This window comes from Myxococcus sp. MISCRS1 (genome assembly GCF_026626605.1).
In the GTDB taxonomy this organism is placed as follows: domain Bacteria; phylum Myxococcota; class Myxococcia; order Myxococcales; family Myxococcaceae; genus Myxococcus; species Myxococcus fulvus.
Map to the genome: position 1 here is coordinate 8373803 of NZ_JAPNKB010000001.1, position 458080 is coordinate 8831882.

Annotated in this window: 390 protein-coding genes, 3 tRNA genes and 2 pseudogenes (2 of these 395 cut by a window edge); 218 read left to right on the forward strand and 177 right to left on the reverse strand. The window is 70.2% G+C overall.

What is annotated here, in order from left to right:
* Together OWM54_RS33470 and truD are read left to right on the forward strand one after the other, a co-directional pair.
* Positions 1-115: the 3' portion of a DUF4388 domain-containing protein gene (locus OWM54_RS33470; protein WP_223745456.1), read on the forward strand. Its footprint begins 1229 nt before the window's first position; only the last 115 of its 1344 coding nucleotides appear in the window; its start codon lies off the left edge, out of view; its stop codon occupies positions 113-115.
* A complete protein-coding gene (gene truD, locus OWM54_RS33475) occupies positions 112-1137 on the forward strand; it encodes a tRNA pseudouridine(13) synthase TruD (RefSeq protein WP_141333014.1) in 1026 nt (341 codons plus the stop codon). The genes OWM54_RS33470 and truD overlap by 4 nt, the downstream gene beginning before the upstream one ends.
* Before the next feature lie 424 nt (positions 1138-1561).
* Here truD and OWM54_RS33480 read toward each other — a convergent pair whose 3' ends face one another.
* Both OWM54_RS33480 and OWM54_RS33485 read right to left on the reverse strand, forming a co-directional pair.
* Positions 1562-2977, reverse strand: coding sequence for an OmpA family protein (locus tag OWM54_RS33480; RefSeq protein ID WP_223745457.1), 1416 nt, complete (start codon positions 2975-2977; stop codon positions 1562-1564).
* Between the two features lie 17 nt (positions 2978-2994).
* Positions 2995-3312 (reverse strand): DUF4398 domain-containing protein, encoded by a 318-nt coding sequence (locus OWM54_RS33485; RefSeq protein WP_223745458.1) that lies wholly within the window; start codon positions 3310-3312, stop codon positions 2995-2997.
* A 126-nt stretch (positions 3313-3438) separates the two neighbouring features.
* Here OWM54_RS33485 and OWM54_RS33490 point away from each other — a divergent pair, with 126 nt between their 5' ends.
* Positions 3439-4455, forward strand: a complete 1017-nt coding sequence (locus OWM54_RS33490) for a HEAT repeat domain-containing protein (RefSeq protein WP_223745459.1) — start codon at positions 3439-3441, stop codon at positions 4453-4455.
* Positions 4452-5405, forward strand: coding sequence for an N-acetylmuramoyl-L-alanine amidase-like domain-containing protein (locus tag OWM54_RS33495; protein WP_223781996.1), 954 nt, complete (start codon positions 4452-4454; stop codon positions 5403-5405). Before OWM54_RS33490 ends, OWM54_RS33495 begins: the two co-directional genes overlap by 4 nt.
* An 8-nt stretch (positions 5406-5413) precedes the next feature.
* Here the strand turns inward: OWM54_RS33495 and OWM54_RS33500 are convergent, their stop codons facing one another.
* Both OWM54_RS33500 and OWM54_RS33505 read right to left on the reverse strand, forming a co-directional pair.
* Entirely contained in the window at positions 5414-5860 is a 447-nt protein-coding gene (locus OWM54_RS33500) for a DUF2007 domain-containing protein (protein WP_223745461.1), read from the reverse strand.
* Positions 5861-5944: 84 nt separating this feature from the next.
* Positions 5945-6331, reverse strand: coding sequence for a response regulator (locus tag OWM54_RS33505; protein WP_223781997.1), 387 nt, complete (start codon positions 6329-6331; stop codon positions 5945-5947).
* Between the two features lie 165 nt (positions 6332-6496).
* Here OWM54_RS33505 and hpf point away from each other — a divergent pair, with 165 nt between their 5' ends.
* Together hpf and OWM54_RS33515 are read left to right on the forward strand one after the other, a co-directional pair.
* Positions 6497-6856 carry a ribosome hibernation-promoting factor, HPF/YfiA family gene (gene hpf / locus OWM54_RS33510; RefSeq protein WP_223745463.1) on the forward strand — a complete coding sequence of 120 codons (360 nt, stop codon included), beginning with the start codon at positions 6497-6499 and terminating at the stop codon, positions 6854-6856.
* Between the two features lie 145 nt (positions 6857-7001).
* Positions 7002-9080 (forward strand): MXAN_5187 family protein, encoded by a 2079-nt coding sequence (locus OWM54_RS33515; protein ID WP_267700106.1) that lies wholly within the window; start codon positions 7002-7004, stop codon positions 9078-9080.
* A gap of 259 nt (positions 9081-9339) precedes the next feature.
* On the opposite strand, the gene OWM54_RS33520 is transcribed toward OWM54_RS33515, so the two are convergent.
* The 5 genes from OWM54_RS33520 to OWM54_RS33540 form a co-directional block, all read right to left on the reverse strand.
* The gene (locus OWM54_RS33520; protein WP_267700107.1) at positions 9340-11013 is read right to left on the reverse strand and encodes an ATP-binding protein; all 1674 of its coding nucleotides are present in this window, start codon (positions 11011-11013) and stop codon (positions 9340-9342) included.
* Positions 11014-11290: 277 nt separating this feature from the next.
* Positions 11291-12661 carry a peptide ABC transporter substrate-binding protein gene (locus OWM54_RS33525; RefSeq protein ID WP_267700108.1) on the reverse strand — a complete coding sequence of 457 codons (1371 nt, stop codon included), beginning with the start codon at positions 12659-12661 and terminating at the stop codon, positions 11291-11293.
* Positions 12658-14004 carry a VCBS repeat-containing protein gene (locus OWM54_RS33530; protein ID WP_267700109.1) on the reverse strand — a complete coding sequence of 449 codons (1347 nt, stop codon included), beginning with the start codon at positions 14002-14004 and terminating at the stop codon, positions 12658-12660. The genes OWM54_RS33525 and OWM54_RS33530 overlap by 4 nt, the downstream gene beginning before the upstream one ends.
* Entirely contained in the window at positions 14001-16625 is a 2625-nt protein-coding gene (locus tag OWM54_RS33535; RefSeq protein WP_223745468.1) for a penicillin-binding protein 1A, read from the reverse strand. Before OWM54_RS33535 ends, OWM54_RS33530 begins: the two co-directional genes overlap by 4 nt.
* Before the next feature lie 95 nt (positions 16626-16720).
* Entirely contained in the window at positions 16721-17776 is a 1056-nt protein-coding gene (locus OWM54_RS33540) for a tetratricopeptide repeat protein (RefSeq protein WP_267700110.1), read from the reverse strand.
* A 196-nt stretch (positions 17777-17972) separates the two neighbouring features.
* Between OWM54_RS33540 and xth the strand changes: the two genes are divergently transcribed.
* The 4 genes from xth (at position 17973) to OWM54_RS33560 (ending at position 21955) form a co-directional block, all read left to right on the forward strand.
* Complete coding sequence (xth, locus tag OWM54_RS33545) at positions 17973-18743, forward strand: exodeoxyribonuclease III (protein WP_223745470.1); 771 nt, start codon at positions 17973-17975, stop codon at positions 18741-18743.
* Between the two features lie 20 nt (positions 18744-18763).
* On the forward strand, positions 18764-19615 hold the full coding sequence (locus OWM54_RS33550) for an alpha/beta hydrolase (RefSeq protein WP_141325605.1): 852 nt from the start codon (positions 18764-18766) through the stop codon (positions 19613-19615).
* A gap of 36 nt (positions 19616-19651) precedes the next feature.
* On the forward strand, positions 19652-20824 hold the full coding sequence (locus OWM54_RS33555) for a threonine synthase (protein WP_267700111.1): 1173 nt from the start codon (positions 19652-19654) through the stop codon (positions 20822-20824).
* Between the two features lie 273 nt (positions 20825-21097).
* The gene (locus OWM54_RS33560) at positions 21098-21955 is read left to right on the forward strand and encodes an alpha/beta hydrolase (RefSeq protein ID WP_267700112.1); all 858 of its coding nucleotides are present in this window, start codon (positions 21098-21100) and stop codon (positions 21953-21955) included.
* 3 nt (positions 21956-21958) lie between these two features.
* On the opposite strand, the gene OWM54_RS33565 is transcribed toward OWM54_RS33560, so the two are convergent.
* A complete protein-coding gene (locus OWM54_RS33565; RefSeq protein ID WP_267700113.1) occupies positions 21959-22147 on the reverse strand; it encodes a hypothetical protein in 189 nt (62 codons plus the stop codon).
* Between the two features lie 245 nt (positions 22148-22392).
* Here OWM54_RS33565 and OWM54_RS33570 point away from each other — a divergent pair, with 245 nt between their 5' ends.
* Both OWM54_RS33570 and OWM54_RS33575 read left to right on the forward strand, forming a co-directional pair.
* Positions 22393-22587: a hypothetical protein gene (locus OWM54_RS33570; protein ID WP_223745473.1), complete on the forward strand. Its 195-nt coding sequence runs from the start codon at positions 22393-22395 to the stop codon at positions 22585-22587.
* 208 nt (positions 22588-22795) lie between these two features.
* Complete coding sequence (locus tag OWM54_RS33575; RefSeq protein ID WP_223745474.1) at positions 22796-23266, forward strand: hypothetical protein; 471 nt, start codon at positions 22796-22798, stop codon at positions 23264-23266.
* A gap of 165 nt (positions 23267-23431) precedes the next feature.
* On the opposite strand, the gene OWM54_RS33580 is transcribed toward OWM54_RS33575, so the two are convergent.
* Both OWM54_RS33580 and OWM54_RS33585 read right to left on the reverse strand, forming a co-directional pair.
* On the reverse strand, positions 23432-23563 hold the full coding sequence (locus tag OWM54_RS33580) for a CstA-like transporter-associated (seleno)protein (RefSeq protein WP_267700114.1): 132 nt from the start codon (positions 23561-23563) through the stop codon (positions 23432-23434).
* Between the two features lies 1 nt (position 23564).
* Positions 23565-23741 carry a hypothetical protein gene (locus OWM54_RS33585; RefSeq protein ID WP_267700115.1) on the reverse strand — a complete coding sequence of 59 codons (177 nt, stop codon included), beginning with the start codon at positions 23739-23741 and terminating at the stop codon, positions 23565-23567.
* A 367-nt stretch (positions 23742-24108) separates the two neighbouring features.
* Here OWM54_RS33585 and OWM54_RS33590 point away from each other — a divergent pair, with 367 nt between their 5' ends.
* Positions 24109-24276 carry a hypothetical protein gene (locus tag OWM54_RS33590; RefSeq protein WP_267700116.1) on the forward strand — a complete coding sequence of 56 codons (168 nt, stop codon included), beginning with the start codon at positions 24109-24111 and terminating at the stop codon, positions 24274-24276.
* A 120-nt stretch (positions 24277-24396) separates the two neighbouring features.
* Here OWM54_RS33590 and OWM54_RS33595 read toward each other — a convergent pair whose 3' ends face one another.
* On the reverse strand, positions 24397-24849 hold the full coding sequence (locus OWM54_RS33595) for a nuclear transport factor 2 family protein (protein ID WP_194869192.1): 453 nt from the start codon (positions 24847-24849) through the stop codon (positions 24397-24399).
* A gap of 310 nt (positions 24850-25159) precedes the next feature.
* On the opposite strand from OWM54_RS33595, the gene OWM54_RS33600 reads away from it, so the two are divergent.
* Positions 25160-26761 (forward strand): GMC oxidoreductase, encoded by a 1602-nt coding sequence (locus tag OWM54_RS33600; RefSeq protein WP_267700117.1) that lies wholly within the window; start codon positions 25160-25162, stop codon positions 26759-26761.
* Positions 26762-26770: 9 nt separating this feature from the next.
* Here OWM54_RS33600 and OWM54_RS33605 read toward each other — a convergent pair whose 3' ends face one another.
* Complete coding sequence (locus OWM54_RS33605; RefSeq protein WP_141325585.1) at positions 26771-27286, reverse strand: OmpA family protein; 516 nt, start codon at positions 27284-27286, stop codon at positions 26771-26773.
* A 283-nt stretch (positions 27287-27569) separates the two neighbouring features.
* Here OWM54_RS33605 and dgt point away from each other — a divergent pair, with 283 nt between their 5' ends.
* Positions 27570-28964: a dGTP triphosphohydrolase gene (gene dgt / locus OWM54_RS33610; RefSeq protein ID WP_141325604.1), complete on the forward strand. Its 1395-nt coding sequence runs from the start codon at positions 27570-27572 to the stop codon at positions 28962-28964.
* An 18-nt stretch (positions 28965-28982) separates the two neighbouring features.
* Here dgt and OWM54_RS33615 read toward each other — a convergent pair whose 3' ends face one another.
* Positions 28983-29438 (reverse strand): VOC family protein, encoded by a 456-nt coding sequence (locus OWM54_RS33615; protein ID WP_223745478.1) that lies wholly within the window; start codon positions 29436-29438, stop codon positions 28983-28985.
* A 144-nt stretch (positions 29439-29582) separates the two neighbouring features.
* On the opposite strand from OWM54_RS33615, the gene OWM54_RS33620 reads away from it, so the two are divergent.
* Positions 29583-30710 (forward strand): sensor histidine kinase, encoded by a 1128-nt coding sequence (locus tag OWM54_RS33620; RefSeq protein WP_267700118.1) that lies wholly within the window; start codon positions 29583-29585, stop codon positions 30708-30710.
* 167 nt (positions 30711-30877) lie between these two features.
* Positions 30878-31678 carry a LytR/AlgR family response regulator transcription factor gene (locus tag OWM54_RS33625; protein ID WP_267700119.1) on the forward strand — a complete coding sequence of 267 codons (801 nt, stop codon included), beginning with the start codon at positions 30878-30880 and terminating at the stop codon, positions 31676-31678.
* On the opposite strand, the gene OWM54_RS33630 is transcribed toward OWM54_RS33625, so the two are convergent.
* The 4 genes from OWM54_RS33630 to OWM54_RS33645 form a co-directional block, all read right to left on the reverse strand.
* Positions 31675-31875, reverse strand: a complete 201-nt coding sequence (locus OWM54_RS33630) for a hypothetical protein (protein WP_267700120.1) — start codon at positions 31873-31875, stop codon at positions 31675-31677. The two genes, OWM54_RS33625 and OWM54_RS33630, sit on opposite strands and share 4 nt — an antisense overlap.
* On the reverse strand, positions 31811-32137 hold the full coding sequence (locus tag OWM54_RS33635; protein ID WP_141325580.1) for a hypothetical protein: 327 nt from the start codon (positions 32135-32137) through the stop codon (positions 31811-31813). Before OWM54_RS33635 ends, OWM54_RS33630 begins: the two co-directional genes overlap by 65 nt.
* A gap of 51 nt (positions 32138-32188) precedes the next feature.
* Positions 32189-33724, reverse strand: coding sequence for a hypothetical protein (locus OWM54_RS33640; protein WP_267700121.1), 1536 nt, complete (start codon positions 33722-33724; stop codon positions 32189-32191).
* Positions 33725-33832: 108 nt separating this feature from the next.
* Positions 33833-34552, reverse strand: coding sequence for a hypothetical protein (locus OWM54_RS33645; protein ID WP_267700122.1), 720 nt, complete (start codon positions 34550-34552; stop codon positions 33833-33835).
* A gap of 177 nt (positions 34553-34729) precedes the next feature.
* Between OWM54_RS33645 and OWM54_RS33650 the strand changes: the two genes are divergently transcribed.
* Together OWM54_RS33650 and OWM54_RS33655 are read left to right on the forward strand one after the other, a co-directional pair.
* Positions 34730-35404 (forward strand): SOS response-associated peptidase, encoded by a 675-nt coding sequence (locus OWM54_RS33650; protein WP_223745484.1) that lies wholly within the window; start codon positions 34730-34732, stop codon positions 35402-35404.
* 181 nt (positions 35405-35585) lie between these two features.
* Positions 35586-36407 carry an alpha/beta fold hydrolase gene (locus OWM54_RS33655; RefSeq protein ID WP_267700123.1) on the forward strand — a complete coding sequence of 274 codons (822 nt, stop codon included), beginning with the start codon at positions 35586-35588 and terminating at the stop codon, positions 36405-36407.
* Between the two features lie 57 nt (positions 36408-36464).
* Here OWM54_RS33655 and OWM54_RS33660 read toward each other — a convergent pair whose 3' ends face one another.
* Positions 36465-37007 (reverse strand): hypothetical protein, encoded by a 543-nt coding sequence (locus OWM54_RS33660; protein WP_267700124.1) that lies wholly within the window; start codon positions 37005-37007, stop codon positions 36465-36467.
* A 251-nt stretch (positions 37008-37258) separates the two neighbouring features.
* Between OWM54_RS33660 and OWM54_RS33665 the strand changes: the two genes are divergently transcribed.
* On the forward strand, positions 37259-38647 hold the full coding sequence (locus tag OWM54_RS33665; protein ID WP_267700125.1) for a neprosin family prolyl endopeptidase: 1389 nt from the start codon (positions 37259-37261) through the stop codon (positions 38645-38647).
* Between the two features lie 57 nt (positions 38648-38704).
* Here the strand turns inward: OWM54_RS33665 and OWM54_RS33670 are convergent, their stop codons facing one another.
* Positions 38705-40219: an Hsp70 family protein gene (locus tag OWM54_RS33670; RefSeq protein WP_223745488.1), complete on the reverse strand. Its 1515-nt coding sequence runs from the start codon at positions 40217-40219 to the stop codon at positions 38705-38707.
* A 77-nt stretch (positions 40220-40296) separates the two neighbouring features.
* The gene (locus OWM54_RS33675) at positions 40297-40869 is read right to left on the reverse strand and encodes a helix-turn-helix domain-containing protein (protein ID WP_223782011.1); all 573 of its coding nucleotides are present in this window, start codon (positions 40867-40869) and stop codon (positions 40297-40299) included.
* Positions 40870-40916: 47 nt separating this feature from the next.
* On the opposite strand from OWM54_RS33675, the gene OWM54_RS33680 reads away from it, so the two are divergent.
* The 3 genes from OWM54_RS33680 to OWM54_RS33690 all read left to right on the forward strand — a co-directional run bounded on the left by OWM54_RS33680 (position 40917) and on the right by OWM54_RS33690 (position 43531).
* The gene (locus OWM54_RS33680; RefSeq protein ID WP_223745490.1) at positions 40917-41609 is read left to right on the forward strand and encodes an AzlC family ABC transporter permease; all 693 of its coding nucleotides are present in this window, start codon (positions 40917-40919) and stop codon (positions 41607-41609) included.
* Positions 41606-41914: an AzlD domain-containing protein gene (locus tag OWM54_RS33685; protein ID WP_141330903.1), complete on the forward strand. Its 309-nt coding sequence runs from the start codon at positions 41606-41608 to the stop codon at positions 41912-41914. Before OWM54_RS33680 ends, OWM54_RS33685 begins: the two co-directional genes overlap by 4 nt.
* Before the next feature lie 216 nt (positions 41915-42130).
* Positions 42131-43531 carry a hypothetical protein gene (locus OWM54_RS33690; RefSeq protein WP_267700126.1) on the forward strand — a complete coding sequence of 467 codons (1401 nt, stop codon included), beginning with the start codon at positions 42131-42133 and terminating at the stop codon, positions 43529-43531.
* Between the two features lie 4 nt (positions 43532-43535).
* On the opposite strand, the gene OWM54_RS33695 is transcribed toward OWM54_RS33690, so the two are convergent.
* Positions 43536-44153 carry a hypothetical protein gene (locus tag OWM54_RS33695; RefSeq protein WP_267700127.1) on the reverse strand — a complete coding sequence of 206 codons (618 nt, stop codon included), beginning with the start codon at positions 44151-44153 and terminating at the stop codon, positions 43536-43538.
* A 240-nt stretch (positions 44154-44393) separates the two neighbouring features.
* Between OWM54_RS33695 and OWM54_RS33700 the strand changes: the two genes are divergently transcribed.
* Positions 44394-45485 carry a response regulator transcription factor gene (locus OWM54_RS33700; RefSeq protein ID WP_267700128.1) on the forward strand — a complete coding sequence of 364 codons (1092 nt, stop codon included), beginning with the start codon at positions 44394-44396 and terminating at the stop codon, positions 45483-45485.
* 65 nt (positions 45486-45550) lie between these two features.
* On the opposite strand, the gene OWM54_RS33705 is transcribed toward OWM54_RS33700, so the two are convergent.
* A complete protein-coding gene (locus tag OWM54_RS33705; protein ID WP_223745495.1) occupies positions 45551-47044 on the reverse strand; it encodes a sigma-54-dependent transcriptional regulator in 1494 nt (497 codons plus the stop codon).
* 219 nt (positions 47045-47263) lie between these two features.
* On the opposite strand from OWM54_RS33705, the gene OWM54_RS33710 reads away from it, so the two are divergent.
* The 14 genes and pseudogenes from OWM54_RS33710 to OWM54_RS33775 all read left to right on the forward strand — a co-directional run bounded on the left by OWM54_RS33710 (position 47264) and on the right by OWM54_RS33775 (position 61355).
* Positions 47264-48016: an OmpA family protein gene (locus OWM54_RS33710; RefSeq protein WP_141332153.1), complete on the forward strand. Its 753-nt coding sequence runs from the start codon at positions 47264-47266 to the stop codon at positions 48014-48016.
* Between the two features lie 27 nt (positions 48017-48043).
* On the forward strand, positions 48044-48478 hold the full coding sequence (locus OWM54_RS33715) for a chemotaxis protein CheW (protein WP_046715198.1): 435 nt from the start codon (positions 48044-48046) through the stop codon (positions 48476-48478).
* A gap of 3 nt (positions 48479-48481) precedes the next feature.
* On the forward strand, positions 48482-48853 hold the full coding sequence (locus tag OWM54_RS33720; RefSeq protein ID WP_248545980.1) for a protein CrdC: 372 nt from the start codon (positions 48482-48484) through the stop codon (positions 48851-48853).
* A complete protein-coding gene (locus OWM54_RS33725) occupies positions 48850-50640 on the forward strand; it encodes a methyl-accepting chemotaxis protein (protein ID WP_223745497.1) in 1791 nt (596 codons plus the stop codon). Before OWM54_RS33720 ends, OWM54_RS33725 begins: the two co-directional genes overlap by 4 nt.
* Positions 50637-52457, forward strand: a complete 1821-nt coding sequence (locus tag OWM54_RS33730; RefSeq protein WP_267700129.1) for a methyl-accepting chemotaxis protein — start codon at positions 50637-50639, stop codon at positions 52455-52457. Before OWM54_RS33725 ends, OWM54_RS33730 begins: the two co-directional genes overlap by 4 nt.
* Positions 52458-52501: 44 nt before the next feature.
* A pseudogene (locus tag OWM54_RS43455) lies at positions 52502-52672 on the forward strand (Hpt domain-containing protein); the annotation flags it as partial.
* A 1071-nt stretch (positions 52673-53743) separates the two neighbouring features.
* On the forward strand, positions 53744-55426 hold the full coding sequence (locus OWM54_RS33740) for a hybrid sensor histidine kinase/response regulator (RefSeq protein WP_223784130.1): 1683 nt from the start codon (positions 53744-53746) through the stop codon (positions 55424-55426).
* Positions 55427-55505: 79 nt separating this feature from the next.
* Entirely contained in the window at positions 55506-56561 is a 1056-nt protein-coding gene (gene cheB, locus OWM54_RS33745) for a chemotaxis-specific protein-glutamate methyltransferase CheB (protein WP_141332148.1), read from the forward strand.
* A 67-nt stretch (positions 56562-56628) separates the two neighbouring features.
* Positions 56629-57828, forward strand: coding sequence for a CheR family methyltransferase (locus tag OWM54_RS33750; RefSeq protein WP_267701187.1), 1200 nt, complete (start codon positions 56629-56631; stop codon positions 57826-57828).
* Between the two features lie 59 nt (positions 57829-57887).
* Positions 57888-58736, forward strand: coding sequence for a tetratricopeptide repeat protein (locus tag OWM54_RS33755; protein WP_223745499.1), 849 nt, complete (start codon positions 57888-57890; stop codon positions 58734-58736).
* The gene (locus OWM54_RS33760) at positions 58733-58864 is read left to right on the forward strand and encodes a hypothetical protein (RefSeq protein WP_255665906.1); all 132 of its coding nucleotides are present in this window, start codon (positions 58733-58735) and stop codon (positions 58862-58864) included. Before OWM54_RS33755 ends, OWM54_RS33760 begins: the two co-directional genes overlap by 4 nt.
* Positions 58865-58930: 66 nt before the next feature.
* Positions 58931-59875, forward strand: coding sequence for a 5'-nucleotidase (locus OWM54_RS33765; RefSeq protein ID WP_223745500.1), 945 nt, complete (start codon positions 58931-58933; stop codon positions 59873-59875).
* A 109-nt stretch (positions 59876-59984) separates the two neighbouring features.
* Positions 59985-60254 (forward strand): 50S ribosomal protein L31, encoded by a 270-nt coding sequence (gene rpmE, locus OWM54_RS33770; protein ID WP_141323673.1) that lies wholly within the window; start codon positions 59985-59987, stop codon positions 60252-60254.
* 219 nt (positions 60255-60473) lie between these two features.
* Positions 60474-61355 (forward strand): DNA-methyltransferase, encoded by an 882-nt coding sequence (locus OWM54_RS33775; protein ID WP_046715190.1) that lies wholly within the window; start codon positions 60474-60476, stop codon positions 61353-61355.
* 27 nt (positions 61356-61382) lie between these two features.
* Here OWM54_RS33775 and OWM54_RS33780 read toward each other — a convergent pair whose 3' ends face one another.
* Positions 61383-63137, reverse strand: coding sequence for a M1 family metallopeptidase (locus tag OWM54_RS33780; protein ID WP_248545975.1), 1755 nt, complete (start codon positions 63135-63137; stop codon positions 61383-61385).
* 132 nt (positions 63138-63269) lie between these two features.
* Here OWM54_RS33780 and OWM54_RS33785 point away from each other — a divergent pair, with 132 nt between their 5' ends.
* Together OWM54_RS33785 and OWM54_RS33790 are read left to right on the forward strand one after the other, a co-directional pair.
* Positions 63270-65660: a 3-hydroxyacyl-CoA dehydrogenase/enoyl-CoA hydratase family protein gene (locus tag OWM54_RS33785; RefSeq protein WP_223745503.1), complete on the forward strand. Its 2391-nt coding sequence runs from the start codon at positions 63270-63272 to the stop codon at positions 65658-65660.
* A gap of 77 nt (positions 65661-65737) precedes the next feature.
* Positions 65738-66910 carry a thiolase family protein gene (locus OWM54_RS33790; protein WP_141323678.1) on the forward strand — a complete coding sequence of 391 codons (1173 nt, stop codon included), beginning with the start codon at positions 65738-65740 and terminating at the stop codon, positions 66908-66910.
* Between the two features lie 71 nt (positions 66911-66981).
* On the opposite strand, the gene OWM54_RS33795 is transcribed toward OWM54_RS33790, so the two are convergent.
* From OWM54_RS33795 to dgcN, 4 genes are all read right to left on the reverse strand, one after another.
* Positions 66982-67518, reverse strand: coding sequence for a hypothetical protein (locus OWM54_RS33795; RefSeq protein WP_141323680.1), 537 nt, complete (start codon positions 67516-67518; stop codon positions 66982-66984).
* A 221-nt stretch (positions 67519-67739) separates the two neighbouring features.
* Complete coding sequence (locus OWM54_RS33800; RefSeq protein ID WP_267700130.1) at positions 67740-69587, reverse strand: MutS-related protein; 1848 nt, start codon at positions 69585-69587, stop codon at positions 67740-67742.
* Positions 69588-69678: 91 nt separating this feature from the next.
* A complete protein-coding gene (gene dgcA, locus OWM54_RS33805; RefSeq protein WP_267700131.1) occupies positions 69679-70665 on the reverse strand; it encodes an N-acetyl-D-Glu racemase DgcA in 987 nt (328 codons plus the stop codon).
* 6 nt (positions 70666-70671) lie between these two features.
* Positions 70672-71688, reverse strand: a complete 1017-nt coding sequence (gene dgcN, locus OWM54_RS33810; RefSeq protein WP_267700132.1) for an N-acetyltransferase DgcN — start codon at positions 71686-71688, stop codon at positions 70672-70674.
* A 185-nt stretch (positions 71689-71873) separates the two neighbouring features.
* Between dgcN and OWM54_RS33815 the strand changes: the two genes are divergently transcribed.
* From OWM54_RS33815 to OWM54_RS33825, 3 genes are all read left to right on the forward strand, one after another.
* Complete coding sequence (locus tag OWM54_RS33815) at positions 71874-72968, forward strand: vWA domain-containing protein (protein ID WP_267700133.1); 1095 nt, start codon at positions 71874-71876, stop codon at positions 72966-72968.
* 153 nt (positions 72969-73121) lie between these two features.
* Positions 73122-73892 carry a metallophosphoesterase family protein gene (locus OWM54_RS33820; RefSeq protein ID WP_267700134.1) on the forward strand — a complete coding sequence of 257 codons (771 nt, stop codon included), beginning with the start codon at positions 73122-73124 and terminating at the stop codon, positions 73890-73892.
* Positions 73892-74509 (forward strand): hypothetical protein, encoded by a 618-nt coding sequence (locus OWM54_RS33825; protein WP_267700135.1) that lies wholly within the window; start codon positions 73892-73894, stop codon positions 74507-74509. Before OWM54_RS33820 ends, OWM54_RS33825 begins: the two co-directional genes overlap by 1 nt.
* 16 nt (positions 74510-74525) lie before the next feature.
* Here OWM54_RS33825 and OWM54_RS33830 read toward each other — a convergent pair whose 3' ends face one another.
* Entirely contained in the window at positions 74526-76460 is a 1935-nt protein-coding gene (locus tag OWM54_RS33830; protein WP_267700136.1) for a sulfatase-like hydrolase/transferase, read from the reverse strand.
* A gap of 135 nt (positions 76461-76595) precedes the next feature.
* Here OWM54_RS33830 and OWM54_RS33835 point away from each other — a divergent pair, with 135 nt between their 5' ends.
* Together OWM54_RS33835 and OWM54_RS33840 are read left to right on the forward strand one after the other, a co-directional pair.
* On the forward strand, positions 76596-77504 hold the full coding sequence (locus OWM54_RS33835) for a LysR family transcriptional regulator (RefSeq protein ID WP_223745512.1): 909 nt from the start codon (positions 76596-76598) through the stop codon (positions 77502-77504).
* Positions 77505-77611: 107 nt separating this feature from the next.
* Positions 77612-79186 carry an aromatic amino acid hydroxylase gene (locus OWM54_RS33840; protein ID WP_267700137.1) on the forward strand — a complete coding sequence of 525 codons (1575 nt, stop codon included), beginning with the start codon at positions 77612-77614 and terminating at the stop codon, positions 79184-79186.
* A 712-nt stretch (positions 79187-79898) separates the two neighbouring features.
* Here OWM54_RS33840 and mrpC read toward each other — a convergent pair.
* The 3 genes from mrpC to OWM54_RS33855 form a co-directional block, all read right to left on the reverse strand.
* Positions 79899-80645 carry a Crp/Fnr family transcriptional regulator MrpC gene (gene mrpC / locus OWM54_RS33845; RefSeq protein WP_015351149.1) on the reverse strand — a complete coding sequence of 249 codons (747 nt, stop codon included), beginning with the start codon at positions 80643-80645 and terminating at the stop codon, positions 79899-79901.
* 264 nt (positions 80646-80909) lie between these two features.
* Positions 80910-82361, reverse strand: coding sequence for a sigma-54-dependent transcriptional regulator (locus OWM54_RS33850; RefSeq protein WP_267700138.1), 1452 nt, complete (start codon positions 82359-82361; stop codon positions 80910-80912).
* A gap of 10 nt (positions 82362-82371) precedes the next feature.
* Positions 82372-83346, reverse strand: coding sequence for a sensor histidine kinase (locus tag OWM54_RS33855; RefSeq protein WP_267700139.1), 975 nt, complete (start codon positions 83344-83346; stop codon positions 82372-82374).
* A gap of 45 nt (positions 83347-83391) precedes the next feature.
* Here OWM54_RS33855 and OWM54_RS33860 point away from each other — a divergent pair, with 45 nt between their 5' ends.
* From OWM54_RS33860 to OWM54_RS33875, 4 genes are all read left to right on the forward strand, one after another.
* Entirely contained in the window at positions 83392-86262 is a 2871-nt protein-coding gene (locus tag OWM54_RS33860; RefSeq protein ID WP_324289161.1) for a fused MFS/spermidine synthase, read from the forward strand.
* A 162-nt stretch (positions 86263-86424) separates the two neighbouring features.
* Positions 86425-86682 (forward strand): hypothetical protein, encoded by a 258-nt coding sequence (locus OWM54_RS33865; RefSeq protein ID WP_046715176.1) that lies wholly within the window; start codon positions 86425-86427, stop codon positions 86680-86682.
* A 156-nt stretch (positions 86683-86838) separates the two neighbouring features.
* Complete coding sequence (locus tag OWM54_RS33870) at positions 86839-87732, forward strand: cupin domain-containing protein (RefSeq protein ID WP_267700141.1); 894 nt, start codon at positions 86839-86841, stop codon at positions 87730-87732.
* 205 nt (positions 87733-87937) lie between these two features.
* Positions 87938-88705: a MerR family transcriptional regulator gene (locus OWM54_RS33875; protein WP_267700142.1), complete on the forward strand. Its 768-nt coding sequence runs from the start codon at positions 87938-87940 to the stop codon at positions 88703-88705.
* 6 nt (positions 88706-88711) lie between these two features.
* Here the strand turns inward: OWM54_RS33875 and OWM54_RS33880 are convergent, their stop codons facing one another.
* Positions 88712-91363: a YfhO family protein gene (locus tag OWM54_RS33880; RefSeq protein WP_267700143.1), complete on the reverse strand. Its 2652-nt coding sequence runs from the start codon at positions 91361-91363 to the stop codon at positions 88712-88714.
* Positions 91360-92868: a hypothetical protein gene (locus OWM54_RS33885; RefSeq protein WP_267700144.1), complete on the reverse strand. Its 1509-nt coding sequence runs from the start codon at positions 92866-92868 to the stop codon at positions 91360-91362. Before OWM54_RS33885 ends, OWM54_RS33880 begins: the two co-directional genes overlap by 4 nt.
* A gap of 306 nt (positions 92869-93174) precedes the next feature.
* Between OWM54_RS33885 and OWM54_RS33890 the strand changes: the two genes are divergently transcribed.
* The 6 genes from OWM54_RS33890 (at position 93175) to OWM54_RS33915 (ending at position 99328) form a co-directional block, all read left to right on the forward strand.
* Positions 93175-93693, forward strand: a complete 519-nt coding sequence (locus OWM54_RS33890; protein WP_267700145.1) for a hypothetical protein — start codon at positions 93175-93177, stop codon at positions 93691-93693.
* Positions 93694-93874: 181 nt separating this feature from the next.
* Complete coding sequence (locus tag OWM54_RS33895) at positions 93875-95200, forward strand: amidohydrolase family protein (protein ID WP_267700146.1); 1326 nt, start codon at positions 93875-93877, stop codon at positions 95198-95200.
* A gap of 14 nt (positions 95201-95214) precedes the next feature.
* A complete protein-coding gene (locus tag OWM54_RS33900) occupies positions 95215-96189 on the forward strand; it encodes a class I SAM-dependent rRNA methyltransferase (protein ID WP_267700147.1) in 975 nt (324 codons plus the stop codon).
* Between the two features lie 37 nt (positions 96190-96226).
* The gene (locus tag OWM54_RS33905) at positions 96227-97504 is read left to right on the forward strand and encodes a serine/threonine protein kinase (protein WP_267700148.1); all 1278 of its coding nucleotides are present in this window, start codon (positions 96227-96229) and stop codon (positions 97502-97504) included.
* Between the two features lies 1 nt (position 97505).
* Positions 97506-98303: a tRNA pseudouridine(38-40) synthase TruA gene (gene truA, locus OWM54_RS33910; protein WP_223745524.1), complete on the forward strand. Its 798-nt coding sequence runs from the start codon at positions 97506-97508 to the stop codon at positions 98301-98303.
* Between the two features lie 20 nt (positions 98304-98323).
* A complete protein-coding gene (locus tag OWM54_RS33915; protein WP_267700149.1) occupies positions 98324-99328 on the forward strand; it encodes a hypothetical protein in 1005 nt (334 codons plus the stop codon).
* Positions 99329-99455: 127 nt separating this feature from the next.
* On the opposite strand, the gene OWM54_RS33920 is transcribed toward OWM54_RS33915, so the two are convergent.
* From OWM54_RS33920 to OWM54_RS33930, 3 genes are all read right to left on the reverse strand, one after another.
* Positions 99456-101066: a Na+/H+ antiporter gene (locus OWM54_RS33920; protein ID WP_267700150.1), complete on the reverse strand. Its 1611-nt coding sequence runs from the start codon at positions 101064-101066 to the stop codon at positions 99456-99458.
* A 104-nt stretch (positions 101067-101170) separates the two neighbouring features.
* Entirely contained in the window at positions 101171-102046 is an 876-nt protein-coding gene (locus OWM54_RS33925; protein ID WP_267700151.1) for an ATP-grasp domain-containing protein, read from the reverse strand.
* A 2-nt stretch (positions 102047-102048) separates the two neighbouring features.
* Complete coding sequence (locus OWM54_RS33930; RefSeq protein ID WP_223784001.1) at positions 102049-102366, reverse strand: hypothetical protein; 318 nt, start codon at positions 102364-102366, stop codon at positions 102049-102051.
* Between the two features lie 313 nt (positions 102367-102679).
* Between OWM54_RS33930 and OWM54_RS33935 the strand changes: the two genes are divergently transcribed.
* Positions 102680-103237, forward strand: coding sequence for a hypothetical protein (locus OWM54_RS33935; RefSeq protein ID WP_141323714.1), 558 nt, complete (start codon positions 102680-102682; stop codon positions 103235-103237).
* A 55-nt stretch (positions 103238-103292) separates the two neighbouring features.
* On the opposite strand, the gene argC is transcribed toward OWM54_RS33935, so the two are convergent.
* The 7 genes from argC to OWM54_RS33970 are packed head-to-tail and all read right to left on the reverse strand — an operon-like array spanning position 103293 to position 111035.
* On the reverse strand, positions 103293-104360 hold the full coding sequence (gene argC / locus OWM54_RS33940) for an N-acetyl-gamma-glutamyl-phosphate reductase (RefSeq protein WP_046715162.1): 1068 nt from the start codon (positions 104358-104360) through the stop codon (positions 103293-103295).
* On the reverse strand, positions 104357-105418 hold the full coding sequence (locus tag OWM54_RS33945) for a hypothetical protein (RefSeq protein WP_223784002.1): 1062 nt from the start codon (positions 105416-105418) through the stop codon (positions 104357-104359). Before OWM54_RS33945 ends, argC begins: the two co-directional genes overlap by 4 nt.
* Position 105419: 1 nt before the next feature.
* A complete protein-coding gene (gene argG / locus OWM54_RS33950) occupies positions 105420-106613 on the reverse strand; it encodes an argininosuccinate synthase (protein WP_223784003.1) in 1194 nt (397 codons plus the stop codon).
* A gap of 27 nt (positions 106614-106640) precedes the next feature.
* Entirely contained in the window at positions 106641-107990 is a 1350-nt protein-coding gene (argH, locus tag OWM54_RS33955; protein WP_223745532.1) for an argininosuccinate lyase, read from the reverse strand.
* Positions 107983-109044 (reverse strand): M20/M25/M40 family metallo-hydrolase, encoded by a 1062-nt coding sequence (locus tag OWM54_RS33960; protein ID WP_223784005.1) that lies wholly within the window; start codon positions 109042-109044, stop codon positions 107983-107985. The genes argH and OWM54_RS33960 overlap by 8 nt, the downstream gene beginning before the upstream one ends.
* Positions 109041-109970, reverse strand: a complete 930-nt coding sequence (gene argB, locus OWM54_RS33965) for an acetylglutamate kinase (protein WP_141323719.1) — start codon at positions 109968-109970, stop codon at positions 109041-109043. The genes OWM54_RS33960 and argB overlap by 4 nt, the downstream gene beginning before the upstream one ends.
* A 54-nt stretch (positions 109971-110024) precedes the next feature.
* Complete coding sequence (locus tag OWM54_RS33970; RefSeq protein ID WP_046715156.1) at positions 110025-111035, reverse strand: N-acetylornithine carbamoyltransferase; 1011 nt, start codon at positions 111033-111035, stop codon at positions 110025-110027.
* A 169-nt stretch (positions 111036-111204) separates the two neighbouring features.
* Here OWM54_RS33970 and OWM54_RS33975 point away from each other — a divergent pair, with 169 nt between their 5' ends.
* The 10 genes from OWM54_RS33975 (at position 111205) to OWM54_RS34020 (ending at position 124308) form a co-directional block, all read left to right on the forward strand.
* The gene (locus tag OWM54_RS33975; RefSeq protein WP_082165339.1) at positions 111205-111642 is read left to right on the forward strand and encodes an arginine repressor; all 438 of its coding nucleotides are present in this window, start codon (positions 111205-111207) and stop codon (positions 111640-111642) included.
* 199 nt (positions 111643-111841) lie between these two features.
* Positions 111842-112399 (forward strand): Uma2 family endonuclease, encoded by a 558-nt coding sequence (locus OWM54_RS33980; protein ID WP_223784006.1) that lies wholly within the window; start codon positions 111842-111844, stop codon positions 112397-112399.
* Positions 112400-112499: 100 nt separating this feature from the next.
* A complete protein-coding gene (locus OWM54_RS33985; RefSeq protein WP_223745535.1) occupies positions 112500-113750 on the forward strand; it encodes a vWA domain-containing protein in 1251 nt (416 codons plus the stop codon).
* 8 nt (positions 113751-113758) lie between these two features.
* Entirely contained in the window at positions 113759-114466 is a 708-nt protein-coding gene (locus tag OWM54_RS33990; protein WP_141323723.1) for a response regulator transcription factor, read from the forward strand.
* Positions 114467-114631: 165 nt separating this feature from the next.
* Positions 114632-116383 (forward strand): sensor histidine kinase, encoded by a 1752-nt coding sequence (locus OWM54_RS33995; protein WP_267700153.1) that lies wholly within the window; start codon positions 114632-114634, stop codon positions 116381-116383.
* A gap of 351 nt (positions 116384-116734) precedes the next feature.
* The gene (locus OWM54_RS34000; protein ID WP_223745538.1) at positions 116735-117286 is read left to right on the forward strand and encodes an ECF-type sigma factor; all 552 of its coding nucleotides are present in this window, start codon (positions 116735-116737) and stop codon (positions 117284-117286) included.
* Between the two features lie 252 nt (positions 117287-117538).
* The gene (locus tag OWM54_RS34005) at positions 117539-119677 is read left to right on the forward strand and encodes a hypothetical protein (RefSeq protein WP_267700154.1); all 2139 of its coding nucleotides are present in this window, start codon (positions 117539-117541) and stop codon (positions 119675-119677) included.
* A gap of 111 nt (positions 119678-119788) precedes the next feature.
* Complete coding sequence (locus OWM54_RS34010) at positions 119789-121714, forward strand: HEAT repeat domain-containing protein (protein WP_267700155.1); 1926 nt, start codon at positions 119789-119791, stop codon at positions 121712-121714.
* Between the two features lie 48 nt (positions 121715-121762).
* Entirely contained in the window at positions 121763-123532 is a 1770-nt protein-coding gene (locus tag OWM54_RS34015) for a hypothetical protein (protein WP_223784011.1), read from the forward strand.
* Between the two features lie 53 nt (positions 123533-123585).
* Positions 123586-124308, forward strand: coding sequence for a hypothetical protein (locus OWM54_RS34020; protein ID WP_267700156.1), 723 nt, complete (start codon positions 123586-123588; stop codon positions 124306-124308).
* Between the two features lie 106 nt (positions 124309-124414).
* On the opposite strand, the gene OWM54_RS34025 is transcribed toward OWM54_RS34020, so the two are convergent.
* The 4 genes from OWM54_RS34025 to OWM54_RS34040 all read right to left on the reverse strand — a co-directional run bounded on the left by OWM54_RS34025 (position 124415) and on the right by OWM54_RS34040 (position 128290).
* On the reverse strand, positions 124415-125722 hold the full coding sequence (locus OWM54_RS34025) for an amidohydrolase (protein WP_420715359.1): 1308 nt from the start codon (positions 125720-125722) through the stop codon (positions 124415-124417).
* Between the two features lie 85 nt (positions 125723-125807).
* On the reverse strand, positions 125808-126896 hold the full coding sequence (locus OWM54_RS34030; protein WP_267700157.1) for an SDR family oxidoreductase: 1089 nt from the start codon (positions 126894-126896) through the stop codon (positions 125808-125810).
* A gap of 83 nt (positions 126897-126979) precedes the next feature.
* Positions 126980-127522: a TetR/AcrR family transcriptional regulator gene (locus OWM54_RS34035; RefSeq protein WP_267700158.1), complete on the reverse strand. Its 543-nt coding sequence runs from the start codon at positions 127520-127522 to the stop codon at positions 126980-126982.
* An 84-nt stretch (positions 127523-127606) separates the two neighbouring features.
* A complete protein-coding gene (locus OWM54_RS34040; protein WP_267700159.1) occupies positions 127607-128290 on the reverse strand; it encodes a spermidine synthase in 684 nt (227 codons plus the stop codon).
* 160 nt (positions 128291-128450) lie between these two features.
* Between OWM54_RS34040 and OWM54_RS34045 the strand changes: the two genes are divergently transcribed.
* The gene (locus tag OWM54_RS34045) at positions 128451-129041 is read left to right on the forward strand and encodes a hypothetical protein (RefSeq protein ID WP_223745546.1); all 591 of its coding nucleotides are present in this window, start codon (positions 128451-128453) and stop codon (positions 129039-129041) included.
* 142 nt (positions 129042-129183) lie between these two features.
* Positions 129184-130596: a DUF4157 domain-containing protein gene (locus OWM54_RS34050; RefSeq protein WP_267700160.1), complete on the forward strand. Its 1413-nt coding sequence runs from the start codon at positions 129184-129186 to the stop codon at positions 130594-130596.
* Positions 130597-130672: 76 nt separating this feature from the next.
* Here OWM54_RS34050 and clpB read toward each other — a convergent pair whose 3' ends face one another.
* Positions 130673-133297, reverse strand: a complete 2625-nt coding sequence (clpB, locus tag OWM54_RS34055; protein WP_223745548.1) for an ATP-dependent chaperone ClpB — start codon at positions 133295-133297, stop codon at positions 130673-130675.
* Positions 133298-133535: 238 nt separating this feature from the next.
* On the opposite strand from clpB, the gene OWM54_RS34060 reads away from it, so the two are divergent.
* Entirely contained in the window at positions 133536-134057 is a 522-nt protein-coding gene (locus tag OWM54_RS34060; protein ID WP_141325143.1) for a hypothetical protein, read from the forward strand.
* Between the two features lie 7 nt (positions 134058-134064).
* Here the strand turns inward: OWM54_RS34060 and OWM54_RS34065 are convergent, their stop codons facing one another.
* Genes OWM54_RS34065 through OWM54_RS34075 form a run of 3 tightly spaced genes read right to left on the reverse strand, consistent with a single transcriptional unit; the run spans position 134065 to position 135334 of the window.
* On the reverse strand, positions 134065-134715 hold the full coding sequence (locus tag OWM54_RS34065) for a hypothetical protein (protein ID WP_223745549.1): 651 nt from the start codon (positions 134713-134715) through the stop codon (positions 134065-134067).
* On the reverse strand, positions 134712-135026 hold the full coding sequence (locus tag OWM54_RS34070; protein ID WP_223745550.1) for a DUF1844 domain-containing protein: 315 nt from the start codon (positions 135024-135026) through the stop codon (positions 134712-134714). Before OWM54_RS34070 ends, OWM54_RS34065 begins: the two co-directional genes overlap by 4 nt.
* Complete coding sequence (locus OWM54_RS34075; protein ID WP_267700161.1) at positions 135023-135334, reverse strand: RNA polymerase subunit sigma; 312 nt, start codon at positions 135332-135334, stop codon at positions 135023-135025. Before OWM54_RS34075 ends, OWM54_RS34070 begins: the two co-directional genes overlap by 4 nt.
* A 93-nt stretch (positions 135335-135427) precedes the next feature.
* Between OWM54_RS34075 and thiE the strand changes: the two genes are divergently transcribed.
* The 3 genes from thiE to thiD (OWM54_RS34090) are packed head-to-tail and all read left to right on the forward strand — an operon-like array spanning position 135428 to position 137607.
* A complete protein-coding gene (gene thiE, locus OWM54_RS34080) occupies positions 135428-136084 on the forward strand; it encodes a thiamine phosphate synthase (protein ID WP_267700162.1) in 657 nt (218 codons plus the stop codon).
* A gap of 21 nt (positions 136085-136105) precedes the next feature.
* Positions 136106-136870: a gamma-glutamyl-gamma-aminobutyrate hydrolase family protein gene (locus tag OWM54_RS34085; RefSeq protein WP_223745552.1), complete on the forward strand. Its 765-nt coding sequence runs from the start codon at positions 136106-136108 to the stop codon at positions 136868-136870.
* Complete coding sequence (gene thiD, locus OWM54_RS34090) at positions 136867-137607, forward strand: bifunctional hydroxymethylpyrimidine kinase/phosphomethylpyrimidine kinase (protein WP_141325147.1); 741 nt, start codon at positions 136867-136869, stop codon at positions 137605-137607. The genes OWM54_RS34085 and thiD (OWM54_RS34090) overlap by 4 nt, the downstream gene beginning before the upstream one ends.
* Positions 137608-138074: 467 nt before the next feature.
* Here the strand turns inward: thiD (OWM54_RS34090) and dnaB are convergent, their stop codons facing one another.
* From dnaB to OWM54_RS34150, 12 genes are all read right to left on the reverse strand, one after another.
* Positions 138075-139445, reverse strand: a complete 1371-nt coding sequence (gene dnaB, locus OWM54_RS34095) for a replicative DNA helicase (RefSeq protein ID WP_046715141.1) — start codon at positions 139443-139445, stop codon at positions 138075-138077.
* A gap of 100 nt (positions 139446-139545) precedes the next feature.
* The gene (locus tag OWM54_RS34100; protein ID WP_267700163.1) at positions 139546-140316 is read right to left on the reverse strand and encodes a LytR/AlgR family response regulator transcription factor; all 771 of its coding nucleotides are present in this window, start codon (positions 140314-140316) and stop codon (positions 139546-139548) included.
* A 115-nt stretch (positions 140317-140431) separates the two neighbouring features.
* Positions 140432-141550, reverse strand: a complete 1119-nt coding sequence (locus OWM54_RS34105) for a sensor histidine kinase (RefSeq protein WP_267700164.1) — start codon at positions 141548-141550, stop codon at positions 140432-140434.
* A 10-nt stretch (positions 141551-141560) separates the two neighbouring features.
* Positions 141561-142733, reverse strand: a complete 1173-nt coding sequence (locus OWM54_RS34110; protein ID WP_267700165.1) for an acyltransferase family protein — start codon at positions 142731-142733, stop codon at positions 141561-141563.
* Between the two features lie 177 nt (positions 142734-142910).
* On the reverse strand, positions 142911-143354 hold the full coding sequence (gene rplI / locus OWM54_RS34115) for a 50S ribosomal protein L9 (protein ID WP_046715138.1): 444 nt from the start codon (positions 143352-143354) through the stop codon (positions 142911-142913).
* A gap of 26 nt (positions 143355-143380) precedes the next feature.
* Positions 143381-143773: a 30S ribosomal protein S18 gene (gene rpsR / locus OWM54_RS34120; RefSeq protein WP_046715137.1), complete on the reverse strand. Its 393-nt coding sequence runs from the start codon at positions 143771-143773 to the stop codon at positions 143381-143383.
* Positions 143774-143823: 50 nt separating this feature from the next.
* Positions 143824-144300, reverse strand: a complete 477-nt coding sequence (rpsF, locus tag OWM54_RS34125; RefSeq protein ID WP_046715136.1) for a 30S ribosomal protein S6 — start codon at positions 144298-144300, stop codon at positions 143824-143826.
* Positions 144301-144555: 255 nt separating this feature from the next.
* Entirely contained in the window at positions 144556-145131 is a 576-nt protein-coding gene (gene pth / locus OWM54_RS34130) for an aminoacyl-tRNA hydrolase (protein ID WP_267700166.1), read from the reverse strand.
* 72 nt (positions 145132-145203) lie between these two features.
* Positions 145204-145881 (reverse strand): 50S ribosomal protein L25/general stress protein Ctc, encoded by a 678-nt coding sequence (locus OWM54_RS34135; protein WP_267700167.1) that lies wholly within the window; start codon positions 145879-145881, stop codon positions 145204-145206.
* Positions 145882-146060: 179 nt separating this feature from the next.
* On the reverse strand, positions 146061-147011 hold the full coding sequence (locus OWM54_RS34140) for a ribose-phosphate pyrophosphokinase (RefSeq protein ID WP_046715133.1): 951 nt from the start codon (positions 147009-147011) through the stop codon (positions 146061-146063).
* Positions 147012-147056: 45 nt separating this feature from the next.
* Positions 147057-147356, reverse strand: a complete 300-nt coding sequence (spoVG, locus tag OWM54_RS34145; RefSeq protein WP_046715132.1) for a septation regulator SpoVG — start codon at positions 147354-147356, stop codon at positions 147057-147059.
* A 134-nt stretch (positions 147357-147490) separates the two neighbouring features.
* Positions 147491-147868: a DUF5658 family protein gene (locus OWM54_RS34150; protein WP_174816712.1), complete on the reverse strand. Its 378-nt coding sequence runs from the start codon at positions 147866-147868 to the stop codon at positions 147491-147493.
* A 204-nt stretch (positions 147869-148072) separates the two neighbouring features.
* Here OWM54_RS34150 and OWM54_RS34155 point away from each other — a divergent pair, with 204 nt between their 5' ends.
* The 4 genes from OWM54_RS34155 to aqpZ all read left to right on the forward strand — a co-directional run bounded on the left by OWM54_RS34155 (position 148073) and on the right by aqpZ (position 151143).
* The gene (locus OWM54_RS34155) at positions 148073-148672 is read left to right on the forward strand and encodes a thymidine kinase (RefSeq protein WP_046715130.1); all 600 of its coding nucleotides are present in this window, start codon (positions 148073-148075) and stop codon (positions 148670-148672) included.
* A 49-nt stretch (positions 148673-148721) separates the two neighbouring features.
* Complete coding sequence (locus OWM54_RS34160; protein WP_267700168.1) at positions 148722-149537, forward strand: uracil phosphoribosyltransferase; 816 nt, start codon at positions 148722-148724, stop codon at positions 149535-149537.
* Positions 149538-149550: 13 nt separating this feature from the next.
* Entirely contained in the window at positions 149551-150084 is a 534-nt protein-coding gene (gene hpt, locus OWM54_RS34165; RefSeq protein WP_223745560.1) for a hypoxanthine phosphoribosyltransferase, read from the forward strand.
* A gap of 225 nt (positions 150085-150309) precedes the next feature.
* Complete coding sequence (aqpZ, locus tag OWM54_RS34170) at positions 150310-151143, forward strand: aquaporin Z (RefSeq protein ID WP_420715360.1); 834 nt, start codon at positions 150310-150312, stop codon at positions 151141-151143.
* Between the two features lie 111 nt (positions 151144-151254).
* Here the strand turns inward: aqpZ and OWM54_RS34175 are convergent, their stop codons facing one another.
* The 5 genes from OWM54_RS34175 to OWM54_RS34195 form a co-directional block, all read right to left on the reverse strand.
* Positions 151255-151932, reverse strand: coding sequence for a site-2 protease family protein (locus tag OWM54_RS34175; protein ID WP_267700169.1), 678 nt, complete (start codon positions 151930-151932; stop codon positions 151255-151257).
* A 300-nt stretch (positions 151933-152232) separates the two neighbouring features.
* Positions 152233-152427, reverse strand: coding sequence for a hypothetical protein (locus tag OWM54_RS34180; protein WP_223745563.1), 195 nt, complete (start codon positions 152425-152427; stop codon positions 152233-152235).
* Positions 152428-152819: 392 nt separating this feature from the next.
* Positions 152820-153830, reverse strand: a complete 1011-nt coding sequence (locus OWM54_RS34185; protein ID WP_223745564.1) for a ribonucleotide-diphosphate reductase subunit beta — start codon at positions 153828-153830, stop codon at positions 152820-152822.
* A gap of 202 nt (positions 153831-154032) precedes the next feature.
* A complete protein-coding gene (locus OWM54_RS34190) occupies positions 154033-156540 on the reverse strand; it encodes a ribonucleoside-diphosphate reductase subunit alpha (protein WP_267700171.1) in 2508 nt (835 codons plus the stop codon).
* Between the two features lie 453 nt (positions 156541-156993).
* Positions 156994-157812, reverse strand: a complete 819-nt coding sequence (locus tag OWM54_RS34195) for an IF-2 protein (RefSeq protein WP_223745566.1) — start codon at positions 157810-157812, stop codon at positions 156994-156996.
* A gap of 104 nt (positions 157813-157916) precedes the next feature.
* Here OWM54_RS34195 and OWM54_RS34200 point away from each other — a divergent pair, with 104 nt between their 5' ends.
* From OWM54_RS34200 to OWM54_RS34215, 4 genes are read left to right on the forward strand one after another with little or no spacing between them, the layout of a single operon-like run.
* Positions 157917-164354 carry a methyltransferase domain-containing protein gene (locus OWM54_RS34200; RefSeq protein ID WP_267700173.1) on the forward strand — a complete coding sequence of 2146 codons (6438 nt, stop codon included), beginning with the start codon at positions 157917-157919 and terminating at the stop codon, positions 164352-164354.
* 24 nt (positions 164355-164378) lie between these two features.
* Complete coding sequence (gene dapF, locus OWM54_RS34205; RefSeq protein WP_223745568.1) at positions 164379-165230, forward strand: diaminopimelate epimerase; 852 nt, start codon at positions 164379-164381, stop codon at positions 165228-165230.
* A 38-nt stretch (positions 165231-165268) separates the two neighbouring features.
* Positions 165269-167119, forward strand: a complete 1851-nt coding sequence (locus tag OWM54_RS34210; RefSeq protein WP_267700174.1) for a response regulator — start codon at positions 165269-165271, stop codon at positions 167117-167119.
* Between the two features lie 19 nt (positions 167120-167138).
* A complete protein-coding gene (locus tag OWM54_RS34215) occupies positions 167139-168638 on the forward strand; it encodes a DUF4388 domain-containing protein (protein ID WP_223745570.1) in 1500 nt (499 codons plus the stop codon).
* 9 nt (positions 168639-168647) lie between these two features.
* Here the strand turns inward: OWM54_RS34215 and OWM54_RS34220 are convergent, their stop codons facing one another.
* Positions 168648-169118: an FBP domain-containing protein gene (locus OWM54_RS34220; protein ID WP_223784020.1), complete on the reverse strand. Its 471-nt coding sequence runs from the start codon at positions 169116-169118 to the stop codon at positions 168648-168650.
* Positions 169119-169423: 305 nt separating this feature from the next.
* Between OWM54_RS34220 and OWM54_RS34225 the strand changes: the two genes are divergently transcribed.
* Complete coding sequence (locus tag OWM54_RS34225; RefSeq protein WP_223745572.1) at positions 169424-170476, forward strand: fatty acid desaturase family protein; 1053 nt, start codon at positions 169424-169426, stop codon at positions 170474-170476.
* On the opposite strand, the gene OWM54_RS34230 is transcribed toward OWM54_RS34225, so the two are convergent.
* Entirely contained in the window at positions 170468-171202 is a 735-nt protein-coding gene (locus OWM54_RS34230; RefSeq protein ID WP_267700175.1) for a DUF6600 domain-containing protein, read from the reverse strand. The two genes, OWM54_RS34225 and OWM54_RS34230, sit on opposite strands and share 9 nt — an antisense overlap.
* Before the next feature lie 156 nt (positions 171203-171358).
* On the opposite strand from OWM54_RS34230, the gene OWM54_RS34235 reads away from it, so the two are divergent.
* The 10 genes from OWM54_RS34235 (at position 171359) to OWM54_RS34280 (ending at position 182111) form a co-directional block, all read left to right on the forward strand.
* The gene (locus OWM54_RS34235) at positions 171359-172042 is read left to right on the forward strand and encodes a hypothetical protein (RefSeq protein ID WP_141326946.1); all 684 of its coding nucleotides are present in this window, start codon (positions 171359-171361) and stop codon (positions 172040-172042) included.
* The gene (locus OWM54_RS34240) at positions 172039-172776 is read left to right on the forward strand and encodes a hypothetical protein (RefSeq protein ID WP_223745574.1); all 738 of its coding nucleotides are present in this window, start codon (positions 172039-172041) and stop codon (positions 172774-172776) included. Before OWM54_RS34235 ends, OWM54_RS34240 begins: the two co-directional genes overlap by 4 nt.
* 47 nt (positions 172777-172823) lie before the next feature.
* Entirely contained in the window at positions 172824-173192 is a 369-nt protein-coding gene (locus OWM54_RS34245) for a hypothetical protein (protein ID WP_267700176.1), read from the forward strand.
* A gap of 110 nt (positions 173193-173302) precedes the next feature.
* Positions 173303-173503, forward strand: a complete 201-nt coding sequence (locus OWM54_RS34250; RefSeq protein WP_046715108.1) for a hypothetical protein — start codon at positions 173303-173305, stop codon at positions 173501-173503.
* Between the two features lie 117 nt (positions 173504-173620).
* The gene (locus OWM54_RS34255; protein ID WP_267700177.1) at positions 173621-176152 is read left to right on the forward strand and encodes a sigma 54-interacting transcriptional regulator; all 2532 of its coding nucleotides are present in this window, start codon (positions 173621-173623) and stop codon (positions 176150-176152) included.
* A 256-nt stretch (positions 176153-176408) separates the two neighbouring features.
* Positions 176409-177929: an aldehyde dehydrogenase gene (adh, locus tag OWM54_RS34260; protein WP_223784027.1), complete on the forward strand. Its 1521-nt coding sequence runs from the start codon at positions 176409-176411 to the stop codon at positions 177927-177929.
* Positions 177929-178363: a DUF779 domain-containing protein gene (locus OWM54_RS34265; protein ID WP_223745578.1), complete on the forward strand. Its 435-nt coding sequence runs from the start codon at positions 177929-177931 to the stop codon at positions 178361-178363. The genes adh and OWM54_RS34265 overlap by 1 nt, the downstream gene beginning before the upstream one ends.
* Positions 178364-178629: 266 nt before the next feature.
* Entirely contained in the window at positions 178630-178986 is a 357-nt protein-coding gene (locus OWM54_RS34270; protein WP_223745579.1) for a hypothetical protein, read from the forward strand.
* A 209-nt stretch (positions 178987-179195) separates the two neighbouring features.
* Complete coding sequence (locus tag OWM54_RS34275) at positions 179196-179888, forward strand: SDR family oxidoreductase (RefSeq protein ID WP_267700178.1); 693 nt, start codon at positions 179196-179198, stop codon at positions 179886-179888.
* A 288-nt stretch (positions 179889-180176) separates the two neighbouring features.
* A complete protein-coding gene (locus OWM54_RS34280; protein ID WP_420715390.1) occupies positions 180177-182111 on the forward strand; it encodes an invertase recombinase-like protein in 1935 nt (644 codons plus the stop codon).
* Between the two features lie 46 nt (positions 182112-182157).
* Here the strand turns inward: OWM54_RS34280 and OWM54_RS34285 are convergent, their stop codons facing one another.
* On the reverse strand, positions 182158-182502 hold the full coding sequence (locus tag OWM54_RS34285) for a hypothetical protein (protein WP_046715102.1): 345 nt from the start codon (positions 182500-182502) through the stop codon (positions 182158-182160).
* A gap of 40 nt (positions 182503-182542) precedes the next feature.
* Here OWM54_RS34285 and OWM54_RS34290 point away from each other — a divergent pair, with 40 nt between their 5' ends.
* Positions 182543-183868, forward strand: coding sequence for a tetratricopeptide repeat protein (locus OWM54_RS34290; protein WP_223784029.1), 1326 nt, complete (start codon positions 182543-182545; stop codon positions 183866-183868).
* Between the two features lie 15 nt (positions 183869-183883).
* Here the strand turns inward: OWM54_RS34290 and OWM54_RS34295 are convergent, their stop codons facing one another.
* Both OWM54_RS34295 and OWM54_RS34300 read right to left on the reverse strand, forming a co-directional pair.
* The gene (locus tag OWM54_RS34295) at positions 183884-185170 is read right to left on the reverse strand and encodes a M16 family metallopeptidase (RefSeq protein ID WP_141326964.1); all 1287 of its coding nucleotides are present in this window, start codon (positions 185168-185170) and stop codon (positions 183884-183886) included.
* A complete protein-coding gene (locus OWM54_RS34300) occupies positions 185167-186711 on the reverse strand; it encodes a sensor histidine kinase (protein WP_223745583.1) in 1545 nt (514 codons plus the stop codon). Before OWM54_RS34300 ends, OWM54_RS34295 begins: the two co-directional genes overlap by 4 nt.
* 260 nt (positions 186712-186971) lie before the next feature.
* Here OWM54_RS34300 and OWM54_RS34305 point away from each other — a divergent pair, with 260 nt between their 5' ends.
* A complete protein-coding gene (locus OWM54_RS34305) occupies positions 186972-188759 on the forward strand; it encodes a serine hydrolase domain-containing protein (RefSeq protein WP_267700181.1) in 1788 nt (595 codons plus the stop codon).
* A 104-nt stretch (positions 188760-188863) separates the two neighbouring features.
* A complete protein-coding gene (queD, locus tag OWM54_RS34310; RefSeq protein WP_420715391.1) occupies positions 188864-189232 on the forward strand; it encodes a 6-carboxytetrahydropterin synthase QueD in 369 nt (122 codons plus the stop codon).
* Between the two features lies 1 nt (position 189233).
* Here queD and OWM54_RS34315 read toward each other — a convergent pair whose 3' ends face one another.
* The gene (locus OWM54_RS34315; RefSeq protein ID WP_267700183.1) at positions 189234-190013 is read right to left on the reverse strand and encodes an SDR family NAD(P)-dependent oxidoreductase; all 780 of its coding nucleotides are present in this window, start codon (positions 190011-190013) and stop codon (positions 189234-189236) included.
* Between the two features lie 157 nt (positions 190014-190170).
* Complete coding sequence (locus tag OWM54_RS34320; protein WP_267700184.1) at positions 190171-191007, reverse strand: dihydroneopterin aldolase; 837 nt, start codon at positions 191005-191007, stop codon at positions 190171-190173.
* 271 nt (positions 191008-191278) lie between these two features.
* On the opposite strand from OWM54_RS34320, the gene OWM54_RS34325 reads away from it, so the two are divergent.
* From OWM54_RS34325 to OWM54_RS34335, 3 genes are all read left to right on the forward strand, one after another.
* Complete coding sequence (locus tag OWM54_RS34325) at positions 191279-192667, forward strand: hypothetical protein (RefSeq protein ID WP_267700185.1); 1389 nt, start codon at positions 191279-191281, stop codon at positions 192665-192667.
* A 788-nt stretch (positions 192668-193455) separates the two neighbouring features.
* A complete protein-coding gene (locus OWM54_RS34330; protein WP_223745588.1) occupies positions 193456-194517 on the forward strand; it encodes an efflux RND transporter periplasmic adaptor subunit in 1062 nt (353 codons plus the stop codon).
* A complete protein-coding gene (locus OWM54_RS34335; RefSeq protein WP_267700186.1) occupies positions 194514-197699 on the forward strand; it encodes an efflux RND transporter permease subunit in 3186 nt (1061 codons plus the stop codon). The genes OWM54_RS34330 and OWM54_RS34335 overlap by 4 nt, the downstream gene beginning before the upstream one ends.
* Positions 197700-197921: 222 nt before the next feature.
* On the opposite strand, the pseudogene OWM54_RS34340 reads toward OWM54_RS34335, so the two are convergent.
* A pseudogene (locus OWM54_RS34340) lies at positions 197922-198212 on the reverse strand (transposase); the annotation flags it as partial.
* Positions 198213-198446: 234 nt separating this feature from the next.
* Here OWM54_RS34340 and OWM54_RS34345 point away from each other — a divergent pair.
* From OWM54_RS34345 to OWM54_RS34400, 12 genes are all read left to right on the forward strand, one after another.
* Positions 198447-198767, forward strand: a complete 321-nt coding sequence (locus OWM54_RS34345) for a putative quinol monooxygenase (protein WP_223745861.1) — start codon at positions 198447-198449, stop codon at positions 198765-198767.
* Positions 198768-198804: 37 nt separating this feature from the next.
* Positions 198805-199584, forward strand: coding sequence for an SDR family oxidoreductase (locus tag OWM54_RS34350; protein WP_223784036.1), 780 nt, complete (start codon positions 198805-198807; stop codon positions 199582-199584).
* A gap of 42 nt (positions 199585-199626) precedes the next feature.
* Positions 199627-201117, forward strand: a complete 1491-nt coding sequence (locus OWM54_RS34355; protein WP_267700187.1) for an aldehyde dehydrogenase family protein — start codon at positions 199627-199629, stop codon at positions 201115-201117.
* A 4-nt stretch (positions 201118-201121) separates the two neighbouring features.
* Positions 201122-202246 carry a metallophosphoesterase gene (locus OWM54_RS34360; protein WP_267700188.1) on the forward strand — a complete coding sequence of 375 codons (1125 nt, stop codon included), beginning with the start codon at positions 201122-201124 and terminating at the stop codon, positions 202244-202246.
* On the forward strand, positions 202239-203210 hold the full coding sequence (locus OWM54_RS34365) for an AraC family transcriptional regulator (protein WP_267700189.1): 972 nt from the start codon (positions 202239-202241) through the stop codon (positions 203208-203210). The genes OWM54_RS34360 and OWM54_RS34365 overlap by 8 nt, the downstream gene beginning before the upstream one ends.
* A gap of 130 nt (positions 203211-203340) precedes the next feature.
* Positions 203341-203988, forward strand: a complete 648-nt coding sequence (locus OWM54_RS34370) for a cysteine hydrolase family protein (protein WP_223745594.1) — start codon at positions 203341-203343, stop codon at positions 203986-203988.
* Between the two features lie 54 nt (positions 203989-204042).
* Positions 204043-204903: an ion transporter gene (locus tag OWM54_RS34375; RefSeq protein ID WP_223745595.1), complete on the forward strand. Its 861-nt coding sequence runs from the start codon at positions 204043-204045 to the stop codon at positions 204901-204903.
* A 143-nt stretch (positions 204904-205046) separates the two neighbouring features.
* A complete protein-coding gene (locus OWM54_RS34380) occupies positions 205047-205943 on the forward strand; it encodes an NAD-dependent epimerase/dehydratase family protein (RefSeq protein ID WP_267700190.1) in 897 nt (298 codons plus the stop codon).
* 105 nt (positions 205944-206048) lie between these two features.
* Positions 206049-207350 (forward strand): PQQ-dependent sugar dehydrogenase, encoded by a 1302-nt coding sequence (locus OWM54_RS34385; protein WP_267700191.1) that lies wholly within the window; start codon positions 206049-206051, stop codon positions 207348-207350.
* A gap of 238 nt (positions 207351-207588) precedes the next feature.
* Entirely contained in the window at positions 207589-208308 is a 720-nt protein-coding gene (locus OWM54_RS34390) for a 2OG-Fe(II) oxygenase (RefSeq protein WP_267701189.1), read from the forward strand.
* A gap of 257 nt (positions 208309-208565) precedes the next feature.
* Positions 208566-209480, forward strand: coding sequence for a glutaminase (locus tag OWM54_RS34395; RefSeq protein ID WP_223745598.1), 915 nt, complete (start codon positions 208566-208568; stop codon positions 209478-209480).
* Positions 209481-210535: 1055 nt separating this feature from the next.
* A complete protein-coding gene (locus OWM54_RS34400; protein WP_074956160.1) occupies positions 210536-210910 on the forward strand; it encodes a DUF488 domain-containing protein in 375 nt (124 codons plus the stop codon).
* Positions 210911-210997: 87 nt separating this feature from the next.
* Here OWM54_RS34400 and OWM54_RS34405 read toward each other — a convergent pair whose 3' ends face one another.
* From OWM54_RS34405 to OWM54_RS34415, 3 genes are all read right to left on the reverse strand, one after another.
* Positions 210998-214144 (reverse strand): efflux RND transporter permease subunit, encoded by a 3147-nt coding sequence (locus tag OWM54_RS34405; protein ID WP_267701190.1) that lies wholly within the window; start codon positions 214142-214144, stop codon positions 210998-211000.
* Between the two features lie 76 nt (positions 214145-214220).
* Positions 214221-215360: an efflux RND transporter periplasmic adaptor subunit gene (locus tag OWM54_RS34410; protein WP_370641975.1), complete on the reverse strand. Its 1140-nt coding sequence runs from the start codon at positions 215358-215360 to the stop codon at positions 214221-214223.
* On the reverse strand, positions 215357-216733 hold the full coding sequence (locus OWM54_RS34415) for a TolC family protein (RefSeq protein WP_074956163.1): 1377 nt from the start codon (positions 216731-216733) through the stop codon (positions 215357-215359). Before OWM54_RS34415 ends, OWM54_RS34410 begins: the two co-directional genes overlap by 4 nt.
* Positions 216734-216876: 143 nt before the next feature.
* Here OWM54_RS34415 and OWM54_RS34420 point away from each other — a divergent pair, with 143 nt between their 5' ends.
* On the forward strand, positions 216877-217299 hold the full coding sequence (locus OWM54_RS34420; protein WP_267700192.1) for a MarR family winged helix-turn-helix transcriptional regulator: 423 nt from the start codon (positions 216877-216879) through the stop codon (positions 217297-217299).
* A 104-nt stretch (positions 217300-217403) separates the two neighbouring features.
* On the opposite strand, the gene OWM54_RS34425 is transcribed toward OWM54_RS34420, so the two are convergent.
* Complete coding sequence (locus OWM54_RS34425) at positions 217404-218435, reverse strand: cell envelope biogenesis protein TolA (RefSeq protein WP_223745600.1); 1032 nt, start codon at positions 218433-218435, stop codon at positions 217404-217406.
* 240 nt (positions 218436-218675) lie between these two features.
* On the opposite strand from OWM54_RS34425, the gene OWM54_RS34430 reads away from it, so the two are divergent.
* Positions 218676-219491 carry a 2-oxo acid dehydrogenase subunit E2 gene (locus OWM54_RS34430; RefSeq protein WP_267700193.1) on the forward strand — a complete coding sequence of 272 codons (816 nt, stop codon included), beginning with the start codon at positions 218676-218678 and terminating at the stop codon, positions 219489-219491.
* A gap of 48 nt (positions 219492-219539) precedes the next feature.
* On the opposite strand, the gene OWM54_RS34435 is transcribed toward OWM54_RS34430, so the two are convergent.
* From OWM54_RS34435 to OWM54_RS34445, 3 genes are all read right to left on the reverse strand, one after another.
* Positions 219540-220526, reverse strand: coding sequence for a zinc metalloprotease HtpX (locus OWM54_RS34435; protein ID WP_267700194.1), 987 nt, complete (start codon positions 220524-220526; stop codon positions 219540-219542).
* Positions 220527-221272: 746 nt separating this feature from the next.
* Positions 221273-222697, reverse strand: a complete 1425-nt coding sequence (locus OWM54_RS34440) for an HTTM domain-containing protein (protein ID WP_267700195.1) — start codon at positions 222695-222697, stop codon at positions 221273-221275.
* Positions 222690-223922, reverse strand: coding sequence for an imelysin family protein (locus tag OWM54_RS34445; RefSeq protein WP_267700196.1), 1233 nt, complete (start codon positions 223920-223922; stop codon positions 222690-222692). Before OWM54_RS34445 ends, OWM54_RS34440 begins: the two co-directional genes overlap by 8 nt.
* A gap of 142 nt (positions 223923-224064) precedes the next feature.
* Here OWM54_RS34445 and OWM54_RS34450 point away from each other — a divergent pair, with 142 nt between their 5' ends.
* Together OWM54_RS34450 and OWM54_RS34455 are read left to right on the forward strand one after the other, a co-directional pair.
* A complete protein-coding gene (locus OWM54_RS34450; protein WP_267700197.1) occupies positions 224065-225546 on the forward strand; it encodes a hypothetical protein in 1482 nt (493 codons plus the stop codon).
* A 265-nt stretch (positions 225547-225811) separates the two neighbouring features.
* On the forward strand, positions 225812-228265 hold the full coding sequence (locus tag OWM54_RS34455; RefSeq protein WP_324289163.1) for a TonB-dependent receptor family protein: 2454 nt from the start codon (positions 225812-225814) through the stop codon (positions 228263-228265).
* A 49-nt stretch (positions 228266-228314) separates the two neighbouring features.
* On the opposite strand, the gene OWM54_RS34460 is transcribed toward OWM54_RS34455, so the two are convergent.
* Positions 228315-228725 carry a hypothetical protein gene (locus OWM54_RS34460; protein ID WP_223745606.1) on the reverse strand — a complete coding sequence of 137 codons (411 nt, stop codon included), beginning with the start codon at positions 228723-228725 and terminating at the stop codon, positions 228315-228317.
* 158 nt (positions 228726-228883) lie between these two features.
* On the opposite strand from OWM54_RS34460, the gene fni reads away from it, so the two are divergent.
* The 5 genes from fni to OWM54_RS34485 are packed head-to-tail and all read left to right on the forward strand — an operon-like array spanning position 228884 to position 234327.
* Positions 228884-229942, forward strand: a complete 1059-nt coding sequence (fni, locus tag OWM54_RS34465) for a type 2 isopentenyl-diphosphate Delta-isomerase (protein ID WP_267700198.1) — start codon at positions 228884-228886, stop codon at positions 229940-229942.
* 36 nt (positions 229943-229978) lie between these two features.
* Complete coding sequence (locus tag OWM54_RS34470) at positions 229979-231310, forward strand: hydroxymethylglutaryl-CoA reductase, degradative (protein WP_223745608.1); 1332 nt, start codon at positions 229979-229981, stop codon at positions 231308-231310.
* A 7-nt stretch (positions 231311-231317) separates the two neighbouring features.
* Entirely contained in the window at positions 231318-232250 is a 933-nt protein-coding gene (gene mvk, locus OWM54_RS34475; RefSeq protein ID WP_141325181.1) for a mevalonate kinase, read from the forward strand.
* An 8-nt stretch (positions 232251-232258) separates the two neighbouring features.
* Entirely contained in the window at positions 232259-233248 is a 990-nt protein-coding gene (gene mvaD / locus OWM54_RS34480; RefSeq protein WP_141325180.1) for a diphosphomevalonate decarboxylase, read from the forward strand.
* The gene (locus OWM54_RS34485) at positions 233248-234327 is read left to right on the forward strand and encodes a mevalonate kinase (protein WP_267700199.1); all 1080 of its coding nucleotides are present in this window, start codon (positions 233248-233250) and stop codon (positions 234325-234327) included. The genes mvaD and OWM54_RS34485 overlap by 1 nt, the downstream gene beginning before the upstream one ends.
* 28 nt (positions 234328-234355) lie before the next feature.
* Here OWM54_RS34485 and OWM54_RS34490 read toward each other — a convergent pair whose 3' ends face one another.
* Together OWM54_RS34490 and omp85 are read right to left on the reverse strand one after the other, a co-directional pair.
* Entirely contained in the window at positions 234356-234763 is a 408-nt protein-coding gene (locus OWM54_RS34490) for a hypothetical protein (RefSeq protein WP_223745610.1), read from the reverse strand.
* Positions 234764-234962: 199 nt separating this feature from the next.
* Positions 234963-236135, reverse strand: a complete 1173-nt coding sequence (gene omp85 / locus OWM54_RS34495) for an Omp85 family outer membrane protein (RefSeq protein WP_267700200.1) — start codon at positions 236133-236135, stop codon at positions 234963-234965.
* A 182-nt stretch (positions 236136-236317) separates the two neighbouring features.
* Between omp85 and OWM54_RS34500 the strand changes: the two genes are divergently transcribed.
* Together OWM54_RS34500 and OWM54_RS34505 are read left to right on the forward strand one after the other, a co-directional pair.
* A complete protein-coding gene (locus OWM54_RS34500; protein WP_267701191.1) occupies positions 236318-237865 on the forward strand; it encodes an alkaline phosphatase family protein in 1548 nt (515 codons plus the stop codon).
* Positions 237862-238977: a lysylphosphatidylglycerol synthase transmembrane domain-containing protein gene (locus OWM54_RS34505; RefSeq protein WP_267700201.1), complete on the forward strand. Its 1116-nt coding sequence runs from the start codon at positions 237862-237864 to the stop codon at positions 238975-238977. Before OWM54_RS34500 ends, OWM54_RS34505 begins: the two co-directional genes overlap by 4 nt.
* Positions 238978-239052: 75 nt before the next feature.
* Here the strand turns inward: OWM54_RS34505 and OWM54_RS34510 are convergent.
* The 7 genes from OWM54_RS34510 to OWM54_RS34540 form a co-directional block, all read right to left on the reverse strand.
* A tRNA-Leu gene (locus OWM54_RS34510) sits at positions 239053-239136 on the reverse strand.
* Between the two features lie 93 nt (positions 239137-239229).
* Positions 239230-239607, reverse strand: a complete 378-nt coding sequence (locus OWM54_RS34515) for a 2Fe-2S iron-sulfur cluster-binding protein (protein ID WP_046715064.1) — start codon at positions 239605-239607, stop codon at positions 239230-239232.
* Between the two features lies 1 nt (position 239608).
* Positions 239609-241453 carry a Fe-S protein assembly chaperone HscA gene (gene hscA, locus OWM54_RS34520; protein WP_267700202.1) on the reverse strand — a complete coding sequence of 615 codons (1845 nt, stop codon included), beginning with the start codon at positions 241451-241453 and terminating at the stop codon, positions 239609-239611.
* Positions 241450-241998, reverse strand: a complete 549-nt coding sequence (gene hscB, locus OWM54_RS34525) for a Fe-S protein assembly co-chaperone HscB (RefSeq protein ID WP_223745614.1) — start codon at positions 241996-241998, stop codon at positions 241450-241452. The genes hscA and hscB overlap by 4 nt, the downstream gene beginning before the upstream one ends.
* A gap of 115 nt (positions 241999-242113) precedes the next feature.
* The gene (locus OWM54_RS34530; protein WP_141325174.1) at positions 242114-242515 is read right to left on the reverse strand and encodes a HesB/IscA family protein; all 402 of its coding nucleotides are present in this window, start codon (positions 242513-242515) and stop codon (positions 242114-242116) included.
* A 46-nt stretch (positions 242516-242561) separates the two neighbouring features.
* Entirely contained in the window at positions 242562-242963 is a 402-nt protein-coding gene (gene iscU / locus OWM54_RS34535; RefSeq protein WP_015351027.1) for a Fe-S cluster assembly scaffold IscU, read from the reverse strand.
* 98 nt (positions 242964-243061) lie between these two features.
* Entirely contained in the window at positions 243062-244423 is a 1362-nt protein-coding gene (locus OWM54_RS34540) for an IscS subfamily cysteine desulfurase (protein ID WP_223784136.1), read from the reverse strand.
* Between the two features lie 371 nt (positions 244424-244794).
* Here OWM54_RS34540 and OWM54_RS34545 point away from each other — a divergent pair, with 371 nt between their 5' ends.
* A complete protein-coding gene (locus OWM54_RS34545; RefSeq protein WP_141325172.1) occupies positions 244795-246621 on the forward strand; it encodes an SPFH domain-containing protein in 1827 nt (608 codons plus the stop codon).
* A 66-nt stretch (positions 246622-246687) separates the two neighbouring features.
* Positions 246688-248130 carry a protein-disulfide reductase DsbD family protein gene (locus OWM54_RS34550; RefSeq protein ID WP_267700204.1) on the forward strand — a complete coding sequence of 481 codons (1443 nt, stop codon included), beginning with the start codon at positions 246688-246690 and terminating at the stop codon, positions 248128-248130.
* Between the two features lie 33 nt (positions 248131-248163).
* Here OWM54_RS34550 and OWM54_RS34555 read toward each other — a convergent pair whose 3' ends face one another.
* From OWM54_RS34555 to OWM54_RS34565, 3 genes are all read right to left on the reverse strand, one after another.
* The gene (locus tag OWM54_RS34555; RefSeq protein ID WP_267700205.1) at positions 248164-248781 is read right to left on the reverse strand and encodes a tRNA-uridine aminocarboxypropyltransferase; all 618 of its coding nucleotides are present in this window, start codon (positions 248779-248781) and stop codon (positions 248164-248166) included.
* Positions 248778-249326 (reverse strand): hypothetical protein, encoded by a 549-nt coding sequence (locus OWM54_RS34560; RefSeq protein ID WP_141325169.1) that lies wholly within the window; start codon positions 249324-249326, stop codon positions 248778-248780. The genes OWM54_RS34555 and OWM54_RS34560 overlap by 4 nt, the downstream gene beginning before the upstream one ends.
* A gap of 103 nt (positions 249327-249429) precedes the next feature.
* Positions 249430-250299, reverse strand: a complete 870-nt coding sequence (locus tag OWM54_RS34565) for a DMT family transporter (protein WP_223745618.1) — start codon at positions 250297-250299, stop codon at positions 249430-249432.
* A gap of 80 nt (positions 250300-250379) precedes the next feature.
* On the opposite strand from OWM54_RS34565, the gene OWM54_RS34570 reads away from it, so the two are divergent.
* The 9 genes from OWM54_RS34570 to OWM54_RS34610 all read left to right on the forward strand — a co-directional run bounded on the left by OWM54_RS34570 (position 250380) and on the right by OWM54_RS34610 (position 262212).
* Entirely contained in the window at positions 250380-251987 is a 1608-nt protein-coding gene (locus OWM54_RS34570) for a sensor histidine kinase (RefSeq protein ID WP_223745619.1), read from the forward strand.
* Between the two features lie 146 nt (positions 251988-252133).
* Positions 252134-252721, forward strand: a complete 588-nt coding sequence (locus tag OWM54_RS34575) for an RNA polymerase sigma factor (RefSeq protein ID WP_267700206.1) — start codon at positions 252134-252136, stop codon at positions 252719-252721.
* Positions 252718-255711 carry a CHAT domain-containing protein gene (locus OWM54_RS34580; RefSeq protein ID WP_267700207.1) on the forward strand — a complete coding sequence of 998 codons (2994 nt, stop codon included), beginning with the start codon at positions 252718-252720 and terminating at the stop codon, positions 255709-255711. The genes OWM54_RS34575 and OWM54_RS34580 overlap by 4 nt, the downstream gene beginning before the upstream one ends.
* Positions 255712-255856: 145 nt before the next feature.
* Complete coding sequence (locus OWM54_RS34585; protein WP_141325164.1) at positions 255857-256048, forward strand: hypothetical protein; 192 nt, start codon at positions 255857-255859, stop codon at positions 256046-256048.
* 224 nt (positions 256049-256272) lie between these two features.
* Complete coding sequence (locus OWM54_RS34590; protein ID WP_223784057.1) at positions 256273-256869, forward strand: RNA polymerase sigma factor; 597 nt, start codon at positions 256273-256275, stop codon at positions 256867-256869.
* Positions 256866-259877: a CHAT domain-containing protein gene (locus OWM54_RS34595; protein ID WP_267700208.1), complete on the forward strand. Its 3012-nt coding sequence runs from the start codon at positions 256866-256868 to the stop codon at positions 259875-259877. The genes OWM54_RS34590 and OWM54_RS34595 overlap by 4 nt, the downstream gene beginning before the upstream one ends.
* Positions 259878-259983: 106 nt before the next feature.
* Positions 259984-260157, forward strand: a complete 174-nt coding sequence (locus tag OWM54_RS34600; protein WP_153882679.1) for a hypothetical protein — start codon at positions 259984-259986, stop codon at positions 260155-260157.
* Between the two features lie 239 nt (positions 260158-260396).
* Positions 260397-260588, forward strand: coding sequence for a hypothetical protein (locus tag OWM54_RS34605; protein ID WP_267700209.1), 192 nt, complete (start codon positions 260397-260399; stop codon positions 260586-260588).
* Between the two features lie 286 nt (positions 260589-260874).
* Positions 260875-262212, forward strand: a complete 1338-nt coding sequence (locus OWM54_RS34610; protein ID WP_141325867.1) for a M24 family metallopeptidase — start codon at positions 260875-260877, stop codon at positions 262210-262212.
* Between the two features lie 9 nt (positions 262213-262221).
* Here the strand turns inward: OWM54_RS34610 and OWM54_RS34615 are convergent, their stop codons facing one another.
* Both OWM54_RS34615 and rtcR read right to left on the reverse strand, forming a co-directional pair.
* Entirely contained in the window at positions 262222-263124 is a 903-nt protein-coding gene (locus tag OWM54_RS34615; protein ID WP_267700210.1) for a hypothetical protein, read from the reverse strand.
* A gap of 164 nt (positions 263125-263288) precedes the next feature.
* The gene (gene rtcR, locus OWM54_RS34620) at positions 263289-264911 is read right to left on the reverse strand and encodes an RNA repair transcriptional activator RtcR (protein WP_267700211.1); all 1623 of its coding nucleotides are present in this window, start codon (positions 264909-264911) and stop codon (positions 263289-263291) included.
* Positions 264912-265056: 145 nt separating this feature from the next.
* On the opposite strand from rtcR, the gene OWM54_RS34625 reads away from it, so the two are divergent.
* Complete coding sequence (locus OWM54_RS34625) at positions 265057-266292, forward strand: RtcB family protein (protein ID WP_267700212.1); 1236 nt, start codon at positions 265057-265059, stop codon at positions 266290-266292.
* Between the two features lie 132 nt (positions 266293-266424).
* Here the strand turns inward: OWM54_RS34625 and OWM54_RS34630 are convergent, their stop codons facing one another.
* On the reverse strand, positions 266425-266868 hold the full coding sequence (locus tag OWM54_RS34630; protein ID WP_248544514.1) for a hypothetical protein: 444 nt from the start codon (positions 266866-266868) through the stop codon (positions 266425-266427).
* Positions 266869-267101: 233 nt separating this feature from the next.
* Between OWM54_RS34630 and rtcA the strand changes: the two genes are divergently transcribed.
* On the forward strand, positions 267102-268118 hold the full coding sequence (gene rtcA / locus OWM54_RS34635; protein WP_248544513.1) for an RNA 3'-terminal phosphate cyclase: 1017 nt from the start codon (positions 267102-267104) through the stop codon (positions 268116-268118).
* A gap of 66 nt (positions 268119-268184) precedes the next feature.
* Here the strand turns inward: rtcA and OWM54_RS34640 are convergent, their stop codons facing one another.
* Entirely contained in the window at positions 268185-270428 is a 2244-nt protein-coding gene (locus OWM54_RS34640; RefSeq protein WP_267700213.1) for a S41 family peptidase, read from the reverse strand.
* A 740-nt stretch (positions 270429-271168) separates the two neighbouring features.
* Here OWM54_RS34640 and mutM point away from each other — a divergent pair.
* From mutM to OWM54_RS34655, 3 genes are all read left to right on the forward strand, one after another.
* Entirely contained in the window at positions 271169-272023 is an 855-nt protein-coding gene (gene mutM, locus OWM54_RS34645; RefSeq protein ID WP_267700214.1) for a bifunctional DNA-formamidopyrimidine glycosylase/DNA-(apurinic or apyrimidinic site) lyase, read from the forward strand.
* A gap of 96 nt (positions 272024-272119) precedes the next feature.
* Positions 272120-272362 carry a hypothetical protein gene (locus OWM54_RS34650; RefSeq protein ID WP_267700215.1) on the forward strand — a complete coding sequence of 81 codons (243 nt, stop codon included), beginning with the start codon at positions 272120-272122 and terminating at the stop codon, positions 272360-272362.
* 9 nt (positions 272363-272371) lie between these two features.
* Positions 272372-273745 carry a sigma-54-dependent transcriptional regulator gene (locus OWM54_RS34655; protein WP_267700216.1) on the forward strand — a complete coding sequence of 458 codons (1374 nt, stop codon included), beginning with the start codon at positions 272372-272374 and terminating at the stop codon, positions 273743-273745.
* Between the two features lies 1 nt (position 273746).
* Here the strand turns inward: OWM54_RS34655 and OWM54_RS34660 are convergent, their stop codons facing one another.
* Positions 273747-274460 carry a hypothetical protein gene (locus tag OWM54_RS34660; protein ID WP_223784140.1) on the reverse strand — a complete coding sequence of 238 codons (714 nt, stop codon included), beginning with the start codon at positions 274458-274460 and terminating at the stop codon, positions 273747-273749.
* A gap of 105 nt (positions 274461-274565) precedes the next feature.
* On the opposite strand from OWM54_RS34660, the gene OWM54_RS34665 reads away from it, so the two are divergent.
* From OWM54_RS34665 to OWM54_RS34685, 5 genes are all read left to right on the forward strand, one after another.
* Complete coding sequence (locus OWM54_RS34665) at positions 274566-275690, forward strand: response regulator (protein WP_267700217.1); 1125 nt, start codon at positions 274566-274568, stop codon at positions 275688-275690.
* 49 nt (positions 275691-275739) lie between these two features.
* Positions 275740-276489 carry a YebC/PmpR family DNA-binding transcriptional regulator gene (locus tag OWM54_RS34670; protein ID WP_223745638.1) on the forward strand — a complete coding sequence of 250 codons (750 nt, stop codon included), beginning with the start codon at positions 275740-275742 and terminating at the stop codon, positions 276487-276489.
* Between the two features lie 23 nt (positions 276490-276512).
* Positions 276513-277088: a crossover junction endodeoxyribonuclease RuvC gene (gene ruvC, locus OWM54_RS34675; RefSeq protein WP_223745639.1), complete on the forward strand. Its 576-nt coding sequence runs from the start codon at positions 276513-276515 to the stop codon at positions 277086-277088.
* Positions 277085-277693, forward strand: coding sequence for a Holliday junction branch migration protein RuvA (gene ruvA, locus OWM54_RS34680; RefSeq protein ID WP_267700218.1), 609 nt, complete (start codon positions 277085-277087; stop codon positions 277691-277693). The genes ruvC and ruvA overlap by 4 nt, the downstream gene beginning before the upstream one ends.
* Positions 277694-277969: 276 nt before the next feature.
* Positions 277970-279433, forward strand: coding sequence for an ELWxxDGT repeat protein (locus OWM54_RS34685; protein WP_267700219.1), 1464 nt, complete (start codon positions 277970-277972; stop codon positions 279431-279433).
* A 6-nt stretch (positions 279434-279439) separates the two neighbouring features.
* Here the strand turns inward: OWM54_RS34685 and OWM54_RS34690 are convergent, their stop codons facing one another.
* Positions 279440-280519 carry a hypothetical protein gene (locus tag OWM54_RS34690; protein WP_046715038.1) on the reverse strand — a complete coding sequence of 360 codons (1080 nt, stop codon included), beginning with the start codon at positions 280517-280519 and terminating at the stop codon, positions 279440-279442.
* A 296-nt stretch (positions 280520-280815) separates the two neighbouring features.
* On the opposite strand from OWM54_RS34690, the gene ruvB reads away from it, so the two are divergent.
* From ruvB to OWM54_RS34720, 6 genes are all read left to right on the forward strand, one after another.
* Positions 280816-281847: a Holliday junction branch migration DNA helicase RuvB gene (ruvB, locus tag OWM54_RS34695; protein WP_223745642.1), complete on the forward strand. Its 1032-nt coding sequence runs from the start codon at positions 280816-280818 to the stop codon at positions 281845-281847.
* A 13-nt stretch (positions 281848-281860) separates the two neighbouring features.
* Positions 281861-283357, forward strand: a complete 1497-nt coding sequence (locus tag OWM54_RS34700) for a hypothetical protein (RefSeq protein WP_223745643.1) — start codon at positions 281861-281863, stop codon at positions 283355-283357.
* Between the two features lie 484 nt (positions 283358-283841).
* On the forward strand, positions 283842-284786 hold the full coding sequence (gene lpxC, locus OWM54_RS34705) for a UDP-3-O-acyl-N-acetylglucosamine deacetylase (RefSeq protein ID WP_046715035.1): 945 nt from the start codon (positions 283842-283844) through the stop codon (positions 284784-284786).
* 62 nt (positions 284787-284848) lie between these two features.
* Positions 284849-285937, forward strand: coding sequence for a thioredoxin domain-containing protein (locus OWM54_RS34710; protein ID WP_420715361.1), 1089 nt, complete (start codon positions 284849-284851; stop codon positions 285935-285937).
* A gap of 25 nt (positions 285938-285962) precedes the next feature.
* Positions 285963-287198, forward strand: a complete 1236-nt coding sequence (locus OWM54_RS34715; protein WP_267700221.1) for a DUF4388 domain-containing protein — start codon at positions 285963-285965, stop codon at positions 287196-287198.
* Positions 287199-287255: 57 nt separating this feature from the next.
* The gene (locus OWM54_RS34720; protein WP_267700222.1) at positions 287256-287891 is read left to right on the forward strand and encodes a hypothetical protein; all 636 of its coding nucleotides are present in this window, start codon (positions 287256-287258) and stop codon (positions 287889-287891) included.
* A gap of 237 nt (positions 287892-288128) precedes the next feature.
* Here the strand turns inward: OWM54_RS34720 and OWM54_RS34725 are convergent, their stop codons facing one another.
* Positions 288129-289721 carry a leucyl aminopeptidase gene (locus OWM54_RS34725; protein ID WP_267700223.1) on the reverse strand — a complete coding sequence of 531 codons (1593 nt, stop codon included), beginning with the start codon at positions 289719-289721 and terminating at the stop codon, positions 288129-288131.
* A 132-nt stretch (positions 289722-289853) separates the two neighbouring features.
* Here OWM54_RS34725 and OWM54_RS34730 point away from each other — a divergent pair, with 132 nt between their 5' ends.
* The 3 genes from OWM54_RS34730 to OWM54_RS34740 all read left to right on the forward strand — a co-directional run bounded on the left by OWM54_RS34730 (position 289854) and on the right by OWM54_RS34740 (position 292147).
* On the forward strand, positions 289854-290747 hold the full coding sequence (locus tag OWM54_RS34730) for a zinc dependent phospholipase C family protein (protein WP_141325890.1): 894 nt from the start codon (positions 289854-289856) through the stop codon (positions 290745-290747).
* 126 nt (positions 290748-290873) lie between these two features.
* Positions 290874-291656 (forward strand): sulfite exporter TauE/SafE family protein, encoded by a 783-nt coding sequence (locus OWM54_RS34735; RefSeq protein ID WP_046715030.1) that lies wholly within the window; start codon positions 290874-290876, stop codon positions 291654-291656.
* Positions 291635-292147: a hypothetical protein gene (locus tag OWM54_RS34740; RefSeq protein WP_267700224.1), complete on the forward strand. Its 513-nt coding sequence runs from the start codon at positions 291635-291637 to the stop codon at positions 292145-292147. Before OWM54_RS34735 ends, OWM54_RS34740 begins: the two co-directional genes overlap by 22 nt.
* A gap of 31 nt (positions 292148-292178) precedes the next feature.
* On the opposite strand, the gene OWM54_RS34745 is transcribed toward OWM54_RS34740, so the two are convergent.
* The 3 genes from OWM54_RS34745 to fabF all read right to left on the reverse strand — a co-directional run bounded on the left by OWM54_RS34745 (position 292179) and on the right by fabF (position 296275).
* The gene (locus OWM54_RS34745; RefSeq protein WP_141325893.1) at positions 292179-293051 is read right to left on the reverse strand and encodes a tetratricopeptide repeat protein; all 873 of its coding nucleotides are present in this window, start codon (positions 293049-293051) and stop codon (positions 292179-292181) included.
* A gap of 2 nt (positions 293052-293053) precedes the next feature.
* Complete coding sequence (locus OWM54_RS34750; protein ID WP_141325894.1) at positions 293054-294697, reverse strand: helix-turn-helix domain-containing protein; 1644 nt, start codon at positions 294695-294697, stop codon at positions 293054-293056.
* Between the two features lie 333 nt (positions 294698-295030).
* Positions 295031-296275, reverse strand: a complete 1245-nt coding sequence (gene fabF / locus OWM54_RS34755; protein ID WP_267700225.1) for a beta-ketoacyl-ACP synthase II — start codon at positions 296273-296275, stop codon at positions 295031-295033.
* 193 nt (positions 296276-296468) lie between these two features.
* Between fabF and OWM54_RS34760 the strand changes: the two genes are divergently transcribed.
* The 5 genes from OWM54_RS34760 to OWM54_RS34780 all read left to right on the forward strand — a co-directional run bounded on the left by OWM54_RS34760 (position 296469) and on the right by OWM54_RS34780 (position 300502).
* On the forward strand, positions 296469-296993 hold the full coding sequence (locus tag OWM54_RS34760; protein WP_267700226.1) for a PaaI family thioesterase: 525 nt from the start codon (positions 296469-296471) through the stop codon (positions 296991-296993).
* A gap of 7 nt (positions 296994-297000) precedes the next feature.
* Positions 297001-297603 carry a TetR/AcrR family transcriptional regulator gene (locus OWM54_RS34765; protein ID WP_267700227.1) on the forward strand — a complete coding sequence of 201 codons (603 nt, stop codon included), beginning with the start codon at positions 297001-297003 and terminating at the stop codon, positions 297601-297603.
* A 125-nt stretch (positions 297604-297728) separates the two neighbouring features.
* Positions 297729-298766, forward strand: coding sequence for a hypothetical protein (locus tag OWM54_RS34770; RefSeq protein ID WP_267700228.1), 1038 nt, complete (start codon positions 297729-297731; stop codon positions 298764-298766).
* Positions 298767-298929: 163 nt separating this feature from the next.
* The gene (locus OWM54_RS34775) at positions 298930-299826 is read left to right on the forward strand and encodes a hypothetical protein (RefSeq protein WP_267700229.1); all 897 of its coding nucleotides are present in this window, start codon (positions 298930-298932) and stop codon (positions 299824-299826) included.
* A gap of 46 nt (positions 299827-299872) precedes the next feature.
* A complete protein-coding gene (locus OWM54_RS34780) occupies positions 299873-300502 on the forward strand; it encodes a DUF1036 domain-containing protein (protein ID WP_267700230.1) in 630 nt (209 codons plus the stop codon).
* A gap of 25 nt (positions 300503-300527) precedes the next feature.
* Here OWM54_RS34780 and OWM54_RS34785 read toward each other — a convergent pair whose 3' ends face one another.
* The 3 genes from OWM54_RS34785 to OWM54_RS34795 form a co-directional block, all read right to left on the reverse strand.
* Positions 300528-301451, reverse strand: a complete 924-nt coding sequence (locus OWM54_RS34785; protein ID WP_267700231.1) for a type VI immunity family protein — start codon at positions 301449-301451, stop codon at positions 300528-300530.
* Positions 301451-302281: a hypothetical protein gene (locus OWM54_RS34790; protein ID WP_267700232.1), complete on the reverse strand. Its 831-nt coding sequence runs from the start codon at positions 302279-302281 to the stop codon at positions 301451-301453. The genes OWM54_RS34785 and OWM54_RS34790 overlap by 1 nt, the downstream gene beginning before the upstream one ends.
* A gap of 68 nt (positions 302282-302349) precedes the next feature.
* Positions 302350-302772 carry a hypothetical protein gene (locus OWM54_RS34795; protein WP_267700233.1) on the reverse strand — a complete coding sequence of 141 codons (423 nt, stop codon included), beginning with the start codon at positions 302770-302772 and terminating at the stop codon, positions 302350-302352.
* 76 nt (positions 302773-302848) lie between these two features.
* Here OWM54_RS34795 and OWM54_RS34800 point away from each other — a divergent pair, with 76 nt between their 5' ends.
* The 4 genes from OWM54_RS34800 to OWM54_RS34815 all read left to right on the forward strand — a co-directional run bounded on the left by OWM54_RS34800 (position 302849) and on the right by OWM54_RS34815 (position 306347).
* Entirely contained in the window at positions 302849-304309 is a 1461-nt protein-coding gene (locus OWM54_RS34800) for a hypothetical protein (RefSeq protein WP_267701192.1), read from the forward strand.
* A 107-nt stretch (positions 304310-304416) separates the two neighbouring features.
* Positions 304417-304683: a hypothetical protein gene (locus OWM54_RS34805; RefSeq protein WP_223745656.1), complete on the forward strand. Its 267-nt coding sequence runs from the start codon at positions 304417-304419 to the stop codon at positions 304681-304683.
* Positions 304684-304779: 96 nt separating this feature from the next.
* Positions 304780-305625, forward strand: a complete 846-nt coding sequence (locus tag OWM54_RS34810; RefSeq protein ID WP_370640312.1) for a DUF692 domain-containing protein — start codon at positions 304780-304782, stop codon at positions 305623-305625.
* Positions 305622-306347 carry a DNA-binding domain-containing protein gene (locus OWM54_RS34815; RefSeq protein ID WP_223745658.1) on the forward strand — a complete coding sequence of 242 codons (726 nt, stop codon included), beginning with the start codon at positions 305622-305624 and terminating at the stop codon, positions 306345-306347. Before OWM54_RS34810 ends, OWM54_RS34815 begins: the two co-directional genes overlap by 4 nt.
* 10 nt (positions 306348-306357) lie before the next feature.
* On the opposite strand, the gene OWM54_RS34820 is transcribed toward OWM54_RS34815, so the two are convergent.
* The 4 genes from OWM54_RS34820 to OWM54_RS34835 are packed head-to-tail and all read right to left on the reverse strand — an operon-like array spanning position 306358 to position 310509.
* Positions 306358-307455, reverse strand: a complete 1098-nt coding sequence (locus OWM54_RS34820; protein WP_223745659.1) for a carboxypeptidase regulatory-like domain-containing protein — start codon at positions 307453-307455, stop codon at positions 306358-306360.
* Complete coding sequence (locus OWM54_RS34825) at positions 307455-309101, reverse strand: caspase family protein (RefSeq protein ID WP_223745660.1); 1647 nt, start codon at positions 309099-309101, stop codon at positions 307455-307457. Before OWM54_RS34825 ends, OWM54_RS34820 begins: the two co-directional genes overlap by 1 nt.
* Before the next feature lie 10 nt (positions 309102-309111).
* Positions 309112-309927: a hypothetical protein gene (locus OWM54_RS34830; RefSeq protein ID WP_223784075.1), complete on the reverse strand. Its 816-nt coding sequence runs from the start codon at positions 309925-309927 to the stop codon at positions 309112-309114.
* A 6-nt stretch (positions 309928-309933) separates the two neighbouring features.
* Positions 309934-310509 (reverse strand): RNA polymerase sigma factor, encoded by a 576-nt coding sequence (locus OWM54_RS34835; protein WP_174816707.1) that lies wholly within the window; start codon positions 310507-310509, stop codon positions 309934-309936.
* Positions 310510-310679: 170 nt separating this feature from the next.
* Here OWM54_RS34835 and serC point away from each other — a divergent pair, with 170 nt between their 5' ends.
* The 3 genes from serC (at position 310680) to OWM54_RS34850 (ending at position 312808) form a co-directional block, all read left to right on the forward strand.
* Positions 310680-311768, forward strand: coding sequence for a 3-phosphoserine/phosphohydroxythreonine transaminase (gene serC / locus OWM54_RS34840; protein ID WP_267700234.1), 1089 nt, complete (start codon positions 310680-310682; stop codon positions 311766-311768).
* Between the two features lie 41 nt (positions 311769-311809).
* Positions 311810-312385: a chalcone isomerase family protein gene (locus tag OWM54_RS34845; RefSeq protein ID WP_267700235.1), complete on the forward strand. Its 576-nt coding sequence runs from the start codon at positions 311810-311812 to the stop codon at positions 312383-312385.
* Between the two features lie 174 nt (positions 312386-312559).
* A complete protein-coding gene (locus OWM54_RS34850; protein ID WP_046715010.1) occupies positions 312560-312808 on the forward strand; it encodes a GlsB/YeaQ/YmgE family stress response membrane protein in 249 nt (82 codons plus the stop codon).
* A 6-nt stretch (positions 312809-312814) separates the two neighbouring features.
* Here the strand turns inward: OWM54_RS34850 and OWM54_RS34855 are convergent, their stop codons facing one another.
* Both OWM54_RS34855 and OWM54_RS34860 read right to left on the reverse strand, forming a co-directional pair.
* Positions 312815-313852, reverse strand: coding sequence for a PA0069 family radical SAM protein (locus tag OWM54_RS34855; protein ID WP_223745663.1), 1038 nt, complete (start codon positions 313850-313852; stop codon positions 312815-312817).
* A gap of 86 nt (positions 313853-313938) precedes the next feature.
* Positions 313939-314403 carry a hypothetical protein gene (locus OWM54_RS34860; RefSeq protein WP_223745664.1) on the reverse strand — a complete coding sequence of 155 codons (465 nt, stop codon included), beginning with the start codon at positions 314401-314403 and terminating at the stop codon, positions 313939-313941.
* 155 nt (positions 314404-314558) lie between these two features.
* Between OWM54_RS34860 and OWM54_RS34865 the strand changes: the two genes are divergently transcribed.
* The 3 genes from OWM54_RS34865 (at position 314559) to OWM54_RS34875 (ending at position 318339) form a co-directional block, all read left to right on the forward strand.
* Complete coding sequence (locus OWM54_RS34865) at positions 314559-315083, forward strand: hypothetical protein (RefSeq protein ID WP_223745665.1); 525 nt, start codon at positions 314559-314561, stop codon at positions 315081-315083.
* Between the two features lie 163 nt (positions 315084-315246).
* A complete protein-coding gene (locus tag OWM54_RS34870) occupies positions 315247-316905 on the forward strand; it encodes a hypothetical protein (RefSeq protein WP_223745666.1) in 1659 nt (552 codons plus the stop codon).
* A gap of 9 nt (positions 316906-316914) precedes the next feature.
* Entirely contained in the window at positions 316915-318339 is a 1425-nt protein-coding gene (locus OWM54_RS34875; RefSeq protein ID WP_267700236.1) for a hypothetical protein, read from the forward strand.
* Between the two features lie 97 nt (positions 318340-318436).
* Here OWM54_RS34875 and OWM54_RS34880 read toward each other — a convergent pair whose 3' ends face one another.
* Positions 318437-320500 (reverse strand): M36 family metallopeptidase, encoded by a 2064-nt coding sequence (locus tag OWM54_RS34880; RefSeq protein ID WP_223745668.1) that lies wholly within the window; start codon positions 320498-320500, stop codon positions 318437-318439.
* 341 nt (positions 320501-320841) lie between these two features.
* Between OWM54_RS34880 and OWM54_RS34885 the strand changes: the two genes are divergently transcribed.
* Positions 320842-320914 (forward strand) — tRNA-Gly (locus OWM54_RS34885).
* Positions 320915-320973: 59 nt separating this feature from the next.
* Here OWM54_RS34885 and OWM54_RS34890 read toward each other — a convergent pair.
* From OWM54_RS34890 to OWM54_RS34905, 4 genes are all read right to left on the reverse strand, one after another.
* Positions 320974-321249 carry a hypothetical protein gene (locus OWM54_RS34890; protein ID WP_267700237.1) on the reverse strand — a complete coding sequence of 92 codons (276 nt, stop codon included), beginning with the start codon at positions 321247-321249 and terminating at the stop codon, positions 320974-320976.
* A 29-nt stretch (positions 321250-321278) separates the two neighbouring features.
* Positions 321279-321518 carry a hypothetical protein gene (locus OWM54_RS34895; RefSeq protein ID WP_052771173.1) on the reverse strand — a complete coding sequence of 80 codons (240 nt, stop codon included), beginning with the start codon at positions 321516-321518 and terminating at the stop codon, positions 321279-321281.
* A gap of 276 nt (positions 321519-321794) precedes the next feature.
* Positions 321795-322589, reverse strand: a complete 795-nt coding sequence (locus tag OWM54_RS34900) for a tetratricopeptide repeat protein (RefSeq protein ID WP_267701193.1) — start codon at positions 322587-322589, stop codon at positions 321795-321797.
* A gap of 68 nt (positions 322590-322657) precedes the next feature.
* A complete protein-coding gene (locus OWM54_RS34905; protein WP_267700238.1) occupies positions 322658-323569 on the reverse strand; it encodes a LysR substrate-binding domain-containing protein in 912 nt (303 codons plus the stop codon).
* 112 nt (positions 323570-323681) lie between these two features.
* Between OWM54_RS34905 and OWM54_RS34910 the strand changes: the two genes are divergently transcribed.
* Both OWM54_RS34910 and OWM54_RS34915 read left to right on the forward strand, forming a co-directional pair.
* Positions 323682-324035, forward strand: coding sequence for a cupin domain-containing protein (locus tag OWM54_RS34910; RefSeq protein ID WP_223745672.1), 354 nt, complete (start codon positions 323682-323684; stop codon positions 324033-324035).
* Entirely contained in the window at positions 324032-324880 is an 849-nt protein-coding gene (locus OWM54_RS34915) for an MBL fold metallo-hydrolase (protein WP_223745673.1), read from the forward strand. Before OWM54_RS34910 ends, OWM54_RS34915 begins: the two co-directional genes overlap by 4 nt.
* Positions 324881-324906: 26 nt before the next feature.
* Here the strand turns inward: OWM54_RS34915 and OWM54_RS34920 are convergent, their stop codons facing one another.
* The gene (locus tag OWM54_RS34920) at positions 324907-325341 is read right to left on the reverse strand and encodes a hypothetical protein (protein ID WP_223784081.1); all 435 of its coding nucleotides are present in this window, start codon (positions 325339-325341) and stop codon (positions 324907-324909) included.
* Between the two features lie 8 nt (positions 325342-325349).
* Positions 325350-325835, reverse strand: a complete 486-nt coding sequence (locus OWM54_RS34925; RefSeq protein WP_223745675.1) for a hypothetical protein — start codon at positions 325833-325835, stop codon at positions 325350-325352.
* A 135-nt stretch (positions 325836-325970) separates the two neighbouring features.
* Here OWM54_RS34925 and OWM54_RS34930 point away from each other — a divergent pair, with 135 nt between their 5' ends.
* Positions 325971-326846, forward strand: coding sequence for a hypothetical protein (locus OWM54_RS34930; RefSeq protein ID WP_267700239.1), 876 nt, complete (start codon positions 325971-325973; stop codon positions 326844-326846).
* A 9-nt stretch (positions 326847-326855) separates the two neighbouring features.
* Here the strand turns inward: OWM54_RS34930 and OWM54_RS34935 are convergent, their stop codons facing one another.
* Positions 326856-327524: a glutamine cyclotransferase gene (locus tag OWM54_RS34935; RefSeq protein WP_223745677.1), complete on the reverse strand. Its 669-nt coding sequence runs from the start codon at positions 327522-327524 to the stop codon at positions 326856-326858.
* A gap of 27 nt (positions 327525-327551) precedes the next feature.
* Positions 327552-328895, reverse strand: coding sequence for a helix-turn-helix domain-containing protein (locus OWM54_RS34940; protein ID WP_267700240.1), 1344 nt, complete (start codon positions 328893-328895; stop codon positions 327552-327554).
* Positions 328896-328999: 104 nt separating this feature from the next.
* Between OWM54_RS34940 and OWM54_RS34945 the strand changes: the two genes are divergently transcribed.
* Positions 329000-329707 carry a DUF899 domain-containing protein gene (locus OWM54_RS34945; protein ID WP_267700241.1) on the forward strand — a complete coding sequence of 236 codons (708 nt, stop codon included), beginning with the start codon at positions 329000-329002 and terminating at the stop codon, positions 329705-329707.
* A 299-nt stretch (positions 329708-330006) separates the two neighbouring features.
* Here the strand turns inward: OWM54_RS34945 and OWM54_RS34950 are convergent, their stop codons facing one another.
* A complete protein-coding gene (locus tag OWM54_RS34950; protein ID WP_223745680.1) occupies positions 330007-330252 on the reverse strand; it encodes a hypothetical protein in 246 nt (81 codons plus the stop codon).
* Positions 330253-330659: 407 nt separating this feature from the next.
* On the opposite strand from OWM54_RS34950, the gene OWM54_RS34955 reads away from it, so the two are divergent.
* The 5 genes from OWM54_RS34955 (at position 330660) to OWM54_RS34975 (ending at position 334107) form a co-directional block, all read left to right on the forward strand.
* On the forward strand, positions 330660-331010 hold the full coding sequence (locus OWM54_RS34955; RefSeq protein WP_223784085.1) for a hypothetical protein: 351 nt from the start codon (positions 330660-330662) through the stop codon (positions 331008-331010).
* A 603-nt stretch (positions 331011-331613) separates the two neighbouring features.
* Positions 331614-332147: an SMI1/KNR4 family protein gene (locus OWM54_RS34960; RefSeq protein ID WP_267700242.1), complete on the forward strand. Its 534-nt coding sequence runs from the start codon at positions 331614-331616 to the stop codon at positions 332145-332147.
* Positions 332148-332199: 52 nt separating this feature from the next.
* Positions 332200-332373 carry a hypothetical protein gene (locus OWM54_RS34965; RefSeq protein ID WP_267700243.1) on the forward strand — a complete coding sequence of 58 codons (174 nt, stop codon included), beginning with the start codon at positions 332200-332202 and terminating at the stop codon, positions 332371-332373.
* A 58-nt stretch (positions 332374-332431) separates the two neighbouring features.
* Complete coding sequence (locus OWM54_RS34970) at positions 332432-332575, forward strand: hypothetical protein (protein ID WP_267700245.1); 144 nt, start codon at positions 332432-332434, stop codon at positions 332573-332575.
* Between the two features lie 110 nt (positions 332576-332685).
* Complete coding sequence (locus OWM54_RS34975) at positions 332686-334107, forward strand: hypothetical protein (RefSeq protein ID WP_267700246.1); 1422 nt, start codon at positions 332686-332688, stop codon at positions 334105-334107.
* Positions 334108-334110: 3 nt separating this feature from the next.
* Here the strand turns inward: OWM54_RS34975 and OWM54_RS34980 are convergent, their stop codons facing one another.
* Positions 334111-336855: a YncE family protein gene (locus tag OWM54_RS34980; RefSeq protein WP_267700247.1), complete on the reverse strand. Its 2745-nt coding sequence runs from the start codon at positions 336853-336855 to the stop codon at positions 334111-334113.
* Between the two features lie 156 nt (positions 336856-337011).
* Positions 337012-338754: a SulP family inorganic anion transporter gene (locus OWM54_RS34985; RefSeq protein WP_267700248.1), complete on the reverse strand. Its 1743-nt coding sequence runs from the start codon at positions 338752-338754 to the stop codon at positions 337012-337014.
* A gap of 233 nt (positions 338755-338987) precedes the next feature.
* Here OWM54_RS34985 and OWM54_RS34990 point away from each other — a divergent pair, with 233 nt between their 5' ends.
* The 7 genes from OWM54_RS34990 (at position 338988) to OWM54_RS35020 (ending at position 345415) form a co-directional block, all read left to right on the forward strand.
* On the forward strand, positions 338988-340496 hold the full coding sequence (locus OWM54_RS34990) for a HAMP domain-containing sensor histidine kinase (protein ID WP_223745687.1): 1509 nt from the start codon (positions 338988-338990) through the stop codon (positions 340494-340496).
* Positions 340493-341914, forward strand: coding sequence for a sigma-54-dependent transcriptional regulator (locus OWM54_RS34995; RefSeq protein WP_141329971.1), 1422 nt, complete (start codon positions 340493-340495; stop codon positions 341912-341914). The genes OWM54_RS34990 and OWM54_RS34995 overlap by 4 nt, the downstream gene beginning before the upstream one ends.
* A 62-nt stretch (positions 341915-341976) precedes the next feature.
* Complete coding sequence (locus OWM54_RS35000; protein WP_267700249.1) at positions 341977-342384, forward strand: hypothetical protein; 408 nt, start codon at positions 341977-341979, stop codon at positions 342382-342384.
* Positions 342385-342481: 97 nt separating this feature from the next.
* Positions 342482-342646, forward strand: coding sequence for a 50S ribosomal protein L33 (gene rpmG / locus OWM54_RS35005; protein ID WP_046714983.1), 165 nt, complete (start codon positions 342482-342484; stop codon positions 342644-342646).
* Positions 342643-343887, forward strand: a complete 1245-nt coding sequence (zigA, locus tag OWM54_RS35010; RefSeq protein WP_223745690.1) for a zinc metallochaperone GTPase ZigA — start codon at positions 342643-342645, stop codon at positions 343885-343887. Before rpmG ends, zigA begins: the two co-directional genes overlap by 4 nt.
* Complete coding sequence (locus OWM54_RS35015) at positions 343887-344537, forward strand: DUF1826 domain-containing protein (RefSeq protein ID WP_267700251.1); 651 nt, start codon at positions 343887-343889, stop codon at positions 344535-344537. Before zigA ends, OWM54_RS35015 begins: the two co-directional genes overlap by 1 nt.
* A gap of 92 nt (positions 344538-344629) precedes the next feature.
* Complete coding sequence (locus OWM54_RS35020; RefSeq protein ID WP_267700253.1) at positions 344630-345415, forward strand: endonuclease/exonuclease/phosphatase family protein; 786 nt, start codon at positions 344630-344632, stop codon at positions 345413-345415.
* Positions 345416-345437: 22 nt separating this feature from the next.
* Here the strand turns inward: OWM54_RS35020 and OWM54_RS35025 are convergent, their stop codons facing one another.
* Positions 345438-345758, reverse strand: coding sequence for an FHA domain-containing protein (locus OWM54_RS35025; protein ID WP_223745693.1), 321 nt, complete (start codon positions 345756-345758; stop codon positions 345438-345440).
* 185 nt (positions 345759-345943) lie between these two features.
* Here OWM54_RS35025 and OWM54_RS35030 point away from each other — a divergent pair, with 185 nt between their 5' ends.
* Entirely contained in the window at positions 345944-347530 is a 1587-nt protein-coding gene (locus tag OWM54_RS35030) for a hypothetical protein (RefSeq protein WP_267700254.1), read from the forward strand.
* A gap of 14 nt (positions 347531-347544) precedes the next feature.
* On the opposite strand, the gene OWM54_RS35035 is transcribed toward OWM54_RS35030, so the two are convergent.
* Both OWM54_RS35035 and OWM54_RS35040 read right to left on the reverse strand, forming a co-directional pair.
* Positions 347545-348315 carry a DUF695 domain-containing protein gene (locus OWM54_RS35035; RefSeq protein ID WP_223745695.1) on the reverse strand — a complete coding sequence of 257 codons (771 nt, stop codon included), beginning with the start codon at positions 348313-348315 and terminating at the stop codon, positions 347545-347547.
* A complete protein-coding gene (locus tag OWM54_RS35040) occupies positions 348312-350321 on the reverse strand; it encodes an ABC transporter substrate-binding protein (protein WP_420715362.1) in 2010 nt (669 codons plus the stop codon). Before OWM54_RS35040 ends, OWM54_RS35035 begins: the two co-directional genes overlap by 4 nt.
* Before the next feature lie 162 nt (positions 350322-350483).
* Here OWM54_RS35040 and OWM54_RS35045 point away from each other — a divergent pair, with 162 nt between their 5' ends.
* Entirely contained in the window at positions 350484-351314 is an 831-nt protein-coding gene (locus tag OWM54_RS35045; protein WP_223745697.1) for a discoidin domain-containing protein, read from the forward strand.
* 22 nt (positions 351315-351336) lie between these two features.
* Here OWM54_RS35045 and OWM54_RS35050 read toward each other — a convergent pair whose 3' ends face one another.
* The 4 genes from OWM54_RS35050 to prfA form a co-directional block, all read right to left on the reverse strand.
* On the reverse strand, positions 351337-351726 hold the full coding sequence (locus OWM54_RS35050) for a zf-TFIIB domain-containing protein (protein WP_223745698.1): 390 nt from the start codon (positions 351724-351726) through the stop codon (positions 351337-351339).
* Between the two features lie 141 nt (positions 351727-351867).
* Positions 351868-353139 (reverse strand): UDP-N-acetylglucosamine 1-carboxyvinyltransferase, encoded by a 1272-nt coding sequence (gene murA / locus OWM54_RS35055; RefSeq protein WP_223745699.1) that lies wholly within the window; start codon positions 353137-353139, stop codon positions 351868-351870.
* Between the two features lie 14 nt (positions 353140-353153).
* Positions 353154-354035 (reverse strand): peptide chain release factor N(5)-glutamine methyltransferase, encoded by an 882-nt coding sequence (gene prmC / locus OWM54_RS35060; RefSeq protein WP_223745700.1) that lies wholly within the window; start codon positions 354033-354035, stop codon positions 353154-353156.
* Entirely contained in the window at positions 354032-355126 is a 1095-nt protein-coding gene (gene prfA / locus OWM54_RS35065) for a peptide chain release factor 1 (protein ID WP_141329943.1), read from the reverse strand. The genes prmC and prfA overlap by 4 nt, the downstream gene beginning before the upstream one ends.
* Positions 355127-355290: 164 nt before the next feature.
* Here prfA and OWM54_RS35070 point away from each other — a divergent pair, with 164 nt between their 5' ends.
* Positions 355291-355413, forward strand: a complete 123-nt coding sequence (locus OWM54_RS35070) for a hypothetical protein (protein ID WP_013941470.1) — start codon at positions 355291-355293, stop codon at positions 355411-355413.
* 8 nt (positions 355414-355421) lie between these two features.
* Here the strand turns inward: OWM54_RS35070 and OWM54_RS35075 are convergent, their stop codons facing one another.
* Entirely contained in the window at positions 355422-356621 is a 1200-nt protein-coding gene (locus OWM54_RS35075; protein ID WP_267700256.1) for a CapA family protein, read from the reverse strand.
* Positions 356622-356685: 64 nt separating this feature from the next.
* On the opposite strand from OWM54_RS35075, the gene OWM54_RS35080 reads away from it, so the two are divergent.
* Positions 356686-357501, forward strand: coding sequence for a tetratricopeptide repeat protein (locus OWM54_RS35080; RefSeq protein WP_223745702.1), 816 nt, complete (start codon positions 356686-356688; stop codon positions 357499-357501).
* A gap of 3 nt (positions 357502-357504) precedes the next feature.
* On the forward strand, positions 357505-358929 hold the full coding sequence (locus OWM54_RS35085; protein ID WP_223745703.1) for a hemolysin family protein: 1425 nt from the start codon (positions 357505-357507) through the stop codon (positions 358927-358929).
* A 139-nt stretch (positions 358930-359068) separates the two neighbouring features.
* Here OWM54_RS35085 and OWM54_RS35090 read toward each other — a convergent pair whose 3' ends face one another.
* On the reverse strand, positions 359069-359779 hold the full coding sequence (locus tag OWM54_RS35090) for a hypothetical protein (RefSeq protein WP_223745704.1): 711 nt from the start codon (positions 359777-359779) through the stop codon (positions 359069-359071).
* 338 nt (positions 359780-360117) lie between these two features.
* Here OWM54_RS35090 and smc point away from each other — a divergent pair, with 338 nt between their 5' ends.
* Positions 360118-363717, forward strand: a complete 3600-nt coding sequence (smc, locus tag OWM54_RS35095; RefSeq protein ID WP_267700257.1) for a chromosome segregation protein SMC — start codon at positions 360118-360120, stop codon at positions 363715-363717.
* 132 nt (positions 363718-363849) lie between these two features.
* On the opposite strand, the gene OWM54_RS35100 is transcribed toward smc, so the two are convergent.
* From OWM54_RS35100 to groES, 6 genes are all read right to left on the reverse strand, one after another.
* Complete coding sequence (locus OWM54_RS35100; RefSeq protein WP_223745706.1) at positions 363850-365058, reverse strand: hypothetical protein; 1209 nt, start codon at positions 365056-365058, stop codon at positions 363850-363852.
* Between the two features lie 38 nt (positions 365059-365096).
* Positions 365097-366482: a sigma 54-dependent Fis family transcriptional regulator gene (locus tag OWM54_RS35105; RefSeq protein ID WP_046718241.1), complete on the reverse strand. Its 1386-nt coding sequence runs from the start codon at positions 366480-366482 to the stop codon at positions 365097-365099.
* A gap of 602 nt (positions 366483-367084) precedes the next feature.
* Entirely contained in the window at positions 367085-367501 is a 417-nt protein-coding gene (locus tag OWM54_RS35110; protein WP_267700258.1) for a hypothetical protein, read from the reverse strand.
* Between the two features lie 100 nt (positions 367502-367601).
* Entirely contained in the window at positions 367602-367859 is a 258-nt protein-coding gene (gene grxC / locus OWM54_RS35115; RefSeq protein WP_141325484.1) for a glutaredoxin 3, read from the reverse strand.
* Between the two features lie 148 nt (positions 367860-368007).
* On the reverse strand, positions 368008-369651 hold the full coding sequence (gene groL / locus OWM54_RS35120; RefSeq protein WP_223745709.1) for a chaperonin GroEL: 1644 nt from the start codon (positions 369649-369651) through the stop codon (positions 368008-368010).
* Between the two features lie 36 nt (positions 369652-369687).
* Positions 369688-369978, reverse strand: coding sequence for a co-chaperone GroES (gene groES / locus OWM54_RS35125; RefSeq protein ID WP_013941457.1), 291 nt, complete (start codon positions 369976-369978; stop codon positions 369688-369690).
* A 415-nt stretch (positions 369979-370393) separates the two neighbouring features.
* On the opposite strand from groES, the gene OWM54_RS35130 reads away from it, so the two are divergent.
* Genes OWM54_RS35130 through OWM54_RS35140 form a run of 3 tightly spaced genes read left to right on the forward strand, consistent with a single transcriptional unit; the run spans position 370394 to position 372178 of the window.
* Entirely contained in the window at positions 370394-370993 is a 600-nt protein-coding gene (locus OWM54_RS35130) for a hypothetical protein (RefSeq protein WP_223745710.1), read from the forward strand.
* An 18-nt stretch (positions 370994-371011) separates the two neighbouring features.
* Positions 371012-371653 (forward strand): hypothetical protein, encoded by a 642-nt coding sequence (locus OWM54_RS35135; protein ID WP_046714961.1) that lies wholly within the window; start codon positions 371012-371014, stop codon positions 371651-371653.
* Between the two features lie 45 nt (positions 371654-371698).
* The gene (locus tag OWM54_RS35140; RefSeq protein WP_223745711.1) at positions 371699-372178 is read left to right on the forward strand and encodes an NUDIX hydrolase; all 480 of its coding nucleotides are present in this window, start codon (positions 371699-371701) and stop codon (positions 372176-372178) included.
* Between the two features lie 12 nt (positions 372179-372190).
* Here the strand turns inward: OWM54_RS35140 and rpoZ are convergent, their stop codons facing one another.
* The 9 genes from rpoZ to OWM54_RS35185 all read right to left on the reverse strand — a co-directional run bounded on the left by rpoZ (position 372191) and on the right by OWM54_RS35185 (position 381217).
* Positions 372191-372427 carry a DNA-directed RNA polymerase subunit omega gene (gene rpoZ, locus OWM54_RS35145; protein WP_141325494.1) on the reverse strand — a complete coding sequence of 79 codons (237 nt, stop codon included), beginning with the start codon at positions 372425-372427 and terminating at the stop codon, positions 372191-372193.
* Between the two features lie 120 nt (positions 372428-372547).
* Positions 372548-372898 (reverse strand): DoxX family protein, encoded by a 351-nt coding sequence (locus OWM54_RS35150; protein ID WP_267700260.1) that lies wholly within the window; start codon positions 372896-372898, stop codon positions 372548-372550.
* Entirely contained in the window at positions 372895-374532 is a 1638-nt protein-coding gene (gene pgm, locus OWM54_RS35155; RefSeq protein ID WP_141325497.1) for a phosphoglucomutase (alpha-D-glucose-1,6-bisphosphate-dependent), read from the reverse strand. Before pgm ends, OWM54_RS35150 begins: the two co-directional genes overlap by 4 nt.
* Before the next feature lie 91 nt (positions 374533-374623).
* Positions 374624-376249: an AmpG family muropeptide MFS transporter gene (locus OWM54_RS35160; RefSeq protein WP_267700261.1), complete on the reverse strand. Its 1626-nt coding sequence runs from the start codon at positions 376247-376249 to the stop codon at positions 374624-374626.
* 74 nt (positions 376250-376323) lie between these two features.
* Positions 376324-377286 (reverse strand): hypothetical protein, encoded by a 963-nt coding sequence (locus OWM54_RS35165; protein ID WP_267700262.1) that lies wholly within the window; start codon positions 377284-377286, stop codon positions 376324-376326.
* Positions 377287-377297: 11 nt separating this feature from the next.
* Positions 377298-378899 (reverse strand): caspase family protein, encoded by a 1602-nt coding sequence (locus OWM54_RS35170; protein WP_267700263.1) that lies wholly within the window; start codon positions 378897-378899, stop codon positions 377298-377300.
* The gene (locus tag OWM54_RS35175) at positions 378896-379666 is read right to left on the reverse strand and encodes an ACP synthase (RefSeq protein WP_267700264.1); all 771 of its coding nucleotides are present in this window, start codon (positions 379664-379666) and stop codon (positions 378896-378898) included. Before OWM54_RS35175 ends, OWM54_RS35170 begins: the two co-directional genes overlap by 4 nt.
* Positions 379663-380205, reverse strand: a complete 543-nt coding sequence (locus OWM54_RS35180; protein WP_223745716.1) for an RNA polymerase sigma factor — start codon at positions 380203-380205, stop codon at positions 379663-379665. Before OWM54_RS35180 ends, OWM54_RS35175 begins: the two co-directional genes overlap by 4 nt.
* 25 nt (positions 380206-380230) lie before the next feature.
* On the reverse strand, positions 380231-381217 hold the full coding sequence (locus OWM54_RS35185) for a hypothetical protein (protein WP_223745717.1): 987 nt from the start codon (positions 381215-381217) through the stop codon (positions 380231-380233).
* 246 nt (positions 381218-381463) lie between these two features.
* Here OWM54_RS35185 and OWM54_RS35190 point away from each other — a divergent pair, with 246 nt between their 5' ends.
* Positions 381464-382288, forward strand: a complete 825-nt coding sequence (locus OWM54_RS35190; protein WP_223745869.1) for a nucleotidyltransferase — start codon at positions 381464-381466, stop codon at positions 382286-382288.
* Positions 382272-382976 (forward strand): metallophosphoesterase family protein, encoded by a 705-nt coding sequence (locus tag OWM54_RS35195; protein ID WP_046714952.1) that lies wholly within the window; start codon positions 382272-382274, stop codon positions 382974-382976. The genes OWM54_RS35190 and OWM54_RS35195 overlap by 17 nt, the downstream gene beginning before the upstream one ends.
* 9 nt (positions 382977-382985) lie before the next feature.
* Here the strand turns inward: OWM54_RS35195 and OWM54_RS35200 are convergent, their stop codons facing one another.
* The 7 genes from OWM54_RS35200 to OWM54_RS35230 form a co-directional block, all read right to left on the reverse strand.
* Positions 382986-383354: a Rieske (2Fe-2S) protein gene (locus OWM54_RS35200; protein WP_223745718.1), complete on the reverse strand. Its 369-nt coding sequence runs from the start codon at positions 383352-383354 to the stop codon at positions 382986-382988.
* On the reverse strand, positions 383351-384688 hold the full coding sequence (hmgA, locus tag OWM54_RS35205; RefSeq protein WP_267700265.1) for a homogentisate 1,2-dioxygenase: 1338 nt from the start codon (positions 384686-384688) through the stop codon (positions 383351-383353). Before hmgA ends, OWM54_RS35200 begins: the two co-directional genes overlap by 4 nt.
* A 30-nt stretch (positions 384689-384718) precedes the next feature.
* Positions 384719-385795: a 4-hydroxyphenylpyruvate dioxygenase gene (gene hppD, locus OWM54_RS35210; RefSeq protein ID WP_223745720.1), complete on the reverse strand. Its 1077-nt coding sequence runs from the start codon at positions 385793-385795 to the stop codon at positions 384719-384721.
* 216 nt (positions 385796-386011) lie between these two features.
* Positions 386012-387472: a DUF4340 domain-containing protein gene (locus OWM54_RS35215; RefSeq protein ID WP_267700266.1), complete on the reverse strand. Its 1461-nt coding sequence runs from the start codon at positions 387470-387472 to the stop codon at positions 386012-386014.
* A complete protein-coding gene (locus tag OWM54_RS35220) occupies positions 387469-389028 on the reverse strand; it encodes a GldG family protein (RefSeq protein WP_223745722.1) in 1560 nt (519 codons plus the stop codon). The genes OWM54_RS35215 and OWM54_RS35220 overlap by 4 nt, the downstream gene beginning before the upstream one ends.
* A 36-nt stretch (positions 389029-389064) precedes the next feature.
* A complete protein-coding gene (locus tag OWM54_RS35225) occupies positions 389065-389871 on the reverse strand; it encodes an ABC transporter permease (RefSeq protein ID WP_223784107.1) in 807 nt (268 codons plus the stop codon).
* 42 nt (positions 389872-389913) lie between these two features.
* On the reverse strand, positions 389914-390636 hold the full coding sequence (locus tag OWM54_RS35230) for an ABC transporter ATP-binding protein (protein WP_267701194.1): 723 nt from the start codon (positions 390634-390636) through the stop codon (positions 389914-389916).
* 227 nt (positions 390637-390863) lie between these two features.
* On the opposite strand from OWM54_RS35230, the gene OWM54_RS35235 reads away from it, so the two are divergent.
* Positions 390864-392057, forward strand: a complete 1194-nt coding sequence (locus tag OWM54_RS35235; RefSeq protein ID WP_223784108.1) for an aspartate kinase — start codon at positions 390864-390866, stop codon at positions 392055-392057.
* A gap of 148 nt (positions 392058-392205) precedes the next feature.
* Here the strand turns inward: OWM54_RS35235 and OWM54_RS35240 are convergent, their stop codons facing one another.
* On the reverse strand, positions 392206-393843 hold the full coding sequence (locus OWM54_RS35240) for a right-handed parallel beta-helix repeat-containing protein (RefSeq protein WP_267700267.1): 1638 nt from the start codon (positions 393841-393843) through the stop codon (positions 392206-392208).
* 406 nt (positions 393844-394249) lie between these two features.
* On the opposite strand from OWM54_RS35240, the gene OWM54_RS35245 reads away from it, so the two are divergent.
* Positions 394250-394642, forward strand: a complete 393-nt coding sequence (locus OWM54_RS35245) for a LysM peptidoglycan-binding domain-containing protein (protein WP_141324405.1) — start codon at positions 394250-394252, stop codon at positions 394640-394642.
* 9 nt (positions 394643-394651) lie between these two features.
* Here the strand turns inward: OWM54_RS35245 and OWM54_RS35250 are convergent, their stop codons facing one another.
* On the reverse strand, positions 394652-395092 hold the full coding sequence (locus OWM54_RS35250; protein ID WP_267700268.1) for a hypothetical protein: 441 nt from the start codon (positions 395090-395092) through the stop codon (positions 394652-394654).
* A 230-nt stretch (positions 395093-395322) separates the two neighbouring features.
* Here OWM54_RS35250 and OWM54_RS35255 point away from each other — a divergent pair, with 230 nt between their 5' ends.
* On the forward strand, positions 395323-397992 hold the full coding sequence (locus OWM54_RS35255) for an ATP-dependent Clp protease ATP-binding subunit (protein WP_267700269.1): 2670 nt from the start codon (positions 395323-395325) through the stop codon (positions 397990-397992).
* Here OWM54_RS35255 and cutA read toward each other — a convergent pair.
* The 3 genes from cutA to OWM54_RS35270 form a co-directional block, all read right to left on the reverse strand.
* Positions 397987-398313, reverse strand: coding sequence for a divalent-cation tolerance protein CutA (gene cutA, locus OWM54_RS35260; protein ID WP_267700270.1), 327 nt, complete (start codon positions 398311-398313; stop codon positions 397987-397989). The genes OWM54_RS35255 and cutA overlap by 6 nt on opposite strands.
* Before the next feature lie 76 nt (positions 398314-398389).
* Positions 398390-399352, reverse strand: a complete 963-nt coding sequence (locus OWM54_RS35265; protein ID WP_223745730.1) for an ATP-binding protein — start codon at positions 399350-399352, stop codon at positions 398390-398392.
* 59 nt (positions 399353-399411) lie between these two features.
* Positions 399412-400074, reverse strand: a complete 663-nt coding sequence (locus OWM54_RS35270) for a hypothetical protein (protein WP_141324400.1) — start codon at positions 400072-400074, stop codon at positions 399412-399414.
* Between the two features lie 281 nt (positions 400075-400355).
* Between OWM54_RS35270 and OWM54_RS35275 the strand changes: the two genes are divergently transcribed.
* The 11 genes from OWM54_RS35275 (at position 400356) to OWM54_RS35325 (ending at position 428195) form a co-directional block, all read left to right on the forward strand.
* The gene (locus tag OWM54_RS35275; RefSeq protein ID WP_267700271.1) at positions 400356-403943 is read left to right on the forward strand and encodes a tetratricopeptide repeat protein; all 3588 of its coding nucleotides are present in this window, start codon (positions 400356-400358) and stop codon (positions 403941-403943) included.
* Positions 403943-405403 (forward strand): adventurous gliding motility TPR repeat lipoprotein GltE, encoded by a 1461-nt coding sequence (gltE, locus tag OWM54_RS35280; RefSeq protein WP_223745732.1) that lies wholly within the window; start codon positions 403943-403945, stop codon positions 405401-405403. Before OWM54_RS35275 ends, gltE begins: the two co-directional genes overlap by 1 nt.
* A 128-nt stretch (positions 405404-405531) precedes the next feature.
* Positions 405532-405810: an adventurous gliding motility protein CglF gene (gene cglF / locus OWM54_RS35285; protein ID WP_223784114.1), complete on the forward strand. Its 279-nt coding sequence runs from the start codon at positions 405532-405534 to the stop codon at positions 405808-405810.
* 79 nt (positions 405811-405889) lie between these two features.
* The gene (gene gltG, locus OWM54_RS35290; RefSeq protein WP_267700272.1) at positions 405890-407845 is read left to right on the forward strand and encodes an adventurous gliding motility protein GltG; all 1956 of its coding nucleotides are present in this window, start codon (positions 405890-405892) and stop codon (positions 407843-407845) included.
* A gap of 105 nt (positions 407846-407950) precedes the next feature.
* Complete coding sequence (gene cglE, locus OWM54_RS35295; protein WP_141324395.1) at positions 407951-408583, forward strand: adventurous gliding motility protein CglE; 633 nt, start codon at positions 407951-407953, stop codon at positions 408581-408583.
* A 210-nt stretch (positions 408584-408793) separates the two neighbouring features.
* Positions 408794-410449, forward strand: coding sequence for a DEAD/DEAH box helicase (locus OWM54_RS35300; RefSeq protein ID WP_267700273.1), 1656 nt, complete (start codon positions 408794-408796; stop codon positions 410447-410449).
* 129 nt (positions 410450-410578) lie between these two features.
* A complete protein-coding gene (locus tag OWM54_RS35305; protein ID WP_267700274.1) occupies positions 410579-422854 on the forward strand; it encodes a tetratricopeptide repeat protein in 12276 nt (4091 codons plus the stop codon).
* 137 nt (positions 422855-422991) lie between these two features.
* On the forward strand, positions 422992-425106 hold the full coding sequence (gene gltJ, locus OWM54_RS35310) for an adventurous gliding motility protein GltJ (RefSeq protein ID WP_267700275.1): 2115 nt from the start codon (positions 422992-422994) through the stop codon (positions 425104-425106).
* Positions 425107-425353: 247 nt separating this feature from the next.
* Positions 425354-426193 (forward strand): hypothetical protein, encoded by an 840-nt coding sequence (locus tag OWM54_RS35315; RefSeq protein ID WP_267700276.1) that lies wholly within the window; start codon positions 425354-425356, stop codon positions 426191-426193.
* 423 nt (positions 426194-426616) lie between these two features.
* Complete coding sequence (locus OWM54_RS35320; protein WP_267700277.1) at positions 426617-426982, forward strand: toxin-antitoxin system YwqK family antitoxin; 366 nt, start codon at positions 426617-426619, stop codon at positions 426980-426982.
* A 109-nt stretch (positions 426983-427091) separates the two neighbouring features.
* Positions 427092-428195, forward strand: coding sequence for a TIGR04552 family protein (locus tag OWM54_RS35325; RefSeq protein WP_267700278.1), 1104 nt, complete (start codon positions 427092-427094; stop codon positions 428193-428195).
* Positions 428196-428290: 95 nt separating this feature from the next.
* On the opposite strand, the gene OWM54_RS35330 is transcribed toward OWM54_RS35325, so the two are convergent.
* The 4 genes from OWM54_RS35330 to OWM54_RS35345 form a co-directional block, all read right to left on the reverse strand.
* Entirely contained in the window at positions 428291-430294 is a 2004-nt protein-coding gene (locus OWM54_RS35330) for an Ig-like domain-containing protein (protein ID WP_267700279.1), read from the reverse strand.
* 378 nt (positions 430295-430672) lie between these two features.
* Positions 430673-432322 carry a signal recognition particle protein gene (ffh, locus tag OWM54_RS35335; RefSeq protein ID WP_223745742.1) on the reverse strand — a complete coding sequence of 550 codons (1650 nt, stop codon included), beginning with the start codon at positions 432320-432322 and terminating at the stop codon, positions 430673-430675.
* A 232-nt stretch (positions 432323-432554) separates the two neighbouring features.
* A complete protein-coding gene (locus tag OWM54_RS35340) occupies positions 432555-433205 on the reverse strand; it encodes a hypothetical protein (RefSeq protein WP_267700280.1) in 651 nt (216 codons plus the stop codon).
* 129 nt (positions 433206-433334) lie between these two features.
* Complete coding sequence (locus OWM54_RS35345; protein ID WP_267700281.1) at positions 433335-434909, reverse strand: amino acid adenylation domain-containing protein; 1575 nt, start codon at positions 434907-434909, stop codon at positions 433335-433337.
* A gap of 388 nt (positions 434910-435297) precedes the next feature.
* On the opposite strand from OWM54_RS35345, the gene OWM54_RS35350 reads away from it, so the two are divergent.
* Positions 435298-435383, forward strand: a tRNA-Leu gene (locus OWM54_RS35350).
* A gap of 103 nt (positions 435384-435486) precedes the next feature.
* Here the strand turns inward: OWM54_RS35350 and OWM54_RS35355 are convergent.
* Complete coding sequence (locus tag OWM54_RS35355; RefSeq protein ID WP_223745745.1) at positions 435487-436119, reverse strand: hypothetical protein; 633 nt, start codon at positions 436117-436119, stop codon at positions 435487-435489.
* A 180-nt stretch (positions 436120-436299) separates the two neighbouring features.
* Here OWM54_RS35355 and OWM54_RS35360 point away from each other — a divergent pair, with 180 nt between their 5' ends.
* A complete protein-coding gene (locus OWM54_RS35360) occupies positions 436300-436971 on the forward strand; it encodes a carbonic anhydrase (RefSeq protein WP_141323624.1) in 672 nt (223 codons plus the stop codon).
* 16 nt (positions 436972-436987) lie between these two features.
* On the opposite strand, the gene opgC is transcribed toward OWM54_RS35360, so the two are convergent.
* Together opgC and OWM54_RS35370 are read right to left on the reverse strand one after the other, a co-directional pair.
* Positions 436988-438076, reverse strand: coding sequence for an OpgC domain-containing protein (opgC, locus tag OWM54_RS35365; RefSeq protein WP_267700282.1), 1089 nt, complete (start codon positions 438074-438076; stop codon positions 436988-436990).
* Between the two features lie 13 nt (positions 438077-438089).
* Positions 438090-440075, reverse strand: a complete 1986-nt coding sequence (locus OWM54_RS35370; RefSeq protein WP_267700283.1) for a CotH kinase family protein — start codon at positions 440073-440075, stop codon at positions 438090-438092.
* 182 nt (positions 440076-440257) lie between these two features.
* Between OWM54_RS35370 and OWM54_RS35375 the strand changes: the two genes are divergently transcribed.
* Positions 440258-440563 (forward strand): hypothetical protein, encoded by a 306-nt coding sequence (locus OWM54_RS35375; RefSeq protein ID WP_223745748.1) that lies wholly within the window; start codon positions 440258-440260, stop codon positions 440561-440563.
* 49 nt (positions 440564-440612) lie between these two features.
* Here OWM54_RS35375 and OWM54_RS35380 read toward each other — a convergent pair whose 3' ends face one another.
* Positions 440613-442592 (reverse strand): S8 family serine peptidase, encoded by a 1980-nt coding sequence (locus tag OWM54_RS35380; protein ID WP_267700284.1) that lies wholly within the window; start codon positions 442590-442592, stop codon positions 440613-440615.
* 236 nt (positions 442593-442828) lie between these two features.
* On the opposite strand from OWM54_RS35380, the gene OWM54_RS35385 reads away from it, so the two are divergent.
* Entirely contained in the window at positions 442829-444148 is a 1320-nt protein-coding gene (locus OWM54_RS35385; RefSeq protein ID WP_267700285.1) for a ferritin-like domain-containing protein, read from the forward strand.
* A gap of 339 nt (positions 444149-444487) precedes the next feature.
* Here OWM54_RS35385 and OWM54_RS35390 read toward each other — a convergent pair whose 3' ends face one another.
* From OWM54_RS35390 to OWM54_RS35405, 4 genes are all read right to left on the reverse strand, one after another.
* A complete protein-coding gene (locus OWM54_RS35390) occupies positions 444488-445756 on the reverse strand; it encodes an RNA polymerase sigma factor (RefSeq protein ID WP_267700286.1) in 1269 nt (422 codons plus the stop codon).
* Between the two features lie 25 nt (positions 445757-445781).
* Complete coding sequence (locus OWM54_RS35395; protein WP_141323632.1) at positions 445782-446144, reverse strand: YciI family protein; 363 nt, start codon at positions 446142-446144, stop codon at positions 445782-445784.
* A 118-nt stretch (positions 446145-446262) separates the two neighbouring features.
* Complete coding sequence (gene thiD, locus OWM54_RS35400) at positions 446263-447084, reverse strand: bifunctional hydroxymethylpyrimidine kinase/phosphomethylpyrimidine kinase (protein ID WP_223745752.1); 822 nt, start codon at positions 447082-447084, stop codon at positions 446263-446265.
* Between the two features lie 87 nt (positions 447085-447171).
* The gene (locus OWM54_RS35405) at positions 447172-451614 is read right to left on the reverse strand and encodes a hypothetical protein (RefSeq protein WP_223784129.1); all 4443 of its coding nucleotides are present in this window, start codon (positions 451612-451614) and stop codon (positions 447172-447174) included.
* An 82-nt stretch (positions 451615-451696) separates the two neighbouring features.
* On the opposite strand from OWM54_RS35405, the gene OWM54_RS35410 reads away from it, so the two are divergent.
* The 7 genes from OWM54_RS35410 to OWM54_RS35440 all read left to right on the forward strand — a co-directional run.
* Positions 451697-453025 carry a glycoside hydrolase family 2 TIM barrel-domain containing protein gene (locus tag OWM54_RS35410; protein WP_223745754.1) on the forward strand — a complete coding sequence of 443 codons (1329 nt, stop codon included), beginning with the start codon at positions 451697-451699 and terminating at the stop codon, positions 453023-453025.
* 121 nt (positions 453026-453146) lie between these two features.
* On the forward strand, positions 453147-454358 hold the full coding sequence (locus OWM54_RS35415) for a hypothetical protein (RefSeq protein ID WP_223745755.1): 1212 nt from the start codon (positions 453147-453149) through the stop codon (positions 454356-454358).
* A 7-nt stretch (positions 454359-454365) separates the two neighbouring features.
* Positions 454366-455346: a HEAT repeat domain-containing protein gene (locus OWM54_RS35420; protein ID WP_267700287.1), complete on the forward strand. Its 981-nt coding sequence runs from the start codon at positions 454366-454368 to the stop codon at positions 455344-455346.
* A gap of 47 nt (positions 455347-455393) precedes the next feature.
* Entirely contained in the window at positions 455394-455912 is a 519-nt protein-coding gene (locus tag OWM54_RS35425; RefSeq protein ID WP_141323642.1) for a hypothetical protein, read from the forward strand.
* Between the two features lie 115 nt (positions 455913-456027).
* A complete protein-coding gene (locus OWM54_RS35430; protein ID WP_223745757.1) occupies positions 456028-457410 on the forward strand; it encodes an ATP-binding protein in 1383 nt (460 codons plus the stop codon).
* Entirely contained in the window at positions 457397-457948 is a 552-nt protein-coding gene (locus OWM54_RS35435) for a response regulator transcription factor (protein ID WP_046714908.1), read from the forward strand. Before OWM54_RS35430 ends, OWM54_RS35435 begins: the two co-directional genes overlap by 14 nt.
* A 68-nt stretch (positions 457949-458016) precedes the next feature.
* Positions 458017-458080, forward strand: partial view of a hypothetical protein gene (locus OWM54_RS35440; protein WP_223785693.1) — the start only. 983 nt of this gene lie beyond the right edge of the window; only the first 64 of its 1047 coding nucleotides appear in the window; the start codon lies at positions 458017-458019; its stop codon lies off the right edge, out of view.

The following is a 458080-nucleotide window of genomic DNA, read 5'->3' on the forward strand; positions in this document are numbered from 1 at the left end:
CAGCGACGTGATGTTCTTCTTGTTGTTCCAGGCCGGTGAGCTGTTGGAGTCGCGCGCGGACGAGGACCTCGCCCGTCGTGTGAAGAAGCTGCTGGCGACGCTCGAGGGCTCGTGACGACGGATTCGGATTGGCCGCGGTTGACGGCGGATGTCCCCGGCTGTGGTGGTGGTTTCAAGCTGGTCCCCGAGGACTTCGAGGTCGAGGAGCTCCCCGCCTATCAGCCCTCGGGCGAGGGCGAGCACCTCTACCTGTGGCTGGAGAAGCGGGGCCGGGACACGCGCGAGGTGGTGCGCGCGCTGTCCCAGGTGCTGGGCGTGTCCGAGGACGACGTGGGCGTCGCGGGCATGAAGGACCGGCAGGCCGTCACGCGGCAGCTCATCTCGGTGCCCGCGCGCGCGGAGCCCAAGCTGGGCGACTTCGCGCTGGAGGGCGTGCAGGTGCTGTGGTCGCGACGGCACGGCAACAAGCTGCGGACCGGGCACCTGAAGGGCAATCGCTTCCGCCTGCGCCTGCGCGGCGTGCGCGACGTGGGCGCGGCGCGGGAGTCCTTCACGCGGCTGTCCGCGGGCGGCGTGCCCAACTACTTCGGCGAGCAGCGCTTCGGCCGCGCGGGTGACAACGCGGACCTGGGGCGCCTGCTGGTGCTGGGGCAGCGGCTGCCGAAGCGGCCGGAGCGCTTCCAGCGCAAGCTCTACCTCTCCGCCTTCCAGTCGCGCATCTTCAACCGGGCGCTCGCGGACCGCGTGCGCGCGGGCACCTTGTCCACGGCCCTGCTGGGAGACGTGCTGCGCAAGGAGGAGACCGGCGGCCTCTTCGTGTGTGAGGCGCCGGAGGTGGACGGGCCGCGCGTCGCCGCGTTCGAGGTGAGCCCGGCGGGGCCGCTGTTCGGCCCGAAGATGACGGCCTCCGCGGGCGAGGTGGCGGAGGTGGAGGCGAGGCTGCTCGCGGGCGAGGGCGTCACGCTGGACGACTTCAAGCGCGGCGGCGGCGAGACGGAGGGCGGGCGCAGGCCGTACCGCGTCCGCCTGGGCTCGCCCGAGCTGACGCCCGAAGGTGAAGACCTGTGGCTCACCTTCGAGCTGCCCCGGGGCGCGTACGCCACCGAGGTCCTCCACGAGCTGCTCAAGGACGACTGAGCTGGAGGCGTCGAGGCGGCGTCGTCCGCCCCGTTCCGATATCGCCGCCGGCGCGAGAGCCGCCTCGCGCCAGGCTTCATTCCCGGGCCATCGGGCCCAGTGGACCGGGAGGGCCCGCCCCGCGGCCACCGCGCTCGTCCGATGTCGGGTTTGAGGCCCTTCGCATGCTCGGGCGCTCCAGCCAGCCGCTCGCCCGGGATGACGGCGCGGGCCCCGCCGTGGGCGCCGCGCCCGGAAGGCCCCGAGTCATCACGAGGGATGCCCCCCGCGCGGTGACGGGCCCCAGGACGCAGGCGCGGCGGCAGGCGCCTTGGGTCCTCGCGAGGGGCGGTCCGTCCCGCGCGGTGACGCACCCCTGAAAGCCAAGCGCCTCCGCGGGACGAAGCCCGGGAGGCGCTGTGCCTGCTTCCGCGTGGAGCGGAAGTTACTGCGTGATGATGTTGAACTCCGTGCGGCGGTTCTGCGCGCGGCCCGCCTTGGTGGTGTTCGGGCCGATGGGCCGCGTCTCACCGAAGCCCACTGCCTCCATCCGACCCGGGTCGATGTTGCGCCGCAACAGCTGCGCCATCACCGCGTCGGCGCGCTTCTGGGACAGCTTCAGGTTCGCCTCGTCCTTGCCCAGCGAGTCGGTGTGGCCCTCGATGCGGACCTTGGCGATCCACGGAGCGTCACGCAGCGCCTGCGCCACGTCGTCGAGGATGCCGTTGTTCTGCTTGTTGCCGAGGATCCTCGCGGAGCCCGAGGAGAAGAGGATCTGCTTCTTGATCTCGATGCGGTCCTTCTTGATGACCACGTTCTTGTACTGCTTCGGGCAGCCGCGCTGCTCCTTGGTGCCGGGCTCGTCCACGCACGCATCCAGGCGGTCCACCACGCCGTCGTTGTCCGTGTCCTTGTCCGGGCAGCCCGAGTTCTCCGGCGGGCCCGCCTCGTTGGGGCACTTGTCCTGGGCGTCCGCCAGACCGTCGGCGTCGTTGTCCAGGTCGGGGCAGCCGTCCTCGTCCTGGAAGCCGTCCTTGTCCTCGGGCTCGTCCGGGCACTTGTCCTGGCCGTCGTTGACGCCGTCGTTGTCCCGGTCCGGGCAGCCCAGGTTCTGGATGGGGCCGAACTCGTTGGGGCACTTGTCCTGGATGTCCACGACACCGTCATTGTCGTTGTCCAGGTCGGGGCAGCCGTCCTCGTCCTGGAAGCCGTCCTTGTCCTCGGGCTGGTCCGGGCACTTGTCCAGGTTGTCGTTGATGCCGTCGCCGTCGCGGTCCGTCGGCGCGAGCGCGGGGCAGCCCTGGTTCTCCAGCACGCCGGGCTCCAGCGGGCACTTGTCGTTGGCGTCGAGCACGCCGTCGTTGTCGTTGTCCGGGTCCGGGCAGCCGTCCTCGTCCTGGAAGCCGTCCTTGTCCTCGGCCTGGTCGGGGCAGGGGTCGTCCTTGTCCAGCACGCCGTCGCCGTCGCTGTCCGTCTCCTCGATGCGGACCACGACCTGGGGCGGCTTCTGGGGCTCGGGCGTCGTCGGCGTCGTCGCCTGCGGGGCCTCGGGGCGCTCGCGCACCAGCACCTGCCGGGGGCCGCAGCTCTTCGACAGCTCCAGCGCCCGGTCCACCGCCGTGTCGGCCAGCCGCACGTGCGAGGCGGCACGGCCGCTGTTGCCCTGGCTCAACTCGCCCTTGGCGAAGTCGAGGTGGGCCTCCGCGGTGGCCAGCTCCACCGGCGCGCAGCGCAAGGCGCCGCTGCGGCGGGCGCGCTCGACGTCCGCGGCGAGCACCTGGGTGTCCGCGCGAATCTTGCTGCCGCTCACGCAGCTGGCGAGCAGGAGGGACAGGAGCGCTACAAGACAGGGACGCGTCATCGGGAGCACTCGGAGCGTCACGGGTTCGGGGTCCTCTCGCCGGTGTCGCTGCTGCCCGACACGGACATGGCCTTCTCGCGCGCCTCGTTGGCGAAGCGCGACGCCTTCACCGCGAAGTCCACGCCGGCTTGGTAGTCGGAGTAGCCAACCTCCTCACGCGCCTTGTCGAGGTACAGGTTCGCGGCGGTCCACTCGTACGGAGCCAGCTTGTCGGCTCCGGCCGTGCGCGCGGCCTGAATCTGGACTTCGGCGTCGAGGATGTTCGCGGTGGACTTCACGGGGCCGCATGCGGCGAGCGCCCCGGCCACCGACACCAGCACCGTCAGCTTCTTCATAGCGTGGCGCCTCTAGAGGAGGGACAGAGGCATCGGTCGTATCAATCGCCTCTTGGGGGGTCAAGAATCGGGCAGACCCTGTTGGAGGGGGGGCGGCCCGGCGCCAGGGACTTTGACGGCCGGCGCATGGCTTGCCATCGTCCCCCTCCCGTGCGCCCGCCCGTCCTCCCCGCCCGCCTCCTGCTGCTCTTGACGCTGCTCGTGTCCCCCCTGGCCCTGTCCGCCCAGGCATCCGCCGCGAAGCGCGCCGAGCGCCAGGCCGAGACGGAGAAGGTGGTCCAGACCGTCCTGCAGGGCGGCGCCGTGCCCGCCGCCGTCTCCCGCCTGCGCTACCTGCGCGAGGAGCCCTTCGCCGCGGACCTCATCACCGAGGCCCTGCGCCGCGCCCTGGACGAGCGGGTCCGCCGCAACCTCGTCGCGGTGCTCGCGGGGCTGGACACGCGCTCGGCGGAGCCCGCGCTGGTGAAGCTCGCCGGCGACGGGGACAGCACGGTGCGCATGTACGCCGCGCAGGGCCTGGCCCGCCTCAAGAGCCGCAACGTGCAGGTGCTGCTGCCCCTGCTGAACGACAAGAGCAGCGGCGTGCGCCGGGACGCGGCCCGCGCGCTGGGCGCCTCGCGCAACCCCAAGGTGGGCAAGGCGCTGATGGCGGCCGCCAAGGAGGAGCAGGAGCTGGAGGTGCGCGCCGCGATGCTGGCCGCCGCCGGCGAGGCCGGGGACGCCAAGCAGGCAAAGTCCCTCAAGGAGTTCCTGGAGAACGACTCGGAGAGCACCCGCTTCGCGGCGGCGCGCGGCCTGTGCCGGCTGGGCGCCCCGGAGGGCTTCGCCTTCGCCAACAAGCTGCTCGGCGACTCGGACCGCTTCAAGCGGCGCCAGGGGCTGGAGCTGTTCGAGGGCGTGGTGGCGAAGAAGGCGAGCCCCGCGCTCAAGCCGCTCCTGGAGGACAAGGACCGCACGCTGGCCGCGGGCGCCGCGCGCATCCTCTACCAGGGCGGCGACCCGTCCATGCTGGACTGGCTGGTGCTGGCGTCGTGGAACGCCAAGAACGACGAGAAGCTGGCGTACGAGAAGGAGCTGGAGACGCTCCAGCTCCCGGATGATCGCCGCAAGGTGATCCTGCGAAGGGCGGGCGTGGCGCCATGACGTGGGCGGTGGTGCTGGCCTCGGCGCTGTTCACCCAGGCGCCGGGGGCCTCCTCGAAGCAGGACGTCGCGCCCGGAGCCGCGCGGCTGGTGGAATCCGGTTCGGCCGCGGCCCAGGCGGCCACGGCCACGCCCGCGCGCGCCAACGGCTGGACGGGCCTGGACGCGAGCGGCTTCGCGGCCCTGGTGGCCCAGGCGACGGAGGCGCCCCTCTCCGAGCGGCTCCTGTCGATGAGCGCGCGCTTCATCAACACGCCCTACGTGCTGTCCCCGCTGGGCGAGGGCTCGGGCGTGGACCCCGACCCGACCTTCCGCCTGGACGCGGTGGACTGCCTCACCTTCGTCGAGCAGTCGATGGCGCTGGGGCTGGCGCGCTCCGAGCCGGAGGTGGGCGCGCTGCTCGAGCACATCCGCTACGCCCGGACGCCCTCGTACGAGGACCGCAACCACCTGATGGAGGCGCAGTGGCTGCCCAACAACATCCGCAAGGGCTTCCTGCGCGACGTGACGCGCGCGCTCGGCGGTGAGGACACCGTCAGCGTGACGAAGACGCTGACGAAGACCACCTGGCAGTCGCGCTCGTCGCAGTCGCTCCAGCTGCCCCGGGAGCGTCAGCCGACGGGCACGTTCGCGCTGGACATGATTCCGCTGGAGAAGGTGATGGCGCACGCGCGCGACATCCCCTCCGGCACCATCCTCGTGGTGATGCGCGAGGACCTGCCCCTCAAGGCCACGCGCATCACCCACCTGGGCTTCGTGGTGCAGCGCAAGCACCGCACCTTCCTGCGTCACGCCTCGCGCGGCGGCTACAACCGCGTGGTGGACGAGGACCTGGAGACCTTCCTCACGCGCAACTCGCGCTACGCGAAGTGGAAGGTCACCGGCGTGAGTCTCTTCGAGGCGCGGAGGCCGGACAGCGCTCCTTCCAGCGCGGTGGTGCGCTCACCCTGACGGGGCCGTCAGAAGGCGGGCGGCGGGGGCGAGGAGCGCTCGGTCTCCCGCTCCTCCTCCTCGGCGGCCCGCGCGGCCTCGTCATTGGTGGCGGCCTCCTGGGCTCGCTCCCGCTCGATGAGCAGCGCCGCGCGCTCCCGCATCTCCTCGGGCACGAGAATCTCCCACCAGGGGAGCAGGTTCCCGGTGGTCAGCTTGTCCACCACGCCCGAGCGTCCCGCGCGCACGAGCACCGGGATGTCCCGCTCCTCGAGCATCCCGGTGAAGACCTCCACCATGAGCGGGTTGTCCGTCGTGCCCGCGCGCGCGAAGACGCGCTGGTCCAGCTCGTGGGGCAGCGGCAGGCCTCGCCGGCTCATCTCGCTGGCCTCGACCAACCGGGGGCTGCCCGGGCAGTCCGAGCATTGCTCGATGTCATCCCGGTACTCCGAGCCGCAGCTGGTGCAGTATCTCATGTCCGTCCCTCCTGCCCGTGGATGTCCTGGAGGGACATGGTAGGGCCGCTGTCCCGTCGCGGCACCTGGGGCCCATCCTTCCGTTCACTGCCGGGCGTCGTCGCCCGACCAGTGGCGGGCCTCCGCCCCCAACCTGCCCACGGCGCTGCTCAGCCGCTCCACGTCGATGGGCTTGCGCAGCATCAAGTCGCAGTGCTCGGCGCCATCCACCTGCGTGTAGCCCGACACCAGGATGACGCGCGTGCGCGCGGAGCGGGCCTTCACCCGCCGGGCCAGCTCCGTGCCCGTCAGTCCCGGCAGGGACTCGTCCGTCACCACCACGTCCGGATGCGTGCTCTCGAAGGCCCTCCAGCCCGACAGGCCGTCACTCGCCGTGACGACGTCGAAGTCGAACTCGAGCAGCTCCGCGAGGAGCTCCCGGCTGTCTGCGTCGTCCTCGACGAGGAGGACCTTGATTCGCTCGGCACCCATGCGTCTGGGTAACCCTGGCACCTGTCGGAAACGTCCGCCGCGAAGGCCGCGCCACCCGCGCCGCGCCGCTCGGAGGGCAGGCGGCCGGAAGAGCGTCCCTCACCGCGGGGCAATGGGCTGTCCATCCGCCGGGGACTGTCCATCTTTGGCCCCGGAGGTGATGCCATGAAGGTGTTGATGCGGGGCGTGCATCTGACCCTGACGGATTCCCTGAGGGACTATCTGCAGGAACATCTGGTGAGCCACATCGAGCGGTACGCGGACGACGAGGCGGCGGAGATCGACATCTCGCTGGTGGACATCAACGGCCCGAAGGGCGGGGTGGACAAGGAGTGTCGGGCGACGGTGCGCATGCCGAACTTCGCGGCCATCCACGTCACGGAGACGGCGGAGACGCTGTTCCAGGCCATCGACGCGGCGCGTGACCGGCTGGAGCGCAGCGTGCGCAAGGCCGTGGAGCGGCGCCGCGAGGTGCGCACGGACGGGCTGCCCGACGACGTGGCGGCGAACGTGCCCACCTATTAGCGCAACACGTATCAGGGTGTAGGGCCCGGTCTTCCTGGCTGTGGGCCAGGCGGCCGGGCCCCAGTTGTCCGCTGTCCGAATCTTGCTGGGTCCGAATGGTGAACGCTATAAGCGGAACCCTTCACCCATGGGCTAAAGGACGGCGATGGTCCGCCTCAAGTTCCTCCTCTTCGCGTTCCTGGTCATCGGACTGGGGCTTGCTCATCTCCCGATGTTGTCGGGACCGCTTCGCGCGCGCGCGGTGGAAGGAGCCACGGCTCAGTCCGCCTCGGGCGTGACGGAGGTGGCGCGCCGCGTGGATGCGCGTCGCGCGGAGGTCCAGGCGCTGGCGCTGAAGCTGGCCGCCACGCCGGACGTGGCGAGCGCGGTGCACGCGCTGCAGCCGCCCAAGCCCGCCACGCCCGCGCGTCCCCAGTACGGCGCCTCTTCTCGCGACAAGGACAAGGAGGACGACAAGGCCGGCTTGCAGCCGCTGACCGCCGAGCGCTTCTCCGCCGTCCGCACCGCCGCCGAGGCCGTGCTGCCCAAGGAGCTCAAGGGCGCGGTGGTGGCGCTGGCCGCTCCGGACGCGGCGTTCCACGCCGTTGTCGGCGGGGAGCCCTCCTCCGACAGCGCGAAGCTGGATGTCGCGGCGCTGGTGAAGGCGGGCACCACGGTGGTGGACGCGCTGGGGACGACCCACGTGTTCGCCGCGGTGCCGGTGTTGTGGGGCGGGGACTTCGGCGTGCAGCCGGCGGTGACGCTGGTGGTGGGCGCGCCGCTGTTCGACGAGGGCGCGCTGGAGGCCGCGGTGCAGGCCTCGGGCGTCACGGCGCTCGGTCTGGTGAAGGGTGATTCGGTGACGGCTTTCGGGCCGGACAAGCTCCTGGCGGAGGGCTCGCTCGCGCAGGTGGCCGCGAACACGAACGGCGTGGTGGTGCGCCGTGGGGCCGTGAAGAGCCTGGGGCCCGTCGCGCTGCCGATGCTCACGGACGGCGACGTCATGGGCGGTCAGGCGCCGCTGGCGGTGGCCTCTCGCCGCACGCTGGAGGGGACCTCGGTGGAGGTGTTCTCCGTGGCCGGGACGCAGGCGGTGCTGGGCGCGCTGGCGGACTATCAGCAGAGCGCGCTCTTCGCCCTGGCGGGCCTGCTGGTGCTGACGCTGGTGTGGGCGGCGATGATGGGCGGCGCTCGGGCCTCGGGTGACGAGGTCCAGGGCTCTTCCGACACGCTGAGCCTGTCGGCCGCGATGGCTGCGAGCGCTCCGGCGGCCATGCCCGCCGCGCATTCCACGCCGCCCCCGCCGCAGCCGGTGGCCGCGGCTCCGACGCCGGGACCGTTGCCGGACCCGTTCGCGTCCTCGCCGCTGCCTCCCGTGCCGACGCCGGGGCCGCTGCCCGACCCGTTCGCCTCCGCGCCGCCTCCTCCCGCGGCCCAGCCGTTCGGGGCGGATCCGTTCGCCCATGCGGCGCCGGCGCCCGCGGCGGCTCAGCCGTTCGGGGCGGACCCGTTCGCGCTGCCGCCTCCTCCCTCGGCGCCCGCGCCGATGGCGGACCCGTTCGCGCTGCCGCCTCCCTCGGCGGCTCCGTCCAGCCCGTTCGGTGGGGCGGACCCGTTCGCCCAGGCGGAGCCGTTCCCGTTCCCGGCGCCTCCTGCCTCGACGCCGCCTCCTCCGGCGGTGCCGCCCGCGACGCCGTTCGGCTCCGCGTCGTCCATGCCGTTCGAGCCGGAGCCCAATGGGGAGTCGCTGTCGCCGGCGTCGCCGCGTCGGGGGGCGTTCGCCTTCGAGGACCAGCCCACGGCGGCGTACTCGCTGCAGCAGGCGGCCAACCCGTTCGCGCTGGCGGCGGCGCAGTCTCCGGAGAACCCGGAGACGACGCGCGTCGCGGCGATTCCTCGCGAGCTGCTCCAGGCGAGCGCGCGTCCTCCCGACGCTCCGATTCCGTTGCCGGCGCGGGGTGGGGCGGCTCCCGCGGCGATTCCGCTGCCGGGCGCGGGGCCCTCGGGCAACTCCGCGGTGGCGCTCTCCGAGGAGCAGCACTTCCAGGAGGTCTTCCGCGAGTTCGTCACCACGCGCGAGCGCTGTGGCGAGCCGGCCGACGGCCTGACGTACGACAAGTTCGTGCAGAAGCTGCGCAAGAACAAGGAGCAGCTCGTCCAGAAGTACGCGTGCAAGACGGTGCGCTTCCAGGTCTACGTGAAGGAGGGCAAGGCCGCCCTCAAGGCCACGCCCGTCAAGGACTGAGCGCGGCGCTCACCGTGAGGTGACAGTCGGAGCCCGAGGCGCGGGTTGCCTCGGGCTTCGTTCGTTTCCGGGGCCGCGGCACGCGGCGGCTCGTGTCCGGTGCGTTGGGCTCCAGGCACGTCCGCGCGTTTCGTATCGATTCGAGGCAGAAGGCTCGCCGCCCCTTGTTCCACACATGCAGTGCGTCGCGAGGGCCACGCCTGCGCGAGGCCTCGTGTCCCCTGGCCCGCGCGCTGGGCGGTGGCTCGAGGCGCCTGGCCTACCGGGCGCTGACGGTCCCGATGCTCTCGGCGCGGGGGAGCACGACGCTGAAGCGCGCGCCCTGACCCGGCTCTCCGCCGACCTCGAGCTTGCCGCCGTGCTCCTGGAGGATGCGCGCCGCGATGGCGAGCCCGAGCCCGGTGCCTCCATCTTTCGTGGTGAAGTACGGCTCGAAGATGCGGGCCCGGTGTTCGAGGGGAATGCCCGGCCCGCTGTCCTCGACCTCGATGAGCGCGTCGGTGTCCGTGCCCTTCACGCGCACGCGCAGGTTGCCGCCCTTGCCGGCCATGGCCTCCTCGGCGTTCTTCACCAGGTTGACCAGCACCTGCGTCAGCATGTCCCGGTCCACCCGCGCCACCACGCCCGTCTGAAGGGCGGGAAGAATCTGGATGCCCTCGGGCGGCGTGGCGTAGAGCGCGAGCACGCTCTGCGCCAGCTCGGACAGGTCCACCGGCGCGAGCTGCGGCTTGGGCATCCGCGCGAACCGGCTGAACTCGTCGACGATGCGACGCAGCCGGTCCACCTCCTCCAGCACCACGCCCGCGCTCTCCTTGAAGAGCTCCGGGAAGCGCGGATGCCGTGCCTCCTGCGCGGCGAGCAACGTCTCCAGCGACATGCGGATGGGCGTGAGCGGGTTCTTGATTTCATGCGCGAGCCGCCGCGCCACCTCCTGCCACGCGGCGATGCGCTCGCTGGCCACCAGTCGCTCCGTGGTGGCCTTCAGCTCGGACGTCATGTGGTTGAACGTCCGGACCAGCTCGCCCACCTCGCCCGTGGCATCCGCCGTCACCTGGACGTCCAGCGCACCCTCGGCCACGCGGCGGGCGCCCTCCGTGAGTGCCTCCACGGGCCTCGTCATCCACCGGGACACCAGCAGTCCCAGGAGCACCGCGAACGCACCGCCCAGGCCCGCGAGCAGGACGAACGCGCGCATGACGCCTTCCTCGGCCTCGCGCGCGGCGGCGCGACTGAAGACCAGCCGCACCGTGGCCGTGTCCCCCAACGGCAGCTCCCGAGCCACGGTGGGCGGCAGCGCGGTGCCGGCGCGCGCCAGCTCGTTCTCTCCCGAGACCAGCGTGACGTGGGCCTGCGTCAGTCGCGCCAGGTGCTGCGCCAGGCTGTCATCGAGCAGCACGCCGCCCACGGCCCACAGGCGCAGGTCTCCGTAGTCGATGGGCCGCGCGGTGACGAGCGCGGGCATCTGCCGCAGCCCCGACGACGTGCGCACCTCCACGCGGACGGGGACGGGCTTGGGGGACGACTCGCGGGTGACGGCGAAGAGGACGGGGTCCGGGTCTCCGCGCCGCGCGGGCAGGTGGCCCGAGGAGAGCACCGTGCCTCCTCGGTCGAAGAGCGCGAGCACCGTCAGGCCGCGCGTCTTCATCAGCGCTTCCGCCGTGCCGGCCTGGATGGCGCGGGTGGGGCGCTCGCGCGCCTCGCGGGCGAGGTCCTCCATGGCGGGGCTCTCGACCAGCTCCTCCACCGCGCGGCGGGCCGTCGCGGCCGAGCGCTCCAGCGACTCCTTCGCGCTGAGGGTGGCCGCCTCCATGCGGGCATCCAGCTCGCGCGAGAGCGTGTCACGCAGGCGCGACAGCGTGGGGAGGACGACCACCGCGAGAGGAACCAACGCGAGCAGCGCGAAGGCGAGCGCCAGCCGGGTCCTCAGTCTCAAGAGTGGCTCCTCCAAGCGTGTGGCTCATCCACGCCACTCGGGCATCGCGACATGTGCATGGATGCCGTCCTATCGCGGAGCCCTCCGTGGGCAGCAGGACCGCCCCCATGCACGTCCGCGGAGCTCGGTTGCCGCGCACCTTCGCAATGAGGAGGTCGTGCCGAGCGCACCGATGGCCTCTCTGCGCGACGCGCTCGGTGGACTGGGGCAATGCGCCACCGCATGTCGGCTGCGCCGGCTCGCCGCTCACCCGCGCGGAGAGCCCATCGCGTCACGCTCACGGGCGCCCTCCCATGGAGGCACTTTCAGCGGGCAGCAGGAACGCGCCGTCGAGCGTCGGCAGGCCCTGCGTGTCCATCACCAGCCCGCCGACCTCCGGCATGGCGCGCACGCCCAGGCCCTGTGCATACAGCGGCAGCAGGGGCAGCGTCGCGGCCAGCGCCAACGCACGCTCACGGGCCCTCGCGTCGCGCGCCGCCATGTCCGTCAGGGCGCCGATGGCGGGCAGCTCCACGCCGAGCAAATCCTTGCGCCCACCCGCGTCCAGCACCACGGCCAGCGCGGGCCCCGGCGCGGGCGGCAGCATCAGCGCATGCAGCATCAGCTCGAAGTCGCCCTTGGCCCACCGCGCTCGCAGGGCCGCTCGCGACAAGGGCTCCAGGGCCACGGTGTAGCCCCGCTCATGCAGCTTCACCTGGATGCGCTCGGCCACCGCGCGCTGGTCCTCGAGCGCCGTGTCGTAGATGAGCGTCACCTTGCGAGACGGGGCCGAGGGAGGCGCCGTGGGCCGCGAGCGAGGACCTTGCGGCATCAGCGCGGGAGGCAGCAGGTGCGGCATGGGCACCGCGGGTCCATGCACGAACAGCCGCGTGAGGTCCTCGCGGTCGATGGAGCTCTCCACCGCCTGGCGGAAGTCGGCGGGGAGCCGACGGGGCGAGAACGCCAGGTACGTCGCGTACAGCATCGCGCCCGACACGGTGTCGGACTCGGACGAGACGCCCAGCTCCACCTGGACCTGTCGCGAGGACCACAGGCGCGCCAGTCCCCGCTCATCGGTGGCCGTGAGCAGCAGCCGGTCCAGGTACGGCCTCCCACGAGGCCAACGGGTCTGCGCATCGAGCGCGCCGCGCCCCGCCGACGAGAACGGCCCCGCCGGAGTGCCAGACACGGGCGCGGCCAGCGCCGGATGGCACAGCGCGCGCTCCATGTCGGGCCAGGGGAACGACAGCGCCAGCTCCAGCGTGGCGTCGCTCGCGTTGACCTGTCGCCCCTCGCCCCGCAGCGGGTAGAGCAGCGCACGGTACGGCGAGGCGCCCTCCGCGCTGGACAGCCGCATCCACGCGCGAGCCAGCGCTCCGGCCGTGGCGGCGTTGGGCAGCGTCAGGCGCGAGACCTGAGGCGTGGGACGCGACATCTCCTGGGCGAGCGCGGGATGGGCCTCGCCCTCCGGCGTCACCGTGCACACGGGGCGCGACAGCAGGCCCAGCAACGTGGCCTCCAGCGGCGTGTCCGCGAGCGACGGCTCCCCGACCTCGGGCGGCCCCGCGTGGGCCATGCGCACCTCTCCGCCATAACGCGTCCGCCCCGCCGCGAGCGAGGGCGAGGCGCCAAGGAGGACCAGACTGGCGAGCGCGAGACGCGGCGTCATGGGGCACCCTGGCGAAGGAGGAACAGCTCAGCGGTGCCATCCGGCTTCAACAGGCCCACCACCACCTCCCGACGCGCATCGCCGTCCAGGTTGGCCGTCACCACGTACAGCGCGCGCCCTGGAGGCAGCGCCCCCTGCCACAGCGGCTCATGCACGGTGGGGTCGGCGCCATTGAGCGCGTGCACCCGCAGCGCATCCGGTGAGGGCTGCAACAAGGGCGACGTGGTGAGCAGCTCCGGAGTGCCGTCTCCATCCAGGTCCCCCAGCGCGCTGCCCGCTCCCAGTCCGCTCAACCGCGTGGGCGCTGTCCCCGCGCGCGAATAGAGCGAGCCCGTGCCATCCGGGTGCACGAACAACATCCTCGGGGACGCGAAGCCGGCGGTGGTGAAGGGCGCGGAGAGCGTCACGGGCTTGCCGTCCGCCAGCCTCACCTCGGCCTGGAACGCCGTCTGTCCGGGGACGAAGCTCCCGCGCTCGGCGGGGCCCAGCGGGGCACTGTCCAAGGTCCCCACGGGCCGCAGCGTCCCACGCCCCTTGTCGAGCACGAGCAGCTCACCCTGCGCCCGCCGGGTGCTCCAGGCGGCGAGGCGGGGCGGCCCCGGAAGCACCGCCAGCGCGCCGAAGGGCTCTCGCGTGGGCGCATTCGAGAAGGGCAGGCCGTCCAGCTCGCGTCGAGCCAACAGGCGTCCGTCCGCGTCGAAGACGGAGACCTCCGCCTCTGTCAGCACCGCGATTTCATCCCGCCCATCACCATCCAGGTCGCCCGCGGCGAGCGCGGCGATGGGCTGCTCCAGTCGCGCCAGCACGGCGCCCAACAACCGCACACTCCGAGCCCCCGCGGCGGGAGGCGTGGTCGCGGGAGCGCCCACCGAGGCCAGCGCGAGCACCTCCGCGTCCGCGTCCACAGACTCGACGAGCGCGCCCGAGGGCTTCGCCGGACGCGTCGGCACCCGGCCCGACCAGAAGTTCACCCACGTGCCCAGCGCATCGCCACGAGCCCGCAGGGCGCCAGCCTCCACATCCAGCGTCAGCCGCACCAGTGTGCGAGCACCCTGCGCCCGGGCCACGGACTCCGCGGCCTCGGCGCTCGGCGCATCCACCAGGACGGGGGCGAGGTTCGCCGAGGCGAGCCGTGAAGTGAGCACACTGCCCACCGCCCGCCGCAGCTCCGCCGAGCTTCCCGACAGGTACAGGCCCACGGGCGCCTCGGCGGGGAGCTTCCGCACGGCGGTGGCCAGCTCACCCGCGAGCCGCTGAACAGCGGATGTGCCCTCCGCGGAGGAAGACGCCGCGCCCGCCGCCAGCGAGGCCAGCAGCGGCGCGAGGACGAGAGTTCGGCTCACAGACCCTTCCTGCCGTCGTCGAGGAAGAACTCATCCGTCGTCACCTGTCCGGGCGGCGGCGCCTCGGCGGTGGGCTGCGTCCCCTCGAGGAACGGCTCCAGTCGCCCCGGCACGGACGAGCCGGCCAGCAGCCCCGTCGCGGGGTCGATGCGAACCTGGAGCACTCCAGGAGGCACCTCGAACTCGCGCGCGGGAAGTCCCTCGTGCGCCACGCGCATGAACTGCAACCAGATGGGCAGCGCGGCGCGACCACCCGTCTCACTGCCACCCAAGGGCGAGTTGTCGTCGAAGCCCACCCATGCGCTGGCCACCCAGTCCGCCGTGTAGCCGGAGAACCACGTGTCCTTGCTCTCCTGCGTGGTGCCCGTCTTGCCCGCGGCCGGACGGTTGAGCTCGCGCACCGCCTTGGCCGTGCCTTCCTCCACCACGCTGCGCATCAACGACGTGGTGAGGTACGCGACGGCCGGCGGCAGCGTCTCCTCGAACGCGGGCTGGTGGTCCTCCAGCAGCTTGCCGCGCGAGTCCCGCACGCGCAGCAGCATGAGCGGCTCGGCCAGCTTCCCGTTGGCCTGGAGCGTGGCGTACGCGTTCACCGCCTCCAGCATCGTCACCTCGCCCGTGCCCAGCGCCAGCGTGAGGTTCTCCGGCATCGCGGAGCGGATGCCCGCCCGGCGCGCGAAGTCGATGACGGTGGGCGGGGTGAGCGCCTCGATGAGCCGCACCGACACCGTGTTCTTCGACTTCGTGAGCGCCTGGCGCAGCGTCATCGGCCCCTCGAACTGGCGGTCATAGTTCTGCGGCCTCCACGCCTTGCCCGTGTACGGGTCGCGGATGGTCTCGGGGGCGTCGTTGACCTTGGAGAGCGGCGTGTAGCGTCCGCTCGCGAGCGCGGCGGCGTACAGGAACGGCTTGAAGGACGAGCCTGGCTGACGTCGGGCCTGCGTGGCGCGGTTGAACGACGAGCGCTCCGCGTCATACCCACCCACCAGCGCGACGACGTTGCGGTTGTCGGGGCGGATGACCACGAGGCCGCCCTGCACCACGGGCACCTGGTCCAGCGTCGCCTCCACGAAGGCTGGCGCGGGCGGGGCCTTCAGCACGCGCACGAAGACCAGCTGCCCCTTCTCGAACACGTCGCCAATCTTCTTCGGCGCGCCCTTGCCCTTCTGCCGCGCCCAGCTCACGCCCGGGAAGGCCACCTCCGCGGTGCGGCCCACCAGGTCCACGCGCGCCACGTTGCGCTTCTCGTCCAGCTCCGTCACGTAGCCCGTCAACCGCAGCCCTTCCTCCAGCGGCTTCAGGCGCACCGCGCGCACCAGCAGCTCCTCCTCGGACGGAGGCGCCTCGTCCTCGGGCGTCAGCTCCGGCCGCTGCTCCTCCGCGCCGTCCACGTCCGCCTCCGCGGTGGCCACCTCCTTGGGGGGCTCTCCCGGCGCGATGACGCGCGCCAGGGGCTCCAGGTCCGCGACATAGCCCTGGTCCTTCTGCCGACGTCCGGCCTCCTCGATGCGGGTGAGCACCATGGCCCGAAGCCGCGTCCACTGCGCGTCCTCCAGCGTGCCCTTGGGACCGCGGTAGCCCTGGCGACGGTCCACCGCCTCCAGGCCCTCGCGCACCGCCTGCTCGGCGGCGACCTGGAGCCTGGGCACCATGGCGATGTCCACCCGCAGGCCCCCCTGCATCACCGCGTGCTCGCCGTAGCGCTCGATGAGCGTGCGGCGAATCTCCTCCGCGTAGTACGGGCCCACGGCCTGCTCCGGACGCGGCGCCAGGACGATGGGCTTCTCCAGCTCCTCGTCCACCACCTTGCGCGGCACGAAGCCCTGCGCGGCCATCTGCCCCAGCACATAGCGCTGGCGCGACTTCGCCCGCGTCATGTTCGTCACCGGGTTGATGCGGTGGGGAATCTGCACCGTGCCCGCCAGCACCGCCGCCTCGCCCACGCTCAGATCCTTGGCGCGCTTGCCAAAATAATAGAGCGCGGCCTCCTCCACGCCGTAGCGGCGCTGCCCGTAGTAGGACTGGTTGATGTAGAGGCTGAGGATCTGATCCTTGGTGAGCGCCTCCTCGACGCGCGGGGTGAGGATCCACTCGCGAATCTTGCGCGACAGCTTGCGCTCGGGGGACAGCAGCAGGTTCTTCACCACCTGCTGGGTGATGGTGGACGCGCCGGACTTGCGGCTGCCGGGGATGAGGTTCTTGATGGCCGCGCGGAGGATGCCGAACGGGTCCAGGCCCACGTGCTTGTAGAAGTCCGCGTCCTCGGCGGCGAGGAATGCGTCGCGCACGTGCGGAGGCAGGTCCTGCACGCGCACCACGGTGCGCTTCTCGTAGGCATACTCGGCGCACACCTTGCCGTCCGCGCACGTCACCTTGGTGACCTGCGGCAGCTCGTACGTGCGCAGCGCGTCCACCGAGGGCAAATCCCGGCTGTAGTAGACGTACGCGCCCACGCACACGAGCAGGACCAGGACGAGCCCCACCACGCCGGTGATGAAGAGCCGCTTCGTCCACTTCCAGAGGCGCGCCCCCAGCCCGGGGCGGGGCGGCTCGGGCGCGGTCGGCGGCGTGGAGGGCTGCGGGGCTTCGGGCGGAGTGGGCATCACAGGGGCCAGGGTCATGTGCTTCTCGACGGGGGCTGCACGTTAGACCGATGGGCCGGCGGCGGGAACCGGCCCGACGCCCGCCTGGAGGTCGGTCTCCAGGCGGGGAGGCACTAATGCGGCTCGGGCAGGGGTGAAAGGGCTTCCGGCGTCCGGGTGTCGCTCGGGGCCAGGTCCGCCCGGGCGACGCGGTTCATCCGGTCCGCGTTGACGCGCGCCTGGACGTAGCGGGGCGACAGCCGGGTGGCCTGGGCATAGGCGCCCCGGGCCTCCTCCTTGCGGCCCAGCCGCTCCCAGGCCACGCCCAGGTTGTTGTGCACGTACGCGACGTGGGGCAGCAGCTCCGCCGCCCGCGCGAGCACCTCCGCGGCCTTCGCGTCCTCTCCCGCGCGCAGGTAGGCGAAGCCCAGGTTGTTGAGCGCGTAGCCGTGCTCCGGATCCAGGTGCACCGCCTGCTGGAAGCGGAGGATGGCGGGGGACAGCTCGCCCGAGGCCAGGTGGGCCCGGCCGAGCGCCTGGTAGCCCTCCGCGTCCTCCGGCGCGCGCACCACCGCCTCCTCGCCCACGCGCACCGCCTCCGCGTGGCGCCCCAGGGACACCAGCAGGCGGGCCTGCTGGATGAGCGCGCCGGCCTCCTCGGGCATCAGGCTCCCCAGCCGCGCGTAGGCCGCGAGCGCCAGCTCCGACTGTCCCTGCAGCCGCGCCAGCCGGGCCGCCGTCATCAGCGCCTCCGTGTCGGACGGCTCATCGTTCAGGGCGCGGCGCACCTCGGTGAGCGCGCCGGACACATCCCCCAGCTCCCTGAGCGCGCGGGCGCGGCCCAGGTGGTCCACGCGGCGGGTGTGCTCGTGCGGCAGGGCCAGGGCGTCCTCGACCGCCACGCGCGGCGCGGGCGTGGACGGGAGCTCCTCGGCGGCCGGGAGGGTGGCCGGGATGGGCAGGGGCGCCTCGGCGAACGCCGGCGCGAGGTCCACGGGGATGACCGCATCGCGGGTGCGCGCGTGCTCGGCCAGGGCCAGCCAGGGGCGCAGCGTGGCGGGCAGGGGGACGTCGGTCCACGCGGCCAGGCCCAGGGCGGCGAGGCAGGAAGGCACCAGCGCCTTCTTGAGCGTGGGCGGCAGGGTGAAACCCAGGGTGCGGCGGGAGGTCTTCTTCGTCCTCGGGCTCATGGCGACCTCGACTCCAGGCGGGGCGTCCGGGAAGGGCGCTCCGGGAGGACACCTGTGGGCGTCCTCCCACCCGGAGTCATTGCGATGCGCGTGCCAGGGCCCTTGCCCCGGAGCATGGGACGGGGTGTGGCCGCGTAGCCGCACGAGGAGGGGAAAAGCGTGGCGGGGGCGTGGGTGCCGTGCGACGGTGCCCGCGATGAAAATCGCGACCTGGAACGTGAACTCGGTACGGGCCCGGCAGGAGCGCCTGCTCGAGTGGCTGAAGAGCGCGCAGCCGGACGTGGTGTGCTTGCAGGAGCTCAAGTGCACCGAGGCGGACTTCCCGCTGGAGGCGGTGCGCGACGCCGGCTACCACGCGGCCCTCCACGGGCAGAAGACCTACAACGGCGTGGCCATCCTGGCGAAGGAGGAGCCGCGGGACGTGGTGAAGGGGCTGTCGGACGGCGTGGACGACACGCACGCGCGCCTCATCGCCGCGACGGTGAAGGGCGTCCGCGTGGTGAGCGCGTACGCGCCCAACGGGCAGTCGGTGGACTCGCCCCAGTACGAGTACAAGCTCGAGTGGTATGGCCGGCTGCGCCGCTACCTGGACACGCGCCACAAGCCGGACGAGCCGCTGGTGCTCGGCGGTGACTGGAACGTCGCGCCCGAGGACATCGACACCTACGACCCGAAGCTGTGGGAAGGACAGACGCTCTTCACGCTCAAGGAGCGCGACGCGCTCCAGCGCCTGCGCGCCTTCGGCCTGACGGACGCGTACCGCAAGCTGCACCCCGACACGCAGCGCTTCTCGTGGTGGGACTACCGCAACCTTGGCTTCCCGAAGAACCTGGGCCTGCGCATCGACCACCTCTACGTGTCGGCGCCGCTGGTGCCCCGGCTGACGGGGGCGGACACGGACCGCGACGCGCGCAAGGGAAAGCAGCCCTCGGACCACGCGCCGGTGTGGCTGGAACTCCAGGATTGAAGCGGGTGGGGGACATCATGATGACGCGACGATGGATGGCGTATGTGGGGCTGAGCCTGTTCCTGGCGGGTTGCTCCGTGCGGCGGATGCCACCCGTCGCGCCGGAGCCGGTGCCGCCGCATGAGCTGTACCTCCTGTCCTCCTCGGTGCTGAAGGAGGAGCGGCGCATCACCGTCTACCTGCCGCCCGGCTACGAGACGGCGAAGGACGCTCGCTTCCCGGTGCTGTACATGCCCGACGGTGGGCTCCAGGAGGACTTCCCGCACGTCGCCTCCGCGGTGGACGCCGCCATCCGCGCGGGGGAGATGCGGCCGCTCATCGTCGTGGGCATCGAGAACACGGTGCGCAGGCGCGACATGACGGGGCCCACCGAGCTCGCGAGTGACCGGGAGCTCATCCCTGTCTCGGGTGGCTCGGCGGCGTTCCGCGCGTTCATCCGCGACGAGCTGCTCCCCGACATCTCCCGGCGCTATCGGGTGACCGAGGAGCGGGCCATCATCGGCGAGTCGGCCGCGGGCCTGTTCATCATGGAGACCTTCTTCCTCCAGCCCGAGCTGTTCGACACGTACCTGGCGCTGAGTCCGAGCCTCTGGTGGAACGGCGAGGCGCTGGTGAAGCAGGCCGGGACGTTCTTCGCGCAGCACCCGTCGCTGCGCGCGCGGCTGTATGTCTCCTCCGCGAACGAGACGGAGGACATCGTCCCGGCGGTGGCGCGGCTGAACGACATCCTCCAGGCGAGCGCACCCGCCGGGCTGACGTGGGAGGTGGAGCCCCGACCGGACCTGCGTCACGACAACATCTACCGCTCCACCGCGCCCGCCCTGCTGCGCAAGTGGCTGCCCCCGGTGAACACCGCCGGGGACGCACGGTAGGCCGCGGGCCTGGGTTCGCCGTAGAGTCGGCGGGCCATGTCCGTCCTCCGACTCGACTGTACGAAGTGCGACCGGACGTATGCGCCGGGCGCCGTGCTGAACCTGTGCACCACCTGCGACGCGCCGCTGTTCGCGCGCTATGACCTGGAGCGCGCGGCGAAGACGCTGCGCCGCGAGGCCCTGGCGACGCGGGATCGCTCCATGTGGCGCTACCACGAGGTGCTGCCCGTGGCGGACCCCGCGCAGCGGCTCAGCCTGGGCGAGGGCTGGACGCCGCTGCTTGCGACGCCCCGGCTGGCGGCGCGGCTGGGGATGAAGCAGGTCTGGGTGAAGGACGAGAGCGGCAACCCCACCGGCTCGTTCAAGGCGCGCGGCCTGTCGGCGGCGGTGTCGATGGCGAAGGTGCTGGGAGCGAAGGCGGTGTGTCTGCCCTCGGCGGGCAACGCGGGGAGTGCGCTGGCGGCGTACGCGGCGCGCGGTGGCCTGGAGGCGCATGTCTTCGTGCCTCGCGACATCGCGAGCCTCTTCCTCCTGGAGACGCGGGCCTATGGCGCGCACGTCGAGACGGTGGACGGGCTCATCACGGACGCGGGGAAGGTGTGCGCGGGGCTGGCTCGCGAGCATGGGTGGTACGAGTGCGCCACGTTGAAGGAGCCCTACCGCGTGGAGGGCAAGAAGACGATGGGCTACGAGGTCGCGGAGCAGCTCGGCTGGACGCTGCCCGACGTCATCCTGTACCCGACGGGCGGCGGCACCGGGCTCATCGGCATGTGGAAGGCGTTCGAGGAGATGGAGGCGATGGGCCTCATCGACTCGAAGCGGCCGAGGATGGTGGCGGTGCAGGCGGAGGGCTGCGCGCCCATCGTGAAGGCCCACGAGGAGGGCAGGCCCGATGCGCCGATGTGGCAGGGCGCGACGACGCATGCGCACGGCCTTCGCGTACCCAAGGCCCTGGGCGACTTCCTCATCCTGCGCGCGGTGAAGGAGAGCGGGGGGACGGCGGTCTCCGTCACGGAGGCCGAAATCGTCCAGGGGACGAAGGACCTGGCCTCGGCCGAGGGGCTCTTCGCGGCGCCGGAGGGCGGCGCCTGCGTGGCCGCGCTGCGCAAGCTCCATGCGTCCGGGCAGGTGACTCCCGAGGAGTCCGTGGTGGTCTTCAACACGGGCACGGGATTCAAGTACGTGGAGAACATGGCGCCGCTCTGGTGAAGGGCGTGGCAAGGCGCGGCGCGCCATGCGCGTGGGTGTCCTCCCTGGCGCAAGGACCGCTCGGGCCCGCGCTCCCGGAGGGCGCATGCTGGGGCTCGCGGTGGCTCACCGGCCCGCGGATGAGAGACGAAGTGTTCGTGGAGCCCGTGGGCTCCTGTGTTGGATGGGAAGCATCGCCCGCTGTGTTCGCTGCCCCTGACCGAGGACCTGCTGATGACGCGTTCGAGGAACCCCTCCGCCCGGAGTCGGAACCGCGAAGGAGGCGCCGTGAAGATGCCGACGAGGAGGTCTCAGGTCCGCTCGCCGCGAGAGCCCTCGCTGCGTGGGCTCGTGGTGGTGATGTGCCTGGGGCTCGTGGCTTGTGTGGCGCCCCGGAGCGTGGCGCCAGCGGGTGAGGCCACGGCGACGGGGCCCATCGCCCACGTGTCCACGGATGGGCGGGTGCGCTCGCGTCCGGGCCCGGTGTCGGACGTGTCCGCGGCGGTCGGGGAGCAACCGCTGGGGCTGGGAGGCGCGCGTGACGGGCTCGTGTACGTGCCTCGCACCTATCGTCCGGAGCAGCCCGCGCCGCTGATGCTGTTGCTGCACGGCGCGAAGGGGAACGCGCGGCAGATGCTGCAGGCGCTGGCGCCCGTCGCGGAGTCGGAGGGATTCCTGCTGGTGATTCCGGAGTCGCGCGGCGTGACGTGGGACCACAAGCTGGCCACGGGCGGCGCGGACCTGGACTTCATCGACATGGCGCTCGCGCGGGTCTTCTCCCGCTACGCGGTGGCGCCCGAGCATGTCAGCGTCTCCGGGTTCTCGGATGGCGCGTCCTATGCGTTGTCGCTGGGCATCCTGAACGGTGACGTGTTCTCCCGCATCGTGGCCTTCGCGCCGGGCTTCGTGGACGCGGCGGAGCCTCGCGGTGTGCCGCGCGTGTTCATCGCCCACGGCGACGCCGACCAGGCCATCCCCGTGGAGGAGGGGCGCCGCATCGGCGCGGAGCTGCGCTCGGCGGGCTTCGACGTGCGGTTCCACGAGTTCACCGGAGGCCACTCGATTCCGGCCGACGTCGCACAGGCCGCCGCGCGGTGGCTTCGTGAACCGAACCCACCGGCGGACAGCCCCGCGTCAGGCGCGGTGCCGTAAGCCTCAGCGCCAGGGGAGCCGGTCGAGGATGCCGTCCTTGACGCGCTCGAGCGGCTCCGTGACGGTGTCCCAGACCTTCTTCCCGGCGTCCTTCACGCCGTCGACCACCGCGTCCTTGACCTCGTTCCACTTGCCCGTGGCCTTGGAGAAGTCCCAGTTCGGGTCTCCCTTGCCCGCGCGCATCTGCTTCACCGCCTCGTCGAGATACGCGGTGTGGTCCTTGCCGCTCTCTCCGATGAAGGGGCGCTTGCCGTCGAAGTAGCCCTGCTTGTACGCGTCCTGGATGAGCTCGCCCTGCTGCTCGGGGGTTGAGGTCCGCCCACTTCTTGCCGGAGTCGATGCCCTTCTCCCAGTCGTAGCCCTGGCCCGCGCCCTGCGCGACCAGCGCCTTGGCCGCGTAGTCCGCGCTATAGCGGCTCACCTCCCGTCGAGAGCCCATGACGACACCCCCTCCCGAGTCGCTCCCGTTCCCGGACAGCCTCTGCCATCGCTGCGCCGCGCCACCGCGCTACGTCCAGTCACGGACCTCGGTGTTCATCATGTGCCCGCTGTTGCCGGGGAAGTACCCGCCGCAGCCGGTGCGGGCTTGCGCGCTCTTCCGCCCCGCGGCGCTGGCGGGTGTGAAGGATTGAACTGGAGCGAGGGCAGGAGAGGGAACGTGCCCTCGTCGCGAGGAGCAGGCGGCAAGACAGGGTGATTGCGAGGTGCGCTGGCCGTCCCCAACTGAGGCGCGCAGTGCAGTCACTGAGGGGGAGAGACTGGATGGTCGCCAAGAAGAGCTCGCGCGCTACGTCGCGCACCCGTGGGATGCCCAAGAAGCGGATGGTTTCTCGTACGCGCATGTCGAAGCCTCGACGTGCCACCACCACGCCCCGGCGTCGCGTGGCGTCCGGGGCGCGTGCCTCGACGAGCAGCCGGTACACCCGGCCCGCGCTGAGGGAGCGCCTCAAGAAGCGCCTCATGGCGGGGACGCGAGGCGGGCGCGCGGGACAGTGGAGTGCGCGCAAGGCCCAGCTGCTGGCCGCAGAATACGTGAAGGCCGGCGGTGGATATCGCGGACGGAAGGCCACGAGCCAGAAGTCGCTCACGACGTGGACGCGCGAGGCCTGGCAGACGAGCACCGGTGGCACGCGTGCGCGCCGCGGCGCGACGACGGCGCGCTATCTGCCGAAGAAGGCGTGGTCACGGCTCAGCGCGCGTCAGAAGCAGGCCACGGAGCGCCGCAAGCGCACGGCCTCGCGGAGAGGTCGGCAGTACGTGGCGAACACGCCCGCCGCGCGTCGTGCTCGCAAGACGGCGACGCGGCGGTAGGCGTACCGGCTCCCCGTCGCGCTCGCGTTGTGGCGGCGCGGCGGTGAGGGACTACGTCACCCGCCGTGCTCGCACCTCACGGCGGGTGACCCGCTCGGGCTCCCTGGGACAGGGGCGCCCGGTGGCGCGCCGCCATTCGCTCGTCGAAGAACTCCTCGTAGGTCATCATGGGGCGCTTGGATGATGCGCACGCAGGTGCGGCGCATACGCCTCGGAGTCCGGCACCCCAATCATCAGCCGAGCCACCCGGACGGCCTGCCGCCAGCCACGTCGCGGCACCTCCACCCAGGTCGTCATCTCAGGGCCCCTCCACCGCCGTCACGGGGACGTAGGGCGTCTCGTTCGCCGTGGGTGTCGCCGAGCGCCGGGCCGCGAGCGCGGAGCGCACCCCGAACGCCACCGTCGCCAGCAGCCGCAACATGAAGGAGACGGTGAGCCCGGCATCCAGATAGTCGTTGGAGAAGCTCCGCCGCATCTCCTCCATCCCTCGAAGGGTACGCCGTCACTTCCTCGTAGTGGCGCGCCTTGAGCAGCCGGCTCACCAGCTCGCTGGCGCAGACGACGGCCTTCTTCGCCTCCGACCTGGAGCGCCGCCGCGCGCAGGACCTGCATGCCGCTGGAGCAGATGCCATGCAGTGACGCCACCTCACACGCGGGGCCACCCAGCGCGCGGCGCACCTGGCTGGCGAAGCCCGGCAGTACCCGGTCGCCCTGGGGGGCGCCGTGACGAGCAGGTCCATCTCTCCCAGGGTGATGGGCGAGCGCGACAGCGCATCCTGGACGGCGTTCGCCGCGAGGTCCCAGTCGCACAGCACGGTGCGCTGCTCGCGGTCGAGGGCGTAGTGGCGCTGGGTGATGCCGTTCTGGACGAGGACACGGGCGCGGGCCCGGGAGGGCTTGCCCCGGACCTTGCCGAGGTCGTCCTCCATCTGGTCGTGGGGATGGGCTCGCCCGGGAGGAACTTCCCCAGGCTGGTGATGAAGACGTCGTGGGCCATGCGCCGACCGTAGGCCGTCCGCCCGAGGCCACTTCCCCGGGAGGGAAATGACCCGCGGGAATCTTTCGCGCCCCTCTTGTGGTGAGCCATCCCGGCAAACACAAACTTCGCGCGCCCAGCCACAGGCGGGGGGCTACCGCTTCTGGACGTGGACGACCTTGTTGATGATCTTCCAGCCCCCGTCCGTCTTGATGACGGTGAGGTAGTCCGTCATGAAGGCGCCCGGGTAGTCGAGCTCGACCTTGGCCACGCCCACGTCGCCGGTGACGTCCAGGCTGACCAGCCGGCGCTTGCGCTTCGCTTCGTCGTCGGCGGGCTTCCCGCTGACGCCGGCCAGGTACTCGGCGGCCGTCCTGCGCACGAGCACGCCGTCCCGGTTGAGGAACATCTTCATCTCGTCGTGCATCGCCTCGCGGAAGGGGGCCACCTGGCCCGTCGCGTGACCCTCCAGATACAGCTCCACCGCGCGTCGGGCGCCCACCACGTCCTGCGTGCTCGCGGGGGTTCCACGCGCGCTCCCGGAAGCGAGCACGCCTCCCACGAGGACCGCGCCCACCGCGACTGCGCTTCTGAAGTGCTGCTTCATGGCTCTGTGCCTCCAAGGTCCTCGGTACGTCGGTGCTCTTGGTAGCGCGCCCCTGGAGGGCCGTGTGACGTCCTCTTCGGACGGTGGCGGGAGTCGCCGAGCGGCCCAGGACGTCGGTGAGTGGCACGGCCGTGACGCGGGCCTGGGCAGGAGGGCGTCCCGGAAAACCCGCTTCGTGGCGCCGGCCCGGAGGACGAGCGGGCGCCACGGCGGCGGCAGCGTGCTTCGCGAGTCGCGGTTCCCCAGCGTGTTTCGCATAGAGTGCCCTCGGCGAGTGCCGATGCCGGGGAATGCGAAGGACGGGAGACGCATGGACTGCGACTGGCTCATCATCGGCTCGGGCTTCGGCGGCAGCGTCAGCGCGCTGCGGTTGACCGAGAAGGGCTACCGCGTGGTGATGCTGGAGAAGGGGAGGCGGCTGGCTCCCTCCGACTTCCCGAAGACGAACTGGAACCTGAAGCGCTGGATGTGGATGCCCCAGCTCGGCTGGCGGGGCCTGTTCCAGATGAGCTTCTTCCGCCACGTCACGGTGCTGTCCGGCGTGGGCGTGGGAGGCGGCTCGCTCGTCTACGCCAACACGCTCCCCATCCCGAAGGACGACTTCTTCCAGGCCTCCTCGTGGGGACACCTGGCCTCCTGGAAGGACGAGCTGACGCCGCACTACGCCACCGCGCGCAAGATGCTCGGCGCGACCACCAACCCGCGCGGCACCGTGGCGGACCGGGTGCTCGAACAGGTGGGCCAGGAGCTGGGTCGCCCGGGCTTCGAGCCGTCCACCGTCGCCGTGTACTTCGGTGAGCCGGGCGTCACGGTGAAGGACCCGTACTTCGGCGGAGAGGGCCCCGAGCGCACCGGCTGCACGTCCTGCGGCGGGTGCATGCTCGGCTGTCGCCACGGCGCGAAGAACACGCTGGACCGCAACTACCTCTACCTCGCGGAGAAGCGCGGCCTGACGCTGCACGCGGACACGGAGGCCACGTGGGTGCGGCCCCTGCCGGGCGGTGGCTACGAGGTGGAGGCGAAGAAGGGCGCCGGCCTCTTCGGCCGCGAGACCCTGCGCCTCACCGCGAAGAACGTCATCTTCGCTGGAGGCGTGCTGGGCTCGCTGTCGCTGCTGCTGCGGCTCAAGGAGGACAAGGACGGACTGCCCCGGCTGTCGGACCGGCTGGGCGACGGCGTGCGCACCAACTCCGAGGCGCTCATCGGCATCGTGAGCGGTCGCCCGGAGCACGACTTGTCGAAGGGCATCGCCATCGGCTCCATCCTGCACACCGACGAGCGCTCGCACCTGGAGCCCGTGCGCTTCTCGGAGGGCTCCGGCTTCTTCCGCCTGCTGATGGCGCCGCAGGTGCCCGGCAAGTCGATGCTGGGTCGGATGGCGCGGCTGGTGGGCCTGCTCGCGCGCCACCCGCTGCGCTTCCTCAAGGCGTGGTTCGTCCCGGACTTCGCCAAGCGCACGCTGATCCTGCTCTACATGCGCACGCTGGAGGGGCACCTGCGCATGCGGCGCGGTCGGCTGCTGAAGAGCGGGCTGTCCACCGGGCTGCAGTCCGGCCCCGCGCCCACGTCCAACATGCCCGAGGCGTTCGACCTGGCGCGCCGCGTGGCGGACAAGCTGGACGGCTATCCGATGACGATGGTGAGCGAGACGGTGCTGGGCATCCCGACGACCGCGCACATCCTCGGCGGCTGCTGCATGGGAGACTCGGCGGCGACGGGCGTCATCGACCATCGCCACCGGCTCTTCGGCTACGAGGGACTGTACGTGGTGGACGGCTCGGCCATCTCCGCCAACCCGGGCGTCAATCCCTCGCTGACCATCACCGCGCTGGCCGAGCGAGCCATGACCTTCATCCCCCACGCGCGGACCGGGGAAGACGAAGCGCCGCGACCCGCCCGGCTGTCGTCCTGAGTCCGTGCGCTACAGGCGGACCTGGAGCTCGTAGCGGCGGTTCTTCGCCTTCTTCGCCTCGGTGTTGTCCGGCTTCACCAGGGGACGGTCGGAGCCGAGGCCCACGGCGACGATTTCACCGCGGGGGATGCCCCGGGCGACCAGCTCCTTGACGATGACCTCCGCGCGCTGCTCGCTGAGCTTCTTGTTCTTCGCCGCGTCGCCCGTCGAGTCGGTGTGACCGGAGACCTCGAACTTGTAGCTCTTCACCCCGCCGGCGGTGAGCTGCTTCTTGGCGTCGATGAGGGCGTTGGTCAGCTTCTTGAGCTTGTCCTCGCAGCCGGCGGCCAGCTCCGCGGTGCCCGTCTTGAAGCTGCACTGGTTCTTCTGGCCCTCCTCGAGGAGCTTGGCGTTGACGCGCTTCTCGACGGTGGACTTGCCCGCGTCACCCGCGGCCTTCTTGAGGTTGTCGAAGGGGCTCTGCGCGGCGGCCACACCCGGGAGGGCCAACAGCGACACGGCGATGCACAACGCCTTGAGCTTCATACGGTGAGACTCCTTGGGTTCCGCTGGAGGAGGGAACCGGGCGCAGGCTGCCCAGGGCACGCGCGTCCGTCCAGCGTCACGAGGCCCGGCGAGCGACCCGGGCGCCGTCCGCTCGCCGGGTGGGACAATGGCGCCGTGCCCACCCGTCCCATGAAACTTGCCTCCGCGTACGGGCGGAGCAGCATGCTCCCATCGTCCTTCTCCAAGGGACGGCAGCGAGGCACTTTCAGTGGGCGGCAGCAGTCGGACGGAGCGGTGGCAGCGGTTCTTGTCGGGACACCGGGTGGGCTCGGAGCCGAAGCCCGTGGAGGCGCGGGTGGAGAAGGCGCCCGCGGGTGAGGTGTCCCTGCCGCTGGATGAGCGCACGCCGTTCGACGTCGACTACGACCGCATCGTCTTCTCCAGCGAGTTCCGTTGCCTGCACGACAAGACGCAGGTCTTCCCGCTGTCGACGAGCGACTACACGCGCACGCGGTTGACCCACAGCATCGAGGCGTCGTGTGTGGGGCGCTCGTTGGGACAGCTGGCGGGGCTGGGGCTGAAGTCGCAGGGGGTGAAGGTGGAGCCCTCGCACCTGGGGACCATTGTCGCGGCGGCGTGCCTGGCGCACGACATCGGCAACCCGCCTTTCGGCCACTCGGGCGAGGCGGCCATCCAGCATTGGGTGTCGCAGCGGTTGGCGAAGCCGGGTGAGACGCTCGCGGGCAAGCCGAGCCCCTTCACGAAGGCGGAGGAGTGGAGGGATTTGGAGAGCTTCGAGGGCAACGCGCAGGGCTTTCGCATCCTCAACCGGCTCCAGTCGCGCGAGCGGCGGGGCGGGCTGCGCTACACCGCGGCGACGCTGGGGGCGATGAGCAAGTACCCTCGGCCGTCGGTGCTTCCAGGCGGACGCGAGGCGAACAAGGCGCGCGTGTCGGAGAAGAAGTTCGGTTACTTCCAGGACGACCACGTGCTGGCGCTGGAGACCTACCGTGCCGCGGGGCTGCCCGAGCGCGAGGAGGGCGTCTTCTCCCGCCACCCGCTGGCCTTCCTCGTCGAGGCGGCGGACGACATCTGCTACGCGGTCATCGACCTGGAGGACTCCGCGAAGCTGGGGCTGGTGCCGATGGATGTGGCCTGTGAGCTGTTGGACCAGGTGCTGCCTCCCCCGGAGAAGTCGACGCGATTGCCACCCGCGCACCTGGAGACGCGCCTGGCGCAGGCGCGCGCGCGGGTGATTGGCGTGCTCATCCAGGCGAGCGTCCGCGTGTTCCTGGAGCACGTGGAGCAGATGGAGGAGGGCGAGTGGGAGAAGCCGCTCGTCTCCGCTCGAGAGGACATCCGTGGGCCGCTCGACGCCATCAAGAAGCTGACGCGTCGCAAGGGCTACGAGAGCGAGCGCGTGCTGCAGATCGAGAGCGCCGGCTTCAAGACGCTCGGCGGCCTGCTGGACATGTTCGCGCAGGCGGTGGTGACGGACACGCCCAACCGGGAGGAGAAGAAGCTGCGGCAGCTGCTGCCCCTGGAGCTGTTCCAGCGGCCGGACAAGCCGCTGACCAGCGAGGACATCGGTGACGCGCTCGCGCGGCTGTCCATGTACCAGCGGCTCTTGTGCGTCACGGACTACATCTCGGGGATGACGGACGGCTTCGCGGTGGCGCTGTACCAGCGGCTGTCCGGCATCAAGCTGCCGACCTAGCGGGGTGCCCGGTGTCGCTCAGGCGTGCAGCCCTTCCGAAGGAGCGCTCGTGCGCGCCTGCCGTCCCCGTCGCTCCATCAGGGCGAGCGAGTCGTCGATGGCCAGGATGTTCCCCGACGGGTCCCTGAACCACGCCGACTTGAAGTCGCCCATGGTCGCGATGCCGTTCTTCGTCTGGATGCCCATCTCGGGGATGTCGTATTCCTCGAGCTTCACGCCCGCCTGTCGCAGCTCGTCCACGCTGGCCTCCACGTCCTCCACGGCGAAGGAGCACGCGGTGGCGGTGGAGCCGGACGGTGACGAGCGCTCGTAGACGAGGAGGAAGGACTCACCGCCCACGCGGTACATGGCCGCGCCCTCCTCGGAGATCTCCTTGACCTCGTCGAACCCGAGCACCTCGCCGTAGAAGCGCCGGGCCGCCTTCAGGTCCGTCACCGCCAGCGTGGGCACCGCCTTCGTTCTTCCCAGTCCCATGTGTCAGTCCTCCTCGGAGGACAAGTGGGCACCGGCCGGGCGACTCGCAAGCGAGGGTGCGTCGCGGCTGCCGCCTCCTGGCTCGCGTGGATGGACATGGGTGGCGCGGTGCGACTCCGCTAGACTCGGGGCACCGTGACGCCGATGGAAGAGACACCTGCCCCCCTGTGGCGGCGAGCGCTGGGGCTCGTCGCGGTCTGGAGCGTGCCGGGGACGCTGTCCGCGCTGGAGACGTACTTCTTCAGCCTGTCGTCGCCCCGGCCGATGGAGCCGTGGCGCGCGTTCCTGTCGCAGCTTCCCGGCTGGTATGTGTGGGTGCCCGCCACGCCGTGGGTGTTCGCGCTGACGCGGCGGCTGCGGCTGGGGCGGCCGTTCCGCGCGGGGGCCTGGGCGGGGCACGTGCTGGCGTGCCTGGGCGTGAGCGGGCTGTTCGCGCTCGTGTACACGGTGTGCCAGCGGGCCTTCGGCGCGGGAATGGGAGGCGCGTCCTTCGGGGTGATGCTGACGCGCTATGCGCTGGGCTGGTTGCCGATGATGGCGATGACGTACGTCGCGACGGTGGGGGTGGCGCAGTCACTCGCGGCCCGGCGGCGTGAGCGTGAGCGTGAGCGGCAGGCCGCGGCGCTCGCCGTCGAGCTGGCGGAGGCCCGGCTCCAGGCGCTCCAGGTGCAGCTCCATCCTCATTTCCTGTTCAACACCCTGAACGCCATCGTCGTGCTGGTGCGGGATGGGGAGAAGGACACGGCCGCGAGGATGCTGGTGCTGCTGGGGGACATCTTGCGCCGGCTGCTCCAGCAGGGCGCGACGCAGGAGGTGTCCCTCCGGGACGAGCTGTCGGTGCTGGAGCGGTACCTGGAGATCCAGCGGCTGCGCTTCCAGGACCGGCTGCGGGTGGACTGGGATGTGGACGAGGCGTTGATGGACGCGCGGGTGCCGCACCTGGTGCTCCAGCCGTTGGTGGAGAACGCCATCCGGCACGGTGTGTCGGCCCGCACGGCGGCGGGCGCGCTGCGCATCCGGGCCCGGCGTCATGGCGAGGCGCTGGAGCTGATGGTGGCGGATGACGGTCCGGGGTTGCCCGCCGGCTTCGATGTGGAGCGAAGCCCGGGTATCGGGCTGTCCAACACCCGGGCGCGGCTGTCCCAGCTCTACGGGGCGGCGGGGCGAGTCAGCGTGGCGGCATCGCCGGAGGGCGTGGGGACCGTGGCCACCGTGTGGCTGCCCTTCCAGCGCGAGGACGCTCCTTCAGGGCGGGGGGCCGCGCATGGCTGAGCTCAGTGTCCTCCCCATGGGCAGCGGAGGCATGAACGCCGTTTCTGAAACGCGGCCGCGCGTCGTTGGGCACAGCGTCCTCCCGAGAAGGAGCGTTGGCATGGGCACGGCGCCAGAGGACGGGGGCGCGCATCGCGGGGCCATGGTTTTCGGAGCGGAGATTTCGCGTGGCTGAGCTCGCCGTCCTCCTGGTGGATGACGAGCCGCTCGCCCGACGTGGCCTCCGGCAGGCCCTGTCGCGGCATCCGGACGTGACGGTGTGCGGCGAGTGCCGCGACGGGCGCGAGGCGGTGGACGCCATCCACGCGCTGAAGCCCGCGCTGGTGCTGCTCGACGTGCAGATGCCGGAGCTGGACGGCTTCGGGGTCATCCGCGAGGTGGGCGTGACACGGATGCCCGCGGTCATCTTCATCACCGCGTTCGACACCTTCGCCGTGCGCGCCTTCGACATGCACGCGGTGGACTACCTGGTGAAGCCCTTCGCGGACGAACGCTTCGACGAGGCGCTGAGCCGAGCCCGGCAACGACTGCGCCAGGACGAGGCCTTGGCGTTGGGACGAAAGCTGGCGGCCCTGCTCGCGGACACGGGACACGCTCCTCCCACGGAGCGCGAGTCTCCGCCAGGGGACGAGCACCCGAGCCGACTGGTGGTGAAGGTGGGGGCGCGCTCGGTGCTCGTGCCGGTGTCGGACCTCGACTGGATTGGCGCGGACGACTACTGCGTCACGCTGCACGTGGGCGACAAGGAGCACGTGCTGCGCGAGAGCCTGGCGTCACTGGAGGCCCGGCTCGACGCGGAGCGCTTCGTGCGCATCCATCGCTCGGTCATCGTCAACGTGGAGCGCATCCGCGAGCTGCATCACGACTCGGCGACGGAACTCGTGGTGGTGCTGAGCACCGGCCAGCGCCTGCGGGTCAGCCGGAGTCGACGCGAGGAACTGGAGCGCAGGCTCGGACGGGCTCGCTAGACGTCCCGTCGATACGCGGGAGGAATCTGCTCTCCTTCGAGTGTCACCCGCGTCCCGACACCCCGCTCGCCGAAGAGGATGAGCCGGATGACGTCGTTGAAGTCCCTCAACCGGATGTAGAGGAACCACGTCTCATCCAGGAGCCACCAGCCGCCCTCCGCCGTCACGAAGAGGATGGCGAAGTCGCTCGTGGCCACATCCGTCGATGCCATCCGCCGCATCGCTCGCGCCGAACTTCAGGTGGCGATGGTCGACCCCGCGCACGTCGAGCCCGTCCATGAACGACATCACGGCCTGGGCGTAGTCGTGGACCTGGTAGCCCAGGCCCGCCAGCTCCGCGCACACGGTGTCGATGGGCACCGTGCGCGACTGGAGGACGCCGCGCTGCTGGAGGAAGTCCCGGACCTTGGGGTCGAGGACTCCCATCCACGGCGGAGTGAACAGCGTCGTGTCGTTCATGACGGATGCGCCCCCGTGTGTTCTTCTCCATCCTCGCACACGCGCTTCACTTCAGGGCTTCACCTCGGAGACCACGGCGTTCTGCTTCTCCACCGCCGCCGCGAGCGCGGACACGTCCGTGGCGCCCAGGTGCATGCCGAAGACACGGGCCACCTCCAGCCGCTCACGCGCGATGACCTCCATCGTCTCGGAGACCTGCTGCACGTTGAAGAAAGTCCCGTCCGGGCGAGGCTGGACCAGGTCGCTGGTGTAGAGCAGCCGGTGCTCGGGAAGCGCGACGAAGAGCATCCGCTCCCCGGTCTCCGTGCGCACGGGGACCAGCTCCAACCGGTTCCTCCCGGCGCCGAGCTTCACGCGTTGCCCCACGTTGACCAGCGAGGCGGCCCGAGGCGCACGGGCGAGCGCGTCCGGCGCGAGGGTCCGAGGCGCCGTGAGCATCCCCTGCAGGAGCGGCCGGTTGAGGTCCAGCACGTGAAGCGGGATGCCGCGCGCGGCGTACTCCCGGACCCCGCCCACGTGAGGCCATGCATCGCTCGTGGACACCACCGCCTTCACCTTGACGCCCGGGAAGCGACGCTGGGTCTCCTCCAGGATTCGCGCCGAGTAGCCCGAGGAGATGGGCGCCTCGATGATGACGAGCCCATCGTCCTGCTTCACCAGCGTGACATCCCACGCGCCAGGCAGATGCACGACGCCCGGCGCCAGCTCGACGGCCGGACGGTCGGGGCGACCCAGCGGCAGGTCATCCGCGGTCATCCGCCCCCGCGCCGCGAAGCCCTTCTTCACGTCCTCGGGAATGGCGAAGTCCTCCTCGGAGACCTTCGGAGCCAGCTCCAGCCGCGTCACGGTGAAGCTGTGGTAGGTCTGCCCCTTGCGCTCCCACTCCCAGTGGCGCGGATGGCGCAGCCCGCCCGGCTCCAGGGACCACGCCTGGAAGAACAACCGCGTCGTCACATCACCCCAGACGCTCCAGAAGAAGTCCGACGGGTGCGCGTCCAGCGTCTCCACCATCGTGGGCAGCCGCGTCCGCGCGTTGAGATACAGCTTCACCCGCGCGTGGCCATGGCGGAACGCCACCACGTGGTGCGGCACGTCCTGCAGCCGGGTGTCCGCCAGCGCGCGCAGCTCCGGCGCGGCCAGCGCGGTGAAGAGGATGCGCTCGGGCGCGAAGTCGAGCCGCTCGTTCAGGTCCTGCAACTGGGCCCCTCCCGCGGGACGTCGCTGACCGCCGCGCTCCATCATCACCACACCGTCGGACAGCACCATCGTCGCGCCCTGCCAGTCCTCGAGCCCCGGGGAGCCACGGCCCTCGGTCTTCATCCGCAGCCGACGCTGTCGCAGGTCCCGCACCTCGTCGACCTGCTCGTAGCTGACGAGCCACGGTGGGGCAGGGCGCTCGGACTGCTCCATCAGGTTCCAGTGGCCGATGCCCTGGATGCGCAGCGCGCAGAGGGCCTGGAGCTTCGCTTCGCCCCCCATGGCCTCCAGCGAGGCCCGCAGGTGGGCACGCGCGACGTCCTCGGCCGAGAGGGCGGAGGACGCGAAGAACAGGCCGAGGAGCACGAGTATCGGGGCGGTTCGTCTCATGCCCCCAGGATGCCGAGGCGCCCGTGGGCTCCCGGTGCCTTTGCAGCCAATGGCGGGACGGGCGCGGCGAAGTGCGCGCCCGGAGCGGCGAGTGGTGGAGCGCCGGGCTCAGTCGCCCGCGACCGCGAGCTGCCAGTCCCCGTCCTTGTCGATGCCGACGCGCAGGCCCAGGTAGCTGCCCAGCTCCTTGCGCATGCTCTCGAGGTCGGCCTTCGGGTAGACGCCGGCGAGCATCTTCACGTCCTTCTCCGTCTTGAATCCGGTGATGTGCACGGAGGGCCAGTAGTAGAGGTCTCCCTCCTGGGCGTAGGGCAGTTCCAGCACCTGGACGATGCGCGCGAGGGTGGGCTCGCCCCTCGCCTCCTCCTGCTTCCAGAACGCCACCGCGTCCTCGTCGGGGCCGAAGCTGAAGCGCACGCTCTTGCCCTTCTCGTCCACCAGCCTGCCCAGCTCCGCGTAGTCACACGCCCGCGCGGCGGCGATGATGCGGGTGCGCATGCTCTCCACCGCGGGAGGCAGGGGCGGCTTTGGCGCGGCCTTCGTGGAGGCCTTCAGCTTCGCCGCGGAGCAGTCCGTGCCACCCGACGCCTGCGCGAGCGCCCCGGCGTCACCCGGGCCCGCGTCAGGCGTGCCCGCGTCGGCCAGGTCCACCGCGCCCCCCGCCGTACCGGGAGCGACGGGAGGAGCGTCGGGAACGACAGGCTGGGTGGGTGCCACGGCAGAGGCGGGAGCCCCCGCGTCCACGGGCCCGGCGGGGGTGGCGGTGCGCTCGGTGCAGGCGACGAGCGAGGCGGCGACGCAGACGGACATGCGGGTCAGGCGGTTCATGGCCCGCGTATGTAGTTCATGCCGCCCGGCCCGTGTCTTCCCGGGGCGCCTCTTCTGGTGACTCGAGGACGAACGTTCATTCCCGGGCCCCTCGCGCACCGCCGGACGGCGACCGAGCGCCGGTGCCACGCATGAGTTGCTTGGGTCCGCCTCCGGACGAGGTGATACTCCCCACCCATGTGCGGCCGTGTCACCGTTCGGACCTCTCCTGATCAGCTCGTGGTGGAGCTGGGCCTCGCCGGCATTCGCATGGCGGTGGACCGCCCCCGCTTCAACCTGGCGCCCACGCAGCTGATGCCCGTGGTGCCCAATGACGGAGCGCGGATGCTGGACGCCTTCCGCTGGGGGCTCATCCCCTCGTGGGCGAAGGACGCGAGCATCGGCAACAAGCTCATCAACGCGCGCGGGGAGACGGTGGCGGAGAAGCCCAGCTTCCGCAGCGCGCTCAAGCGCCGTCGCTGCCTGGTGCTGGTGGATGGCTGGTTCGAGTGGAAGCAGTCCACGAAGCCGAAGACGCCCTTCTACTTCCACCGCGCGGACGGCAAGCCCCTGGCGCTCGCGGGGCTGTGGGAGGAGTGGACGGCGCAGGACACCGGCGAGGTGCTGCGCACCTGCACCATCATCACCACCGGCCCCAACGCGTTGATGGCGCCCATCCATGACCGGATGCCCGTCATCCTGCCGCCCCCGGCCCAGGAGGTGTGGCTGCGCCCCGAGCCCCAGGAGTCCTCCGTCCTGCTGCCCCTGCTGGTGCCCGTGGCGGACGACGGCCTGGACGCCTACGAGGTGGCGCGCGTGGTCAACTCCCCCACGAACGACGTGCCGGCCTGCGTGGAGCGGGTGGCCGCGTAGCCGCGGGAAAATAAATCCCCTGTCGAAATGCGCGGGCCCCGTTCGTTCGCCTCCTGAAGTCGAACACATCGGAGGATTCGCGATGAAGGACCGGGGTCGGGAAGGTCTCAGCCGCCGTTTCATCCTGGGGGCCGGGGCCGCGTGTGTCGCGAGTCTTGGACTCTCTTGCCGGGGACACGCCATGAACACGAAGCCGCAGCAGGGTGGCTACGCCACCGTCGACGACCTGAAGGTCTATTTCGAGGTCCACGGAGGCCCGCTCGAAGGAGGCAAGACGCCCCTCGTCCTGCTGCCGGGCGGAATGCTGGCCATCGAGACGGCCTTCACGAAGGACCTGCTCCCGCGCTTCGCCCGGAGCCGCCCCGTCATCGCCATGGAGATGCAGGGGCATGGCCACACGGGAGACAGGCCGGGCCCCATCCAGCTGGAGCGCATGGTGAAGGACGTCGTGGGCGTGCTCGCGCACCTCGGCGTGAAGCGGGCCCACCTGCTGGGCCACAGCCTGGGCGGGATGATCGCCACGGGCGTGTGCGTCCACCATCCCGAGGTCGTGGCCAGCGCCACGCTCCTGAGCGTCACGTACACGCTCGAGGGCATGCTGCCCGAGCTGGTGAAGATGCAGCGAGACCCGACGCACGTGCCCTCGCCCGAGCTGATTCCGCTCCTTCCCACCGAGGCGGACTTCGTGTCGTGGAAGGCGAACTTCGACAAGTACAACCCGGACCCGTCCAGCTTCGAGTCCGTGCTGGCCCGACTGAACACCCTGCTGACCGAGTGGAAGGGCTGGAGCACGGCGCAGCTCAACGGCATTCGCGCGCCGGTGCTGCTCGCGCTCGGCGACAACGACTTCACCCGCCTGGAGCACGCGGCGGAGATGTACCGCCTCATCCCCGGCTCGAAGCTGGCCGTGCTGCCCAACACCACGCACATGAACATCATCGAGCGCGGTGCCTGGCTGGAGCCCATGGTCCAGGAGCTCATTTCGCGCGCGGAAGGCGCCTGAGCGGAGGCGTCCGCCCGCGCCGCGCCGTCCCTGTCGACGCGCGGCGCGAGCCTGCGACTACTGGAGGTTCGGCGGCCCCGCGTCCGGAGTGCCCGAGTCCGACGCTCCCGCATCGGAGGTGCCGGCATCGGACGGGATGAAGATCGTCGTCTTGGAGCAGCCCCCGTCGCAGAAGCCGCAGTTGAGCTGCGAGCATCCCGTCGGAACGGCGACGCAACCCGTGGGAGGAGGGCACCCGTTCCCGCCCGTGCAGGTCCCCGTGCAGATGATGGTCCCCTCGCCTCCGGGAATCACGACGGGAGGCACGTTCGAGGCCGAGTGCGAGGCGGTGGGAAACTCCACGCGGACGGAGAGGGTGGAGATTCTCTTCCCGTCCTCCTCGTGGTTTCGCGCGGCCCCGAGCGGCGTCAGCACCGCGCCCTCCAACTGCCGGGCGACGTCGGGCGGCGTGTTGTCGACGAAGGCGCACGCCGGTGCATCCGTGGACGCGGCGGCCTCTATTCGAGACGCCGCCTTGGGCTCGTCACCACAGGCCCAGAGTGCCGCCACCGCCAGGACCACCGCCACCACGACACGATGCAAGGGATTGAGAGAGGTCATGGTCCCGAGTCTGGCTGGGATGCCCCGTGCGGCTGACGTCCTCGGGACGGATGTCCAAGCCCCGACACTCAGCTCCGGCCCGGACTCCAGTCCCGCGCCAATCTTCCCATCCCGCCGTTCCTCCTCCCGCGTGTCCGCACCTCCCCTCGTGAGACATGAAAGGCTCCAACCGAAGAAATCCCTGACAGGCGTTCATTCCATGCCTCGCCACGAAACAGGCCGGGCATTGCACCAACCAAGAGGGGCATTGCATGAACGAGCAGCGAAGGTCGTCGCGTGGCTGGCGTCTGGGCTCGGTGTCGGGAGTGATGCTGGGCGCGCTGGCGTGCGGAGGTGTCGCGGAGCCCGAGGTCGCCGCCCCCGAGGCCACGGGAAGCACGGCGCTGGTTGAGCGCGTGCGGGACACGGCGGAGCTGGCCCGGATGAAGGCCTACGCCGAGTCACTCTATGACGAGAAGGACGTGGTGCATCGCTTCACCAGTCGCGGCGGCGAGGCCATCGACTGCGTGCCGCTGTACGCGCAGCCCGCGCTGCGTCAGCCGGGCATGGAGAACCACCGAATCCAGCTGGCGCCGGGCACCGAGCCCATCGCGCGTCCGGAGCGGCCGGTGGCGCCGGGGGACTCGCTCGCGGCGAAGTGGCGCGCCGAGCCCGCGACGCTGGAGGGCCGCGCGGACGAACTGGACGCCACGGGCGCGCGCAGGCGCTGCCCGGAGGGCAGCGTGCCCATCGTCAAGCTGACGCTCGACACGCTCAAGCGCTTCGAGTCGCTGGACGACTTCCGCCGCAAGATTCCCAGCCACCTGACGGGCAACGTCTCCGTGGAGACGGGCAAGCGGCGCTCCGAGCAGGCGCCCACGCCGTCCCTGCGCGCGGGCCCCACGGACCTGCACCAGTACGCGCACACGTCCCAGTGGGTGAACAACATGGGCGCGGAGGCCATCTTCAACCTGTGGAGCCCGTACACGGAGCTGAGCAGCGAGTTCAGCCTGTCGCAGATGTGGGTGGTGCGCGGCTCGGGCGCGTCGCTGGAGACCGTGGAGGTCGGCTGGCAGCGCTACCGCGACCTCTACGGCGATGACCGCGCGCGCCTCTTCATCTACTTCACGCCGGACAACTACGGCAGCGGGGGGTGCTACAACCTGAGCTGTGGCGCGTTCGTGCAGACGAACACGTCCGTCTTCATCGGCGGAGGCTTCGACAACTACAGCGTCGCCGGCGGCGCCCAGTACGAGTTCAAGTTGATGTGGTTCAAGGACGGCACCACGGGCGCCTGGTGGCTGAAGTTCCAGGACACGTGGGTGGGCTACTACCCGCGCGTGCGCTTCGACGCGGCGGGCCTGGCGGACCGGGCGGACGTCATCGATTTCGGCGGCGAAATCATCGACAACCGCAACCTCAACCTCCACACGTCCACGGACATGGGCAGCGGCGCGTACCCGGGCGCGGGCTGGAGCCACGCCGCGTACACCCGCAACATCCTCTATGTGGACACGGGCAATGTCTATCGTGAGCCCACCTCGCTGAGCGCGTGGCGCAACGACAGCAACTGCTACGACATCAGCCAGTCCAGCAACCCGGGCGGCTGGGGCCGGTACTTCTACTTCGGAGGCCCCGGCTACAACGGCAACTGCACGTAGCCCACGTCGTCAGCGCCGGGTGGGAGGCGGGGACAGCTGCTCCCCGCCCGGGCTGGCTCAGGACGCGCGCTTGGGGGCGCGCAAATCGGTAATCGGCAGCGGGTGGCGGGTGCCCTGGGGCGAGACGAGGGCCGCGGCGAGGACGAAGTCCTGACCCATGCGCAGCTCCAGGGTGGTGGGCCCCTTGTGCGTGGTGCGCCAGTCCAGGTCGATGCGCACGGTGCCGAGCAGCTCGCGGTCCACGGTGGTGGTGTCGAGCGACTCGAACAGGGCGACGGAGATGGGGCCGGGGATGAGGGGCAGCTCCAGCGTCACGGACTTCGTCGCGGGCACGGGGGTGTTGGCGGGGATGACCTCGTGCTGGGCGCCGCCGGGCACCATGATGCCGATGGGCATGGGCACCACGTCCGACAGGCCCGTGATTCCGCGCGCCAGGTTGCGCCCGAGGATGGCCGCGCCCACCGCCACGCCCAGCTCCGGGTTGACCTCCTTGTCGGAGGACAGCCGCTTGAAGTGGGAGAAGCGCTGCCGGATGACGGGCATGCGCGTCTGGCCGCCCACCAGCACCAGCTCGTCGATGTGCTCCGCCTTGAGCCTGGCGCGCTCCAGCACGTCGTCGCACGCGGACGCGGTGCGCTCGATGAGCTGGAACACCATCTCCTCCAGCTGCTTGCGCGTCAGCGTGTAGTCGAAGTCGATGAAGCCGCCGTCCTTCTGCGCGATGCAGGGGACGCGGAGCACCGTGGACTCGCGCGTGCTGAGCGCCATCTTCGCGGACTCGGCGGCGAAGACCAGCCGCTGCATCACCACCTGGTTGCCGCGCAGGTCCAACCCGTGCTGGCGCTGGAAGTCCGCCACCAGCAGCTCCACGATGCGCTCGTCGAAGTTGGCGCCGCCCAGGAACGCGTCGCCGCCCGTCGCGAGCACCTTCACCACCCGGTTCTGCACCGCCAGCAGCGTGGCGTCGAACGTGCCGCCGCCCAGGTCGAACACCATCACCGTCTGCTCGGGGTTGCGCAGGTTGGCGTAGTAGAGCGCCGCCGCCGTCGGCTCGTTGATGATGGCGCGCACGTTGAGGCCGCACATCTCGGCGGCCTGCCGCACCGCCTCGCGCTGGCGGATGCTCGCGTGCGCGGGCACCGTCAGCACGCACTCCTTGAAGGGCTCGCCGGCCGCGTGCGTGGCCAGGGTGAGGATCTGCTTGATGACCAGGTGGGTGACGTCCGTCAGCGACGTCTGCTTGCCGTACATCGTCACCGCGGTGTAGCCGTCCGGCGCCTCCACCAGCTCGAAGGCGTACTTGTCCTTGTGCTGGGTGACGTACTCGGACTGGTAGCGACGGCCCAGGAAGCGCTTGGCACCGAACACGGTGTGCCGCGGGTCGTCGATGATCTGCCGCCGGGCCGCGTGGCCGACGATGGCCTTGTCCGCCGCGTGGAACCACACCACCGAGGGCAGCGTGAAGCTCTTGTCCGTCACCGGCACCAGCCGCAGCTTGCCCGCCTTGTCGAAGAAGGCCGCCGACGTGTTGGTGGTCCCGAAGTCGATTCCGAGGATGGGGGCCGTACTCATGCGCCCCGGAGTCTCCCATGTCTGGCCCGGCGGTTCAGCTCCGAGATTCCAGGGATTCGGAGTCGCGGTTCACCCGCCTACACGTGCTCCATCACCATGACGGCGACGGTGTGGGGGGCGAGGGCCTCGTAGAGGTGGGGCACGTCGCCGGGGAAGGTGGCGTAGTCGCCCGGGGCCAGCTCCACCGGGTGGTCCGAGGGGCCCGCGCGCAGCCGACCCTTGCTGACGATGAGGTGCTCGACGCTGCCGGGGATGTGGGCCTGGGCGTGGCGGGCGGAGCCGGGCTCCAGGGTGATGACGTAGAGGTCGCGTCGTGCGCCGGGCGGGCAGGCGGACAGCATGATGCCGGTGAAGTGGGCCTGCTCGGAGCGGATGGCGGCGCCCTCGCCCGCGCGGATGACGCGCACCTCGCGAGCGGGCGGGTCCACCAGCCGGCTGAAGGGCACGCCCAGCGCCACGGCCAGGGCCCAGAGCGTCTCGATGCTCGGGTTGCCGGCGCCCGACTCCAACTGCGACAGCGTGGACTTGGAGATGTCCGCGCGGCGCGCGAGCTCCGACAGGGACATGTCCGCGCGCTCACGCTCCCGGCGCAGGGCGACGGCGATGGCGTCCAGCGGACGAGGGGGCTTGGGTGTTCGTTTTACCGGCATGGTCGTTCTTATTGACGAACGGGCGGCTTCTGTCCAGATTGAGATGCATGGCGAACGTGGACCGGGTGTTGGTGCGGGACGTGGGGGCGGTGGCGCTGGCGTCGGGCGTGGTGGGGGTGTCGTTCGGGGCGCTGGCGGTGGCGGCGGGGATGTCGGTGTGGATGGCGCTGTTCATGTCGGTGGTGGTGTTCGCGGGCGGCGCGCAGTTCGTGGTGGTGGGGATGGTGGCGGCGGGGGGCAGTCCGGCGGCGGCGGTGGTCGCGGGGCTGTTGCTCAACGCGCGGCATCTTCCCTTCGGGTTGGCGGTGGCGGACCTGTTGGGGAAGCGGTGGTCCACGCGGCTGCTGGGCGCGCACCTGATGGTGGACGAGTCGGTGGCCTTCGCCCTGTCCCAGCGGGAGCCGGGACGGCGTCGGGCGGCCTACTGGTTGTGCGGCGGCATGTTGTTCGTGGGGTGGAACACGGGCGTGGTGCTGGGCGGCTGGGCGGGGCGCGTGGTGGGCAGCTCCGAGTCGCTGGGGCTCGACGCGGCGTTCCCCGCGTGCATGGTCGCGCTGCTGTTGCCCTCGCTGTTGCCGCCCCGGGAGCAGGACGCGGAGGCGGGCGCGAGGGAGCGGGCGGCGAAGGCGCGCCAGGTGGCGCTGGTGGGCGCGCTCATCGCGTTGGTGCTGACGCCGTGGCTGCCCATGGGGCTGCCGGTGATTCTGTCGATTCTCGCCGTGGGAGTGGCGCTGCGATGACCTTGCTGCCGATTCTGGTGCTGGCCCTGGGGACGTATGGCTTTCGCGTGGCGGGGCCGCTGTTGAGCGAGCGGCTGAAGCTGTCGGCGCGGGTGCAGGAGCGGATGGCGCTGGCGACCATCGCGATGCTGGCGGCGCTCGTGGCCACGTCGACGCTGCTGGCACAGGGAGGCCTCGCCGGGTGGGCCCGGCCGACGGGGGTGCTCGTCGGCGCGGTGCTCGCGTGTCTGCGGCTGCCCTTCATCGCGGTGGTGGTGGCCGCGGCGGCGACCGCGGCGGGGCTGCGCCTGCTCGGCGTGCCGTGAGCACGTCGAGCAGGGCCGAGGTCAGCCGTGCTCGAAGCGCGTGAGGTTCAGGGACAGGTGCTCTGGTTGTAGGTCTTGGGGTAGGGCGTCAGGCTGCCCTCGAAGACGGGCGCCGCGCGCAACGTCGAGGGCGGGATTCCTTCGGGCGCTGCGTGTATTTCTTCACGTCCCGGTCGGCGGATGTCGACGCACCGTGAGGCGTGATAACCGCGACGGATGCGAATGAATCAGCGGTGGCTCGAGGTGACGCTCCTGGCGACGGCGCTGTGTCTGTGTGCCTGCGGCTCCAGTGACTCGAAGGACGATGCGGGCAGCCCGGATGCCGGCGGTGGTGACGCGGGGACGCCGGACGCGGGCACCCCGGACGCGGGGCCCGAGGTGCCCGCCTTCGAGCAGGGGGACGGTGTCTCTCGCGAGTCCGCCGTGTTGGGGGGCGTCGACGTGGACCGCTACACGTGGACGGACTCGAAGGGGCGCCCGAGGACGTTGTCGCTGAAGCGGCAGACCGCCGCGGGCAATGGCGGGTACGCGGTCCAGATGACCTATCAGGTCGCCGCGGGCGCCGACTGGCGCACGGTGACGGTGGATGGCACGGGCGGCGGCGAGCGCGGCTTCGGCTACTTCGTGGGCCATGAGCTGTACCGCCAGTTCGACAACGGCGCGTCCGGCACCATCGCGGGGCTGAACGGCGAGGACGACTCGCCGCTCGGGTATGGCTTCGCGGTGCGGGGCGTCCCCTCGTCCATCCTCCCGGCGAGCACCTCCGCCAGCCACACCTTCACGACGACCTATCCGAAGTGGGGCACCCGGGTGGCCATGGCGGACGTCACCGCGGCGACGCCGGCCGCCACCGCGTCCCACCAGAAGTTCCTGGTGCCGCTCACCCTGCGCTGGGTCTTCCAGAAGGGCGTCGACTTCCCGCGCCTGGACATCCGGCTGGACCTGGGCGAGGCGACGGCGGGGCAGCTCTCGTTCGACATGCGAGGGCCCTACGGTGTCGTCGAGTTCGCGGACGCCGACCCGCAGGCGCCGCTGATCAACGTGCAGTGGGGCGACACGCGCAACCACTTCACCACGCAGGCACCGGTGGCGGGTGTGCTGACCACCCAGGCGAACTGGACGTGGAACGAGCCCATCGGCGCCACGCGCAAGTACCACGCGCTGCTCGCGCGCCACTCGGGCACGGGCGTGTTGTACGAGCTGGGCCTGGTCGAGCTGAAGCTGGGCCAGGACGCGGGGCTGGTCTACGGCGGCTACAGCATCAACAACGGCGCGACGAAGGCCGCCACGGGGCGGGCGCTGCTGAGCGACGGCTTCTCCGCGGGCGAGTGGCCGTTCCAGTCCGCGCAGTACAGCGGGCTCAACGCGGCCACGGGCGTGACGGGCAAGAAGTTCGCCTGGGGCTCCAGCCCGTTCTACGGCTCGGCGTTCACCTCGGTGTACTTCAACAACGACTTCAGCACGGCCATCGACGCCTTCCCCGCGAGCAAGGCGCTGCTCTACCGGACGTGTCTGGTGATGGGCGTGTCCCCGTTCACCGACGCGAGCCGCAGGTCGTTGACGCGTCAGGTGGCGGAGAGCGCGTCGCCGAGCTGCGCGACGGCCGAACCGCTCTGAGCCGTCACTCCAGGGCCCCTGCCTCGCGCGGGCAGGGCGCCGTCACGCGCGTCTCATGGGGGGACGACACGCCCCAGGACGTCTGGGCACCGAGGCAATCCCTGCCGCGCCATCCCACCAGGAGGGTGCGGCCCTCGTCCGCGTAGAACTGGAGGCGCTCGCTCTGGCCGGACGCCAGGAGTGCTCGTCGCGGGGCGCGGGGGGCCTCGGGGGGCGCTTCCACGAGGAGCCGCTCGAACACCGAGCGATGGACGTTCCATTGCTGCGAGGGGTGCGGCTGACATTCCGGGTGGAGGCGGATGCGCGCCCCTCCCACGGGCTCCGGCGCCCCCTCCACGCATTCCCCCGTCGCGGCGCTCTTCAGCTGGATGCCCCGGAACCCCGGAGGCGGAGGGGCGCCGGGTGTCTCGAACGGGGTGATGACCCATTGCTGCTCGAGACTGTCATCACAGCGCGCGGAGACCAGCCGTCGCCCGCGAGCACCCAGACAGAAACTTCCATTCCGGATGCGCTCCCGGTGGGCCTGGGTTCCCCGCACCGGCTCGAATTCCCAGTCGAGCCCCGAGGCATGACAAGGCGCGGCGCTGACATTGCCGCCGGGAGTCCCGATGGCTGGCTTCATGCAGTATTGCTGTTGTTGTTGATGCAGGGCTGTCAGGGGGCTCACATCCGCGGGGACAGACGCGCAGAGTGCCAAGGCCGCACTCCGGGCGACAACGCGAATCGTCACGCGACCACGGGGGTGATTGCGCACGGCTCCTCCACGAGGGACAGGGATTGCCGACAGGGTGCGTTGGCCCCGTCGGGCGCGTCTATCCCAGAAAAGTGGGGAATTCTTGTCTGGACTGGATATTGTCAGGGAATGGTGACGCGTTCCCGGATGGAGCGAGAGTTGTTGGGCGCCTTGCGTGAGTTGTCCGAAGCGGAGCTCCCCTTGGGGGAGTTGTTCACGCGGCTGAATGTCTTGCTTCGCGAGCCCCTGGGAGTGGATGCGAGTTGTTGGCATGGCACGGACCCGGCGACGGGGCTGGTGACGTCGACGGTGATGGAGAACCTGGACCCGCGGGGGTTCGAGCGGGCGGCGTATCTGGAGTTGTGGGCGCCGGAGCCCTTGACGTTCGCGGGGCTGCGGGCGTCCGGGCAGCGGGTGGGCTCGTTGCGGAGGGCGGCGGGGGAGAAGCTCGACGAGAGCGCGCGCTACCGCGAGCTCATCGCGCCCTTCGGCTTCGGGGACGAGCTTCGGGTGAACTTCGACTTGCCCTCGGGGTGTTGGGGCGCGGCGACGTTCCTCCGCGCGACGGACCGGGGGCCCTACACGGAGCGGGAGCTGGGGATGATGGAGCGCTTCTCCGCGCACATCGGGCAGATGTTGTGGCGCTCGTACCAGGGCACGGTGCCGAAGGGGGAGGGGCAGCCGCTGCCGGGCATCGCGGTGCTGGGGCCCCGGGGGCAGTTGGTGTCGGCGGACCCGAGGGCGGAGGCGGTGCTGGCGGAGCTCGCGGAGACGTCACCGTCGTCGACGGGGGTGCCGTCCGGCGTCATCACCGTGGCCGAGCATGCCAGGGGCCTGGGCGCGGCGGGGCGCAGGGACGTGCCGTCGCGCTCCAGGGTGAGGACGCGCACGGGGCAGTGGCTCACGCTGCATGCGTCCCTGCTGGAGGGGCGTCCGGACGGGCAGGTCGCCATCGTCGTGGCGCCCGCCACGCCCGCGGAGGTGTTGCCCATGGCCCTGATGAGCCTGGGGCTGACGGCCCGTGAGCAGGACGTGGCCATTCTGGTGGCCCAGGGGCACACCACGGACACCATCGCCCGGACGCTGGCCATCACCCCGGCGACGGTGCAGGACCACCTGAAGGCCATCTTCACCAAGGCCAGGGTCCGCAGCCGCCGCGAGTTCATCGCCCAGCTCGTGGGCATGTCCGCCGGACCCCAGGGCGTGGCGCGGGGGGCTTGAGACAACAGTGTGTTTGAAAATGTTTCAGCATGGTGGCGCTGAAACATTTGTGACGACGCTTGGGGTTACGTCTCGGATTGGCCGCGCCGGAGGCCCAGGGCCTTCATCTTCTTGTAGAAGTGGCCCCGCTCCAGGTCCAGGAGCCGGGCGGCCTCCGTGACGTTGTCGTGGGTATGGGCCAGCACGTAGAGGATGATCTCCCGCTCGGCGTCCTCCACCTGCTCGCGGAAGGTCTTGTCCGCGCGGGGCTTGAAGCCCACCACGGGGGCCGGTGCCGACGTCGGGGGAGGGGGCGCCACCAGCGCGTGCGCGGGCGTGCTCGCCGCGGCCACCACGGCCGAGTCCAGCGTGGGCGCCGGCGCGGCCACCGTCTCCATCGGAGGCGGCACGACGCCGCGTCCCCGGGGCAGCAGCTCCAGCGCGTCCGCGCGCGTGACGACGGGGCCCTCGCACAGGATGGCCAGCCGCTCGACCAGGTTGCGCAGCTCGCGCACGTTGCCGGGGTAGTCGTAGGCGCTCATCACCGCCAGCGCGTCCGGGGACAGCGTCAACGGCCGCCGCCCGTTCTTCGCGCAGGCCTCGCTCAGGAAGGTGCCGATGAGGTCCGGCAGGTCCTCGCGCCGCTCACGCAGGGGCGGTGAGTGAATCTGCACGACGTTGATGCGGTAGTACAAATCCTCCCGGAAGCGCCCCGCGCCAATCTCCTGCTCCAGGTTCTTGTTCGTCGCGGCGATGACGCGCACGTCCACCTTGAGCGTCTCCGCGCCGCCCACCCGCTCCAGTTCCCCCTCCTGGAGGACCCTGAGCAGCTTGGCCTGCATGGCCGGCGGCATGTCGCCAATCTCGTCGAGGAACAAGGTCCCCTCGTGCGCCAGCTCGAACTTGCCGCGGCGCACGCTCACCGCCCCCGTGAACGCGCCCTTCTCGTGGCCGAACAGCTCGCTCTCGATGAGCTCGTGCGGCACCGCCGCGCAGTTGAGCTTCACGAACGGCGACGCCTTGCGCCGCGAGTTCTGGTGCAGCGCCCGGGCGATGAGCTCCTTGCCCGTGCCGTTCTCACCGGTGATGAGCACCCGTCCCTCGGACGGCGCCGTGCGCTGGATGAGCGAGAAGATGCGCTGCATGGCCGGGCCGCTGCCCACCATGTCGTAGCGCCCCAGCTGCTCGCGCAGCTCGCGCAGTTCCTCCATCGCCGCCTGGTGCTTGAGCACGTTGCGCAGCGCGACCAGCAGCCGCTCCCGCGCGATGGGCTTCTCCAGGAAGTCGCGCGCCCCCAGCTGCGTCGCCTTCACCGCCGTGTCGATGGTGCCGTGCCCCGACATCATGATGACGGGCAGCTCGGGCCGCAGCTCCGTGAGCCGGGCGAGCGCCGTCAGCCCATCCATGTCCGGCATCTTCACGTCCATCAACACCGCGTCCACCGGCCGCGCGCTCACCACGTCGAGCGCCACCTGCCCGCTGGCCGCCAGATGTGTCTGATATCCCGCAAGCTGCAACGACTGGCTCAGGGTCAGCAGGATGTTCTTCTCGTCATCGACGATGAGCACGGATGCGGGCATGCGGGGCGCTCCCGGCCCGGGGACCACGTCACGCGGCCGCTCCCGGGCAACAGCGACAATCTCACGGAAAATATTTGGACATTCAAGGGTTTCGGGGCGCGGAGGGGTGTCTCGAAAGGGACAAAAGCTTTGACTCACCCCGGCGACTGAGACTACACGCGACCCGACTACCCGTCCCCTGCGGGTGCTTCTTTCGTTTCAATGATTTCGGGAGGAATGATGCGTCGGATTTCTCTGTGGGCGGGTCTCGGCCTCGCCATGGCCGTGCTGACCGGCTGCCCCCCCAGCTACCCCAACTGCAAGGACGACTCGACCTGCTCCGAGAAGGGCGAGGTCTGTGTCCAGGGCACGTGCCAGGAGTGCGCGACCGACGCCAACTGCAAGGAGGGCTTCTCCTGCCAGGGCAACAAGTGCGCGCCCAAGCCGCCCGAGTGCACCGTCGACAACCAGTGCGGTGACGGCCGCATCTGCGAGGCCGGCAAGTGCGCCGAGGCCCAGTGCAAGGACGACTCCTCGTGCCCCTCCGGTGGCAAGTGCCAGGGCGGCCGCTGCCAGGTCCCCACGGACACGTGCGCGTCCAACTCCGACTGCGGTGACGGCCAGGAGTGCAGCGCCGGCCGCTGCGTGACGGCCTCCGCGGACAAGTGCGACTGGAGCCCCATCCGCTTCGGCTTCAACGAGTCCTCGCTGGACTCCGAGGCCCAGCAGCGCCTGTCGGACCTGGCCAACTGCCTGAAGACGGGCCAGGCGGGCAAGCTGACCCTGGCGGGCCACGCCGACGAGCGCGGCACGGAGGAGTACAACCTCCAGCTCTCCAACCGCCGCGCGGCGGCCGTCAAGCGCTACCTGACGGACCTGGGCATCAAGTCCAACACCGTCACGACGGTGGGCTACGGTGAGACGCGCCCGGTGAACAACGCCTCCTCCGAAGAGGCGTGGAGCGAGAACCGCCGGGTCGAGTTCCAGCGCTAGTGGAGGCTGAGGTAGGCTTGGCGCCACATGGCCGTCCACGAGCCGGAAGCGCGTCAGTCCTATCTCGTCTTCGCCTGCGGTAGCAGCTGGTACGCGGTACCCGCGGACAGCGCGGCGGAGGTCGTCACCTTCCCCGAGCTCACGCGGGTACCGGGGGCTCCAGCCCACCTGCTGGGTGTGTTCGCCCACCGGGGAGAGGTCATCCCGGTGGTGGACATGGGCCTGCTGGTGGGCGGCGCCAGCCAGTCCTCGCGGCGGGCCGTCCTCGTGCGCCTGCCGCGCGGCACCCTCGCCCTGACGGCGACCACGGTGGCCGGCGTCTCCCCGGTGACGGGAGCGCTCGAGCCCCTGGGCTCCGCGGGCGTCCAGGTCCACCTGAGAGGCCCCGCCAAGAGCGGCCCCCGGGATGTGGCCGTCATCGACCCCGAAGGGCTCTTCGACCACCTCAGCCAGGGCGCCTGAGTCATGGCCCCGGCAGGCCCCGTGCGGGGCATGTTGTTGTGTCACGCGGGCCCGCATCGGCTCGCGTTCCTGGCCCATGAGGTGCTCTCCATCACCTCGCCGGGGGAGGAGGACGCGGCCTCGGCCCGGCTGGCCTTCCATGCGTCCGCGGGCGCCCAGCGCGTGCTGGTGGCGACGTCGGGCGGGGCGGTGGGCGTGGACGCGCTCGAAATCGAGGCGGAGGCGCACCCGGTGCTGACCGCGCCGCCGGTGGCGGTGAGCGCGTCGGGGGGTTGTCTGCGCGGCTTCGTGCTGGCGCGCGGGGTGCTCTGGCCCTTGTTGGGGCTGGCGGACTTCGAGCGGTTCCTCCGGCGGCGGATGGGGGGCGCGGCGTGACGGGGCCTTCGGACGTGCGGGGGCTGGCGCTCTGGGTGGCGCGGCCGGTGATGCCGGCGAGCACGGTGGGCATCTGCCTGGCGCTCTTGCACGGGTTGCTGACGGATGCGCTGCCCCGGGAGGCGTGGCTGCGCTTCCTGGGGCTGGTGGTGGTGGTGACGGCGCTGTCCTTGTGGCTGGTGCGGCTCAACGCGCGGCGCTCGCTGCGGGTGCTGCACGCGGTGGGGGAGGGGGCGCTGCCCGCCTCCGCCGAGCACCTGCGCCAGGCGCTGCTGGAGGCCCGGGCCTTCCCCGACAGGGTCTTCTCCTTCGCGCTGCGCAGTTGGTTGTTGGGCGCGCTGGTGGTGGCGTTCATCTTCATCCCCTGGACGGACGCGTCGCTGGGGCTCGCGCCGCGAATCGTCCTGGTGGGCGCGTGTCTGGGCTCGCTGACGGCGCTGCTCATCTACCTGCTGGTGATTCGGCGCTGTCGTCGGGCGGTGGAGCTGGTGGCGGCCCGGGGGCTGTCCCCGCTGGACGTGGTGGCGGCGGCGCCCCCCCGGCGGCTGCACATGCGCCGGCACATGGTGCTCTTCACCGCCATCGCGGTGCTCACCCCCTCGCTCTTCATCCTCGACGCCACCGTCACCGGCACCTCGCGGGCCATGGACGAGGTGGTGCGCGCGAAGTCGCCCCAGGAGCGGGACATGGCGGTGCGGCGGGTGGACGACGAGCGGGGGTTGGCCGTCGCGGGGCTGGTGGCGGTGCTGGTGCTGTTGACGGCGCACCTGGGCGGCACCGTCATCGCGGGGCCGCTGCGCGCCATCACCGAGGAGGCAACCCGCATCGCCCAGGGAGACCTGCGGCCTCCGCGCGTCATCCCAGCGGAGGACGAGGTGTGGGCCACCTCGGCGGCCTTCGCGCAGATGCAGGCGCAGCTCGGCCAGGCGCTCACCCAGCTGCGCCGCGCGGGCCTTCAGATATCCACCACCACCGAGCAGCTGGTGGCGACGTCCGGTGAGCAGGAGGCGGGCGCCGACGAGCAGGCCAGCTCGCTCAACGTGACGAGCGCGACGACGGAGGAGCTGGCGCGCTCGGCGCAGCAGATCGCCGGCAACGCGGAGTCGGTGTCCACCATCGCCGAGTCGACGTTCTCCGCCGCGCAGACGGGCCAGCGCGGCGCGGCCGCCTTCCTGGGCGCCATGCAGCGCATGAAGCAGGACAACCAGGCCATCGCGGACGCGGTGGTGCGGCTCAACAAGCGCGTGCAGCAGATTGGCAAGGTGGTGGAGTTCATCAACGAGATCGCCGACAAATCCGACCTGCTGGCGCTCAACGCGGAGCTGGAGGGGACGAAGGCGGGCGAGGTGGGGCGGGGCTTCTCGCTGGTGGCCGCGGAGATGCGCAGGCTCGCGGAGAACGTCATCCGCTCCACGAAGGAGATTGAGGGCCTCATCGAGGAGATCCGCGACGCGACGAACGCGGCGGTGATGGCGACGGAGGCGGGGCTGAAGGCCATGGACGCGGGCACGGTGCTGGCGGCCGAGGTGGACGAGAGCCTGAGCCTCATCCTGGAGCTGGCGCGGCAGACGTCCCACGCGGTGCGCAGCATCTCGCTGGCCACGCAGCAGCAGCAGACGGGCACCGACCAGCTTGCCGCGGCGATGGGAGACATCCTGCGCGTCACCGAGCAGAACTCGGCGGCCACCAAGCAGATGGCGGTGGCCAACGCGGACCTGTCCACGCTGGCGAGGGATTTGAAGCGCGTGGTGGAGCGCTTCCACGTGGTGGCCGGGGAGGACGCATGAGCCCGCGTGCGAGCTCCAGGCGGACGTCCTTCACCCGTCATCTGATGCTGCCCGTGCCGCTGACCAACCTGGTCGGCGTGGTGTTCGGGCTGCACTACGCCTGGCTCACGCTCTCCGACGCGCCGGGGATGGCGGGCCGGATGGAGCTGTTCGTCCGGTGGGCGTGCGGGATGGGGGCGGTGGCCATCATCCTGGGCGCGTGGGTGTCGCTCGCGCGGCTGCGCACGGTGCGGGCGCTGGAGCTCGGGCGGGTGGCTCCGACGCCGGAGGTCTTGAAGGCCGCGGTGACGGAGGTGACGCGCTGGCCGGACGAGGCGTTCCTGCGCTCGCTGGGGCTGTGGCTGTTCACCACGCCCCTGTTGGGCTTCGCGGTGTGGTGGACGGCGGGCGTGGACGCGGACGCGGCGCGGCGCATCGCCGGGTTGGGACTCTTGTTCGGTCCGCTGACGGCGCTGCTGGTGCACTGCCTGGTCATCCTGCGCTCGCGCAAGGTGGTGCTGTGGCTGGCGGAGCTGGGCATGACGCACGGCCAGCTCATCGCGGCGATGCCGAGGCGGGCGGAGATTCGCGCGCGGCTGGTGGCGTTCGCCTTCATCTCGGTGGTGACGCCGGCGGTGTTGTCCGTGCAGCTCTCCTCTGCGCTGGGAGAGCGTGCGCTGCGGCAGCTCATGGCGCATGCTGCGCCGAGCGCGGAGCTGGCCTCGCGGCTTCGCGTGGAGGCGCTCGTGTCGGGCGGGCCGCTGGTGCTGCTCGTCTTCGCGCTGGCGCTGACCACCGCGTACCTGGGCGGCACGCTGCTGGGGCGGCCCCTGCGGGAGCTGTCGAGCGAGGCGCGGCGCATCGCCGAGGGGGACCTGGCCAGCCCTCGCGTGGTGCCGACGGAGGATGAAATCTGGGACGTGTCCGCGGCCTTCACCACCATGCGGACGCACCTGGCGGACGTGATGTCCCAGCTCCAGCGCGCCGGGGCGCAGATTTCGGCGACGACGGAGGAGATCCTCACCACCTCTGGACGCTACGAGGTGGGTGCGACCGAGCAGGCCAGCTCCCTGGACCAGACGAGCGCGACGACGGAGGAGCTGGCGCGCTCGGCGCGGCAGATCGCCGAGAACGCGGGCTCGGTGGCGCAGATTGCCCAGCGCACGCTGGGCGCGGCGCAGCAGGGCCAGCGCAGCGCGGAGTCCTTCCTGGGCTCGATGGAGCGCATGAAGCAGGACAACGTCGCCATCGCCTCCTCGGTGGTTCGGCTGAACAAGCGCGTGCAGCAGATCGGCAAGATTGTCGAGTTCATCAACGGCGTGGCGGACAAGTCCGACCTGCTGGCGCTGAACGCGGAGCTGGAGGGGACGAAGGCGGCGGAGGTGGGGCGGGGCTTCTCGCTGGTGGCCGCGGAGATGCGAAGGCTCGCGGAGAACGTGCTCGAGTCCACGAAGGAGATTGAAGGGCTCATCGAGGAGGTGCGCGAGGCCTCGGCCGCGGCGGTGTCCGCGACGGAGGGCGGCGTGCGCGCGGTGGAGTCCGGGACCACGCTGGCGCAGCAGGTGTCGGAGTCGCTGCGGCAGATCACGAAGCTGGCGGGGAAGACGTCGGACGCGGTGCGGAGCATCTCGCTGGCCACGCAGCAGCAGCAGACGGGCACCGACCAGCTCGCGGAGACGATGGCGGACATCCTGCGCATCACCCAGCAGAGCCTCAACGCCACCAAGCAGGTGAGCACCGCGAACACGGACCTGCTCGTGCTGGCGAGGGACCTGAGTGAGGTGGTGGAGCGCTTCCAGATTGGACAGGAGACGCTGCGAGGGGAGGAGGGCGGGTGAACCCGAGCGAGCGCCTGCTCAGGCAGTTCCGGGACCTGGTGACGGTGCGCCTGGAGCGCATCAACCGGGCACTCATGGAGCTGGAAGCAGGGGCGAGCCCGGATGCGGGACGGGGTGCGCTGCGCGAGCTGCACGGGCTCAAGGGCGAGGCCCGGATGATGGGCTTCGACGACATCAACGTGCTGGTGCACGAGATGGAGGAGCTCGTCCGCTGCGTGGAGCCCCGGCGCTATGCCTTGTCCGCGGACTCCGCGGATGCGCTCCTGAGCGCCGCTGACGCGGTGCTGTTGCTCTCGGGGACGCAGCCGGGCGCGGCGTCCTCGCCCGAGGTGGTGCGGCTGGTGGGCTGGCTCCAGGCCTGTACCCGCGCGGAGACCCGGGACGGTCCGACGGGAGAGGGCGCGGGGGCGTCCTCGAGCGCGAGGGTCGATGGGGCCGAGTCGTTGGCGCGGACCATCGCCGCCGCGTCGGGGGGCGGGGCGCCGCGTGGTGCGACTGGCGACGTCGGTGGTGAGGCCTCGGGTCCCCACTCCTCGTCTCGAAGTGACGATGACTCACGGAGCTGGGGGCACGCGGCCGACTCTTCCTCGCGAAGCGATGGGAGGGGGAGGAGTGGGGCAACTGCTGCCGACGCCGCGTCCCGAAATGACGGGAGCGGGAAGGAAGTGGCCGCTGCGGCCGATGCCGCAACCCGAAGTGACGGGCGAGAAAGAAGCGGGAGCTACGCTTCTGATGCCGCATCCCGAAGCGAAGGCGATGCGCGGAGCCATGCTCCTGCCGCCAATGCCGCGTCCCGAAGGGATGCCGATGCGCGGAGCCTAGCCCCGGCTTTCACCGTCGCGCCTCGCGGCGAGGCGCATGCTCTCGATGGGGCCTCGCACGGCGAGGCGCGCGTTTCCGACGTCCCGTCCCGAAGCGGAGGCGCCGTCCCCGATGCGCCCCTCTGGCTGGAGGGAGGTGTCGCCGAAGGGCCTGCTCGCAGCGGGGTGCGCACGGCTCCCGGTGGCAATCCGCTCTGGCGGGTCTCAGGGACGGGGATGACCCGCGTGTCCACGGTGGCACCCTCCGAGCCTCCACTGCGCGGTGGCGCCCCACCTCCCACGGGAGGCATCTCGACCGTCGCGCAGAATCGCGGTTGGCCCTCCGCGCCACGTCCCGAGACGAGCCCCGCCCGCCCCTCAACAGGGGCGACTGGCGCGAGTCCCTCGCCCACGCCTGCCCCGGGCCCTCGCGTGGCCGCGCCAGGGCAGGGGACCTCGACGTCGCCCCGTCAGCCCGAGACGCGCATGGACGCGGTCCGCATCGACGTGGCCAGCCTGGACCTGTTGACCAGCGCGGTGACGAACCTGGCCCAGGTCGCCCGTCGCCGGGAGCGCGCCAACGCCCGTCGCCTGGCCCTGGCCCGGGAGCTGGGAAAGCTGGCCCGCGAGGCCGAGGACCTGGGCCCCGCCGCCGCCGCGCTGGTGGCCCGGCTGGGCACCGCCAAGGAGCTGGCCGCGGACCTCCATCGCGAGTCCAAGCTGCTCTCCAACGAAGAGCTCCGCGACCTGGGAATGGTCGTCGAGGAGGTCCAGGGCCTGCGCATGCTCCCCCTGTCCGTCCTCTTCGAGCCCTATCCGCGCATGGTGCGAGACCTGTCGCGCACGCTGGGCAAGGAGGTGGAGCTCGTCGTCGACGGCGAGGACACCCGCGCGGACCGGGCGGTGGTGGAGGCCTTGCGCGAGCCGCTGATGCACCTGGTGCGCAACGCCCTGGACCACGGCCTGGAGACGCGCGTGGACCGCGTCACCTCCGGCAAGCATCCCCGGGGCTGTCTCACCCTGCGCGCCGCGCGCGAGGGCAGCCGCATCATCCTGCGCGTCGAGGACGACGGCATGGGGCTGGACCCCGTGGAGCTGCGCCGCGTGGCCGTGCGCCGGGGTGTCCTGGACGAGAGCGCCGCCAACGCGCTGTCCGACGCCGCCACCCGCGAGCTCATCTTCCTGCCGGGCTTCACCTCCCGGGAGGTCGTCACGGACCTGTCGGGTCGGGGCGTGGGCCTGGACGCCGTGCGCGCCTCCATCCAGGGCCTGGGGGGCGACGTGGGCGTCGAGTCCGCGCCCGGCTGGGGCACCATCTTCGAGCTGCGCGTCCCCGTGTCCCTCACCGTCGCGCCGCTGCTCTTCGTCCAGGTGGGCACGGAGACGCTCGCCTTGAGCGCCACCCACGTCTCGCGCGCCCTCAAGGTGGAGCCCCTGCACCTGTGCGAGGTGGCGGGCCGGCCCGCGCTGCTCGTGGAGGGCCGCGTGCTGCCGCTGGCGTCCCTGGGCTCGCTGCTCGGCCTGTCCCCGGAGCGCGAGGTCCGGGAGGGGGAGCTCGTCCTGGTGGTCCGCAGCCAGAGCGGCGCCGCCGCCGTCGTCGTGGACCGCGTGCTCGAGGAGCGCGTCCAGGCCATCCTCCCCCTGCGCGGCGTGCTGGCCCGCTTCGGCCACCTCACGGGCGCGACCTCCCTGGCGGACGGCCGGCTCGCCATGGTGCTGTCGGCGGCCTACCTCACCGCCAGCGCCCACGGGACGTCCCCGCTGAAGCTGCCCCGCTCGTCGGCCCCGGAGACGGAGTCACGGCGCCGGCGCATCCTCGTCGTGGACGACTCCCCCCTCACCCGGGAGCTCATCTCCAACCTCCTGGAGGCGGTGGGATATGACACCGTCATGGCCGCCGACGGGGCGGACGCGCTGGACGTCCTGGAGGGCACCCCGGTGGACCTGGTGGTGACCGACCTGGAGATGCCGGGCATGGACGGCCTGGCGCTGACCCGCCGGCTGAAGGAACTTTCCGCCCGGCCGAGGCTGCCCGTCGTCATCCTCACCACCCGTGGTGGAGAGGATGACCGGCGGCGTGGGCTGGCGGCGGGGGCGGACGCCTACGTCACCAAGGGGGACCTGGTGCGCCAGGACCTGGTGGATGTGGTGGGGCGACTGTTGTCCTGAGGGCCCCCGCTCAACCTCCTGAGGACAGGACGGAGCATTGGCTATACTCGGCGCCTCGCGCACGGGGTATGGACAGGGCATGGGCAAGAAAGTGTCGGTGCTGGTGGTCGATGACTCACTCATCTGCCGACAGCTCATCTGCGAGGCGTTGAGCAAGGACCCCGACATCGAGGTGGTCGGCTCGTGCGCGGACGGCAAGCAGGCCGTGGAGATGACCAAGGAGCTGCGGCCCCACGTCATCACCATGGACGTGGACATGCCCGTCATGGATGGGTTGACGGCCACCGAGCACATCATGGCCGAGTGCCCCACGCCCATCCTGGTGCTGACGGCGGACCCCCGCTCGCAGGCGCCGGAGCTGACGTACCGGGCGCTGGAGCTGGGCGCGCTCGCGCTGCAGATCAAGCCCGCCATCGACGCCGGCCCCGAGGCCTGGAACCTGGTGCGGGAGATCAAGCTGCTCTCCTCGGTGCGCGTCATCCGCCACCTGCGCCGTCCCCAGAAGGGCATCACCCCGCCCCGGGTGACGACGTCGGTGCTGCCCGCCGTGTCCATGGGCGTGGTGGTGGTGGCCGCGAGCACGGGCGGGCCGCAGGTGCTGTGCCGGATGCTGTCGGAGCTGCCGGCGGACTTCCCCGCGCCCATCGTCATCGTCCAGCACATCAACGCCGCCTTCGCCGAGTCGCTGGCGGGGTGGCTGGGCAACACCAGCCGGCTCAAGGTGCGGCTGGCGCAGGACGGCGAGCCGTTGATGCCGGGCCACGTGCTCATCGCGCCGCCGGGGCAGCACACCATGATTCCCTTCCGGGGACGGGTGGCGCTCAAGGCGGGCGTGGAGCGCGACGGGCACATGCCCTCCGGGACGACGCTGCTGGAGAGCGCGGCCCGGACCTACGGCCGGCGCGCGGTGGGCCTGGTGCTGACGGGCATGGGCGCGGACGGCGCGGAGGGGCTGCTGGCCATCCGTCAGGCCGGAGGGCTGACGCTGGCGCAGAACGAGGAGTCCTGCGTGGTGTTCGGCATGCCGGGCGCGGCGGTGGAGCGCAAGGCGGTGGACCACCTCATCCACGGCGACGAGGTCGCGGCGACGCTGTCGCGGCTGGCGCGGGGTGAGTCGTTGGCCGTGGGGCGCTGAGCTGGCGGTGCGTGCTCCGAGCGCGCCATGGGCTTTCGTGCGCGCCTTCCTCACGGCGCGTACGGGCATGGCCTTGAGCGGGCCCCAGATTCGTCGGCTGGATGACCGGCTGACGGAGCGGTGTCGCGGGCTGACGCCGCACCAGTACCTGGCGTTCCTCAAGTCGCCCACGGGCGCCGCGGAGCTGGAGGGGCTCATCTCCGCGGTGGTGGTGAACAAGACGGACCTCTTCCGGGACGAGGTGCAGCTCACCGACTTCCGCGAGCACGTGCTCGGGCCGCTGGTGGAGCGGGCGAGGGGAGGGCCCCTGCGGGTGTGGAGCGCGGGGTGCTCGACGGGCGAGGAGGTGGCCACGCTGCTCGTCCTGCTGGCCGAGGCGGGCGCGAGCCCCGGGAGCACCGTGCTGGGCACGGACATCTCGGAGGCGGCGCTGCGGCGCGCGCGCGGGCTCTCCTTCTCCGGGGAGCAGCTGCGTCGGGTGCCGCCCGCGCTCCGGGAGCGCTACTTCGTGTCGACGGGCTCGCGCCTGGCGCTGGTGGGCGGGCTTCGCGAGCGGGCCAGCTTCCAGGTCCACAACCTGATGGACGTGCCCTATCCCCGGGCCCCGGCCGAGCGCGGCTTCGACGTCATCTTCTGCCGCAACGTCCTCATCTACTTCACGGTGGAGTCCTTCCACCGGACCGTCGCCACGCTGGCGGAGAGCCTCGCGCCCGGGGGCACGCTGGTGCTGTCGTCCTCGGAGCCGCTGCTCCAGGTGCCGCCCACCCTGCGCGTGGTCCGCACGGAGTCGGCGTTCTTCCACGTCCGGAGCGACGCCGAGCGCCTGGCGCTCGTGGAGCCGACGCGAGGCCCGCCCGCCTCCGTCCCGACGGGACCTTCCAAGGGGCCCTCCCGGGGCACGGCGCCGTCCTCCTCGGCGACCCCGCTCGAGGCCCCTGCGCTGGCGCCCGCCTTCGCCGAGGCGGACCTGCTCTTCGCGTGCGTGCTGGACGGCGCCGCGTCGGGCGTGTCGGACGCGGTGGCGGAGCGGGACCTGCGCCAGTGCCTCCAACTGGACCCCGACCATGCGGCCGCCCGCTACCTGCTGGCCCTGCTCTTGGAGCAGTGCCGCCGCCCCCTCGAGGCGGCCTCCGAGTACCGCCGCGCCCTGGTCGCCCTGGAGGAGGGCCGCGCCCGGCCGGTGCCCTTCTTCCTCAACCCCAGCCGCCTGCGGGTGGCGTGCGCGCACGCGGCCGGCCGCCTGGAGCCCCTGGGCGGGCCCCGCTAGCCGCCCCCTTGGCGAGAAGTCCGGACGACGCGCCGATTTGGCCCTAAGATGCCGGCCCCATGCGAAGGCTCGTCCTGTTCGCGCTGCTGGTAGCGCTCCCTGGCTGTTTCTATCCCGCGGACCGCGGCCGCGCCCTCGAGGCGAAGGTCGACCGTCTCGGCACCGACTCCGCGCAGATGCAGACGGAGTTGAAGGAGGCGCGCGCGCAGCTCGCCATCGTCCTGCCGAAGATCGACGAGAAGGTCGCCGAGGTCACCAAGGCCCTGGACGGCCTGGACACCGCCGCGCGCCGCAAGGACGCGGACATCGGCATCCAGCTCCAGAAGACGATGGAGGACCTGTCCCAGCTGCGCGGCCAGGTGGAGACCTACCTCCATAAAATCACCGAGCTGGAGACGGCGCTCGGCGCCCAGGACCAGAAGCTGCTCGCCATGCAGGGCGCCGCCGCCGTGAAGGAGGCCGAGGCCAAGAAGAAGGCCGAGGAGCTCCAGCGCCCCACCAACCCCAAGGACTTCCTCGCGCTCGCGCAGGAGCGCGCCAAGGCCGGCGAACTGCTCGTGGCGCGCCAGCTCTTCAACGAGCTGATGAAGAAGTGGGCCAAGGACGCGCTCGTGGGCGAGGCCCACTACGGCCTGGGCGAGACGTACTTCTCCGAGTCCAAGTGCCGCGAGGCCCTCTTCGAGTACGGCAAGGTGGTGCAGGACCACCCGAAGACGCCCTCCGCGCCGGATGCGTACCTGCGCTCCTCGGAGTGCTTCGCCCAGCTCAAGATGAAGGACGAGTCGCGCCTGGCGCTCGAGGAGCTGGTGAAGAGCTACCCCAAGTCCGCCGCCGCCAAGACGGCCAAGGAGCGCATCGCCGAGCTGGACAAGGCGAAGGCGCCCGCGAAGAAGGGGGGCAAGAAGTGAGCCTCCGCCTGCCCGGGCTCGCCCTGCTGGCCGCGCTGGTGTTCCCGCTCGTCGCGGGGGCCGCGCCCAAGCAGCTCGTGCTCCTCTTCACCGGAGACAACGGGGGCGAAGTCGCCCCCTGTGGTTGACGACACAACCCGTCTGGCGGTCTGGCCAGAAGAAAAGTCACGATAGAGAAGGAGCGCGCGAAGGGCGTGCCGGTCCTCGTGTTGGACGCGGGCAACGCGCTCTTCAAGAGCCGGGACAGCGGTGAGGCCCCGGATGCCCGCGCACGCGCCGAGCTGGTGTTCGCGCAGATGAACGCGCAGGGCACCACCGCCATGGCCGTGGGCACGCGCGATTTGTCGCTGGGCGTGGACTTCCTGCTCAAGCAGTCGCGCAAGTCGAAGCTGAAGCTTTTGTCCGCGAACCTCGCGGACGCGCAGGGCAAGCTGCTGTTCCCCGCGTCGATGGTGACGCAGGTGGGGGGCCTCAAGGTGGGCCTCGTGGGCGCCTCGCCCGCCACCGAGCGCCCGGAGCCCATGGAGCCCTTCGCCCAGGGCAAGGCCGCGGCCGTCCAGCGCCAGGGGCTGCCCGTGCTCCCCGCCGTCACCGCCGAGGTGAAGCGCCTGCGCGAGCAGAAGGTGGACCTGGTCATCCTGCTGGCCGCCGTGCCCTACAACGACCTGCTCCAGCTCGCCGGTGAGCTGGAGGGCGTGGACTTCGTGATGCAGTCGCACGAGGGGCGGGGCTCCGGCATCGCCCAGCGCGTGGGGCTGACCACCGTGGTGCCTCCGGGGGAGCGGGGCCGCCAGGTCGCGAAGCTGGAGCTGTCCATCGACGGCCCCGGTCGCTTCGTGGACGTCTCCGAGCGCGAGCGCACCCGCGACAGCCTGCGCATCGTCGAGACGAACCTCGCCCGGGCGAAGGAGCGGCTGGGCCAGATGAAGGACGAGGCGCAGAAGCGGGCGCTCGAGGCCTCGGTCGCCAGCCTGGAGACCCGGCGCCAGTCCCTGGAGAAGACGTTGGCGGGCGGCGCAACGCCGTCGGCCCGGACGCATCTATTGTCGTACATCCAGCTCGGCAGCGACGTACCGGCGGACCCGGTCGTCCAGAAGGCGGTGGAACGTGTCGAGCCCCCGGGCTCGGCGGCCCACTGAGCCGCGCTGGTCTTGTGCCCCGGTCGGCGCGCCGTTATAAGCGCCGGCCATTACAGTGCCGGACCTCCCTGCCGTGGGCGGCTGGGGGCAAGGCACCCTGGAGAGCGTCATGAAGCCGGAAGTGCATCCCGTCTATCCGCCGTCCCGCATCACCTGCGCGTGCGGCAACATCGTCGAGACCCACTCCACCCGCGGCTCGTTCTCGGTGGAAATCTGCTCGAACTGCCACCCCTTCTTCACGGGCAAGTACAAGCTCGTGGACACGGCCGGCCGTATCGACCGCTTCCGCAAGAAGTACGCGGCGAACCCCACGGAGACCGCCGCCGCCGAGGGCGCCATCGCCGTCCCGGCCGCCAAGGGCAAGAAGGCCAAGGCCTGATTCCAGCCGTCGCGCGCTCGCCGCGTGACAGCCATTCGCAGCACCGTCGAGCAGGGTGTCGGAGGGCCTCACTGGAGGCGCTCCCGCCCTGCTCGAGTCGTTTCCACGGCAAGCCCCCCGGGTCAAATTTCAGGGTGCTACAGGCCAGAAATTAGACGTAGCACTCAAGTCACCGCACATTCCGCCGCGTCCCACGACGAAGAGTCCGACGGAGGCGTGATGTTGGCTGAAGCTGCTGCCCCTGACCTGAAGATTGTCCGGCGCTCCCTCAACGAGAGCGTGCACGCGAAGGGCGACGCCTGGACGCTCCTGCACGGGGACAGCCTGGAGCTCCTGAACCGGTTCGAGCCCCAGACGTTCGACATGATCTTCGCCGACCCGCCGTACTTCCTCTCCAACGGCGGCACCACCTGCAAGGGTGGCAAGCGCGTCGCGGTGAAGAAGGGCAACTGGGACGTGTCGCGCGGGGTGGAGGAGGACCACGCCTTCACCACGGCGTGGCTCGAGGCCTGCCAGCGGCTGCTCAAGCCCACCGGCACGCTCTGGGTCAGCGGCACCCAGCACGTCATCTTCAACGCCGGCTTCGCCATGCAGAAGCTCGGCTACAAGCTGCTCAACACCGTCACCTGGTTCAAGCCCAACGCCAGCCCGAACCTGGCCTGCCGCTACTTCACCCACTCGACGGAGCTGCTCATCTGGGCCTCGCCGAAGTCGGGCGGCAAGCTGCAGCACGTCTTCAACTACAAGAAGATGAAGTCGGACAACGGCGGCAAGCAGATGCGCGACGCGTGGGTGCTGCCTCCCTCCGGCGACGCGGAAGTCACGGACGACGGCGAGGGCCGGCTGTGGACGCTCACCGTCCCGCGCGGCGGTGAGGAGAAGGCCCACGGCAGCCACCCCACGCAGAAGCCGGTGGCCCTGCTGGAGCGCATCATCGAGGCGAGCACCCCCGAGGACGCGCTGATTCTCGACCCCTTCAACGGCAGCGGCACCACGGGCGTGGCGGCCCTCAAGCTGGGCCGCCGCTACGTGGGCATCGACATGGACGAGAAGTACCTGGACCTCTCCGAGAAGCGCCTGAAGGCGCAGTCGGCGAAGTAGTCCGTCGTCCTCCTCCCCGCGCCTTCGTCAGGCGCGGGAGAGGATGAGCTCCACGCCCTGCCGGGCGATGGGGTGGTAGCGCTCCTGGTGCTGCTGGAAGAGCGAGCGCGCCAGCGGCTTGTGCTCGCGGGACGCGCTGAGCACGCCGTACAGGGGCTTGAGGTACTTCATGCGGCCCACCTCGCCCAGGAAGACCTCGGTGCGCGCCACCGCCGGCTCCCAGCCCGCGCGCAGGGCCGCCACCAGCCACGCCACCAGCACCTCCGAGTTGCGGCTCTTCGTCAGCTCGAAGCGCTCGTCCAGCTGGCGGAACAAGTCCCGCGGCGCGTCCGACGGCAGCCACTCCAGGAAGAGCTGCCACTCCGCGGGCGTCCAGTCCTTCACCGCGTCCTTCGACGGCACGGTGCCGCGCAGGCGCAGGAGCGTCTCCAGCCGGCTGGAGCGAGGGGAGGGCGCGCCGCCGGGGATGCCGGGCCGCTGCAGGTACGCGTCCGCGTCCACTTTGGCCAGGGCCCCGGGCAGCTCGCGCTCGGTGAAGGCGATGAACTCCTCGGTGGTGAGCGCGCGGAAGCGGTACGTGGCCAGGTAGCGGCGCAGGAAGCCGTCGAACGTCTCGCGGCCCACCGCGTCCTCCAGCGCGCGCAGGAACAGGTAGCCCTTCTCGTACGGAATCTGGGAGAAGGCCTCGTCCGGGTCCACGCCCGTCAGGTGCGTGCGCAGCGCCGTCAGGTGCGGGTGCTCGCGGAAGTGGTGCATCGCCTCTTCCAGCGCGCGGCGCCCCAGCGCCCCGTGCAGCGCGGCCACCTCCTTGCCCGCCAGCGCCTCCAGGATGCGGCGCTCGGCGAACACGGTGAAGCCCTCGTTGAGCCAGAAGTGCTCCGCGGACGCGTTCGTCACGAGGTTGCCCGTCCACGAGTGCGCGAGCTCATGCGCCACCACGTTGACCAGGCTCTTGTCGCCGGCAATCAGCGTGGGCGTGAGGAACGTCAGCCTCGGGTTCTCCATGCCGCCGTACGGGAACGACGGAGGCATGGTGAGCAGGTCGAAGCGCTCCCAGTCGTACGGCCCGAAGAGCGACTCGGCGGCGCGCAGCATGTCGTCCACGCCGGAGAACTCCTCCGCCGCGTCCTCGAGCAGCTCCGGCTCCGCCCACACCCGCGAGCGCGGCCCCAGCTCCTTCGGCGCGAGGCTGCCCACCGCGAAGGCGAGCAGGTACGGGGGCACCGGCTGCGGCATCTCGTAGTGCTCCTCCGCCTCCACGCCGTGCTCCTCGCGGCCGACGAAGCTGGCGGCCATCACCGCCTTGAGCGCCTTGGGCACGCGCAGCGACGCGCGGTAGCGGATGCGGATGCGCGGCGTGTCCTGCAGCGGCACCAGGCTGCGCGCGTGGATGGCCTGGCACTGGCTGTAGAGGAACGGGTGCTGCCCGCCCGCCGTCTGCGAGGGCGTCAGCCACTGCAGCGCGCTCGCGGTGGGGGACGTGCGGTAGTGCACCGTGAGCTGGCGCACGCCCTGGGGCAGCTCCACGCGGAGCCTGCTCCCCAGGATCGGCTCGGGCGGCGCGAGCATGTAGGGCAAGGGGCGACCATTGCCGTCTACGACTCTGAGAATCTCCAGGTCCCGGGTGTCCAGGTCGAGGGGACCGGCGGACGCTTCCTTCAGCGTCAAGGTGGCCTCGGCGTGCAGCCTTCGCGTGCGGAAGTCGACGCGGGCCCTCCAGTCCAGGGTTTCCGTCTCGGGCTGCGTGCTGTCGTTGTACGAGTGCGGGTCGGGGCGAGCCATGGAGGTCCGGTTTGTAGTCCCTGGCGCGCCGGGTGGCGAGTGCTCCCACCCGCTGAACCGATTGACTTTCGGGTCAATCGCCTACATTTGTGCAGTCCCCTCCTTCCCACAAGAGCAAGGGAGCCTTCCCCAATGACGACGCGGATCCGCAAGGTAGCTGTGCTGGGCGCCGGAGTGATGGGCAGCGGCATCGCCGCCCATCTGGCCAACTCGGGCGTGCGCGCGCTCCTCCTGGACATCGTTCCGCCGAAGGCCGCACCGGGCGAGGACACCTCGACCAAGGCCTTCCGCAACAAGTTCGCCCTCGGGGCGCTGGCCAACATGCGCAAGCAGAAGCCCAGCCCCATCATGTCCGAGCAGGTGTTCACCGCCATCGAGGTGGGCAACTTCGAGGACGACCTGTCGCGCATCTCCGAGTGCGACTGGGTCATCGAGGTGGTGAAGGAGGACCTGGCCGTCAAGCAGGCGCTCTTCGCCAAGGTGGAGCAGCACGCCCGCAAGGACGCCATCATCTCCTCGAACACCTCCGGCATGTCGATTGTCGGGATGACCGAGGGCCGGGGCGAGGCCTTCAAGAAGAACTTCCTCGTCACGCACTTCTTCAACCCGGTCCGCTACATGAAGCTCCTGGAGCTCGTGGCCGGCAAGGACACGGACCCGGCGGTGATGAAGGCCATCCACCGCTTTGGCGAAGAGGTGCTCGGCAAGGGCATCGTCTACGGCAAGGACACCACCAACTTCATCGCGAACCGCATCGGCGTGTACGGGATGATGCGCACCATCGCGGCCATGGGCCCCGCGGAGCTGTCCATCGAGGAGGTGGACAAGATCTTCGGCCCGGCCATGGGGCGCCCCAAGTCGGCCGTGTTCCGCACCGCGGACATCGTCGGCCTGGACACCTTCGTCCACGTGTCGAAGAACTGTTACGACACGCTGACCCAGGACGAGGAGCGTGAGGTCTTCGCCATCCCCGGCTTCCTCCAGAAGATGGTGGAGAAGGGGATGCTGGGCGACAAGAGCGGCGGCGGCTTCTACAAGAAGGACAAGAGCTCCGGCGGCAAGGAGATCCTCGCGCTCGACCTGAAGACGCTCGAGTACCGCCCGCAGGGCAAGGTGCGCTTCGAGTCGCTGGGCGCCGCCCGCGAGGTGGAGAACGTCAAGGAGCGCGTCGCCGTCGTCATGAACGGCACGGACAAGGCCGCGAAGTTCGCCGAGCAGGTGACGCTGGACGTGCTGGCGTACACCAGCCGCCGCATCCCCGAGATTGCCGACGACGTGGTCAACGTGGACCGCGGCGTGCGCTGGGGCTTCGGGTGGGACCTGGGCCCCTTCGAGGTCTGGGACGCGTACGGCGTGAAGAAGGGCGTCGCGCGGATGAAGGAGCTGGGCCTCAAGCCGGCGAAGTGGGTGGAGGACATGCTGGCCACGGGCCGCGAGTCCTTCTACGGCGTGGAGGGCGGCAAGGACACGTACTGGGACATCCCCACGAAGTCCGTGAAGGTGGTGCCGGAGAACGCGCGCACCCAGCGCGTGGAGTACCTCAAGCGCGGCAACAAGAAGGTCGCCGGCAACGACTCCGCCACCCTGTGGGACCTGGGCGACGGCGCCACGCTGCTGGAGTTCCACACGAAGATGAACTCCATCGATGACCAGATCATCGAGATGATGCACACGGCGCTGGACGAGACGGAGAAGAACTTCAAGGGCCTCGTCATCGGCAACGACGGCGCCAACTTCTCCGCGGGCGCGAACATCGTCGCGCTGGTGTGGGCGGCGAAGAGCGGCCAGTACGAGGACATCCGCAAGTTGGTGACGTCGTTCCAGGCGGCCAACCAGCGCATGCGCTACAGCCCGGTGCCGGTGGTGACGGCGCCCTTCAACCTCACGCTCGGCGGCGGCGCCGAGGTGACCATGGGCGGCAACGCGGTGCAGGCGAGCGCCGAGCTGTACATGGGCCTCGTCGAGGTGGGCGTGGGCCTCATCCCCGGCGGCGGCGGCAACATGCAGCTCTTGCGCAACGTCTACGGCGCATACTCCACGGACAAGGACTTCGATCCGTTCCCCTTCCTCAAGAAGGTGTTCCTGTCCATCGGCACGGCGAAGGTCGCCACCAGCGCCGAGGAGGCGCGCGAGGCGGGCTTCCTCTCGCAGGCGGACGGCATCAGCGCCAACCGCGACTTCCTCCTGTCGGACGCGAAGGCGCGCGTGCTGGGCATGGCGGACGCGGGCTTCCGCGCGCCGCGTCCCTCGCGCTTCCGGCTGGGCGGCCCCAGCGGCTACGCCACCATCGACATGATGCTGTACGACATGGAGATGAACGGGCAGGTCAGCGCGCACGACCGCAAGATCGGCCAGAAGCTGGCGCGCGTGCTCACCGGCGGCGACACCAGCACCTCGGCGCTGGTCACCGAGGAGAAGCTGCTCGAACTGGAGGCCGAGGCCTTCCTGAGCCTGTGCGGCGAGGAGAAGACCCAGGACCGCCTGACGCACATGATCGAAAAGGGCAAGCCGCTGCGGAATTGACGGCCGGCCGGTACTCATTGGCGACGACATAAATTTCGCTGCATGCCCGGGTGTTACCCGGGCAAGGAGACATCAAGATGCCTGGTCGAGTCGTGATTGCCAGCGCGGTCCGCACGCCGTTCACCCGCGCGCACAAGGGAGAGTTCAAGGACACGCGGCCGGATACCCTGGCGGCCGTCGCCATCAAGGAGGCCGTGGCGCAGGTCCCCGGCCTGAAGCCGTCGGACGTCGAGGACGTCGTCCTGGGCTGTGCCATGCCGGAGGCCGAGCAGGGCATGAACGTGGCGCGTCAGGCCACGCTGCTGGCGGGTCTGCCGGTTGACGTCCCGGCGATGACCATCAACCGCTTCTGTTCGTCCGGGACGCAGGCCATCGCGCAGATTGCGGCGGCCATCCAGGCGGGCCACATCCAGGTGGGCATCGGTGGTGGCACCGAGTCCATGACGATGGTGCCCATGGGCGGCAACAAGGTCAGCGCCAACCCGGACATCATGGCGAACCACCCGGAGATCTACAGCTCCATGGGTGTGACGGCGGAGAACATCGCCTCGCGGCACAACGTGTCGCGTGCGGACTCCGACAAGTTCGCCGCCGAGAGCCAGCGCCGCGCGGCGACGGCTCGGGAGACGGGGAAGTTCAAGGAGGAGATCGTCCCGGTCACCACCACCGTCTACGACGAGGAGGGCAACGCGCAGACGGTGACGGTGTCGGTGGACACCATCCTGCGTCCGGAGACGACGGCCGAGGGCCTGGGCAAGCTGCGCCCGGCGTTCAACGCCAAGGGCGTGGTGACGGCCGGCAACGCGTCGCCGCTGACGGACGGCGCGGCGGCGGCGGTGGTGATGAGCGAGGAGAAGGCGAAGGAGCTGGGCGTCAAGCCGCTGGGCTACTTCGTGGACTTCGCCGTCGCGGGCGTGCCTCCGGAGGTCATGGGCATCGGCCCCGTGCCCGCGGTGCGCAAGCTCCTGGCGAAGAACAAGCTCGAGGTGAAGGACATCGACGTCTTCGAGCTGAACGAGGCCTTCGCTCCGCAGGCGCTGTACTGCATCCGTGAGCTGGGCATCCCGGAGGACAAGGTGAACCCGAACGGGGGCGCCATCGCCCTGGGTCACCCGCTGGGCGTGTCCGGTGCGCGGCTGGTCGCGACGATTCTGCGCGAGCTCAAGCGCCGCAACGGCCGCTACGGCGTCGTCACCATGTGCATCGGTGGCGGCATGGGCGCCGCGGCGCTCATCGAACTGGCGAAGTAATCGCCGCACGCTCCTGAAAGTTCACGGGCCCCGGGGAAGCGCTTCCCGGGGCCCGTTTTCGTTCGGGGACCTCAGAAGAGGCGGGTGATGACGAGGACGGAGGGGCCCGCGACGGAGGTGACGCCCTGGGGCGTCGAGCATGCGAGAAAGTCCGTCTGGAGCAGGGTGGAGGTGACGACCACCGTGGCGCCCACGAAGCGGCCCTCGGTCACCGTGGACTCCGTTGCGATGACAACCTCTCCCAGGGGCGCGGCGCGCAGGAGGGCTCGACCCTGCCCCGTGCTGTAGGTCCCGTCGTTCCACTTCAGTGTGAGGGACAGGTTTCCGTTCTCGAGCAGGCCACACGAAAGTGGGGTCTGCGCGAACGTATCGAGACTCGCGGACACGAGCCCCAGGGGGAGCCCCGTGCAGGGGCCGTAGAGCGCCTTCGAGTCGACGGTGATGAGCCGAGGGGTGTTCGAGAGCCCGGGCGCGTAGTTGACCCTCAAGGTGCCCGGGCAGGTGAGGGCCACGGGCTGCGCACGGCTGGCCGGGGCCAGCAAGAGGGTCGCCATGAACAGGGTGGACAGGACCGCGTGGAGCGCGTGGTTCATCATCAGTTCCTCCATGGACCGTGGCTCGAGCGCCACGTGAGCCGATGATGGTCGGGCGCGGGAGCGGTCGTGCGATGGGCACGCGGAGGCGGAGCTCGTCCGACATGATTCGCGCCAGCGGGTGCTCAGCACCTCACGAAGGGATTGGACTCGAAGACAGGGGCCGGACGCAGGGCAGGCGGTGATGGCGAGCAGGGGCTGCGCGCCCGGAGAACGGGCGGCGGGGTGGAGCGGGCCTACTCCCGACGCTCGGGCGCCTCGGGGTCGTCCACGGGGACACCGGCGAGTCGCAGCACGCGCAGCGCGTTGGTGGTGTCCACCACGCCTTCCCGCAGCGTGTAGTCGAACACCATCTGTCCCTCCTCCAGGTGGTCCCTGAAGTGGACGTTGCGGACCTTCGCGTTCGTGGTCTCCTCGGCGAGCGAGGTGAGCGACAGGTCATGCGTCGTCACCGCGCCGCTGGCGCCCGTGGCGAGCAGCAGGCGCAGCACCTCGCGCGAGGCGAGCTGGCGCTCTCGCGTGTTGGTGCCCAGCAGGATTTCGTCGAGCAGGAACAGGGCCTGGCCGTTCGCTGCGCGCGCCGCGTCCAGCACGGCCTTGATGCGCTGCACCTCCGCGTAGAAGTACGAGACGCCGCGCTCCAGCGAGTCCTTCACCCGCATGCTGGTGAGCACATGCAGCGGTGACAGGCGGAACGACGCGGCGGACACGGGCGCTCCGGCGAGCGCCAGCACCACGTTGGCGCCCACCGCGCGCATCAGCGTCGTCTTCCCGCTCATGTTGGAGCCGGTGATGATCAACGCGTGCGCGGGGCCCGGGAGGGACACGTCGTTGGGCACGGGCGCGTCCAGCAGCGGGTGTCCCAGCTTCGTCGCCTCGACGATGGGGCCCTCCTTCACCAGTGTGGGCCAGGCGAAGGCGGGGCGGTCATGCGCGAGCCCGGCGACACAGGACAGGGCCTCCAGCTCCGCGAGCGCCTCGAACCAGTGCCGCACGCGGGTGCCGTGCTTCTCGCGCCAGTTCTCCAGCGCGAACAGCGCGTGGATGTCCCAGAGGGTGAGCCAGTGCACGATGGGGTGGAACTGGTGCCGCTTGAACTCGATGAGCGAGAAGAGCTGGCTGAAGCGACGGAAGTGCGAGGACACCGGCGGCTCGCCCTGCTGTTGGAGGCCCGCCTGGAGCTGGCGCAGCAGGGGATGCTCGAAGCGCTGGCTCTCGATGCGCTCGAAGAGGGGGGCATACCGCGCGAAGCCCCGCTCGCCCTTCTCCACGTTGTCGTCCATCCGCTTGAGCGTCTTGCGGGTGGCGGCGGCCAGCGCGAGCTGTGCGATGAGGCCCGCCCAGACGGATGCGCCGGGAATCACGCCCACCTCGCCCAGGACGAAGAGCGCGAGCGTCACGAAGGGCAGCACCACCGCCAGCGGACGGGACCAGCGGATGGAGTCGAGCGAGGAGCCGGCTTCCGCCCATTGGATGAAGAGCGCGGGGTCCGCCTTCTCCTTGGCCACCGTGCGCGCGTCCACGCAGAGGTCCTGGCGGAAGTCCACGCGCGGGGCCAGCTCCTGGGCGGCGCCCTGTCGGGCCTCGACGACCTCCCGTGAGGCAGGGGACGACAGCCACGCGGCGAGCCGCTCCTCACCGGCGCGGGTGGCCGTCTCGTTGAGGAGCTGGAACAGGCTGCCCTGGCCGAAGACGTCCAGGTCCGGCGTGTAGAGGTGGGAGGGGGAGGCGAAGCGCTCGCCCTGCTCGGTGAACTCGTGCCAGCCGTGCCCCAGGCGCGCCAGGCCCCGCTCGTTGAGCGTCACATAGAGCCGCTGGCGCTCCTCGCGACGGAACACCTGGTGGTGCATGACGGCGAGGATGATGAAGACGACGACGAAGCCGAGCGCGCCCCACCACCACGTCTTCGGCAGGCGTCCGGTGAGGATGAGGCCCGAGATGATGGCCGCGGCGAGGACGGCCACGGTGCGCAGGTTGGCGTAGCGGGCGCTGATGCGGTCCAGGACGGACAGCTCCGCCTGGGCGGCGGCGCGGCGCTCGGTATACGTGTGGTGGGGACTCGGGCGGGTGGCGTTCACGGACACGGTGGCCGCGCATGCTGTGCTTCCGGCCCGCCCAGGGCAAGAGGCCCTTGTCGTCGGGTGCCATCGGGACGACGAAGCCCCACCCGGGCCTTCAGCCCCACAACTCCCGGGGCGGCCAGAACAGGGTGTTGCCCTCGAAGTGCAGGCCCGGCTCGCGGTCCTTCGCCAGCAGCAGGGGACCGTCCAGGTCCACCACCTCCGCGTCCTGGGCCACCAGGGCCGCGGGGGCCATGGACAGGGACGTGGCCACCATGCAGCCCACCATGAGCTGCAGCCCGTGCCCTCGCGCGTCCCGGGCCAGGGCCAGGGCCTCGGTGAGCCCTCCCGTCTTGTCGAGCTTGATGTTGAGCGCGTCGTACTTGCCCACGAGCGCCGCCAGCCCGTGCCGGTCATGCGCGGACTCGTCGGCGCACACGGCCACCGGGCGCCCCAGGCCCCGCAGGGCCTCGTCGTCCGAGGCGGGCAGGGGCTGCTCCACCATCACCACCCCCAGCTTCGCGCACGCATCCAGCAGGCCGGGCAGCTCCGCGGGGCTCCAGCCTTCGTTGGCGTCCACGATGAGCCGGCTGGCCGGGGCACCCTCACGGATGGCCCTGAGGCGCTCCAGGTCCTCGGTGCTCCCGCGCCCGAGCTTCACCTTGAGCAGCGGTCGGTGCGCGGACTTCACCGCGGCCCGGCCCATGGCATCCGCCGTGTCCAGGCTCAGCGTGTACGCGGTGACGAGCGGCCGGGGCTCGGGCATCCCCAGCAGCGCCCAGACGGGCCTGCCGGTCCGCTTCGCCTCCAAGTCCCACAGGGCGCAGTCCAGCGCGTTGCGCGCGGCCTTGGGCTCGAGCACCTCGGAAACCTCCTCCCGGGACAGCCCTCCCTCGATGCGCGCCCGCGCGGCCTCCAGCGCCTTCAGGACACCCGGCACCGTTTCGCCATAGCGGGCATAGGGCACACACTCGCCGCGCCCCACGGCGCCGCCTTCCTCCAGCGTGACGACCACCACCTCGGCGCTCGTCTTCGAGCCCCGGGAGATGGTGAAGCTGCCGGCGATGGGCCAGCTCTCGTGTCGGACGGTGAGCTTGCGCATGGGCCTTCAGCTCCGGACGGGGAAGCGGCGTGAGAGCTCGTCGACGAGCGGCCCGACACCGGTGCGGATGGGGTCCACGCAGGGCAGCCCGTGCTCGCGCCCGGTGCGCTCCATCAGCGCCAGGGCCTCGGCTTCGTCCAGGTGCTCGGTGTTGATGGCCAGCCCCGTGCACTGGATGGCGGGGTTGGTGAGCTGTCCCTCCAGCACGGTGCGCTCGATGACGGCTTGAATCGAGGGCAGCGCGTGCTGGACGCCACGCATCTTGGTGCGCGTGGGCTCGTGACAGACGATGAAGGCATCCGGCTGCGCGCCATGCAGCAGCCCCAGCGTCACGCCCGCGAACGAGGGATGGAACAGCGAACCCTGTCCCTCCACCAGGTCCCAGTGGTCCGCGTCGTTGGCGGGGGACAGCCACTCGGCCGCGCCCGCGACGAAGTCGGACACCACCGCGTCGATGGCCACGCCCCGACCCGAGATGAAGATGCCCGTCTGTCCCGTGGCCCGGAAGTCCGCCTTCAGGCCACGCGCCCGCATCTCCTTCTCCAGCGCGAGCACGGTGTATTTCTTTCCCACCGAGCAGTCCGTGCCCACCGTCAACAGGCGCAATCCCTGACGCTTGGTGCCCTTGCCCGTGGCGAAGTCCTGGTCGGGAATGCGCACGTCGTGCAGCGCGCGGCCGTTGCGTCGGGCCGCCTCGGCGATGGCGGGGAACGAGGACAGCCTCTTGTGCAGCCCCGTGGCGACGTCCATCCCCGCGTCCAGCGCATCCACCAGCTTGCTCACCCAGTGCTCCGGCAGCACTCCGCCCGCGTTGGCCACGCCGACGATGAGCGTCCGGGCGCCCTTGGCCTTCGCCTGCGCGATGTCCAGGTCCTCGAGGCCACAGTCCGCCTTGCAGCCCGGCAGCCGCAGCTGCCCCACGCACCAGTCCGGCCGCCAGTCGACGATGCCGTGCGCCGTCTTCGCCGCGAGCTGGTCGGGGACATCCCCCAGGAACAACAGGTAGGGCTTCTGGATCTCCACCAAGGTCCTCCCCGGGCCCCAGGCAGGGGCTGTGGCGCGCTTTTCAGCACGGCCCCTCGAAGCCCGCAAGGACTGTCGGAAAGCGCCTCGGAACCACCCCTCACGTAGGCCCTTGCGGCGCCCCGAAAATGTCAGACCCACCCCGTATTCTTCCTCTCGTCACGGCACACGAGGGGAGCCAAGAAATGGGCAAGTCCGTCGTCGATAATCGCGTCGAGATTGTCTTCAGCTTCGATACCACCGGCAGCATGTATCCCTGTCTCGCGCAGGTCCGAAAGAAGCTGCACGGAACGGTGTCCCGGCTGATGAAGGAGATTCCGGGCATCCGCATCGGCGTCATCGCGCACGGCGACTACTGCGACGCGCGCTCGACGTACGTGACGAAGATTCTGGACCTCACGGACGACGTGAACGCGGTGGTGCGGTTCGTGGACAAGGTGGGGCAGACGGGCGGCGGCGACGCGCCGGAGTGTTACGAGCTGGTGCTGCACGAGGCGCAATCCCTCTCATGGACCGCGGGCTACAAGCACGCCTTCGTGTTGATTGGCGATGACGTGCCGCACGCGCCCTCGGACAATCCGAAGCGGCTGGACTGGCGCAAGGAGGTGGACGCGCTGGGTAGGCTGGGCATCCCCGTGTACGGGGTCCAGGCCCTGGCGCGCCGCCACGCGACGCCGTTCTACCGGGAGCTGGCCCAGAAGTCGGGCGGCTTCCACCTGAGCCTGGACCAGTTCTCCCACGTCACCGACATGCTGCTGGCCGTCTGCTACAAGCAGGCGTCGGACGCCCAGCTCCAGGCCTACGAGGCGGAGGTCTCCCGCGAGGGCCGCATGAGCCGGAGCCTGAGCGGCCTGTTCAGCACCATGCTCGGGCGCGCGCCCACGTCCGTCTACGGCGAGGCGGACCTGCGCGCCGTGCCTCCCGGCCGCTTCCAGTCGCTGGAGGTGGACGCGGACATGCCCATCAAGACCTTCGTCCAGGAGAACGGCCTGGGCTTCAAGACGGGCAGGGGCTTCTACGAGTTCACCAAGACGGAGACCATCCAGGGCCACAAGGAGGTCATCCTCATGGACCGCAAGACGGGGGACTTCTTCAGCGGCGAGCGCGCGCGGGAGATGCTCGGCCTGCCCCCGGGAGAGACGGTGCGCATCCGGCCCGCGAGCCTGGAGAAGTACGTCGTCTTCGTGCAGAGCACCTCCGCCAACCGCAAGCTCGTGAAGGGCTCGCGCTTCCTCTACGAGGTGGAGGACTGGGACGGCGCCAAGGCGCTCGCGGCCTGAGTCCCGACGACAGGGGCAACGGCCCGGAGTGCGTGTTGCGATGACGGTGACTGTCGGTCAGGTGATGGTCGACATGAGCCATTGTGTCTTGGGAGCGGCCCGGGCGAATCCAAGGGTTGAAGAGGTGGCATCGGGTCGTTAGTTCCGAGGGTCGTGAGACCCTGGCTCCCATCGCTGCTGCTCCTCTCGGGCTGTGGCGCGTTCGAGATGCACCCGTACGAGGTTCGCGGGGGCGAGCGGGACTCGAATGCGCGGGCCGTGGAGCGGCTCCAGCAGCGGATGAGCTCGGGGCCCTTCCGCTTCGCGGTGATTGGGGACATCGGCATCTTCCAGGGCTCCTCGGAAGCGGCGGTGCGGGACCTGGCACGGCGGGACGTGGACTTCGCCGTGCAGATGGGGGACCTGACGGAGTTCGGCTCGGCGGACGAGTACAAGTGGGTATCGAAGCTGCTCAGCGACGCGTCGGTCCCCACGATGGCGGTCATCGGCAACCACGACATGGTGGGCAAGGGGACGGAGCTGTTCCTGGCCCGCTTCGGTCCGACGTTCCTGTCCTTCGAGCATGGCGGCAGCCGGTTCGTCCTGTTCGACTCGAACTCCCGTGAGTACGACTTCCCCGGCGACGTGCCGGACCTGGCCAGGCTCGGGCAGGCGCTCGCTGATGCTCCGCCGGACGGCCACCTCTTCACCTTCTCGCACGTGGCGCCCGGGCATCCGGACTTCGACCCGGCGCTGACGGGACCCATCGAGGAGCTCCAGTCGGAGCGGGGCGTGACGGTGTCCTTCCACGGCCACGCCCACCGCTTCCAGAGCGATGAGCGACAGGGCGTGCGCTACTTCGTCACCGACGCGCTCGACATCCGCAGCTACCTGCTGGTCTCCGTCGAGGGGCCGTCGGTGGATGTCGAACAGGTCTTCTTCTGATGTCGCGCCCGGGGCTCGCGGGAGGACTGCTGGCGTCGCTGCTCCTGGCGGCGTCCTCGGCGCGCGCGGAGGAGCAGGAGCTGCTCGAGGACGCCTCCGAGTCGAAGGGGGCGCCGTGGTACGTGCCGGACCATGCGGCCGTGCAGTTCGCGGGCTCCATCGGGATGCTCGCGGCGGGGCCCGGGTGGGCGTTCCTGGACGAGCAGGTGGACCTGGAGGTGCTCGTGGGCTGGGCGCCGCAGGCGGTGGCGGGCTCGGACTTCGTGACGCTGACGCTCAAGGCGCAGTGGCATCCGTTCCGGGTACGCCACGGGGAGTGGGACCTCCGTCCGCTCACCCTGGGCGCGGCGTTCAGCTACACATTCGGCGACGACTTCTACCTGACGCTGCCGGACCGGTACGAGTCGGGCTACTACTGGTTCAAGACGGCGCTGCGCCCGGCGTTCCTGCTGGGTGGGGGCGTGGGGCGGCCGGCGAAGGTGCTCGGCTTCGAGCGGCTCGAGGGGTACTACGAGCTGGTCGCCACGGACTACCGCATCGTCCAGTTCCTCCGGAACCCGGACACCGTGAAGCTGGGCCTGTTCTCGCTCGCGCTCGGTGCCCGCGCCCGCTTCTGAGTCACGGACGCGTGTCTCAGCGTGGCGGCTGGGTCGCGGTTGCGGGAGCCCCCGTGGGGACGGGCCGGGGCGTGGGCTCGGAGGCCTCGCTCTGGGCGCCACCGCCGCGCAGCCTGCGGAGGATTCGCGGCGCCTCGGCCGCGAAGCGCTCCTGCGCATCTGGCAGCGGGCGGTCCCACAAGTCACTCAGCTCGGTGCCGGGCAGGCCCGCGCCGAAGCGCACCTTCAGCTCACGCCCGATGAGCGCGTAGCGCGGCTCCCAGCCGATGGTGGTGAGCAGGTAGCGCCGAGGGTCCGGACGGCTCATCGGAATCCCATCCCCCAGCTGCTCCGGCGTGTGCGTGTCCCCCAGCAGGTCGAACAGCGTGGGCACGAGGTCGATGTGGCCGGTGACGGCCTCGACCTGGCCCGGCGGCAGGCGCTCATCGAAGACGAGCATGGGCACATGCAGCTGCAGCTCGGTGACGTCGCTGGCGTGGCCGACGCGGCCGTGCTCGCGGAACTCCTCGCCATGGTCTCCGGTGAAGACGACCAGGGGGCGCGTGCCGCGCACGGCCTCCCACTGGGACAACAGCTCCTCCACCTTCGTGTCCACCTCGTAGGCGGAGTTCCACGCGCGGGCCTTGAGGTGCTCGGCGGGCACGCGCGCGGTGGCGAGACCTCCCTTGCCGTCCCACGCGGGCGAGAACACCGCCGAGCGCGGCGGGTAGTCGTAGTCGAAGTGCGTGCCCGCGAAGAACACGAACGTGAACAGTGGCGTGTCCACGGGCGTGGTGCGCGCCAGGTCCAGCGCGTCCTTCACCATGGCCGCGTCGCGCAGGTGGCTCTTGCCCTCGTAGTCCGTGCGCAGGCCGCCCTGCACGTCGCGGAACACCGTGTCCTTCAGCCCCATCCAGTCCACCGAGGACGCGGCGAAGAAGGCCTGGCGATAGCCGTTCTCCCGCAGCGCGGGGAAGAGCAGGGGCGCGCGGCCCGCGCCCACCACCGCGTCACGGCGCTGGGCCTCCAGGCCGAAGAAGAGGCTGAAGACCGAGTAGTCCGTGGAGCTCGCCGCGCTGTGGTGGTGCAGGAAGCGCGTGCCGTGCTCCGCGCGCTTCCACAGGTGGGGCATGACGTCCGGACGGAAGAAGTCGTCGCGCAGGCTCTCGACGAGGATGAGCAGGATGTCGGGCTTGCGCGTGAAGCGCACGGCGGCGGGGTCGATGGTCGACGCGGGCGCGCCGGCCTCGGGGCTCACGCCCAGGCGCAGGCCCGACGCGGGAGGCCGGCTCGTCAGCCGCATCAGCAGCGTGTTCATCCGCACGGGCGGCTGGAGGGGCAGGGTGGTGGCCGCGTGCAGCACCGCGCCACCATGGGCGAACACGAGCCACGCGCTCGTCAGGCGCTCCACCGCGGTGGTCAGCACGAGGACGGCGACCAGCCTCGCCACGTGCCGGGGCCGATGGACGCGGCGCAGGAACTGGACGCCCACCCAGACATCGAGCGACAGCACGGCCAGGGTGCCGACCGCGAGGAGCGCGAGTTCGTGCGGCGCGAGCCCCGTCTCCGCGAGCGCGCGAGGCTGCATGGCCACCGCGAGCACCAGGCCGTTGATGTGGAAGCCCAGCGAGGACAGCACGAGCGCGTCCACGCCCAGCATCGCCACGCCGAGCGCCACGGCGATGGGCAGGGCCACCGCGTAGCGCCGCCCGAGCAACATCAGCGGCAGCGTGGCGACGAAGGTGAGCAGCCCCAGGAACAGGGCCTGGATGACGCCGCCCGCCAGCAGCACGGGGCGCAGCGAGGCGGCCAGCCGCTCCACGGAGGCGAGCAGGGGGGCACCGAAGAACGCCAGCGCGAGCAACCCGTGCAGCGTGCACCACAGCAGCGCGGGGCCCATCAGGGGCGTGGCGCCGGCCAGACGCTGGCGGAGCCCCTGGGCGGGGAGGGTGTCGGAAGGCGTCCGGGACATCGCGCCTTCTGCTAGCCCGCCCCCGGCGCATGTTCAAGCAGCGACGCGCGCCCGACTGCTTCCTCGCAGTGGAAGCGCGCCCGGCGTCTCCAGAGTCCTCGTGCCGCGTGTGGGAGGGGTGCCAGGATGGGGAGCATGCCGCCACGCAAGCTGGTGCGACATCTCGTCTGGCTGGAGTCCTTCACCGCCGCCGTGGAGGCGGGCAGCATCGAGTCCGCCGCCGAGCACCTGGGCGTGGCGCGCTCCGTGGTGAGCGAGCACATCCGCGCGCTGGAGATGGCGCTGGCGGACGGCGCCACGCTGCTCGAGCGCGGCCCCGGGCGTCGACTCCAGCTCACCGCCCGGGGGGAGCGGCTCTTCGCCGGCACCCAGACGCCCCTGCACCAGCTCGACATGAAGCGCCTGAAGGACCTCGCCAGCGCCGAGCCCGTGGTGCGCCTGGGGCTCAATCCCACGCTGTCCCTCTCGCTGCTCGGCAAGGTCGCCCAGAACGCGGCGGCCACGGGGCTCAAGCTGGTGCTCAGCTTCGGCGGGCCGCACGAGCTGACGCGCCAGGTGCAGACGCGCCAGCTGGACCTGGCCCTGGACTTCACGCCCCTGCCGCCACACGAGGGCGTGGAGTCGGAGTCGCTGCTGCGCATGCCCTTCGTCGTGCTCGCGGGCCCCGGGAGTTCGCTCGCGACAGCATCCACGGCCCGGCGCACGCTGCATGTGAGGGACCTGGCGGGCCAGCCCTTCGTCGACTGGCTGCGCGACGACCCCTACGGTGGCGCGAACAGCGCGCGCTTCGCGGAGCACGGCGTCGCGGTGCAGGAGGTCGCCCGCGTCGAGAGCTTCCTGCTCCTCTACGAGCTGCTGCGCGCGTTTCGCGCCTGCGCGATCACCCCCGACCTGCGCCCCATGCACCCGTTCCCGGAGGACATCCACGCCTGGCCCCTGAAGGAGGAGGAGCCCCAGGCCGTGGAGGTCGTGGCCCTCTGGCCCTCCGGCTCCCTCAGTCCCGGGGCCGCCAGCGTCCTCGACGGACTGCGTCAGCGCGTGTGAGTTCTCGTCGATAAAACGACGAAGGCGTCGGATTCTGTCGGTTTTCCGGAGCCGACTGCCGTCAGTATCCTCTCCTGATTGGAAGTTTTCACCAGGAGTACTCGGATATGACGCCAACGGAACTGACGATATCCCGCCTGCCCGCGCATCTGCGGCGCTACGTGGTGAGCCAGGACTACGACGCGTACACGCCGAGGGACCACGCGGTGTGGCGGCACATCCTGGGCAAGCTGCGCGGACATCTCTCCGAGCGGGCGCATCCGGTGTACCTGGAGGGCCTGTCGGCGACGGGCATCAACCTGGAGGCGATTCCCAGCCTCGACGAGATGAACGAGCGGCTGTCGCGGCTGGGTTGGGCGTGCGTGGGCGTGCGCGGGTTCATCCCGCCGGCGGTGTTCACGGAGCTCCAGTCGATGGGTGTGCTGGCCATCGCGTCGGACATCCGCACGCACGAGCACATCGGCTACACGCCCGCGCCGGACATCGTGCACGAGAGCGCGGGGCATGCGCCCATCATCGCGAACCGGCGCTACTCGGAGTACCTCAAGGCCTGCGGCCTGGTGGGGTTCAAGTCCATCGCGAGCCTGGAGGACCAGGCGGTGTTCGAGGCCATCCGGAACCTGTCGGTGGTGAAGGAGGACCCGGACGCGAGCGAGGACGAGGTGGCGCACGCGGAGGCGCGGCTGGCGGCGGCGAGCGCGAGCCGGCGCTACGTGAGCGAGAGCACGCGCGCCAGTCGGTTGTACTGGTGGACCGCGGAGTACGGCCTGGTGGGGGACCTGGAGCGGCCGCGAATCTACGGCGCGGGCATCCTGTCGAGCATCGGCGAGGCGGAGCATTGCCTGACGCCGGCGGTGCGCAAGCTACCGCTCACGGTGGCGTGCGCGGACACGGAATACGACATCACGCGGATGCAGCCGCAGCTCTTCGTGGCGCGCGACTTCGAGCACCTGTTCGAGGTGCTCGCGGAGTTCGAGTCGACGCTAGCGTTCAAGCGCGGTGGGGACTTCGGGCTGGAGGTGGCGCGCGAGGCTCGCACGGTGAATCACCTGGTGCTGGCGGACGGGCGCGAGGTGACGGGGCGGGTGATGGAGTCGGTGCTCGCGCCGGGGCCGGTGGCGCCCGGGCTCACGTCCGCGCTGGTGCGGATGGAGGGGCCCATCATCGTCTCGCGCGGTGGCAAGGCGGCGGACGGGGCGCGGCCGTGGAATGGCTCGGCGCTGGTGGCGTTCGGCGCGGGCGGGTTGCCGGAGCGCGGGCCGTTCAAGCTGTCGCTGTCGAGCGGGTTGGAGCTGGAGGGCTTCGCCGCCGGTGGGGGCGAGGTGCTGGCGCTGCGCGCGCGGCTCGCGGGTCGGGTGTTGGAGGTGCCCGCGGTGACGAAGCTCTTCGTGAGCACGCACCTGCCCTCGGTGGCGGGTGGGCCCGCGGACCCGGCGACGTGGGACCGGTGGTTCGGTGAGCTGGAGGCGTTCGCGGAGGGCGACGGCGAGTCGAAGGCGCGCGAGCGCAAGTCGCTGGCGCTGCATCCGTCACTCGCGGCGCTCTACCGCGAGGTGCGAGGCTTGCGTGAGTCGGGGCGCGCGAAGCCGGAGCGTCTGGCGCAGATCGCCGCCGCCGCGACGGACTTCCAGGATGACTGGCTCCTGCGCGCCGAGGTCGAGGAGCTGAAGGCCCGCGCCTGAGTCGTAACGGGGCCGCGGGGGGTCTGGCGGTCTCGATGGAACCTCCAGGCTGAATGGCTCCTGAGCACCGAGGTCGAGGTGCTCGGAGCCCTCGTCCGAGTCGTGACGGGTCCGCAGGTGCAGAGGCGGTCCCGACGGACCCCCAGCACGCGCGTGGGGTTCGCGTGACGTGGCCTCTCGTGGCAGGCGCGAGTCCCACGCCGCAGGTCCCCTGTCGGCGGACGGTTCCGTGGGTCCGCGCGGACAGACGGCTCGACTCGCACGAGCGGCAAGTTTCTGGCCGCGCTCATCCCGTCGAGCGTTCGCTATCTCGCGCGGCGCGGGACGGATTGAACGAGTTGAACGGAGAGGTTCACTCGTCGGCGTTCGGTGGGCACCGGGCGTTTCGTCGAGTTCGTTCCCTCAGCCCCGCACCGGAGCGGGCTTCGTGGGTTCCACGACAGTGGAAATCACGCCCACATCGCGGCTTGTCTGATGGCCACGGACGTCCACTTTCGATCAACCCGGCCTCCGGATTGAACGAGTTGATCATCCGCGCATCCGGGAGCGCATGAAGTCGCCCGCACCGGAGAGCAGGGCCACGCCAGGCGAGCGCGCGGAGCGCATCAACCGGGGCACCCCAGAAACGACGCGGGCCCGGCCACACGCGAAGCGCATGGTCAGGCCCGTCGTTGAACGCTGCTTCGTCACACCCGCGAGCGCGGGCTGAGGCTCACTTCTCCTTCGAGGCGATCTTGCGCAGGGCCTTCTGGTCGCGCACGCAGAGGATGCGGCCGACGTTGCCGAGCACGCCCTCGCGCTTCATCTCGTTGATGAGCGTGGACACGAACGAGCGCGAGGCGCCCACCAGGTCCGCCAGGTCCTGCTGCGTGATTCCGCGCAGGTCCGTCTCACCGCCGTGGGGGCAGCGCTCACCGTGCGCCTCCACCAGCGTCAGCAGGGTGTCCGCCAGACGCGCCGGGACCTCCTTGAAGGTCAGGCCCAGCACGCGCTTGCGCAGGGCACGCACGCGCTCGGCGTAGGCGCGCACCACGTCCACCGCCAGGGCCGGACGCGCCTCGAGCTGCGCGCGGAAGTCACGACCCTCGATGCTCCACACCTCGGCCTCACCCGCCGCGATGGCCATCTCCTCGATGGGCGTCCCCTCGGGGCGGAACAGCTCGCCGAACAGGTCGCCCGGGCGCAGGATGGACACCACCGAGCGGGTGCCGTTCTTCCCGATGCGCATCAGGCGCACGCGGCCGGACTTGAGCAGATAGACGCGGTCCGTGTTGTCGCCGGGGCGGTAGATGGTCGAGTTGTGCGGGAAGGACTCGACCTTGAAGTACCCCTTGAAGTCGATGGCCTCCTGCCCCGGAACGAGCTTGTTCGCGGTGACCATCATCCCGGAGCTGGTCGCCTGGAGCGGCGCCACGACGTTGGAACCGATAGGGCCGAGGGGGCGATTGAAACCGTGCATGGCATTCACTCCGTGGAAGGCAGTCGGGGGTAGAAGCGGCCGCCTGCTTCGGCGGCAACGGGGCTTTCCAGTTCCAAGAGACGTGCCAGCGGGGAATGAAGTGCTCCAGGGGGAACACATCCAAGAATGCCGGGTACTTAGCGCTAGAGGTCCGTAGCACCCACCCTTCTGTGTCCAAAACCTGAAACAGAACGTTCAAACAGTCTGATCAAGTTGAACGAAACGTTAAATCCACCAGGGCCTCTGTCGCGGCCCGGACAGTGTTCACGGGTCGTCTTTCACGGGGAACCCCGGCCCTGAAGGGTTCTGTCCCTGTGAAAGATTGTACTTCTGCAGTTTGCGCTCGAGGGTCGGGCGACTGATTCCAAGAATCTGGCAGGTGCGACCCTTGTGCCCCTTGGTGACGGCCATCGCACGGGCGATCAGCATCCGCTCCGCTTCGTCGAGCGTCGGAATCTGGCTGGCGTCGTCCACCGCGGGCGCGGTGAACATGAGGCTGTTGCTCGGGGGCCGTCCGTTGTCCGGTGAGGGCTGGGTGTCGAGTGACGGGAGATCATCCCCGCGGAGCACATCCCCTGGCGCGAGGACGACAGCGCGCGTGAGCACGTTCTCCAGCTCGCGCACGTTGCCCCGCCACGGCAGCCGGGTGAGGCGCTCCATCACCTCGGTGGGCACGCGCGTGACGCGCTTGTGGACCTTCTCGTTGATGCGCTCGAGCAGGTGCTTGACGAGCAGCGGGATGTCCTCGCGCCGCTCGCGCAGCGGGGGAATCAGGAGGGTGATGACCTTGAGGCGCTGGTAGAGGTCCTCGCGGAAGCGCGTGGCCTCCACCTCCTCGGCGAGCGTGCGGTGCGTCGCGGCGATGACGCGGGCGCGCAGCTTGATGCGCTTGACGCCGCCCACGCGCTCGAACTCGCGCTCCTGCAGCACGCGCAACAGCTTCGCCTGGAGCATCAGCGACATGTCGCCAATCTCGTCGAGGAAGACGGTGCCGTCCTCGGCCAGCTCGAACTTGCCCGGCTTGCCCGAGGTGGCGCCGGTGAAGGCGCCCTTCTCGTGGCCGAACAGCTCGCTCTCCAGCAGCGTGTCGACAATGGCCGAGCAGTTGATGCCGATGAAGGGCCGGGGCTCGTCGTACGAGTAGTTGTGGATGACGCGGGCGATGAGCTCCTTGCCGGTGCCGCTCTCGCCCGTAATCAGCACGGTGGCGTGGCTGCCCGTCACCTTGCCGATCTCCTTCACCAACTGCTGCATCAGGGGACTGGTGCCCACGATGTCGCCCAGGCGCACCGCGGCGTTCTCGCGGTTGACCTCGTCCGCGCGGCGCGACAGCTGGCGGTACTCCAGCGCGCGCTCGACGACGAGGTCCAGCGCGGCCGGGTCCGGGAAGGGCTTGTGGATGTAGTCGAACGCTCCGGCCTTCATGGCCCGGATGGTCGTCTCCATGTCGTGGTACGCGGTGACGAGGATGATGCGGGCGTCGCCGCACAGCCCCTTCATCTCCTCGATGATCTCCAGGCCCGTGCGGTCCGGGAGCATCATGTCGAGGATGACCACGCTGGGCATGGTCTCCTGGGCCGCGCGCAGGCCCGCCGCGGCGCTGGTGGCGGTGGCTACCTGGTAGCGCGGCTGGTTGTCGTGCTCGATCTCCTCGAAGTGCATCTTCAAGGTCTCGAGGAGCGACACGTCGTCGTCGACGATGAGGAGGGTCTCCATGGCGTCCCTCTCAGGTGGCGAACGTCAGCGTGAACACCATGCCGGGCTCCGCGCTGCCCTCGGCGGCCACGTCCCCCCCTTGCCCCATCATCACCCGGCGCAGGGCCGCCAGCGACAGGCCCGCCCCCCGGGCCAGCCGCGAGCCGAAGGGCTCGAACAGGGTGCCGCTCTCCTCGGGAGGCAGGGCGGCGGCGGGGTCCTTGAGCACCATGAGCACGCGGCCCGGTCCGCCCCGCTTCAGGGCGACCTCCACCGGGCTGTCCTCGGGGCGGCCCATGGCCACGTTGAGCAGCACCTGTGCCAGCACGGGCCGCAGCCGGTTGGGGTCCACGCGCACGCGCGGCAGCTCCGCCTCCTCGTCCACGCGCACCTCGATGCGCCGCTCGGCCAATTCCAGCGCGACCATGCCCTGGGCCTCCTGGAGCACCGAGCGCAGCGCGTGCGCGTCCAGGTTGGGCGTGGTGTCGCGGCCGTACTCGGACAGGAGCCACAGCATGCGCTCCATGGTGCGGATCTCCCGGTTGGCGATGGTCAGCCGCCGCTTGTCCCGGTCCGACAGCGCGGTGTTCCGCGCGAGCGTCTGCACCGCCATCTTCACCGAGGACAGGGGGTTGCGGATCTCATGGCTGAGCGACGAAGACAGCCGGGAGATCTGCACCGGCGGCGCGCCCTCCAGCAGCACGTTGAGGTCCTGGACGCACGCGCAGGCCTCGCCGTCCTCCTGACCGAGCGTGAGCCTCAAGGGCGTGGCGTCCTCTCCGCCCAGGTGCGCGGAGACGAACTCCACGGCGCGGCGGTCCTCGCGCGCGACGCGGTCCAACTCGCGGGCGCGCTCCTGGGAGACCCCGAGGGCCAGGTGGAGCGGGCGGTCCACGAGTGACTCGGCGGGGTGCTGGAGTATGGCGGCGCAGTCTCCCTGCGCGCGGGTCACCCGCAGGCCTGGAGACCAGGCGAGCAATGCGGCTTGCAGGAGGTGGGCGTTCATTGGTGGGTCCCGAACATAACGAGTAAGGTTCCGCGCTGTCCCCTTATGTCCCTCATCGCGCGTTTCCCGAAGAACCTTGTGTCGGCCCTCCTCTTCCTGTCGGGAGGCACCGCGCTGGTCTACGAGCTGGTCTGGTCCAAGTATCTCGGGAACGTCCTGGGCAACAGTGGTCAGGCGCATGCCGTGGTGCTCGCCACCTTCATGGGCGGCCTGGCGCTGGGTGCATCTGTCTTCGGGCGGACAGCGGACCGGGTGAAGAGCCCGCTGGCCCTCTACGGCGTGCTGGAGCTGGGCGTGGCGCTGTACGCGCTGGCCTTCCCCTACGTCCTCGACGCCCTGGGGGCCCTGTGGCTGGCGGTGGCGCCCAGCGTGCCGGACGGGTGGCGGGTGGGGCCCCGACTGCTGGTGGCCGCGCTGTCCCTGGTGGTGCCCACGCTGCTGATGGGCGGCACGCTGCCGGCGCTGGTTCGTCATTTCGCGGACAGTCTGTCGGGGGTGCAGCGGGAGCTGGCGCGGCTGTACGCGGTCAACAGCCTGGGCGCGGCGCTGGGCGTGTTCATCGCGGGCACGCGGCTGGTGCCGGTGCTGGGGCTGTCGGCCTCCGCGAAGCTGGCGGCGGGGCTGAACATCCTGTTGGCGGTGGCGGCGCTGCTGCTCGCGCGCAGGCACCCTCCGGCGCTCGCGCCCGGACAGGCGGCGCCGGTGGCGGAAGGAGCCCAGGACGTGGCCTATCCCCGCGTGGCGGTGCGCGCGGCGCTGGTGGGCGTGCTGCTGTCGGGCTTCACGTCCATGCTCTACCAGGTGACGTGGATCCGCCTCTTGTCCATCGTCCTGGGCGCGTCCACGTACGCGTTCACGCTCATCCTGACGGCGTTCATCCTGGGCATCGGCCTGGGCAGCTTCTGGCTGATGACGCGGGCACAGAAGGTGGACTCGCTGCGCGTGTACGGCTTCACGCAGGTCGCGCTGGTGGCGAGCCTCTGCGTCGCGCTGCCCCTGTACGTGCGGCTGCCGCACCTGTTCCGCTCGGCGCAGTGGATGATGACGCGCTCGGTGGACACCTGGCCCTTGTTCCAGTTGCTCACGTTCGGCTTCTGCTGCCTCGTGCTCCTGGTGCCCACGTTCTTCATGGGCGCGGCCTTCCCGGCGGCGGCGCGTGTGGCGACGGCGAAGGTGTCCGAGGTGGGGCGCGAGCTGGGCAGTGTGTACCTGTGGAACACGGTGGGCACCATCACCGGCTCGGCGCTGGGCGGGCTGGTGCTGATGCCGTGGTGGGGCATGGAGGGCAACTTCGTGGCGGGCGTGGTGGCGAACCTCGCCGCCGCGGCGCTGGCCTTCCACGCGCTGTCGGGTCGTCCGCTGAGCCCGGTGCGCGCGCTGTGGCCGGTGGGCGCGGCGGCGCTGTTGGCCGTGGTGGTGCTGGGCAGCATGAGCGGCTGGTCCGTGCGGCTGTCGGGCATCGCCTCCATCCGCTCGCACCAGAAGCCGCCGGACAGCTACGCGAAGCTGGTGGCGGACACGGAGAAGAACTTCCAGCCCGTGTTCTACCGGGACGACACCTTCGCGACGGTGCTGGTGGCCGACTATCCGAAGGACCACCTGCGCTTCATGAAGCTCAACGGCAAGATTGACGCCTCCAACGGCAGCGACGTGGAGACGCAGGTGATGGCCGGCCACCTGGGCGCGCTGCTCCACGCGCGCGAGCCGAAGAACGTGCTCCTGGTGGGCGCGGGCGCGGCGATTACCGCGGGCAGCGTGCTGGCGCACCCGGTGGAGCGGCTGGACATGGTGGAGATCGCCCCGGCGGTCATCGACGCCGCGCGCCTGTTCAAGGATGACAACCGCAACGCGGTGGATGATCCGCGCACGCGCGTGCACATCGACGACGCCAAGACGTTCATGGCGCTGGCGGACCGCAAATACGATTTGGTCGTGAGCGTGCCCTCCAACCCGTGGGTGGCGGGCGTGTCCGGCCTGTTCACGCGGGACTTCTTCCAGACGGTGGACCGGCACCTCACCGACGACGGTGTGCTGGTGCAGTGGATCCACACCTACGAGAGCAATGACGAGCTCATCCGGTTGGTGGTCCGCACCATGCGCGACACCTTCCCGCACGCCACCACGTGGCTGGGGCCGCAGGACCTGGTCATGGTCGCGAGCCGCAAGCCGCTGTCCCTCGACGTGGAGCGACTGGCCCGGCGCATGGCGCTGCCGGAGGTGCGCAAGGACCTGGAGCGGGTGGGGCTCACGGACGTGTTCTCGCTGCTCTCCAAGCAGGTGCACAGCGAGGAGGGGCAGCTCGCCTTCGCGGGGCCGGGGCCCATCAACACGGACGACCACAACCTGCTCGAGTACGCCTCGCCCATCGCCTTCTTCGTGGCGAACCTGGACGTGCGCGTGAAGGACGAGCGGCGCTCCCCGGACGGAAGCTCACGGCTGTTCATCGAGGACTACCTGCGCCAGCATCCGCCTACCCCCGAGCAGGCCGAGCGGCTCTACCGGAACATGGAGCGCTACCATGCCGCGAATGATCCCCTGGTCCGGGGCGTGGCCTCGCTGTGGCGGCAGGTGGCGCCCGACAGCCGAGGGGCCGCCGTGGCCCTGGCCCGCGCCGCCCTGGCCCAGAAGGACCTGTCGCTGGCCGCCTCCCTCCTGGAGCCCGAGGTGCGAAAAGGTGGGCGTGAGCCGGAGCTGATCGCCGCGTACCTGAAGCTCGTGGCCGAGCAGGCCTGGGCCACGCGCACGGTCTGGACGCCGGTGGATGCCCGGGAGGCGCTCGCATTGGGACGGCAGGCCGCCGCCGAGCACCCGGGGGACGAGGAGCTGTCACGGGCGGTGCGGAACCTGTGCGATGCTCTCCCTGCCTCGGCGTGTACCCGGGATTCTCCACCCGTTGCGGCCCCGGTCGGCCCCTGAGCGGGCCTCCAATTCTCAAGAAGTGAGCTATTCGCCCGGAATCACAGGAGATTACCCCCATCCTCCCGATGACGGATGGAGGTGCAGGTGGGATCTCCTTTAGGGTGCGTTTCAACCCCGAGTAACAGGGTGTCTTTCCCGTCTGAACCCCAGGAGACTTCCATGAAGGCGATCTCGAAGAAGAACCAGCTCCGCAAGGCTCGTGGTCAGGGCATGACCGAGTACATCATCATCGTTGCCCTCATCGCGATCGCCGCCATCGGCGTTGTGACGCTGTTCGGTGACAACATCCGCAAGCTGTTCGGCGCCTCCGCGGCCGCCCTCGCCGGCAACTCCGACGTGGACAACGACGGTCAGTCGTCCAACGTCGCGCTGAACAAGAAGACGATGAAGGACTTCGGCAAGAACAACGCCTACTGAGTCCCTCGGGTCTCGTGAGGAGTCGCCTCGCGGCGCTTCCTCCGAATCATGTGGCGGGTGTCCTCCTCACGGAGGGCCCCGCCATGTTTCTTTGTGCGCTTCAGGCTCGGCTGCGGTGCGAGGGGCCTGACGACGCTGACGTCCAGGATGCCCTCCTTGAGCGAGCCCATCTCGGTTGAGTCCGCCACGCTGCGACGTCGGGTGGTGTTGTACCGGACGCTGTCGCTGGTGCTGACGGTGTTCCTGGTGGCGGTGCTGTTCGCGGTGAAGCGCGCGATGACGGTGCCCGAGGACCCGGAGGTCGAGGTCTTCGACGTGCCCGCCGTCTTCGAGTCGCTGGCGAAGAAGAACCCCGACGCGGCGGACATCTCGGACACGTTCTTCTTCGCCGACGGCGCGACGGTGCACCTGCACGTCATGGGGCGAGGGCAGGCGTGCCCGCTGCACATCCACCGTCGGACTCATGAGGCCACGGTCATCGTCGCGGGCCAGGCGGAGGTGCAGCAGATCTGGGGGCAGGATGGGGCGCTGACGGAGCGACGCGGGACGCATCCGCCCGGGGACTTGATTGCCTCCGAGCCTTTCACCGGACACGCGTGGTTCAACCGCGCGGAGGACCAGATGCTGGGCAACCTGGTGTTCGCCGCGCCGCGCTTCGATGGGAATCTCTACATCGACGCGGAGGACGCGCGGATGCAGCGGGGGCCGGAGCCCTTCACGTTCACGCCGTTGCAGGCGCTCGCGAAGCTGGCCGAGGGGGGCGGGGAGTCGGTGGTGGTGAAACTGCCCGCGTTGGAGGGGCGGATGTCCAGCGTGGTGCTCGAGCGCGGGGCGCATTCGCTGGAGGCGACGCGCGCGGAGCCGGTCATCGTCTACGTGGCGGAGGGCGCAGGTGTCCTTGCTGCTGACGAGGAGAAGCCGGTGAAGGTGGGCCAGTTGTGGGTGCTGCGTCGGGGGGCCTCGGTGCGCGTGACGGAGGGCTCACCGCTGATGCTCTATGTCTTCCGTCCTCCGATGGACGCTCCCGCGAGCGTGGCGCGCGGCGAGTGACGTGGGGGCTTGCGGGCCTCTCGGCGGAGGGCTCACCGCTGGATCCCAACCTCTTTCTCCTGCACACGGCCCCTTCCGCGAATGGCGCGGGGCCCTGCTGGCAGCCTCGATGGCTTGCGGGGAATCAGCCGTGTGCTCCGTGCACGCCCGGGGTTGACCCTCACGCGACGTGAGGCCTTAGTCATCTCATCCGAGGTGGAGAGAGATGGCCCTTACAGTCAGCCAGGTGGCCCGTCTGGCGAAGGTCAGCGTCCGGGCGTTGCATCACTATGACGACCTGGGCCTGTTGAGTCCCTCGGGGCGCAGCGAGGCGGGTTACCGGCTGTACACGCAGGTGGACCTGCGGCGGCTGCAGCAGGTGCTCTTCTTCCGGGAGCTCGGCTTCGCGCTGGAGGAGATCCGCCGCATCCTGGGCGACCCTCACTTCGACCTCCGCGCGGCCTTGCTCATGCAGCGGCAACTGCTGTCCGAGCGGGCCTCGCGACTGGACGCTCTCCGGCGCACGGTGGACCAGGCGCTGGAGGCACTCGAGCAGGGGAAGCACATGGACAACGAGAAGATGTTCGAGGCGTTTGGGGACTTCGACCCGTCGAAGTACGAGGCGGTGGTGAAGGAGCGCTGGGGCGACACCGAGGCGTACCGGGAGTCGTCTCGACGGACCTCGCGCTACAAGAAGGAGGACTGGAGCGCCATCAAGGCGGAGCAGGACGGCCTCCTCGGGTCGCTCGCGAGGCAGCTCGAAGCGGGGCGCGCGGCGACGGACCCCGAGGTGCTGGCGCTCGCGGAGGCGTATCGCCAGTTCATCTCGAAGTGGTTCTACCCGTGCTCACACGTGATGCAGCGAGGGCTCGGCGAGATGTACGTGGGGGACTCGCGCTTCACTGAGAACCTGGACAGCGTGAAGCCGGGGCTCGCGCGGTACCTGCGAGATGTCTTCGTGGCGAACGCGGAGCGGCACGGCGTGACGTCGTGAGACGCGTCACGCGCGGCGTCTCGCCCTGAGCCACACGAAGCCGAGCCCCGCCCAGCCGAGCAGTGACAGGGCGAGGCCCAGGCGGAAGCTCGTGGGTGCGTAGTCGAAGTGGACGCGGTGGGCGCCGGGAGTCAGGCGCACGGCGCGCAGGGCGTGGTTGGCACGGTGGATGGGTGTGTCCTTCCCGTCCACCGTCGCGCGCCACCCGGGGTAGTAGCTGTCCGAGACGACGAGGTAGCTGTCGTCACACGCGCTGACGTCGAGCTCCAGGTGCTGGGCGGTGCTCTTCTCGATGCGCACGGAGCCTCCCGCGCACTCGGGCTGGTCCAGGGGCTCGCCAGTGGCGAGGAAGGCGATCTCCCGGAAGGGATGGTCCTCGTCGAGGACGGCCTCCAGTGCCTCTTCGTCGGAGACGACGCGGGCACGCTGGACCAGGAACGCGCGAGGCAGCGCGGTGCGCGAGCGCGACAGCGTGGTGCCGTCCTCGGCCTGGTGGAGCAGCTCGAGGTCCTCGAAGGGGGGCGGCCCCTTGCGGATGTAGTGCGTGACGCCCGCGAGGTCGTATGCGCCGCGCTCTCCCGCGAGGTGGAAGACGTCCGAGCGCAGCGGCTCGGGGGCGCCGTAGCCTTCGAGGGCAGGGAGGCGTTCCTCGACGAAGCGATTGGGGATGAGGCGGTCGAGGCTGCGCTCGATGGTGTTGGTGATGCCCACGCGCGTCGGGTCCTCGGGTCCTTCGATGTCCGCGCTGATGCGTCCCTGGAAGGGCTCGGGCAGGAAGGCGCGCAGGGAGAAGGGCTGCTTCAAGGCCTCCCAGGGCGTGTACCTGGGAACGCCGAGCAACGAGTGCGCGGCCGCCAGTTCGAGCACGGCGAGGGCCGCGAGGCCGTGTCGCACGCGGCGCGGTCGGGCGAAGGACCACGGCAGCAGGAGCACTGTGACGACGGCGAGCCCGAGCGCGAAGGGCACCCAAGGGGCGCCTGCTTCAGCGGAGGCGCGCATGGGGAGCATGCGCACCAAGGGGCCACTCGCGGCGATGGCGGCGCCCATGAGGACGAAGGCCACGACGGCCTTCACGCGTGAGGGAGGCAGCTTTCGTGCGAGCCGGCCCAGCGCATCCAGTCCGAAGGCCGCGAGCACGGAGAGGCAGAAGGCGGTGCCGACGAAGTATTTCGCGGGATAGCGGAAGAGGGAGAACGGCGGCACGGACTGGAGGACCCAGGCCGCGGGAGGGAAGTGCCGACCCAGGCTCAGGAGCACCAGGGCGAGCGCGCCGATGAGGAAGGGGCGAGCGCGCCGGGGACCGTGGAGCCCACCAACGATGGCGAGCGTGCAGGGCAGGGTGCCGAGGAACAGGTTGAGGATGAACCACTGGTCCTTGCCCCAGTACCTGTCACGAGGCCAGTCCGCGAGCGGCCACACCGACGAGAGGACCTGCGGCCAGGACACGGACCACGCGAGCTGCTCCGACCAGCCACCCTGCGCGCGCAGCGAGTTGAGCGCGAACTCGGCCGTGGGCAGCAGGACCACGGAGGCGAGGATGGCGGAGAGGATGAAGCCACCCGCGATGGCCGCCACGGCGCGGATTCGGGAGCGGAGTCCAACCCGCGAGGCCCGTGATGAACGGGGCGCGGCGGTGGTGACGTGGAGGGACTGCTCCGGCTCGGTGGTGGTGCTGGAGGCGGCGTGGGGGGCGCTCTCAAGCGCGGACGCGACCTGAGAGGAAGGGCCCACGAGCGGGCGATGCGCGGTGGGGAGTTCGGCGGCACGAGCCGCATCCTCTGTTGAGGATGAGCCTGTGGGGTGAGTCTCCGGGAGAGTGAGTCGGGCCGAGGACTGCTGCTCGGCAGGAGCAGAGGTTTCGCGGAATGCCACACCATCAGGCGATGACACCGAATCCGCGGGGTTCGCGACGCATCCCTCGGTTGCGCGAGGCGCCTCGCTGCCTTCGTGCTGCGACGGGCCGGGGCTCGCTGCGTGTGCTACCGAATGCGCTGTGCCCGTGCCCTGCGCGCCAGGTGTCCTCGTCGCACCGACGAACCCAGCCACGAGCACCGCGATGATTCCCTGCCACAGCGTGGTCTCCGGCGAGCCGGCGAACAGGGACAGGGTGGAGAAGATGGCGAGGCGGGTCAGCGGTCCGCGCCCGGGCTGGAGCGCGAGGTCATACGCGGCCAGGAGGATGAACCCACTCCAGGCCGCGGCATCCACGACGTTCTGCTGGATGCCCAGGTCCGTCATCATCGGCGACAGACCGAACATGGCGCCCGCCACGAGCGCCGCGGGCCACGAGGCGCGCAGCCTCCTCGCGAGCAGGAACACGCCCACCGCCGCGAGCGCCGCGTGAGCGATGTGCATCACCGTCATCGAGACGATGTGCCCGGAGACGAGCACGGCCACCCAGCGCGGCGGGTAGAACACCTGCGAGTAGAGCGTCGCGGCGAACGGCTGCCCCAGCCGCATGTACGGCGTCCACAGGGGCAGCTCCCCCGTGCGCAGGGACTCGAGCAGGAACGCGGAGTCGGGGAAGAAGATGCGGAACACGTCGCGGCCCGCGAGCAGCTCGCCGCGCAGCACGGGGCTGTAGTCGAACGCGAGCATCGCCACGAGCCCGACGACGGCGAGCGCGACCTTGCGTCCCTCGAGTCTCCGCGTCGTCATGGGTGGCCCGTCGCGGTGGGACGCTCGCGAATCCACAGGACGTAGTTGCCGTCCCGAGCCTCCTCCCGCCAGCCCCCGAGCACACGGAGGTTGTCGAGCAGGATGTTCCCCGGGTTCTCGATGTCCCAGAGCAGGTAGTCCGGGTCATAGCGAGCCAGCGCGTCCTCCCAGCCGGGCTCACCCCAGACGAGCTTGTCGTAGTCCTCGTGGATGGACATGGGGAACGGATCATTCCGGCTGTCGATGAACACCTTGTAGTCGGCGCCCGCGAAGAACGAGATGGGTCCGCCGATGACGAAGGGGTTGAGCACCTTGCCCGGCGGGTGCTTGCGCAGCGCCTCGAACACGGGGATGGGGATGACGGAGCGCTTCACGCCCTGGTCGAAGGGCAGCGGGTGCTGGGCGTGAATCACGACGAGCCCCAGCAGCGCGAGCGTGGGCCAGAGTCCGCCACCGGCCCTGGCGCTCCACCCGGCCGTCCACGCATCCACCCGACCCCAGAATCGCTTCCATGCACCGACCGCCGTGTCCGTGGTCTCGCCCGCGACACGCGTCAGCGCCGCATGCTCCAGCAGGGCGAGCGCGAGCAGCACGGCCGCGAAGGGCGCGTGTCGCTGGACCTTGATGGCGGCGAGCCCCAGCACGAAGGCGGGCAGCAGGATGGCCACCTTGCGGACGCGGGACTGGCCGACGGCGAAGCAGGCCGCGCCGCCGAGCGCGAGATAGGCCCAACTCGACGCGAGGTCGAGGTTGAGGGGGCGCCACTCGACGATGGTCTGCGTGGAGGCGAGGAGTGAGTGGTGGATGGGGTACAGGTAGATGTTGATGCCATCGGGCCCCAGGCCCGCGGCGAGGAACGCGGCCACGCTGAAGCCGACGGCCTTCAGTGTGCGCCGGAGCGACTCCGGGGTGCGCTCGTCGAGGTACTGGCCCACGGCGGTGGAGCCGAGGAGCGCGGGCCCGAGCAACCAGCTCCCGTGCACGTTGGCCCAGATGGCGCCGAGAAAGGGGAAGACCCAGAGGATGCGGTCATTGCCCGCGCGCCATGACTGGATGGCGAGGACCGCGAGGGTGAAGAGCAGGTGGCCGAGGTGGTACGGGCGCTCCTGGGGCCATGTGGGGCCGTAGACGACGAGCAGGGCGGCGAGCGTGGCGACGGCCAGCAGGCCGCGTCGACCCGAGGCGGCGCGCTCAAGAACCTTCCACAGGAGCATGAGGTTGAGCGCGACGAGCCCCGCGACGAGCAGTGCGGGACCCGCGGCGCCGAGCAGGCGGATGAGGCCGACGCAGAGCACGCCGAAGCCCCACTCGTGAGGCACCCAGCCCGCGGTCCCCGTGACGCTGAAGGGGTCCACGCGGGTGAAGCCGTTCTTCAGGACGAACTGGCCCCCGGCGAGGTGGAAGAAAAGGTCGAAGTTCTTGAGCGGCGACATCCCGAGCCGCACGGTGAGCACCAGTGCCGCCAGAGCCGCCGGTCCTGGGAGGAGGAGGGACCGCGTTCTCATGTGGGCCGCAGCCTACAGTGCTCCCGGGCCTCCTGCGAAGGCGCGCTCGATGGAGCAAGCTCGATGGCTGCCTGCCCCGTGCCAGGGAGTCGTGCCCATCAAGGACGGTCTGGACGCGGCGCTTGACGACCCGTGCGGCGTTCGACCCGCAGCCGGGGTGCGACCGAGAGCTGCTATGTGTGGCTTCGGGCCGTGGGCGTGTTGGCCAATATGGGGGAGGGGTGAACCCGAGGTCGGACCGAGGACCTGTCTGTGTTATCGATGGAGAGAGTGCGACGCTGGTTGGACGCGTGGAGCCATCGGTGCTTGCTGTCCGTACACGAGCGACGGGCTCATGAAGGGTTTTCCATCTATGCGGCGGATGAGGCTGACTTCGTCCTGGTGATGGAAGGCATCGACTTCTTGCTGGAGTCCGACCCAGCGCGCTTCAACCGAGCCCTGAGACACCTCCCGTCCATCCTGTGTTCGCCCCTGGGCACGTCTGCAAACCGCTCGAATCAGACGCTCTACCTGAATCCGCGTGAGTTCAACGAGCCGGTCTCCGTGGCGCTTGCCCTGGTCTATTCCTCCATGCAATCAGCCGTGGCCACCCGGTATCCGCGAAAGGAGCACCACGTCTCGCTGGGCCAACGGACTTGTGCTCGCGATGGAGAGCACTTCCTTCGAAGGGCTGCTCGACTTCAGGGCGTCGAGCGGGCCGAGATAGAGCGCATGATTGCGGTATTGCGCGAGGCCCATGGGCCGGGCCCGTACAAGGCGCGAAGGCGCCAAGACCGACATCGGTCCTTGCGCGAAATCATCCAGTACGCGCGGGGACGATGGTGAGGTTCGTTGGCGGTTGATGTGTCTTTGGGTTCGGAGGCCCGACGGCTTATCAAACCGTGCGGCCCTGCGTTCCTGGGCTGCCTCTCCTGGCGGGTACTGGCAAGCCCTTGAAGTGGGCCCTGGATTCCCGGATTTACTCCACTCCCGTCCTCCAGGCCCCGTGCTATGACTGGGCTCGGACATGGAAGGTCGCCTGCTGCTGAAGAACTGCGCTGTGTTCCGAGCGGACGGTCGGGTCCGCCGTGGCATGGCCGTGGTGGTCGAAGGTGGCGTCATCCGTCGCGTCGCTCCCGACGCCCAGGTACCGGTGCTGCCAGGTGACTGGGAGGTCGCCTGTCGCGGACGCCTCGTCGCTCCGGGCCTGGTCGACAGCCACTCGCACCTCGTCAACGGGCAGCTGTTGCCGCCCAATGGCCAGTTCCTCCTCCTGCCGCCTCGCGAGCGACTGGAGCGCATGCGCCGCGTGGCCCGCCTCGTCTCCTCCGAGGACGTGGAGGCCCTCACGCGCTTCGCCGCCGCGCGGGCCCTTCGTGACGGCGTCACCCTCGTCGTCGAGCACCTCGCCTGCTCCGATGTCGCCGGTGGTCTCGCCGCCCAGGCCCGCGCCGCCGAGAGTGTCGGCCTGCGCCTCGTCACCAGCCACGCCACGCACAGCATGGACGGCGCCTCCCAAGCGGACGCGTGGCTCGACGCCAACGCGGACTTCGCCCGTCGTCATGCGAAGCACCGCATGGTGCGCGGTGCGCTCGGCTTCCACGCCTCGTACACCTGCGAGGACTCACTCCTGTCGCGCATCTCCCGCCTGAGCGCGGAGCTCGACGTCCCCACCGTCTTCCACCTCGCCGAGAACGAGGACGACCTCAGCACCACCTACGCGCGACATGGTCAGCGCGTGGTGCCCCGGCTCGACTCGCTCGGGCTGCTCGGCCCTCGCGCCATCGCCGGCTATGCCCGCGCCCTGGACAGCGCCGAGGCCACCCGCCTGGAGCAGACCGAGACCTTCGTGTCCCTCGCGGCGCGGGGCGTGCGCACCCTCGAGCGTGGCACGGACCCGATGGAGGCCATCCTCCTGCGCCTGCACCTGCTCGGCCTGGGCACCGGCGGCCACGGGACTCTCCAGGACGAGCTGCTCGCGGCCCTCGTCGGTGTGCTGCGCATCTCCCGTGCGGGTCACCTGCCCGACGTGGACAGCACGCTCGCGCACCTGCTCGTCAGCGGGCCCGCGGAGCTGTGTACGCGCCTGTTCGGTCTGCCCTCGGGCACCGTCGAGGAGGGCAGCCTCGCCGACCTCGTCGTCTACGACTCGATTCCCGCCGCCGACCCCGAGACGGGCTACTCGCCCTATCTCATCGGACAGCTCGCCCGGTCTCCCGTCGCCTGGACCATCGTCGATGGCCGCGTCCGTGTGCGTGAAGGACAGCTGCTCGGCACCGACTACGTGGACCTGTCCCTCGCCGCCACCGAGGCGCTCGAGCGCGTCTGGTCCCGCGCGCGGCTGGGAAGCTGATACAGGGAGGGCCCATGCCCACCCTCGTGGACACACTGCGGACCGCGCAGGCCCGGCGCGGCCCCCTGCTCGACGCCCCTCGCACCACCGCGTTCCGCGTCCTCAATGGCGAGGCGGACGGCGTCCCCGACGTCACCGTCGACCGCTTCGGCGGGCTGTACGTCGTCAGCCTCTACCGCGACCTCTCCGCCTCGGAAGAAGAGTCCCTCCTCGACGCAGCGATGGCCGCGTGGGCTCCGACGAGCCTCTATCTCAAGCGTCGCCCCCGGGAGGCCCGTGTCCTCGCCAACGTGGCGAAGGAGACGCTCGCACCGGAGAGCGCCGCGCGCGGTGAGCCCATCGAGTCCCTCACGGCGCTCGAGAACGGCCTGTCCTTCCTCATCCGCCCCGGACAGGGACTCTCCGTCGGCCTGTACCTGGACATGCGCGAAACCCGCGCGTGGCTCCTGAACGAGGCGCGCGGCCTCACCGTGCTCAACCTCTTCTCTTACACCTGCGCGTTCGGCGTCGTCGCCACCGCGGCCGGCGCGAAGCGGGCGCTCAACGTGGACGCGAGCCGCCGCGTGCTCGAATGGGGCGAGGAGAACGCGCTCCTCAACGGGCAGGCCGCGGACCGCTATGACTACGTGGCCGGGGACGTCTTCGACTGGCTCAAGCGATTGGCGAAGAAGGGCGAGACGTTCGACCTCGTCATCGCGGATCCTCCGTCCTTCTCCAACACGAAGGAGGCCCGCTTCTCCGCGGCGCGCGACTACGCCCGACTGGCCGAGGCCGCCGCTCGCGTCGTCGCACCGGGAGGCCGGCTGGTCGCCTGCTGCAACCATGCGGGCCTGCCCCTGAAGCGCTTCGAGACGATGGTGGCCGAGGGCATCGCCCTGGCCGGACGACAGGGGAGGGGGCTGGGGTCGACGGGGCCTTCTTCCCTCGACTTCCCGAGCCCTCCTGGCCAGGAGCCGGCCTTGAAGGTCCACGTCGTCCAACTTCGTTAGCGCGAGGTGCCCTGGCGCGGGTTAAGGTGCAGGGTCCATGTCTCCCGCCGCACCGCAGCAGCGCGAAACCGGTCGCTTCGGCAAGTACCGGCTCATCGACCGCATCGCCGTTGGAGGGATGGCGGAGATCTTCCTCGCGCACCAGGAAGGTGAGGACGGACGCGAGTCGCCCGTCGTCATCAAGCGCATCCGCCCGCACCTGTCCAAGCACGCGGCCTTCGTGAAGATGTTCCTCAATGAGGCCCGGCTCGCCGCCCAACTCAACCACCCCAACGTCGTGCAGATCCACGACCTGGGCAAGATCGCCGAGAGCTACTTCATCGCCATGGAGTACGTGGCCGGCCGCGACATGCGCCGCGTCGTGCCCAAGGCGGAGGCGCTCGGCATCCCCTTCCCGCTGGTCTACGCGGTGAAGATTGCCTCCTGCGTCTGCGCGGGCCTGCACCACGCGCACACGAAGGCGGACCTCTACGACAACCCGCTCAACATCGTTCACCGGGACGTGTCGCCGGAGAACATCGTCGTCGCCTTCGACGGCTCGGTGAAGATCCTCGACTTCGGCATCGCCAAGGCGGCCAACCAGGTCAGCCAGACGCGCACGGGCGAAATCAAGGGCAAGCTCAGCTACATGAGCCCCGAGCAGTGTCTGGGCAAGGCGCTGGATTGCCGCAGCGACGTGTTCTCGCTCGGCGTCGTGCTCTACGAGTGGCTCACGGGCTTCAAGCTCTTCACGGGCGAGTCCGAGGTCGCCGTGATGCGCAGCATCACCGAGGGGAAGATCTACGCGCCCTCGTACTTCCGCGAGGACCTGCCCGAGCGCGTCGAGGTCATCCTGATGAAGGCGCTCGAGAGGGATCGCGAGCGCCGCTATCAGACGGCGGCGGAGATGCAGAAGGACCTGGACGCGTTCCTGGACGCGTACGACTTCACGCCCACGCCGCTGCACCTGGCCAACTTCATCAAGCAGCTCTTCGAGGAGGAGCTCCAGGAGGAGCAGCGCCGCCAGCGCGCGCGCCAGGCCACCGCGCCCACCTCCGAGGAGGCGCTGGAGCTGTCCGAGGTCGTCGGCGCGCTGGACACCGCTCCGCCGCCCGTGTCCGAGCCTTCCCCCGCCGTCACCACACCCCTGACGATTCCGCCGGGAATCGCCGCGCTCGCGCCCGGCGGTCCCGAGGAGCGCACCGAGCCGCGTATGCTGGCCGTGCCGCTCACCGTGGAGCAGTTGGAGGCGCTGGAGACCGTGGCCCGTCGCAACAACGTGCAGCCGGGCCGCATGGTGGCCGAGCTCCTCGAGTCCTGGCTCAAGTACCGCTGACATGCCTCGGTTGAAGCTGACGCTCGAATACGAGGGCACGCGGTACGTGGGCTGGCAGGTGCAACCCAATGGCCGCGCCCTCCAGGCCGTGCTTGAGGAGTCGCTGGGGAGGCTGCTTGGAGAACAGGTGTCCGTGCGCTCCGCCGGGCGCACCGATTCGGGCGTGCACGCGACGGGGCAGGTCATCTGCTTCGACACCGAGCGCGCGCTGCCGCTGAAGGCCTATGTGCAGGGCCTCAACAGCCTGTTGCCGGAGGACGTCGCGGTGGTGAGCGCGGTGGAGGCCCCGGATGGGTTCGACCCGAGGCGCTGGTCCCGGGGCAAGCGTTACCGTTACCGGGTGAACAATCGCCGCACGCGCTCGCCGCTCTTGCGCACGACGCACTGGGAGGTGTTCGCGCCGCTGGACGTGGAGGCGATGCGGAGGGCGTCGGCGCACCTGTTGGGCCGGCATGACTACTCTGCGTTCCGGGCGTCGGACTGCCAGGCCAAACACGCGGTCCGCGAGGTGCGCCGGCTGTCCGTCGAGGGCGAGCCGGGTGGGGCCATCAGCTTCGTGGTGGAGGGGACGGCCTTCCTGAAGCACATGGTCCGAAACCTCGTCGGGACGCTGGTGGAGGTGGGCAAGGGCCGTCGGTCCGAGGCGTGGGTGGCCGAGGTGCTGGCCTCTCGGGACCGGAAGAAGGCCGGGCCCACGGCGCCTCCCCAGGGGCTGGTGCTGGAGGAGGTTTTCTACGCGGACGGCCCGCCTCCTCGCTCACCGGGGGGCGAGGCGGACGCGGACGAGGACGAGGGCTGAAGTGGAGTAGGCTGCCGGCCGTGAGCCCCAAGACCAGTGCCCTCGAGCCGTTGCGTGTTCGAATCCGTCGTTTCCAGTTCATCGTGGGACTGGGTTTCATCGCGCTGGTCGCGGGCTCGACGCTGAGTGTGTCGCTGACGCTGCGGCTGAGTCAGCGGGTGCAGTCGCTGTCCTTCGGGCCGCTCAAGATTCTCGTCGCGGTGCTGCTGGAGAACCTGTGGTTGCTCGCGGTGCTGCCGGCGCTCTGCTACGGCGCGGGCCGGGTGATGGAACTGCGGCCCTGGAAGACGGCGGCGGGCGCGGCGGTGTCCGGCGCCACCTTCGTCCTCGCGCTGGGCTTCGTGCAGGGCGGCGTGGATTCGCTGTGGCTGGGCGGCCTGGGCTCGGTGCTGAACGTCTTCGCCTTCGCGGGCGGCGTGGTGCTCAGCGCCCGTGCGCTGAAGCTCGGACGGGACGCGGCGGCGAAGCAGACGGAGAAGACGCAGGCGAAGTCCGAGGCCCGCAAGTCCGAGTACGACGAGTTCCTCCGCGCGGCGGAGCAGGGCGGCGCCCGGCTGGAGCAGCGCGAGGCGCAGGGGACCTCCGGCGTCGCAACGGCGGCCACCGTTGAGGGCGCTTCGACGGGAACTGCCTCCGCTCCGAGCACCGAGACGCTGGGCTCCGCTTCCGCGAGCGCAGCGGCGACTTCCGGTGTCTCGACTCCCACCGCGGTCGACTCGCTCGGCGCGTCCATCTTCGGGCAGGAGAACGCGCCTGGCGCGGTGACTCCCGTTGCGGTGGATGCCTCGGCCACAGGCGCGGTGGAGGCGCTCAGCGCATCCACGTCGAGCGCGGAGACGGCCGCTCCGCCTGACGCGGCGACGGCTCCGAGCGCGGTGGAAGCGCTCGGTACCTCGACGGCGAGCGCCGTGACAGCGGGTTCCCTCAGTGATGGGCTTCCCGGGCAGGTGATTCGCCTGCCCGAGCAGTCCTTGTCATCCTCGGCCCCCACAGCTTCGGATTCGCAGAAGCCCTCCGAGGCCTGAGCAGCCTTCGAAGCGGGGCTGTCCGAGGGACGGCGTGACAGGCCTGTCCCGGTGACTCCCGTGAGCGGGGACTCCTCACCCGCCACGACGCCCGGTCATCCCGGGCCATCGTGACGGGGAGCCCGACTCAGGTCCCGACGGCGCTCGTGGGCGTCGACGGTGCTGCGGGCGAGGAGGTGTGGGCCTCGGCGGCGTCGGCCTGGGCGATGCGCTCGTCCAGCTCCGCGGTGAGCCTGGCGAAGGCCTCCTTGCCGATGGTCGCCGACTGGTACGCCTTGAGCAGCGACTCCTTCTCGACGATGAGCACGCGGCGGATGGCCTCCTGGTGCTCCTCCTCGTGGAAGCGCATCGACTGCTGCTTGAGCTGCGCCAGCTCCGTCTCCGTCACGCGCTCCTTCTCCTGGTAGTCCTTCTCGAGCTGGCTCACCACGTCGCCAGGAATCTCCCGCGAGCGACGCATCGCCTCGAGCGCGGCCATCGCGGCGTGGATGGCGCCCAGTCGACCGCGCGCCAGCTCGTACTGCTCCTGGTACTCGTCCTTCAGGCCCGTGATGCGCAGCTTGCGCAGCAGCGGCGCCATGGTGAGGCCCTGGAACACGATGGAGAGCACCACCACGCCGAACGTCATGTTCACCAGCAGCTCGCGGTGCGCGAAGTCCGCCGGGAGACTCAGCACCAGCACCATGGAGATGGCGCCGCGCAGCCCGCTCCAGGTGAGCACCGCGCTCCACGACCAGGGCATGCGCTCCGAGGTGAGCTTGAGCAGCGCGGACACGCCGTACACCACCACCGCGCGGCCGGCGATGACCGCGACGTAGGCCGCGAGAATCGGCTTCCACGACGCGAGCAACGAGGTGAGGTTCACCTCCAGGCCGATGAGCAGGAACACCACCGAGTTGAGCGCGAAGGACCAGTACTCCCAGAAGCTCTCCACCGCGACGCGCGTGGTGGGGCTCATGCCCTCGTGCGTGGCCCAGTTGCCGCACAGCATGCCGGCCACCACCGTCGCGATGACGCCCGAGTAGTGGAAGTTCTCCGCGATGACGAACGAGCCGTACGCCGCGATGACGGTGCAGGTGATCTCCACCATCGCGTCATCCACCTTCTTGATGACCCGCGCGGCCACGTAGCCCACCGCGCTGCCCACCACCATGCCCATGCCGGCGACCTTGATGAAGTCCATCACCGCGCCGCCCACGGTGAACTGGCCGCCCATCGCCACGCCCACCACCAGGGTGAAGAGCACCACGGCGGTGCCGTCGTTCAGCAGGCTCTCTCCCTCCACCAGGATGAGCAGCCGCTTGGGCGCGCCCAGTGACTTGAACAAGCCCACCACCGCGATCGGGTCCGTCGAGACGATGACCGCGGCGAACACCAGCGCCGGAATCATCCCGAAGCCCGTCACCACGTTCATCCCCTCCACCCACTGGGAGAGGATGAGCGCCGTCAGGCCCGCCGAGGCCGCCACCCCGGGAATCGCCATCGCGTGGATGGCCAGCTTGTTCTTCCAGAACTTGCGGAACTCGACGTGGAACGCCGCCTCGAACAAGAGGCCCGGCAGGATGATGGCGAAGAGCAGCTCCTTGGTGAGGTGCGGTGGCTCGAACAGATGCACCGCGCCCAGCGTCAGCCCCGCCACCACCAGGGCCACCGTGTAGGGAATCTTGAAATACCGCGCCGCGATGGCCACCGCGGTCGCGACTGCGAAGATGAGGACGAAGGCCAATTCGAAATGCATCGTTCCTTGCCTGGTTTGACGTCAAATCTTCAAAGGAACGGACCATAACCCAGATGCCCCGCGAGTCGGGGCACCCAGGCGCAAATGGCGTGGCGGGTGCCTGTCTACCCGGTCCCCAGCAGGGGCTCGAAGAGGGCGCGAGGGTCCAGCCCCGGAGGCAGGCCGGAGACGCCGCCGTCGTTCACCTCGATGACGGCCCAGCCGCCGTCCTGGAGCATGGCGACGTCGAGGGAGAAGAAGGGTGAGTCGATGCGGCGTCCCAGCGGCTCGAAGGATGAGAAGTCGGGGACCTCGACGTCGAACTCATGTTGCGGCTCGGCGGCGAGCAGGCGGCCGTGGCCGAAGAAGAGGCGGAACTCCAGGTGGGCGGGGCCGGTGGGCGTGCGGCCGTAGACCTTGAGGGGCAGGTACTTGCGCACGACGAGCCCCCGCTCGAAGCGCTCGCCGCGCTCCTCCACGAGGTTCTCGCACGTGCGCGAGAAGTCCTCGAGCGTGGCGCCGGCGGGCACGTGGCAGGCCTCCTCCCAGCGCTCCTTCGCGGACTTCACGTGGTCCTTGAGAATCCACGGCGGAGGGCCGAGCACGCGGGCCGCTTCGCTCCAGGCCTCGCGGGCCACCGTGCCCTCCGTCCAGATGGAGCGCGCGGTGTAGCGCGCGAGGCGCGGGTACCAGAGGGGCAGGTACAGCGCGGCGGCGTACTGTGTGGGTGTGGTGGTGAGCCGGTGGCCGCGCTCGGAGAGGGCCTCGTCGAGCGAGGTGTACTCCTCCTCGGTGAGCATCCAGCCCCGGTAGAGCAGGCGCAGGGGGCCTTGGTGCGGCACGGCCTCGAGCGCCAGCTCGACGTTGCCGTTGAGCAGCGCGGCCAAGTCCACCTGGTACGTGTCGAACCCCAGGGCCTCCGCGGCCTCGGCTTCCACATCGAAGGTGTCGTGCTGGGAGGGATTGCGACCGAACAGCAGGGCGCGTGCAATGCGAGCCATGGCTAGTTCCCTCCCTGTCGCTTCGAGTCGTCCTCCGCGGCCCCGAGGTCGAGGCTGGCCAGCAGCCCTTCGGGAATCCGTCCGCCGAAGAGGATGTCCAGCGCGTGGCGCGGGGTGGGGGACTCGAGCGGACCCTCGCAGCGGCTGCAAGAGAGGGCCTCACCGACGCAGCGCTCGCACCAGAAGCGCCGGCAGGAGGGGCAGTGTCGGTAGTGGGTGGCGAAGTGCTCCGGCTGGGCCGCGGCCACGGGATTTCCCGCGGGGTCCACCGAGAGCGAGATGACGCGAGGACAGCCTCCAGCACATTCAGCGATGGGCATGCGCGGCCTTTCGTCGAGAGCAGGGAGCAAGGGCGCAACCCGGACGCGGGCACATGGAGTGCCTGACGTGCTGGCGGAAGATTCTCACGCGCGAGCGCACGCACGACTTTCGACGAAGGCTGGAGGCTTCCACGTACGCGACTGCGTGGCACGGTGACTCCTGACAAGCGGCCCGCAACAGCGCCCGCAGCAGCGGGAGGTGGATGTCGCCGTGTCCCCAGGTTCAATGGTCCGCGCGCGCGTGCGGCGTGACAGTGGCACCGGGTCGACCGCGGGCCTCGGGTCCACCCGAAACCCCATTCCTGGAGCATGCATGAGCACGCTGACGCGTCGTCTGGGTGTCTGGCTGTCGAAGAGTCTGTTCTGTGCGGCGCTGGTGGCGCCCGCGGGCGCGGTGCTCGCCGCGGAGCCGGTGAGCGTCATCTGTGAGCTGGGGACGTCCACGCGGACGTTCTCCCCCGCGGCGACGATGACGCCCCGGGACATCGACGTGACGACCTCATCGACCTTCAGCAACTGCCTGACGGTGCTGGGACAGGTCGTCCTCAACGGCAACGTGACGACGGGGCCCTATGAGCGCACCGGGCTGACGTGCTCGAACCCGCTGGCCACGGGGGCCGGTGAGGCCACCATCACCTGGAACACCGGGGAGTTCTCCCGGTTCGACTACACGTCCGTCGACGTCAGCGTCGCGGGCCTGACGACGGTGGTGACGTATGCCGGGACGGTGCTGCACGGGAAGTACTACGGCGCCACCGCGACCTGGACCATCGCCTACACGACGGCGCTGTTGAACCTGGCGTGCATGAACCCCGCGGGTGTGTCCTCGCTGGGCGGCGTCGCCCAGCTCACCATCACCCGCGTGCTCTGAGTCGTGAGACCGCCGCGCCCGCCACCGGAAGGATTCGGGGCGGGCGCGGGCACTGTCACGGGTAGCAGGCCGCCTGGCGCAGGCCGGTGTCCTCGGGCAGGCCCAGGGACACGTTGAAGTTCTGCACGGCCTGGCCGGCCATGCCCTTCACCAGGTTGTCCAGCGCGGCCATGACGGCGACCGAGCGGCCCTTCGTCGCGACGGAGATGTCGCAGAAGTTGCTGCCGGTGACGGCGGCGATGCGCGGGGTGCCCTCGACGATGCGCACGAACTTCGAGCCCTCGTAATAGCGGCGGAACTTGTCCGTCAGCGACTGCGTCACCACCGCGCCGCCGTGCTCAGGCCACTCGAACTGCACGGTGGCGAAGATGCCGCGCACCATGGGCGCCGAGTGCGGCACGAAGGCCAGCCGGTGGCGCTGCGCGCCGTGGGCCACCAGCATGACCTCCACCTCCGCCTCGTGCTGGTGCTCGAGCGGCTTGTACGCGCGGAAGTCGTGCGCGCGGGTGGGGTGGTGCGTGCCCTCGCCCGGCAGCGAGCCGGAGCCGGACGAGCCCGTCACGCCCGACACGGCCAAGAGGCCCAGCCCCGGCGTGGACGCGATGGGCAGGAGGGCCAGCTGCACCGCGGTGGCGAAGCAGCCCGGGTTGGCGATGCGCTTGGCGCCCTTGAGCGCCTCGCGCTTCCACTCGGTGAGGCCGTACGTGAAGGTGCCCAGCAGGTCCGGCGCGGGGTGGGGCTTGCCGTAGGCGCCCGCGTAGCGGCCCGGGTGGTCCAGGCGGAAGTCAGAGGACAGGTCCACCAGCAGCACGCGCTCGGCGAGGCCGACCTCGGCCCACTTCTTCTCCAGGCCGAGGAACTGGGTGGCCAGCTCCCCGTGGCCCAGCGCACTGAAGACGACGGGCTGCTGCGAGTCGGCCAGCCAGCGCCAGTCCGGCTCCGCCTCGAACTTCGCGTCCACCAGTCCGCGCAGGTGCGGGTGCACCTTGTGGATGGGCTCACCGGCGTGGTGCCGGGACACCACGCGGATGCCCGCCACCGCCGGGTGGCCGGAGAGAATCCGCAAGAGCTCGCCGCCGCCGAAGCCGGAGGCGCCCAGGATGTAGATATGTGCCCGCGTCATGACTTCCTCCCCACGCCCAGCTTCGGCGTGAGCTTCTCCAGGATGAGACCACCCAGCGCCGCCGCGTCCGCGCGGGCGTTGCGCGCCGGAACCCCGACGACCTGCTCCACGAAGCGCACGCCCACCGCGTTGTCCGTCGCCGGCCCCGCCAGCACGTCCACCTCGATGCCGTACGTCTCCTTCAGATGCCGCACGCCGCCGGCCGCGCCCACCGGGTCGTTCGCGCACATCACCCACGCGCCCGCCAGGCCCTTGAGCTCCGGGTCCGCGAGAATCGCCTGCACGCCGTACTCACCCATGATGCCGTCGCCCGTCTCCGCGACGATGACGTCCACGTCCGCCGACGCCAGCTCGCTGAACAGCACCCGCGCCACCCGCGCCGCCGTGCGAGGCCCCGTGCACACGATGCCCGCGTCCGTGAAGTCCATCACCACGTCCGCGCCGGAGTCCTGCATGCTCAGCGTGTCGCGCATCAGCGACACCCCCGTGAGCTTCGCGCCGCCCACGCGGTAGCCCGCCTGCGCGAGCTTGCGCACCATGGCGCTGGCCGCGTACGTCTTGCCCGCGTTCATGCACGTGCCCACCACGTAGACGACGGGGCACTTCACCATCGTCCCCGTGCCCTTGAGCGCGCCCGAGGAGATGTGCGCCGGCTGCCCGTTGCGCGACAACAGCTCCGGGAACTCCAGCACCTGGCCCAGCACCTCCGCCTCGAAGGGCATGCCCACGCCGGGGTTGTGCGAGGTGCACTTGCCGATGACGCCGCCCATGTTCAGCACGTGCAGCCGCTGGCCCACGGTGACGGACTCCGGCACCACGCCCTCGTAGCCGTGCAGCGCGTTGCGGTGCCCCAGGGCGCCCACCATGATGTCGCCCGCGTGCAGCGTCACGAGCCGGCCGTGGCAGTCCTCCAGCTGGTTGTAGACGCTCTTCTCGCCGTGGATGCGCACGGCGACGACGGCGCCCTCCTCGGCCTTCACCTCGGGCGTCAGGTGCACCGTGCGCCCCAGGCCCAGGTTGCGGGTGACGCTACCGACCTTGTCGACGAAGACCTTCATGTCAGCCTCCCTTCGCCTTGTGCGAGAGCATCTGCGCCACGCCGTACAGCTTGGCGAAGCCAGCGGCCTCCGAGCCCGTCCACAACACGTTCGCCTCTCCGTACGTCGCCACCTTCGCGTCCATCAGCGAGTACGGCGAGCGCACGCCCTCCACCACCAGCGTCCGCGGGTGCAGCACCAGCCGCACCTCGCCCGTCACCCGCTCCTGCGAGGAGGTGAGGAACGCCTCCAGGTCCTTCACGAGCGGGTCGAAGAAGTGACCCTCGTGGAGCAGCGAGCCGTAGAGGTTGCCCACGGTCTCCTTCCAGAACAGCTGCTTGCCCGACAGCACCAGCTTCTCCAGCTCGCGGTGCGAGGTGATGAGCAGGTGCGCCGCGGGCGCCTCGAAGCCCACGCGGCCCTTGATGCCCAGGATGGTGTCACCCAGGTGCACGCCGCGGCCGATGCCGTACTGACGGCCCAGCACGTTGAGCGCCTCCACCAGCTCCACCGGTCCCAGCGCCTTGCCGTCCAGCGACGTGGGCACGCCCTTGTCGAAGCCCACGGTCAGCGTACGGGGCTTCAGGTCCGTGGGAATCTCGCCGGAGGGGAACGCCGCCTCGGGCAGCGCGCTCCACGAGTTGAGCGTCTCGCTGCCGCCCACGGACGTGCCCCACATGCCCTCGTTGACCGAGTAGGAGCCCAGCTTCGGCGGCATGTGGATGCCGCGCTCGGCCAGGAACGACAGCTCCTGCTGACGGCTCAGGCCCAGCGTGCGGATGGGGGTGAGCAGCTCCAGGTCGCCCGCCAGCGAGCGGAACGCCACGTCGAAGCGCACCTGGTCGTTGCCGGCGCCGGTGCTGCCGTGCGCGAGCGCCTGCACGCCCTTCTCGCGCGCCACGCGCACCACCTCCACCGCCTGGCAGGCGCGCTCGGCGGAGACGCTCAGGGGGTAGACCTGGCCGCGCAGCACGTTGCCGGCGATGAGGTAGCGCAGGTAGCCCTCGAAGAGGGTGCCGCGCGCGTCCACCTTGATGTGCTCCACGGCGCCCAGCTTCGCCGACAGGGCCGCGATGTTCGCCAGCTGCTCGGGCGGGAAGCCGCCCGTGTCCACCGTGACGGTGGTGACGTTGTAGCCCTGCTCTCGCAGGTACACCGTGCAGAAAGCGGTATCGAGTCCGCCGGAGAAGGCCAGCACCACGTTCTTCTTGCTCATGTCGTCACTCCTCGCGGGGAATCGTCGTCACACATCCCAGACGCGCTCGGCCGCCGTGGCCAGGGCGCGGTGGGTGTCGTCGAGCCAGGCGCGCCAGGCGCCGAGCTCCTCACGGGCCTGGGCCAGTCCCAGGTTGCCGGCGCCACCCAGGTGGGTGGCCGTCAGGGCCTCGCGGTCCGGGTGGAACGTGCCGTCCGCCAGCTCCCGGCCCACCTGCCGGTACGCGTCGCGGAAGGCCTGTCCCCCAGCCACCAGCGTGTACGCATGGTGGGCCGCGTAGAGCGTGTCGTCACAGGCGGCCAGCGCCGCGTCCGCCTTGACCTGGAGCACCGGCACCAGCCGGGACAGCACATCCAAGAGCGAGCGGCTGGAGGACAGCGCCGCCAGGGTGGGGCGCTTGAGCAGCTGGAAGTCACGGTGGTAGCTGGACGGCAGTCCGCTCGCCACGGCCTCCACCTGGTGCAACAGCCCCCGCAGCTCGCGGCACCGGCCGCGCGCCAGCTCCACCACGTCCGGGTTCTTCTTCTGCGGCATGATGGACGAGCCGGTGGTGAAGGCGTCCGGGAGCCCCAGGAAGCCGAACTCGTCCGTGCTGTAGAGCTGCACGTCCCACAGCCACTTCTCCAGCGTGCCCGCCACGCTGCAGGCCCATGTCAGCACCGCGGTCTCGTGGCGACCGCGGCCGTTCTGCGCATCGATGGGACTTCTCTGCACGCGACTGAAACCGAGCAGCGACGCGACGTATTCACGGTCGATGGGCAAGGGCACGCCGAAGCCCGCGGCCGCGCCGAGCGGACACCGGTCCAGCCGGCCCCACACGCCGCGCAGCGCCTCCAGCTCCTCGAGCAGCCCTTCCGCGAAGGCCATGGCCCACATGCCGAAGGTGGAGGGCATGGCGCGACGCAGGTGCGTGTAGCCCGGCAGGGCCACGTGCTGGTTCGCCTGGGCGAAGTCGAGGAACGTCTCGGCGAGCTTCACGGCGCCCGCGCCGAGCGCGAGCACCTCCTCGCGCAGGAACAGGCGCACTGCGAGCAGCACCTGGTCATTGCGCGAGCGCGCCAGGTGGATGCGCTTGCCCGGCTCGCCCACGCGCTCCACCAGCGCCGCCTCCAGCGCGGTGTGGCCGTCCTCCTGCTCGGGGCGGATGGTGAACTGGCCCGCGCGGGCCTCGTCGTGCAGCGTCTTGAGCGCGCGCACGAGCACGCGGGACTCCTCGGCCTTCAGGAGCCCCACCTTGCCCAGCATGCGCGCGTGCGCGGCGCTGCCCAGCGCGTCGTGCGGCGCGAGCGACAGGTCGACGATGGGGTCGTCGCCCACGGTGAAACGGTGGATGACCGCGTCGAGCGCGGCGCCCTTGCCCCACAGGGTGTCAGCCACGGGCCACCTCCTCGAAGTAGCCGCGCAGAAGGCGCGTGTAGAAGGCGGCGCCGGCTTCCAGCTCCGCCCGGGTGATGTACTCGTCCGCCAGGTGGCTTCGCAGCGTGTCCCCTGGGCCCACCTTCACCGCGGGCAGCTCGCCCAAAAACGCCCAGTCGGACGTGGTGCTGGAGCCCACCGGCGCCTCGCCCGACGCCGCAATCGCCGCGCGGACGATGGGCTGATGGTCCGCCGTCGCCTTCGGCAGGTAGCGCGCCGAGTGCACCTTCACCTCGCTCTGGAGCGCCTCGCCCAGCTCCTTCGCCACCTGCGCGTGGTCCATGCTCGGCGTGGTGCGCAGGTCCACGAAGAACTCACATGCGTCGGGCACCTGGTTGCGCGCCAGGCCCCCGGTAATCTGCGTCACCTGCGCCCGCGCCTCACCCAGCAGCGGATGCGACGGGAAGCGCAGCTCCGCGAGCTTCGAGATGTCCCCGGCCGCCATGTGGATGGCGTTGACCGCCTGGGCCTTGTGCGCGTGCGCCACGTGCGCGCTCTTGCCGTGCGCGGTGCAGCGCAAGAGCAGCATGCCTCGCTGGGCCGTGCAGGGCTTCAGGCTCGTCGGCTCGCCCACCACCGCGGCGTCGAGCGGCCCCAGCTCGGGCAGCAGCGTGCCCAGGCCCTGGCCTCCGGTCTCCTCCTCGGCGGTGAAGGCGAAGACGACTTCGCCGCCCTGGGGCGCGCCTTCGGCGAGCAGGGTGCGGGCCGCGACGAGCATCCCCGTCACGCACCCCTTGGCGTCGTTGCTGCCCAGGCCGTACAGGCGGTCCTCGCGCCACTCGGGCGCGTGGGGCGCGTACGTCCACCCGGCACACGGCTTCACCGTGTCCAGGTGCGAGTTGACGAGCAGGCGCCGGGGGCCGCTGCCCACGGAGAACCACACGTTGTGGCCCTTGCGCTGGACGCGCGCACCCCAGCCCTCCGCCCACCCGGACACCGTGTCCGCGATGAGACGCTCGTCACCCGACACGCTGGGGATGGCCACCAGCGCCTGGAGCAGCTCCGCCGTCTTCATCCCGCGTTCCCGGCGGCCGTCTTGGGCGCCTTCTCGCGGACGACCATGGTGCCGCTGCCCTCGTTGGTGAAGACCTCCTCGAGCAGCGCGTTGGGCGCGACGCCGCTGACCAGGTGCACGCTGCCCACCCCGCCCACGAGCGCGTGGCGGATGGCGTGCGCCTTGGGACGCATGCCGCCGGAGATGGCGCCCGTGTTCTCCATGGTCGCCAGGTCCGTCAGGTTCGCCAGCGTCACCAGCGACGTGGGGTCGTTCAGGTCCTTGAGCAGGCCCGGCACCTGGACCAGGAAGAAGAGCTTCTCGGCCGACAGGGCCACCGACAGCGCCGCCGCCACGGTGTCCGCGTTGGTGTTGTACACGGCGCCGTCCACGCCGCCGGAGAGGGGCGCGATGACGGGCACGTAGTCGGCCGAGCGCAGGTGCTCGACGACGCGCGTGTCCACCGCCTCGATGTCACCCACCAGCCCGTAGTCCACGAGCTTGCCCTCGGTGGCGCCGGGCTCGGTCACCATGACAGGAGGACGCTTTCGCGCCTTGATGAGGCCCGCGTCCACGCCGCTCAGTCCCACCGCGGGCACACCCGCCGCCTGCAGGTCCGCGAGCAGGTCCGTGTGCAGCTTGCCGGCGAGCACCATCTTCGCCGCGTCCAGCACGGGCGCGGACGTGACGCGGCGGCCCGCCACCTTCTCCACCGGCAGGTGGAGGGCGTCACAGAGCGTGTCCAGCTCCGGGCCGCCGCCGTGCACGACGACGGGGCGGATGGAGAAGGTCCACAGCAGGGCGATCTGCTCGCACGCGGAGCGGCGCAGGCGCGGGTCGCTCAGCATGGCGCCGCCGAGCTTCACGACGAACGTCTTGCGACGGAACTGCTGCACATAGCGCGCGGCGTTGCGAAGCGCGGAGTACGGGTCGGGCGACAAGGGCACGGGAGACCTCGAAAGGAAGAAGGGTGACGGGCACGCCTCGAAGGGCGCCGCTTTTCAGAGGGACTGCGAGCGCATCCAGTGCAGGAGGGCGCGCTGGACGTGGAAGCGGTTGCCCGCCTCGTCCACCACGCGGCTGCTGGAGTGGTCCAGGACCTCATCGGCGACCTCCACGTTGCGACGCACGGGGAGGCAGTGCAGGAAGGCGGCGTCCTTGGCGGCGCGCGACATGGTGCGCAGCGTGGGCATCCAGCCGGAGTACGACGCGAGCAGCGCCGTGACGTCGTTGGGCGAGAAGGCCGCCGCGGCCGTCGGGCCCCAGGACTTGGCGTAGACGGCGCGGCTGCCGGCGAGCGCCTCGTCCTGCTCGTGGGTGTAGGTGATGCTGCCGCCGGTGGCCTTGGCGTACGCCTCCGCCTCCGCGCGCACGGCCGGGTGCAGCTCGAAGCCGGGCGGGTGGGCCACGCGCACCTCGCAGCCGGCCGCGGCCGCGCTGAGCAGGAACGAGTTGGGCACCGCCTTGGGCAGGGGCTTGATGTGGGGCGCCCACGTCAGCGTCACCGGCAGCTTCTTCGTGGAGCCGAACGTCTCGCGCAGGGTGAGCACGTCCGCCAGGCCCTGGCAGGGGTGCTCGCGCGCGGACTCCATGCTGACCACGGGGACGGTGGCCCACTTGCGGAACGCGTTGATGATGGGGTCGACCTCGTCCTCCTCGTCACCGCCGCCCTGCGAGAAGGTGCGCACGCCCAGCATGTCCACGAAGCGCGACAGGACGGGCGCGGCCTCCTTGAGGTGCTCGGCGCGGTCCAGGTTCATCACCGCGCCCTCGCGGTGCTCGAGCTTCCACACGCCCGCGCCCACGTCCAGGATGATGGCGTTGCCACCCCCGCGCAGCATCACCGCCTCGAACGAGGTGCGCGTGCGCAAGGACGGGTTGAAGAACACCATGCCCAGGATGCTCCCCGGGAAGAGCGCGCCGGGGGCCTTCTTCTTCCAAGCCTCCGCCTGAGAGAGGACGGCCTCCACACCCGCGGGGCCGAGATCCTTGATGTGGGTGACGTGCTTCATGGGCCTGCGCTCCCCGGCCTGGACCGGTGCATAGGTGGATGAATATGCACCTTCATGCGTGCATTTCCGCGAATGGGGCGCGGATATTATGCAGAAGGACGCGGCGCGCAAGAGTATTGTTCCCGCAATCTTTCATGCGGGTTCCTTGCATGGAAATTCACGTGCATGCATGGTGGAAGGAATGAACCTGGACGACGAAATCCTTCGGCTCATCTCGGAGCGGGAGATCAGCGATCAGGCCGTCTTGCAGGAGCTGTTGGAGGCGGAGGGGCAGGCGCCGAGCCAGTCCACGCTGTCGCGGCGGCTCAAGAAGCTGGGCGTGCAGAAGGTGGGCGGGCGCTATCAGCGCGCGTCGCTGACGGAGCCGGTGGCGACGCCGGAGCGGCCGCGCGTGAGCATCGTCGAGGCGCCGCCGAACCTGCTCGTGGTGAAGACGAGCCCCGGCTACGCGCCGGTGCTGGCGCTGGCGTTGGACCGTGAGCCGGAGGTGCCGGGGCTCGCCGGCACGGTGGCCGGTGACGACACCATCTTCGTCGCGGTGACGGACCCGTCCCGCCTGCGTGAGGTCCGCTCCGTCGTGGAGCGCTTGATGCTGCGCAGCGCCTGAGCCTCGAGGGAACGCTGGATGCAGGGCTGTGCGCGCGGGAGGCTGGCCCGGGGCGAGGCTTGCGCTCGCGTTCCAGGCGATGCAACCTTGGAGGGAGGTTCAGGCAGGGACAACCCAGGACGTCAGACCCCCGTGCTACTTCGTGGGCATGACCATGGAATCGGGGTGGGGCGTCGGGGTTTATCGGAGTGAGGGCACCGTGGAGAAGAAACCGGCCACCTATGCGGACCTGGAGGCGCTCCCCGAGACGGTCATCGGGGAGCTCATCGACGGCGTGCTGCATGCCAGTCCCAGGCCGGCGCTTCGGCATTCGTTGGTGTCATCGCGTCTGAACGGTGAACTGAGCGGTCCCTATGACAAGGGGAGAGGCGGCCCCGGTGGCTGGTTCATCTTGTTCGAGCCGGAGCTCCATCTCTCCGGCGGAAACGTCCTCGTCCCGGACCTCGCTGGATGGCGGCGCGAGCGGATGCCGGGGATTCCCAGCGGGGTCGGCTGCACCGTCGTTCCGGACTGGGTCTGCGAGGTGCTCTCCCCGTCGACCTCGCGGCTGGACCGCTTCGCCAAGCAGCCCATCTATGGTCGTGAAGGCGTGAAGCACCTGTGGCTCATCGATCCGAAGGTCCGGACCCTGGAGGTCTGGCGACTGGAGGGCGCGGGGTACCAGAAAGTCGCCCAGCATGAGGGGCTGGCCAAGGTGCGCGCGGAGCCATTCGAGGCCATCGAACTGGAGCTGGGTTTCCTCTGGGACGAGGGGTAGCGCGGCACGCGGTTACAGGGCGGTTACACCTTTCACCAGGGCTCACTCGTTACTGTCCCAAGCGTGCTCACCAGGGCACCGCCGTACGAAAGGACACACGATGAAACCGGCCCTCAAGCTCCCCATCATCCTCGGCTCGGCCGCGGCGCTCGCGGTCTCCGCGCTCCTGTTGGGCAAGCCGTCCACGGACAATGCTCCCGCCCCCGTTGTCGCGACGCCTCCGGTCGCTCCACCTGCTCCCGTCGCGGTGGTGCCCGCGGCTCCCGTGGCGCCTCCCTCGCCCCAGTTCGTGGACCCGAAGGCGGCGCCGGTCATCCAGATCGCGCTCCTGCTCGACACGAGCGGCAGCATGGACGGGCTCCTGGACCAGGCGCGCACCCAGCTGTGGAACATCGTGAATCGCTTCGCCAAGGCGAAGCGTGGCGGCGTGGCGCCCCGGTTGGAGCTGGCCCTCTACACGTACGGCGACACCACCCCCGGCGCGAGCTCGAGCGAGATCCGCCAGGTGACGCCGTTCACCTCGGACCTGGATGCGCTCTCCGAGCGGCTGTTCGCCCTGCGCACCTCCGGCGGCTCGGAGCACGGTGGCGAGGTCATCCAGGAGGCCACCCGGAAACTGGAGTGGAGCCCGAAGGAGGACTCGATGCGGCTCATCTTCATCGCCGGCAACGAGACCTTCATCCAGGGGCCGGTCGACTACCGGGAGGCCGTGGCCGCCGCGCGCAAGAAGGGCATCACCGTGAACACCATCCACTGCGGTGACTACGAGCAGGGCATCGCGGACCACTGGAAGGATGCGGCCACGCGCGCCGACGGCAGCTACATGAACATCGACCAGAACCAGCGGGTCGTCGAGCTCGCCGCTCCGCAGGACGATGAGATCGCCCGGCTGGGCACCGAGCTGAACAACACCTACGTGGTCTACGGCGGCGCCGAGGCGAAGGAGAGCCAGCAGCGACAGGCCACGCAGGACAAGCTCTCGCGCGGCGTGTCGCTGTCGAACATGGCTTCGCGTGCGATGGCGAAGAGCTCCGGGAACTATTCCAACGAGAGCTGGGACCTGGTGGACGCGGTGAAGAAGAACAAGGTGGACCTGGGCTCCGTCGCGGCGGAGGAGCTGCCCGAGCCCATGCGCAACCTGGACGCGGCGGGGCGCAAGGCGTGGCTCGCGGCCCGGGAGAAGGAGCGTGAGGCGCTCCAGCAGCGCATCCAGCAGCTCGGCAAGGAGCGCCAGCAGTTCCTGGCGGAGGCGCGCAAGAATCAGGCGACGAAGGGGGATGACACGCTGGACGGCGTCATCGGCCAGGTGGTGCAGCGCGAGGCGAGCAAGCGAAGCTTCACCCTGGAGTAGGATGCGTCATGGCCGCGCGCCGAGTGCTCGTCGTCGAGGATGACCCCGCCATCCGGCGCGGAATCGTGGATGCGCTTCGCTTCGAGGGCTACGAGGTCCTCGAGGCGGGCGTGAAGGGAGAGGGCCAGCGCGTGGCCGAGCGCACGCCGGTGGACCTGGTGCTGCTGGACCTGGTCCTCCCCGACGGGGACGGGTTGGACCTGCTGGCGGCCGTGCGCAAGAGCCGGCCCACGCTGCCCGTCATCATCCTCACCGCCCGGGGCCAGGAGGAGGACCGGGTGAAGGGTCTGAAGCTGGGGGCGGACGACTATGTGGTGAAGCCCTTCTCGGTGCGGGAGCTGTTGGCCCGGGTGGGTGCGGTGCTCCGACGCTCGGCCGAGCGTCCCGTGGGGGCCTCCCGCGTGGACTTTCCTGGCGGGCACTTCGTGGTGGAGCGCCGCGAGCTGAGCTTCGATGACGGCACGCGGATGGACCTGTCGGAGCGAGAGGCGGACGCGCTGCGCTACCTGGGGGAGAACCCGGGGCGGGCCATCTCCCGCGAAGAGCTGCTCGAGCGCGTGTGGCACCTGCCCGCGCGCGGACTGCAGACGCGCACGGTGGACATGACGATGGCGCGGCTGCGCGAGAAGCTGCGCGATGACTCCGCCGAGCCCCGTGTCATCCTCACCGTGCGCGGCAAGGGGTATATGTTCTCCCAGCCGGGAGGCGCCCGATGATTCGCTCCTGGCGCGTCTGGGGCGCAGTGCGCGCCTGTACGGTGCGCGGCAAGGGCTACATGTTCTCCCAGTCGGGCGGCACTCGATGATTCGCTCCTGGCTCGCGGTGAGCGCCCGTGCGGCATGCGGCAAGGGCTCCATGTTCTCCCAAATGGGTGGAGCCCGATGATTCGCTCCTGGCGCGTCTGGCTCGCGGTGAGCGCCTGTCTGGCGCTGGCCCTGGCCGGCGTGGTGTGGCTGTCCGTCTTCGCCCTTCGCCTGGACCGCGCGGACCGTCAGGCCCGCCTGAGCGCGGCGCGCGAGGAGAACGTGCGCCTGGCGCTGTGGCGGCTGGACTCGGAGCTGTTGCCGCTGGTGGCCCGGGAGAGCGCGGTGCCCGCGGAGGCGTACGCGGCCGTGGCCCCCGTGCCCGGTGTGCTGGACGCGCGCAACGCCCCGCTCCCCGAGGGGCAGGCGTGGATGGCGTCCCCGTTGCTCGCGGGTCCGCCGGAACATGTCCTGCTCCACTTCCAGGTGGACACCGCCGGGAACGTCACCTCTCCGCAGGTCATCGAGGCGTCGCTGCGCGCCTCGCTCGGAGTGGCCCCGCCCCGCGTGGGGGAGGAGGTCCTGCGGGCGCGCCTGGAGCACGTGTCGCGTCAGCTCGGCGGCCTCCGGCTGCGCGAGGCGCTCGCGGCGCGGGATGCACCCGCCTCGACCGGCAGCCCGTTGTCACGCGTCCAGAGCAAGCTGTCGTCCTCGTTCCAGGAGCTCAAGAACGCCAGTGAGTACGACGCCCGCTCGCGCAGCGCGCGTCAGGCCGCCAGTCAGAATGTCGTGACCTACCAGGCCCAGGAGCCATCGGCGGCCCGCGCCTCCCCCCGCGCGGAGATGCGGGCGCTCTGGGTGGGCGACGCGCTCCTGCTGGGCCGGCTCGTCCGGGTCGATGGCCAGGAGGTCCTCCAGGGCTGCTGGCTGGACTGGCCCGGGTTGAGCCGCTGGCTCCAGGGCCGCGTGGAGGACCTGCTCCCGGGCGCGACCCTGGAGCCCGCACGGGGCGACGTCACGGCGACAGGGGAGGGGAGGCTCCTGGCGGCCCTGCCGGTGCGGCTGGTACCGGGCTCCACTTCGGGCGAGGAGGGCTCCTCGGGCGCCCTCTCGTCCCTGCCGCTCGTGCTCCTGGTGGCCTGGAGCGGCGTGGCGCTCGCGGGCGTGGCGGTGGTGGCGCTGCTGGTGGGCGTGATGGCGCTGAGCGAGCGCCGGGGCGCCTTCGTGTCGGCGGTGACGCACGAGCTGCGCACGCCGCTGACGACGTTTCGCATGTACACGGAGATGCTGTCGGCGGGCATGGTCCCGGACGCCGCGCGGCGACAGGAGTACTTCGACATCCTCCACCGCGAGGCGGAGCGGCTCAGCCACCTGGTGGAGAACGTGCTCGCCTATGCCCGCATCGAGCGTGGGCGCGCGCCGGCCCGGTTGGAGCCGGTGGCGGTGGACGCGCTCGTGTCGCGGCTGGAGCCCCGGCTCGCCGAGCGCGCGCTCCAGTCCGGGCTGGTGCTGAGCGTGGACGTGCCCCCGGACGTCACCGTGCTGACGGACCCGTCGGCGGTGGAGCAGGTCCTCTTCAACCTCGTCGACAACGCGTCCAAGTACGCCGCCGGCGCCACCGACCCACGCCTGCACCTGGAGCTGGAGCGGCGGGGCCGCCGGGTGGGGCTGGTGGTGAGGGACCACGGCCCGGGCGTGGACCCCGCCACGGCCCGCAGGCTCTTCGAGCCCTTCTCCAAGTCCGTTCAGGCCGCGGCCCGGTCCGCGCCCGGCGTGGGCCTGGGGCTCGCCCTGTGCCGCCAGCTGGCCCGGAGCATGCGCGGGGAGCTGCGCTACGCCCAGGCCCCCGAGGGCGGCGCCCGCTTCGTGCTCTGGCTACCCACCGCGTAGCCCGCGTCCAGGTCGACCCAGGACCTCGGGGCCGCCCACCCTCCAGGGCGTGGTGGGAAGCCGAGGCGTGCCCACCCCCCATGCGCGGGGCCCCGAACGCTTCCTCGCTGGCACGTGCGCCAGTCGTCTTTGGAAATGTGGATAAGAGCGAATAGCCAGCGAAGTTGGTGATCCTGCGTTGCGCCAGGGCGACCATGAGAGCAGCTTGGCCATCCCGGCGGGCAGGGAATTGTCGGTATTCACGAAAACAATTCTTTGTTCTCAAGATTTGCGGGGGATTTCGTTCGACAGGCTAGGCAGGCGTGGCGAAGCGACTCGATGGGATGTGAGACCCAGGAGGACACCATGGGCATGTCGGGGAAGACATCGCTGCTGGAAGGCGCTCGCAACGAAGGAGGAGAGGCCCGGGATGCCCTTCAGGGGGTGGCGTACCAGGAGCTCCGCGAGATGACGCACGCGGCCATGAGCGGAGAGGCCTCGCGGGCCACGCTGCGTCCCATGCTGCTGCTGCGCGACATCTGCGGGCGGTGGGCGGGGGAGTCCGCGGACATGGAGCGACGTCGCCATGTGCTGGGGGTGGGGGCCCAGGCGATGCGTCGGGCGTTGGTGGAGGCGGTGCGGGTGCGCAACGCCCACCGTCGGGACGCGCTGCGTGAGCCGTTGTACCTGCACGACGAGGTGACGGAGTCCCCCGTGGGCGTCGACATCGACGTGCTGGGGTTGGAGCGGGTGCTGGTGGAGCTGGAGTCGTTCAAGCCCCGGCTGGCCCGCCTCGTGGAGCTTCGTTACTTCGCGGGCCTGGGCATCCAGGAGACCGCCGCGGTGCTGGGCGTGGCGCCCGCCACCGTGCGCCGGGACTGGGCCTTCGCGCGTGGCTGGTTGTGCGAAGGCGTGGGGCACTGACGCTCCCCACGTCGTCGTCCTGGTGCGTGTTGCCTCGCAGGCAACGTCCTGGTTCGCCGTGTTGTCCCCGGGTCCTCGCGGGGTGGTCGCGTCGTCACGCGCCCCCGAGTGACACGCGCCGCGGCACAGCACGTGCTCTGGGGGCCGGCGGGCCGTGCCCGAAGCCGGCCCTCACCAAGGACGAAGCTTCATATGAACCAGGGGAAGAAAGTGGGTCTGTTGGGGAGCCCGCTGCGTTGGGCCGGAGTGTCGATGACGCTGTTGTCGGCGCCCGTGAGCCTCGCGGAGGACTGCCCGACGCCGTCGCTGCAGCAGTGCGTGGACGTCGACTACCGCTCGAGCAAGTGCGGCGAGGCCCACGACGGATATTGCCAGCAGATCATCGAGACGGAGTGGAGGGCGCGCTGGGACAACGCGCCCAAGCGCACGGTGCTGTTGCCGGAGGAGTTCGGCAGCGGGACGGCGACGGTGGCCACCCAGCCCGTGTCGCTGGGCACCACGCGCGTGAGCGGCATGGACCAGGGCCTGTCGGGCCAGGTGCTCAAGGGGCAGATTCTCTACCGCAAGAAGCTGGAGAAGCTGACGAAGGCGGAGCTTGCGTACCTGGGGCAGCTGCAGGCCTGGGACAAGAACGGGACGCAGGTGACGTCCTGCCAGGAGTACGTGGACGAGAAGTACTACGACTACAGCCGCTTCGAGCGGCTCTCGGGCGTGCACGGCGACGACTACCGCGCGCTGTTCCAGTCGGCCTACGGGGGCGACGGCATCGCCCACCGCACGCTGTACAGCCGCGACGGCAAGAAGCTGGCGTCCATCTGGGGCGAGACGCGGGTGGCGAAGAACGCGTACTTCGCCTTCACGCCCGGCCCCTACCCGAAGGGCGTCAAGCCCTATGAGTTCACCACCGACGCCGCGCGGCTCGCCAACAACCCGGAGGCCCGGCAGTGGGCGGTGGCCTCGGACTCGTGGCACCAGGAGATGGCCGAGCAGCTCGCGCACATCCCGGATGACGAGCTCACCGTGCGCCAGGAGGAGCAGGAGGGCTTCATCGCGCTGCTCGCCCAGCGCGCGGGCATCTACGCCGACTGGCAGAAGGCGTACGCGCTCTTCCTGAAGAAGGACCGCGACACGAAGGAGCTGAACGCCACCACCGCCGAGCGGCTCTACGCGCTCGACAAGGTCATCGAGGAGCGCCTGGTCCAGGCCGAGGGGCAGGGCTGCCTCGACTCGAAGTACGTGACGTCCTGCGACTGGAGCCCGCGCCGCTACAAGCTGGAGCTGGACGCCGCCATGGGGCCGCGCCGCGCCGCGGACCTGCAGGCGTGCTTGTTCCTGACGGGCAACGACTTCAGCGAGACGAGCTTCGTGCGCAACGCGCACCTGCTCAAGATCTCCACCCTGAAGGAGAAGGACTACACCCTCAACACGACGATGCTGGCCCAGTACGTGCTCGCCTACGGCCAGTACATCCAGGCGCAGCAGGCGCCCACCAACCCGTCCACGGGCCTGGTGCGCCATGGCGGCGAGGCCGGTGACAGTGGCTACGCGGGCGACAGCTTCATGGGCGCCGGCTACGACTACAACGGCGGCTGGGAGGTCACGGCGCCGGGCGCTTCGAGCGCGCGGATGCAGGCGAATGGCTTCGGCCTGACGGGCCCGTGGTGCGAGTACAACGCGCGCATCTACGGCGAGTTCAACGCCTACGCGAACCTCTTCAGCCCCACCCGCATGGAGGTCATCCACATCGACGGCTCCGCGGGCACCGAGGGCAACGGCATCCGGCTCACCGTGGGGGCCCGCTTCCTGGGGCAGTCCGTCTACACCCACGACCAGACCTACCCGCTGCGCGTCACCTTCGCGCAGACCAAGCCCGTGTACGCGTTCGACGAGGCCCAGACGTCCTACACCTTCATGGTCTGGTACATCCCCGTCACGCTGACGGCGGGCGTGTCCGCGGAGACGGGCGTCAAGTTCGACATCGGCGGCGCCATCACCCGTGACTGCGCGGCGGACCTGCTGGGCGTGGACCTGTTCGGCATCCTCACGCCGTACCTCTCCGTCAATGGCTTCGCGTCGGTGGGCATCGGCCTGCCGAAGGTCCAGGTCGCCGTGCGCGGCACGGTGGTGCTCACCCGCGCCAACCTCCCGCTGGAGACGGACATCGGCATCTACCTGAGCTCGCCCTCGCACCCGACGGACCCGAACACGCTGTTCCTGCGCCTCACCTCGAAGCTGGACATCGAGACGCGCTTCCTCGACGGGCGCATCTCGCTCTTCCTGCAGCTGTTCGACCTGAAGGCCGAGTTCCCCGTGTTCTCGTGGAGCGGCTTCGGCTTGAAGCACAACATCTACACCGAGACCAAGACGGTGCCGCTGGCGCGCATCTTCTAGTCACACGGCGGGGCCGCTCCGGCGCTCACGTGTCGGGGCGGTCCTCCTGGGGCGCCATGGCCTTCCATCGCCATGGCGTCCCGCCCCAGTCCCTTCCTTTCGAGGTCCTTCATGCGTCGCCCGAGGCTCGCCGTCCGTACGGCCGTGCTGTCCACCCTGCTGCTCACCGGCTCAGTGTCCGCCTGGTACTTCACGCGCCCCACCGTCGTCGCGGGCGAGGCCGCCCCGGTCGTCGTGAGCGACTCCCGCCTGCCCCTGTTCCAGTGGACGCCGGGAGAGGAGCGCATCTATCGGTTCGCCTGGGATGACCTGCAGCGCGTGGAGCTCCCGATGCCCGTCCCGGGGGGCGCGACGTCGTCCGGCGCGGTGGAGGGCACGCTGCACCTGGAGGGCTCGCTCGCCCTGCGCGCGCTCGAGGTCCGCCCGGACGGCACGAGGGTGCGGCTGTCCCTGAAGTCCCTGGAGCGGCACGACGCGGTGCTCTCGGGGCAGCAGCTCTTTCCCGACGCGGCCTCCGTGGCGGCGCAGCTGCCCGAGTCCGCGTCGGCCTGGGTGGAGCTGGACGCGAAGGGCGCGCTCCTGGCGGTGCGCTTCTCGGAGTCGGAGCCCGCCATGTTCCGCCAGCTGGCGCAGACGCTCGCCGCGGAGCTGTTCCCCACCACCCTGCGCGACGCGACCGAGTGGGACGTCGTCGAGTCCAACCAGACGGGCGAGGTCCAGGCCCGCTTCCAGTTCGACGGGGACTCCGCCCTGACGCGGCGGCGCACGCGCTACGTGACGCTGAACGCCGCGGGGAAGGACCGGCCGTTCCAGCAGGAGCTGCGCTCGCTCACCCGCTTCGAGCGCGCGCCGGATGGCCGGATGGCCGGGGTGTCCCACGACGAGTCGCTGGACGCGACGCGGACGGATGGCGCCCCGCTGATGTCGCGCCGGATGCGCCTTCGCGTGACGTTCTCCGCGCGGAGCATGGCGCCGCTGCTGGCGACGAACGAGGACAAGTCCCTCATCCGCAAGCCCGAGCAGATCGTCTTCGAGGGAGACAAGGAGACGGCGCTCCTGCGCAGCCAGGCGGACGGCATGACGGTGGACGAGGTCCTCCGCGTGCTCGCCGCCGCCACGCGCCCGGAGTCCATCCCGGAGCTGGACCGCTTCGTGCGCCGGGCCATCGCCGCGCTCAAGCTGGAGCCCGGCAGGACGCGGGAGCTCGCGGCGTCCTTCCTGCGTCCGGGCGTGAATCCGGGACTGCGTGAGCTCACCATGGACGTGCTCGCGGGCACGGGGCATGGAGAGGCCCAGGCGCTGATGCGCGAGCTGCTCCAGGCCCCCGTGGCGCGCGAGCACGAGACGTCCTACGGGCTGATGCTGCAGCGCGCGGGCTTCCTCGAGGCGCCCGAGCCGGAGACGGCCCGGATGCTGACCACGCTGCGGGAGCAGGCCCGCGCGGGCAACGACGTGGCCACCCGGCGCGCGTCCGAGTACGCGCTGGGCGGCGTGGTGTCGAAGCTCCCCTCCGGGGACCCCAACGTGGCGACCTATCTGCGCCCGCTCCAGGACTCGCTGCGCGACGCGAAGGACCCGCAGGACCGCATGCACGCGCTGCGCGCGCTGGGCAACACGCGGCAGGAGGCCGTGTTGGATGCGGCGCAGCCCTACCTGCGCGACGACTCCACCGAGGTGCGCGCCGCGGCGGCCGAGTCCCTGCGCGGCGTGCCGCAGGAGGTGGCCACACGCATGCTGCTCGACTCGCTGGTCCAGGAGCCGGAGCGGTTGGTGCAGGCGGCGCTGCTGGATGCGCTGGACGCACGCAGGCTGGACGGGGCGGACCTGGAGCGGCTGCGCGCCTGGGTCGTCTCGGGGGGGATGGTCTCCGGGGTGGAGGCCACGCTGCTCAACCTCATCACCCACCGCATCGAGGGCGGCGGCGCGCCGGTCCTCCAGATGCTCCAGGCGCTCGCGCTGCGCCCGGGCCAGCACTCCTCCACGCGCGCCCGCATCATGTCGCTGATGGCCCAGTCCTCCGCCGAGCTGGGGGGCTGAGTCCCGACGCGGCCTTCACTTCACTCCCACAACACCTCCGAGAACCTCATGACACGCATCCTCAACGGGCTGGGCCTGGTGGTCCTGCTCGGCCTCATCCTGGCGCCAGTCGCCCACGCGGACATCGTGGACGACGTGTGGCGCGGCACGAATGTCCGCCTCAACGCCGCGCGCATCCACGTGCGCGGCAACGACTACGCCACGGGCTACTGGCTCTTGCCCAAGTCGGCGGGCACCCTGAACCTGCACGTCCCGGCGCGCACCTTCGGCGTGAACTCCGACCTGGTGCTGAACCTGTGGGGCTCGCGCAGCGGCAACGTCATCACCTGGACCTTCGACGACACGCTGCCCTCGCCGTACTACCTGGGCGACGCCAACAGCGTCACGCGCGTGCGCGGCACGCTCAAGGCCTTCGCCCGCCAGGTGCGCGGCGCGGATGACCCCTACTGCGAGAGCGCCTCGTGTCCGCACAACGTCGAGCTGGTGCTGACCGGCGGCAGCCAGGTCTGGGTGGATGGCTACACGGACATCGTCTTCAAGTTCTACTGGACGGAGCCGGTGCAGGTCCGTCAGTTCGTCGCGTATGCGGGCGTGCCGCGTCCTCGCCTGGCGGCGCTCCGGGTGCTGACGTCCACCAACCGCTGCCCCTCCTCGAACGCCACGGAGCTGTCGGGTGAGGTCGTCCTGAGCAGCCCCGCGCCCGCGGGCGGAACGCTGGTGGAACTCTTCAGTGTGGACGCGAGCGTCGGGGTCCTCAACGTGCGCGTGCCCGAGGCCCAGCGCACCGCGCGCTTCGCCATCCGGCTGCCCCCACATTGGGGCGGGCCCACCGTCATCCAGGGCTCCTCGGGCGGCATGCTCCAGTCGCAGCGGGTCGCCCTCAACCGGTGCGTCACCCAGGTGTTCGACTTCAACCGGTGGCGTCAGCTCCCGGAGGTGGCGATTGCCCGCCTCATCACCAACGAGGGCGCAGTCATCGGCCGTCTGGCGAACGACGAATCGGACAGCCTCATCACGAGCAGGTCCACCGTGCAGTCGCTGCGCGAGGCGCTCGGCGTGGACCGCGTCGACGTGAAGGCCGTCAGCGCGAGCGGAGACCTGTTCGGCACCGCGTACTCGTACAAGGGCCTGTCCGCGTTCCGGATGAAGGCGAACGAGGTGAAGGCGGGCGCGCAGCTGTGGGTCGACGGTTACGAGGCCCTGGTGGGCAACGCGCACGGCACGCCGCTGGTGCGCTGGCCCGATGACAAGGACGTCGTCTACGTCGTCGACGAGGTCGGCCCCGCGAAGCGCGAGGCGCTGACGGGGCTCGGCTCGGGGCGCCTGTTCTTCAACGCGCTGGGTGAGTCGGCGGCCGTGGTGCAGACGCAGAGCGGCCCTCGCGCGGCGCTCATCGCCGGCAAGGAGCGTCACATCCTCCTGGAACTGGAGGCGGACATCGCCGCGCTCAACGACGTGGGCACGGTGCTGGGCACCGCGCGCGTCTCCGGCAAGCACAGCCAGCCCTTCCGGTGGACCCGCGAGAAGGGCGGCGAGCTGCTGCCCCTGCCCGAGGGCGCGCTGTCCGCGAGGGCGGGGGGGCTCAACACCAGCAACTGGGTGGTGGGGACGGCCACGGCGGAGGACAAGTCCCAGCGCGCGTTCATCACCCCGCCGGACGGGGAGAAGAGCTACCCGCTCTCCGAGCTCGCGCCCGAGGAGCTGGAGAAGGCGGGCCTGCGCATCGTGGAGGCGTTGTCCATCTCCGACAACCTCGAGGTGTTGGTCCGCGCCGTGAATGGCGACGGCAAGTCCGTGCACCTGGTGCTCAGTCCGTGAGCGGCGCGGAGCCGGTGCACCCCATGTCCTTCCAAGCAACGAGGAACCCCATCGTGAACCTGAACTCGCCCCTGAGGGGGCTCCTGATGCTGTGCATGGTCGTCATGGCGGGCTGCGGAAGCTGCCAGGGCGGCAACTCCGGATGCGACCCCAGTCAGTATGGAACCAACGGCTGCGCGTGCCGGACGGACTCCGCGAGCTGTGACACGGGCCTGGCCTGCAACAGCGGCACGTGCGTGCCGTGCGGCGGCGAGGGGCAGGATTGCTGTGTCGCCGCCTCCGCCACGTACTGCGGCGGCTCGCTGATGTGCGTGATGGAGTCGGGCGGGGAGAACTGCCGCAACTGCGGCGACGTCGGCGAGGCGTGCTGCAACTCGTCGGGCAGCCAGGTCTGCAACGCCAGCAGCAACTGCGTGGGCGGGACGTGCCAGTCGATTGCCGCCACCGCGTGTGACGCGGGCGGGACGGTGTTCTCCCTGGGCATCCAGAGCAAGCAGTTCTGCGCGGTGCGCGTCGTGGAGGTGCGCGCGACGTCGGCGCAGAAGGCGATGGAGTGTGCCACCGCCAGCGCGCTGTTCGACCCGATGATGGAGGTGCTCACCGACACGCCCAACCTCCCCATCCAGGACATCGAGGTCTGCGTGGAGACGGCGGCGGAGGGCCGGCGCACCACCACCGTCCGGGCCTTCGGCGAGTTCGAGGCCCAGCGCTGCGCGCGCTTCACACGCTGCGGGAACGACGGCTGCCTCTCCGTCCGGCTGGGGGCCTGCCGGTAGCGTGCGAAGGAGAACTGGAGCGAGGCCGCCTTGGGGGGCGACCTCGCTCCCACGGGCCGCGGCGAGGGTCATCGGAGGCCCTCGTCGTGGCCGTGGTTTCAAGGGCTCAGGGCTTGCCCAGCAGCTCCAGCGCGGACGTCGTCAGCGCGGTGACACCCGTGCGCAGCGTGCGCTCGCGGTCCGGGATGAAGCCGGAGGAGTGCAGGGACGGGAGCGGCTCACCCCCTGAGCGGGCCTGGAGGAAGCGCTGCGGCTCCACCGCGCCCAGCCACAGGAGCGCGGCGGGGACTCCGGCGCGGCCGTACTCGGAGAAGTCCTCGCCGCCCATGACGGGCTGGGCCTCTCCGACGTTCTTCTCGCCGAGCACGCGCACCACGGCCTCGGTGAGGCGGCGGGTGAGGGCCGGGTCGTTGTAGGTGGCGGGCGTGCCCTCGGTGACGTCGACCCTGGGCGGCCGCGTGGCGCCGGAGGCCAGGGCCTCCGCCTTGGCGATGCGCTCGATGCCCGCCAGGAGCGCCTTGCGGACCTCGGGCTTGTAGGAGCGCACGGTGAGCTGCAGGCGCACGTCGTCCGGGATGATGTTGTGCTTGGTGCCGCCGTGGATGGAGCCCACCGTCACCACCGCGGGCTCCAGCGGGTGCTTCTCCCGGCTGACCAGCGTCTGGAGCGCGAGCACCGTGCGCGCGGCCATCAGGATGGGGTCCACCGTCGTGTGCGGGTACGCGCCGTGTCCGCCCTTGCCGAAGAGCGTGATGTCCACCGAGTCCACGTGGGCCATGGCGTAGCCGGACACGTACTCCACGCGGCCCGCGGGCGCCGCGGTGGTGTTGTGCAGCGCCACCGCGAAGTCGGGCTTGGGGAAGCGCTTGAAGAGTCCATCCGCGAGCATCTTGCGCGCGCCGGCCCCAATCTCCTCCGCCGGCTGGCCCACCATCATCAGCGTGCCCTTCCACTGGTCCTTCTTGCGCGAAAGCAGCGTCGCCGTGCCCATCCACACCGTCATGTGCACGTCATGCCCGCAGGCATGCATCACCGGCACCGTCTGCCCGTCGCCGCCCTTCACCTGCACCTTGCTGGCGTAGGGCAGGCCCGTCTTCTCCTCCATGGGCAGCGCGTCCAGGTCCGTGCGCAGCATGACCGTGGGCCCGGGGCCGTTGCGCAAGAGCGCCACCACGCCCGTGCCGCCGACGCCCGTGGTGACGTCGAAGCCCAGCTTGCGCAGCCGCTCGGCCAGCTTCGCGGCGGTCTTCTCCTCCTGGAACGACAGCTCGGGGTGCTGGTGCAGGTCGCGGTACAGCGCGTCCAGGTCCGGATAGAGGCCGTCGAGTCCCCCCAGCACGGGGGACGGCTGCGCGCGTGAAGCGGACGCGGTCAGCAGGACGACGAGCACGGCCAGCAGGGAAGGGCGGTTCACCAGGAGGTCTCCGGTCCGTTTCGAGGGCCGGGCTACTACAGCACATCGCGCGAGGCCCCGGCGTCCACGCCCCTTGGTCGCCGGGTCATCCCGGACGCACCGACGCGAGTCGCGCCCGCTCCACGTCCGGCGCGAAGCCCGTGCCGCGCAGGAAGTCGAACCAGCGCTCCAGCACCGTCTCCACCGGCGGCAGCTCCACGCCCATCCGCCGGGCCATCGCGAGTGCGGGCTCCACGGGGTAGCGGGCGGTGTCGAGGAAGTCGAGTGACTCGGTGGCCGCGCCCAGCAGCCGCTCGGGCAGCCAGCGCACCCACGACACGGGCAGTGACAGGCGAGGCGCGCGTCGGCCCGAGCGTCGCGCGGTCCAGCGAATCAGCTCGTGGAACGTGGGCGAGCCCGGGTCCATCAGCGTGTATTCCTGACCCGCGGCCTCCGGAATCTCCACCACGCCCGCCATGAAGCGCGCCACCGTGTCCACCGCGACCACGGGGACGAAGGTGTCCTTCGAGCCCAGGAGGACGGGCATCTTCCCGGCGTGGACGTGGGCCACGGTGTCGCCGAGCCCCAGGCTCTGCACCGTCGCCCCGGTGCGACTGTCTCCGATGACGGAGGACGGGTGCACGGTGGTGATGGGGACGCCCAAGCTCCCGGCGGTCTCCACCGCCACCTGGTGGGACAGCGCCTTGGAGGCCTCATAGGCGCCGGAGTCCTCGAAGCTCAGCGGGGGGGCGGGGACGATTCGCCCCGAGGCGTCGAGCCGCGGTCCGATGCGATAGCCCCCCACGAGCACGAGCCGGCGCAGCGCGGGCAGCTTCGAGGCCAGCTCCACCACGGCGCGGGTCCCCTCCACGTTGGTGCGCTGGGCCTCCTCGGGCGACAGGTGCCAGGCGAAGCGCGCGCCCAGTTGGAACACGTCCCGCACGCCCTGGAGGGCTTGGGTGTCCGCTGGCGTGAGCCCCAGGCCCGGCGCGTCCAGGTCTCCTTCGAGGAACACGAGCCGCTCGGGTGCGCCTCCGAGCGCCGCCACCCAGTCCCGGTAGGGCTGGCTGCGTCCCTGGGCGTTGCGAGCGAGCACGGCGACGTGTCGCCCGCGCCGCGTCAGCTCCGGCACGAGCCAGCGCCCCAGCAATCCCGTGGCGCCGATGACGAGCGAGTCCGGTGACGAATCCTTCATGATGACAACCTCTGTATCTAGACCAGTCTACATATTCTGGAGTCGCGCCGACGCGGCCCATCCGCGCACGGCGTGGGCCGCGCTCAGTCGAGTGAGAGCAGGCGCTCCAGTTCCTTGGAGAGCTCCTCGATGGGAGCCCGGCTGCGGTGGGCGCGCATGAGCAGCAGCGCGCCCTCGATGGAGGAGAGCACCAGGGCGGCGCGACGGCGCGACTCGGCGGCCGTGAGTCCCTCGGTCCGGAGCCGCTCGGTGAGCAGCTGCTGCCAGGACTGGAGCGCCTGGGCGGCGGCGGCGCGGACCGGCTCCGGCGTGGCGCCGGAGGACAGCACCACGGCGGAGACGGGGCAGCCCTTCTCGAAGCCGGAGGCCTCCGCGCGGTCCGCCAACTGCGCGAGCGCGCGACGCAGCCCGGTGACGAGGCCCTTGGATGTGGCGAGGTGCTCACCGAGCAGCCGCGTCACCTCCGCGGACGAGGACTGGAGGGCTTCGATGGCGAGCTGCTCCTTGCCTCCCGGGAAGTGGAAGTAGAGCGAGCCCCGAGGCGCCTTGCCGGCCTCGAGCAGCTCGTTGATGCCCGCGCCGGCATACCCCGAGCGCTCCAGCATCTCCGCCGCGGCGGCAATCATCCGCCGACGAGTGTCCTCTCCCTTGCTCACGACCGGATGAATATACCGGTCATCATATTCTGTCGAGCCCTTCGACGCCGGGGCTCAGCGGCGGCCCTTGCCCAGGCGGGCGATGAAGAGCACGTGGCGGGGGCCCTTGGTGCCGTGGGCGTGGGGGTGGAGGACCTCCACGGTGAAGCCGCACTTCTCCAGGCGCCGCTCGAAGCCAGGGGCGGGGCCCGCGCTCCAGACGCCGAGCGTGCCCCCGGAGCGCAGGGCGCGCGCCGCGTTGGACAGACCAGGCAAGCCGTAGAGGCCCTGGTTGTCGGGGTGGGTGAGCGCGGTGGGCCCGTTGTCCACGTCGAGCAGGATGGTGTCGAACGTCTGCGGGTTGCGGGCCATGACGCGGCTGACGTCGGCCTCGACCACGGAGACGCGCTTGTCCTCCAGCGGCGCGCGGGCGAGGGGCGACAGGTGGGGCCCACGGTTCCAGGCGACGACGGTGGAGAGCAGCTCCGCCACGGTGACCTGGACCCCCGGGCCCACGGCGTCCAGCACGGCGCGCACGGTGTAGCCGAAGCCGAGTCCACCGACGAGCACCCGTCCGGTGCCTCGGCTCGCCAGCTCCTCGCAGCCGGCCTTCGCGAGCGCCTCCTCGGAGCCGTGCATACGGCTGGACATCAGCGTCTGTCCGCGCACGCGCAGGACGAACTCGTCCCCTCGGCGGACCAGGGTGAGCTCCCCCACGTCCGGGACATTGGCGCTCTCGAGTGTCTCCCAGGGCTTCATGCGCCCGGCTCATCGCCCGGAGCGGGCCCGGGGTCAAGCACTCCGCGCGGCACGCCCGGCCCTCGTGCCTCTGCCTGTGTGCAATGCCCTGTCCCGTCCTCATCCATATCCCCGCGAGGGCGCCAGGTCGCGGCGTCCCACCGGAGGAGGCATCCAGGCCATGAACGAGCGCGAGGCTTACCTGCAGAAGATGGACGCCGAGAAGCAGCGCATCGACGCGCGAATCGCGGAGGTCGAGGCACAGGCCGACATCCGTCAGGCACAGGACGAGGTAAAGGAGCTGAGGGGCGTGAAGCAGCGCCGCGAGGCATTCCACCGCAAGCTGGAGGAGCTGCGCCAGCGCGGCACCGAGGACTTCGAGCGGGGCAAGCAGGAGCTGCTGCGCGCCTGCGACGACACCCGCAAGTCGCTCGACGACGCGGAGGAGCAGGCGGGCCAGCGCCGCGCGGCCTACGAGCGCAAGCGCGAGGCGGAGCTGCGGCAGTTGGGGGCCCAGTTCGACGGGTACGAGGCGGACATCTCCCGCTCCCGCGCGGAGGACTCGCTGCTCACGAAGGAGGAGCTGCGCTTCCTGCGCTCGTCGTTGTCCAGCACGGGTGAGTCGCTGCGGCGATTGATGAAGGCCCGGGGCGGCGAGTGGGCGAGGCTGCGGGGGGAGTACGAGGCGTCCTGGCGCGAGCTCGTCGAGAACTCGCGCAAGATTCGCGCGGACAGCCCCGATGCGTCGCAGACCCCTCCGTCCCCGTCCTGAGCTCGCGAGGGAACCCAGGACGTCCCATGCGGGTGGAGGACGTGCGCCGGCGTGACGCGGCCCTCATGGCGCGACACCCGGCGCATCCTGTCGGCACTGGAGACGGGCACGGTACATTCCGAGTCTCCCCCGGAGGCATCGAATGGGCGTGTTCGTCGAGCCGTCACAGTCCTCGCGCGAGTCCACCTCCGCGTCCTCGGCGGGAGGTGGCGCCATGGAGGGGGGCTCGTCGCGCACGAAGTCGCTGGGCGCGCTCCAGCAGGCGCTGGACTCCTCCCCGAGGGTGGTGGCGCAGGCGAAGCAGGCGCAGACGCTCCAGCGCCGTGCCTCGCCGCGCAACGACACGGGCCTTCCGGACTCGCTGAAGTCCGGCGTCGAGTCCCTGTCCGGCATGTCGCTGGACGACGTGCGCGTGCACTACAACTCCTCCGCGCCCGCGCAGCTCCAGGCCCTGGCCTACACGCAGGGCTCGGACATCCACGTGGCGCCGGGCCAGGAGAAGCACCTGGCCCACGAGGCGTGGCACGTCGTGCAGCAGAAGCAGGGACGCGTGCGGCCCACGGCCGAGTTGCAGGGCGCCGCGCTCAACGATGACTCTGGCCTGGAGCACGAGGCCGACGCCATGTCCGCGCGGGCCGCGAGGCTCCCGGCGGAGTCCACGCATGACGTCGCGACCGCGCAGCTCAAGGCGGCTCCGAGCACCGGCTCATCAGGGGCGAGCCTCCCCATCCAGCGGGTCGCGGTGCAGCTTGGCGCGAGTGCCGCGGGGCGCATCAACCAGGTGAACGTGGGCGGGCGCGCCGGCTCGTTGTGGCCCACGGAGCGCCACCACACCACGCCGTGGCAGACGTACCTCGACACCCTCGACCGCGCCCTGCTCGGCCGGACGCCTGCCACCGCCATCAACAACATGAACACCCTGGACAACCACCTGCACCAGCTACCGGGCTGGGACCTGGTCGACAGCCTCACGGACGACAGGCAGGAAGCCCTTCGGGAGGAGATCGACCTGCTGGCCGCCCATCGCGATGCCGCCAACAACGCGGCTCCAGGGACGATGGCCCAGGGATTCTCGCTCCAGGCGTATGTCCAGCAGTGGCTGGTCGTCCGCAGCAAGCTCCCCCTGTCTCAAGCCAACTTCGGAGGCGGCGCGGGCAATGTCGCGAACGACGCCGCCGTCGCCCGAGCGGGTAACGCGGCCGATGGTGGTGGCGTCACCAACGACGAACTCCGGGACGCGCTGTTCAGCCTCTTCGACTTCGACACCGTCCAGAACCTGCATACGAACGAGGACGGAGAGAACGACGAGGGCGAGTACGCCGCCCTGGGGCTCGACCCCGACCAGACGAACGAGAACCTGGACGAGCTGCGCGCCATGCTCTTCGAGCAGCACGCCCGCTCCGTCCGGTTGGCCTATCCGGTGGCCTTCGGAAGGCTCTACGCGAACGTCGACGCGATGGTGGCCGCCATGGAGGCGCACTGGGGCGTCGGCGACGAGTCCGAGGCCGAGGAGTCGGAGGACTCCGAGATGACGGAGACCTCCGACTCCGATTGAGCCCCATCCATGAAGAAGCCCCCCGCCCATCCACGAAGGACGGGGCAGGGGGCTCCGAGTGCTTCCGCGGCCGTGCCTACGCCGTGCGCTTCACGTTCTTCGACGCGTCCACCAGCACCTTGGCGAAGGTGAGCCCGTTGGGGCCCGCGTCGGCCTGGATGGTGTCGCCCGGCGCGAAGTCGCCGTTGAGGACCTTGATGGCGAGCGGGTCCAGCAGGTTCTTCTGCACGGCGCGCTTGAGCGGACGGGCGCCGTACGTCGGGTCGTACCCGCGCTCCGCGAGCAGCTCCCGGGCCGCGTCCGTCAGCTCCAGCGTGAGGCGCTTGTCCGCCAGCAGCTTGCCCAGCTTCGCCAGCTGCAGGTCGACGATGCGGTAGATGTCCTTCTTGCGCAGCGGCTCGAAGATGACGATTTCGTCCACGCGGTTGAGGAACTCCGGACGGAAGTGCGCGCGCAGCGCGTCCAGCACCTCGTCGCGCGTCTTCTCGTCCAGCTCGTCCTTGCCCGCCATGCCCGCCTGGATGTCCGCGGAGCCCAGGTTGGACGTCATGATGAGCACCGCGTTCTTGAAGTCCACCGTGCGGCCCTGGCTGTCCGTCAGCCGGCCCTCGTCGAGAATCTGGAGCAGGATGTTGAAGACATCCGGGTGCGCCTTCTCGATCTCGTCGAAGAGCACCACGGTGTACGGCCGGCGGCGCACCGCCTCCGTGAGCTGTCCGCCCTCCTCGTAACCGACGTAGCCCGGGGGGGCGCCGACGAGCCGCGCCACCGCGTGCTTCTCCATGTACTCGGACATGTCGATGCGGACCATGGCCGAGTCATCGTCGAAGAGGAACTCCGCCAGCGCCTTGGCCGTCTCCGTCTTGCCCACGCCCGTGGGGCCCAGGAAGATGAACGAGCCGATGGGCCGGTTGGGGTCCTGCAACCCGCTGCGCGCCCGGCGCACGGCGTTGGACACGGCCTCGATCGGGCTCCTCTGACCAATCACCCGGTTCGCCAGCCGCTCCTCCATGTGGACCAGCTTCTGGACCTCGCCCTCCATCAGCCGGGAGACGGGGATGCCCGTCCACTTGGCCACCACGGACGCGATGTCCTCCGAGTCCACCTCCTCCTTGAGGAACTTGTGGTTCTTCTGCAGCTCCATGAGCTTGGTGTTCTGCGTCTGGAGCTCCTTCTCCAGGGACGGCAGCACGCCGAACTTCAGCTCCGCGGCGCGGTTCAAATCACCCTGGCGCTCGGCCGCGAGCTGGTCGTTCTTCACCTTCTCCAGCTTCTCCTTCAGCGTCCGGATGCCGGCGATGGCGCCCTTCTCCGCGTCCCAGTGCGCCTTGAGCCCGTCGAAGCGCTCGCGCAGGTTGGCCAGCTCCCGCTCGATGGTGGCCAGACGCTCCTGCGAGTGCAGGTCCGTCTCCTTGCGCAGGCCCTCCTTCTCGATCTGGAGCTGCGTCATCTTCCGGCGCATGTCGTCCAGCTCGGTGGGCATGGAGTCGATTTCGATGCGCAGGCGGCTGCCGGCCTCGTCGACCAGGTCGATGGCCTTGTCCGGCAGGAAGCGGTCCGCGATGTAGCGGTGGCTGAGCGTGGCGGCGGCCACCAGCGCGCTGTCCTGGATGCGCACGCCGTGGTGCACCTCGTAGCGCTCCTTGAGGCCACGCAGGATGCTGATGGTGTCGTGCACGCTGGGCTCGCCCACGTACACGGGCTGGAAGCGGCGCTCCAGCGCGGCGTCCTTCTCGATGTGCTTGCGGTACTCGTCCAGCGTCGTCGCGCCGATGCAGTGCAGCTCGCCGCGCGACAGCGCCGGCTTGAGCATGTTGCCCGCGTCCATCGCGCCCTCGGCCTTGCCCGCGCCGACAATCGTGTGGATTTCGTCGATGAAGAGGATGACCTGGCCCGCGGAGTCGGAGACCTCCTTGAGCACCGCCTTGAGCCGCTCCTCGAACTCACCGCGGTACTTGGCGCCCGCCACCATGGCACCCAGGTCCAGCGTGATGAGCTGCTTGTTCTTCAGGCCCTCCGGCACGTCGCCGTCGACGATGCGCCGCGCCAGGCCCTCCGCGATGGCCGTCTTGCCCACGCCCGGCTCGCCGATGAGCACCGGGTTGTTCTTGCTGCGCCGGCTGAGCACCTGGACACAGCGGCGGATCTCCTCGTCGCGGCCGATGACCGGATCCAGCTTGCCCGCGCGCGCGGCCTCCGTCAGGTCGCGCCCGTACTTCTCCAGCGCCTGATACGTGGACTCCGCGTCCTGGCTCGTCACGCGGCCGGAGCCCCGGACCTCCTTGAGGCTCGACAGCACGCGCTCGCGCGTGACGCCCGAGGCCTTCATGATTTCGCCGACGGTGCCCTTGTCCTGCGTGAGCGCCAGCAGCAGGTGCTCGGAGGAGATGAACTCGTCCTTGAGCGCCTTGGCCTCGTCGTCGGCCTTGTCGAAGGTCTTCAGCAGGCGCTGGCCGAGCATCGCGCTCTCACCGCCCTGCATCCGCGGCAGCTTGCCGAGCGCCTCGCCCAGACGGGACGCGAACAGCTTCACGTCCGCGCCAATCTTGCGAAGCAGCGGGTCGACGAGGCCGTCCTTCTGACCCAACAGCGCGGCGGCCAGGTGCTCCGGCTCGTACTGGGGATTGTCGGCGCGGCGGGCCAGCGTCTGGCCCTCTTGGATGGCTTCCTGGGCCTTCACCGTGAACTTATCGAGTCGCATACTCTCAACGTAAGAGTCGCGGAGGCCTTGGCAAGTTGGTGCGGTGCGTCACGAGTCGTGCCCGGGGCTGCGCCGGAAGCGGAATACTTTGGACTCCTGGTAGCGGCTGGCTTTTCGAGGTGCCTGGGTTGCCACGAGGGACGTGGCTCGGTTATAGGCGGCGCGCACCCGCGGGGGGCTGAACCTGGAAGCGCACGGCGGCTATCTCATTCGACTCGAAAGCTTCGGCGGGCTGGAGTTGCTCCGGCAGGCCCGCGAGGCGCTGCAGCTGGACGGCGCGTCGGGCGCCACCGGGCTGCAGGTGTCGGTCAACCGTCGCCGCAAGGTGGTCCGGCTGGCCTACGTGGCGCCCTTCACCCAGGGCCGGCCCGGCGCCCACTGGTACGCGGCGCACCATGCGCTGCCCCGGCTGCTGTCCCGCGCGGCCAACACCACCGTGCACGCGTACGTGTACGACCCGGACGAGGGCGAGGAGGTCATCGCCTACGGCAACGGTCGGCGCGTGGGCGGCGAGCGGGTGGTCTACGACAACGTGGACCTGCCGGAGGGCCGTCCCGAGGATTTGGACGAGGCCGCCTTCCTGCACATGCAGTCACGCTGGCCCATGGGGCACCTGGCGCACGTCTTCGGGCTGTCGCGGCAGGCGCTCCTGAAGCTGCCCGTGACGGGGCAGGTGCTGGGGCTGGAGGACTCCACCGCGGACGTGGAGGCGGTGCTGGAGTCCCTGCTGCCGGGCTCCGTGGCGCCCCACGCCCACTGAAGGACGGCTAGCCGTCGACGGCGCCGTCCTGGGTGACGAGCGCCTGGCGCACGGACTCGCTGCGGAAGAACTGGCCAATCACGGCGAAGGTCCCCGCGATGAGCGTGGTGCCCGCCACCGTCATGCCCAGGGCGAGCCAGGGAGCCACGGTGGTGACGGCCTCGGCGGCGGAGGGGTCCTGATACTCGGGGCGCTGGGCGAGCGTCTGGGCCAGGGTGACGCCCACGCGTCGAGCCACCACGGCCCACTGGGCGCCGTCGATGGTGCGCAGCACCGCCACCGTGACGGCGGCGCGGCCGAGCATCCGGCCCATGGCGCCCCGGGGCAGGTCGCCAGGGCGGAGCATGCGCAGGGCGGACACGAAGACGAAGGCACACGCCACGGCGAGCACGCCCATCAGCGCGGCACGCGGCTCACGCATGGGCTCGAGCGCCTGGTACTGCGTCTCCAGCAGGTGCTGGAGCACGGCCGGGTCATTGCCGAGGAGGAGCGGCGGGCCCTTCTCCAGGTGCTGGGAGCGCACCTCGTAGAAGTGCGCCAGCTCCGTGGCCTCGTTCAGGGATGCCCAGCCCGTCAACGCGGCGAGGATGCAGGCCACCAGCGCCGCGAAGCGGATGTGCCCGGGCAGCGAGCCCGAGCGGGGAGCAGACACCGTCACCGCTTGCTTGCCTCCACGAAGCGCAGTCGCAAGTCGGCGAGCAACCCGTCGAAGAGCTTCTCCTCTTCGGCCGTCAGGTTGCCCCGCGTCTTCAGCCGCAGCATCGACAACAGGTCCAGGTTCTGCCGGGCCAGCGGCAGGTCCTTCGTCGTCTGGCCCGTTTCGGGGTTCGGCGCATCACCCAGGTAGATGAGCACCGCGGTGCCCAGCCCCATGATGAACGTGGTGAAGCCGATGGGCTCCTCGGACGCGGAGCGCGCTTCCCCCCGCATGACGAAGGTCTCGCCGCGCTTCTCGTCCGCGGGGCTCATGGATTGTTCGGCTCGTCTTTGGAGGAGGCGACGGCGGCCAGGTCGGCCTCGTCGTTGTTGGTGACGGGGGCCTCGTCGTCCGCCTCGTCGGCCTCATCGGACTCGTCCACGTCGTCCGTCTCGTCCTCGTCGTCGTAGTCGTCCTCCACGTCGTCGAGCATGAAGGTCTCCACCGGGACGGACTTGTCCGCCACATCAGGCAGGCTCTCGAGGTAGCGCTTGTGCGCCTTCTCGTCCAACTGGCCCGAGCGCAGGTACCGCTCCGCGGTGCGCTTATCGAGGTGCTTGGGGTCCACCGTGTCCGCCATGTTTCAAATCCTCAGAATTGCTTGGAAAACAGCGCGCCACCTTATAGCAGAGAGGCCGCCTGTCAACGCCGCCGTCCCGTCTTCCCAGTGCCGATGAACGTCCTGCCCCGTCTGCTGCTTCCCCCCGGCCTCTATCTGTTGTGCGACGACACCGTGTTGCCGGGCATTCCGCTGGTGGCCAAGGCGGAGCGCCTGCTGGCGGGCGGCGCGCGGGTGGTGCAGCTGCGGATGAAGCGCACGCCCGTCCGCGAGGCGCTGGAGGTGGCGCGGACGGTGGTGTCGCTGTGCCGGAGCGCGGGCGCGGTGTGCCTGCTCAATGACCGGGTGGACCTGGCGTTGTTGTCGGACGCGCACGGGGTGCACGTGGGGGATGAGGACCTGCCAGCCCGGGATGCGCGGGCGCTGTTGGGGCCCGGCCGGCTGGTGGGCGTCACGGTGCGGGATGAGCGCGGCGCGCGGGAGGCGCTGGAGGCGGGCGCGGACTACGTGGGCGTGGGGCCGGTCTTCGGCACGACGACGAAGGCGGTGCCGGCGCCGGTGCTGGGGTTGGAGGGGCTTTCGCGCGTGGTGAAGGGCAGCGCGTTGCCGGTGGTGGGGATTGGCGGCGTGGGGCTCGCCAACGTGGCGAGCGTGGCGGCGACGGGCGCGCATGGCGCGGCGGTGGTGTCGGACGCGCTGCTCGCCCAGGACATCGCCGAGCGGGTGCGGCTGCTCGCGGGCGCGTTTGAACGAGGCCGTGTGGGGGGGTAGGTTCGTCCGACGGACTCCCCCATGAACAATCATCCGCGACACCATGGTCAGCCGCCCCGGCGGCCCAACATCGGCATCACCCCGGACTGGAGCCAGCCCGAGGACCAGCCCTTCGCGAGGTACGAGCTGAAGGTGCCCTACGCGGAGGCGGTGCTGCGCGCCGGAGGGCTTCCCTTCGTGTTGCCGTACGCGGACGACCCCACGTGTGTGGAGGCGTATCTGGACCGGGTGTCGGGGCTGCTCGTCACCGGCGGCGCGTTCGACATCCCGCCCGAGGCGTACGGCGAGACGGCGCGCGAGGGCCTGGGCGCGCTCAAGGAGGGGCGCACCGCGTTCGAGGCCGCGCTGATGCGTGGGGCGCTCAAGCGGAACATGCCCGTGCTGGGCATCTGCGGCGGCATGCAGCTGCTCAACGTGGTGCTGGGCGGCACGTTGTTCCAGGACATCGGCCGCGAGGTGCAGGGCGCGCGCGAGCATGAGCAGAAGCACGACCGCACCCAGCCGCAGCACCCGGTGGACGTGCGCAGCGGCTCGCTGTTGGCGGAGGCGGTGGGCCACGGCCAGCTGATGGTGAACTCCACGCACCATCAGGCGGTGCGCACGGCGGGCAAGGACGTGAGCATCTGCGCAATGGCGCCGGACGGCGTGGTGGAGGCCATCGAGTCCACCACCCACGCGTTCGCCGTGGGCGTGCAGTGGCACCCCGAGTACATGTCCACGACGATTCCCGTGCACGTGGGGCTGTACAAGACCTTCGTGCAGAAGGCGCGTGAGCATCGGCGATGAGCCCGAGGGTGGTGCTGCTCGCGGGGCTGGAGCCGACGGGGCGGGCGGGGCTGCTGGCGGACGTGGCCGCGGTGCGCGCGCTGGGTGGGCAGCCCGTCGCGGTGCCGCTGGCGCAGACGGCGCAGGGTCGGCGGACGTTCTCCTGGACGGCGTCTCCTCCGCGCGTGGTGACCGCGCAGCTCACCGCCGCGCGCGAGCTGGGGGAGGTGCACGCGGTGAAGTGGGGGATGGTGCCGGGGCTGCCGCAGCTGGAGGCCGCGAGCCGCGCACTGAAGAGCGCGAAGGCGTGGTGGGTGGTGGACCCGGTGGTCTTCACGTCACGGGGGCAGCGACTGTCGCGCCTGTCCGCGCGGCGCTACCTGGCGCTCGCGGGGCCGCGGGTGGTGCTCACGCCGAACCTCGATGAGGCGGGGTGGCTTCTGGGGCGGCCCGTGCCAGAGGACGTGGCGGGTGCGCGCGCGGCGGCGACGGAGCTGCTCTCGCATGGTTTCGGCGGAGTGCTGGTGAAGGGCGGGCATCTGCCCGACACGGGGGCGCTGGCGGACGTGCTGGCCACGCCTGATGGCGTGCTCGAGGTGAAGGGTCAGCGGCTCGCGCGCTCCCCGGAGAAGCGCGGGACGGGGTGCCGGCTGGCGTCGGCGCTGGCCACGGAGCTGGGGCGGGGCCAGTCGCTCGAGGCTGCCACGCGCACCGCGCGCAAGCTGGTGATCCGCTACCTGAAGACAGGCCGCGAGTAGGGCTCCACGGGTCGCGCTGGTTGCGGCGGAGCACTGGCGGCGTCGAGGTGAGGTCGGGCCGCGAGTAGGGCTCCACAGGTCGCGCTGGTTGCGGCAGAGCACTGGCAGCGTCGAGGTGAAGTCGGGCCGCGAGCAAGTGCATTCCTCGGGGCCTCGCTGGCTGCGGCAGCGCACTGCCGACGTCGAGGCGCGTGCGGCGGCGTCGAGATGAAGCCGGACCGCGAGCAGGCCCACTCCTCGGGGCCGCGCTGGCTGCGGCAGCGCCCTGCCGGCGTCGAGGCACGTGCGGCAGCGTCGAGGTGAAGCCGGACCGTGCGTAGGGTCGCTCCTCGGACCGCGCTGGCTGCGGTGCGCGGCCCAGGGCGTCATCACGCACTCACTGGCTGCGCGACTCGCGCAGCGGCGCCGAGCCCCGCGGCGCCATGCGCCGTCGTGAGTGCGGCTCCGCCCGAGGTCCGGGCGGGGACCTACTCGCCGCGGCTGCGGCTCTCGAAGCGGGTGTACTCGGCGAGGAACACCAGCGGGATTTCGCCGATGGGGCCGTTGCGCTGCTTGGCGATGATGAGCTCGACGGGGATGACGGTGGTGGCGCCCGTGGACGGGGGCGGAGCCTCGCCGCCTTCCTCCACCTCTTCACGGTGGATGAACATCACCACGTCGGCGTCCTGCTCGATGGAGCCGGACTCACGCAGGTCCGACAGCATGGGCTTGCCGCCCTTGCGCTCCTCGACCTTACGGCTGAGCTGACTGAGGGCGATGATGGGCACCTCCAGCTCCTTGGCCAGCTGCTTGAGGGCACGGGAGATTTCGGCGACCTCCAACTGACGGCTCTCCACCTTGCCCTTCTGATGCATGAGCTGGAGGTAGTCGATGATGAGGAGCGACAGGCGCGGGTCCTTCTGCTTCACGCGCCGCGCCTTCGCGCGCAAGTCGAACGGCGACAGACCGCCGGAGTCGTCGATGTAGATGGGCGCGTTGTAGAGCGCGCCTGCCATCTCCTGGAACTTCTCCTCGTCATGCGGAGAGAGCCGGCCGCCACGCAGCTTCTTCATGTCCACCCGCGCGGTGGACGCGAGCAGACGCATGAGCAACTGGTCGGCGGGCATTTCCAGACTGAAGATGCCGACGGCCTTGTTGTCCTTGAGCGCCGCGTGCACCGCCATGTTCATGGCGAACGACGTCTTGCCGACACCCGGACGGGCCGCGAGGATGATGAGCTCGCCGGCGTGCAGGCCCGTGAGCTGGTTGTCCAGGTCGATGTAGCCGGTCGACAGGCCGGTGATGCCCGTCGCCGCCGACTTCATCTTGTCGAGCAGGTCGAGCGTCTGCTCCATCAGCTCGCTGACCGGACGCAGATCTCCTTCGCGCTTCTTCTCCGCGAGGAGGAACACCTTGCGCTCGGCCTCGTCGAGCAGCACCTCCAGCTCGCCCGTCTCCTGGCTGGCGAGCTCTTGAATCTCCCGGCCCACGTTCGCGAGCCGGCGCCGCAGCGCCTGGTCCTTGACGATGTTCGCGTACTGGACGGCGTTGGAGGCCAGGGGGACGACCTGGTCCAGCCGCATCAGGTACGCGGGACCCCCCACGGCGACGAGCTGCCCGAGGACCTTCAGCTCCTCCGCCAGCGTCAGGTGGTCGACCTGCTTGCTCTGGCCGTCCAGGCGGATCATCGCCGCGAAGATCTGGGCGTGCGCCGGGCTGGAGAAGTCGTCCGCGTGGACGACTTCGCCCACCGCGGCGATGAGTGAGTTGTCGGCGAGCACGGACCCTAGGACCGCGCGCTCGGCGGCGAGGTCCTCGTGGACCTTTCGCCCATCTCTGACGTCGAGGGAGTTCTCCATGGCTGCCCGCCCACTCTACAGGCGGCTCTGACATCCCCCTATTTTTCCGCCACAGACCTGTAGCAACGGGTGGGCACAAGGCGTCCTCCACCCCACCAGGTCACCCCTCCAAGCCCCAGCGCCGCAGGAAGGCTTCACGCCACGTGCGGCTGAGGACCACCGTCGTGCCGTTCTTCAGCACGAGGATGCCGTCGCCGTGCGTCCAGGGCTCCAGCCGGGCCACGGCCTCCAGGTTGATGATGTCGCCCCGGTGGATGCGCACGAAGCGCTCCGGGTCCAGGCGCTCCTCCAGGGCGCGGAGGCTCTGGCGGACCAGGTGCTCGCCGCCGGCCGTGTGGACGCGCACGTACTTGTCCTCGGAGGACAGGCGCCACACCTCCTCCAGGCGCAGCGGCACCCAGGCCTCGCCGGACTTCACCACCAGCCGCTCCAGCGCGCGTCGGGGGGCCGCGATGGCCACCTCGCGCAGCAGCGCCTGGAGTCGCTCGGCTTCGCCCCCACCGCCGAGGAGCTGGGCGTGGGCCTTGTCCAGGGCGCGGGTGAAGCGCTCGCCGTCGTAGGGCTTGAGCAGGTAGTCCACCGCGTGGGCCTCGAAGGCCCGGAGCGCGAAGTGGTCATAGGCCGTGGAGAAGATGACGGCGGGGCCCGGCTCGGCGCCGAGTGCATCGAGCACCTCGAAGCCCGTCAGCCCCGGCATCTGCACGTCGAGCACGACGAGGTCCGGCCGGAGCGCCTCGATGCGCTCCAGCGCCTGCGTTCCATCCTCCGCCTCGCCCACCAGCGTGAATCGCGTCTCGTGCTCGAGCAGGCGCTTCGCCTTCGCGCGGGCGGGCGCCTCGTCATCCACCACGAGCAGTCGGAAGGTCGTCATGGCGTGAGGCTCCGTCCCTTCGTCCGGGCGCGGCTCGCGGCATCCGTCGGCACGCCGCGCGACGACTCCCTCGCCTCGCGGGAACATGCGCCTCGTCGACCACCCATGCGGGTCCTCATGGCATGCCGCTCCGGGGCAGCGTGAGCGCCACGCGTGCGCCGCCCTCGGGCCCGCGTCCGCGCTCCAGTCGGGCCCGTCCACCGTGCAGCAGCGCCAGCGCCTGCTCCAGGTGGGAGAGCCCCACGCCCGGCCCCGAAGCCGGTGAGCTCTCGCCGAAGCCTCGCCCGGTGTCCTCCACCTCCAGGCGCAAGTCACCACCGCTCTCGCGAGCGCGGATTCGCACCTCCAGCGGCTCGCGGCGGTCCTGGTTGTGCTTCACCGCGTTCTCCACCAGCGTCTGCAGGGCGAAGCAGGGCACCCGCGCCGAATCGAGGGCCGGCGCCACGCTCCAGCTCACCCTCAAGCGGTCCCCGAAGCGCGCGGACAGCAGCGCGATGAAGCGCTGCGCATGGGCCCGCTCCTCCGCCAGCGTCCACGTGGGCTCGGCCCGCTCCAGGCTCGCGCGCAGCAGCTGCCCCAAATCACTCAGCAGCCGGTCCGTGCGCGCCAGGTCCTCGTACATGACGGAGCTGATGGTGTGCAGCGAGTTGAAGAGGAAGTGCGGATGGAGCTGGCCGGTGAGGGACTGGAGCTGGGCGGAACGCAGCTCGCCTTCCAGCTCCGCCGCGCGCAGGGCCCGAGCCTGTCGCTCACGCCACGAGGCCAGCAGGATGACGAAGGCCGCCGTCAGCCCGTAGACGAGCACGTCCTTCACCATCTCCATCGGCAGCCGGAAGCCCAGCGGTCCGTAGTCGTACCGCCCCCAGCCGAGCAACACGTAGAGCGGATGGCGTGAGCCCATCATGAAGAGGATGTGCGCCGTCGTGTAGAGCGCGAAGCACACCGTGTGCAGCCCCACGAAGCGGACCCAGCCCGATGCGCGGGGCGACGGCGCATTGAGCGCCGCGAACAGGATGACGGGCGCCGCGAGCCACCCGGAGAGCGCTCCGGTGAGCTCCCACAAGTAGGCCCGTGACGCGGGCAGGGAGGTGAGCCCGTTGGCCAGCTGGTCCAGCCGCACCGCGGTGCCATACGACAGGCCGATGAGCAGGCTGAGGCCCAGCGTCACGAGCACCGGACGGACACGGAGGTGTGGCCAGCGCCAGGCGGGCTTCACGAGGGTGGGGGCGTCCATGAGGTCCTCGTCACGCAGTATGCCCCGGAGCCGCCGCGCCCGGTGCGTGCACCCGGCGTGACGCACGGGCCTTCAGCCCGAAGAGCGGCCTCAGCCAGGGCAGGCGAGCGACTCCCTCGCTCAAGCCCCAGGAGAGCAGGAAGGACACCACGAGGACGCAGCCGAACAGCGCCCACGGCCCCACCGGCAACCTCAAGAGCGCGAAGCCCACCACGATGATGACCGTCTGGTGGACGATGTAGAACGGGTAGGAGAGTTCCTGCGCGTGCCGCAGCCACGGGCGCGAGGTGGTGATGGAGCGCCGCGCCCAGCCCAGCGCCGTGAGGATGAACAGCCACTGCGAGGCCACCCGGCCCAGCGTCTCCGGAACGCGCGGGTACTCGTTCGGAGGCACCATCACCGCGAAGAGCACGGCCGACAGCCCCAGCAGCGCCCACCTGCGCTCCACCAGCGCATCCCACAGGCGCGGCGTCCGCCCCATCAGGTGGCCCACCAGGAACAACAGTCCGTAGTGGCCGAAGGTCAATGGGTCATCGAACAGGCCGTGCGTCACCGGATGCCCGTGCAGCAGCACGTCGTTGAGCGCCAGTGGCACCACCAGCCACAGCACGTTCAGGCCCCGGCACAGCCACGCCTCCAGCCGCTCCACCCACGCGCGGGCGCGCGTGCTGCCCAGCCACGCGAACAGCGGCAGCGCCAGCATGCAGTAGACGAAGAGGTAGACGACGAACCACAGGTGATGCCAGCTCAGGCTGCCGCCTCGAGGGTAGGGCACGAGCTGGAACACGGAGGGGTAGAAGTCCGCGTAGCTCCCCTGGAACTGCCCCTGGAGCACGCGCTCCACGTAGATCTGCGGCGGGACGACGACGAGCATCCCGAAGAGCACCGGCACCAGCAGCCGACGCACCCGGTCCGCCGCGAAGGCCCCCGTCGAGCGACGCCGCAGCGCCAGCGCCGTGCCGATGCCCGAGATGACCATCAACAGCGGCATGCGCACCAGGTGGAGCACCTCCATCGTCGGCTCCAACACCGGCAGCGCGACGGGCGACTTCACGTGCCAGTCCCACGTGTTGAACATCATCCCCGTGTGGAACAGGTGCAGCACGAGGATGGCCACGACGCGCAGCCAGTCCAGGTCCGGGTGATGGGCTTCGGAAGACGTCGTCGGTGCGGGCGTGCTCATGGGCGAGCCTCCTGTCCCCACCGGGATACGCACCCCGCGCTGGCCCCTCCACGCGTCTGTCGTGGGACGGACCGGCGACGGCGCCAGCCGGACAGGGCAGGGGGCCGGAAATGAAAAGGCCGCCCGGGTTGCCCCGGACGGCCTCTTCGATGCGACGAGGGTGAAGGCGACGCGCCGTTACTCGGCGGCGACCTCGACCTTGATCTTCGCCGTCACCTCGCGGTGCAGGCGCAGCTCCACCTCGTAGTTGCCGAGCGTCTTGATGGGCTCGGGCAGGTGGATGGCGCGGCGGTCCACCGTCTGGCCCTGGGCCGCGACGGCCTCCGCGATGTCCAGCGCCGTGACGGAGCCGAACAGCTTGTCCTGCTCGCCCACCTTGCGCTTGATGGTGACCTTGATGGAGCCGACCTTCTTCGCCTGCTCCTCCGCGGCGCCCTTCAGCTTGGCGTTGCGGGCGGTGATGACCGCCTTCTCGTGCTCGAGCTGACGGAGGTTCTGCTCGCTGGCCAGAACCGCCTTCTTGCGCGGCAGGAGGTAGTTGCGGCCGAAGCCGTCCTTCACGGTGACGAGCTCCCCGGACTTGCCGAGGTTCTCGATGTCCTCACGCAGAATGACCTTCATGTTCAGTCTCCTGTGCGGACCGGCGCTCAGCCGACCACCGCGTTGTAGGGGAGCAGCGCGATGCCACGGGCGCGCTTGATGGCCGTCGCCACCTCGCGCTGGTGCTTCGCGCAGTTGCCGGAGATGCGGCGGGGGATGATCTTGCCGCGCTCGGTGACGAAGTACTTCAGCGTCGCCTGGTCCTTGAAGTCCACCGAAGCGTCCTTCTCCGCGCAGAAGCGGCAGACCTTCTTGCGACCGAAGCCACGGCCACCGCCGCGCTTCTCGTCGTCACCACCCATGCCGCCGCCGCGATCACCGCGGTCGCCACCACGGTCCCCGCGGTCGCCACCACGGTCACCCCGCGGCCCACCGCCGCCGAAGCCGCCACTGCGGCCGCCCGACGACGCGCCCGTCTTGCTGTCCGTACCGTTGCTCATGAAATTTCTCGTTTCCTGGATAGGGCCCTAGAGAATGTCCCGGGTGGCGCTCAGGCCTCCTCGGACGACTCCTCCTCCGACTCGCCAACGGCCTCCTCGCCGCCATCGCCGCGGAAACCACCCTCGCGGTCGGCGGGAGCCCCAGGACGCGTCTCCTCCACGTCGCCAGCCAGCTTCAGGTCCTCGAGGACCGGGCGCGTGTCGGGGTCCACCTCATCCGCCTTCTTCACGGAGATGTAGCGGGTGACCTCATCCAGGTTCTTCAGGTTGCGCTCGATCTCCGCCACCAGCTTCGAGCCGCCCAGGTAGCTGGCGTGCACGTAGATGGCGCGGGGCTGCTTGGCCACGGGGAACAGGGTCTTCTTCTTGCCCCACACCGTGAAGCGGAGGACCTTGCCACCCTCGCGGTCGACGATGCCACGGACGCGCTCCTTGAGCTTGTCCACGTTGTCGTCCGTCAGGTCCGGCTTGACCAGGAAGATGGTCTCGTACTCACGAAGCCGCTTGGCGGCCTGCGTCTCTGCCATGTTTTCTCTCCCCTTGGGGTCGAGTGCCCCTCGGACCATCCGAGGAGCGGGGAAACGGCGAGCGGCCTGGAGGGCCACCACCGGGGACGGGAAACCGCGCGCCCGTCACCTTCGCGCTACGTCCCGTGCAGAACACGGGAAGCTGGAAAAGAACATCCCGCCAGAGCAGCCTCCAGCGAGCGAACGGGCCTTCTAGGAGGCGTCCCAGGGCAAGTCAAGCACCCGGAAAGCCCGCCCGGCCGCTTCCCGGGTGGATCAGGCCTTCCGGTTGAACCGGTTCATGGCCACCGACAGCCCCTCCCGCACCCAGCACTCCGTCATGTCCAGCGCCCGGGGGATGAGGTCCTCCAGCTGGCGGCGCTCCCCGTCGTCGAAATTGGACAGGACGTAGCCGGCCACCCGCTCGCGGGCGTTGGGGCCCTCCGGCTTGTCGATGCCGAAGCGCAGCCGGATGAAGGCCTCCGAGCCCAGGCTCGAGACGATGCTCTTGAGCCCGTTGTGGCCCCCCGAGCCGCCGCCCGCCTTGAGCTGCAGCCGCCCCATGGGCAGGTCCAGCTCGTCGTGGATGACGAGCACGTCCTCGGGCGGGACTTTGTAGAACCGCGCCGCCTCGGCCACCGAGCGGCCCGACAGGTTCATGAACGTCTGGGGCTCCACGAAGAGCACGCGCTCGCCCGCGAGCGTCCCCTGGCCCACCTTGGCGGCGAACTTCTCCTGGTTCAGCTCGGCGCGGGCGCGCGACAGCATCGCCTCCACCACCATGAACCCGATGTTGTGCCGGTGCCGCTCGTACTCGCGCCCCGGGTTGCCCAGCCCGCAGATGAGCTTCATGGGAACTCCAAAAAGAAACGGGGCCCGCCTCCGACGAGGCCGGCCCCGTGTCCAGGGTACACCGGAAGAGGACTACTTCTTCGCGGGAGCCTTGGCCGCCGCCGCGGGGGCCGCCTTGTCGCCGGCCTTCGCCGCCGCCGGAGCCGCCGCGGGGGCCGCAGCCGCCGCCGCCGGAGCCGCCTCGGCGGACTCGGGCGCGCTCAGCACCGCCACGGTGTAGTTGACGTTCGTCTTGATGGAGACGCCCGCCGGCAGCTTGATGTCGTTGACGTGCAGCGCCTCGGCGATCTTCATCGCCGTCACGTCCACCTCGATGCGCTCCGGGATGGCGTTCGGCAGCGCCCAGACCTCGAGCTCGCGGCGGGCCTGGGTGAGCAGACCACCGTCCGCCACGCCCTGCGCCTTGCCCGTCAGCACGAGCGGCACGTTCACCTTCACCTGCTCGTTCTCACGCACGCCGATGAAGTCCACGTGCAGGATCTCACGCGTGACGGGGTCCATCTGGTAGTCCTTCAGGAGGACCTGCTGGTCGCCACCGGCCAGCTTCAGCTGGATGAGCGTGTTGAACTTGTGCGGCGTGTTGATGGCCGCCTTCACGCTCTTGGGGTCCACGGCGATGTGCACCGGCTTCTCCAGGTGCTTGCCGTACACCACGGCGGGGACCAGACCCTGGCCGCGCAGACGGCGGGCAAAGCCCTTGCCGGAACCTTCACGCGCCTTCGCCTCGAGGGTGCTCTTGTCGGTGGACATGGAAATACCTTTGTTGGGGGATGCAACGACGGTTGCCAACAACCCCCGGCGCCCTCGGCATCCCGCCCCAGTGGCGGGCCCCGAAGACGGCGCCCATGGAAAGAGGCCGTTGGAGGAGGCCGGACATGCCAGCCCCCCGACATGGAGTCAAGTCGCCCGACGGCCGGGCGACGGTCTCCTCAGACGAACAGCGAGCTGAGCGAGTCGGCCCGGTGGATGCGGGCGATGGCTTCCCCGAAGAGGCGCTCGGTGGTGAGCACGCGGATCTTCGAGCAGGCCAGGGCCGCGGGCGACAGCGGCACCGTGTCCGTGAACACCACCTCCTCCAGCACCGAGTCCTGGATGCGCTGGATGGCGGGGCCGGAGAGGATGGGGTGCACCGCGTAGGCGACCACGCGGCGGGCGCCCTTGGCCTTGAGCGCCGCGGCCGCCTGGGTGAGCGTGCCGGCGGTGTCCACCATGTCGTCCACCAGCACCGCGTCCTTGCCCGTGACGTCGCCGATGAGGTTCATCACCTCGGAGGCGTTGGGGCGCGGGCGGCGCTTGTCGATGATGGCCAGGCCCGTGTTCAGCCGCTTGGAGTAGGCGCGCGCGCGCTCGACGCCGCCGGCGTCCGGCGACACGATGACGAGTTCCTGCGACTCCGGGAAGCGCTTGCGCAGGTCCTCCAGGAACACCGGCGAGCCGTACAGGTGGTCCGAGGGGATGTTGAAGAAGCCCTGGATCTGCCCGGCGTGCATGTCCATGGACACCACGCGCTCGGCGCCCGCGACCTCCAGCAGGTCCGCGATGAGCTTGGCGGTGATCGGCGTGCGCGGCGCCACCTTGCGGTCCTGGCGTGCGTACCCGTAGTACGGAATCACCGCCGTGATGGAGCCCGCGCTCGCCCGCTTCAGGGCGTCGCACATGATGAGCATCTCCATCAGGTGGTCGTTGGCCGGCGGGCACGTGGACTGGAAGATGAAGACGTCGTGACCGCGGACGTTCTCTCCAATCTCGACGTGGATCTCACCGTCGGAGAAGCGACCCACCTCGGCCTTGCCGAGCGGACGCTTGAGGTACTCGCAGATTCGGTGAGCCAGGCCGGGATTCGAGCTCCCGGCGAAGATCTTGAAGTCGCGCGGCTGCATGATGGAGCCGCTGACTAACCTGGACACGCGCCGATGTGAAGGCCGTTAGTCGAGATCCGCTGGCATCGGACCGAGCATCCCGGCTTGCGCCTGATGGAGGTGCCGCTCGTACTCCATGAGGATGACGCGCTCCATCTGACTGCGCGTATCCGCGTTGAGCGGGTGGGCTATGTCCTTGTACGTCCCATCTTTCCGCTTCTTCGCCGGCATCGCGATGAACAGCCCCGAGGAGCCGTGGATGACCTTCAAGTCGCGAATGACGAAGCAGTGATCCAGGGTGATGGTGACGTACGCCTTGAGCTTGTCCTCTTCGACCGGAAACACCCGGACGTCGGTGATGTTCATGGTCCCCCCCCGAACCCGAAAGGTCGGAGCTGGCGGGAAGCCTGGGACATCCCGGGTGCAAAATGCAAGTGTATGGTGATGGCTTCGTGTTGCGATTGTTCCACTCGCTCACAGTCCGACAGGCGCGAGCGGGACTACCCGAGGGCTCCCGGCCAGTGCAGGACCAGGTGGGTCAGAAAAGCCAGATGGTAGACCACGATGATGCCGTACACGACGGCGCCCGCCCGGATGGCGACGCGGCTGGCCCTCAGCCGGCGGTGCAGGCACAAGAGCCACAGGCCCGCGTTCACGATGAGCAGCTTGGAGAACATGAAGAACATCGGTGACTGCTCGTAGGCCAGGCGCATGAGCGGGTTGAGCTCCTCCGCCACGCCCAGCTGCAGGAACAGCAGCGTGAACAGCCCGTCCATCAGGTTGAGCATCAGCAGCGCCACCGACGCCGGTGACGCATAGAAGGAAGCCCGACCACCCTGGATTGCGCCCTGAACCTGCTCCACCGTCGTCGTCGCCACGCCCCACCTCCCCGCCCACGCCTGCGTCCGGACCACCCCCTTTCAAGCGGCTTGCCAGCGCTCGAAGGCGGCGTGGAGGGGCAGGCGGGCGGACGGGCGGGGAGGACGTGGCGGGCCGTGTCACGGCACGCGGATGGCGGTTGACTCCAGCGGGGGGGTGACAGACTATCCGCGCCCCTCCGCCCCCAGGCCAGGCGAGCTAACTTGCACCAATTCCCCAAAGATATCGGGTGGATAGAGGTCATCTGCGGTTCGATGTTCTCCGGTAAGACGGAGGAGTTGATCCGCCGCGTCCAGCGTGCCGTGTACGGCAAGCAGAAGGTGCAGGTGTTCAAGCCCCGCATCGACAACCGGTACGACGAGACGTCGGTCGTCAGCCACTCCAAGCTCCGGGTGACGTCCACGCCGGTGGAGCGGGCTGAAGAGATTTTTTACCGGTTGGCGCCCGACACGCAGGTGGTGGGCATCGACGAGGTGCAGTTCTTCGGCACCGAAGTGGTCGCGGTGGTGGAGGCGCTCGCCAACAAGGGCCTGCGGGTCATCTGCGCGGGGCTGGACCAGGACTACCAGGGGCGCCCGTTCGAACCGATGCCGCAGTTGATGGCCGTCGCGGAGTACGTGACGAAGGAGCTGGCCATCTGCGTGGTGTGTGGGAATCCGGCCAATCGCTCCCAACGCATCGTGTCCAGTGGTGAGCGGGTGGTGGTGGGCGCCGCGGGCGCGTACGAGCCGCGCTGCCGCAAGTGTCACGTGCCGGAGCCCTCCGAGGGCACGCCGCCGCAGACGCTGGAGTTGTTCGACTGACAGCAGCGTGGGCGCCCGCAGGGGCGCGGGCGCGAGAGGAACCGACCGGATGCGCGACACCCTGTACGCGAACGTGCCCTTCAAGCTGAACGAGATGACCCACCACTATGGACCCAACGTCCACCTGGTGGGCAATCCGTTCCTGCTCTCCCAGCTGGCCACCCTGTGCGCCAAGGGCGTCATCCAGCCGCAGATCAACCGGCTGGTGGAGACGCTCTACATCGACCTGGTGAAGACGGTGGTGAACGCGGAGTTCCCCCGGAAGATGGTGAGCCTGCCCACCCGGATGATCGACTCCACGCCGCAGGGGCTCTACCAGGGCGAGGTCATTGACCCCCAAGTGCGGGTGGTGACGGTGAACATCGCGCGGGCGGGCACGCTGCCGTCGCAGGTGACGTACGACCTGCTCAACGCGACGGTGGACCCGTCGGTGGTGCGCCAGGACCACATCATCATGAGCCGGATGATCGACGCGGCCGAGGCGGTGGTGGGCTCGCAGATCGGCGGCGCGAAGATTGGCGGGGACGTGGATGACGCGTTCGTGCTCTTCCCGGACCCGATGGGTGCCACGGGCGGCAGCCTGTCCACGGCCATCACGCTTTACAAAGACAAGGTGCCCGGCACCCCCCGGCGCATCATCACCCTGAACCTCATCGTCACGCCGGAGTACCTGCGGCGCATGACGACGGACCACCCGGACGTCATCATCTACGCGCTCCGGCTGGACCGGGGGCTGTCCCCGCCGGAGGTGTTCGGCACGGCGCCGGGCGCGCTCTGGGATAAGGAGCGGGGCCTGGATGACAGGCAGTACATCGTCCCCGGAGGCGGCGGCTTCGGGGAGATCATGAACAACGCCTACGTGTAGCGCGGAGGAGACCTTGGCGTTCTACGAGCAGGAAGTCGGCGTCCTGATTCCCGAGGACAAGCTGCAGGCGCGCGTGAAGGAGCTGGGTGCCGAAATCACCCGGGACTACGCGGGCAAGGAGCTCACCCTCGTCTGTGTGTTGAAGGGCTCCACGTTCTTCGCCATGGACCTGGCGCGCGCGGTGGATCTCCCGCTCACGCTGGAGTTCCTGGGCGTGTCCAGCTACCAGGGCGGAACGGAGACGACGGGCGAGGTGCGCATCACCACCGACGTCAGCAAGCCGATGGCGGGCAAGCACCTGCTCATCATCGAGGACATCATCGACACGGGGCTCACCATGAGCTTCCTGTTGGAGAACCTCCGCGCGCGGCACCCGGCGTCGCTGAAGCTGTGCTCGCTGCTGGAGAAGCCGTCGCGGGCGCGCACGAAGATCGACATCGACTACAAGGGCTTCGTCATCGACGACCTCTTCGTCGTCGGCTATGGCCTGGACTTCGCGGAGAAGCTGCGCAACGTGCCGTTCATCGGCGTGATGAAGGGCAAGTAGGCCCAGGCGGGACCCGGTCGTGTGGGAGGAGGCCCGTCCTCCCGCCGGCTCGAGGGTGGCGGCGCCTCGGGCGCTCCGCGTGACAACTGGTCTCCGAGCATGGAGCGGGGTGGCGCTTTGTCACCGGAGCGTGCGTGCACAGCGTCCCGGTTGGGACTGCTGGCGCCGCGAGGCGCCGGGCGCGAGTGTCCGTGTCCGGCAGGAGCGCGGCGAGAGAGGATTCGCATGCGTTCGCCGACGGACAGAAGGACCCCGGCTGCGGTGTCAGCCGGGGTGAATGACGGGATGCGGAAATACCTGGCCGAGTTCATCGGGACGTTCGTCCTGGTGCTCGGCGGCGTGGGAGCGGCCGTGCTGGCGGGGGACCGCATTGGTTTCCTGGGCGTGTCGTTCGCCTTCGGGCTGTCCTTGCTGGCCATGGTGTATGCGATTGGCCCCATCTCCGGCTGCCACGTGAATCCGGCGGTGACGGTGGGGCTGACGCTGGCGGGCAAGTTCGAGACCAAGCACATCCTGGGCTACGTGGTGGCGCAGTGTCTGGGCGCGGTGCTGGCGGCGGGCGTGGTGCTGCTCATCGCCAAGGGCGTGCCTGGGGGCTACCAGGCGTCGGTGGCGGGGCTGGGCTCCAACGGGTACGGCATCGCGTCTCCGGAAGGGTATGGCGCGGGGGCGGCGTTCCTGGCGGAGGTGGCGCTGACGTTCCTGCTGGTGCTGACGGTGCTGGGCGCGACGGACGCACGGGCGCCGGTGGGCTTCGCGGGGCTGGCGATTGGCCTGGTGCTCACGCTCATCCACCTGGTGGGAATCCCCGTGACGAACACCTCCGTGAACCCCGCGCGCAGCCTGGGGCCCGCGGTGTTCGCGGGCGGGCAGGCGCTCAGCCAGCTGTGGATGTTCATCATCGCGCCGCTGCTGGGTGGTGGCCTGGCGGCGGCGGTGTACCGCTCCGTGTTCGCGCCGGCCGCGGAGATCTCGGCGCGCACGGCGGAGCGCTCGCTGGACGCCGAGCGGGCGGAGCGCATCGCGCAGGACCGGAGCCGCACGCGCTCGCCGGTGTGAGCCCGGAGTCGCGGTGCGCGTCAGCGAGTCGCTGAGTCAAGGGCCCGTCGCCGGGAGGTTCACGGTGGCGGGCCTTGCTCGTGGGGGGAGGGGCTCGCGCTCCAGGCGCCCTCAGCGGAGGAGCGCGGCGCCCAGCAGGTAGACGACGTAGCAGGCCCAGGGCAGCGCGAAGGCCATCATCAGCAGGTTGAGGCTCGCGGCCCAGACGGGCACGCGCTCGCGCTGGTTGCGCCACGGGAGCATGACGAGCGAGCCGCCCGCGAGCACGGGCAGCGGCAGCAGGTTGGCGGCGGCCACCTTGGCGCTGAGCAGACCCCAGGCGCGCAGGAGCTCTCCGTCGCGCAGCACGGCGACGAAGCGCTCGATTCGCTCCGGGAGGAGCGAGACCTGGAAGGGCAGGGCGAAGCCGGTGACGAAGTGGCGCAGGCCCTCACCAGGGCCCAGGCAGGCCATGGCGACTCCGACGAGCACGGCCCACGGCAGCACGATGGTGGCCGCGTGCCGCGCGACGGGCAGCTGGCGCAGGCGGTTGTCGGCCGGCGCCTTCGAGGACGCCGCGTCCTGCGTCGGGTCCTCGAAGCTCACCGCGCTGCCGAAGGGGACGAGGGGCCGCAGCGCCCACTGGATGCCACCGAGTGACAGGGTGAAGAGCCGCGGGCCGACGCCCAGCTTCACCAGCGTGGGCCGGACGCCGAATGAGCTGGCCACGGCCGCCTGACTCAGCGCCCACAGCGCGTTGACGGTGAAGAAGAGCATCCAGAGCCAGAAGAGCAGGGCGGCGCGGTCCATGGTGTGCCCCCTGTCTATCACGTGACCCCCGGGGGATTCACCGCGGGCGCGCTCCGCCGATGGACACCCGCCCGTGCTTCGTCGACGTGCCGCCGATGTCTCGGATTGCGTCCGGAGGTGATGCGTGGCGGCCATGCTGGTGCAGGGGCTGGCGCGCGCTCGGGGTCTCCTCAGGGGCGGCAGCAGGCGCTTGCTGAGGTAGGCATGGAGGTCGGAGTCGAATGACTCGGTGATGACGCCCTGTCCCGGCAGCTCGATGCGAGTCTGGTTGTCCCAGGCGTCGTGGTCATAAGTATAGGACTACCAGGTGTCGCCGCTCGTCCAGCGCGCGTGGGTCTTCAAGTCCCACGGGGGCGCGTCATGGGTCATCCGCTCCCAGCTTTGGGCGATGGCCAAGCGCGGCTCGAGGCCCTGTGTGCCTGGAGGCACCGTCAGCTCGATGGAGCAGGCGGCGCAGCCGCCGGGGTCGATGAGCTTTCCAGTGCTGACGGCCATGGTCACCTCTTCGCGGAGCAGGGCTTCGCCGACGACAGCGACGTGTCGGGACACGGTGTCGTGCGCCATCCGCTGGATAGTGATGGATGTCTTCTGTTTGAGCTGTCTCTTGTGGGGGGATTGAGGGTTCAGCGCAAGTCGAGCCGAAGTGGCCTTTCGGGACCGCCGTACGTGATGGGGGTCTTCTGTCTCTCGACCACGTCGTGCCCGCGGGGGCGTGGCATCGCGATGTCAAAGGCAATCGCCCGGGTGGGGGCTGTTTCGACGTGCCTGGAGGTCTCAGGTCGTTTCGGGATGCGAGGCGCCAGGAGGTGCGCCGTCAGCCTCTACCGAGACGACTTCCCACGAAGAGCGACGGGCCCGGTCGTGCTCGGGCCCGTCGTCGAGACGACTCAGAACGTCGCGTCGAGCACGACGTCGCCCGCGGCGCCCACGCCCACGGCGACCTGATAGGCGGACACGCGGCGCTCGAAGAAGTTGGTGAGCTCCTGCACGTCCTGCAGGTCCATGAAGGACAGCGGGTTCTTCGTCTTGAACACCGGGGAGAGGCCCAGCATCTGCAGCCGCTGGTCCGCCGTGTACTCGAGGTAGCCCCGCATCTCCTGCACGGACAGGCCCGCGACGCCGCCGCTCAGCAGGTCCTGCGCGAACTGCGTCTCGCACTCCACCGCCTCGCGAATCATCGCCTCCACGTCGCGCTCCATCTTCGCGTCGAAGAGGTCCGGCTCCTCCTTGCGGGCCACCTGGATGCACTCGAAGGCGAACGCCATGTGCGCGCTCTCGTCGCGGAACACCCAGTTCGTCCCCGCCGCGAGCCCGTTGAGCAGGCCCTTGCTGCGCAGGAAGTACACGTACGCGAAGGCCGCGAAGAAGAAGAGCCCCTCGATGCAGCCCGCGAAGCAGATGAGGTTCAAGAGGAACCGCCGCCGGTCCTCCTTCGTCTTCAGCGCGTCCACGTCGTGGATGCTGTCCATCCACTTCATGCAGAACTGCGCCTTGCGCTGGATGGAGGGGATGTTGTCGATGGCCGCGAACGCCTTGGCGCGCTCACCCGGGTCCGGCACGTACGTGTCCAGGAGCGTCAGGTAGAACTGGACGTGCAGCGCCTCCTCGTAGAGCTGACGCGACAGGTACATCCGCGCCTCGGGCGCGTTGAGGTGCTTGTACAGGTTCAGCACCAGGTTGTTGCCGACGATGCTGTCGCCCGTCGCGAAGAAGGCCACCAGCCGGTGGATGAGGTGTCGCTCCGCGTCCGTCATCTTCGAGCGGAGGTCCACCAGGTCCGTGGAGAAATCCACCTCCTCCACGGTCCAGGTGTTCTTGATGGCATTCCGGTACATCTCGAAGAAAACCGGATACGCCATGGGACGCAGCGTCAGGTTCAGGCCGGGTTCGAGCAGCATGGGCGCGATCCATACCATGCAGGCTGCTGCGTGGATCCTCCGCGACCACCGATTCCCGCGGCGGTCGCACGCCTGACAACTCTTGCTTACGTGCGCCTTCATGCGGGTTCCGCACCGTGCGTGACACACCCGCACAAAACAAAACGAGCACGCGTGAGAACGCGTGCTCGCCAGGACGAAAAGTCTGTGAATCAGGACCTCTTTACTGGCACGCCTCGCAGGCCTCGGGATTCTCCAGCGAGCACGCCACGGCCTCCGCGTCCGTCACCTTGGCGGCCTTGGCCTCGGGGGCGGGCGTGACGGGCGCCGTCGCGGTGGCGCCGTTGCCGGCGATGGTCGCCTTGGCGATGCGCGTGGCCGGACGCGAGCGCAGGTAGTACGTCGTCTTCAGCCCCTTCTGCCACGCGTAGAAGTACATCGAGGAGAGCTTGCCGATGTTCGGCGTCTCCACGAAGAGGTTGAGCGACTGGCTCTGGTCGATGAAGGCGCCGCGGTCGGCCGCCATGTCGATGAGCGAGCGCATGGGCAGCTCCCACGCCGTGCGGTAGACGGCGCGCAGGTTCTCCGGCAGCTCCGTCAGGTCCTGCACGCTGCCCTCGGCCAGCTTGATGCGGTTGCGCACCGACTCGTTCCACAGCCCCAGCGCCTGGAGGTCGCGCACCAGGTAGCGGTTCACCTGCAGGAAGTCACCGGAGAGCGTCTCGCGCTTGAACAGGTTGGACACCTGCGGCTCGATGCACTCGTAGCAGCCCGCGATGGACGCAATCGTCGCCGTGGGCGCAATGGCAATCATCAGCGAGTTGCGCAGGCCGTGCTTCAGGACGCGCGCCCGCAGGGCCTCCCACCGCGCCGGGTCCTCCGGCGTCACGCCCCAGCTCTCGAACTGGAACTCCCCCTTCGCCGCCCGCGTCTCCGGGAAGGACGGGTGCGCGCCGAACTGCTCGGCCAGCTCGCACGAGGTGGTCAGCGCCGCGAAGTAGATCTCCTCGGAGATCTTCCTCGACAGGGCCCGCGCCTCGGGGGCGTCGAACGGCAGCTTCAGCTGGAAGAAGACGTCCTGCAGGCCCATCAGCCCCAGGCCCACCGGGCGCCAGCGGCGGTTGGAGTCCGCCGCCGTGGGGATGGGGTAGTAGTTCAGGTCGATGACCCGGTCCAACTGCTTGAGCGCGAGCTGGGCGTTGGCGCGCAGCCGCTCGAAGTCGAACTTCCCGTCCACCACCATGCGGCCCAGGTTCAGCGAGCCCAGGTTGCACACCGCCGTCTCACCCTGGCTCGTCACCTCCAGGATTTCGGTGCACAGGTTGGACAGGTGGATGACGTTCTCCGGACGGCCCGTCTGGTTGCTCTTGCGGTTGCAGATGTCCTTGAAGGTCATCCAGCCGTTGCCCGTCTGGGCGAGCGTCTTCATCATCCGCGCGTACAGGTCCCGCGCCTTCACCTTGCGCATCGCCAGGCCCGCGCCTTCCGCCTCCACGTAGGCCTTCTCGAACTCCGCGCCGTACAGGTCCGTCAGGTGCGGGACCACCTTCGGGTCGAAGAGGCTCCACTCACCCTCCGTCTCCACCCGCTTCATGAACAGGTCCGGCACCCAGTTGGACAGGTTCAGGTTGTGGGTGCGGCGGGCGTCGTCGCCGGTGTTGTCGCGCAGCTCGAGGAAGTCCTCGATGTCCGCGTGCCACGTCTCCAGGTACACGCAGCACGCGCCCTTGCGCTTGCCGCCCTGGTTCACCGCGGCCACGGACGCGTCCAGCGTCTTGAGCCAGGGGACGATGCCGTTGGAGTGGCCGTTGGTGGAGCGGATGAGCGAGCCGCGCGCGCGCACGCGGTGGTAGCCCACGCCGATGCCGCCGGAGAACTTGGACAGCATCGCGATGTCCGAGTACTTCCGGTAGATGGCGTCCAGGTCGTCCGCCGGCGAGTCCAACAGGAAGCAGCTGGAGAGCTGCTCGTGGCGCGTGCCGGAGTTGAACAGGGTGGGGGAGCTGGGCAGGTACTCCAGCGAGCTGAACAGCCGGTACAGCTCGATGGCCTCGCGCGCGTTGTCGCCGCTGAGCGCGCACGCCACGCGCAGGAAGAACTCCTGCGGCGTCTCCAGCACCTCGCGCGTCTGCGGGTTCTTCAGGAGGTAGCGGTCGTAGACGGTGCGCAGGCCGAAGTACTCGAACAGGTCATTGCGCGACGGGTCGATGGCCGCGTTGAGCTTGCGCGCGTTGGCCTGGACGAACTGCAGCAGGCGGTCCGCGATGAGGCCGTGCTTGTGGCCCGCCGCCACCGACTGGCTGAAGGAGTGGATGTCCTGGTTGCTGACCTCCTTCTGGATGAAGGTGGCGAGCAGCCGCGCGGACAGGCGCGCGTACTCGGGCTCCTCGACGATGAGCGCGGCGGCGGTCTGGATGGACAGGCTGTCCAGCTCGCGCGTGGTGGCGCCGTCATAGAGGCCGGAGATGGTCTTCGTGGCCACGCGCATCACGTCCACGCGCGACAGCCCCACGCAGCTCTTGCCCACCGCGCGGACAATCTTGTTCAGGTCCACCGGCTCGGCGGTGCCGTTGCGCTTGCGCACGCGCATGGTGGTGGGGGCGAACTCGCTCTGCGTGGGCTCGGGGGCCGCGACGGGTGCCGCACTCGCGCTCGGTCCGGATTGGCCGGGGGTGGCGGGAGGGACAGGCATGGGCGCGGAGGCGGGCTTCACGGGCGTCTCGAAGTTCACGAGCGGCTCACTCCAAAATGGCGATGGCGTGGCCACAGGGACAAGCGGAGAGCTTGCCCTGGGAGGGGTTTCCCGGGCCACGAAAACAACTGCACGGATGTGTAGGGAACAAGGCCCGCTCTACCGCAGCGGACCTACGGTCTCAAGGCGACCGGAGGGCACAGGCGACATACGGGGTAGATTGCTGTGTGTAAAGAAACCACAACCCCTCCCTGAGCCCTTTGGGACGCCACCGGAATGGTGGGGCGTCGTCGACCGGGCACAAGGTATGGGGGGCACCTGTTGGTGTCAACGCGAGATCTAGTGCTTGGGTAGGTCCGTCCCTTGCAATCTATGATCGATCTCCAACGGTCTCCGTCACGTTCTCCTCACAACACTGAGTCCCAGGTCCGGAGACGCTCCGTACGAAGCGCCCCGAATCGGACCTGGGAGGACGGATGTTGCGCGCCCCTCTCAGGGAGTCGTCCCCGAGTCCACGCCCGAATCGACCGGCGGCGTGGGCGAGGCCCCCTCGGGAGCCCCCTCCGGCGAGGTCGGTGTGGGTGCGGGTGGGGGTGACTGGACGGGCTGGGCGGGAGGCGCCGCCTGGGGGACCTCCTGGGGCCCGCTGAGGGTGTGGACGGCGCGGCGGAGGGCCTCCTCGAGCTCCCGGGCGGGCGGGGTGACGACGGTGAGCATCTGGTGGGCGCTGCGCGCGTGGCGCGTCTGGCTCTCGGCGGCGAGCTTGAGCTGGACCAGGGCGTCGCTGACCAGCTTGCGCGCGTCCTCGAGCTTCTGGCGGGCCTGGAAGAAGGCCACCTCGGTCATGAGCTTCTGGAGGGTGAGGCGCTGCTCCTCGGTGACGCCGGAGAGCTTCTCGGCCCGGCGCAGGTAGTACAGGCCCTGCTCCACCTTGGCGGGCTCCTCGGAGTTGATGCGCGGGCGGGCCAGGGACTCCAGGAGGGGGAAGAGGGCCCGGTCCAGCTCGTCGCGCTCGGTGTACTTGTTCATCGTCAGCGCCATCACGTCCTGTCCTTCCAGGGGGATGGGGGCGTAGGCGTCCGCGAGCCGGGGGTCGCCGGGGCGGTAGGGGACGGCGCCCATGGGGGCCATGCGGCCCTTCATCACGACGAGCTGCCCGTCCACGGGGGCCAGGGTGAAGGTGCGCGCGTTGAGCTGGGACAGGAGGAAGACGACCACGCCTCCGAGTCCAATAATCAGGAAAAACACGAGCAACCGCGTGAAGGTCCGCCGTGCGCGATAGCCAAAGCCCTGCTGTGCCGCTCCGTTCATGTCGCCTGCTCTCCTGACGTCCGGGCGCCGGGGCCACCGTGTGGCCTGGCGCTTTCCTTGGGGCGCGGAGGCCCACGGCTATACTCCTACCCCCGAACACACCCATGCATCACACATTCCGTCGCATGGGGCCCAGTGAACTGCTGCCCCGCTACATCTTCGCCGAGAGCCTCTTCGCGCGCCGCCGGGTGCTGGAGGTCGACGCGGTGGCCTCCACCGGAGGCGAGAGCGCGCGTTTCCTGCTGGAGCGTGGCGCGCGCGCGGTGGTGGCGTGCGACGCGGACGTGAAGGCGGTGTCGGCGGCGCAGAAGGCGCACGGTGGGCCCACGCTGCGCTACCGCGCCAACATCTACGACGACTTCGAGCCGGGCAGCTTCGACGTGGTGATGGTGGCGGACCTGGCCCCGTACGTCCGGGCCCCGGAGCTGCTCGCGGAGCTGGCGCGGCTGGTGGCGAAGCAGGGCTTCCTGGTGGGCGGCCTGCGCAACATCGCGGGCCTGGCGCTGCCGCAGCTGCTGGAGGCCGAGGAGGGCCCGCCGCCGCCGACGTACGGGCTGCTCCTGGATGCGCTCAACGTGCACTTCCCCCAGGTGGAGGTGGCCACGCAGTCGCCGGTGCTGGGGTACCAGCTCGCGTTCGAGAAGGGGGATGGGCTGCAGGTGGATGGCTCGCTGGTGCAGACCAGCGATGCGGCGTACTTCGTGGTGGTGGCGGGGCTGGAGCCGGCGCGGGTGGTGGACCCCACGTGGGTGCAGCTGCCGCCGGAGCCTTTGGCCTTCACGCGGGGCAAGCTGGATGAGGTGGTCGCCCGCGCGAAGTCCTGGGAGGAGCGCAGCGGGCGTTTGAAGGAGTCGCTGACGCGGCTTCGCACCGAGCTGACGGCGCGCGAGGACGAGGTCGCCTCGCTCAAGCCGGTGTTGGAGGAGGCGCGCGAGGAGGTGGCCCGGCTCACCGCGCAGCTGGAGCAGGCGCGGGGCACACCGGAGTCGCAGCGCGAGCGCGATGACCTGGCCGGGAAGCTGCGTCGGCGGGAGCTGGAGCTCCAGGTCGCGCACGAGCGGCTGGGGGACGCGGACCGTCGGCTGACGGCGCAGCGGTTGGAGGTGGAGGCGGCGCAGCGGGCGCAGGCGGAGGCCGGTGTCCAGCTGCTCGCGGGGCAGGAGACGCTCCGGCTGGAGCGCGCGCGCCGTGAGGAGCAGGCCGCGTCCCTGGAGGAGGCTCGGGAGCGGCTGACGGCGGCGTACACGCAGGTGCGTGAGCTGCAGGATGAGCTGACCACGCTGCGCATCGACCGGGAGAAGGACCGGTTGGTGGCGGAGCGCGCCGGGGAGCAGGTGGAAGACCGGCGTCGCGCCGCGGAGGCCGCGCGGGAGCGGGAGCTGCGCATCGCCGAGCAGTACTCGGCGGCCCTGGCGGCGGTGGAGCACCTGAAGATTGGGACGGCTCGGGCCGAGGAGGCCGCGCGCGAGGCGGCGGCGGCCCTGTCCTTGAAGGAAGCGGAGCTGGCGCGCGCGACGCGGGAGCTGACGGAGGCGTCGCTGCGGGCGGCGTCGGCCGAGGGCTCGCGGCGGGACGCGGAGGCCCGGCTGGAGGCGCTCCAGGCCGAGGGGCGCGGGCAGGAGACGGAGCTCGTCGCCGCGCAGGCGCGCGAGGCTCGGCTGACGCGCGAGCTGGCGGAGCTCACCGAGCGCGAGGCCCTGGCCCGGGCGACGTCCCAGAAGCTGGAGGAGTCGCTTCACGAGGCCCGCGTGCGCATCTCCGGATTGGAGGAGGAGCGCGCCCGGGTCGAGGCGGGGCTTGCCGGGACGTTGGAGGCGGAGCGTGCCCAGCTCCAGGCGCGGCTGTCGGCGCTGGAGGGGGAGCTCCAGGTCGAGCGGGGCAGGGTGGAGGTGCTGGGGGAGGAGGCTCGCACCGAGGCCGCCATCCGCGCGGAGACCGAGGCTCGCAAGCGGGAGCTGGAGGACGAGCGTCAGGCGCTGGTGCGGCGAGTGGTGGAGCTGGAGGCGGAGGTCTCCTCGCTCAGTCGTTCCCGTCGTGAGGAGTCGGCGCGGGCGGAGGAGCTGGAGGCGACGCTGCAGGCCGCGCAGGCGGACCTGGAGACGGCGCGGGAGGAGCGGGACTCCACGGCGGCGCTGGCCGCGCGGGTGGGCGGCGAGCTGGACCAGGAGCGCGAGGCTCGCGCCGCGGTCGAGGACGCGCTGCGGGTGTCTCGCGGCAAGCTGGAGAGCGCGACGCAGCGGCTCGTGGAGGCCGAGGCCACGCTGGCGCGGACCCGTGAGGCGCTGGACGCGGAGGTGGAGCGGCGGGCGACGCTGGAGGCTTCGCTGGCGGAGGTCCAGGCGACGCTCGAGGCCGAGCGGGAGGGACGGTTGAAGTCGGGCTCCGCGTTGGGGGTGCTGCGCGCGGAGCTGGAGACGGAGAAGGCGCGCCGGGAGTCTTCGGAAGCGGCGCTCGCGGAGGCCGAGGCGGGGCTGAGCGAGGCGCGACAGGCGCTCGCGCAGAGCCGCGAGGCGTTGGACGCGGAGGCGGAGCGGCGCGCGCGGTGGGAGGCGGCGCTCGGGGATGTGCAGGTCCAGCTCCAGGAGGAGCTCCAGCGGAGGACCCGGGCCGAGGAGTCCCTGGCGGAGGCCCAGGGGCGACTCCAGGGCGAGGGCCAGCAGCGCACCCACGTCGAGGGCACGCTGGCGGAGGCCCAGGCTCGACTCCAGGAGGAGTCCGAGCGGCGCGGGCAGGTCGAGGCGATGCTCGCGGAGCTTCGCGTCGAGCTGTCGCGCGAGAGCGACGCGAAGGCGCGGGTCGAGGCGAGTCTCCTGGAGGAGCGGTCTCGGGTCGAGGCGGCGGAGACGCGTCTGCGCCTGGAGGGCGAGGACAAGGCCCGGGTCGCGGAGTTGCTCGCCGAGGCTCGGGACCGCGCTCAGAAGGAGGCGGAGGACCGGGCCCGTGTCGAGGCTTCGCTCGTCGAGGCGGAGGCTCGTGCTTCTGAGGTCGAGGCGGAGCTCGCCGAGACGATGGCACGCGTCCAGCGGGAGGCGGATGCGAAGGCTCGCATCGAAGCGTCGCTCGCGGAGGCGGAGGAGCGCGCTCGGAAGGGTGGCGAGGACAAGGCCCGGGTCGAGGAGTCGCTCGCCGACGTGGCCGCGCGGGTTCGACGCGAGGCCGAGGACCGGGCTCGTATCGAGGTGGCGCTCGCCGAGGCGGAAGCTCGGGCTCTGAAGGAGGCCGAGGAGCGGGCTCGTGTCGAGGTTGCGCTCTCCGAGGTCGAGGCCCGTGCCCTGAATGAGGCCGAGGCGCGGGCCCGTGTCGAGATTGCGCTCTCCGAGGTCGAGGCTCGGGCTCTGAAGGAGGCGGAGGAGCGGGCCCGTGTCGAGGCTGCGCTCTCCGAGGTCGAGGCCCGCGCGCTGAATGAGGTCGAGGCGCGGGCCCGTGTCGAGGCGGCGCTCTCTGAGGTCGAGGCCCGTGCTCTGAAGTCGGCTGAGGACCGGGCTCGCGTCGAGGCGGCGCTCTCCGAGGTCGAGGCCCGCGCTCAGCGGGCGGCCGAAGAGCGGGCGCAGGCCGGGGCTGCGCTCGCCGAGGCGGAAGCTCGTGCTCAGAAGGAGGCAGAAGACAGAGCCCGCGTCGAAGCCACGCTCGCCGAAGTCGAGGCTCGTGCTCGAAAGGAGTCCGACGAGAAGGCTCGTGCCGAGGCGGAGCTCGAGGCGGCGCTGGCCCGCATCGCCGAAATCGAGGCGCTGAAGGCCCGCGCGGACGAGGCGCTGTCCGCGGCGCGGCTCCAACTCGAGTCGGAAGTCGAGCAGCGCACCCGGGAGTCTGCGTCGCTGGTGCAGGCTCGCGAGGCGTTGGAACAAAGTGAACTCCAGTCCCAGGCCTCATTGGCGGAGGCTCGCCGGTTGCTCACGGCGGAGCGAGAGGCTCGCGAGGCGCTGGTCTCCGAGCTGTCCTCGGAGCGAGAGGCGCTGGCCGCCGCCCGCGCGGAGCTGGAGACCGAACGTCAGGAGCGCAGTGCCGGTGAGGCCGGGCTCGCGCGCGTCCACGAACGACTCGATGCCGAGCAGCGCGCTCGCGCCGAAGTGGATGCGACGTTGGCTCGCACCCGGGACTCGCTGTCCGCCGAGGAGACGGCTCGCGCCGAGCTGGAGGCCTCGTTGGCCCAGGTCCGTGCGGCCCTCGCGACCGAGCAGGAAGGTGGACAGGCGACTCGCGCGGAGCTGACTCGTGAGCGTGAGGCCCTGGCGCAAGTCCGCGCGGAGCTGGCGGAGCTCACGAGCCGTGAGCAGTCGCTGCGCGAGTCGGTGGAGCGCCTGGAGACGGATCGCGCCCAGGTCGAAGCCTCGACCCTGGCGCAGCGCGAGGCCCTGGAGGCCCGGCTGTCCTCGCTCGAGACGTCCCTGGGCGAGTCCGAGGCCGCGAAGCGCGCCGTGGATGCCCAGCTCTCCGAGCGGGATTGGACGCTGCAAGAGCTGCAGACCCAGATGGCGCGTCTGCGGGAGCAGGTGCGCGAAGGCGAGGCCCAGGCCTCGAAGCTCGCCGAGGCCGCCACCGCGCGCGAGGCGGAGCTGGAGAAGACCGAGAACACCCTGGAGGCCACCCGTCAGGAGGTGCTGGACCTTCGCGGTGAGCTGACCCATCTGATGGCCGCGCGCCAGGAGGTGATGCGCCTGGGGATGGAGCTCCAGCGCGCCATGGCCGCGCTGCATGAGCGTGGGGCGCATCTCGCGCGTCTCGACGCGGAGTTGGTGGACGCGCGCGAGCGACTGGTGGCCCAGCGCGAGAACGCCGAGCTGCTCATGGTGCAGCTCGAGACGGCACGGCGCTTCGCGGGCAAGGCCACCGCGATGGAGAGCACGCTTGAGAGCGAGCGCGCCTCGCTGGAGGCGACCCGCGCCGAGCTGGCGAGAGTCACCGAAACGGCTCGGACGGAGCAGGCGCGCGCCGCGACGCTGGAGACCCGCCTGCGCGAGACCACCGAGGCGCTGGAGCAGGCGCGCGCGGACTGGGATGCCCGGCTCGCCGACCTCACCGCGCACCTGGAGACGCACCAGACGGCGCGGGGCACCCTGGACGCGCGACTCGCGGACACCACCGCGCAGCTCGACACCGAGCGCGCGGAGCGCACCGCGCTGGATGCCCGGCTCTCCGAGACCACGACGCGGCTCGACGCCGAGCGAGCCGAGCGGAGCGCGCTGGATGCCCGGCTCTCCGAGACCACGACGCTGCTCGACGCCGAGCGAGCCGAGCGCACCGCGCTGGATGCGCGGCTCACCGAGACCACTTCGCGGCTCGATACCGAGCGGACGGAGCGGAACACCCTGGAGGCCCGACTCTTGGAGGTCGCGTCCCAGCTCGACACGGAGCGCGCGGAGCGCACCGCGCTGGATGTCCGCATCACGCAGACCTCCGAGCAGCTCGAGGCCCATCGCGCGGAGCTGGCCGAGCTGACCTCCCGCCTCACGCAGTCCGCGGCGCTGCTCGAGGCCGCACGGACGGGGAGCGCCGAGCTGGAGTCCCGCCTCCGTGACAGCACGTCGCAGCTCGACACCGAGCGCGCGGGCCGCGTCGTATTGGAGTCGCGGCTCGCCGAGCTGGAGTCCAGCACCGCCAGCCTGCGCGAGGAGCGCGATGCCCGGCTCGCGGAGAAGGCCGCCCTCGAGGCCCGCCTGACCGAGGCCACCACCGGCTTCGAGTCCCGCCGCGCCGAGCTCGAAGCACGTCTCTCCGAGCTGGAGTCCGCCGCCACCCAGAGCGCCGCCTCCCTCCAGTCCCTCCAGGAGCGCGCAGCCCGCGCCGAGGCCGAGCGCGAGCGCCTCCAGTCCGACCTGACCGTGGCCCGCGCCGCGCGCGTCCGCCTGGAAGGCCGCATCACCGCCATGGAGACCGCGTCCACCGACGCCGTCCGCATGCTCGACACCGAGCGCGCCGAGCGCACCCGCCTCTCCGAGTCCCTCGACGAGGCCCGCCGCCAGCTCCAGCAGAAGGACGGCTCCACGTCCGACCGTCTCGCCACCCTGCGCACGGAGCTGACGCGCCTCCAGGACCAGGCCCAGGCCCTCACCGCCGAGAAGCAGGAGCTCCTCAAGGACCGCTACGAGCGTGAGCGCCTGGAGTCGCTCGTGAAGGACCAGCAGGCGCGCCTGTCCTCCATCGAGGCCGAGCGCAACGAGCTGCTCGCCGCCACCGAGGCGCTCAAGGCCTCCTCCCAGCCCGAGGCCGTCCTGGAGATGGCCGCGGAGATGGAGCACCTCCAGTCCCTGGTGGACTCGCTCCAGACCCAGCTCGAGGCCCAGGAGACGGAGCTGGCCACCCTGCGCCGCCAGACGGCGCGGACCGGCGCCAACCCCGTCCAGGACATCTACGAGCGCGCCAACGCCGAGCTCAAGGCCGTCAAGAGCGAGCTGTCCCGGCGTACGGGCGTGGTGCACACGCCCCCGGGCGGCATCCCCGTCCGCACGCCCACCATCCCCCAGGTCAAGCCGCCACGCACCGCCGTGCCCGCGCTCGACATGCCCGACCCCTCGCCGCCGAAAAAGGCGGACGAGCGCGAGTGACGTTCCGCGACTAGGATTGCGCTCGTGGACGCACGCGAGCGCATCTTCAAGTACCAGGGTCTGGGCAATGACTTCGTCGTCCTGGACCGTCGCCGGTCCGGGGTGGACATCGACGCCGACACGTCACGCTGGATGTGCGACCGCCGCCTGGGCATCGGCGCGGACGGTGTGCTCTCGCTCCTGCCCTCCGAGCACGGCCTGGCTCGCATGGTCGTCCACAACGCTGACGGCAGCATCGCGGAGATGTGCGGCAACGGCCTGCGCTGCGCGGTGAAGTACCTGGTCGACCACTCCCCGGAGACGCCCGCGCGCATCGACGTGGAGACGGGCGCCGGAGTGCTCACCTGCATGCCCGGCTACGGAGACGGCGGGGTGGTCTCAGTGGACATTTCCATGGGGCCGGCACGGCTCGTCGCCCCGAACCTCCCGTCGGGCGCCACGGGGCGTCCGTTCCTGGACACGCCCCTGCCCGGACACCCCGAGCTGCGCGCGTCCGCGGTGAGCATGGGCAACCCGCACCTGGTCCTGCTCGACAGACCGCTGGAGGACGCGCCGAGGCTGGGGCCCGAGCTGGAGCGGCATCCCTCCTTCCAGGACCGCACCAACGTGGAGTTCGTCCGGGTGGAGCCGGATGGCCTCACCGTCGTGGTGTGGGAGCGGGGCTGTGGCCTCACCCAGGCGTGTGGCACCGGGGCGTGCGCGTCCGCGGTGGCGGCGGTGCTGGCCGGACGCCTGCCCCCCGAGACCTGGCTGCGAGTCACCCTGCCAGGAGGCGACCTGGGCATCCGCGTGCCCGCCGACCTGTCCGACATCCGCCTCCGGGGACCGGTCGCCTTCGTCTTCGAGGGCGTTGTCGGGCTTGCTGGGGGCCGGTAACCTCCGACCTCCCCCTTCGCACCCGGGTCAGACAGCGCGTGGCCGGTCCCATTCTCGTCGTCGACGACGACCTGTTCTTCCGCCAGCTCGCCAGCGACATGCTGGCCCGTCATGGGCACCGCGTCGTCTCCGTGGAGAACGGCACGGCCGCGCTCGAGGAAGCGGCCCGCACGCCCTTCGACCTGGTCATCACCGACGTGGTGATGCCGGGCGTGGACGGCTTCGCGCTCACCGCGCGCCTGCGCGAGAGGGACCCGGACCAGGAGGTCATCCTGGTCAGCCAGCGCACCGACATCAAGGGCTCGGAGATGGCGCTGCGCTCGGGCGCGGCGGACTGTCTGGCCAAGCCCGTGGACGAGGCGGACCTGGTGCTCGCGGTGGACCGCGCCCTGGAGCGCGCCGCCCTGCGCAAGGAGCGGGCCCAGCTGCGCGACGAGAACATGGAGTTCGCGCGCTTCCACAACCTGCACCAGCGCTGCCTGGAGCTCATCTCCCAGTCGGATCTGGAGTGGCTGCAGGAGCGCATCATCTCGGAGCTGTCGGCGGTGTGCGACGCGCAGAGCGCCGCGCTGTGGGTGCTGGATGACCGGGGTGACCTGGTGCTGCGCGCGTACCGGGGCCTGCTCGACAAGCAGTTCCTCGCCGAGCGCATGAGCCCCGAGGGGCCGCTGGCCATCCGGCTCAAGGACGCGCAGCCCTGGTTCGCGCGGGATGAGCGCTCGGCGGTGTTGTACGTGCCGCTGATGGCCACGGGGGAAATCGTGGGCCTGGCGCAGCTGTCCGACCCGCTGGCCGGGGACTTCCGTCAGGAGCACTCCCGCGACGCGCGCGTGCTGGCGGACTTCGCCGCGGTGGGCGTGAAGAACGGCCGCCGGATGATGGCGCTGCAGCGGCTGGGCCTGAGGGACCGCGAGACGGCGGCCTACAACCTCAGCTACTTCACCGACTACGCGTCCAAGGAGATCTACAAGGCCCGGCGCTACGGCCGCACCTTCTCGCTGCTGACGTTCTCCATCGACAACCTGCCGCTGGTGCGGGTGCGGCAGGGCGCGGCGGACGCGAAGAAGGCGGTGCGCGGCATCATCAAGGCGCTCAGCAAGATCATCCGCGACTCGGACGTCATCGCGAAGGCGAGCGACCAGGAGTTCTACCTGCTGCTGCCGGAGACGGACTTCTTCGGGGCCATGATGTTCGTGCGCCGCGCGGTGGCGGCGGTGCGCGAGGAGCCCGAGGTCCAGGACGTGGAGCAGCGGCTGCCCCTGGCGCTGGTGGGCGGCGCGAGCACCTTCCCCAAGGACGGGGAGGACTTCGACGAGCTGGTGCACCGCTGCCGGCGCCGCATGGACGAGCGCCGCGCGTCGCTGCAGCGGCGGCTGATGCTGGACGGGCTGCCGTTCTGGGACGAGGTGGACCTGCTGCTCGGCACGCCCAACAGCCCCAAGCTGCCGGTGGACGACCGCGCCGAGCCCAGCCGCCGGGGCAAGGTGGCGGACGTGCTCTTCGACGAGCTGCAGGCGGAAATCGCCCGCGAGCTGATGAGAGACCCGGGCTCGCGCGGCCTGCTGTACGTGGGCGGGCCGGAGATCCGCTCGGACCTGCCCATCGCCGCGGGCCTGGAGTCGGCGCCTCCTGACTTGTCCTCGCGGATCTACCTCTTGGGCCGGCGCATGGATTTGGAGTCGCACCCCGCGCTGACGCCCGTGTTCCTGGAGGGCGACGAGCGGGTGGCGCGGCACGAGTTCATCCTCTGGCTGTCGGAGAGCGCGGCGTACGCGCTCATCCAGCGGCGGGGACGCGGGGCGACGTGGGGCTTCCACACCTCGGACACCGCGGTGGTGGACGGGCTCATCTCCAAGCTGCAGGCCGAATACGACCTGCAGCCCTACTGATACGAAGCGGAGCGTCGTCGTGGCCCAGGTGCGCAAGATCCTCATCGCCGACCCCGACCTCGAGTCCGTGCGCGCGCTGTCCCGCGCGCTGCGCACCAAGGGCTACCAGGTGCACTACGCGCCGGATGGCTCGCGGGCGCTGGAGGTGGCGGTGCTGCGCCACCCGGACCTCACGCTGTTCGACGAGCACTGTCGGCTGCTGGAGGCGCGCACCTTCATCCAGATTCTTCGCACCAACCCGCGCACCGAGGACATCCCCGTCGTCCTCACCACGTCCAGCTTCGACGGCGACCGCTACCGCGGCCTGCGCGACGGCTACCTGCGAAAGCCCTTCAACCTGGACGAGGTGCTCAGCCGCATCGAGCACATCTTCCGGCGCAACGAGGCGGCCAAGGACCTCAAGGTCGAGCAGCAGGAGATCGAAGGCTCGCTCAGCCAGCTGAGCATCCCGGACCTGATGCAGCTGCTCGGCATGAACCGGCGCAGCGGCAAGCTGTCGCTGGAGCGCGGCAACGAGCGCGGGGAGATCCACGTGGTGGAGGGCCGCCCCGTCAACTCGAAGCTGGGCCGCGTGGAAGGGGAGAAGGCCCTGTTCCGCCTGCTGGCCTGGGGCGACGGCACCTTCACCTTCTCGCCGGGCGCGAACGCCGCGAAGGCGCGCATCAACCGCGCCATGGACGACGCGCTGCTGGAGGGCATGCGCCAGTCGGACGAGGTGAACCGGCTCTTGCCGGGCCTGCCTCCGCGTCACACGCGGCTGATGCTCGCGCCGGACCTGGCGCTGCAGCAGGACCAGCACCCGGTGACGGCGCAGGTGGTGGACCTGCTGCGCCAGCCCCGGGCCCTGGGCGAGGTGCTGGACCTGGCACCCGCCACGGACCTGGAAGTGCTGGGCGTGCTGTCCACGCTGATGCAGCGGGGCGTGGCGAAGCTGGCGGACGCGGCGGGCACGGACGCGAACGCGGGCGAGCTCTTGGGCGCCGCCGAGGTGCACGCGCTGCGCGGCCGCATCCTGCGCACCAAGGCGCCGGCGAAGGTGGCCACCGCCAAGATCTTCGTGTGCGGCAGCGGCGCGGCGGCGGCGCGGCGAATCATGGCGCGCGTGCCGGGGCTGGAGGCCCTGTCCGCGGAGCCCACCGCGGTGAAGAGCGGCTTCGGCACGCTGGGGCGGCTGGTGCTCAGCGAGGTGCTGCGGCTGGACTTCTGCGTGCTGCCTCCCGCCGAGGCCGCGCGGCCCCTGTGGCGGCCCTTCAGCGCGGGCGCCGTGGGCGCGCTGCTCCTGGACGTGTCCGAGCCCGCGGTGGGCCTGGCGCACTACCTGGCGTGGGAGGCGCGCATGCCCGTCGTCGTCGTCGGGCTGGACGTGCCCCAGAGCCTCCAGGGCTCTCCGGCCGGCGCGCTGAGCGTGGTGGACGACCTGGGCGAGGCGCTGCGGGCGCTGCTGGTCCAGGCCCTCAACCCGGCGCCCATGTTGCCGGGTGTGCCCCAGGTCCAGCGCGCGAGCGCCTCCGCGGGGTAGCGGGGGACGTCAGGCGGCGGGCTCGAGCTCGATGCCGAGCGCCTCGTTCGCGAAGCGGAACATCCGGGCGCGCAGCTGCTCCAGCGCCTCGAGCGCGTGCCGGCCGGCGCGGTCGGCCGCGTCCTCCAGGCGCTCCTTGCACTGGAGGTCCGCGCACAGGCTGATGCCCACCCGGCGCTTGTTGTTCACGTCGGTGGTGAGCAGGGTCACCTCGCTCGACGCGCCGGAGTGGTGGCACCACTCGCACATGCGGGTGACGTTCTCCCCGCCCATCGAGTCGCGTCGGAAGATGATGCCAATGGGCTGCCGGCTGCCGGGCGCGGAGAAGATGAGGTACACGCGCAGGCCGGACGTCTCGGTCCAGGCCAGGTAGTCGCGGACGAACAGGGGGAAGGAGAGGCCCGGCGGCATCTCCATGACGCGGAGGTCTCTGGGGCGGAAGGACTCGATGAGGTCCCGGTCGGACTCGAATCGGAACACGGCTGCTCCTTGGCGTACGTCTGGACCTAACAGGCAGCGGTTGCTGATTCTACCCGAACCCACCAGGAAGCCAGGCCCCGCTCCGGCCCCAGGCCTGGCGGGTGGCCGCCCCTCGGGCGTGCGGGGGCGCTGACACCGTGCGCGAGTCCACACCCCGGCGGGAATGAAAGAGGCACTGCGTCATGGCCCTCCGGCGAGCGCATGCGTCGCGGGCTGACTCACGCGTGACATGGCGATGAGACAAGCAGGCTCATCGACTCCGGCGTGTTCGCGCCGGCCACACCCCTGTCAGGAGCCCTTCGTCCATGGACCGCGCCGCGCCGCTCTCGAGCAAGGAGCTCATCGCAAGGACCCGTCCCTTCGCAACGCAGGACGTGGCGCGCTCGGGATGGAACGTGGTGGCCACCTATGCCGCGCTCGCGGCGGCGGTGACGCTGGCGGTGGCCGCGCCCTGGTGGCCCCTCAAGGTGGTGGGCGCGGTGCTGGAGGCGCTCGTCCTCATCCGCGCGTTCATCCTCTTCCACGACGCGATGCACGGCGCGCTCTTGCCGACGTCGAAGTGGGCGAAGGTGCTGTTCCACGTGCAGGGCATCCTGACGCTCACGCCCGCGCGCATCTGGAACGACACGCACAACCACCACCACGCGAACACGGCGCGCATCGCCGCGGACTCCGCGGGCACCTTCGTCACGTGGACCACCGAGCAGTGGCGTCAGGCCTCGGGCTGGCAGCGGCTGGGCTACCGCGTGGAGCGCCATCCGGTGACCATCCTCCTGGGCTACTTCACGGCGTTCCTCTACAGCCTGTGCCTGGTGCCCTTCGTGAAGGACCCGAAGCGCTACTGGACGTCGGGGCTGGCGCTCTTCGTCCACCTCGCGCTGTCGGTGGCCCTGTGCGTCTTCTTCGGGCCGGCGGTGTACCTGCTCGCCTTCCTGGTGCCGCTGGTGCTCGCGTACGCGCTGGGCACGTACCTGTTCTATTCGCAGCACAACTTCGACCAGGTGAACCTACTGCCGGAGTCCGACTGGACGCACGCGGACGCGGCGCTGGAGGCCTCCAGCTACCTGCGCTGCGGCAAGGTGATGGCGTGGTTCACCGGCAACATCGGCTACCACCACGTGCACCACCTCAACCCGCGCATCCCGTTCTACCGGCTGCCGGAGGCGATGGCCGCCATCCCCGAGCTGCAGGCGCCCCACGTCACCACGCTGAGCCCGCGCGACATCCTCGGCTGCCTGCGGCTGAACCTGTGGGACCCGGCGCTGGGGCGGATGGTGCGCTACCGCGACGCGTGGAGGCCGGCCATCGCGCCCGTCGCGACGCGCGAGCACGTGTCCGGCCCCCTCGCGTCAGCGTGACGCGGAGGAGCCGGTGAGCGGAGGTTGTCCCGTGGGCGGGGCGAGCGGCCCGGTGCGCGGTACGGGCTCGCCGAGCACCTGCGCGACCTCCTCGCCGGTGGGCCCCGCGTTCCACTGCCCCGTGCGCCCCATCACCCGCTCGCCCACGGGCTGTGTCTTGCTCACGAGCGTGGCCTCCTGGTCCGGCGGCACCAGGAAGCGGCTGACGTCGGGGCTCACGAAGTCGCTCGACGCCACGAAGGTCCACGGGCGCCTGACCTGCTGCCCGGGCACGGGTTGGGGCTGCCAGCCGATGTGGCCGTCCCCCCAGCGCCAGTCCACCCAGGAGGGCGCCCACTCGTCGTCGGGCCACCACACCCAGCCGTGCGCGGGCGTCACGAACCAGCGGCCGTAGTGGAAGGCCGCCCAGCCCCACTCCAAGTCGGTGTCGAACGTCCAGCCCCAGTCGCTCAGGCGCCACTGTCCGAAGCTGGCGTAGGGCACGAAGTCGCGGCCGACCTGCTCTTCGTACGGCTTCCAGACCCAGCCCACCTCGGGGAGCTCGAACCAGTCGCCGTAGGGGGACAGCAGGTCGCGGTAGATGGACACGCTGCTGCTCAGCGTGGTGGAGCTGCCCTTCACCTGCGGACCGAACTGCTCGCTCCCCGTCGCGCAGCCGACCATGGCCAGCAGCGCGCCCGCGCCGCCCGCGCGCAGCCAGCGCCAGGATGGTTTCCATGTCCGCATCGCCAGCCCCTCCCGTGGGTGGATGTCACCCCGTCTCGCGTGTGCCCTTGGGTTCAACGCGGTGAGCCTCGTGGGTGATGCCCCGGGCGCCGGACGCTGCAATGGCTCCGCCCCCTGGTTGGATTCCGGCCGGGCAGGCGGGGCAGACTGGCGGCCGTGCGCCCGAGACTCCTTGCCCTCCTGTCCGCGCTGAGCCCGTCGGTGGCCCTGGCCGGCATGCCGAACTTCCTGCTCACGGAGCTCGCCGAGCAGCGGCTGGAGGCCATCTCCTTCTTCATCGCCGTCTTCCTGCTGGTGTCCGCGGGCGTGTGGGCGCTGTGGAACCGGCTGAGGCGCGACGTGCCCAGGCTGCCGAGGCTCGGCTACGGCGCGGCGCTCGCGCTGGTGTTCCTGGTGGGGCTGGCCCTCCAGCTCGTCCTGTCGATGATTGCCGGCGGACGCGAGCTGATGACGCCGGGGGCCTGGGAGAAGACGGGCGCCACGTACCAGCTCACGCAGGCGAAGCTCCCCGCCGACACGGAGCTGGTGTCACAGGCTCGACGCCAGCGACTGGAGGAGCTGCGCACGGCGCTGTGGGCGCATGCCCAGGCGAATGGCGGCGCCTTCCCGCTGAACGACCTGGGCACGGAGCTGCCGGCCGCGCGCTGGAAGGTGCTGGGGGACTCCGGGCTGCACTTCATCTACGTGGGAGGACAGAAGGCGGACGCGCCCTCCGCGCCGCTGGCGTACGAGCCGGGCCTGTTCGGCAAGGAGCGCTGGGTGCTCTTCACGGATGGAGACATCCGACGGATGCCCATCGGTGACATCCACCGCGCGCTGGTGCTGGGAGGTTCGCCATGAAGCTCTTCAAGAAGGTCCTGATGGGGACCTTCCTCCTGACGATGGTGTTCTTCCTCTTCATCGGTCAGTCCTGGGTGCTGCAGGTGCCCTTCCTGCTCGCCTTCGGGTGGCTGGGCTTCCTCAAGAGCGTGGGCCCGTCGGTGACGTTCCGGTGGGGCGCCATCGGCGAGGCGCTGCTCGTGGCGGGGATTCTCGCGGTGGGCTCGCACCTGTTCCTGCGGTGGCTGTGGCGTCAGCTCCAGCCGGAGCGCGCGCAGGCGTGGCGCGTGCGCTGGAGCGTGTCGCTCCTGCTGCTCCTGGTGCTGTTCTTCGGCGCGACGATGGCGTCGGTGGGCATCGGCCACCACGTGGGCTGGTTGATGGCGGGACGCGAGGCCCTGGTGCGCAGCAACTGGCCGCGCTGGAGGATGGAGAGCGCGTGGAACTCGCGGGGCCTGTGCCACGCGGCGGTGGCGCGGCTGGAGGCGGGGACGCCCCTCGCGGACATTCCCAGGTATCTGCTCCAGGACCCGGAGACGCGCGCGCCCTCGGAGAACCACTACGTGGTGTCGCGCGTGGAGCCCGGCGGTGAGACCGGGTTCATGGTGTTCGCGAGAGATCCGCTGGCGCTCAAGAGCGATGGGGGCGTGCGCTGCTCGAAGTCACAGCGGCCCGATGAGATGGAGTCCCTGGATGCGGAGGCCGTCGCCCGGTGGCTCGCCGGCGCCGAGCCGGTGGTGGGCGCCACGCCCTGACGCCCGTGCTGTCGTCGTCGAACGCGGTTCAACCGAAGGAGCCGAGCATGTCCTCTCGTCGCGCGTCGTATCCGTGGGTCGTCGCCGTGTTGTTGTCCTTCGCCTTCGTCGCGGGAGCCGAACCTACCGAGGAGCAGGCCCTGGCTTGTGACGAGGAGACCGGGGCCTCGCTGCTCACGTGCGGGCGCGCCCGTTGCGGCGACGACTGGGTTTGCGCGTGGAACTGCCCCGAGGCCCTCACGGCGGTCTGCGAGAACAACTACTGCGTGTACACGTACCCGGACCCGGGCGGCGGTGGAGGCGGAGGTGGGCCCACGCCCCAGGTGTGCCCTGGCATGCGCTGCGGGGGGGACTGGAACTGCGTCTGCGAGGGGCTCCAGGGGACGTGCGCGCCGAACGGGTACTGCACCTTCTGACGCGAAGGGTTGCCAGTGAGCACTTGGCAGCCGGCGGGTCGTGACTAGCTTCCCGCGCACCATTCGACGCCGGGGCGGACGTCCCGGTGTCGTCACGATAGGAGACGACGGTGCAGAAGCTGCTTCTGGTCGCGGTGCTGGGTGCCATGACGTTCGGCGTGGGATGCCACCGCAACACGCGTGAGAGCGCGAAGAACGATGCCGAGCGCGCCGCGGAGAAGACCGAGGACGCCGCCGAGGACGCGGGCGACGCGGTCAAGGACGCCGCCGAGGAGGCGGGCGACAAGATCGAGGACGCCACCGACAACTAAGGTCGGGTGGCGGGGACCCAGGCCTTCCCGGACGCCGCACCGCGTCGGTTCGCGAGCGCGACTTCGGGAAGGTCATGGGTTGCCGACGGTGTGGGGCATGACCGAATAATCAGCCCCATGGGAACGCTCACGCTCAGCGCCTCGGCGCACCTGTGGGAGCAGTTCCTCGTCGGGGCGCTCGACGAGGACGGGGTCGCTGTTCCGGAGCCGCCCCCCATCCTCTCCCGCTGGCAGCGCTCCCGGGCGCTCGGGGCCCCGAGTACGGGGCTGCCGGACGAGGGACCCAGCGTCGGGGGACTCGCGCTCGTGGAGCGGCGGGCCCGGCTGGAGCCGGTGTGGCACGAGGTCCGGGACATGCTGGACGTGCTCGCCGCCGCGCCGCTGCCCTCGGGGCGGGTGGCGCTGCTGGCGGACCGGGAAGGCGTCATCCTCGCCACGCGCAGCTCGGGCGGAGACTTCGCGGGCCATGCGGACTACGTGCGCCTGGTGGCGGGGGCCTGCTGGGACGAGGTGTCCCGCGGAACGAACGCCATCGGCACCGCGCTGGCGGAGTCCTCGGCGGTGGCCGTGGTGGGACCGGCGCACTATGCGCAGCGCCACCATGGGCTCGTCTGCTACGCGGCGCCGGTGAGAGACCCGTTCGGCGAGGTGCTCGGCGTGCTGGACGTCACGGGCCCGGCGGGTGGCGCGGACCCGCTGGTGCTGGTGGCCGTGGCGAGCATCGCGCACTCGGCGGAGGCGCGGCTGCGCGAGGTCGCCTGGGCGCGGGTGGCGGCGGCGGCGCGCGGTGGGCTGGAGGCGCGGCTGGCTCGCGAGGATGGGCCGGTGCTGCTCGTCGAGTCACCGGGGCGGGTGCGGCGGCTCAATGGGGCGGCGCGCGCGCTGTTCGGCGTGGAGTCGTCTTCCGAGGAGGTGTCACCGGGGCGGGTGCTCGGGCTGTCGTGGCGGACGTTGAAGGACGCGGCGCTGCGCGGGCAGGTCCTGGAGGCGAGCCACCGTGACACGGGCGCGAGCTGGCGCGTGCATCCGGAGGCGGTGGGGGAGGGGGATGGGGAGTCGGCGCTCGCGGTGCTGGTGCGGCTGGAGCCCCGACTGAGGCGGGCGCAGGCGCGGACGACTCGGGCCTCCGTGGATGCCCGCTTCGAGAAGGATGTCTGGTCCGAGTTGAAGGGCAGCGACGCCGCGCATCGCGCGACGCTGCGAGAGGCGGCCCGGTTCGCGCCCACGTCGGTGCCGGTGTTGTTGCTGTCGGAGACGGGCACGGGCAAGGAGCTGCTCGCGCGCGCGGTGCATGCGGCGAGCGCGGTGGCCTCCGGGCCGTTCGTGGCGGTCAACTGTGGCGCCCTGTCCGCCGCGCTGCTGGAGAGCGAGCTGTTCGGCCATGCGCCCGGCGCCTTCACGGGGGCGCGCTCGCAAGGCGCGGAGGGGAAGCTGGCGGCGGCGGATGGCGGGACGTTGTTCCTGGATGAGCTGGCGGAGATGCCCGCGGCGCTGCAGGTGATGTTGCTGCGCGTGCTGGAGGACGGTGGGTACTCGCGCGTCGGGGAGTCGCGCGTCAGGCACTCGCGCTTCCGGCTTGTCTGCGCGACGTGTCGGGACCTGGAGGCGGCGGTGCGCTCGGGAGCGTTCCGGCAGGACCTGTACTACCGGCTCCAGGGGGCGCTCCTGCGCTTGCCTCCGCTGCGCGAGCGGGAGGACCTGCCGGAGCTGGCGCAGGTGCTGCTGCGTCAGCTCGCGAGCGAGGGAGGCCATCCTCCAAGCACGCTGTCCGCGGCGGCGCTCGCGAGGCTGTGCGCGCACCGGTGGCCGGGGAACGTGCGGGAGCTGAAGACGGTGTTGCGCCTGGCGCTGGTCCGCGCGGATGGCTCGCCCGTCATCGAGGTGTCCGCGTTGCCGCCGGAGCTGGGGCGCGCGTCCGTGCCCGTGGAGGCCGGGCCCGCATCGCGCTCAGCGCCGGGATTCGCTCCCGCGTCGCCGATGGATGTCGCGCATGGCTTCGCATCGCGCTCCGGTGCAGGGTGGGCGTCGACGTCGCCACGCCATGGCGAGTCTGACCGCACAGCGCGCTCCGAGGCGGAGCGGGCACCGAGGTTGCCCCGCCAGGACGAGCCTGGCTTCGCATCGCGCTCCGAGGAGGAGCGGGCACCGAGGTTGCCCCGCCAGGACGAGCCTGGCTTCGCATCGCGCTCCGAGGAGGAGCGGGCACCGAGGTCGCCCCGCCAGGACGAGCCTGGCTTCGCATCGCGCTCCGAGGAGGAGCGGGCACCGAGGTCGCCCCGCCAGGACGAGCCTGGCTTCGCATCGCGCTCCGAGGCGGTGCGGGCACCGATGTTGCCCCGCCAGGACGAGCCTGGCTTCGCATCGCGCACCGAGCCGGGGCGTGCTCCCGTGACGCCGATGCAGGTCGAGCCTCGGCACGCATCGCGCTCCGCGCCAGGGCGTGTGCCGGGAGCCGAGCCCTTCGCGGCTTCACGCGCCGAGCCCGCAGGCCCCACGGGGCTTCGAGAGGTGGAGGCGAACGCCATCCTCGAGGCCTTGTCGCGCAGCGGTGGGAACGTGGCGCGCGCGGCTCGGCTGCTCGGGATTGCCCGCAGCACGCTCTATCGCATGGTGGAGCGCTTCGGGCTGGTGCTGCCGCCTCGCTCCTGAGCGCCGAGGTCGCGGTCATCCACCGCACATCCTGACGCCCGACGGGCCCGTCGCTCACAGCCTCTCCAGAACATTCCAGCGAGGCGTGGGACACCCTGCGCGCGACACTGTCGCGGGATGCGCCACGTGTGTCCGCAGGGAGTGTCGCATCGCGGGACACGACGCGGCGCGACGTCGGCGGTGCGGGTGAGTGGCACGGGTGCTGCTCTGGGGCGGAGCGCTTCCACCCGCAGCCCCACCCGCAAGGAGAGCGTCCATGATCTACGCCGCCCCCAATCAGCCCGGCTCGAAGGTGAAGTTCAAGTCCCGCTACCAGAACTTCATCGGCGGTCGGTGGGTCGAGCCGAAGCGTGGCCAGTATTTCGAGAACATCACGCCCGTGACGGGCCAGGTCTTCTGTGAGGTCGCCCGCTCCACGGCGGAGGACATCGAGCTGGCGTTGGACGCCGCGCACGCGGCGCGGGTGTCCTGGGGCCGCACGTCGCCCACGGCGCGCGCCAACATCCTGCTGAAAATCGCCGACCGGATGGAGCAGAACCTGGAAATGCTCGCGGTGGCGGAGTCCTGGGACAACGGCAAGCCGGTCCGCGAGACGCTCGCCGCGGACCTGCCGCTGGCCATCGACCACTTCCGCTACTTCGCCGGCTGCATCCGCGCGCAGGAGGGCACGGTGGGCGAGCTGGACCACGACACGGTGGCCTACCACTTCCACGAGCCGTTGGGCGTGGTGGGGCAGATCATCCCCTGGAACTTCCCCATCCTGATGGCGGCGTGGAAGGTGGCGCCGGCGCTGGCGGCGGGCAACTGCGTGGTGCTCAAGCCCGCGGAGCAGACGCCCGTGGGCATCCTGGTGCTCACCGAGCTCATCCAGGACCTCCTGCCCGAGGGCGTCTTCAACGTCGTCAACGGCTTCGGCATCGAGGCGGGCAAGCCGCTGGCCAGCAGCCCCCGCGTGGCCAAGGTGGCCTTCACGGGTGAGACGACGACGGGCCGGCTCATCCTCCAGTACGCGAGCGAGAACCTCATCCCGGTGACGCTGGAGCTGGGCGGCAAGAGCCCGAACATCTTCTTCGACGACGTGATGGCGCACGACGACGACTTCCTGGACAAGGCGATGGAGGGCTTCTCCATGTTCGCGCTGAACCAGGGCGAGGTCTGCACGTGCCCGTCGCGCGCGCTGGTGGGCGAGAAGATCTACTCGCAGTTCATCGAGCGCGCGCTGGAGCGCGTGAAGAAGGTTCGTCCGGGCAACCCGCTGGACACCGACACGAAGCTGGGCGCGCAGGCGTCGAACGACCAGCTGGAGAAGATCCTCGGCTACATCGACATCGGCAAGAAGGAGGGCGCCAAGGTGCTCACCGGCGGCGAGCGCGTGAGCCTGCCCGGCGACCTCAAGGACGGCTACTACGTGGCGCCCACGGTGTTCCAGGGCCACAACAAGATGCGCGTCTTCCAGGAGGAGATCTTCGGACCGGTGGTGAGCGTCACCACGTTCAAGGACTTCGACGACGCGATGCGCATCGCCAACGACACGCTGTACGGCCTGGGCGCGGGCGTGTGGACGCGCGACACGAACACGGCCTACCGCGCGGGGCGCACCATCGAGGCGGGGCGCGTGTGGACCAACTGCTACCACCTGTACCCGGCGCACGCGGCGTTCGGCGGCTACAAGCAGTCGGGCATCGGCCGGGAGACGCACCGCAAGATGCTGGACCACTACCAGCAGACCAAGAACCTGCTCGTCAGCTACAGCCCGAAGGCGATGGGGTTCTTCTGATGAGTGACACCCGTGCCGGGCCCGGCGCGGGTGGGCAGGCGGACTCCACGGTGGCCCGGGTGGCGGTGACGCCCGAGGCCGCCGCGGTCATCCGCTCCCTGCGTGCCACGCATGGGCCGCTGATGTTCCACCAGTCCGGCGGCTGCTGCGACGGCAGCGCGCCCATGTGCTACCCGCTCAAGGAGTTCCGCATCGGTCAGCGGGACGTCTTCCTGGGAGAGGTCGAGGGCTGCCCCGTCTACATCGGCGGCGCGCAGTTCGAGCTCTGGCAGCACACCCACCTGACGCTGGACGTGGTGCCGGGGCGGGGCGCGGGCTTCAGCGTCGAGTCCCCGCTGGGCGTCCGCTTCCTCACGCGAAGCCGCGTCTTCACGGACGAGGAATACGAGCGCATGAAGCACGAGCCTCCGCCGAGGCGCGGACCTCCGGAGTGAGCACCGTGCTCCGGGCCTGATGCCGGGCCCGGAGCGTATTCACAGACATCGGGCGGCGCCGGGTCGCCCCGCACCCGACCGTAACCCGTCATGTCACAGCACGGGCAATGGCAATCATCCCCCTCGAAATAGACTCACGCGGTGTCGCGAATACACCATTTACACTGCGTGCAAGTACTTATACACAGAGCCCGCCTCCAACCCAGGAGGCAACTCACTATGAGGGGGAAGTCATGACGCTGTGCAAGACTCTGGGAGTCGTGGGAGTGGTGTCTCTGCTGGTGGTCGGCTGCGGTGGGGAGTACACGCCGGAAGAGGCTGCCCAGGACGCGCAGATGGGAGAAACGACGCAGGCCGTGGAGAGCGCGTTCATCGCGGGGGGGCAGACGCGTGACTTCTCGACCTGGCTGTTCGGTGTGACGCCGTTCTATGTGCGGAACATGTCCTCGACGCGGTCCACGCGCTTCAACGCGTACTGCGGCGGCAACAACATCTCCATCCTCCTGGCGCCGAATCAGGTCTATCCCACGAGCCTGAACTGCGCCTGGCCCGGCGCGCGTCTGTATGTCCAGAACCAGGGCCTCAGCCCGACGCTGGACCAGATCTACGTCGAGACGCACTGAATCGAGGCGCGCCCTTCCCGGGGGTGCTCGGAGAGCCTCCGCGAGGGGGCTCTCTTTTTCGTCGTTCAGCCGTGATGACCCGACACGCAGGCGCGGTCCTCCTCGTGGGCGCTCGCCCGGGGGCTGCGCTTTGCCGTGAAAGCCATGGGCCGCCATATTATGCTCATCATATGGTGGTCGAAGGGTTCTCGTCACACGGGAGTCGGGTCATGCAGATGAAGAATGCGGTTGCCCTGGTTACTGGCGCCAATCGTGGGTTGGGGCGTGCGTTCGCGCAGGCGCTGTTGGAGCGGGGGGCTCGCAAGGTGTACGCGGCGGCGCGGGAGCCTTCGAGCGTGGACATCCCGGGCGTCATCCCGGTCCGCCTGGACGTCACCCGGCCCGAACAACTGGAGGCGCTGGTCCGCGAGGCGGGCGACGTGTCGCTGCTCATCAACAACGCGGGCATCCTGAAGGGCACGAGCCTGCTGGGGCAGGACGCGCTGGCCGCCGCTCGGGCCGAGCTGGAGACGAACTACCTGGGCCCGCTGGCGACGAGCAGCGCCTTCGCGCCCGTGCTGGCGAGGAACGGCGGTGGTGCCATCCTCAACGTGCTCTCGGTGCTCAGCTGGGTGGCCTTCCCGGGGTCGGCCAGCTACAGCGCCTCGAAGGCCGCCGCGTGGGCGCTGACCAACGGGCTTCGCAAGGAGCTGGCCGCGCAGAAGACGCAGGTGGTGGCCCTGCATGTCGGGTACATGGACACGGACATGGCCCACAAGGTCACCGCGCCGAAGTCGAGCCCCGCGGACGTGGTGCGCCAGACGCTGGATGCCATCGAGGCCGGCCAGGACGAGGTGCTCGCCGACGAGGTGAGCCGCAACGTCAAGCAGGGGCTGTCCGCGGGCGTCTATCTCCAGCGTTGATGGAAGAAGGGGGCGCAGCCGCCATCGGGTCCCGCGCTCAGCGCCTTCGAGGTCCGGGCCCTGGGCGCGCGCGGGCTGGTGGGGGCTGGCGCGGACCAGGTCCAGGTTCTGTAGGGGTGGAATCGATCAGGGTGTCATCGACACCCCTCGTCGCGTCAGATTCTTTCAATCCGTGAAACAGGCGCGAGGGTCGGCCTGTGACTGGGGCGCCACCGGGGAGGGGGCGCGAAGTGTGGTACGAGGAGCCTGGATTTTTGAAACCGGAGGCTCGCTTTGACGTTGGTTCGGGTGTGTTTGACTTCGCTGCTGGTCCTGATGGTCGCCTGCGGTGATGGTGATTCGGATCCAGTGGTGGTGGTTCCTGATGCCGGGCACAACGTGCCGGACTCGGGCAACGGGACACCCGACTCAGGGGGAGGAGCGCCGGACTCGGGAGGCGACCTTCCCGACGCGGGAGGGGAGACGCCGGATGCCGGCGGTGAGCTTCCGGACGCAGGCGGCGAAATCCCCGACGCGGGCGGCGAGCTTCCGGACGCGGGGGGAGAAATCCCCGACGCGGGCGGCGAAATCCCCGACGCCGGTGGTGAGCTCCCCGACGCGGGCGTGACGCCGGATGCCGGCAACGAGCCCGCCGACGCGGGCAACGAGACGCCAGACGCGGGTGGTGAGCTTCCCGACGCGGGCAACGAGACGCCAGACGCGGGTGGTGAGCTTCCCGACGCGGGCAACGAGACGCCCGACGCGGGTGGAGACGCCGGCCCGGGCAACGAGACGCCCGATGCCGGGACGCCCGACGCCGGCAACGAGCCGTCGGACGCCGGAACGCCCGACGCGGGCGGCGAGACGCCCGACGCCGGTGGCGGCACTCCGGACGCGGGTGGCGAGCCGCCCGTGGTGAGCGTCATCGCGAACTGGGGCTTCGAGGCCTGGTCCGGCTCGCTGCCCGACGCGTGGCTCGGCAGCAAGTCGAACCTCGCCGGCAGCGACGTGCAGAAGGTGACGAGCGGCGCGTTCGAGGGCTCGAACGCGGCCCGTCTGACGAATGCCTCGTCCACGCACCGCCGCTTCACCACCGCGGCGATGACGCTGCCCGCGGGCCGCTACACCTGCACCTACCAGGTGCGTGGCACCGGTGAGGTCCGCAACGCCTTCTTCGACGACGACTACTCCAGCTACACCGGCTACACCTCCGTCGACACCGCCACGTGGCGGCAGCTGACGTACACGTTCAACCTCGCCGGCGACGTCTTCGACACCTTCGAGCTCATCTTCAGCATCCGCAACACCAGCGGTGAGCACCTGACCTTCGACGACGTGCGCTGCACGCGCGCCCCCCAGCCGTGTGACACCGTGACGTGCGAGCCCTGGGCGAAGTGCGACAACACCACCGTGACGTGCGAGCCGCTCGCGGGCCGCTGCTACGACACCGTCGACTGCGACGAGTGGCAGGCCTGCGACGCCAACAACACCTGCGTGACGGCCGAGGACCGCTGCGTCCGCCACGCCGACTGCGCCGGCACGCCCGAGACTCCCGTCTGCCAGCTCTCCACGCACCAGTGCATCCCGGGTGACCCGTGCGCGGGCGTCACCTGCACGAACCCGGCGACCACCTGCAACCCGACCTCCGGCGTGTGCGAGCTGGCCCCCGGCGCCTGCTTCACCACGTACGACTGCGTGGGCGCGCTGCCCGCGTGTGACTCGGCCACCCGGCGCTGCGTGCCCGCGGACCACGCCTCGAACATCATCCGCAACGGCGGCTTCGAGAGCTGGAACGTCTACTCCATCCCCTACCAGGGCAATCACCTCATCCCCGACTACTGGTACGGCCTGGACAACGGCATCGCGGACCCGGGCACGGAGATTCGCGCCTCGCGCCTGCAGCCCTACACGGCCGCGGTGCACGGCGGCACGACGGCGCTCCAGTTCGTCGTCCCCATCCAGGTGGCCGAGCGCTTCTCCCTGGAGAAGTTCAACGTCCCCAGCGGCAACTACTCCTGCTCGTACCGGGTGAGGGGCCACGGCACCCTGCGCCACCGCGTCTACTCGAGCGCCGGCTGGAGCCCGCAGACGGACTTCATCCTGGTGGACAGCGATGCCTGGCAGCCGGTGTTCTTCAAGTTCACCGGCAACGTGCGCGACTGGCGCCTGTTCTTCTACCCGAGCCGCAGCGAGGCCGATCGCGACCACCTCCAGGTCGACGACGTCGTCTGCACGAAGGACTAGCCCGCACTACGTAGAATCCACGATTCGCCGGACGGGGCCGCGCAGCTCAGGCGGCCTCGTCCAGTATCTCCAGCGCCTCACGGACGCCGGGCAGGGCGGAGAGCAGCTCCAGCTCGGCCGTCTGGAGGACGGAGACGCGCTTGCCGCTGACGCGCTCCATCGTCAGCTCGATGCGGTGCTCTCCCTCCGGGTTGACGCGACGGAAGATGCGCGCCCGCCGCCCCTCCGCCCGGCAGGCGAGGATGTCCTTCTGCAGGCTGCGCAGCCGCCGGAACACCTTCAGCGCCAGACGCCCCTCGGGGGTGTCGAACGTGTGGAAGTGCCGGTTGCGCGACAGCGGCTTGCTGGGGTCATGGAGCCTCTCCACGAGGCGCCGAACGAATGGGTCCATCGACGAGGGAGGATAACATCCGGTACCCTCCGGCTCAGCGATGCCCTGGAGAAAACGAAACCTGCCGTGGACGCTGGCGCTCCTCCTCCCGCTTGCCTGCAAGGAGCCCGAGGCCGCGGCCGTCCAGAACCGTGCTCAACAAGCCCAGAGCGCCCTGGGCGAGGCCCGCGTGCAGCTGGCCAGTGGACAGCCCGCCGCCGCGCTCAACGCCCTCAAGCGCGCCGCCACCGCCGCGCCCGACAGCGCCGAGCCCTTCCTGCTGATGGCCGAAGCCCACCGCATGAACAACAACATGGGCGCGGCCATCATGTCCCTCAAGCAGGCCGAGGCCCTCATCCCCGGCACGGACCCGTCCATCCAGAAGCAGCTCTCCGAGCTGTACCGGAGCAACGGCAACACCCAGGAGGCCCTGGCCATCCTCGTGACGCTGCGAGACTCGGGCCTCCTCCAGGAGCAGGACATCCTGGACCTGGCGCGCTTCCAGGCCCGCGAGGGGCAGATCGACGAGGCCTTCACCACGCTGAACAGCGTGCTGCGCGACAGCCCGGACGACCCGGAGGCCAAGGCGGTGGAGGCGGAGGTCCTCCTCATGAAGGGCGACGAGCTGCTCGCCGCCAACCTCATGGACCGGCTGCTCCAGCAGAACCCCTCGCACACCGCCGCGCGCCTGCTTCGCGCCCGCTACTTCCTGGTCAGCGGCGTGCCGCAGATGGCGGAGGCCGACCTGCAGGCCGTGGAGGGCAAGGACGCCCAGCGCGCGGACGTCGTCACCCTGAGGGCCCGCGCGCTGCTCGCGCAAGGGCGCGCCAAGGACGCCGAGGCCGCGCTCAAGGCGCTGGTCGACGCCGAACCGCAGAACGCCGAGGCCCTGGCGTGGATGGCGGAGACGGTGCTCGCGCAGGGCCGCCGCGCGGACGCGCTGGCGCTGGTGGACCGCGCGCTCACGTTCCGCCCCCGGCTGGCCCGGGGCCTCTACGTGCGAGGCCGCGCGCAGGAGGAGGCCAAGGACATGAAGGGCGCGGAGGAGAGCTACCGCTTCGCCCTCAGCGCCGAGCCGCGCTTCGCGCCCGTGCACTCCCGGCTGTGGCGGCTGTACCTCCAGACGGACCGCAAGGTGGACGCGTTCTCGTCGCTGGAGCGCATGCTCAACCTGGGCGAGGCCTCCCTGGAGGAGAAGGTCGCCCTGGCCCGGCTCTCCGCCCAGCTCCAGACGCAGATGCCCCGGGCCATGAAGCTCATCGACGAGGCGCTCCAGAAGGAGCCCGACAACGCCGAGTACCAGGAGGTGAAGAAGTCCCTGGTCTCGATGGCGCCGAAGCCGAAGAAGAAGCCCTCCGGCCCCGTCATCATCCGCGGCGGCCGCTGACGGCGGCGCCGGGGCTCAGGGGAGTCCCGGGGCCTCGGCCACCACGCGCTCCAGCGCCTTGAGTCCCTTGCGCTGGCCCACCGCCACCACCGTCAGGTTGTCGCGGCGGAAGTAGCGCTGGGCCACCTCGCGCACCTTCGCGGCGGACTGCGAGTCCACCAGGTCCGCGCGGTGGTCGAAGGTCTCCGGCGTGCGGAACAGCTCCGTGCCGCCGAACCACCCGGCCAGCTCCCCCGGCGAGTCCTGGGAGAACTCCAGCAGCATCCGGTGGCGGCGCTTGGCGCGGCTCAGCTCCTCCTCGCCAATCTCCGTGTCGCACAGCTGGGCAATCACCCGCAGGGACTCCTCCACCACCTGCGAGGCCTTCTCCGGGGCGCTCGCCGCCTCCACCTCGAACAGGCCCGCGTCGTGGTAGCCGTCCAGCGAGGCGTGGACCGAGTACGCCAGGCCCCGCTTCTCCACGATTTCGAACGGCAGCCGCGAGGACAGGCCGTCATCCAGCACGCGGCGGAGAATCTGCAGCGCGGGGTAGTCCTCGTGCTGCTCCGGCACGGCGCGGAAGTTGAGGCGGAACTCCGTCTGCGACTCGTCGTGGGTGACGAAGTGGAGCAGCGGCCCGGGCGCGCCGCGGGGCGGCGGCGTCTCGGAGCTGGCGGGGCCTCGCGGCAGGTGGGCGAAGGCGCGCTCGGCCAGCTCCAGCACCTCTTCGCGGCGCACGCGGCCCGCGGCCGTGACGACCAGGTTGCCGGTGACGTAGTGCTGGGCGAAGTGCTCCAGCACCTGCGCGTGCTTCAGCGCGGAGACGGAGTCGCGCGTGCCGGCGATCTTCTGCGCCAGCGGGTGCTGGGGGAAGAGCAGGTGCTTGGACAGGTTGTCCAGGTCGATGTCCCGGCCCTTCTCGTCCACCTCGTCGAGCATCTCCTCGAGGATGATCTGCCGCTCCACCTCCATGTCCGTGAGGCGGGGGCGGGTGAGCATGTCGCCCAGGATGTCCATGCCCACGCGCAGGTGCGCCGGGTGCAGGGGCGTGTAGTAGTAGCCGTGATCCCGGGTGGTGACGCCGTTGAGGTTGCCGCCGACCTCCTCCACGGCCGCGTTCATCCGCACCGTGTCCGGCCAGCTCTCGCTGCCCCGGAAGAACAGGTGTTCCAGGTAGTGGCTGACGCCGTTGTTGGCGGGCGTCTCGTGCCGGCTGCCGGTGCGGACGTAGATGGCGAGCAGGGCGGTGTGGAGGTGGGGCGTCTCGACGGTGACGACGCGCAGCCCGGAGGGCAGCACGTCCCGATACGGTGTGAAGCTCATGCGCGAGGAAGCCTTAACACGAAGGCCGTCCCCTGGCCGGGAATACTCTGGCAGGAGAGCGAGCCCCCGTGGGCCTGGAGGATTTGCTGACTCACCGCGAGCCCCAGGCCGGTGCCGCCCTCCTTGGTGGTGAAGAACGGCTCGAACAGGTGCTGTCGCACCTCCTCCGTCATCCCCTGGCCGGTGTCCTTGACGGTCACCTCCACGTCCTGCTCCACGGGGCGGGTGGCGATGGTGAGCTGGCCGCCGTGGGGCATCGCCTCGCGGCTGTTGCGCAAGAGGTTGAGGAACACCTGGCGCAGCTGCCCCTCGTCGGCGAGCACCGGGGGCGTGGTGGGGGCGAACTCGCGCACCACCTCCACCCCCGCGCGCGTCAGCTCCTCGCGGGAGAAGTCCAGCACGCCGTCCAGCACCGCCGTCACGTCGCGCGGGTCCAGGTCCGGCCGCTGGGGGCGGGCCATGCGCAGGTAGTGCTCGGTGACGTCCGCCAGCCGGTCCACTTCCCGCGTGACGGCGGAGAGCAGATCTCTCACCTCGCCGGACTCGTCGGGGGTGGGGAAGGTGGCGCGCTCCACCGCGTCCCCCAAGAGCTCCACGTTGAGGCCGATGGAGGACAGGGGGTTGCGCACCTCGTGGACGATCTGCGCGGAGACGCGGCCCACGGCGGCGAGCTGCTCGGCGCGCATCAGGGCCTCCGCCTGCGCCTTGATCTGCGCCTCGCGGGCCTGGAGTGAGCGGGCCATCTGGTCGAACTCGCGCGCGAGCACGGCCACCTCGTCGTGTCCGCGCACGCCCAGCTGCGCGCTGTAGTCGCCCTTGCCGATGCGCGAGACGCCCTCGATGAGCGTGCGCACGGGGCGCAGCGTGCGGGCCGACCACGCCGTGGCGCCCAGGCCCAGGAGGATGGCGGCCACCGAGAGGCTGATGATGGCGATGCCCGTCTGGCGCTCGCGCTCCTCGGCGCCGTCCACGCGCTCGCGGATGCGGTTGGACAACGACAGGCGCAAGAGCCGCAGCTCGCGGCCGATGGCGTCCTCCATGGTGAGCACGTCCGCGGTGGCGCGGTCCACCGCGGCCTTGTCCGGCGCCTGGGTGCTGAACGCGTCGAACACGCTCTCCGCCGCGCGGCCATACTCCTGGTAGCGCGAGTCCAGCTCCGCGAGCCGGGCCTCCAGTTCACCGATGAAGGGAATCTCGCTCTCGGGAGCCATCTCCCGAAGCTGCGTGGCGCGCTCGCGCGTGGCGGCCAGGCGCTGGGAGATGAAGGCCGTGGGCACGTAGACGCGGGCCAGGCGGATGATGGCGCGGCGGATCTCCGCGCTGTCCTCCTCCAGCATGCGCGCGGTGTGGCGCTGCTGGTTGGCGTGGTTCATCTCCATCTCCGCCGCGTCCTGGGAGAGCTGGAGGTAGCCCTGGCTCACCAGCCGTATCTCCAGCCGGTTGCGGTGCAGCTCGGCCACGCTGAACAGCGACACCAGGCCGAAGGTGACGAGCACCACCGCGTAGCCCAGGAAGATGCGGGTGGCGAGGGAGAGCTTCATGCGCGCGTGGACCGTGCACGGGTCCTGGCGCCATCGCTACGCAACCCGGACCCCGGGCGCAAGCAAAGCCGTCCTCCCGCTCGCCCTCCCGTGGGGCGGGCCGCCATCCAGACCTCCGGAGTCATGGCGCGAAAGGATAGCCCGGCCCCGGGGTGGGTGGGGGGCGGGGACGTTTCTGTAAGTCGGTTGCAATCAGCCGCCGGGGTCCGCCGTAAGGCCCTACAGGCCTTGCCCCCTCGCCCGTCCACCCAGGCACCTTGATGAATTCCTCCCTCTCCCTGGGCGCCTTGCTGGCGCTCTTCTCCCTGTCCCCCACGGCCCGGGCCACCGAGCCGGCCGCGCCCCCGAAGCCCCCCGCCCAGGCCCCCGCGGCCGACGCGGCGGAGAAGCTGGTGGGCATCTGGTCGGCGGACCCCGTCTATGGGCCCGAGGTCCAGGGCGAGCTGACGGTGTTCCGTGAGGGCACCACGTGGCGCGCGCGAATCTCGGGCTACGAGGCCACGGGCCAGGTGGAGAAGGGCGCGCTGTCGCTGGCCTTGCCGGGCGGACAGGGGACGTTCCGGGCCACGGTGGCGGCGGATGGCCAGGAGCTCAGGGGCCACTGGGTGCAGCCGCGCGTCATGGTGGGTGGCGTGCGGTACGCGACGCCGGTGGAGCTGCGCTCACTGCGGAAGGGCGTGTGGCGCGGGACGGTGAAGCCGTGGGCGGACCGCTTCATGCTGTACCTGGTCGTCTACAAGAAGCCGGATGGCGCCATCGCCGCGTACCTGAGGGACCCGGAGAAGGGCTTCGGAAGGCAGTTCGCGCTGAACGTCTCCGTGCAGGGCGGCGCCGTGAAGCTGGTGGACCCGCGCGGGCCGACGACGTTCGAGGGCACGCTGGATGAGAACTCGGGCCGGCTGTCGGTGCCCATCTTCTTCCTGGGGAACCTCCAGTTCACCCGTCGCGAGCGGGACCAGGCGGTGGGCCTGTATCCTCGCACGCCCGCGCCGGGGGCGTACGTCTACCGTCCGCCCGTGGCCGAGCAGGACGGCTGGGCGACGGCGTCCCTGTCCGACGTGGGCATGGACGCGGCACCCATCCAGGCGTTGATGCAGCGGCTCCTCGACACGGAGGTGGGCCCCGGGCCCGCGCAGCGCGTGCAGGGCGTGCTCATCGCGCGCAAGGGCAAGCTCGTGCTGGAGGAGTACTTCTACGGCTACGACAAGGAGCGGCTCCACGACTTGCGCTCGGCGTCCAAGACGCTGGCGCCGGTGCTGGTGGGCACCGCCATCCAGAAGGGCGCGAAGCTGTCTCCGCAGACGCCCGTCTACTCGATGTTCCCTGGCCATCAGCCGAAGGGGCCCCAGGACGCGCGCAGGGCGGGGCTGACGCTGGAGCACCTGATGACGATGACGTCGGGGTTCGACTGCGACGACGACAACGAGGAGACGCCCGGCAACGAGAACAACCTCCAGAATCAGGAGGGGGACTGGTACGCGTACACGTTGGATTTGCCCATGGCGCGGGCGCCGGGTGAGACGCAGGCGGTGTATTGCTCGGCGGGCATCAACCTGGTGGGCGGCGTGGTGCGCAACGCGACGGGCACGTGGTTGCCGGAGCACTTCGAGCGCACCGTGGCCACGCCGCTCCAGTTCCGTCACTACGCGATGAACCTGATGCCGGACGGGGAGGCGTACCTGGGCGGCGGCCTCTACGCGCGGCCCCGGGACGCGCTGAAGCTGGGGCAGCTGTACCTGTCGGGCGGCGTGTGGAACGGCAAGCGCGTGGTGTCCAGGCAGTGGGTCGAGCGCTCCACCGCGCGGCACTCGGTGATGAGCCCCGAGCGCACCTACGGGTATGCGTGGTGGCGCCACGAGGTGCGCGTGGGCGAGCGCGTCTACACGGAATACGAGGCGGGCGGCAACGGCGGGCAGTACGTCATGGTCATCCCCGAGCTGGAGCTCACGGTGATGTTCACCGGGGGCAATTACGGGCAGTTCAACGTCTGGAAGACCTTCCGGGAGGAATTGCTGCCCCGATACATCCTCGCGGCCGTGCGGCGGTAGGGGCGGGGGAGGGGGCGTCGGGCCCGTGTCTTGGCTCGACGCCCGGGGCGGAACGTGGGTAGAAGGCCGGTGCAATGGAGCCTGTTTCGAAGCCCAAAGTCTCGCTGGTGACCGAAATCTCGAGGGAGTTCACCTTCGAGGCCGCGCACTTCCTCCCCAACGTCCCGCCGGGGCACAAGTGCTCGCGCGTCCACGGGCACAGCTATCGCGTCGAAGTCACCGTGCGCGGTCCGGTGGACCCCCACTACGGCTGGGTGGTCGACTTCGCCACGCTCACCGAGGCCTGGCAGGCGATGCACGCGCAGCTGGACCACCGGCTGCTGAATGACGTGCCGGGGCTGGAGAACCCCACCAGCGAGCTGCTGGCCGCCTGGGTCTTCAGCAAGCTGAGCTTCCCCACCGCGAAGGTGGTGAAGATTCGCGTCGCGGAGACCTGCACGTCGCAGTGTGTCGTCTATCCCGAAGCGGGCTGAGTCACTCGCGAAGCAGCAGCCCGCCGTCGAGCACCAGCTCCGTGCCGGTCATCCAGGACGCGCCCAGCAGGTGGCGCACGGCCTCGGCGACGTCCTCCGGATGTCCCAGTCTGCCGAGGGGATGCAGAGAGCGCAGGCCCGCGAGCTGGGCCTCCTGACGGCGGGTGTACTCCTCGGGCGGTGGCGTCGCCTCGCCCGGTGCGAGCCTCACCTCGCGCACCATGTCCGTCTCCACGACTCCGGGCAGCACCGCGTTGGCGCGGACGCCCCGGGCCGCGCCCGCCAGCGCGAGGACCTTCATCACCTGGAGCAGGCCCGCCTTCGCCGCGCTGTACACCGCGCTGGTGACGATGGGCCGCGTGGCCAGCGTGGACGCGACGAAGACCTGCGCGCCGCCGGGCTCCAACACCTCCAGCGCCTGCTCACCCAGGCGCAGCGGCGCGACGAGGTTGATCTCCAGCTGGGAGCGCAGCGCGTCCTCGCCGATGTGTCCCGGCGGTTGATGCACCACCTGGCCCGCGCTGTGGACGAAACCGTCCAGCCCGCCCAGCAGCTCCGCGGCCCGACGCAGCAGTCCCTCGCGCTCCTTGGAGGACGACACGTCACAGGGCAGGGCGAAGGCTTGTCCTGGCCACGCGCGTGACACCTCGTTGAGGACGTCCGCGCGACGACCCGTCACGACGACGCGGCCACCCGCGCGCAGCAGGGCCTCCGCCACCGCGCGGCCGATGCCCGTCCCGCCTCCGGTGATGAGTACCTTCCGGGTGCCTGTCGGCGTCATGAGCAGCGCTCCCAGCGCACGTCCACCTGTGCGCGGCGGTCGCTCACGGTGACGGGCGCTCCGGCAGGGCTTGCGTCACCTGGAAGGGCGTCGTTCGAGCGGGAGTCTCTCCTCGGTCCTTCATGCCCGGTCAGGTGCTCGTCCGTTGCCACCGCGCTCATGACCGCGTCCCCGTCGAGGACTCCGAGGCGACCAGCTCATCGTGCGGATAGTAGGAGGTGCCCGTGACGGGTGTCAGACCCTCGGCGGGGGCCTCGGTCTCCACCTCGTCCGACGGGATGAAGCCGGGCTTGTCGACACAGAGCACGGTCTGCTCGGTGGACGAGGGGTTGTCGTAGCGATGCGGGAAGCCGCGCGGCCAGTGGAACGCCTGTCCCCGGGCCACGGGCCGGTGTTGCAGGTGCAGCCCTCCGCCCAGCACCAGCTCGCTCTCCTCCATCTTCTGGTGCACGTGCGTGGGGATGTGGCCTCCGGGGCGCACCCGCAGCCGGTAGACGCCGTAGCCCGTCCCCTCGTGGATGATGTCCACGCGGCCGAAGGACTTCTCCTCCTTGCCGTACACCATCTCCTGCGCGCTGCGGTGCACCTGGAGCGAGGGAATCGCCAGCCCGCCCAGCGCGTGGGGCTTGGTGACTCGCACCGTGGCCGCGTGGACCTGAGCGCGCGGCACGTCCTCGGTGGGGGGCGCCAGCACGTAGCGGCAGATGGCCTCGGCGGCGGACTCGAGCAGCTCGAAGCGACACGACTCCAAGAGGAAGCGCAGCTCCCCCGCGAGCCGGCCGTAGTTCACCGTCTGCGAGAGCTTGCCGCCCGCCGCGGCGCGCGTGTCCAGGAACAGCGCCACGTCGACTTGCAGCGGCTGGGCGGAGATGCGCTCCCGATTGAAGATGCCCACGATGCAGTCCACCGTGAGGCCCCGCACCTCGATGACGTCCAGAGGTCGGCCCTCGGCCGTGGTGATGGTGGGGGGATGGAAGGCGTGCTCGATGCTCATGGCTGTCCTGGAATGTAGGCCGCCCATCGTCCGAGGGAAACGCGGACGAGGGCTCCCGTCTCCTCAGTAACAGGCTGGGGCGGTGAAGGCACTGCCGACGGGCTCCCTGGCCGTGCCCCAAGCGGCGTCCGGGCCCCCCTGCCTCCGAGGCCCCCGGTGTGGTCGTCCCGAGGCGCTCGTTCCTGTTTCCCGGCTGGAGGTGCAACCCAGTGGCATCGAGTCCTCCAGGTCCTGGTCTTGGGGCGGTCAGTTGCGCGATTCTGGGCGCCACATGCTCCTCGTCCTCCTGGGTGTGCTGCTGTCCGCGAAGCCGGCGCCGGCCGCGAAGGTCTTCGTGCCGTGTCCCCAGACCACGCCCGAGTGGAGCGCGGCCCACGAGCGCCTCGTCGCGCTGGACGCGAAGCTGGAGTCGCTGCCCGACGGAGCCGACGGCAAGCCGGGCGTGGCGGCGCTGCGCGAGCTCTTGTCCTCGCGCTGCTTCGAGCTGAGCTGCGAGGTGGACGAGCCGGTGCCCGAGGACGTCTCGCTCCTGGCCCTGAAGGACTGGTGGCGTCGGGGCGGGCGGACGTGGGTGGAGTCCTATCTGGAGCTGGGCAAGCCGGACGTCCGCACGGTGGTGTTGCCACCGACGGTGCGTGAGGTGCTGATGCTCGACACGGTGAAGCCGGACCACAAGCTCGCGCCGTGGCTGTGCGCCATGGGGGACAGCGCCTGTGTAAGGGAGACCGAGCCCTGGGTCGTCCGGGCCGAGGCGGCCTTCGCCGCCCACCGGGAGAAAGAGGCGAAGCATCTCGCGAGCGTCGTGGATGCGGCCACCGCCGATGAGGGCTTCGGACCCGCGTTCTGCGAGAAGGAGGCCCGCAAGAAGTCCAAGCGCTGGCGATATCCCGCCTGGCGCTTGTGCCTGTCCAACCTCGGGGCCTCGGTGGAGCTGCTCCCGCTGGCGGGCTTGCGAGTCCCCTCGGAGGGCTGGCTGGTGTTGCGCGGGCGTCGCGGGCACTACTCCTTCTGCGACGAGGTGCGCGCCTACCACCTGGGCACGGGCACGGCGTGGGTGTCGCAGAGCTGCAGCGAGCTGGCCCTGTACGAAGACGCGGAGCACATCGGCAAGGTCGACGTGAAGACCACGGACGCGAACCGGAAGGCACGCGTGGCGGCGGGGACGGTGAGTCGCGACGGGCTGCGAGAGCTGACGTGGATGCTCCTGTTGTCGGGCGAACTCGACGACGTACGGCGGCTCGCCCCCATCCGGCAACGGGTTCCCGAGGGCTTCGCCATCGAGTGGCGGGAGCTCCCCGACGACTTCACCACCGTGGGCGGCGTCTCCGGGGGCGTGGTGTGGGGCAACACCGGACAGACCGTCCTCCGGTGGTCGTGGTTCCCTCCCGAGCGTGGCGAGCCGCTCTCGGGAGATCTGACCTGGCCCGAGGCCTCGGACCCCGGCGATGACCATGCGGACTCCTTGGTGGAGGCGCTCGAGCAGACCTTCCAGGCGGGCTGTCCGACGCGCCCCGTGCCCGTGGACCTGCTCGACTTCACCCGTCCGACCACCGTCAGTCGGGTCGACGCCCCCGAGGGCGTGGCCCAGGTCCAGGATGCCCGTGTCACCGCCCTGCGCGAGTGGACGCCGCCCCCGGGCTGCACCGTCCCCGGCAGGTGAGGCCCCGCGAGATTGCGTTGCGCTCCGGGGCGCCGGGCAATTAGTAATGGGATATGTTGCAAATTACCTCGGCGGTGAGGCGCGCCGCGCCTCGGGCGTTCCGTTCATCGGGACGCTGTTGTCCCTCCATGTGTCGTTAGCGTCGTCATCGGACCTCGCGCGGAGGGCCGGGCCATCTCACGGGTCCGGTGCGTCGCGCCGTCGGCTCCGAGCTCCTCGATAGGTACCGCCGTCCTCCCATCGGTGATGCAAGCACCGGAGGGTCGACGTGTGCCTCCACACCCCAGTGTGTCGCCTCCGGCGGCCCTTGCGCCGAAGGGGTGACGTGCGCGTCGTCTCCCGTCCTGTCCGCTTGAGTCCATGACGTCGTAATCCCAGCCACCTCCATGTCCTCCGCCGGCGACCTCGCGCGCCGGACGGCAGACGTCCGTGAAGTCGTAGCCCCAGACACCCCTGTCCCCCGTCGGCGACCTCGTGCGCCGCACGGGAGATGTCCTCGAAGACGCATTCCTAGAGCCACCCCAGTCCCCCGTCGGCGACGTCGCGCGCCGCACGGCGGACGTCCGTGAAGTCGTTCCTCGTCCTGTCACTCAGGGACCGTCGGCGGTGGGCGCGCACGAGCGCGAACGCCACCGGTGTGTCCCGACCCTTGGAAGAAGTCGGAGTCCCCCATGAATTGGAAGCGTGCAGCAGTCGGAGGGGCCCTGTCCCTCCCTCTCGTAATCGGTGGTCTGGTCCTTGCGCGGAGCGAGAGCGCGGATGCGTCCGCTGGTGGTGGTGGCGCGAAGATGGCGGCGGCCCCCGTCGTCGCCGCGGAGGTCGTCACCCGGCAGGTCGCCGACAGCGCCGAGTTCACCGGCACGCTGGCGGCGGTGCAGAGCGTGGAGCTGCGGCCTCGCGTCGGCGGCTACATCGACTCGGTGCGCTTCGCGGAGGGCGGGCTGGTGACGGCGGGGCAGGTGTTGTTCCAGCTCGACTCGCGCACCTTCGAGGCCGTGCTGGACCGGGCGCGCGCGGACCTGCGTCAGGCCGAGGAGCGCCGCACGCTGGCCGACAAGCGGTTCGAGCGCGGCGAGAAGCTGGTCGCCGAGCAGGCCATCTCCCAAAGTGACTTCGACGTGCTGACGGCGGAGCGCGCGGAGTCGCGTGCACGCGTCGAGTCCGCCAAGGCGGCGGTGCGAGGCGCGGAGGTCGACCTGCAGGACACGCGCGTGCGAGCGCCCGTGAGTGGACGGGTGGGGCGGGCGGTGGTGACGCAGGGCAACCTGGTCAGCAGTGGCGCGCTGCTCACGACCATCGTCTCGGTGGAGCCCTTCTACGTCTACTTCGACGTGGACGAGGCCACGTACCTGCGCTTCGCGGGCACGACGTCCGGCGCGCGCGGGAAGGATGGGCGCGTCAACGCGGTGCCGGTGCGCGTGGCGCTGACGGGGGACGAGGGCTTCCCGCGCGAGGCGCGGCTCGACTTCCTGGACAATCAAGTGGTGGCGGGGACGGGCACGGCGCGAGCGCGCGCGGTGCTGCCCAATCCGGACGGGAAGCTGACGGCGGGGCTCTTCGCGCGGGTGCGGCTGGAGACGGGCGCGGCGCGGCCCACGGTCCTCATCCAGGACCTGGCGGTGGGCACGGACCAGAAGGGGCGCTACGTGCTGGTGGTGCGTCCGGACCAGACGCTGGAGCAGCGGCGCGTGGAGCTGGGGACGACGGAGGGCGGCCTGCGGGTGGTGCGCTCGGGGCTGGCGGCGGGTGAGAAGGTGGTGCTCAAGGGCCTGGCGAGGCCGGGGATGGCGGTGGCGCCCACGCTGGTCGCCATGGCCGGCTCCGAGCACGCCGAGGGGGCGCGGCCGTGAAGTTCGCGCACTTCTTCGTCGACCGGCCCATCTTCGCGGCCGTGTTGTCGGTGCTGCTCCTGATTGGCGGCGGCCTGTCGTTGTTGCAGCTGCCGTTGAGCGAGTACCCGGCCGTGTCTCCCCCCACGGTGGTGGTGCGAGCGGCCTATCCCGGCGCGGACCCGGCCGTCATCGCGGAGACGGTGGCCGCGCCGCTGGAGCAGGAGATCAACGGCGTGGAGGGCATGCTCTACATGTCCTCGCAGGCGACGAGCGACGGCCGGGTGGCGGTGACGATTACCTTCGGCATGGGCGTCAACCCGGACACCGCGCAGGTGCAGGTGCAGAACCGGGTGGCCCGCGCGATTCCGCGGCTGCCGGCGGAGGTGCAGCGGCTGGGCGTGCTCACGGAGAAGTCGAGCCCGGACCTGCTGATGGTGGTGCACCTGGTGTCCCCGGAGGGGAAGCAGGACCCGCTCTTCCTCTCCAACTACGCGGTGCTCCAGGTGCGGGACGTGCTCCAGCGCGTGCCCGGCGTGGGCAGCGTGAACGTGCTGGGCGCGGGTGAGTACAGCATGCGTGTCTGGCTGGACCCGAGGTTGCTCGCCGCGAGAGGCCTCACCGCGAGCGACGTGGTGGCCGCCATCCGCGAGCAGAACGTGCAGGTGGCCGCGGGTGTCATCGGCCAGCAGCCGGACGAGCGGTCCGCGTTCCAGCTCACCGTCACCACGCAGGGCCGGCTCACGGAGGAGGAGCAGTTCCGCGACATCGTGGTCAAGGTGGGCGAGGAGGGCCAGGTGACGCGCCTGCGGGACGTGGCCCGCGTGGAGCTGGGTGCGAGCTCCTACTCCGTGCGAGCGCGACTGGATGGGAAGTCGGCGGTGGCCATCGGCATCAGCCAGGCGTCCGGCTCCAATGCGCTGGACGTGTCCGCGGGCATCCGCGCGCGGATGACGGAGCTGAAGGAGGCCTTCCCCCAGGGCATGGAGTACAAGATTGCCTACGACCCGACGCTCTTCGTGCGCGCGTCCATCCGCAACGTGGTGACGACGCTGCTGGAGGCGGTGGTGCTGGTGGTGTTGGTGGTGCTGCTGTTCCTCCAGACGTGGCGCGCCTCCATCATCCCGCTGGCGGCGGTGCCCGTGTCGCTGGTGGGAACAGCGGCGATCATGCAGATGCTGGGCTTCTCGCTCAACACGCTGTCGCTCTTCGGCCTGGTGCTCTCCATCGGCATCGTGGTGGATGACGCCATCGTCGTCGTGGAGAACGTGGAGCGGCACATCGCGCAGGGCGTGAGTCCGAAGGAGGCGGCCCGCAGGGCGATGACGGAGGTGACCGGTCCCATCATCGCGATTACCTCCGTGCTGTCAGCGGTGTTCGTTCCCACGGCGTTCCTGGGTGGTTTGACGGGACAGTTCTATCGACAGTTCGCGCTGACCATCGCCATCTCGACCCTCCTCTCGGCGTTCAACTCGCTCACGCTCAGCCCGGCGCTCGCGGGTGTGCTGCTGCGCGGACACCACGGCCCGAAGGATGGACTGACGCGCTTCATGGAGAAGGCGTTCGGCGGGTGGCTGTTCGGGCCGTTCAACCGCTTCTTCGACCGGGCATCCTCGGGCTACGTGTCCCTGGTGCGCAGGGTGGTGCGCGTCAGCGGAATGGCGCTCGTGGTGTACGGCGGCCTGCTGGTGCTCACGTGGCTGGGCTTCGCGAAGGTGCCCGCGGGCTTCGTGCCGATGCAGGACAAGTACTACCTGGTGGGCCTGGCGCAGTTGCCGCCCGCGTCGTCGCTGGAGCGGACGGACGCGGTGGTGAAGAAGATGTCGGACCTGATGCTGGCGGAGAAGGGCGTGGCCAACGTCGTGGCCTTCTCGGGCATCTCCATCAACGGCTTCGTCAACTCGCCCAACTCGGCCGTCGTGTTCGCCATCCTGGACGACTTCGAGAAGCGACAGTCGCCGGAGCTGTCGGCCGGGGCCATCGCGGGGAAGCTCCAGGGGAAGTTCATGGGCGTGCAGGAGGGCTTCGCGGCCATCTTCCCGCCGCCGCCGGTGCCGGGCATGGGCTCGACGGCGGGCTTCAAGCTGCAGGTGGAGGACCGGGCGGGGCTGGGCTCGCAGGCGCTGTACGAGGCCACGCAGGCCCTGGTGCAGCGTGCGTCCGCGGACCCGCAGGTGATGGGGTTGATGTCGGGGTTCGAGATCAACGTGCCGCAGCTCCACGCGGAGGTGGACCGGGTGAAGGCGAAGCAGCAGGGCGTGCCGTTGGGCTCGGTCTTCGAGACGCTCCAGATTCACCTGGGCTCGCTGTACGTGAACGACTTCAACCGCTTCGGTCGGACGTACCAGGTGAACGTGCAGGCGGACGCGAAGCACCGCATGGAGCCGGAGGACATCGGCCGGCTGCAGGTGCGCAATCCTCAGGGAGGCATGGTTCCGTTGGCCTCGCTGGTGGACGTGAGTCCCTCGTTCGGGCCGGACCAGGTGCTGCGCTACAACGGTTATCCCTCCGCGGACATCAGCGGAGCGGCGGCGCCGGGTGTGAGCACGGGACAGGCGGTGGCGGCGATGGAGCGGCTGGCGGCGGAGACGCTCCCCGCCGGCATGAGCTTCGAGTGGACCGACCTGACGTACCAGGAGAAGCTCGCGGGCAAGGAGGGCCTGTTCGTCTTCCCGCTGGCCATCCTGTTGGCGTTCCTCATCCTGGCGGCGCAGTACAACAGCTGGTCACTGCCGCTGGCGGTGCTGCTCACGGTGCCGCTGGCGTTGCTCAGCGCGATTGCCGGGGTGTGGCTGGTGGGTGGGGACAACAACATCTTCACGCAGATTGGCCTCGTGGTGCTGGTGGGGCTCGCGGCGAAGAACGCCATCCTCATCGTCGAGTTCGCCCGGGCGCAGGAGGATGAGGGGATGGGCGTGGTGCAGGCGGCGCTGGAGGCGTGCCGGCTGCGGCTGCGGCCCATCCTGATGACGTCCATCGCGTTCATCATGGGCGTGGTGCCGCTGGCGGTGGCGACGGGGGCGGGCGCGGAGATGCGTCAGGCGATGGGCGTGGCGGTGTTCGCGGGCATGCTCGGCGTGACGTTGTTCGGCCTGGTGCTGACGCCCATCTTCTACATCGTCATCCGGAAGCTCGCGCTGCGCGGCGAGGAGCGGGCGGCCCCGGCCATCCCCGCCGGAGCGACGGGGGCGGAAGGGCACTGAGTCACTCAGAAGTTGTCGGGGGTCGAGGGGCCGTCTTCTCAGGGGGAAGGCGGCCTCTCGTGTTTGGGGCGGGGTGCATGGCTCTGGACGAAGGTGCTGCGCTCGGACACGGCGCTGCTCATCATCCATGAAGAAGCGCGTCAGTGCATGTCATGGCCCCTTCGGTGCGCGAAGGGCGACGCCCAGGGGACTCTTGGGCGGATGGAGTGGATTCTGTCCATCCAGCCGCACAACCCTCACCCCTCGCGCGAGCAGTTGCCGCAGCAGCTCCAGCCAGGAGTCCTGCGACGCGCTGCCAGCCAGGGGCACGGCCAACAGGTTCCCATCCTCTCCCACGCCGTAGGCCACCAGGGCCGAGCCGCTCTGCACCGTGCGCGCCCACCGGGCGTCCAGGAAGGTGGCGTCCAAGTACAGATAGGGGAAGGGATCGGTGCGAAGGCCCTCCACCTTCTCGTCGAGGGACTTCGTCACGCGGCTCACCGTCGAGCTCCTCGCTGCGCCGCCTGTAGCGGCTCAGGACGGCCTGCGCCGAGCCGCTTGCGCGGGAGCGGGCTGCCAGCGCTCGGAACGACGTGCCCCAGCGGCGCTGGTGCGCCTTGGCGTGCTGCTCGGGTTCCGACGCCCAAGACGATCTCGAAAGAGATTCAGACGCCGCGTTATAGATGGTCTTGGGGAGAAGGGCTTATTGAGAGGGTGTGGACAACGCGGAGGCCCTGACGGCTCCGACGCTCACCCAGGAGATAAGTGATGCCCCAGGCAAGACTGAAGGCGACCCACGGCTTCCATGCGACGATGCGAGCTCGTCCGGGGCGGGCCGACGCGCTGATCGATGCACTGCTCGCGGGAGCGCCGACGAGCAACGAGAACTGCCTCGTCTATCTCGTGGGGCGCTCGTCGAGCGAGCCCGACGTCATTGACGTCACCGAGGGCTGGACTTCGAAGGAGGCCCACGCCGAGGCGTTCGCGAGCGCGTCGGCGCAGGCGCTGATCGCGAGGCTCGCGCCGCTCGTGACTGACGCCGCGCAGTACCGGGATGTCGTCCCAGTGGGCGGCTCCGTGCGCGGCTGAAGTGAACCCCAAACCCCAACCACCGAAGGAGATTTCCATGAACACCACGAAGACCCTCAAGACTGTTCTCATCACCGGCTGCTCGTCTGGCTACGGCGAGGCGACGGCCCGCTACTTCCACGACCAGGGCTGGAATGTCATCGCGACGATGCGCACCCCTCGGCTCGGCGAGCTGCCGAAGTCCGACCGGCTCCGCGTCCTGGCGTTGGACGTGACGAAGCCCGAGACCATCGCAGCAGCCCTCGAGCAGGCGGGGCCCATCGACGTGCTGGTCAACAACGCCGGCATCGGCGTCGTCGGCGCGTTCGAGGCCACCCCCATGTCGACGATTCGCGAGGTCTTCGAGACCAACACCTTCGGCGTCATGGCGGTGCTCCAGGCCGCGGTGCCTCGGTTCCGCGAGCGCCGGGCGGGCGTGATCGTGAACGTGACCTCGAGCGTGACGCTCGCGCCGATGCCGCTCGCCGCCGTGTACACGGCCAGCAAGCTCGCCGTCGAGGGCTTCACCGCCTCGCTCGCCCACGAGTTGGGCGCCTTCAACGTGAAGGTGAAGCTCGTCGAGCCTGGCTACGGCCCGGGCACGCGCTTCACCGCGAACGGCACCACGCGCATGCAGGGGTTGATCCCCAAGTCCTACGAGGCGTTCGCGCAGCCCATCTTCGCGGCCTTCGCGCAGCCGGGGCTCACGACGACGGCGTCCGATGTGGCCGAGGCCATCTGGCGCGCGGCCAACGATGAGACCGGGACGCTCCGTTTTCCAGCCGGGCCAGACGCCGTCGCGCTCGCGAAGTCGGCGTCGCTCATCAAGGTCGCCTGACGTCGGCACCCACTTCAACCTCAACACCCAGGAGAGAACACCATGTCACAGCTCAACGCGGAACATCGTCTCTTCATCAACGGCACCCTCGTCGAGGCCGAGGGCGGCGCCACCTACGACGTCATCAACCCGGCGACGGAGGAGATCGTCGGCGTCGTAGCCGCCGCCTCCGTCGCGGATGGCGACCGCGCCATCGCCGCTGCCCGCCGCTGCTTCGACGAGTCGGACTGGTCGACCAACACCGCGAGGCGCATCCGCGCACTGACGCAATTGCGTGATGGCCTCAAGGCGGTCAGCGAGGAGTGGCGGCGTCAGGTCGTCGCGGAGAGCGGGTGCCCCCTCGCGTTCACGCATGGTCCGATGCTCGACAGCCCGGTGGCGGACATCGACTACTCGCTGAAGCTCCTCGAGGCCTACGACTTCGAGCGCGAGCTCGAGGACCTTGGCTCGCCCATCGGCGGCCCCGCGCGTCGCCTGGTGTGCAAGGAGGCCGCCGGAGTGGTGGTGGCCATCACGCCGTGGAACGCGCCGGTGCAGACCAACATGCAGAAGTGCATCCCCGCGCTGGCCGCGGGCTGCACGGTGGTCCTCAATGCGGCCCAGAATACGCCGTGGGCGGCGACCATGCTCGGTCGCGTCGCGGCCCAGTGCCCGGACCTGCCTCCGGGAGCCTTCAACGTGCTGACGTCGACGGGGAGCGGCTCGCTCGGCTCGATGCTCACGTCCGACCCGCGCGTCGACGTCATCTCCTTCACGGGCTCGACGGCCACGGGACGTCGCGTGATGGAGAGCGCGTCGAAGACCATCAAGCGCACGCTGCTCGAGCTGGGCGGCAAGTCGGCGATGATCGTCCTCGACGACGCGAAGTTCCCAGAGGCGCTGACGGGCGCGGCCTTCGTCTGCGCCAACGCGGGCCAGGGCTGCGTGCTGAACACGCGCTTGCTCGTCCCGCGCTCCCGCTACGACGAGGCCATCGCGATCCTCGAGCAGATCTACCGCGACGTGCCCTACGGTGACCCGGCCGACGTGAAGAACATCATGGGCCCGATGATCAGCGCGGGGCAGCGCGAGCGCGTGCTCGCCTACATCGAGAAAGGCAAGGCCGAGGGCGCTCGGCTCGTGGTGGGCGGCGGCACGCCGAAGCACCTCAGCAAGGGCTACTTCGTCGAGCCGACCCTGTTCGCCGACGTCGACAACTCGATGACGATCGCGCAGGAGGAGATCTTCGGCCCGGTGCTCGTCGTCATCCCGTTCGATGACGACGACGACGCGGTCCGCATCGCGAACGACTCCATCTACGGGCTCTCGGGTTCGGTCATCTCGGCGTCGCCGTCGCGCGCGATGCGGGTGGCCCGTCGCATCCGCACGGGCTCGATGAACGTCAACGGCGCCTTCTTCTTCTCTCCGAACGCGCCCTTCGGCGGCTACAAGCAGTCGGGGCTGGGCAGGGAGAACGGCGTCGAGGGCTTCGAGGAGTACCTTGAGACCAAGACCATCGCCGTCCCCAGCGACTTCCCGCGCCTGGTCGGATGACATCATGGGACGCCTTCTTCCGCTCGTCGTGTACCTCCCCGCCGGCGTCGCCATCGTCGGCGGGATCCACTACTACCTCTGGGCGCGGCTCGTGCGCGACGTGGGCTTCGGGCCGACGACGGCGTTCGGATTGAAGGCGCTCCTCGTGTTCCTCGCGGCGAGCGTTCCGCTCGGCGTGATCGCGAGTCGGCTCGTGCCCTATCGATGGTCGGTCTGGTGGCTCGAGCCCATCTACCTCTGGCTCGGCACCTCCATGCTCCTCGCGATGGGGTTGGCCGTGATGGAGGTGCTGCCCATCACGACGTCCCGAGCGTCGAGCGCGGCTGTCGTCCTGGTGATGGGCCTCGGCGCGGCTGCGTTGGCCGCGCATGAAGCCCGCAGGGTGCGTGTCGAACGCGTGGAAATCCCCCTGCGCAAGCTGCCGCGAGAGTTTGATCGGCTGCGCCTCGTCCAGCTCTCGGACCTGCACATCGGCCAGACGCTCGGGCGCGCGTTCCTCGAGGAGGTCGTCTCGCAAGTGAACGCCCTCGCGCCCGACGCCGTGCTCATCACGGGCGACCTGGTGGACGGCCGCGTCGCGGACATCGCGGCCGACATCGCGCCGCTTGCCGCGCTCACCTCGACCTACGGCACGTTCTTCGTCACCGGGAACCACGAGTACCACGCGGATGCGCCCGAGTGGTGCGAGCATCTTGGCAAGCTCGGCGTCCGAGTCCTACGCAATGAGCACGTCGCCCTCGAGCGCGCCGGACAGGTCCTCCACCTCGCGGGTATTGATGACTACGAGGCGGCGCACTTCGACGTCGGCCATGGCCCCGATCTCGCGCGAGCCGTCGAGGGCCGCGACCGCAGCAAGGTGCTCATCCTCATGGCGCACCAGCCGAAGGCCGTTCAGGAGGCTGTGCGGCACGGCGTCGACCTGCAGCTCTCCGGGCACACTCACGGAGGCCAGTTCTGGCCACTGCGTTGGCTGCTTCGGGCGGGGCAGCCCGTCGTCGATGGGCTCCGCAGGGTAGGAGACACGCTCGTCTACGTCAGCCGAGGCACGGGCCACTCAGGGCCACCCATGCGGCTCGGCGTTCCGCCGGAGATCACCGAACTCGTGCTGAGGAGTGAAGACGATGTATGATGTCGAAATGGCAAAACGTTCGCCAGCGTCCGACATGCCGCCGCCCACGCACGAATCCTCCGACCCGCTCGCGGCTGTCATCTCCCTGCTCCGTCCGCAGACAGTCTTGCCCAAGGTCATCAGCGGCGCGGGGCAGTGGAGTGTGCGGTACCCGGCGCACAACGAGCCCGGCTTCTGCATCATGCTGGAAGGAACATGCTTCCTTGATGTCGACGGCGTCGACGGGGTGCAGCTCGAGGAGGGCGACTTCGTGCTCCTGCCTTCGACGCCGGGCTTCACGATGTCGAGCGCCCAGGGGCTGAAGCCGAGGCTCATCACCGCGGCGGACGGCAACGAGCTACGGCACGGTACGCCCACGGGCCGCCCGACGATGCGCCAGCTCGGCGGCTACTTCCTCGTGGACCGCGCGAACGCGAGTCTCCTCGAGAAGTTCCTGCCCGTGATGATCCTCATCCGCCGCGATGATCCCGGTGCCGTGCGTCTGCGGCGGCTCGTCGAGCTCATCGCAGACGAGGCGGCGACCCGTCGAACGGGGCGTGCGCTGATCCTCGAGCGGCTCGTCGAGGTGCTGCTCGTCGAGGCGCTGCGCCTTCGACCCGCGGAAGCGGCGGGGCGGGAGACGGGCTTGCTCGCTGGCCTCGCTGACCCTGACCTTGCGCGTGCCCTTCGGAAGATGCATGCCGACGTCGCGCACCGGTGGACCGTCGCGGAGCTCGGACGTGTCGCCGGCATGTCGCGCGCGGTGTTCGCCGAGCGATTCGCGAGAACGGTGGGCATGCCTCCGATGGAGTACCTGCTCGAGTGGCGCATCGCGATCGCCAAGGACGTCCTGCTTCGCGAGCACACGCCCCTCGCCGAGCTCGCCGAGAGGATCGGCTACCAGTCGGCAAGCGCCTTCAGCGTCGCGTTCTCGCGTCACGCCGGGTGTTCCCCGAGCGGGTTCGCGCGCTCGATGCGCGCGTGACCGTAGGCCCGCGAGGGGCCGTCTTCTCAGGGGGAAGGCGACCTCTCGTGTTGGGGGCGGGGTGCACGGTTCTGGACGAAAGGTGCCGGCGTGCGGGGGGAGTGCCTAGCTTGGCCGCCAGGAGGTGCACGTGGCGAAGTCAGGGGCACGGTCCGGCGGGAAGGCGCGCGCGACGAAGGAGCGGCGCTCGGACACGGCGCTGCTCATCATCGACGTCATCAATGACCTGGAGTTCCCGGGCGGGGAGAAGGTGCTGCCCTGGGCGCTGCGCATGGTGGAGCGGCTGGGGCCGCTGGCCCGGCGGATGCGCTCGGCGGGGGTGCCGGTCATCTACGTCAACGACAACTTCAACCACTGGCGCAGCAACTTCCGGGACGTCTATCGGCACTGCACGCGCAAGGGGATTCGAGGACGGCCGGTGGCGCGGGCGTTGAAGCCCGAGCCGAGGGACTACTTCGTCCTCAAGCCGAAGCACTCGGCGTTCTTCGCGACGTCGCTGGTTCCGTTGTTGGAGCACCTGGGGACGAAGAAGCTGCTGATGGCGGGGATGGCCACGAACCTGTGTGTCTTCTTCAGCGCGCATGACGCGCACATGCACGAGTACGACATCACCGTGCTGAGCGACTGCTGCGCGGCGGAGAGCGACGGGGACCATGACCTGGCGTTGGACCAGCTCCAGCGCTTCCTGGGCGTGCGCGTGTGCCGGGCGGATGAGGTGAAGCGCACCCGCCGCGCTCGGAAGCCGGCGCATTCCGCCAAGGGGGCAGGGCGGTTGTGACGTCGGGACGCAAGGTTTCTCGAATCGAGCGCCGCCGCGTCTAGACTGCCCTGCGTGTCCAGGTCTTCCGAGCAGAGCCCCGTGGGCGGCTTCCGCGCCCGTCTCCACACCATCATCTTCGAGGCCGATACACCGGCGGGGAAGGCGTTCGACGTGGCCCTGATGTGGGCCATCCTGTTCAGCGTCATCGCGGTGATGCTGGAGAGTGTCGCCCCGGTGCGGGAGCGCCATGGCACCGCGCTCTCCATCGCGGAGTGGGCCTTCACCGCCATCTTCGCCACGGAGTATGTGCTGCGGCTCGTCGCCGTCCGCCGTCCGCTGGATTATGCGCGCAGCTTCTTTGGCCTCGTGGACCTGCTGGCCATCCTGCCCTCGTTCCTGAGCGTGCTGTTCCCGGGCGCCCAGACGTTGCTCGTCGTCCGCGTGCTGCGCCTGCTGCGCGTCTTCCGCGTGCTGAAGCTGGGGCACCTGTTGGGGCAGGCGGAGATCCTCATGACGGCGCTGCGCGCGAGCCGGGGGAAGATCACCGTCTTCCTCGGCTTCGTCCTGACGGTGGTCGTCATCATGGGCTCCGTCATGTACCTGGTCGAGGGCGAGGCCCATGGCTTCGACAGCATCCCCCGCGCCATGTACTGGGCCGTGGTGACGATGACGACCGTGGGCTTCGGTGACATCACACCGAAGACGATTCCGGGGCAGTTCATCGCGTCGGTGTTGATGATCATGGGCTACGGCATCCTCGCGGTGCCCACGGGCATCGTCTCCGTGGAGCTGGCCGCCGCCGCCCGTGGCCCCGTGGACACCCAGGCGTGCCCCGGCTGTGGCAACCAGGGACACGACCTGGACGCGCGCTTCTGCAAGAGCTGTGGGTCGGTGCTGGACTGGACGCCGCCGAAGCCTCCACCCACGCCCTGAGTCGCGCCGTTGTTCGACGCAGGCCACCTGCTCCAGTCGGGATGTTCATTGCTGGCCGGGGCGTGCCCGGCCCGTGCATCAATCCGAGGCTCTCCGCTCCAGGCGCGGCACAGTGAGACCCTTCCTTTCCTGGAGACCTCACGATGAACCTCTTCATCACTGGCGCCACCGGCTTCATTGGCGGCTCGCTGGCCGTGGACCTCAAGTCCCGGGGCCATTCGATTCGGGGACTGGTGCGCGATGAGGCCAAGGCCCGGAAGCTGGCGGCGCTCGGCGTCGAGCCCGTCCTGGGGGACCTGGACAACGTCGCGGTGCTCACGGCCGAGGCCCGGCGCGCGGACGGTGTCATCAACGCGGCGAGCAGTGACCACGAGAAGGCCATCCGGGCCCTGATTGAAGGCGTGAAGGGCTCGGGCAAGCCGCTGCTGCACACCAGCGGCTCCAGCGTCATCGGCGACGACGTGAAGGGCGACGCGCTGTCACCCAACGTGTTCGACGAGGACACGCCGTTCATCGTCGAGCCCGAGAAACAGGCTCGGCACGCGCTCGACAACAGCGTCCTCGCGGCGCCGGGGGCTCGGGGCATGGTGCTGTGCAACACGATGATCTACGGCACGGGGAAGGGCCTGAGCCGCGACAGCGTGCAGATTCCTCCGCTGGTGGCGCAGGCTCGCAAGAGCGGCGTGGTGCGCGTCGTCGGCAAGGGCGTCAACCGCTGGTCCAACGTCCACATCGACGACGTCACGGCGCTCTACGCGCTGGCGCTGGAGAAGGCCCCGTCGGGGGCGTTCTACTTCGTGGAGAACGGCGAGGCGTCCTACGCGGAGATTGGCGAGGCCATCGCGGCGCGGCTGAAGCTGGGCCCGGTGCGGTCCTGGTCCGTGGAGGAGGCGTCACGCGAGTGGGGCGAGGGCCACGCTCGCTACTCGTTCGGCTCCAACAGCCGGGTGCGCGGGAAGCGCGCGCGGCGCGAGCTGGGCTGGGCGCCTCGCCATGACTCGGTGACCCGCTGGATTCGCGAGGAGATGCCCCTGGATTGAGGCGGCTTGCGTCCGCCGTCCGACATCCCCACATCCTTTTCGCGCGAGGCTCGCGGCACTTCGTGTTTGCTGCGCGCCGTTCGTCCCACCTGGAGGAGTGTGCTCATGCGTTCCCTGTTGGCGTCCCTGGCTTGTACTTCCCTGCTGACCCTCGCGGGGACCTCGCATGCACAGCCCGCGGGCAAACCCGCGGACCAGGGCGGCAACCTGGCCCCCGGGCAGGCAAAGGGCAGTCAGCAGACGGATCCTCGGCAGGGCCCCAACCCGACGGGCGCTCCCGTCGAGCAGGCCCCGCCCAACGTCCCCGAATTCAAGCCGGCCTTCCCCGGTCAGACGCGCGCGCCCGCCGTCAACACGCGCACGGCCCTGCAGGTCACCGAGGTCGCCTCCGGCTTCAACAAGCCTTGGGCCATCGCGTTCCTGCCGGACAAGCGGATGCTCGTCACGGAGAAGCCGACGGGGAAGCTCTTCATCGTCACGCCCGAGGGCAAGAAGTCGCCGGCCATCGCGGGCCTGCCCAAGGTGGATGGTCGCAACCAGGGCGGTCTGCTCGACGTCGAGGTGGGGCCGGACTACGGCACCAGTGGCCTCATCTACTGGACCTATTACGAGCCCCGGAAGGGCGGCAACGGCCTCGCGGTGGCGCGCGCCAGGCTGGTGGATGGACCCAAGCCCAAGGTCGAGGGCGTGAAGGTCATCTTCCGCATGGAGCCGACGCTGGAGTCCACGCTGCACGCGGGTGGCCGACTCGTCTTCACGCCGGATGGGAAGCTGTTCGTCACGCTGGGCGAGCGCTCCATCATGGAGGGCCGCGTCCAGGCTCGCGACCTCAAGAGCGACTTCGGGAAGATTGTCCGCATCAACCCGGACGGCTCCATCCCGAAGGACAACCCCTTCGTGGGGCAGAAGGACGCGCGGCCGGAGATCTGGACGCTGGGGCACCGCAACATCCTGTCGGCGGCGCTCGACAGCAAGGGACGCCTCTGGGAGGTGGAGATGGGGCCTCGCGGTGGTGACGAGCTCAACCTCATCGAGCGCGGCAAGGACTACGGCTGGCCCACCATCGGCTACGGCGAGGAATACTCCGGCGAGCCCATCCACAAGACCACCCAGGGCCCGGGCATGGAGCAGCCGGTGTACTACTGGGACCCGGTGATCTCGCCCTCGGGCATGACCATCTACTCCGGTGCGCTGTTCCCCGAGTGGAAGGGCAACTTCTTCATCGGCGGCTTGTCCAGCACGGCCCTCGTGCGACTGGTGCTCGAGAACGACCGCGTGGTGGGTGAGGAGCGCCTGCTGATGGACCAGAAGGCCCGCATCCGCGAGGTCGTCCAGGGCCCGGAGGGCGCGCTGTACCTGCTCACCGACGACTCGAACGGCAAGCTGCTGAAGGTGACGCCGCGCTGAAGCCAGGCGGGGTGCTCGCGTGCGGGGGCGGGCCTAATTCGCCTCCGCGCGCGGTGGTTGACCGCAACAACCGGGTCGCCTTGCGTCATCACGTGCGTCATTCCTGAGCCGTGTCCGAGCGCGAGCTTCATGCCTCGGTGACGAACGGGAGTGGGCACATGCGGAGAAGCAGGGTGGGGTTGTCGGGAGTCCAGCTGAGAGGGGCGTCGTGAGTGCCCGAGCCCTTCGTGCGCGGCCGATGCGCAGCGCCGTGTCGGTGGAGACGAAGCTGGAGGCGCTCGACTGGACCGGGCTCGGCGCGGAGCTGGATGCGCGCGGGTGCGCCACCCTGAGCGGCTTGCTCACGCCCGAGGAGTGCGGCGCCTTGTCGGCGCTATACCCCGAGGATGCGCCGTTTCGCAGTCGGGTCGTCATGGGGCGTCATGGCTTCGGGCGGGGGGAGTACAAGTACTTCGCCTATCCGCTCCCGGACCTCGTGGCTCGACTGCGGACCTCGCTCTATCCCGGGCTCGCGTCCATCGCGAATCGGTGGAACGAGGCGCTGCGCATCGACGTGCGATACCCCGAGACGCACGCGGCTTATCTCCAGAGGTGTCACGCGGCGGAGCAACTCCGGCCGACACCGCTGCTGCTCCAGTACGGGGAAGGGGACTACAACTGCCTGCATCAGGACCTCTATGGCGACGAGGTCTTCCCGCTGCAGGTGGCCATCCTCTTGTCTGAGCCGGGGCGCGACTTCGCTGGTGGCGAGCTGGTGCTCACAGAGCAGCGTCCCCGCATGCAGTCTCGCGTGGAGGTCGTGCCGCTGCGGCAGGGGGATGGCGTCATCTTCCCGGTCCACCATCGCCCCGTGCAGGGCACTCGCGGCGTCTACCGCGTCAACATGCGTCACGGTGTCAGCCGCATCCGCTCCGGTCACCGGCACACGGTGGGCATCATCTTCCACGACGCGCGCTGACGCGGGGACAGGTCGCCTCCTCGTCGCGCCTGGTGTCGGCCGTATCCGCTCAGGGCGCTGCACGATGGGGTTCGGCAGCCCAAGATGCTTGCTGCTGCGAAGAGAGCCTCTCTTCGCGCTGCCGGCAGGGCGTGCGCATGAAGGGCCTCGGGACAGGCCGTGTCTCGTGCCGGTTCCTTGCTGCGGTGTGTCCTGGGAAACCTGCACGGAGGGCGGGCTCGCGCGGCTATCCTGGCGCCCAGGCAGGTGGGCGCGCGATGGACGACTTCCAGGCGATTCTCGACGAGGTGATGACGGCCGTCCTGCCGGTGGTGGGGCAGGGCCGTGTGGCCAACTACATCCCAGCGCTGGCCGCAGTGGACCCGTCGCGGTTCGGCATGGCGCTGGCCACGCTCGATGGTCAGGTCTTCGGCGTGGGCGATTGGCGCACGCCCTTCTCGGTGCAGAGCATCTCGAAGGTCTTCGCGTTGGCGCTGACGCTCGCGAGAGACGGGGACGCGCTGTGGCGCAGGGTGGGGAAGGAGCCCTCGGGCAATCCGTTCAACTCCCTGGTTCAGCTCGAGTACGAGCAGGGTGTGCCCCGCAATCCGTTCATCAACGCGGGCGCCCTGGTCGTTACGGACCGGCTGCTCAGTCTCACCGGGGACTCACGCGGTCTGCTGCGGGAGTTCCTGCGCGAGGAGAGCGGAAATGCCTCGGTGGACTTCGACCCGGTCGTCGCCGCGTCCGAGGCCGAACATGGCCATCGCAACTCCGCGCTGGCGCACTTCATGGCGAGCTACGGGAACATCGAGAACCCGGTGCCCCGAGTGCTCGAGCACTACTTCTGGCAGTGCTCGCTGCGGATGAGCTGCGCGGACCTGGCGCGTGCTTGTGGATTCCTGGCGCGACATGGGCAGGGCGCCTCGGGGAGGCGGCTGCTCACGCGCAGTCAGGCCAAGCAGGTCAACGCGGTGATGCTCACCTGCGGCACCTACGACGCCGCGGGCGAGTTCGCCTATCGCGTGGGTCTGCCGTGCAAGAGTGGTGTCGGTGGCGGCATCATCGCCGTCATCCCGAATCGCTGTGGGTTGTGTGTGTGGAGCCCCGGGCTGGATGCCCACGGGAACTCGGTCGCGGGCGTGGAAGCCCTGGATCGATTCACGACGCTCACGGGCCTCTCGGTGTTCTGACGTCGCCGCGTGGATGAAGGCGAACCGGTCCTCGCGAAGTTACGCTTCCGCCGAGGACCGGCTCCCACCGCCCATCCTTCACGCCCGAGCCGTCTCACCTTGTTGAAGCGGTCTCCCGCCTCGCTCGCTGCGACACGCCCATCCAACCCGCCGCCCGTACCGCCCCGAACTACCCCGTACCGCGTGCTGCCCCGTCCGACCCGCCGCCCGTACTGCCCCGTCCGACCCGCCGCCCGTACTGCCCCGTCCTGCGTACTGCCCCGTCCGACCCGCCACCCGTGCTGCCCCGTGCTGCCCGTCCTGCGTGCTGCCCCGTCCGACCCGCCGCCCGTACTGCCCCGTCCCGCGTGCTACCCCGTCCGACCCGCCGCCCGTACTGCCCCGTCCTGCGTACTGCCCCGTCCGACCTGCCACCCGTGCTGCCCCGTGCTGCCCGTCCTGCGTGCTGCCCCGTCCGACCCGCCGCCCGTACTGCCCCGTGCTGCCCGTCCTGCGTACTGCCCCGTCCGACCCGCCGCCCGTGCTGCCCCGTCCTGCGTGCTGCCCCGTCCTGCGAACTACCCCGACCAACCCGCCGCCCGTCCTGCCCCGTACCGCCCCGTCCTGCGTGCTGCCCCGACCAACCCGCCGCCCGTGCTGCCCCGTACCGCCCCGTCCTGCGTGCTGCCCCGACCAACCCGCCGCCCGTGCTGCCCCGTACCGCCCCGTCCTGCGTGCTGCCCCGACCAACCCGCCGCCCGTGCTGCCCCGTACCGCCCCGTCCTGCGTGCTGCCCCGACCAACCCGCCACCCGTGCTGCCCCGTACCGCCCCGTCCTGCGTACCGCCCCGACCAACCCGCCGCCCGTGCTGCCCCGCCCGACCCGCCCACCGCTGCGTCATCTTCGCTGCGTGCTCTACCCCATAGCAGGGCGCGTGCCGTCCGAATGACCTCCACTGATCCAAGTTTTTCCAAGCACTTGCACCGCACCCCCAGCAAGTGAGTCACGCGGTCCAGTAAGAAGTCCGGTGCCGTCCTTCCGGAATACCGAAAGCGCGCCACCGCGTTGACCCTGAATGCCCATCAAGACCCGTCGCTGGTGTGTCCCTGGCGAGCCCGATGACGGCTGGAGAGTCCTCATCTGCCGCTACAGGCCCCGCGGCCTCCCCAAGGCCAAGGAGACCTGGGACGAGTGGCGCCGCGAGCTCGCCCCCAGCCCCGACCTCTTCGACGCCTTCTATGGAAAGGGCCAGACGCCCATCACCCTGGACGCCTATCGCGCCCGCTATCTCGAAGAGATGCAGTCCCAGCGTGAAATCATCACGTCACTGGCCCGGCGCGTGGACGCGGGCGAAACCGTGACGCTCCTCTGCTCCAAGGACTGCATCCTGGAGCCGGTGTGTCACCGCACCATTCTCGCCGAGCTCATCCAGTCCGCCCGAGGCACCTGAACCCTCACCTCCCCGGACACGACTCCGCCGGCGCGGTGAAGGAGCCTGGTCGCTCCCTCACCGGCCGGCGGGCCGTACTGCCAACCTTCAGGGTGCGTGGGCCGGCGCCGGCAACTCGTCCTCCGACGCGTCACGCCGGGACGTCTCGCCGCGCAGCTTCTGCATCAGCACGTAGAGGCCCGGGATGAAGATGAGGTTCACGATGGTGGACACCAGCATGCCGCCGAACACCGCGGTGCCCAGCGAGTTGCGCGCCGCCGCGCCCGCGCCCTGCGCCAGCATCAGCGGCACCACGCCCAACAAGAACGCAATCGACGTCATCAGGATGGGACGCAGCCGCACCTCGGCGGCCTCGACCACCGCGTCCAGCGCGCTCTTGCCCTGCTCGCGCAGCTGCTCGGCGAACTCCACGATGAGAATCGCGTTCTTGCTGGCCAGGCCCACCAGCATCACCAGACCCACCTGACAGAACACGTCGTTGGCGTAGCCCCGGAGCAGCTGCAACGCGACCGCGCCCATGATGGCCAGCGGCACCGACAGGATGATGACGAACGGCAGGCTGAAGCTCTCGTACTGCGCCGCCAGCACCAGGAACACGAACAGGATGCCCAGGCCGAAGATGATGAGCGTCTGCCCGCCGCTCTCCTTCTGCTCCAGGCTGATGCCCGTCCACTCCGCCGCCATGCCCTGCGGCAGGTTCTGCGCCGCCAGCGCCTCCATCGCCTCGATGGCCTGACCGGAGGACACCCCCGGCGCGGGCTGGCCGTTGATCTCCGCCGAGCGGAACAGGTTGTAGTGCCGGATGACCTGCGCGGACACCGTGGGCGTCACCTTCACCAGCGACTCGAGCGGAATCATGTCCCCGCTGTCGCTGCGCACGTAGAACGCGCCGATGTCCTGCGGGCTGTCGCGGAACTGCTGCTCGGCCTGCGTGTACACGCGGTAGGTGCGGTTGGCGTAGTTGAAGTCGTTGACGTACTGGCTGCCCATGTAGACCTGCATCGTCCCGAAGATCTGCTCGATGGGCACCCCGAGCGCCTTGGCCTTCTGCCGGTCCACGTCCACGTCCAACAGCGGCGTGTTCGCGTTGAACGCGGTGAACACGCCGCGGAGCTGTCCGCCCTCGTTGCCCTTGTTCACCAGGTCGTCCGTGGCCGAGGCCAGCTCGTCCAGCGTGCGCGAGCCCGCCACGTCCTCCACGATGAACTGGAAGCCGCCCACGCTGCCCACGCCGCGAATCGCCGGCGGCTGGAAGGGCAGCACGCGCGCCCCGCCGATGCGGCTCAACGGGCCGCGCAGCCGCTCCACCAGCGCCGCCACGGTGCTGTCCTTGCCGGGGCGCTCCTCCCATGGCTTCAAGCTGCTGAAGACGGTCGCCATGTTGGCGCCGGAGCCCTGCATGGAGAAGCCGCCGATGGCGAACATCGCGCGCACCTCGGGCTGCGCCTTGAGGATCTCCTCCACCTGCACCAGCACCTTCTCCGTCTGCGCCAGCGACATGCCCTCCGGCCCCTGCACGGAGATGATGACGTAGCCCTGGTCCTCGTCCGGGATGAAGCCCGTGGGCGCCACCTTGAACAGCACCACCGTGGCGCCGATGCAGGCGAGGAACGCCAGGAGCACCAGCACCGGGTGGCGGAGCATGGCGCGCAGGCCCCGGCCGTACGCGGCCTTCGTCGCGTCCAGCACCTTGTCCACCCAGCGGAAGAACACCCACTTCTCGCCGTGGTGGTGCTTGAGCATGCGCGCGCTCAGGGCGGGCGTCAGCGTCAGCGCGCAGAAGGTGGACAGCGCCACCGACGCGGCGATGGTCAGCGCGAACTGGCGATAGATGGCGCCCGTGGTGCCCGGGAAGAGCGCCACCGGCACGAACACCGCCACCAGCACCACCGAGATGGCGATGACAGCGCCGGACACCTCCTTCATGCCCTCGCGCGCCGCCTGCCTGGGGGACAGCCCCCGCTCGGCCATCAGTCGCTCGATGTTCTCGATGACGACGATGGCGTCGTCGACGACGAGGCCCGTGGCCAGCGTGAGGCCGAACAGGGTGAGCGTGTTGATGGAGAAGCCCAACAGCTGCACGAAGGCGAAGGTGCCCACCAGCGAGACGGGCAGGGTGAAGGCGGTGATGAGCACGCTTCGCCACCCGTGCAGGAACAGGAAGATGACGAGGATGACCAGGATGATGGCTTCCACCAGCGTCTGGAGCACCTCGTGGATGGAGGCGCGCACCGCCAGCGTGGTGTCCGTGCCCGTCAGGTACTCCATGCCCGGGGGGAACTGCTCGGACAGCCGGTCCAGCTCCCGGTACACGCCGTCGCGCACGTCCAGGGCGTTGGCGGTGGGGAGCTGGAAGATGCCCATGCCCACGCCCACGCGGCCGTTGAAGCGCAGGATGGTGCCGTAGTTCTCCGCGCCCAGCTCCACCCGGCCCACGTCCTTCACGCGCACCGCCTTGCCGCTCGGGTCGCGCATCAGGACGATTTCACCGAACTCCGCCGGCTCCACCAGCCGGCCGCGCGCGCGCACCGCAATCTGGTACGGCTGCTCCTCGGTGGAGGGCGGCTGGCCCACCTGGCCCGCGGCCACCTGGAGGTTCTGCTCTTGAAGCGCGCGCGTCACGTCCATGGGCGTGAGCTTGCGGCGGGCGAGCTCGGTGGGGTCCAGCCACACGCGCATGGAGAACTTGCGCTCGCCGAAGATGCGCACGTCGCCCACGCCGCGCACGCGCTTGATGGCGTCCTTGAGGTTCACATCCGCGTAGTTGGAGAGGAACTGCGCGTCGTAGCGGTTGTCCGGGCTGGACAGGGCCACCGTCATCAGCATCTGGCTGGAGGCCTTGTTGACCACGATGCCCGTCTGGTTCACCTGCGAGGGCAGGCGCGAGGCGGCGCGGCTGACGCGGTTCTGCACGTCGACGGCGGCGACCTCGATGTCGCGCGTGGGCTCGAAGGTGACGGTGATTTGACTGGTGCCGTCGTTGCCGCTGGTGGAGGTGATGTAGCGCATGCCCTCCACGCCATTGAGCTCCTGCTCGATGGGGATGGTGACGGCGCTCTCCACCACCTCGGCGCTGGCGCCCACGTACGTGGACGTCACCGTCACCTGCGGCGGTGCCAGGTCCGGGTACTGGGAGATGGGCAGGGTGGGAATGGCAATCAAGCCCACCAGCGTCAGCAGGATGGAGCAGACGATGGCGAAGACGGGTCTGCGGATGAAGAAGTCGACGAACACGGCGTTCAAGCCCTCGAAATCATGGTGGGGGCCGGGCCTCGCGGCGTGCCGTCCGAGGCCCGGTCCATCCAGCGCTTCAGCGGCTGCCCGCCGTCGCCGCGCCCGCGCCCGTGCTCGGGGCGCTGTCCGCGGACTTCACCTTCACGGCCATCCCGTCACGCAGGGCCTGCAGCGAGGACACCGCCACGCGGTCCCCCTGCTTCAGCCCGTTCTCGATGACGTAGGCCATCTCACCCAGCGCGCCCAACGTAATCGGGCGGCGCTCCACCACCGTCTTGCCGTCCTTCTCCTGCACCACCATGGCGAAGGGCTGGCCGCTCAGGCGCACCACCGCGAGCGCGGGAATCTGCAGCGCGTCCCGCTTCGCGTAGACGATGCGCGAGCGCACCAGCTCGCTGGGGCGCAGTCCCACCGTGTTCTGGAACGCGGCCTTCACCTCCACCAGCTGCGTGCGCGGGTCCGCCTGCGGCGCGACGAAGAACAGGGGGCTGGTGAGCAGCACCTTGCCCTGCGCGTCCAGGACCTCCAGCTGCGTGTCCGGCTTGAGCGCGCGCGCCCGCTCCGAAGGCAGCGACACGCTGACCTCCAGCACGTCCGCCTGGGCGATGGTCGTCAGGGGCGTGGTGGCCCCCACGAAGTCACCCAGGCGCACCAGCACGTCGCCCACCGTGCCCGCGAAGGGCGCGCGCACGGCGTGGAACTGCAGCTGCACCTGGCGCTGCGCCACCTGCGCCGCCGCCGAGCGCGCCGCGGCCTCGGAGGCCTCCAACTGCGCGCGGCCCTGCTCCAGCTCCTGCGCACTGGCGAGGCCCTCCTTGTAGAGCGCCTCCGTGCGCGCGAAGGTGCGCCTGGCCAGCTCGCGGTTGATGTTCGCGGAGCTCTGCTGGGCCTGCGCGCTGTCGAGCGCGGCCGTCTCCGTGCGCGAGTCGACCTCCAGGAGCGTCGCGCCCGCCTCCACCTTCTGGCCGGGCTTCACGTGGATGCGGCGCACGTAGCCGGCCACCTGGGGCAGCACGGTGATGTTCTGCCGCGACAGCAGCGAGCCCAGGTACTCACCCGTGTCCCGCACCTCGCTGGGCGACAGCGTCAGCACCTGCACCTCGCGGGGCGGAGGCGCGGCGGGCGCCGCGGCCTTGCCCGAGCACCCCGCCGCCATCAACAGGGCCGTGCTCCACACCGTCATCTTCAGCGCCATCAGGGGGCGCACCCGTCTCACCAGTCGCACCGGGCCTCCGTCAAGAATGCGTCCAGGCGCGCCTGGACCGCCTCGAATTCACGCAGCGCCAGGGCCAGCTCCGCCTGGCGCAGGGCCGCGCCGCTCTGCACCAGCTCCAGGCTGCTGCCGCGGCCCACTTCAAAGGAACGTCGCGTCAGCCGGTCCGTGCGGTCCGCCAGCTCGCGCGCCTCGCTCGCCGTCTTCACCAGCGCGTCCGCCACCTCGACGCTGCGCCGGGCCTGCGCCACCTCGACGGACACGTCGCGGCGGTTGCCCTCCAGCGTCTCGGCCGCCTGGCGCTCGATGCCCGTGCGCTCGCGCACCAGGCCCCCGCGCAGGCCACCCTCCCAGAGGGGCACGGCGATGACGGCGGAGATGGTCCACGTGGAGAAGCGGCCGAAGCCCGGGTCCGTCGTCACGCCGTTCAGGTTGGAGGCCAGGCCCAGCGTGGGCAGGTAGCCCGCGGACGCCTGACGCCGGCTGTCGCGCGCGGAGTCCACCTGCGCCTTCGCGGCGACCAGGTCCGGACGGGACTCCAAGTCCTGGAGCGGCGTGCACGCCTGGCGCGCCTCCTCCATCAGCCCGTTGAGGTTGAAGGAGGGGTCCACGCCCACCGCGTGGCCGAAGCCCAGCGCGATGCCGAGCGCCTCGCGCGCCCGCCGCAGCTGCTCGTCACCGGCCACGAGCGACCCGCGCGCCAGCGCCACGTCCTGGTTCACCCGCACCACGTCCAGCTGGTTGCTCGCGCCCAGGTCGAACGAGCGCGTTGTCAGCGCGGCGCGCTCCAGCGCCTGGAGCAGGCCCACGCGGTTGAGCTCCGCGGCGCGCTCGGCGGCCACGGTGGCCACCAGCGTGCGCGCGAGGCCCAGCGTGAGGCGACGCCGGGTGTCCTGGAGGCTCGCCACCGCGCCCCGCTCGGCCGCGGACGCGGAGGAGAGGTTGCGCCACGCGCCCACGTCCACCAGCGACTGTGTCAGCGAGGCCGTCAGCGTGCCCAGGATGGGCGCGGTGGGCGTGCGGCCGTCGAGCGCCGGGGAGGGGAAGACACCCACGGCGGTGTCCGGGTTGAGCAGGTCGTGGGCCGCCGTCGCCCGGGCGTTCGCGTTGGGCAGGAGCGACGCCAGGGCCTGACGCCAGCGGCCCTCGGCGCGCTGCACGCCCGCCTCGGCGGAGCGCAGGTTGGTGGAGCGCTCCCGGACGAGCGTCAGGGCCTCATCCCAGGTGCGCACCTGCTGCTGGGCGGGCGGGACGGGGGCCAGCATCGGGTCCTCCACCTTCGTCTGGAAGGGCTGGGGCGGAGGGACGGAAGGGCTCGACTCGGGCGGCGTCGAGGTCGCGACGAGCGCCAGGAGGATGACGGTGGGGGCGGACATACCAAGGGGGTAGGCAAGGGTGACGACAGGTGCGACTGGACTCCCCCCGTGCGGCCAGATGCGCCGAGCCGATGTAATTGACAACCATTGTAGGTGACAACTATTTCGGAAGTCAGATGACTTTCGCGGAGCAACTCGCTTCCTTGCGTCGTGCCATCCGCCGCCACCTCACCGAGAAGCTGGGTGCGCGGACGAACCGGCCGTTCAATCAACTGTTGGCGTTGAAGGGCATTTCCGAGGGCGCGCGGCGACAGGCGGCGCTGGCGGAGCGGCTGCTGGTGGACGCGCCCGCCGCGAGCCGGCTGGTGGACCGGTTGGAGGAGGACGGGCTGGTGCTGCGGCGCGCGGGAGAGGACCGGCGCTGCGTGCGGCTGGAGTTGACGGCCGCGGGTGAGCGCGAGCTGTCCTTCCTGGTGGACGCGCTGCGGGAGCTGGATGGAGAGCTGGGGGAATACCTGCCCGCCTCGGAGGTGACGGAGCTGCAGCGGCTGATGGGCAAGCTCCAGGAGGGGCTGGTGACGCGGCAGTCCGGCGACGGCGCGCCCCCGACGGACGGGTGCGAGTGACGCCTCGGCGCGCGCGGGGGCCGTGAACGACGAAGGGCCCGGCCCACCGGAACGGATGTCCCGGAAGGCCGAGCCCCTCGGGCTCGACAGGCGCGGCGTGGGGCTCAGGCCTGCTGCGCGGACTTGGCCTCGCCGTCGGCGGCGTGCGAGTCGGTGGCGGCGGGGGCCTCGGTGGCCTGCTGCTGGGCGGCGGCCTGGGCCTCGGACTCGGCGCGCACGCGCGAGGTCTCCTCGGTGCGCTGGTCGCTGGCGGCCATCTCCTCGGGGGTGAGCTCGGTGCGCTCGGCGAGGATGCCCGTCTTCTTCTCCAGGTCCTTGATGGCGCGGCGCATGAGGTCGCGCTCGAGCAGCGTCCGGTTCAGGCGCTTCTCCAGGGCCTTGTACTTGTCCTTCATCAGGTCCAGGTCGTGCTTCGTCACGGTGTAGACGCGCTGCTGCGTCTCCGCGCGGCCCTTGACCCGGCGCACTTCCTTCTCCAGCTCCACGGCGCGGAGGCGGTCCTTGTTGGCCGCCTGCTCCAGCCGGTCCATCTTCTCCTTGTCCGCCTCGCTCAGCTCGCGGATGACGCGGCGGGGCGTGCGGTCCTCGCGCGCGGCCTCGGCGGCGGGCACCACCGGCACGGCGGCGGCGACGACGGACTCACCCTCCTTGGCGGGGGCGGATATCTGCGGCGCGGGGGCGGCGACGGGCGCGGGAGCCTGGGGCTCACGGCGGCGGCCCTTGCCCTCGGACTCGGCCTTCAGGCGCTGGTTCTCGGTGAGCACCTGCGCCAGCTCCAGGCGGGTCTGCTCCAGCTGGATGGAGGCGTTGCGCTCCACCTCGGCGCGGGCCTTGGCCAGGTCATTGGAACCCTTGTCGGACTCCTTCTGCTCGAAGACCTTGCGCTTGGTCTGCTTGAGCTGCTCCTTCACCTCCTGCAGCTGGACCCGCTGTTCGTCGAGCTCCTTCTGCTTGCGCTGCAGCTCCGCCTCGGCGCGAGCGCGCGCGGCCTTGTGGTCGGCCTCCAGCTCCACGCGGGGCGCGTTGGTGGAGGCGGAGGAGGACGACGGGAGCGCGGCCTGCTTCGCGCCGCCGAAGAGGTTGAAATACAGCGAGATGGCGAGCCCGACTGCCAGGGCGATGACCAGGAACGACACGGGACGACCTCCACGGGAGGGATCTGCAAAAAGCGGGGCAGCCTACCGTCCAGCACAGGCGCGTCAAGGGTGCGCTGGGGGCGTGCGCGGGGTTCACCGCCTCCCTGCCTCGTCCGTGCGCGGGGGGACTGCTGGAAATCTCCACGAAGCCGGGCGTCCGGCCGGTCGGGGTCTTCCCCGCCCCGTCGTGAGCCGCGATGCTGCACCGCCGTCGATCTCCCCGTCGAGGACCCGCCTGACATGGCGCACCTGGAGCTGAGACCCAAGCCGCGCATCTCCAGCTTCCGCAAGCTGGCCCTCGGCAGTTGGGCGGCGCCGTATGACCCCACGGTCTACGGCTCGCTCACGGTCCGGATGGACCGGGCGCTGGCCTACATGGCCGCCTTCCAGCGGGGCACGGGGACGCGGCTGACGGTGACGCACCTGGTGCTCAAGGCCCTGGCGGTGGCGCTGCGCCGCTGTCCCGACGCGAACGCGGTGCTGCGCTTCCACCGGCTCTACCTGCGCGAGCGCGCCACGGTGGCCGCGCTGCTGGGGGACACCTCGGGTGGGGAGGCGCGGTGGAGCGCGGTGCGGGTGGCGGACGCGGACCTCAAGGGCCTGCGGGACATCGTCGCGGAGCTGGAGGCGGGGCCGCGCGACGTGGCGGCGGCTTCGCGGGGTTGGCGGTGGGTGGAGCGGATGCCTGGGCCGCTGATGCGGGGCTTCACCCGGTGGGTGTCGTTCCTGGCGGTGACGCTCAACGTGGACTTGAGCCGCTTCGGGCTGCCCCGGGACGCGTTCGGCGCGGCCATCGTCACGGACGTGGGGGCGCTGGGGCTGGACGCGGCCTATCTGCCGCTGGTGCCCTTCACCCGGGCGGCGGTGTTCCTGGCGCCCGGCGCGGTGCGCGAGGTGGCGGTGGTGGAGCAGGGGCGGGTGGTGGTGGGGAAGGTGATGAGCCTCAACGCGTCCATCGACCACCGCTTCATCGACGGCTTCCACGCGGGCGTGCTGGCGAACACGTTGAAGGAGCTGCTGGAGGACCCGGAGGCGGCGTTCGGTCCTCCGGGGTGAAGCGCGGCGGGAGCCCGGTGTCCTGGGCTCCCGCGCTCGGCCGTCCCGTCAGTACGCGTACTCCCAGCCGCCGCGGCCTCGGGCGCGCGAGCCGCCCGCTCGGGCGCTCATGGCGCGCAGCCGGCGCACCCGCTCGGGGATGGGCGGGTGGGTGGAGAACAGCGCCATGACGCCGCCCTTGTGCAGCGGGTTGACGATGAACAGGTGCGACGTCGCCGGCGCCCGGTCATACGGCATCATCTCCGCGCCGCGCTCCATCTTGAGCAGGGCGTCCGCGAGGGCATCGGGGTCCCCGCTCAGCTCGGCGCCGGTGGCGTCCGCGCCGTACTCGCGCGAGCGGCTGACGGCGAGTTGCAGCAGCGTGGCGGCGATGGGCGCCACCAGCAGCAGGCCCAGGTTGGCGAAGGCGCCGGCGATACCGCCGCCCTCCTCGTCATCGCTCCGGCCGAGCATGGAGCCGCCGAACCAGAAGAGCATCTGCGCCGCGTAGCTGATGATACCGGCGAGCGTGGCCGCCACCGTGCCGATGAGCGTGTCGCGGTTTCTCACGTGACCGATTTCATGGGCGAGCACGCCCTCCAGCTCGCGCTGGTCGAGGATCTCCATGATGCCGGCCGTCACCGCGACGGCGGCATGCTTGGGGCTGCGGCCGGTGGCGAACGCGTTGGGCGCGCGCGTGGGCAGGATGTAGACCTTCGGCTTGGGCATGCCCGCGCGGGCGGACAGCCGCTCCACCATCTGATGGAGCCAGGGGGCCTGCTCGTAGGGCAGCGGCTGGGCGCCATGGATGGCCAGGGCGATCTTGTCGCTGAACCAGTACGAGCCGAAGTTCATCACCACGGCGAAGAAGCCGGCGAACATGAGGCCCTGCGTGCCGCCCAGCCGCTGGCCGATGACGAGCACCAGCGCGGTGAGGCCCGCGAGCAGCACCGTCGTCTTGAGCGCGTTGCCCAGGCGGTGCCACCCACCGCCGCCGTGCAGCGCCGGACGTCCGCCGCCGTTCCGGGAAGTTTCGTGGGTGTCGGTGAAAGCCATGTCGTCTCGTTCCTTTCCCCCGCTCAGGGGCTTCAGAAACGTAAACAGGGGCGCTGGCTCGTCAATGAAAGCCCGTGGAGAGTTCCGTGAATCCGAGGGCTTGCGCATGCTCCGCCTCGACGCTCGGACTGTCCGTTGGCGGGCTGGCGGGCAGGCGCCTGTATGCATGTATCGGCACCGTGAGCGCGATGCGCGACAGGCGCCGACGTTTCACTCGGGTGTCTGTTTGAAAGACGGGAGGGTGACCGCTGCGCGGCTTCGCTCGCTCCAGGACGCGAGAGCGGGACTCCCGTGTAGGGTCGGAGGCCGAACAACAACATTCGGACGTTCACGCATGTCTCGAACATGCACGACGAGTCGGCGCATCGCGCGGGCGCAGCGCGTGAGCATGCATCCTGTGCCGATGATCCGCCGTGCAGGTGTCACGCGCCTGCGTATCGCTCAATCACGCGCCATGTGCTGACGCAGTGTCGGAGCACAATGTGCAGCCGCATCGCTCGCGCACGTGCCGATGCTCGGTCCAAGCACGTACCCCTCGCCGACGCGCAACTTGCGCACGCACGACATGATGCGGGGGCCGGCAGACATGTGCTGCCGCATCGCTCGCGCGCGTGCCGATGCTCGGTCCAAGCACGTACCCCTCGCCGACGCGCAACCAGCCCACGCACGACCTGATGTAGAGGCCGACTGACCCGCGGCACGCGAGAGACGTGTCCCGCGGTGCCACGGCCATCGTCGCGTGTGACTCAATGCACCTGCGCGCGCCACGTGGGGCGCAGCTTCACGGGAGGCGTCTCGGGCGCCGGGAGAATCCACGGCTTCGCGGCGAGCCCATCCTCCACGCGTGCCAGGTCCACGTCCGGGTCCACGAGCAGCTGCGCCGCGCGCCCGTTCAACGACACGCGCACGTCGGCGCGCACCTCGACGGGCCCCAACCCCCTCGCCTCGAAGTCGCGAGCGATGTGCCGCGCGAGCTGGAGGATGAGGTCCGGCTGCACGGACATCTCGCGCTCCTGCAGCCGCGTGAGGTAGTCGCTGGGCGGCACGTGCCACTCACGCCCGGTGGAGGGCGAGGTCACCACGAACGTCGCGCTGCCGTTCTTCTCCCGCGCCATCACCCGCCAGGAGAAGCGCATGCCCTGCTCGTGCCACAGCACGTTGCCGCCATACAGGTGCGTGCGCAGCGGCATCGCGACCTGGAGCACGCCGTACACCACGGCCACCGCGAGCCCCGCCCACGCGAGCCGCGTCACGGGCTGAACAGGGACGGGGAGGGCGGGCACGGACACTGGAGCCACCGTCCCTCGCCGCCACGCACGCACCCGCGCCGCGATGCGACGAGGCCACGACGCGTCGAAGAAGACGAGCGCCGCCGTCACCATGATGAAGGGGAACATCCCGATGGGGAACAGCACCGACGTCGCCGCGTGGAAGCCCACCACCACCACGTACGCGAAGGGCCGCAGCCTGCGCGACAGCAGGAAGGCGACGATGGTCGTGTCGAACAGGAAGCCGGCCCACGCCGCCGTGTACGCCACCCAGCGCTCATCCAGGAACGGCCCCACGAGCGGGAGGCTCGTTCGCGCGGACAGCCAGATGTTGAGCGGCTGCGCGTGCACGAGCCAGTCGGACGTGAGCTTCGCCAGCCCCGCGAACACGTAGACGACGGTGACCTGGAAGCGCAGCAGGTACGTGCACCACGCCGGCAGCGTGTCGCTCCTCAGCACGGGCCTGCGCCACGCATCGAGCGAGAAGGCGCGGTGCGCGGGCACGAAGACGAGCAGCCCCAGCAACAGGCTCACCAGGTAGTAGTGGTTGAGGTAGTTGCTGACGTCGACGAGCTGCACGTACGAGAACGCGACGAACAACAGCACCGTCGTGGCCCGGTAAAACAGCCCCGCCGACAGCAGCACCCCGAGCACCGCCAGCCCCGCGAACAGCGCCTGCATCCACGGCGCGGGCAGCGCCCGCACCCAGCCGAAGCCCCAATAGGTGAAGTGGTAGCGCGGCCCCGTGAAGAGCACGTCCACCCAGCTGTAGGCCAGGAAGCGCACCGACGAGACGGTGATGAGCGCGCCAAGCGCCACGCGGAACGCCACCAGCGCCGCGATGTCCCGCGGCGCCAACAGCCAGCTCCAGAGCCGTGCGGCCCCCCGAGCCTGCTCAGTCATTGTCCCCTTCGACGGACTGCGGCAGCTCCAGGTCCAGCACCGTGACGAGCTCCGTCTTCAGCACGTCCGTGACGCCCTTGAAGGCGTCATGCAGCGCGCGCACCGACGCCTTGTCCTGCGCCAGGGCCTGGTGCAGGTCGTCCTCCTCGATGGCGGAGAGCGCGGCCTCCGCGGCCACCACGCGCTCGACCAGCTTCTGCGCCAGCGCCTCCGCGCCCGCGGCCTTCAGCACGTCGTCGAAGCCCGTGCCTTGGTAGCCCTCCTCGCAGCCCTCCGCGAGCAGCCGGAAGCCCTTCACGTTGGCGCGCAGGTTCGCCTTCGAGCGGTGCGCGAACTGGGACTCGAGGTGCTCCGGGCACGTGTCCGTGGAGCACTCGCGCATGCCCAAGGGCCGCGCCAGCTTCAGGTCCTTGCCCTCGCGCTCGAAGTAGAACATCGCGTCGCTGATGGAGTTGAGCGCCGCCTGGCTCGTGGGGAACACCGCGTTGCCGGAGCCCGCCGTCGCCAGCGTGTTGGCGAAGTTGTCCTGGTCCGGCGCCCACGCCTTCACCAACTGCGCGGCCTTCAAGTCCACCTCGCGCGCCACCACGGCGGCGTACGCGCGCTTGCGCGAGGCCCGCTCCTCCGTGGACAGCGCCGCCCACGTCCCCTGCGCGACGATGGGCGAGGTGCCCTGGCACACGGTGTCCTCGCCCGCGTAGAACATCAGATACTCCAGCGCGTACAGCCCGCGCCGGCTCACCAGCGACGTCGGGAAGCCCGGGGCCTCATAGCCCTTGGAGACGATCTGCTCCTCGATGGCGCACCGGCTCACCAGCGGCCACGAGTAGATGTTGTCGCGAAGCTCCGCCCCACCCGCCGCGCTGCGAGGCGCCGCCGGGCCCACCTGCATCACCTCCGCCACCTGCCACACATCCATGGCCGCGTGGTAGGCCGCCTTCGCCTGCGCCAGGCTCGCCGCGTCCGGCTGGGCCGCCCACGCGGACACCGCCTGCGACAGCGCGGTGCTCGTCGTGTGGAACTCGCGCGCCGTGCGCTCCACGCACACGCCCGTGGCCTTCAGGAGCGCCCCCCGAGACGTGTCCGGACCACCCGGACCGCCGGGCCCCGCGTCGTCCTTGCCGCGCTCGGACTCCTTGCAGCCCCCGAGCGTCGCCAGGGCGGTGATGAGAAGCAGTGCGCGAGTGCTCCGCGCGCGAGGGGAGGAAACGGAGGGGGAAGACATGGATTCTCGCTTGTCTCGGTCGGGTTCGCGGCTCTTGCCTTGACACCCAGTGAAGCCCTGGGCTAGGAGCCGCATCCGATTTTGAGAACGATTATCGTTAGCAGGTTACTGCTTATTACCATCACCCGGGAGCGGGGCCACCATGAAGCGAAGCAGTGAGCAGCGAAAGTTCGTCGGCGTAGCATTCCTCACGGCGGCGTTGGCCGTTTTCAGCAGCGCGTGCGGTGACGACGACGAGAAGCAGCCCCAGCAGCAGACCCCGGATTCCGGCACGCCCGACTCTGGCACGCCTGACTCTGGCACGCCTGACTCCGGCACGCCCGACGCGGGCCCGGGCACGGCGCTGCTCGACAGCGACATCGGCCTGATGCGCTTCAACGCGGACGGCACGGTGGACACGACGTTCGGCGCGAGCGGCACGACGCGGCTGGACCTGACCACGGTGGTGCCGGGCGGCGCGCGCGACTCCGTGTGGGGCGTGGCGGCGGATGCCACGGACCGGCTGGTGGTCTTCGGGGCTCGCCGCGGTGATGGTGACCGGGTGGACGCGGACCGCGTGGTGGTGCGCTTCGGGGCGAACGGGACGCTGGACACCACGTTCGCGACCAACGGCGTGCACACGCTGAACATCTCCAACCTGAGCGACGGCGCGCGCAACGGCATCGTGCAGGCGGACGGGAAGATCCTCGCCTCGGGCTACACCAGCCAGCCGACGGGCGCGGGCACCCAGGCGGCCAACCGCATCGTCCTGCTGCGCCTGGATGACGCGGGCAAGCCGGACAACAGCTTCGGCTGGAAGGGCGTGGTCAACGACGCGCCGTTCGGTCGGGTGAGTGACGTGAACCCCGAGTGGGGCATGGCCGAGGCGTACACGGCGGGCCAGCTGTCCGACGGCAGCTACGTCACCACGGGCTACGGCCGCAGCGCGTCCACCGGCACGGTGGACATGGTGAACTTCAAGTACAAGCAGAATGGCGAGCGCGACCTGACGTTCGGCACCGGCGGCGTCGTGCTGCTGGACCTGGTGGGCGACAACGACCGCGGCCGCAACCTGGTGGTCCTCAACGACGACCGCGTGGTGACGGTGGGCAGCGCGACGCCGGCGGCTCAGAAGATCCAGGGCCTCATCCACATCACCGACAAGAACGGCGTGCCCACCACGCAGCTCGGCACGGACGGCTACAAGCTGTACGACTTCGAGCGCCCGGAGCAGGCGTTCTTCGGCGTGGCGAAGTCGCAGGACGGCAACTGGGTGGCCGCGGCGGGCTACCGCGCGGGCGGCGACAACGATGACGACGCGGTGCTCGTCATCCTCCCGGTGGGCGCGAACCCGGGCGCGGACATCGCGATCGCCGCGCCCATCTCCGAGACGGAGAACGACCGGTTCTGGTCGGTGGCCTTCGACTCGACCAACCGCATCTACGCGGCGGGCTTCGTCACCGAGGGCGGCGACAACCGCCTGGCGGTGGCGCGCTACACGACGGCCGGCGTGCTGGACACGTCGTTCGGCTCGGGCGGCGTCGTGAAGCACAACTTCTCCGTCGGCAAGACGGAGGAGGCGGTGCGCGGCATCGTGGTCCAGTCCGACGGCAAGATCGTCGTGGCGGCCACGGTCGAGAAGTAGTCACGTAGGAGTGGTCAGTGCCGGAGCCGGGGAGGTGGGTCCATGTCCGGACCCGCTCGCCCCGGCTCCTGGCGTCTGACACAGTGCCACCGCAGCACCGGGATAGAGGCGTACTTCGCAGATGGCATGGCTCAAGGACAGGTTGAGGCGGGCACGAGGCTGGGCGGCCCCGGTGCTCCTGGTGGGAATCGTCGCGGCCCCCGCGGCCGGGCACGCGCAACAGGCGTCGGGCGCGGAGGGTGCCCCCGCTCCGACGGACGCTTCCGTGGCTGCGCCCCCCGACAGGGCGCCGGCCGCCACCGGGCAGGTGTCCCCCTCGACAGGGGCGGCACCGGTCCAGCCCTCCTCCGAGCAGGGCTCCGCCGCGCCGGCTGAAGCCACGACGCAGTCGGCCGAGCAGGGCGCCGCCGCGCCGGCTGAAGCCGCGACGCGCACCGCCGCTGAGCAGGGCGCCGTCGCTCCAGACGCGACCCCGGCCGGAGCCCCGCCCGCGGCGGCGGGTGACGCCTCCGGCGAGGCTGCGGGAGCGCCGCTGTCCGACCCCGCGCCCGGGCTTCCGGGGGACGCCCCGACGCAAGCCTCGACCGAGGCGCCTCCCGCGTCGCCGGACCCGACGCCCGAGCCCGGGCAGCGCAAGTTCGAGAGCGTGGTGGTGGGGACGTCGGAGACGCGCACCAGCGGCTCGGTGCATGTCCTCAAGCCGTCCCAGCTGGAGCGCTTCAAGCGCGATGACCCGAGCATGGTCCTGATGACGGTGCCCGGCGTCTACGCGCGCGGCGAGGACGGCTTCGGGCTGCGGCCGAACGTGGGCCTGCGCGGCGTCAACCCGGACCGCAGCAAGAAGGTGACGCTGCTGGAGGACGGCGTGCTCTTCGGCCCGGCGCCCTACAGCGCGCCCGCGGCCTACTTCTTCCCGCTCGTCACGCGCATGCAGTCGGTGCGCGTGCTCAAGGGCCCCTCGGCCATCCAGCAGGGGCCGCAGACGGTGGCGGGCTCCGTGGAGTTCATCACCCGCGACATCCCCGCCTCGGAGTCCGCGTGGCTGGACATCGCCGGCGGCGGCTACCTGTACGGCAAGGCGCACGGCGTCTTCGGCGCGAGCACCGAGCGCGCGGGCTTCCTCCTGGAGGGCCTGCACCTGCGCAGCAACGGCTTCAAGGAGCTGGACGGCGGCGGCACCACGGGCTTTCGCCGCAACGAGTGGATGGCCAAGGGCCGCTACTGGCTGGTGCCCGACGGCGAGGTGCGCCAGAGCCTGAACCTCAAGCTGGGCTACTCCGACGAGGTCTCCAACGAGACCTACCTGGGCCTGTCCGACGAGGACTTCCGCGCCAACCCGCTGCGCCGCTATGCCTCCAGCGCGCTGGACCGGATGGAGTGGCACCGCACGCAGGTGGCCGTCAGCCACGTGCTGGAGGCGGGCTCGCTGGCCATCACCACGACGGCCTACCGCCACGACCTCACGCGCGCCTGGCGGAAGATCAACCGCCTGGGCGGCGCCGCCATCGCCACCGTGCTCGCGGACCCGACCAGCGCGCGCAACTCCATCTACTACGGCGTGCTCACCGGTCAGCTCGACAGCTCGTCCTCGCAGGAGCTGCTCTTCATCGGCCCCAATGACCGGACCTTCGTGTCCCAGGGGGTCCAGAGCGTCGCGCGGTGGACCACCACCACGGGGCCGCTGAGCCACAACCTGGAGTTCGGCGCCCGCTTCCACTTCGACAGCATCGACCGGCTGCACACCGAGGACGCGTTCCGCATGGCCGGCGGCGAGCTGGTCGCCACCCACACCGCCACGTCCACCACCGCGAACAACAAGGACGCCACGCACGCGCTCGCGCTCCACGTGACGGACGCCATCGCCTGGGGCCCGCTCGTGCTCACGCCCGGCGTGCGCCTGGAGGTCATCCGCTCCCGCTCGTACGACCGGCTCACCGGCGAGGACACGAACGGAGCGCTCGAGGTGCTGATGCCCGGCATGGGCGCGTTCGGCGCGCTGACGCCGAACCTGGGCCTCTTCGCCGGCGCGTACCGGGGCTTCTCACCGCCGGCGCCCGGCCAGCCGGACTCGGTGGGCGCGGAGCGGAGCATCAACTACGAGACGGGCGCGCGGTGGACCCGCCGCGGCGAGCGCCTCGAGGTGCTGGGCTTCTTCAACGACTACTCGAACCTCACCGCCATCTGCACCTTCTCCAGCGGCTGCGTGGACGACGACCTGGACCGCCAGACGGACGCGGGCCGCGCCCACATCTACGGCCTGGAGGTCTTCGCGGAGAAGGTCTTCCGTCCCGGCGGCGGCCTGACGTTCCCCGTCACCGCGTCGTACACCTTCACGCGCACGGAGCTGCTCGAGGACTTCCAGTCCGCCGACCCGCAGTTCGGCAACGTGAAGGCCGGCGACGAGCTGCCGTACGTCCCCCGGCACCAGCTCTCCGCGTCCGTCGGCGTCGAGGGCCGGCTGGGCGGCGTGGCCGTGAGCGCCCTCTACATCGACACGATGCGAGAGAAGGCGGGGCAGGGCGAGGCCCCTCCCGGGGAGCTGACGGACTCGCTGCTGACGTTCGACGTCAACGCGAACTGGAACTTCTCGCGCTGGGGGCAGCTGTACCTGAGCGCGCGCAACATCCTCGACACGGTGGAGATCGCCTCCCGCCGGCCCTACGGCGCGCGCCCCAACGCGCCGCGCACCGTCATCCTGGGCTTCAAGCTCACCCACTGAGGCCCGCTCGGGCCCCGCCCCGGGCCGTGACTCCCGGGGCGGCGTGGGCCTAGAGGTAGAAGCGGTCCGTCACCCCGGCGGTGCGCTGGAGGATGGCGCTCCAGCCCAGCCAGAGCGGGATGCGGCTGTCGCCGGTGAGCGCCTCGCCGCCCAGCGCCCCGAGCGAGCCGGTGCAGCCCGCGAGCGTGCACAGCCCTGAATCCGTCAGGTGCTCCAGCAGCGCGCGCAGCGTGGGCATGCCCCGGGACTCGAAGCGGTCCGCCACGTCCTCGCGGCCCGCGAAGTCCGGCTCGTCCAGCGCGTCCTTCAGGAAGCGCTCGAGCGCCCACCAGAAGAGGTAGATCTCCGCGCGCCGTCCCGCCGCCGTCGCCGCCGCCGCGATGGACAGGCCCTGGTGCACGCGGTCGTAGTCTCCACTGTGAAGGAAGACGACCACCTTGGGCGACGCGGGGGCGCTCATGCGGGCCTCATACTGTCCCGCAGTGGATTTCGTCCATTGGCATGCCCTCTTGGACCGCTCGGCCCTTTGGCTTGCACCCCTCCCCCGGCGCTTGCTAGGTAACTCGGGCCTTCCGCACACCTCCGCCTTGTCGGGCACCCGGGACGGACCCACACCAAATGGTCGAGGACATCACAGCGCGGCGCAAGGACGCTCACCTCGACCTGTGTGCGACGGGTGACGTGGAGCCCGGTCAGAACAGCACCCTGCTGGACCTGGTCCACCTGGTCCACTGCGCCATGCCGGAGATGTCCGTGGAGGACGTGGACCTGTCCACGCTGTTCCTGGGCAAGCGGCTGCGCCACCCGCTGCTCGTCACGGGCATGACCGGCGGCACCGAGCGCGCGGGGGTGGTCAATCGCGACCTGGCCCTGGTGGCCGAGCGCCACGGCCTGGCCTTCGGCGTGGGGAGCCAGCGGGCCATGTCGGAGGACGCGACGCGGGCGGCCTCGTTCCAGGTGCGGCAGGTGGCGCCCACGGTGGCGCTCCTGGGCAACATCGGCCTGTACCAGGCGGTGCGGCTGGGCGTGGACGGCGTGCGGCGGCTGATGGACGGCATCGGCGCGGACGGCATCGCCCTGCACCTCAACGCCGGGCAGGAGCTGACCCAGCCCGAGGGCGACCGGGACTTCCGCGGCGGCTACGCGGTGGTGGAGTCGCTGGTGAACGCCCTGGGCGAGCGGCTGCTGGTCAAGGAGACCGGGTGCGGCATCGGCCCGGAGGTGGCGCGGCGCCTGGTGGAGTTGGGTGTGCGCAACATCGACGTGTCCGGGCTGGGTGGCACGTCCTGGGTCCGGGTGGAACAACTTCGGGCCACGGGCGTACAAGCCCAGGTGGGCGCGGAATTCAGCGCGTGGGGCATCCCCACGGCGGCGGCGGTGGCCACCGTCCGCGGGGCCGTGGGCCCGGACGTGCGGCTGGTGGGGAGCGGAGGCATCCGCACGGGGTTGGAGGTGGCGAAGGTGCTGGCGCTGGGGGCGGACGTGGCGGGCATGGCCCTGCCGTTGTTCCGGGCGCATCAGACGGGCGGGGTGGCGGCGGCCGAGCAGGCGCTGGAGGTCATCCTGACGGGGCTTCGTCAGGCGCTCGTGCTCACCGGAAGCAGAAGCTGCGCTGAGCTGAGGCGGCGGCCGCGGGTGGTGACCGGTGTATTGAAGGATTGGATGGCGGCGCTGTAGTGGGGACCGCCAACGCAGGAAGAGGGAAGACTCATCATGTCTGAGACGGTGACGTCCCGGCTATCCGGGTTCCACAAGCTGCCGATGGACGAGCGCCTCGCGACGCTCGCCCGCATGTTCCGGCTGTCGCCCGGGGACCTGGAGCAGCTCCGTGGGACCGAGGCGCTCCAGCCGGTGCTGGCCAATCAGATGATCGAGAACGCGGTGGGGACCTTCTCCCTGCCGCTGGGCCTGGGGCTCAACCTCCAGGTGAACGGGCGCGACTACCTGGTGCCCATGGCGGTGGAGGAGCCGTCCGTCGTGGCGGCCGTGTCCTTCGCCTCGAAGATCGTCCGCGAGAACGGTGGCTTCAGCGCCGAGGCGGACGAGTCGATGATGATCGGCCAGATCCAGGTGACGCGCTTCGGCGACCCGACGGAGGCGGCCGAGAAGATCCTGGCGCACAAGGAGCAGTTGCTGGCGCTGGCCAACAGCTTCCACCCGGCCATGGTGGCGCGCGGCGGCGGCGCCCGGGACGTGGAGGTGCGCATCCTGCCGGCGCCCGAGGGCCCCAGGGGCGAGCCGCTGCTCGTGGTGCACATCCTCATCGACACGCAGGAGGCGATGGGGGCCAACCTCATCAACACCGTGGCGGAGGGCGTGGCGCCGCTCGTCGAGCAGATCACCGGCGGCAAGGTGTACCTGCGCATCCTCTCCAACCTGGCGGACCGGCGGCTGGCGCGCGCCACGTGCCGCATCCCGCTGGCGGCGCTGGCGGACTTCGAGATGCCGGGGGAGATCATCGCCGAGGGCATCGCCCAGGCCAGCCGCTTCGCGGAGGCGGACCCGTACCGCGCGGCCACGCACAACAAGGGCGTGATGAACGGCATCGACGCGGTGGCCATCGCCACGGGCCAGGACTGGCGCGCCATCGAAGCCGGCGCGCACGCCTTCGCCTGTCGCAACGGCCAGTACCGTCCGCTGTCCACCTGGTACCTGGAGGAGGGGCACCTGGTGGGCCGCATCGAGCTGCCCATGGCGCTGGGCATGGTGGGCGGCCCCATCAAGGTGCACCCCGGTGTGCAGATGGCGCTCAAGCTCTTGCGCGCCTCGGGCGTGCGCGAGCTGTCCATGGTGTTCGCGGCGGTGGGGCTGGCGCAGAACTTCGCGGCGCTCCGGGCGCTGGGCAGCATCGGAATCCAGAAGGGCCACATGGCGCTGCATGCGCGCTGCGTGGCGGTGACGGCCGGCGCGCGCGGCGACTGGGTGGAGAAGCTGGCGGACCTGTTGGTGAAGGCGGGCCACGTGAAGGTGGAGAAGGCCCGGGAGATTCTCGCCAGCCTGTCCGCCGAGGACGCCAAGGCCGCCACCACCGGTACCACCGTCTAGCGCGCCCGTGGCCACCTCGCCCCCACTGTCCACGTTCGGCGCCGGCAAGGTCATCCTGCTGGGCGAGCACAGCGTGGTGTACGGCCACCCCGCGCTCGCGGGGCCGCTGTCGCAGGGGGTGAAGGCGCGGGGCGTGCCGGCCCGGAAGTGTCAGCTGACGCTTCCCGCCACGATGAGCCGCGCCCAGCGCGCCCAGCTCACCGGCGCCTTCCTGCGCGCGGCGAGGCTGGTGGGCGAGCCTCCCGTGAAGGTGTCGTTGGACCCGGAGCTGCCCCTGTCGGCGGGGCTCGGCAGCTCCGCTGCGGTGTCCGTCGCCTGCGCGCGCATGTTGCTCTGTGCCGCGGGCCGGGAGCCCACGCCCAAGGAGGCCGGGCGCCTGGCGTGGGAGATGGAGCAGGAGTTCCACGGCACGCCCTCGGGCGTGGACCACACCACCAGCGCCCAGGAGCAGCTGCTCTTGTACCGCCGCGCGCCGGGCTCCTCCGACGTGGGGCGCGGCAAGGTGGTGGACAGTCCGCGTCCCTTGCGCGTGGTGGTGGCGCTGGCCGGTGAGCGCAGCCCCACGAAGAAGACCGTCGGGGCGCTGCGCGAGCGGCAGGCGCGCTGGCCCGAGCGCTACCAGCGCCTCTTCGCGCAGATGGGGAAGCTGGCGTCGGAGGGCGCGCGGGCGGTGGAGGCCGGTGACCTGGAGGGCCTGGGCGACGCGATGAACGTCAACCAGGGCCTCTTGGCGGCGCTGGGCCTGTCCTCGCCGGCATTGGAAGAGATGGTGTACCGACTGCGGGGCCTGGGAGCGCTGGGCGCCAAGCTCACCGGAGCCGGTGGGGACGGCGGGGCCGTGGTCGGTCTGTTCCTCGAACCCGAGCCCGCGGTGGACCAGCTCACCCGGCTCGGCGTGCGCTGCTTCAGCAGCCAGCTCGCGGGTCCGCGAGCGACCTAGGTGTCCCCATGAAAGCCACTGTCCTGGCGCATCCCAACATCGCCCTGGTGAAGTACTGGGGGAAGCGGGACGACGCCCTCATCCTGCCGCACCAGTCCAGCCTGTCGCTGACGCTCTCCCCGCTGTCGGTGACGACGACGGTGGAGTTCGGCGTCCCCACGGACGCGGTGGAGCTCAACGGCCACGTCGCCAAGGGCAGCGAGCGCGAGCGGGTGCTGCGCCTGTTGGAGTCCGTGCGCGCGCAGGCCGGCGACAAGTCCCTGGGCCCGGCGAAGGTCGTCTCGCGTGGCGACTTCCCCATGGCGGCGGGCCTGGCCAGCAGCGCGGCGGGCTTCGCGGCGCTGGCGGTGGCGGGGCGCGCGGCGGCGGGCCTTCCCCGCGACACGAAGGCGGAGAGCATCCTGGCCCGGCTGGGCAGCGGCTCGGCGTGCCGCAGCGTGCAGGGCGGCTTCTGCGAGTGGCAGCGCGGTGAGCGCCCGGACGGCGACGACAGCTTCGCGGTGCAGCGCTTCGACGCCGCGCACTGGCCGGAGCTGCGCATGGTGGTGGCCATCCTGGACCGCGGCGAGAAGGACGTGAAGTCGCGCGACGGGATGAAGCAGGCGGTGGAGACCAGCCCCTACTACGCGGCCTGGGTGAAGGACGCGGAGGCGGAGGTGCCCCGCGCGCGCGAGTACATCGCCCGTCGGGACTTGCAGGCGCTGGGCGAGATGTGTGAGCGCAACGCCTGGCGGATGCATTCCACGTCGCTCGCGGCCGACCCGCCGCTCTGCTACCTGAACGCGGCCACGGTGGGGCTCATCCACCACCTGCGTGAGCACCGCAAGAAGGGCGTGCCCGTCTGGTTCACGCTGGACGCGGGCCCCAACCCGGTGCTGCTGACGGACGCGGCGAACGAGGTGGCGGCGGAGGCGCTGGCCCGCGCGTGCGGCGCGCTGGACGTGATTCGCTGCGTGCCCGGTGGTGACGCGACGCTGAAGTCGGAGCACCTCTTCTGATGGAGCGCGCGCTCTCGGCTCCGGGCAAGCTGTTCGTCTCCGGCGAGTACGCGGTGCTGTGGGGTGGGGTGGCGCGGCTGGTGGCGGTGGCGCCCCGCACGCACGCCTACGTGCGGCGGCGCGAGGACGCGCGCGTGCACGTCTGCCTGGAGGAGGGGACGCTCGCCGGGAGCATGACGCCGCGCGGGGTCCGCTGGGAGCGCGACGTGCCGGCGGGCTTCTCCTTCGTGGCGCGCACGCTGGACGAGGCGCTGCGCGCGCACGGCCGGGCGAGCCAGGGCTTCGACTTCGCGGTGGCGCCCTCGGCGGTGGGGCCCAACGGCCAGAAGCTGGGCATGGGCGGCAGCGCCTGCGCCACGGTGCTGGCGTCGGAGGCCGCGCGCTGGGTGCTGGACGAGCGCTACGACGCGCTGAAGCTGGCGCTGCTGGCGCACACGCAGGGGCAGGGCGGCAAGGGCAGCGGCGGGGACGTGGCGACGAGCTTCGCGGGCGGCGTGCTGCGCTACCGGCGCTACGACGTGGCGGCGCTGGTGGAGGCGAGCAACAGCGGCCGACTGAGCGCGGCCATGACGGAGTCCGCGTCCGTCGACGTCTGGCGGCTGCCTCCGCCCCGGGTGCCCATGGCGTATGCCTTCACGGGCGAGAGCGCCTCCACGCGGGTGCTCATCGGCCAGGTGGAGGCGCGGCTGGAGGAGCGGGGCCGTCAGGCCTTCGTCGCGCGCTCGGACGCGGTGGGGCAGGCGGTGGAGGACGGGCTCGCCGGCTGGGACTTCCGGGCGTTCTCCGAGGCGGTGAAGGCCCAGCACGCGCTGCTGCTGGAGCTGGGCCCGCTGGAGACCGAGGGCATGCGCCGCGTGCTGTCGCTGGCGGCGGCCTACGGTGGTGTCGGGAAGCTGTCCGGCGCGGGCGGAGGCGACGGCTGCATCCTCTTCGCGCCGGACGTGGCGGCCCGCGCCGAGCTGTGTGAGGGCCTGGAGGCGCGCGGCTTCCACACGCTGCTGCTGGAGCCGGAGCCCGGCGTCCGCGGCGAGGCGCACCTGGACGCGCGCCTGCGGGCCTGGGTGGACGCGCTCGTCTGAAGCGGGGCCCCGGTGGGCCCCTCAGGCATCAGCCGACCGAGAGGCGCGGCCCCTCGTCGAGGAGCTCCTGGGTGGGCTCGTTGCTCGCGCGCGCGCGCCGGGCGTTGGGGCGCCGGGCCACCACGGGGGCGTTGCCGCCGAGCCAGTCCCACTTCTCGCCGTCCCACAGCTGCTCCCGCCAGCCCAGCTGGGTGGCGGCCTCGCGCGCCTTCTCGCCGTGGGCGATGAGCGCCCAGCCCGCGCGCGACTGCTTGCACTCACCGCTCTTGAACTTCAGCAGCCGGTGCTGGCCCTGGGCCTCGTCACGGTCCGCGTCCCACAGCGCCTGCTGCTTGCCGCCCGTCCCCTCGTAGTCGACGCCGTTCCACTCACACCAGGCGATGACGTCCTTGAGCCGGACCAGCTTCGCGCTCCGCGACAAGGAGAGTTCCGTCACGGCCGCCACGAGGAGGCCAGGGGAGATGACACGCATGGAAGAAGCCCCGTTGCAGGTCAGCGATTGCAGCCAACCTACAGCGGGGGTGGTGTCGGAAGGTCCATGACGACTCCATGCCTTTGTCATGGTTCTGTCATGCCTCACGCGGAGCTTGACTCGCAGCGTTGAAGACAGCGCGCGGCGTCATGGAGAGCAAGCGTCAGAACATGTGGCCGAAGGTGATGTAGACGCGCTGGCGTCCCGTCTCGGTGGAGCGCGCGTAGTCCATGCGGACCACGGCGGCGCGGCGCATGAGGCGCAGGCCTCCGCCGATGCCCGGGTGCCACTCGTGCCACTTGCCGTCGGGCACGCCCGGGTGCCACACGCGGCCCAGGTCCAGGAACATCACCGCGCCCACCTTCATGCTCTTGCCGAACACCTGGAGGTTGGCGACGTGGTAGCGCAGCTCCGTGTTGCTGAAGGCCTTCACGTTGCCGGAGAAGCGGTTGCGCTCGATGCCGCGCACGCTGCTCATCCCGCCGATGCCCTCCGACACGTTGACGCCGCCGGTGTTGCTCCACTCGAAGAACGGCACCTCGCCGAAGAGCATGTCCAACGTCAGCCGCTGCGCCAGCGTCAGCCGTGACGACAGCTTGAGGTAGCGCCGCTCGCTCAAGGTGATGCCCGCGTACTGGTACCGGCTGCCGGTGGCCATGCCGGAGACGCGCAGGGCGATCTCCTCCACGCCGCCCTCCAGCGGGTCCGTCTCGTCGTCGCGCGTGTCCCACAGCGCGCCCACGAGCAGCTGCCCCGTCATGCCGCCCTCGATGCCCAGCGGACGCTGCTGGTGGAGCATCGATTCGTCGTACGTGTCCACGCTGGTGTAGCGCAGCGCATAGCCCACGTAGGACTGGAGCGGATGGGTGGGACCGAAGGGCCGCCCCCGCAGCCGGAACCAGCCGCCCGGCGCGCCCTTGTCGAAGGTGTAGCGCTCGTTGTCCAGGTCGCCCCGGAAGTCGGGCGCCGAGAGGTTGCCCGCGCCGAAGAAGGGGCTCTTCAGCTCGCGCCTGTACTCCAGGCCGGCCTCCAGGCGCAGCGGGCCAATGAGCCGGGGCCCGTCGTAGCGCACGTAGTGGCTCTGCACGCCGCGGCTGCTGAAGAGCACCTGCGCGCCGATGCCGTGCGCGTACGGCGTCTTGCCGGGGCCGTACAGGTAGATGCCGCCGACGGCGCCGTAGCTGATGCCGTGGTCCGAGCTGAACGTCATCATCGGCAGGGCGATGATGTCCGAGCCGGAGTCCGCCTTCGTTTGAGGCAGCCCGGGCGCCGGACGGGAAGGCGACTTCACCGGAGCGGCGCCGAGCACGACGAGGAGGACAGCGGGAAGGAGCATGGGGACCGTGGTGACGTCTCTCTGAGTCGGAACCATCCCGACAGAAGGACGGCGCTACCTGCCCGCCTGCTTTCCAGGAGGGCTGCCTTCGACTGAAGGCGGCCGTCCCCCCGAGTGCTCATTCTGGCGGGTGAGGGAGGGGAGGCGTCAACGTGAGTGGTGTGATTACTCCGGCGTCCTGGATGTGGGCCCATGGGCTCGCGCGGCGGATTGGAACGAAAGTTCCGCCCGCAGCGGCGCATCGGCGCAGGAATCTGCTGCTCATCCACCTCGACGGCGTACCCAAGGCCCTGCTGGACGAGGCGATTGTCGCCGGCAAGCTCCCGTTCGTCTCACGACTCATCCGCTCCGGCACGTTTCAATTGGATGACGCCTTCTGGGGCGCGCCCACCTCCACGCCGTACTTCCAGGCGGGGCTCCTGTACGGCCTGCGGAATTCGAACCTGCCCGCATATTCCTGGTTCGACAGGGAGCTGGGACGACAGGTGCGGATGAGCACGCCCACGGATGCACACGTCATCGACGAGCGCCTGCGAGGCCAGGGGCGCGAGAGCCTGTTGGATGGAGGCGGCCACGGCTACTTCTCGCTGTTCCGCGCGGGCGCCCGGAACGCGCTCAGCATGAGCACGCTGGCGAGCTTCAAGCAGATGTCGCGCGCGTTCTCGTACGAGATGATGGGCCTGTCGGCGGGGCGCACGCGCGGCCTCTGGGACTTCCTCGGCGCGTTCGGCATGGACACGTGGCGCTCGGCGCGCGAGGTGGCCCACTGGGCCCACGCGCTGCACGACTGGCGGCACGAGCAGTCCTTCCTCGTCAGCCGCGTGTTGTTGCAGCGGCTGGGTTGGAGCTTCGCGTACACCAAGGCGCTGGTGGACATGGTGCGCGGCGTGCCCGCCATCTACCTGGTGTTCGGAAACTACGACGAGGTGGCCCATCGTCGGGGACCTCGCTCGGAGCTGGCGCTGGCGGAGCTGCACCGCGTGGACGGGTACCTCGAGGACCTGTACGCGATGTCCCAATCGGTGGAGCGCCCCTACGACGTCGTCATCCTGTCGGACCACGGCCACGTGGACAGCCTGCCGTTGGAGCAGCGCCAGGGACGACGACTGGAGTCGCTGCTCCTCGAGGGCTCCCCCGGCGAGCTGGCCGAGGACGTGGTGCGCGGACTGCGCGACGGACGTCCGCTTCAGGACTCGGTGCCGAGCGCGCCCTTCGAGCCCGTCATCGTCGAGTGCGGCAACTTCGCGCACGTCTATCTCTCCGGTGCGCGAGAGCCGCTGGAGGCTCGCGCGCTGCTCGCGCGACATCCGGAGGTGCTGGCACGCGCCACGCGCAGCGAGGACATCGGCATCATCGCGCTGAGACGAGGTCGCTCCGCGGTGGCGGTGATTCGCGGCGGCGTGTACGGCCCGGACGAGGTGGAGCGCGCGCCGCTGTCACCCGAGTTCAGCCGCCGCGCGGTGGCGGACTTCCTGCGAGGGCTGCCGGCGATGACGACGGCGGGAGACCTGGTCGTCTTCGGAGAGGCGGTGCGCCGGGGCGGCACGGTGGGCTTCGCGTGGGAGTTCGGCTCGCACGGCGGGCTGACGCGCACGGAGGCCAACAGCCTGGTGTGCTGGCCCACGAACGCGCCGGTGGACCTGTCCGGACTGGGGCACTGCGCCCAACTGCATGACCGGCTCGCGGAGGTCTATGTGCGGCAGGCGCCTCGCTTGAGGTGGGTGCAATGAAGGCCCCTGGGCGTCGCACGAAGGCCGTGTGGCCCAGGCCGTCCGCGCGGGGCCTGAGCCTGCCCAAGGTGCTGCTCGGCGTGGTGGGGCTGGTGCTGTCCGTCGTCCTGCTCTCCACGGCCTTCTTCCACTGGAACCCGAAGGGCCCAGGCCCCCTGCTGCAGCCGCGCTTCCCGCTGGACGACTTCCTGAGGGACTTGCCCGGTCACCTGGTGTGGCTGCTGCCCTTCGTCATGCTGCAGGGCTCCATCATCCCGCTGCGCGCGGTGCAGTGGCAGAGCACCCTGCGCAAGCGCGTGCCCTTCCGCGAGCGCTACCACCTGGTGGCCATCGGCGCGTTCGTCCACAACGCGCTGCCGGGGAAGCTGGGCGACATCCTCCGCTCGTTCCTGCTGTCGCGCACCGAGCGCATCCCGTTCCTGCGCTGCCTGGGCACCGTCGCCGTCGGCAAGCTGATGGAGTTCGCCGCGCTGATGATGCTGGTGACGCTGTCGCTGCTGGGGCCCTTCGGCTCCACCCTCACGCGCTTCCAGGGGCAGCTGAAGGTGGCGGTGTCCCTGTGCGTGGGGCTCGTCGCGCTCGTGGTGCTGCTGGCCCACTGGTCGCTCCCGCTGGCGAACGCGCTGCACCGGCGCCACCGCTTCCCGCGGCTGGAGGGCTTCCTCCACCACGTCAGCGACGGGCTGGGCTCCGCGCGCTCGTTCATCGGCATGGGCAAGGTGCTCTTCTACTCGGTGGGCCCGGTGCTCGCGTCGGCGCTGGCCTACGGGCTGGCGCTCCATGGCATCGGCATCTCCGGCGGCCTCTTCGCGGGCGCGGTGGTGCTGGGCGCCATCTCCCTGGGGCAGGCGCTCCCGGGCGTGCCCGCGGGCATGGGCATCTACTACTTCGTCACCAGCTGGGCGGCCCGCAGCCTGGGCGCCACCCCCGAGGACGCGGCCGCGTTCGCCACGCTCACCCACCTGGGCACGGTGTTCAGCCAGGCCGGCGTGGGCGCCGTCTCCGTCTACATCCGGAAGATTCGAATCCGCGACCTGAGGAAGGGCGGCAGCCTGGCGCGCGAGGCCGCGCAGCACGTGGCGCATGAAGCGGTGGAGCCGGCGCCACAGTGAGCCGGGCGCGAAGCGCGGACCCCTGAAAAGCGAAAAGGGGCCCCGGTTTGAAACCGGGACCCCTTATCGACTTTGTGCCCAGGAGAGGACTCGAACCTCCATGCCCTTGCAGGCGCTAGACCCTGAATCTAGTGTGTCTACCAATTCCACCACCTGGGCAGGTGGCTTCACCGCCTCGGCGCCGTGGCGTCGCTGCGATGGGGCGGACATATAGGTGTCCTGCCCCGGCTCGTCAAGAACTACGTAACAACCTCACTTCTTCAGCGGCCATTTCCCCTCGGCCTCCAGGGCCCGGCGGATGACCGGGTTCTCGTCCATGAAGGCCGTGAGGGACTCCTCGGTGATTTCGACCACCACGTCCTCCTGGCTGACCTCCGTCTGGCAGCTCAACCGGGAGTACGGACGCACGTCGAACCCCATGTCCAACCGGTCCGCCTCCGCGTCCGATTGCTCGCTGAGCGAGTCCAGGCCCTTGCGGACCCAGATGTGACAGGTGGAGCAGCCGCAGACCCCGCCACAGCTGTGGCCCACCTGGGCCCCCGACTGTTCGGCGGCGTCCAGGAGGATGGTCCCGGGGGGGACGTCCACGCTGACCTCGGCCAGCGGGCTCTTGAAGGTGACCTTGGGCACGTCAGTACTCCTCCACCGAGTGGCCAGCGACAACCTGGGTGATGGCCTTGTTCATCACCCGCTCGATGAAGGGCCGGGACGTCTCGTCCAGGGCGTGCACGGCCTCCTTGAGCTTCAGGTAGTCGTTGCCCTGGGCCGCCTCTCGCACGCGGGCGATGGCCGCGTCGATGGTGGCCTTCTCCCCGTCCTGGAGCAGCGAGGCGTGCTCGCCCAGCTGACGGTCCGCCTCGGCCAGCACGCGCTCGGCGTCCACGCGCTGCTCGCGCAGCTGCCGGGCCTGGATGTCGTCCTCGGCGTACTCGATGGAGTCGAGCAGCATCCGCTCGATTTCATCCTCGGTGAGGCCGTGGCTGGGCTTGACGGTGATGGACTGGGTGGCGCCGGTGCTCTGCTCCTTCGCGGAGACGGAGAGGATGCCGTCGGCGTCCACCTGGAAGCGCACCTCCACGCGCGCCATGCCGGCGGCGAGCGGGGGGATGCCGGAGAGCGTGAAGCGCGCGAGGCTGCGGTTGTCCTCCACCAGCTCCCGCTCGCCCTGCACCACGTGCACGTCCAGGCCCGTCTGCGCGTCCTTGAACGTGGTGAACACCTGCGCCGCCGCGGTGGGGATGGTGGAGTTGCGCTGGATGAGCTTCTCGGTGATGCCGCCCATCGTCTCGAGCCCGAGCGACAGCGGAATCACGTCCAAGAGCAGCACCTCGTCCTGCCGGTCCGCGTTGGTGAGCAGGTCCGCCTGCACCGCGGCGCCCAGCGCCACCACCTGGTCCGGGTCGATGTCGCCCAGCGGCTCGCGGCCGAACATCTCCGCCACGAAGCGGCGCACCGCCGGCACACGCGTGGAGCCGCCCACCAGGATGACGCCGTCCAGCTCGCCCGCCGCCACGCCCGCGTCCTTCAGGGCCCGGCGGCACACGATGCCCGTCTTCGCCACCAGCGGCTGGATCCAGGCGTCGAAGTCCGCGCGCTTCACCGCGTGCGTCCGGCCATCCACCGTGACGGTGGCCTCGGCAGCGTCGGTGAGGGCCTCCTTGGCCTTGCGCGAGGACGCGAGCGCCTCGGCGACCAGGGCAGGGGAGGGCTCGGTGATTCCGAGCGCCTCGAACACCTTCGTGGCAATCGCCCGGTCGAAGTCGTCGCCGCCCAGGGCCGAATCGCCGCCGGTGGACTTCACCTCGAAGACGCCGTCCACCAGCTTGAGGATGGAGATGTCGAAGGTGCCGCCGCCCAGGTCGTAGACGGCGAAGGTGCCCTGGCTGCCCTTGTCCAGGCCGTACGCGAGCGCGGCGGCGGTGGGCTCGTTGAGCAGGCGCAGCACCTCCAGGCCCGCGAGCCGCCCCGCGTCCTTGGTGGCCTGGCGCTGGGCGTCGTCGAAGTACGCCGGCACGGTGATGACGGCCTGCTCCACCTTGCTGGAGAACTGCGCCTCGGCGCGGCGCTTCAGCGCACGCAGGATTTCGCCGGAGACCTCAATCGGCGTCACCGGGTTGCCGCCCGACACATCGAAGCGGACCACCTTGGCGCCGGGGACGAACTTGTAGTGGCCCAGCTTGCGCGTCTCGGCGTCCTCGGGGCCTCGGCCCATGAAGCGCTTCACCGACGCGATGGTGTCCGTGGGGTGCGAGGCCGCGAGAGCGCGAGCCCGGACGCCCACCACCACGCCGCCGTCCTGGCCGTAGTGCACCACGGAGGGCAAGAGCAGCGAGTCGCCCTCGTCCACCGGGACGCAGCGGGGCTTGCCCTGCGTCACCGCCGCCACCAGCGAGTGGGTGGTGCCCAGGTCGATGCCCACCGCCTGGCCCTTGGGCTTGAGCGGATCATGGATCTGCAGGTAGCCGTTCTTGCTCACGACAGACTCTCCTCCTCGAACGCTTCCACCTGCTCGAGAAAGCGCGTGAAGTAGCGCACCCGACCCAGGGCATGCGACGCCTTTCTCACCGGAGACTGTGAGTCACCCTCGCCCTCCAGGGCGCGCAGGGCACCGGCCGCCTCGTCGAGCGCCGCCTTGCGCCGCCCCTCCACCTGGGTGCCCATGGCCTGCACCCGCGCCAGGTCCTTCTTCTCCATCGCGGTGTCGAGCGCCTCGCGCAGCTCCATGACCTCCTCGAGGAACTCCAGGGGCATGTCCTTCTGCGCGCCCGCGTCCTCTCGGTCCAGGTCCACGCCGTGGAGCTTGAGCAGGTAGAAGGCGCGGCGCACCGGGTCCTTGAGCGCCTTGAAGGCCTCGTTGAGGGCGGTGGTGCCCTCCAGGGCCTTGAGGCGCTCGCGCGCGTCGGCCTGGGCCACGCGGTCCGGATGCAGCTGGAGCGACAGCTCGCGGTACTGCTTCTCCAGCGCCGGCACGTCCACGTCATAGGCGCGCGGCAGCCCGAAGACGTCGAAGTGGGTCCTCACTCGGTGTGCTCCATGGGGGCAGGGGGCGGATAAACGAAAGGGGCCCGGCGGCTGGCCGGACCCCGCGTGACTGAAGGTCCCCCGCGCGAGGCGAGGGACGAGGGCTGTCCCCACGTCAGACGGAGAAGCTCTCTCCGCAGCCGCACGCGGCCTTGATGTTGGGGTTGTTGAGCTTGAAGCCGGAGGCCATGAGCGTCTGCTCGAAGACCAGCTCCGTGCCGATGAGGTACAGGTAGCTCTTCGGGTCCACGAAGACGCGCACGCCGTCCTTCTCGAAGATCTTGTCGCGCTCGCGGGCCTTCTCGGACCACTCCATGGAGTACTGGAGGCCCGAGCACCCGCCGCCCTTCACGGCCAGCCGCAGGCCGGCCTCGGGCGTCTGGCGCTGCTCCAGGAGCTCCTTGAGCCGCGCCACGGCGCTGTCCGCCACGACGATGCCCTTGGGGGCGGCCTTGGCCACGGGCGCCGCGTTGGCCACCGGGCCGGGCGTCATCTGCTGGGTCGCCTGTTCGCTCATGGGTTCACCTCCTGGAGTCATGTGGAGAGCACCGTGCTCCCAGGACTCAAGATGCCTGGGCCTTGCGCGCGGCGCGCTTCTTCTTGAAGTCCTCGATGGCCGCCTTGATGGCGTCCTCGGCGAGGACCGAGCAGTGGATCTTCACCGGCGGCAGCGCGAGCTCCCGGGCCACGTCCTTGTTGGAGATGGTCATCGCCTGGTCCACCGTCTTGCCCTTCACCCACTCGGTGACGAGCGACGAGGACGCGATGGCGGAGCCACAGCCGAAGGTCTTGAACCGCGCGTCCTCGATGAGGCCGTCGTCCGAGATCTTCAGCTGCAGGCGCATCACGTCGCCGCACGCGGGCGCGCCGACCAGACCCGTGCCGACGTTCGGGTCTTCCTTGTCCATCGTCCCGACGTTGCGGGGGTTCTCGTAGTGGTCGATGACCTTGTCGCTGTAAGCCATGCCAACTCCTTCAACCGATGCTTCGCACCAAAGGTTCCGGCGAGCAATGCCCACCGTCCGGGGAGCCATGCGCCCCGCTGATTGCTCGGGAAGGCGCGCTAATGCGCCGTCCACTCGATGCTCTTGAGGTCGATGCCTTCCTTGGCCATCTCGTACAGCGGGCTCATGTCGCGCAGCTTGCGCACCTTGTCCACGACGAGCTGGACGACGTAGTCGACCTCCTCCTCCGTGGTGAAGCGCCCCAGGCCGAAGCGGATGGAGCTGTGCGCCAGCTCCTCATCCACGCCCAGCGCGCGCAGCACATACGAGGGCTCCAGCGAGGCGGACGTGCACGCGGAGCCGGACGACACCGCCACGTCCTTGATGCCCATCATCAGGGACTCGCCCTCGGCGTGGGCGAAGGAGATGTTGAGGTTGCCCGGCAGGCGGTGCTCCAGCGAGCCGTTGATGATGGTCATGTCCAGCGCGTCCGTGAGGCCCTTGCGCAGCTTCTCGCGCAGCCGGAGGATCCGCGCGGACTCCTCGGCCAGCTCCTCGCGCGCCAGCTGCGCCGCGTGGCCGAAGCCGACGATGGCCGACACGTTGAGCGTGCCCGAGCGCATGCCGCGCTCATGGCCGCCGCCGTCGATGATGGGGGCGATGCGCACGCGCGGCTTGCGGCGCACGTACAGCGCGCCGATGCCCTTGGGGCCGTACATCTTGTGCGAGGTGATGGAGGCCAGGTCCACCTTCATGGCCTCGACATCGAAGGGCACCTTGCCGATGCCCTGCACCGCGTCGCAGTGGAAGAGGATGCCCTTCTTGCGGCACAGCGCGCCAATCTCCGCGATGGGCTGCACCACGCCAATCTCGTTGTTGGCGAACATGATGGAGACCAGCACCGTGCGAGGCGTCATCGCCTCCTCGAGCTTCTCCAGGTTGACCCGGCCGTCCTGCTCCACGTCCAGGTACGTCACGCGCGCGCCGCCGGTGGGCAGGTCCGCCCACTTCTTGTACGTCGCGTCGTTCTCCAAATCATGCTTCGCGGAGAGCTCCGTCACCTCCTCGGGCGACACGTCGCGCTCGGCGAGCTGCGACAGGCGCAAGAGCTTGAGCTCGTCCAGGCGCTCCTGGCGCACGCGCTCCAGGCGCTTGCAGGTGTCCAGGATGGCCTTGTGCTCGGTCTTCAGGGTGATGATGTGGTCACCCTTCGACTTGTAGTACTCGATGACCCCCTTGATGGCCAGGTTGTCGGACTCGGTGGCGCCGGAGGTGAAGACGATCTCCTGCTCCGTCGCGCCGATGAGCTCCGCCACCTGCTGCCGGGCCTTCTTCACCGCCGCCTCGGCCTTCCAGCCGAACACGTGGTTGCGGCTGGACGCGTTGCCGAAGTCCTCGCGCAGATAGGGGAGCATCACGTCCAGCACGCGCGGGTCCAGCGGCGTGGTGGCGTGGTTGTCCATGTAGATCGGCAGCTTCACCATTGCGTCCCACACCTTCCTGAAGGGGCTTGCGACTGCCCCCGCACCCCGGCGCCACCCAGGGGGCGCGCTGCGGCGGGCATACACCGTCTCACATGAATGTGGACCGGACTGGTCAATTATAAAATCGGGTGCCCTCGGGTCAAGCGAACATAAGGCGTACGGGAGACCCGCTGGGACTGGCCGGAAGGAGGGGCTGTCGGCGTTGGAACGGCTGCGCCGGGGTGGATCAACCCGGGTGGGCCGTCCTGGCGCGGGGTGGTCCGGAATGGGGCGAGGCGGGGGCCTCATCGCGCGCAAGCGGCTGATTTCCCGAGGGGCGTGGGGCTGGCCGGGGGGCTGCAACCGGGGCGCGTCGCCAGGAGGCAGGCATGAGCGCGAACGCGAAGCGGGTGAAGGAGTCGTCGGAGTCGACAGAGCAGGGCCGTGCACAGCTCGTCCGGATGGAGGGGGGCGGTGGGGGGATGGATAAGAACCGTTACTCGGACGGCTGGCGTGCGGGGAAGCCCGCGGAGGACCCGGAGAAGATGAAGCGCTGGGGCCTCATCACCGCCCGGCCGAGCGAGTTCCTGGTCCACATGCGCCGCGGCCGCGTGCGCGACATCAGCGGCCAGGGGGCCAGCTGCTTCAAGCTGCCGGGCGACTCGGTGGCGATCGTCCCCACCAGCATCCAGCGGCTGCAGTTCACCGCGGACCAGGTGACGAGCGAGAAGGTGGGCGTGCAGGTGACGGGCCTGGCGGTGTACCGCATCGCGGATCCGCTGGTGGCCTTCCGCATGCTGAACTTCTCCTTCCCGGAGCGGGCGCAGGAGAAGCTGGCGGAGCTCTTGCGCGAGATGTTCGTGGGCGCCGCGCGCAGGCTGGTGGCCAACCTCTCCGTGGAGGAGTGCCTGTCCCGGCGCAAGGAGGGCATCGCCGCGGAGCTGATGCGCGAGATCGCACCGGTGCTGTCGGGGCAGGGGCGCCTGGAGGACTCGACGGACGCGGGCTGGGGCGTGCTGCTGGACACGATTGAGATCCAGGACGTGCGCGTCCTGTCGTCCACCGTCTTCGAGAACATGCAGGCGCGCTTCCGCCGCGAGCAGGAGCGCCAGGCCCGCGAGGCGGAGCTGGCCAAGGAGCGCTTCGTCCACCGCGAGGAGACGGAGGCCGAGCGGCAGCTGAGCCTCCAGAAGCTCGAGGCCGAGGACGAGGTGCGCCAGCGCCGGCAGACCGCGGACGAGCAGTCGCGGCTGGAGACGCTGGCCGTCGAGGCGCGCGTGGCCGAGGCGAAGCTCGCCCAGGAGCGCACGCTCAAGCAGGAGCAGGCCACGGTGGAGCGCGAGGTGGCGCTCACCAAGCTCGCCGCCGAGCAGGACGTGCGTCAGAAGAAGCAGGTGGCCGACGAACAGGCCAAGCTGGAGGCGCTCACCGCCGAGGCGCGGCTGGCCGAGGCGAAGATCGTCTCCGAGCGGCAGCTGGCGACGAGCCGCGCGCAGGTGGAGATGGAGAAGCTGTCGCGCGAGCAGGAGCTGGAGGGGGCCCGCGCGCGCATCGCCCTGGAGAAGCTCAAGCGCGAGCAGGACGCGGACGTGGGCCGCGCGAAGCTGGAGCTGGAGAAGCAGAAGCTGTTGCAGGAGGCCGAGGCCGCCCAGGCGCGCTTCGAGCTGGTGCGGCTGCAGCGCGAGCAGGAGACCGAGAGCGCCAAGGCGGCCATCGAGCTGGAGCGGCTGCGCCGCGAGCAGGAGCAGCAGAACGCGCTGGCGCAGATGGAGCTGGAGCGGCTGCGTCGGGAGCAGGAGCAGGCGGCGGCCCGGCACGAGGGGCAGCTGGCCGAGCAGCTCCAGGAGGTGGAGAAGCTCAAGGCGCAGCTGCAGGTGGTGCAGTCGCGGCGCGGCATCGCGGAGGCGGAGGTGGCCATCGCGGAGCTGGAGGTGCGGCGGGAGAACGCGCGGCAGGAGCTGGAGCTGTCGCGGGCCCGGGCCCTGCGGGACATCGAGAACACCATCAGCCCGGAGGTCATCCAGATGACGCTGGCGCAGCAGCTCCCCCAGGTGGCGGCCGCGTTCCAGCAGAAGATGGGCGAGGTCCACGTCACGGCGGTGGATGGGGCGAACCCGTTTGGCTACATCGCCGCCGCGGTGGAGGGCGTCATGGGGCTGGCGCGGTCCGCGGGCCTGAAGGTGCCCGCCTCCTCGCTTGCCCCCACGGCGCAGTAGCCCCCGGGCCGGGGCCTGCGTATACAAAGCGGGCCCTTTTGCTGGGGACGACGGAAGAGAGCGCGCATGGATGCCAAGAAGCTCGGGTTGATGGCCGTACTGGCCGGCGTGGCGGTGGTGGTGGTGCCGTGGCTGTTGCCCACCGGCCCCAGCACGGAGCTCGACGCGGCGCGTTTCCTGGAGTCCGGCAGCCTCTTCCTCGGCGCGGCCATCGTCTTCGGCGGCGGGTTGCTCACCGCGCTGACGCCCTGCGTCTACCCGCTCATCCCCATCACGGTCTCCGTCTTCGGCGCCCGCAAGGCGGAGAGCCGGGGCAAGGCGATGCTGCTCACCACGTCCTACATCGTGGGCATGGGCGTGGTGTTCAGCGGGCTGGGCATCCTGGCGGCGAAGACGGGCCAGGCGTTCGGCTCGATGTTGGGGCACCCCGCGGTGGTGACGGGGCTGGCGGTGTTCCTGCTGTTGCTCGCCTCGTCGATGTTCGGCGCGTTCGAGCTGGCGCTGCCGTCGGGGCTGCAGACGCGGCTGAACTCGGTGGGCGGCGCGGGGGTGGCGGGCGCGTTCCTGATGGGCAGCGTGTCGGGCTTCCTGGCGGCGCCGTGCACGGGGCCGGTGCTCACGGGGCTGCTCGCCTTCGTGGCGAAGACGGCGAACGTGACGCTCGGCGCGTCGCTGCTGTTCATCTACGCCTTGGGCATCGGTGTGCCGTTCTTCATCCTCGGTGTGTCCACGGTGCGGCTGCCCAAGAGCGGCGTGTGGATGGAGTGGGTGAAGAGCGTGCTGGGCATCATGCTCGTCGCGCTGGCGTTCAGCTACCTGAAGGACGCGTCGCCGTGGGCGCGTGACGTGGTGAAGGCGGCGGGCGCGGAGCTGGGGCGTCTGCCGGGCGCGGCGCTGGCGGGGGTGCTCGCGGTGGTGGGCGTGCTCCTGGGCGCGGTGCACCGCTCGTTCAAGGAAGGCGCGCGCGACTTCTCGTTCAAGGCGTTCGGTGTGGCGCTGGTGGTGGTGGCGCTGATGGTGCGCGGCGGCGCGCTGGACGCGGGCCCGGTGGGTGAGCTGTGGGTGCGCCTGGGCATGGCCGAGCGTCCGCGTGCGCCGACGTGGGCGTGGGACCACGTGATGCCCGCGAAGAAGGCGACCTTCTCCCGCGAGGCGTTCGACCAGGTGCTGGCCCAGGCGAAGGCCGAGGGGCGGCCGGTGCTCATCGACTTCTTCGCGGACTGGTGCGCGGCCTGCAAGGAGCTGGACCGCGAGACGTACCCGGCGCCGCAGGTCATCTCGCAGTCGTCCGAGGGGCAGTTCCTCACCATCAAGATCGACGCGACGAACAGCGACGACGCGCTCGACGCGCTGATGGAGCGCTTCGGCGTGGAGGGCCTGCCCACGGTGGCCTTCGTGTCGCAGACGGGCACGGAGCTCAAGCGCCCGCGCGTCACCGGCTTCCTGGAGCCCGTGCCGTTCGCCGAGCAGATGCGCAAGGCGCGCTGCACCGAGGGCGCCTCCTGCTGAGTCCGCTGTCCGCTTCGTGAGACGACGCGACGCTCAGTCGCCGTCGTCGTCGTCACACGAAGGCGCGGGGCCCCGGCCGCGGCTCGCGAGCACGCGGTCGATCATCTTCTCGTGCAGGTCGTAGAGCGGGCGGGACACGTCCTCGCCCTCCAGGTACGTGAGCGCGCCGGCGATGGCCTCAATCGTCGACATGCCGTCCGGATGCGGAGGCCTGCGCAGCCGGCGTGAATCCACGGGCGGCGGAGGCAGCTTCAGTCCGGGCAGCCTGCGCAACCCCGGCAGCCGCTGCACCATGCGGCGCGCCTGTCCCCAGCTGCCATCCAGGACGATGAGCCGCCGGGGCTTCTCGGCCTCCGGCGCGGCCGTCTGCTGCGCGTCCGGGAAGAGCAACCACGTGGAGCCGTCGTCCTCCAGCACCGACGCATCGAAGCGCTGACCCGGCGAGCCATACGAGACGATGTGACAGCGCGGCAGCGCGAGCGCCGCCATGCGCGCGGTGTTCGTCGACTTGAGCGTCTCCTTGTGGTGCCGGATGACGAGCAGCTCCGTGCGCGTGGGGATGCTCGGCAGCTCGGCGCACAGGCACAGCGGGGAAGGCAGGAAGCAGCGCGGACAGCGGCCCGCGAGGTCCTCCGGAGTTCGAGACCTCATTTCCCCTGACGGTAGCGCTCCATCAGGACGCGCGCCTCACGAAGCTTCTCCTCCACGAAGCGGTCATCCGCGTCCGGCTCGTAGTCCGCGTCCGGCACGTCGAGCTGGAAGATGGCGGAGAGCAGGATGGGCGCGACCTCCAGCCACTCGGCCGTGCGGTTGAGCGCGGCCTGCCGACGGCCCGCGAAGGTCTCCGGTCCATCCTCCGGCCCGCAGCGACAGATGCGCGCCGAGTCTCCGGAGACGTCCACGTAGAGCCCCAGCACCTCGGCGTCGACCTCGGCCGCCAGCGCGCACGTGGCCTCGCTGACGTACGCGGCCATGGCCTGCGCCGCCGAGCGCTCCGTGAGCGAGCGCACCAGGTACACCTGCCACCCGGCCTCCGACAGCGCCCCGGACTCCTGGATGGGCGTCAGCTCCGCGGGCGGGGCCTGGATGCGCGACAGCAGCCGTCGCACGGGCGCCTCCAGCCGCTCCAACCTCGCGCTCGACGCGGGGCAGAAGAAGAGGACGCGGTACTCACGACTGTCTGCTGCGGTTTCCATGGGCATACGGCGTCGCAAGCACGGCGCTGCGGGGAGGAGCTGCGTTGGCCCAAGAGGACCAAAGGATTCCCCGACCTTGCAAGTGGGGAGTTGGGTGGAGATTTCAAGACGTGGCGGACGGGAGGGCCATGCTTGACGCGGGCGCCCGACGCTCGGAGGCGACCCAGACCCCCGCGGCCAGCACCAGGAGTCCCCCCGCCACGCCCACGGGTGTGAGCGCCTCGGAGAAGACGGCCCAGCCCACCAGGGAGGCCGTGAGCGGCTCCAGGTACGTCAACGCCCCGGCCGCCGCCGTGGGCACCCGGCTCAGCCCCGCATTGAAGAGGCACGTCCCGGCAAGGCCGCACACCGCGCCCCCGGCGAGCACCTGGAGGGTGGCCGGGTCCAGCGCGGTCGGCAGCGCGTCCGTCCCGGCGATGAGCAGCAGCACCCCGGCGGACACCGGTGCGTGCAGCGAGGCCACGGCCAGGGGTGAGTAGGCTCGCGTCGCCGCCTTCGTCCCCAGGACGATGGCCGCGAAGAACAGGGCGCTGCCCGCGCCGAGCGCCGCCGTCATCCCCGTTCCTCCCTGTCCGTCGGGCCGGCCGATGAGCATCACCAGCCCCGCCAGCGTTACGGGCCCGGCCACCAGGGCCCGCACGGAGCGCTTCTCCCCCAGCACCCAGGGCGCGGCGAGCGCGAGCAGCAGGGGCGCGAGATAATGCGTGAGCACGGCCACCGACACGGGGCCCCGCTTCATGGCGGCGAAGAACAGGCTGATGTTGGCCGCGTCCGCCAGGGCCACGACGAGCAGGGCCACGGTGGCGCGCCGGTCATGGAACGGGGCGCCGCGCAGCAGCAGGGGCACCGGCAGCGACATGGCGACCAGCGCCAGGAACGCGTTCTGCGCCCAGGACAGGCCCGCGGGCCGGAGGAAGAGGGACCAGCACCCCCACAGGGTGGCCCCTGCCGCGACCATCGCGAAATGCCGCACTGCTCATGACTCCTGGTGACGTCGGAGCGCCTCGAGGCGCCGACGGGGCGCACACTAGGAACATCTGCCACACTCCGTCCATGGGGCCCCTGTTCGCCTACAGCCTGGTGCCGGTCCTGTCGGTGTCGCTCCTCTTGTGTTTCACGGCCGCGCTGCGAGGCCGCGACGCCGCGGGGCTGACGCTGTACTGCCTGGCCACCGCGTTCTGGAGCGGCTCGCTGCTGCTGCTGTGCGTGCCCCAGGCCGCGTGGCTCGGTGAGCGCTTCGCCGCCAGTGGCGCCTTCACCGCCGCCGCCTTCTTCCACACCGCGCAGGACGTCTCGCGCCAGCGCTCCCCCCGGCTGGTGGTGCTCGCGTACGTCGTGGCCACCGTCGTCACGCTGGTGGGGGCGCTCTTCCCGGACGCGCTGTACGGCCCCCTGGCGATGAGGCGGGGGCCGCTGTTCTGGCCCACCATGGCGCTGTCGGTCTCCGCGGCGGGCGTGCCCCTGGTGCTCCTGGCGCGCTCGTACCGCAAGGAGACGCCCGAGCGTCGACCGCTCCTGCGCAGCCTGGGCATTGTCGGCGCGCTCGCGTACTCGGGCGGGCTGGCCACGGCGCTGCTCCTGTCCGCCGGCTACGCGCTGCCCTTCGGCATGTACCTGGTGCTGGCCTCGCTGCTGGTGCTCGTGCACGTCATCAACGCGCACCAGCCGCCCTCCGAGCGCAGGCTCCTGGAGCGCAGCCTCGTCTACTCGGCGATGGCGGCGGTGCTGTCCGCGGGCTTCCTCTTCGGCGTGCTGACGCTGATGGCGGGCAGCGGCCAGCCCTTCCTCGCCGAGTACCGCGCGGGCGCCTTCTTCCTGCTCGCCCTGGCGGCGCTCGCCTTCGAGCCCCTGCGCCAGGGGCTCCAGGAGTGGCTGGGACGCAGGCTGCTGCGAGGGCGCGCCACGGGCACGGAGCTGGTGGCGGCGCTGGCGGAGCAGGAGACCCGCGCGGACCAGGCCGCGCGCCTGGCGGAGCTGGGGCAGTTCTCCTCGGCCGTGGCCCACGAGGTGCGAAACCCGCTGGGCGTGCTCGCCGCGCAGCTGAAGCTGCTGGAGCGCCAGGGCGCGGACGCGGACACCCTGGCCGGCATGCGCGAGCAGATTTCCCGCGCGGGGCACTTCGTCGACGAGCTGTTGCGTTATGGCCGGCCCCGCCCGCTGGAGCTGCGCCGGGTGGATGTCCATGCCACCGTGGCGCTGGCGTACTCCACCGCGCGACAGGGATTGGGCACCCTGGCGCCGGATGTCTCCTTTGACCTGGAGGAAGGCGAGCCCCTGGCCGTCGAGGCGGACCAATCCCAGCTCTCCCAGGTGTTTGTCATTGTCCTGGAGAATGCCTTGCTCGCGCTGGGGGAGGTCGCGAGGCCCAGGCTCCAGGTCCGCCTGTCTCAATCCGACACGATGCTCCAGGTCCACGTGGAGGACAGCGGTCCGGGCATCCCACCGGAGCTGTTGCCCCGGCTGTTCCAGCCCTTCGTCACGGGGCGGCGGCGCGAGGGTCCTCGTCCGGGGACAGGGCTGGGATTGGCCATCGCTCGAGGCATCCTGGAGCGCCACGGAGGCACCGTGCGGGCCAGCCGCTCCGAGTCGCTGGGGGGCGCATGTTTCACCCTCACGTTGCCGCTGAAGCAGCCCGCACCGCTCTCCGCCGCTGCGTCATGACACCCCGCGGGGCCGTGTCGTGTTGTCATCACAACACCCCACCTTGGACGTTCCCTCCTCATCCCAGGGGTGGCGTGTTTGTAAGAATAAGGGGGTGTCGGCAATAAAGCAGACCTGACGCGTTCTCTGGTCAAGGAGGAGGGGCAATGCGCTCGAGGCCGCGATTGAGGGTGGTGGAGCCTCCGTCAGGGGAGCCAGGCTCGGACTTCGAGGCCTTCGCCCGTCAGTATCAGCCGCTGTTGTTTGCCATTCTTCGCAAGTACTGTGTCGGGATTGAACACGAAGTGGAGGACTTGGTGCACGATGTATTGCTTCGTGCGCTCCTCCGGTGGGAGCACCTACAGCGATGGGACTCCTTCAAGCAGCGCTCGTGGCTGGGGCGGGTGGCGGAGAACTGTTTCCTGGACCGGTGTCGGCGTCGCCGCAGTGAGTCGGACCGGCTGCGGGGGCTGCTCGAGCTGTCGGTGGACGCGGAGGAGCACGACGCGCTGGAGCAGGACGAACTCTGGGGCTACGTCGGCGTGGAGGACTTGCGGTGGGCGCTGAGCTTCCTGAGCCCCACCTTGCGTCGGACGTTCGAGCTGTATCTCCAAGGGTGGTCCTACTCGCGAATCGCCCGGGAGACGGGCGTGGCGCCGGGCACGGTGGGGGCGCGGCTGCACCACGCGCGGTTGGAGCTGCGCGAGGTCTTGAGGGAGACGGCTGAGCGGCGTCGGCGGGAGCGGAGGCAATGACGGTTGATTGCAAGGACTTGCAACGCTTCCTCGATGGACAGATGCAGGCTCGGGAGCAGGGGAGGTTCCGACAGCATCTGGGGGGCTGCGGCGCGTGCGAGGCGCGCTTCCGGGAGTCGATGCAGCTCGAGCTGCTCGCGCACCTCGCGCAGGCGCAGGAGGTGGCCTCGTCGGACGCGCCCGCGCCATCGGCGCCCGCGGAGCGGCGGGCTCGGCGGACGTGGCTCCGGGGGCTGCGCGGGCTCGAGGTGTTGGTGGCGGGCGTCGCGGTGTGGATGATTCTGCCCCTCTCCCTCCCGTGGGGCGGGGAGCAGAGCGCCTGGCTGTCCGCGGAAGGCCCTCGCGTGCTGGAGGGGCGGGTGACGTATCGGGCGGTGGATGCCCACCATCGACCGTATGTGCCGGACCGGGGGGCTGACGCGGCGCAATCGCCGGTGCCCTCGCTGCCGCTGCAGGACTTGTGGCGGATGGAGGCGCGCGGAGATCTCCACGGCGTCGCCACGGCCTATCTGCTCCATGGCGCGCCCCGACAGGCACAGGCCTTCTTGAAGCGCATGCCCGCCTCGGCGGACCGGGATTGCGACCTGGCGCTGCTGGCCCTGGAGCAGGCGCGACAGGAGGGCTCGCTCGACACCCGACCGGCGCGGCTGGAGGAAGCGCTGGAGCTGCTCTCGGGGGTCCTGCGCGAGTGGCCTCGACACCCCCAGGCCCTGTGGAACCGGGCCCTGGCGTTGAGCGAGCTGGGGCTGCCGCTCCTGGCGGCCGACGCGTTCGGTGAGGTCGCCCGGTTGGGGGAGCCCGGGTGGAGCGAGGAGGCGGCGCAGCGCGAGCGCGTGCTTCGCGAGTCCACCTCGCTGCGCGCCCGGGCCTGGAAGGACGCCTACGAGTCGGTGCGGGAGCTGGTGACGGATTCGTCCGCGCCCCTGCCGCTCGCCGCGGCGCGTGAGCATCCCGGCATCCTCCGGCTCGGCTTCTACGATGCGGTGAGGGCGGCGCCCTCGCGTGAGGCGGTGCTGCGCCTGGAGCCGCTGGCGCGCGTGCTCGACGACCGCTACGGCGGGAGCGTGCTTCGCACGTGGCTCGCGCGGGTGGCGGAGCGGGACTTCACGCACCGGGGGCCGCTCGCGCGGTTGTATGGGCGGCTCGTGATGGGCTCGCTCGCTCCGGCGGGTGAGGTGCTGGAGACGCTCCGGCGCTCGGGCGAGGAGGACTTGTACCTGGGCGCGCTGGTCCTCGCGGACGCACAGCGGCAGCCCGTCGACTCGCAGTCGGTGATTCGTCTGGCGCGTGCCTCCGGGGACCCGTGGATGCGCGTTCTCGCGGACCAGGAGCAGGCGAAGCTCTGGCAGCGCGAGGGCCAGTGGTGGAAGGCCGAGCAACGCTTGTTGGATGCGCTGGATACCTGCCAGAAGCAGGGGTTGGTGTACCGCTGCCTGGGCCTGCAGCGGAGGCTCGCCGACCTCTACCTGGACCAGCACCGCCCCGCGGAGGCCTTCCAGCACGCGTGGAAGGGGTGGGCGCGCGCGCTGGAGGCCCGGGAGTGGCGCTTCGAGCAGGAGTTCCTCCAGGAGCTGGCGGACGTGGCGCGCTACCAGCACGCGTTCACCACCGCGCGCGCGTATCTGGAGGAGTCCCTGGGCCGCATGCCGGAGGACTGCGCCCAGCGCACGCATGTGCATCGGACCGTGGCGTTGCTGGAGTGGCAGCGCTTCCGACCGGAGGCCGCGCGCGCGGCGCTGGAGCGCGCGATGGAGTGTGAGCGGCCGCTGGGGCTGACGGGCGCCTGGGTGTTGTCGGAGATGGCGCGCTCGGTGCCTCGGCCGCGGGACGGCGCGCTGCTGCGTCGGGCCCTGGCTGACTTGCGACGGGGGCCTGTCTCTCCCGGGCTGGAGTCGCTGCTGCTCGTCATCGAGGGGCAGTTCCTGCTCGCGCAACCGGGCAGCTCCGGCCGTGAGCTGGTGCATCGGGCACTGTCGATGGCGGACCTCGAGCCGGACAGCGTCGATGCGCGCAAGGCCCGCGCCTTCGGCTACTCCGCGCTGCTCTCCGAGGCGGGGCGCACGGGGGCGTGGGATGAAGCCCTGACGCTGATGGCACACGAGCTGCGTGTGGAGCCCGTGGCGCAGCGCTGCCTGCTCGCGGTGTCCGTGCAACACGAGCGGACCCTCGTCCTCGTGCGTGGGCCCTTGGGAGAGCTGAAGGGGGCGTACTCCACGGGGCGCCAGGTGCCGCTGCGCGACGAGGCCACGGGCCTGGTGCCCGCCGAACTGGTGAAGGAGCTGTCGGGCTGCGACCACGTCGACGTGCTCACCCGTCCTCCGGTCCATGGGCTCGCGGGGTTGTTGCCGGACTCGCTCGCGTGGAGCTACCGCGTGGGGCGGGGGGCGCGGGGAGTGCCTGCTCGCACCGGGCCCTCGACCCACCTGGTCGTCACCGAGGTGGCGAGCCCGCCTTCCCTGCGGCTGTCGAGGCTGGCCCCGTTGACGCCGCCTCGCGTGCCGGACCCGTGGCGCGTGGAGCTGCGCGGCGCGGAGGCGACACCCACGCGCGTGCTCTCCGAGATGGCCCAGGCGTCGGAGGTGGAGCTCCACACGCATGGGCTGTTCAGCGCGTCCCAGTCGGATGCGTCCATGGTGGTGCTCGCGCCGGAGGCCGACGGCAGCTACGTGCTGACGGTCGACAAGGTCCGCCAGGCGCGGTTGAGCCACGCGCCGCTGGTGTTGCTGGCCACCTGTGGGGCCGCGAGGACGGCGCCCTTTCCCCACGAGTCCTTCAGCCTTCCCATGGCCTTCATCGAGGCGGGCGCGAGCGCGGTGCTGGCGGCGTCCGTGGAGATTCCCGACTCCGCGGGCGCCTTCTTCGAGCGGGTGCGCGAGCGCATCCGCGCGGGAGAGCGCCCCTCGGTGGCGTTGAGGGACTTGCGCGCCTCGTGGTTGCTCGAGCGCCCCGACGACGCCCGCTGGCTGTCGCGCGTGCTGCTGTTCGAGTGAGCCCTCCTCGCGGCACGCGCGCTCCCTGCCCGCTGGGAGGTGGGAGGTTCAACGCAACAAGAAGGACCTGGGGCGTCTTGTTCCATGAGGACCGCGCGCTCCCGCATCCGGCGGGAGAGGGACGAGGTCCCAGGAGCCGCGTGCCATGACGGGCAGGATGAACGAGGCGCAGTCTTCGGAGCAGCTCACCGCGACGGTGATGCTCCCGGAGGTCCACCCCCCCACTCCGGGACCGTCCTCTGACGTGGAGCCGGGTGGCGCCGGGGAGGTGGCCGTGCCGCCGCCTTCCTCCAAACCGGACGTGAGGGACCCGCCTCCGGGTGGGCCGCCGGGGTGAGCGCGTGCGCGGCCGAAGGCGCGCGTTGCTCGTAGGGCATCCGAGCGGGCGTCCGAGGTGCTCGGTGTCAGTCCCACCACGTCCCGGGGCCACCCGGCCCCAGGGCCCGGAGCGATGTCCTGGAGCCACCGGAACCCAGCGTGACTGCGTCGGTTTCCAGACGACGACCCAAGGATTCCGGGTGGCTGCGTTTCGAGTGGGCGTGGAAGGAGGGCGAGGGGTCGATGAAGGACCATCGCATTGCCTCGGTGAAGCGATTCGCCGTGGCCTACAGTGCCCGCGTGGCACACGAAGGCTTCGAGGAGTTTGCTCAGCGCGTCAGGCCCATGCTCGTGGCCCTGGCGAAGCGTCTGTGCGGTCAGGGGGGCATCGACCCGGAGGACCTGGCGCAGGAGGCGCTGGTGCGCGCGCTCGTGCACCACGCGGCGTTGTCCGCGCAGCCGGAGCCCGTGTATCGCGCGTGGCTGTGCCGGGCGTTGACCAATCATTTCCTGGACCAGTGCCGCAAGCGCCGCACGGAGCTGCTGGAGCAGGAGCGCCGGGACATCCGGCTCGTGCGCGAGGACGTGGGCTCTCCCGACGCGGTGACGGGGGAGATGTGGGAGCGGATCTCCGACGCGGACCTGCTCAAGGCCATCGCCCGGCTGCCCAACGCCCGCGTGCGTGAGGCCTTCGAGCTGCACGCCAAGGGCCTGCGCTACCGGGCCATCGCCCAGCGCATGGGCGTGCCCGAGGGCACCGTGGGCAGCTGGCTGTTCCAGGCGCGCAAGGAGCTGCGCGAGTTGCTGATGCCGCTGACGGATGGCGGAGGGGACGCATGAGCCCCCCGTGTCACAAGCTGTACCTGTTCCTGGATGGTGAGCTGCCCCCGGTCGACGAAGAGAACTTCCGCCACCACCTGGCGCGCTGTCCCATGTGCGCCACGGGCCTGCACGAGGCGATGCAGCTCGAGCTGCTCGGCTTCCAGGCGCTCCACGAGGAGGGGCTGCCGTCCGATGACGCGCTGACCGCCGCGCCGGAGGTGGTGTTGCCCGCGTGGCCCACGCCGCCCTGGCCCCGGCCGTCGTGGCGACAGCGGCTGCGCTCGCTGAGCCCCACGCGGCCGCGCGCCGTGCATGTCTGGGCCGTGGGAGGCGTGGCGCTGGCCGCGGTGCTGCTGGCGCTGGTGCTGGCCGTGCCGATGTCGCGCGAGGCGCCGCCCGAGGTGTGGGGCGCCCATGTCGAGCAGCGAGGGCTGGAGGGGCGCGTGGCGTATGCGCGGGCGGATGGGTATCGGCGCTACGTGCCGATGCGCGCCGGGCCCGGGGCGCCGGAGTCGACGACGCCCCTGCCGCTGAGCGAGCTCGCCGAGCTGGAGGAGCAGGGAGACCTGCACGGCATCGCCGCCGCGTACCTGGTGCGGCAGGACTGGCGTCAGGCGTCGGATTTCCTGCGACGCACGCGGCCTTCCGTCGACCGCGACAGCGACCTGGCCCTCATCGCGCTGGAGCAGGGGCGGCGCGAGGAGGCGCTGGAGCTGCTGGAGGCCGTGCTGCGCGCGGCGCCGGACCATCCCCAGGCCCTGTGGAACCGGGCGCTGGTGCTGCGCGAGCTGGGGCTGTCGCTCCAGGCGGCCGAGGCCTTCGACGCGGTGGTGAGGCTGGCAGAGCCGGGCTGGAGCGAGGAGGCGCGCCTTCGCGCCACGGCGCTGCGCAGCGAGACGAACCTGCGCTCGCGCGACTTCCACGATGCCCGCGCGGCGGCGCAGAACCTCGCTTCGTTGGATGGCTCGCGCCTTCCGCTCGAGGAGGCCCGCCGCTTCCCGGGCGTGGTGCGCCTGGTCTTCTATGACGCGGTGAGGGCCGCGCCCACGCGCGAGGCGGTGCTGCGACTGCTGCCGCTCGCGCGGGTGCTGGACGAGGTCCAGGGGGGCTCCACGCTGGCCGACACCGTGAACCGCGTCTCGCTCGCGGACTTCGAGCGCCGAGGGCCCCTGGCGCGCGACTACGCCCGGCTGCTTCGCCAGGAGCACGCCGCCCCGGACGCGTTCCTGGAGACGCTGCGACGCTCCGGAGAGGACGACCTGTACCTGGGCGCGCTCGTCACGCTGGACGCGGCGGAGCGGCACCTGGACGACTTCGAGCGCATCGCGCGGGCCAGCCAGGACGCGTGGCTGGTGCTGCTGGCCGAGCGCGAGCTGTCCGTGCGCGAGGAGCGCGAGGGGCAGTGGTGGAAGGCGGAGCAGCGGCTGCGCGCGGCCCTGGCGTCCTGCACGGGGCGGGGGCTGGCGTACCGGTGCGCGACGCTGCGGCGCAGGCTCGCGGACCTCTTCGTGCGCCTGCACCGCCCGGCCGACGCGCTGGAGGAGGCTCGCGAGGGCCTGCGTCTGACGCGTGAGTTGGGCGAATGGAACCTGGAGCAGCAGTTCCTCCAGGAGATGGCGCAGATCGCCCGCTACCGCCACAGCGCCGCCAGCGCGCGCGCGTTCCTGCGCGAGTCGCTGTCGCGCATCCCCGATGACTGCGAGCAGCGCACGTACGTGCACCGCAACCTGGCCTCCGTGGCGTGGGCGGACTTCCGTCCGGACGAGGCGCGCGACGAACTGGAGCAGGCCACGCGCTGCGGACGTCCCCTGGGCATGCCCGGCGCCTGGGTGTTGTCCCATCTGGCCCGCCATGGCGCGCAGGTGCGCGACGAGGACCTGATGCGGCGCACGCTGGGCGAGCTGCGACGCGGCCCGCGCACGCCGGGGGAGCTGGCGCTGCTGTCCTTCCTGGAGGGCCAGTTCATGCTGGAGCGCGAGCGCGCGTCCGGGCGTGAGCTGCTGCTCGGCGCCATCGACGCGGCCCAGGCGCTCCCGCTCGACGTGGACGCTCGCAAGGCCCGCACCTTCGCCTATGGCGTGCTGGTGAGCGACGCGGGCCGCGCCGGCGCGCAGGAGCAGGTGCTGGAGCTGATGGGCCAGGCCCTGCGCGTGCCCGTGCCGGAGCGCTGCGTGCTCGCCGTGGCGGTGGACCACGAGCGCACGGTGGCCGCCGTGAAGGACTCCCAGGGGGCGCTCGTGGGCACGTACGACGACCACCGCACCGCGCCCCTGCATGCTTCCGCCGACGGGCTCGTCCCGGCGAGGCTGGTGGCGGCCCTGCGCGGCTGCGCGCACGTGGATGTGCTGGCCCTTCCTCCCGTGCATGGCCTGCCGGGCCTCCTGCCGGCGGACCTGGCGTGGAGCTACCGCGTGGGTCGCTCGGGCGTCGCCCCGGAGACGCGCGGACAGGCGGGCCATCACCTGGTGGTGACGGGCGTGGAGGCGCCCCGCTCGCTGGGCCTCGAGAAGCTCCAGCCCCTGGAGGCGCCGCGCGTCCCGGACCCGCTGCGGGTGGAGCTGCGAGGCGCGGCGGCCACCCCCTCGCGCGTGCTGCGCGAGATGGCCCAGGCGCGGGAGATAGAGCTCCACACCCATGGCCTCTTCAGCCCGGAGCTGTCGGACGCCTCGCTGCTGGTGCTGGCGCCCGAGGAGGATGGCCGCTACGCGCTCTCGGCGACGCAGGTGCGCGAGCAGCCGCTGCACGGCGCGCCCCTGGTGCTGCTCGCCGCGTGTGGCGCCGCCCGCGCCGCGCCCTTCCTCCACGAGTCGGTGAGCCTGCCGGTGGCCTTCATCGAGGCGGGCGCGCGCACCGTGCTCGCCTCCACCGGCGACATCCCCGACACCGCGGGGCGCTTCTTCGAGTCCGTGCGCGAGCGCATCCGCGCCGGAGCCCCGGCCTCCCAGGCCCTGCGCGACGAGCGCCTGGCGTGGCTGTCGCGCGAGCCCTCCGCGACCTGGCCCGCCCTCGTCCTGCTGTTCGAGTGAAGTGTCCGCTCCTCAAGGATTCCGACCCGCCACGTTCTGGTGTTGACGCTCCGCCACACGTCGCGGCGCGTCGACCTTGAACCGTCGAACCCAGGGGGAGCCTCACATGAGGAATTCGAACTCGAGGATGCCGGGCCTCATCGCCCACGAGATTCCAGATCCACCGCCGGAGCGGGACCGGGGCCTGCGCGCCCCCACGGAGGAGGCCCCCGAGGCCCTCTCCGCCAGGCCCTCCGTCCCGCAGCCTCCCGCCAGCCCCGCTGTCAATCCGGAGCGGTGAAACACGTCTCAGGGGTGACATGACTCTCCCGATTTTCCGGTGAGTTGCATGTTTTGCGGGCGTTTCTCGTGAGGAGGAGCGCCCGTTTTATTTCACCGCGAAACACTCAAGAAAAAGGGCTCGCCGCGTATTTCAGATGGAAGACGGCGGCGGCGGGGAGTGGAGCTGCATCGACTGCATCGCGACAGGGGGGAGTGATGTTCCGATGTGACGCGAGGGGCCAAGGGGAGTCTCACGGGATGTGGGCGCCGGAGGAGCGGGGCGCGGGCGGCGGGAGCTGGGGGGCGTTGGCGGAGGGTGGGGGACGGGAGCTGGGCGGGGGGCGGTGCCGGGGGGGCGCTCCTTCTGAAGAGGATGAGCCGCAGCGGGAGGCGCGTGACGCGGAGCTCCTCCTGGACGACGACCTGGATTTCCAGATCGCCAGCTACTGAGATTTTGGCGCGAGGGTTTGGGAGCGCTTCACACGGGCAGGCGGCGTCGGGGGACGACCGTCGCCTCTGACGGATGGCGTCGTGAAGGTGGGGGAGACGACGCGAATGACTCCAGGTCGTGGGGGGGCGTCATCCGGGAGGGCCTGCGTGGTGCGTGGTGGAGGAAGGGGCAGTCCGCGCCCCAGGTCCTCCGCCTCCGGAGTCTCCAAGGGCTCCGGAGGTGGGGGACTTCGGTGAGTGCCGTCTGGGCGATAGGGTGTGGCTCCTGCTCGACTCGGAGTCCCCAATGACCCTGCTGAAGTGGGCGGCCCTGCCGCTCCTGTTGTTGTCCGCGTGTTCGACGTCCCGGTGTGCCCAGGCCCGGGACGAGAAGCCCCGGCTGTTGCCCATGTCCCAGCAGATTGCGCTGCGGGAGGGCTGGCTGCGGAAGCGCCACGACATGTTGCTGGAGATGATGCGCCGCCATGGCGTGGGCATGTGGATTGTCGTCAACGAGGAGTTCCATGACGACCCGCTGACGCAGTACGTGGCGCCGCCGCGCCCGTACGCCGGCAACCGTGACGTCTTCGTCTTCGTGGACGCGGGGGCCGAGGGGCTGCGGCGCGTGGCGCTGACGGGCTACGCGGAGGAGGCTGTGCTCCAGTTCTTCGAGACGCCCGAGGAGGGCAAGTCCGGGCCGGAGTTCCTGGCGGAGCTGGACGCGCGCCACCAGCCGAAGGCGATTGCGCTGGGCATCGACGGCAAGCGGGGCGTGACGCGCAGCCTGACGCGGGACGGGTATGCGTGGATTCTGGAGGCGCTCGGGCCGAAGGCGGAGGCGCGCTTCGTGAGCGCGGCGCCGCTCATCGAGGAGTACCTGGACACGCGGCTGCCCGAGGAGTGGGAGCACTACCAGGGGCTGGTGGAGCTGACGGACGAGGTGGTGAAGGAGGCCTTCTCGTCGAAGGTGGTGGTGCCGGGGAAGACGACGGTGGGGGACATCCGCCGGTGGCTCTACGACAGGCTGTGGGCGCTGGGCGTGAGCACGTGGTTCCAGCCGGACATGCGCGTGCAGCGCAAGGGCGGGGTGAACTCCAAGTCGCGCGGCTTCCTCGCGGTGACGAAGGAGGAGGTCGTCATCGAGCGTGGGGACCTCATCCACGTGGACTTCGGCATCAGCTACCTGGGGCTGCACACCGACTGGCAGAAGATGGCCTATGTGCTGCGCGAGGGGGAGACGGACGCGCCCCAGGGCTTGAAGCAGGCGCTGGCGAACACGAACACGCTCCAGGATGTGTTGATGCTGGAGGCGTCCCGGCCGGGGCGCTCGTCGGCGGATGTGTATGACGCGACGATGGCGAGGATGGACGAGCTGGGAATCACTGCGCAGGTCTACAGCCATCCGCTGGGCAACCAGGGCCACGCGCTGGGCGCGTCCATCGACTTCCGCTCGGCGACGCGCAAGGAGGCGCCGAAGCTGCTGCGCGAGGGCTCGTACATCGCCATCGAGCTCAACACGTCCACGCCGGTGCCGGAGTGGGACGGGCAGAAGGTCGCGGTGATGGAGGAGGACCCGGCCTATCTCACGCAGGAGGGCTGGAAGTTCTTCGTGCCCCGGCAGGAGGCCTTCTACCTCATCAAGTAGCGGGCCCTGTCAGAAGCCGACGCCGAGCCCCAGGCCCAGCGCCCACATCCGTGACGCGCTGGGCGCGGGGTGGGCCCGGGGGTCGCCCAGGTCGATGCGCACGCCCGCGCGGGCGAAGGCGGGCCCCAGGCGGACCCGGACGAAGGGCTCCAGCGAGACACGCGAGTCCTCCCCATCCCAGGTCGCCTCGGTGAGGTGGGGCGTGACGACCTGCACCCGCGCGCCGGGCTCCAGCATGCCGAGCCCGAGCGCGGCCTCCAGGCTGGCCTGCGCGACGAAGTGCGTGTCCCTCGCCGTGCGGGAGACGGGGACGAGCATTCCCAGTGCCACGTCCGCGCGGAGCTGGAAGCCGGGCAGGTCCAGGCCCACGGCCATGGGCAGCACGACGGAGGTGGTGTCGAGCGCCCACAGCCACGGGTCCGCGAGCCCGCGCACCGCGGCGGCGGTGGTGTAGTTGGCGTCTTGTGTCTCCGGTCTGCGCGCGTCGAGCTCGTCGGCGTCCTGATGGCGGGCCAGGGGCACGGCGACGCCCACGCCCATGCGCACGAAGACGGTGTCATCGACGAAGGCGCGGACGTTGTGCAGGCCGACGAGCAGGTTGGAGGAGCCCAGGTGGCTCCTGCGTCCCTCGATGGCGCCGGCGGGGTCCACCGAGGTGTAGGGCAGTCCCCAGTCGAGCCGGAGCTGCGAGTGCTCGGAGAGCCGGAAGCCGGCGGCGAGCATGGGCGAGGCATGTCGGGTGGAGACCTGGCGCAGCCGAGGCGCGGAGGAGAGGGTGACGGACGTGGTGAGGAAGTGGTCCGGCTCCCGCACCTGCGCTTCCACGCGCTGTCCCATCAGGAGGAGGACGATGGCGATGAGCCACGTGCCTGTCCGGCGACAGGAGTCGAGGTGGAGCTGCGGCGTGGACATGGCGGTGCTTTCGTGTCGAAGGTCCGTCCGGCTCACGGCCCCCCATTGCCTTCAACACCGATGAAGACGCGCTCCGTCACCGTCCTTTGCGTGGCCCGTGCTTTTTTCCGGCGGGTCGACTCCAACGGTCGTGGAAACCCCCGAGGGCCACCCGCCGCGTCGAGTCAGCTCACATCGGCCCAGGTCAGGCCGAAGCGCGCCAGGTACTTCTTCAGTCGGTCCGCGTCGTTGACGCTCGACTTGCGAGCACGGGACTGAGCGAACAGCACGCGCCCGGCCTCCGAGAGCGAGCGGCTTCCCTGGCACACGCCCAACACGTCCGCGAGCTGCACGCGGTCGAACCGGTCCAGCTCCGCGGCGAGCGCTTCACCGAGCACCTCCGCGACCCGGTCCTCGCCGCTCATGGATGACACAGGGCCCGGGCGGGTACTGCCTGTCCGCCACTGCGCGCGCAGGCGCTCCAGTTCCTCGTCCACGACCTCGCGAGTGATGCGCCCCCCGGGCGCGAGCGTGGCCATGCGCAGCACCGCGGCGTTGAGGTCCCGGAAGTTGCCCGACCAGCGCGCATCAGGAGAGGTGGCGAAGCGCAGGAAGCGCTCCTGGGCCTCCTTGTTCAGCGTGATGCGCGCGCCCATCGCCTCCGATGCCCGGTCCAGTTCGTAGAGCAGGTTCGGCGGGATGTCCTCGGGGCGCTCACGCAGCGCGGGCAGTCGGAAGGTCCACAGGTTGATGCGCGCGAGCAGGTCCTCGCGGAAGCGCCCGCGCTCCACCTCGGTCTGCAAGTCCCGGTTGGTGCCGGCGATGAGCTGGAAGTCGCTCTCCACCTCCTTGTCCGAGCCCACCGGCAGGAACCGCTTGTCCTCCAGCGCGCGCAGCAGCATGGCCTGCTCGTCCGCGCCCAGCTCTCCAATCTCATCGAGGAACAGCACGCCGCCGTTCGCCTGCCGCAAGAGTCCAGGCCGGTCCTGCAGCGCGCCGGTGAACGAGCCCTTCACATGTCCGAAGAGCGCGGACATGGCGCCGTCACCGCGCAGCGTGGCGCAGTTGAGGTCCACGAACGGTCCGCTTACCGTGCCGCGAGACTTCTTCAGTGTGTAGACGCGGCGCGCGAGCTGCGACTTGCCCGCGCCCGTGGGGCCGGTGATGAGCAATGGCGCGCGCGAGTGGCTCGCCACCTGTTCGATGCGCTCGATGAGGTGGTTGAACGCCGCGTTGCGCGTGTCGATGCCCGCCTTGAGGTACGACAGCCCCTCGCGCTGCTCACGCTGGAAGCGCGCCGCCAGCGTGTCGTAGCGCGACAGGTCCAGGTCGATGAGCGTGTTCGTCCCCGCGCCCGCCTTGTCGCGAGGGTCCGGCGACAGCTGCACCAGCCGCCCCGGAATCAGCCGGCTCTCCACCAACAGGAACATCGAGATCTGCGCGATGTGCGTGCCCGTGGTGATGTGGACGAGGTAGTCCTCCTCCTCGGGGTTGAAGCTGTACCCGCGCACGTAGTCGAGCAGCGCGCCGTACGTCTCCTCCAGGTCCCACGGGTTGCGGATGTCCAGCAGCGTGGTGCGCACCGTGGTCTCCGGCGACACCTGTCGGATGTCCGCCACCACCGTCGCCGCAATCTGTGTGGCCGCCGGCGGGTGCAACAGCTCCAGCCGGTGCACCACCAGGTCCTCCTGTTGGCACAGCGCCACCGTGGGCCGCCACTTCATCCACCGGTTCGGGCCCTGCCCCGTGTCGAGCGTCGTCCCGAGCATGCCCAGGACCACCGTCTGTCGTGCGCGCTTCTTCGCCATCAGGATAAGACTTTATCCGAACAGATACGCCACGCCAGGGCCCACCGGGCGCTCCCCTCTGGAGCGGGCCTGGCACGCCGGCTGCTCTAGGTCCCTGCGTGCCCGGGAAACAGAGCCCAGGGCGAACGACCGAAAGGTGAAGGCCATGGAGCGCAACAAGGTGAACTACGAGGTGCTGTCGGACGAGGCGGGGCGCCCCATCAAGTCGTGGACCGTGGGCGTGCCGTTCGAGGACGAGGCCAAGAAGCAGCTCCGTAACCTCCGTGGCCTGCCCTTCATCCACAAGTGGATCGCCGCGATGCCGGACGTGCACCGCGGTTACGGCGCGACGGTCGGCAGCGTGGTCCCGACGGTGGGCGCGGTGGTGCCGGCTGCGGTGGGGGTGGACATCGGGTGCGGAATGATCGCGGTGCGCACGACGATGCGCGCGGATCAGCTCCCCGACTCGCTGCGTGGGGTGCGCTCGGCCATCGAGCGGGCGGTGCCGCATGGCCGCTCGGACAACGGCGGCCGTAACGACGTCGGCGCGTGGCGCGTGGCTCCGGCCTCCCACCAGAAGGAGTGGGCGCGTCTGATGGAGGGGTATGACCGCATCGTCGCCAGGCACCCTCGCATCGGCCGTGGGCCCGACCTGGGACACCTGGGTACGCTCGGCACGGGAAACCACTTCATCGAGCTGTGCCTGGACGAGTCGGATGGCGTGTGGCTGATGTTGCACTCCGGTTCGCGCGGCGTGGGTAACCGCATCGGAAGCCACTTCATCGAGCTGGCGAAGGAGGACATGCGCCGCTGGTACATCCACCTGCCCGACGCGGACCTGGCGTACCTGCCCGAGGGCTCCGAGCACTTCGATGACTACGTCTTCGCGGTGAGCTGGGCGCAGGACTACGCGGCGACCAACCGCGAGCTGATGCTGCGTGGCGCAATCGAGGCCCTGCAGCTGAGCGGTGAGCTGCCTCCGTTCGAGCTGTCCGACGCGGCGGTGAACTGCCACCACAACTACGTGGCGCGTGAGCACCACTTCGGGAAGAACTGCTTCGTGACGCGCAAGGGCGCGGTGCGGGCGCGCGAGGGTGACCTCGGCATCATCCCCGGCAGCATGGGGGCGCGCTCGTTCATCGTCCGCGGGAAGGGGAACGCGGACAGCTTCCACTCCTGCAGCCACGGCGCGGGCCGGGTGATGTCGCGTGAGGCGGCCAAGAAGCGCTTCACGCTGGAGGACCACGCGAAGGCGACCGCGGGCGTCGAGTGCCGCAAGGATGCCGAGGTGATTGACGAGACGCCGGCGGCGTACAAGCCCATCGACGCGGTGATGGCGGCGCAGTCGGACCTGGTCGAGGTAGTCCACACGCTCAAGCAGGTCGTCTGCGTGAAGGGGTAGGCGGTACCACCCTGACTCCTGCACGCGAGGTGACCATGCCGGGATGACGACATCGAGGCGCCCGTTCCCCCCAAGAGGCCGAAAGGCCGCCAGAGTGGGGGAGCGGGCGCCGCTATTTCAGGGCAGGGCGCTTCAGCGCGAGCGGCCCTGACACCAGCCGGAGGAGCTGCACGTGCGCATGCCGTCGCACTGACACGCGCTCCAGCAGCGGTTGGAGCCGCCCGGGTTCCAGGCCTCGTTCCAGTAATAGCTGGGGCTGGTGCAGCTCACGGCGGGGCGCGCGGTGCCCTGGCACCAGCCGGAGGCGCTGCAGGTGCGCATGCCGTCACATTGGCAGCTGTTGGTGCACCGGTTGGGGCCGCCGGGGTTGCGGCCCTCGTCCCAGTAGTAGTTGTAGAACTGGCACTGCGACTGCTCCTGGGACGTCACCTCGAGCGCCGAGTCCTCGGGCGGAGCGGACTGCGTCTCCTGGGCGGGAGCCTCCAGGGTGTCCGGGCCGCACGCGGACGTGAGGACCATGAGCAGCGCCGCGAGGGGGACCATCAGATTGCGAGCAATGAGACTGCGAGAGACCACGACTGCCTCCAATGCAAGACACGCTTCCGGAGTGAGCGCCTCGGAAGCGCAGCTCGTGTAAGGCCTGGCGGAGCCGCTCGGTGGCTTTTCTGGAGGAGCGCTGGGTTGTGGATGCTTCGGGTGTTGACTGACACCGCGCGTGGCCGATAGCGGGCCAGGGTGCGGGGCGTGCTCGCGCATGTCAGATTGCGCGGGTGGGGCCGTGAGGCGTGGGAAGACGGGAGAGACGAGACATGTTGCGCATCGATGGTTCCAAGGGAGAGGGCGGCGGCCAGGTGCTGCGCACGTCGCTGGCGTTGTCGCTGGTGACGGGGACGCCGTTCACGATGACGAACATCCGCGCGGGCCGCGCGAAGCCGGGCCTGTTGCGGCAGCACCTGACGGCGGTGAAGGCGGCCGAGGCGGTGGGCGCGGCGGAGGTGTCCGGCGCGGAGCTGGGCTCGCGAGAGCTCACGTTCCATCCGCGCGCCCTGGCCGCGGGCAACTACCACTTCGCGGTGGGCACGGCGGGCAGCGCGACGCTGGTGTTGCAGACGGTGTTGCCCGCGTTGCTGGCCGCGAAGGCGCCGTCCACGCTGATGCTCGAGGGCGGGACGCACAACCCGGCGGCGCCGCCGTTCGACTTCCTGGCGCGGGCCTACCTGCCGCTGTTGCGGCGCATGGGCGCCGACGTGGCGGCGACGCTGGACCGGCCCGGCTTCTTCCCGGCGGGCGGCGGGAAGTTCCGCGTGGACGTGCGGCCCCAGGCCTTGAAGCCGCTCTCGCTGATGTCGCGTGGGCGGGTGCTGCGCCGCGAGGCGAAGGCGGTGGTGTCGATGATTCCCTTCGACGTGGCGAAGCGCGAGCTGGAGACGGTGGGCTCGCTCCTGGAGCTGCGTCCCGACCAGCTCCGTCCGGAGGAGTTGAAGCGCGGACAGGGGCCCGGCAACGCGCTCGTGGTGGAGGTGGAGAGCGAGCACGTGACGGAGGTCTTCACGGGCTTCGGGGAGCGAGGCAAGCGCGCGGAGACGGTGGCGGAGGAGGTGGCCGCCGAGGTGAAGCGCTACCTGAACGCGGAGGTGCCCGTGGGCGAGCACCTGTGTGACCAGCTGCTGCTGCTGTGCGCGCTCGCGCGGGGCGGGGAGTTCCGCACGCTGCCCCTGGATGGACACGCGCTGACGCAGTTGGAGACGATGGCGCACTTCCTGGATGTGAAGGTGGACGTGGGCGAGGTGGACCGCGACGTTCGCGACGTGGTGGTCCGCGGCTGATTCGCGCGCCGGTGGGGCTCCAGGCCTTCGTGGCACCTGGAGCCCTCGGCGTTCACCGCGCCGTCGTCACTGGCCGGTGTGCAGGAACTGGATGGCGCGCAGCAGCTCCGGGTCGGTCCCGTGGGCGATGTCCTGGAGGGTGGGCGCGACCTCGATGTGAGGGACGATGCCCACGGCGTGGAAGCGGGACTGGTCGGGGAAGAGAATCCCCATGCCGGTGAAGCTGACGGCCAGCTGCCCGGGCAGCAGCAGTCGGGTGACGTTGCCGTTCGTCCCCGCGCTGCGCCGGCCAATCACCGTCACGCGCCGGGCGCCGGTCATCATGATGCTGAAGTTCTCCGCGGCCGACACCGTGCGAGGGCCGACGAGCAGGACGATGGGGCCCGCGTAGGACGGGTTCGTCAAGGGCTGCCGCGTGTTGCCGGAGTCCCAGGTCTCGAAGTTCTCGGGACCGACCCAGATGGGATAGCGGAACACGGGCGTGCGGAACGGCGTGGGGATGAGGCGTTGCGCGACCTCGTAGTGGTTGATGCCCGGATAGCCGCGCATGTCCACCACCAGGCCGCTGGCGCCCTGCGCCGCGGTGAGCGCCGCGCGCAGGGCGTCCGGTGAGGTGAGCACCTCGCTTGCCAGGTTGAGGTAGTGCAGGTTCGGAGCGCCCAGGTCCGCGAGGCTGCCCGCGGGCCGCAGCGAGGGAGGACCACTCACCTGGTTGAGCAGCTCTACCGGCTGGGGTTGGACCTGGACGACGCGCGTGGTGCCGTCCATGGCGCGCAGGCCGACGTCCATGGGGGCATTCATGATGAGGAGCCGGCGGATGGCCACGTCATGCAGGTAGCCCGGCGTGGCGGCCGAGGCGTGGGCCTGCTCCTCGGCGAGCCACTCCGACATGGGCGTGCCGTTGATGCTCACGAGCGTGTCACCGGGTTGCAGCGTCGGGAGCGCGGAGCGGCGGATGATGGGCTGTCCCTGCACCTCCTCCATGGAGACGGGGAAGAAGCCCGCCGGCGGGGGACCTCCGTACAGGGTGACGAAGCCGTGGCCGTCCTTCAGGACCTCGTTGAAGCGCAGCAGCAGCCGACGGAGCTGGTCGCGCTGGGTGACGGGTGTAGAGTCCACGCGGGCCAGTGTCTCCAGCAGGCGCCCGTCGATGCCGTCTCCCACGATGTCGAAGTAGGGATAGAACAGACGGGTGGCGCCGTGGAGGGTGAGCAGGTCCGCGCGCGCGATGGCCGACGAGGCGGCGATGGGCGGGACGGCCTCGAGGGAGATTCGCTCGGGCGGCGCGTTGCGGACGACGGGCGCGGTCCGGTCCACGGCGGGCGGCGCGCCGAGCCAGGACGTGAGCTGGAGGGATTGCTCCGATGGGAGCGCCTCGGCGCTCAGCGCGCTCATGCCGAGGGTGGCGAGCGACAGGTCCGCGGGGATGACGTCCGGAATCGGGCCCTGGGCATCCTCGAGGCGCGTGGTGCGCACGAGCAGTCCTCGGGTGCTCACCGGCATCCACTTCGACTCGGCGACGGCCGCGTGGATGGGGGCGCCGATGAGCCAGGCCCTTCCGGCCATCCGCAGGTCCGCCGCGAAGCGCGCCGTGGCCGGGGCGAGCTCCGTCTCCGTCAGCAACGCGACGGGGAGCTGGGCCTGTCCCGTGGCGGCATGAGGCTCTTGCGCCAGCCGGTCGATGTAGTTGCCATAGACGTTGTAGGGCGTCGTCTCGTCGAGCATCCCCACGTGCGCGCGGACGAGCCCGGCCAGGCGCTCGACGGGAGTGGTGCTGATGGCGCCGATGGCCCGGGCCAGGGCCTCTTCCAGTCCAGGGGCGGCGGGCAGTCCGCGCAGGTCAATGATGGCCGCGCGCGCGTGACGCGGGATGCGCAGCTCACCGGTGCCGGGGCGGATGAACGCGATGGGGCCCACGGTGAGGACGCGGGCCCTGGGGAGCGTCTTGCTGGTGACATCGAGGGCACAGACGCCCTCCATGGTGCTGGCGTAGTGGCGGGTGGCCTCGGCCCAGTCCACGGTGCGTCCCTCCAGGGCCATGACCAGGGACAGGTCCGCGTCGGTGTAGCTGGGGCCCACGCCGAAGAAGCGGACCTGACCGTGCGCGGCGGCCATGGCGACGGGGGCTGGCTGCGTCTCCGCGGGGCCGGCCCGGCCGAAGTCACACCATTTCTCGGGTGGAGGGAACTGGGATTGCGCGCCCGCGCTTCCACCCAGCAACGAGAGCAGTCCCGCGGCGAGCAGGGGATGACGGCGCGCACGACGAGCCCACGAGGTGCCGCGCGCGGCGCCCTTCTGAACGAACGACATGTCTCGGATGACCTCCAGACCCGGCCAGGATGGCTCATCAGGTCGGTCGGGAAACGCCACGCCGCGCGGCGCGATATCGCCGGGGATTCTTCGTCACTTCACGCGGAAACTATTCCCGAGTGCGCGTGTGGCATTGTCAAATCAAAGGCAGTGCCCCGAGACTCGGCTGGGGTGGAGTGACCTCACCTCGCGCGCCCCTCTGTGTGCAGGGCGCGGTGCCCCGTGACAGGGCATGTCGGCCAAGGCCCCGGAGCCCTGAGGCACAATCCGTTCCCCGTGCTTGGCACCCTCCAGCTCAACGGAGGAAGAAGCAGACACAGCCTTCATCCCGCATGAGAGGGAAGGAGCTCCCTTCGTGCACCTCGTGCTCATGTGTTTCGGCAGGTCGTGATGGTTCGAGATGCAGGGCGAAGGATGCCCTGCGCGGCGGAGCCCGGCTTCCTGGGGGCATCGCGAGTTGGTGTCGCTTCAGGTCATTGCACGACAGCGCGGGACCGAGCGGGTACGTCGTCCCCAAGAATGGACTCCGTACGCACGGTCGCTCGGGAACGCCGAAGTGCCGCCGGGCTTGAGTCTCAGTGTCTCCTCGCGGTCTCACTGTCCGCGAGCGTCGGCGAGCACCCGCACCGCCCCCGCTTCGTCTGGCGGGACTCCGAGCGGGCGTGTTGGGGCCCATGTCGGGTGACTGGCACGGCGCCTCCCTCGCACGACAGTAAAGAGGACGGAGGTCGTGAGACGGGATGGCCGAGGTCCCCGAAGTCGAAATCATCACACGAGACCTGCGGCAGGCGGTCCTCGGCCGGCGTATCGCCGACGTCGAGGTGTTCGCGCCCGCGGCGGTCCGCTTCCCCTCTCCGGAGGACTTCGTCAAGGCGCTCCGGGGCCGGCGAATCGTCGACGCGCGGCGACGGGCCAAGTTCATCCTGTTGGGGCTCGATGAGGGACAGACGCTCGCCCTGCACTTCATGCTCTGGGGCGAGCTGTCATTGCGGCCAGGCGGCGCGGAGCGCCCCTCCGAGACGCTCGTCGTCCTGACGTTGGAGGACGGCGAGGCGCTCCACCTCACGGACACGCTGGGCTACGCGCGCGTGGCGGTGGGGCCCACGGCGGAGCTGTCCGCGAGGCTGAAGCTCGAGGAGCTGGGGCCGGAGGTGCTCGACACGGCCTTCACTCCCGAGTTGCTCGCGCGCCGTCTTGGTCGGCGCAGGAGCCCGCTCAAGACGGTGCTGCTCAACCAGCGCATCATCGCCGGGCTGGGCAACCGCGACGCGGACGAGAGCCTGTGGCGCGCGGGACTCGACCCACGGCGTCTGGTGACCTCGCTGTCTCGCGACGAGGTGTCACGGCTGTACCAGTCGATGCGGACCGTGCTCGAGGAGGGGCTCGCGCTGCGAGGCACGCAGCGGGATTTGTTCGGCGTGAAGGGCCAGGCGAAGCATCGGCGCAACGTCTTCGAGCGCACCGGCGCCCCCTGTCCGAGCTGTGCCACCCCCATCACCCACGAGCGCGTCGGCGGGAGGAACACGCACTGGTGTCCCCACTGTCAGCCCGAGGAGGGCACCGCCACGGGGCCGACCCAGGGCGTACTCTGGTAGGGCGCCCATCGCCCGGGCTTCTCGCGCATGGCAGCAAGGCTTGTCCCCGGCACGCCCCCGCTGCGCTTCCCGCCGCCACGCTGTTATGAAGTGGCTGTGTCCGACGTCCCCGCGCCCGCACCGTCCGAGCTCGACTCCGCGCTGGCCCGCGCCAGTGAGGAGCTGGGCTTTCCCAGCTACTACCAATCCTGTGTGCGCCCGCTGCTGCGCAACCCGGAGGGCCGCTGGCCCCGCTGCTGTGGCGGCGGCTGCGAGCCCTGCGCCCAGACGCTCATCCAGGTGGCCCAGAGGACCCTGGAGCTCTTGGGCACCCCGCGCCAGGCGCCCCTGCCGGACTGAGCGCCCATCATGGCCCCCGCCCAGCCGCTGCTGCTCGTCGACGACGACGCCGCCTTCCGCAAGGTCTACGGCCGCCTGCTGCGTGACGCGGGCTACGAAGTGGTGGAGGCCGGCGACCGTCCCTCCGCCCGCGCCGCCTTCGACGCGCGCGACTTCCCCCTGGTCCTGCTGGACTTGATGCTGCCGCCGGATGGCAGCGTCTCCGCGGGCTTGGAGGGACTGGCGGCGCTGCTCGATGCGCGGCCCGGCGCCAAGGTCATCGTCGTCTCCGGCGCGGGCGACACCCGCCACTCGCTCGAGGCCATCCGCCTGGGCGCGCATGACTTCCTCACCAAGCCGGTGGACCCGGACGTGCTGCTCGTCGTCGTGCAGCGCGCGCTCGCCCGCGTGACGCTGGAGCGGCGCGTGGAGACGCTGCGCACGTCCCTGGAGCGCGCCTCGGCGGACGCGGCGATGGTGGGGCAGAGCGCCGCGTTCCTCGCCGCCGTGTCGCTGGCCGAGCGCGTGGCCGCCAGTGATTTGCCTGTCCTCGTCACGGGCGAGAACGGCACGGGCAAGGAGCTGCTCGCGCGCACCGTGCATCTCAAGAGCCGCCGCCACGCGGGGCCCTTCATCCCGGTCAACTGCGGCGCGCTGCCGGAGACGCTGCTGGAGAGCGCGCTCTTCGGCCACGTGAAGGGCAGCTTCACCGGCGCCACGAAAGACCACCGCGGACTCTTCGCGGAGGCGGACGGCGGCACGCTGTTCCTCGATGAGCTCGGGGACATGACGCCCTCGCTCCAGGTCAAGGTGCTGCGCGCGCTGGAGACCGGAGACCTCCTCCCGGTGGGCGCGGACCGCCCCGTCCACGTGGACGTGCGCCTCGTCACGGCCACGCACCGTGACCTGGGCCACATGCTCCAGGAGGGCACCTTCCGCGAGGACCTCTACTGGCGCGTCAAGGGCGTGGAGGTCCGCCTGCCGCCGCTGCGCGAGCGCGCCTCCGACCTGCCGCTGCTCGCCAAGCACTTCCTCAACCAGTGCGCGCACCTGTGTCCGGATGGCCGGGCGCGGCTGCTCTCGGACGCCGCCGCGGAGGCGCTCGCCGCGCACGCGTGGCCCGGCAACCTGCGCGAGCTGCGCCACGAGATGCAGCGCGCGTCCGTGCTGGCCGGAGAGCGCCGCGAGCTCCAGCCCGAGGACCTGTCCTTCACCGGCAGCGAGCGGCCACGCGCGAGCACGTCGGGCGGCACCACCCTGGCCGCGAAGGTGGAGGCGCTGGAGCGCCGTGAAATCGAGAGCGCGCTGGAGCGCTGTCACAACAACCGCACGCACACCGCGGAGGCGCTTGGCCTGTCGCGGCAGGGGCTGCTCAAGAAGCTGGAGCGCTACGGCCTGACGTGAGTCAGAACAGGCGCGCCCCCAGGCCCGCCTTCACGCCCCAGCCCAGCCGCGTGTCGGAGAGGCCCACGCGCTCGCGGAACGTCTCCAGGCCCAGCTGCCCCGCGAGCAGGATGGACACGTCGTTGCCCAGGTACACCTCCACGCCTCCGCCGCCGAGCACCTGCGCGCGCCGCGACTCGGACTTGGAGAGGCCCACGTCCACGGGCACGTCGACCAGGCCCAGGAGGGTCACCGTCTCCGCCACCCGCCAGCCCACCACCAGCCCGGGCGACAGGCGCAAGAGCACACCCGAGAAGTTCTGGTCGTCCATGTACGTGGAGCCGGAGTTGAGCACCACGCCCAGCCCCAGCGTGGGCGCCATGGACACCGTGCCGTTGTCCATCACCTTCACCCGGCCCACCAGCTCCAGCGCCGCGGACAGTTGGAACCAGTTGAAGCGCGCCCGCGCCTCCAGCTCCAGCAACGACAGGCCCTGGCGGAAGCCCACGCCCAGCTCCGGCGCGCCCGCGTAGCCGTACACCGCCGTCACCCCGGCTGGCAGCGTCACCGGCGCAATCACCGCGCCCAGCCGGTCCTCTGCGGACTCCATCGCCGTCTGCTCCACGCTGACCGAACCCGCCTCCCCCGGTTGCCCGGTGGCGCCCTGTTGAGCAAAGGCGGCGGAGGCCAGGAGCAGTGTGGACACCAGGACGGAGCGAGGGCTCGAGCGCGTCATGCCGCGCACCCTACCGCGCCGGGGAGGTGACGGAAACCCAACGATTCCGAGGACTTGTGTCCAGGTTGCGAAGTTGTCGAACTTCGCTGGAATAATTCGTTATCCATGGCTGCCGCGCTTCCTCATCTTCCCCTGTCGAGCCCTTCCGAGGACCCGGTGCCCTCGGAGGTGGGCTCGCGCCGTCGCGGAGGGCGGAGCCGGGCGCGGGTGCTGCTGGTGGACTCGGACGCGCCCGCGCAGTCGGCGCTGGCGGTGGCCCTGGTGGAGGCGGGCTTCGAGGCGCTGCTGGTGGGCGACGTGCGCGGCGCGCTGGAGGCGCTGGCCTCGGAGGAGCCGTTGCCGCGGCTGGTCATCGCCGAGGTGGAGCTGCCGGACGGTGACGGCTTCAGCCTGTGCGGACAGCTCCGCGCGGACGCGCGCACCTCTCGCGTGCCGGTGTTGCTGCTGGCCCGGCGCGAGGAGGAGTTCCACCGGGACCTGGCCGCTGGCGTGGGCGCGGACGACTACCTGGCGCGGCCGGTGGACGTGGAGGACGTGGTGGCGCTGGCGAGGCTCAAGTCGGAGCGGGCCACGGGCGAGTCCACCTTCGAGTCCCACACCGCGCGGCTGCCGCTGACGAAGGTGACGCGGGCGCTGCTGTCGGGCGTGCGCTCCGGGCGGGTGGTGCTGGCGGAGGGCGAGGGCTGGTTCTCGTTCCGGCACGGGCTGGTGGTGGACGCCCTGTTCCACGGCGTGCGCGGCAGCCTCGCGTTCCGGAGGATGCTGGGCTTCGCCCACGGCGACTACGCGGTGGCGCTGGGGCCGGAGCTGCACAAGGGCTCGTTCACCATGGACCGGGCCTACCTGTGCGAGACGGTGCTGCCGGCGCTGGAGCGCTTCGAGGCGCTCAGGGCGCGCGGGCTGCCGCTGGCGTCGCGGCTCACGGTGGACTTCGCGCGGCTCGCGCGGGAGCTCTCCACGCTGCCCGAGGACGTGGGCGTGCTGGTGCGGCTGTTCGATGGACGACGCACGGTGCGCGCCGTGCTGCTCGAGTGCGACTTCCCGGAGGTGGTGACGTACGAGGCGGCCACGCGGCTGTTCGCGCTGGGCGTGCTCGTCCCGGCCTGTCTCATGGAGGAGCGTGAGCGCGGGGTGGGCTCGGGCGACGTGCCCGGCTTCTTCGAGCCCCTGCCCTCGGTGGAGCCCGGGGCCAGCGCGACGGAACCGGACGCGGACCGACGAGAGGTTTGACTCCGCGCCCCGGGCTGGGAGACAAGGCCGCCACGAGGCGACACCTTCCATGTCCGGTCACAATCGGTGGTCGAAGATCAAGCGCCAGAAGGCCGCGATGGGCGCGACCAAGGGCAAGCTCTATTCGAAGGTCATCAAGGAGATCACCGTCTCCGCGAGGCTCGGAGGAGGAGACCCCGCTGGCAACGCGCGCCTGCGCGTGGCGCTGGGCCTGGCCCGCGACGCCAACATCCCCAAGGACACCATCGAGCGCGCCATCAAGAAGGGCACCGGTGAGCTGGAAGGGGAGAGCTACGAAGAGGTGATGTACGAGGGCTATGGCCCCGGCGGCGCGGCCGTGCTCGTCGAGTGCGTCACCGACAACCGCAACCGCACCTCCGCGGACGTGCGCTCCGCGTTCGGCCGTCACGGCGGTAACCTGGGCGCCGAGGGCGCGGTGGCCTGGATGTTCCAGAAGAAGGGCGTCGTCACCGTCAAGCCGGGCCCCTCCGAGGACACGGTGCTGGAGAAGGCGCTGGAGGCGGGCGCCGAGGACGTGGTGCCCCAGGGCGCGGAAGGCTTCGAGGTGCGCTGTGCGCCGGCGGACCTGCACACGGTGGCCACGGCCCTGGAATCCGGGGGCCTTCCGCTGGGCGAGCAGAAGTGGGTGTATCTGCCGCAGAATACGCTCCAGCTCGACGGCGACAACGCCAGGAAGATGCTCAAGCTGATGGATGCGCTCGACGAGAACGACGACGTGCAGAACGTGCACGCGAACTTCGAGATCGAGGAGTCCCTGATGGAGTCCTTGTCGCAGTAGCGGCGGGTGGAACGGAGTCAACGGTGCGCGTCCTCGGTGTGGACCCCGGCAGTCGCTTCATGGGCTACGGCGTGGTGGAAGAGAAGCGGGGCCGCCTGGTGCACGTGGGCCACGGCGTCATCAAGGTCGACGAGAGCGCGCCCCTGGCCTTCCGCCTGAAGGAGCTGCACGCGGCGCTCAGCGCCCAGCTGGCGCACTTCCGTCCGGCGGCGGTGGCCGTGGAGGGGGTGTTCACCTTCCGCAACGCGCGCAGCGCGCTGGTGCTGGGACACGCGCGCGGCGTGGCGCTGCTGGCGGCGGCCCAGGTGGCGCTGCCCGTCTTCGAGTACCCGCCCGCGAAGGTGAAGAAGTCGGTGGGCGCCGGCGGCGCGGACGGCAAGGACGCCGTGTCGCGCATGGTGAAGACGTTGCTGGGGCTGCAGGCGGTGGACCTGGGGCGCGCGGACGCGAGCGACGCCCTGGCCGTGGCCCTGTGCCACCTCAATCACGGCCGGTCCGCCATTCCCACGGCGGGCCCGACCACGAAGAAGCGCAAGGGCGCCGCGGCGCTGCTCGCGGACAGGCTGGCGCCGTCCTATCGGCGTCCGGAGGCGGGATGATTGCTCGGTTGCGGGGAGTGGTGCTGGAGAAGGACGCCGAGGACGCCGTCATCGACGTGCAGGGCGTGGGCTACCGGGTGAACCTCTCCACCCTGTCGCTGGGCAAGCTGCCCCCGGAAGGCCAGCCGGTGGAGGTGCGCATCCGCACCGTGGTGCGCGAGGACGCCTTCGAGCTGTTCGGCTTCCTCTCCAAGGCCGAGGAGGACGTCTTCCTGCTGCTCAACGGCGTCTCCCGCGTGGGCCCCCGCATGGCGCTGGGCGTGCTGTCCGGCATGGAGGTGCCGGAGCTGGTGGCGGCGCTGTCCCGCGGGGAGGTGGCCCGGCTGGCGAAGATCCACGGCGTCGGGAAGAAGACCGCCGAGCGGCTGGTGCTGGAGCTCAAGGACAAGATGAAGAACGTCCACCTGGAGGCGGTCTCCCGGGGCACCGCCCCCGCACCCGCCAGCGCCACCCAGTCCGACCTGGTCTCCGCCCTGCTCAACCTGGGCTACAAGCCCCCGCAGGCGGAGAAGGCCGCGGAGCTCGCCACCGGCCGGCTGGGCGCCGACGCTTCCTTCCAGGACCTGTTCCGCGAAGCCCTCAAGTCCCTCCGGGCAGGGGGCTGATGCCTTCCGGACAGCCTCGTCCCCGGGTGTAGCCGGGAGGCCAATTCAAGACCTCCCTGGACAGCCCGCACAACCGTTTCTCCTCTAAGAAATCGAAACGGTCCGAGGTCCGACGGGCCCGGTGTCCTCCGCGTGGCACCTGTTGGCCTACGTCGCAGCATGGCGGACACCCTGAGCCTCCCGGTTCCCTCGGTGAGTAGCGAGTTCCGCCACTGGTGACACTTTCCAGCCACAGCGGTGGGGTCGCGGCCTCACGCAGGACAAGGAGTTGCTCACATGAAGGCATGGCGTGGCATCCCGGTGCTCGTGTCCGTTCTTTGGGGAGGGCTCCTCGCGGTGGGGTGTGGTCCCGCGGTCGAAGGCGTCGACGCGGAGGGCGAGGCGGCGGTGGAGTCCGCGCGTGCCGAGGTGGTGGCGGCGGGCCGCGCCTGCGCGTCGGAGCGGGTGATGCCCTCGGGCACGAAGCCGGAGTGGCTGGTGCGCGGCGTGGACCGGCTGTTCTTCAGCGCGGACTCGCAGGAGCAGGGCCGCGAGCTGTGGAGCAGCCCGGGTGGCGGTGGCTGCGCGGGCCTGGTGAAGGACATCCGGGCGGGAGCGCAGGGCTCGGTGCCGCGCTACCTGACGGCGCTGGGGCGCTGGGTGCTCTTCGCGGCGGATGACGGGCTGCAGGGGCCGGAGCTGTGGCGCACGGACGGCACGGAGGCGGGCACGGTGCGGGTGCTGGACGTGTGGCCGGGCGAGCGGGGCTCGGCGCCGCGCGCGCTCACCCGCGTGGGCACGCAGGTCTACTTCCTCGCGGAGGCGCCGGGAAATGGCCAGGAGCTGTGGCGCACGGACGGCACCGCGTCCGGCACATGGCGGGTGCACGCGTTCATCCCCGGCAGTGACGTGTTGCAGCTGACGGCCTGGGGTGAGCGGCTCGCGCTGGTCTCCTACGACGCCGAGGCCGCGGTGCTCTGGGTGGTCGAGCCGAGCGGCGAGACGCGCGAGGTGTTCCGCTCGGCCGTGGGCGTGTTCGACTCGCTGACGGCGGTGGAGCGTCGGCTCTTCTTCGTGCGCGACACGGGAGAGGGCATCGTGGAGCTGTGGGTGGTGGCGGGGCGTCAGGCCGTCGCGACGAAGGTGCGCGACTTCAGCGGCGGGGCGCCCTCGGAGCTGACCGCGCTGGGGGACCAGGTGTTCTTCCATGCGGGCTCGGACGGCAACTATGGCGAGTTGGGCGACACGCGGCACGGCGGCGAGCTGTGGCGCAGCGACGGCACGACGCAGGGAACCCGCATGGTGCGGGATATCTGGCCGGGGCCGAAGGGCTCGCTGCCCTCGGACCTGGTCGCCATGGACGGCGTGCTGTACTTCGCGGCGGAGGACGGCTGGCGCGGGCGCGAGCTGTGGCGCAGCGACGGCACGGCCCTGGGCACGTGGATGGTCTGGGACCTCCAGTGGGGACCGGAGGGCAGCGAGCCGCGGCAGCTGGTGGCGCAGGACGGCTGGCTGTTCTTCTCGGCGACCACCGCCGCGCATGGCCGCGAGGCGTGGAAGAGCGATGGCTGGCTGTGGAACACGCGCCGGATGACGGACATCGCCCCCGGCGCGTCGTCGTCGAACCCCCGCTCGTTCGTGCGCTCGGGCCGCGACGTGTTCTTCCTCGCCAACGAGGCCGCCGTGGGCGAGGCGCTCTGGGTGTTGCCGCTCCACGGCGCGTGGTCGTGCGCGGGCCCCCAGGGTGGGAAGGGCTGCTGAGGTCCCTCAGGCGGCGCGGCGGCTCGCGGGCGTGGGCCGCACGTCGCCGAAGTTGGGCGCGGGCAGGACGATGGTGGGCGACAGCCCCGGCGCCAGCAGGTGGGACGTCAACAGCGAGGACGGGTGGAAGTTCACGAAGGCGCCCTCCACCGCGGAGGGCCCGGCGAAGAGCTTCTCCACCACCATGGAGGAGTATTGCAGCAGGGAGTCCTCGCGGCTGTTGCCGTTGAGCACCACCTCCCAGCCCATGTGCTCGGCGAAGCGGCGCACCCCGGGGATGGCGGAGAGCAGCGGCGTGTAGCTCTCCGTGGCCACGCCGTTCTCGCTGGTGACGAACACCTCGCGCGAGGTGGCCACCGCCAGGGACATGTTGCCGCGCGTGTGCCCCGGCGTGCTCAGGATGGCCGCGCCCGTGCCCAGCCACGTGTCCCCGTCCAGCAGCACCACGCGCTCCTCGGGGATGTCCGCGCCGCCGGGGACGAACCACACCGACTGCATGGGGTGCAGGTCCTTCACCATCTCCCACTCCGCGCGCTGCACCAGCAGCTTCGCGCGCGGGAAGTACGCGGACAGGCCGTCACCGCCCAGCCACCCGCGCAAGTCCTGGATATGCAGGTGGTCGAAGGCGAGGAAGTCCACGTCCCCGGGCGTCAGCCCCAGCGAGGCCAGGTGGCTCTGCACCGTGCCGTGCTGGGTGGACATGACCTTGTCGGAGACGAACGCGCCGTAGCGCTCCCGCAGCGAGCGGTAGAAGGGCGCCGCCTGTCCCCGCTCGTAGTCGGAGGGGTTGAACAGGAGCGTGCGCCGCTCGCCGTTCGCGTCCACGAACTGCACCACCTGCATGCGGTGGGTCATCATCACGTAGGGCGCCGGCGAACTGGCCGCGCCGCTGAAGGCGAACAGCGACGGGTAGGGGAAGGTGACGAGCTCGCACGTGGCCACCGCCGCCACCGGGCCCTCCTGGACGAAGCGCTCGCGGGCCTGGAGCGCCGCGCGGCGCAGCTTCTGGAGGCGCGGGCCGGGCAGCGTCTCGGCGTGGGCCTCGGCGAGGAAGGGCAGGGGACGGAACGCGGGGCTCTGGCTCATGGGCTCACCGTGACTGCGAGAGGTCGATGACCTTGGCGACCGGAAAGGTGATTCGCGAGGGCATGTTCTCGCGCCCCCGGGCCGTCCCGCCAAGTCGCCTGGGACGTGTTTCTCACGAGCGTCCGCCAGTCCACAGGCGCGCCTGCCGGGCGGCCTCACCGCGAGCAGAGGGCGCCCGTGCGTCGACGGGCGTCCGGGGCGGGCTCCCGCTCGCCGGTCGGCTGGTCTCCGGGGCGTCCCGGGGGGCTTGCTCCGAGGATGTGGGCGACACGCGCGGCCTTCCTGTATAGGGTCACATGGTCATGGCGAGGAAGTCCGACACTCTCTCCGAAGAGGTCCTCCCGGAGGACGTCCGGCTCGAGGCCTCCCTGCGTCCGCGCTCGTTCGACGAGTACGTGGGGCAGGGCTCCGTCGTCGAGAAGCTCAAGGTCTACGTGCAGGCGGCCAGGAGCCGGGGCGACGCGCTGGACCACTGCCTGTTCTCCGGGCCCCCGGGCCTGGGCAAGACGTCGCTGGCGCACATCATCGCCAACGAGCTGGGCGTGGGCATCCACGTCACCAGCGGCCCGGCGCTGGAGCGCAAGGGGGATCTGGCCGGTCTGCTCACCAACCTGAACGCGCGCGACGTCCTCTTCATCGATGAAATCCACCGCCTCAACGCCGCCGTGGAGGAGTACCTCTACCCGGCGATGGAGGACTTCCGGCTGGACATCACCATCGACACGGGGCCGGCCGCCCGGGCGATGAAGATCGACTTGCCGCCCTTCACGCTCATCGGCGCCACCACGCGCACGGGCCTGCTCACGTCGCCCTTGCGTGACCGGTTCCAGATTCAGGAGCGCCTGGAGTACTACGACGCCCAGGCGCTGGAGCTCATCCTCCACCGCTCCGCGCGCATCCTCGGCATCCCCCTGGACAGGGACGCCGCGCGCGAGGTGGCCACGCGCTCGCGCGGCACGCCCCGCATCGTCAACCGACTCCTGCGCCGGCTGCGCGACTTCGCCGAAGTGGAAGGCAACGGCCGCATCTCCCTGGAGCTGGCGAAGAAGTCCCTGGACCGGCTGGGCGTGGACGCCAGCGGCCTGGACTCCATGGACCGCAAGATTCTCCTCACCATCCTGGACAAATTCGGTGGGGGCCCGGTGGGCGTGGAGACCATCGCCGCCAGCGTGGGCGAACAACGCGATACGATTGAGGACGTGTACGAGCCCTTCCTCATGCAGGAGGGCTTCCTCCAACGCACGCCCCGGGGCCGGATGGCCACGCACCGCACCTACCAGTATTTCAAGAAGCAGCCACCGCCCACGCCCCAGGGCAGCCTCTTCTGACCTCCCGCGAGCCATGAGCCAGGCCACCTCTCCCGCGTCTCCCGCCTCCGGACCCACCACCCTCCGCGTCGCGCGTGACTTCTACGCGGACCTGATGCGGGCCTCGCAGACGTCACGCGCGGGCTTCCTAGCCGAGCGCGAGCGCTGGCTGCGCGGCGTGCCGGTGGATGGCCGCGAGGAGCTGCTCTTCGAGTTCGAGATGCTGCTGCGCGCGGTGGAGCGCTACCTCAACCTCACCGCCGTGGTGGACGCCAAGGACCGGCCGCTCGTCACCCGCGACTTCCACGAGGAGCTGGTGGACGTGCGCGACGCCATGGACCGCGCCATCCGCGTCGCCCGCCACCTGCAGGACCCCGACAGCGACCAGAAGATGGTCTTCCGCAAGTACGTGGAGACCCAGCTGGCCGACGACCGGGTGCGCCGCGCGCTCATCGAAGAGGAGCTGGACCAGCAGACCGCCCCGGAGAGCCTCTTCGTGCTGCGAGAGGACCTGGACGCGCTCCGCAACCTCCTGGACCACCTGCTCCAGCTCCCCACCGCGCGGCTCAACCTGTTCCAGGACCTGGGCAAGCTCGCGCTGAAGGAGATCGTCCTCAACCGCTACTTCCGGCCCTTCCGCCCGCTGGAGTTCCGCGTCGAGTACGACCGGCTGCGCTCCGTGCGCATCCTGGACACCCTGTCACAGATGTCAGAGGAGCCGCGGACGGCCTTCGCCACCGCCTTCCTGGGCCTGTTCCGGCTGTTGCACTACCTGTCCTACGTGGACGCGGAAGGGACGCCGCCCGTGCCGCGCCGCGTCCGGGTGCTGCTGGCCCTGGTGCGCAGCGAGACGCACGCCCTGGCCACGTGGATGCACGCGGAGCTGTCCCCCAGGGCGGGCTCCAAGGCGCTCCAGGCCGCCGCGCTGAGGGCCGCGCGGGACCTGGCCAAGGAGGCCGAGCGCATCGGCCGGGAGGTGCTCGCCCACGTGGACCGCGAGCCGGACGCGCCCCAGCGCGCCGCCGCCGCCTTCACCACGCTCCTGCGCACGCAGGTCGTCGCGCTGGTGGAGTCGCTCGCGCCCAACGGCGGGCTGACGGACGGCGTCTTCGACCACCTGGTGAGCCCCCAGGACGCCGCGCTGCGGCTGCGCAAGGACCTGTGGGTCTACGCCCAGCTGTGCCGCGCCGCCGAGGGCCACCTGCGCGCCGACGACGTCCCCGCCGCCGAGCGCGCCCTGGACGCGCTCAAGAGCTTCCTGGGCTACTTCCACGACGGCGGCTACCAGCTGCTGCGCTACGCGGACTACGACGCCTTCGACCGCTTCACCGCGCTGCTGGTGGAGCTGCCCTGGCCGCCCGAGGGCCCCGGCATCCGCTCCCGCCTCGCCGAGGACCTGCGCCGCTTCAGCCAGACGCTCGAGTCCACCTTCCACGCTGTCAGCCGCCGCACCCTCCTGCAGGGCAGGGGCTTCGACCGCCAGGAGGCCGAGGCCCTGAGGGACCGCTTCGTGGCCCCCGCGCCCCGCTGAGCCGCTCAGGACGGGGTTGCGAGGACCCACGCCCACGCGCACCGTATGACGCAAGCCCCCACGACGGGTGCTCATACGGGGCGTGTTTGCTTCCAGCCAGTTCCTTGCGCTATGGACGCCCCCGTGTTGCATGGAAGACACGCTTCGTTACGAAGCGCGTCACGGTGATGGGCGGCGGCGGAGGCGGTGATGGAATCCCGGACACCAATGTCACGGTTTCGGGCGATTTCACCGGGCCTCCAACGGGGGGCGGGTGTCTGGCCACGAGGGGCACCCACCGCGATGTCAGAAAAAGACCAGCCATTCCAACGGGTTCGAGCCACTCAAGGACCCCTCGGAGGCCCCCGGGATGTCACGCGGTCGTGGCATGCCACTTGCTGAATCTGCGCGTCGCGTCAGACCACTGTTGAACGATTCCGGCGCCATCTGGCCAGATGACCGTTCGGAAGTCCCGCAGCACGAGCAGCCACGAGGCGACACCGACATGCCCCCGTCTTCCTACAACCAGCGCACCCTCTCGAAGACCGCCAGCCTCCAGGGCATCGGGCTCCACTCGGGCGCGAAGGTGACGCTCACGCTGCGTCCGGCCCCCGCGGGGCACGGCATCGTCTTCGTGCGTACGGACCTGCCCCGGCCGGTGAGCATCCCCGCCCTGGCGGAGTACGTGGTGGACACGGTGCTGGCGACGACGCTGGGCCGCGACGGCGCCAAGGTGGCCACGGTGGAGCACCTCATGTCGGCCATGGCGGGCATGGGCATCGACAACGCCCGGGTGGAGCTGGACGGCCCGGAGGTCCCCATCATGGACGGCAGCGCCGCCCCGTTCGCGGCCCTCATCCAGGAGGCGGGCGTCCGCGAGCTGGACGCGCCCAAGGAGCTGCTCGTCATCAAGAAGCCGGTGTCCGTGGTGGACGGCGACAAGCAGGCCTCGCTCACCCCGTCGCGCCACTTCCGCATCAGCTGCACCATCGACTTCGAGCACCCCGTCATCCAGGGCCAGGCGTTCGACTTGGACTTCAGCGACCGGGACTTCTCGCGGGAGATTTCGCGCGCGCGCACGTTCTGCTTCCTGCGCGACGTGGAGAAGCTCAAGAGCCTGGGCCTGGCGCGCGGCGGCTCGCTGGACAACGCCATCGTCGTGGACGAGGTCTCCATCCTCAACCCCGAGGGCCTGCGCTTCACCGACGAGTTCGTGCGTCACAAGATCCTGGACGCCATCGGTGATGTGTCTCTGTTCGGCAGGCCTGTCATTGGCCACCTGACGGCCTACAAGACGGGCCACGCGCTCAATCACAAGCTGGTGCGCAAGGTCCTGTCGGACCCGAGCTGCTATGAGATTGTCCCGGCGCGTCGCCGCGACGTGGAGGGCCTGGAGCTGGGCCTGCCCGGGCTTGCTGGCGCGCTGGAGCTGGAGCCGCTCGTCGCCTGAAAGGGCGTCTTGCATTTCCTTGCAGGTCGGGGCTGCCTCGACTAAGTCGCGGGCTTATGCCCATGCGTCCAACCCCCGTCATCCTCGCCGCGCTGCTGGCGGCTTCGTTCACCGCCGGTTGCAACAAGGAGAAGGCGCCGGCCACCGCGCAGGCTCCCGCCGCCGCCGCGGCCACTCCGGGTGAGCCCACCCCGGACACCGTGGTCGCCACGTTCGGCGACGGACAGAAGATCACCTACAAGGAGCTCAACGAGCGCGTCTCGGAGCCCCTGGCCAACCTCGAGAAGCAGAAGTTCCAGCTGCGCAAGCGCGGCCTCGAGGGCATGGTGACCGAGAAGCTGGTCGACGCGGAGGCCAAGAAGCGCGGCATCTCCCAGGACCAGTTCCTCAAGGCGGAGATCGACGACAAGGTCCAGGCGCCCACCGAGGAGAAGATCAAGGAGGTCTTCGACGGCGCCAAGGGCCAGCTGCCCCCCGGCTCGACGTTCGAGCAGATGAAGCCGCAGATCGTCGACTTCCTCACCCAGCAGCCCAAGCAGGAGCGCGCCCAGGCCCTGTTCGCGGAGCTGCGCAAGAACGCCAACGTGCAGATCACCCTGCCCGAGCCGCCGCGCCCGCCGGCCGAGCGCAAGCAGGTGGCCGCCACCGGCCCGTCGAAGGGTCCGGACAACGCGCCCGTCACCATCGTCGAGTTCAGCGACTTCCAGTGCCCGTTCTGCAGCCGCGCCAACGCCGCCGTGGACCAGGTCTTCAAGGAGTACGACGGCAAGGTGAAGCTGGTGTTCCGCCAGTTCCCGCTCGACTTCCACAAGGAGGCGCAGAAGGCCGCCGAGGCGTCGCTGTGCGCGGCGGACCAGAACAAGTTCTGGGAGATGCACGACAAGCTGTTCGCCAGCCAGAGCGCCCTGCAGGTGGAGAACCTCAAGAAGTACGCGGGCGAGCTGCAGCTGGACCAGGCCAAGTTCGACAAGTGCCTGGACTCCGGTGAGAAGGCCACCATCGTGAAGACGGACATGGCGGACGCGCAGAAGGTCGGCGTCAGCGGCACGCCGGCGTTCTTCATCAACGGCGTCATGCTCTCCGGCGCGCAGCCGTTCGAGGAGTTCAAGAGCATCATCGACGCCGAGCTGAAGCCGACGGCGCAGAAGTAATCCCGACGCACGGAGGACACGGGCGGTGGCCCAGAAACCCAAGGCCACGCCCCGGCTCGGCGGCGAGGCGGCTTCCCTCGACCTGGAGAAGTCGCTCTCCCAGGGCCTGTCCTCCTCCCGTCCCCTCTCGGCCTGGTTCCACGGGCCGGAGGGGATGGTGCTCCTCCATGAGCCCTCGGGCTTCGCCGGCTTCCTGGCCGGGACGCTCGGGACGTTGTCCGTGGAGGAGGTCTTCGCCCACGTCCTGACGGGCATCCGCAGCGGCCTCTTGGCCGTGCAGCACGGCGCCGTTCGCAGGACGGTGTCCTTCCGGGACGGGCAGGTGGTGTTCGCCACGTCCACGGAGCGCTGGGAGCGGCTGGGCGCGGTGCTGGTGCGGCTGGGGTTGGTGACGCAGGCGCAGCTCACGCAGGCGCTCTCGCGCGTGACGCCGTCGCGGCGCATCGGCCAGGTGCTCACGTCCGAGGGCATGGTCTCCGAGGCGAACCTCTACAGCGCCATGACGTACGTGGTGCGCGAGGTGGTGCTGAGTCTCTTCGAGCTGACGGAGGGCAGCTTCCTGTTCGTCGAGGGGCCCGCGCCCATGGCGGACGTGGTGAAGCTGCCGGAGCGCACCCGGGATTTGGTGCTCACCGGAATCAAGCGCTCGGAGGAGCTGTCGCGGCTCAGGCGCCGCTATCCGGACGACACGTGCGTGGAGGTGGGCCCTGCTGGCGCGCGCGCGGGTGAGGAGCGCTTCTTCCAGCGGATGGGCTCCGGCTCGACGGTGGGCGAGCTGCGGTTGGTGCGCGAGAGCGGCGCGCACACGTTCTTCACGTGGCTGGAGGAGTGCGTGCGCGACGGCCACCTCCAGGTGAAGCCCGCGGCGCCTCCCGTGCCGCCTCCGCCCGCGGTGGAGGGCATGGCGTGGGAGCTGTTGTCCGCGGAGGAGCGCTACAACCTGCTGCTGTCGCTCATCCACCGCGCGCTGCGCGACGCGGGGCAGGACGTGGACCTGATGCGCGGCTTCCTCGACGCGCCGCCCTCGGGGCTGGAGGACGCGTTCGCCGGCGTGGAGCTGGGGCCGGACGGGCGGGTGGACGTGACGCGGCTGCGGGCGAACCTGGCCTCTGGGGGGGAGGCCGTGGCGCGGGCGCTGACGCTGGAGGCGCTGGACGCCATCGTGTCCTATGCGCTGTTCACCGCGCGCAACGTGTTGCCCCCGGACGTGGCCGAGCGGCTGTCCAACACCTACCGCACCCTCCAGGGAGGGCTGGCCTAGCAGGCGCCACATGGCCACGTTCGCGACCACGGCGTTGGTGGTCGGGGGATGCGTGTCATGGGTGTTCTGCGGAAGCTGGCGTGGGGTTTCCTGGTGTTGGGCACGGCGTGCAGTGGCTCGCGCCAGGCCGTGAAGGCCGACGCGGCGGCGACGGAGCCGGGCACGGGCGGCTCCGGTCCCCCGGTGGCGGCGCAGACGGCGTCGGTGTCCGGGCCCTACGTCGACGAGGAGCTGGGGTTCGAAATCATCCGTCCCAGCGACGAGTGGCACCTGATGGTGACAAACGAGCGCACGCCGGAGGGCCTGGCGATTCCCGTCGTCCTGCGCCACCCGCCCTCCAACGCGCAAGTGGTGCTCCAGGTGGCGCCGGAGGTGGTGTCACCCACCCAGTTCGCCGAGCGGCTCGCGGAGGGCCTGCGTCAGCAGCCGGGCTTCACCACCACGGACCCGGTGCCGCTCGCGCTGTCGGACAAGGCGGTGGGCTTCGACTTCCAGGTGGGGGAGGGCGTGCACGGCCGCGTCGCCGTGCGCGAGGGGCAGGAGGGCCGCGTGCTGATGATGCTGGCCACCTGGCCCGCGCTGGCGACCGCGGGTGACATCCAGAACGTGGATGCCCTCATCCAGGGCATCCGGCCGCTGCCGGAGCGCAAGAAGCCGCTGCCGGGCACTGTGCCTCAGGCCGCGCGTCCCTGAGCTTCCTCCGGCCGCTAGAGGTCGCCTGGCGCGTCCGCGCCGCACGCAGCGCCGCGCGCAAGAAGCCGCTGCCGGGCACCGTGCCTCAGGCCGCGCGTCCCTGAGCTTCCTGCGTCGCTGGAGGTCGCCTGGCGCGCCCGAGCCTCACGCAGCGCCACGCGCCTGCGCGGTACGCGCAAGCGCCGCCGCGAGCTCCACACCTGCGTGGGGCCCGCGAGGACCGTGGATAGGAGTGCGTCAGCCGCGCGTGGACTTCTTTGCGCCGCGCGCCTGGCGAGCGGGCTTCGCGGGCGCCTCGGCCACCTCGTCGCCCTGCGTCCGCGCGCGCAGCCGCACCCACTCGACCAGGGTGCGCACGCCCACGCCGGTGCCTCCCTTGGAGAGGTAGCCGCGCTCCTTGGGGCTGTTGGACGGCCCCGCGATGTCCAGGTGCACCCACGGCGTGTCGCCGACGAACTCCTTGAGGAACAGCGCGGCGTTGATGGAGCCGCCCCAGCGCTCGCCGGAGTTCTTCATGTCGGCGACCTCGGAGCGTAGCGCGTCCTTCTGCAGCTCGCTCACCGGCAGGCGCCACATCTCCTCGCCCGCGGTGCGCGCGGACTGGAGCACCTGGTTGACGGTGTCGTCGTCGTCGCCGAAGGCGCCGACGATGTAGTTGCCCAGCGCGACGATGCACGCGCCCGTGAGCGTGGCCAGGTCGATGACGGCGGACGGTTTGTGCTCGCACGCCCACGTCAGCATGTCGCCCAGCACCAGCCGGCCCTCGGCGTCCGTGTTGGTGATCTCCACCGTCTTGCCCAGCCGCGACGTGAGGATGTCCCCGGGCTTGTACGCGTTGCCGGCCGGCATGTTCTCGCACGCGCCGATGAAGGCATGCACGGGGAAGGGCGGCTTGAGCTGGGCGATGACCTGCATGGCGCCCAGCACCGCGGCCGAGCCCGCCATGTCCGTCTTCATGTCCACCATGCCCTCGGTGGGCTTGAGCGACAGGCCGCCCGAGTCGAACGTAATGGCCTTGCCCACCAGCGCCAGCGGAGGCCGCTTCGCGTCGCGCGCGTTCTTCGGCGTGTACTCCACGTGGATGAGCCGCGGCTCCTCGGTGCTCCCGGCCGTGACGCCCAGGAACATGCCCATCCGCAGCTTCTCGATCTCGCGCTGGCCGCCGATGGTGATCTTCAGCCCGTGCTCCTTGGCGGACTTGCGCGCGGCCTCCGCCAGCACCGTGGGCGTCACCGCGTTGGGCGGCTCGTTCACCAAATCACGCGCCCAGTTGGCCGCCTCGGCCACGCGCTTGCCCAGCGCGAGCGCGTCCTCGAGGTCGCGCGACTTCTCCACGCCCTCGGGCAGCACCAGGGACACCTTGACGGGCTTCTTCGCGCCCTTCTCCTCGCGCGCGGAGGACTTGTACTTGTCGAACTTGTACGCGCCCAGCTCCAGCCCCTCCACCACCGCGCGCACCGCGTCCGCCTGCGCGTCCGTGACGGGGAGCGCCACCACGAGCGAGGCCACCTTCAGCCGCTGGGCCGTCTTCGCCGCGCGTCCGGCGGCCAGCCGCAGCACCTCCGGGTGGAAGCGCGCGCGGCTGCCCAGGCCCAACAGCAGCACCCGGCCCGCCGGGGTGCGGCCGAGCGTGTGCATCACCAGGGACTGGTCCGCCTTCGCCTTGAAGCCCTCCTGGGTGGCGGCGCCGCGCAGGCGGCCCTCCAGCGCGCTGTCCGCCGCGACGAGACCCGCCGGGGCACCCTCACCCAGCTCACCCTCGAAGAGCGGGATGACGAGCAGCTCGCCATTCGCAAGGGAGGCGTCGCCGGAGACGAAGGAGAAATTCATGGGCCGATGGACTCCTGAACGGATGAGGGAAGACGAAAGGCCGCGGACTGTAACGCCCGCCCTGTTGCACGCAAAGCGTTGGATTTCATTCGAGCGTTGCATTGCCGCGGGGGGCTGGGTAGCAGTCAGGCAATGCCCACCTTGCTGATGCATCTGACCGCCATCGAACGGTTGGCCGCCAACCCCGGAGAGCTGCCTCCGGAGTGGGTGCGTGCGCTCTCGGAGGACCTGCCCTACGCGCGCTTCGGCGCGGCGCTGCCGGACCTGCCCCTGTGCGAGGGCGTCCGCGGCGGGCTCGCCGCCTTCCTGCCCGAGCGCGAGATGCCGCTGTTCTCGCGGCTGTACCACGAGCGCGCGCCGGTGGGCTTCGGCCTGAAGATGGCGGAGCTCGTCGCCACGGGCGCGCTGGTGGGCACCGAGCCGGGACTGGCCCTGCTGTCCGGTTACTTCACGCACCTGTGCATGGACCGCCGGCTGCATCCCATCGTCGACCAGCTCGTGGTGAAGCACCGCCGACGGGGCGAGCGGGCGCTGGCGGCGCACCGCGACATCGAGTGGGCGCAGACGCTGTTCTACCTGCGCGAGCTGCACGGCGTGGACCTGCTCGGCACGCCCCGGCTGCGCGAGAAGTGTCAGGTGGTGAAGAGCCCGGGCTTCCCGTGGCGCGGCATCGGCCGGGGCATCTACGAGCTGGTGCGCCTGTCCTCGCAGGAGCGCGTGGGGCAGGCGCCCTCCAAGGCGGACGTGGATGGCTGGGTGCGCGGGCTGTACGTCTCCGGACTCTTCCTCTCCAGCCCCGTGGGCCGCACGCGCGCGCTGCCCGCCTTCGCCCGCCTGTCCTTCCAGGAGCTGTATCGCAACGACACCTTCGACTTCGCCCAGGAGGTCGAAGGTGCGCTGGAGTCGGCGCGTGGAGTCCTTCGGAGGTTGCACGGCTACATGGCCAGGGGCACCTTCACGCCTCGGACGCGGGCGCGCTTCCTGGAGGCCTTCCCCGAGGGAACGCTGGGGGTTCGAGCGGCTTGACGCACCCGCCCCACGCCCTGCGGTGCCAGGGCGTTTCGCGCGCAGAGCAACCGTCCTGCCGAGCCTGCCTGCCGTCGGGGAATGCCGCTGTGCGAGGCGGCTCACCGCTCCTATCCTCGTGGAGGAATGACGGTACTTCTCCTCATGGTGGTGGGCGGGCTCGCGGGGGCGTTGGGAGCGATGCTCGGCATCGGGGGCGGCATCGTGCTCGTGCCCGCGCTGGTGCTGGGCTTCGGGCTGCCGCTGGAGGAGGCGGTGCCGGCGAGCCTCATGTGCGTGGTGGCCAACTCGTGCGCGGCCGCCGCCGGCTATGTGGACAACCACCTGAGTGACATCCGGCTGGGGCTGACGCTGGAGCTGGCCACGGTGCTGGGCGCCATCGCGGGGGGCCTCGTCGCGGCGCTCATCGCGCCGGCGATGGTGGCGGTGGTGTTCGGCCTGTTCACGCTCTACGTGGCGCTGCAGATGATTCTGCTGCGCTCGCCCCGACGCGAGCCGGCGACGCTGGACGACTACCAGCCGACGAACTATCCGCTGGGCATCTCCGGCTCGTTCGTGGCCGGTGGCCTGTCCGCGCTGCTGGGGGTCGGCGGAGGGCCGCTGAAGGTGCCGCTGATGAGCTACGGCATGCACGTGCCCTTCAAGGTGGCCAGCGCCACGAGCAACCTGATGATTGGCGTGACGGGCGCGGCGAGCGTGGCCGCGTACGCGCTGCGCGGGCACCTCAAGCTGGCGCTGGTGTCGCCGCTGGTGGTGGGCGTGCTGGCCGGCGCCTATGTGGGCAGCCGGCTGATGCCGAAGGTCCCCACGGCGGTGCTCAAGCGGCTGTTCGCGCTGGTGCTGCTGACGGTGGCGGGGCAGATGTTGTGGAAGGGAGGGGCGGGACTGTGGCCGAGCATCTGGGAGTGAGGGGCGAGGACCCGGACGGAGAAGAACCTCCAACGGTCTCCGCGGTGATGGCGGAGCCTGCGAGGCTGACGCACAACGCGGTGGCGGCGACGTCCGCTCCGGCCGCGGCGGAGACGGCGCCGGAGCTGGAGTCGGAGCCCGTCACCGCGAGCACCCTGGAGGCACCCGCGCCGAGCACCCCGCGCGTGCGCGACAGGGCGCTGGCCGGAGACCGGTGGATTGCCCGCGTGCTGCGCGTGGGCGCGGTGCTCAGCGGCGGCATGTTCGTGCTGTCGCTGGGGCTGGAGGCGCTGCCGGGCTCGGAGAGCACGCACGTGGCCATCGACCAGCTTCGCAAGGCGGCGGCGTCGCTGCTGCTGGTGACGCCGGTGGCGCGGCTGGGCGTGGCGGGCACGCTCCTGGGCCTGCGCGGAGAGTGGCGCTACGCCGTCATCGCCGCGGGAGTGCTGGGCCTGTTGGCCCTGGCGGTGGGGGCCGGCATCCAGGCGTGACGCGCGGCACCCCGTGAGGCGGTGGGGCGCTTCAGGCGCCCCGGGCGGCGAAGTGGGCGAGGATGTTGCGCACCTTGGCGACCTCGTCCATGCGCCCCTGCTCCTCGTAGAGCGGCAGCACGGCCTCCAGCTGCTCCCGGGCCGCGGGCAGGTCCTGCGTGTAGTAGCAGGACAGGCCCAGGTCCCACCGGGCGCGCGCCTCGTGCACGTGGTCGTGCAGCTCCTGGTACAGCTCCACCGCGCGCAGCAGGTGCGAGCGCGCGCCCTCGTGGTTGCCCAGCAGGCCCTCGGACTCGCCGAGCAGCAGGTGGCCCAGCGCGAGCGCCTCGGGGTCGTCGCCCTGCTCCAGCAGGGGAATCGCCTCGAGGAAGCGCTTCCGGGCCGGCTCGTACTCGGCCTTCTCCATGCGGATGTCGCCGATGTCGAGCAGCAGCCGCGCGGTGCGCCCGGTGTTGCGCGTCTGGCGGTAGAGGATGAGCGCCTCCTGGTACTTCTCCTCGGCGGCCTCGGGCTGACCCAGCGCTCGCAGGGACTCGCCGACGCAGGCGCGGCACATCGCCTCGCCCTCGCGGTCCTTGGTCTCGTTGAAGAGCATCGCGGCCTTGGCGATGAGCTCCAGCGCGCCGCGGTGGTCCTCGAAGTTCGCCTTGGCCACGCCCATGCCGAAGTACGCCTGGGCCAGGCCCGGCTTGTAGCCGGCCTCCTGGAACATCCCGAGCGCCTCCTCGTAGCACTGGCGGCTGGCGGCGTGGTCCTCGAGCAGGCCGTGCAGCTCCGCCAGGCTCACCAGGCCCTGGCCCACGGTGGTGGGCGTGCCGGTGATGCGCAGGGTGGCCAGCTGGTTCTTCTGCTTCTGGAGCGCCTCCAGCAGATGGGCGCGTTCGGTGTCTTCGGGCGGGTGCATGCTCACGCGTCGCCACCCTTGCGGCGCCGGGCCGCCTTGTCCAACGAATCGTGCTTCTCGCTCCCGTCAGCGCCATTGACGCCTGGCTGCGCGCCGCCGCCATTTCCAGTGGCGCCGTGGGCGCCCCCGACGTGGCGCTCCTTCTCCACCTTGTCGGCCTGCTCGTAGCCCAGCAGCGGGGAGAAGAAGCAGTCCTTCTTCGTGTACTCGTCGAACGCGAAGGCGAAGCGGTAGCTGGCCGCCGCGCGCTGGTTGCAGTCGGTGCGCTCGCAGAAGCGGCAGGAGATGCCGGAGGGGATGGCATCCTTGCGCAGGTCGTTGGTGGGCAGACCGTACGCCAGGTACTTCGCGTTCTCCGCGTGGGTGCCCAGGCCGATGGAGTAGGCGGTGCCCTTGACGATGGAGCCCTCCGTCGGCTGCAGCTGCACCTTGGCGAAGCAGAAGTACGTGGTGCCGTCCGGCATCATCGAATACTGCCGGGTGAGCTGGGACGGGTTGAGGAAGGCCAGGTGCACGGCCCACTTGCCGCAGCTGCCGCCGCCGCTGGCGAAGCGGATGCCGGTGCCGCTGTAGCGCTTGGAGATGTTGCCGGCGATGTCCGAGCGCAGGAAGTGGAACGGAATGCCCGGGCGCTTCGGGTCCGACAGGTTGCACAGCCGGTGGGCCACCGTCTCGTAGGTGGAGCCGAAGATGCTCGACAGCAGCTCCACGTCGTAGCGCGTGCGCTGCACCTCCTTGAAGAAGTCCCCGTACGGCAGCATCAGCGCGCCGGCGAAGTAGTTGGCCAGGTTCACCTTGATGAGCCGCGTCGTCTCGCCGTGCCGGGTGCGCCCCGCGCCGAGGATGCGCTCGACCAGCTTCTCCTTGTCCAGCATGAGCAGGCCGATGGACGCGGCGATTTGGAACTTCAGCGGCTGCTCGGTGAGGTCCGGTGACAGCGTGAGTGTCTGCTCCTCCGGGTCCAGCCGCCGCACCACGGACGAGCCGCTGGGCGAAGCGTCGATGAGCACGCGGTAGCCGAAGCGCTTCTCCAACAGCTGCATCAGCTGCCCGCTGGTGAGCTGGCGCTCCAGGCTCACGTCGCGCCGCAGGGCCTCCGCCTGCTCCTCGATTTCGGGGAAGTAGTTGCGGTGCGTCTCCAGGAAGTCACTCACCTCGTCGAAGGGCGAGTAGTCGAAGCGCACGCCGGGCACCGTGCCGTTGCCGGCGCTGCTGCCTTGGGTCCGCGTGCGCTCCTCCACGTTGAGCTGCGCGAGCACGTTCTCCAGCTGCGTGCGCGTGTTCTTGTAGAGGTTGAAGAGCGCGGCCACGGTGCCGGCGAGCTTCGGCTCGGCCGACAGCGACTGGAGCGACTCCGGGTCGATGTCCAGGCTCTTGAGCAGCGGCTCGTCGAGCAGCTTCGCGAGCGCCTCGTCCACCCGGCCCTCGCCCAGCGTGGACATGAACTGCTCGGGGTCCTGGTCGAAGTAGCGAAGGGCCTTCCAGAGCAGCGGGAAGGGCATCACGCGCTTGCCCTTCTCGATGAGGTTCAAGTAGGCGGGGGAGACCCCCAGGTCCTTCGCCGCGTCCGCCTGCTTGATGTTGCGGGCGAGCCGCAGACCCCGGAGCTTCAGGCCCACGTTGGCGTTCAGTGCGTTGTCGTTCATGGCTGAGTCGGGTCCACCACAGGGCGCGCCTGGCCCTCGCGCCTCACGGACCCTTTCAACCACTTTGCAAATCGATTTACCGATTTGCAATCAGCGTTTTTCGACCGCGCTCCCCCTGTGCGGCCGGCGACGGAACAGCCAACTGCCACCTGTCCGATACCTGTCGAGCATGTGCAACCACATGTAATCGTTGCACTTTGTTCTCGCGCGGATGTGCGTTCCGGGCGGTGCTCGACGCACCTTGTCAAGTGTTTACCGCCGCGATGCGGCATGCGGTTCGCGTGTGTTGGTAAACGAGTTTTCGCGGTTTACAGGGATGATGCGGGACAGGGCTCAGGGGATCAGCCTTCGGAAGATGAGCGACACGTTGGTGCCGCCGAAGCCGAAGGAGTTGCTCATCACGGCATCGACCTGGGCGGGCCGGGCGGTGTTGGGCACGCAGTCCAGGTCGATGCGTGGATCCAACCGCTCCAGGTTGATGGTGGGCGGCAGCAGGCCCCGGGTGAGGGCGAGGATGCTGATGACGGCCTCCGCGGCGCCCGCCGCGCCGTTCATGTGGCCGGTCATCGACTTGGTGGAGGAGACGGCGACGGAGCGCGCGGCGTCGCCGAAGACGTGGTGGATGCCCTGGACCTCCATGAGGTCGCCCACGTCCGTGGAGGTGCCGTGCGCGTTGATGTAGCCGATGTCGGCGGGGCGCAAGGCGGCGTCCTTCAGGGCCGCGCGCATGCTGCGTTGGGCGCCCTCGTGCTCGGGGGCGGGCGCGGTGACGTGGTACGCGTCGGCGCTGGCGCCGTAGCCGGTGAGCTCCGCGTGGATGCGGGCGCCGCGGGCGCGTGCATGCTCCAGCTCCTCGAGGACGAGCATGCCGGAGCCCTCGGCGAGCACGAAGCCGTCGCGGTCCGCGTCGAAGGGGCGACTGGCGGCATGGGGCGCGTCGTTGCGCAGGGACAAGGCCTGCATGGCGGCGAAGCCTCCGACGCCGAGCAGGGAGATGGGGGCCTCGGCGCCTCCGGCCACCGCCACGTCGAAGTCGCCGCGCTGGATGCCGCGCATCGCCTCGCCGATGGCGTGGGCGCTGGTGGAGCACGCGGAGTTGGGCGCCCAGGAGGGGCCCTTGAGGCCATGGCGCAGGCTCACATAGCCGGGGGCCATGTTGATGATCATCTGCAGGACGAAGAAGGGGCTGATGCGGTCCGGCCCCTTCTCCAGCGCGCGGCGGAACGTCTCCTCCAGGCTTCCGATTCCACCGATGCCCGAGCCGATGATGGTGGCGATGCGCTCGGCGTTCTCGGGGGTGACCTTCAGGCCCGAGTCCTCCAGGGCCATGTCGGAGGCCACCACGGCGAAGTGGGCGAAGCGGTCCATGCGTCGGGCCTCGCGCCGCTCGATGTGGTCCTCGACCTTGAAGTCCTTCACCTCGCCGGCGATGCGGCAGTCGAGCGCGCTCGCGTCGAAGAGGGTGATGGGGCCCACGCCGCTCTGGCCGCGCACCAGCGCCTCCCAGCTCTTCTCCACGCCCGTCCCGCAGGGGCTGATGAGCCCCAGTCCCGTCACCACCACGCGCCGCTTCTGCATCCGCCGCTCCCTTGCATGGCACGCCAGGAGAACACACGGGCCGGCCGTCCGTGCGCCCTCCTTCTTCGCGGCGTGCACTCGATGTCCATTTGTATTATGGGTATCATTTCATCTGGCAAGCCTCATTGTCGAGGAACGTGTGGATGTCCGGTCCTGGGACGATGACGGCCATCATTTCATCGAGGGAGAGGCCATGAGCGAGGCGAAGAGCGACGCGCGGACCCGGACGGTGACGTGGCGGGACTATCGGGAGGGCGTGACGGCGGCGAAGACGATGTCGGGGCTGGAGTACCTGCGCGCCATCGTCCGGGGGGAGGTGCCGGGGGCGCCGATTGCCGCGCTGATGGGCTTCGCGCCGGTGGAGGTGTCCGAGGGGCGGGCGGTGTTCGAGGTGGAGCCGGGGGAGTACCACTACAACCCGATTGGGACGGTGCATGGGGGCCTGGCGGCCACGCTGTTGGACTCGGCGCTGGGGTGCGCGGTGCACAGCACGTTGCCGGTGGGGGCGGGGTACACGACGTTGGAGCTGCACGTGAACATGGTGCGGGCCATCTCCCAGGACACGGGGAAGCTGACGTGCACGGGCGAGGTGATTCACGTGGGGGGGCGGGTGGCGACGGCGCAGGCGAGGCTGACGGACGCGAGCGGGAAGCTGTACGCGCACGGGACGACGACGTGCATGGTGTTCAGGCCCGCGGGTCCGGGTGGCCGGGAGTAGGGCAGCGATGCGCTACGCACCCGAGCACAAGCAGGCCACGCGCGAGCGCATCCTCGCGGCGGCGGAGTCGCTCTTCCGGAAGGAGGGGTTCGCGGGCGCGAGCGTGGAGCGCGTCATGCGCGCGGCCGGGCTGACGGTGGGCGGCTTCTATGCGCACTTCGCGTCGAAGGACTCGCTGCTCGCGGAGTCGGTGCGGGCGTTCTTCCAGCATCAGCACTCGCGCTGGCTGGGGGGACTGGAGGAGCTGCGCGGCGCGGAGTTCCTGAGTCACTTCGTGCGGCGGTACCTGAACCGCCACAACCGTGACGACATGGAGGAGGGCTGCATCCTGCCCTCCGTGTTGTCGGACGTGACGCGGGGCACGCCCGAGGCGCAGGAGGCGCTGGGGCGGGGCGTGGAGACGCTCGCGGCGGAGCTGGGGGCCCGGGTCGCAAGTGGGGAGGGTGTCACCGGGAGGCAGCGCGCGCTGGCGACGGTGGCGCTCCTGTTCGGGGCGATGACGCTCGCGCGGGCGACGAAGGCGACGCCGCTCTCGGATGAAATCCTGGAGGCGGCGCGCGCCTTCCTGCTCGCGGGCGCGGCGGCTCCGGAGAAGAATCAGGGCGACTGACGTTGGGTGGTCACTCCAATGCCAGGGCCGCGAGGATTTCGCTCACTTCACAAATCCAGAGTGGCTTGAATGTCGCCGCGCTCACTGGCCGCACCGAGGAGAGGCTTCGCAGTCTGGCGGTAATCTTGTCCATTCTGATTCCCAGTCGTCGAAGTGAATGCGTGTTCTGGGTGGCGCAGTCAGAGTTCGATGGTACGCTCTGCGTGACCAGTCTTCACTTTTGGTCAACGACAAGTCAGACCAACCTCACGCTCAGCGAGTTCACCGTGTTGACTATCCGCATACGTCTTGTTCTCCTCGCGGTCTTGGCCCTTTTCACCCCCCCGGTTGCGATGGCCGCGAATGCCATCGCGGGGACTTCGACTCATGGGCAGACCATTGCCGCCCCACCGGGGACGAGCGTCAGCGACTGGAACATCCTGGTTGTTCCCAGGGCAATGGGTTTCTATGAGATAGGATCCGAGGGCGACAATGCCCTCCTGCGCTTCGAGGTATCGGCTGCGCCGCTCAGCACCGTTGGGTGGTCGGTCTGGGCTCGTTTCAAGTATCGTAACAGCAGTGGGCCCGGCACCTGGTATTCTGGCAGCGTCGACTATCTGCTGGTCCGCAAGGAGTTGAGCGTCGGTGGTACGCTCTCGCATGGTCAGAACCTTGCCGTGCCATCGGGGACGTCGGTTTCTGACTGGAACATCGTCGTCAGCCCCGCGTCGGCCGGCATGGAGGAGGTCGGCGCCGAGTTCGACAATTCCCTGCTGCGGTTCTCGACGTCCTACACGATCATCGACAACTCCACCTGGCAAGCCCAAGCCACGTACAAGTTCCGCTATTCGAACCAGGGCCTGTCGGCCGTATACAGCAGCCAGGCGCACTACCTGCTGGTCTCGCGCGACGTGAGCGTCATAGGCCCCGTCTCTTCTAACCAGACCTTCGCCACGCAGGGAAACACCGCGGTGAGTGACTGGTCGGCGCTCGTGATCCCCACGGGCGTGGGCTACGAGGAGCCGGGCAGCGAGGGCGACAATGCCATTCTGTGCTTCGAAAACTACTTTCAGGTCGCCGATACCTACCTGTGGCGGGCGCCCGGCAGATACAAGTACCGGGGGCATAACGGCGACGGCACCTGGTTCGGAGCAGCGCTCAATTACGTCATCGTCCGCAACTGATTCAACGGGTGGGTTGGCCCTCTTTCCAGGGCCAACCTCGCCATCTCCGCGTCTGACGAGAATGCATCCCTATCCCTAGGACTAGGGATGTTGGTCTGCGATTCGTTGCGCTATCTGACTGTGCGGTTGGAGGAACACATTCCATGTGAGTCGGAGGTACACGATGAAGCTCGGGTGTCCGATTCGGCGGGAAGTCTGGTTGATGGTGGCCGTTCTCTTCGCGGCGGGATGCAGCGGCGCTCCAGGGGAGGAGCAGGCGCCCCTGGACCTGAATCCCTCGTCACAGGAAGAGGCGCGGTTGACCCTCCAGCGCATTCGCGAGCTCCACGAGGAGGACCCCGTGGCCGCATTGGACGCCGCGCGAAAACTGGGTCCGAGGCTGGATGCGCTCAATCATCTGATTGCCCGAGTCGAGGTGGCACCCGAGCACTTCGTCGACTTCCACGAGCTGAAGCCTGACGGCATCCTCGTCTCGGAGAGCGGGCGGTTGGGAGAGGGGAGCGTCTTGGGAGACAGGGAGCTTGCCGCCCATTCCTCCGCCGACCTCTATCGCCAGCTGACGGGAGGCGCCGTGCCGCCCGAGGCCTTGCTCAGGGCGGAGGGACATGGTGACAACTCGGGTGGCTCTCGGCTTCCCGCGTGGGCCGCGGAGGGGCCCGCCCCTCGTTCTTCGGCGGGGGATGCATCCCAGCTCAACAGCTTCTGTTTTCCGAGTGGGGACTTCGTCAAGTGCTGGCTGAACGTCGCCGGGAATGGATGGGCATCCGCGAATTCGAAGTCGTCATTCGCCAAGGTCGAGGCCTGGGGCACGGTCGCGGGGATCTGGTTCTCGTATGAGCTGTCCGTGAATGGCTCGTGGAACATCAATCCGGGATACTGGCGGTCGTTCTACGCGTACAGCGGCAGCTACGCGACGTGTCCGCCGCTCGTGGCTTGCGGCAGCTTCGAGTACTACATCCGCAATCATCGATGGGACACGTTCAACAACGCGGGCGGTGGGTATAACGCCACGCTCGCGTTCCGGTGGAACTGCAGTTACGGCTTGTGCGGTAGCCCCTGACGTCGGCAAAGACAGTCCCCATTCTTCGTTGCGCGGGAGGAATATCATGCGTCAGCCAGGCAGGCTTTCGATGAACAGGCGAGGTTTTCTTCGTGCAGGTACGCTGCTGGGAGTGGGCGCGGGGAGCGGTGCCTGGGCGAACGGGTGGAGTGTCGCTTCCGAGCTGTCCCCGACCGGGGCATTCGGTGCTCGACCCTCGATTGGAGTCACGGCTCGAGAGGGGCAGCTGCCGGAGCTCACCGCGCTCAATAGCGTGAATGATTCCCCGGGGCTCATTCGCCAGAGCCAGCCCCCTTTGGTTCAGGAGCGTGCCCTGCTGGCGACGGAGCGGGAGCTGCGCTTCCGCAACAGCTACGGCTCGACGATCTGGATCTTCATCGCCTTCCCTGATCCGGTCGCCTGTGGAGGCGCTTCGGGCGGCCATGTCGCACGGGGGTGGTGGGGTATTGGCCTGAACCAGGAGGTGTTCGTCCTCCGGACGCAGGCCTCGACGGTCTACTACTACGCCGAGGCCGACGATGGAGGCCTCTGGACCCAAACAAGCGGCCTGTCCGCGTGCGTCCCTCAGATTGGCTTCAATCACTGCACGGAGAACTGCCTGTTCGGGGACCGGAGGCTGGTGATGAGGCCGAAGACCTTCGGCTCCGGAAACCTGACGGTCAACCTCGTCAGATGAGCAGACCTGGACGCATCGCCTCGCTTTATTCCCCGAGGCGACGGTTCCGGAGGCGCAGGCTGATGGGGTCCCACGGCAGCCCGGTGACCTCTTCTTCATAAAACAGGAAGGGCTCGAGGACGCGTGTCATCTCCCGATAGGGGAGTGGAATGGATTGCCTTTCGGTGTCGAGCGCCTCGGGCCGCTCTCCCAACGTGACCAGTATTCGCTCCTCGTCTAGGGATTGGACTGACACTCCTGGCAGGTCGAGCTGGCGCTCCACGGTCTCGCGACCTCCAAGCTGACCGAGCAACGGCTGGCCCAGGAACGTGAGCCAATAGGCGCCTCGCGCCTGCGTTCCGATGTTCCGGCTGGTCTCTCCCAGACGTGGGAGGTCCAGTCCCAGATAGCGTTGGAGCACCTCTTGGACCTGCTTGCGGAGGGAGAACCAGGCTCCTGATGAGGAGATGATCGCGGGGCTGGCGTACCCAAAGCTGAACGGAAGCTCACGAGCAATCTCGAGGGCCAGGGTGCGGAAATGTTCCGGGCCATGTGTCACCAGGTACTCGGTGGGGAAGGTAAAGGCCACGCTCGTGGCTGGATTTTGGGGCGTCGGCCACGAGGGCTCATCAATGCGCCTCCCGTGATATTCGAATTGATAGCTCCCGCCCCCCCCCGCGTTCTCGAACAGCTCGACAATCCAGGCCGTCCCCCACGAGCGCTCAAGGATTTGCTTGCGGTTGTGCTCCCATCCCTCATCATCCAGTGGAACCATGTCTCCTTCGTCAGAGCCATACCAGCCCAGGGATTGAGGAGGGATGGCACGAAGGTAGATTTGCAAGGCTCGCCATATCGCGTGGGCTACATCTTCATGGTTTCGATGGATGAAGAAGGAGAGAACCAGTCCATCGCGGGCCACGAGTTCCCCATTCTTCGTGTGGAGTCGGATGACAGGGATTTCATCGCTCATCAAGGCACCACGCCCTCTCGTGGGGAGATGATGACGGTCTTTCCACCCAGGGCCGCTGTATAGATCTCATCCTGTCGCTTTCCCGAATAGGCGCTGGATGCGCCGTAGCGAGTCCATTGGGCCTGATTCGTGTTCGGGCAGGGGAATTTGAAATCAAGAGTGAGTGCGGACTTCAGTAAGTCGTGACTTTCGTGCAGAACGATATCCGGTTTGATGGTGCGCCAGAGTTCTTGTCCACACCCCTGGCGAAGGAGGCGTGCCTCCTCGGCTCTTCCGATGGTTTCGAGAATCTTGGCCTGGGGATAGTAGCGATAGCGTTGTTCGATGCTGAATGGGGCGGGCCACAATGAGTCGAGCACCTCGCGAGCACATTTGAGGGCAAGCACATGCTTCTGTTGCCCCAGATGCATGGCGCGGGTCACGGACTTTCCACAGGCGTCTACCTCTACTGTTTCGAGGCATTCGTTCCGCGTTGGTGGTCGACCGCCAAAGAAGCGGTTATTGATCTGGCGTTCCGCCTGGATGGCGCAATCCACGAGACGCTCTTCAAGCTCATTCACTGCCTCGTCATGCTTCATCAGGATGAGCGTGGCAGGTGCGAGTTTGATGAGCTGCGAGGCGACATCTCGGGTTGCCGCAGCGCCAGTCGCGCTCCTCGACACCGCAGCCGCGTGGCGAAGCCTCGCCGCAGTTTCTGTGTCAAAGCGCAGGTCCCCATGTCCGGGACGGCTCGGGCTGCTCGCGCATGCTGTCAGCAGGACCAGGGACAGACACCATGGCGTGGACTTCCGGAGGAGACGTGTCATCAGGCTCATGAAGTCGGAATGCACGGCGCGGAATCTACCCGTCGCCCTGTGAGTCCGATACGGCGCAGTCATGAGGGGCCTGGTCTCTCCGCCTACGAGCCCCACACGAGATGAAAGTGGGCGGGGCTCGAGTCCAACGGAGAGCCGAGCGCGGCCTCCAACGCTCCAAGCCCATCGTGCGCAAAGGGGTTGCCCTCGGGGAAGAACTCCCGGCCCAGGTCCTCCAGGTCCAACAGCGTCTCCACGGCCTCCGCGAGTGCGCCAGATGCGTCGAACGCGAGGTCCTCGTGCTCACCCGCGGCGAGCACCGCCTGCCTCCGATGCCGCCAGCCACGGTCCTCGGGCTTCGGATTCAAATCCAACGCCATCAGTTCGCCGCGGGGGTCTCCTCGTTGCTGGAGGCGGTCCGCCAGCACGGCGAGCGTGTCCAGCCGCCAGGCCGTCACGAGCGACTGGTCCGGCTCACTCCAGTCACCGTCGGATGCCGGGGCGGAAGAGCGGCCACGGAGGGTCATGCCCACACTCTCTCTCACGGAAGCGCCGATGGCCGCTCCCGCGCACGCTTCGCTCCAGGCTAGGGTTTCGCCCGTGATGTCCCACGCGCGCATCCGTTCGATGCTCCCGCTGCTCTGCCTCGTGGCGCTGTCGTGCCTCGGGGGTGTCCGCCCGCGCGCGGCGAAGGATTCGGCGGCGCTGCGCTACAACCTCACCTACGTCCGCGAACCCACGCCCGCCCTCGACGTGGAGGTTGTCCTCGTCCGAGGCACGCCGCGCACCTTCCGCTTCACCCGCCCCGGCGGCGTCGACTCCGTCAGCGCATTCCGCGAGGACGGCGAGCGTCTCGACGTCCCGGTCCGCGACGGCCTGGTGCAACTGCCCCGCGACATCCGCTTCCTGCGCTATCGCTATGCACTCGAACCCCGTCGTCGTGGACACGGCTCGGACCTCTTCGCGGGGAGCGCCGAGGACGACGCGTGGCACCTCACGGGCCGCACGTACCTCATCCGCCCCAACCTGGCCCCACCCGACCTGCGCGTGGAACTCGTCGTCGAGGGCATCGATGCCCTGTTGCCCTGGCAACCCGATGACAACGGCCTGTACCACCTGCGCGCCGAGGACCTCGTCGACTCGGGGTTCCACGCCTTCGGCGGGCGACGGTGTCAGGTGTCCCTCCAGGACGCGGTGCTGGAGGTCGCGGTGCTCGGCCACTTCACCCACCTGGACGACGCGCGGGTGTGCCACTGGCTGAAGCGGACCGCGGACGAAGTGCTCACCGTGCGCCGCGCCTTCCCCTATCCCCGCATCACCGTGCGGGTCATCCCCGTCCCCGGGCGCGAGGGCCCCGGCCTCTTCGGCATGGTGCTGTGGAGCTCTCCACCCAGCATCTCGCTGCTCGTGGGACAGGACGCCACCGAAGCCTCGTTCGAGCGCGACTGGGTCGCGCTCCACGAGATGCTCCACCTCGCGCATCCCGCCATCCTCCCGCGCGTGCCGTGGTTGTCGGAGGGGCTCGCCACCTACCTCACGGAGATGGCGCAGGTCCGCTCGGGAAGACAAAGCGCCCAGCGCGCCTGGGGCGAGCTGGTGGACGGCTTCGGGCGCGGCCGAGGCGTGGCGAAAGCCCGCACCATGAAGGAGGTCGTCGCCGACAGCGACTTCTCCCCAGGCACCTATTGGACCGGCGCGCTCTTCGCCCTGCATCTCGATGTGGAAATCCGCCGTGTCACTGGAAACCGACGCCACCTGGAGGATGTGTTGGAGGGGCTCGCGGCGCGGGGGAGCACGTCCACCTTCGGTGCCTTCGGCATGGCGGTGGACGAGGTCGCGGGGCGGCCGCTGTTCGATGCGCTGCTCGCCCGCCACCTCGAGCGGCCTGCTTTTGTGGAGCAGGAAGGTTTGCTACAAGCGCTGGGCGTGACGACGGGCGCAGAGGGCATCCAACTGGTGCCGGCCCGTGACAGCGCGCTGCGCGAGGCACTGGAAAGTCGTGGGTGTAACCCACGTGCGGGAAGTTGCGTATCGGATGCATCCGCGATTCATCGACATCCGTAGATGAGGTCCGCCATGTCCAGAACGACGCTGGCGCTCATCGCGCTTCCAGATGACTCGCGCGCTCGAGCAGTAACCCCCTCAACGCAGTACCGAAAGGAAGCAACCCCATGAACGCGAAGGCTCTTGCGGCGATTGTCGGCACCCTGTCCCTGGCCTCCCTCGCCACCGGCTGTGCCTCCACCAAGTCCGCCGAGGCCCAGCCGGCCGCCGCGGAGAAGGGCGCCGAGGGCAGCTGTGGCGCGCAGAAGGCCGAAGGCGACAAGGGCGCCGAGGCGGGCTGCGGCGCGCAGAAGACCGACGGCACCACCCCCGCCGCGACGCCGGAGAAGGGCACCGAGCACGCCTGCGGCGCGGGCGGCTGCGGCAAGAAGTAGTCGTCACGGGCCGCATCCAGGCCCCCTCCGGGCGGTGGGAACATCCGCTCCCACCGCCCGGTTTCGCATCAACCCCGTAGGAGGTCCCCCGCCGTGGTGGCGACGTACGCGCGAAGACACGGACTGAAGCCCCTGGGCGCGGGCATCGGCCTGCGACGGAGCTTCTACGAGGAGCTGCCGCGCACGCAGCGCACGCTCGACTGGGTGGAGATCATCCCGGAGAACTTCCTGTCGCTCGGCGGTCGTCCCCAGCGCGCGCTGGACGCGTGCGTGGAGCGCTGGCCCGTGTTGCCGCACGGCGTGGGCCTGGACATCGGCGGGCCGGACGCGCTCGACATCGACTACGTCACGGCCCTGGCCGCGCTAGTGAAGCGCGTGGACGCGCCGTTCTTCTCCGACCACCTGTGCTACTCGCGCCTGGGCGGCGTGTACCTGCACGACCTGTTGCCGCTGCCCTTCAGTGAGGCCGCGGTGGAGCACGTCGTGCCGCGCGTGCGCGAGGTGATGGCCCGCGTGGGCCGCCCCTTCCTGCTGGAGAACCCGAGCTACTACGCGAACATGCCCGGGGGCACGCTGAGCGAAGCGGACTTCCTGCGGCACGTGGTGGAGCAGGCGGACTGCGGCCTCCTCCTGGACGTGAACAACGTCTACGTCAACGCGCTCAACCACGGCTACGACGCGCGCGCCTTCGTGGACGCGCTGCCGCTCGAGCGCGTGGTGCAGGTGCACCTCGCCGGCCACACGCGCTACCCCGACGTCATCATCGACACGCACGGAGACCGCGTCTGTGACGACGTGTGGTCGCTGTATCGCTACGTGCTCGAGCGCACCGGCCCCGTGTCGACGCTCATCGAGTGGGACCAGGACATCCCGTCGATGACGGCCGTGCTGGACGAAGCGGACCAGGCGCGCGCCGTGCTCGGCGACACGGAGCGACGATGAAGCCCGAGCTCAAGCACTTCTTCGACGGCATGGGTGCCTACCTCGCGAAGCCCGGCACGGCCTCGCTCGAGCAGCTCTACGCGAGGCACCCGGGGTGGGACGTGCCCGCCCGGCGCGTGTCCCTCTACGGCGACTTCGTGCGAGGCCACGTGCGAGGCGCGGTGGAGAAGCTCTATCCGCTCCTGCGCCGCGCGGTGGGGCCGGAGGCATGGACCTCGCTCGTGGAGGGCTACACGCTGACGCGCCCCGCGCGGCACCACGAGGTGAACCGGTTGGGCGAGAGCTTCCCCGCGTTCGTCGCGGACTCGCTCGTGTCCCACGGCCTGCCGTCCCACGCCGCAGAGCTCGCGCGCTTCGAGTGGACGGACTTCGCGGTGTTCTCGTCCCAGGCGCCGTCGCCGACCCGCGTGGAGACGCTGACGCCGAACCCCACCCTGGCCGTGCTGGAGCACACCTTCCGCCTCTGCGCGCACGTGCGGAGTCGGGGGGAGGGCGGGGCGCCCGAGCGCGGCGAGGAGCTGGCGCTCCTGTGGCGCCACCCCGTGGACCTGGTGACGTACTACCAGGAGGCCACGCCGCCCACGCTGCTCGTGCTGAAGATGGCGGTGGAGGGCCTGTCCGCGTCGGACGTGACGGCGGCCACCGGGATGCCCGAGGCCGACGTCCTCGGCGCGGTGGCCCGGCTCTCCCGCGACGGGCTCGTGCTCACGCCGGGCGGGTGACTCAGGGCCCTCAGTCGCGGACCGAGCACACGCGCCCGTCGAGGGTGTCCTCGCAGCGCGAGGCGCCCGGGCAGTCCAGGTCCTCGACGCACGGCACGGTGCACTGGCGCTCCACGCACAGGCCCGTGGACATGCCCAGCCCCTGGCAGCGCTCGTCGTCCGCGCACTCCGCGCCGAATTGCAGGAGCGCGCTGCAGCTCAGGAAGCGCTGCGTGTCCGGCAGGCAGTTGCCCGCCTGGCAGGTGAATCCCGCCTCGCAGCGGCTCGCGGCGAGGTCGTCCTCGTCCACCGTCTCCGAGCACGACTTCACGCACGTCGGCCCGCCGCCGACGAGCAGCATGCACGCCGAGCCGTCATCACAGCTGCGGCCATTCACGCACGCGCCGCACTGGGGGCCATTCGCGTTGCAGCGGAAGCCCTTGCACGACATGCCCGCGCCGCACTGGTCGTCCTCCACGCACTCCACGCAGCGGCCACCCGGGCCGCACACCAGGCCGTCCTCGCAGCCCGTCGCGGCGCACCGGTTCACCAGGTCCGCGCGGGGCTGCAACTGGACGCGCAGCTCCTTCTTCTCTCCCGAGCCGACGCACGCCGAGGAGCGCACCTCCGGAAACCCCATGCCGACGATGGACAGCTCGTAGCACCCGTCCGGCAGGGGGCCCACCTGCACGCGCCCCTTGCCATCCAGTTGCAGTTGGTCCAGGTGCGTGCCCAGCACCGTCACCTCCACGCCCGCCACCCGCTCGCCCTGGGTGGACCGCGCGCGCAGCTCCAGGAAGCCCGCGGCCTTCGGCTCGACGCGCTCGACCTCGAGCGCCTTGCCGGCGGAGACCTTCACCTTCACCCGCGTCGCCTTCTCCCGCGTGGCGACGACGAACAGCTCCACGTCCCCGGAGGGGACCTTCTCCAGCTTGAAGCGTCCCTGGTCATCCACCGTCGAGCGCAGCTGTGGCGCGCCCACCACCGACACCAGGGCGTGCGCCGGGTCGTACTCCGACAGCGCCCCTTCGATGGTGCCCAGCCGCAGGGGCGCGTTCTCCAGGTTGCCGCACGCTCCCGCGCCCAGGGCCAGGAGGACTCCCAACGCGATGTGCAGTTTCGAGCGCATCAAAAGCGGTACCCCACACCGGCCCAGCCGCCGGTGAAGCCCACGGCCTGTCCCTTCCCGTCCAACACCACGTACGTCAGCATGAGCTGCGCCTGTCCCACCAACTCCAGGCGCTCGCCCACCCTCAGCACCACGCCTCCGACCACGCCGGGGCTGACCGTGAAGAAACTCTGCCCGGCGGCGTACGTCTCCACATCGAAAGACCGCCCCAGGTACAAGGTGGCCACACGCGGGCCGGCGAAGAGCGTCAGCCGCTCCCAGCGCCACAGGTAGGGGAGCGCCACGCCGGCGGAGAACGTCGTGTAGCGGAAGGGGACCGTGTCCTCCGGCAGGAGCCGCAGCGAGCGGCGGCCCGTGCTGAAGCTGACATCGAACAAGAGCCCGAAGTCGCGCAGCGGACGGTCCTCCAGCCGCAACGACACCGCCACCTCCGGCGCCATGGGCAACAGCTCCCCGCGGCTTCTCGCGTCCGCGAAGGTGAACATGCCGCCCAGCAGCGACAGCGAGCGCCGGGGGAAGGCCTCCGACAACAGCTGCTCCAGGGGCAGCCGCTCCCCGTCACCCACCTCCACCTCGCGGCGCACCAGCACCGCGTCACCCTTGGTCAGCTCCACCGTGCGCTTGCCCGGCACCACCGCCGCGCCGCCCGGCAGCTCCGTGCGCGGCTCCCCGTCCACCTTGAGCGTGAAGCCATCCAGGCGCGGGTTGTAGGAGAACAGCTCCGGCCGGCCCGTGCGGGAGATGCTGCCCGACAGCACCACCGGGTCCGCGCCCACCTCCAGGATTTCCGCCGACGGCCGCTGCCGTCCTTCCGTGAAGGCGAACGTGCGCCGGCGCGCGTAGTCGTGCGCCTCCGTCGCGGTGACGGCTCCGTCCGCGTTGCGGTCAGCGCCGCCGCCCAGCCCCTCGACGAGGAAGTGCGTGTAGATGTCGTTCTGCAGGCCCTCGTCCTCGCGCGCCGTCTCGCCCCAGTCACAGGCGGCGAACACCATGGAAGCCCGCGAGGACTCCTCCAGCGGCCGCGCGTAGAAGCCGGACTTGATGCCCGACAGTTCCTTCTCCAACTCCTTGGGCAACAGCGACTTGCCGTTGCCGCTGTGACACGAGGCCAGCACCAGCAGCCGCCGCCGGCTGGAGAGCGCGTCGAACTCCGCCTTCAGCGCGTCCATGGACAGCGCCGTCTGCGCGATGGCGCGGTAGGACGCGTCCCGCGTCACCAGGAAGCGGCGCAGCTCCCCGGTGGCGTCGCGCGCCAGCGTGCCGTGCGCGGAGAAGTAGACCACCACCACGTCATCCGGGCGGTGCGCCTCCTTCCGGAGCTGCCTGAGCGCGGCGAGGATGGCCGCGCGTGTCGTCTCCTCCGGCCGCGTGAGCACGCGCACCTGGTCGAAGCGGCCCTTCGTCGGGTCCAGCATCGCCGCGGCCAGGTCCTTGGCGTCCTTCGATGGGTAACGCAGCCCCCGCCAATGGGGGTCGTCGAACTCGGAGATGCCCACGAGCAGCGCCATCCGCCGGGGCGTGTAGGCGCTGGAGAGCGCCTCTTCGTCGAGCCGCAGCGGCACGAGGCCGCCCTTCTCCGTCCCCAGGGACGAAGGAGTCGCGCACGCCATCAGCGCCGCCAGCAGGATGGAGAGCAGGGGCCTCACGGTGACTCGGTCAGCGCGGATTCTCGCCGCTTCCCACGCGCACGTCGAACCTCGTCACGGCGAGCGTGCCTTGTTCCCATCGCTCACCTCCTCCCACCAGGACCCGCCTCACCTCGTCGGGCGAGGGCTCCAGGCCCGAGGGGGTGGCGGCCAACCACAACGTCACCGGCCCCGATTCCCCCTCCAGGCTGACGCCCGACAGGCCCTGGGGGTCGCGCAGGTCATGGGTCCCCGCCTCCAGCACGAAGGTGCCCAACAGCTCCGGCTCCTGCTCGGCCCGCTGCTGGAAGAGCAGGCCCGTGCCCGCCTCGGTGGCGTGGTAGCGCAGGAGCAGCACGTCGCCCGGGGCCACCTGGGTGTCCGGGTCCAACCGCCTGAGGCTCCCGTCCGCGCCGCGCGCCACCACCGCCAGCTCCAGGGCAATCTTCCCCACCTGGCCCTTCACGCCCGGCGCCAGCGAGTCCGTGCCCACCTCCACCCCGGCGCCCGACTGGCGCACCCGGGGCACCACCACCACCGCGACGAGCGCCGCGGCCACCGCGCCCGCCACCACGCCCCAGCGCCGCGCGTCCCACCGGGGCGGTGCGCGAAGCTGCTTCTTCACCCGCGCCAGGCCCACCTCGTCCAGGGGGGCCTGGGGGCGCGGAGGCGCCAGGGCCAGGAGCACCGCGTCCACCCGCCCGTCCAGGACGTCAGGGCCGGAGTGGGTGGCGAGGTAGCCCTCACACGCCTCACACGCGGTGGCCAGGTGCTCGCGGAAGTACGTCACCGCGTCCGGCTCACGACGGGCAAGGGCGCCGAGCGCCTCGTCATCCAGGTGTCTCATGACCTCTCACTCCCACCGACCGGCGAGCACTCGCCGCAGCAGCTCTCTCTTGATACGACCCCGGAAGCGCTCGAGTCTCATCGTCACGGCGCTTTTGCCCACGCCCATCTGCTCCGCAATCTCACGCGCGGACAGCTCCCCTTCGATATAGAAAAGCTGCACTGTCCGCTTCTCCTCGCCCTCGGGCAGCTCGGCGATGAGCTGACGGACCACCTCGATGTCGCGCTCGAGCTGCAGGGACTCCGGCACGGGCGGCACCGCCTCCGGCTCCGGGTCCGCGATGTCGTCCTCCAACCTCCTGAGGTGGGCCTTTCGCTCCAGCCGGGTGCGCGCCCGGTTGCGAGCGATGGACAACAGCCAGGCCTCGAAGGCCCCCGGCTCCTTCAGCCGGGGCAGCGCCCGGAACGCCCGGACGAAGGACTCCTGGATGACGTCCTCCACCTCGTCCGAGTCCAGCGGGGCGAACCCCGCCACCAACCTCGCCACGAGGGGGCGGGTGCGCCGATACAGCTCACTGAAGGCGGAAGTCTCCCCACTCGCCGCGCGCCGTACCCACTCCGCCAGTCCCTCCGTGGAACCCACCTGACCTCCAGACCCCCGGGACGGCCCGGTGGCCACGCTGCATTTCCCGTCCCCGGGGCCGCTCCTGGAGGAGGCGGACGAGGGCGGACCGCTTCCTACTGGCTCCCGGGGGGGCGTCGGGAGGAAGAATGGGCCCCGCCGTTCCATTTCGAAGAGGAGCCCTGTCCGCCATGCGCGTCATCAACTTCAACCCCGGTCCCGCCGGCCTGCCCCTTCCCGCCCTGGAGCGCGCCCGGGACGAGCTGCTCGACTTCCAGGGCTCCGGCATGTCCGTCATGGAGCACAGCCACCGCGGCAAGGAGTACGAGGCCGTCCACGACGAGGCCATCGCCCTGCTGTCGGAGCTGACGGGCCTGCCGTCCACGCACCAGGTCCTCTTCCTCACCGGCGGCGCGTCGCAGCAGTTCGCCCAGGTGCCGATGAACTTCCTCACCCCCGACACGAGCGCGGACTACCTCATGACGGGCGTGTGGAGCGAGAAGGCGCTCGACGAGGCGAAGTACTACGGCAAGCCCCGCGTCGCGGCGACGACGGTGCAGCCCGACAAGCACTACACCCGCGTGCCGCGCCAGGACGAGCTGTCCCTGGACGCGAAGGCCGCGTACGTCCACGTCACCACCAACAACACCATCTACGGCACCCAGTGGCACACGCTGCCGGACACGGGGCCGGTGCCGCTGGTGGCGGACATGAGCTCCGACTTCCTGTGGAAGAAGATGGACCTGTCGCGCTTCGGGCTGGTCTACGCGGGCGCGCAGAAGAACCTGGGGCCCTCCGGCGTCACGCTGGTGGTGGCCCAGAAGGACTTCATCGCGAAGGGCCGCAAGGACATCCCGAAGATCTTCAGGTACGCCGTCCACGCGGAGAACAACTCGCTCTACAACACGCCCCCCACGCTGGCCATCTACCTGGTGCGCAACGTGCTCGCGTGGATGAAGGACGTGGGCGGGCTGGGCCAGATTGAAGCGTGGAACCGCCAGAAGGCGGACCTGCTCTACGGCGCGCTGGACACGCACGCGGGCTTCTACCGGGCCCCCGTGGAGCGCGCGTCGCGTTCAGTGATGAACGTCGTGTTCCACCTGCCCACGCCGGAGCTGGACGCGGCCTTCGTCGCTGACGCGAAGCGGCAAGGAATGGTGGGGCTCAAGGGCCACCGGACCGCTGGAGGAATCCGGGTTTCCACGTACAACGCGGTGACTGTGGAGAATGTGCGCACCCTCGTCACCTTCATGGAGCATTTCGTGAAGACGCGTGGCTAGTGTGCGTCGGAGCACGTGAAACAACCCACTTGGAGGGATTCATGAAAGCCACCCTGTCCGCCGTCGCGCTCTGCCTGCTGTTCGCCCTGCCTGCTTCCGCCGCTCCGGGAGAGGCCCAGGAGGTCGCCGGGGTGAAGTTCCCCGGAACCGCCAAGGTGGAGGGCAAGGAGCTGAAGCTCAACGGCGTGGGCCTGCGCAAGAAGATGGTCTTCAAGGTCTACGCGGTGGGCCTGTACGTGGAGACCCCGAGCCAGGACGCCGCCGCGCTCCTGTCCGCGGACGAGACCAAGCGCGTGCGCATGTACATGCTGCGAGACCTGGACAAGAAGAGCATCACCGACGCCATCGTGGAGGGCTTCAAGAAGAACGCGGGCGACAGGCTGCCCGCGCTCCAGGAGCGGCTGAACACCTTCGCCAACGCCATTCCGGACGTGAAGAAGGGCGAGGAGATCATCCTCACCTACGTCCCGGGTTCCGGCACGAGCGTGCGGAGCACCAAGGTGACGGAGCCCATCTCGGTGGAGGGCAAGGACTTCGCCGACGCGCTGTTCTCCGTGTGGCTGGGCAAGTCGCCGGTGGACGGCGGCCTGAAGGACGGCATGCTCGGCAAGGACTGAGCCGCGCCTTCGTGTCGTACACGCGCCCCATGTCTCCCTCGGGAGGCGTGGGGCGTTTTCGTGAGGGGGCGTGGGGCCTTGAAATACGTGGGCACGTGGGCCGTAGTGGCCTGTGTGGGCCCGGGTGCACGGCGACGCCGGGTCTGATAGCAACCCGCCGGTCAGGAGGATGACATGGGAATCTGCTCGTGGCTGGTGCTGGGAGGGCTCGCGGGGTGGATCGCGAGCATCATCAAGGGAACGAACGCGAGGATGGGAATCTTCGCCAACATCGCGACGGGCATCGTCGGCTCGATGATTGGCGGCTTCCTGTTCAGCCTGCTGGGCGGGCGCGGCGTGACGGGGTTCAACCTCTACTCGTTGGCGGTGGCCACGGTGGGGGCGGTCATCCTCATCAGCATCGTCCAGGCGATACGCAAATAGGCGCGCTCAGAAGAGGCTGAGCTGGGGCGAGGGCGGTGGCTTTCGCGGCGGGCGCTGGAAGGTGTCCGGTGCCGGCTCGGTGATGTACGAGGTGCGCAGGCCCACCCTGCGCGCCGTTGTCTCGAAGAGGCGGTGGATGGTCTGGGCGTAGAGCCCCTCGCCTCGCATGCGGTGCTTGAAGCGGGAGTCGCTGAGCTCCCCGCCGCGCGTCTCCCGGATGCGGTGGAGCACGCGCTCGGCGCGCAGGGGGAGCCTGGCGCGAAGCCGCTCCTCGAAGACGTCCTTCACGGGGCCGGGCAGGCGCACCAGGGTGTAGTGGGCGCGGCGGGCGCCGGCCTCCTTCGCGGCGGTGAGGACGCGGTGGATGTCCTCGTCGTTGAGGCCGGGGATGATGGGCGCGAAGGAGATGGCCACGTCGATGCCCGCGTCCGCGAGGCGGCGGATGGCGAGCAGCCGCCGCTGGGGCGAGGCCGCGTAGGGCTCCATGGCGCGGGCGATGTCCGCGTGGTGGAAGGGCAGGCTGATGCTGACCCACAGCCGCGCGTCGCGGGACAGGCGCTGGAGCACGTCGAGGTCGCGCTCGATGAGCACGCCCTTGGTGACGATGCCGACGGGGTTCTTGTACTCGGCGCAGACCTCCAGGCACGCGCGCGTCAGCCGCATGGAGGCCTCGAGCGGCTGGTAGCAGTCGGTGACGCCGCTGAAGACGACGGTGTCCCCCTTCCAGGAGGGGCGCTCGAAGGCGTCGCGGAGCAGCTCCGCCGCGCGCGGCTTCATCACCAGCTTCGTCTCGAAGTCGGTGCCGGCGCCGAAGTCGAGGTACTGGTGGGTGGGGCGCGCGTAGCAGTAGGCGCACGCGTGCAGACAGCCCCGGTAGGGATTGACGCTCCAGTCGAAGCCCACGTCCGGGCTGTCGTTGTGGGAGAGGACCTGGCGGCTGTGGTCCTCCCAGACCTCCAGCTTCGCGGGAGGAATCTCGTCCAGGTACTCCACCGCGGTGCTCGCCCAGGGGTTGGGCGGATTGTCGACGGGGCGGGCTTTCACCGTCCCAGAGTGGGACTGAAACTCCGTTCAGTCAAGTCCCATGTCTTTCAGGTCGGGATGTCTGTCATTCCAACACGGCTTCGGCTTCATGCGCCCAGATGGGCGAGCATGACGTCCTTGTCGCCCGTGGCCAGGGTGTACGGGGGGCCGGGAGGGATGACGTCCTGGCGTGCCGCGACGCCCTCCACCGCGTCCCGGGCATGGACGAGCTGCACCCCGGCGCCGCCTCCGCCGAGCACGAGCGGCGCGCCCATCTTCAGGTCCAGCACCACCACCTGTCGTCGGGCGGGGCGCGGCTCCGCCATGTCCACGACGACGAAGTCCCCCGCGAAGCGGCGCTGGTCACAGCGGAAGACCCAGAGGTTGCGCTTGCGCTCCAGCAGCGCCTTCACGAAGGGCTTCTCGTTGCTCTTCAAGGCGTAGCGCTCGGAGAGCAGGGCGGCGGTGGAGAGCGGATAGCCCTCCTCCTTCACCAGCAGCAGCGCCCACGGGTTCGCGTGCCGGAGCAGAGGCAGCAGGACGGGCAGGACGATGGGCGGCTCGCGGGGCATGCGCGGACGGGCTCGACGAGCCACACAGCTCGTGTCGGACGGACATTCGAACACACCACCGCGTGTCTCGACGATGGCGGTTGTCTCAGGACTCCCTCAGAATCCACGGCTCTGGTAGAGGGGCGACGCTGTCAACCTACTCCTGGAGTCTCCGCATGTCCCGGTTCTCGCGCCACGCGCTCGTACTCTCCCTGTTGCTCACCTCCACCTCGGCGCTCGCGGGCTCGCAGTGGGCGCAGGCGCGCACGGTGCTCAACACGTGTGGCTACTTCAGCACCTCGCAGGCGGAAATCACCCTGACGTACCGCAACGACGATTTGCCCTGGGGCACCCGCGTGTTCCTCATCTACGGCTGGGGCGGCAGCTCTGGTCCGTCGAGCACGTTCGACTGGGCTCCGGCGCCGCAGACCGTGGAGGTGCCCGCCGTGGCGCCTTGGCACTGGGGCACCACCGTGACGGGGGTCATCCGGTCGCGCTCGTCCACGCAGTACACGAGCCTCAACTACGTCTGGAAGGTGGTCCTCCCGGACGGGCACGAGTTCTACGAGAAGGGCAACGGCTCCACCTACGGCTACTACGCCGCGGACTTCTCGCAGGTGCCCATGCCGTGCACCACCACCGCCGGCACCTTCGTGGGCAACGCGACGCCGCTGACCATCACCACCGTCGTCAAGGACTGACGCCGCTCGTCCCCGCTCGCGCCACGGGGCCTCATGAAGGAAACCCTCGCTTGACGTTGTGAGTCACCACGGGGGGACCTTCTCGAAAAGGGGCCCCCAAGGTAGACCCTGTCCCCGAGGCGGCCACTCGGGGCGGCCGGCAGGAGAGGGGGACGTCTTCGTGTTGAGCGAACGTGGTGCCGAGCGGGAGTACCTTCACGACAACCTCCGCAGCGGTCTGAAGACCGACACGCGCCTGGATGGCGTGATGCCCCACCTCGGGGTGGGGTGGATCGCCTGGGACAGCGGGTTTCGGGGCTCGGGCCTGCGCGTGGGAGACCGCATCGTCGCGGTCGACGGCGAGCCCATCGTCACGCCTCCGGACATGCCCACCCGGCAGCGCACCGGCCCGTATCTGCTGGGCCAGCACGCCGAGAGCCAGACCTGGGCGCGGCAGGGGCGCAAGGAAGGGGACCTGGTCCGCTTGCGAGTCCTGCGCAGGCGCGCGCCAGGGGACGGCTGGGAGACGCTCGAGCTCAGCGGCACGCTGCGCCATGAGCGGCTCTGGAGCATCGGCGAGACGACGAAGCGAATCCTCGGGCCGGGTGGGCCCGAGCAGCTGGGCCGAGACGGCTTCGACGAGTCCTGGTCGGGCTGGGTCGACAAGCGTGTCTCCGAATGGGAGCGCCTCCTCGACGGGACCTTCGGCGTCTGGCGCACCGCGCGCGGGACGCGGATGGAGCTCGCCAACCACCTGGCGCACAAGGCGCGCGTGGACTACCTGGTCGAGCACTTCCCCGGTCCCCTGGCGACGGCGATGCGCGACGACTGGGAGCGGGTGCGGGACTGTCTCGACGGCGACCTCGTCTCGCTCCCCGAGGGCGCCCTCGACTTCCGCAGCCGGGGCGAGGAGCAGGTCAAGGCCATCGGCCTGCGGGCCACCGCGGCCTGGAGGGCCCTGCTGGAGTCGCGCGCCGCGGAGACCCTCGGCGTGTTCCCCGTCGTCGACCCCTTCCGCGGCGACCGCTCGGTGGTGACGGGCAAGCTGGTCGCGCTGCCGCAGGTGAGCCAGCGCGACTGGATTGTCGACATGGGCAATGCCTATCTGGCCTGGAACCAGTCGGGGGCGTGGGTCTTCTGTCCCGTCAACACCCCGGCCATGGCCCGGGTCTTCGCCGCCATGCATCGCTATCAGCGGCTCGTCTCTCCCTCGATTCGGGGCGACATCGCCCTGCTCGGTCGCATCCTGCCGGATCCGCGTCTGCTCGCCGGCTCGGGGCGCACGGCCGCGGGGCTGGAGGTGGAGCCCGTCGCGGCCCTCATCGGCGGCGCGGTCTGCGTCGACGTCACCGACACGCGCGAGGGTGGGCCCCTCTTCGCCGGCGAGGAGTCGCTGAGACAGGAGACCTCGGGGCCCCTGTCCGACGACGCGAGCCCGCGCGCGGTGCTGGAGGCGATGATTGCCGCCGTGAAGCGCGGCGACCAGGAGACCTGGAACGGCCTCTTCGCCGACTGGCGCGCCGTGCCGGACGAACAGCGGCCCATCTACTACCCGGTCTACACCTGGAACGGCCGCGACAGCGAGTGGGTGCGCTCGCGGCGCCTGCTGCTCGACAAGGTGCTCGACGCGCGGGTGCACTGGTGTGGCGACGCGCGCACCGTCATCCGCGGCGACGAGGCCCCGGGCCTGCCGCGCATCGAGCAGGTGGAGCTGGAGGTCGACCACGTCGGCCTCTTCGAGGGCCAGACGCGCACGTTCAACTCGGTCGAGGTGCACCGGCGCTGGGAGCTGCAGCGCCGCGCTGGCGGCCCCTGGCGCATCACCAGCCAGCAGAGTCTGTGAGGAGCACCCATGGGTGGGTATTCGAGCCGAGTCGCCGAGCTGCAGGACCAGATGACCCGTGCCGCCGAGGGCGCTCCGGACACGGTGAAGCGCGCCTTGGCGGAAGGCCTCAAGCGGGCGGGGCGCGCGGCGGAGGACGCCCTGTCGGCCCTGCTCGACGCGAGCGAGCGCGCCAGTGCCGGCAACCTGGGCACCTGGCGAAAGTGGCAGGACCGCTGCGCCACGGCCCGGGCGGAGATCAGCCGGGCCTTCGGTGATGCCGCCAAGGACCACCTGCTGACGCCGCCCCTCCAGCTCTTCTGGTACCAGGCCCTCGAGCACGAGATGGCCTTCTTCGACTCGCTCGCCAAGGTCCAGACGCCCCAGCTGCACGACGACCTGCTCGTGCATCAGGACGTGCTCAACAAGATGCTCGGGGAGCTGTGGGACAAGTGGACGTTCCTCCTGTCCAAGGACGTCGCGTTCGAGAACGACCAGCGGCAGGTGGTGCAGCAGGTCGCGCAGATGGCGCAGAAGATCGTCGACGACCTGGCCCCCGGCGCCGTCAAGCGCCTCTCCGAGGGCGTCGCGCGCGCCACGTCGAAGTCGCTCGACAAGGCCCGTCAGCTCGATGACAAGCACCTGGGCGGCAAGGGCATCGACCTGGCGAAGTTCATCACCTCGCTGTTCGACATCGACATCCCCGACGGCATCGACCGGGATCTGCTCGACGCCGTGCAGGGCGGCTCGGACGTCTACCAGACGCAGACGGGCCACTACCGCGCGCTGGTGGCGACCTACCAGAGCCTGGTGCAGGCGGAGAAGGGCAGCGTCCTGTTGCTCTTCAACTCCACGCGGGCGGAGGTGCTCACGTACTACGACAAGAACGACCTGGGCAAAGCGCGCGTCCTGCTCGACCAGGCCAAGGGGTACCTCTCCGACTGGGCCTCCCGCGTCGCCACCTCCGCGCAGCGTGGCGAGGCCTCGGGCTTCAAGGACAAGGTCTGCGCGGCGCTCGACACCGACTGGAAGCTCACCGAGGAGCTCGACGGCAAGTTCCGCGACAGGTTCAAGGGCATCTTCATCCAGTCGCTGGGCAGCGAGACCATCGAGCAGCTCGCGGAGTCCTATCTCTTCAGCAAGCACCTGGAGGAGGTCACCCGCAGGGGCGCGGCCAGCACGCTCAAGGCGCTGCCGGGCCGACTCCAGAGCGAGGTGGACCGGGCCGTCGACCAGGGGCTGAGGCCGCTGGATGACCTGGTGGCCCGTGTCCCGGAGGAGGTGCGTGCGCTGGCGCGGATGGAGAACCAGGGGTTCAAGGAGCACGTGCGCGCCCGGCTCAAGGACCGCATCCAGACGCTCCTGCCCCTCATCATCGAGCTCGCCGAGTTCCTGGAGCCGAGCAACCTCTCCCGGGACTTCAGCCGCGACGAGTTGACGCGCGGCCTGCGCTGAGAAAAGACGAACCGGGAGGCCTCGACAGAAGCCCCCCGGTCCGGTGTGTCACTCACGAGGGACGCGGAGCGAGTGCCCCGCTACCCGTCATGTCGACTCAGAGCGCCGCGCAGGTGGACGGCACCTGGAAGCCGTTGGTCGGCGTGGTGCTGGCCGAGCCACCGGAGACGGCGTTGCTGCCCAGGCCGAAGGCGGCGAAGGCCGTCCACAGGCGGCACACGTCCTCGCCGTTGTGCAGGGTGGTGGCGGCGCTGATGATGCCGTCGCGCACCTGGGTGAACGTCGGGCTGCAGGGCGTGCGCTTCAGGCCCTCGGTGAAGTACAGCATCATGCGCTGGTTACCCGCGTTGCCCTGGGCGTTGTAGAGGTTCGCGTCGAAGCCCCAGTGGTTGACGAGCGCCCAGTAGGCCTCCCACATGCCCTGGGTGAACACGGAGCCCACGCCGTGCGGCACGGCCATGCCGTTGATGCTGGCGTACGTCCAGGTGTTGCGCGTGGAGTCGAGCGTGTACGGCTGGGTGCGGATGCCGTTGCCCGTGGTCGCCTGGTTCAGCGCGTAGGTGCCCACGCCGCGAATCTTGTTCGCCGTGTCACCCGTGCGCGCCGTGTAGAAGAGCGAGAGGAAGTCGCTGATGCCCTCGCCCGGCTGCTGACGGTTGGAGAGGCAGGACACGTTGCTCGGACCGCCGACCAGGCGGTTGGAAATGCCGTGGCCGTACTCGTGCACGATGATGCCGCTGTCGAGGTCGCCGTCCTTGTCCGGGGTGGGCGCCGTCCAGATGTACATCTGCATGCGCGGGGGCGAGCCGTCCGCGGGCGTGGAGAAGTTGGCGTTGTTGGTGCCGCTGCCGTCCTGCGCCTCGGCCCGGACGTAGTCGTTGCCCGCGCCGCCGCGGCCGTAGTTGTTCTGCTGGAAGTTGCCGGCCACTTCGTTGAAGCCGTACTGGTACTGCACGTCGTGGATGATGTTGTTCCAGTAGAACAGGTTGGTGACGGCCGCCGGGATGTACGTGGAGGGCGCGCCGGTCAGGTTGATGGTGAAGACGCAGTTGATGGCCGCGCCGCAGTCCGGCTGGGAGGCGGGCGCCGCGTTGTTGGCGTCGCGGTCCTCGTAGGCGTGGACGTTGTTGCCGCGCGGGATGGTGTACTCCGCGCCAGCGACGCCGTTGGTGTCATGCCAGCCGTAGGGCGAGGCGACGGCGTTGGCGGGGTTGGTCACCGTGACGCGGCCATCGGAGGGCGGCAGCGGCGAGGTGTGGTTGGGGCTCTCCACGGGCACGGGGTAGACCTTGTACGAATCCGCGGCCACCCAGTCGAAGCGCGTGAGCACCTCGCCCGTGTTGGCGTCCACCGTCACGTCGTAGTCGTGCTGCGAGTCCAGCGTGGACACCTGGAAGTGCCACACCAGGCGCGCCTCGCCGCGGCGCATGGGGAGGATGGCCAGCTGCGCGTTGATGGGCTCGCGCGACAGGCCGTCCACCTCGACGCCCGTGCGGCGCTGCACGCCCGCCTCGGCCTGCAGCGCGCGGGGCTGGGCCGCCAGCTCCACGCCCAGGTGCCGGGCGAGCCCCGCCACGGCCTGACCCGCGTTGATGCGCGGCTCGGTGCCCGCGAGCGCCTTCTCGATGGAGGGCAGGAAGTCGCTGTGCACGCCCAGCACGCTGCCGTCCTTGGCGACGTTGACCTGGAGCTGCGCGTTGTAGACGGGCAGGCCCTTGAATGTCTGGCGCAGATACAGGTGCGTGGCCCCGCTGACCTCGGAATAGACGCGGTCCGTGACTTCGAACGTGGACACGTCGCTGAGGCTCAGCCCGAGCGCCTCGTGGTGCTTCTGGACGAAGTCCAACGCGATGGACATCGGGTCACCGCTGCTGGGGCCCGTCAGCGCGCCCACGGGGTTGACCAGCGAGCGCACCAGGCCCGTGGACTCGTCCGTCTCGACCATCAGGTCCGGGATGCTGCGGCGCAGGGACTCGACGTGCGCCTTCTGCGTCGTCGAGAAGCCGAAGCGCGCCTGCGCGTTGTAGCTGGTGCGCGCGTCGAAGTGACGCTCGCCACCATGTGCGTGCTCCGGCGCCACTGCGAACGCCGTGGACCCCGAGAGGGTCGCCGTGAAGACCACCGCCTGGAACAGCCGCCTTCGGTATGCACCTACGGACATGTCGTGCTCCTGCGCTGCGGGTGAAGTCGCCCCGTGCGGGGCGGGACTGGCAGTATGAGGAAACACGCATTTCTGGTTTAATGCAAATCAACGGAAATACGTGAAAAATATGCTTAAATTGTAGGCGTGGTACTGGCGCCGCCGCGCTTCGGGTGACGGATGCGGCGCGGACGGGCGTGCGTCCGTGGGTGCGGGAGGACCTTGGGAGGTGTTGGTGGCGCGTGTCGGGGTGGCAACTTCCCCAGCAATTTGGCGCTGTTCAGGCGGCGCGGGAGGGAAGGGAGCAGTCGCCAACGTCCTTGACGCTCCCGGGGGGCTGCGGTACACCGGCCGGGTCGCTCGCGGTGGTAGCTCAGTTGGTAGAGCACGAGCTTCCCAAGCTCGGGGTCGAGGGTTCGAATCCCTTCCGCCGCTCTTGAAGGCCGGTAGTCCTCGAGGAGACTCGGGACTACCGGCCTTCTTGTTTCCAAGGGCTACATCGCGATGCAGCCGTAGACCTTCTCGTAGTGGACGGTCTGGGTGCCGGTCAGCACCCGCTCGGGCACGCTGCAGCCGCACTGGAGCTCGCCGACCTTGGTGAGCTTCGCGGCCTCCGCGTAGTACGTGATGACGTAGTCGCGTCCCGTGATGTCACGACACGGAATGGCCTGGGCCTCCGTCTCGGATTCGACGCTGACGTCGTCCTCGACTCCGCCGCAGCCCGTCATCAATCCCATCGCCAGCAGTCCCGCCATGATTCCAGCGCGCATGTGTCTCTCCGTTCGGGGTGTGGTGGGGGTTACATCGTGCAGGTGTACCGGACGAGGCAGCCGCCCGAGTACACCGGGGTGATCGTGCCGAACTCGCAGAAGCCGGGGCCCGGGTAGACGATCTGGGGACAGTTGGCCTTGGCGGCGCGGGGAACACACTCGAAGCCGATGAGGCACGTGCCCGAGTAGATGGGGTAGAGGTCGCCGTCCTCGCACAGCGGAGGCATCACCTCCGGGCAGATGGGAGGCGGCACGCGGCCACCCGCCATGCTGGTGACAGTCTCTTCCGAGGTCTCCGCAACGGGTGCTTCCGGACCGCAACCAACCAGCGCCAACAGGCCGCACATCGCGGCAAGACGTCCAAGGGTGTTCATCCAGGCTCTCCGTGTCAGACCCGCCAAAGCGGCGGGTGTACGGAGCCTCTACCAGCCGCGTCTGACGCCTTCAAACCCAGCACACGCCGAGTGCGGATGTCGCAAGGCTCACGCCGCCGAGAACAGCTTTGTCTCGTGCGACTGCAATGACACACCGTTGGACGGCGGACGTTACAGGCAGTCACCGCTCAAGGGGCCAAGGCTCAGCGGCCCCGTGCTCCAGCCATACTCCGCGGGCTGCGGCCCTTCACCCGGCACGAGCTGCACCTCGAAGAAGAAGCTCTTGCCCTGGTCGAACGGATACTTGCCGGCCTGCAGCTTCCAGGGGCGCGCGGGCTCCTTGCCGGCCGTGATCTCCACGCCACCGCTCAAGGGACGCCAACGGCCCGCGGGCTGCTCCGTCATGTCCTGGAGCGTCTCCACGACGCGCTTGTCCGCCGCGAGGGTGATGCTCTTCGGCAGCTGCCCCGGCCGGAGGAACCACCAGTCGGACGTGGTGCCCAGGATCTTCTCCCGGATGCCCTTCTCCTCCACCAGCACCGAGATGGCCTGACGCCACTTCTTGTATTCATCACGCGCCTTGAGGGCCTTGAGTCCCTGGGTGTCCTCGTCGATCTTCGGCAGGATGGCCTTGGCGTCCAGCTCCACCGCCTTCGACAGGTCGCCCAGCGCCAGGTAGATCCAATTGCGCTCGTAGGCGCAGGAGTCGAAGTCGTCGGCGTCCTCCTGGCCCTGGTTGAGCAGGGTGGTCGTCCTCGCCCGGTTGAGCCGCGCATAGGCGTTGGACGGGTCCTGCTTCAGCGCCTTCTCGAAGAGGGCGTGGGCCTTCTTGTAGTCGCCCTTGCCATACGCCGCGAAGCCCTGGGCGTTGGCCTCCGGGGCCTTGGCGAGCACGGGCTGGCTGATGCCCAGACACAGCATCAGGAGCAGCGAACCTCGGGTGGTCTTGGGCAGGGAGGAGGGCATCACGCCCAGGCGTTCTAGCACAGCCCGTGTGGGCTGGGATTCGCCGGGGCGGGGCCTGTGGTCGGCGCTCAGCCCACGCGAGACGAAGCGCCCTTCCGTGCGCTTGTCCGGAATCGCTGACTCAGCAGCTCGATGAATCGCGCCAGTGGTGCGGAGCGCTGGCGTGAGGCGCGGGTGACGGCGCTCCAGCGGCGTCGGATTCCCCGAGGGGTGAGTCGGACGGTCCGCAATCCCTGGCGTTGCGTCGGCAGCATCCACTCGGGCAGCGCCGTGACACCGATGCCGCCGCGCACCAGCTCGATCAGCGCCTCGGTGAGGGGCACGGGGGAGACACGTTGCGGCTCGAGCCCCGCGGGCCACAGCACCCGCGTGAAGACATCGAGCTGTTCCCGGGGCGCGGCGTAGGTGAGCAGGTGTTCGCGCACCAGGTCCTGCGCCGTGACATGTGCACGCTGCGCGAAGGCGTGCGCCTCGGGGACCACCAGCATGAGCTCGTCCTCGAAGAGGGGCGTTCGTGCGAGCCGTGCCTGCTTCGGGACGTCGGGAGTCAGGGCGAGGTCCAACTGCCCATCGAGCAGCGCTCCGAGCGGCTGACGCGTGGCCTCCAGGACGATTCTCAGCTCGACGCGAGGGTGCTCCGACTGCCACTGCCCGAGGATGGGCGGCAGCCAGCCATACACGGTGTAGCAGCCCGTGCTGAGCCTCAAGAGGTCATCCTGGGGATGCGCGCGACACACGGCCTCCGCCTGGGCGACTTCACTCAGGACCCGCCGCGCGGAGAGGAGCAGCTTCTCGCCCGCGCCAGTCAGCAGCAGCCGTCGCTGGCGACGCTGGAAGAGCTGCACGCCCAGGCGCTCCTCGGCGTCGCGGAGCTGGTGGCTCAGGGCCGAGGACGTGAGGTGGAGCTGCCGGCTCGCGGCGGCCAGACTTCCCGTGTCGGCGACCGCGGCAACCAACTTGAAGTGACGAAGCTCGAGCATGGCCGGGGCAGCTTCACATGAAAACGGTTCAGCATCTTGGAGAAATCGTTTCGCTGCGCTCAGCTCGTGGTGCTCCTTAACGTGGATGCACCACAGCCAGAGGAGCGGATGGATGCCGCGAACAGACAGCTTCCCGAGAGTGCAGGGCCCCTTCGTCCCCGTGAGGCTCGACGACGTCGAGCCCGTCATCGTGGGGCCCGGCTGCCTGCGGAGGGACTTGCCGAGCACCCGTGACGTGAGGGTCTGGGTCGTGGACATGGCCCCGGGGAGTCAGTGGCCCTTCGTGGACGTCCATGACACGGGGGAGGAGGTCTTCGTGCTGAGCGGTGAGCTCATCGAGGGAGAGCAGCGCCTGGGCCCGGGCTCGTACCTGTTCTTCCCACCGGCGAGCCGTCATCAGCCGAGGACGGAGACGGGGGTGCGTCTCTTCGGCATCAACCCCGTGCGTGCTCCGGAGGCGCGATGAGCCGCCGAGGCTTCTTGCGCGCGGCGCTCTCGCTCTCGGCGGGAGCGGTCCTGTTTCCTCCTGGTCTGGGTCGGGCGGCGAAGCCCATGGAGACCGAGTCGCTTCGCGCCCAGCGCCTGGCCTGGGCCGGAGTGCGGTTGCAACTGGGGAAGGACACGCTCTTCCTGGACCCGTTGAGCGACCCCTCCGTGTGGGGCGCGGCGCTGAAGGACCCGCTGGTCCCGATGGAGGTGGGGGAGGGCAACCGCTACGTCCTGGTGACGCATCGTCACCCCGACCACTTCGACCGACAGGCGGTGCGACAGGCGTTGGGGGACACGGGGACGCTGGTGTGTGGGCCGGACATGGCGGCGACGGCCGCTGCGTCGGGCTTCCGGGTGCGGCCCGCGCCGCTCCACGAGCCCGTCCTGCTCAATGAGTTCACCGTGACGGCCGTTCCTGCGGTGGACGGCTACGGAGACCCGCAGGTGTCGTGGGTCGTCTCCGGGGGAGGGCGTCGCATCATCCACTGCGGAGACACGCTGTGGCATGGCTCCTGGTGGAGCATCGGCCGGCAGCTCGGGCCCTTCGATGCGGCCTTCCTGCCCATCAACGGCGCACGCTTCGGGTGGCGCAAGCCCGTCAGCGACGTGCACGGCGTCCTGACACCGGAGCAGGCGGTGGCCGCGGCGAAGGTGTTGGGCGCGAAGCTCCTCGTGCCCATCCACTACGGCGTCGCGCCCTCCGAGGACTATCGGGAGGTGCCCGATGCGGAAGCGCAGCTCCTCGCCGCCGCCCGTGCGCGGAAGGTGGACGTGGAGCTGGCGCGTCCTGGCGAGTGGCTGACCTGGCGACCCAGGACCTGAGACCGCCGGGCCTCGCGCCGCTCGCGCTACACCGGGCGGAGCGAGGCGCGGTCGATGTCGATGGAGTCCTCTTCATCCCCGAGGTGGACCTCGGTGCCCCGGAAGCGCTGGCCATCCGGCGTCACCAGGTACCAGGTGACGGCGATGGCGGGGTCGCCCGAGGGGGGAGACACGAGGACCTCCTCCCCGAGCAGCACGGCCACCCTCGCGGCCAGCTCCTGCGAGGTGAGCGCCTCTCCGCCGCGGACGCGAGACGCGTCGACGTACAGACTCACGTCCGTGCGGAACCCCGCCGGCCGCGACGTGGTCGTCACGAGGACCATCTCATTCCCCGGCCGGTCGACGTCGAACAGCGACACCTCTCCGACCTGGATGCCGAGCGCCCGAGCGATGCCGTCGAAGAGCCGCTCGTCGCTCAGCGCGGCGCGGACGAGGAACCCCAATGGAAGTCTGTCGGCCATGTTTCCTCCTACCCGGCCTTGAAGGCCTTGAGCGCGGCCTTCCTATCTGCTTCGGGGACCTTCATCTTGTCCAGGACCTCCTTGGCGCGGGGCGTGTCCTTCATCTCGTTGTAGATGCCCAGCGCCTTGAACGCCCCACGGTTCAGCTCGTGGATGCCATCGCCGCGCATGGGGTACAGGGTGCCATCGTGGCTGCCATAGGTCCGCCGGTTGATGGTCCATGTCTGGACCCCGGACTCGTTGCCCTTCTTGGCCTTGCCTTCGTTGATGTCCTGCACGTCCCGGTGGATGTTCACCCGGGACTCCACGACGCTGTTGTCTTCACGGACGTAGGACTTCTGGGTGACCTTGCGGATGGAGTGCCGATCGGCGGGCTTCTTCAGCGGCTTCGCCGGCATGTCACCCGCCCAGGCGGGCATCCCGCCCAGCAACACCCCGAGCACCAACAGCAGGGTCATCGGGAGCGGGACTCGCGAGGTCGTGGAGCGATGCATCGGGTTCCTCCTGCGCAGATGGACGAGCGTCGTTCTGGACCAGTCTGGCTCGACGCGCGAGATTCGAGGAGTGGGTATTCATGAGGCCAGGCGGGTGGAAAGCACCCTCCCGAGGACTCCAGGAAAGGTGCATCCGTGACCGCCGCTCCGACACTCCGTTTCGAACGCTATCGCGAGGTCCATCGCGGGGATGCCCGCCCCGTCATCGAGCGGTGCGAGCTGGTTGCGCCCCAGGGCGTCGACCCGCTGTCCTTGATGCTCACCTTCCTCCCGTACTTCGGGGAGACGAAGCCCGACACCACGCTGGGCGCGTTCCTGGAGGAGCAGGAGGCCCACGCAGGGAGCGCTCAGCGGGCGCTGTTCCCGTCGAACCTGGAAGGTTGTCTGCGCCACCCGGCCGAGGAGCGCCGCCAGTTCCGCACGCTCGTCGAGCCCCAATCCCCGTACACCGGCCTGCTCGTCGTGAGACGCGGCGATGCGCGGTGGTACGTCGATGAGGTCTTCTACCGCATCGAGTCGCTGTCGGGCTGGGCGTCAGGGGCGCGCACGGACGTCGTCGAAGGTCGGTTCGAGGACTTCCGCCGCTTCTCCCCGCTGGTCCAGTTGCGGCTGCACGAAGGGCTTCCGTGGCTCGCGCATCCGGAGGCCGCGCCCGCGCGCTCCGCGGAGGACCACGTCCTCGAGCTGTCGAAGTCGCCCGGCCTCCCCAACACGCGGAGCTTCTCGCTCACCGTCTTCCGGGATGGCCGCTTCCTGCGCCGCTCCACCCTCGAAGGTGAGCAGTCCGGCGTCGACGTCCATCGGCTCACGACCTTGCTCATCGCCGCGAGTCGGCTTGCGCCCATCCAGGCGTTTCCAATGCCGCCGGGCTTCGCCCACGATGCCCAGACGCTGTCGGTCTCCTTCCCCGTGGCGAGGGGGCTGGAGCGCGTCACGTTGGACGAGAACGCGCCGGCCGACGTCCTGGCCTTCGCACGGCAGGTGGCCGCGGCCTACGGCCTGGAGTTCTGAGCCGGCGGCTCAGCGGCGCGAGCGTCGGGGCCGCCGTACGGCGCGCACCTTGCCGCTCGTGCCGCCACCGGCGTAGAGCACGTCACCGCCGTCGGACTCCAGCCCGGTGACGCTCACACCCTCGGGCAGCGTGAGCCTGACGAGCACGCGTCCATCCACGGGGTCGAGTCGCCGGAGGTCGCTCGCGCCATCCTCCAGCGTGCCGTGCCACAGCTCGTCCTGGGCCCAGGTGACGCCGGTGACGAAGCGGTTGGATTCGAGCGTGCGCAGGATGGCTCCCGTCTCGGGGTCGATGCGATGGATTCTCCGGGCGTGGTACTCGCCCACCCAGAGCGAGCCCTCGGCCCAGGTGAGCCCCGAGTCATCGCCCTTGCCGGGCGCGGGAATCGTCTTCAGCACCTGTCCCGTCTCCGGGTCCACCTTCCGGATGACGCCACCGCCGAGCTGGTAGAGGTGTCGCCCATCGAAGGCGGTCCCCGCGTCACAGGCCACCGCGAGCGTGCGCACGGGCTCGCCGCTCGTGGGGTCGAAGGCCCGGAGCCCCTCGTCTCCCGCGAACCAGACCCGCGCGCCGTCATACGTGACGCCATGGATGCGCGCCGCGCCGTCGAAGGGGCCGTATTCGCGGAGGACCTCCGCCGGCTGCGTCTCCTCGACTTCGTCCCGATGTTTGTCCATGGCCCGCTCCATCCCCTTCGGTCCGCTCTAGCCCGGCAGGGACAGGGCGGGGAGTAACAATGTCGTCGTGAACCCGCTGAGCGGAGGTGCCACCCAGCGCCTCGCCCGGCCTCGCCCCAACACGCGGACCTGCCCGGCCGCTTCCAGGGTGGTGAGCACGCGCTGCACCGTGCGCTGGCTCGCGCCGAGCGCGAGTGCGAGCGCGGAGGTCGACCAGTGCTCCCCATCCGCGAGCAAAGCCAGGACGGCGCCGCCCGCGCCCTCGACGGGGGGCGCCAGGACACGGACCTCGACCGCGCCTCGAGGCTCCAGGACGAAGCCTCGGGGCGTGGCCTGGATTCCCGCCACCTCGCGCACCTGGGCGCGCAGCCTGCCCAGCTCGACGCGCAACCGCGCGCGATGCGAGGCGTTCATCCTCCGCGCTCCGAACACCTGTTGAACGAGCTCCTCGCGCGCGGCGTCTTGAGGCCAGGCCTCGGCCAGCACCCGCAGCAGCGAGAACAGGATGGGACGCGTGGACAAGGTCACGACCCGCGGGCCCGCGCGGAGCACCCGACGGCACGCGTCGATGACCAGGTGCTCCGATTCGAGGAGGGCTTCGACCTCGTCGAGCACGACGGGGCGGGCCTCGCCTCGCGAGACGACCCGCGCGGCGGGGAGGTCCAGGGCGCCTGCTGCTTGTTCCACCTCCGCGACGAGCGCGGGGATGCGGGCGCGCCGCGCGGCGATGCGGGCACGCTCCAGGGCGGCGCGCGCGGTGCGTGGCGTTCCCCTCCGCACGGCCACCTCGAAGGCCAGGAGCCACGCGAGCGTGGACGGCATCGCGGGCGTTCCCTCTGGTACGAGCGGGGCCTGTGTCACCTTGGCCGTAGCGGGCTTCGCGGGTGTTTCCTCCCGTGCGAGCGGGGCCTGTGCCACCTTGGCCGTAGAGGGCTTCGCGGGCGTTTCCTCCCGTGCGAGTGCGAACAGTGCTCCCTCCGCCTCCTCGATGCGTCCCAGCAAGAGGGCATGTCGCGCCCGCAGAAGCCGTGTGTAGCGCGCGTTCTCCACATCGCCGTGGCGTGTGAAGACGCGGACGGCTCCATCGAGCGCGAGGTCGATGCCCTCGAGCTCCCGGGTCGCGAGCGCCACCTCCGCCCGCGCGACGTCGCAGCGCGCTCGGGCGAGCGTATCCCCGGAGCCATACGCACGCGCCGCCCGCTTCAGCAGCGCCGCCGCCTGGGCGAACTCACCCAACTGCGCCATCGCGATGCCCCTCAGGGCCAACGCCGGCGCGTCCTCGCGCAGCGCCACGCGCTGGAGAGCCCCCAGCGGATCTCCCTCGCGAAGGGCCCGGGCCGCCACGCTGACGAGCGCATCCATGCGGCGCATCCTCCGTCGCTCCCTCGTCGATGGGAAGCCCGTCGTCTTTGTTACTCCCGACCCACGGGCTCGGACCGTTACGTCTGGGTGCACCCAATCCCTGGAGGAAACCCATGTCCCAGAAACTGACGGAGTCGAGGAGTGAGTGGCTGTCCGCGCGCAAGGCGCTGCTGGCGAAGGAGAAGGCGCTGACCCGGATGCACGACGAGCTGAGCGCCGAGCGTCGCGCGCTGCCCTGGCTGCGCGTGACGGAGCCCTACACGTTCGACACCCCGGATGGGGCCAAGACGCTGTCGCAGCTCTTCGAGGGCCACAGCCAGCTCGTCGTCTATCACTTCATGTTCGCTCCGGAGTGGGAGGTCGGTTGCAAGAGCTGCTCCTTCTGGGCGGACTCCTTCAACGGCGCCGTCGAGCACCTGGCTCAACGCGATGTCCGCTTCACCGCGGTCTCCCGTGCGCCGCTGCCCAAGCTCCAGGCATTCCAGCGACGGATGGGGTGGACCTTCTCATGGATGTCGTCCCAGGCAAGCCGCTTCAACTTCGACTTCAACGTGTCCTTCCGTCCGGAGACGCTGGCGAGCGGCGAGGCCGTCTACAATTACGGACCGCTGGGGGAGTCCAACACGGAGATGCCGGGGTTCAGTGTCTTCGCGAAGGACGTGCGTGGCGACGTGTTCCACACCTACGGCACGTATGGACGAGGCATCGAGGTCGCCAACGCCGCCTATCAGTTGCTCGACATCTCGCCGAAGGGGCGCGACGAGGATGGGCTGTCCTTCTCCATGAGCTGGGTCCGCTTGCGGGACCAGTATGGACGCTGAGCAAATGTCCCAGGGCCCGACAGCGCGGCGCGTGCCGGCCGTGTCCCTGGTCCTGGGCCTGCTGGCCGCGCTTCTCCCGAAGTGCCCTCTGTGCATTGCCACCTGGCTGTCATTGCTCGGTGTCACGGCGAGCGTCGCGGGCGGAATCGGGACCATGGTGCGCCCCGCGGGCATCTGCGTGGCGGCGGTCTCATTGGGATTGCTCATCGCGCGGCGTCTGCGGCGGCGCAGATAGACGGTCCAGGGCGGAGGTCTGCCGAGGACCGCAGTCGATTCCGCGGCGCGGGGCGGCCCGGGCGCTACTCAGCGCTCGTGGTGGATTCCGCGGGGGGCGCCTCGTCCCCCAGGGCCTGCGAGGTGCAGATCCAGTACTCGAGGTCGCAGTCGTTCTGCTTCGCGTCGCGAGCGCGTTCGTCCGACTCGAGTGAGGCCAGGTAATAGCAGTAGGCGTATTCCTCCTCGCAGGTGTTCGCCAGCGAGGGAGGCGCCCACAAGGTCGATGCGGCAATCGGCGCCACCAGGAATCGCATCCACTTGAATGACATGTACGGCTCCTTTCCGGAGGCGCCGACTCTGTCAGTTTCCAACAGATAGGACTAGCGCCTGGCGCAATCGCTCATGGGTGCGCACAAGGAGGGACTCCGCGCACACCTGCGACTCATCTGAACTCCGTCATCTTCCGCAGTCCGAGTCTCTTCATGGCGGCGATGCGTGTCTGGCCTCTCTGCTGGGGCACCGCCACCGCCGTGTACGATTGGAGCGATGCGCAGCCGTCGGGAGGGACCACGCCCCGCACCGCACCCCGCGGACACTCGTCCTCTCGGGCTCTCACAAATGCGCATCAATGACAAACACATCGGACATCGGGCGCGTTGACGGGTTGCGCGAGGATGTCTAGACAGCCCATCGCCTCCTGGAACCTTGTGCCCCAGGATGGCTTGAAGGAGCTGTCATGAAGCAACCTGTCGTTTGGCTGGCCATCCTCGCCGTGCTGGGTTCTGGTTTCGTGGGCTGCGGCCCCGGGACGGAGGCCCCCGAAGTCCCTGTGGATGAGACGTCGCAACCCCCACCCTCGGAGGAGGTCTCGTCCGAGGACAGACCCGTCGAGGCGTTCGCGCGCAACTGCAAGACGACCTGCTCGGGCTTCACCGCGAGCGGCGGCACCTGCAACGTCGTCGGCTTCGGCGCCACCACGTTCCTTGGGGGCTGCAAGAAAGCGTGCCGGTTCGCGCGCCAGGACGCCGATGCGAAGGCGGCCAGCTACGGCTGTCAGCTCGCGCAGTGCAGCGATGCGTGTAACTGACGACTGAGTTCCACCCCCGGCCGGGGACCTCGGGTGTGCTGCCTTCCGTCTCCGGCCTTCTTCTTGGACACGGGCGTGCTGGGCCCTGCTCGCGTGGCACCGTACACTCCCGTGCGTGACGTTCGCTCCCAACGACCTGGCGGCCATCTCCCCTGAGACGGACACCCTTCGCCTTCGTCGCGTGGCTCCCAGAAGACCTGGCACTGCTCCTCGCGGTCGAGGGGCTACCCGCCTTGCGTCAGCTCGAACTGCGCAACCGCGTGTTCGGCGATGCGCAGTGCCGTGAGCTGGTCCACCTGTGGCACGCCCCCAACTGGAGGTGTTCGAGCTGACAGGTGCTGCTCTCTCGGACGAGGGTTCCCCTGCGTCATCGAGACCACTTCCCACGATTGCGGCGGCTCAGCTGTGGCCCCTGGGGTCTCTCCGATGCCCGGTGGACCGAGCTGCGAGGCGAGTACCCCGTCGATTCTTGAACTCCAATGGAGTGGGTGGCGGAGCGTCGAGTCGGCGAGCTGCGGGTGGCTTTACTCCGCATGACATGGCTGGAGGCGACGGCTAGCGTCCGCGCACCAGGCATCTTCCTGGCTCGTGGTCGGAGCAAGCATGTCGACGCAGTCGAATGAGAGCGCGGTGACGCAGGCGGTGGAGCGGCTGAAGTCCTTCGTGGAGACGAAGGATGGCATGTCCGTGGAGTTCGCCGCGCCGGTGGACGCCGCGGCGGTGGCGGGTCTGGAGGCGAAGTACAAGCTGAAGCTGCCCCCCAGCTACGTGCGCTTCATCACCACGCTCGGCACCTTCAAGGTGGTGTACGGCGGGCAGGAGCTCATCGGGATGGAGGAGCCGGGACTGCTGCGCGCCGCCGCGCCGGACCCGTCGGACGCCGTGGATGGCGAGGACGCCGAGGTCGCGGAGGCCATCAACCAGGCCCTGTTCTTCCAGCGCCGCGATGACGACTCGGTGGAGAACTTCTGGTGCTTCAACCCGCGCGCCCGCTCCCCGGAAGGCGAGCTGGCCGTCGTCGCCTACAGCCATGACGAGGCCTTCAGCCTCTCCGACGGCGAAGAGGACTTCCGCGACTTCTCGACCCACATCGTCAAGGTCATCGACGACTTCATCGAGACCTACGCGGAGGCGTAGTCCTCGGTACCCGGCGCGGGCGGGGCTCCCCGCCGCGCCCTGGGGGGGGGCCATGAAGGTCTGCACCGCCATGCTTCGCTACCACCTGGGCCAGGTCACCCTGACCTGCTTCGTCGACCACAACGAAGTGCCGGAAGACCTCGGTGAGCTCGACAGCGACATCGAGACCATAGGCCTCGGGAGACTTGCCCTGGCTGCTCCTGGGCTTGCGGCAGCTCCTCCATGACCCGCGGGCCGACCTCGCGTCCTACGGTGGCGGTGTGTTTCCCCTCGAGGACGGCGACATGCGGGGCATCATGATCCACGTGCTCAGCAGGCTCGATGCCCGCGGTGGATTCTCCTCCTCGCCCGATGTCCCCGTTCAGCGCGAGAGCATGGGCGGCGAACTCTGGCGGACGTACCGCGACCGCTGGGGCGCCTCGTCCTGAGGGACTGACTGCTCGGAATCCCACCGCGACGTGGTCTCGCGCTTTCGTGCCCACTTGAGGGGCACCCTCTCGCTCCCTACCTTCCGCCGCTGCGTTTGGAAGGAGCGGTCATGCGTGTCAGGAATGGTGGTGCCCTGGTGTGGTTGGCTTTGCTGGCCTCGGGCTGCGGGGGCCTCGCGATGGAATCCCATGCGGTGACGGCCCAGGCCTGTCCGCCAGGCGCCGCGTCGAGGACGCGGGTGGTCAATCCTCCGGGAGCATCCGTCAACACCCACCTGGAAGGACTCACCGACGTCCAGGGGATGCTCTACTTCGCGCTCGCCGCGCCTGGAGGTGGCACGGGATTGTGGCGCAGTGATGGCACCGAAGCCGGCACCGTGCAGGTGCGGAGCTTCCCCGCGGGCGTCTTCGCCGAGGGCACTCCGGCGGCGGTGGGCAACACGCTCTTCTTCCAGCTCGCCGACTCGGCGACGGGAATGGTCCACCTCTGGACCAGTGATGGGACGTCGACTGGAACCCGCTTCATCAAGGCCTTCACGCCGGACGTCAACGGCCCCGCGCTGCGCGCCGTGACGGCCCTCCATGGCCGACTGGTCTTCTTCCACCTGGGCGCCTCGGGAGGTCCGGCGCTGTGGAGCTCGGATGGGACGAGCGCGGGGACGGTGCTGCTCGCGAAACTCCCCGGTGTCCTCGGGCTCTACTTCGACCAGACCCTGCGCGTCGGAGATGCGCTGTTGTTCTTCCGCTCGCAGGGCGGCGCCACGACGCTGTGGCGCACGGATGGCACCCAGGCGGGGACCATGTCCCTCAAGCAGTTGGATGCGGGAACCGTGAGCATCCAGCAGGTGGGGCGGGCAGGGGACCAGGGCTTGTTCGTGCTCCGGGACGGGCCGAACGACGAGGTCTGGAAGACGAATGGCACGGCCGCGGGCACGCTGCGATTGGACACGTTCGGTCAACGCGTCCGTCTGGTGGGCGGGCTGGGCTCGAAGGTGTACGTGGCCCAGTCGGCGCGGCTCTACAGCCTCTCCCTGGGGGGCGGTGGCAGGACACTCGTCACCACCTTGCCGCGCGACAATCCCGACCAGCTCCCCGCGGTGCTGCGGACCGCGGCCTCCGGTGACTCGCTCTACTTCTCGGTCTGCCTCAACGGCCTGAGCCCCGTGCCCGACGACGTGCGGCTCTGGGTGACGAACGGCACGGCGACGGGGACTCGCGAGCTCTTCCGCTCGCTGCACCGCAATGACACGTCCTATTCCCCCGTGTTCGCCACGGGGACGGGGGCCGTCCTCTTCACCGGCTCGCCGGACGGCACGGCCAACAGGCCCTGGTTCACGCGAGGCACGACGGCGACGACGGGACAGCTCGCGAAGGTCACCGTCCCGGTGGTGCTCGGACTGGGGCCCGAGCCCTTCGTGCGCGCGGGCGGCCGCGTGTTCTTCCCCGCCACGGATGACACCGGCCTGGAGCAGCTCTGGTCCGTGCCGGCGTCGTTCTCGTGTCCTCCGGGAGTGGCGGCCGAGTCCCTGTGAGCGCTATCGGCTCAGCGGGTCATCGGGCCGGGTCCCCCGGTCCAGCTCATCGCGGTCGAAGACGCCGTCCAGGTCCCGGTCGATGCCGATGCGCACCTCCGAGCCCTTGGGCACCACCGTGAAGGTCAGCTCGTTGCCGGGCAGCGCCATCGTCTGGAGCTGCGCGGCGGTGACGGTCTCCGCCGCGCGGTCGGCCTGGAACAGACCCCCGCCCACATAGGTCGCGCCGCGCGCGATGCCGCCCTGGTTGCCCTTCGCCACCAGCCCCACCTTGCCGCTGTCGGCGAGGGCCTGGAACGAGGCCAGGGTGCCGGCTTGCGCGGGCGTGGGGCTCGCCGTGGTCAGCGTCACCTGCCTGCCCACCGCCGCGTGGGTGTCCTTGCTGTCCGGCCCGGGCGGCTCCGCGACCGTCGTCGTGGTGCCCTTGGGCAGGTCCGAGCCCGAGAACGCGAGCATGAACGCCACCATGTCCGCGACCTCCTGGTCGCTCTGGAGCGTGAACACCGGCTCGGTGATGAAGCGGGCAATCGAGTCCACGCTGCCGTCATGCGAGAAGCCGAAGCCCGCCAGGTTCGACGTCTGGGTGAACTCCATGCCCACCTTCTCGTAGAGGTTTCGCAGTTGTGAAATCTTCATCGTCACGTTGGTGAAGCCATCCACGGAGACGAGCCCCGTGTGACGCTCGCCGTTGGGGCCCGCGTTGACGGGCAGGAACTGGCTCCCGTTCCAGCGCACGTCCGCGCCCAGGCCCGTGGGCAGGGTGTGGCACGTCGAGCAGGCGAAGACGCCCGAGTCCAGCAGGCGCGGCGGCCGGTAGATGCGCAGACCGTTGACCGCGTTCCCGTTGGGCAGCGGCTGTCCCGCGGCGCCGAAGCGCCCCGTGGTGAAGTGTCCGGGCAAAGGCAGGCTCGTGGGCAGCGAGTTGTCGAGGTTCCGGAAGGGATTGGGCGGGAAGGTGAGCGTCGCGAGGAAGTCCTCGAACTGCTGCATCTCGATGACGGTGAGCTGGGTGTCGTCTCCCTGGAGGCTGGTGAAGGCGCCGTTGAACTCCTCGATGCCCGCGCGGTCTCCGCGCCAGTGCAGAGGCTCCTTGCCGATGAGGTCCTGGAGCGTCTGCGTCGTCATCGGGCCCTTCATGGCGTGCCACGGCTGGAAGTTCGACGTGAGCCCGGGGATGCCCATGCCCAGGTTCTGCCCGGTGACGGCCTTCATCTCGCCGGCGGGGTCTCCCAAATCCCACGCGAGCCGGTCGAGCCGGCCGTCGATGTGGCACGACGCGCACGACACGTGTCCCAGGCCCGAGCCCGTGTGCGTGTCGTAGAGGTGCCTGCGGCCGACCTTGATGGCGCCGGGGGAGGGGTCGAAGAACGGCACCCGCGCGACCTCGACGTTCGAGGTGGTGTCCACCAGGGAGATGCTCGCGGCGAACTTGTTGAGCACGTAGAGCCGCGTCCCGGAGAGCACCACGCCCGTGGGGCCCTCGCCGACCGTCACCTGGGTGATTCTTCCGCCCGCGTCGTCCATGACGGCGACGTTGTTGGAGCCCATGCCGGTGATGTAGACGCGGCTGCCGTCCGTGTTCCAGGCGAGCCCTCGCGGGTCTCCCAGCGCGAGCCGCCGCGTCGCCAGGGGCACCGTGCCCGTGGTGTACGTCAGGTGCGGATTGAGGTCGAAGCGGGAGACGACGGAGGGATTGGTCGGGTCGAACGCGGCGGCGAGCACGCGCAGGAAGCGGCCCTTGAGGTTGGGCTCGAAGCGGACCTCGTTCACCGCGTCCGTGCCCACCACGACGACGTGGCCGCCCGGGTGGACCGCCAGCGCCATGTTCAGGTTCATCGCCCCGCTGGCGTACGTGACGGCCAGCGTGGACGCGTTGATGATGGCCACGTCCCGGTCCGGCAGATCCCAGCCCGGGCGACGTCCGGACGCGGACGCGTTGCTTCCCGAGACGACGCTCGTCCAGTCACGGCTGTTGTCGTCCATCCACTGGCCGCTGGCGTTCTTCTTCACGATGAGCGCCACGGGAGGAGGCGCGGGCGTGCCGCTGCGCCTGGGCGGGTTGAACGCGTTGCCGGCGTTGGGGGGCGGGTTGACGCCGCCGTAGGGGCCCAGCCCGCTGCTCACCACGTTGGGTGGGAAGCCGCCGCCGCCCATCGCGTTGCCACCGCCGAGCACCGTGCTGCGATTGCCGGACTCGAAGAAGGCGACGTAGACGTGGGTGCCCGCCGCGTTGGTGGCGAGCGCGCGAGGCTCTTCTCCTTGCAGCGCGAGCCGCGTGGGCGTGGCGAGGGGATTGGCGGGGTCCAGCACCAGCACGCGGTTCACCTGCGAGCAGGAGATGAACGCGCGCTGCGGTGAGCCCGCGAAGATGACGTCCGCGGGCTCGTCATCCGTGGGGAGGGTGGCCCTGACGTTGAGCGTGGTGAGGTCCACGATGCTGACGCTGTCGGAGACGTGGTTGACGACCCACGCCTCGGTGTTGCTCCGGGCGCGCACGGACACGGGGTCCAGGCCCACCGGGATGGAGGCCGTGAGCACCGGCGCCCCGCCCGTCACGGAGAACACCATGAGCCGGTTGTCCGCCGTGTTCACCGCGAGCAGGCGCGTGCCGTCCGGCGTCAGCTCCAGCGGGTGGACGTGGGGGTGCTCCCAGTTCACGAAGGTGCTCGGTGACTGGGCCCGCGCAGCGCCCGCCACCAGCACCACGCACAGCAACAACGAGAGCCGCACCTCTCGGACACAGGGCATGGAGCCTCCCGCGCGACACCCTCGTTCGCGCGTGGGTGGAGAATTCAGCGATGACTGCTAAATCTGACTATCCGTAATTGGATGAGTCTTTAGCATGAACCGCTGACGCGCGCTGTGGGGAGGGGGCGCCACCTGGGGGGCAGGTGGCGACGTGGCTCAGGTGGGCTGCGGTGCCCCCGAGGTGTTCGTCACCTTCGCGGGGGCCTGCTGGGTGCTCTCCTGTTGGATGTGTTCCAGCACGTCCTCCATCGTCGCCATCATCGAGTGCGGACTGGTGTCCGACCACGTCCCGTCCGTCTCCATCATCTTGGCGACGCCGTTGCGCGCGCCCGCCACCAGCACCCGGCCCCTGCGGACGGCCAGCGCATCGGACAGCTCGCGCAGGGTGCGAAGCCCCGCCGCGTCCATGAACTTCACCTCGGAGAGGTCCAGCACCAGGAAGTCCGGCCAGGGCGGAGCCTGCAGCGCCGCGCTCACGTTGGCGCAGGAGCGCACATCCAGGTCGCCGCGCACGCGCAGCAACTGCACCGGAGGCCGCGCGTAGGTGTCCTGCCCCTCGGCGCCGAGCGGGCGGAAGAGCGGGCGGCCATCGGGGCGCAGCAGCAGGCTGCGCACATGGGCCCTGGGCCGCGAGAAGAAGCCCCACGCCAGCGACAGCAGCACGCCCGCGACCAGGCCCGGCAGGAAGCCCACCGTGGCGATGAGCAGCGCGGTCGCGACGGACACCGCCCCCTTGCCCGCGTTCTGCCGCATCAGCGCGCGCAGCCCGCGCAAGTCCAACAGCCGCGTGGCGACGACGAGCAGGATGGCGGCGAGCGCGGCCATCGGAATCAGCGCGACCAACGAGCCGGCCAGGATGCAGGCGCCCAGCAGCATCACCGCGTGCAGCACGGAGGCGGCGCGAGTGCGGCCCCCCGCCTGGACGGACACGGACGAGCGGACGATGGCGCCCATCACCGGCATGCCGCCGAACATCGCCGACGTCGCGTTGGCGAAGCCCTGCGCCACCAGCTCCTGGTCTCCGTCGGTCCGGTGGTTCTCCAGCCCGGGCAGCTGGTCCAGCGCCCGCGCGGACAGGAGCGAGCCCAACGACGCCAGCACCGTCAGCGCCAGGATGTCCGGCAGGAGCGCCTGGAAGTCCAGCCCCGCGAAGGAGGGCATCACCGGCATGGGCAGGCCCGTGGGCAGCGCGCCGACGCGCGCCAGGCCCTCGGAGAGCACACCCAGGCTGGACGCCGCGGTGGCGACCACCAGCCCCACCAGCACCGCGGGAATGGAGCGGTGCAGTTTGGGCATGAGGAGCATGCAGGCCACCACCAGCACGCCCACCACCACGGAGGCGCCGTGCACGGACCAGGTGGACCACGTGGAGGGGAGCACCAGCGCGCGCGCGGAGGACGTGCCCTCCGTCACCGCGCCGAGCAGCCGGGGAAGCTGACCGTCGAGCAGCAACAACCCGATGCCGGCGGTGAAGCCACGGGTGACCTCGGAGGGCATGAACTGCGCGAGCCTGCCCGCGCGGGACAGGCCGAGCACCACCTGGAGCGCGCCGCACGCGAGCGTGGCCACGATGACGCCCGCCACGCCGTGCTTCATGGAGATGAGCAGCACGGTGGGCACGAGCGCGGCCTCGGGGCCCGTCACCTGGAGCCGGCCTCCGCCGAGCATCGCCGCGACGACACCGGCGACGGCGCCGCTGATGAGGCCGACCTCGGGAGGTAGCCCCGAGGCCACCGCCAGCGCCAGATTCAAAGGAAGCGCGACACACGCCACTGTCAGAGCGGCGCTCGCGTCACCCGGGAGCGTCCGGCGTGACACCATCTGCTTCCAGTCCGTCCACAACCGCTTCGGACCTGCGGTCCATCCACGGGGCGTCTTGAGCGTAGGAGTCTCGACCATGATGCCCGGGCCATCTACATGGACCGTGCCGACGGCCTCTCCCCTCTGAATGCTGATTCAACTGTCGGCCGAGGCCGACGCTTCGTCGTCACCTGTCGGCCGACACCTGTCTGTCGGAACCGACAGGAAGATTCACGAGGGAACACCCGCTCGAAATTGCTGCGCGACGCTCGTCAGCTCGGTAGTGAGACTTCCGGAACAAGCGCGCCCTCACATGCGTATGAATCGGCCTCATGCGACTCGCTCACCGACTGCTCATCTCCCACGCACTCATGACCGCCGCGCTGCTGGGCGCGGCTGCCTTCTCGGGGGTGGCCATCGTCCGGATGACGTCCCTGCTCACGGAGGTCCGTGAGGAGCAGCTCGGCGGAGTCATCAAGGAGGAGGCCGTCCATCAGGCCGCCTGGGCCGTGGAGGTGGCCGCCCGTCAGGGCCTGTTCGCTTGTGAGCACAGTCCCCAGGAGGTGCCCGCTGCCGCGGCGACGCTCGGGCAACGGCTCACCCACCTGGACGCCCTCCTGAAGCGTCACGGCGCCGCCACACAGCCGTTGCTCCTGCGCGCGGCCGAGGGCTTCAAGAACTACGCAAGCCACATCCTCCAGGGCGACACGTGCGAGCGGCTGCAGAACGCGGCGCTGCGCAACCAGCGCCTGCACCTGGCGGAGCAGCTCACCGACGCGTGGATCAACACCACGCTCGCGCTGCACTCGGCCATCCGTCAGCGCGAGATGCGGGCGCACGACATCGGCTCGTCCGCCATCGCGGTGGGGCTCATCCTGGGGGCCATGGCGGTGGTGGCGGCGTGGGCGGTGGCGCGGTGGGTGGCTCAAGGGGTGACGCGCCCGCTGGGGCAGTTGTCCGCGCTGGCGCACCGGGTGGGGGACGGCAACTTCGCGCCGCTGCCCGCGGTCTCCGGGCCCAGTGAGATTCGCGCGCTGTGGGCGGACCTGGACCGCATGCGGGGCCGGCTGTCGGAGCTCGACCAGCTCAAGGACGCCTTCGTCGCCTCCGCCTCTCATGACCTGCGCACGCCGCTGGCGCGGCTGCGCACGGCCATCGGTCTGTTGGCGGACGGCACCGCGGGCCCCTTGACGGCGCAGCAGCAGCGCGTGGTGGCGCTGGCGCAGGTGGCGTGCGAGCGCGAGATCCGGCTGGTCACCGCGCTGTTGGATTTGACCCGGGTCCAGGCGGGCAAGGCCGTGCGCCGGGACGAGGGGTGTCGGTTGGATGACGTCATCGCGCGCGCCGTCGAGGAGGTCAACGAGCTGGCGGAGGAACGCGGTACGAAGCTGGTGCTCCAGGCCGAGGGCACGACGCCTCCGGCCTCGCTGGATGCCGCGCTGGTGGAGCGCTCGTTGGTGAGCCTGATGACGAATGGTGTGCGCGTCTCCGCGCCCGGTCAGACTGTCTACGTCACCCGCACGCTCATGCCCCGGGGGCCGGATGGCCAGCCCGGGACGTGGGCGCGGATCGAGGTGCGGGATGAAGGCCCCGGCGTGCCCGACGACGTGCGTCCGCGGGTCTTCGAGCCCTTCTTCACCCGCGCGGTGGGCGCCGCCGCCGCGGATGGGTTGGGGTTGGGGTTGCCCCTGGCGCAGCGGATGATGCGGGCGCTGGGCGGTGATGTGCTGGTGCTGGAGAACGCGAACCCCGGCGCGCGGTTCGTGCTGGTGTTCCCGCTGGGGTTGGGAGCACCCGCCCCGGTGGCGACGGAAGCGATGTCCAAGAGGATGGAAGGATGAAGCACCCCCGCGGTGGACATGTGTTGGTGGTGGACGACGACGCGGAGCTGTGTGAGCTCATCTCGTTGAGACTGGAAGCGCGTGGGATGAAGGTCACCACCGCGCTCACGGCGGCCCGCGGGCTGGAGCTGCTCGAGCAGGAGGAGGTGGACGCCGTCGTGCTCGACCTCCGGCTGGAGGGGGCGGATGGGCTGGAGGTGATGGGACAGATGCGGGCCCGCTCGCCGGACCTGCCCGTCGTCATCCTCACCGCGCACGGCACCATCGAGACGGCCGTGGAGGCGATGCAGCGGGGCGCGTATGGCTTCCTCACCAAGCCCTTCCAGGACCACGAGCTGGTCCAGAAGCTGTTGCACGCGACGGAGCGCAGTGACTTGCGGCGGGAGCTGGCCGACCTGCGCCGCATCGTCGCGGGCACCACGCCCGAGCGACTGCTGGGCACCAGCTCCGCCATCGCCGAGGTGAGGGACCGCATCGCGCGGGTGGCCCCGTCCGAGGCGACGGTGCTCATCCTGGGCGAGTCCGGCACGGGCAAGGAGCTGGCGGCGCGGCAGGTCCATGCGCTGTCGCGGCGCGCGAGCGGGCCGTTCGTCGCGGTCAACTGCGGGGCGCTGCCGCCGGAGCTTCTGGAGAGCGAGCTGTTCGGCCACGTGAAGGGTGCCTTCACCGGGGCCACGCAGACGCGCGAGGGGTTGTTCGGCGCGGCGCGCGGCGGGACGTTGTTCCTCGACGAGATTGGCGAGGCGGCGCTCCGGGTCCAGGTGAAGCTGCTGCGCGTGCTCCAGGAGCGGCGCTTCGCGCGGGTGGGCAGCACGGTGGAGGAGGAGGCCGACGTTCGCATCGTGGCGGCGACCAACCGCGACCTGCGCGAGGAGGTCGAGGCGAAGCGCTTCCGCGAGGACCTCTACTACCGGCTCGCGGTGCTCCCCATCGTGATGCCTCCGCTGCGTGAGCGGCTGGAGGACATCCCGATTCTCGCCACGCGGCACCTGGAGCAGGCCGCCGCGCGCAATGGGCTGCGGCTGCCCCGGCTGGCGCCGGAGGTGATGGACCTCTTGCGCTCGCACTCGTGGCCGGGCAACGTCCGCGAGCTGGTGAACGCCATGGAGGCGCTGGTGCTGCTGGCGCCCGAGGACGACATCCGCTTCGAGCACGTGGCGCGCATGTTCGACCCGCCGACGTCCTCCCGCGCGCCAGCGGACGCCGCTCGCGAGGAGGAGCAGGACTGGCTGAGCGCGGAAGGGGAGCTGCCCACGCTGCGCGAGGCGAGAGACCGCTTCGAGCGGCGCTACCTGTCCGAGGTGCTCCGCCGCTCGAAGGGCAACGTGGCCGCGGCCGCGCGCACCGCGAGCCGCAACCGGACGGACTTCTACGAGCTGTTGCGAAGGCACGGCCTGTCGCCCGCGGAGTTCAAGTAGCGCCGGGGACGGAGGGACGACGGGCTTGATTGGTTTTTGCAATCGAGTTACGTAAGCGTCCGATGCTCCGCCCCCTGTCCCTTCCAGCGCGCGCCTGCGCGGCCACCCTCGCGGTGTTGTGGCTGACGTTGCCGCTGGTGGGGGTGCTCCATTCGGACGAGCACGCGCACCGCTACTGCGCCGAGCATCGGGCGTTCGAGGAGTTGGACGACGCGGGGCTCCTCGCGTCCGCCGTGCGACAGGGGCCCGGGGCCGAGGTCGCGCTCACGGATGGCGAGGAGGATGGAGATTCGCATGCGCGGTGTGCCCTGGCCTGGGCACAGGCGCGTCAGGCGGTGTTCCTGCCTGCTGGACTCCTGCTGACGGTCCCGTCGTCGCGGCCGCTCCTCACGCTCGAGGAGTCCGTGGGGAATGGCTCCGGAGTTCCGTTGCTGGCGCTCGCACCGAAGGGCTCTCCGCCCGGTCGCTGAGCCGTCGCAGTCCGTCTCGTGTCGCGGGCCTGGGCCATGGCGCCCAGCGCCTCGTCGCGCGCGTTTCCTTCAATTCCTCTCTCTCAATGGATTCATCATGCCCAAGGGCAATCGGACCATCGTCCATCTCGTGTCGACCGCGAAGACCGGCTACTTCTACACGACGACGAAGAACAAGCGGAAGTCGCAGGACAAGCTCCAGCTCAAGAAGTACGACCCTCGCGTGCGCAAGCATGTGCTGTTCGTGGAGGGCAAGCCATGAGCGAGCCCGCCGTGAAGCGCCGCCTTCCCACCACCGTCCTCTCCGGTTTCCTCGGCGCGGGGAAGACGACCCTGCTCAATCACATCCTCAACAACCGTGAGGGTCTGCGCGTCGCCGTCATCGTCAATGACATGAGCGAGGTGAACATCGACGCGCGGCTCGTGCAGGGCGGCGCCTCGCTCAGCCGGGTGGACGAGAAGCTGGTGGAGCTGTCCAACGGCTGCATCTGCTGCACGCTCCGGGAGGACCTGCTCGAGGAGGTGGGGCGGCTGGCCCGTGAGGAGCGCTTCGACTACCTGCTCATCGAGTCCACCGGCATCTCCGAGCCGCTGCCGGTGGCGGAGACCTTCACCTTCGCCGACGAGTCCGGCCGCAGCCTGTCCGACGTGGCGAGGCTGGACACGCTGGTGACGGTGGTGGATGCGCTCAACTTCCTGCGCGACTGGGAGGGCTCGCAGGGGCTGGCCGAGTGTGGCCTCGCCATCGCCGACGAGGATGAGCGGACGGTGGTGGACCTGCTGGTGGAGCAGGTGGAGTTCGCGGACGTGCTGGTGCTGAACAAGACGGACCTGGTCTCCTCCTCCCAGTTGGAGGAGCTGGGCGAGATTCTGCGCAGGCTCAACCCGGAGGCGCGGCAGGTGCTGGCGGAGCGGGGCAGGGTGCCGCTCGCGGAGGTGCTCGATACCCGGCGCTTCGACTTCGAGCGCGCGAGTCGTGCTCCGGGGTGGCTCAAGGAGCTTCGCGGCGAGCACGTGCCGGAGTCCGAGACGTACGGCATCCGCAGCTTCGTCTTCCGCGGCCGCGTGCCGCTGCATCCCCAGCGCTTCTGGGACTTCATCCATGGGAGCTGGAAGGGCGTGCTGCGCAGCAAGGGGTTCTTCTGGCTCGCCACCCGGATGGACATCACGGGCGTGTGGGCCCAGGCCGGTGGCGCGTGCAGCTTCGAGCCCGCGGGCCTGTGGTGGGCCGCGGTGCCTCGCGAGGAGTGGCCGGAGGAGCCCGAGGCCCAGGCGGAGCTCGAGCGCGAGATGACGGGGCCGTATGGGGACCGGCGTCAGGAGCTGGTCTTCATCACCCGGGATGCGGACCCCGAGGAGGTCCTGGGGCAACTCGAGGCGTGTCTCTTGACGCCCGCGGAGCTCGCGCTGGGCCCTTCCGGATGGTCTGCGCTGGAAGACCCCTTCCCGGCGTGGGAGGTGGTGCGCGACGAGGACGCGGCCGCCGAGGAGCGGAGCGCCTGATGGAGCCCGCCTCGCGGTGGGAGTCACGCGCTCCCGAGTCATGGTCCGCCTCGCACGTCCTCGTCTGGCAGCCCTCGGAGCTGACGGAAATCTATCGCGAGGGTCTCAACCTCTGCGTGTGGCGCCGGGGCCTGGGCTCCGAGCTCAGCCGGTGGTTGGGGACTGTCTGTGCCCGGCACACCCTCCACGTCGTCGAGCGCGTGGATGCAAGACGCCTGGACTTCCGAGGGACACTCGCGGAGCTGTCGGGGGTGGAGGAGCGCGAGGCCTGGTGTGAGGACCTGCGCCAGCTCTGCCAGGTGTACGCGGACCTCCTCGAGTGCCGGTGGCTGGGCGTGCGGCTCACCACGTTGGAGCGGGAGATGTGTCCGCGCTTCCACGTGGACCGGGTCGGCGTGCGGTTGCTCTGCACCTACGCGGGCCCCGCCACCGAGTGGCTGGAGAACGCGGACGCGCTGCGAGAGGGGCTGGGGCCGAAGGGCGAGGTGCTCCGCGCGGGCGGGCGCGTGCAGCGATTGGAGCGCTTCGACGTGGCGTTGTTGAAGGGAGAGTCGTGGCCCGGGAACGCGGGGAACGGTGTCGTCCACCGCTCCCCGGCGCTCGTGTCAGGGCAGCGGCGCATCATGCTCTCCATCGACGCCGTCGACTGAAAGGGCATGGCCTGCGATAACGGGCGGGCCCTGTCCTCCGAGGGGTGGGCACCTGCACCCGGCCCGAGGCGGGGGCGTCAAAGGAGTTGCCGATGGCGTGGGGACTTCGGGTGGCCTCGTACAACCTCCTCGCGGATTCCTACATCCGCGAGGAGTGGTTTCCGAACACGCCCGCGCACCTCTTCGAGCCGCGAAGGCGACAGGAGGCCCTGGCCCGACGCATCCTGTCGCTGGACGCGGACATCGTCTGTCTCCAGGAGGTGGAGGCCTCCACCTTCGACGCGCTCCAGCGGTCCCTGTCCTCGCACGGGTACTCCGGTGTGCTGGCGTTGAAGCAGCAAGGCAAGCCCGACGGTTGCGCGGTGTTCCATCGCGGGGAGCGCTACGTGGGGCACCGGGCCCACTACTTCAAGGACGTGCTGGAGGACGGGCGCGTCTCGGGGCACCTGGCGCTGGTCGTCGACTTCGCGGTGGGGCAGGACCGCTTGCGCGTGGCGTGTACGCACCTGCGATGGGACCGGCCCGACAGGCCGGTGGCGCTGCACCAGGGGATGCAGCAGGCCACGGAGCTGCTCGGGGAGGTCGTCCAGGCGGACCCAGGCGCGCTGTGGGTGGCTTGCGGTGACTTCAATGCGCGCCCCGGCGAGCCGCTGGTTCGCGCGTTCACCGAGGCGGGGCTGGAAGACGCTTTCCAGGGCCAGCACGCGCCCACGTGCAACGCGAATGGCGAGGCCAAGGCCATCGACTTCATCTTCCACTCACGGGGCCTGAGCGCCCGCCCCGTTGCTCCGCCGGTCATCGATGACCTGACGCCGCTGCCCTCGGAGCAGGAGCCCTCGGACCACCTACCCCTGGTCGCGACGCTGCGGCGGGCGTGAGGCAAGGCCAGTCCGTTCCGCGCTAGATGCTGATGATGAAGGGGCCGATCTGGAAGGGGCGATGGTCGACACGCAGCGTCTCCCCGCCGCGGTACGGGTCGCCTCGGGAGTTGTTGATCACCGCGTCCTCGTCGAGGAGCAGGACGAAGCGGTGGTAGCCGCCGGGATACCACCGGGCATGGTGTGCGCAGACCTCGGGTGACGCGAGCACGATGTCACAGTCCTCGGCGGAGCCGATGACGATGCCCGTCTCCCGGGAGCAGCGCGCTTCCAGGTTGTCGACGTGGCGTGTCTCCACCTGCCCGGTCCGGGTGTCCTCGATGTGCACGGCAATCTGGCTCATGTGAGGGATTGTAGAGGAACTCCTGGGAAGCCTTCAGTCAGGGGCGGAGCGCCCCGTGGCTGGCGGCCCTCTCCTTGTGGTCCTGGAGCCGCGTTCTCGACGCGCCATGTCGCGGGCCCGTGTGTCCCTCCAGTCGGAAGACGAGGCATGCCGTCTGCAAACCCATGGTGCATGAAGAGGAATCCATGAACGACCGAGTCCACCGCGCCGCATCCTCTCCGTCCCGGGCGCCTCGGATGCGACGGCACCCTGGCCGAGCCCTGGCGCTCGGGCTGTGGCTCGGGAGCACGACGGCCCTGGCCGCTCCCACCGAGCCTTGGTTCGACAAGGGTGCGGTCCTGGTCGAGACGCCCGAAGGTGGCGCGTACTACGGGTTGGATACGCAGAAGCGGATCGCCTGCGAAGGTCGCCTCTGTCTTTGGCGCGTGGTCCAGAGCATGGGGCCCTGCTTCTACGGACTCTGCACGAGCCAGCAGATGGTCATGTCGGACCGGGAGGGGAGATTCCTGGGGGCGGCACATGACCTCGACGCGTGGTCCCCGAGCTCCCTGCGCTTCATCGACGCGGGGCATGTCGAGGTCGTCACCACGAGCAGGAATGAGCCCTTCAGCATCCCCGCCAATGCATTGGACCCGACCGCCGTATCCCGCCAGGTCCTGAAGGTCGCGTCGGATGGCTCGCGATTCATCGCGGCCCCCCTTCGAACGCCGAAGTGGACGAAGCCCGCGGCGCGGCGTGGGAAGGCGCCAGTCGACCCGAAACCTCCCAGGTCCCTGCCCGTGGATGACGCGCTCCTCGCTCGGGCTCGCGCCCTGTGCCGCGAGGACCTGCGCTTCAATCCCGTGGACCATGCCTGTCGGGACGGGACCTGTTTCCTGCTGCTCTCCGGCGTCGAGCCCTCGTCCGAGGCCGATACCGAGGACGCCTCCCCACCGGCGGAGGCCGGCCTCAAGGGACCTTTCTGTGGCCTCCTGGTGAGGGGGGACGACCTCCAGTCGCTCGGGTTCGACGAGGACGGGGTCGAGGTCCAGGTGTCATCCACCGCGTACGCCTTGTCGGGACCTGTCGGCGCCCGCGGCTCGATGGAGCACATGGAGACGCTCTCCCGCAGCCGGCCGGGCTACATGGTGTTCAGTGACACCGTGGGCGCGGTGGTCGACGGAATCAGGCCGTACCCCGTGCGGTCGGCGCAGTCCACGGAGGCCGCGCTCGCGTTGGCCCCCACGGCCCAGGCCTATACGCCCGCCCATATCACCTGGGGGCTCGCGGGTTGGAAGGACGCGGAGGACCTGGCTTTCGCCTGGCGGCTGGCGCGCGTGGGTGGGGCGCTCGCCCTCCACGTGGAGGTGCACGATGACAGGGTTGTTCCTCTGGGCACCGGTACCGGTGTGCACTCGGACCATGTGGAGTTCACCGTGCACCGGATGCGCACGCCTGGAGCGTTCTCCGAGCTCAAGCTGGGCCTCCTGCTCGCGGCGGGAGGAAAGGTCGAGGCGCGTGACTGGACGGGAGAGGCGAACACCCCCTTTCCCGCCATCCAGGGCACCTGGCGCAAGCGTCCTCGGGGATACGAGATGACGCTCACGCTCCCGTTGGCGGACCTCCTCGGCGCGGCGGAGCCGAATATCTCCCTCGGCGTCTCGCTCGCGGTCTCCGATGCGGACGCGCGAGGCAAGCAGGAGACGCTGATGAAGCACAGCGGAACCCTGATGTTCTGGACCGAGTACCCGCCGAGCATCGACGAGTACCGGCGCCACGGCGCCATGGAATGACGCGCGGGCGGGGGCTACTGCATCGTCGTCAGCACGCAGCCCCAGCCGTCGTAGTCACCCTCGTGGGCCTGGAGGACCTCCAGGATCTCCACCGTCACCTCGTCCGCGCGCCCCTCCGCCAGCGAGTCCTCTCGGGTGAAGGACACGGCCCACCGCGTATCGGGAGGCTCGGGCGCGCGCGGGGCGGAGACCTTGAACCCCTTCTTCGCGAGCTGCCCCCCGGCGCGGGTCGCCTGCTCCTCGCTGGAGAAGTGCGCCAGATGGTCCACCTCGCGCGCCACTTCACTCCGGTCTCCTTGCTTCGCCAGCAGGTCGAGCAGGCTCCGGTTCGACATCAGGTGGCGGTGGAGCTCCGGCGGATAGAGCCAGTCGAAGTACACGGCCCACTCCGGGTCCTCCTCGAGCTCCAGCTCCAGCGTGTAGTCACCCTGCACGGGGGTCACCACGCGCTGGACCTCGGACTGCGAGACGCCGCGCGGGCCGAAGAAGAACGCCTCCGTGAGGCCCTGCCCCACGCTGCGGCCCACGAAGAGGAACCCCAGCGCCCCGAGCGCCGGGACGAACGCGTCCTCCAAAGCGAAGAGGGCGTCCGACTCCTCACGCGAGCGCAGGCCGTCCGGCCGGGGCGACTTCATCGCCACGCGCACGGTGAGCCGGAGCGGATGGCTCGAAAGAGGCGCCTGGGACGCCGCCTCCATGTCCAGGAGGAACGACGTGGGGCCGTCCTCCAGCTCCATCAGATACGTATCGAAGTTCTCCTCCCAGGCCTTCACCGCGCTGCTCACTGCTCACCTTCCTCCACCGTGAGCTGGTACGAGTCCTGGAAGTTGGCCTCGCGGTTCTTCGCGTCGCGCACCTCGAAGATGTAGACGCCGGGCTCCGCGCTGAAGCGGATGCTCTCCGGCTGGTCGCCCTTGGCCCGGTCCGCCGTCTGCACCAGCGACAGCTTCCCGTCCGGCTGCACGCGGTGCAGGTACAGGCCCACGTCCACCTTGAGGATGCCCAACAGCGTCGCCTTCAGCGGCGTACGCACCGGACGGTCCGACAGGTCCAGGCGGTAGAAGTCCGTGTCCTTCACCGGGAACACCGTGCCGCGCACCGCCTTGCCGAGCGTCAGCTCCTGCGCGCGCTCCAGGTTGTTGTTCGGCTCGCGCTCCTCGCCGCCGTTGTCCGGCACCGTGGTGATGCTGATGCGGTAGGGCTGCTCCGCGTTCTCGAAGTCCTTCACCCACTTGCCCTCCACCTTGCGCGACGCGCCCTCCACCCGGAACCAGCACGAGCCACTGCACGCGACGTTGTTCAGGCGCTCGGGCTCCTTCAGCGCGCCGTCGTTGGCCCGCAGCAGCACCGTCTCCTGCTGACCGTCACCCTGGGGCGGCTCCACCATGGAGAGCACCAGGTCCAGCCGCTCCACGCCCGACAGCTCCACCTTCGCCAGCACCGGCTCCGTCGTGCGCAGCACGAAGTGGTCCACGTCGCCCTTGGGCGAGATGAAGCCCTCGCGGTAGCCGCCGGCCGTCAGCGGCGTCGCCTTGTACAGCTCGTCGTTGGGCTCCAGCTCCGCGTTCGCGCCGGCCTCCTCCTGTGTCACGGTGAGCGTGTACGGCGTGCCCGAGTTGAACGTGCGGCGCGCCTCCTTGCCCGTCCCCGTCCAGCCGCCCTTCACCACCACGTAGACCACCCGGTCCGTCGCCCGCACGCCGATGTTGCGCAACGACAGCGCCTCGCCCTCCTTGCCTCGCAGCGAGAACAGCGGCGCCTCGGCCGCCGACAGCACGGAGAGCTCCGGCCGCACGCCCTCCACCGCGGACAGTTCGATCTTCAACGCCACCGAGGGAGGCTCGGGCGGCACGGCGGTGCCCGCGTCCGTCGCCTGCGCCACCGCCGCGCCCTGGGGCCGAGGCGCCGCGGGGGGCTCTCCTCCGGCGAAGGTGCCCGAGGGGGCGGGCGGCGTGTCCAGCGGCGCCGCGCCTTCCTCCGGCGTGCCCGTGGCCGCGCCGCTCTCCGAACCCGGAGCGGGGGAGGGCGCCTCACCCTGCGCGGCGGTCGCGCCCTGCGCCACGGCGCCCTGGAGCGCCTCGGCTCCCTGGGGCGCGGCGCCCTGCGTCGGCGTGGCCCCCTGCGCGTCGTCCGGCGCGGGGACGCCCTCGCCCGGCGGAGGCGTGGGGACGGCGGCCTCGGGCAGCTCCACCCGGTACCAGTCCTCGTCGCCCGCGTGGCCCAGGAACGCCGTCACCGTCTGCCCCAGCGGCAGGGGAATCGCGTCCACTGCGCGATCATTCGGCTCGTGCTCCTCGCCGTCGTTGGGCGCGCGCATCTTCACCGTCAACGTGTACGCCCCGCCCACGCCCTTGCGCGCGGGCGCCACGCGCACCCAGCGCTCCTTCTCCACGTAGAGGTTGGGGAAGCGCTCGGGCTTGCCGTCGCCCTCGCTGTTGACGGCGGCCAGGCGGTTCCTGTCCCGGTCATGGACCTCCAGGGTGATGTCCCCGCCGGGCAGGCCCGACACGGTGACGTCCACCACCCGGGGCGCGGAGGGCGCCAGCCGGTACCAGTCCTCGTCGGCCTTGTTGGGCTGCGCCGTCAGCTCCGCCGTCACCGTGCTGTCGCGGGTGATGTCGAGCGCCTGCTCGGGCCGCTCATTGGGCTCCTGCTCCGTGAGCGCCGCGGGTCCTGTCTCCACGGGCCCCGCGTCGGGCACCTCGGCCGGCTTGTCGTCCTTGCAGGCGACCAGCGTCGCGGCCAGCACACAGACCCACCCCCAGCGTCGCGTCACGTTCATTCTCCGCATCGTGCCGCATCACTTCCTCGCGGCGTCCGAGTGTCAAGCACCCCAACATCGCGGCGGGCGCTTTCATCCCCCCGGACCGGGGATCCGCTGTCGCTGGATTCACCGCGAAGACTTCCAGCCAGGGACTGGAGCCGTCGACGCGGGGCGATCCAAGATGGCGCCATGAGCCGCCTCCCCCTCGCCTTGCTGCTGCTCTCGAGCGCCGCGCCCGCCGCGTCCACCGCCCCGCCGGGCTACGCCCAGGCCTCCGACTACCTGGAGCGCGAGCGCCAGCCGGAGCGCTACTCGCCCCTGCACCTGTTGGATGGACGCGACACGACGGCCTGGTGCGCCACGGGGACGCCGCCCGCCGCCGTCACCATCGGCTTCAAGGACGTGGTGACCATCGACGAGGTGCGCGTCTACACGGGCGACGGCACCGACAAGGCCGCGTACAAGGCCCACGCGCGGGCGAAGAAGCTCACCCTCACCACCGTGGACACGTCCAAGAGCCTCAAGGTGGAGGACAAGCGCGGGCTCCAGGTCGTCCCCATCAGCCCCGCCATGACGGGCAACCGCTTCACGCTGGAGGTTTCCGAGCGCTTCCCGGGCACGGCGGAGGACGGCCCCGTCTGCGTCACCGACCTCATCTTCTACTCGGGAGGCAAGGCGCTCAACGGCACGTGGCTTGCGCCCCGGCTGCGCTACGACGCGCGGCTGGCGCCCCTGTTGGGCACGTGGTTCAGCGGCCTGGAGGGCGCTCCGGACCGCTTCCTCTCGCTCTACGTGGACGGGACGTACCGCTTCGCGCACGAGCCGCTGGAGGGCGGCGAGCCCAGCGCCGTGACGGGCACGTATGCCCTGTCCGGTTCCCGACTGACGCTGGAGGTGCCCAAGCGCGGCAAGGTGACGCTGCGGCTGCAGAAGGGCGGCTCGGACGATGCGGGCGCCACCCTGGAGCCCGAGGGGGCCCTGGCCGAGGAGTGGGGCCGCGGCTTCCGCGGCCAGCCCTAGGTCCGTCCGGCGTGCCGCCCGTCTAGAGGGCGGCCACCTTCTTCTTGGCGCTGAAGCGGCGGAAGAAGTCGATGATCTCCTTCTCCGCGACCTTCACGTCGGTGGCGTCCTGGAATTCCGACTCCAGGAAGATGCCACCGCAGGACTCGCAGGTGTCGTAGTGGAGCGGGTGCTGGCGGTCGCCGCCGTCCACGCGGACGAGGTCGACATGGCACTCGGGGCACTGGCCGGTCAACGCCTCCGCGTCCACCTTGCCTCCCTGATGCTCCAGCCCTTGGAGGTTGTTGTGGAGCAGGACCCGGTTCAGGTCCGCGACGTCGATCCAGAGCCCGCCGCAGTCTCCACACTTTCGCAACGTCTGGTCATCCCCCTCGAGATCGGCCATCTCGACGTTGCAGCTGGGGCAATCCATGGGACGGTTCATTCTCCTGCAATGGGGGACGCACGTCCCCAGTGGTCCGAGAATGATAGGTCGCGCGAAATTTGGGATGCAACCCACGTTGCCGCTTCTGTTGGCAACGCGCCGTCTGGGGGTCGAAAGGCCCCGTGCTCCTCAGGCCTTCGCCTTGACCCGGCGGATGTCCGCGCCCAGGGCGCGCAGCTTGCGCTCCAGCCGCTCGTAGCCGCGGTCCAGGTGGTAGACGCGGCTGACGTCCGTGCGCCCCTCGGCGCGCAGGCCCGCCAGGATGAGCGAGGCGCTCGCCCGCAGGTCCGTGGCCATGACGGGCGCGCCGCTCAGGTGCTTGACGCCCTTCACCACCGCGGTGTGCCCCTGGATGGTGATGTCCGCGCCCAGACGGTGCAGCTCCGGCACGTGCATGAAGCGGTTCTCGAAGATGTTTTCGCTGATGACGGATGTCCCCTGGCTCACACACATGAGGGCCATGAGCTGGGCCTGCATGTCGGTGGGGAAGCCCGGGTGCTCGGTCGTCGTGATGTTGACGGAAGTCAGGGTGCGCGGGGCCTTGCAGCGGATGCCGCCGGCCTCGGCCGTGAGGGTGCACCCGGCCTCGCGCAGCTTGTCCATGACGGCGTCCAGGTGCTCGGGGACGGCGTGCTTCACCAGGACGTTGCCGCCGGAGATGGCCGCGGCGACGAGCAGGGTGCCCGCCTCGATGCGGTCCGGGAGGATGGCGTGCTCGACGGGCTTGAGGCCCTCCACGCCCTCCACGGTGATGACGGAGGTGCCGGCGCCTTCGATGCGCGCGCCCATCTTGTTGAGCACCCGCGCCAGCTCCTCGATTTCGGGCTCGCGCGCGCAGTTCTCCATGATGGTGCGGCCCTTGGCCAGCACGGCCGCCATCAGCACGTTCTCCGTGCCGGTGACGGTGATGACGTCGAAGTTGACGGTGCCGCCCTTGAGCTGCTTGGCGCGGGCCTCCACGTAGCCCTCCGTCAGGTGGATGTCCGCGCCCAGCGCCTTGAGGCCCTTGAGGTGCTGGTCGATGGGGCGCGCGCCGATGGCGCATCCGCCCGGCATGGACACCCGCGCCCGCCCGAAGCGCGCGACGAGCGGCCCCAGCACCAGCACGCTGGCGCGCATCGTCTTGACCAGGTCGTACGGCGCCTCCGGGGTGATGTGGCCGTTGACGCCCACCTCGCAGACGTCCTTCTTGCGCGCGGTGAGCCGCTCCGCGCCGCAGCCCATGGTGCGCAGCACCTTGAGCATGGTGGCGACGTCGGCCAGGTCCGGCACGTTGCGGAAGGTGGAGGTGCCGTCCGCCAGGAGCGCGGAGGCGAGGATGGGCAGCGCCGCGTTCTTCGCGCCCGAGACGACGACCTCGCCGTGCAGCTCCGCGCCGCCCTTCATCACGATCTTGTCCATGTTGCTTCCGGCCCTCAGCCCTGTGGCCCGCTGACCGCGGGCTGTGTCCCAAATGCCATGCGCTCCCGCCGCTCGAGGTCCTTCTCCACGCGCGCGTCCTCGTAACCGGCCGCGCGCAGGAGCTCCAGGACGGCGGGGCCCTGCGTCTCCCCCATCTCCAGTGCAAGCAGTCCGCCAGGCTCCAACCACTTCCGGGCCTCGCTGACCACGCGCTGGAGGGCGACCAGCCCGTCGGGCCCTCCGTCCAGCGCCAGCCGGGGCTCGCGCCGCACCTCGGCGGACAGCCCGGCAATCTCCTCCGACGCGATGTAGGGCGGGTTGGACACGACGACGTGGAAGCGGGCGTCGGCGGGCAGCGGGGAGAACAAGTCCCCCTGGAGCACCGTCACGCGCTCGGAGACCTTGAGCGCCTCCGCGTTCTCGCGCGCCAGCGCGCACGCGTCCGGCGACAGGTCCGTGGCCGTCACGGACAGCAGGGGCCGCTCGGCCGCGAGGCTGATGGCGATGCAGCCGGAGCCCGTGCACACGTCCAGCGCACGCGCGGGCGCGTCCTTGGGCAGCTTGCGCAGGGCGGCCTCCACCAGGAGCTCCGTCTCCGGGCGGGGGATGAGCACGCGCGCGTCCACCTTGTAGGCGCGGTTGTAGAACTCGCGCGTCCCGGTGAGGTACTGCGTGGGCTCACCCGACAGGCGCCGGGCGATGAGCGCCTTGTAGGTGGCCAGCTCGTCCTTGGAGAGCGGGCGGTCCAGGTCCACGTACAGCCGCACGCGCCCGGTCTTCAGCACGTGCGACAGGAGGATTTCCGCGGTGAGTCGCGGCGCGTCCACCTGCCGCTTCTCGAAGTGCTGCGTCGTCCAGGTGAGGACCTTGCGGATGGTCCAGGTCTCGCTGCTCATGCTTCGGGCTGTGGCCTCGGACCGCCGCCCGTCTGCGCCTTGAGGGCCTCGGCCTGGTAGAAGGTCCGGCAGGCGGTGATGATGTCCTCGATGTCGCCCATCATCACGGCCGGCAGGTTGTGAACCGTCAGACCGATGCGGTGGTCCGTCAGCCGGTCCTGCGGGAAGTTGTACGTGCGGATCTTCTCGCTGCGGTCGCCCGTGCCCACCTGCGAGCGGCGGGTGGAGTCGCGCTCGGAGCGGATGCGCTCCTGCTCGATTTCGTAGATCTTCGCGCGCAGCATGCGAAGGGCCATGTTGTAGTTCTTCAGCTGGCTCTTCTCCTGCTGGCACTTCACCACGATGCCCGTGGGCCGGTGCGTCAGGCGCACCGCGGAGTCCGTGGTGTTGACGCTCTGGCCGCCGGAGCCCGTGGAGCGCATGGCCTGCCGGTCGATGTCCGCCTCGTTGATCTTCACGTCCACCTCCTCGGCCTCGGGCATGACGGCCACCGTGATGGTGGAGGTGTGGATGCGGCCCTGCGTCTCGGTGGCCGGCACGCGCTGGACGCGGTGCACGCCGGACTCGTACTTGAGGCTGCTGAAGACGGCGTCGCCCGACAGCGTCACGGTGGCGTCCTTCACGCCGCCCGCGTTGCCGGGGCTCATGTCGATGATGTCCGACTTCCAGCCGCGCGTGTCCGCGTACCGGAGGTACATCTGCATGACCTCCTCGGCGAACAGCGCCGCCTCGTCGCCGCCCGCGCCCGCGCGAATCTCCAGGATGACGTTCTTGTCGTCATTGGGGTCCTTGGGCAAGAGCAGCACCTTGAGGCTGGCCTCGAGCGCGTCGCGCTGCTCCTTCAGGCCGGGCAGGGCCTCGCGCGCGTAGGTCTTCTCGTCGGCGCTGCCGGCGTCGAGCCAGGCTTCGACCTCCTTGAGGTCCGCGAGCACCTGGCGGTACGTCCGGAACGTCTCCACCAGCTTCTCCAGGCCCGCACGCTCCTTGGAGACCTTCTGGAGCCTCGCCGAATCGGCGAGCACGTCCGGGTTGGACAGGTCCGCGGTGAGGCGCTCGAACCGGCGCTCGACGTCTTCGAGTTTGTCAATCATCGTCGTTCCAGGGGGTATTGCCCCTTTGTCCGGCTGCTGGCAAGGGAGGACGGAGTCAAGAAATTCCTTGGCCGCTCGGGCGGTAGCATGAAAGAAGGGCCGCCCTCACCGCCGAGCCTCGTGCCCGAGCGGTCGGTCTCACATCACCTACACGGAGTCCTTCCATGCCCGCCCAGAAGGGAAATCGTTCCAAGAAGAAGGTCGCCAACCGCGCCAAGGGCCGGAAGGCCCAGCTGAAGCGCCGCCGCAGCCGCGCCAAGAAGGGCCAGTCCAACAACAAGGTCTGACGCGCCGGTTACTCCCTCCCGCCTGTCGCGGGGGAGGGAGTCGGCCCGGCCCACGGCTCCAGCTCGGGGAGCATCTTCCCCAGGGAGCGTGAGCTTTCGGCCACCAGGCGCAGCACCTCCTCGGCCGCCGGCCCCGTCACGGGCACCGGCTGGAAGGGGAGCTCCGGGAAGCGGTCCGTGCGCAGCGGCAGCACCTCGCTCTTGAGGTAGCCCTCCGGTCCGAAGGTCCCCTTCCACAACGCGCTGCGCTTGTCGCGCGGGTTCCAGTTCCCCCCGAAGACGAAGTTGCCCAGCGAGTACACCACGGGCCTGCCCTGGAAGAGCTCCATGCCCTGGAGCACGTGGGGGTGGCTGCCCAGCACGCCCGAGGCGCCCGCGTCGATGGCGGCGTGCGCCAGGCGGACCTGGTAGGGCTCCAGCACCTGGGTGCCCTCGCGGCCCCAGTGGAAGTAGGGCAGCACGATGTCCGCCTGGGCCTTCGCCAGGGCGATGTCCTCGCGCAGCATCCGCTCCATGACGTCCACGTCGGAGAAGTGGCCCGCGACGCCCGGCGTGGTGTCGGTGGCGTAGACCTCCGGCGGCTCGATGTTGCGCTCGCCCAGGAAGAAGTAGCCCAGCAGCGCCACCCGCAGGCCGCCGACGGTGAGGACTGCGGGACGGCGCGCCTCGGCCAGGGTGCGCCCGGCGCCGAAGTAGGGGATGCGCGCGGCCTCCAGCGTCGCCAGGGTGTCGAGCAACCCCTGGGCGCCGTAGTCCATCAGGTGGTTGTTGGCCAGGCTGACCACGTCCACGCCGCCCGCGGTGAGCGCGCCCACCAGCTCCGGACGGGCCCGGAAGTTGAAGTTCTTGGGCAGCTTCTCGCCCCCTTCGGTGAAGGGGCACTCCAGGTTGATGACGAAGAGGTCCGCCGCGTCACCCAGGGCGCGGACCTCCTTGAAGCCGTAGGCGAAGAGCTCCTCCCGGGAGCGGCCCTTGGCCAGCTCGTCGTCGAAGAACTTCTGGTGGTTGTGGCCGAGCGTCACGTCCCCGCCGAACAGGAGGGTGATGGGGCGGGGGACGGCGGGCGGGGAGGGGGGCGCCAGGGCGGCGGGCGTCCCGGCGTCCTCGGTCTGTCGGGTCGGGGCGGGAGGGGTGGGGTCCACCGTCACCGGGACGGGGCGAGGATGACAGGCGGAGAACAGGAGGAGCAGCAGGGCGGCGTGGCGCATGGACGGAGGGAAACTCTACCTTGCACCCGTGTTTGCGCGGCGCGTAGATTGCCCCGCGACTCTCATGGCCCGGGAAAAGGACAACATCGCGCTCTCCGACGAGCACAACACTCGCGGAATCGAGCTGGCGGACCGGGGTTGGCTGGACGAGGCCATCAAGGAGTTCAAGAAGGCCATCGAGCTGGACCCCAGCTCCGCGCACGCCCACGACAACCTGGCCACCGTCTACGCGGAGAAGAAGCTCTTCCGCGAGGCGCTCACCGAGTACCTCACCGCCCTGAAGCTGGAGCCGGAGAGCGCCACGGCGCACTACAACCTGGCCTGCTTCCTCTCCACGCACGCGGGGGAGATGGCGGTGGAGGAGTACAAGGAGGCCATCGAGCTGGACCCCGAGTACCCGGACGCGCACCTCAACCTGGGCCTCACGTACGCGGACCAGGGCCGGGTCGAGGAGGCGATGCGCGAGCTGCAGGCGGCCATCGAGCTGGACCCCCAGGACGCGTTCCCCCGGCACGAGCTGGCGGCGCTGATGATGGACGAGGGCGACTACCGCTCGGCGATTACCTTGCTCAAGGACGTGGTGCGGCTGGAGCCGGACAACTTCGAGGCCCAGTTGGATTTGGGCATCTGCTACGCGCAGAAGGGCTTCTACGCGGAGGCCGAGCGCGCGTACGAGCGGGCCCGGGCGCTCAACGCCGAGGACCTGCTGCTCAACTACAACCTGTCCGCGCTGTACGCCCTGTGGGGGCGACCGAAGGACGCGGTGACGTACCTGAAGTCGGCGCTCACGGCGGACCGGCAGAAGGTGATGGGGTGGTTGTCGACGGACCCCATGTTCGACGCCCTCAAGGGCGACACCGACTTCGAAGCCTTGTTCTGAGCCATGGGCATGGAATGGGTGTTCCTGGGGCTGGCGATCCTCCTGGTCTTCGCCAACGGCTTCTTCGTGGCGACCGAGTTCGCCATCGTGAAGATTCGCGCCACGCGGCTGCAGGCGCTGGTGGACGAGGGCCAGCCGGGCTCCACGCAGGCGCTGAAGATGGTGGAGCAGTTGGACGCGTACCTGTCCGCCACCCAGTTCGGAATCACGCTGGCGTCGCTGGGGCTGGGCTGGCTGGGTGAGCCCGCCTTCGCGAAGCTGTTGGAGCCGGTGCTGACGCGGGTGGTGCCCGAGGGCGCGAGCCCCACGGTGGCGCACACCGCGTCGGTGGTCATCGCCTTCAGCATCATCACGTTCCTGCACATCGTGCTGGGGGAGCTGGCGCCCAAGAGCCTGGCCATCCAGCGCGCGGAGGCGACGACGCTCGCGGTGGCGCTGCCGATGCGGGCCTTCTACCTGCTGTTCTACCCGGCCATCGTGCTGCTCAACGGGCTGGCGGCGTGGGTGCTGCGGGTGGTGGGGCTGCAGACGGTGGGCGAGGCGCACGAGGCGCACAGCGAGGACGAGCTGCTCGTCATCCTCCACAGCTCCGCGCAGGCGGGGGCGATCACGACGGCGCGCGCGGAGCTGCTCGAGCGCGCGCTGGAGATGGCGCAGAAGACGGCGCGGCAGGTGATGGTGCCGCGCAACCAGGTGAAGTTCCTGGACGTGGAGGAGCCGCTGGAGAAGTGCATCGCGGACGCGCGCGCCGCGGGGCACACGTGGCTGCCGGTGTGTCGGGGCAACCTGGACGAGGTCGAGGGCGTGGTGAACGCCAAGGACCTCTTCTTCCTGTTGTCGCGCGGCGAGCTGCGCAGCCTGGCGCAGGTGCAGCGGCCGGTGCTGTTCATCCCGGAGAACGCGACGCTGGAGCAGCTGCTCGCGGAGTTCCGGCGCCGGCGTCGTCAGACGGCGCTGGTGGTGGACGAGCACGGCGGTACGTCGGGCCTGGTCACCATCGCGGACGTGGTCGCGGAGGTGGTGGGCGACGTGGCGGAGCTGGGCCGGCGGGTGGAGGAGGTGCGTTCGCTGCCCGGTGGACGCTTCGAGCTGCCCGGCACCGCGCAGTTGGACGACCTGGAGGAGCGGCTGGACGTCAGCTTCGACCTGGACGAGGACGAAGAGGGCGAGGTGACGACGATTGCCGGCTTCCTGATGTCGAAGCTGGGGCGGGTGCCGGAGAAGGGCGACTCGCTGCGGCTCGACATGTGGCGCATCCTCGTGGAGGAGGTGGACGGGCCCCGCGTGGTGCGCGTGGTGGTGGAGCCCCAGTCCCGCGCCGCGCCCAGGACGCCCGCGGATGGCTCCGCGCCGGCGACGTCGACGGACGGCTCCCCGGGTGAGCCTCCCCCGACGGCTTCCTCGGGCTCGGGCGGCGAGTCCGCCTGAGCCTGGGCGCCCGCTCGTGACGCCCTGGAGGTCCGGCCTCGCGTGGCGAGGGCGTCGACTCCTCGGCGCGACAGCCCGCGTCGGTCATCCGTGACGCGGGCCGCGCTGCGTTGACGTTCCCGGTCCCTCGGCTGCGCGCTCAGGGCGCGGACGTGCCCTTCTTGTCGGCCGCGGCCTTCTTCACGGGCCGCTTCTCCTTGCCGGAGGACTTGGCCTGTGCGGGCTGGGGCCTTTCAACCTTGAGCAGCTCCAGATCCGTGCTCTCCGGCGTGGCGAACTTGATGATGCCCACGCCCGGCGCGAACCAGATGTAGCTCTCCATGGAGCGGCCCTCGGAGCCGGGGCGGCTGGCGCGCGCGGTGACGATGTTCTTCACCTTCAGGGCCTTGAACGTCCCGGCCGCGACGGTGACCTCCTCCTCGCCCACCACCGTGGACTCCTTGTCGAACGTCGTCGCGATGATGGGGCGGATGCCGCCCGTCTTGCCCACGGGAGGCTGGAGCTTCACCGACAGGCTGTTCTTCCAGGTGCCACCCAGCACCATGCTCGACGGCGCGGGCACGGCCACGCCCTCGGAGCTCACCACCTGGACATCCATGCCGGACGCCGACAGCAGCGTACCCTCCAGGCCACCCAGGCCCGTGCTCATGCCCAGGCTGCTACAGGTTGCATCCGTCTCGCCCTGTCGGCCCTTGAGCTTCACGGCGACCTTGCCGGTGAGGCCCTCGGGCGTGGGCGTCACGCCGTGCGTGCTCAGCACCATCTGCGAGGACCTGCCCGCCCGGTAGGTGAGCGTCAGCCCCTCCTCGAGGGGGAAATACGGGTTGGGGCAGGCAGAGACCGCCTCCACCGCTTGAGTGTCAGACCGGGGTGCTACCTCCGGCGTAGGAGACGCTCCCATGAGGAGCGTCACGGCGAGAAAGGGCTGGAACGTATGCAACCTCCGGAAAAGTCAATGGGAAGGTAGGGTGGGGCGCCCAGGGTGCAAGTCCGAGAGAGGACCCTGCTGGCCGACTCCTGTCCGACCGAAGGGCAAGCAGCCGAACGTATGGCCACGCGTGCCATGGTCACGCTTGATCGCCTGGGAGGCGGCTGGTAGTCCTCGGAGAAATCGTTCCGAGGCCGATTTCTAGGCCTCGCGCTCACTTTTCACTCAGTACCTCGCGCGTCTCCCGGGAGCCCGCTGGCATGCGTATCAAGCGGTTGGACATCACTGGCTTCAAGTCCTTCATGGAGCGCAGCGTCTTCACGTTCGACGAAGGCGTCACCGGCATCGTCGGCCCCAACGGCTGCGGCAAGTCGAACGTCGTGGACGCCATCCGCTGGGTGATGGGTGAGCAGAGCGCGAAGAACCTCCGTGGCCGTGGCATGGAGGACGTCATCTTCAACGGCTCGGAGAACAAGCCGCCCCTGTCCATGGCGGAGGTGTCGCTGACCTTCCTGGTGGACGACACGGACCAGCTCGCGCCCCAGTACCAGGGCTTCTCGGAGATCACCGTCACGCGGCGCCTGTTCCGCAACGGGGACTCGGAGTACCTCATCAACAAGACGCTGTGCCGCCTGCTCGACATCACCGAGCTGTTCCTGGGCACGGGCGTGGGAACCAAGGCCTACTCCATCATCGAGCAGGGCCGCGTGGGCCTCATCGTCTCCAGCAAGCCGGAGGACCGCCGGCACCTCTTGGAGGAGGCCGCGGGCGTCACCAAGTACAAGGCGCGCCGCAAGGCCGCCGAGCGGAAGATGGAGGCCACCGAGGCCAACCTCCTGCGCGTCACCGACATCACCAGCGAGCTGGAGAAGCGGCTGGACGCGCTGTCGCGTCAGGCGAAGAAGGCGGAGAAGTACAAGAAGCTCAAGGCGCGCATGCGGGACATCGACCTGCACGCGGCCAGCCACCGTCACCTGGAGCTGCTCGCGGAGAAGCAGGTCCTCCAGTCGCGCCTGTCCAACCTGGGCACCGAGGAGCGCGACAGCCTGGACCGCGTGAAGGAGCTGGAGGAGACCATCGCCCGGCGCCGCGCGGAGCTGGACGCGGAGGCCGCGGCGCTCCAGGCCCTGGCCGCCGAGGTGCACGCGCTGGAGAGCTCGCTGCAGCGCGACACGCAGGACTTGTCCTACGGCAAGCGCGACCTGGAGGAGACGCAGGCCCGCGTGGCCCAGGCCCGCACGGAGCTGGACGGGCTGCTCGCCCGGCAGGCGGAGATGTCCGAGGCCATGGCCGCGCGCGAGGCCGAGCTGTCCGGCATCGCCGGCTCGTGGAAGGAGGACGAGGTGGCGATGCAGGTGGCGCAGGAGGAGCTGCGCCGCGTCACCCAGCTGCAGACGGAAGTGGCCCTGCGGCTCGAGCAGGAGCGCGCGGGCCTGGTCGCCGTGGCCACGCGGCTCGCCAACCACGAGAGCAACCTGGTGGGCCTGGCCCGTCAGCGCACGGACCTGGAGGGCCGCCGCGCCAAGCTGCAGGCGGAGCTGGCGGCGCTGCGCGAGCAGGAGACGCAGCTGGAGACGGCGCGTGGTGAGGTGGCGAGGCGGGTGGAGGACACCCGGCACCTGGCCGCGGAGCTGGCCGAGCACAAGGCGCAGGAGGAGGACGCCCTGTCGCGCACGCGCGCGGCCTTCACGGAGAACGAAATCCAGGTCATCGCGCTGCGCGAGGAGCTGAGCGACAAGCGCAGCCGCCTGTCGTCCCTGGAGGACATCCAGAAGAACTACGACGGGTTCGACCGCGGCGTGCGCGCCGTCATGGTGCGCGCGGGCACGGTGGCCCGGGAGCAGGGCATCTTCGGCCTCGTCGCCGACGTGCTCACGGTGACGCCGCGCTACGAGCGCGCGGTGGAGGCCGCCCTGGGTGAGCGGCTCCAGCACGTCATCGTCGAGAGCCGCGACAAGGGCGTGGAGCTGGTGGAGTACCTCAAGGGCCACGCGGAGGGCCGGGGCAGCTTCCTGCCCGTGCCCGCGCTGGACGCCCTGCCGCCCGTGGAGGCGCCGGACTTCGAGCGCCCGGGCGTGCTGGCGCACGCGCTGGGCGAGGTGACGTGCGAGGAGGCGCTGCAGCCCGTGGTGCGGCTGCTCCTCGGTGACGTCGTCATCGTCCAGGACCTGGCGGCGGCGCGCGCGTACTCGGAGGCCGGCGGCCCGGCGCGCACGCTCGTCACGCAGGACGGCGAGGTGTTCCGGCAGGACGGCACCATCGTCGGCGGTGAGCGCGAGGGCGCGGCGGTGGGCGCGCTCCAGAAGAAGCGCGAGATCGCGGAGCTGGCCACCGAGGTGGCCCGGGTGGAGGAGCGCTACAACGAAATCCTGACCCGGCACTACACGCTCCAGAAGCAGATGGGGCACACCGAGGGCGTCCTCAAGGGGCTGGCCAAGAACCAGCACGCCGAGGAGGTGAACCTCGCCAGCCAGGAGAAGGACCTGCACAAGGCGGGTGAGGACCTGGCGCGCGTGCGCGAGCGGGTGCGCTCCCTGGAGCAGGAGGACGGGCAGCTGGGGCAGAGCCACATGGCGCTGGCCCACGAGGAGGAGGCCAGCCGGGGCGAGGTGGCCCACGGCCAGACGGACCGTGAGGCCCGCGAGGAGCGCGTCAAGCAGCTCGCCGGCGAGCAGGAGTCCCTGCGCCAGCGCGCGGAGGCCGCCAACGCGGACCTGACGGGCCTGCGCATCAAGGTGGCCGCCGGCAGCGAGCGCGGCGAGTCCGCGCGCAAGGAGCTGGACAGCCTGGTCACCCAGCGCCGGGAGATGGAGACGCGCGTGGCGCGCCTGCAGGCGACCCTGGCCGAGGGCGGCGCGCGCACGGAGGAACTGGGCAAGCGCACCACGGAGACCGAGGCGGGCCTGTCCCAGCGCGTGGAGGAGCACCGCGTCGCCGCGGAGGGCCTGGAGTCCCGGCGCGCCGCGCACCTGCTCGCCTCCAGCGAGGTGCGCGAGCAGGACTCCCAGTTCCGCGAGCTGCGCGGCCGGGTGGAGGAGCTGATGCAGGGGCTGTCCCAGATTTCGCTGCGCGAGCGCGAGATTGCCCTGGAGCTCGAGCACCTGTCGGCCGGCATCCGCGAGCGCCACCAGGTGGACCTGGCGCTGGAGCTGCACCGCTACCACCTGCTGCCGTCGCTGACGCCGGAGACGGAGGCGGAGCTGAAGGATCTGCGCGCCCAGGTGGAGAAGATGGGGGAGATCAACCTCACCGCCATCGACGAGCACGCGGAGCTCTCCAAGCGCTTCGACTTCCTCACCGCGCAGAAGACGGACCTGCAGGCCTCCATGGGGCAGCTCAAGGAGGCCATCCAGCGCATCGACGCGACCAGCCGCGAGCGCTTCAAGCAGACCTTCGACGTGGTGAACGAGAAGTTCCAGGCCATCTTCCCCCGCCTGTTCGGCGGTGGCCGCGCCAGCCTGGTGCTCACCAACGACGGGCCCAACGGCGAGCCGGGCGTGGAAATCGTCGCGCAGCCGCCGGGCAAGAAGCTCCAGAGCGTCAACCTGCTCTCCGGTGGCGAGAAGGCCCTCACCGCCGTGGGCCTCATCTTCGGCATCTTCCTCATCAAGCCCACGCCCTTCTGCCTCCTGGACGAGGTCGACGCGCCGCTGGATGAGGGCAACGTGGGCCGCTACAACGACATGGTGAAGGAGATGAGCCGCCAGTCGCAGTTCATCCTCATTACGCACAACAAGCGCACCATGGAGGTCTCCAACACCCTCTACGGCGTCACCATGGAGGAGCCGGGCATCTCCAAGCTGGTCAGCGTGAAGATTCGCGAGGCCAACGCGGCCAACGACGACAAGATCAGCGCGTAGTCGCGCGGGTCTGGGGCCGGGGAGTCCTCCCGGCCTCCCTGCTGGCGGCGGCACACAGGCCAGAAACACGGAAGGCGCGGGCCCCGACTTTCGGGAACCCGCGCCTTCGTGCGTTTCAGGCGGTGCCTGGGGCTACTTCTTGTAGCTCTTCTTCGGGCAGGCCTTCTGGTCCGCCTCGACGCGGGCCTGGGCGGTGCTCAGGTCCTTCTGGGTGTTGGTGAGGGCCGTCTGGCTGGCCGTCTCCACCGGCGTCCAACCCTCGGCGTCGGTCGTCTTCAGCTCCTGCACCAGCGCCACGGAGGCCTGGTCCACGACCTGCTGGGCCTCCAGCGCCTTCACCCAGCCCTGCGCGGCCTCGACCAGGCTGTTGCACTTGCCGGACAGCTCGTCGAAGAGCTTGTAGTCCTTGGTCTTCTGGTACTTGGCCACCACGGCCTCGAAGGCCTCGGCCGCCGCGGCGCGGGCGCCGAACGCGATGGCCGCGTCCGCCGCGCGCTGGTTGCGCACGACCTCCAGCTGGAAGAAGCGCAGCTGCGGGGGCAGCGAGGACGTCGCCTCGGTGGCGTTGGAGTTGAAGTGCACGAAGCGGTGCGGGTAGGTGAGCTTGTCGGTGGACACCTTCGCGGGCACCGCGAGCACCTTCGTCTTGAGGCACGCGGCCAGCTGGTCACCCTCGGTGCTGCCGGAGGCGTCGAACGTCACCTCGGCCGTGGGCTGCCCCTTGACGAGCGTCACGTGCGACGTCAGCACGGGCGGCGTCGCGCCCTTGTAGCCCGCGTAGCAGTCACACCACTCCTGCTGGGCCAGGCGCACCGCGCCGGAGAAGTCCGAGCCGTCGTTCACCCCGAACTTCACCGACGCGCTGCTGCCGGTGTCGTGCTCGAAGGTCGCGGTGGACTCGACGGCCGCGGCGCCCTTGGCGAGCAGCTTCGGCTTGACGAGCTTGTCCACCACGCCCTGGATGCACTGCTGGCCGGTGGGGGTGAGGTTGTCACCGCTGATGGCGTGCGTGGCGCTGGTGTCCGTCACGGTGGTCTTCACCGTCACGACGGTCTTCTCGGCGGGGCCCCGGTTGCTGGGGCTCACCAGACACTCGAGCACCTCCGGACGGGTGGTGAGCATGGCGCCCACGAGCACGCCCTGGTTGGACGGGGGCAGGTCCAGCTCGCGCGGGAAGCAGCTGGCCACGTCGAAGGCGGGCTGGTTGCCGATGCGCACGCGCTCCTCGGTGCTCACGGGCTTGCCGCCATTGCCATTGGCCGCCGCATCCTCTGCGGGCTTCTGCTGACCGGCGCAAGCGGCGGTGAAGACGACGGAGGCTACGACGAGACGACGCAACATGCGGTTGTTCTCCCTGGGGTAGGACTGCGAGGGGGCACTCACTTCTCCAGGCCCTCGGCGTTCTTGAGGTCCTTGAGGCGAAGCCCGTTCTTCTTGAGCAGGCGGTAGAGGCTCTGCATCGACAACCCGGTGCGCTGCTCGGCGGCCTTCATGTCGAAGCCCACCGTGCGCATCACCTCGGCGAAATACAAACGCTCGAAGTCGGCCAGCACCCGGTCCTTGGCCTCGTGGTACGGCATGCCGGTGACGAGCGTGGCCACCTGCGTGCTAGGCGGCTGCCCGTCCGGGCGGCGCGAGGGCTGGGCCAAAAAGTCCAGCCAGCTGGTGTTGCCCGTCTCCTCCATGAGCGCGCCGCGCTCGAGCACGTTGCGCAGCTCGCGCACGTTGCCCGGCCAGTCATAGCCCTCGAAGAGCGCCAGCGTCTGGGGCGTGAGCGACACGCTGGCCCGCAGCGTCTGGGACAGGGCCTGCGCGAGCGACGGCAAGTCCTCCCGGCGCGTGCGCAGTGGCGGCAGCCGCACGCGCGCCACGGCCAGGCGGAAGTAGAGGTCCGCGCGGAAGCGGCCCTGGCGCACGTCCTCCTCCAGGTTGCGGTGCGTGGAGGCGATGACGCGCACGTCCACCGGCACCGGCTGCCCGTCCAGCGACGGCACCTCGCGCGCGTCCAGCACGCGCAAGAGCTTGCCCTGCACCAGCAGCGGCAGCTCGCCCACCTCGTCCAGGAAGAGCGTGCCTCCGCGGGCGGCCTCGAAGACGCCTCGGGCCTCCTTGTCCTCCGGGTCGCTCGCGCGCAGGCCGCCGAACAGCTCGCGCTCCGCCTTCTCCTCGGAGATGAGGTTGCAGTCGACGACCTTGAAGGGGCCGTGACGCCGCGACGAGTGCTGGTGCACCGCCCTGGCCGCCAGCTCCTTGCCCGTGCCCGTCTCACCCTCGATGAGCAGGCTCATGTCCTCGCGCGCCACGCGGCGCAGCTCGGTGAAGACCCAGCGCATCTTCTCCGACGTGCCCACCAGCGCGCCGAAGGACTCCGCCCCGGCCAGCTCCACCTCCGTGGGCTTGGCGGCCACCTTCACCGCGAGCTTCGTCTTGCCCAGCTCCACCTTGTCGCCGCGCCCCAGGTACGCCTGGAGCACCTGCCGGCCGTCGAGGAAGGTGCCGTTGCGGCTGCCGGTGTCGCGCAGCAAGAGGCCCCGGGGCGTGCGCTCCACCTCCAGGTGACGGCGGCTCACCGTGGTGTCGGTCAGCACCAGGTCGCTCGCGGGGTCCGAGCCCACGCGCACCAGGCCATCCTGGGTGGTCACCTTCTTTCCCTTGTCGGGGCCCGACACCACCTCCACGGTCCACTCGTGAATGGGGATGCGCGTCGTGCGGCCTTCGTCCTTGTCCGTCTGGGTGGTCTGGGTGACCTCGGGCCTGGGTTCCATCATGGGTCCTCTTTAGGTGCGAGGGGACCGGGCGGGCAAGCCCGACGCACCGTCTGCGCGCCCCCACTTCGCGGGGGCAACAAGAGTGGAAGATTCTTCCCGGAAGGCAGCTGTAAGCGCGCCTCCTGCGAGAAGGAAAACCCGGGCATCGCGGCCCGGGACAATGGGAAACGTCGAGGGGGGACGCTTCAGGGCGAGGGAGGGTTCCGCGCGCGTGTGCAGCGCGAGCGCGGCCTCGCGGGTGGGCTTCGGGAGGACGCGTCGAGGGGCGGCGCCTGGAGCCACAGACGCTCCAGTCAGGGGTCGGCGGTGAGTGTCCACCAGGACACGTTCACCACCGGTCGCGCGCCAGGACGCGTCGGGCTCACGGCGCGCGGCCTCGTCCAGCGCGTGCCCGGAAAGGCCTGCGGGAGGAGAGGTCTCGACGTCGTGGGTCCGAGGGCCCCGTCCGGAAGACACGGCACGGCCGGCGCGCCGCCATATGGGCAGGCGCGCCGACTCGCATCGTCCGGGGAGGGAAGGGCCGTTCCTGAAACTCACGGCCGGCATCCAATGCGAACGCCTCGCGCGAATCCAGTGCTCACGCGAGGCCGTGCTTCACTTCAGTACGTCGCCGGCGAGTCGCTGGCCGGGAAGGACTCCTTCGACAGCTCGTCGACGAGGTCGTCGGACGCGCTGCCTCCGGACTTCACGCCCGCATTCACGGGAGCGCCGGCTCGCGGCGTCTTGCTGGAAGCACTGGACTTGCTGGAGCCGGCCGCGCGCTTCTTGCCAGGCTCCGCGGCGGGCTTCTCCACGGACGAAAGGCGCGAGCCCAGCAGGTTCTTCGCCCGCTCGGCCAGGTGGCGCTGCTCGTCCTGCCAGTCGCGGAAGAACTGCGCCAGCTCCGGGTCGCCCGCCTGCTCGGCGTCGCGGATGAACTGCTCGGCCGTCGAGGCGCCCTTGAGCAGGTGGTACAGCGTGCTGATGACGTTGTAGTGCGCGTCCCGGGTCCCCGTCTGCCGCTCTTCACCTGCCATGTCCGCCTCCCGAGAAAGGGTGGTGTGCCATGGGGGAAAGCTAGCCACGGGGGCGGTGGGCGGCCCCAGGTGGGGCGCCCGCCCGCCTGCTCGCACCCGGTCAGGCTTGCAGCATGGGGTCCAGCTTGCCTTCCTTGTCGAGCTGGGCCAGGTCCGAGTAGCCGCCGACGTGCGTGTCGCCGATGAAGATTTGCGGCACGGTGCGCTGGCCGCCGCTCATCTCCACGAGCCTGGCTCGCGTGTCGTCGTCTCCGGTGACGTCCAGCTCCTGGAAGTCAACGCCCTTGCGCTTGAGCAGGTCCTTCGCGCGGACGCAAAAGCCACAGTAGTTCGTGGTGTAGATCTTCACGGGCTTCACGGTGTCTCCTCCTTCATTCCCAAACCTAAGGGCGTGGCCTGCCCCGCGCCACCCGGGGCATGAAAGCACGACGGCCCCCGGCTCCCTGAAGAGGAACCGGAGGCCGTCTTCGACAGCAGTCACCCCGGCCGGAGCCGGGGTGGGGGCATCACATCCCCATGCCGCCCATGCCGCCCATGCCGCCCATGCCACCGGCGCCAGCGGGAGCGTCCTTCTCCTCCTTCGGACGCTCGGCCACCATCGCCTCGGTGGTGAGCATCAGGGAGGCCACGGACGCGGAGTTCTGCAGCGCCGTGCGGCTCACCTTGGCCGGGTCGATGACGCCCGCGGCCAGCAGGTCCTCGTACGCGCCCGTCGCGGCGTTGAAGCCGAACGCGCCCGTGCCTTCCTTGACCTTGTTGACGATGACGCTGCCCTCGAGGCCGCCGTTGCCGACGATCTGGCGCAGGGGCTCCTCGACGGCGCGGCGGATGATGTCCACGCCGAACTTCTCACCCTCGGCGAACGTCTGACCCTCCAGCGCCTTGAGGCACCGGATGTAGGCCACGCCGCCGCCGGGGACCACGCCCTCCTCGACGGCCGCGCGGGTCGCGTTGAGCGCGTCCTCCACGCGGGCCTTCTTCTCCTTCATCTCCGTCTCGGTGGCCGCGCCGACGTTGATGACGGCCACGCCGCCCACGAGCTTCGCCAGGCGCTCCTGGAGCTTCTCGCGGTCGTAGTCGCTGGTGGTCTCCTCGATCTGCGCGCGGATCTGCTTCACGCGCGCGTTGATCTCCTGCTCGCTGCCCGCGCCGTCGACGACGGTGGTGTTGTCCTTGTCGACGGTGATGCGCTTGGCGCGGCCCAGGTCCTTGAGCTCCAGGGTGTCCAGCTTGATGCCCAGGTCCTCGGCGATCATCCGGCCGCCCGTCAGGGTGGCGATGTCCTCGAGGATGGCCTTGCGGCGGTCGCCGAAGCCCGGCGCCTTCACCGCGCACACGTTCAGCACGCCGCGGATCTTGTTGACCACCAGCGTGGCCAGCGCCTCACCCTCGACCTCCTCGGCGATGATGAGCAGCGGCTTACCCGCGCGCGCCACCTGCTCCAGGATGGGGAGCAGGTCCTTCATGGAGGAGATCTTCTTCTCGTGGATGAGGATGAGCGCGTCGTTCAGCACCGCCTCCATCCGCTCCGGGTCCGTCACGAAGTACGGGGAGAGGTAGCCGCGGTCGAACTGCATGCCCTCGACCACGTCCAGCGTGGTCTCCAGGCCCTTGGCCTCCTCCACCGTGATGACGCCCTCCTTGCCGACCTTCTCCATCGCGTCCGCGATGATCTGGCCGATGGTGGCATCGCCGTTGGCGGAGATGGTGCCGACCTGGGCGATCTCCTTCTTGTCCTTCGTCGGCTTGGCCAGCTTCTTCAGCTCGCCCACGATGACCGACACGGCCTTGTCGATGCCGCGCTTGATGTCCATCGGGTTGTGGCCCGCGGCCACCAGCTTCGCGCCCTCGCGGAAGATGGCCTGCGCCAGCACGGTGGCCGTCGTGGTGCCGTCACCGGCCACGTCGGAGGTCTTGGACGCGACCTCCTTGACCATCTGCGCGCCCATGTTCTCGAACTTGTTCTCCAGTTCGATTTCCTTCGCCACCGTCACACCGTCCTTGGTGATGGTGGGCGAGCCGAAGCTCTTCTCGATGACGACGTTGCGGCCCTTGGGGCCCAGGGTCACCTTGACCGCGTCGGCCAGGATGTTGACGCCACGGAGGATGGCCTCGCGGGCGCGCACGTCGAAAAGCAGGTCCTTCGCCATGATGGGGATTCCTTGAGTGAAGGGGTGGGGGCGGGATTACTTCTCGATGACGCCGAGCACATCCTCCTCACGGAGGATGAGGTGCTCCTCGCCGTCGAGCTTGATCTCGGTCCCGGCGTACTTGCTGAAGAGGATGGTGTCGCCGGCCTTGATGTCCAGGGGACGCACCTTGCCGTCCTCCTGCACCTTGCCGTTGCCGACCGCGACGACCTTGCCCTCGAGGGGCTTCTCCTTCGCCGTGTCCGGGATGAAGAGGCCGCCCTTGGTCTTGTTCTCCTCGGCGACCCGCTTGACGATGAGCCGATCCTGCAGGGGACGAATCTTCATGGTCTGCTCCTTGATGGGGCGCCCTCCGTCCGGGGACTCCGGGCGGCTTGGGGCGCCGCTGGGGGTTGAAAAAGGGCCGTGACGACCCGCGGCATTAGCACTCCGACCTCGCGAGTGCTAACGCCTAGGCGCGGCGGATAATAACCAGGGACGATGACCCGTCAAGCGACGCGGGACGCTCGGGCCGTGAGCTGCCAACTGCCCGGCATTGCTGTCTTTTTCTCCTCCCGTTGCGTCCGTGACAGGTAGAGCCCGTCCCCATGCCCGCACGGCTCGGATTGGCACTCGGACGTCACGAGTGCTAGCGCAAGTGCCTGGAATCATTGACGGGCGCTTTTGCGACGCGGAGGGTCGATTGCTACCGTTCCCTTATTCCCGCAGGCCACGCGGGCCGGGCGGGGGGAAGGGAGTGTCGATGAGTCAACTGGTGGCGTCCCTGTCGTTGAAGGAGTTCTTCAAATCGCTCCTGGACGAGGTCACCTCGCGGCAGCGGGTGATGCTGGAAGAGGTGACGGAGTTCTACCTGGTGAACCTGCTGGCGGAGTTCGCCAGCACCGACAACCTGTTCGACCGCCAGGAGGACGGCCGCCGCGCGCGGGAGCCCCTGGCGGTGCTCTACCACCAGGCCCTCCAGCAGGAGCGTGAGGCGCGCATCAAGACGCTGCGGCGGCTGGGCGACGTCTCGCTCTACACCGTGGGGTTCTTCTCCGGCGCGCTGCAGGGCGGGGTGGTGGGCCCCGACTACTACATCCAGATGGGCGGCACCGCGTACGGCCAGGTGGCGGACCTGTCGCCCCGTGCGGGCTTCGCGGGGGTGTACCGGGAGCTGCGCGACAAGTTCCGCGCGGTGGCGGAGGTCCTGGAGGAGATCGCCGCGCGGGGCATGGTGCAGGCGGGGCCCAGCGGGGCGCTCAAGGTCTACGAGACGTGGGCGCGCACGGGCAGCGACCGGCTGGAGCGGGTCCTGGTGGACGCGGGGATGATGCCGGCGCCCAAGGGCCAGCTCCCCAACTGACGCGAGGGAGGTCGCCACATGATTGGCCGCGTTCAGGACCACCTGGAGGCCATCTACGGCTTCACGTGCGAGGCACGGGCGGAGACCTTCGTGGTGGACACGGAGGCCGCCGCCCGGCTGGGCGCCACCGGCCGCAGCGACGAGGAGCTGCTGGTCCACGAAGCCGACGACGCGCTGGAGCTGGCGCTGTACCTGTCCCCGGCGCTCCTGGACCGGCTCAAGCCCTACGAGGCCGGGCCGCTGGGGTACGTGCTGGACGGGGACCTGGCCGGCTACTGCCAGGTGGCCGAGGGCGTCAGCCACTTCCTCTACATGGCCCACACCGCGGCGCACGGGCGCACGGTGTCGCTCTTGGAGCTGGAGGCCCAGGCGGAGGTGGACAAGTTCGCCGTGTGCCTCCTGCACCGCTGGGGCGAGGGCGTGGGGGCCTGGGCGCAGGAGCTGCTCACCCGGCTGTTCGACCGGGTGTCCTACCGCGACAGGCTGTCCTCCCAGGAGCGCTGGCGCTACGAGGAGGCCAACCGGCTGTCCCGGCGGTTCTGCTCGCGGATGATGACGCACGTGGCCGGACGGCGGCTGGAGCGGCTCCTGTCGGACCTGCGGTACGCCTACCGGCTGGGGGCGGAGGCGAAGCTGAGCCACTTCGCCCACGGAGGCTGAGTCCGGGCCCCCATGTCCCGCCGCCATCGGTTAGGGTAGGTGGGCATGCCACGCGAGGCGTCCGCAGGCGGGATTGTCATCCGGGAGAGTGACGGCACCTGGGAGGTGGTCGTCATCCGTCCGCATGGCCGTCCCCTGTGGGCGCTGCCCAAGGGGCACGTGGACCCGGGCGAGACGCCGGAGCAGACGGCGAGCCGCGAGGTGCACGAGGAGACGGGCCTCACCGCCGCGCTCATCGCGCCGCTGGGGGAGATCCGCTACGTCTACCAGTTCCGGGGTCAGCGCATCTTCAAGCGCGTCCACTTCTTCCTCTTCCGTTACCAGGAAGGCGCGCTGGGGCCGCTGCCGGGGCCGCGCGTGGAGGTGGACGAGGTGAGATGGGTGCCGGTGGGACAGCTGGTGCCCCTGCTCGGCTACAAGGGCGAGAAGGCCGTGGCCGCGCGCGCCGTGCGGTGGATGCGCGCCCAGGGCCTGTTGCCCGAGGCCCCTTCCCCGGCCGTGGGGCCCGAGGGGAAGGGAACCTAGAGGGACGGCGGACTACTTGGCGGTGTCGGCCGTGTACTTGCCGGACAGCGCCTCGCGCACGTCACGGTCGAACTTCACGCGGCCGGTGGCCACCTCGCGCAGCGACAGCACGGGGGGCTTGTTCTTGGACTGCTCGATGATGGGGCGGGCGCCGGCCATCAGCTGACGCGCGCGCTTCGCACCGAGCAGCACCAGCGCGAACCGGTTGTCGACGAGGGGGAGGCAGTCTTCGACTGTGACGCGAGCCATGGAACGTCCTTCGGAATTTCGGTGGGGCTACCTGAGAACACTGAAACCTAAAGAGCACCCCGGGGGGAGTCAAGGAAGGACGTACCCCCAGGGCCGCCGGGCGGACAGGCGCTTCGTGGATCAGGTGTACCACCAGGCCCAGAGGATGAGGACGCCCTGCAAGGGGAGCCTCGCCCAGAGGACGGCCTTGGGAATCTTCCGGAAGCGCTCCGGCTCGCGCGCCATCTGGACGTTGGCGGGGAAGACGGCGATGAACAGCGCGATGAGCCCCCATGCGGACACCACCCGGGTGGCGGGGATGAGCAGCCCCACCCCCAAGAGCACCTCCGCCACCCCGCTCCAGAAGACGAGCGGGCCGTGCCAGGGCAGGTACGGCGGCATCATCCGCACGTAGGCGCGCGGATGGACGAAGTGGTTGATGCCGCCGGCCACCATGAAGAGGGCCAGCACGTACATCAGGACGGTCTTCACGCTCCGGCGAAGGCCTGGGCGACGATGGCGCGGGCCTCCTCGAGGATGGCGTTCAGGTGGGCCTCGTCGCGGAAGCTCTCCGCGTAGATCTTGTACACGTCCTCGGTGCCCGAGGGCCGCGCGGCGAACCAGCCGTTCTGGGCCACGACCTTGAGTCCGCCGATGTCCGCGTCGTTGCCGGGCGCGCGGGTGAGGCGCTGGAGGATGGGCTCGCCGGCCAGGCTCTGCGCCTTCACCGCGTCCGGGGAGAGCTTCTTGAGCACCGCCTTCTGCGCGGGCGTGGCCGCCTGGTCGATGCGCGCGTAGTAGGGCGTGCCGAAGCGCGCGGCCAGGTCCTGGTAGTGCTCGCCCGGGTCCTTGCCGGTGCGCGCCAATATCTCCACCGCGAGCAGGTCCAGCAGCATGCCGTCCTTGTCCGTGGTCCACACCGTGCCGTCGCGGCGCAGGAAGGACGCGCCCGCGCTCTCCTCGCCGCCGAAGCCCAGCGTGCCCGCGAGCAGCCCGTCCACGAACCACTTGAAGCCCACCGGCACCTCGACGACGCGGCGGTGGAGGCTTTGCGCCACCCGGTCGATGAGCCCGCTGGACACCAGCGTCTTGCCCACCGCGGTGCCGGCCTTCCAGCCGGGGCGGTTCTGGAACAGGTAGTGGATGGCCACCGCCAGGTAGTGGTTGGGGTTCATCAGCCCCAGCGAGCGCGTGACGATGCCGTGCCGGTCCGAGTCCGCGTCGTTGCCGAAGGCCAGGTCATACTGGTCCTTGAGCTTCACCAGGTTGGCCATGGCGTACGGCGACGAGCAGTCCATTCGAATCTTGCCGTCGTGGTCCACCGGCATGAACCGGAACGTCGGGTCCACGGTGGGGTTCACCACCGTCAGATTCAGCCCGTAGCGCGTGGCGATGGGCTCCCAGTACGCCACGTTGGAGCCGCCGAGCGGGTCCGCGCCAATCTTCAGCTTCGCGCCCTGGATGGCCTCCATGTCGACGACGGAGCCCAGGTCCTCGACGTACGGCGTGATGAAGTCGTGCGGCTTCACGGTGGGCGCCGTGCGCGCCCGCTCGTACGGCGTGCGCTGGACGCCGCGGTTGTCCTCGCCCAGCAGCGCGTTGGCGCGGCGCTCGATGAGCGCGGTGACGTTCGTGTCCGCGGGGCCGCCGTTGGGCGGGTTGTACTTGATGCCGCCGTCCTCGGGCGGGTTGTGGGACGGGGTGATGACGATGCCGTCGGCGAGCCCCGTGGTGCGCCCCTTGTTGAACGTGAGGATGGCGTGGGAGATGACCGGCGTGGGCGTGGCGCCGTCGGTGAAGCGCACCTGCACGCCGTTGGCGGCCAGCACCTCCAGCGCCGTCTGTTGCGCGGGGGCGGAGAGCGCGTGGGTGTCCATGCCCAGGTACAGCGGGCCGTCGATGCCCTGCTGCTGGCGGTACTCGCAGAGCGCCTGCGTCACCGCGACGATGTGCGCCTCGTTGAAGCTGGTGCGAGCCGACGAGCCACGGTGTCCCGAGGTGCCGAAGGCCACGCGCTGCTCGGGGACGCCCACGTCGGGCTTCTCCGCGTAGTAGCGCGCGCGCAGCTTCTCGGGGTCGATGAGGAGGTCTTCGGGCGGGAGCTTTCCGGCGAGAGGATGGGCCATGTCGGCCGCACCATAGGCGCGCGGCCCGACAGTTTGCTCAGCCTTCTCGACGAGCTGTCCTCGGGTGGACCGAGACCCGCCCGGGCTCTCGTTACGGGCTGGGCGCGCCGGAGGGGGAGGGCGGCGCCTCCTGCTCGGGCAGGTAGAAGGCCCCGGAGCGCGCGGCGAGCACGGCGGCGGTGAGCAGGCCCACCGTCAACCCGAAGACGATGATGCTCGCCAGCGTCACCCAGTCGGTGACACCCGCCGGCTGGAACAGCGCGCCGAAGGGCGTGGCGAAGTCGAAGCCCGCCTGGGGCGTCTTGCGCAGGTTCTGCACCGCGGTGAGCAGCGCCGTCGTCACCAGTCCCAGGCCCATGCCCACCACGGCCGCGAGCGCCGCGCTGCCCACCATCATCGGCCGGCTCACGGCGCGCGTGGTCGGGCGGCTCTGCACGTCGAAGTCCGGGTCCCTCACGCCCAGCGGCACGAAGCGCGCGAGCAGCAGCAGGCCGGGAATGCCGCCCACCATGGTGAACCAGAAGAAGGGCTCCCAGCCGATGGAGTACACGAGGAACCCGGCGATGGGGCCCGCCACCACGCGCGGAATGGAGAACAGGCTGGAGAGCAGCGCGAACTGCGTGGCGGAGAAGCGCTTCTGCGTCAGCCGCATCAGCAGCACGGAGAAGGCGCCCGTGCCCAGGCCTTGTGTCACCTGCTCGAAGCCGATGGCGCTGTACATCAGCCACACGTTGGGCGCGCCCGCGCGGGCCACGAGCACGTAGCCGATGTTGGAGACAATCTGGATGACGCCGAACACCCACAGCGCGCGGCCCAGCCCCAGCACCGTCGTCCATGCGCCGCCCACCAGCGTGCCCAGGATGGTGCCGAACAGGCCAATCGTCCCGAGCGCCACGCCGCGGTGCAGGTCGCTGTAGCCCATGTCCACCAGGAACGGGCGCAAGAGCGTGCCGCCGAGGTTGTCGGCCAGCTTGTAGAGGAAGACGAAGGCGAGGATTTCCAGCGCGCGGTGCCGCGACAGGAAGCCCACGAACGGATACCAGACGGCGTCCTTGAGGGACTTGGGCGGGGTGAGCCGCTCCTCGGGCTCCGGCGCGAAGCGGGTGATGATGAGCATGGGCAGGTACAGCGTCGCCAGCCCGATGACCACCCACTTCCACGACACGCGGCCCGCGAGGGTGATCGCCGCCGAGCCCGCGATGAACATCGCCGCGCGGTACAGCGCCACGCGCGCGCCCACCGCCACGCCCTGCTCCTCCTTGCGCAAGACCTCCACCGCGTACGCGTCGATGGCGATGTCCTGCGTCGCGGACGCGAAGGCCACCGCCATGGCCAGCGCGCCCACCACCCACGCGGCCTCGGGATGTTCTCCCAGCCCCGCGAGCGCCAGCGTCGTGGCGAACAGCGCCACCTGCGCCACCGCCATCCAGCCCCGCCGCCGTCCCCAGAAGGGCGGCACGTAGCGGTCCATCAGCGGCGACCAGATGAACTTGAAGGACCAGGGCGCCTGCGCCAGCGTGATGAGGCCCACCACGCGGATGTCCACGCCGATGCTGCGCAGCCAGTCCGGGATGGCGATCCACACCAGGCCCAGCGGCAGACCCGAGGAGAACGAGAGCAGGGTGACGGAGGCCGTCCGCCAGGACGCCATGGCCCGAGCCAGGCTGGCCCACGTCCCCGGTCGCTTCTCCCCACTCTTGCCGCCCTGCTCGCTCATAGGCGGCGGACTCTATACCAGCCGCGTGCGGGGCCCAGGCCGTCCCGCGCTCCTGCGCTCGGAGGGTTGGCCGGTCACCGGTCCAGCGCCGACAGGTCCGGGCAGGAGGCTCGCACGCCCTCCGTCGGATTGAAGATGTCCCAGGAGCGGGAGATGAACGTCACCTTCCCCTGGGCATCCCAGCACTCGGTGTACTTCGCGCCCGGGATGTCGCCGCGCAATATCTCCACCGCGCCCAGGCCCCGGCCGTCCGGCGCCCAGCGCGTGGTGAGCGCCATGTCCTCCTTCAACCCCCCGAGCACGAAGTCCGTCTGGGCCAGCTCGAAGGTCATCTCCGCCACGCCGCCCTCGCCCTCCCGGTACACGTAGCGCGAGGGCAGGGGCCGGGTGGTGTCCGCGAAGGTCCAGACCAGCTCCACCCGCGTGGGGAACGTCTGCGTCTGGTAGTGGATCTCCTGCCGGTCGATGACGTCCACGCCCAGGTACCCCTCCTCGCGGGAGCGCTTCAGGTCCAGGATGAGGCCGCCCGTCCCCCGGCGCACGCCCCCGGTCGCCTCGAACTGCCCGGAGAGGAAGCTCCACCAGTCGCCCTCGCCCTCGCCGACGTCGCGAAGCTGGAGGTGGTAGTCGAAGCGCCCCCCCTCACGCGTCATCACGAAGCGCGTGTCGAACTTCATGTCGTTCCTGCCCGGGAACGGCCCCCAGACCCGACGGTTGGGGCCGCGGGAGGTCGCCGGCTGGGTCCGGATGTTCTCGATGGCCTGCAGCATGTTGCCGACCGAGTCGTTGAAGTCGCGGCCCGTCTCGGACGTGTCGCCGACGATGCCGGAGACCTCTCCCAGCCTCCCCAGTCGCAGGGCGTGGACCTTGGACGCCACGCGCAGGGCCCGGGTCTTCGCCTGCTCCTGCCCGAGCACCTTCGCCATCAGGTCCTCGCGCCGGGGGATGGCGTTCTGGAACTCCAGGTCGTCGTTGGAGAAGTCGCCGCCGCACGCGGCCAGGGCCAGACACAGGCAGATGGGCGTCAGGTATCGCATCGAACGCTCCTTCATGGCCGGTAGGTGAGGAGCGCGCCCAGCTCCCAGAAGCCCAGGGAGCGTTGCTCGTCCACGGTGTAGAGCAGGTAGTGGAGCCGGGCACGCCCCGTCACGTGCAGGCGTCGCAAGGGCTGCCAGCGCAACCCCGCGACGAGCCCCGGCGAGAACATCGCGAACTTCTGGTCCGGATACGCGGCCTCCTCGAAGTCGCGCCGCATCACGAGGTACGCCATGCGCGCGCCGACGAAGGGGGTCACGCGTCCCTGGGGCCACTCGGACGCGAGCGTCGTGCCCAGGCTCGTCACTGAGTACCGGTACGCGGGGCCACTCAACGTGGGCAGGTCCAACAGCGCCTGCTTGCGCCCCACCGCCACGTCCACGCCCCACACCCAGTCGCGTCGGAAGTAGTCGTGCAGCTGCGCCTCCGCGCCCAGCAGGCCCACCGAGAGGAACAGCGACTGGCGCGTGGGCGCGTCGAAGTAGGACTGCACCGCGCCGGACAGGCCCAACGTCCACCACGCGCCACCGTCCAGGCTCACGCCCTTCACCGGGTCGTCGGAGAAGGGCGCGTCCCTCAAGCGCGACTCCTCCAGCACCACGGGCTGTCCGCGCGACACCTGCACCTCGCCGATGCGCAGCTTGTCCGGGAGCCGGCGCTTCACGCGGTACGTGCCGGGCGCCAGGGCCACGCGGCGCTCCACGCCGTCCGTCTTGTCCAGCTCCGCCACCACCAGCCCGGCCGGGTCCACGAAGTAGTACATGCCCGGAGGCGCCACCCGCGGCACCACCAGCCCGTCGCCACCCGCGCGCAGGTCCGTGAGCACCAGGTCCCCGTTGCCCGCCAGGTCGTAGCTGAACGTGGGGTGCTGCGCGCCGCCGCTGCTCGCCGCGGTGTCCGCCACCGTGCGCGCGTACGCATGCGAGTACGCCTCGAACAGCGTCACCCGCCCATCACCGCTGCGGTCCGCGTCGCCCAACAGGCCGCTCGCCAGGTGGTGGGAGAAGTAGCTGCCGCCCAGCGCGTCCGACTCCTGCGAGTCCTCGTCCGCCGCGCTCGAGGTGAGGATGACCAGGCCCCGCGCGTCGCGCGACGCGCCGGACTCGATTTCGAAGGCCGGGGCCCGCCGCGCGCCCTTGGTGCGCGTCATCGCGCCGGAGCGGCACGAGTCGAGAATCGCGATGCGGATGTCCGCGGGCGCGCTCGACAGCCGGCGCTTCAAGTCATCGAAGCCCAGGCGCGTGTTGCCCAGCCGCAGCGTGCCGTCCTTCGCGTGGCCGGAGTAGTAGACGAGCAGCGCCGTGCGCTCGCCCCGCTCCTGGGCGGCCTTCGCGCGCGCCTCCAGGTCCGTGAGCGCCGCGAGGAAGTCCTTCGACGTCTCGTTGAGCAGGAGCTTCGCGTCGCCGGGAGCCACGCCGCCCAGCCGCGCCAGCAGCCCGTGCATCTTGCGCGCGTCGTCGCGGGCGAAGCGCAGGGGCCGCGTCTCGTCGCCGCCCTCGTCGTTGCCGGCAATCAGCGCGAAGCGGCGCAGGCTGTCCGCGTGCGCCGCCGAGGCCACGGTGAGCGCGAGCACCAGGCCCAGGGCCCGCCCGAATGGGAAGAGGGGTGGGCTCATGGCTTGAGCAGCACCCAGTGCGTCTGCGCGCCCTTCACGTCCAGCGGCGCCATCCGCTCCACCTCGCCGCCCGCCGCCGCGAACGCGCGCCGCGTCGCCTCCACCAGCGACTCCACCGCGAAGGGCTCGTCACCCAGCACCAGCACCACGCGCTCGACGCCCGAGCCGGTGAACTCCCAGCTCCCCTCCAGCCAGTGCACCTCCGCGCCGGGCTCCACCGCCACGCTGGCGCCGGACTCCGGATGCAGCGCCGTCACCTCGCCGATGGCATCCACGGACACGGCGGCCATGTACCGGTGCGCGCCCGCCTTGTAGCCCAGCATCACCCGCTCGCCGGGCTCCAGCGCCTCGGGCCTGTCCGGCCGTGCCTCGCGCTGCGGGCCCGTGCCGCCGCCGATGCGCAGCTCCGCTGCGTCGCCGCCACCCTTGCGCCGGTTCCACTCCGGGCCTTGTTCCAGCAGCGGCTTCGCGAGCACCACCACCAGCAGCGACGCGGCCAGGGCCACCGTCGCGGGCACCCAGCGCCGGGGGGGAGGGCGCGGGGCCCGCTGTTGTTGCTGGCGCTCCAGGGCCCGCTCGACGCCCGCCTCGAAGCGCTCGAAGGGGTGCTCCGCCTCGAAGCGCGCCTGGTGCTCCTCGAGCCCCTTCAGCACGGCGCCGCAGGTGACGCAGCCGGCCGCGTGGGCCCGGACGCGATGGGCCTCGGGGGAGGCCAGCTCGCCGGCCCTCAGGCGCCGCAGTGTCCACTCCGACTCGTGCGCGCTCATCGAACCCTCAGCTCCTCTCCGCCCAGCTCGGCGAAGCGCTCCAGCCGCTTGCGGATGGTGGGCACCGAGCGCCCCAGCATCGCGGCCACCTCTTCCAAGGTCATCCCGTCCACGTGGTAGTGGACCACCGCCGCCTGCGTCTCCTCATCCACCTTCGACAGCAGCCGGCGCACCAGGTCCCGCGTCTCCAGCTCACCGTCCCCGCCGTGTCCCTCCGAGCGCGCGGCGGCGTCGCGCTCGAACCACTGCCTCCAGCCCGCGCGCTCCGAGCGCAGCTGGTTGAGGCAGTGGTGGGTGGCGATCTTCATCAACCACGTCAGCGGCGAGGCGTCCGCGCGGAAGTCCTCCGCGTGGGCCAGGGCGCGCGCGAAGACGTCATGCATCGCGTCCTCCGCCTTCGCCGCGTCCTTCAACAGATAGCGGCAGCGTCCCATCACGCTGCCGCCGTACCGCGTGTACAGCTCGCGCAGGAAGTCACGCCGGTCCGGGAGGGGACCGCCTTGGATGACCCGGAGGGCCGGCTGGCGCGGAGCTGTCACGCACCCCAGACTAGCGCGAGCCGCCTCACAACGAGGAGTAGACCGCGGTGCTGAACCCGCCACAGGCGCTCACCGCCCCGTAGCCGATGACCGGGTTGTAGCTGGCCGCGTAGTAGGTGCTCATGTGCCCCGGGTCCCAGCACTCGTTGACGGTGGCCTCGCCGAAGAGGTCCCCGCCCGACAGCTTGATGTCCGAGCGGCCAGACCCGTCGCGCTCCCAGCGGCTCTTGATGGCCAGCCGCTCCAGCTTCGCGCGCGTCGGGTCCGCGTCGATGTCCTGCTGCGACACGAAGTCCAGCTCACCGCCGGAGCCCGGGGCCTGCTTGAAGCGATACTTCGCGCTCGTCACCAGGTCGCCCGTGTTGGTGTAGTCGAAGTCCGCCTCCACCGACGCCGTCGCGTTCGGCCCGGTGCGCGAGTAGCGGACCTCCAGCGTGGCCAGGGGCTGCTCGCCCGCCTCGTTGCCGGGCAGCGCGCGCTCCTTCTCGAAGTCGATGAGGAACTGGCCGGAGCCGTAGCCCGACAGCCGCTCGCCATCCCCATCCACGCCCGCCGTGTGCGAGCCGGACAGCACCGTCTTGAAGCCCGAGTCCGGCTCCAGCCGGCCCTTGGCATCCAGCACCCACGAGTACGTGTCGCCTCCGGTGTGCTTGACGGTCAGCTTCCACGTGAGGGGGTCCAGGGGGCCGGTGTGCGGGCCCCACACGGCGATGTCCCCGTCGATGGAGGAGGGCGGGTGCTTGACGATCTCCGCCACCAGCCCGAGCACGCTCAGCGTGGCGGCGTTGATGCTCACTGCGGCGGTGGCGGTGAGGAGGTAGTTCCCCGACAGCTGACCCTCGCCGTAGTACGCGGACGTCTTGCCCTGCCCGTCGCCCGTCGGTCCCGGCGACGACACCTCCACCATCTGCTTGGAGGGCACTCCCTGGCGGAACGACTCCACGTCCTGCTTCTTGTCGGAGTCACAACCCACCAGCATCAGGGCGGCACACAGCAGGCTCTTGCGCAGCATGGTCCTTCTTCCTTCCTGTTCGGATGGCCCCCGGCGGGCCGTGCGGCAGCGTGTTCGCTCCTATGGACACAGCCCCGTCGGAAAACAGAAAAGGCGTCCGGCGGACCTTGAAAGCCTCCGTGATTCCAGGGGGTTGAAGGCCGCCTGGCTGCTCCTCGGGCGACTTCGGGCGGCTTTCGGACGATGGAAATGCAGCGTCCCTACCTTTCGCCCATGGAAAAACGACACCCCAACCATCCTGGCGAGATGGGCACCGACGCGGCGTTGGCCGAGCGCGAGCGCACCTCGGACGAGCTCAACGCGCGAGCGCGGGCCGTGGGGCTGCTGCGTGAGGCGGGGGTGCCCTTCGTGGTGGGCGGCGCGTATGCATACGCCACCTACACCGGCATCTATCGGGACACGAAGGACCTGGACCTGTTCCCCCGCAAGGCGGACGCGGCGCGTGCGCTGGAGGTCCTGGGGAAGGACGGCTGGCGCACCGAGCGCACCGACGAGGTGTGGCTCTACAAGGCCTTCAAGGGGGAGTACTTCGTCGACTTCATCTTCTCGTCCGGCAACGGTGTGGCGGTGGTGGACGACGGGTGGTTCGAGCACGCGCGGACCTCCACCATCTTCGGACACGAGTGCCTGGTCGCGCCCGCCGAGGAGATGATCTGGTCCAAGGCGTTCGTCGCCGAGCGCGAGCGCTTCGACGGCGCGGACGTCAACCACCTCATCCTCAAGGCGGGCAAGCAGATGGACTGGGAGCGGCTGATGCGCCGCTTCGACCGGTACTGGGAGGTGCTGCTCAGCCACCTCATGATGTTCCGCTTCGCCTATCCCTCCGAGCGGGACCTCATCCCCGACTGGGTGATGGCGGAGCTGATGCGGCGCACGCTGGACAGCATGCGCGACGGCGGCTGGGAGCAGAAGCTGTGTCGGGGCAACCTCGTCTCCAAGGTGAACTACCACGTGGACATCCACCACTGGGGGTTCGGGGACGGGCGGGCCTGGGACGAGAGCGAACGACGACTGGGGGGCGAGCGTGGCGAGGGATCCGAGCTCGAAGGTTCGATTGGCGGCGGTCGGTGACCTTCACTGTCGTGAGGACCAGCACGGCCGGTTCCGGCACCTCGTCAAGCAGGTGAACGCGACGGCGGACCTGCTGGTGCTGTGCGGGGACCTCACGGACCGCGGCATGGTGGAGGAGGGCAAGGTGCTCGCCGAGGACCTCTCGGCGCTGCGCGTGCCGTGCGCGGCGGTGCTCGGCAACCACGACTACGAGCAGGGCCACGTGAAGGACATCTGCGCGGAGCTGGCCAAGGCCGGTGTGCACATCCTCGACGGGGACCACTACATCTTCGAGAAGGTGCTCGGCGTGGCCGGGGTGAAGGGCTTCGGCGGCGGCTACGGCAACGCGACGCTGCAGGCCTTCGGTGAGGGGCAGACCAAGGCCTTCGTGCAGGAGGCGGTGACGGAGTCGCTCAAGCTGGAGGCGGCGCTGAGCCACCTGGACACGCCACGCAAGGTCATCATCATGCACTACGCCCCGATTCCGGAGACGCTGGAGGGGGAGAACATCGAGATCCGCCCCTTCCTGGGCACCAGCCGTCTGGCGATGCCCATCGACCACTATGGCGCGGAGGCGGTCTTCCACGGACACGCGCACCACGGCTCGCTGCAGGGGAAGACCAAGAGCGGCATCCCCGTCTTCAACGTCGCCATGCCCCTGCTCACGAAGCACACGCCGGACCAGCGCTACGTGCTGCTGGAGGTGTAGCGCCGCCGCTCAGGTGGTGACGACCATGCCGTCCTCCACCTTCACGGGCCAGGGCGTCAGGGAGGCGCCGTTGCACGGGCCTCCCACGCACCTGCCGTCGTCGGGGCGGAAGAGCGCGCCGTGCCAGCCGCAGACCAGGTGCTGCTTGTCCGGCGTCAGGTACTGGTCCAGCACGCGCGCCAGCGGCAGGCCCGCGTGAGGACACCGGTCCACGAAGCCGTGGACCTGGCCGTTGTGGCGCACGAGGAAGCCGTGGAAGAAGGCCTCCTCTATCTGGAGGACGAAGTTGCGCGCGCCCGGGTCCGAGAGGGAGTCCACCGGGCACAGCGTGACATCAGGAGGCGTCGTCCAGACGCGCTGCCGGGTCGGAAGGCTCAAGGCAGACGGGCCTTCTCGAAGCCCGCCCAGCAGTCGTCGTAGTCGAGCTGCATGGACGACGTCTCCATGGCGAAGCGCGTGGGGCGGATGACCCAGCGCGACTCGAACATGAACGCCATCGTGTCTTGAATCTTGTGCGGCTTGAGCTCCGCCTTGATGGCCTGCTCGTAGCTGGCGCGGTCCGGACCGTGCCCGCTCATGCAGTTGTGCAGCGATGCGCCGCCCGGAGCGAAGCCGCCGGCCTTGGCGTCGTACACGCCCTGCACGAGCCCCATGAACTCGCTCATCACGTTGCGGTGGAACCAGGGCGGCCGGAACGTGTCGTCGGCCACCATCCAGCGCGGCGGGAAGATGACGAAGTCGCAGTTGGCCGTGCCGGGCGACTCGCTGGGCGACGTCAGCACCGTGAAGATGGACGGGTCCGGGTGGTCGTAGCTCACCGTGCCGATGGTGTTGAAGCGCGCCAGGTCGTACTTGTACGGCGCCAGGTTGCCGTGCCACGCCACCACGTCGAGCGGTGAGTGGTCGAACCGCGACGCCCACAGCCGGCCCTGGTACTTCTGCACCACCAGCGTCGGACGGTCCACGTCCTCGAAGGCGGCCACCGGCGTGAGGAAGTCGCGCGCGTTGGCCAGGCCGTTGGAGCCGATGGGGCCCAGGTCCGGCAGCCGGAAGAGCGCGCCGTGGTTCTCGCAGATGTAGCCGGCGACGGGGCCGTCCGGCAGCTCCGCGCGGAAGCGCACGCCGCGCGGCACGACGGCGACTTCACCCGGGCGCAGCTCCAGCACGCCCAGCTCCGTCACCAGCGTCAGCCGCCCCGCCTGCGGGACGAGGAGCAGCTCTCCGTCCGCGCTGTAGAACACCTTGTCGGTCATGGACCGGTTGGCGCGGTACAGGTGGATGGAGATGCCGCAGCTCGTGGCCGTGTCGCCGTTGCCGGCGTAGGTGATGAGGCCCTCGACGAAGTCCGTGGGCTCCGTGGGCACGGGCTGGGGGCTCCAGCGCATGCGGTTGGGCGAGGGCGGCACCTCGTCGAAGGGACCGCCGCGCACCAGCCCCTGGGGGTGGGGTTGATACGCGGGATGGTTGGCGCTCGGACGCAGGCGGTACAGCCAGGAGCGCTTGTTCTCCCGGCGCGCCACCGTGAAGGCCGTGCCGGACAGCTGCTCCGCGTACAGTCCGAAGGGGACCTTCTGCGGAGAGTTGCGTCCCACGGGCAGCGCGCCGGAGACGGCCTCCGTCGCCACTTCGTTGCCGAATCCGGAGAGGTAGTCGCCGGGCGCCTTTCGGAGCCCGCTCTTCGGAGGTACCGCGGTTCGATTCTCGAGGCTCACCGTGAAGTTCCTCCGGAGTCGGGCCGGGAGCTACTTCCGGGACTTCTCCACCTTGATGACGCCGCGGCGGATCTGGTCCAGCTCGATGGACTCGAACAGGGCCTGGAAGTTGCCGTTGCCGAAGCCCTCGTTGCCCTTGCGCTGGATGATCTCGAAGAAGATGGGGCCGAAGAGGTTGTTGGTGAAGATCTGCAGCAGCAGGCCCTCCTGCTCGTTGCCGTCGATGAGGATGCGGTTCTTGCGCATCCGCTCCAGGTCCTCACCGTGGTTGGGCACGCGCTTGTCGACCAGGTCGTAGTAGGCCTCCAGCGTGTCCTGCAGGTCCACGCCGCGCGCGCGCAGCCGCTCGACGGTGCCGTAGATGTCCTGGGTGGACAGGGCCAGGTGCTGGATGCCCTCGCCGTTGTACTCGCGCAGGAACTCCTCGATCTGCGACTTCTCGTCCTGGCTCTCGTTGAGCGGAATCCGGATGGCGCGGTCCGGGGCGATCATCGCCTGGCTGAACAGGCCCGTGGCCTGGCCCTTGATGTCGAAGTACTTCTGCTCGGTGAAGCCGAAGATGCGGTTGTAGAAGGTCGACCAGGTGCGCATCTGGCCCCGGCGCACGTTGTGCGTCAGGTGGTCCAGCGACTCCAGGCCCACGCTGTTCTTCGCCTCGGACTCGGCGGCGCCGGGAATCTGCACCCAGGAGTCGTAGAGGGTGCCGGCCGCGCCGTGACGGTCGATGAGATACAGCAGGCTGCCACCGATGCCCTGGAGCACATAGAAGCCCTCGCCCAGGGAGCTGGTGGCGGGGTCCGCGGCGACGGCGCCACGCTCCAGCGCCAGCTCGTACGCGGCGCGGGCGTTGGCCACGCGGAACGCCATGGCGTTGGCGGACGGGCCGTGCGCGGCGCGGAACTCGGCGGCCTGACCCGTGGGCTCCTGGTTGATGAGCAGGTTGATGTCGCCCTGCTTGTAGCGGACCAGCGCCTTGGTCGGGTGCCTGGCGTAGGCCGTGAAGCCCAGCTTCTCCACCAGCGCCACCATCGCCTCGGGCGCGGGGCTCGTGAACTCCACGAACTCAAAGCCATTCAGCCCAATCGGGTTTTCCGCCGTGGTCGCCATGACACTGCCTCCGAACATCATCTACGAGTGTGACCAAAAGGTAGGGAGGGGCGGAGGATGAGGAAAGCACAAAGAACTGCCAGAGAATGTCAGCGGACCGCACCATCTCCCGAGGGAAGGTCCACGCGAATGTGCACGAGGCGCGCGTCAAATCCGGCGGCGCGTCGCGTCACCTTTCCGATGTAGTGGATTGTCACGATGCGGCCGTGTGCGCCCTCACGGGCCGCGTGCGTTGGCGGGCTCCGCTGCGGGCGCGGCGTCCATCAGGTCCTCGGCCCGCTGGGGCAGGGCGAGGCCCTCGACGGAGACCTCCATCACCTCGGGGCCGGAGCCTCGGGCGTAGCGCAGCTCGGAGGACTCCGGGACTTCGGTGCCCAGCCACAGTCGCGCCAGCTCCTGGCCCTGGGCGCCCAGCAGCACCGCTCCGCGCGAGGCGTCGTCGATGCCGTACTTCGCCCAGCTCCGGGGTTTCGCCTCACCGAAGCTCGTGGCCTTGATGGCGCCCAGCGCGCGCAGCAGCGACACGACGCGGAAGTGCTGGGCCTTGCCCTTCACGGGCGACTCCACCTGCCAGGACTCCGTGCCTCCGTCACCCTCGGCCACGTTGACCAGGGTGATGGCGGGCGCGCCGCCGCCCGGGTGGAACACCACGCGCCGCACGTCCTCGCGGCGGAAGCTCAGCACGTGCTTGTCCTTCAGCTCGAGCACGTCCACGTCCAGAACGTCGAGCGCGCCCTCGGGCACCTCGGCCAGCGTCGCGACGAAGCCCTGCTCCCGCAGCGCGTGGAAGCGAGGTGCTCCGTCCTCCATCACCTGCGCCATCCGGATGCGCACGGTGTCGCCCGAGGTCCGCGTGAAGCGCGCGTCCACCAGCGGCGCCTCCAGGCCGAGCTTCTTGCGAGTCTCCGGTGTGTCCTTGGGGAAGGAGAGCGCGCGGTGCTCCTTCAGCGCCTTGAGCAGCGCGGACACCCGGGCCTCGTCCGCGCGCTCGGAGACGGGCTTCGTCAGCCGCCAGCGCGAGGTGCCCTTCTCATGCTCCAGCACGTAGGTGTGCGTCCGAGCGCGGACCTCGATGCCCGCAAGCGCGGTGACCTCCAGCTCGCCGAGCAGCTCCTTCGAGCGCAGCGCGAAGGTGTCCTTGTCCAGGCTCCAGCGCACGGAGCCTTGCGCCGCGTACACCTTGGGGTCTCCTTCGCGGCGCACGTACACGGAGCCATCGAACGTGTTCTCGACGCCGCCATGCAGCGTCACCGCGTGCGGCGAGCCCGACACCTGGGCCTGCGCCGTCACGGTGAACACGGGCGAGTCGAGCCCGTACTTCTTCAGGTCCGCGTCGGTGGGCACCTCGGCCACCAGGGTGCTCGACTTCGAGCGCTCCAGGGTCTCGAGCAGGGCCTCCACGGCCGCCGGCTCCGCGCGGGCCCGCACGGGCGCGACGATTCGCCACGAACCGTCCGGCCCACGCTCCAGCTCGGTGGTGTCACCTTGCGCGCGAACGGTGATGCGGGTGAACACGGGCGCCGCGTCCTTGCCCGTCGTCGTCCCTGTCGGAGGCGCGAAGAGCTGCTCCGCCACGGCTTGCTCACGTGGCTCGCGCGGCCCGGACTCCTTGCACGCGGGCAGCGCTCCGGTGCCGAGGACGAGCAGCGCGACGAACCCTCCGCGGGAGGCGCTCACTTGTTCCGCCGCGTCAGCCAGATGGCCAGTCCCAGGCCCATCATGGAGAGGGGAATCAGGTCGGTGGAGATGAAGCGGATGTGGTCCATCGCGTCTGTATCCAGCTCCAGCGTCGACACCTCCCGGTCCGGAGGTCGCATCGTCACCTTGGTCACCTGGTTGGAGGCCCAGCCCAGCGTGTTCATCACCAGGTTGCGGTTGGGCTCGTGGCCCCAGTTCGGGTCCAACAGCAGCTCCGAGTCGCCCACCACCACGAGCCGCGCCTCGTCGAAGCGCTTGTCGGCGGCGTCCTTCGTGTCGCGGACGATGGCGGCCGCGAGCGTGAGCTGGCCCGTCTTCTCTCCATCCGACGGCACCGCGTTCTCGTCGGGCTTCGTCTCCACCCAGCCGTGCTGTGAGGTGTGCACCAGCGGCTCCACGCGCACGCCCTCGGCCATGCCCTCGCGCAGCACGGTGAGGCTGCGCGGCGTGGGCAGCTCCACGTTCAGGCCCCGCTGCTTGAGCGGCGCGACGATGGCGTGGGTGCTGTAGAAGGGGGACTGCACGACGTACGGGTTGCCGCTGTTGAACTGCGCATCCGCGGCGATTCCCTCGTCCACCAGGATGCCGTGCTCGGCGAGCAGCTCGCCCAGTCCATCCACGAGCCCCGCGTCGGTGAAGTAGACGAGCCGTCCACCGCTCGCGAGGTACTTGCGCAGCACGGCCACCTCCGGCTGCGTGTACGGCACGCGGGCTCCCGCGATGACGACGAGCGAGGCATCGCGGGGGATGTCCGTGGTGCCCACCAGGTACATGGCCTCCGCGGCGTAGCCTTCCTGGAGCAGCTGCCGGCGCAGCTCCGACAGCGAGCCGCCCGGGTCCGAGGGCGCGGCTTCATCCTTGTCGAGAGGCCACTCGCCGTGCCCGGTGATGAAGTAGACGCGCTGGGTGCCCACCGCGCCCAGCTTGATGAGCGCGTTGGTGAGGTCCTGCTCGGACACGGCGGCGAGCGTCGTGTGCGACTCGCCGCGTGCCAGCACCACGCTCGCCTGACCTTCCTTGAGCTGGTACTTCGAGGCCATCTCGGGAGAGCGGCGCGGGTCCCGGAACTCGTACTCGAACTTCGCCGGCGCCTCCGCGTGGTAGCGCTGGAAGAGCGTCTCCAGCAGCGCGTAGGACTCGTGCGTTGGGGGCAGGAAGCCGATGGCCTTCACCTTCTCCGGCATCGTGCCCAGGGTGGCGATGGTCTGCGGCGCCAGCGTGTGGATGCGCTCCTTCGTCAAGTCCCACTGCGGCGCCTGCTGATGGGCCACGTAGTTGATGCCCACCAGCGCGCCCAGGACGCCGAGCACGGTGAGGACGGAGGTGATGAAGAAGGTGCTCGACTTGCGCGTGGCGAGCTGGCCGAACTGCTTCAGGTTCGTGGCCAGGTACACGCCGACGAGCGCCAGGCCCACGCCCGCCTTCACCCCCGAGGCGATGAGGCTGCCGGAGGTGATGAAGAGGGTGAAGGGGCTGGAGACGAGGAGCAGCAGCCCGAAGGCGCCCAGGTACCTGCCGATGAGGGTCGCGTTCATGTCCGGGGGTTGCCTTTCACGTGAGGGCGGGCCACGTCACGAGACCCAGCGTCGCGCTTCCACGGTGCGGTGCGTGAGCACCAGCGAGAAGACGATGACGGAGGCGAAGAAGACGAAGCTCTTCACGTCCAGGATGCCCTTGAGCAGGTTCTGCAGCTGCGCGTCGAAGGACAGGTGCATCAGCACCGAGCGCGCCGGCTCCTCGGCCCCCTGCGCCACGCCGGACAGCAGCATCCACGGCAGCAGCACCGCGAAGGTGAGGAAGGCCGCGAGCATCTGGCTCTCCGTCAGCGCGGAGATGAACATGCCCACCGCCATGCACGTCGCGCCCCACAGGAGGATGCCGCCGTAGCCCAGCATCACCGTGGACCACTCCAGCGCGGTGCCGGAGTCCGCCTTGCCGAACGCGGAGAGCACCACCGGGAAGACGAGCGTGAGGCCCAGCGTGGCGCAGATGATGCCGACTCCGCCCAGGTACTTGCCCAGCACGATTTCGATGGGGCGCACCGGCGCGGTCATCAGCAGCTCGAGGGTCTTGTTGCGCTTCTCCTCCGCGAACAGGCGCATGGAGAGGAAGGGGGCGACGAACAGGGTGATGATGATGACGATGCCCCACAGCTGGACGACGACGCCGTCGGTGAGGTTTCGGTACGCGGTGAAGTCCTCGGGCAGCTGGGACCAGTTCGTGCGCCGCGCCATCTCCTGCACCTGCTGGAAGCGCTCCAGCAGGCCCACGAAGAAGAAGGACGAGAGCGCCACCATCGCCGTGAAGACGCCATAAGCCCACGGGGTGGTGAAGTAGAGGGACAGCTCCTTGCGAGCGATGGCCAGGGCGATGCGCATGGGCCGACGGGTTTCCTTGGAAGGGGGACGAAAGGCGCGAGCTCAGGCGGCGGTCAGCTTGATGAAGACTTCTTCCAGCGACGCGCTCTCGGCGGTGCCTTGGGTTCCGGCCAGCTTGCGGAGGTCGTCGTAGGCGGCGATGCGCCCCTGGTTGAGGATGAGGACCTTCTCGCACGTCATCGTCACCTCCGGGAGGATGTGCGTGGAGAGGATGACGGTGTGCTTGCCCGCGAGGCTCTTGATGAGCGCGCGCACCTCGGCGCGCTGGGCGGGGTCGAGCCCTTCGGTCGGCTCGTCGAGGATGAGCACCGGCGGCGAGCCGAGCAGCGCCTGGGCGATGCCGGTGCGCTGCTTGTAGCCCTTGGACAGGTTCGCGAGGACGCGGCCCAACACATGGGTGACGCCGGTGAGGGCGGCCACGCGCTCCACCTCGGTCTTCTGCTCACGCGAGGGCAGGCGCTTGAGCGAGGCGACGAAGCGCAGGTAGCTCTCCACGGTCATCTCCGGGTAGAGCGGCGGCGTCTCCGGAAGGTAGCCGATGCGGCGCTTCACCTCGAGCGGATGCCGGTGGACGTCGAAGCCACCCACCCGGGCCACTCCCTCCGACGCGGGGAGGAAGCCGGTGAGGATCTTCATCGTGGTGGACTTGCCCGCGCCGTTGGGCCCGAGGAAGCCGAGGATTTCGCCCTCTTCGACGCTGAAGGTGAGGTCGTCGATGGCCACGCGGTCGCGATACCGCTTGGTGAGGTGCTGCACCTCGATCATCGCCATGGGGAGGCTCCAGGAAGACGTGCTCGACCTGGGCCGCCGGCCGTGGAGGTGTGTCTCGGACGGCCCGGGCAGAACCGCCGCCGACTATAGGAGGGGTCTTCGGGGTGTCAAGGCGACGCCCGGCGAGCGGCCTGGGTGCTTCCCTTCGCTGGCCGGGCTCCTGCAAGACTCCACTCCGGTGTGGTTCCCCGGACACGCCCAAGAAGGGTAGTGAGACGCTCATGCCTATCGTGGTCCAGAAGTACGGCGGCTCGTCGGTGGCCGACGTGGAGAAGATTCGCAAGGTGGCGCGCCGGGTGAAGGACAAGCGCGACGCCGGGTACCAGGTGGTGGTGGTGGTGAGCGCCATGGGCGACACCACGGACGAGCTGCTGGCGCTGGCCAAGCAGGTGTCCCCGGACCCCGCGCGGCGGGAGCTGGACATGCTGCTGACGTGCGGCGAGCGCATCTCCATGGCGCTGCTGTCCATGGCGCTCCAGGAGATGGAGGTGCCGGCCATCAGCTTCACGGGCAGCCAGAGCGGCATCATCACGACGGACGCGCACGCGCAGGCGCGAATCGTGGAGGTGCGGCCCTACCGCATCCACGACGAGCTGGCGCGGGGCAAGGTGGTCATCGTCGCCGGCTACCAGGGCGTGTCCTACAAGAAGGAGGTCACCACGCTGGGGCGTGGCGGCTCGGACACGACGGCGGTGGCGCTGGCCGCGGCGCTGGAGGCGGAGGCGTGTGAGATCTACTCGGACGTGGATGGCATCTTCAGCGCGGACCCGCGCGTGGTGCCGGACGCCCGCAAGCTGGAGTCGCTGAGCTACGACGAGATGCAGGAGCTGGCGAGCGCGGGCGCGAAGGTGCTCAACGCGCAGGCGGTGGAGTGGGCAAAGTCGCGCGGCATCGCCATCCTCGCGCGCACGGCGCACGCGGAGGGCAGCGGCACGGTGGTGCGTGAGCTGACCGCGCCTTCGGACAGTCGCATCAAGGGCGTCACCGCGGACGCGGAGCTGGCGGTGCTCGCGGCGGGCGCCGAGGTGCCGCTGGCGGAGCTCCTGGAGTTCCTGGACGCCCGGGGTGTGCGAGGCCGCTCGCTCGGGTACGACGGGCTGACTGGGGGCGCCGGGCACGCGTACCTGCTGGTGCCGCTGGCGGACATCCACGGGCCGGAGGCGCTGCGCAAGGAGCTGGCCACGCGCTTCGGCGCGGCGGTGACGTGGCGCGAGGAGCTGGGCACCGTCACGTGCGTGGGCGTGGGCCTCAACGCGGACTGGGCGCCCTTGCGTCAGTCGCTGGCGGCGGCGGAGGAGCTGGGCGCGAAGGTGCATGCCGCTCACACGTCTCCGCTCCAGCTCACGCTCCTGGTGGACAAGCCGCACCTGAAGCCGCTGACGGCGCGGCTGCACCGCGAGCTGCTCGGCGCGTAGATGCGAAGACCGATGTCGACACGGCCCACGCATGCCGGATGCGTGAGGCCGTGCACCGCGGGCGGATGCCGCGAGCCTCGAACTCGCGGCTCGACGCCCGAAGCAACCTCCCACGCGACAGCCCGCGTGGGAGGTCATCACCTGAGTGCTACTCGGTGAGCTCCGCCGTCGCCGTCTGCAGGGCGGTGGGGCAGTCGGACTCGATGGCGCCCACGTCCGGCGCGGCGCCGCAGTAGGGCAGGCCCAGGTCCATGCCCTTGTCCACCGCGCCTGGCCCGGGCTCGAGCGAGTCCGTGTCGACCAGCGCGTTGAGCGCTTCGATGGAGGTCACGTCCTGGCCCTCCTGCTGCTTCCACGCGGCGAACAACGTCCCCACCCACGACAGCTCGGGGACGAAGAAGTTGCCCGTCGTGAAGTTGGCGCCCGGCCGGTAGAGGTTGGACTCCATCTTCAGTCCCGGCGCGCTGTGGCCCAGGTGCACCGCGTTCTTCGTGTCGAAGATGTTGTTGCGCACAGCGACGTTGGTGGAGTCGCCCCCCGTGCCGTGGCCGAGCACCAGCGCGAACCCGTTCGTCCCCGTCACGGTGTTGTGCAGCACGCGCACGTCCACGCCGTTCTCGATGCGGATGGCGGAGCCCTCGGGCGTCTTCAGGTTGAAGATGCGGTTGCGCCGGATGGACACGTTGGTGGGCGGGGCATTCAAGCGGTTGCCGCCGATGGCGACGCCCAGCGAGGCCTGCGAGATGTCGTTGTCCTCGATGATGATGTTCTTCGCGGAGTAGTGCACCACGATTGCCTCGCCCCGCGACGTCGCGGACTTGGTGAAGCCGTGCATCCGGTTGCCGCGCACCGTGACGTCGTGACACGTCTTGATGTCCACCGCGTTCTCGCGGTTGTCATACATGTCGTTGCCCTCGATGAGGACCCCGGCGGCGGGCGCGTCGTTGCTGAAGCCCTCGGGCCCCAGGCACTGCACGGAGTCACCCGAGTTGTCGTGGATGTCGTTGCCGCGCACGGTGATGTTCTTCGACGTGGGGGCGATGACGACGCCGTGGGAGTCGGTGCTCCCCTGGGCGAAGTGGTGGATGTGGTTGTTCTCGATGGTGACGCCCCGCGCGCCGGCGTCCGTGCTAATGCCGCTGCCGAAGGAGCCGTGGTGCAGGTCGTTGTTCGCCAGCACGCTGCCCTGCGTGTCACCGGCGAACGTCACCGCGACCTGGCGCTGGCCGCGCACGTCGAACTCGAAGCCCTCGATGCGCCAGTTCGGCCGCTGCACGAGCGCCATGTACCACCCGCCCGAGGTGGGGACGAGCTTCGCCTTGCCCTCTCCGCGCAGGGTGATGGGCGCGCTCGCGGTGCCCGCGCGCACGCTGGAGTCGAACACCAGCTTCTCCGCATAGGTGCCCGCCTGGACGCGGATGATTTCGCCCGGACCCGCCAGGGTGATGGCCTTGGAGATGGTGCGCAGCGGACGCGATTCGTTGCCGGCCGCGGAGTCGTTGCCGGACGGACTCACGAACCACTCGCGGGAGTACTGGGGCTCGGCGGGCGCCTCGGGTGAGGGCGTGTCCGGAGTGGTGGGCGTCGTTGGAGACGGTGTTGGAATCTCCGTGACGGGGGGCGTGGGGTCCGGCTCGGGCTGCTGGGGATTGCCGGTGGACGGGAGGGTGGGGCGGGTGGGGTTGGGGATGGCGCCCGAGGGGGAGGTGGACTCCGTGTTTCCGGTACAGGCGAGGCCTCCCACGGAGAAAGCTCCGATGAGGCACAGGCTGCGCAGCGTGGACATGGGGGGTTGACTCCTCTGGGGGGGTGAGCGAGCCAATGAACGTCCGGGAGGGCGAGCGCTATTCTGGCTCCCCGCGCCGTCCGTTCCCTCGTGAAGCAGGCGACCTGTCTTCCTTCCCGCGCGAGAAGCACTGGTGAAGGAGGGCCGTGGCTCGGTCCATTCCGGTACCACGAAGCGCCAAGCCGATGGAACGTCACTCGTGCTCGGCCACTTGACGGGCGGCGATGGCTCGCAAGGCCCGTCGTCGAGCGACGAGGCAGCCACTCGCGACGGTGTCCGTTACGCGGCGAACACGAGGGCCTGGAGGGCGAGACAGGAGTCGAGGCGGGCGTGCCTACAGTGCGCCGCCTCGCACGCTGGCCGCTGCGTGGACATCGTGCGACCGGACCCGACAGGAGGAGCGCCCATGGCCCTGCAGAACGACTATCAGGACGTGCTCGAGGTGGCGAAGACGGTTGGCGCGAAGGTCGAGTCCCGAGAGGAGAACGGGAAGCTCATCCTCAAGGGCTCGGTGGACCACGCGTGGGACCGCGACCGCATCTGGGATCAGATCAAGGCGAAGCACGCGAACTGGCAGCAGGAGATCATGGTCAACCTCACCGTGACGAACGCGGAGCCGTACGGCCTCTACACGGTGAAGTCCGGTGACACGCTGGGGAAGCTGGCCAAGGACATCTACGGGGACGTGAAGCTGTACCCCAAGATTTTCGAGGCCAACAAGGACCAGCTCAAGGACCCGGACAAGATCAAGGTGGGCCAGGTGCTCAAGCTGCCGCCCAAGTCGATTGCGCAGGCCTGACGGAGCCGGTCAGGGCAGCAGGCCCGGGATGCTGCCACCGGGCCTCGGCGTGAGGTGGAAGCGGATGGAGCCTGGCGCCAGCAGGCACGCCGGAGGCACGGGGGCCGGGAGGATGGCCCGGTGCGGTGGCCGCGAGCACATGCCGAGCAGCGGTCCGGTGGAGTAGGGCGCCCAGGGCCATCCACGGTCCACCCGCTCCGGGAGACGGGGCGGCTCGGGGGCGTGGCTCAGGGCGAGCGAGTCCTCCTCGGGCAGCGGCGTCGTGTCCGGCACGAAGACGATGCCCTCGGGGATGGGCTCCTCGCGCTCCGGTGTCCCGATGATGGCCGCGATGCGCTCGGCGCCCTCATCCCGCGACGCGACCCGTCCCGAAGTACACGCACACAGCACCGTGGCGCCCAGGAGGGCGAGGCGTGCGGAACGGGCTGGGAGGGTCAGGCGATGCGACATGGCTCTCCGGGGCGCTCGGACCGATGTTCCCCTGGGGCTGACCCGAAAGGAAGATGTGCGGCCGGCCTCACGCGGGGGCAATGTCCCCGGGGATGAGGTGGGGCGCTCATGTGTGTCCACCCTCCGAGGAGCTGGAGGGCGGCTCGTCAGCACGCCTGCTCATGGGCGAGCCCCGCGCTCGCCTCCGTCCCTAGCTTGCCCGAGGGAGTGGAGCGCGGAGGTCGTCGACCATGCTGTGTCAGAACTGTGGAACGCGCCCGGCCGCGGTCCAGCTCAAGAAGCGGATGGAGGGACAGGAGACGACCCTCCAGCTCTGCAACCACTGCGCGAGCGCGATGGGCGTGGGGCTGAGCGGAGCGAATGGCTTCGGCAGCCTGGAGAGCCTCGTCGAGCAGTTGATGGGCCCGCGCCCGCGGAGCCGGGAGAACCTGCTCACGCAGCTGTCGGAGATGGCGCAGCAGGTGTTGGAGCGCGCGGCGCGGATGACGCTCGACTCGGGCTATGAGCGGATGCGCATCGAGCATCTGCTGTTGTCGTTGTTGCACTCGGTGCCGGAGCTGCGCGAGGCGCTCAAGCACCTGGGCGCGCCCGTGGACGAGTTCGAGACGCGACTGGACGCGGTGATGCCGCGCCGCGAGCCTCGCAAGGCGGCCGTCGTCGCGCTGTCCTCCGGCGTCAAGCGCGTGCTCCAGATCGCGCGGCTCCAGGCCCTGCAGATGGGACACAGCTTCATCGGCCCCGAGCACCTGTTGCTGGGCATCCTGATGGAGGCGGAGAGCTTCGCCGCGCAGTTCCTCTCGGGCGTCGACGTCAACGAGCTGCGCAAGCGCCTGATGGCCTCGATAGGGGGCCCGACCACGCCCGCGCCCGGTGGCGCAGCCCGTCAGGGGGGCGGAGGCCTGCCTCCGAACCTCACGCGCTTCACGCGGGATGTGTCCGCGCTCGCGCGAGCCGGCGAGCTGGACCCGGTCATCGGGCGCGAGAAGGAGATCAGCCGCGTCATCCGCATCTTGAGCCGCAAGACGAAGAACAACCCGGTGCTCATCGGCGAGCCGGGTGTGGGCAAGACTGCCATCGCGGAGGGGCTCGCGCAGCGAATCATCTCGGGAGATGTGCCGGAGGTGCTCAAGGACAAGCGCGTGCTGTCGCTGGACCTGGGCAGCGTGCTGGGAGGCACGAAGTTCCGGGGCGAATTCGAGGAGCGCTTCAAGGGACTGATGGATGAGATTCGCGCCCTCAAGGGGCAGATCATCCTCTTCATCGACGAGGTGCACACGGTGGTGGGGGCGGGCGGCGCGGAGGGCGCGGTGGACGCGTCCAACCTGCTCAAGCCCGCCCTGGCGCGGGGCGAGCTCCAGTGCCTGGGCGCCACGACGCTGGACGAATACCGCAAGAACATCGAGAAGGACGCCGCGCTCGAGCGGCGCTTCCAGCCGGTCATGGTGGCGGAGCCCACGCCGGAGCAGGCCATCGAAATCCTGCGCGGGCTGCGTGACGCGTACGAGGCGCACCACCGGGTGAAGATCCTCGACACGTCGCTGACTGCGTCCGTCGAGCTGTCGGACAAGTACGTCAATGACCGCTTCCTGCCGGACAAGGCCATCGACCTGCTCGACGAGGCCTCCGCCATGGTGCGCCTGGGCGCGCGCACCGCGCCGGACCGCCTGGGCGAGGTGGAGGCGATGCTGGAGCAGAAGGAGAAGGACAAGAGCGCCGCGGTGGCAGGGGAGCGCTACGAGGAGGCCAGCCGCCTCAAGGGCGAAATCGAGACCCTGCGCACCGAGCTGGAGGGGCTGCGGACCCAGTGGCAATTGAAACGCGGTGTCACCGAGCCCTCCGTGACGCCCGAGGACATCGCCACGGTGGTGAGTGAGTGGACGGGCATCCCCGCGCGCAAGCTGCAGCAGGAGGAGAGCCAGCGACTCTTGGAGATGGAAGACGCGCTGAAGCAGCGCGTGGTGGGGCAGGAGGACGCGCTCCGGGCCATCGCTGAAGCCGTGCGCCGTGCGCGCGCGGGGCTGAAGGACCCGAACCGGCCCATCGGCTCGTTCCTGTTCCTGGGGCCCACGGGCGTGGGGAAGACGGAGACGGCGCGCGCGCTGGCCGACTACCTGTTCAACGACGAGGCCGCGATGATCCGCCTGGACATGTCCGAGTTCCAGGAGCGCCACACCGTGAGCCGTCTCATCGGCGCGCCGCCCGGTTACGTGGGCTACGAGGAGGCCGGTCGGTTGACGGAGGCGGTGCGGCGCAGGCCCTACTCGGTGCTGCTGTTCGACGAGGTGGAGAAGGCCCACCCGGACGTGTTCAACCTGCTGTTGCAAATCCTGGATGACGGCCGGCTCACGGACTCACGCGGGCGCACGGTGGACTTCAAGAACGCGGTCATCATCATGACGTCCAACCTGGGCTCGGAGGCGATGGGGGCCGCGAGGGCGGCGCTGGGCTTCCAGCGCTCGGAGGACGAGGAGAAGACGGGCCGGGAGCGCGCCAGCGAGGCGGTGATGAACGCGCTGCGCGGCCACTTCCGTCCGGAGTTCATCAACCGCATCGACGACATCATCGTCTTCCATCCGCTCAACCCCGCGCAGTTGAGGCGCATCGTCGACACGATGCTGGAGGCCACCCGCCGCAAGCTGCACGGGCAGAACCTGCGCCTGGAGCTGACGGACACCGCGCGCGACGCGCTGGCGGAGCGGGGCTTCGAGCCGCGCTATGGGGCAAGGCCCCTTCGCCGCGTCATCCAGCGCGAGCTGGAGACGGAGATCAGCCGCATGCTGCTCCGAGGCTCGGTGAGCGAGGGCCAGCGCATCCTCGTCGACTTCCAGGACGGACACTTCGTCTTCACCGCGGACGCCGGTGTCTCCGTCACGCCCGAGCCGACGACAGCCCCGTCATGACGGCGCGCGGGTGCTGTCCAGGATCCAGGCCAGGTAGGGCGCATGGCCACCGGCGATGTCGAAGCGCAAGACCTCCGGCACGTCGTAGGGGTGCAGCTCGACGATGCGCGAGCGCAGGGCGTCGAAGAGGGAGGCGCGCGTCTTGAAGAGGATGAGCGCCTCCGCGTCGTCCTGCACCTTGCCCTCCCAGCGGTAGATGGAGCGCAGCCCGGGGAGGATGTTGCCGCACGCGGCGAGCTGCTCCTCCACGAGGCTTCGCGCCAGCTCGGCGGCCTTGTCGGCGGAGGGCGCGGTGACGAGGACGAGGATGGCGTCGGTCATCCGCGCATTGACGCAAAGGACCCGCGGGCACGTCCACTGTCGTGAGCCGGAATACCCGGCTCCGACCCGGAAGCGCTCAGCGGCCCGCGCTGCGCATTCCCGCGGGCGGGTTGTGCAGCGAGTCCATCTCCTGCCGCGTGCGCCGACGGTCCGGCGTGTCCTTCGGCAGCTCCACGAAGGTGCACATCTCGCACAGGCGGCTGTAGATGCGCTCGCCCACGCGCTCGCGCAGCAGCTCGTAGTCCTTCACCGCGGCGCGCGCGTCCTCCGTGGTCCGGTAGCCCGTGGGCCCGTGGGTGCGCTGCTTCTTCTCCGGCTCCAGCGAGTAGTTCGTCGCGAACAGCGTGGTGCGCCCCGCGTTGTAGCGGCGGGCGATGAGCTCATCGAGCGTCTCCATCTCGAAGGGACTGCCGCGCCCCTTGCCCAGCTCGTCGATGGCCAGCACCTCCACCTCCGACAGCGGTCCGATGATCTCCCCGCCGCTCTTGCCCTCCTGGAAGCCGCGCCGGATGGTGGCGTAGAGCAGCGAGATCTCCACGTACCGCGCCCGCACGCCCACCTCGATGACCAGGTGGCCGAGCGTGGCCGCGAGCAGGTGCGTCTTCCCCGTGCCCACCGGGCCACTCAAGATGAAGCCCTTGGACGTCGCGCCCTTCACGTACTGGTGGCCGAAGTGCATCGCCACGCCGCGGCCCCGGTCCTGCGCCTCGTTGAAGGCCCGGTAGTTGTCGAACGACGCATGCGCCACCACGCCGGGCAGCCGCACCTCGTTGTAGAGCGACACGCGCCGCCGCCGCCGCGTGCACGAGCACGGCTCCATCACCTCGTAGCGCTTGGGACCCACCTTCTGGCTGAAGACGGCCTCGCGCTCCACGAGCACATGGCCACGTCCCTCGCAGACGGAGCAGCTCTCCGAGCACACGCACACGCGCGCCTGGGCCTGGTCTCCCTGCCGTTCGATGACGTACGTCCGGCCGGAACACACACGGCAGCCGTCGCCGCCCACCTTCGCTCCCACACCCATCTCGCGCATCGCCATAGCAGAGCCCTTCCCCGTCCCCTCGTGAACTGAACACACGAGCAGTGTCGGGCCGCTTCTCACACTTCCTTCACGCCCAGTCGTCGCCGCACCGCCGCCACCAGGCGAAAGCGCCGCGACAGCTTCCTCGCGCGCACGGACATCACCTGTTGTTCGCTACCCACCGAAAGCGCGTCGCGCCACACCTGGTGACGTTGAGAGAAGGGCAGGGCGCGCAGGAGCACCAGGAAGCTCAAGGACTCCTGGGCATCCAGCGCGGAGGGCTCCTCCGGAACGCGGGCCAGCACCGTCCCACGCAGCCACGCCACCCGGGGCGCCAGCGTGGAGTCCCGCCCCGCCAGGTCCTCGAGCGCGTCCACCAGCCGGGCGTGTCGGGTCTCTTCCCACGACAGCGCCTTGCGACGTCGCGAGGGGGCCTCCGGCTCCGCGGCCACGCCCGCGCCCGCCGCCAGCGCGCGGTACTTCTTGATCTCCGCGTCCACCTGCCGCCGGCACGCGCGCAGGTTGCGCAGAACCGGCTCACCCGGACGCGCATCCCACAGGGCCTTCTCCGCGGAGCGGGAGATGCCTCGCGCCACCACCTCGAAGGGCACACCCTCCCGGGCCCACGCCGTGAGCAGCTCCGTGTCCAACGCCGACAACATGAGCCCCGCGCCACGCACCGCGAGGAAGTAGTCCTGCACCAGCTCCTCGAAGCTGGCGCTCTCCGGCAACAGGCTCATGATCCAGCGCGACTCCCAGCAGGGCGACCGGACAGCCGGCCGTCCGCTCCCCCATACCCGGTGGGTCCGACAAGGCAACCACCTTGTCGTCCTTTTCACAGTCGTTCTGGAAGTTTGCCGGCATGCTTTCCACTTCTGGAGCGGCCAGCCAGTCAGGGTTGACCCTGCCCTTGGAAACCGCGCATAGTGGTTCTCCCCGAATGGAAATTCCCGAAGATTCCCGGCCACTTGGCTGTCTGGCAAGCAACCGGGGACGCCGGTCCCCCCCGCTTAGGAAGACCATGCGCCGTTCGCTCCTCGTCTGCCTCGTGCTCCTGGCCACGGCCTCCGCCGCTCAGGAGAAGAAAGCGCCGCGTGACGCCGACCTCGGCAGGAAGTCCGCCACCGCGGTGGACAAGTCCCTTGCCGGAGACATCACGCGAGAGAAGAAGAAGGAAGAAGTCGCTCCCGCGCTCCAGTACGACCAGTTCCGCCTCGGCGTCGAGTTCCAGGTGGCTTCCAAGCGGCGCGAGCAGATCGCCTCGCTGAAGAAGATCATCTCGCTGTCGCCGGACCCGAAGGAGGTCCCCAGCCTGTTGTTCCGGTTGGGTGAGTTCTATTGGGAGGAATCGAAGTTCTACTTCTTCGAGGCCAACCGCAAGGACGACGACCTGCTCAAGGCGATGAACGCCAACGACGCCGCGGGCCAGCAGCGCGCCAAGGCGGAGAAGGCGGAGCTCGTCGCCAGGCAGAAGGAGTACGGCAAGCTCGCCGTCGAGCAGTACACGAAGATCGTCCAGGAGCACCCGAAGTTCGAGCGCACGGACGAGGTGCTCTTCTTCCTCGGTCAGTACCTGATGGAGGAGGGCCAGGACAGGAAGGCGCTCGTCGCCTTCAAGCGCCTGGTGGAGAAGCACCCGACGTCCAAGTTCATCCCCGACGCGTACCTGGCGTTCGGCGAGTACTACTTCAACAACTCCAAGGGCAAGCGCCCGGAGCTGGAGAAGGCGCTGGTGGCCTACAAGAAGGCCGCCGAGTTCCCCGAGAGCCAGGTGTACGCGTTCGCCCTCTACAAGCAGGGCTGGTGCCACTACAACCTGGGCGACTACGAGGCGGCGAAGGACAAGTTCAAGACGGTGGTGCTCTACGGCGAGCTGGCCGGCGCCAACGCGGTGGAGAAGGACGGCGGCAAGAGCGGCCGTGGCTCGCTGGTGCGCGAGGCCCGCACGGACTACGTGCGCGCGTACGCGCATCAGGGTGACGTGGCCCAGGCGCGCGCGGACTTCGGCAAGGTCGCGTCCAATCCGGATGATCGCTTCACGATGATGAAGCAGCTCGCCAACATGTACTACGGCGACGGCAAGGACCGCGAAGCGGCGCTGACCTTCAACTCCCTCATCAAGGAGAAGCCGCTGTCGCCCGAGGCGCCCGGCTTCCAGGGGAAGATCGTCGACTGCATCCTGCGCATGGGCAACAAGGAGCGCACCGTGGCCCAGGTGCGCCGGCTCGTGAAGATCATGAAGGAGGTCGAGGGCTCCGGCGTCATCAAGGAGGACAAGGACAAGAAGCTGCTCGCCGAGGCGAAGGAGCTGTCCGAGCGCACCCTGTCCAACCTGGCCGTCACCTGGCACAACGAGGGCAAGAAGACGCGCAACGAGGACACGTTCCGCTACGCGGACGCCGTCTACAGCGACTACCTCACGCTCTTCCCGGACAACCCCAAGGCGTACGACCTGCGCTTCTTCTGGGCGGAGCTGCTCAACGACAACCTGCAGAACTACGAGAAGTCCGCCGCCAACTACACGCTGGTCGTCCTGCAGGACGCCAAGGTGCTGGAGGCCAAGGACGACAAGGGCAAGCCCAAGCCGGGCAAGCCGGGCAAGTGGCTGCAGAACGCCGCCTACAACGCGGTGCTCGCCTACGACGAGGTCGTCAAGACGGCCGAGTCGCGCGGCGAGGCGAAGAGCGAGGGTGTGTCTTCCGACATCACCAAGAAGGCCACCATCCCCACGCTGAAGAAGGCGCTGCTGGACGCGTGCGAGCGCTACCTCAAGTACGTGCCCAAGGGCGACAAGCGGGTGGAGATCGCCTTCAAGGCGGCCAACATCTACTACCGCCACAACCACTTCGACGAGGCGGTGCTGCGCTTCAGCGAGATCGCGCTCGGCTACCCCGAGTACAAGTTCGAGGACGGCTCGCGCGCGGCGGAGATCAGCGCCAACCTCATCCTGGACTCGTACAACCTGCTGCAGGACTTCGCGAAGGTGAACGAGTGGGCGCGCCGCTTCTACGCCAACGACAAGCTGGCGACGGGCAAGTTCCGCGACGACCTGGCGAAGCTCATCGAGCAGTCGTCCTTCAAGCTGGTCAGCCAGCTGGAGGAGAAGAAGGAGTTCGCCAAGGCGGCCGAGGCGTACCTCAACTTCGTGCACGACTTCCCGCAGACGGAGATCGCCGACCTGGCGCTCTACAACGCGTCCGTCGACTACTACAAAGCCAAGATGCTGGATAAGACCATCGAGGTCCGCGCCCGGCTCTTCGCGCAGTACCCCCGTTCCAAGTACGTGCCGGACTCCATCTACGCGAACGCGGAGGCGCTGGAGGCCATCGGCGACTTCGAGCAGGCCGCGACCACGTACGAGCTGTACGTGAAGGGCTACGAGCGCAGCCTCGGGGAGAAGGGCGGCGGCGGCGCCAAGGCGCGCGGCAAGAGCGCCAGGAACGCCAGGAAGGGCGGCGGCGACGACAACAAGCCCGCGGTGGTGCAGAAGTGGGACGAGTCCAAGGCGCAGGTGGCGCTGTTCAACGCGTCCACCTACCGCGAGGGCCTGGGCCAGACGAAGGCCGCGCTGAAGAACCGCGAGCGCTACCTGGAGCTGTGGCCGAAGGCGAAGGACGCGGACGACATCCGGCTGTCCATCATCGACCTGACCGGCAAGAGCGGCGCGGCGATGAAGGCCATCAAGATGCTCGAGGAGTACGAGCGCGACAACATGCGCTCGGCCAGCAAGTTCCTCACGGCCGAGGGTCGCATCATCGACCTGTACAAGAAGATGAACAAGACGCGCGACGTGGTGCGCATGTACAAGCGCGTGGGCGAGCACTTCGACCAGCTGCCGCGCCGCGTGCAGACCACGCTGGAGAAGCCCGCGCTGGCCACCGCCGCCGAGGCGCACTTCCTGGGCGTGGAGCCGGACTGGGCCGAGTACAAGCGCCTGAAGCTGTACTGGGGCGCCCCGCCGTCGCCGGACCGCTTCCGCGCCAGCATCCAGGACAAGAGCCGCGCGCTGCAGGTGGTGGAGAAGAAGTACGTGCAGACGGTGTCCCTGGGCGCGCCCGAGCCGTCGCTGTGCGCGCTCAACCGCATCGGCCTGGCGTACGACCACTTCGCCGACCGCGTCACCAACGCGCCCATGCCCCGCGGCCTGGACGAGGAGTCCCAGCAGGCGCTGCGCGACGAGTTCTCCAACCAGGCCCAGCCGCTCAAGGACAAGGCCACGGAGGCCTTCGCCGCCACGGTGGCCAAGAGCCGCGAGCTGGACGTGTTCAACGACTGCGCCGCCGAGGCGCTGAAGATGCTGCGCACGACCTACCAGCCGGACCGCTACCCGGAGATGCACGAGGAGAAGGTCGCCCTGAAGAGCCGCAGCCAGCTCATCGGTGGTGACGTGCTCGCGGGCATCCAGGACGTGCCGCCCCCGGCGCCCACCGCGGTGGCCGAGGCCCAGAAGAAGAAGGAGACGCTGCAGGAGGACCTCACGGACCTCACCGCGCAGCTGCGCTCGCAGACCGAGACCCAGGTGGACACCAAGTCCACCGCCTCCACCCCGGACGGCACCAAGCCCGCCAAGTCGGGCGGCGCCGACGAGGAGCCGGAGGACTTCCTCTAATGAACCGGACGACCCGTACCATGCGCCTGTTCCCCCTGCTGGCCGCCGCGGCGCTCATCGCCGCCGGCTGCTCCTCGTCCAAGGCCACCGGCCCCGCGGCTCCGTCCAAGGGCCCCGTCGCGAAGTCCCCGTCGGACGCGCCGCCGCCGCCCATCTCGAACACGGCCAAGGCCCGCTTCGAGGACGCGGTGAAGTCCTTCGACACGCAGAAGAAGGCCAAGGCGTTCGACTACCCGGCGCTGGAGCGCAAGTTCAAGTCGGCCCTGGAGTCCGACGCGAACCTGGCCGAGGCCGAGTACAACCTGGGCGTCATCGCCGAGCGCCAGGGCAACACCACCGAGGCCAAGGCCCGCTACAAGGCCGCGCTCACCAAGAAGCCCTCGCTGCGCCAGGCGTCGGAGAACCTGGCCGTCATGGAGCAGAACGCGGGCAACGTGGCCGGCGCCGTGGCCCTCTACCAGGAGGTCCTCCAGCGCTACCCGGACGACGCGCAGTCGCGCGCCCGTCTGGCGGAGATCTACCGGCAGCAGAACGACCACGACAAGGCGATGGAGCTGTCGCGCGGCGCGCTGATGCGCGACCCCGCGTCCACCACCGCGCTGAAGGTGATGATCCGCAGCTACCTGGACCGCAAGCAGCTCTCCATGGCGAAGCTGGTGGCGCTGCGCGGCGTGAAGCTGGACGGCGCGGACCCGGAGCTGCACCACCTGGTGGGCATCATCCAACTGCGCGAGGGCAACGCGGACGACGCGCGGCTGTCCTTCAAGAAGGCCCTGGAGGCGCGCGACGACTATGTCCCCTCGCACGTGGAGCTGGCCCAGCTGTCGCTCGACGCGGAGGACTACCCCGGCGCCGAGGAGCACCTGCGCCGCATCCTGCAGGCGGACGGGAAGAACGCCACCGCGCACCTGAACCTGGGCCTCTCCTACAAGGGCCAGGGGCAGTACGACAAGGCGATGCAGGAGTACGACGAGGCGGAGAAGCTCGACCCGGAGCTGGCGGCGGTGAGCCTCAACCGCGCCATCATCCTGCACAAGGTGAAGGACGCCCCCGAGCGCGCCCTGGAGCTCTACAAGAAGTACGTCGCCATGGCGGGTGACGGCGTGGGCCTCTCCGGTGAGTCCCCGGTCTTCGGGCTGCTGCGCGAGGCGGAGACGCTCGTCAACGCCAAGCGCGAGGCCGCCATGGCCGAGCAGCAGGCGAAGAAGATGGAGGAGCTCCAGAAGCAGCAGCAGTCCCAGATGCAGGCCGCGGAGAAGAAGAACCAGGAGAAGAACCAGGCCCCGCCCCCGGGTGGCGCCGTGGCTCCGGTGGCCGGCTCCGGTACGGGCGCGCAGGCCACGCCCGCGGGTGGGACTCCGCCCCCGTCGCCCGCACCTGCGCCTGCGCCCGCGGAGAAGAAGAATGCAGGCACGGCGGATCCTTCCGAGCCGGGTGAGCCCGAAGACGACCTGCTGTGAAAGTTGGGACGTCCCCGGGTGCCTTCGCTGTGGCGGGCCCCGGGGCGATGATGCGAACCTTCGCGGTGTCCGCGTCAGCGGACACACGGTGTGGAACGGGCCCGGCGGGGCCCGCGTGGGAGACAGTGATGCGGAAGGCTCTGATGCTGTGCGCGGTGCTCTCGGCGGCGACCGCGTTCGCCCAGGATGACGACGCCGCCAAGCCGGCGGGTGGTGGGGCGGGCGACGGCAATGTGCGCTACTCGAAGACCACCAACATCGACTTCGAGGACGACACCATCGAAGGCGACCTCACCAAGCCGGACGGCGAGTACATCGAGGCGCGCGACAAGGTGAAGCACTCGAACCTCATCCGCATCCGCGAGGACTTCGAGGACAAGGTGATGCAGTCGGTGGGCGAGCTGTAGTTTCCGCCTTCCTGCGCCGGTGGGAACCTGCCGGCGCGCGCGTTGTCATACCGGGCATTGACCCCACGCAGGAGCCTTCATGGCCGTTCCGCTGACACTCAAGGTCTTCAAGGGCGAGACGTTGGTCACGTCCAAGGACTACGAGCGCGACATCATCAAGATTGGCCGTCTGTCCTCGGCGCACCTGTGCCTGGAGGACGAGAAGGTCAGCCGCATCCACTCCGTCATCGAGGTCGCCGGCGACGGCTCCATGTCCATCATCGACATGGGCAGCGTCGAGGGGACGTATGTCAACGACAAGCGGGTCAACAAGGGCCAGCTGTCGTTCGGTGACAGGATTCGCGTGGGTGGGACGACCATCCACCTGGAGAACCCGGCCGCCGTGGCCGCGGTGAACCTGGCCGTCGCCGCCGCGAGCACCGACGCCACCACGGAGAAGAACCCCGTGCTGGCCGCGGGCGCTCCGGCCGCCGGGCTCGCGCAGGCCGCCGCCGTGGCCGCCGAGCCCGAGGCCCCCGCTCCGGCCGCCGCCGCGAGCTCGGGCGCGCTGGATGCCTCCGTCGCCGCCACGCAGAAGAACGCCATCGTGGCCGCCGAAGAGGAGCCCGCTCCCGTGGCCCGCGAGGCCGCCGCCGAGGCCGCGCCGCGTGCTCGCACCGTGCGCCGCTCCAAGTCGAGCGGTCCGCAGGGCGTGGCGCTGCGCTTCTCCTGGGGCGATCAGCGGGTGGGCGAGTTCTTCGTGGGCCCGGGCGCCAAGCGCGCCGTGGCGGTGGGCAGCGCCGCGGGCGTCGACTTCGTCATGGGGGACGCCAAGCTGGGCGGCCCGCGCTTCGAGGTGCTCCGCACCGACGGCCAGTCCTTCACCGTGCGCTTCACCGGCAAGATGAAGGGCGAGCTGGTGCGCAAGGGCGAGACGCAGGAGCTCAAGGCGGTCATCGAGTCCGGCAAGGCCTCGCACGAGGGTGACGCGTACACGCTCACGCTCGACGCGGAGGACTTCTTCTGGGTGGACCTGGGCGGCGTGACGATGGAGGCCGTCTTCCAGTCCGTTCCCAAGCGCGTCGTGGCGCCGCTGGGCGAGTCGCTGGACTACACCGCGCTCAACATCTTCCTGGTGATGTTCTTCGCGGCCACCGCGTTCGTCATCACCGCGATGAACCGCACCGGCGAGGGTGACGAGTACGCGGACGAGCTGTCCGCCAACTCCGCGCGCATCGCCAAGCTCATCATCAAGCCGCCCGAGGTGCAGAAGAACAAGTTCCTCGAGCGCCTCAATCAGCAGAAGGAGGCGAAGAAGAGCGGCGAGATGGCGGCCAAGAGCCGCGGTGACGAGGGTCAGATGGGCAAGAAGGACGCGCCCAAGACCAACAACCGCACCGCGCCCAAGGGCGACCCGAACAAGAAGGACGAGGCGCGCGCGCTGACCGCGAAGATCTTCGGCGGCGGCAAGGGCGGCATCTCCACCGTCTTCGGCAGCAAGGGCCTGGGCGGCGACCTGAAGAGCGCCATGGGCAACATGTTCGGCGCCAAGGCGGGCAACTCGGGCGGCTTCGGCGGCCTGGGCCTGCGCGGCTCCGGCGGCGGCGGCGGCGGCACGGGTGACACCGTGGGCATCGGCGGCATCGGCACCAAGGGCCGCGGCGGTGGCACCGGCAGCTACGGCACCGGCGTGGGCGTGCTGGGCGGCAAGTCCAGCGTGGACGTGGGCATCACCTCGTCCGACCCGGAGGTCATGGGCTCGCTGGACAAGGAGCTCATCCGCAAGGTCATCCAGGCCAACCGCGCGCAGATCCGCTACTGCTACGAGAGCATGCTCAACCGCTTCCCGAAGCTGGGCGGCAAGGTGGCGGTGAAGTTCGTCATCACGGCCACCGGCTCCGTGGCGTCGTCCTCGGTGGCGCAGTCCACGGCGGGCAACGCGGAGCTGGAGACGTGTGTGGCGGGCCGCGTTCGCACCTGGAAGTTCCCCGAGCCCAAGGGTGGTGGCGTGGTGGTCGTCACCTATCCGTTCATCTTCAAGCAGTCCGGCGAGTAGCGCGCCGGATGTTCATTGTCGGACGGGCGGCCCTTCCCCGGGGCCGCCCGCGCAGTCACCCCGGCTCCCGTCCCCCGTGGGAGCCCCCGTCAACCTCAGGACCGCATGAAAGCCCTCGCCCCCATTGCCCTGTGTGCCGCGTTCGTCCTCCCCATGGCCGCGAGCGCACAGCAACCACCCACCACGGCGACGGGCGACCGGCCCGCCACCACGTTCGATGAAATCGAGCGTGGCTTCTACTTCGCGCTGCTCGGCGGTCCGCTGTTCGTGACCAACCCGCCCGCGGCCGAGGGGACGCCCCGGCCCTTCTCCTCCGGCCCCATGGCCCAGGTGGAGGTGGGCGTGGACCTGGGCGAGCGCATCTCCGTGGGCCTGTTCGTCATGGGCTCCAGCATCCGCACCAGCGCCGAGTACATCGGCGAGTCCGGCGGCGCGGTGTCCGGCGACTACTCCACCTTCGTCCCGGGCGCGGTGCTGCGCGCGCGTCTGGTGGGCCTGGCCGACAGCCAGGAAGTGAAGCGCACGTGGTTCTATCTCCGCGCGGGCGCGGGTTATGCGATGTTCTCGCCGAAGCGTCTCCTTCCGGATTCCGACATTCTTGTGTTTGCCGGGCCCGGAGTGGAGTACTACACACGGTTGCGCCACTTTTCCGTGGGGCTCGAGGTCACGGGGAACTACCTCGTTTCCGGAGGCTCGTTCGGATTCGCTGTGGCGCCGAACATTCGCTACGCGTTCTAGCGGGAGATAGACGTGCCTCAGGAGAATGGAAGCGGTGGGCCGCGCCAGGGTGGGCGCGGTCGTGACGGGGGTGCGCCGGGTCAGGGCCCGCGCCGTGATGGTCCTGGCGGTGGATTTGGTGGCCGTGGCGGTCCCGGAGGCCCTGGTGGTGGCAGGGGCGAGGGACGTGGCCGTGGCGAGGGCCGGGGTCGTGGCCGCGACGAGGGCCCCGTGGGCCCGGGCCAGCGGGTCATCTCCGAGCTGAGCGTCCTGGAGAAGGCGCTGTCCAAGACGGACTTCACGGCCGAGAAGGCCCCGCTGCAGGCGATCGTCCGCTCGCTGCGGCCCATGCGGCTGAAGTCCCTGGATGATCTGGACCTCAACACGCGAGGTCGCCTCATCACCACGATGCTGCGCGTGCAGCGTCAGCCCAAGCCGGCCGCGCCGGAGGCTGCCGCCGCCGACGCGGCTCCGGCCGAGGCTCCCGCGGCTGCTGCGGAGGCGGCGGCTCCGGCCGAGGGTGCCGAGGCTGTCGCCACGGAGGGCGCGCCCGCGGAGGCGGCGGCTCCGGCGGCGCCCGCGGTGGACCCGGCGAAGGAGAAGTTCGACGCGTGGACGGACGTGCTGTTCCTGGTGGGACAGGTCTGGCGTGCTGCGGGCGACAAGGAGCGCGCCGAGGCGGCCTTCACCGCCAGCGGCCGTCAGCCGGGTCCCGAGGTCGAGGAGCCCCAGGCGCCCGCGCAGGCCCGGACGGAGTCGCGTCCGGAGCGCGGTGAGCGTCGCGAGCGCCCGGAGCGGGGCGAGCGTCGGGAGCGCGGTGAGCGTCCGGAGCGCGGCGCGTCCGGTGAGCGTCGTGAGCGCCCGGAGCGGGGCGAGCGTCGGGAGCGCGGTGAGCGTCCGGAGCGCGGCGCGCCCGGTGAGCGCCGTCCGGTGCCCGAGCTGACCGGCGACTGGAAGGAGCAGGCCAAGCAGCTGGAGGCCATGGGCCGCACGCGTGACGCGGGCCGGCTCCACGAGCGCAACGGCGGCTTCGCCGACGCGGCGCGCCTGTTCGAGGCGGGCGGGGACCTCAAGAGCGCCCTGCGCAACGCCCTCGCGGGTGGGGACAACGACTCCGCGCGCAAGCTGGTGAGCACGCTGCCGGCGGATCAGCTCGCCCCCACGCTGGAGAAGGCCGGCGCCTACGAGCTCCTCATGGAGCACTACGTGGGCAAGGGCGACTTCGAGAACGTGGCGCGCCTGTACGAGCGGGCCCGCCAGTTCGACCAGGCGGCGCTCGCCTATGAGCGCGCGGGCAAGCTGACCCTGGCGCGCAAGTCGTACGAGCGCTCGCGGGACATGGCCAGCGCCAACCGCATCCGCGGGCTCGAGGTGAAGAGCCTGGTGGAGCGTGGAGACCGTCTGGGCGCGGCCACGCTGCTCGTGGCGGCCGGCCAGCGCCGCGAGGCGGTGGAGGTGCTCGGCACGCTGCCTCCGCCCAAGGCGTTCCACTTCATGCAGCGGCTGAAGCTGGACGACGAGGCGAAGGAGCTGGCGCAGCGCGAGCTGGCCCGGGCCGAGTCGGAGCAGAAGCCCGCGGGCCGTGCCCGCTGGCTGGAGCTGCTGGGCGACGTCGCCGCGTCCGCCGAGGCGTGGGAGGCCGCGGGGCGCAAGGACAAGGCCCTGCCGCTCCACGAGAAGCTCGGCAACCTGACTCGCGCCGCCCAGCTCGCGGAGGAGCTGCAGCAGCGCGACAAGGCCGTGGCCCTCTACACCCAGCTGAATGACAGCGCGGGTCTGGAGCGGGCCAAGGCGCTGCCCGAGGCGGCTCCTGCTCCGGCGCCCACCGAGGCGTCCGCTGGGGGCGAGGACGGGGACACATCCCCCGACGCTTCCTCGGCCGAGTAGCAAGAAGGCCAATGATTCCCGCCCTTTGGCGGGTTCTGCACGATTGCTCGGGGGCGCTCGCGGCCGGTAGAGTCCGGCGGCTGGCGCCCCCGCTGCGTTCCATTTTCACCCCCGAGGCCCGCCGTCCCCATGCAACAGCCCACGTCTGCTCGACCCACGCTGCGCGTGTCCGATGACCGGAGCTTCGTCGAAGCCGAGGCCGCCCTGGAGAAGGCCGGCCGTGTGGAGGAGTTGATCCGCCTGTACGAGGGGCGCTCGCGCGACGTCGCCAGTGACGAAGCGGTGCGCCTGTTGTGCCGCGCGGCGGAGCTCGCGCACGAGCGGCAGCGCAACGCGCCGCGGGCGGAGGAGCTGCTCAAGCGCGCGCTGCTGGTGGCGAAGGAGCCGCTGCCGGCGCTTCGTGGCCTCAAGCGCCTGCATGAGTCGCGGCAGGACGCCGCGGCGCTGTCGGACGTGCTGGAGAAGCTGGGCAGCGCGACCCAGGGCGAGGAGAGCGCGGGCCACTACCTGAAGGCGGCGGACCTCTACGAGCAGAAGCTCTTCCGTCGCGACAGGGCGGTGCTGTGCCTGCAGCGCGCTGCGCGCGCGAAGTCGGACCGGGCCATCTTCCGGCGGGTGCGGCAGCTGCTCCTGTCCGAGGAGCGCTTCCAGACGGCGTTCGAGGCGCTGGAGCGCGAGCGCGAGGCGCTGGGCGACGCGGGCATGGCCGAGGAGTACGCGGCGCTCGCCGAGCGACTGGTGGACGACCCCACCGAGCACGAGCTGGCGCAGCGGGTGCTCGACGTCGCGCGGACGTTGGAGCCGCAGAACGCGCGCGTGGAGAAGGCCACCCGCGCGCTGCAGCGCTTCGAGCAGACGTGGCGCGACCGCGTGCGGATGCTGCGCGGCATGTCGCTGGAGGAGCGCGACAGGAAGAGCGCCGCGCGGCTGTCGCTGCTCGTGGCGAAGCTGTTCGCCTGGTACGACCCGGGCTCGGCCGGCAAGGTGAAGGAGGCGTTGGACCGCTGCTTCCTGCTGTGGCCGGGCATGCCGGAGGGCCTGTCCCTCATCGAGAAGATGGCCGCGCGCGCGGGCACGGACTTCGCGCCGGCCATCGAGCAGATTGAAGCGATGGCGGGCGAGGTGAAGGACCGCGGCGCGCAGGTGGACCTCTGGCTGCGCGTGGGCACGCTGCGCCTGGGCCGGCTGAACGACGCGCCCGGCGCGCTGGCGGCCTTCGAGAAGGCGGTGGCGGCGGACCCGTCGCGCGCGGACGCGGCGAGCCTCACGGCGGAGCAGCTGCTGGAGGGCGGCCGGGCGCAGGACGCGGTGGTGGTGCTGGAGCGCTACCTGGGCACCGTGAAGGACAAGTCGGGCCAGGCGGCGATGCGCCTGCGGCTGGCGGAGCTGTGTCTGACGCAGCTCAAGGACGGCGCGGCGGCGCGCGCGCACCTGGAGGCGGCGCTCAAGCTGGACCCCACGCACGCGCTGGCGGCCTTCCAGCTGGCGCGGCTCCTGGCGGAGGACGAGGAGCTGGAGGCGGTGGTGCCGCTGCTGGACCTGGCGCTGCTGGCGCCCCGTCCGAGGGCGGAGCGGGTGGCCTTCTGCGAGGCGCTCGCGCTGATGTTCGAGGAGAAGGACGACGCGCGCGGCGCCTTCGAGGTGCTGTCGCGGGCGCTGGAGTTGGATCCGGCGCGTCCGCTGCTGCTCGGCTCGGTGGTGGAGCACGCGGAGAAGGCCAACGCGCGGCCCGCGCTGGCCCTGGCGCTCCAGCGCGCGGCGCAGGCGGCGCCCGTGGTGGAGGTCGCGGCGACGCTGTGGCGGCAGCTCGCGCAGCTGCTCGAGGGACCGCTGGCGGACCCCGTGCGCGCGGAGGCGGCGTGGCGCGAGGTGCTGGTGCGGGTGCCCGGTGACGAGGCCGCCGCGGAGGCGGTGAAGTCGCTGCAGGCGGCCGCGGCGCTCGCGGACGACCCGAAGGCGCGCATCGAGGCGGAGGTGACGCGGCGCGAGGCCGCGGGCGCTCCGCCCGAGGAGCTGGAGCCGCTGGTCCGTGAGTGGACGCAGCTGGCGCCCGACGAGGTGGGCGCGGTGCAGCGGCTGCAGGCCTTGTGCGTGGCGCTGTCCCGCTTCGACGAGGCGGCGGCGCTGGCGGGGCGGCTGGCGGCGCTGGCGGAGACGCAGCTGGAGCGCAACGAGTGGACGGCGCGCCAGGCCAAGCTGTACGCGGAGCGACTGGGACGTCAGGAGGATGCGGCGGACCTGTTCCTGGGCCTGCTGACGGAGAACGTGTCCACGGGCGTGGTGGTGGGCGGCCTCGAGCGCCTGGCGGCCTCCGGCGTGAGGACGCAGGAAGTCACCGAGGCGCTGGCGGCGCACTACGGGCGCACGGGCGACCACCAGCGTCAGGTGGCGGCGCTCCAGCAGCAGCTCGAGTCCACGACGGACGGGGCCGCGCGCAAGCGGCTGTTCTCGCTTCTGGCGAGCATCCACGAGAAGCAGCTCGCGGACAGCCGCGCGGCCTTCGATACGCGCGTGCGCGTGGTGCGCGAGGACCCTCGGGATGAGTCCTCGCGCGGCGAGGCCTTGCGGCTGGCGAGGGACCTGTCGGCGCACGCCGAGCTGGGGCGCGTGCTGCGTACCCTGGCGGCGGAGGCCGAGGACCCGGCGGTGGCGCTGTCGCTGCTCACCGAGGCGGCGGGGCTGGCGGAGGAGGGCGGGCTGGTGGCGGAGGCCATCGCCGCGCTCGAGGCGGCGGTGGAGCGCGCTCCGGAGTCGGGCGCGGTGTTGCAGCGACTGGTGCGCCTGTACGGTCGCGCGGGTCGCGCGGCGGACGCGGAGGAGCTGCTGCGCAAGCGCATCCAGGGCGCTCGCGGCGCGGAGAAGCTGGAGCTGCTGCTCCAGTTGGTGGACCTGAACACGGAGCTCGGGCGTCCGGCGCAGGCCGCCGAGGCGCTCCAGTCCGCGCTCTCGCACGGCGCCGAGGAGGGGCGGCACCTGCCGCGCCTGGCGGAGCTGTACGAGAAGGCCGGCCGCACGCGGGAGCTGGGCGACACGCTGGCGCGGATGATTGGCCTGGCGGAGTCGGCGGGTGAGACGGACAAGGTCTCGCGGCTGAAGCTGCGCCGCGCGCAACTGCTGCAGGGCCTGCAGGACGGCAGCGCGGAGGCGGTGAGCAGCTACGCGGACATCCTGCTGCAGCGCCCCTCGGACCCGGACGCGCTCGCGGCGCTGGAGGCCATGCTGGCGTCGGGCACGGCGCGCGAGGCCGCGGCGCGCGTGCTGTTGCCCGCGCTCGAGCGGACCAAGGACTACCGCAAGCTGGTGGCCACGCTGGATGTGCTGGCGGAGGTGGCCAAGGACGACGCGGCGCGGGTGCAGGTGCTGCGGCAGGCCGCGCAGGTGCATCTGGCGCATCTGCGGCAGCCGGAGCTGGCGTTCGCGGCCCTGGCCCGCGCGCTCCGACTGGCGCCCGGCGACGCGGGCCTTCGCTCCACGGCGCGTCAGGCGGCCGAGGACGCCGACGCGTTGGACAGCTACGCGGAGATCATCGAGGAGCTGGCGGAGGAGGGGGACGTGGGCTCCGCGCGCGCGGCGCTGCTGCGCGAGCTGGCCGAGGTGCAGGAGAAGAAGCTCGACGACAAGGCGGGCGCGGTGAAGGCCCTGCGCGCGCTGCTGGTGCTGGAGCCGGGCAACCTCGACAGCCTGCGCGCCTTGCAGCGGCTGCATCGAGGCGGCGAGGAGTGGGCCGCGCTGGCGGAGGTGCTGGAGAAGCTGGCGGCCGCGTCGCCGGAGCCGGCCGAGCAGCTCGGGTTCCTGCGCGAGGCCGCGCTGCTGCACGAGGCCCGCCTGTCGGACCTGGAGAGCGCGGCGGAGGCGTGGCGCGCCATCGCCCAGCGGGACCCCGGCAACCGCGAGGCCGCGGCCACGTTGGACCGGCTCTACACGGAGCTCGGGCGCCATCAGGACCTGGCGTGGGCGCTGGCGCTGCGCCGCAATCAGGAAGGACAGAGCCCGCAGGGCCGCGAGGTCTCCTTCCGCCTGGCCGAGCTGCAGCGCACGGTGCTCGACGACTCGAACGCGGCGCTGGGGCTCTACAAGCGCATCCTCGCGGAGGACTCGGGTCACCCCGGGGCTCGCGCCGCGCTCGAGGCGTGGGTGAAGGCGGCGGTGTCCGCCAGTGGCGCCGCGCTGGATGTGTTGGACCCGGTGCTCGTGCAGGTGGGGGACCATGCCCGCCGCGTGTCGCTGCGCGAGGCGCGGATGGAGTCCGCGCTCACCACGGAGAAGATCCTCCTCGCCGGGGAGATTCGTCGCATCTACGAGCGCGACATGAGCCAGCCGTCGCTGGCCTTCATGTCCGCGGTGAAGTCCTTCGCGCAGGGCCTGGACCGGGACGGTGTGCGCCCCGACCTGGAGCGCCTGGCGCGCGAGACGGGCTCGCACGAGGTGCTCGCGGAGATCTACGAGACGGCGGCGGTGGAGCTCACCGAGGGTGACCCCGCCGCGCTGGACCTGCTGCGCCGCGCCGCGGAGCTGCGCGAGTCGTTGGACCAGCCCGAGGAGGCCGCGCGCCTCTGGAAGAACCTGCTCGCGGACGCGCCGCAGGACCGCCAGGCGCTGGAGGCGCTGTCCCGGCTGTACGAGAAGGGCCAGAACGCCAAGAGCCTGTCGGAGGTCTACACGCGTCAGGCCCAGCTCTCCCAGGACGCAGAGGAGCGCGTGGGGTTGTTGCTCAAGGCGGGCGAGGCGTACGCCAACGCGGGTGAGGACGCCCGGGCCATCGAGACGTACCGCTCGGCGCTGGCGCTGCGGCGGCTGCCCGAGGGGCTGCTCGCGCTGGAGCGGCTGTACGCGAAGGCGCGGCGCTTCGTGGAGCAGGCGGACGTGTTGGACCAGCTCGCGGACGGCGCGGCCGACGACGCCGCGCGGCGGGGCTGGCTGCTCAAGCGCGCGCAGTTGCTTGAGAAGGAGGTGGGCCCGGCGGAGGCGCTGCCCGTCTATCGCCGGCTCCTGGAGCTTGCGCCCGGGGATGGCCAGGTGGTGGCGGGCCTGGAGCGGCTGATGGCGCACGACGGGCCCCGCGTGGAGGCGGCGCGCCTGTTGGAGCCCGTCTACCGGGGCCTGAACGACACCCGGAAGCTGGTGGAGGTGATGGAGGTGCTGCTGCCTGGCGTGGCGCCGGAGCGGCGGCTGGAGCACATCCAGGAGATCGCCACCCTGCGCGAGGCGCTGGGGCAGACGTCGCTGGCCTTCGTGGCGCGGCTGCGCGCGTTCAACGAGTTCCCGCAGGAGACGTCGGTGCGCGACGAGCTGGAGCGGCTCGCGGCGGACTCCGGCTCGTTCGAGGAGGTCGCGGGCGCGTACGAGGACCAGCTCGAGCGGGACACGCAGGAGCCGCTCGCCGGGGACTTGTGGCGCCGGCTGGCGGCGCTCTACGACAACCGCCTCAAGCGCTACGACCTCGCGGTCCGCGCGCTGGAGGAGGTGAGTCGCAGGGACCCGAAGAACAAGGCGGTGCTGGAGTCCATCGCCCGCGTCCATCGGCGCACGGGGGCTCACCGTGAGCTGGGGCTGGTCATGCGGCGGCAGGTGGCCGCGGAGCCGAACGCGGCGTCGCAGGTGAATCTGCTGTTCGAGCTGGCGCACCTGGCCGAGGAGACGCTCGCGGACAAGGCGCTGGCGGCGCAGGCGTACCGCGAGATTCTTCTGCTGCGTCCGGAGAACGCGAACGCGCTCAAGCTGTTGGGGCGCGTGCTGGCGGAGATGGAGCGCTGGCCGGAGCTGGCGCAGCACATCGAGCGTGAAATCCAGCTCGCCGACGCGCGCGGTGCCCAGGAGGAGTCGTCCGATCTGCGCGTGCGGCTGGGGCGCCTGAAGTTCTCGCGCCTGGACGACCCGCGCGGGGCGCTGGAGCTGTACCAGTCCGTGCTGGAGCGGCGGGCGGGACACGCGGGCGCGGTGGGTGCGCTCGAGGAGATGGCCCGCTCGGAGAGCCCGCTGCGTGGCGCGGCCGCGAGCGCGCTGGAGCCGGTCTTCGTCGCCGTCGGCAACCACCTCAAGCAGGTGGAGATGCTGGAGTCGCGCGTGTCGGCGGAGGCGGTGCCCCAGGAGCGCGCCGCGCTCCTGCGCCGCATCGCCGAGATGTACGCCGGTCCGCTGGAGAACGCGGAGATGGGCTTCCTCGCCGCGACGCGCGCGTTGCGTGAGCTGCCCGATGACCTGCGCTCGCTGGAGCTGTGCGTGTCGCTGGTGGACCGCGCCGAGGCCCCCGAGGAGCTGGGCGCGGTGCTGATGGAAGTGGCGCCCAAGGCGGGAGACGCGGCGCGCGCCGAGCTGTACCGCGCGCTGGCGCGGCTGCAGACGGACCTGGGCGAGCCCGCCGAGGCGCTGGCGTCCTGGAAGCGCGTGCTCGAGCTGCGGCCCACGGACGCCGAGGCGCTGGATGGCACCGTGCGACTGGTGGCGTCGCAGGGCAAGCCGACGGAGCTGCTCGAGGTGCTGCGCCGTCAGCTGGCGGTGGCCGAGGAGCCCGCGCGCCGTGCGGCGGTGCTCTTCCAGATCGGACACCTGCAGGAGGAGCAGCTCCAGGACGCCCTGGGCGCGCTGGCGACCTTCCGGCGCCTCCTGGAGCTCAAGCCGGACGACGTGGCCGGCCTGGAGCGCATGGAGGCGCTGTGCCAGAAGCAGGAGCGCTGGCCGGAGCTGGCGGACGTGCTGGCCCGCCGCATCGCGCTGATGCCTCCGGAGGCGGGGCTGGAGCTGAAGTTCCGCCTGGCCTCGGTGCGCGAGACGCGGCTGTTGGACCGCACGGGCGCGCTGGCGCTGTACGGCGAGGTGCTGACGGTGCAGCCCAACCATCCGGGCGCGGTGGGCCGGATGGAGGCGCTGGTGTCGCGAGAGCCGCAGAACCTGCTCGCGGTGGAGACGTTGCTGCGCGCCTTCCGCGCGAGCGGCGACGTGCCGCGGCTGGCGCAGCTCATCGAGACGCGCGTGGGCGTGTCCACGGATGCCTTCGAGCGAAAGGCGCTGTTGGGCGAGCTGGCGACGCTGCGCGAGTCGCAGGGCGAGTCGGAGCTGACGTTCCTGGCGCTCTTCCGCGCCTTCAAGGAGGACCCGAACGACGGTGAGGTGCGCCGTCGTCTGGAGAACGCCACGGATGCCTCGGACAGCTACGACGAGCTGGTCGCGGCGTACGAGGAGGCGCTGCCGCGCGTGGCCGAGGCCGCCGACGCGGCGCAGGTGTGCCTGAAGCTGGGCCAGCTGCTCGAGTCGAAGTTGAGGGACTCGGACCGCGCCGTCTCGTACTACGAGCGGGCGCGCACGCTGCATGTCGCGGTGCAGGCCAAGGCGCTGGTGGCGCTGGACCGGCTGTACCTGGAGCTGCAGGCGTGGCCGGAGCTCGCGGGCATCCTGGAGGCGCTCGTCACCGGCGCCACCGAGCAGGCCGAGCGCGTGGGCTACCTCTTCCGCCTGGGACAGCTCTACCAGGAGCGGCTGGACAGTCCGGACCGCGCGGCGAGCGCCTACGAGGGCATCCTCAAGCTGGAGCCCGGGCACCTGGCGTCCGCGCGGCTCCTGGAGGGCATCTACGAGGCGGCCTCCGCGTCGGAGAAGCTCTACGCCATCCTCAAGCTCCAGTCGGAGAAGGTGGCGGGGGCGGAGCGGGACCGCGTCCTCGCGAAGATGGCGCAGGTGTCCGCCGAGGGGCTGTCGGACCTGGGCGGCTCCATCGAGCTGTACCGCGAGCTGTTGACGAAGAACGCGCGCAACGACCAGGCCTTCTCCGCGCTCGAGTCGCTGTACGAGCGGGCGAACCGTCCGGAGGACCTGCGCGCGCTGCTCGAGGGCCGTCTGTCGATGACGCTGGACCCCCGTGAGGTGGTGCGGCTCAACGAGCGGCTGGGGCGCGTGGTGTACCGGCTGCTCAAGCAGCCCGAGGCCGCCGTTGCGTACTTCAAGGCGGCGTTGGACCGTGACGCGCGCAACCGCGCGGTGCTGGACACGCTGCGCGAGCTGTACGACGAGACGGAGCAGCGCGAGGAGCTGGTGGGCGTGCTGCGCCGCCTCATCCCGCTCCAGGAGAACAGCGAGGGCGTGAAGGCGCTGCGCCTGCGCCTGGCGGAGGTGCTCGCTGGGATGGGGCGCCGCGAGGAGTCGCTGGACGCCGCCCGTCGCGCGCTGGAGGTCGAGCCCCACCAGGTGGCCGAGCTGGAGCGCGTGCACACGCTGTTCGTCTCGCTGCGCGCGTGGAACGACGCGGTGCGCGCGCTGGAGCTGAAGGTGCAGGTGCACCTGGGCGCCGAGGAGCGTGAGCGCGCCGTCGCCACGTACTACGAGGTGGCGGACCTGTGGGCGGGGCCGGGCGGCAAGCCCGAGCAGTCCACGGGAGCGCTGGAGAAGGTGCTGGAGCTGGACCCCGCCAACCGCACGGCGTACGAGCGCGTGTGCGACCTGTACCGGACGTACAACGACTGGCGCGCCTACGCGACGGCCGTCGACCGGTACATGCCCCACTTCGTCACGGACGAGGAGAAGATGGCCGCCCTGCGCGAGCTGGCTCGCGTGCAGGAGGAGCGGCTGGGGCAGAAGGACGTGGCCTTCCTGGCGCTCTGCCGCGCGCTGCAGCTGGATGCCTCGGACGACACGCTCCGCGAGGAGGTGGAGCGGCTGGCGGACGAGACGGGCAGCCACGAGGAGCTGGCGGCCGTCTACGAGGAGGTCGCGGACGAGCTGCCCCGTGGGCCGCTGGCCGAGCGGCTGTACGCGACGCTCGCGCGGGTCCACGACACGCGGCTGGATGACCCGCAGGCCGCGGAAGGGGCGTTCCGGAAGATCCTCGAGTTCGACCCGACCAACGCCACCGCGCTGGATGGACTGGCCGCGGTGTTCCAGCGCCGGGGCCACGAGCGCGAGTACGTGGTGGCGCTGGAGCAGAAGCTCGAAGCCGCCGGCTCCATCGAGCAGCGCAAGGGCATCCTGCGGGAGATTGCCCGCGTCTGGGACGAGAAGCTGGAGGACCCGTCCGAGGCCGCGAGCGCGCTGTTGCGCGCGCTGGAGCTGGAGCCGGACACCGAGACGCTCGGCGTGCTCACCGCGCTGTACCGGCGGCAGCGCGCGTGGCGCGACGTGGCCATGACGCTCCTGCGCGCCAGGGATCTCGCGGACACCGCCGAGGAGCGCGCGCGCATCCAGGTGGAGGTCGCCGGGGTGTTCGAGCGCGACCTCTCGGACGACGAGTCCGCGGTCGCCGCCTACCGTCAGGCGCTGGAGCTGGACCCGGTCAACCGCGAGGCGCTGGAGTCGCTGGAGCGGCTGCACACCAAGCTGGACCAGCCCGCGGACCTGCTCGCCATCTACGAGCGGATGCTGGAGCTGAGCGACGACTGGCGCGAGAAGGTCCGCGTCCTGTTCCGCAGTGCCACCATCTGGGAGGACAAGTACCAGAACCCGGCCAACGCGGACGTGTGCGTGGAGAGCGTGCTCTCCATCGATCCGCAGAACGTCCAGGCCATCAAGGTCCTCATCCGCCTGCGTCGGGTGCAGGGCCGCTGGGAAGACCTCATCAACGCCTACGAGCGGCAGCTCTCGCTCGCGGTCAGCCCCGAGGAGCAGGCGGAGCTGTACGTGGACATCGGCAACGTCCAGTACCAGAACCTCAAGGCGGTGGACCGGGCCGTCAACAGCTACCACGCGGCGCTCGCGGCGGACCCCGGCAGCCGGCCCGCGCTGCACGCGCTGGGCAAGCTGTACGAGCGCAGCGGCAACTGGCCCTTCGCGCTGGAGATGCTGCAGAAGGAAGCGGAGCTCGCCGGCCAGTCGAAGGACGCGGTGGAGCTGTACTACCGCCTCGGGAAGATCAACGAGGACATGCTGATGGACACGGGCAGCGCCCGGAACGCCTATCAGCTGGCCATCGCCATCGACGCGGGCCACCTGCCCAGCCTCCGCGCCCTCAAGGGCATCCTAGAGCAGGACAAGGACTGGAGCGGCTACGAGCAGACGCTGCGTCAGGAGGCCGAGCAGACCGAGGACCCGGTCGCCAAGGGCAAGGCGCTGCTGGACGTGGCGCGCTACCACGCGGAGACGCGCGAGGACCGCGACACCGCCACGGGCTACTGGGAGGAGGCGCTCAAGCACATCCCGGACAGCATCGAGGCCGCGCGTCCGCTGGCGGACGTGTACATCGCCCACGAGCAGTGGTCCGACGCGGAGCGGATGCTCGACATCGTCACGCGCAAGCTGTCGGAGAAGGCGATGGTGGAGAAGGACGCGGCCACGGCCGCGGACCTGTGCCGCCAGCTCTACCGGCTGGGCTACGTGGCGGAGAAGCTGGGCCGGCGCGACAAGGCGCTCAGCTGCTACGAGACGGCGTACGAGCGCGACGCGACGTACCTGCCCGCGCTCGAGGGCTACGGCAACCTGCTCGTGCAGACGCGCCGCTACGAGGGCGCGCTCAAGGTCTTCCAGACCATCCTCATCCACCACCGCGAGGAGCTCACGGACCTGGAGGTCGTGGAGGTCTACTGGCAGCTGGGTGACATCCACGCCGCGCTCAACCAGGCGGACCGCGCGCAGAACCACTTCGAGAAGGCGCTGGCCATCGACCCGGGCCACGAGCCCACGCTGCGCGCGCTCGTGGTGCTGATGGACAAGGCGGGCCAGTTCGAGAAGTCCGCGGACCTGCGCCAGCAGCTCGTCGGCGTGCTGGAGGGCGAGGCCAAGGTGAAGGTGTACCTGGACCTGGGCCGCATCTCCCGCGATGAGCTGCACGACCCGTACATGGCCATCGACGCCTTCACCGGCGCGCTGCGCGTCCAGCCCGACGCGCTGGAGGTGATGGACCAGCTCTACGTGCTGCTGCGTGAGACGCGGCAGGGGCAGAAGGCCGCGGACGTGCTGGCGCGCATGCTGGCCCTCCCCGCGCTGGCGTCGGAGCCGCACAAGGCCAAGCGCGTCTGGTTCGCCCTGGGCGAGCTGCGCCGTGACGACCTGAAGGACGTCGAGGGCGCGAGCCAGGCGTTCAACGCGGCGTTGGACCTGGACCCCCGCTTCGTCGAGGCGTTCAGCTCGCTCGAGGCGATGCTCGGTGGCGCCCGGCAGTGGAAGTCGCTGGAGGAGAACTACACGAAGATGCTCGGCCGTCTGCCCAAGACGCCGGAGACGCACGTGGCGCGCATGGCGCTGTGGCGCGCGCTGGGGGATTTGTACCACCAGGTGCTCAAGCACCCGGAGGGCGCCGTGGCCGCCTACGGCGTGGCCGCCAAGGGCCTGCCGGACGATGCTGTGGTGCAGGAGACGTACGCCGAGCTCGCCGGCAACCTGCCCGGCAAGGAGGACGAGGCCATCGCCGCGCTCCGTCGCGCGCTGCCTCACACGACCGACGCGCGGAAGATCTGCGGTCAGCTCGTGCGGCTCGCGGCGCTGCGCAAGGACTACGACCTGGCGTGGCTCGCGGCCCAGGCCGCCTCGGGGCTGCTCGGTGAAGCGGGGGAGGACGAGAAGGAGATCCTCTCCAAGCTGGGGCCCTACGCGAAGAAGAAGGAGGTCGCCCAGCGCCCGGTCGACGACCGGCTGTGGCACACGCACCTGTTCCACCCGAAGGCGCGAGGGCCGCTGGCGGAGCTGCTCGGTCTGCTCTTCGCCAAGGCGGGACACCTGTACGCGGTGCCCTTCACCCAGTACCAGCTCGTGCCGAAGAAGCACCGCATCGACGTGGCCAGCGCGCAGGAGTACCACGTGCACCACTACCGGTACGTGGCGCGCCTGTTGGGCATGGAGGCGGTGGAGCTGTACTCGCCCTTCCTCGTGGCCACGCGCGAGCGCATGGCGAAGCGCTCCAACGAGCCCGCGCCCGAGCCGCTCGTCAACGTGGAGCTGCTCCAGACGCATCCGCCGTGTGTCCGCGTGGGCGGCAAGTACTTCGCGGAGCAGGGCCAGAAGGAGGTGTACTACCTCCTGGGCCGCGCGCTGGCGCTGGCGCGTCCGGAGCTGGCCTTCGCGCAGTACGTGCCGGCGGAGCGACTGGAGGCCATCCTCCAGGCGGCGCTGAACCTCGTGGTGGGAAATGTGCGCGTCGCCGAGTCGCTCCACGGCGTGGAGATGGAGCGGCGGGCCCTGGAGAAGGTCCTCACGGACGTGGACCGCGCGGCGCTCGCCAAGGCGGCCCGGGCCTGGCTCCCCACGGCGACGCCGCAGTCGGTGCGTCAGTTCCTGGAGGGCGCGGAGCTGACGGCCGCGCGCGCGGGCCTCTTCGTCGCCGGGGAGATGGAGCCGGTGCGCCGGCTGGTCCAGGGCGAGACGGGCTCCACCTTCCGCGTCGCCCCTCGCAACAAGCTCAAGGAGTTGCTCGTGTTCGCGACGTCCGAGGAGCTGCACCACCTGCGTGTGGCTGTTGGCACACACGTGGAGGTACAGGTGCGCAGATAGCGCGGTAGAACCCGGGCAAGGGTTCACGCGTTGATGAGCAACCGGGCGGTCGAGGTACTGATCCTTGACCGCCTCGGGTGGCCACTTCTACGATTCCGACGGGATTTCTCCCGTCATTTCCGAGGCTTGCGGAAAAGATGCGTTTCGTCTGTGACAGCTGCCGCGCGCAGTACATGATCAGCGACGACAAGGTTGGCCCGAAGGGGGTCAAGGTTCGTTGCAAGAAGTGCGGCCACACCATCACCGTGCGCCCGGCGGGCGCCGCGGCGGGGAAGGATTCCCCGTCCGAGCCCGCGTCCACCTCTTCTCCCGCTCCCGAGAGCGCGAGCACCCAGGGCAAGGAGGCCGATTCGTCCTCCTCCGCCTCGCTGCCCGCGACGCTCGGGACCCCGCCCGAGGGAGGCCTCTTCACGGACGTGGAAGAGGACGAAATCGGCGCGGTCTTCGACCAGGTCCTCAGCTCCGGCACGCACAAGATTCCGGCGGGTGAAGCCGCCGGAGAGGCCGCCGCGCGCGATGCCACCACGGAGTCGGTGCGCAAGCTGGCCGAGGCCGAGGACGAGCCCGACAAGGAGGAGCCGAAGCCCGCGGCCACCTCTCACGAGTGGTACGTGGCCATCGACGAGAAGCAGGTCGGGCCGCTCACCGTGGAGAAGGTGAAGGACGCGTGGGACCGTGGCGAGGTGGGGCCCGACAGCCTGTGCTGGCGTTCGGGTTTCAGCGATTGGATTCCGTTGTCGGAGACGGCGGAGCTGGCGTCGGTGCTGGCGCCGCGTCCGTCGAAGCCGACCATCGTCGCGCCCGAGCCCGTGTCGGGCTCGACGCCCACGGTGCAGCCGGGGCCCGTGCAGTCCGCGTTCAGCGCGGGCAAGCCGAAGGGCGACTCGGTGGTGCTGGCGTCGTCCTCCGAGGAGCCTGTGGGCTGGAAGCCGTCGGCCGCCAGCGTGCTCGCCTCGCTCGTGAAGGAGGAGAACGACGCGCTGTCCAAGCCGCCTCCGACGCCCGCGCCCTCGCTGGGGCGTGAGCCGGTGTCGCAGTCTCGCCTGCTCGACGTGCCGATGCCGCCTCCGGAGCCGGTGTCGTCCCCGTCGCTGATGGGCGCGGGGCCGGCGATGGCCGCTCAGATGGCGCCTCCGCAGGCGTCGCATGCCTATCCGCAGCAGCCCTATGGCCAGCCGGCGCAGATGCCGTATGGGCAGCCGCAGGGGCACTACGCGCAGCCTGTCCCGGCGCCGTATGCGCCTCCCGCGGGCTACCCTCCGGCCTATGCACAGGGCGGGGGGGCGCCTTCTGGCGGAGGCAAGGGCCGGGTGGGGTTGATCGTCGGCATCGTCGTGGGCGTCCTGGGGCTCGGTGGTGGAGCCTGGGCGCTGGCGTCGAAGGGCGGCACTCCCGAGGCTCCGCCCACCCAGCAGCCTGTCGCCGCGGCCACGCCGCCGGCGGCTGCTCCGCCCGTGGTGACGCCTCCTCCCGTCGCGGCGGCACCTGTCGCCGCACCGCCGCAGACGCCGCCCGTCGTGGCCACGGCGCCCGGAGCGCCGACGCAGCCTCCTGCCCCTGATACAGCGGGCGCGGCGAACCCCGCCGTGGCCGCCGCGGGAGCGCCCACGACGCCTCCCACGACCGCGCCCGTGGCGACGCCGCCTCCCGTGGCCGCGCAGCCCGTGGCGGGGCAGGTGCCCGCGACGCCGCCGGCGGATGCGGTGAAGCAACCGCTGGACAACGCGGTGGCGAAGGTCGAGCGGACGACGACGCCTCGGCGTGCCTCCGGCTCCTCGTCTTCTTCGTCTTCTCGCCGGGAGGACACCGAGGAGCGTCCCGTGGCGCGCGCGGAGAAGCCGTCCTCGAGCGATGGTGATGACGACTTCGACGAGCTGTTCGGCACGAAGAAGTCGAAGCCCGAGCCGAAGGCGTCGGAGAATCGTCCCACGGCCTACATCCCTCCCGAGCCGGGCGGGGGCGGGGTGCGAGACACCCTTCAGCGTTCCGACATCATGGAGGTGGTGCTGAACAACAAGCCCGCCATCGTGAAGTGCGTGAACGAGCAGAAGAAGAAGGACCCGATGCTCAGCGGCAAGCTGGTGATGCGGTGGACCATCCAGACGAGCGGCAAGACGTCGAACGTCACCTGCAAGTCGGATGAGTACCGCAGCACGTACATGGCGACCTGCATCACCGGGCTCATCAAGAGCTGGGCGTTCCCGAAGCACAAGAAGCAGGGCGAGCCCATCGACTTCCCGTTCACCTTCTGAGCGGGAGAGGAAGAATCTGGGTCCTTGGCGACATGTGTGTCACGCCAGGGTCCCATGTGAGTGTTCGCTTTCGTGAGGGCTGAATTTCCGCGGGAGCGACGCGTCCGTGGGCGTGTCGACACTCGTTGACACGTCACGACGGGCGGGACTAAAGCCGAACCGCTTGTATGGACGTCGGGGCCTGACTTCAGTGGCCGGAGGCCCCCCAGCAGACGATTCCAAGCAGATCCACGGAGGGATTCCCAACATGCAGCTTCGTAAGATGATGCTCGTGCTCTCGGCACTCGGCGCGATGAGCGGTTTGATGGCGGGTTGTGGCGACGACGACCCGAGTGGCACGACGTGCTCCGGCAACGACGACTGCGCTGAGAATGAAATCTGTCACCCGGACGCGAGCGTCTGTGTTCTGACGTGTACGACGAGCAACGACTGTCCCGCTTCCGCGAAGACCTGCGCGGAGCTGGGTGGGACGAGCTCCCAGTCCGACACGCTGATCTGCCAGTGCTCCACCGACGCGCTGTGCAATGGCGGCTCGGACGGCACGTCGAGCGACCTGGTCTGCTCGAACCTGGACAACGTCTGCGTCCCGGCGTGCGACTCGAACGATGACTGCGGCTCCGGCCGCGTGTGTGACACGGCCTCCGGTCAGTGCGAGGAGGACGACACGGGTCCGACCACCTGCTCGGGCACGGGCCAGAGCACCTGCCTCTACGGCCAGTTCTGCAGCAGCGGCACCTGCACCGAGGTCCCCGCGCCGACGTGCGCGAACTTCGACCCCGCGCAGGGTGGCAAGCAGCCGGTGTGGACCATCTCGTCCTCCGGTCCGATCATCTACGACATCACCCAGGTTTCGTTCGGCCAGGACACCTTCTGTGGCACCGGCAGCGGCACCACGGGGATGACCGCGAAGGCTCGCGTTCGCGCCTACCAGAGCGCGACCGGCTCGGGCACGTTCCCTGCCCAGTCGCGGGTCTGCCGGGCTTCTTCTACGTGCGCGTCAATGGCAGCCAGATCGACGGCGTCCAGACCATTCGTCCGTCTGAGTACACCACCTCGAACAATGGCAAGAACGCGGAGTTCACCATGAACTTCTGCCCGGGTGCCTCCGCGACGACGCTGTCCATCGGCATCTACTTCACGAACGGCAACGAGATCTGCGCGCAGCTGACTCGGTAGCCAGCATGTCGTGAAGGTCTCTCCGGTGACGGAGAGAACCCGCCGGAGCCTCATCCCTGACTCATTGGGGTGGGGCTCCTGGCGTTTGGCCCAGGACCTGGTCCCTGGGCGGGCGAGCAGCAGAAATGGACGTGAATTTCGCCGCGTCTGGTCCGTTTGAATGAGGGATGGCGCAAGGCGCCAGCCGCTGTACGAGAAGGAGAGCCCGATGAGCTATCGTTTCGCTGCGCTTTGTGTGGCCGCTTTTGCAACGCAGGCCTTCGCTGAGGACTCGTCCGTCGGGCGTGAGGTCCGACTCGAATGTCCTTCAGGGACTGTGCAGAAGGGTGGTCGGGTGACCAAGGAGATCGGCGTCTACTGCGTCAAGGTCGGCTCGACGCCGCAGCGCCCCGCGCTGCATGGTCCCTATGTCGACTTCTGGGCCAATGGCCAGAAGCAGTCGGAAGGCCAGTACAAGGACGGTTTCCGTTCGGGGCGCTGGACCTACTACGACATGAATGGGGTCAAGACCGGGGAGACCCAATTCGAGCAGAACGACTACCACGGTGCTCGCGTGGAATATCACCCCAACGGTGCGAAGAAGCTCGAGCAGACCTGGGTGAAGGGCAAGCGGGAGGGCGTGGAGACGAGCTACTCGACGGAGGGCCAGAAGGTGTCTGAGGTCCGCTACGCCGCGGACAAGCCGCTGGCTGCTCAGTAGACAGTTCCAGCACCTGGCGGCAAGGGCTCTCGTCCCTCTGGGGCGAGGGCCCTTCGTGCTTTGCGGTGGGGCTTTCCCAAAGCGGTGTGCTCGACTAGGAAGTCACAGCGTGAAGGCCCCCTCCCTAACCCCCGTACTCCCGGACATTCCTGTGCGCAGCGTCGCGGAGATGGGTCTTCGCGAGCTGGAGCGGATTCGGCTCATCCTGCGGGGGGGCTCCGTCATTGATTGGCGGAGAATGCATTTCCAGGTCCGGGATGAAGTGGACCGCTTTCTGAGGCTCTGTCAGCTCGACCTGTCGCGGCCATTTGATGAGGCCTGGGCTCGGATGGTGTTGGCTGACGCGGTTTCGTACTTGCGCAAGACCTACAACTATCGAGTTGCCGATGCCGTTGCTCGGCCAGAGGAGATCCATGATCTCTTCCTTCTGGCTTCGGGGGCGAAGGGCAACGCCCGACACCGGCGCATTGCGTGCGTCGTCTTGAAGGTCATGCATGTCATCCAGCACATCGAGGGGCGAGATCTGCTCTTCCGCCTGGCCATCTCCGAGGCGGAACTCGCGGAGTTGGTGACTGAGAAGGTTCTGCGGGTCGCCCAGGAGATGCAGGCCAGTGGCTTGCCTATCGTGGAGTTCGCCCACTCCATCAAGACCCAGGATTCACTGGTGACGAAGTTGCTGGCGAAGAAGGAAACGGTTGCGGCCCAGGTCTATGATCGCACGCGGTTCCGTATCGTCACCCGGTCGCGCGAAGACCTGTTGCCTGTCCTGTACAGTCTGACGCAGCGGTTGTTCCCCTTTCACCTGGTCGTGCCGGGGCAGACCGAAAACACGTTGCTGCCGTTCAAGGGCGTGTTGAGTGAACACCCGCATTTCGAGCAGTTCATTCCACACCTGCACCTCGACAGGGACTTCGAGGACCGAGAGGACCGGAGTGGCAATAGCTTCTCGGGGGGCTCGTATCGGGCCCTGAACTTCGTGGTGGATATTCCCGTTCGAGTGGACGAGTACCTGCCGCCTCCCGATGAGGACACGCGGTCTCGGAAAGGCCGCGTGGTCATCTCACTGGTCGAGTTCCAGATCGTCGATGCGGAGACTGCGCGCCAGAACGAACTGGGAGAGAACTCCCATGAGGCTTACAAGCGGCGCCAGAGGAAGCGTGTTCTCAAGCGTTTGAGCCAAGGGCTCGTGGTTCCCAAGCGTGGGCAGCCGTAACTTCAATCGTCGCTGAGCCGAAGAATCGCGAGAATGAGAGGAGCCAGATGTCCGCGCCTCTCGTCAGGAGGCGCCGCGTCAACTCCTCTGCGTGCTCACTGATTGAGCTGGTAGGCGAAGATGTCAGATGTGGCCCCAGTGAACTCATGCCAGGCCACCAGGGGCGTTCCCTCGGCATCAAAAGCCAGAGCGGGCTTGAAGCTGCTGGTGGTTGAACCCGCTCTTGCGCTGAGCGCAGGGCCCAAACTGCTCCACTGCTCGTTCTCCCAACGCTTGACGAAGATGGCCCGCTCGGGCTGAACGAATCCACTCCACGCCACTACAGGGCGTCCCTGCGGGTCGATTCCCAGGGCAGGAGTCTCGTTGGAACTCTGTGCGTCATTGCTCTGGGGGGCGAGGAACTTCCAGGAGTTCCCGTCGTGATGGGCGACATGGATGTTTCCGCTCGTCGTCCCGCGAGGAGTCTCGCTCCATGCGACATACGGATTCCCAGCCCCATCAATGGCAATGAAGGGGTCGTTCGTCCCATGGCTGCTTGTATCGGAGAGGACGGGTCCTCCGATCGGAGTCCGGTGGTTCTTGATTACCGTGATCCCGCGGTACTCGAACGTGCCGGTGCTGAGGATGGATGTGTAAGCCGCAAACAACGTGTTCGCGCCGTAGGTCGAAAGCGAAGTGCTCCACCGCTGGAGCTCCTCAGTGGGAAAGGAGGTATTGGACTCTATCCAGGCGGAGCCATTGGGCGAGAAATGCATGCTGGTGAGGTTGTTGGAGATTCCGGTGTAGAAGTCGCCGTAGACGTAGAGGGTCCCATTCCCGTCGATTGCAGCGGAGGCTTTGGTGCGCGCCTCACGCTGCTCTGCGCTCAGCGATGGGAAGGCAGGGAGCGGTTGCCAGGAGGCATTGAGCCAACGTCGACCGTGGAAGTTGATGGTTCGCCCATCGGGCGAGAACTCTTCCCAGATGACGATGGGGATGTTGGCTCCGTCGATAGCAAGTGCAGGGCGATCTGCATGGGTCGAGGCTTCGGAATTGGCGCTCAATGCGGCACCCAGTGCCTGCCACGTGTTCCCATCCCACTTCGAGACGTAGATGTTCTTGCTCGTCCCATCCGACTCCGACCAGGCAATGACGGGCAGCCCATCCGTTCCCACCTTCATCACCACGTTCTCCGCGGGCGTGTTCCCAGGAGACGCGCTGATGGCGCCTCCCATGGGCAGCCAGAAGGGGACCGCGAAGGACCACGAACCACCCGTGGTGAGGATGTTGCCCGCCTCGTCGGTGATGGGCTGCTCCGCCGTCCCAAGTCGCACGCTCACCGCCGTGGACGCGGCGAGTGACGCAGCCGGGGTCAACGTCAGGGTCCGTCCATCCGCCGACAGCTCCAGGGCGACAGGAATGGGCACGCCGCCATCCCCGATGAGCCCCACGTTCGAAGTGCTCACGGTCGCCGCCTTCACGGCCTCGCTGAACCCCACCTCGACGCGGGTCCGGGCGCTCACCTGGGTCGCCCCGTGCGCCGGCTGCCTGCTCGCGATGCTCGGCGCCGTCCGGTCCACCACCACGGTCCTCGCGACACTCGCGAACGTCGAGCCCGTTCTCATGGCCTTGGCCACCAGCGTGTACTCCCCCTCGGCCTCGCTCGTCGTATCCCAGACGTACGTGTAGGGCGGCGCGGTCCACGTGGTCAGCACCGTGTCTCCCTTTACCAGCTCGACCTTCTCGGCTTGTCCTCCCTGCACCGCAACTTCGACCGACAGTCCTCCATTCGTGGCGCTGTACGACGCTGAAGGCGCAACCCAGGAGACCGCCAGGTCCCCCAGGGGAACGATGGTGAGCGAGACGCTCCGGTCTCGATGGAGCGCTCCTGAGATTCCACGCACCGTGAGCGTCACAGGACCGGGCGCAACCTGCTCGGAAACACTGATGCTCAAGCTCGAGACCGTGCTCGCGCCGGGAATCGTGACCGAGGGCGCGGTGATGCCTCCCGGGGGACTCACCAACATGACCGAGACACTCCCGTTGAAGCCATTCTTGCGAACGATCGAGACCTGGAAGCTCCTCGTGTCACCCTGGAGAATCGAGTCCTCCGTGGGCATGACGCTGAGCTCGAAGTCCCCAGCGGGTTGCTCGCCTCCGTCCGGGGGGCCCCCCGCGTCGGGAGGCTGCCCCGCATCAGGGATGTCCTCCGGCCCCTCGACGTCCGGGACATCGATACAGGCGGACAGCAGGAAGACGGCGAAGAGGGGGACGGACAGGCGAAGTCGGTTCGTCATGAAGGTCTGCTGTGCAGGGAGTGTTCCAGGCCAGACACCTACCATGACACGCCCCCGGCCCACCCGAGGCCCCAGGGGCCCCGTCTCATCCCCTGGCTCCCGTCCCGGCCCCTGGACCCCGGACAAGCGAAAGCCCGCGCCCCCCGGACGTCTCCGGGTGACACGGGCTGCGTGCTCACGGGCCAGCGGGGGCCTGACCGCCTACCGCTTCTTGCGGTTCTTCTTCTTGTTCTCCTTCTCCCGCTTGCGGCGCTCCTTGATGGCGTCCCGGTCCTCGCCCTTGGCTCCGGCGGCGGACGGCGGGGCGTAGCCCATCAACCGGGCCTTCGCCATGGCGGCCTGGCCCATGGGGGGCGTGTAGCCCGGAGCCACCTGCGGCAGCTGCATGGGCAACCCCATGCCCGGCATCCCGCCGCTCATCATCTTCTCCATCATCTTCGGGTCCCCACCGAACATGCTGGAGAGGTCCATGTTCCGCATCTGCGACAGCTGACCCAGCTGCTTGAAGCCGGGGATGCGACCCAGGAGCCCCGGGTTCTGGCCAATCGTCCCCATCACCTGCTGCATCATCCCGAACTTCTGCAGCAGCTCCCGCACGTCCTCGGGCTTGCGACCACTGCCCTTCGCGATGCGGTTCACCCGGCTGGCGTTGATGAGGTCCGGACGCAGGCGCTCCTTCACCGTCATCGAGTCGTACATCGACTCGATCTTGGTGAGCTCCTTCTCGTCCGGGTTCAGGTGCTCCGTCATCTCGCCGAAGAGCGGGAACTTCTCCAGCAGGTCCTTGAGCGGACCCATCTTCCGCACCATGCGGATCTGCTCGACGAAGTCCTTCATCGAGAACTGGCCGGACAACAGCTTGCGCGCGTCCTCCTCGGCCTTCTTCTCGTCGACGACCTTCTCGAAGTCCTTCATCAGGCCGACGATGTCGCCGAACCCGAGGATGCGGCCGGCGAGGCCCTCCGGACGGAACTCCTCCAGCTTGTCCATCGACTCGCCCATGCCGAGGAACTTGATGGGCTTGCCGGTGACTTCCTTGATGGACAGCGCCGCGCCACCACGCGCGTCACCGTCCAGCTTGGTCAGGATGAAGCCATCCAGGGTCAGACGCCGGTCGAACTCGGCCGCCGTGCGCACGGCGTCCTGACCAATCATCGCGTCGCACACCAGCAGGATGTTGTCCGGGTGCACGTTCGACTTGATGGACTCCAGCTCCGACATCAGCGCCTCGTCGATGGCGAGACGACCGGCGGTGTCGATGAGCACCACGTCGCACTTCTGCTCGCGGGCGGCGGCATAGCCCCGCTTCGCCAGCTCGGGCGGCTGCACCCCGGGCTCGTGGTAGACGGGCACCTTGAGCCGCTCGCCCAGGACCTTGAGCTGGTCCACGGCGGCCGGACGGTAGATGTCCGCGGCCACGAGCAGCGGCTTGCGGCCCTGCTGGAGCAGCCGGTTGGCGAGCTTGCCCGTGGTCGTCGTCTTACCCGAGCCCTGCAGACCCACCATCATGATGCCGGACAGCTGACCCTTGGGCTTGAGGTTCAGCCCCGTGTCCACCGGCCCCATCAGCGCCTCGAGCTCGTCGTGGCAGATCTTGATGAAGTGGTCCATCGGGCTGACCTTGCGCTTCTGGCCCGAGGCATCGGTGATGGTGGTCTGGACGAGCTCTCCCACGGCCTTCTCGCGGACGCGGGCGACGAACTTCTTCACCACGTCGAAGGCCACGTCGGCCTCGAGGAGCGAGACGCGGATGTCGCGGAGCGACTCGTCGACCAGCTCCGGGGTGAGCTCGCTCTTGCCGGCGAGGCGGTTCTTGGCGGCGCGGAAGCCCTTGGTGACGGTCTCAAGCATGGGGGGCGCTTTATAACAGGGGGGAGGTGGGATGCGACCTTGGAGCGCATCCCAGGCGTCGAAGAGTGAAGAGCCGACCCCCAGGCCCGTCTGGCCCGGGCCGAGGCCCTGGATTCATCAACGCTCCCAAGGGGTTGGCGCATCCCCCAGGGGCCCGGCGGGTGGCTTTCGGGCCCGGGCCCCAGCCTGCCCGGGCCCCGGTCGAGCCGGAGGCCCCGGGGCTGTCCTCCGCTCAACGGACCTGTTCCAGGTCCTCGCTTGCCCTGGGCGCGGCGTCGGCCACTCCCAAGGCCGCGAGCACGTCCTTGGCGGCGATGGGTGCGCCGCGAGGGCCTCGCCGCGAGGGCGCCGGAAGGTCATCCCCGCGTGGGCCGCGCCCGAAGTCGTTCGCGGACGGCCGGGGACTCGGCTCCACGGGCGACAGGGTGGGCGCGGGTCCCCCTCGGTGGTACGCGGCATACAGCTCCGAGAGCTCCCACAGCAGCACGTCCAGGGGCCGGACGTCGATGAGGCTGGGGTGGAATTCGAGCCGGAGCACGTGCTCGCTCACGTCCAGGACGAACAGCGTCGCCCGGGCGAGGGGCGCGCCCTGGCGGTCGACCGGACGCCGGGCCTCGTGGCGCAAGGCCTCGGCCAATTGGGCCTCTCGCACCGCCGAATAGGGCGTTCCATCGAGCAGGCTGATGGTGGGGAGGACGAAGACGCCGGGCACGGGGGGCGTGGACCACGGAGCGCCGTGGCGATGTTGCAGGGTCTCGAGCGCCAGACGCAGCGCGCGCCAGTCGAGCAGGCCGGACAGACGGAAGACGCGGGGCAGGTGGCATGTGCTCGCCGCGTCCACGTGTCCCGGCCGCTCGAAGTCCCGCCAGAGGTCCACGTGCATCGGGCGGACTCCCGTCCGTCCCCGAGGCTCGGATGCCGAGTGTCCCACGCTCCCGTTCATGGCGACTCACTCCGATGTCCAGCTGGGCGAGGCCACGGGGCCAGGCCCGACGCGGTGGGACGACACAGCTCAGGCGCGTTGGCGGGCGTCCTCCTGGATTCGGACGCGGTCCTTCTTCCCGGCGGTCGTCTTCGGCAGGGATTCGCAGGTGTCGATGCGAGTGGGGACCATGTAGGGCGGCAGGTAGTCCGCGCAGTGCTGTCGCAGGTCCTGGAGGCTGGCGCTCGCGTTGTCCTTGAGCACCACGAAGGCGCGCAGCTCCCCGCCCGCGAGCTCGTCCGGGAGCGTCAGCACGGCGCTCTCCTCGACATCCGGGTGGCGCAGCAGCACCTCCTCCACGGCGGTCAGCTCGATGTGGCGGCCCCGGACCTTGACCCGGTCATCGCGGCGGCCCAGGAAGCGCAGCACGCCTCCAGCCTCCCGGGTGACCCGATCCCCCGTCCGATAGGCCTTGGGGTGGCCTGGAATGGGGCCGAGCACCTTCCGGGTGTGCTCCTCCTGTCCCCAGTAACCGCTCATCAGCGTGGGGCCCGCCACGCACAGCTCGCCCTCCTCTCCGTCCGCCGCCCGCGCGCCGTCATCCCGGATGACGAAGACCTCGTCTCCGCAGCAGACCTTGCCGATGGGCAGGGGTTCGGGGCTCGCGAGGTCCGCGGGCGTGACGACGTGGTACGTGCAGACGTTCGTCTCGGTGGTGCCGTAGAGGTTGAGGTACCGCGGCCTGGGCAGGGTCAGCACGAGCTTGCGCAGGTACTTGTGTGGGAAGACCTCGCGGGTGAAGAGCACGGTGCGCAGGTGCGGGAAGGCATGTCGTGACAGCTCGCCTCGGGCCTCGAGCTGGGTGAGCACCGAGGGCACGGAGTGCCAGATGGCGATCTCCCTCTTCGCGATGAAGTCCGCCAGCTCCCGCGGAATCGCGGACAGCTCGATGGGCACCAGCACCAGCGTGGCGGCACCCTTGGCCGTGGCGAAGAGGTCGAAGACGGACGGGTCGAAGTGGAAGGGCGAGAGGCTGGAGACGCGGTCCGAGGAGCGCACGTTCGCAGTCTGGAAGGCCCACTCGACGAAGGCCTGCGCGGCGCGGTGGCTGTGCATGACCCCCTTGGGGTGTCCGGTGGCGCCGGAGGTGTAGAGGACATACGCCAGGTCCTCTGCCGTGGCGCGCGAGTCCTTCTCCAGGCGCGAGGTGGAGCGGGTGCGCACCTGCTCCCAGGTCAGGGTCGTCGGGAGGTTCTCCCCGGGAGGTGCTGATGTGGTGTTCGGCTGTCGCGTTCCCACCAGGATGATTCCGCGCAGGGTCTGCACCTGCTGGAGCGAGGCCTGCCAGGAGGGGGTGGTGAGGATGGCCGCGAGCGCGCAGTCCCTCGCGATGAACTTCAGGCGCCACTCCGGCGCGGAGGGGTCGATGGGGACGTAGGCCGCGCCGGCCTTGAGGATGCCGAAAAGGCCCACCACGGCCTCGAGCGACTTGGTCAGGTGGAGCCCCACGCGCGCGCCCCGGCCGATGCCGAGCTCCTGGAGCGTGCGGGCCACCTGGTTCGCGCCCGCGTCGAGCTCCTCGTAGGAGATGGCTCGCTCGCCGTCGATGACCGCTGTCCGTCGAGGGGCCGCTCGCGCGCTGTCTTCAAGGTACTGAAACAACATGGATGTGATTCTCCTCAGGGGCCCAAGGCGTGGGTCACGAGTTCTCGGTGGAGCACGGAGCGCGAGTCGGGGGGCTCACGAAAGGCATACACGCCGGGCGCGGGGGCCTGGACGGCGTCCGCTCGGAGGCGCGAACGGGGCGACGTGCTCATGGGCGGCGTTCTCCCCTGTCGTTCCAATGGGACCCGCGCAGAATGCGCGGTGACACCGGAGATGTCGTTCGTCCCGGGGTCGTGCCCGTGAGGCGCCTTCAGGACAGTGAAAGCCGGGCGCCCTCGGAGTCCGAGAGGCGGGCGCGCTGGGGCAGACGAGGCAGGGGGAGGCCCGGGCGTGGGGCCTCGGAATGGTGTTGAGCAGTGGGCAGGGGGATTGGTAGGACAGGGGGCCTGCACGAATGGCGGAACTGGCAGACGCAGCGGACTTAAAATCCGCTGACTCGCAAGGGTCGTCCGGGTTCGATTCCCGGTTCGTGCAATATCGTGAGTCCGTCAGGGAGGATGCTCGCCTCCCTGACGGCGCGCTGCTGCCACGGTGGCACGAGGCGGGTTCCGCTCAGTGCCCTGATCATCCCGAGGGTTTACGGATTCGGCGTCCAGCAGCGGAAGCTCTGTTCAACGAAGTTCGAGACGTAGGTGTTGGCGTCGAGGACGCGGAAGCGGATGTACTTGTAGTAATACCGTCCGCCCGGGTAGAGGCCGAACTTGCAAGGCTCGCTGAAGGTGGTGGTGCCATTGCGCCAGGGCCAGTTGCCTGGAGCGGGATCGACGTCGAGGTTGTGCGCCCTTTGCCATTGGTAGGTATAGGGCGTCACTCCGCCGCTCGCGCTCGCTGTGCACTCGATTCGCTCGGTCTCGTCCATCCATTCGCAATTCATGGTCGCCGTGGGAGGAGGAATCTCGAGCGTGGTGTCCGTCCCATCCGCCCGGGCTTCCGGCGCAATGCCAGGACACTCCCCACCGTCAGTTTCGATGAAGTACGGGCTCCTTTGCCCCGTGCGCACGGGTGTCCTTCCACAGATGCACCGCTCCGTGCCGACCGATGTGGTGAGGGTTGCATCGCTGTAATACCTGATGAAGTACTCCGACAGGCAGATGAGGAGCGGGGCCTCCTGTGAAGCCATATCGGGTTGCGCTTCCGTGTCGGCATCATCCACACCACAGCCGAACTGGAAGCCAAGGACTGCAAGGCCCAGGGTCAACAGGGTACGCATGGTTCCTCCCAACGCGATTGACGCTTCGTGTGCTGCCTGTCGATGATGCCACGGCCGTTGCGTGTGCATTCATGGTGGAGAGGCTTTTTCGCGCAGGCCGGTGGAAATGTTCACCGTCACCCGCGTGGCACACGCAATGGGGTTGTCGGAGGCGCTGCTCCTGGTGAAGGCTGCGCCTTCATGGAGAAACTCATCCCGGGACTGCATCACTTCCAGACCGAGGTCTTCCGCTCCAAGCAAGACCTCTATTCGAAGCTCGCGGAGGCGCAGAACCCCGAGGTCCTCTTCATCACCTGCTCCGACTCTCGCGTCCTCCCCAACGAGGTGACGGGCGCCGGGCCCGGCGAGCTGTTCATCATCCGCAACGCCGGCAACATCGTCCCGCCCTACAGCACCGCCAACAACGGCACCGCGGCCACCATCGAGTACGCCGTCGCCGCCCTCAAGGTCCGCCACATCATCGTCTGCGGACACACCCGCTGCGGCGCCATGCACGGTCTGCTCAAGCCCCAGCTCCTCGACAAGCTCCCCCAGATGGCCCAGTGGCTGCGCCACGCGGAGTCCACCCGGCGCATCGTCGAGGCCAGCTACGCCCACCTGAGCGGAGATGCCCTCCTCGATGCGGCCGTCGGTGAGAACGTCCTCGTGCAGCTCGAGAACCTGCGCTCCCATCCCACGGTCGCCGAGGCCCTCGCGAACCGCGCGCTCAACCTCTACGCCTGGGTCTACCAGCTCGAGGACGGCTGCGTGCACGCCTACGAGCCGAGCCAGGGGCAGTTCACCCCCGTCGTCGCCACGGACGGAGACTCCCTCCGCGCCCGGGGCCGCTTCGGCCTTCGCCAGGTGCTCTGACTCGGTCGCGCCCGGCTCAGCCCGTGAGGGGCGCCGCGCGCCTTTGGTGATGCAGCGCCACCACCACCATCCCGGCGAACGTCACCACCAGCACGGCGACCTCCTCCAGGCTGTCCAGCGGCGCCTCGCTCTCGTTGATGAGCGCGAGGCTCAACAGACACAACACCAGATGGGCGCTGAAGACGGGCAGGGACGCGCTGCCCAACAGCTCCAGCACCCTCGGCCGCAGCCAGCGATACACGAGCGGCGCACCCCGGTCCGCGAGCAGCGCCAGCGCCAGGAAGTTCACCAGCCGCAGCGGCGCCAGCGTCCACTTGTCGAGCAGCACGGGCCAGCTCGTGAACAGCTGGAACCCTGGCACCTCGTACCGCGCGAGCAGGAACACGACGACCACTCCCCACGCCAACACCCACTGGAGGCGCGGCGGCGCGGGGCTCCCGGCGGCCCGCGCCCTGAGGCTCCCCCGCCACACGCCGAGCACCCAGAGGAACTGCCAGGCGAACAAGTCGAACGCCCCGGAGTGGTCCACCTTCATCGGCAGCCAGGACACGGACCCCAACGTGCCGTACAGCTCCCGCTTGAGCCCCAGCTGCGCCCACAGCCACACCAGCGCGCTGAGGCACACCACCTTCCCCCAGCCCGCATGGCGCGCCGCGGTCAGCACGAAGGGCGACAGGAACAGCAGCACGACGTAGAGCGGGAGGATGTCCAGCAGCGGCGGGCAGTACAGCAACACCAGGCTGCTCAGCAGCGCCGTGAGCGGCTCCTGGTGGAAGAAGTCGAGCAGGTTGAGCACCGCGGGGCGGCGCGTGAGCCAGCCCACCGCGCCGATGAAGGTGAAGGCGAAGCAGAGCAGCCCGACGTGGTGCGCGTAGACCTTGAGGGCTCTGCGCCGCAGCCCGCGCCACAGCTTCCCCGGCGCGTCCCACGCCTTCACATGCGTGCCCCCCACCAGGAACGCCGACAGGAACACGAACCCCTCGGCCGCAGAGACGAAGCCGAACGGCTGGCTGGTGTACGCGTTGAGCCGCGTGGGCAGGTGCGTCAGCGTCATCAGGACGAGCAGCAACCCCCGCAGGGCATCCAGGTCGGGTCGACGCGGCATGAGGAAGACGGGCTCAGGGCGCGCCCAGCTCCTCCCGCAGATGACGCTGGAGCGCCTCGGGCCGACGACGCGCGCACTCGCGCATCCACTCCACCTCCGCTTGCCACGACTCCACCGAGGCCGGGTAACCCCACCGCGCGACGTGCTCGGCCATCTCGGGCGCGAGCCGCGCCGCGGCCTCGTCGAGCAGGGCCAGCACCCGCTCCGGCGCGAAGGTGTTCTCCAGGTGCCACTGGAAGCGCGAGACGAACAGACCCTTGAAGTCCGGCGACTTCATCAAGCTCCGGAACAGCACGACGAAGGACTCGCCGAGCCGCTCGTCGCGCAGCAGCCGGCCGAGTGAGTTGGCCTCGGGACCTCCGATGAAGGCCGCGTCCAAGTCGTGGAGCAGCCAGCGCCACCGCCCATCCCCGGGCCCCGTGTCGCCGGAGGTCTCCCCACCGCGCAGGCGCCAGAACTTCACGTTGTTGTCCGGCCAGTCCTCGTTGCCGAAGTAGACCTCCGCGATGTGGTAGTCGATGAAGTCCTCCACATCGATGCGCGCCGCGACGTACGCGGAGTGCTCGGGGACGGAGAGGTCGTGCTCGCGCACGTAGGCGAGCAACTCCTGGTAGGGCAGCACGTCCGCGTCCTCGCCCGTGTCGAGGATGCCGTCGGCCTCCAGGATGACGATGTCCTTGCGCTTCAGCCCGTGGTGCGTGGCCAGGTAGTACTCGTCATACCGCTCGCGCAGCTCGTGCAGTCCCCAGTACTCGCCATCCAGGAACACCAGCGTGGGCTGACAGGCCTGCAGCGCCAGGGACGTCTCGCGCAGCAAGCCCTGGAGCGCGCAGTCGCGCAGCTTGGAGCCCACCTGGTCCTGCCCCGACGTGCGCACGATGAGCCGCTTGAACTCGCGCAGCGGATGGTCCGGGAACACGTCCGCCTGGAACAGCTCCGGGCCGTACTCCTCCTTCGCGTACAGCCGGAGGCTCTTCTGCGGCATCGCCGCGCTGCCCGAGCCGTGGATGCGCACGCCCGCGTTCTGCGCGAACACCGTCGCGCCCACGGCGTCGAACCACTCGACGTGGACCGGGCGCTCCCAGTCCTTGCCGTCCTGCATGTAGTTGCCCGTGCCCCAGCCCTCCATGGGCCCCGGCGTCTCGGCGTAGACGCGGCCCGGCACGTAGATGCCCTGCTCGTCACCGAAGAAGTTCGCCGCGTCCGTCGCCAACGACAACACCGGCAACGTGTACGCGCGCGGCTGTCCGATGAGGTACGTGCGCGCCTGTCCCGCGTCCACCGGCGTCTCGCCCGCGAACCGCCGCACGCGCACCACCGTCGCGAGCGTGGAGGGCGCGGTGGGCGGCTTCCAGCGCCAGGGCTCCGGTGACTCGGCGGGATTCGTCGGGATGAGGCTGAGCGGCGCGGGCTGCCCGCGTCGGTTGAGCAGCACCAACGGCGCCGTGTAGACGGGAGACGTCGGGCCCGGCGTGGAGCCATCCAGCGTGTAGCGCGTCGTCGTGTCCGGGGACGTGGGGAGCGTCAGGAGCGCCTCGGCCGCGTACAGGCTGTCCTGCGTGCCGAAGCCCAGCCGCTGGAACTCCAGGCGCGTGCGCACCTCCGTCCCGCTGTCGTGATAGGCGACGACCTCCAGCGACTCGCTCTCGTGGCCCGGCTGCCACGGGATGCTCCACCGTCCGTCCTCGAGCACCGCCAGCCCGAGCAGGATGGAGCCCTCGTAGACCTCCACGCGCACGACGCCCGCGTCCATCTGGAAGCCGCCACGCAGCACGTGCTGCTCGTTGTCCATGGCGTCGATGGTGACGACCGGTGACGCCGTCTCCTCCTCCACCCCGGGCCCGGAGCCCTTGTCGGACGGCGTGCTCTCGCAGGCGGTGAGCGCGATGAACAGCGCGGCGAGTGCCCCGGAGCGCCTCGGCTTCGGGAAGACGAACGGGACTCGCTCGGAGGCCACGACGGGGCCCCCCGCGACTTCGGGACGAGACGGGTGATTCATGGATGAGACACGAAGGGGTGGACCCTGGGGGACGTGGGACCCGGGGTTGCCAGCAATCCTCGTGCCTCAAACTATCTCCCTGAATTCAGGGAAGCAGTGTCGGGAGGGCGTGGCAGTGTGCCACGCTGGGGGTTGCGGAATGCCATGGCTGTTGCGCACCCGAGCGAGGGAGCCCACCTGCGATGACCGGACCCCGACTTCGGCACTGCGCGACGTGTGGGCGCGCCCTGAACCCACGCGAGGTGTACTACCGCTTCAAGCTGGTCCTCGAGGGCGAGCAGGACGTGCTGGAGTCCGCCGAGGCGTCGGAGGACGGTGAGCAGGACGCGCTCGCGGCGCTGGTGCGGCGACTGGAAGAGGGGCCCGAGGATGCTCGCGAGCTCGAGGACCAGGTGCACTGGGAGCGGGCGGGCGTGGTGTGTGGCGGATGTCGCGCGGTGGCGGTGCGGATGCTCGACGAGAGCACGGACTCGACGCGCCCCCATTGAGAGACGGCGGCGCGCCGCCGGGTGACGGCGCGCCGGGTCGTGGCCTGCTTCAGCGACGCGAGGGCGCCACGGGGAAGACGAGGTCGTCGTGGTCCGTCCACTCGCTCGCGACGCAGCTTGCCCCGGTGGGATTGTCACCGATGACGCCGCGAATCGCCTGGAGCCCACCCTCCGGCAGCGTGAAGGTGACGGACAGCGCATTCTCTCCCGTCACCTCGACCGGGAGCGTGGCCACGTGGGTCCACTGGGGATGGCGTGCGTCGGGTGCGTGGAAGAGGTTCACGCGCTCGAAGAAGGGGAGGAAGCCGATGACGTTCGCGGTGAGCGTCACGGGCCTGCCGGCGGTGAGCGGGCCCCCATCCTGGCTGGCGACGCGCAGGCCTTCCAGCGATGGCGTGACACCGTAGGTGCCGCCGTTGCCATCGGCGCAGCTTCCGTCGAGCGTGTTGGGGGCATGGAGCTCCGGCCCCACGCTCCCCATTCCGCGAACCAGCATGCCCGTGTCGCATGCTGACGCGAGGGTGGTGCAGCGGGGCGCCAGGAGCGTCGCATCGAAGTCCGCGACGTCCGGGTTGCGCACCGTCACCTTCACCGGCGTGGCGCGCCAGGCTCCGAGCGCGGTGTCGTAGGCGCGGACCTCCAGCGTGGTGGGGCCGTTCAGCTCCTCGCGCGTGTCCCAGTCCAGCTCGAAGGGGAGGGTGGTGTCGCTGGCGCGCAGGAGGCCGTTGACCCAGAGGTCCACGCGGCGCACCGCCACGTCATCCCAGGCGAGCACGCGCACGCGCGAGGTGCCTCGCACGGTGCTCCAGGGGAACGGCGTCATCACCTGCGCCCAGGGACGGTGATGGTCTCCCGTCACGTGTCGGAAGCCCGCCTGGAGCAGCAGGTTGGGGGAGCCTGGGCCGGCCTCATTCACACGCCCCGCCACGGCGGCGCCCGCGAGCGCGTCCATCACCTGCGTCGCCGTGGCGCGGGGATGGGTCTCCAGGTAGAGCGCGGCGGCGCCGGCGACGTGGGGTGTGGCCATGGAGGTGCCGGAGCGGACCTCGGTCGCCGTGTCGTCCGGGAGGTCGGCGGAGAGGATGTCCTCGCCCGGCGCGAACAGGTCGATGCAGCGGCCGTAGTTCGAGAACGACGCCCGCGTGTCCGTCAGCCGGGTGGCGCCCACCGTGAGGGCTTCCGCCGCGCGGCCCGGAGAGTAGTCGCACGCATCGACGCTGCGGTTGCCCGCGGCCACGACGACGGTGACTCCGGCGGCCACGGCGTTGCGGACCGCCTGGTCCAGGGCCTCGGAGACCTCCAGGCTGAGACTCAGGTTGGCGACCGCGGGGGCCTGGTGATGGGCGGTGACCCAGTCGATGCCGGCGATGATGCCCGACACCGTGCCCTCGCCTTCGCAGTCGATGATGCGCACGGAGTGCAGCGTCGCGGCGCGCGCCACGCCCCAGGTGGAGCCTCCGAGGGTTGCCGCCACGTGCGTGCCGTGACCGTGGCAGTCCTCCGCACCACCCTCAGGGTCCAGCACGTCGAAGCCCTCGCCCAGGCGTCCCTGGAACTCGGCGTGCGTGGAGCGGATGCCGGTGTCGAGGACATACGCGTGGACGCCCGCGCCGCTCAGCGCGGGACGGTAGTGGCCGTCGAGCGGCAGGTCCTCCTGGTCCACGCGGTCCAGTCCCCACGCCGCCGTCTGCGACGTGGCGAGCGGGCGCACCCGGGCGTCCTGTTCGATGAAGGCCACGCGCTCATCGGCGCGCAGCGATTCGAGGCGCGTCGGGTCGAGCTCCGTGGTGAAGCCCTGGAGCGCGTGCTCATAGGCGCGCAGCACCGTCGCGCCGTGCGCCTTGGCGAGGTTCGCGACGTACTCGCGAGGCTTCTGTTGCCCGTGGGCCTTCGTGTGGGCCTGGGGGCGGAGCACGACGATGTATCGGTTCGGGATGGGCTGCTGGCGCGAGGCCTCGCGTGAGGTGGGCTCGGTGCAACCGGTGAGGGTGAGGAGACAGAGCAGCGGGATGAAGCGGAGTTTCCACATGGGGTGTGTGGCCTGCGATGTGCCGCCTCTTTCGAGGACAGCGTCTGGGTGAGCCCGCTTGGACGCCGGGGGCTCGGAGGTTGATCAATTCGAGACACCGCGCCCCTCAGGTTTCTGAGTGCGCTCGCGGAAAACACCGGAGACGCTTCGGATTGTCACCGCGGCTTCTCGAATGAGACGCTGCTGGCACCGCCATTGCTGTCGGCAGTGAGGTCGTACCCAGAGAGGAGTGTTGCTTGAACTCGAATCAACTGCGCCGGCTCTTCGCCCGTGCGCTGAGTGCATCCCTGGCGTCGCCCCTGGTTCTCACCGGTTGTGGCGACGGGGGGATTTCCCTGGAGGGCTTCTCGGCTCCTCCCTGTGACAACGGTCGCGTGTCGCTCCAGGGGCTGGCCCCCGCGACCCCGACGGACTTCATCGAGCTGCGAATCGTGACGGACCTGGAGAGCTCGCCGCGGCAGCAGCGTCTGGCGTCCGTCGGGACGGCGTGCGAGACCGCCACGCAGCCTGCGGTGTGCAACGCGGAGCTGGACGCGCTGGCCTCCGAGGACGGGTTCCGCTCCCGCTGCGACGTGGGCTGCTATGCGTACTACCTGGTGACGACGCGAGGAGATTCGGTCGAGGCGCACACGTCCCGCAACGCGCTCGCGGCCCTGCTGGGCAGCATCGACACCCCGACGGAGGCGCTGCTCCAGGTCTTCGCGGAGGACTACAACGTGAGCTGCACCGAGCTGAAGCACGGCGCGGTGAAGACGAACGCCGATGGGACCTTCAGCGTCATCGCCACCAAGGGGTTCGCGTGTGGCGAGGGGACGGAGCTGACGCAGTACCTGCTGGTGGTCAAGCCCTCCGGCGAGGTGGTCGAGAAGCGCACGCACGTCCTGGAGCGCGGCGACAAGGGGTGCTCGGTGGGGCGCAGGCCCGCGGGGCTTCGCTCGGATGGAACGGTGGACTGCGTGGATGAGCTGGGACAGCACTTCGCGCTCATCACCCACCTGGAGGAGGCCTCCATCACCGCCTTCCTACGGCTGCGCGAGGAGCTGGCGCTGCATGGCGCGGCCGTCGAGCTGCAACAGGCGGCGCTGCGCAGCGCGCTGGATGAGGTGGCGCATACGCAGGTGTGCGGCAGCCTGGCGCGGCGACATGGGGTGACGCCGGAGCGCGCGGTGGTGGCGCCGCTGGCTCCCCGGCCGCTGTTCGAGGTGGCGCTGGACAACGCGGTGGAGGGCTGCGTGCGCGAGACGTATGGCGCGCTGCTGGCGCATCACCAGGCGCTGCACGCGGAGGACGCGGAGGTGCGCGAGGCGATGGTGCGCATCGCTGAGGACGAGACGCGGCATGCGGACCTGTCGTGGGCCGTGGACCGCTGGGCGGAGGAGAAGCTCTCGCCCGAGGAGCGCGAGACGGTGCGCGCGGCACGTCAGCGGGCCGTGGAGGCGCTGCGCGCCGAGGTCTCCGCGCCGACCGATGAGGCGGTCTTGCGTGCGCTGGGATTGCCTCCGCCGGAGGTCGCTCTCGCGATGGTGGAGGTGCTCTCCCGCGAGCTGTGGAACTGAGGCGCGGGGCCGTGCATGCCGGGACGCCTGGGTTGACGTAGGCGTTTCGGTGCTTCGACGGGAGGCTCGGCTCGGGGCCGGCGTGCCCTCCGGCAGAATCCAAGGATTGGCGTGCCGCAGAGCCACGTCTCACGGTGACCGTGGTCCCTACCCCAAGGTCCGCTGTCCCCCCGATGGTCGATGCGGCGCCGCCTGCGAAGTCATCATCGGCGCGGTGTCGCGCTCAGGGTGGGGCCGTCCACTTGCCGCGACTCCTCGGCGCGGTGTCGCGTCCTCTCGGCGGCCGACTGCCGGCGCGGGGCGTGGGTGCATTCCTCGTCGAGTGACTCCGTGACGCGCTCAGGTCGGCGGCACTTCCGCGAGCACCTCCCGCAGTCGCTCCTCGAGGAAGCGGCGCTCTGGCTCCGTGCGCACCAGGGCGAGCGCGCGACGGTAGGCCGCCACGGCTTCGTCCCTGCGCCCCAGCCTGCGCAGCAGCTCCGCGCGGGCCGCGGGCAGCAGGTGGTGCTCGGTGAGTCGTCCGGACGACTCCAGGTCGTCGACCAACACCAGCCCCTGTGCCGGGCCCTTCGCCATCGCCACCGCCGCCGCGCGGTTGAGTTCCACCACCGGACCCGGTGTCAGCTTCGCCAGCCGCTCATAGAGCGCGGCGATCTGCTCCCAATCCGTGTCCTCCGGCCGCTTCGCCTGTGCATGCAGCGCCGCGATGGCCGCCTGCACCGTGTACGGACCGAAGGCTCGCAGGGACAACGCGGTGTCGAGCAGGGACAGCCCCTCCGCGATGTTCGCCGCGTCCCATCGCCCGCGGTCCTGCCGGTCCAACAGGACCAGTCCACCATCCTCGGCCACCCGCACGTGGCGCCGGGAATGGTGGAGCAGCATCATCGCCAGCAGCGAGGTGGCCTCGGGATGGCGGGGCAACAGGTCGCACGTCAGCCGGGCCAGCCGCAGCGCCTCCTCGCACAGGTCCACGCGCACCAGCTCCGTGCCCTGCGTCGCGGAGTGCCCCTCCGAGAAGAGCAGGTAGATGGCATGCAGCACGCCCCGGGTGCGCTCCCCCAACGCGTCCGGCTCCGGGATGACATACGGAATGCGCGCATCGCGAATCTTGCGCTGCGCGCGCACCAGCCGCTGCGCCATCGTCGCCGGCGGCACGAGGAACGCTCTCGCCACCTCCTCGGTCGTCAGCCCACACAGCGTGCGCAGCGCCAACGCCACCTGGACGTCCACGGCGAGGGCAGGGTGGCAGCACGTGAAGAGCAGTCGCAGCGAGTCGTCCGGATGCGCCTCCCAGTCCTCACCACTCGGCGTGGCGGCCAGCTCCTGCTCCAGCCTCGCCACCACCTCCAACGCATCCACCCGGGCGCCGAGGCGCACGCCCCGGCGCACCCGGTCCACCGCCTTGTTGCGCGCGGCCCGCAGGAGCCACGCGCGAGGCTCCCGCGGAATCCCCTCGCGCGGCCACTGCTGGAGCGCCGCCTCGAAGGACTCCTGCACGACCTCCTCCGCCGAGGCGAAGTCTCCCCCCATCGCGCCGATGAGCATGGCCACGATGCGGCCATGCTCGACGCGATAGGTGTGCTCGACGATGGACCGCACGTCCTCCATGGACGACCCGCTCCGACTCCGGGCCTCAGCCCATGACGTCGGAGTAGTCCATCACCGGGCGTATCTCCACGCAGCCCGACCTCGCGGCGGGGATGCGTGAGGCCAGGGCAATCGCCTCGTCCAGATCCTTCGCCTCCACCAGGAAGAAGCCGCCCAGCTGCTCGCGCGTCTCCGCGAACGGCCCGTCCGTCGTCAGCCGCTTGCCGTCCCGCACGCGCACCGTGGTGGCCGTGGACGTCGGCTGAAGCGCCTCGCCCGCGATGTTGTTCCCGCTCTTCTCGATGGACTCACTGAAGGCCGCGTACTCCTCCAGCACCTTCTGGGCCTCCTCCTGCGGCAGCGCGTCCCAGGCCTTCTCGTTCTCGAACAGCATCAGCAGGTACTTCATGGGTCCATCCTCACGATGACGAAGGGGAGTGAAGCCTCCCGCCTTGGGTCGAACAGGCCGGCGGGAAATCGACCGCCCATTTCCCACGGGATTTTCCGCCCCATTTCCACCCGGCCCCTCAGGAGGGCTCGAGCGGGGAGAAGTGGCTGAAGGGACCATGCCCCTGACCCAGGGGGAGCGGGTGCTCCAGGGCCGAGGTGACGAAGGTCTTGGCGCGACGGGTGGCCTCGAAGGGCGCCTGCCCCAGCGCCATCCACGCGGCGATGGCCGCGGACAGGGTGCACCCCGTGCCGTGCGTGTTGTGCGTCTTCACCGAGCGAAGGAACAACGTCTCCATCCGCTCCCCGTCGAACCAGACGTCCAGGCCGCGCAGCTCGCCCGACATGCCGCCGCCCTTGACCAGCACCGCCCGCGGGCCGAGCTGGTGGATGCGCCGGGCCGCCTCCTTCATGTCCTCGAGCGTCTGCAGGTCCATCCCGGAGAGCAGCTGCGCCTCGTGCCGGTTGGGCGTGACGACGTCCGCGAGCGGGAGCAGGTGCTCCTTGAGCGCACCGACGGCCGAGTCGTCGATGAGGCGCGCGCCGGCTCGGGACACCATGACGGGGTCCACCACGAGCGGGCCGGGCTTGAGCGCCTTCAGCCGCCACGCGACGACGGAGATGATCTCCGCGTTGACGAGCATGCCCGTCTTCACCGCGCCCACGCCCAGGTCGTCGATGACGGCGTCCACCTGCGCGGCCACGGAGGCGGCGGGGAGCACGTCGACCCTGGTGACGCCCCGGGTGTTCTGCGCGGTGACGGCCGTGAGCGCGGTGGTGCCGTGCACCCGGTGATACGAGAAGGTGTTCAGGTCCGCCTGGATGCCTGCGCCACCGCCACTGTCGGAGCCGGCGATGGTGAGCGCCGTCGGCACTCGCTTGGGAGTCTCCATGGGGCGCATGCTGCGCCGGCCCGCTCCAGGGAGCCACCCCTTTTGGCGGGCGCGGGCCCGCGGAGGTCCACGAGCCCGCACCCGGAGTCAAGACGATTAGATGGTGATGCCGGCCGTCATGAAGACGACCTCGGCGGCGCGCACATCGCCCAGGCCCGTGAAGCTGGCCGTGTCGATGAGCAGCGTCCACTCGCCCAACAGGCTCCGGTCATAGAAGGAGTTGTTGGCCGGCGTGGAGCCGCCCGGCGCCACGCTGCACGCGTCCGTGAAGGCCGCGCCCTGGAACGGGGTGGAGCACGCCGGGTCGGCGACGTCGCACGCGGGCGGGCCGGAGACGCAGGCGGTGAAGGGCACGTAGTGGAGCACCTGCCGCGTCCCGCCGGAGGTGTACTCGTCCCGGTCCACCAGCTCGAACTCGGCGAAGTAGTTGCCGAGCTTGAACCCGTCCATGGTGTCGCGCACCAGCACCGCCGGCACCGACACGGAGGCGCCCGTGGCCGTGACGACGTTGACGCGCACGTTGCGCACGCGGTGGCCCTTGCGCAGCGACAGCACGGTGGAGGCACTCACGTCCGTGGGCGTCACCTGGAAGCGCGCCGCCCGGTACGTCGTCCCGGCGGTGACCAGATCTCCCAGCGCCTTCATGCGCTCCGACTCGTTGACGGTGAGCGGGTGGAAGTCGGTGGCGGCCAGGCGGCGATAGTACGGCGTCAGGCTCATCACCGTGTGCGTGGGCAGGCTGTCCAGGTGCTGCACCAGCCGCGTCTTCATGTCCGGGTAGTTGGCCAGGTTGAAGTCGTAGTTCTCGCGGAACGTCGCAGGGATGGCGCTGTCGCCGGTGGACGCGTCGAAGGGCAGGTACTGGTACTCGGCCACGCGGATGAGCTCCCAGTAGCGGATGGAGAGCTGGTCCAGCGTGCGCAGCGCGCGGGCGTACACCTGCTGGCCGATGAGCAGCTGGTCGAACTTGCGCAGCTCCGTGCCGTTGCCGAAGGCCAGGATGTCGTTGAGCGCGTCACGCGCGGCCACCGAGTTGCGCTGGCGCAGCGTCACCATGTCCCGCTCCATCAGCGCCAGCCGGTACTCCGCCTGGGCCTTGGTGACCTGGGCCTGGAGGTCCATCAGGTCCAGCGTCATCTCCACCTGCGACTGGGAGAGGATCTCCTTCTTCACCTCGTCGGAGATGATGCTGCGCGCGGGCTTCTTCTGGTTGCCGGAGACGATGTCCCACAGCTCGGTGCCGCCGCTCTTGAGCTTGTCCTTGAAGGGCTTGCTCGCGGCGGCGTTGGCGGCGCTCGTCTTGATGGCGTCCCACAGCAGGGTCTGGATGGAGCCGCTCTCGCTGCTGGGCGCGCCCGCGCCGGCCACGGGCGTGCCGCTGGACTCCGACTGGAAGCTCTTCTTCACCTCGCTCCACAGGGACTCGGCCGCCTTGCCCGCCAGGTCCGCCAGGAACTCGCCGCCGTAGGCCGCGGCCACCGTGCCGACCAGGTCCAGCAGGAACTCACCGAAGCCCTTGCTGGTGTTGTAGTGGTCCGTGATTCGCTGGTCCGTGGCCTGGATGTTCTCGGTCATCAGCTGAATCGCCGCCTTGCGGTTGTTCATGGACTGCTGGAGCGCGGCCATGGAGGCGTTCGCCACGGTGATGCGCTGGTCGGCCACCACCTTCTCCGCCTCCAGCACGCCGACGTCCGCGTTGAGCGCGGCCTGGTTCTGGGACATCCACGCGGACAGCTGCGTGCCGTTGGCCAGCGTGAGCCACTGGTTCACGGAGCTGTCGAGCACGTCGTAGAGCGAGTCGAACTCCGCGCGCAGCTGCTCGTAGCGCAGGTGGGGGTTGAAGGGCGTGTCCTTGGCCAGGCCGTAGAAGTTGCGCTGGCTCTGCAGGAAGCTCAGGCGCGTGACGTCGTGGGCCATCAGCGGGCACAGCGAGCCGTAGAGGTACAGGTCCGCGAAGGGACGGCCCGCCGCGGGCGTCTCGTCACACACCAGGCCCGCCTGGGCGAGGATGCCGCCCATCTCCATGATGTTCTGCAGGTAGTGGAAGCCCGCGCGCTGCAGCTCGCCCCGCTTGAAGAGGGCGTTGGCGTGGGACTGCGACACACGCCAGGACTGGGGCGCGAGCAGGGCGCGCAGCATGTCCACGTCGCGGCGCATCGAGCGCAGCACCTTCTGCGTGCCGGCGGTGCCCGCGGCGCCCGCCACGCCGTCGTTGGCCTTGGTGCCGACGTAGCAGGTGCGCGTCTCGTCGCGAGGCACGCAGAGGTAGTCGTCGTAGTGCTCGCAGCTGCCCGGAGGCGCCTCCTGCACCACCACCTGCACCGTCCGGGACAGCCGCTTGCCGGCGATGCCCTTCTTGCCGGACAGCGGCGCCGTGGTGACGAGCTCCGCGCGGGTGTCGACGTAGCGGCCGTTGTAGGAGTCCCCCAGGCTCACGTCGTGCCACGTCTGGATTTGATTCCGGCACGCCAGGTCCCCGAAGAAGGGGCTGTTGCGGCAGGTGGAGTCGGAGCAGTCCTTGTAGCCGTCGTTGTCGTTGTCCAGGCCGTCCGTGCACTGGGCGAAGGTGTTCTCCTGCGCGCCGCACACGTTGCCGGCCAGCGGGCTGTTGCTGCACTGGAAGTCGGAGCAGTCCGAGTAGTAGTCGCCGTCGTTGTCCACGCCGTCCGAGCAGGTGGCGGCGGTGGCCTCCTGCAGGAACGGGTAGGTGTCCGGCTCGCACACCTTCACGTAGGGGTTGCCGGCGCAGCCGGGGTCCTGGCAGTCCACCTTGCCGTCACCGTCGTTGTCGATGCCGTCCGAGCAGTTGAGCACCGTGCGCTCGCTGCCGCAGGCGTTCAGCACGCGGGGGTTGTAGCGGCACTCCTTGTCCGCGCAGTCCACGTCACCGTCGACGTCGTTGTCCGTGCCGTCCGAGCAGGCCGCGTCGTTGGTCTCCTCCAGGCCCGTGGTGAGCAGGAGCACCGGGCCCAGGCCGCAGTACGCGTTGCCGTGGCAGCCCGGGTCCGCGCAGTCACCCAGCCCGTCGCCGTCGTTGTCGATGAGGTCCGTGCACTCCTCGTCGCCGCCCTCGCCCGCGGTGCCGCAGGTGGTCGCGAAGTTCTTGCAGCCGAAGTCGGCGCAGTCGACGAAGCCGTCGCCGTCGTTGTCGTGGCCGTCCTGGCACGCCTCCTCGGAGAACTCGCTGTTGGCCGCGCGGCTCTGCTGACAGAAGCCGCGCTGGCTGCACTCCGGGTCCAGACAGTCCGTCTTGCCGTCGTTGTCGTTGTCCTTGCCGTCGCTGCAGGACTCGGCGGAGGCCTCGCGCTGGATGGGGCCCCAGGACGCGTCCGCGCACACGGTGACGTGCGGGTTCTTGGAGCAGGCGTAGTCCTCGCAGTCGGTGTAGCCGTTGAGGTCGTTGTCCTTGCCGTCGCTGCACTGGGTGTTGTCCGCCTCCGTGCGCGAATCACACAGCGCGATGGCGGGGTTCCAGCGGCACTTCAGGCTGTGGCAGGGGCCGTCCTCGTCCTGGAAGCACTGCTCGGGTGTGATGGGGGAGGCCTTGTGGGGCTCGTTGACGACGCCGGGACCGATGAGCGAGGTGTAGCGGATGACGACGTCGCCGGAGTGGCCGCCCTTGCCGCCGTTGCTGCCGTGGCCGGCTTGCGCGGTGGGGGTGCCGCTGCAGCTCACCTTCGGGTCCGGGCCGTAGTTGCCGGTGATGGTGGTGGTGGGCGGGGAGCCCGTGGCGTCGACGCCCGTCCAGCCATCCTCGCCCTTCTGGCCGGAGGTGGTGACGCGCACGCCGTTGAGGACGTTGGTGTAGAGCACGAAGCTGCCGCCGTTGAGGCCGTCGCGGCCCGGGGGCACGACGCGGTCCATCGGGTCCGCGTCCTGCTGCGGCGTGCGCGCGCCCGGCGTGGTGCGCACGGAGAAGCCGCGCGAGGTGAAGCCGCCGGAGGCGACGACGAGGGTGGCGCCGCCCGTCTGCACCGGGGCGGCCAGCTCCACGAGGGGCGCGACGATGACGATGACCTTGTGGTCCAGGGTGCCCGTGTCCTGCTGCGTGGGCTCGAACAGGTTGGCGCACGCGTGGGTGGAGGAGCAGGCGTTGGAGGCCAGCGTCTGCCAGGTGACGACGGGGCTCTGGGCGGAGATGACGCCATCGGCCTGGGGCAGCAGGGCCTGGTGGCCCTTGAGGAAGACGGGGTAGTCGCGCGCGTAGGACGTCAGCAGGCGCACCTTGTCGGTGGGCTGGTGGCGCGTCTGGAGCACGCCGCGCAGGTCGGCGAAGCGCGGGTCGGGCAGCACCGCGAGCAGCTCGCTCACCGTGGTGTCCATGGAGGCGGGCGCCGCGGGCAGCCCACGCAGCTCCGAGAAGTCCATGGGCGAGGAGAACGCCAGCGGCTGCGCCGTCGTCGCGGTCTCCAACTGCTCGTCTCCGGCCGGACGGGCGGTCTCCGGCAGGCCGTTGTCGCCACAGGCGCCCAGCACCAGCGCGGCCGCCAGACCCCAGACTCTCCGCCGGTCCCGGCGGATGTTTCGCAAGAAGTTCATTGTGATTGGTCCTTTGCTGGGGTGCTGAACGGACCCGGGTGGATTTCTTCCCGCGATTTGTCTGGCGTTATCCTCCGCGCCCATGGCCCCTACGCTTCGCTGTCCTGGCGTCGTCCTGGTGTGGCTGTTCGCGGTGGTGCTGTCCGTAGGTCCGGTGGCGGAGGCCCGGACCACCCTGGTGAAGGGGGAGGGCGGCTGGAGCTTGCAGGTGGATGGCCGCCCCCATGTCGCCAAGGGGGTGACGTTCAGCGGCAGCGCGGGCTCGGCCGCGTACGAGCAGGACTGCGCGCGGCTCGCGGCGCTCGGCGTCAATACTTTGAGGACCTGGGGAGTGGGGCCGCAGACGCAGCCGCTGCTGGACGCGGCGCACAAGCACGGGCTCAAGGTGCTCGTCGGGCTGTGGATGCGGCATGGCCAGCCCGGCGCGGAGGACGACGACTCGTTCGACTATCTCACCGACACGGCGGGCATGAAGAAGCAGCGCGAGGACACGCTGGAGAGCGTGCGGCGCTACAAGGACCACCCGGCGGTGCTCGCGTGGGGCGTGGGCAACGAGGTCATCCTCAACAGCCCCAACGACGCGGCGAAGGAGGCCTACGCCCGCTTCCTGGAGGGCGTGGTCCGGGACATCAAGAAGGTGGACGACGCGCACCCCGTCATCTCGGTGGATGCGTGGGTGCTCGCGGTGAAGTGGTGGGAGAAGCTCGTCCCGTCGCTGGATGCCTACGGCCTCAATGTCTATGGACGGGGGCTCCAGGCGCTGCCGGAGGCGCTGCGCGAGGAGGGCGCCACCAAACCCTGGCTCATCACCGAGTTCGGCGCGCAGGGTGAGTGGGACGCGCCCAAGGATGAGCGGGGCGTCCCGCGCGAGCCCGATGACCGGGAGAAGTACGCCGTCATCGTCGACGCGTGGAACACGCTGCTCGCGCCCCACGTGCGCACCGGTGACTGCCTGGGGCTCTTCGTCTTCAACTTCAGCTCCACGTTCGACCACACCAGCCTGTGGCTCGGCATGCTGTCGGGCAAGTCGACGCGGCCCGCGTGGCACGCCGTGCGCGAGGCGTACACGGGGCAGAAGCCGCAGCCGCCCCTGCCGGAGGTGGGCGCGCTCGTCGTCCAGGGCGTGAAGAAGGAGACCTCGGGCACCTGGGCGGACGTGGCCTTCGAGGTGAAGGACCCGCAGGGCCGGCCGCTGGACATCTCCTTCGCGTACAACTTTCGGGGCGCGGCCACCCGCTTCGAGCGCGGTGAGGTCATCCGCCTGCGCGCCACGCCGGGCGCCACACCGAACTCTTGGCGCGTGAAGCTCCCCTCGGTGAAAGGCCCCATCAAGCTGTACGGGCTGGCGAAGGACGCCTCTGGCAACCTGATGACGGCCACCACCTCCGTGCTCACTTCCTCTGCGCCATGAGCCGTTCCGCCGTGTCGTGGAAAGGCAGAGCGAATTGTATCTTCGAAGGAATACTGTAATTATCTGATTTCTGAGATTTTAAGGTCTGGGTGGTTGGAGCACGTAGTAGGGTCGGCGCGGCATGCGTCCCGAATCGTCTTCGCGCTCCACCTCCTCGGGCCGGCTGTCGCGCCATCGCGTGGTCGCCGTGCTCGTGGGTGGGCTGTTGCTGGTGTTGGTCGTGGGGGTGGTGACCTTCTGGCGCGGAAGTCTTGCGCCCTCGACTCCGGTGCCGGCTGTTGGCGTCACGCCCGACGGAGGGGCCCCGCATCGGGGCGCTCGCGCGGGTGGGCGGGCCTTGGCCGCGGCCCAAGAGGAGGAGGCCGTCGAGGCTGCGCCCCGGTACGACGCCACCACCTGCTGGCGGGAGCTGGAGCGCTTCAACGACGGCGTGAGCGTGGAGACGTTCCGCGAGTGGGCGGCGCCGCTGCTCGCGTCGAGAGACCCGCTGGTCCGGATGTACCTCAAGGAGCGGCTGACGGAGCTCATCGGCGGAGACGCGAGCAAGGCGCGCGAGGTGTTGGAGTGGACGCGCGAGGCGGGGCCGAAGGAGTTCAAGGTCTTCGCGATGGCGCTGAAGGACTCGGACGCGGTGCACCTGCCGGAGGTGTCCCGGCGCATCCTGGAGCTGGGGCTGGACGTGGAGCTGTCGCCCGAGCGGCGCGCGGGGGTGTTGTCCGCGTTGGACACGCAGAAGCAGCTCTCCCCCGACGCGCTGTCGAAGCTCTCGGACTTCGCCAAGGACCCGGCCTCGGGTGAGGCGGGGTGGGCGGCGGCGCGGACCATCGCCCGGGTGATGAAGAACGACTACGGGCGCACGGCGAACGCGGGGCCCTATCTCGAATCACTGTTGAGCATCGGCACGCAGTCGCTCGACGAGCACGTGCGCTACATGGCGCTCTCCACGCCGATGGAGACGGCGCCGGTGCTGGATGCGCGCGCCACGGACGGCTACGCGAAGGTGCTCACCACCGAGGGCAGCCCCGACGCGCGCGGCGCCGCGGCGCACAACCTGGCCCTGTCCGAGGACCGGACGAAGGTGCTGGACACCTTCACGCGCGCCTTCGAGCCGGAGCAGGACGTGTGCGTGAGATGGGCGTTGTTCCGCTTCTCCGCGCGCGCCGCGGGACAGGAGGCGCTGCCCGTCATGGCGAAGATGGCGCTCATCGACCCGCGCTTCCAGCCGCTGTACCAGGACTTCGAGCGCATCTACGCCAGCGGCGTCGTGGACTTCGAGCGCGTGTGGAACGCGCTGGCGGACCAGGACCCCCTCGGCTGTCTCCACCACGACTGAGCCCTCCATGACGCGCACCTCGTCTTTTCTCCGGGCCCTTCGCCTGCTGGCCCTGTCGTCGCTCCTGCTGTCCGTCCCTTCCTGGTCCGCGCCGCCTCCCGAGCTCCAGCCGGAGACGTGCTCGGTGGAGGGGCTGATGGACTCCATCCGTCGAGGGCTCCAGTCGAAGTCGCCCGCGTACCGGCGCTACCTGCGCGAGCTGTTGAAGGAGTCCGCCGTCACGCTGCCCGAGGCGCAGCTGCGCGCGGCCTTCGAGCGCGAGACGGAGCCCGTCATGGTGGAGCACCTGGCGGCGGCCCTGGCGGCGAAGACGGACCGGGGCGAGAGCCCGGGCACGCTCCAGCTCGTGGCGAAGCGCGCGCTCGGGGACGCGGACCCGGCGGTGCGAGCGGCCGCCACGCGCGCGCTGCGGCGCACGAGCGCGGAGGAGCACACCGGGGACATGTACTCGCGGCTGGTGCGGGACACCTCGCCCCAGGTCCGCGAGGAGGCCGCGACGAACCTCATCGAGGACAACCAGTTCGTCTACGCGGGCATGCACGGGCCGTCGTCGGACCTGGCGGTGGCGGCGGCCGCGGCGTCCCATGACGCGAAGGTGACGGCGAGAATCCTGGGCAACATCTCCACCGCGGCCATCGGCGCGGGTTCCGCCGGGGCGCTGCACACGCTGCTGGGCAGCGATGACGCGCAGGTGCGCGCGTCGGCGGCGACGGCGCTGGGTGGGGTGCCCGCGTCGGAGATGGCGCGCGCGCGTCAGACGCTCGGCGCGCTGTATCGCGCCGAACAGGACGTGGGTGTGCGGACGGCCATCCTCCAGAGCCTCGCGCGGCTGGGGTTCCAGGGCGCGGTGCCGGAGCTTCGGGCGCTGCGGAGTGTCGACCCTCGGCTGGTCGCCGAGGTCGACGCCTGGATTGGCGCGTTGAGTACCGGTCTTCAGGAGTGGAGCCTGCTCCTGAGGGAGAAGCAGCGGTTGCGTCAGGCTCGCTGAGCAGCAGTCCTTCTGGGGGCCGCACAGTCGGCCCGAAAGGAACAACGATGCGTAGCTCCAAGTCGCGCCTGATGGCGCTGGCGGCCCTGGTCTCCCTTCCCACGGCCGCGCTCGCGTACACCGCCGTGGCGCCGTATCCGAGCACCGTGACGGCCACCACGTACTACTCGAGCGGCACGTACCACGGCGCCGTGGACGTGGCGAACTCGCGCTGCAACTACTGGGGGGCCCAGACGGGCGTGTCCGCCACCGTCTACTGGAACGTGACGGTGCGCACCTCGGGCGTGGTGTGCAACGGCAACGGCAGCGGCAACCAGAACGAGGCGAAGCTCAACCTCGGCAGCGGTTGGTCCTTCCGTCAGTGGCATTGGATCAAGACCAGTGACTCGTATGACCGCACGTGCAACCGCTGCCAGGTCGGAAACCTGGGCGGCACGGGCAACGCCACCGGTCCCCACTCCCACTTCCAGAAGGACCAGTACGGCACCAAGAACACGTCCTGGTACTCCTCGTACACGTCGAAGGGCGAGGCCTTGGACCGTGGTGAGCTGATGGGCTACATCTAACCGAAGCCCCGCACCGGCCAGGGAAGCGGGGCGTCGTGTTCCTCCTCCCTGGCCCGGTGCCCCTGCGTCAACTTGACGCGCTCGCGGACCGGGGGCTTACGGGTTACAAGGAGGCGTGTTCCGCCCGCCCTCCGACTCGCAGGCGGCCCCGCGTGGCTCGCCGGCGTCGAGACAACCTCCGCCTCGCTCCGCGTTCCACCGCTCCGCGCAGGACATGGTGGACCTGCTGTCGTCCAGCGCGATTGCCCTGCGGTGGCTCGCGCGCCTGCGCTGGCACGCGGTGGCGGGCACGGGGCTCACCATCATCGTGGCCGTGCGGGTGCTGATGCTCGACCTGCCGGTGGTGCCGCTGCTCGCGCTGGTGGCGACGACGGGTGTGTCCAACCTGCTCTTGACGCTGTGGCTGCGCCGGGGGCCGGTGGTGAAGACGCACCACCTGGGTGGCGTGCTCGCGTTCGACACGATGCTGCTGACGGCGATGCTCGCGCTCTCCGGGGGGCCGGACAACCCGTTCGCCATGCTGTACCTGGTGCACGTGTCGCTGGCGGCGCTCGTGCTGGGGCGGCGCTGGATCGTCTGCCTGTCCATGCTGTCCGTGCTGGGCCCCATGCTGCTGATGCTGTGGCACGTGCCACTGGCGGAGGTGGCGCATGTCGCCAGCCCCATGCCGACGCACTCGCGCCATGTGCTGGGGCTGTGGGTCGCCTTCTCGCTGACGGTGATGCTCATCGCGCTGATGGTGGCGCGGGTGTCGGCGGCGCTCCGGGACCGACAGGAGGCGCTGGTGCGCGCCCAGTTGCTCGCGGCGCGGGCGGAGAAGCTGGCCTCGCTGAGCACCCTGGCGGCGGGCGCCGCGCACGAGCTGGGCTCCCCGTTGGGCACCATCGCCATCGCGGCCAACGAGCTGGAGGCGCTCATCCAGGAGGAGCCGAACGAGGCGCTCGAGGACGCCAGGCTCATCCGCGACCAGGTGGAGCGCTGCCGGGACATCCTGGAGCGCATGAGCGCGCGCGCGGGGCAGACCTACGGCGAGGTGCCCGAGCGCACCACGACGGGCGCGGTGCTCGGGCTGCTGCGCGAGCAGCTGTCGGCCGGGGAGCTCTCGCGGCTGCGCTTCACGCAGGGGCCCGACGTGTCGCTGTTCTTCCCCACGCGCGGGCTGGTGCAGGTGCTGGCCAACCTGGTGCGCAACGCGCTGCACGCGAGCGAGGCGTCGCAGGCGCCCGTCACGTTGAGCGTGCACGGCGACGCGGAGGGCACCGCCTTCGTGGTGGAGGACCAGGGCACGGGCATCCCCCGCGAGGTGCTGGAGCGCGTGGGCGAGCCGTTCTTCACCACCAAGCCGGCGGGGCAGGGCATGGGGCTGGGGCTGTTCCTGGGTCAGACGTTCGCGGAGCTGTGCGGCGGACGACTGGAGCTGGATACGGAAGAGGGCCGGGGCACGCGCGCCACGCTCGTGCTGCCGTGCAGGAGGGAGGCTGTCCATGCAGCGGCCTGAGACCTCCGCGGTGGTGCTCGTCATCGACGACGACGAGCCCTATCGCGAGCGATTGGTGCGCGCCTTCGGGCGCAAGGGCTTCACCGCGCACGGCGTGGGCAGCGCGAAGGAGGCGCTCGAGCTGGCGCCGTCGGTGCGCCCCGGCTACGCCGTCATCGACCTGAAGCTGCCGGATGGCTCGGGGCTCGACCTGGTGCGCGAGCTCAAGGCGCTGGATGCGCGCACGACGATGGTGGTCCTCACCGGCTACGGGAGCATCGCCACGGCGGTGGAGGCCGTACGCCGTGGGGCCACGCACTACCTCTCCAAGCCCGTGGACGTGGATGACATCCTGCTGGCCTTCGCGGGCGCCACGCTGCCCGCCGGAGAGGCCGCTGCCCTGGAGCACCAGGTGCCCTCGCTGGCGCGCGCGGAGTGGGAGCACATCCAGCGGGTGCTCGCGGACTGTGGCGGCAATATCTCCCAGGCCGCCCGTCTGCTGCGCATCCAGCGCCGCAGCCTCCAGCGCAAGCTGTCCAAGCACCCCGTGCGGCAGTGAGACGGGGTGACGCGGGGTGCGTCACCAAGACGCACGATGCGGCCCGCGCCCTTCGTTAGTGTGGCGGCGTGCGAATCGTCTGGCTCGTCGTCCTCGTCCTCCTCGCTCCGGGCTGTGAGCGTCGCTCCTCGC

What these genes read in the sequence shown, in the direction of transcription:
- OWM54_RS33480 (WP_223745457.1), bottom strand. Translation starts at nt 2,977, where the DNA reads ATGACGCGTCCCTGTCTTGTAGCGCTCCTGTCCCTCCTGCTCGCCAGC.
- OWM54_RS33485 (WP_223745458.1), bottom strand. Translation starts at nt 3,312, where the DNA reads ATGAAGAAGCTGACGGTGCTGGTGTCGGTGGCCGGGGCGCTCGCCGCA.
- OWM54_RS33490 (WP_223745459.1), top strand. Translation starts at nt 3,439, where the DNA reads ATGGCTTGCCATCGTCCCCCTCCCGTGCGCCCGCCCGTCCTCCCCGCC.
- OWM54_RS33495 (WP_223781996.1), top strand. Translation starts at nt 4,452, where the DNA reads ATGACGTGGGCGGTGGTGCTGGCCTCGGCGCTGTTCACCCAGGCGCCG.
- OWM54_RS33500 (WP_223745461.1), bottom strand. Translation starts at nt 5,860, where the DNA reads ATGAGATACTGCACCAGCTGCGGCTCGGAGTACCGGGATGACATCGAG.
- OWM54_RS33505 (WP_223781997.1), bottom strand. Translation starts at nt 6,331, where the DNA reads ATGGGTGCCGAGCGAATCAAGGTCCTCCTCGTCGAGGACGACGCAGAC.
- hpf (WP_223745463.1), top strand. Translation starts at nt 6,497, where the DNA reads ATGAAGGTGTTGATGCGGGGCGTGCATCTGACCCTGACGGATTCCCTG.
- OWM54_RS33515 (WP_267700106.1), top strand. Translation starts at nt 7,002, where the DNA reads ATGGTCCGCCTCAAGTTCCTCCTCTTCGCGTTCCTGGTCATCGGACTG.
- OWM54_RS33525 (WP_267700108.1), bottom strand. Translation starts at nt 12,661, where the DNA reads ATGACGCCGCGTCTCGCGCTCGCCAGTCTGGTCCTCCTTGGCGCCTCG.
- OWM54_RS33535 (WP_223745468.1), bottom strand. Translation starts at nt 16,625, where the DNA reads ATGACCCTGGCCCCTGTGATGCCCACTCCGCCCGAAGCCCCGCAGCCC.
- OWM54_RS33540 (WP_267700110.1), bottom strand. Translation starts at nt 17,776, where the DNA reads ATGAGCCCGAGGACGAAGAAGACCTCCCGCCGCACCCTGGGTTTCACC.
- xth (WP_223745470.1), top strand. Translation starts at nt 17,973, where the DNA reads ATGAAAATCGCGACCTGGAACGTGAACTCGGTACGGGCCCGGCAGGAG.
- OWM54_RS33550 (WP_141325605.1), top strand. Translation starts at nt 18,764, where the DNA reads ATGACGCGACGATGGATGGCGTATGTGGGGCTGAGCCTGTTCCTGGCG.
- OWM54_RS33555 (WP_267700111.1), top strand. Translation starts at nt 19,652, where the DNA reads ATGTCCGTCCTCCGACTCGACTGTACGAAGTGCGACCGGACGTATGCG.
- OWM54_RS33560 (WP_267700112.1), top strand. Translation starts at nt 21,098, where the DNA reads ATGCCGACGAGGAGGTCTCAGGTCCGCTCGCCGCGAGAGCCCTCGCTG.
- OWM54_RS33570 (WP_223745473.1), top strand. Translation starts at nt 22,393, where the DNA reads ATGACGACACCCCCTCCCGAGTCGCTCCCGTTCCCGGACAGCCTCTGC.
- OWM54_RS33575 (WP_223745474.1), top strand. Translation starts at nt 22,796, where the DNA reads ATGTCGAAGCCTCGACGTGCCACCACCACGCCCCGGCGTCGCGTGGCG.
- OWM54_RS33580 (WP_267700114.1), bottom strand. Translation starts at nt 23,563, where the DNA reads ATGACGACCTGGGTGGAGGTGCCGCGACGTGGCTGGCGGCAGGCCGTC.
- OWM54_RS33585 (WP_267700115.1), bottom strand. Translation starts at nt 23,741, where the DNA reads ATGCGGCGGAGCTTCTCCAACGACTATCTGGATGCCGGGCTCACCGTC.
- OWM54_RS33595 (WP_194869192.1), bottom strand. Translation starts at nt 24,849, where the DNA reads ATGAAGCAGCACTTCAGAAGCGCAGTCGCGGTGGGCGCGGTCCTCGTG.
- OWM54_RS33600 (WP_267700117.1), top strand. Translation starts at nt 25,160, where the DNA reads ATGGACTGCGACTGGCTCATCATCGGCTCGGGCTTCGGCGGCAGCGTC.
- OWM54_RS33605 (WP_141325585.1), bottom strand. Translation starts at nt 27,286, where the DNA reads ATGAAGCTCAAGGCGTTGTGCATCGCCGTGTCGCTGTTGGCCCTCCCG.
- OWM54_RS33615 (WP_223745478.1), bottom strand. Translation starts at nt 29,438, where the DNA reads ATGGGACTGGGAAGAACGAAGGCGGTGCCCACGCTGGCGGTGACGGAC.
- OWM54_RS33620 (WP_267700118.1), top strand. Translation starts at nt 29,583, where the DNA reads ATGGAAGAGACACCTGCCCCCCTGTGGCGGCGAGCGCTGGGGCTCGTC.
- OWM54_RS33635 (WP_141325580.1), bottom strand. Translation starts at nt 32,137, where the DNA reads ATGAACGACACGACGCTGTTCACTCCGCCGTGGATGGGAGTCCTCGAC.
- OWM54_RS33640 (WP_267700121.1), bottom strand. Translation starts at nt 33,724, where the DNA reads ATGAGACGAACCGCCCCGATACTCGTGCTCCTCGGCCTGTTCTTCGCG.
- OWM54_RS33645 (WP_267700122.1), bottom strand. Translation starts at nt 34,552, where the DNA reads ATGAACCGCCTGACCCGCATGTCCGTCTGCGTCGCCGCCTCGCTCGTC.
- OWM54_RS33650 (WP_223745484.1), top strand. Translation starts at nt 34,730, where the DNA reads ATGTGCGGCCGTGTCACCGTTCGGACCTCTCCTGATCAGCTCGTGGTG.
- OWM54_RS33655 (WP_267700123.1), top strand. Translation starts at nt 35,586, where the DNA reads ATGAACACGAAGCCGCAGCAGGGTGGCTACGCCACCGTCGACGACCTG.
- OWM54_RS33660 (WP_267700124.1), bottom strand. Translation starts at nt 37,007, where the DNA reads ATGACCTCTCTCAATCCCTTGCATCGTGTCGTGGTGGCGGTGGTCCTG.
- OWM54_RS33665 (WP_267700125.1), top strand. Translation starts at nt 37,259, where the DNA reads ATGAACGAGCAGCGAAGGTCGTCGCGTGGCTGGCGTCTGGGCTCGGTG.
- OWM54_RS33670 (WP_223745488.1), bottom strand. Translation starts at nt 40,219, where the DNA reads ATGAGTACGGCCCCCATCCTCGGAATCGACTTCGGGACCACCAACACG.
- OWM54_RS33675 (WP_223782011.1), bottom strand. Translation starts at nt 40,869, where the DNA reads ATGCCGGTAAAACGAACACCCAAGCCCCCTCGTCCGCTGGACGCCATC.
- OWM54_RS33680 (WP_223745490.1), top strand. Translation starts at nt 40,917, where the DNA reads ATGGCGAACGTGGACCGGGTGTTGGTGCGGGACGTGGGGGCGGTGGCG.
- OWM54_RS33685 (WP_141330903.1), top strand. Translation starts at nt 41,606, where the DNA reads ATGACCTTGCTGCCGATTCTGGTGCTGGCCCTGGGGACGTATGGCTTT.
- OWM54_RS33690 (WP_267700126.1), top strand. Translation starts at nt 42,131, where the DNA reads ATGCGAATGAATCAGCGGTGGCTCGAGGTGACGCTCCTGGCGACGGCG.
- OWM54_RS33695 (WP_267700127.1), bottom strand. Translation starts at nt 44,153, where the DNA reads ATGAAGCCAGCCATCGGGACTCCCGGCGGCAATGTCAGCGCCGCGCCT.
- OWM54_RS33700 (WP_267700128.1), top strand. Translation starts at nt 44,394, where the DNA reads ATGGTGACGCGTTCCCGGATGGAGCGAGAGTTGTTGGGCGCCTTGCGT.
- OWM54_RS33705 (WP_223745495.1), bottom strand. Translation starts at nt 47,044, where the DNA reads ATGCCCGCATCCGTGCTCATCGTCGATGACGAGAAGAACATCCTGCTG.
- OWM54_RS33710 (WP_141332153.1), top strand. Translation starts at nt 47,264, where the DNA reads ATGCGTCGGATTTCTCTGTGGGCGGGTCTCGGCCTCGCCATGGCCGTG.
- OWM54_RS33715 (WP_046715198.1), top strand. Translation starts at nt 48,044, where the DNA reads ATGGCCGTCCACGAGCCGGAAGCGCGTCAGTCCTATCTCGTCTTCGCC.
- OWM54_RS33720 (WP_248545980.1), top strand. Translation starts at nt 48,482, where the DNA reads ATGGCCCCGGCAGGCCCCGTGCGGGGCATGTTGTTGTGTCACGCGGGC.
- OWM54_RS33730 (WP_267700129.1), top strand. Translation starts at nt 50,637, where the DNA reads ATGAGCCCGCGTGCGAGCTCCAGGCGGACGTCCTTCACCCGTCATCTG.
- OWM54_RS33740 (WP_223784130.1), top strand. Translation starts at nt 53,744, where the DNA reads ATGGACGCGGTCCGCATCGACGTGGCCAGCCTGGACCTGTTGACCAGC.
- cheB (WP_141332148.1), top strand. Translation starts at nt 55,506, where the DNA reads ATGGGCAAGAAAGTGTCGGTGCTGGTGGTCGATGACTCACTCATCTGC.
- OWM54_RS33750 (WP_267701187.1), top strand. Translation starts at nt 56,629, where the DNA reads ATGGCCTTGAGCGGGCCCCAGATTCGTCGGCTGGATGACCGGCTGACG.
- OWM54_RS33755 (WP_223745499.1), top strand. Translation starts at nt 57,888, where the DNA reads ATGCGAAGGCTCGTCCTGTTCGCGCTGCTGGTAGCGCTCCCTGGCTGT.
- rpmE (WP_141323673.1), top strand. Translation starts at nt 59,985, where the DNA reads ATGAAGCCGGAAGTGCATCCCGTCTATCCGCCGTCCCGCATCACCTGC.
- OWM54_RS33775 (WP_046715190.1), top strand. Translation starts at nt 60,474, where the DNA reads ATGTTGGCTGAAGCTGCTGCCCCTGACCTGAAGATTGTCCGGCGCTCC.
- OWM54_RS33780 (WP_248545975.1), bottom strand. Translation starts at nt 63,137, where the DNA reads ATGGCTCGCCCCGACCCGCACTCGTACAACGACAGCACGCAGCCCGAG.
- OWM54_RS33785 (WP_223745503.1), top strand. Translation starts at nt 63,270, where the DNA reads ATGACGACGCGGATCCGCAAGGTAGCTGTGCTGGGCGCCGGAGTGATG.
- OWM54_RS33790 (WP_141323678.1), top strand. Translation starts at nt 65,738, where the DNA reads ATGCCTGGTCGAGTCGTGATTGCCAGCGCGGTCCGCACGCCGTTCACC.
- OWM54_RS33795 (WP_141323680.1), bottom strand. Translation starts at nt 67,518, where the DNA reads ATGGAGGAACTGATGATGAACCACGCGCTCCACGCGGTCCTGTCCACC.
- dgcA (WP_267700131.1), bottom strand. Translation starts at nt 70,665, where the DNA reads ATGCGCAAGCTCACCGTCCGACACGAGAGCTGGCCCATCGCCGGCAGC.
- OWM54_RS33815 (WP_267700133.1), top strand. Translation starts at nt 71,874, where the DNA reads ATGGGCAAGTCCGTCGTCGATAATCGCGTCGAGATTGTCTTCAGCTTC.
- OWM54_RS33825 (WP_267700135.1), top strand. Translation starts at nt 73,892, where the DNA reads ATGTCGCGCCCGGGGCTCGCGGGAGGACTGCTGGCGTCGCTGCTCCTG.
- OWM54_RS33830 (WP_267700136.1), bottom strand. Translation starts at nt 76,460, where the DNA reads ATGTCCCGGACGCCTTCCGACACCCTCCCCGCCCAGGGGCTCCGCCAG.
- OWM54_RS33835 (WP_223745512.1), top strand. Translation starts at nt 76,596, where the DNA reads ATGCCGCCACGCAAGCTGGTGCGACATCTCGTCTGGCTGGAGTCCTTC.
- OWM54_RS33840 (WP_267700137.1), top strand. Translation starts at nt 77,612, where the DNA reads ATGACGCCAACGGAACTGACGATATCCCGCCTGCCCGCGCATCTGCGG.
- mrpC (WP_015351149.1), bottom strand. Translation starts at nt 80,645, where the DNA reads ATGCACGGTTTCAATCGCCCCCTCGGCCCTATCGGTTCCAACGTCGTG.
- OWM54_RS33850 (WP_267700138.1), bottom strand. Translation starts at nt 82,361, where the DNA reads ATGGAGACCCTCCTCATCGTCGACGACGACGTGTCGCTCCTCGAGACC.
- OWM54_RS33855 (WP_267700139.1), bottom strand. Translation starts at nt 83,346, where the DNA reads ATGAACGCCCACCTCCTGCAAGCCGCATTGCTCGCCTGGTCTCCAGGC.
- OWM54_RS33860 (WP_324289161.1), top strand. Translation starts at nt 83,392, where the DNA reads ATGTCCCTCATCGCGCGTTTCCCGAAGAACCTTGTGTCGGCCCTCCTC.
- OWM54_RS33865 (WP_046715176.1), top strand. Translation starts at nt 86,425, where the DNA reads ATGAAGGCGATCTCGAAGAAGAACCAGCTCCGCAAGGCTCGTGGTCAG.
- OWM54_RS33875 (WP_267700142.1), top strand. Translation starts at nt 87,938, where the DNA reads ATGGCCCTTACAGTCAGCCAGGTGGCCCGTCTGGCGAAGGTCAGCGTC.
- OWM54_RS33880 (WP_267700143.1), bottom strand. Translation starts at nt 91,363, where the DNA reads ATGACGACGCGGAGACTCGAGGGACGCAAGGTCGCGCTCGCCGTCGTC.
- OWM54_RS33885 (WP_267700144.1), bottom strand. Translation starts at nt 92,868, where the DNA reads ATGAGAACGCGGTCCCTCCTCCTCCCAGGACCGGCGGCTCTGGCGGCA.
- OWM54_RS33895 (WP_267700146.1), top strand. Translation starts at nt 93,875, where the DNA reads ATGGAAGGTCGCCTGCTGCTGAAGAACTGCGCTGTGTTCCGAGCGGAC.
- OWM54_RS33900 (WP_267700147.1), top strand. Translation starts at nt 95,215, where the DNA reads ATGCCCACCCTCGTGGACACACTGCGGACCGCGCAGGCCCGGCGCGGC.
- OWM54_RS33905 (WP_267700148.1), top strand. Translation starts at nt 96,227, where the DNA reads ATGTCTCCCGCCGCACCGCAGCAGCGCGAAACCGGTCGCTTCGGCAAG.
- truA (WP_223745524.1), top strand. Translation starts at nt 97,506, where the DNA reads ATGCCTCGGTTGAAGCTGACGCTCGAATACGAGGGCACGCGGTACGTG.
- OWM54_RS33920 (WP_267700150.1), bottom strand. Translation starts at nt 101,066, where the DNA reads ATGCATTTCGAATTGGCCTTCGTCCTCATCTTCGCAGTCGCGACCGCG.
- OWM54_RS33925 (WP_267700151.1), bottom strand. Translation starts at nt 102,046, where the DNA reads ATGGCTCGCATTGCACGCGCCCTGCTGTTCGGTCGCAATCCCTCCCAG.
- OWM54_RS33930 (WP_223784001.1), bottom strand. Translation starts at nt 102,366, where the DNA reads ATGCCCATCGCTGAATGTGCTGGAGGCTGTCCTCGCGTCATCTCGCTC.
- OWM54_RS33935 (WP_141323714.1), top strand. Translation starts at nt 102,680, where the DNA reads ATGAGCACGCTGACGCGTCGTCTGGGTGTCTGGCTGTCGAAGAGTCTG.
- argC (WP_046715162.1), bottom strand. Translation starts at nt 104,360, where the DNA reads ATGACGCGGGCACATATCTACATCCTGGGCGCCTCCGGCTTCGGCGGC.
- OWM54_RS33945 (WP_223784002.1), bottom strand. Translation starts at nt 105,418, where the DNA reads ATGAAGGTCTTCGTCGACAAGGTCGGTAGCGTCACCCGCAACCTGGGC.
- argG (WP_223784003.1), bottom strand. Translation starts at nt 106,613, where the DNA reads ATGAGCAAGAAGAACGTGGTGCTGGCCTTCTCCGGCGGACTCGATACC.
- OWM54_RS33960 (WP_223784005.1), bottom strand. Translation starts at nt 109,044, where the DNA reads ATGAAGACGGCGGAGCTGCTCCAGGCGCTGGTGGCCATCCCCAGCGTG.
- OWM54_RS33970 (WP_046715156.1), bottom strand. Translation starts at nt 111,035, where the DNA reads ATGAAGCACGTCACCCACATCAAGGATCTCGGCCCCGCGGGTGTGGAG.
- OWM54_RS33975 (WP_082165339.1), top strand. Translation starts at nt 111,205, where the DNA reads ATGGTGGAAGGAATGAACCTGGACGACGAAATCCTTCGGCTCATCTCG.
- OWM54_RS33985 (WP_223745535.1), top strand. Translation starts at nt 112,500, where the DNA reads ATGAAACCGGCCCTCAAGCTCCCCATCATCCTCGGCTCGGCCGCGGCG.
- OWM54_RS33990 (WP_141323723.1), top strand. Translation starts at nt 113,759, where the DNA reads ATGGCCGCGCGCCGAGTGCTCGTCGTCGAGGATGACCCCGCCATCCGG.
- OWM54_RS33995 (WP_267700153.1), top strand. Translation starts at nt 114,632, where the DNA reads ATGATTCGCTCCTGGCGCGTCTGGCTCGCGGTGAGCGCCTGTCTGGCG.
- OWM54_RS34000 (WP_223745538.1), top strand. Translation starts at nt 116,735, where the DNA reads ATGTCGGGGAAGACATCGCTGCTGGAAGGCGCTCGCAACGAAGGAGGA.
- OWM54_RS34005 (WP_267700154.1), top strand. Translation starts at nt 117,539, where the DNA reads ATGACGCTGTTGTCGGCGCCCGTGAGCCTCGCGGAGGACTGCCCGACG.
- OWM54_RS34010 (WP_267700155.1), top strand. Translation starts at nt 119,789, where the DNA reads ATGCGTCGCCCGAGGCTCGCCGTCCGTACGGCCGTGCTGTCCACCCTG.
- OWM54_RS34015 (WP_223784011.1), top strand. Translation starts at nt 121,763, where the DNA reads ATGACACGCATCCTCAACGGGCTGGGCCTGGTGGTCCTGCTCGGCCTC.
- OWM54_RS34030 (WP_267700157.1), bottom strand. Translation starts at nt 126,896, where the DNA reads ATGAAGGATTCGTCACCGGACTCGCTCGTCATCGGCGCCACGGGATTG.
- OWM54_RS34035 (WP_267700158.1), bottom strand. Translation starts at nt 127,522, where the DNA reads ATGATTGCCGCCGCGGCGGAGATGCTGGAGCGCTCGGGGTATGCCGGC.
- OWM54_RS34040 (WP_267700159.1), bottom strand. Translation starts at nt 128,290, where the DNA reads ATGAAGCCCTGGGAGACACTCGAGAGCGCCAATGTCCCGGACGTGGGG.
- OWM54_RS34045 (WP_223745546.1), top strand. Translation starts at nt 128,451, where the DNA reads ATGAACGAGCGCGAGGCTTACCTGCAGAAGATGGACGCCGAGAAGCAG.
- OWM54_RS34050 (WP_267700160.1), top strand. Translation starts at nt 129,184, where the DNA reads ATGGGCGTGTTCGTCGAGCCGTCACAGTCCTCGCGCGAGTCCACCTCC.
- clpB (WP_223745548.1), bottom strand. Translation starts at nt 133,297, where the DNA reads ATGCGACTCGATAAGTTCACGGTGAAGGCCCAGGAAGCCATCCAAGAG.
- OWM54_RS34070 (WP_223745550.1), bottom strand. Translation starts at nt 135,026, where the DNA reads ATGAGCCCCGCGGACGAGAAGCGCGGCGAGACCTTCGTCATGCGGGGG.
- OWM54_RS34075 (WP_267700161.1), bottom strand. Translation starts at nt 135,334, where the DNA reads ATGGCGGACACGGTGGACCCCAAGCACCTCGATAAGCGCACCGCGGAG.
- thiE (WP_267700162.1), top strand. Translation starts at nt 135,428, where the DNA reads ATGAACGTCCTGCCCCGTCTGCTGCTTCCCCCCGGCCTCTATCTGTTG.
- OWM54_RS34085 (WP_223745552.1), top strand. Translation starts at nt 136,106, where the DNA reads ATGAACAATCATCCGCGACACCATGGTCAGCCGCCCCGGCGGCCCAAC.
- thiD (WP_141325147.1), top strand. Translation starts at nt 136,867, where the DNA reads ATGAGCCCGAGGGTGGTGCTGCTCGCGGGGCTGGAGCCGACGGGGCGG.
- dnaB (WP_046715141.1), bottom strand. Translation starts at nt 139,445, where the DNA reads ATGGAGAACTCCCTCGACGTCAGAGATGGGCGAAAGGTCCACGAGGAC.
- OWM54_RS34100 (WP_267700163.1), bottom strand. Translation starts at nt 140,316, where the DNA reads ATGACGACCTTCCGACTGCTCGTGGTGGATGACGAGGCGCCCGCCCGC.
- OWM54_RS34105 (WP_267700164.1), bottom strand. Translation starts at nt 141,550, where the DNA reads ATGGACGCCCCCACCCTCGTGAAGCCCGCCTGGCGCTGGCCACACCTC.
- OWM54_RS34110 (WP_267700165.1), bottom strand. Translation starts at nt 142,733, where the DNA reads ATGAGCACGCCCGCACCGACGACGTCTTCCGAAGCCCATCACCCGGAC.
- rplI (WP_046715138.1), bottom strand. Translation starts at nt 143,354, where the DNA reads ATGAAGGTCATTCTGCGTGAGGACATCGAGAACCTCGGCAAGTCCGGG.
- rpsR (WP_046715137.1), bottom strand. Translation starts at nt 143,773, where the DNA reads ATGAGCAACGGTACGGACAGCAAGACGGGCGCGTCGTCGGGCGGCCGC.
- rpsF (WP_046715136.1), bottom strand. Translation starts at nt 144,300, where the DNA reads ATGGCAGAGACGCAGGCCGCCAAGCGGCTTCGTGAGTACGAGACCATC.
- pth (WP_267700166.1), bottom strand. Translation starts at nt 145,131, where the DNA reads ATGAAGCTCATCTGCGGGCTGGGCAACCCGGGGCGCGAGTACGAGCGG.
- OWM54_RS34135 (WP_267700167.1), bottom strand. Translation starts at nt 145,881, where the DNA reads ATGTCCACCGACAAGAGCACCCTCGAGGCGAAGGCGCGTGAAGGTTCC.
- OWM54_RS34140 (WP_046715133.1), bottom strand. Translation starts at nt 147,011, where the DNA reads ATGCAGCCGCGCGACTTCAAGATCTTCGCCGGGAGCTCGAATCCCGGC.
- spoVG (WP_046715132.1), bottom strand. Translation starts at nt 147,356, where the DNA reads ATGAACATCACCGACGTCCGGGTGTTTCCGGTCGAAGAGGACAAGCTC.
- OWM54_RS34160 (WP_267700168.1), top strand. Translation starts at nt 148,722, where the DNA reads ATGCGCGACACCCTGTACGCGAACGTGCCCTTCAAGCTGAACGAGATG.
- aqpZ (WP_420715360.1), top strand. Translation starts at nt 150,310, where the DNA reads ATGCGTTCGCCGACGGACAGAAGGACCCCGGCTGCGGTGTCAGCCGGG.
- OWM54_RS34175 (WP_267700169.1), bottom strand. Translation starts at nt 151,932, where the DNA reads ATGGACCGCGCCGCCCTGCTCTTCTGGCTCTGGATGCTCTTCTTCACC.
- OWM54_RS34180 (WP_223745563.1), bottom strand. Translation starts at nt 152,427, where the DNA reads ATGGCCGTCAGCACTGGAAAGCTCATCGACCCCGGCGGCTGCGCCGCC.
- OWM54_RS34185 (WP_223745564.1), bottom strand. Translation starts at nt 153,830, where the DNA reads ATGCTGCTCGAACCCGGCCTGAACCTGACGCTGCGTCCCATGGCGTAT.
- OWM54_RS34195 (WP_223745566.1), bottom strand. Translation starts at nt 157,812, where the DNA reads ATGAACGGAGCGGCACAGCAGGGCTTTGGCTATCGCGCACGGCGGACC.
- OWM54_RS34200 (WP_267700173.1), top strand. Translation starts at nt 157,917, where the DNA reads ATGCATCACACATTCCGTCGCATGGGGCCCAGTGAACTGCTGCCCCGC.
- OWM54_RS34225 (WP_223745572.1), top strand. Translation starts at nt 169,424, where the DNA reads ATGGACCGCGCCGCGCCGCTCTCGAGCAAGGAGCTCATCGCAAGGACC.
- OWM54_RS34230 (WP_267700175.1), bottom strand. Translation starts at nt 171,202, where the DNA reads ATGCGGACATGGAAACCATCCTGGCGCTGGCTGCGCGCGGGCGGCGCG.
- OWM54_RS34240 (WP_223745574.1), top strand. Translation starts at nt 172,039, where the DNA reads ATGAAGCTCTTCAAGAAGGTCCTGATGGGGACCTTCCTCCTGACGATG.
- OWM54_RS34245 (WP_267700176.1), top strand. Translation starts at nt 172,824, where the DNA reads ATGTCCTCTCGTCGCGCGTCGTATCCGTGGGTCGTCGCCGTGTTGTTG.
- OWM54_RS34255 (WP_267700177.1), top strand. Translation starts at nt 173,621, where the DNA reads ATGGGAACGCTCACGCTCAGCGCCTCGGCGCACCTGTGGGAGCAGTTC.
- adh (WP_223784027.1), top strand. Translation starts at nt 176,409, where the DNA reads ATGATCTACGCCGCCCCCAATCAGCCCGGCTCGAAGGTGAAGTTCAAG.
- OWM54_RS34265 (WP_223745578.1), top strand. Translation starts at nt 177,929, where the DNA reads ATGAGTGACACCCGTGCCGGGCCCGGCGCGGGTGGGCAGGCGGACTCC.
- OWM54_RS34275 (WP_267700178.1), top strand. Translation starts at nt 179,196, where the DNA reads ATGCAGATGAAGAATGCGGTTGCCCTGGTTACTGGCGCCAATCGTGGG.
- OWM54_RS34285 (WP_046715102.1), bottom strand. Translation starts at nt 182,502, where the DNA reads ATGGACCCATTCGTTCGGCGCCTCGTGGAGAGGCTCCATGACCCCAGC.
- OWM54_RS34290 (WP_223784029.1), top strand. Translation starts at nt 182,543, where the DNA reads ATGCCCTGGAGAAAACGAAACCTGCCGTGGACGCTGGCGCTCCTCCTC.
- OWM54_RS34295 (WP_141326964.1), bottom strand. Translation starts at nt 185,170, where the DNA reads ATGAGCTTCACACCGTATCGGGACGTGCTGCCCTCCGGGCTGCGCGTC.
- OWM54_RS34300 (WP_223745583.1), bottom strand. Translation starts at nt 186,711, where the DNA reads ATGAAGCTCTCCCTCGCCACCCGCATCTTCCTGGGCTACGCGGTGGTG.
- OWM54_RS34305 (WP_267700181.1), top strand. Translation starts at nt 186,972, where the DNA reads ATGAATTCCTCCCTCTCCCTGGGCGCCTTGCTGGCGCTCTTCTCCCTG.
- OWM54_RS34315 (WP_267700183.1), bottom strand. Translation starts at nt 190,013, where the DNA reads ATGACGCCGACAGGCACCCGGAAGGTACTCATCACCGGAGGCGGGACG.
- OWM54_RS34320 (WP_267700184.1), bottom strand. Translation starts at nt 191,007, where the DNA reads ATGAGCATCGAGCACGCCTTCCATCCCCCCACCATCACCACGGCCGAG.
- OWM54_RS34325 (WP_267700185.1), top strand. Translation starts at nt 191,279, where the DNA reads ATGCTCCTCGTCCTCCTGGGTGTGCTGCTGTCCGCGAAGCCGGCGCCG.
- OWM54_RS34330 (WP_223745588.1), top strand. Translation starts at nt 193,456, where the DNA reads ATGGCGGCGGCCCCCGTCGTCGCCGCGGAGGTCGTCACCCGGCAGGTC.
- OWM54_RS34345 (WP_223745861.1), top strand. Translation starts at nt 198,447, where the DNA reads ATGCCCCAGGCAAGACTGAAGGCGACCCACGGCTTCCATGCGACGATG.
- OWM54_RS34350 (WP_223784036.1), top strand. Translation starts at nt 198,805, where the DNA reads ATGAACACCACGAAGACCCTCAAGACTGTTCTCATCACCGGCTGCTCG.
- OWM54_RS34355 (WP_267700187.1), top strand. Translation starts at nt 199,627, where the DNA reads ATGTCACAGCTCAACGCGGAACATCGTCTCTTCATCAACGGCACCCTC.
- OWM54_RS34360 (WP_267700188.1), top strand. Translation starts at nt 201,122, where the DNA reads ATGGGACGCCTTCTTCCGCTCGTCGTGTACCTCCCCGCCGGCGTCGCC.
- OWM54_RS34365 (WP_267700189.1), top strand. Translation starts at nt 202,239, where the DNA reads ATGTATGATGTCGAAATGGCAAAACGTTCGCCAGCGTCCGACATGCCG.
- OWM54_RS34380 (WP_267700190.1), top strand. Translation starts at nt 205,047, where the DNA reads ATGAACCTCTTCATCACTGGCGCCACCGGCTTCATTGGCGGCTCGCTG.
- OWM54_RS34385 (WP_267700191.1), top strand. Translation starts at nt 206,049, where the DNA reads ATGCGTTCCCTGTTGGCGTCCCTGGCTTGTACTTCCCTGCTGACCCTC.
- OWM54_RS34390 (WP_267701189.1), top strand. Translation starts at nt 207,589, where the DNA reads ATGCGCAGCGCCGTGTCGGTGGAGACGAAGCTGGAGGCGCTCGACTGG.
- OWM54_RS34395 (WP_223745598.1), top strand. Translation starts at nt 208,566, where the DNA reads ATGGACGACTTCCAGGCGATTCTCGACGAGGTGATGACGGCCGTCCTG.
- OWM54_RS34400 (WP_074956160.1), top strand. Translation starts at nt 210,536, where the DNA reads ATGCCCATCAAGACCCGTCGCTGGTGTGTCCCTGGCGAGCCCGATGAC.
- OWM54_RS34415 (WP_074956163.1), bottom strand. Translation starts at nt 216,733, where the DNA reads ATGTCCGCCCCCACCGTCATCCTCCTGGCGCTCGTCGCGACCTCGACG.
- OWM54_RS34430 (WP_267700193.1), top strand. Translation starts at nt 218,676, where the DNA reads ATGGCGCACCTGGAGCTGAGACCCAAGCCGCGCATCTCCAGCTTCCGC.
- OWM54_RS34435 (WP_267700194.1), bottom strand. Translation starts at nt 220,526, where the DNA reads ATGGCTTTCACCGACACCCACGAAACTTCCCGGAACGGCGGCGGACGT.
- OWM54_RS34440 (WP_267700195.1), bottom strand. Translation starts at nt 222,697, where the DNA reads ATGACTGAGCAGGCTCGGGGGGCCGCACGGCTCTGGAGCTGGCTGTTG.
- OWM54_RS34445 (WP_267700196.1), bottom strand. Translation starts at nt 223,922, where the DNA reads ATGTCTTCCCCCTCCGTTTCCTCCCCTCGCGCGCGGAGCACTCGCGCA.
- OWM54_RS34450 (WP_267700197.1), top strand. Translation starts at nt 224,065, where the DNA reads ATGAAGCGAAGCAGTGAGCAGCGAAAGTTCGTCGGCGTAGCATTCCTC.
- OWM54_RS34460 (WP_223745606.1), bottom strand. Translation starts at nt 228,725, where the DNA reads ATGAGCGCCCCCGCGTCGCCCAAGGTGGTCGTCTTCCTTCACAGTGGA.
- fni (WP_267700198.1), top strand. Translation starts at nt 228,884, where the DNA reads ATGGTCGAGGACATCACAGCGCGGCGCAAGGACGCTCACCTCGACCTG.
- OWM54_RS34470 (WP_223745608.1), top strand. Translation starts at nt 229,979, where the DNA reads ATGTCTGAGACGGTGACGTCCCGGCTATCCGGGTTCCACAAGCTGCCG.
- mvaD (WP_141325180.1), top strand. Translation starts at nt 232,259, where the DNA reads ATGAAAGCCACTGTCCTGGCGCATCCCAACATCGCCCTGGTGAAGTAC.
- OWM54_RS34485 (WP_267700199.1), top strand. Translation starts at nt 233,248, where the DNA reads ATGGAGCGCGCGCTCTCGGCTCCGGGCAAGCTGTTCGTCTCCGGCGAG.
- omp85 (WP_267700200.1), bottom strand. Translation starts at nt 236,135, where the DNA reads ATGCTCCTTCCCGCTGTCCTCCTCGTCGTGCTCGGCGCCGCTCCGGTG.
- OWM54_RS34500 (WP_267701191.1), top strand. Translation starts at nt 236,318, where the DNA reads ATGTGGGCCCATGGGCTCGCGCGGCGGATTGGAACGAAAGTTCCGCCC.
- OWM54_RS34505 (WP_267700201.1), top strand. Translation starts at nt 237,862, where the DNA reads ATGAAGGCCCCTGGGCGTCGCACGAAGGCCGTGTGGCCCAGGCCGTCC.
- OWM54_RS34530 (WP_141325174.1), bottom strand. Translation starts at nt 242,515, where the DNA reads ATGAGCGAACAGGCGACCCAGCAGATGACGCCCGGCCCGGTGGCCAAC.
- iscU (WP_015351027.1), bottom strand. Translation starts at nt 242,963, where the DNA reads ATGGCTTACAGCGACAAGGTCATCGACCACTACGAGAACCCCCGCAAC.
- OWM54_RS34545 (WP_141325172.1), top strand. Translation starts at nt 244,795, where the DNA reads ATGAGCGCGAACGCGAAGCGGGTGAAGGAGTCGTCGGAGTCGACAGAG.
- OWM54_RS34550 (WP_267700204.1), top strand. Translation starts at nt 246,688, where the DNA reads ATGGATGCCAAGAAGCTCGGGTTGATGGCCGTACTGGCCGGCGTGGCG.
- OWM54_RS34555 (WP_267700205.1), bottom strand. Translation starts at nt 248,781, where the DNA reads ATGAGGTCTCGAACTCCGGAGGACCTCGCGGGCCGCTGTCCGCGCTGC.
- OWM54_RS34560 (WP_141325169.1), bottom strand. Translation starts at nt 249,326, where the DNA reads ATGGAAACCGCAGCAGACAGTCGTGAGTACCGCGTCCTCTTCTTCTGC.
- OWM54_RS34570 (WP_223745619.1), top strand. Translation starts at nt 250,380, where the DNA reads ATGGGGCCCCTGTTCGCCTACAGCCTGGTGCCGGTCCTGTCGGTGTCG.
- OWM54_RS34575 (WP_267700206.1), top strand. Translation starts at nt 252,134, where the DNA reads ATGCGCTCGAGGCCGCGATTGAGGGTGGTGGAGCCTCCGTCAGGGGAG.
- OWM54_RS34580 (WP_267700207.1), top strand. Translation starts at nt 252,718, where the DNA reads ATGACGGTTGATTGCAAGGACTTGCAACGCTTCCTCGATGGACAGATG.
- OWM54_RS34585 (WP_141325164.1), top strand. Translation starts at nt 255,857, where the DNA reads ATGACGGGCAGGATGAACGAGGCGCAGTCTTCGGAGCAGCTCACCGCG.
- OWM54_RS34590 (WP_223784057.1), top strand. Translation starts at nt 256,273, where the DNA reads ATGAAGGACCATCGCATTGCCTCGGTGAAGCGATTCGCCGTGGCCTAC.
- OWM54_RS34595 (WP_267700208.1), top strand. Translation starts at nt 256,866, where the DNA reads ATGAGCCCCCCGTGTCACAAGCTGTACCTGTTCCTGGATGGTGAGCTG.
- OWM54_RS34600 (WP_153882679.1), top strand. Translation starts at nt 259,984, where the DNA reads ATGAGGAATTCGAACTCGAGGATGCCGGGCCTCATCGCCCACGAGATT.
- OWM54_RS34605 (WP_267700209.1), top strand. Translation starts at nt 260,397, where the DNA reads ATGTGGGCGCCGGAGGAGCGGGGCGCGGGCGGCGGGAGCTGGGGGGCG.
- OWM54_RS34610 (WP_141325867.1), top strand. Translation starts at nt 260,875, where the DNA reads ATGACCCTGCTGAAGTGGGCGGCCCTGCCGCTCCTGTTGTTGTCCGCG.
- OWM54_RS34615 (WP_267700210.1), bottom strand. Translation starts at nt 263,124, where the DNA reads ATGTCCACGCCGCAGCTCCACCTCGACTCCTGTCGCCGGACAGGCACG.
- rtcR (WP_267700211.1), bottom strand. Translation starts at nt 264,911, where the DNA reads ATGGCGAAGAAGCGCGCACGACAGACGGTGGTCCTGGGCATGCTCGGG.
- OWM54_RS34625 (WP_267700212.1), top strand. Translation starts at nt 265,057, where the DNA reads ATGGAGCGCAACAAGGTGAACTACGAGGTGCTGTCGGACGAGGCGGGG.
- rtcA (WP_248544513.1), top strand. Translation starts at nt 267,102, where the DNA reads ATGTTGCGCATCGATGGTTCCAAGGGAGAGGGCGGCGGCCAGGTGCTG.
- OWM54_RS34640 (WP_267700213.1), bottom strand. Translation starts at nt 270,428, where the DNA reads ATGTCGTTCGTTCAGAAGGGCGCCGCGCGCGGCACCTCGTGGGCTCGT.
- mutM (WP_267700214.1), top strand. Translation starts at nt 271,169, where the DNA reads ATGGCCGAGGTCCCCGAAGTCGAAATCATCACACGAGACCTGCGGCAG.
- OWM54_RS34655 (WP_267700216.1), top strand. Translation starts at nt 272,372, where the DNA reads ATGGCCCCCGCCCAGCCGCTGCTGCTCGTCGACGACGACGCCGCCTTC.
- OWM54_RS34660 (WP_223784140.1), bottom strand. Translation starts at nt 274,460, where the DNA reads ATGACGCGCTCGAGCCCTCGCTCCGTCCTGGTGTCCACACTGCTCCTG.
- OWM54_RS34665 (WP_267700217.1), top strand. Translation starts at nt 274,566, where the DNA reads ATGGCTGCCGCGCTTCCTCATCTTCCCCTGTCGAGCCCTTCCGAGGAC.
- OWM54_RS34670 (WP_223745638.1), top strand. Translation starts at nt 275,740, where the DNA reads ATGTCCGGTCACAATCGGTGGTCGAAGATCAAGCGCCAGAAGGCCGCG.
- ruvA (WP_267700218.1), top strand. Translation starts at nt 277,085, where the DNA reads ATGATTGCTCGGTTGCGGGGAGTGGTGCTGGAGAAGGACGCCGAGGAC.
- OWM54_RS34685 (WP_267700219.1), top strand. Translation starts at nt 277,970, where the DNA reads ATGAAGGCATGGCGTGGCATCCCGGTGCTCGTGTCCGTTCTTTGGGGA.
- OWM54_RS34690 (WP_046715038.1), bottom strand. Translation starts at nt 280,519, where the DNA reads ATGAGCCAGAGCCCCGCGTTCCGTCCCCTGCCCTTCCTCGCCGAGGCC.
- ruvB (WP_223745642.1), top strand. Translation starts at nt 280,816, where the DNA reads ATGGTCATGGCGAGGAAGTCCGACACTCTCTCCGAAGAGGTCCTCCCG.
- OWM54_RS34700 (WP_223745643.1), top strand. Translation starts at nt 281,861, where the DNA reads ATGAGCCAGGCCACCTCTCCCGCGTCTCCCGCCTCCGGACCCACCACC.
- lpxC (WP_046715035.1), top strand. Translation starts at nt 283,842, where the DNA reads ATGCCCCCGTCTTCCTACAACCAGCGCACCCTCTCGAAGACCGCCAGC.
- OWM54_RS34710 (WP_420715361.1), top strand. Translation starts at nt 284,849, where the DNA reads ATGCGTCCAACCCCCGTCATCCTCGCCGCGCTGCTGGCGGCTTCGTTC.
- OWM54_RS34720 (WP_267700222.1), top strand. Translation starts at nt 287,256, where the DNA reads ATGGGTGTTCTGCGGAAGCTGGCGTGGGGTTTCCTGGTGTTGGGCACG.
- OWM54_RS34725 (WP_267700223.1), bottom strand. Translation starts at nt 289,721, where the DNA reads ATGAATTTCTCCTTCGTCTCCGGCGACGCCTCCCTTGCGAATGGCGAG.
- OWM54_RS34730 (WP_141325890.1), top strand. Translation starts at nt 289,854, where the DNA reads ATGCCCACCTTGCTGATGCATCTGACCGCCATCGAACGGTTGGCCGCC.
- OWM54_RS34735 (WP_046715030.1), top strand. Translation starts at nt 290,874, where the DNA reads ATGACGGTACTTCTCCTCATGGTGGTGGGCGGGCTCGCGGGGGCGTTG.
- OWM54_RS34745 (WP_141325893.1), bottom strand. Translation starts at nt 293,051, where the DNA reads ATGCACCCGCCCGAAGACACCGAACGCGCCCATCTGCTGGAGGCGCTC.
- OWM54_RS34750 (WP_141325894.1), bottom strand. Translation starts at nt 294,697, where the DNA reads ATGAACGACAACGCACTGAACGCCAACGTGGGCCTGAAGCTCCGGGGT.
- fabF (WP_267700225.1), bottom strand. Translation starts at nt 296,275, where the DNA reads ATGCAGAAGCGGCGCGTGGTGGTGACGGGACTGGGGCTCATCAGCCCC.
- OWM54_RS34760 (WP_267700226.1), top strand. Translation starts at nt 296,469, where the DNA reads ATGAGCGAGGCGAAGAGCGACGCGCGGACCCGGACGGTGACGTGGCGG.
- OWM54_RS34765 (WP_267700227.1), top strand. Translation starts at nt 297,001, where the DNA reads ATGCGCTACGCACCCGAGCACAAGCAGGCCACGCGCGAGCGCATCCTC.
- OWM54_RS34775 (WP_267700229.1), top strand. Translation starts at nt 298,930, where the DNA reads ATGAAGCTCGGGTGTCCGATTCGGCGGGAAGTCTGGTTGATGGTGGCC.
- OWM54_RS34780 (WP_267700230.1), top strand. Translation starts at nt 299,873, where the DNA reads ATGCGTCAGCCAGGCAGGCTTTCGATGAACAGGCGAGGTTTTCTTCGT.
- OWM54_RS34785 (WP_267700231.1), bottom strand. Translation starts at nt 301,451, where the DNA reads ATGAGCGATGAAATCCCTGTCATCCGACTCCACACGAAGAATGGGGAA.
- OWM54_RS34795 (WP_267700233.1), bottom strand. Translation starts at nt 302,772, where the DNA reads ATGACCCTCCGTGGCCGCTCTTCCGCCCCGGCATCCGACGGTGACTGG.
- OWM54_RS34800 (WP_267701192.1), top strand. Translation starts at nt 302,849, where the DNA reads ATGTCCCACGCGCGCATCCGTTCGATGCTCCCGCTGCTCTGCCTCGTG.
- OWM54_RS34805 (WP_223745656.1), top strand. Translation starts at nt 304,417, where the DNA reads ATGAACGCGAAGGCTCTTGCGGCGATTGTCGGCACCCTGTCCCTGGCC.
- OWM54_RS34815 (WP_223745658.1), top strand. Translation starts at nt 305,622, where the DNA reads ATGAAGCCCGAGCTCAAGCACTTCTTCGACGGCATGGGTGCCTACCTC.
- OWM54_RS34820 (WP_223745659.1), bottom strand. Translation starts at nt 307,455, where the DNA reads ATGCGCTCGAAACTGCACATCGCGTTGGGAGTCCTCCTGGCCCTGGGC.
- OWM54_RS34830 (WP_223784075.1), bottom strand. Translation starts at nt 309,927, where the DNA reads ATGAGACACCTGGATGACGAGGCGCTCGGCGCCCTTGCCCGTCGTGAG.
- serC (WP_267700234.1), top strand. Translation starts at nt 310,680, where the DNA reads ATGCGCGTCATCAACTTCAACCCCGGTCCCGCCGGCCTGCCCCTTCCC.
- OWM54_RS34845 (WP_267700235.1), top strand. Translation starts at nt 311,810, where the DNA reads ATGAAAGCCACCCTGTCCGCCGTCGCGCTCTGCCTGCTGTTCGCCCTG.
- OWM54_RS34850 (WP_046715010.1), top strand. Translation starts at nt 312,560, where the DNA reads ATGGGAATCTGCTCGTGGCTGGTGCTGGGAGGGCTCGCGGGGTGGATC.
- OWM54_RS34860 (WP_223745664.1), bottom strand. Translation starts at nt 314,403, where the DNA reads ATGCCCCGCGAGCCGCCCATCGTCCTGCCCGTCCTGCTGCCTCTGCTC.
- OWM54_RS34865 (WP_223745665.1), top strand. Translation starts at nt 314,559, where the DNA reads ATGTCCCGGTTCTCGCGCCACGCGCTCGTACTCTCCCTGTTGCTCACC.
- OWM54_RS34875 (WP_267700236.1), top strand. Translation starts at nt 316,915, where the DNA reads ATGGGTGGGTATTCGAGCCGAGTCGCCGAGCTGCAGGACCAGATGACC.
- OWM54_RS34880 (WP_223745668.1), bottom strand. Translation starts at nt 320,500, where the DNA reads ATGTCCGTAGGTGCATACCGAAGGCGGCTGTTCCAGGCGGTGGTCTTC.
- OWM54_RS34890 (WP_267700237.1), bottom strand. Translation starts at nt 321,249, where the DNA reads ATGCGCGCTGGAATCATGGCGGGACTGCTGGCGATGGGATTGATGACG.
- OWM54_RS34895 (WP_052771173.1), bottom strand. Translation starts at nt 321,518, where the DNA reads ATGGCGGGTGGCCGCGTGCCGCCTCCCATCTGCCCGGAGGTGATGCCT.
- OWM54_RS34900 (WP_267701193.1), bottom strand. Translation starts at nt 322,589, where the DNA reads ATGCCCTCCTCCCTGCCCAAGACCACCCGAGGTTCGCTGCTCCTGATG.
- OWM54_RS34905 (WP_267700238.1), bottom strand. Translation starts at nt 323,569, where the DNA reads ATGCTCGAGCTTCGTCACTTCAAGTTGGTTGCCGCGGTCGCCGACACG.
- OWM54_RS34910 (WP_223745672.1), top strand. Translation starts at nt 323,682, where the DNA reads ATGCCGCGAACAGACAGCTTCCCGAGAGTGCAGGGCCCCTTCGTCCCC.
- OWM54_RS34915 (WP_223745673.1), top strand. Translation starts at nt 324,032, where the DNA reads ATGAGCCGCCGAGGCTTCTTGCGCGCGGCGCTCTCGCTCTCGGCGGGA.
- OWM54_RS34920 (WP_223784081.1), bottom strand. Translation starts at nt 325,341, where the DNA reads ATGGCCGACAGACTTCCATTGGGGTTCCTCGTCCGCGCCGCGCTGAGC.
- OWM54_RS34925 (WP_223745675.1), bottom strand. Translation starts at nt 325,835, where the DNA reads ATGCATCGCTCCACGACCTCGCGAGTCCCGCTCCCGATGACCCTGCTG.
- OWM54_RS34935 (WP_223745677.1), bottom strand. Translation starts at nt 327,524, where the DNA reads ATGGACAAACATCGGGACGAAGTCGAGGAGACGCAGCCGGCGGAGGTC.
- OWM54_RS34940 (WP_267700240.1), bottom strand. Translation starts at nt 328,895, where the DNA reads ATGCGCCGCATGGATGCGCTCGTCAGCGTGGCGGCCCGGGCCCTTCGC.
- OWM54_RS34945 (WP_267700241.1), top strand. Translation starts at nt 329,000, where the DNA reads ATGTCCCAGAAACTGACGGAGTCGAGGAGTGAGTGGCTGTCCGCGCGC.
- OWM54_RS34950 (WP_223745680.1), bottom strand. Translation starts at nt 330,252, where the DNA reads ATGTCATTCAAGTGGATGCGATTCCTGGTGGCGCCGATTGCCGCATCG.
- OWM54_RS34955 (WP_223784085.1), top strand. Translation starts at nt 330,660, where the DNA reads ATGAAGCAACCTGTCGTTTGGCTGGCCATCCTCGCCGTGCTGGGTTCT.
- OWM54_RS34960 (WP_267700242.1), top strand. Translation starts at nt 331,614, where the DNA reads ATGTCGACGCAGTCGAATGAGAGCGCGGTGACGCAGGCGGTGGAGCGG.
- OWM54_RS34965 (WP_267700243.1), top strand. Translation starts at nt 332,200, where the DNA reads ATGAAGGTCTGCACCGCCATGCTTCGCTACCACCTGGGCCAGGTCACC.
- OWM54_RS34970 (WP_267700245.1), top strand. Translation starts at nt 332,432, where the DNA reads ATGCGGGGCATCATGATCCACGTGCTCAGCAGGCTCGATGCCCGCGGT.
- OWM54_RS34975 (WP_267700246.1), top strand. Translation starts at nt 332,686, where the DNA reads ATGCGTGTCAGGAATGGTGGTGCCCTGGTGTGGTTGGCTTTGCTGGCC.
- OWM54_RS34980 (WP_267700247.1), bottom strand. Translation starts at nt 336,855, where the DNA reads ATGCCCTGTGTCCGAGAGGTGCGGCTCTCGTTGTTGCTGTGCGTGGTG.
- OWM54_RS34985 (WP_267700248.1), bottom strand. Translation starts at nt 338,754, where the DNA reads ATGGTCGAGACTCCTACGCTCAAGACGCCCCGTGGATGGACCGCAGGT.
- OWM54_RS34990 (WP_223745687.1), top strand. Translation starts at nt 338,988, where the DNA reads ATGCGACTCGCTCACCGACTGCTCATCTCCCACGCACTCATGACCGCC.
- OWM54_RS34995 (WP_141329971.1), top strand. Translation starts at nt 340,493, where the DNA reads ATGAAGCACCCCCGCGGTGGACATGTGTTGGTGGTGGACGACGACGCG.
- OWM54_RS35000 (WP_267700249.1), top strand. Translation starts at nt 341,977, where the DNA reads ATGCTCCGCCCCCTGTCCCTTCCAGCGCGCGCCTGCGCGGCCACCCTC.
- rpmG (WP_046714983.1), top strand. Translation starts at nt 342,482, where the DNA reads ATGCCCAAGGGCAATCGGACCATCGTCCATCTCGTGTCGACCGCGAAG.
- zigA (WP_223745690.1), top strand. Translation starts at nt 342,643, where the DNA reads ATGAGCGAGCCCGCCGTGAAGCGCCGCCTTCCCACCACCGTCCTCTCC.
- OWM54_RS35015 (WP_267700251.1), top strand. Translation starts at nt 343,887, where the DNA reads ATGGAGCCCGCCTCGCGGTGGGAGTCACGCGCTCCCGAGTCATGGTCC.
- OWM54_RS35020 (WP_267700253.1), top strand. Translation starts at nt 344,630, where the DNA reads ATGGCGTGGGGACTTCGGGTGGCCTCGTACAACCTCCTCGCGGATTCC.
- OWM54_RS35025 (WP_223745693.1), bottom strand. Translation starts at nt 345,758, where the DNA reads ATGAGCCAGATTGCCGTGCACATCGAGGACACCCGGACCGGGCAGGTG.
- OWM54_RS35030 (WP_267700254.1), top strand. Translation starts at nt 345,944, where the DNA reads ATGAACGACCGAGTCCACCGCGCCGCATCCTCTCCGTCCCGGGCGCCT.
- OWM54_RS35040 (WP_420715362.1), bottom strand. Translation starts at nt 350,321, where the DNA reads ATGCGGAGAATGAACGTGACGCGACGCTGGGGGTGGGTCTGTGTGCTG.
- OWM54_RS35045 (WP_223745697.1), top strand. Translation starts at nt 350,484, where the DNA reads ATGAGCCGCCTCCCCCTCGCCTTGCTGCTGCTCTCGAGCGCCGCGCCC.
- OWM54_RS35050 (WP_223745698.1), bottom strand. Translation starts at nt 351,726, where the DNA reads ATGGATTGCCCCAGCTGCAACGTCGAGATGGCCGATCTCGAGGGGGAT.
- murA (WP_223745699.1), bottom strand. Translation starts at nt 353,139, where the DNA reads ATGGACAAGATCGTGATGAAGGGCGGCGCGGAGCTGCACGGCGAGGTC.
- prmC (WP_223745700.1), bottom strand. Translation starts at nt 354,035, where the DNA reads ATGAGCAGCGAGACCTGGACCATCCGCAAGGTCCTCACCTGGACGACG.
- prfA (WP_141329943.1), bottom strand. Translation starts at nt 355,126, where the DNA reads ATGATTGACAAACTCGAAGACGTCGAGCGCCGGTTCGAGCGCCTCACC.
- OWM54_RS35070 (WP_013941470.1), top strand. Translation starts at nt 355,291, where the DNA reads ATGCCCGCCCAGAAGGGAAATCGTTCCAAGAAGAAGGTCGCCAACCGC.
- OWM54_RS35075 (WP_267700256.1), bottom strand. Translation starts at nt 356,621, where the DNA reads ATGCGCCACGCCGCCCTGCTGCTCCTCCTGTTCTCCGCCTGTCATCCT.
- OWM54_RS35080 (WP_223745702.1), top strand. Translation starts at nt 356,686, where the DNA reads ATGGCCCGGGAAAAGGACAACATCGCGCTCTCCGACGAGCACAACACT.
- OWM54_RS35085 (WP_223745703.1), top strand. Translation starts at nt 357,505, where the DNA reads ATGGGCATGGAATGGGTGTTCCTGGGGCTGGCGATCCTCCTGGTCTTC.
- smc (WP_267700257.1), top strand. Translation starts at nt 360,118, where the DNA reads ATGCGTATCAAGCGGTTGGACATCACTGGCTTCAAGTCCTTCATGGAG.
- OWM54_RS35100 (WP_223745706.1), bottom strand. Translation starts at nt 365,058, where the DNA reads ATGTTGCGTCGTCTCGTCGTAGCCTCCGTCGTCTTCACCGCCGCTTGC.
- OWM54_RS35105 (WP_046718241.1), bottom strand. Translation starts at nt 366,482, where the DNA reads ATGGAACCCAGGCCCGAGGTCACCCAGACCACCCAGACGGACAAGGAC.
- OWM54_RS35110 (WP_267700258.1), bottom strand. Translation starts at nt 367,501, where the DNA reads ATGGCAGGTGAAGAGCGGCAGACGGGGACCCGGGACGCGCACTACAAC.
- groL (WP_223745709.1), bottom strand. Translation starts at nt 369,651, where the DNA reads ATGGCGAAGGACCTGCTTTTCGACGTGCGCGCCCGCGAGGCCATCCTC.
- groES (WP_013941457.1), bottom strand. Translation starts at nt 369,978, where the DNA reads ATGAAGATTCGTCCCCTGCAGGATCGGCTCATCGTCAAGCGGGTCGCC.
- OWM54_RS35130 (WP_223745710.1), top strand. Translation starts at nt 370,394, where the DNA reads ATGAGTCAACTGGTGGCGTCCCTGTCGTTGAAGGAGTTCTTCAAATCG.
- OWM54_RS35135 (WP_046714961.1), top strand. Translation starts at nt 371,012, where the DNA reads ATGATTGGCCGCGTTCAGGACCACCTGGAGGCCATCTACGGCTTCACG.
- OWM54_RS35140 (WP_223745711.1), top strand. Translation starts at nt 371,699, where the DNA reads ATGCCACGCGAGGCGTCCGCAGGCGGGATTGTCATCCGGGAGAGTGAC.
- rpoZ (WP_141325494.1), bottom strand. Translation starts at nt 372,427, where the DNA reads ATGGCTCGCGTCACAGTCGAAGACTGCCTCCCCCTCGTCGACAACCGG.
- pgm (WP_141325497.1), bottom strand. Translation starts at nt 374,532, where the DNA reads ATGGCCCATCCTCTCGCCGGAAAGCTCCCGCCCGAAGACCTCCTCATC.
- OWM54_RS35160 (WP_267700261.1), bottom strand. Translation starts at nt 376,249, where the DNA reads ATGAGCGAGCAGGGCGGCAAGAGTGGGGAGAAGCGACCGGGGACGTGG.
- OWM54_RS35165 (WP_267700262.1), bottom strand. Translation starts at nt 377,286, where the DNA reads ATGCGATACCTGACGCCCATCTGCCTGTGTCTGGCCCTGGCCGCGTGC.
- OWM54_RS35170 (WP_267700263.1), bottom strand. Translation starts at nt 378,899, where the DNA reads ATGAGCCCACCCCTCTTCCCATTCGGGCGGGCCCTGGGCCTGGTGCTC.
- OWM54_RS35175 (WP_267700264.1), bottom strand. Translation starts at nt 379,666, where the DNA reads ATGAGCGCGCACGAGTCGGAGTGGACACTGCGGCGCCTGAGGGCCGGC.
- OWM54_RS35185 (WP_223745717.1), bottom strand. Translation starts at nt 381,217, where the DNA reads ATGCTGCGCAAGAGCCTGCTGTGTGCCGCCCTGATGCTGGTGGGTTGT.
- OWM54_RS35190 (WP_223745869.1), top strand. Translation starts at nt 381,464, where the DNA reads ATGGGCACCGACGCGGCGTTGGCCGAGCGCGAGCGCACCTCGGACGAG.
- hppD (WP_223745720.1), bottom strand. Translation starts at nt 385,795, where the DNA reads ATGGCGACCACGGCGGAAAACCCGATTGGGCTGAATGGCTTTGAGTTC.
- OWM54_RS35220 (WP_223745722.1), bottom strand. Translation starts at nt 389,028, where the DNA reads ATGAACGCGACCCTCATCGGCAGGTACCTGGGCGCCTTCGGGCTGCTG.
- OWM54_RS35225 (WP_223784107.1), bottom strand. Translation starts at nt 389,871, where the DNA reads ATGCGCATCGCCCTGGCCATCGCTCGCAAGGAGCTGTCCCTCTACTTC.
- OWM54_RS35230 (WP_267701194.1), bottom strand. Translation starts at nt 390,636, where the DNA reads ATGATCGAGGTGCAGCACCTCACCAAGCGGTATCGCGACCGCGTGGCC.
- OWM54_RS35235 (WP_223784108.1), top strand. Translation starts at nt 390,864, where the DNA reads ATGCCTATCGTGGTCCAGAAGTACGGCGGCTCGTCGGTGGCCGACGTG.
- OWM54_RS35240 (WP_267700267.1), bottom strand. Translation starts at nt 393,843, where the DNA reads ATGTCCACGCTGCGCAGCCTGTGCCTCATCGGAGCTTTCTCCGTGGGA.
- OWM54_RS35245 (WP_141324405.1), top strand. Translation starts at nt 394,250, where the DNA reads ATGGCCCTGCAGAACGACTATCAGGACGTGCTCGAGGTGGCGAAGACG.
- OWM54_RS35250 (WP_267700268.1), bottom strand. Translation starts at nt 395,092, where the DNA reads ATGTCGCATCGCCTGACCCTCCCAGCCCGTTCCGCACGCCTCGCCCTC.
- OWM54_RS35255 (WP_267700269.1), top strand. Translation starts at nt 395,323, where the DNA reads ATGCTGTGTCAGAACTGTGGAACGCGCCCGGCCGCGGTCCAGCTCAAG.
- cutA (WP_267700270.1), bottom strand. Translation starts at nt 398,313, where the DNA reads ATGACCGACGCCATCCTCGTCCTCGTCACCGCGCCCTCCGCCGACAAG.
- OWM54_RS35265 (WP_223745730.1), bottom strand. Translation starts at nt 399,352, where the DNA reads ATGGCGATGCGCGAGATGGGTGTGGGAGCGAAGGTGGGCGGCGACGGC.
- OWM54_RS35270 (WP_141324400.1), bottom strand. Translation starts at nt 400,074, where the DNA reads ATGAGCCTGTTGCCGGAGAGCGCCAGCTTCGAGGAGCTGGTGCAGGAC.
- OWM54_RS35275 (WP_267700271.1), top strand. Translation starts at nt 400,356, where the DNA reads ATGCGCCGTTCGCTCCTCGTCTGCCTCGTGCTCCTGGCCACGGCCTCC.
- gltE (WP_223745732.1), top strand. Translation starts at nt 403,943, where the DNA reads ATGAACCGGACGACCCGTACCATGCGCCTGTTCCCCCTGCTGGCCGCC.
- cglF (WP_223784114.1), top strand. Translation starts at nt 405,532, where the DNA reads ATGCGGAAGGCTCTGATGCTGTGCGCGGTGCTCTCGGCGGCGACCGCG.
- gltG (WP_267700272.1), top strand. Translation starts at nt 405,890, where the DNA reads ATGGCCGTTCCGCTGACACTCAAGGTCTTCAAGGGCGAGACGTTGGTC.
- cglE (WP_141324395.1), top strand. Translation starts at nt 407,951, where the DNA reads ATGAAAGCCCTCGCCCCCATTGCCCTGTGTGCCGCGTTCGTCCTCCCC.
- OWM54_RS35305 (WP_267700274.1), top strand. Translation starts at nt 410,579, where the DNA reads ATGCAACAGCCCACGTCTGCTCGACCCACGCTGCGCGTGTCCGATGAC.
- gltJ (WP_267700275.1), top strand. Translation starts at nt 422,992, where the DNA reads ATGCGTTTCGTCTGTGACAGCTGCCGCGCGCAGTACATGATCAGCGAC.
- OWM54_RS35315 (WP_267700276.1), top strand. Translation starts at nt 425,354, where the DNA reads ATGCAGCTTCGTAAGATGATGCTCGTGCTCTCGGCACTCGGCGCGATG.
- OWM54_RS35330 (WP_267700279.1), bottom strand. Translation starts at nt 430,294, where the DNA reads ATGCCCACGGAGGACTCGATTCTCCAGGGTGACACGAGGAGCTTCCAG.
- ffh (WP_223745742.1), bottom strand. Translation starts at nt 432,322, where the DNA reads ATGCTTGAGACCGTCACCAAGGGCTTCCGCGCCGCCAAGAACCGCCTC.
- OWM54_RS35340 (WP_267700280.1), bottom strand. Translation starts at nt 433,205, where the DNA reads ATGCACGTGGACCTCTGGCGGGACTTCGAGCGGCCGGGACACGTGGAC.
- OWM54_RS35345 (WP_267700281.1), bottom strand. Translation starts at nt 434,909, where the DNA reads ATGTTGTTTCAGTACCTTGAAGACAGCGCGCGAGCGGCCCCTCGACGG.
- OWM54_RS35355 (WP_223745745.1), bottom strand. Translation starts at nt 436,119, where the DNA reads ATGCGTACCCTGTTGACCCTGGGCCTTGCAGTCCTTGGCTTCCAGTTC.
- OWM54_RS35360 (WP_141323624.1), top strand. Translation starts at nt 436,300, where the DNA reads ATGGAGAAACTCATCCCGGGACTGCATCACTTCCAGACCGAGGTCTTC.
- opgC (WP_267700282.1), bottom strand. Translation starts at nt 438,076, where the DNA reads ATGCCGCGTCGACCCGACCTGGATGCCCTGCGGGGGTTGCTGCTCGTC.
- OWM54_RS35370 (WP_267700283.1), bottom strand. Translation starts at nt 440,075, where the DNA reads ATGAATCACCCGTCTCGTCCCGAAGTCGCGGGGGGCCCCGTCGTGGCC.
- OWM54_RS35375 (WP_223745748.1), top strand. Translation starts at nt 440,258, where the DNA reads ATGACCGGACCCCGACTTCGGCACTGCGCGACGTGTGGGCGCGCCCTG.
- OWM54_RS35380 (WP_267700284.1), bottom strand. Translation starts at nt 442,592, where the DNA reads ATGTGGAAACTCCGCTTCATCCCGCTGCTCTGTCTCCTCACCCTCACC.
- OWM54_RS35390 (WP_267700286.1), bottom strand. Translation starts at nt 445,756, where the DNA reads ATGGAGGACGTGCGGTCCATCGTCGAGCACACCTATCGCGTCGAGCAT.
- OWM54_RS35395 (WP_141323632.1), bottom strand. Translation starts at nt 446,144, where the DNA reads ATGAAGTACCTGCTGATGCTGTTCGAGAACGAGAAGGCCTGGGACGCG.
- thiD (WP_223745752.1), bottom strand. Translation starts at nt 447,084, where the DNA reads ATGCGCCCCATGGAGACTCCCAAGCGAGTGCCGACGGCGCTCACCATC.
- OWM54_RS35405 (WP_223784129.1), bottom strand. Translation starts at nt 451,614, where the DNA reads ATGAACTTCTTGCGAAACATCCGCCGGGACCGGCGGAGAGTCTGGGGT.
- OWM54_RS35410 (WP_223745754.1), top strand. Translation starts at nt 451,697, where the DNA reads ATGGCCCCTACGCTTCGCTGTCCTGGCGTCGTCCTGGTGTGGCTGTTC.
- OWM54_RS35415 (WP_223745755.1), top strand. Translation starts at nt 453,147, where the DNA reads ATGCGTCCCGAATCGTCTTCGCGCTCCACCTCCTCGGGCCGGCTGTCG.
- OWM54_RS35420 (WP_267700287.1), top strand. Translation starts at nt 454,366, where the DNA reads ATGACGCGCACCTCGTCTTTTCTCCGGGCCCTTCGCCTGCTGGCCCTG.
- OWM54_RS35425 (WP_141323642.1), top strand. Translation starts at nt 455,394, where the DNA reads ATGCGTAGCTCCAAGTCGCGCCTGATGGCGCTGGCGGCCCTGGTCTCC.
- OWM54_RS35435 (WP_046714908.1), top strand. Translation starts at nt 457,397, where the DNA reads ATGCAGCGGCCTGAGACCTCCGCGGTGGTGCTCGTCATCGACGACGAC.